Below are 381643 nucleotides of genomic sequence, written 5' to 3'. Positions count from 1 at the left end.
TGTCCCCGACGGACATGTCAAACATCATCCAAAAAACTGTTTTCGCTTCTACTGGCGCGGCTCGCATGCCGTACCCATTTTTTTCTACCAGGTGGAGAATAACGGATTCGAACCGTTGACCCCCTGCGTGCAAAGCAGGTGCTCTAGCCAGCTGAGCTAATCCCCCGGTTTCCATTACTCCTGACCCTTTTAGTAGTCCCAGGCAGAGTTGAACTGCCGACCTCTACATTATCAGTGTAGCGCTCTAACCAACTGAGCTATAGGACTGTGCTGGTTGCAGTGTCGGCCGATGACCGCATCTGAAGGCGGATCTAGACCCGGCCTCCGTGCTCACGGTTCTGCCCGGTGAGTATATTTTTATATACGCTTCTTGAAAAGATATCGCAGCGGTACCCCGTTGTAATGAAAAAAACGTGAACGAGCGTCTGAAGACCAGGACCGTGAAGGTCCGTCGGGTCATTCCTACCTCCCTGTCGCCGGACCGTGTCCGGACAGGCAATGTTCTCCAGAAAGGAGGTGTTCCAGCCGCACCTTCCGGTACGGCTACCTTGTTACGACTTAGCCCCAGTCACCAGTTTTACCCTAGGCCGCTCCTTGCGGTTACGGACTTCAGGTACCCCCGGCTTCCATGGCTTGACGGGCGGTGTGTACAAGGCCCGGGAACGTATTCACCGCGCCGTGGCTGATGCGCGATTACTAGCGAATCCAGCTTCACGGAGTCGAGTTGCAGACTCCGATCCGAACTGAGAGTGGTTTTGGGGATTGGCATCCTGTCGCCAGGTAGCTGCCCTTTGTACCACCCATTGTAACACGTGTGTCGCCCCGGACGTAAGGGCCGTGCTGATTTGACGTCATCCCCACCTTCCTCGCATCTTACGATGGCAGTCTCATTAGAGTCCTCAGCTTTACCTGTTAGTAACTAATGATGAGGGTTGCGCTCGTTATGGCACTTAAGCCGACACCTCACGGCACGAGCTGACGACAACCATGCAGCACCTACACGGTGGCCCCGAAGGGAAGGCGGATCTCTCCGCCGGTCCACCGCATTTCAAGCCCGGGTAAGGTTCCTCGCGTATCATCGAATTAAACCACATGTTCCTCCGCTTGTGCGGGCCCCCGTCAATTCCTTTGAGTTTCATTCTTGCGAACGTACTCCCCAGGTGGATTACTTAACGCTTTCGCTCAGCCGCTTACATTGTATCGCAAACAGCCAGTAATCATCGTTTACTGCGTGGACTACCAGGGTATCTAATCCTGTTTGATCCCCACGCCTTCGTGCCTGAGCGTCAGTAGTGGTTTAGTAAGCTGCCTGCGCAATCGGAGTTCCTCGTGATATCTAAGCATTTCACCGCTACACCACAAATTCCGCCTACTTCATCCACACTCAAGGAAACCAGTATCGAAGGCACTTTTACAGTTGAGCTGCAAAATTTCACCGCCGACTTAATCTCCCGCCTGCGCACCCTTTAAACCCAATAAATCCGGATAACGCTCGGATCCTCCGTATTACCGCGGCTGCTGGCACGGAGTTAGCCGATCCTTATTCGCAGGGTACATGCAAAACGGTACACGTACCGCTATTTATTCCCCTGCAAAAGAAGTTTACAATCCATAAGACCTTCATCCTTCACGCGACTTGGCTGGTTCAGAGTTGCCTCCATTGACCAATATTCCTCACTGCTGCCTCCCGTAGGAGTCTGGACCGTGTCTCAGTTCCAGTGTGGGGGATAAACCTCTCAGTTCCCCTATCCATCGTCGCCTTGGTGAGCCGTTACCTCACCAACTAGCTAATGGAACGCATGCCCATCTCTAACCGATAAAATCTTTAACAAATATCTCCATGCGGAGCCCCTGTATTATGGGGTATTAGTCCGTCTTTCAACGGGTTATCCCCCTGTTAGAGGTAGGTTGCATACGTGTTACTCACCCGTGCGCCGGTCGCCACCATCGTATTGCTACTCATGTGCTGCCCCTCGACTTGCATGTGTTAGGCCTATCGCTAGCGTTCATCCTGAGCCAGGATCAAACTCTTCGTTGTATAGTTGTTATTTGTCCAGAACTATCGCCCGATTATCCCGGTAAACGGAAATGGCGGCAAGTAGTAACGGTAAAAACAACGCAACCCGAAAAAATCGGTGATCCCCAAACCCTCGATTCACGAATCTATTTCATTCCTTGTTCTTAAATTGAACGGGTACCAATATATCTTGTAAATATACTGCTTGTCTTTTCTAAAACGTATATGAAAAACTTTCAAAGATCGTCTGTGTCGCTCCCGATTACTCGTTGCTTTCGGAAAGCGGATGCAAAGGTAGAAAAAGATTTCATACCAGCAAAACATTTCCAAAAGAAATTTCAAAAAAAATTATGACTGAATCGGCCATTAATGGGTCAAATAACTGTACAATAAACACTTATTGACTGCAATTTTTTTTGCCCTTTTTCGAGCCTCATCACGCGAAGAGCCTTTCACCGCTCAAAAAAGAGAAAATCGGGTGGCTGGAATCACAAATTATGCGTAACTTGCACCGCTTTTTCAAATCGCACTGAAACCACCTATTAAAGGATTTTTTAATGAAAGGTATTATAACAATATTAAAACGTTTTCTGCCTCCATACAGAAAGTATGTGGCACTCTCATTTCTTTTCAACCTCCTCACCGCGATATTGAATGTCTTCTCGCTGGCAACCATCATACCGATACTTCAGGTTTTGTTCAAGGTGAACGACACGGTTTTTGAATTTATTCCCTGGGAAACGGATGGGATCTCGAAAATCGATCTGGTACTCAATAACGGGAATTGGTATATGGCGCAGCTCATTGAAACACACGGTGGCAGTGCAACTCTTCTCTTTCTGGCCATCGCCCTGGTGGTGATGACACTTTTCAAAACGGGTACGGCCTATATGGGCGCATACTTTACAATCCCGATCCGGACGGGAGTAGTCAAGGATATCCGCAATAAAATCAACGACAAGATACTGGCACTTCCAATCGGCTTCTTTTCTGAAGAGCGCAAAGGCGATATACTGGCGCGGATATCGGGAGATGTCAATGAAGTGGAAAACTCCGTGATGAGTTCGCTCGACATGCTCTTCAAAAACCCCATCCTCATCCTGATCTATCTGGTAACGATGATCGTCTTGAGCTGGCAACTCACCCTCTTTGTATTTGTGGTATTGCCGATAATGGGAACATTGATGGGGAGAGTCGGAAAGACATTGAAGCGGAAGTCGTTCGAGGCGCAGAACAAGTGGGGCGAACTGATGTCGCAAATCGAGGAGACCTTGAGCGGATTGAGAATTATTAAGGCATTCAATGCGGAGGAGAAGATCTCAGGCCGGTTCTACAAAGGGAGCAACACTTTCAGGAGGATGTCGAACAGAATAGCCCGGCGTCAATACCTCGCCCACCCGATGAGTGAATTTCTGGGCACCCTCACCATAGCTATCGTCCTCTGGTTTGGCGGATCGCTTATCCTCGGCGGGAAGGGTATCATTGATGCGGCCACCTTCATCTATTACCTTACCATCTTCTACAGCATCATCAACCCCATCAAGGAGTTCTCCCGCTCGGCCTATGCCGTACAACGGGGATTGGCCTCCATGGAACGTATCGACAAAATACTGGAGGCGCAGAACGATATTGTAGAACCGCAACACCCCAGAAAACTGAATTTCGTAAGTGATATCAACTATCGCGACGTCTGGTTCAAATACAATAAGGAGTGGGTGCTTAAAGGAATCGACCTGAAAATCGAGAAGGGAAGAACGGTTGCCCTCGTAGGGCAATCGGGTTCGGGCAAGTCTACCATGACCGATCTTCTCTCCCGATTCTACGATATACAGGAAGGGGGCATCTTTATCGACGGTACCAATATAAAGGAGGTATCGCTATTCGACCTCCGCTCAAAAATCGGATATGTGACCCAGGAGGCGATCCTGTTCAATGACACTTTTTTCAACAACATCGCCTTCGGTACCAAAAACGCAACCATGGAAGAGGTGATAGAGGCGGCCAAGGTGGCCAACGCTCACGATTTCATCATGGCAACTCCCGAGGGGTATCAGACAAACATCGGAGACAGGGGAGGTAAGCTCTCGGGCGGACAGCGCCAACGCATCAGCATAGCGAGAGCGGTATTAAAGAATCCGGAAATCCTGATATTGGATGAAGCCACCTCTGCGCTCGACACCGATTCGGAACGGCTGGTACAGGATGCCCTAGAGAAATTGATGAGAAACCGCACCACCATCATCATTGCCCACCGTCTGTCCACCATCAAGAAAGCAGACGAGATCCATGTCCTGAGGGAGGGGCAGATCATCGAGTCGGGCAATCACAACTCCCTTTATGAACTGAACGGATATTATACGAAACTGTGCAACATGCAGGGAGATTTAAATTGAGAAGGTGTCCTGCTTGACGCTCTCCCTCTCCTCTGCATTCTCCAGCATCCGGTCGACCGCCTCATAGGGTGAGTTGATGCTGCGGAATTCGGGAACAATCTCCTTCATCTTTCTCACCGTCAGCATGTCGTCATATTGATAGGAGATCTTGATCAGTTCATCGATCTGATCCTTCACCTTTTCATACTCATATTCACGTACCTGGGCGATCATGATCTTCTCGTGGTGGGTCTTGATCGTATTCTCGGAGGCGTTGAGGAGCTCCTCATACAGTTTTTCGCCGTGACGAAGACCCGTGAACTCGATTTTTATATTGTTGGAACCCGAAAGGCGTATCATCCGTTTGGCCAGGTCGAGGATCTTGACCGGTTTACCCATGTCGAACAGGTAGATCTCCCCTCCTTTACCCATCGATCCTGCCTCGAGTACCAACTGGCAAGCTTCGGGGATGGTCATGAAGTATCGGATGATTTCAGGGTGTGTGACCGTCAAGGGGCCTCCTTTCTTGATCTGCTCACGGAACAACGGAATTACCGACCCGTTTGATCCCAGTACATTACCGAAACGGGTGGTAATGAACTGCGTGCTTTTCTGCCCTGTCTTTTCGAGATGTCTCGACAGCGACTGGACATATATCTCACAGATTCTTTTTGAACAACCCATCACGTTGGAGGGATTTACCGCCTTGTCGGTAGAAACCATCACAAACTTCTGCGCCCCATACTTCACAGCCAGATCCGCAAGGATTTTTGTACCGAGGATATTGGTCTGGACCGATTCCGAAACGTTGTCCTCCATCATGGGAACATGCTTGTAGGCTGCAGCATGGAAAATATATTGCGGGTGGGTCATCTCGAAAATACGCTCCATCCTTGTAGCGTTGCTCACATCGGCTACGATGATGTGGGTATTGAGATCCATCCACTTCTTCTGAAGTTCGAGCCTCATATCGTGAAGCGGGGTCTCCGCCTGATCGATCAGAATGATGTTGTAAGGATTGAACGTTGCTACCTGACGCACAATCTCGCTTCCGATGGAACCTGCCGCACCTGTCACCATTACCCGTTTCCCCTCAATGAGGGAAGCAATCTCCATCATATTGATGTTGATTGGATTACGGGGGAGCAAGTCCTCAATCTGGATATCCTTCAACTGCTCTTTCCCCGTAAGCGTACCGTTCCACTCATTTATGGGTGAAGTGGTCAGTAGCGAAATGTTGTGGTCTACAAAGTTGTCCAACGTAGGGGAGTTCCTTATCTGGTCCATCTTATGGGGAGAGACAATCACCGTTTTCACATCTTTTGCCTCCAATACCCTGAAGAGGTTTTCGTTATTGGCATAAATGGTCAACCCCAGGAGGTTCTTCCCTACCATATTCTCCTCATCGGTGATAAATCCCAACACCTTATACTTGAACTCGCGATTACCCCTGATCGCTTTTGCAAGACTGATTCCAGCCTGTTTGGTGCCATAAATGAAGACATTGGTGGCCTTCTGCGGTTTGCCGGTTATCGACTCATACACCTCCTTGACAACAATTCGCGAGAAAATCATCAGCAGGACATTGAGCACGTAAGTGGCAAAGTGAATGGTATTTGATATGGTGAAGCTGGGATTGTACTCCTTGATGACCAACAGACAGCCATACGACAGGAGATAACCCAGGGTCAACGCGTAAATGATGCGTATCAGGTCGGAAAAGGCCGAGAAACGCAAGACCCCGCTGAAGGTCTTGAAAATAAGAAATGAAATGATATTGAAAAATACCAGTACCGCCGTTGTGGTAATACCGTCAGCCTTGACCTGCGCCGTGAGACCCTCAAAGCCGAAACGGAGGAAATACATGGTCAGCGTTGAAAACAGTATGATCAGAATGTCTATTATCAGGATAGACATGCGAGACAATACCCTGTTTGACAAATAATCCTCTAAGCTTTTATTCATAACTGCACTTAAAGATAGCGAGAGTATATTTATTTACTAAATATACCCAAAGTTTATGAAGAATTGTGATATCAATATTACTGCTTGCCTTAAGTTCAAACTGTTGAACAATTATTCCACAATTATCTCATTCTGGCACACAATCATGTTCATTTTTATATCTCCCTGGTCTGCCGGAATGTTGTCGAAGAGTTGAAAATCGAAACAAACGGCCAATCTGGGAGCAGCTATTTTCGGCAACAACCTGTCATAATAGCCTTTACCCCTGCCCATACGGTTTAGCTTTCTGTCAAAAGCTACACCCGGGACAATTACAAGGTCGATCTTACCATATTCCGATTCCGGTATAGCATCACCCACCGGCTCTCTAATTCCATACGCCGAAGTGGACATGCTCTCTTCCGAATCGTACCTTTTCAATACTAATTCACCATTATTAACCGTCGGCAACAGAAATTGTTTTTCCAGACAATGTTTTTTTATCAATTGATGGGTTGCAACCTCGTCGGCCATACTGTAGTAAGCCAGTATAACCTTCGCCTGCTGGAACAGTACGGTAAGTTCGAGCGTGGTTATTACCTCCTCCGAGAACTCCTGCAACTCCCCTTCGGAATGGGAACGCTTGATCTCAACCACCTTTGCCCGAAGCTTTCTCTTCTGTTCAACTATCTCCCCACCTTTTGCCCTACGCATAGAACAATGATGTAAACTCACCGGGAACATGCAGATTGATGCGTTGACCCAGTGTAATGGATTTATATCTCTCCTGCACAACGGACTCCGGTTTAGCCAATCCCCTCTCGATGTAATCGACCGCATTTTTCAGCAGGGTATCATCCTGGAGGTATACCGAAAAGTAGCTCTCCTCGCCGAAAAAGTACCTGACAATATTGGAGATCAGGTGCCGCTCAAACAGTTTTCTCGACTCCTCGATGTAGTAGGGACGGGGCCGAATTCCCTTGTTGTCTGCAAAACTTACCAGATTAACCAGTAGCGGTTGCCTGTAGAGGTAGCGGACAAGATCATCGACCGTCTGGAACTCACGCAACTTATTGCGGTTCATATCCGAATAGGTTACCGCATACTCCTGAATGTAGTCTCTGTTGGCAATGGAATTGAAATAGGAGTTCATGCCAACGGTATCTCGCGCGATGAAGACGTCTGGCATGATGCCGTCGCCACCATAAACCGTCCTGCCTCCTCCTGTCTTATAGGGTATCAGGGTAGAGGCCGTATCGGAATTGACGTAGTCTCCCTGCATGTAGCGGTTCAAGGCCTCCATCTCATATTCATCGTACTTCCCTTTCTCATATTTACGCTGGATGGAACGGCCCGAAGGGGTGTAATACCGGGCAACGGTAAGCCTGACGGCTGACCCGTCGGGGAAATTCCGCTGACTCTGCACCAATCCCTTTCCAAATGATCGGCGACCCATTACCAGCCCCCGATCGTTATCCTGGATGGCGCCGGCAAATATTTCACTGGCAGATGCGCTCAATTCATCGATCAGCACCACCACATCATCCTCCTTGCTTGTACCGGATCCATTGGCGTAGCTGTCCTGACGGGGGAAGTTCCGCCCGTCGGCATAGACGATCAGGTCGCCTTTGTGGAGAAACTCATTCACCATGGCCACCACAACCTCCAACGAGCCGCCGCTGTTGCCACGCAAATCGATCACAAAAGATTTTGCTCCCTGACTTTTGAGTTTTGAGAGCGCTGATATAAATTCATTGAAGGTGTTGAATCCGAAGGTGCCAACCCGGATATATCCGATGGTCCTGGTCTGCATATATGCCGCCAATACGCTGTTCATTGGAATATCACCACGGGTTACGGTTATATTGATCAGTTCAGGATTGTTATCCCTGCGGATACCCAGTTTTACCACCGACCCCTTTTCTCCACGGAGCTTCTTCAGCACTTCGGCATTTGTAATATTTTTGCCTGCAATCAGCGTGTCATTCACATTGACGATCCGGTCCCATTGCTTTATGCCAGCAGCTTCCGAAGGACCGCCGGGGACAATGCTTGTCACCACGATCGTATCCCTTAAAACGTAAAAACTCACCCCGATTCCTGAAAAGTGACCTTCCATGTCCTCGTTCAGACGCTTCATTTCACTGGCGGGGATATAGGCCGAGTGCGGATCGAGCTCCTGGACAATCTTGGGCAGTGCCTCCTCCACAAGCTGGTGCATGTCAACGGTGTCGACGTACGATTTGTTGATATAGTTGAATACCGCATCGATCTTTCCGGTTCCATTCACCTTTCCCGTGCTCCCGAATTGTGAATAGATACTCTCTATCAGGATACCCAGTACAATACCTACTGCAATCCAGAAGGGAAGCCACGTCTTATACTTGTTCTCAGGTCTCAGTCTCATCTTCTACTCTTGCCATTTTGTTATTACAAATCGACCGAAATCAACTCTATATTTGCCTTCTTAAGCAATTCAACCCCATCACTCAACCTATAGGAATCGGCATAGACCACTCTACGGATGCCTGCCTGGATAATCAGTTTGGCACACTCGATGCAAGGAGATGAGGTTACATACAATGTTGCTCCGTCGCTGCTATTGTTGGAACGGGCAACCTTGGTGATGGCATTTGCCTCTGCATGAAGCACGTAGGGTTTAGTCACATTCTGCTCATCCTCGCAGACATTCTCAAAGCCGGAAGGGGTTCCGTTGTATCCGTCCGAAATGATCATCTTGTCTTTTACCAGGATGGCTCCCACCTGGCGCCTCTTGCAGTATGAATTCTCCGACCAGATAAATGCCATCCGCATATACCGTTTATCGAGTTCAAGCTGTTTTCTATCTGTCATTTCACGTCAGTTTACTGTTATTCAACTGCCTTCAAGCTCATGTCCAAACTTTTCACCGAATGGGTTAGCGCACCTACCGAAATGTAATCCACGCCACACTCCGCATATTGGCGGATCGTTTCGTACGTAATTCCACCCGATGATTCCAACTCAACGCGTCCGTTGACGAGTCTTACCGCCTCGGCAGTCTGTTCGGGGGTGAAATTGTCGAGCATGATCCTGTCTACCCCACCCACGGCAAGGGCCTGCCGAAGCTCGTCGAAATTGCGAACTTCAATTTCGATGGCCAGTTGTTTCTTCTTATCTTTCAAGTATTGTTGTGCCCTGCGGATAGCATTTTCAATCCCCCCGGCAAAATCCACGTGGTTGTCTTTCAGCAGAATCATGTCGAACAGACCGATACGGTGATTCTCTCCACCTCCAATCTTCACGGCCTGCTTCTCCAGCATCCGCATCCCGGGTGTGGTTTTGCGGGTGTCAAGCACTTTCGTCTTGGTTCCTTCAAGCAGCTTTACATATTTCCCGGTAGTGGTTGCAATTCCGCTCATGCGCTGCATGATGTTCAGGACCAACCGTTCTGTCTGCAACAACGATTGCACCTTTCCCGAGACAAGGAATGCCACGTCACCGGGCTTGACCTGCGCACCGTCGTTAATGAAAACATCCATCTTCAGCTCCTTGTCGAAACGGTTGAAAATCGTCCTGGCAACCTCAACACCCGCCAGTATGCCCTCCTCCTTGATCAGCAACCTGGCTTTTCCGGTAGCTGTTTCGGGAATGCTGCAAAGCGTAGTATGATCACCGTCGCCAATATCCTCGGCAAAGGCCAGTTCAAGAAGTTTATCCGTCAATTTTTCTAATTCCATTTAAATCAAATTGGGTCGCTACCTAACTATAACACAATTCAGCCAGTTTTGTTAATAAAACTTGCAAATTGTGAATGCAAAATTATAAAAATAATAGGTTATATTTGCAGTCAAGTTGCTAATTTTACGAAAAAAGATCCATTAACGAGAGATGAAGGTGGTTTTGCTGTCCGTTGGAAAGACCGATGAGGATTTCTACGTCCGGGCAATCGAGATGTTCAAAAAAAGGTTGAGTCATTATATCCCGTTTGAACTCGATTTTGTACCCGATGTGAAAAACAGAAAGAACCTGTCGGAGAAGGAACAGAAACAGCTCGAAGGTGAAGCCATTCTGAACCGTATTCAACCGGGCGACCATGTAGTGTTGCTGGATGACAAGGGGAAACAATACTCGTCAATGGAGTTTTCAGCCTTTATCGAGAAGCGGTCGCACTCGGTGCCCAAACGGCTTGTTTTTGTCGTTGGCGGACCTTACGGATTTGCAGACCAAGTATACGACCGTGCAAACGAGAAACTGTCGCTATCGCGGATGACCTTTACCCACCAGATGGTTCGGCTGGTGTTTGTGGAGCAGTTGTACCGGGCAATGACAATATTAAACGGCGAACCGTATCATCATGAATAGTAAAAAGTGAAAAAGCGAGTTTCCATCCTTCTGTTGTTATCCGTCACCATCTCCCTTGCCGCACAAGAGATTACCGGCAGCTGGAGCGGGACCCTCAATGTTATGGGAAACAGGTTGCCTGTTGTCTTCAATATCTCCAGGACCGACAGCCTTTACAGCACTACAATGGACAGTCCCGCGCAAAATGCTTTTGGAGTGCCAACGACAAAGACCACCTTCTCCGGGAACCGGCTCGAGATTGTGGCAACGGGACTGGGTATTTTTTATCAGGGAACAGTGCAGGGAGACTCAATTATAGGCACATTCAACCAGGGAGGAATCCCTTTTCCGCTTGTGCTCAAGCAGTCAGGCAAGCCGCTTCTGAACCGGCCTCAAGAACCTCTCCCCCCATTTCCCTACAGATCGGAAGAGGTGAAATTCCCCAATAAAAAAGATGAGATCGAACTGTCAGGATCACTCACAATACCAGACTCCACAGGCAGGTTCCCGGCCGTGGTGCTTATCGCAGGCAGCGGCCCTCACGACAGGGACGAGACCATTTTCGGACACAAACCGTTTCTGGTAATCGCCGACCACCTGACAAGAAACGGATTTGTCGTTCTCAGATACGACAAACGGGGCATAGGGAATTCCACAGGTGACTATCAAGGGGCAACCACCAGGGACTTTGCAGCAGATGCCGCTGCGGCAGTGGCCTACCTGAAAACAAGGAGAGAGGTGATGCAATCGGCTATCGGCCTTATCGGCCATAGCGAGGGGGGATTGATTGCCCCCATGGTGGCATCATCAGGGAAGCATGATATCCGGTTCATCGTCCTGATGGCAGGAATGGGAGAGAACGGACTCGAAACGGTAATGGAACAGAACCGAATCTCGATGCAGCAACTCAACATGGAACCGGAGAATATCGAGCAATCATTGAGGGCGCTGCGTGAGATATTTGAAAGCCTTTCGGAATGGGAAGGGAGAGAAGCCGATCGGGTGGTATTGCGCGACAGGCTATCGCAACTTTGGGAACAATATCCCCTTTTCGTAAAGATGAAAATCAACAAGGAGAACTTCATCCGCAACCAGGTGAACCCAATCACCACCCCTTGGTACCGGCAGTTTCTGACACTCGATCCGTCACAATTCCTACAAAAGGTGAAATGTCCCGTGCTGGCCATCAACGGAGAGAATGATACCCAGGTGGTCCCTGAAAAAAATCTTGCAGCTATACAATCTGCACTGGATAGGGGAGGAAACCGACGATATGAGCTGAAGGCCTATCCGCGGCTGAATCATCTTTTTCAGGAGAGCGAAACCGGCCGTGTAGATGAGTATGGAAAGATTGAGCAGACCATCTCGCCGGAGGTGTTGTCCGACATCACGGCCTGGATAAAAAAACAGGTAAAACAATAAAAAATGGCTACAAAAAAACAGATTTTCACCATCATGTGGATAGCGATCGCAGTCATAGCGGTCGCCTCCATTAGCTGCCTCATCGCCATGCCGAAATGGAAAGGCATCTTTCTGGCCTGTTGTGGAGGCTTTCTGATTACCAATATTTTCATCTCCATGTTTTTTATCCAGAATAACTATCGGGATAAAAAATAGGCCTTGATCAGTTCTTCATCAGCTTTTCGAGGTTGATGCAAGCCGAAAGGAGGTCGTAGGCGGCCTGCAGGTACTCCTGCTGTGCATTCTGTTCGCGCAGCTTCTCTGAAAGGAACTCGCTTTCGAGTAAATATCCTTTCTGAAACTGGATCTCTCTTGCTACAACCTGTTGCTTCATCAGGTTCATGTTTGCCAGTTTCAACCCATAAGTCTCCCTTAAGGTCTCCACTCTGTCTCTCTCCTTTGACAATTCGGCCAGGCGGCTGTTTTTTATTTCCCGAAGATTCTCACGTTCAAGCTGTTCTTCTACCCGCAATCGGGAGACCTCCTTTGCAGTGCTTAGCGACCGTGAAATGGGAACCCTCAGCGAGAGAGCCAGAAAACTGTTTCCGAACCACCGGTCGGGATCGCCCGGCTTCAACTCCCTACCGAAATAGTTGGCCCCGTAATACCCTGTCAACGACAGTGATGGCGCATACTTCAATACCGCACTCCTGGTCCTGATTTCCGAAAGCGAAACCTGTTCGGCCTGCCGGAGATGAGAGAGGGGGGCCACGTCGTTCACAGGTTCCAGCTCCGCCATTTTCAGGTAAAGCGATTCGATATCATCTGTCAGCCATATCCTGTTCAAATTATCCTCATCCGCTTCCAGCCCCATCTGCAGTAACAGGGCTACATTGGCATTGTGTAAGATGTTCTTTGCCTGATGAAAACGGGCAAGAGAGGTATTGTAATTGATCTCGGCGCTGTTTCTCTCTGCCAGAGAGATCTTCTCACGCCGGTAACGGTCGGCCGCTTCCCTGAAAAGGGAGGCATAATAGACCGTATCGGCTGCCAGCGCCTCCAGCTGGGCCCGCGCTATCGCACAATCTACATAGGCCTGTGCAACTGAAGCCCGCAACTCGTTTTCAGAAATCCTGGAGTCGAGCCGACTGATATTTAACTCCTTTTCCTGCATCAACTTCCTACCGGCCGTCTCGGGATTGAAAATATCGAATGCCACATTGATACCAGCGCCGGAACTCCACGGGGTATTGAAGCGCATGTACATCAACTCCCCATCGGGGGACGAAGGATTGATCATCGAAGCCGGGATGGGCGTTGACGGGATAACGATGTTACGCCTCAACTCGGAGGAGGCATAGATGTCGGGCAGATATTCCCGTTTTATCTGCTCAAGCTGGTATCCTGCCTGCTGTGACTTGAGCCGTTGCTTGACAACCGTTGGAGAATGAGCCAATGAATAGGTCAGCGCGCTTTCCAGTGTTAGGTTGTCCAACTCTACCCTGCTCTCCTGACCCGTTACCGACAAAAGGACGAAGCTACATGCAAGGGTGAGAAAGTATCTTTTATCCATTGTGAATGCTTTTAGTGAATCAAAACCTTATCTGAAGACGGACGAGGGCTCCACCTTTTTCAACTTCTGGATGGAAAAGAGGGAGCTTGCGACCGCAATAATCAATGTGACAAAGAAGAGAAATCCCAGAAACTGCGGGGAGAGATTGATGATAAGTCCCGCCTTGGCCATACCCAGTTTGGTCATGATCAGCAGAAGCAACGAAACTGCAAATCCCACCACTGCATAGATGAACGACTGGGCAATCACCAGAAGGGTAATGTAGCGACCGGTAGCCCCAATGGCTTTTAATGTTCCGTAATCCTTGATCCGATCGTAAGTGGCAGAATACATGGTAAGCCCGATGATAAAGAATCCGCTCACGATGGCAAAGATGACCAGCGTTCCGAAACTCATACCCATGTTGTTTGCCGTCATCACATTGATAACGGTGGCGTTGTTCAGATCTTCCGAACGCCAGGCCTTCAGGTCAGGAGCAATGCTGTTTATCCGGCTGATCACCTCATCGATTTTCGACCGCTCCTTCACCGTAACGATAACTGCACTGACCGCATCTTCCGGAAATCCGGAATAGTAGCGTGCCGTGACATCGGTCGTGTAGAGCATCGGACTCGAGAAACCTTTGGCATTCTTCGTGGTTGCACCTACTGTAACGCTTTTGCCGCCAATCTCGAAGCGGGTCCCCAACTTCACGTCATAACCAAACGTCTTGTTGTCGTAATAATCGGTCGAGACTGTCTCATGGAGGAACAGGTTGCTTGTACTGCCCGAGTTCAACAGCAAATCGGACGGGCCCGCAGCCAGCTCGGGATATTCGCTTCCGATAATGATGGCCGGTGAGCTCTCTCCGTTATCGAAACGGACCGAAACGTTTGCCATTACCATTCCGTGGGTGTCGTCAACTCCCTCGATGCTTCTCAGCTGGTTCACCCACCGCTTGTCGAACGGCGAGAGGATATTGGCATTTCCGGTAAGTTTGTTAACGACAAAGATCTGTGAATATTCGGGCTTGGCGTTATTGATCACTCCGCCGATAAGCGTGGTGAGATAAAAGAAGATGCCCAACTCCAGACCAATCAGGTAGATACTGATAATTATTCCCAGCAGGATTCCTGTACTCTTCGACTTTTCAAACCGGATGAACTTATATGCTGTTGCAAACATGTATCCCTAATTTAGATGAACGATGCACTCAACCTTGGTATCGATAAGCAGGCCTGAATCGTTGTCGATGGAGACTTCGATTTCACGTACCCGGCGATCCTGGAAATCCTCGCCGCTGTCTGAAAAGAGCGATTTCGATTTCAAATCGGGCGAGATCACGATGAGCTTTCCATGAGCCACCGGTTGAGGATTGCCGGCAACCCGTATCTCACACGACTGGCCCAACTTGAGCCGGTTTGAAAACATCTCGTCAATTTCGGCCAGAACAATCAGCGGAGTATCCGGGGCCAGCAGTGCGTAGGTCTCATACCGGTTAACCGCCTCTCCCCTTTTTGGCAATACGTCAAGCACTATCCCATCCATCGGTGCACGCAAGGAGGTACGGTTCAACTCTTCCGACCGCATCTTCCTTTGTGCCGCAATTTCCCGGAGTTGCGACTCCTGAAGAAGTATGTCGTTCTGCAACTTCTCCAGGTTCTGTTTTTCCAGATCATATTCGTTCTGGAGACTCCGCACGTTCTCGCCACTCTCGGCTCCCGCTGCAAGCAGCTCAAGGGCATCCTTCAACTTTCTCTCCTTTTCCCGCAGACGGATCACACCCTGCTCCTTCAGTACCTTGGCCGAGGCTATCGACTTTTGCTGGGTTGACAGCCGGCTTTCAATCTCGTTCAATGCCAATGAGGCATCGGTGTTGTCGAGGGTTAGCAGCAGATCGCCCTGCTTAACCTTCACCCCGGTTGTCACGGCTATGTCAGAAACGATCCCCGCAACAGGTGAAGCCAGTTTGCTGACACCACCCTGCGGGGTTATCTTGCCGATGCCCACAGCTATATTGACCGGGGCTGGCTCTATCGGGGTTCTCTCCGCTTCCTTCTTGCCACAGGCAAAAAGAGAGAGCATGAGAGGCAAAGTCAAAAGCACTCTTTTCATATGTGTAAAATTTTACTTAGTGATCAAACGATTCGTCGAACGGCGTATCGCTGATTTTACCTTCAGATACATAAATGGTCCGGTCTGCATACCTTTTTAGGCGCGTGTCGTGTGTAACGATAATTACAGCCCGGTTTTCACGTGAAAGGGCTTTCAGCATATCCATTACCAGAACGGCACTCTTGTGATCGAGTGAAGCGGTGGGTTCATCGCAGAGTATCAGTTTCGGATCGGTAACAAGGGCACGGGCAACAGCAATACGTTGTTGTTGTCCCCCACTGAGGTTACGTGGGAGGTTTTTCACCCGCGACAACATATCAAACTTCCGGATGATCGACAGCGCCTTTTCTTTGGCTACTTTACGCGACTCACCTTTCAGGAGAAGCGGCTGCATCACGTTCTCCAGTGCGTTGAGCGGAGACAGGAGATTGAAGCCCTGAAACACAAAACCGATCTCGTTCAGACGAATCTTTGCCAATTCTGTCTCTGAAAGCCTGTTTACGCAGGTGTCACCCAGCCAGACATCCCCGGTTGTGGGGTAGATGACACAACCAAGCAACGAAAGCAACGTGGTTTTTCCTGAACCGGACGGTCCCACAATCAGCGTCACCTCTCCAGTATTGAAACTGACAGTAGAGGGCGTCAGCGCCACAATCGTGGTGTCGCCCGTCTTATACTCCTTACTGGCCCCTTCTATTCTTGCTGCGATCTCCATCTCTACTGGATTATTAGACCACAAATATAATACATTTTTGTACTATTATCAATTTTAAAACGGTTTTTCTTGGATAATAACCCAGAAATTAATACTTTTACGTACAAATTAATCCGTTTATGAAACGAGCATGTCAATCAGTCCCCCCCAAAAACACGATACGATGCTAGTTCCATACGACCTTAATGTAAAAGAATTAATATTATCGTATGAAATCAAAAAAATTGTTGATAGAGATCATTGAATTATTGGATCAGTTTGAGAAAACGACTCAATCGAACGAGGTGGAACTTTCGCTGAACGACTTTATCCTTTTTCTGCAACAGAGACGGACAATCAAAGAGGAGAGAAACGACACGGTGCGTATTGCGCAAAACATAAGTTTCCTGCACCGGTACTCCAAGTTCTACATCAAGAAAGCGCTGAAAGGATCGTTGCTCCAAACGGTCGATGAATACACCTACCTGGTAACATTGTTTAATGAAGAAAGTTTGTCCAAGACAGAGATCAACAATAGGAATGTGATTGAAAAAACGTCGGGCAACGAAATTATGCGGCGGCTTCTGAACGCGAAGCTTATCGGTGAGCGCCGCGATAAGGAGGACAAGCGTAGAATGCGTGTTTTTATCACCGATAAAGGAAGAGCGGAACTGACGAAGATTTTTCCCGGGTTGTGGAAGTCTGCCACGATGTTATCCGGAGTACTGGCTCCTCCGGAGAAAGAGTCGTTTTTGCAGGTCTCCGATAAACTTTGTGATTTCCACAAAAACATTTTCGCACACTGCAAAGAGGAGGAGATCGATAGTTTACTGTCAAAACTACCTTCCGTCAACCGGGAAAGTTTGTAAATTCAAAGTTCAGGCTCTCAAAAATTTCATTTTTCACGATATCGTCGGATGAGTTGAAATCTTGAATTGCAGCCAATATTTTCTGAGAGAAAGTGGCACTGCTTCTGCCCAGAAAAGTCAACGCCCGCTGGGCCGAAAGACGCAGGAAATAGGACCCTGATTCCAAATCGGCAACCATCTTCTCCATGATTGCGTAGGGGTCTATCTGGTTGACAAGTTCGGAGCGTATGATCAACAGTCTGGCAAACAACCAGTAACCTGTGGCACGCACCTCCCCGTTGTCCGACCCGGTCCACTCCTCCACCAGTTTATCTGCAAATTCGAGCCTCTGAAACAGATTCATACAAACCTGCTCCCGGATCTCCTGGTTGGGAATCTCGTTCACCCACTGCCGGGCCTTCTCCATATCGAATGCATCCACGGGATAGAGCATCGATGCCAATATCTTCAACTCACGGGTTTCCAGTTTCCATAAGCGTTCGGCCAGATCCATATCGGCCGGGTACCTTTTGGAGAGTTGGCGCAAACGGGGAATTTCCACCCCGAAATTGAGCTTGTAGTCAAGTCCCTTCTCCCGCATACTTTTGGATGCCACACCATTCATGGAACGGCGCAAATCACCCCTGATCCGCTGCAACACTTCATCCATATCTGCCTGTATGATAACAATTTTGAGTGCAAATATAGCCTTAAAACCCGATATTTTCAACAATTTGGCTATCTTTGTACCCGCAAACAGGAAACTTAAAACCACAAGACGATGAGATTATTGTTAATCAGTAACTCCACCAATCCGGGAGAAGCTTACCTGGATTATCCCAAAGAGCATATCAGAGATTTTCTGGGCATCAAGACGAAAAATGCCCTGTTTATCCCCTACGCTGCCGTCACCTTCTCATATGACGAATATGAAGAGAAAGTGAACAGCAGGTTTGCCGAGATCGGACACCACGTAACCAGTATCCACCGGTTTATCAATCCCGTGGAGGCCATTGAAAATGCCGATGCAATAGTGGTGGGAGGCGGAAATACCTGGCAGCTGGTCAAGACTCTTCAAGAGAAGGGATTGATGAAAGTCATCCGGAAACGGGTCAGAAAGGGTCTGCCCTATATCGGTTGGAGTGCAGGCTCAAACATTGCCTGTCCCACCTTGAGGACCACCAACGACATGCCCATCGTTGAACCGAAAAAGTTCAAAACGCTCAAACTCGTTCCTTTTCAGATCAACCCCCACTATCTGGACGATCATCCGGCCAACCATGGAGGGGAGACCCGCGAGATGCGTATCAGGGAGTTCATCGAGATCAACCGGGATATCTTTGTCGTCGGTCTTCGGGAAGGCACGATGTTGCTATTGGAGAAGAATGAATTGTCTCTGATAGGATCACGTAATGCCCGCATTTTTAAATATGGACAGGATCCCAGGGAACTCTCCAGTGAAGATGATTTCAGTTTCTTACTTTCAGAACCGTTCAATTTATGACTCAACATCCAAGTACAACCGTAACAGAGAACCGCAAATTCACCATTACCGATTTCCTTCACGACAGCCGTGCAATTGGGATATTGCTTCTGCTTTGCACGGCAACATCGCTTATCCTCACCAACCTGCCAGGTATCGGTGAAAATTACAGTCAATTCTGGGAAACCGAAATTCCATTTTTGCACTCAGCACATCTGCCTCACAGCATCCTGCACGTAATCAACGACTTCCTGATGGCATTGTTCTTCTTTCAGGTAGGGATGGAGATAAAACGTGAGACAGTAGTAGGAGAACTCTCCTCCCCTAGCAGGATGATGATGCCGATGATTGCTGCACTGTTTGGGGTTATCTTCCCCGCAATCATCTTCTTAACTGCCACCAAGGGAACAGTCTACCAGTCGGGATGGGCCATTCCCACAGCTACCGATATTGCCTTTTCACTGGGCATCCTGAGCCTGTTGGGTAAAGCCGTACCCCATTCGATAAAGATCTTTCTTACCGCACTGGCCATTATCGATGACCTCTGTGCCATCCTGATTATTGCCTTCTTCTACGGAGGTCAGCCCAAGTTTACATGGTTACTGGGAGTGGCGGCATCCATACTGATAATTATACTGGTGATCAAATACCTTAAAAGTCCCTTCTCCCGGATCCTTTATCTCTCACTTGGGATGGTGATGTGGTATTGCATGTATCAATCGGGCATTCACGCCACTTTTGCCGGCGTGATCCTCTCGGCATTGCTCCCGATAAAAAAGATTCCGGTATACGAAAAGATCCTCCTATTCCCTGTCAACTTCCTGATTATACCGATCTTTGCTTTGGCCAATACCAGCATAGCGATCAACGCTTCGGCCATCGCCAACCTGACCGGTGAACTCTCCATCGGAATTGTTCTGGGTCTGCTGATCGGAAAACCGGTGGGCATCTCACTGGGAGTATACCTGATGACCAAAATGCGGATTATCAGGTCTAAATCCAAACCCGACTGGATGCTCTATGTTGGAGTGGGAATACTTGCCGGCATCGGTTTTACGATGTCCATCTTCGTTTCAACACTTGCATTCGAAGACAGGAGCCTTCAGGATACTGCCAAACTTGCTGTACTGATTGCCTCAACCCTATCGATGATAATCGGCTATGACTGGTTGAAGATTGCATTAAAAAAGAGGCAGGTAGAGTTGTAATAAAATCAAAAAAGCTGCTCAAATGAGCAGCTTTTTTTGTTGGATATATATAGTATGTAAATTGGAGTTGCGGTAAAGCATTCGATCGATTCCGATCGTGATGCTGTCACAGAGCTAGCGTCTTGCTGTTACGCAGGCTTGATTTCAATGTCCTGATTCTGCCAATCCGGTTAGCCTGATATGCGGCAGATCCATTGTTGATGTTCTGCTCCAGATACTTGATCTGAGAGAGAATGTCTTCCTTTGTAAGGCTGTTGATGTTCATACTTATTCCTTTCTTTTATCGTTATGATTATCGGCAACCGATTACAAGAAACACTTTCAGCATAATGTAAATAACCTAAAACTGATTTCCAATAACTCGCTTGCCATTAAAATCGATACAAAGATAGGAGAAATATATGTTTTACAACCATTGCCGTCCGATAAAAACCGATTTTGATTCTTCGTTACTTTTAACCGGCTTATTATCAGTCGTTTCTTTTTATAATTTTTCTATTTTCAAAAGTAAGCCCCCCTGAAAAGGGTAAGCATCTCTAAATCCTGGTCATCTCGTTGCCAATCTCGTTCCGGGTTTTCTAAAAATTTTATCAAGTGCAGGTAATTAAACAGGTGTATCCTGCAAAATGACACCAGGTTGGAGAATGCCCAAGGCCGTTTCAACCGCTTCTGTATAACCGTGAGCAAGAGGTTCACGATCAAAGCGCAATATACCTGTATTTTTATCGCGTTCTCGTTATCCCCGAGGAAGTACTTCAGGGGGAAGTTTGATTTTAACTGCTTGAATAACAGCTCTATTTGCCATCTTATTTTATACAAGGCCGCTATCATGTCGGGCCGCATCTCGAACAGGTTGGTGAGGAACTCGAACTTCCTTTTCAACACCCTGTCGTAGAACACCACCTTGCGCAACTTCAGCTTGCTCCCGCCATCATCTTCCTTCACGGTCACCTCGATGATAGTGTCTTCCAGCACGCCGCTGTGGATGCATTCATCGATGTAAAGTTCTTGCTCCACCTTGTAAACGGCGTTCTCCTTGATGCGGGTAACGAATCCGGCTCCCTTTTCACAAAACAGCTTGAAGGCTTTATAATCGTTGTATCCCTTGTCGAAGACGTAAATAGTGTTGTCATCCGGTTCCAGTTTCCTCAACAGCAGGTGATCGTTCGTGGCAGCGGATGAGAACCATATCATCTTGGGAACGGGCTCGTCGACATTGATAACGGTGTGCACCTTGATCCCCCCTTTGCGTTTACCGTTCGAGGGTGTTCTGCCGACGCACTTCAAGATGTCCTGGAACAAACTGATAACCGTGCTGTCGAAGATCTCGACCTGCTTGTTCAACACATCTTTAAAGCGGGTGTCCGAGATCACGTGTTGGTACTCGCGAAGCAGGTCGTGGTACACGCCCGAGAAGAAATCAACGCTCCTGCGCTTGTTGGCGTCCGACAAGGTGCTCCGGTAGGGTATGTGGCCGAGCTGGAAATGCCTGGTCTTGCCTGAAAGACCGAGCATTGCACCCGCCACCTCGCGCAGGGAGGAGCATTTGGCGAAGACGCAAAACAACATGCTTATAAGGTGATCCTTAGCCGTGAAACGTTTCACGTAATGATCGGCCTTGTACCGTTTGCTGTTTCGGGCGATAATCCTTGTATCTACCATAGATATGAGCTGTCCGAATACCGATTGTCCAAAAAAATAAGTACTTTTGTTCATTGTAGACTTGTTTTGTGATGAATACAAAGCTACAATTATTAGTACGACGGGCAAAACTCAAATTTGCCCGCGTACTTTTTCTAAAAAGTTTTTATCGGACAACAGTGTTTTACAACATATATTCCGCCTTTTTTTCAATAGATTTTTTATTATCTCCATAGATGGAAGCTATTCAACGCTTCCGGTTTCGCCTGCCACCCACGACTGCCAGAAACATGCCTACAGAAAAAATCACGAGCGTGCCCAATACAATTGTCAGATAGTTATGGAAAAGCGTCTGCCTGCTCAACGACATCCAGGCGATAAGCAACACGCCGCAGATCACCCCGGCAAGGGCATATGCCCCTTTTACCCTCCGGCCGATATACCCCAGGAAAAAGAGACCCAGCATGCCCCCGCTGAAAATTGCAGCCATGCTCCACCAGGCATCCAGCGCACTCTTCACGGAGATCATGGCCAGTCCAACGCCAACACCCAATAGACCCAGCATCACAGAAGTGGCATAGAGTATCTTCATTTTCCGCTTTTCGCCTGCTGCTCCCGAAGCGGTGATGGAGAAAAAATCGGTCAGCACCACCGTTGCGGAGCTATTTATGCTGGTAGAGACAGTACTCATGCCGGCAGCAAAGATAGCGGCAATCAGCAGGCCTGTGACTCCTGCCGGAAGAGCGTTCACGATGAAATAGGGAAACACCTGGTCGCCGGTAACCGTCTCCGGAAGGGGTTGAGTTGAATAATAGACGAAAAGTGAGGTCCCGATAAGAAAAAAGAGCAGGCTCACGGGCAGATACAACAGACCTCCAAAGAGGGCCGAAAAACGTGCGCTCTTCTCGTCCCGGGCAGTTTTGTACCGTTGCACATAGTTCTGATCGATGCCGTAGTTTTGCAGGTTGATGAACAATCCGTAAAGCAACGTTACCCAAAATGTAGGTTCACTTAAGCTCAACCCGAAACTTCCCAGCGAGAACTTGTCGTGATCCGCTCCCACACGAAACAGTTCACCCGTTCCTCCCGGCATGGTGACCAGCAGGATCACCAGACAGGTAATGGCTCCTGCAATCAGAATCAAACTTTGGATCGCATCGGTATAGACAATTGCCTTTATCCCTCCCAAGGCCGAGTAGATTACAACAGCAACCCCCGTAAGGACAATAATCAACGGAATACTCCACCCCAGCATGGCGTTGATTGGCAAGGCCAGGAGAAAGAGCACGGAGCCGACGCGGGCAACCTGTGTCAACAGGTAGCAACCCGAGGCATACAACCGGGCCCACCTGCCGAAACGCTCCTCCAGGAAACTGTAGGCCGACGGGCTGTCGATACTCCGGTAGAACGGCACAAAAAATCTGGCTGCAAAAAAGATGGCAATCGGGATGGAGAGGCTGAATACAAAAGAGTTCCAGTTCCCGGAATAGGCACTGCCTGGCAGTGCCAGGAAACTGATACTGCTTACATAGGTGGCAAAGATGGACATACCCACCACAAATCCAGACATACCCTTACCGGCGGTCATAAAGTCGCCGGCAGTCTTGTTTTTCCGGACAAACGAACTTCCGAAGAGTACTGTACCTAGAGTGAAAACAAGAAAGATGACAATATCAATAATGGTTAACTGCATAGTGCTGCTATTACAAGGTGTTCTTCTTGAAGAGCGACCGGTTCACCTCCAGTGGTCGGGATCGAAGATGGTTGTTGCGATGTACCGGTACGGGGTTGCATCCTTGTCGTTCGCGTTGTTCCAGTAGTAGATCAGCACCAGTTTCCCGTCCGGACGTTGAACCATGCGCGGGTAACCTGCGTCGCGGTTGGCTCCATCCCCGCTTCTGAGCACAATCTCATCACTCCAGCTCTCCCCGTTGTCGGAACTGAAGCGTACACATACGCGTGAGCCGTACACGCTTCGATAGATGTAGCCCAATGCCAATCTTCCATCGTCCAGTTTGACCAGTGCGGGAGGAGATCCTCCGTTGCCGGTATCATTGACCGGATTCTTCAACGGTCTCCACGACTTGCCGTTGTTGGTAGAACGATAGGCGATCAACAGATCCTGCCGGTCGGCCATCCTTCTCCTGATAACAGTCAACAGCTCTGTTTCAGATAACCGGAGCGATGAAGGCATAATATCGAATCCTCCATGTTCTTCCGTAATCCATGAAACCAGTTCCCAGGTTAAACCACCATCGGTGGTCCGGGCAAAAGCTACTCGCCCCTCCTTCTTGTCTGCTTTAGCCGTTGTCAGAAAGAGGCTGAGCTCCCTTTCGTTCTCCACGATATAATCGGTACGGCTGGCTATTCCCGGAGTGCCCAGATCAGGGAAGGAGTAGGGACCCGACCACTCTTTACCCCTGTTCATGGAGTAATAAAAGTGGGTGGGCCCGTCATTGTTGTTATGCCGGACAAAGGTAATGACAAAACCGGGATCGGTAAAATCGGGCATGGGTGTCACCAATGGTTTTGGCTCCTCAGCCATGTCCGAGGGGATGCTGTGATCGTTCCCCCAGGCCGTCTGTCCCTGTTCAAAAGCATCCTCGATCTTCCATCTCTCCCCGCCATCGGTACTTCTGGCATATTTATGACGTGCCGAGGATTGGTCGTATGTGTGCAAACCGTCGGTCGTTTTATGGTCCGCCTCGACAAATCCCACCAGGATCTCGTTGTCCCAGTTCCATATGCCGTTATTGGCGGGCCAACCGGCATACCTGTTTTCCTGGTAGAAGAGAACGCCATGTCTGACATCTGCCGCCAGCCCCTTGTCGCTTCTCGCTCCCTGATAACCGCTACAAGAGATCATCACTCCCAATAGTAAGATTCCAACAGAAATTGCTTTCATACGTATCTATTTATCGTTAAAAAGTAAGTTATTACCTATTCAGTCACGCCTCAACAGCCATATATCGCATATTTTGGAGTGTTGCCTCCAGTTCAGGTGCGACTCTTCCGGCTCGTCGAAAGTCACCGTGATGCTGCCGTCGCGCGTGTAGCGGGGATCGACCAGAAACTCCTTGAATGTCTCCAGCTCCTTGTTGTAAAGGATAGGAGCTATCCGCTCCCCATCCACCCGGAGCAGTGCATCTCCATACCCGGCAATCCGGATCAGGTAACGGGCATTGGGGTCAAGATCGTTATACTCCAGTTTCGGGAAATTCTGAAACAGTTGAGTGGAGAGCCGCTTCCGGGAGAGCCCCCTGTCCCACCAGGCAAAATCGGTGGCATCGTATACTGTTGTTAAAACATGCGGACTCTCGGCTATGTTTGAGATGTTGTCATAAAAACTACCCTCTCCCGGATTATCCCAGCGGGCCAGGATAGTGATCCGCTCCAGCTTCTCCTCATCGTCCTGCATCTGTTCCACCTTCCGGAACTCGTCGGCCAGCCACCAGCGGTTATTCAGCGGATGATCCAGGAAATCCAGTGTGCATCCCCTTTCTGGGCCGCTTGCGCGATGCCGCTCCATGCTCGATTGAAGGGAAATGGATAAAAAGAGGGAGTCGGCATAAGCGTGGATCTTCCGCTTCAACTCTGGAGCTACATTGAAACTGTCTGCTTCGTTTACCTTCTCCAATGCCTGTTTCATGGCCTGCGAAATTCCTATCGAACCTGCCTGCAGGAGTATCCGGTAAGCCTCTCTCTCGAGCCTCTTTTCGTAAAGATTCCGCCTGCGGATATACGCATCATAGTTGGCGCGGTAGAGGCACATCTGCCACCGCCAGTCGGAATTGAGCCGGGGATATTCCTGTTCCAGCCGGTCCCATTCACGCAAGGTCATTTCAATTCCGGCGTTGGCATCGACAGGCCCCTCCCAATTCTTCTCCAGGGCTGCAATGGCATTTACAACCGGCTCAGGATCGGAAATTCCAAAGAAGAAACGGACATATTGCGCCAGTATCTCCGTCACCTCCTCGTCCGGATCCCACCCCTTTCTAGACCAGACAAACTTGTTCAGATCATCGTTTATCCCGTCGGAGTAGGAGATGAATCCATCCGTGTACGGGGCAAACCTGTTGTGTATCATCGCATAGTAAAACGGTTGCGGATTTACGGGTTCACGTCCCAGGGTGAGCGCAAAAGCCTGATCCCAGTCAAGCGTGGGATATTGACACCTCACGGTGTGGGTGATGTCGGGATAATGACGATGCATATACTTTTCCGGCAGGCGGTAACGGGTTGCAGCCAGCGACGGGCTTCCGGGACCGCTTACGATCCCTTTAAGCCAGTTGGGCGACACCTCATCCAGGTAAGAGAAGAGATAATCGCACTCTTCATCGCTGAATCCCTGTAGCGACATCCAGATTCCGGCATCGGGATGGTATCTCCTCAACTCGCCGGAGATGGTTTCCAGAAAACGGAGCAGCTCTCTTGGATGATTATCGCCTGGATCTCCGCCCGGAATAAAGATATTATCGAGCTTGGGACAAGCTTTGTAAAAATCGGCATGCTTTTTCTTTTCCTTATTGAAAACGGTATCGTTGGAGAGATCGCCGACAGGCATCCATACCCAGTAATCCAGGCGGTACTTCTCGCACATCCGGCTGATTAGGTAATTCATCTCCTGTGGTGTTTTCAGCATATGGGGACTGTCAGGAGTCTCGAGCGGAATATTCTCAATGCTGTTGGCACCAAAGAGGGCCAATTCGCGGATGTAACGGTCGTATTGTTCCGGGCTCCAACCATCGTACGAATTTGCCGTGTTCCGGTAACCCAGCTGGTGTCCCCTGATCGGGTAGACAGGAGCAGAGCAGATGGTGCTGCCGGATTTGAGGGTGAGCCTCTGGAATCCGAAACGGACTTCACGCAGCAGGTGACCTGCCGCATATAGGAGAGCCCGCTCATCCTTGCCGATCAGCCAGAGTGTCTCCCTCCCACGCCTCCTCTCCCACGCCATGCTATAGGATTCATCTGCGGCGGGAAGATCAACTCCCGGTGGAAGGGGCTCACCGTAGAGCGACCGATCGGCAGCCAGCGATAGTGCGATATTGTTTTCTGTCCACCGCTCACTCAAGGGCATCCTGATCTGTGCAAGCCTGAACAGCTCCTCCTGAAGGATGTCGGCAATGGTCTCCCTGAAGTCCGGGGCAATGGTTTCGGAGATGATCAGGGAAGCATCGGAGAGATCATGTTCTTGAGCAGACAGCGACAAGAGTAACAGGTTGCAGATAATGCCCGAGAGAATCAATACGCTTTTTCTTAACATGGCAGACGACAATTTTACGGTTTGGCACCAACGCCCTTCCTAATTATAAACTCGTCAATCTTGTCACCATCCAGGTTCCGCGACACGACATGGATTTGGCGACTCTCCACCTCAACCGTCTGGTAGAGTGCACCAGTGTTGACGTGCAGTGCGTTGTATTTTTCAGAGGAGGGCTCCAGATCGCGTGAGGCGACAGCTACCGAGGCTACGTAGACGGTCCCTTTCTCTTCCGGTTTCCGGGGTATATTCCCAACGACCGGATATGACCTGAAGTACTGGTGTACATGCCCCGAAAGGACCAGGTCAACTCCATAACGGTCGAACAGTGATGCCCACTTTTCCCGCATGTCGGGATAGGAGTCGTCCTTCCAGTAGATCGGGAAATGGGTAACCACTATCTTCCACCTCTCCTCCGCTTTTTTAAGCTCTTCCTCCAGCCATGAGGCAATGCGGCCGACATCCCCGGTCGAGTCGAGAATCAAGAAACGGCTGTTTCCGTAGGTAAAGGCGTAGTTGCGTTCCGGCTCCAACACAGTTCCGTTATCGCGTGGCAGCATAAAGAAGTGCTGGTAGAGCGCAGGGGGGAGACCATCCTGGCTGTCGTGATTCCCCAATGCAGGAACAAAAGAGAGGTAGGGCAACACCTTTCGCATGTAGTGAAAATGTTCATCCCACAGCTCCCTGAACAGACCGGTATTCACATGATCTCCGGAATGCAGCAGGAAAGCCGCATCGGGTGCCGTGCGGAAAGCCTGATCCACCACTTTCTCCACAATGTCGCTGTTGTGGGTATCTCCCAGGTAGATAAAACGGAAAGGCGACTCTCCCTGCGGGGCTGTACGGAATGTATAGAGAGGAGTTTCTCCACCGGTATCGCCATTGCAGATCCGATATTGATACTTCGTGTCGGGCTGCAGTCGCTCGACATTAACCTCCCAATGCTTCACCACCGGACAGTTGTAGATGTAATTGTCGGCAAGCAGCCGATATGATGCGGCTATCTCAGAAAAATCACCGTCGTTGCCATCAGCCTTCCGATATTTGAGGGTCATGCGGGTGACCGATGTGTCGCTCCTCCACTGGAAGGCCTGCGTGGTCCGGGGATCATCGCACCAGGTCAGTACGACCTGATCGGCAGCCGATGATGCCGGATAGGCTGTTTTACGGAAAGCGTTCAGGATAGCCGCTTCGCGTGCACGTCCGCGGATGGTGGTGAAGAGCAGGTGCCCTTCAAGTTCTGCAGGCAACCGTTCGATCACCAGTTCGTCCCAATCGTTGTAGGTGTAGGCCCCCTTCTCCATCCGTACCACCCTCCACCTCTCGGGCGAGTGGCTCACTATTTTGGGCATCACACCCCCCTTAACCGGGCCGATTGTGACAAAGTAGACCACCCGATGCAGATCAAAACCGTTGATTCCAAGGGTGATCTCACCTGCAGGATACTCCTTTTGCCACACCTCGTACTCGTAGTTTCCGTTGGAGAGTGTCATTCCGGTGTTCCGGAAACCTTTCTCCTCCAGCCAAAAGGGTACAATTTGCTGTTCCTTGTGGCGCATTACCGATACCATGGCGGGAGCGTCGACCGTGAAACGCCAGTGGTCGTTGGCAAAGATCGCCCGCTCCTCTTCACTGATCATCGCCAGCAATTGCTGGTGAGTCAACTCATTCAGTTCCCCTGAAGGCACATTGGTGATGATCCGTTGCAGTATGGCATTTTTTGCCTGCTCGGTCTGCGTGGGGTATGCCGGGCTACCGGGCAACTCCTCCAGCAATTGTCGCAACTCCCTGTACAACAGCGGAGCGGTCTCCGGACCAAGTGAATTCTCCTCCCCGTAATAGGGTTTGTCGCGGTAGACATAGGGCTCCTTCACATCCCATTGGCTCTTGGGAATGATGTAGCCAATCTCGTCGTTGACCAGTCCGATACCGAACCGGAAAGAGCCGGGCATCAGTTCACGCAATGGCGGTACCTCCAACGCTTCGACCGGAAAATCGCGCCCCGGCAGGGCCTCCACTCCGCCATTCAGGATCTCGGGATAGAGCTCTCCCGGGAAGGTGATGAAACTGGCGGGACCGATACTCCAGACAGCCACTTCGGTCCGTTTTTTCATCCATCCGGTCATATCCGCATCCATAACACCGATGGCCGCCGCCAGACGAAAGAGCGGGTTCTTCAGGGGCAAGTTGAAGGTCTTTGCCCGCAGGTTGATGGCTGCCTCCTTCACCTCAATGCTATTCTCCTCCATCGTGCGGAGGATAATCAGGCCCAGGGTATCCCCCTGCGCCCGGATCTTGTCGAACGACGGCTCCAGGTAGACCGTATCGCGCAACGGGTCTTTCACTTCCATCGAGGCATGCGTCGTCATCAACCCGCCTACCGCCCCGTTCACATAGAGGGCAACCCCTCCCACTCCCTTCCGCACGAGGCTGTCGCCGAGGTATACACCCTTTTCTACAGCCTCCCGCAGGTAGTGGGGAAAATCGGATGAGATCTGCAGATTCCTGCTCCACAACGTTTCTGGATGGTTCGCCCACTGGATCATCGTACCTAACGTTTCGGACGACTCGGCATCAATTACCTGCATCATTCTAAGGCCATCATCATAAACATGGGGCTCACGGGTATCCTTCAAGGTTACGCGCCCTTCCGTAAGATTCTGTGAAAAACGGAGGTGGGCCGGGCGCATCGCATTCACGGCCTCCACAACCGATTCCACTACCCGTTCCTTGACATACTCCCGCCACTCCCTGTTCACCCCGCTTTTGAAGGGCGACTCGCCCCAGAGTCCCAGCATGTCGGGAGCTTCATGGGTATGGGTGGAGGCGATCATCAGATAGGTTATGCCGGCATCTTCCGGTATCATCTTCCGGATATCGATCACTGTGGGATGAAACATACCGATCAGATCCAGGGCGACCAGTGCGAGGCGGGTGGTGCCGTCGTCCAGGACCATCGCCCGGGCCCAGATATCGTCATGTACCCCCTGTGCCGCAACCCGGTTTCCAAAACCTGCAATCCAATAGGTATCGAATTTCCCGTTGCCGTTCAGGTCCTGGTAGCTATCCCCCTTGTGGGGTTCGAAACGGGCATTCCCATCCAGATCATTCCACGGCTCCATATACTCCGGTGTGATCGGCACGGCGGCAAAGCCGGCACGCAACATCCCGGGATGACGGTTTTCCACCCTCAGATCGAGACCATAGCCGCGATGACGGTCACGCAGGTTGCTGTAACCGAATCCAAAAACCAGGATCAGAAGAGCCAACAGCAAGGCTCCGGCTATCTTGACGACTTTTTTCATTGTTTTTCCCGCTTTCTCTGCAACTCCAGCAAGGGGCGGTAACTGATCACGATAATCCCCTCCTCCTCAATCAACCTCTTCAGATCGTCGCTGGTGAAGAATTCCAGCTCCCGGATCCGCTTTGCGGCCGAATTGGTGATAGAACGTATCTCCTCACCCTCGGCCGACGCATGCACGTAGATCTCGGTCACTCCCGGTTTCAGGTTTCGGATATAGTTTGTCCAGAATTCGGCCACATTCTCCGTCGAGTACTCCTCCAGCTCTTCGTGAATGAAATAATCGGGGTGGATAATTCCCTCCTTGCGGCAAACCTCCCTGAAATCGGGGGCTCCCAGGTTGTCAAGGGTCGTTTTTGACGGCATCCGCAAGGGGAGATCAAACTCTTTGGCCAGCTGGATATAGACCTTCATATATTCGGGAGAATATTGGTAGGTTCCCATATGGGAGTCGATGTGGGTTATAGGAATGCCGCTCTCCAGCGCCTTCCGGATCTGGGCCCGACCTTCAATCAGCGCCTCTTGAGGAGTGGAGGCACCATACACCTCCAATACCCCCTTCCACATATAGCCCTCTCCATCGTACAGACCAGGCACCTCGTTGCGGGGAGCCACCGTGCCCCAGCGGTAGTTCTTCCATTCCGAGGTGAGGGTGAGGTGCACCCCGAACCCCTTTTCGGGATGGGCAGCGGCATAGGCGGCAATCTCGTTGTACCACGGGCAGGGGGTCATGATGGTGGAGGAGCTGATCAATCCCCTCTCCATCCCCTCCATGGTAGCCTTGTTGGCCGCATGACACATGCCGGCATCGTCGTTGTTGATAATCAGTATCCTGTCGTTGCGTGAATACCCCAGCCTTTCAGCCAGCGTCTGACCCTGCACTTTCATGCCACAAAAAATCAACATCAGTAAACAAACGGTTCCTGTTTTCATATTGTCTCTAAAGCTATTTTTCAAATACCTGCTTTTCTCCCGCCACGAAGGTTCTCGTGCTTACCGAATATTCCCCGCCGTTGGGACTGGAATAGAGCAGATCGACATAGAAGGCGGAATAGCCCTTTTTCGGATATTGCAAACGTACCTTCACCGTGGAGGGATCTTTCGGGTCGGGTTTAATCTCCTCCCCACTCCATATGGATTTCCGGAAGTCCCTGCTCTCGGATGTGGTGGTCCATAACCGGGCACCCACCAGTTCACCCGGGCTGCCTTTCACCTCCAGCTCAACACTCCGTCTCCCCTGGTGCAGCCTCCAAGAACAGTCCGGCAGGGCAGCTCCTTTAAGGTTCAGTGCAAAAAAGGCACCCAGGGCGGCGATGGCCTGTTTTCTGTCCCCAAGTTCATGACCGGCGTTGGCCACATAGTGCAGCAGGTTGTGTCCCGGAATCTCATCGATATAATGCTTCACCGCATCAACGGTCCAGTAAGGATCGTTACTCCCCAAGATAATCAGTTTCGGCAACTTCAGCTTCTCGCGGTAGGAGTAGGGATCGATCATCTTGACTACCGCATCTCCGAAGCTGCTGGTGATCGACTGCGGAATCTCAAGATCCACGTAATCCTGAATCTGTTCGCTATACCCTCCATACATCTCCTTCTGATACTCCAGGGTAGCCGGCATATTCAGCATGTCGATAACCATGGGGGCAATGGCAACGATCCGACTATCTTCCGTGGCAGCCGATAGCCAGGTGGTCCATCCCCGTTTGGAGGCTCCCGAAACGACAAACCGGCTGATCTCCCGTCCCAGCTGTTCGGACGAGAAAGCCTGTACCACGTCCAATGCCCTGATGGCACTCTTTGTCATCGGGAAAAGTAACGGCCAGGAGTAATCGCCATCTTTCTTATACTCGTTCAGCGTGTAGGAGATCAGTGCATCTTCCGTTAATCCGTCATACAGGGGCTGGTTTGGCACCTGATGGAGCAAAACGGTAACAGCACTGTTCCGCCGGGCCAGTTCGGCCATAAACTGCACCGTCTCCTCGTTCTTGTTTACCAAATTGGGAATCCCATTACGGAGTGAACCACCGGTAATGAAGAGAAGTGCGCCATCGTGAGCCACGGCTTGAGGTACAAAGATAATCATCTCATGCTTCCAGAGCATCTTTTGCCACTTTTGCGAGATGAACAGCACCGAATAGGCCTCCACATCATTTATCTGAAATCTTTCACGCACCTCCCAGGCGTAGGTGTGATCGTTGTTATTCAGATAGTGCATCAACGCCGTTTCGGGGGTCACTCCCTGTTGGGCATAGCCAACCGGGAATGAAAGAAGGATAAGGATTACCCAAAATAGTCTCTGCTTGTTTTTCATTGTTGAATCAAATTAAAATAGAATCTCATCACTCTACAACACCCAGATAGCGGGCCATCCAGTAGGGAAGAAGATACTCGTCCCCCGCCAGGATCCGGTTGCTTGCCCGGTCACTATCCAGTTGAAACTCGTTGGCATTGTGCCGGTTCATCGGTCGCTCGCTCTTGGGAAGCAACTTCCGTGTCGACTGTTCCCTGAAATTCTCCACCGAGTCTTTCGGCAGAAAATCGAGGTCCCTCCGGTGGGAGTTGCGGACCTTGTATCTGCGGGTATCCGCCGGAAATTCGCGCAGATACCAGATTACCGATTCCAGGTCGATCTCGCCCGAAGTGCCGTAGGTCAACAGGTTCCATAGCGCATTCCGCTCCGGCTTCTCGATCTCCCAATGATCGTTGATCATCTCCGCATACTCCTCCCTGAGGGTATCGTCAAAGGCGTAATGGTACAATACCCAATAGGTCAGAAACGCCATCTCGTCGTCCGAGTGGTTCCAGTCCTGTCCCATGGTTATTCCCTGGTGCTGGAATCCCGGGGTAAACCGGATATTCTTCATCGGGATCTTCATGTTCTCCAGATAGCCATGCTCTTCCATCATACGGAACGCCTCCCGCTTATATATCTCTTTCCTTGTCAGCTTGTAGGCCAGTTGCAGACCTGCAATCGTCAGCGTGCTGTTCAGTCTCCTGTCGAACTGCGTCTCGGCAAAAGAGTTTACATAATCGGGATTCCATCTTCCCCACAATGTGGGTTTGCCGTCATAATCCAGGAAGTAGTAGTCGTTGGATATGATATGGGTCATGATGGCATCGATATAATCGGCTACCCTTCTCTTCTCTTCCGGAGTCTCGGCAACGAACTGATCGATGACGGATGCCACGAAGATATAGCCCACAAATTCATCGGTACTGGTAGTCCCCTTCCACCACCAATCGGGATCGATGGCAGGCCTCCATGGAACGGTATCCCCGGCAATATATCCGGTCCGCTCGAATGTTCTTCCCGAGAATCCTGTAATGGGATGGATAACCAACAGCCGTTCGTAGGGCTCGAACGACTCCCATACATACTGTCTGGCGCTCTCCTCCTTCGTCACGGCATACCGGAAAGCCTGGCTTCCCAGGTAAAAGGATGTCCAAAGGCCGTCGTTATCGCTATCCTCCAGCCTGATCGTTGTAGGATCTTCCGGGTCGAGCAACCGCGCTTCGGCGGAAAAACCGAATCTCAGGTGATATTTTCGGAGTTTCTCCTGCAGAAAGTCGGCCTTTTCGGCCAATGTCTCCCTCTTGAAAAGGATCTTGTTCACTCCGGTAGGAGTAAGCAGATAGGCATTCCCTGAACGGTCAAGAGCCATATCGATCACACTGTCCTGATCGAGCCAGCGCTCGGCAGAAAAGTAACGGATCGTCTCCCCCTCCTTGTAGTATGCGCCACCGTGTGTTGCAAACCAGTGTCGTCCGCTGTCAGAAATCACCTTGTTGATTTCCGGAACTGGCAACCGGTTGTTCCTCTGCAAGACCACCATTCCTTTATCGTCGATCTCGTAAAATCCGTCGGTCGTTCCCACGATTATCCGCTCTCCGGCAACAGCCATGGCGGTGATGCCCTCACCCCGGTGGACGGGATTCCATTGGTGATCATCCAACCTATAAACAGTTGTAGGCGACAACAGGTAAAAACGGCCCTCTCCGACCAGAAGATCGATGAAACTGTCGTCTGGCAGCTCAATCTCCGTCAACTTATCGCTGCCGCGATATAGTGCGCATGCACCATCTCCAAGCAAAAGCACCTCCCCGATTCTGTTGACAGCAAAACGGGAGTAGAGGTTTTCGGGAAACTTCCCGCAGATCTTCCCCGCATGCATGTTTGTCAGGTAGCGGTCGCCATAAAGGTAATAGAGATAACCGGTCTCCTCCTGTACCGTGATGTCTACGGGGATCTTATCGGCAAGCGAACTGTACATCAGATCCTTTGAGATCACCTCCCCGGGAAAATCCCGGAATACCCCCTTGTCGGTCAACACAAACAGGCTATTGTCTCCGTTCACCACCACCCTCTTCAGCCCAGTTCCGGTCCATTTGGGCGATATGCTGAATTTGACCGGGACAGAGGTGAGATACGGTTCATCCTTCACCGGCATCTCAGACCCACCCTTTCCGGTGGGCCTGCATGCAACCAGAACAAGAAACGAAATAGCTATAAACGTAATTTTTTTCATTCTGACACTCTGTTATTCAAATCTCGCAAGATTTTGCGACCCGTTTGCCCGATTCTTGCGAAAATTGAGTTTTTTATTGACGCAGTATCAATATGGCTTTCCGGTTCCCTGGAGGAGCCACATTCGCGACCAGGCACTGTTCTTGGTAGGATCGGTACCCACATATGGGGTACTCTCCAGTCTTTCAATGGCTGCCTCCGCATTTACCCTGTTCTTCTCCACCTCATCGTTGGTGTGGTAGTACCAACGGATTGGCAGTACGGGACGTATGGCTGATGGCCCCGTCTTCAGGTCGGGCAATCCGGTCCTTCTCCAGTCGAACCATGCTTCGTGTGCCGTTGTCCAGCTGGCAATCCATTTTTGTTCAATGATGCTCTCCAGTCCGTCGTATGGCACGCGACCGATATAGTCATCAAACTCGCTGCCTACCCCCCAGGCGTTGAGCGACTCCCTCACGCCATCGGCATAATATTGGGCGGGATCTCCTGAAATCCATCCGCGATAGGCCGCTTCGGCGAGAATCAGATTGGTTTCGCAAGCAGAAATCAACCTCATCAATACGAGAGGATCGGTTGTCTTCCTATATCTGCTGTTCAGGTGCGACGCATGCGGATTTACCGTACCTTGGGCGGAGTTCGCATTGTTCATGTTGAAGATCTGCACCCTGGAATGGGAGACCGGTACACCGGCATATTCCGGATGGAAATCGACCTCCATCTCATTGGTCTCTTCGAAGGCGGTCACCACATCCTGCGAGACCTCACGCTTCCCATCCACGATCCGGTCCACTTCGGTACCTTGAACCAGCACCAGCGGTATCTCAATCTTGTCGGCCCATACCTCCAGTCGCGGATCGTCGTAATCCCTCAGCACATCCACCAATGTCTTTGCCAGCTTCACCCTCATATAGGCCCCGGCGGGATCGGTATCGTAAACCGTATTCAACGGATTGGAAACACTTTCCGAAGTCCCCGGGAAACTGATGGTTGCATCATCGCCGGCAACGGTTATCACCGGATATTGTGACGGGTTTTCCGCAATCCTCCTGACACCCGCCTCGGCGAACTGGGGTTCCTTCGCCTGCAACCTCATGTAGTAGCGCAGGGCGAGGGAGTTGGCAAATTTTCTCCATTTCGAGACATCCCCCTTATAAACCACATCCTGTTTGGGTACGATGTTTCTGTATTCGCTTGCACTTTTGGAAAGCAGGGTATTGGCTGTATCCAGGTCGGCCAGTATCCCCTGGTAGATCTCCTGCTGCGGATCGAACACCGGTCTGAAATATTCGGCACCATACTCGGCCTTCAGGGCATCCCTGTAGGGTGCATCTCCCCAGATATCGGTTATCAGGCCAAAGAGATAAGCCCTCATGATCCGGGCCACTCCTTCGTGGAAGGCATTACCCTCCTTGACCGATTTGTTAAAGTATTCGTTGTTGTTCATCAGAATACTGTAATAACCGTTCCAGCTGTGAGAAAGGCTGTTCCACTCATAGTTGTTATGCCCTCCGGCCCATCCGGTATGTTGCGTGTGCTGCATTACGCCGGCGAATGTTCCGAAACCGATGTTATATATTGTCTGTCCCGTTTGGGTCTGCACAGTAGGCAACAGAAAGTTGAGGTCTGCAATGGCAGGATCAACACCGTTGGGGTTGATATTCAGCTCATCCAGATCCTTGCAGGAGGAAACAAGGAGAGCTACCATTGTTAGCGCTACGGTAAAACGTTTTATAAACTTATCCATGATTTATTCTCGTTTAGAAAGAAAAACTTACTTTGAATCCTACCGGAACAACCCAAGGTTCGGCGTTGAATCGTTCTACCCCTTGTTTAAATGTCCCGTTGCCTGAAGATTGATATGCCCGCTCAGGGTCAATGCCCATCCCCGGATTTTTGCTCCAGATCATGATGTTCCTGCTGTAGAGGGAGAGGTTGAGATCCTCGATTCCGAGTTTTTGTGCTGCTTGCCTGGGAACCCGGTAGTTAAGCGAGATCTCCCTCAGCTTCAGATAGTCGGCATCGAACAGGTTGGCTTCACCGATATCCCACGGATAACTCATCACATATGGTCTGAACTCTGTCCCTTCATTACCCAGGTTCTCCTTGATGAGGACAAAATTGCCATTCTCGTCGTAATAGCCATACACACCGGGGGCAAAGGTGCCGTCATAAGCCCCTATGCCGGTGTAGAAGTCGTTGTAGAATCCGCCAAATTCGGGTGTGGGACCGCCAATTGGTCTGGGGTTATCGGAAAAGATCAGGGCATCTGCATTGGCTACCACCCAATCACGCAGGGCAGTGCTCGGTTCTCCTCCCAGTCCGTCTGGCGGAATGACAAGCTGATTTAACCAGGTATTCGACACAACCCCTTCCGTCAGGTAGCGCCAGGTTTGCGATACATATTGTCCACCCGACCGCCAGTCGAAGGTCATGCTCAGGCTCAGGTTCTTGTAGGAAATCGTGGTCTGGAATCCCATGATAAAGTCGGGATTGTAGTTTCCCACCTTGGTATAATCATCTTCGGCCTGCCATTCGGCATCCTCACTGTTCTCCGGCAGCAGGGGGTAGTTGTAGTAGGGAGAATTCTTGTCGGTCACCCTCAATATCTTCCGGCTGTAGAGGTTGCCGATCAGTCCGTCCCTGCCCAGCTCCTCATTTTTCACGTAGGCCACATTCTTCACCCTGGCCTCGTTCCAGAACTCTACAAAATCGGTCCCCTCGGACAGCTCCAGCAGGTAGGTCCTGTCTTTGGTGAAATTGGCACTCAGATCCCAGGTCCAATCCTTGGTTTGTATGGGTGTAATGCCGAGCATCAGCTCAACGCCATTGGAACGTAATAGCCCCGCATTGACCTTGATGCTGCTGAAACCGGTAGACCCGGCCAGGGGAACACCCAGTATCTGGTTGCGGTTATCATTCCTGTATATTGTCCCTTCAAACCGGAGCCGGTTATGGTACATCTTCAGGTCAACCCCCACCTCGTACGAAGTTGCCTTTTCGGGGAGCAACACCGGATTCAGCAGGTTTCCCGGTTTTCCCAGCCGGATGGCATCGCCCCACTGACCTGCATCATAGTAGGTGGCAAAGAGGCTGTAGGGTGAGGTATCGTTCCCGACCTGCGCTGCCCCGCCCCTGATTTTCAGGAGATCCACCTGCCTGCCCATATCGAACATGTTGTTCAGAATAAAACTGAGGGAGGAGGAGGGGTAGAAGTAGGAGCGGTTGTTGGATGGCAGGGTACTTGACCAGTCATTCCTCGCGGTCAGATCGAGATAGATCATGTCTCTCCATCCCAGGTTACCCATCGCATAAACGCTGTTGATACCCCTTTCGTAGCGGGCATTGGAGTAGTTGAGCGAAGTATTCTCAATGTTCTGGATCGTATAGAGGTAGGGGATGATCAACCCTGAACCGGGTTTGGAAGAGTTGCTGACGTTCGACCAATTGGCATACAGCACATTCCCCCCGACAGAAGAGGAGAGAGAGAAGTCGCTCCAGTGATTCTTGTAGGAGAGCAGTGCATCGACGTTCGTTTCCGTACTTTCGCCGGTTGCAATGCCATAAGCGCCATTGTTGGGCTCTCCCGAGTAGCCGGGATCGATCTTGGTCTCCCTCACCTCGTCGGACCTGTTCATAGCATATCTGCCCATCAGGCTGAGCTGTGGCGAGATCTCCCATGTGGCCGAAATATTCCCGATCAGCCTGTTCCGTTTGAACCGGTTGTTGATGCCGTATGCAAGGAAATAGGGATTTTCCCACCCCTCGCCGATGGTGAGCACCTCGTTTCCGCCCAGCTTGTAATCCTTCATCTTGCGGATATCGACGTTCGGTGGTGTCCAGGCAGCCCACTGCAGCGGATTGGCTCCCCGCTCCTGGGTGGAAGGCCGGTTGTCTGCCCAATTTTGCGTATAGTTGATATCGGCGCTGACCCTGAACCCCTTCAACATTTCAGATGTGGCGGAAAGGGTCAGGTTGTTCCGGTTGAGATCAGAGTTGGGAACCAGTCCCCTGTTCGTCATGTTGGAGACCCCCAGCCTGTAACTTACTCTCTCGGTAACGCTGGATATTGCCACGCTGTTGTTGGTGGTGATGGCGCTGCTGTTGATGAAGTTTTTGTAGTTGTCGGGATGGGAGACCAGTTCGGTCGGTATTGCCACCCCGTTGGCATCGAGCGGGGCAAACGGCTGTATCTGCCAGTATCCCTTGTTCAGTTCAGGGCCGGCCCCTGCAACTTCAGAGATATTGTAAGGGGGAATGATCCCGCTGGCAAATGTCTGGTCGGTATAGCTGCGGGCACCGAAGGCAAACCGGTTCTGTACATCCAGGAATTTCGACGGAATGTCGAAGACGGTGTTCGAAACCACCTCCACCTTCATCCCGCCTTTCTGATCGGCCTTCTTGGTGGTGATGAGCACCACCCCGTTTCCTGCCCGGGTACCGTATAAAGCCGCAGCACTGGGGCCTTTCAAGATGGAAACGCTCTCGATGCTTTCCGGATCGATATCCGAGATGGCATTCCCGTAGTCGACCAGGTTGCCGCTGCCAAAACCGCCCACATTGTTTACCGAGCTGGTCATGGGAACCCCGTCGACCACAAACAACGGCTGGTTATCGGTACTCATGGAGGTGGCCCCCCGGATGATCATGCTTACGGTAGATCCGGTCCCTCCAGTGGAATTGATGGTAATACCGGTCACCTTACCGGCCATGGAGGTGAGAAGATTCTCATGGACCACCTTCGAGAGTTCCTCGGCGTCGATCTTACCCACTGCATATCCCAGCGATTTCTCCTCCCGTCTGATACCCAAAGCCGTAACCACAAGCTCATCGAGTGCTTCGGCACTCTCCACCAATGTCGCGTTAATGGATCTCCTGCCATTCACGGCAATCTCTTGTGTCTCGAATCCGAGATAGGAAAAGAGGAGTGTTCCATTATCAGGCACATCAATGGTATACTTTCCATCCAAGTCGGTCACCGTACCGGTGGTGGTCCCTTTAATCACAATTGATACCCCCGGAAGTTCGGCACCGTCGACTGACGAAGTAACTGTTCCGGTGACACGTACGGTGCTTTGCCTCGATCCTGAAGGTTGAGCGTAGCCGTTCCCCGAAGAGAGAACCAGCAAGAGAACAGACAGGAATAATGCAAGCCGACCGTTGTTCTTCATATTCTTGAGATTGATGATTTTCATATGATTCAGATTATTTTCTTTCATTAAGATCAGCTATTCGCTTGATTAGGTCTTGTTACGTGTAGCCTGTCAAGCCACACTGCATTATGGATGACAGCTCTAGTTTACTGCTTCAAAAGTAAGTATCGCTGCAGTCGTATTCAGTGCGATCAACGGATCCTGGCTGATTATTGCCCGTTGATCGAGCGTCATGAACATCACCAGCCGCATCGTGCTGCTGTTTACCTCCTGGACGATCACTTTCCGGTGGAAATCCCTGATTCCGATAAAGTCGCCATCTCCGGGAAAATCGATGGTCATCACTCCTGGATAGGTGATAGTGGGTACTCCGCCAGCCCCTGTGCCGGTAGCAAAATCGGGAATGGTTGGGATGGTGAAATCTTCATTCTCGTTGAACAGAAATGTGGCATTATCCGATGGCGTGCAGGTGGTCATTGCAAAAACATCCTGTCCAAACACGGCCTTTCCCCCGGTCTTTGTGATCTGGGTCTTCCCTAACTCCTGCATGAGAGATGCAAAGAGGATGCCTCCGAATGAGACGCCATCTGTGGTGTTGTGCCGGTAACGACCGTCGTGATAAAAGGTAAATTCATCGTTATAGGCCTCCGGAAGACCTACATAGACACTGAAGGCTCCTGCCGGCAACGACGGGATATCCTCGTCGAGCAACGAGAATGAGGCGTCGGAGTTGACCAGTTTATCGTTGACGGTATGAGCCTGGGTCAGTCTCCAGGTTTTGCCGTCATACCCTTCAGCTGTATGGTTGCCAGTCAACAGGGCATAGGGAGTAAGCGCGACCGCCAAGTTCACCTGTGCGGTTACCGAATTGCCTTGCTTGTCTTTTGCCGTTAACTTGGCCAGATAGTACCCACCCTCCTCATACACATGTACCGGATTTTTCTCGGTGCTGCCGTTTCCATCTCCAAAGTCCCACTCCCAGCTTACGGCACTGTGAGTGAGTGCAGTGAATGCTGCCTGCTTTCCATCCAGACTGTGGAATATCAGGGCAGAAAGCGGCAAGTCACCTCCCGTCTCTTCATCTGAACAGGCCGGTAAAAAGAGAACTGCCATGCCCAGAAAGAGAAATGTCAAGTTAATAATTGCTCTTTTCATAAATACATCTTGGGTTATCATTGTTGATTAACGTAAATAGATTGTAGTACAACCATCAGTAGTCGTCAAGCCCTTCCGACGCGAGTCACTCGCAGGAAATGCGGAGTTTCTCCAGGGCAGCCTTGATCCGTTCTCGTTGCTGTTCATTGAACGGGGTGAAGGGAGAGGCCACAAACCCGTTGCATATTCCCATCAACTCCAATGAACATTTAAGTCCTTTCAGGTAGCTGGAACTGTTCTCTCCAACCGTATAGAGGGAAGAGGAAATTGCCATTACCTTTGCCTGCAGGGTTCGCACGGCAGCAATCTCATTTTTCGCTGCAGCATGGTACAGGTCGACATAGAGCCGGGGAAAGATATTTGCGCCGCCGTTTACCCCGCCATCGGCACCCAGCAGGACCATCTCGGCCGTCATCTCCTCCGGCCCCACAAAAATTGAGAAATTGTCGTGGTTGCGCATCTCATGCATCACCTGTTGCAGATAGGGTGCGCTCCCCGAACTGTCCTTGAATCCCACCACCCGTGGATTTTCCGCTAACCGTCTTATCGTTTGGGGATCAAAGTTTATCTTTGTGTTTGCGGGCATATTATACAGATAGAGAGGCAAACTTAGCCTGGGCACCAGCGATTCGTAGTACTCTGCCAGCTCCGTCTGGTCCATCATGAAATAGAATGGAGGCGTGGAGACCAACGCATCTGCACCGAATCGCCCTGCAGCCTCGGCAAGCCGGATACTCTCCGTGATGGAAGTATCCGAAATACCGACCAGCAAGGGAACCCGTTTATTGATTATCCTGTGCGACTGGCGAATCAACTCTATCCGGAGATCGACAGCCAGGTTTTGGGCTTCGCCAGTTGTCCCCAGGATAAAGATGCCGTGCACACCGCCAGAGATCACATGCTCGATCAGTCTCTCCAGACCGGCAATATCCAGCCTGCTGTTGTCGATAAGCGGTGTGACCAGTGGAGTGATAATCCCCTGAACGATTTTTTTCATCTGATTTAAATTTTTCAATAGTTTAGAAAATCACACGAATGAATGGTAAAACGGTCCTGCGTTCCAGGCAATCCATCGTGAAGATGTACGGCAACAAACGACAACACCGCAACCACAAGTAGCAATGCAACAAACACCTTGCAGAGCTTCAGGGAATCGACCTGCACCCTTGGCCGTGTTGAAAAGGGGCTTCCCTGCATCCGTGCCAACATCAGTATCACAATCAGATTAACCGTGCAGAGGTGGAGATGAGATGCCGATTTTCCGTCGATCGCCCCATGAATGATATATCCCATAAGGATATAAGCAGCTAAGTAGGCGACAAAAATGAAATATACCTCGCTGGCACCGAACCGGTTGCGGGCTCTCCTTAATCTCAATCCGGTCAAAAGCGCCATGACAATCAGGATAACCAATGCGGTCATGGTGCTGATTCTCCCGATAAGTTCAGGCCGTTCGAACTCCCCTGCTGCAGTAAACCGCTCAACAATGAGGTGAAAAGTGAGGGATTGCTGGAACACAATAAACGGAATGAGCAGAAAGAGCAATACAAACGACACCCTATTCTCCCACGGGCCGACCCGATGACCTCCTCCGGGCCATTCCGAAGTGAAGACACTGTAGGCCAACGCGATTCCTCCAAAGAAACCGATGCTGTACTCCATCACGTTCCACATGTTGAACGGGATTTCAGCAACTATTCCCACAATCTGCAAAAAGTTTCCCAAAGCGAAACCAAAGCCGGTTCCAAGTCCGGTAATCAAGGCAACTCTCGTAGTCACGGAGAATCCCTTCCGGGCAGTATACCACAACAGGGCAAATACGCCTCCCAGGCAGAACGCCCACGCTTCAGAGCGGGGAGGTGTCATGAACCACTCGAGTTGCCGAACCAGTAAACCGTAAACGACCACTCCTCCTGCAACCATCTGTGCGATTAAACTACCCCAATCTACCCTCCGGTTTTCTGACGATTCAAGGGAGAGCCCCGTCAGCCCCCCACCCAACAAGCCAAACAATGCCCCTATCACAAAGAGCATCCCCAACCCATACAAGGCGTTCGGAAAGTTGTTGCTCATGCCGTAGCCTACAACAAGTCCGTAACTGATCATTCCGGTCATCCCCCATCCTACGGCTGCAGCAAACGCTACCGGCAATACTCTCCCGTACCACTCCCTGCGCCCGGCGACAAATATCAATGCCAGGGCGGATATACCGCCTGCCCACGCCGCTCCCTGTTCATGGCCAAAATGACCGCGAACAGCCCATGCTGTCCCCAGGGTCAATCCAATCATCAATATTTTCAGCGCATGATCCTTTTTCATTCTGAATTTAAATCCAGGAAAAGCTAAAACGATTCAGCAATGAGGTAAAAAAGAGTATCAAAAATCAGTTGCAACCAGTAGAGGCCGGTTTGACTGATGATTGCTGGATCACCAGTTCCGGCTCAATAAATGTCTTGGAGAACTTGCGGTTCTCCCCATACTTTATCTTGTCGATCAATGTATTTACCGCCTCTTCCGTAATAATTTCAATCGGCTGTTTGACATAGGTTATCGGAGAATAGTAGAGGTCGAACAATTCACTGCCGTAGAATCCAACCACCGCAACATCATCGGGAATCCGCTTGTTCAACTTGTTTAAACTTCTCAATCCTGCAACCAGCAGGGCATTTGTGATAAAGATTACGGCCTCGGCACCCTTTCTATGAATCAGATAATCGAGCGCCTTTTCAACTTCAGGCAACGGATTGTCGATATTCACGCTCTTCACGTTGACATGCTTACCCAACGCATGGGCAACCATCGTCTCCCTATAACCGAGTATACGGTCCTTGATATTGCTCAGGCTCGACTTGTAAGCGATGAGCGAAATATTCCTGTATCCCTGTTCAATTAGGTGTATCGTGGCCTGCCGTGTGGCGTTGTAATTGTTGAGGCAGGAGTAGCTCACCTCCAGTTCGGGGAAGTACCTGTCGATAAGTACGACAGGGATATTTCTGCTGTGCAGATCTGCAACCAGGCCCTGGGAGCCTTCGCACGGCACGATAATCAGCCCTGCCACACCCTTGTCGAGCATGACATCAATCAATTGCCGGGTCTTGACCAGGCTCTCGTCCGAACTGCCAAAGATCACCTTGTAGTTTATCTCGTCGGTCTTATTTTCAATGATACGCGATATTGTAGAATAGAACGGGTTTGAGATATCGGTCACGATCAGGCCGATAAGTTGTGAATTTCCGGTACGCAGCCCTTTAGCAATCATGTTGGGTGAATAATGCAACTCATTGGCCGCCTGCTTCACCATTAAGGCCGTCTCCTCGCTAATCCGGTATTGTTTGGCCTTACCGTTCAAGACGGCCGACACCAATGTCTTGGATACCCCGAGATGATTGGCCAGATCTTTCAATGAGACTCTATTTCTGGGCTTTTCGTCCATCACCAATATTGCTTCCTGCATCAAAAATATCTTGCTGTATCGAATCAGCAAAATATTTTAAGTTAAAAAAATGCCTTTATGTTATAGAACATATATCTCCTGTTTTTGCTGGTACAATAATCCTCGATCAGACCGGAAGCCTTGAGGGTACTCTTGCTCCCGATAGATACGGCTTTTCCAAAACCCAACCTCCCATTATCGAGCTTACCTTGATTCTACTTGTTTCTCCATTTCTCATGCCTGGTAGATGATGAATCAAGATGCAAAAATATACAGGAAACGAGTAAGCGGCAGAGTCAAGCAGCAAGTGCAATTTACATTAATTGTTTGTAAAACTCAACTTTGGGTGTGTTAAAGTCCAATTTTTTCCTCGGTCTTTCATTCAGCCTGTGCTGTATCCGCTTCAATCTGTCGGGTGGATAGTCCTTGAAGGACGCCCCCTTGGGGATGTATTGCCGGATGAGCTTGTTCGCGTTTTCGATCGATCCTTTTTGCCATGCCGAATAGGGGTCGGTGAAGTACACCGGGGCTTCCAGCATCTCCGTGATCCGTTCCGGGGTGGCCCGGTTGCCGGGCAGGCGTTCCCTTCTCTCCATCGCCATCTCGTGGGCCAGTCGCCACGAGTAGCCCCCGCGCTTGTCCTTGTTGCGCTGCAACTCCCTGGACACCGCTGAAGGACTGACACCTATCAAGCTCGCGATCGTCCGCTGGGTGTCACCGTTTTCTAAACCTAAATAAATCGCGTACCTTTGTTCTGAAGTTAACTGTTTGTATTTTTTCATAAGCAACATAATAGTTAATTTTAGGGAGACTTCGGTCTCCTTTTTCTTTTATGTTGCTGTCCGACTCTCTTCGGGGGCTTGCGCGCCCCCGGCCGTTAGGCAAACCCCCCCGGTGTTTTTCATGATTGTTGTGAAGAATCATTTCAAAAAACAACACGTGGATGTTGCACTTCTAAGTTGAACTTAGGAGCGAGGAGAGATCTAATCGTTGAAAGGAGGTTTCCAGATGGTATATGTATATATACAATAAATTCCCGCCATTATGGCGAGAATCGAAGCGGAAGCGGGGGGATTCGAACCCCCGGTACAGTTACCCGTACGTCAGTTTAGCAAACTGGTGGTTTCAGCCACTCACCCACACTTCCCGGTAGGACTTCCATCCAAATTGGGTGCAAATATACAAGAATGTTTTCATCTTGTCAAAAAAAACGGGAGTTTTCTGTTTAAATCTTCCTACATTTGCGAAGTTTTTCAAGATCACATCTAAAATATGGAGCAAAAAACGAAAAGTAAAGGCCGAAAAATCTTTCTATGGGTAATACTCTTCATGCTGCTGGTAGCAATTGCGGCTGCCGTTGCCGTGAAAAAAACGGTTTTCAAACCATTCGACCTGGAAGAGACGGCATATATCTATATCGACGGCGAAAAGGAGTACGAGGATGTGATTGCTCAACTGAAAAAGGCGGGGTTGCCCTCCGAGCAGCTGTTCCGGATACTGGCGGAGAGGATGAAATATCCCGGCAACGTAAAAACCGGAAGGTATGCCGTCGAGAAGGGATCGACGATGCCCGATGTAATCCGCATGCTTCGTGCCGGCAACCAGACACCGGTGAAGCTGACATTCAACAATGTCAGGACAAAGGAGGAGCTGGCAGGCAGAGTCTCCAGGCAACTGATGATGGACAGCACCCTGTTGGTTGGCGCGCTGAATGATCCGGCTACGATCGGGGAGCTCGGGTTTGACACCTATACGCTGAGTGCCCTCTTCATACCCAATACCTATGAAATATATTGGGATACAAGCATCGACAACTTCCTGAAACGGATGAGAAAGGAGTACGACCGATTCTGGAACGACGAGAGGAGAAGCAAGGCGGAAAAAATCGGCTTATCGCCGATCCAGGTGGCCACACTTGCTTCGATCGTGGAGGAGGAGGCGACCTATATCGACGAGTATCCGATTGTGGCAGGACTCTATCTCAACCGTCTGAAGAGGGGGATGAGGCTGGAGGCCGACCCCACAGTCAAGTTTGCGGTAGGGGATTTCACACTGAGACGTATCCTGTTCAGGCACCTGGAGGTGGAATCGCCATACAACACCTATAAAAATGGAGGATTGCCGCCCGGACCGATCCGGATACCATCGATCCAGGCCATTGAGGGGACCTTGTCGCCCCAACAGCACAACTACCTCTTCATGTGTGCCAAGGATGATCTGTCGGGAAGGCACAACTTCGCTACCACCCATGCAGAGCATGCCCGTAACGCTGCACGCTACCAGCGCGCACTGAATGAAAGGGGAATCTTTTAAATCAGCTCAGAAGGTCATCTCGTCGGGATGAATACCTGTCCGGTAGTTCCGGTCGAGTGAACGGATGAGCTGCATCTCCTCCGGAGAGAGTTCGAAATCAAAGATATCCAGGTTAGCCTGCTGACGCTCCTTGCTGGACGACTTGGGAATGGCAATCACCCCGCGCTGAAGGTTCCATCTCAACACTACCTGAGCTGGCGATTTTCCGTGCCTCTCTCCTATCTCGAGCAGCACCTGCTCTCGAAGAAGGGGAACCTTGTTGCTGCCTAGCGGACTCCAGGCTTCACAGATGATCCCGTTTTCCGCGCAGAACCCTACCAGATCGTCCAGCACCACGTAGGGATGCATCTCCACCTGGTCTACTGCTGGTGGAACAGCTGCTTCATTCAGAATCTCCTCCAGATGGTGCTGCAGGTGGTTGCTTACCCCGATAGCCTTGGCCTCTCCCGAAGCATATATCTTCTCCATCTCCCTCCATGTGGAGAGCAGATGCCCCTTCACTGGCCAGTGTACCAGGTAGAGATCGATATAGCCGATGTCGAGCAACTGCATGCTTTTGCTGAAGGCCTGCGGAATGGCGCGCTTTACCACATCGTCGCCCCAAAGCTTGGTGGTAACGAAAATCTCCTCACGCGGGATGCCGCTCTCACGGATAGCTTTTCCAATCGGCGCCTCGTTCCTGTACATCGCAGCCGTGTCGATATGCCGGTAGCCCGCATCGAGGGCTGTCCTCATTGCGCGGTACACCTCCTCGTCAGTTTTCCCTAGCCTGTAGGTTCCCAACCCGAGCATCGGTATCTTTATACCGTTATTCAATAATGTATGTTCCATCTTTATCCGTTTTTCAACCGTTCTATCACATTTTCCTTATCACGGTGAATCTGTTCTACCAGTTGCCGGATGCTTCCGAACTTCTCATCACCCCTGATGAAATCGATAAATTCAACCGTCAGCGACTCGTTGTAGAGATCCTCGTTGAAATCAAAGATATTTACCTCGACACTGATCTCCGTGCCATTCTGCAAGGTAGGACGTGTTCCTATGTAGAGCATACCTCCATGCGTTTCACCCCTGAAATGGACCCTTACGGCGTAGACCCCCAAAAGAGGCACCACCTTATACTTCTCCCAAGCCTTCACGTTGGCCGTCGGAAAACCTATGGTGCGACCCACCTGATAGCCTTCCACTATCTTCCCGGAGAGGGTATAGTTATACGACAGCAGCCGGTTGGCCTGCAGAATTTCACCACTCATCAGCAATCGCCTGATCCGGGACGAGCTCACATTTTCGCCCTCCACTCGCAACTCCGTTGCCTGGATAACATTCATTCCCACTGAGTTGCCGTAAGAGAGGTAGGCATCAACGCCCTCTTCCCGGTTATGTCCAAACCTGTGGTCGTAACCCACAAGAAAGGTGTGTACCCCGATACGCTCCGTCAACACGTCAGTGATGAATTCACGTGCTGTAAGTCTGGAGAGTTCCGTAGTAAAGGGCAGGCTGATACAATAATCTACCTCTGTGGTAGCCAGCTGCTCAAGTTTTTCCTCATAACCGCAAAGCAGCTTGGGTTGATAGTCGGCCTGCAACACCTTTCGCGGGTGTACAGGAAAGGTGATGACAGCCGATGGCAATCCCAGCCGGCCAGCTTCGGCTTTTACCTGGCTGATCAGATGGCGGTGGCCGACATGTACACCGTCAAAAAAGCCCAGGGTTGCTACTACTCCGGGCAATCCGGTTTTTCTCCTATGGGATAAATCGATGAGTTGCAAGATAGTTTCTCTTTGTGAATACTCTTAACGTCTAAAGGATATCTTTGGTTTTTCGTATGAAGCAAAAGACCCCGAAAGCGAATTTCGAGGTCTTGCTGTCGTCCTTATTTTCATGTCAGATCACACCATATCTCCGGAATATTTTATCTATATGGTCGATGGCGAAATCGATCTGTTCGTATGTATGTGTCGCCATCAACGAGAAACGGAGCAACGTTTCGTTCGGAGCGACGGCGGGAGGAACTACCGGGTTCACGAAGATACCCTCTTCAAACAGCTCTTTCGTTATGGCAAAGGTCTTCTCGTCGCTGCGGACATAGAGCGGAATGATCGGCGTTGAAGTGGGACCCACCTCGAAGCCGCGATCCTTGAACTGCTGAATGGTATAGTGGGTCAACTCCCACAAGCGCTTGATCCGCTCGGGCTCGCTGCGCAATATATCCAGCGCTGCCGATGCGGCGGCAGTTGCTGCAGGCGTAATGCTCGCACTAAAGATATAGGTGCGGGCATTGTGCCGCAGATAATTGATCGTATGATAGTCTCCGGCGATGAAACCTCCGATGGAAGCGAGCGATTTGCTGAAAGTACCCATGATAAGATCCACCTCGGGCAACAACCCGAAATGGTCGCACGTACCCTTTCCGTTGTACTTCCGGCCCAATACCCCCAAACCATGTGCTTCATCCACCATGATGTTGGCGTTGTACTTCCTGGCCAGCTTGACGATTCCCGGCAGATCGGCCAGATCTCCCTCCATACTGAAGACACCGTCCACTACAATCAGTTTCACCTTGTTGGGATCGCAACGCTTCAACTGCCTTTCCAGCGATACCATGTCGTTGTGGCGGAACTTGAACTTGGTTGAGAAAGAGACACGGGTCCCTTCGATAATGGAAGCATGGTTCCTTTCATCCCAGATGATATAATCTTCTCGTCCGGTGACAGCGCCCAGTACACCTTCATTTACCGTGAATCCGGTGGAGAAAACGATGGCGTCATCTTTTCTCAAAAAATTAGCCAGCTTGCGCTCGAGCTCTACATGGATATCCAATGTACCGTTCAGAAAACGAGAACCGGCCATGCCTGTCCCATACTTTCTGGTGGCTTCGATCGCCGCATCCTTTACTTTCGGATGGTTGGTCAGGCCCAAATAAGCGTTTGAACCAAACATCAACACTTTCTTGCCATTAATAACCACCTCCGTATCCTGATCGCTTTCGATAACCCTGAAATATGGATAAATGCCTGCCGATTTGAATTTCTGCGGGGCATCATATTTCATCATCTTCTCTTTTAACAGATTCATCAGATAAAAATTAAAATGAGTTGGATATTTTATCTATTTTCCAATAAAAACTAAGACACAAAGATACGAATATTTCTCAGAATGCGAAGTGAGCAGACAAAAATATACCGACAGGCAGAGTCAAGCAGCAAGTGCAATTTACATTAATTGTTTGTAAAACTCAACTTTGGGTGTGTTAAAGTCCAATTTTTTCCTCGGTCTTTCATTCAGCCTGTGCTGTATCCGCTTCAATCTGTCGGGTGGATAGTTCTTGAAGGACGCCCCCTTGGGGATGTATTGCCGGATGAGCTTGTTCGCGTTTTCGATCGATCCTTTTTGCCATGCCGAATAGGGGTCGGTGAAGTACACCGGGGCTTCCAGCATCTCCGTGATCCGTTCGTGCGCCGCGAACTCCAAGCCGTTGTCCGTGGTGATCGTCCTTATCACGTCCTTGTAGGGTAGCAACATGCGGCACAGCACCTTGGCCAACCCTTTCGAGTCCCTTCCGCGGGGCAGTTCCCCGATCATCACGAGGTTCGTCTTCCTTTCCGTCACCGTCAGTATCGCCTCCGACTGGTCGGCCCCTATCATCGTGTCCATCTCGAAGTCGCCGAAGCGCTTCCCGTCGGCCTCCACGGGCCTTTCCCGGATGCTCCTGCGGTTGGGGATGCCTCTAACGGAGCCCACCGGTCTCTTGCGGTGCTTGAGCCTGTGACGGCAATGCTTGTAAAGGTCGCCCCCGGCCTTCTTGTCCTCCCGGATCCACTTGTAGATGGTCTCGTGGGAGACCCGGATATTCTCCTTCTTTCTCAGGTGTCCGCTGATTTGCCCGGGCGACCAGTCCTTGCGCACGAGCCGGATCACCTTTTGTTTGATCCATTCCGGGGTGGCCCGGTTGCCGGGCAGGCGTTCCCTTCTCTCCATCGCCATCTCGTGGGCCAGTCGCCACGAGTAGCCCCCGCGCTTGTCCTTGTTGCGCTGCAACTCCCTGGACACCGCTGAAGGACTGACACCTATCAAGCTAGCGATCGTCCGCTGGGTGTCACCGTTTTCTAAACCTAAATAAATCGCGTACCTTTGTTCTGAAGTTAACTGTTTGTATTTTTTCATAAGCAACATAATAGTTAGTCAGCCCTTAAAAAGTATTCAATCGTCTATGATACAGTAAAATAATAGATATTTTCCTTGGTTATATCTGCAAGTTTTCGTAAATTTGAGATATAAATCTTGCAGAAAATCATGCTGGCAAAACAACAAGACCGTTCACAACACTCATTGTTCTTTTCACTGGAAAGCACATTGAATCATAAGCACCCGCTATTCATTCTGGCCAATAAAATTGATTGGGAGATGTTTGAAAGAGAGTTCTCACCCCTGTATTGTCCCGATAACGGACGTCCGGCGAAGCCCATTCGCCTGATGGTGGGATTATTGATCCTGAAACACATCCGAGATCTCTCGGATGAAAGCGTGGTGGAACAATGGAGTGAAAACAATTACTACCAGTATTTTTGTGGTGAACAGGAATTCCAACCTCGTGTTCCTTGTGAAGCGTCAGAGTTGGTTCATTTCCGTCACCGCATCGGCAAAGAGGGTATTGAGCTGATCTTAAGGGAGAGCATCCGTATCAATGGTAAAGACTCGAACGACAAGGACGTTTACATCGACACCACTGTCCAGGAGAAAAATATCACCTTCCCCACGGATGACAAACTGGCAAAGAAGATTATCAAGAGGTGCTGGAAGATAGCAGACAGGAACAGTTTGGATTTGCGCCAGAGTTACAGGCGAATCCTGAAAGATCTTTCCTACGATCAGCGCTTCCGAAATCACCCACGAAACAAGGGTAAAGCCAGGAAAGCGGATAAGAAAGTGAGAACCATAGCCGGACGGCTGGTACGCGATGTGGAAAGGAAGCTGGGTACCATGGTTGATGGTTACCGGAATGAACTGGACCTGTACAAGCGGGTACTGGCCCAGAAGAAGAAAGACAAGAACAAGGTTTATTCACTGCACGAGGTGGATGTGCAATGCATCAGCAAGGGGAAAGAGCATAAACTGTACGAGTTTGGAAACAAGGTATCCATCACACGAACCGGTAGCGGTGTAATTGTTGGAGCACTGAGTTTTAGAAATGAATTTGACGGGCACACGCTAGACAAGGCTATCGAGCAAGTGGAGAAGTTGACGGAAAGAAAACCCCGAAACGGTATCTGCGACAGGGGGTACCGGGGAAGAAGTAAAGTCAGGGATACACTCATCCACATCCCCAAATCCTTTTCAAAGGCTCTAAGCACCTATAGGAAGAATAAAGAGAGAAAGTACTTCCGCAAGCGGGCAGGTATTGAGCCTGTAATCGGACACCTGAAAGAAGATCACCGTCTCTCCTGCAATTACTACAAGGGAATCACCGGGGATGAGATCAATGTTATGCTCGCAGCTGCCGGATTCAACTTCAAAAGGATGATGAACAAGTGGAAGTCATCTTTTTGGCTCTTCCTTGAAAAGATAATTGTGTTCCTGAACAGGCAACTTCACCCCATCAGGGGAGGTGAAATTTTACAAACCAGAGAAAAATGGGCTTTTTAAGGCTCGACTAGTTAATTTTAGGGAGACTTCGGTCTCCTTTTTCTTTTATGTTGCTGTCCGACTCTCTTCGGGGGCTTGCGCGCCCCCGGCCGTTAGGCAAACCCCCCCGGTGTTTTTCATGATTGTTGTGAAGAATCATTTCAAAAAACAACACGTGGATGTTGCACTTCTAAGTTGAACTTAGGACAGTGCAAAGCTGTTGACAATAAATCAATTCATTATGCATCGCTGTCAGGAACCTCTCATCGAAATGCTTTCCGGTGCGGGATAAAAAAGCAAAAATATGCGTAAACATTTTTGTAGGAAAAACGTTTAACACGGTAGGATTAACGAATCATTAAAAACATACACCATGGTAAGTAAAAAGCTTGAAGACGCTATTAATGCGCAAATTAACGCAGAATTCTGGTCTGCCTACCTCTATCTCTCCATGTCGGCCCATTTCGCCAATCAGGGATTGATGGGATTCTCGAACTGGTTTAAAGTACAGTTCCAGGAAGAACAGGATCATGCACAGAAATTTATGAACTACCTGATTTCCAAAGGAAATAAAGTAGAATTGAAGCCCATTGAAAAGGTAGAAACCTCTTGGGAATCGATATTGAAAGCATTCGAAGACACCCTGGCACACGAAAGGGTGGTCACCGGACTGATCAACAACCTGGTCAGTATCGCAAGAAGCGAAAATGACTATGCAACTGAAAACATGCTGCAATGGTTTGTAAACGAACAGGTTGAAGAAGAGGAGACAGCACAGGGCATGATCGACAGCCTGAAGCTGATCGGCACCAACGGTTTCGGAATCTACACGATGGACAAAGAGTTGGCTCAACGGACCTACACACCGCTGGGCACCGGTACGACAGCCGAATAACCGTTATCTCCCGAGACATCTATAACTACCTTGCTCAAAGATCGCTTTTGTGCAAGGTAGTTTAGTTATTATCCGAAGCGTAACCCGCAACCTTCGGCAGGTGAAACCGGTTGGAGAGATATTCAAGGAATCAAGCAAATGAAAAGAAAATATAAGAAACTCATCAAATGTCTCATCCTGGACGCCATCGGAATGGTCTCCGCAACCTTGCCGGTGATCGACGTTATCTGGGCTCCGGTTGCAGCATCTATCAGTTACAGGATGTTTGGCGATAAACGGGGAAAATATACATCGATCATCACCTTTATTGAGGAGATCCTGCCTGTTACAGATGTGATTCCGTCGTTCACCATCTTTTGGTTCCTGTTCGACTTTCTGAAGATCGGTAAAAAAGCTGAAAAAGACAATCCAGCGGTGGATACAGATTTTATCGAAATACCCAATACCGAAACAGACAAATGAAGATAAGAAATATAGCCGGATGCCTGCTCCTCCTGCTTGCCCTGGCAGCCTGTGCTACTACAAAAAACAAGACCAGTTCGCTGTTGTGGCGAATCTCGGGGAACGGACTGGAGTCTCCCTCCTATCTGTTCGGGACACATCACCTGATCCCGTTATCGATTCTGGACAGCATCCCCGGTCTGCACGAAGCGTTCGACAAGACGGAGCAGACGGTGGGAGAACTGGATATGAGCAGAATGAATGAGATGCAGGCAGTGATCATGGGAGCGGCCATCATGCCTGACGGATACGACTACCGGTCGTTGACAAGCGAATCGGACTTCCGGTTGATCGACAAGATGCTGAAGGAGTATACCGGCATGGGGTTGGAGCAGCTCGACAGGATGAAGCCGGCCATGCTGAAAAACTTGATTATCGTCACGCTCTATCATAAATATTACCCTACACTTTCGGAGGAGATCAGCATCGATCAATATTTCCAGGAGGAAGCGGCGAGGCGTTCCCGTCCTGTGCGGTCGCTGGAGACCGCCGAAGAGCAGGCCCATCTTCTGTTGGAGTCGCAATCTATCGAAAGACAGGTCGAACTGCTTGTCTGTCTGGTGCATCACCCCGAGATGCTGAAAGCAGAAATCGACCGGCTACAGTCGGCATATATGGCCCAGGATCTCCATGCACTCAATACGATATATGAAGAGGAGCTACCCGATGATCCCTGCCCCTCCACCCCGGAAGAAAAAAGAGCTATCAACCAGGACCGGAACGAACGATGGTTATCACTGCTGCCCGACATGATGCAGGAAAAGCCTTCATTCATTGCGGTAGGGTGTCTCCACCTGGTGGGCAAGGAGGGGCTGATCGAGGGGCTTCGCAAATTGGGATACCGGGTTGACCCGGTGAAATAGGCCCTATACCCTCTTTTCCAGCAACACCACGTTCTCCACGTGATGGGTATGCGGGAACATGTCAACCGGCTGCACCGCCGTCACCTTGTATTTGGTATCCAACAGGCCCAAGTCTCGTGCTTGGGTTGCCGGGTTGCAACTCACATACACGATCCGCTTTGGTTCTGCCGCGAGCATGACCCGCAGCACGTCGTCGTGCATCCCGGCGCGAGGCGGGTCGGTGATGATCACGTCGGGACGACCATGCTCCCGGATAAACTCCGCCGTAAGGATTTTTCGCATGTCGCCGGCAAAAAAGGAGGTATTCGCGATGTTGTTGTTGCGCGAATTCTCCTTCGCATCTTCGATTGCCTCCTCCACATATTCTATACCTATCACCTTGTCGGCCATCCGGGCCACAAAATTGGCAATGGTTCCCGTCCCGGTATAGAGATCATAGACACATTCGCTACCCGTCAGCCCGGCAAACTCCCGCGCGATCCGATAGAGATTGTAAGCCTGGCGGCTGTTGGTCTGGTAGAACGATTTGGGTCCAATCTTGAATTGTAGTCCCTCCATCTCCTCCACGATATGATCGCGCCCCTTCCAGCAAACCACCTCCTGGTCGGTAATGGTATCGTTGGCCTTCCGGTTGATGATATAGAGCAACGAGGTGATTTGCGGGAATTTACCGGCAATGAAGTTGAGTAGCCGTTCCCGCTTCTCCTCGTCCTCCTCGTAGAACACCACAATCACCATCCACTCTCCCGCTGAAGTATTGCGCAGGATAAGCGTGCGCATCAGTCCGCTCTGGTTTCTCAGGTCGAAAAAGGTGTAGCCGTTCTCAAGGCAAAAGCTCCGGACGGCGTTACGGATCTGGTTGGAGAGATCGTCCTGCAGCCAACATTTCCGGATATCAAGCACCTTGTCGAACATGCCGGGGATATGGAATCCCAATCCGTTCATCTGCCCCGGATCACTCACCGAGCCCAGCTCCTGCTCAGTCAGCCACCGCTTGTCGGAAAAGGTGAACTCCAACTTGTTCCGGTAAAAGGTGGTCTCCTCGGCTCCCAAGATGGGGGAGATTTCCGGCAGTTCCACCTTGCCGATGCGTGTCAGGTTATCCTCAACCTGCTGCTGCTTATATTTCAACTGCTCTTCGTAAGGAAGAATCTGCCACTTGCACCCCCCGCAGACACCAAAATGGTCGCAAAAGGCAGCCGTTCTCTTTTCGGAAAGGGATTCAAACCGGACCACCCGTCCCTCGGCATAATTGCTCTTCTTTTTTGTAATCTGTATATCGGCCACATCGCCAGGAACGGCGAAAGGGACAAAGAGCGTCATCCCGTCAATCCGGGCAATCGCTTTACCTTCTGCCGCCACGCCGGTAATCGGTATCTTTTCCAACAAGGGTAGTTGCTTTCTCTTTTTTGCCATGGTTCATTTATTGAATGTGCAAAGGTATGCAATATTCCATTCTGCCCGAAACCTATTTTACCCGAATCTCGACCCGGCCGCTGCGAACCCCTTCCGCCTTTGCTTCCAACACAAGAGTCCCGGACTCTTCTCCTGCCTGCACCAAGGCTGTGAGCTGGCCGCTGAAGAGCTTCATCCGGGGAAGCTGGAACGACTCCAGGCTGGCCGGATTTCCATTGGCGACCGCCTTGAATCTGCCGGCACCCTTCACCGTGAAGCTGATCTCCCGGTCATCCGTGGGACAGAAATTGCCAGCCTTGTCCACGAGCTTCACATTCACGAAGGCAATATCCTCACCGTCGCCATCGATCTCGCGGCGATCGGCCTCCAGCACAATACGGTGCGGCTTTCCGGCAGTATGTATCTCTTTCTCTGCAACCGCCTTCCCATCGTTATCGTAAGCCACCACCCTTACCGTCCCCGGCTCATAGCGGGTATCCATCCACATCAGCCGGTACCGTTTCTGCCGTTCTAACCTTTTCCGTGCTTCGGCCGAATCGCTCCCTTCGAGTGGTACGGAGAGATCCTTCGTGCGGAGACCCTGACTCTTCCCGTTGATGAAGAGTTCGGCCGACGGGTAACTGGTATAGACAAAGATAGGTGTCACCTCCCCTTCACGTCCCTTCCAGTTCCAGTGGGGCAGGATATGGAGGGTCTCCGCGTCGCTGTTCCAGTGACTGCGGTAGAGATAGAAACGATCCTTGGGGATACCTGCCAGATCCACCGCCCCAAAGAGGGAGCTGTGGCTGGGCCAGGCGCTGTAGTAGGGGGTGGGCTCGCCCAGGTAGTCGATGCCTGTCCAGATAAACTCACCGATGGTATAGGGTAACTCATCGTGCTGGATGAAATCGTCCTCTGGCAGATTCGACCAGCTGCAGTGCTCCACGTCGTACGATGACGCCTGGTGGTCATCGTACTGGGCCATCGACCTCCGCACTACCGGAAACTTGTATACCCCGCGCGAACTGAGGGTGGAGGCGGTCTCACTGCCCAGTATGATCTGTTGTGGCAGGCGGTCATACGCCTCCCGGTAACGGAAGGGCCGGTAGTTGAATCCCGGGACCTCCATCATCGCCGCCATATGGTTGGAAAGTACCTGATCGGGCCGGTCCATCCCGTTGGTTACCGGACGCGTCGGATCCTCCCGGTGACAGATATCCTGCAGGAATCTCGCCACCCGCGAACCATGCTTATGGCTCTGCTCCTCCACCTCATTGCCGATACACCACATCACCACACTGGGATTGTTCCGGTAGTGGTGCAACAGGTTGACCAGATCCCTCTCCGCCCACGACTTGAAATAGCGGTTGTACCCATTTTTCACCTTCGGGATGGCCCATTCGTCGAAGCTCTCCACCATCAGCATCATCCCCATCTCATCGGCAATCCGGACAAATTCGGGTGCGGGCATGTTGTGGGAGGTGCGGATCGCATTGGCACCCATATCCTGCATGGTACGTATCTGGCGACGGATGGCCGCCTCATTGACGGCAGCACCCAGCGGTCCCAAGTCGTGATGGAGACAGACACCCTTGAACTTGACCTCTCTGCCGTTGAGAAAGAATCCCTCGTCGGGCCTGATCTCCAGGGTCCGGATTCCGAAAGGGGTGCAGTACTCATCCACCAGCCGACCATCTTCATACAGCCGGGATACCGCTGTATAGAGGTTCGGCTGTTTGATGTCCCACAACCGGGGATTTTCAACGACCAGCTCCTGTGAGAACTGGCCCATATCGCTTTCCGAGAGAGTGCTCTCTGCAGTAGCGACTGTCTGCTGCGTCTCATCCCTGATCTGAGTGACCAGCTTCAAGGTCCCCCCGCCGGCACTCTCCACGCGCGTACGGACATTCACCCGTGCAAAACCGGGGGTCACAACGGGAGTAGTGACGTAGCTTCCCCAGATAGGTATATATGTTTTCTCCGTAACAATCAGGTGTACATTGCGGTAAAGCCCTGCACCCGGGTACCAGCGCGACTGCTCTTCAAAATTTTCGAGCCGGACAGCCAACAGGTTCTCCCTCCCCTCCTCATGAACAAAGTCTGTAATATCGAAATAAAAACTGTTGTATCCGTTGGGCCAGTAACCTACCTCCCTGCCGTTTACATAAACCCGGGCATTGCTCATCGCCCCGTCGAACAGGAGATGGACCCGCTTCCCGCCGGTAAAGCCGGGGATGGTAAACCGGTTCCGGTACCATCCTGCACCGGTAAAGGGCAATCCCCCTGTCCGGCCGTAATGTTCAATAGCAGTGGTCTGTCCGTCCTGAACGATAGCCATCCGGTGGATATCGTTCGACTTGTCGAACGGGCCGTAAATGGCCCAATCGTGTGGAACCGTCACCGATTGCCAGTTGCCATCATTGAACCCGGATTGAGCTGCGGCCGGATTATCTTCGCGGGAAAAGAGCCACCCCTTTTTTAGGGTAATCTCTCTTCTTGGTTGTGCTCCGGCAGCGAAAACCGCTGCCAGAAGCAAAAGTATTGTTAGAAGTTGAGCTTTTCTCATAAAAAAGTGATCTTATGTTGTTTGTTGGAAATAATCGCCAGGCTTTGAGCAGGACTTTGAGCAGGACAAAGAAACGACTTTTTAGCTACAAAAACAAAGCGACACCCTCTCCTACATACCGGCATCCGTGGCTCCACCTACAGCTACGGGCATAAGACCCATCATCTTGCCAGTAGCTGCCACCCAAATATTAAAAATGTTAAATTTTTAAAAACATATTGCATTTTATTTTTTTCATCCTACATTTGCAGCAAAATAAGACGAAAATGTACACTTCACTTGCAAACAGATATTGGTGGCGTCACTTACTACCCGACCGGTCGTAAGGGAAGCAGTCGTATCTATCAGCAAGAATGAGCAACAATATAGAGAAGCCTGTCGCACCTGCGACAGGCTTTTTTCGTTGGAATTGACAAAAACAACAGGATATGCAAAAATTTTCAGTGGATAAATCGGGATTTTACGGTGAATTCGGCGGGGCCTATATCCCCGAAATTCTTCACCGCTGCGTCACCGAACTGCAGGACTCCTACCTGGAGATCCTGGAAAGCGACGCCTTCAGGGAGGAGTTCAACCGGCTGCTGAGGGATTATGTGGGCAGGCCGTCTCCGCTCTACCTCTCCGGCTACCTCTCCGCCAGGCACGGTTGCCGTGTCTACCTCAAGCGGGAGGACCTGAACCACACCGGGGCACACAAGATCAACAACACCATCGGCCAGATCCTCGTCGCCAAACAACTGGGGAAAAGCAGGATCATCGCCGAAACCGGCGCCGGACAGCATGGTGTGGCAACCGCCACCGTCTGTGCGCTGATGCAGATGGAGTGTATCGTATATATGGGCAAGACCGATGTGGAGCGACAAGCGGTCAACGTCAGAAAGATGGAGATGCTGGGCGCGACGGTCGTCCCGGTCACCTCGGGAAACATGACGCTGAAGGATGCTACCAACGAGGCGATACGCGACTGGTGCTGCAACCCCGCAAACACCCACTACATCATCGGCTCCACCGTAGGACCGCACCCCTACCCCGACATGGTGGCCCGACTGCAGTCGGTCATCAGTGAAGAGATCGGCAGGCAACTGATGGAAAAGGAGAACCGTCCCTCTCCCGATTACCTTGTTGCGTGCGTGGGCGGAGGCAGCAACGCCGCCGGAACCATCTACCACTTCCTTGCTGAGGAGAGAGTGAAGATCGTGCTGGCCGAAGCGGGCGGCAAGGGGATCCACAGCGGAGAGTCTGCCGCCACCATCCAGATCGGCACCGAAGGGATCATCCATGGATGCAAAACATTGGTGATGCAGACCGAAGACGGGCAGATCACCGAACCCTATTCCATCTCGGCAGGACTGGACTATCCGGGTATCGGTCCCATCCACGCCCATCTGGCTAAAACCAGACGGGCAAAGGTGGTTGCCGTCAACGACGACGAAGCACTGCGGGCAGGTCTTGCACTCACCCGAAACGAAGGGATCATTCCTGCCCTGGAATCGGCCCATGCGATAGCTGCCCTCGACAAGATCCGGTTCAACCAGGGCGATCTGGTTGTCCTCACCCTGTCGGGTCGAGGCGACAAGGACCTGGAGACCTATTTCAAGATCAACGATATTATAGAGTGAGTGAAGAAGGATTAAAATTGAAAAAAACAACAGCCATGTCATACGCTTATACAACGAACTGCAAAAAGGTGATGGGCGACCTCCATACGCCGGTAAGCCTCTACCTGAAGGTCCGTGACGCCTTTCCCCAGTCGGCTCTGCTCGAAAGCTCCGATTATCACGCCAACGAGAACAGCACATCCTATATCGGACTGAAACCGATTGCCTGCATCGACATTAACCGGGGCGAGTGTATCGAAAGCTATCCCGACGGCAGAACCGTCAATACCCGTATATCGGAAGAGGTTACCATATCAGCGGCATTGAGCAGCTTTATCAGCAATTTCCGGATCCAGGGCGACAATGCATCCCTAACGGGACTTTTCGGCTATACCACCTTCAACTGTGTGAAGTATACCGAGGGGATCAACATCAAGGAGAGTACCGAGGAGCGCAACGACGCACCCGATATGAGGTATATCCTCTACAAATACCTGATGGTCTTCAACCACCAGAGCGACGAACTGCTGCTGATCGAACTGCTTTCCGATGGCGAAGAGAGCTCCCTCCATATACTGGAGAACCGGATCAATGCCAGGAATTTCGCATCGTACGACTTCTTTATCCACGGCCGGGAATCGAGTCCCATTACCGACGAGCAGTTCATAGAGCATGTAAGGCAGGGGATCGATCACTGTTATCGGGGCGATCTGTTCCAGATCGTTCTCTCCCGCCGTTTCGTGCAGGAGTTCTCGGGCGATGATTTCAAGGTTTACCGCGCCTTGCGTACCATCAATCCCTCACCCTATCTCTTCTACTTCGACTTTGGCGGCTTCCGCATCTTCGGCTCGTCGCCCGAGACCCATTGCCGGATTACCGGCAGGACAATCAGCATCGATCCGATTGCCGGAACGGCCAAACGTACAGGGAACATTCAGGAGGATGCCCGGGCGACCGAACGCCTCAAAAACGACCCCAAAGAGAATGCCGAACACGTGATGCTGGTCGACCTGGCCCGGAACGACCTGAGCCGGAACGCCCAAAGGGTCAAGCTCGATTTTTACCGGCAGGTGCAGTATTACTCGCACGTCATCCACCTGGTCTCACGTGTAAGCGGAACGCTCGATGAGGGCGTCCATCCCATCCAGGCCTTTTTCGACACCTTCCCCGCCGGGACCCTCTCGGGAGCACCCAAGGTGAGGGCGATGCAACTGATCTCGGAGATCGAAGAGCACAACCGCGGGGCATACGGGGGCTGTATCGGGTTTATCGGTTTCAACGGCGATATCAATCAGGCGATCACCATCCGCACCTTTGTGAGCCGGAACAACCAGCTCTGGTACCAGGCCGGTGCAGGAATCGTATCACAGAGCGTTCCCGAGAATGAACTCCGGGAGGTCAACAACAAGCTGGGAGCCCTCAAGAAGGCGATCGACCTGGCAGGGAAGCTGAACAATGCATGACGTTTAACAGAACAGATCAAGAAGATGAAAATATTGATATTCGACAACTACGACTCCTTCACCTACAACCTGCGTCATGTCGTCCGCACATTGGGCTACACCGATATCGACGTCATCCGGAACGACAAGATCGATCTGGAGGAGGTGGTCAACTACGACAAGATTATCCTATCTCCCGGACCGGGAATTCCGGAGGAGGCGGGTGACCTGCTGCCCCTGATCCGGCAGTATGCGCATCTGAAAAGCATACTGGGCGTCTGTCTGGGTCACCAGGCGATTGGTCTGTCGTTCGGAGCCATCCTCGAGAACACTCCCCTGGTGCACCACGGCGTACAGACCCCCATCAGTATAGTCGCCCCCGATTATATTTTCAACGAACTCCCGGAGCGGATAGAGGTCGGTCGCTACCACTCCTGGATCGTATCGGACAACCATTTCCCATCCGAACTGGAGGTGACGGCCCGGGACGAGTCGGGAAAGATCATGGCAATCAGACATAAGAGCCTGGATATCCACGGCGTCCAGTTCCATCCGGAATCGGTCCTTACCCCATTGGGAACAACAATCGTAAAAAATTTCCTGGAAAAATGAAACATATACTTGTCAAGTTACTGGAGTACCAGTACCTGAGCCGCAACGAAGCGCGCGAACTGCTTATGGCCATCGTAAGGGGAGAGCTGCCCGACACACAGGTCTCTGCCCTGATCACAATCTTTCTGATGCGCAGCATCTCGGTAGAGGAGGTGCTCGGATTCCGTGAGGCACTGGTGGAGATGAGGGTGCCGGTAGAGCTGAAAGAGTACGGGGCCATCGATATTGTCGGAACCGGGGGCGACGGGAAAAACACCTTCAACATCTCCACATCTGCCTGTTTTGTGGTTGCCGGCGCCGGATATCCCGTTGTGAAACACGGAAATTACGGATCAACATCGGTCAGCGGATCGAGCAACGCCATGGAGCGGCAGGGGATCAGATTCACCACCGACATAAATATCCTGAAAAGAAGCATCGAACATTCCAACATCGCCTACCTTCATGCCCCGCTCTTCAGCCCGGCACTCAAGGCGGTGGCACCGGTGAGAAAAAGTCTGGGTGTAAGAAATTTCTTCAACGTGCTCGGCCCACTCATCAACCCGTCAGATCCGGAGTACCAGCTGCTGGGGGTTTACGACCTCTCGATGGCGCGTCTCTACAGTTATATCTATCAGGCGAGCCGTAAAAAGTTCGGCATCGTTCACAGCCTGGATGGCTACGATGAGATTTCGCTTACGGGGCAGTTCAAGGTGATCACCAACCGGGGCGAACAGCTTTTCATGCCCGAAGAGCTGGGGTTCAGCAGGGTAACAGAGGCTGAAATCTTTGGAGGAGAGACAATCGACGAGGCGGTCTCCCTCTTCAACAAGGTGCTCAACTGCACGGCAACGCGGGCCCAGATGGAGGTGGTTGTAGCCAATGCCGCATTCGCCATTCAGATCATCGAACCGGAGAAACCGATCGCGGAGTGTATCGGGATAGCACGGGAGTCGTTGTACGGAAAAAAGGCGTTGAATGCACTCAAACGGTTTATCGAAGTTAACGGATAAGAGAAACCCACATGAGAGATATCTTGAATGAAATCATCGCCCACAAGCGATACGAAATAGAGAGGCAAAAGAGGAGTATATCATACACCAGCCTGGAACGACAGGTGGCAGATTGCTCCCTACCCGTCTACTCACTGAAGGAGGCTTTACTCCGATCCGATACGGGAATCATCGCTGAGTTCAAACGCCGATCGCCGAGCAAGGGGTGGATAAATCAACATGCCGATGCGGTGGAGGTGACCGGAGGGTATGAGAAAGCCGGAGCTGCTGCACTGTCGGTGCTGACCGACCTCGCCTATTTTGGAGGCAGGCTGGACGACCTGCAACAGGTGGCAGCCCAGGCATCGATCCCGGTGATGCGCAAGGAGTTTATCGTGGATGAGTATCAGATCCTGCAGGCCCGGTTGGCGGGAGCCAGTGCCATCCTGCTGATCGCAGCGGCACTTACAGTAGAGGAGAGCTTCCGGCTTACACGGTTTGCAAAGCAGCTGGGATTGGAGGTGCTGCTGGAGCTTCACGACGAACGGGAGACCGGACATATTGCGCCTGAAAACGACATCATCGGTGTCAACAACCGGAACCTCGGCAGCTTCGTGACCGATCTGGAAAAATCCAGCAAGATGGCCCGATTGTTGCCAAAGGATGCCGTCCGGGTATCGGAAAGCGGGATCTCAAATCCGGAAACGGTGACGGCGCTTCGCAAGGCGGGATACCTCGGTTTCCTCATCGGGGAGAACTTCATGAAGCAGGCCAATCCCGGAGCAGGCCTGGCAAAGTTTATCGAAGGGATAAAATCGGGAAAGGGGGGCATGGGAAGATGAGACTGATCAAGGTTTGCGGAATGCGCGATGCGGCCAACATACAAGGGGTGGAACGGGCCGGGGCCGACTGGATAGGGTTTATCTTCCATCCGGCATCCCCCCGTTATGTAAGCGAGATTCCGGCATACCTGCCTCAACAGGCAAGGCGGGTAGGAGTCTTTGTGGATGCACCGAAAGAGCGGATCATCGAAACGGCATCGCTTTTCGGACTGGAGCTGGTACAGCTTCACGGCAGTGAGTCCCCACGATTTTGTGAGGAGATCCGGCAAACCGGCATAGGAGTGATCAAATCGTTGTCTGTGGGCGACCGGTTTCCCGATGAGACGGCAACCGAGTACCGCGACACGTGCGACTACTTCCTGTTCGACACCCAAACCAAACTACACGGCGGCTCGGGGAGGCGGTTCGACTGGAACCTGCTCTCTGACTACAGCGGCGACACTCCCTTTTTGCTGAGCGGCGGAATTGCTCCGCACGACACCGGGATATTGAAAACTCTCCTTCACCCGAAACTGATCGGGATTGATATCAACAGCCGGTTCGAGATTACTCCGGCCAAGAAGGATCTTCAAAAGATCAGACACTTTATTGCAACGCTGAAATCATAAATCACCTTCATCCAATATGAACAGAATAGATCGATTGTTTCAACAAAAGAGTAAAAACATCCTCTCCGTCTATTTCACGGCAGGATATCCCAACCTCGACGACACCGTCCCGATCATCCGGTCGCTCGAAAAAAATGGCGTAGACCTGATCGAGATAGGTATCCCCTTCAGCGATCCGATGGCTGACGGACCTGTCATCCAAGCATCGGGAACAGAAGCGCTCAGGAATGGCATGAGTTTGAAAGTGCTTTTCAGACAACTCGACCAGATCCGTACTGCGGTAGAGACCCCGTTGGTACTGATGGGTTATCTGAATCCCATCCTGCAGTTCGGGTTCGACAGGTTCTGTGCCGAGGCACAACGCTGCGGTATCGACGGGCTGATCATTCCCGACCTGCCATTTGCCGAATATATGCGGGAGTACAAGGGCAGTACCGAAAAATATGGTCTTCACATGATCATGCTGATCACTCCGGAAACGTCGGAGGAGCGCATCCGGCTGATTGATGAAAACACCGGCGGCTTTATCTACATGGTATCGTCGGCATCGGTCACCGGTGCAAAGTCGGGTTTCGGGGAAGAGAACCTGCAATACTTCAGGCGGGTGAACGGCATGAATCTGCGCCATCCCCGGCTCATCGGGTTCGGAATATCCAACAAGGCCACCTTCGACGCGGCCTGTGACCACGCTTCGGGAGCCATCATCGGCAGCAAGTTCGTCTCGTTGCTCGGTGGGGAGGAGTCGGTAGAGGCAGCAGTGCAAAAATTGAAAAAATCTGTTACCGGTTCATAACGGGAAATTGCCCATATTCACCTACCTTTGCATAATTTTTTGGACAAACAGGACCGATAGACAATTTCATGCTGTTTCAATCACACATCGGTGAGATCGCATCGCTACTGACAGCCGTATGCTGGACGTTGAGCGCCCTCTTCTTTCAAAAGGCGGGTGCAAAGGTGGGCTCGCTGTCGGTAAACATCATCCGGATCTTTCTGGGAATCCTCTTTCTTGGCATCACCACGCTATTTACCCGCGGGATGTTCTTTCCGGTAGATGCGGCGCCATACAACTGGTTCTGGCTGGGACTGTCGGGAGTGGTAGGTTTTTTTCTGGGCGACCTCTTCCTCTTCAAATCCTACACCCTGATCGGATCGCGCACCTCACAGCTGATCATGAGCCTGGCTCCGATGATAACGGCAATTATCGGGTGGCTTTTCCTGGCGGAGATATTGCCGGTAAAAAGTATCTTGGGGATAGTAGTCAGCATCACGGGAATCATCATTGCCGTGGCCGGCAAGAAGTTGAAGCTCAATATTCCGCTCAAGGGGTTCTTCTATGTGCTTGGCGGCGCTCTGGGGCAGGCTGTCGGCCTGGTGTTGAGCAAGAAGGGGATGGGCGATTACGATGCCGTTGCGGCCACGCAGATCAGGGCCATTTTCGGATTTGTCTCTTTTTTCCTGCTGGTCACTTTTCTGAAACGGTGGAGAAGGGTCTCCCTGGCCGTGAAAGACCGGGCAAGCATGAAATCCATCACCCTGGGGGCTGTTTTCGGGCCTTTCGTGGGCGTGGCGCTATCGCTATTTGCCGTGCAGCACACCCACACCGGCATTGCCGCTACGCTGATGGCTCTGGTTCCCATTTTTATCATTGTGCCTTCGGCCATCATGTTCAATGAAAAGATTACCGTCCGCCAGGTGATCGGGGCAGTGATCAGCATTGCCGGGGCAAGTATCTTCTTTCTGTGAAGAAGCTCACCTTGGAACTGTGTTCTTACCGCCGGGAAAAGACGGTATCTGAATACGCTCAGATATGTACGACATGGATCCCACAAATCCGATTCCGTTGTGTACGTTGGAGTAGGTAACCCTGGGTTCGGAGATAAAGTCGAACTCCTTATCGTAATCCCACTTTTCAACCGATTTCAGGTACGAATAATAATCGTGAGACAGCGTGTAAATCCGCACTTCTATTGGCGGATTTTTCACTTCGTGACTTAAATATTCCGGTTTCTCCCCCTCCTTTTCCGGTTTGGTGTGTTCCACTTTCACCGTGTATAATCCTCCGGTGGAGACATTTAACGTATAGGCATTATCTTTAAACAAGTTATCCGTAAAAACGGATGAACTATTTGTGGAGTAATTGTTATTGAACAGCTTTTCGAGGAAAAGATTTTTAGGATCTCTCGCGAAAATGGGATCATCCTGTGTTTCGACAGGCAAGTAAAAAGGATAATCTTTGTACTCGGGGTTCTCCGCAACGATCCTCAAAAGAAAATAATGTGCCACATCGTTTTTTTGTTTTCGAACCCCAATATGCAAGCGCATCCTCCGATAAAACGGCTCGTAAAATATTTCCGGAACTGGAATATAATATCCGCCGTACCCCCATCCGCTGTCTGAGTCCCAGGAATACTCGCCGTATGGATTCCAGTAGAATCCGAACGTATTGTTGCCTGGTGCCGGTACGAAAAACGTTGCCGTATCCACCTTTTCAATCGCAGCCGGTGTGGGAATAACGGTCTCCACCCATGCGGTCTCGAGGCCTGGTGCCGAAGCCTTAATCTTAACCCGGTCGCCGACTTTAACGTGTGACTCGGAACGGAAATAAGAATTTCCTCTTCGAGCCCGGTACTTGGCAGTATCTATGGCGAAGCGTTGCAGTTTTTCAACAAATGTATCGTTAACGTGCAATTCCACCGAAACATCTTTCAAATAAGGCGCAGTGCTGTCGGTATCGGTGAACAAGAAACTTTTGCTGACAGCAACGCTTATTGGCTTATCGGGTTCAACAACTCCATTCATCACAATAAGCGGCTTTTCATCGGAAAAATTCACTTCAAGCATACGCTCACACGACAGCAATAGAATCGTTGTTATCAGAAACGAAATATATTTTCTCTTCATTTTAGAATCTGTCTTGAATTTTATATTTCTATTTATTTCTACTTTCTTCACGTGTCGAGAGACCTATGAACCACCCGATACAGTCGGTCAAAACTTATACGTGTAAGAAAATGATGGGATAAAAGGGAAAATCGACAAACTTTTTAATACCGGTTTACTTCTGTCTTGTTTCTCTTCCTGAGTAAAAAACTCGGCCTCGGTAGTAGGCACTAAAATAAACGAATTGTGATGCGAATACGCATTGTAAATACTTAAATTCCAAATCCCCACCCGACCTTTCTTTTTGTGGCGGTAATAATTGAAACTTAAATCGAGGCGGTGATAGGAAGGCATTTTAAAATTGTTGAGTTTATCAATATAATCCGTTTCCTCTCCCATGTCGTTAATGTACTTTTGCTTTGCCAGCGTAGCCCAGTTACCGGTAGAATATATCCACGACGTGCTCACATCGAATTTTTTACCGAATTTATGCATCACCACCGCGTTTATTTTGTGGCGGTTATCGTATTTCGCCGGATAGACAAGTCCGCGGTTTATCTCACCGTTCGGAAAATGACGATTCGACCACGATAGCGTATAGCCCAACCATCCCGATGTATTTCCGAAAATCCTGCTCGCCATCATTTCCATACCGTACGATTTACTTAATCCTTGCGCTATACGCTGTTCCCAATTAAGATTACCCGAAAGCAAGGAAGTACCTTCCCTATATTCCACCTGATTCCTGGAAGATTTGTAATATCCTTCCAGCGAAAGGTCAAACCCGCGCCAACGTCCGAAAACGCCACCCGAAACCTGATGTGAGACCATCGGTTTTACATTTTTCGTAATGGGAACCCACAAGTCGTTAGGTAGATTTATCTTACTGCTTTGCAACAAATGTACATACTGGTTCATTTTGCCATACGATACTTTCAGCGACCAATCGTTGCCGAGCAGGTAACGTGCCGAAAGGCGGGGCTGTGCGCTGACATAAGATCTTCCCTGCACCAGGAATCCAGAAAAATGTATGCCCGTATTCACTTTCATGCGTTCGTTCAAAATCATTTCATCTTCAGCGTAGAACGAAAGTTCCTTTACCAAAACACGCTCGTTGGCAAAAGTAACGGTATCGTTTCGCTTCTCGGTATCGTTTTCTGTTGTCAAAACAATTCCGCTTTGTTCGGGACGAAACCGGTGGTGCAGCAACAATGTTCCGAAGCGGATAAAATGATTGCTCACCGGTGTGTAGTCAAACTCCAGGCGATAACCTATGTCCTGAATTCCGGAGCGGTAATGGGTATTGTCTTTTGTTTTATCGATCACTTTCTCAATCTTGTCCGAATTTTCTTCCGATATAATCAACTCTTTTTCGCTAATCGATTTAGTTACAATATCCGACGAGTATCGGCTGTAAATCAGTGTAGCATTGCTAAACAACTTATTGTTCATGGCATAGGCCCAATTGAGCGATGCCATTCGCGTGCCCCAACCGGTGTCAAAATTGGTTTTGTTCTTATTTATTTCGTGGTGCGTGTCGAACGCCGGATCAGGAGAATTGTTATCCGGATCTAAATTGTAAGAACGTTCACTTTTGGCATCCATATTCAGAAAGAGCTTGTCTTTCCCGTCGTAGATACTCAAAAAAAGGCGGCTTTGCTCGGAGAATTTATGGTTGACCTTGGCATTAAAATCATAAAAATAATATCCCACATCCGGTTTATTATAATCATCGGGATTGTCCTTTTCATCTTTCTTCCCCGCAAAATATAATGCAGGGCGCACCATTAAATCCAAGTATGTTCGGCGAAAGGAAACATTGAATGAAGTCTTCTCCTTCACTAGTGGACCTTGAAAATTAAATCGCGATGAAATCAGTCCGATGGAAGCCGTGCCGCCAAGTTTATTCATATCGCCGTCATTCATACGCACATCTACTACCGACGAAAGGCGACCGCCATAACGCGCAGGAAAGCTGCCTTTATAAAAATCCATGGTTTTCACCGCTTCGGGATTGAATGTGGAAAACATGCCGCCCAAGTGGTTCACGTGATAAAGCGGATTCCCATCCACCAGATAGAGATTTTCATCTAAATTTCCACCCCGCACGTACATACCTGCCACACCTTCGGTCCCGGCGGCCACACCCGGTAAAAGTTGCAGGGTTTTAATCACATCTTTTTCTCCCAAAAAAGAAGGCAAAGCCTGCAGCGTTTGCGTAGTAAGTGTTATCTTTCCGGTTTCTACGTTATGTAGTGGTCCGGTTTGCCTACCCTCTATCACCACTTCTTTAAGCAAAGAGGTAGGCTCTAAGAAAAAATGGATAACCGTGTCGTTTTCTACAACAAATGTGATCTCCTGTGATGTGTATCCTACGTAGCTTCCCCTTAAACGGACTTCTCCGGGGGGAATGGGAAGACTGAAAAAACCGAAATTGTTGCTTACGGCTCCTTTTTGCGAAAGCAAGTCGAATACATTGGCGCCGATAAGTGTTTCGCGCGACCCTGATTCGTGGATAAATCCGCTTATCGTAACGTTCTTCGGACGCTCTTTCAAAATAACATAATTGCCGCGGATCATAAATTGGATACCGGTCTTGCTGAAAAACTTTTCCAGCAAAGGTTGCAACAACATATTCCCTACATGAAGCGTTACGGGCGGAAAGTCCCTCAACAGTTCCGGATTGTATGAAAACGTGTATCCCGTTTGCTTCTCAATCTGTTGCAACACAGAGGTAACCGGCTGTTTTTCGACGTTAATTGTAATGTTTTGCTGGGCTGATGCTCCTAAAAAGGAGCAAACAGCCAACAAAACAAGGATAGTATAGCGTTTCATTTTTTCAAGTTTTGAGTTTTGAGTCGCGGAGATGGAACATTAACCGCTGCTCCAAACATAGAAGTCCGTTCCCTTCCCCCAACCGGGGGAGAGGGTTGCTTACTTTTCAATTTTTATATGAGTATCCAGTGTTAAATTAATAATATCAACAATTTCAATGATGTTTTTTTGTGTAAATGACGATGTAAACGTGAGCGTGGATTCGTCTCCAGGCAATTCTATCGGCACGTTATAGAAGTGCGACAAAACCAACGCCACCTCTTTCAGTTGCGTATTGTTGAATACAAGCGAGCTGTCTTTTCCGTTGATTTCCATCGAACTACCGGACGAAACAACCTTAACAATTTCGGTTCCGGAAGTGTAATGCACTGTCATACCGGCACTACACAATAGCGGAATAACGGGGCTTTCGGGCGTAAACTGCACTTTCCCCGACACCACGCTAAGGCGGGTTTCCGCGTTATCGGCCTGCACGGTAAATTCCGTGCCGAGCACCTGGATTTCTGCTCCGGGCGTGGAAACAACAAAGGGCAGGCTTTCGTTTCGAGCGACGGCAAACGAAATTTCTCCCAACATGGAAACACGGCGTTCTGACTTACCGAAACTTTTATCGTATTTCAATTGTGCTCCCTGTTGCATTTCGATTCGGGAACTGTCGGGTAACACATAGGAAACATTATCGGCTTTGGCTACCCACTTTGTTCCGGTACTTGACGTAAAATAAAAAACACTTACAACCAGCAATAAGGCGACAGCAGCCGCAGCACCATAGAAGACCTGCATCTTGCGCAAGTTCCGTTCGGGTGCGATGTGTTTTTGTATCCTTCTCCACCCTTTCCGGGAATCAAAAGAATTGGGTTTGTAATACCGGACTACAAACCGGATGCCCTCGTCTATATTATGTTGTGGTTGATTTTCCATTACATCATTTTCATTTTTGGCAATCTACAGATTTATTCCGGCCTTCAACAATACGCCGGAACTGGATTCTCTGTTAAAATACGGCTGCATAAATGCTTTGACCCCGATGAAAAATCGATCATTTATTGAATAAGAATCTTCAACAATTAAATTAAAACCGAATGCACTGCGAATCACAGGCTGGTTAAACTTATAAAAACTCAATCCACTCCCAATCCTGAAATCGTTTCTCCTGTTATTGCGAAAAGGAGATAAAAAAACATTCATGTTTGCTTGAAATAATTTTTCCGAATCTGACTTCCACTTGTCCACAACATTTAGCACAATGGATGGAGCAACTGTAAAATAATCCGACAGTTTAGCATCAAGTTCATATTCGCTAAGCACCAAAAAAACATTTCCCTGCTTAAGTGTGGAAAAACCCAGCCCTATCCGCAGATCTGTGTCACTATCCCGGCCTTGTGTATTTACAGCTAATACAGGACAAATAATAAGGCAAAGGGACACGATAATTTTTCTACACATTTCTTCTCTTCCGTTGCTTTTTCTACCTATAAGATGCAAAAAAGCAGAAAATCCCTCTCTCCAAAGGGAAATATTTTAAGCAAAGAAGAAGAGGTAAGCCTTGATATCTTTTGCACGTAACGATTGCATGGCACGCAGGACATGATTTTCCACGGTTTTTACGGTCAGCCCGGTTTGTTCGGCAATGTCCTTGTAGCGCATCCCGTCGCGCTTAGCCATTAAAAAGATTTCACGGCGCCGCTCCGGCAATTCGTCGATCATCTTCCAGACACGCGCTTCCATCTCGGCACGTTCCATCTGTTCGTCCCCTGTAAGCAACTCTTCTCCGGACCATTTATCGAGAGAGGTAGTTGGCTTGGCGTCGCGGATGCGGGTAAGGCAGTTATTTCGAACAGCAGTATAAAGATACGCTTTCACCGATTTGATCTTTTCCAGCTGATCCCTTTTATCCCATAAGTTTACGAATGTATCTTGTACCACATCCTCCGCCTCATCGGCGTCGCACAAAAAATGCAAGGCGTGCAAGCAAAGTTGACGATAATAGCCGTGATAATATTCCGAAAACTGTTTTTTTGAGGTCAGCATCAAATCTTTAGTATAGAACAAGGCGCAAAAGTAGTAAAAAAATGGAGATGTTCAAAGAAAGAATCACTGCCAGGCAGGTTATCGGAACAGTCCACAGAAGTCCGGGAAAAAATCGTTTTGCCTTTTTCAAAAGAACACGGATATTCCCGCTCGCCAATTTTCATCATCTAGCTGTTATTTTCAGTTTCCGGCAATGAATAAGGATAAGCACCATCTCCACGAAAAAAGACGGTATTAATTTTATCGTAGACAATGGTTCATGGGTTATTGGATAAGAAAGACTTTATAGAATAAGTAAAAATCTTTTCACATCATGAGCTTTTTAACGTTCATGTATGGCAGATGCGGAATCGACAAAAAAACAATTTGGTTGTTTCGTCAGATTTTATCGTAAGGTAATTCCGCAATCATGTCGGCTATTTTCTCCAACCCTTCTTGCAGCGGTTTCGAAACCATACCCTTGATAAATGGGTTGAGATCGGCCCGAAGGGTAATCTTCATCCTGGTATCCTTTTCGGCCTTCTGCACCAACTGGATCCAGAGGAAAACCTCAAAGGGGAGGTTCTCGGATTTGAACTTGACCAGTTTGTTCGGCTCCCGGTCCACAATCCGGAACTTCACCTCGCCTACCGGATCGACCCGAAACGAGCAGGAGTCACTATCAAACGCAAAATCCCTGATCTTGTCGGCAGGGATCTGATCTTTTATCAATTCTATCTTGCTCAGATCAGAGAGCACGTGGAAGACAACCTCATCATTGTGAAAAATGGTCTTTACGTCGCTGGTAAATTCTGTCATCGGGTTGTCTTTTTTGTGGTTCCCCACGTTTCGGGATTCTTACGCCAATCCTGCAATGTCTTCACGTCAGATTCAGCGATATAATCGATCTTGAGCGCCTCATCCAGAATAGCATTGTAATTGGTCAGCGCAATCAGATCTACACGAGCCTCCTTCATGTTGGCTTCAGCAGCAGGAAAGCCATATGTGAAAACTGCCACCATGCCAAGTACATCCGATCCGCTCTGTCGAATCGCTTCAACTGCCTTCAGACTGCTTTGCCCTGTAGAGACAAGGTCTTCTATCACCACAACCTTTTGCCGCGGTTTCAGATCACCTTCAATCAGGTTCTCCAATCCGTGATCCTTAGGTGCCGAGCGAACATAGACAAACGGAAGTCCCAACGCATCGGCCACGATGGCTCCGGGAGCTATGGCTCCTGTTGCCACGCCGGCAATCGCTTCTACCTGCGGAAACTTTTCAAGGATTATCCGTGAAAACTCAACCTTGAGGAAGTTGCGTATGGGCGGATAAGACATCAGTTTCCGGTTATCGCAATAGATGGGCGACTTCCATCCCGAAGCCCAGGTAAAAGGGTTCGATGGCTGCAGCTTGACCGCTTTTATCTTGAGAAGCTTTTCGGCTGTTAATTTTTCTACAGTTTTCATATCTCCATAACTTAATGAACTGCAAAAATAGTCTTTTTAGAGCAAAAAACGGCACAATGTGCAGGGTGGATAGATAATTTTTTATTGTCACAACACTTCACCCAGTGTGGCGATGCTTATCCTTACTCCCGGACTTTTCAGCAGGGCATAGGCGCACGCCTCGATTGTCGACCCGGTAGTGATGATATCGTCAACCAGCAGGAGATGTTTTCCGGCATAGAGGGAGGGATCGAGCAGGTCGAAGATCCCTTTCACGTTCTCCCAGCGCTCCGTTTTTGTACGACGGGTTTGCGTGGGATTGGAGATGGAGCGTACCAGGTTTCCGGTGGATAGAGGAATCATGGTGGTTTCGGACAACCCCCGGGCAATCACTTCCGCCTGATTGAACCCCCTGAGCTTCTCTTTTGCGGGGTGCAGGGGTACAGGCACAATAAGATCGATGGAACGGATAAATTCACTTCCATACAGATCTCTGCCGAACAATCTCCCCAACAGGGTGCCTATCTCCCTCTTGCCATCATACTTGAGTTGATGGATAAGCGGTTGCAGCACACCTCCACTCGAATAGATGCAGAATGTTGCCACCCTCACAAACGGGAACCTCCCAGCTAAAAGTGTCTCGGCCTGATTACCGGGCTCCTTGTAGTTTTCTGTCCTGGGAAGTGCATGGAGACACTGCAGACAGACTCCCTCTTCGGAAGGTAACAACCGGGTATTGCAGAGTAGACAACAATCCGGAAAGAAGAGATCCGACAAGCAGTTCAAAAGGGTTATCATTATCCATTCACTCCTCCTCGATTTCACCTAGACACTCCAGGATCTCCGACATTGAAAATCCCCGGTTCAGCGCAAACCGGATGGCTTTGGTCCGCCTTTCATATCCGCTCTTTCCCTGCAATGATTGCAGTTTCTTTTCCAGGAGCGGTCTTAGCTGCCGGGTGACCGCCTCATCGGGAAGAGCGTCGAACGCCTCGTCGATGATCTCCTGCGGAACCTGTCGCTGCCTGAGAGCATAAACGATTTTGGCTCTCCCCCATTTGCCAAAACGAAGCTTGTCACTGATAAAGCTGCGGGCAAACCGGGCATCATCGATAAAGCGATGCTTCTCCAGCCGGGAGAGAATGGCGCGCACCACACCCTCGTCGAGCTGCATTCGTTGCAACTTCTGCCGGATATCAAAGGTAGCATACTCCCTCATCGAACAGAGCCTGGCCATACGTTGATAGGCCACCTCTTCCGAAACCGGTTTTCGCGCTCTGGTATTACTCTCCATCCTCTTACTCCCTGACAGCCCTAACCATCCGATCATTACCGGAAATATCCTTCAGCCGTTCGATACTCCGGAACCCTTTTTGTCGTAGCAAAACCTCCACCTGCTCCCCCTTTTCACGGTTAATCTCGAAGAAAAGGGAGCCTCCCCGCTTCAGGTTCAATCCGGCAACGTCGGCTATCTTACGGTAAAAGAGCAGCGGATCGTCGTCCGGAACAAAGAGGGCCAGATGGGGCTCGAACTTCAGCACATGCTCTTCCATATCCTCCTTTTCAGACGCTGTCACGTAAGGAGGGTTACTCACCACAATGTCGAATTTTACTTCCGGAACAGGATCCTGCAGCACATCCCTTTCCGAAAAAATGAGATGTACTCCATTCCTCTCCGCATTTTTTCGGGCCACCTCGAGTGCAGCCGACGAGACATCCCAGGCATGCACCTCGGCCATCGGCAACTTCTTCGCCAATGTGACGGCAATGCAACCGCTGCCTGTTCCGATGTCGAGAATCTTTACGGCCCCATCAATGGTGGTGTTGATGATCCATTGCACCAACTCCTCAGTTTCGGGGCGCGGAATCAGTACCGAAGAGTCGACCGAAAAGGTGAGACCGAAAAAATCGGTCTCGCCCAGTATATACTGGATGGGCTCGCCCTGCTTCAACCGTCCGGCAATTTCATGCACTTTGCGCACTGCCACATCGGATAAATGGTTAAATTTGCATGCCAGAATATCCGTCAGCGGGATCGAAAGCCCCCTTTCCAGTATCAGGCGGGTCAGGTAGCTGATCTCTCCTGGGGAGTAGCGGGTGCCCAGTTCATCATTTAGGTAGCTTTTTATATCTTGCATCGCGGGGACTGTTTCGTTAAACAAAGATAGAAAAAATGACGACAGACGAAAAATTTATGCACCGCTGCCTGCAGCTTGCCAAGAAAGGAGAAGGTTTTACCCGGCCCAACCCCATGGTCGGGGCGGTTATCGTGCATGACGGCAAGATTATCGGGGAGGGGTATCACCGCCAGTTTGCCGAAGCCCACGCCGAAGTGAATGCTGTCCGTTCCGTAAAGGACCCCTCACTGCTCTCTTCCTCCACCCTCTATGTTTCGTTGGAGCCATGCGCCCATCACGGGAAAACGCCGCCCTGTGCCGACCTGGTCATCGAGAAGGGAATCCCGAAAGTGGTTGTAGCTGTTCTGGATCCCAATCCAAAGGTGTCGGGGAAAGGTATCGAAAAGATGAGGCGAGCGGGAATAGAAGTTACGGTAGGCACCCTCGAGAAGGAGGCCGAGGATTTAAACCGGTTCTTTTTCGTGAATCAACTATATAACCGTCCCTATGTGATCCTTAAGTGGGCGCAAAGTGCCGATGGATTCATCGACCATAGCCGGTCGTCCGCGGAAGTGGCTCCAGCCCAGATCTCGAATGAGGTGACGCACTCCATCGTCCACAAGTTTCGCACCCGGGTGGAGGGCATCATGGTTGGCACCGACACCGCCATACTGGACAATCCGAAACTTACCGCCCGGAAATGGTACGGAGATAATCCGACAAGGATAGTGATCGACAGGGAGGGAAGGATTCCGTCAAATGCAGCCATCTTTAACGACGACGCAAAGGTTATCGTCTTCACCCGGGGAGATTATCGGGTAAAAAAGGAGAACGTGAAACCCATTATCATCGATTTCGAAGGAGACACCAACCGGCAGATCCTGCAACAGCTCTATACCGAAAGGATCCACTCGCTTCTGGTTGAGGGCGGAGCTCGCCTGTTGTCTACCTTTATCGAAAAGAATCTCTGGGACGAAGCCTTTATCGAGGTTGCCGCCAAGAGACTCCTCACTGGGGTGAAAGCTCCGTCAATCCCATTGGATAATGCAATCATAAACAGATATTTGGACTCCACTCAGCATCATTTAAAGAATAAAATAACTCAAAATTTTCTTTAAATATTTATTTTGCTATGGTTTAAGCGAAAAATCTTTCTACTTTTGCAGAACTTATACCAACTGTACAATATTTTTTTGAAACAAATGACATTAAAATATCTCCACAGAGCTGTCTTATTACTATTATGGGTCTTGGCATTCTCTTCCTGCCTCAATTCGTCGGAAAGTGAGTTCGAGTTTTCTCACGACGCCCAGATCTATTCGTTCAGCATGGAGTCCAAGAAAGACACCACCAAGGTACTTCCAGGTGTCAAGTTCACCATCGACCAGCTCAACAACCTGATATTCAACCAGGATTCACTTCCCTATCTTTTCGATGTCGACAGCATTTCACTGAAAGTTTCAGGGAAAACGTCATACTCCTTTTCCAAGATCGTTATCAACCTGCAGAACGGAGACAGCACATACCTTTGGAACGGAGAAGATTCCGTTGCCTTTAAACGGCTGGAGTCGATCGAAACAACCGCTGAAGACGGAATAACCACGAGGAAATACAGGATCAAGGTGAATATTCACCAACAGAATCCCAATCTCCTGAACTGGAGCAGGATCACGCAGAACCACCTGATCGGCCCGGTTGAGAGTCAGAAAAGTATTCTTCACGAAGGGAAATTCATCACCTATTACAAATCGGGGGATATGATCAAGGCTTCCACCTCCCCGTCAACAAACGGGAAAGAGTGGACTCCGGTTACCGTCTCGGGGTTACCGGCTACCATAAGGGTAAACACTCTCCTCTCCGCAACCAATGGCAACACCTCCACGATTTATGCCCTGGACGCCGACAGCACGGTCTACTCATCGACCGACGGGTTGATCTGGAACAGGATCAATTCCGGCTATCCGGTTGTCGCCATATACGGTATACTGCCATCACTGTCGGGCGAGATGGCAGTACTCACAGCCATAAACGACGAAGGCATACTGAAATTTGCCCTGACAAACGACTTTGTCTCCTTTAGCCTCAAAGAGGCCCTTCCTGCTGACGACACCTTCCCTGTGGCGGATTTCACTTCGACCAGCATGGAGAACCCTGCGGTCCATTCAGCCAAATATATTATTCTGGCCGGGGGGAAAGAGAAGAACAACATTGCAAACAATAAACTTTGGATCATTCAGGAGAAAGAGGGTAAAATCACACTGCTTTCTGAGACTTCAACCGTTCCTCTTCAGGTAAGCCAGCTGTTCGTTTACGACGCCAAGGTCTATCTGATGACCTACGAAACAGGCAAAAACCGGCTCTATTATTCTGAAAGATATGGATTGGACTGGATCTCGGCAGGAACCGAACAGGAACTGCCCGACACTTTTACAGGACGGATAGGTGCATCGGTAATTACCGATTCCAATAATTTCATCTGGATTTTCGGCGGAGAATCCGGGGCGCAGGTGCCCATTGCAGATGTCTGGAGGGGAAGACTCAACAAGTTGGCAAAGTAGAGTGGATCCGGCTATCAAACAGAAAAAATTGTGCTTTAGCCTCTTTCTGATTGTGGCCCTATTTTGCGTAAACGAAGCTAAACCGCAGGAATACAGACATGAAGCCGGCGGAACATTGGGGACATCCTTTTACCTGGGCGATGCCAACAGAACGAGGCTTTACCTTCATCCGGGATTTTCCGGGGGTATGATCTACCGGTACAACCTCAATTTTCACTGGGCAATAAAAGCCAATCTGGTTGCTGGTCAGGTATCGGGAAATAGCGCGGATGCCGCCAATGTTTTCCCGTTTGAACAGCAGCTCTCGTTTGTCAGGAGTTTTATCGACCTGGGGGGGCAACTTGAATTTAACTTTTTGCCTTTCAGCGACAAGTTCTCCTACAAAGGGGCTAAGCCATATACGCCCTATATTTTTACCGGTGCCGGGACAACCCTCGCTATGAGCGGCGAGCCGTTTTTTTATGCACATATACCGGTGGGTATCGGGTTCAAGTATAAGATACAGGAACGGCTGAATGTCGGACTCGAGTTTTCTTTCAGGAAACTGTTCGGAGATGATTTTGAGATGCCGGAAAACAGTGCCGGCAGAAGTCTGGATGCGCCATACGGCATAAAGAGCAGTATATTAAAAAACCAGGATGGGTATTCACTCACGATGGTCTTTCTGACCTGGGATTTTGAGATCAGAAAGGATCCGTGTTGTGAATGATCAATAGAGAATTAAGACGATATATGTCATTACTTGACAAGATTGATAAACATAATGTTCCCCGGCATGTAGCCATCATCATGGATGGCAACGGCAGATGGGCCAAATCCAGAGGGTTGGACAGAACCGAAGGCCATAAGCAGGGAGCCATATCGGTACGGAAAGTAGTGGAGGCTGCTACTAAAGCGAAAGTGGATTATCTCACCCTCTATGCATTTTCTACCGAGAATTGGCTCAGGCCGGAAGAGGAGATTCAGACGCTGATGGAGTTGATGGTGCATACTGTGGCCAACGAGACGGGAAACCTGATCAAAAACGGGATCCGCCTGCAATGTATCGGGGATATCCAACGATTGCCAGAGAAGACCCGGGATGCATTGAACCGCTGCATCGAACAGACCTCCACCGGGAAAAACCTCACTTTGGTGTTGGCCTTGAGCTATTCGTCGCGTTGGGAGCTGACCAATGCGGCTAGATCCATTGCGGCCGATGTCAAGGAGGGGCTCCTGGATCCAACCTCCATTACGGAGGAGACCGTCAACAGATACCTGGCCACCAGGGAGCTGCCCGAGCTCGATCTGCTGATCCGCACCGGGGGAGATATCCGCATCAGCAACTTCCTGTTGTGGCAGGCGGCCTACTCGGAGCTCTACTTTACCGACGTTTTCTGGCCGGATTTCGATGAGGAGAGCCTCTACAAGGCAATTCTCGATTTCCAGAAGAAAGAGCGGCGGTTTGGTAAGATCAGCGAGCAGCTGGAAAAGGAAAACTCATAAATTTCGATATACTAAACTGAAAACGGAACAGTTGAAGCGAAAGAAAAAAAAATTACAATGTTGAAGAAGACATTTCATCTAGTTATACTTTTTGTCCTGATTTCCCAGGTAAGGTCGTTCGGACAGATAAGCGGCAACGACACCATCAAGCCTGAGCCTGTTGAGGATGTTCCCGTGGTGAACTACACGGCAACACCCAAGAAATATATTATTGCCGACATCCAGGTCACCGGTATCGAAGGGACCATGTATGAATCTCAGCCTTTTGTGCTGGTCAGCTTTTCAGGACTGTCCAAGGGACAGGAGATCCAGATTCCCGGCGAGGAGATCACCAACGCAATTCAGCGGTTCTGGAAACAGGGACTCTTCTCCGACATAAAGATCCTGCAGACCAAAATTGTGGGCGACAGTACCTGGCTCGAGATCAGATTGACCGACAGGCCGCGTGTCTCCGATATCCGCTATATCGGAATGAAGAAGAGCGAACGTGAAGATATCGAAAAGAAGATCTCAATGGTAAAAGGGGTCCAGATTACTCCCAACCAGATTGACCGCGCAAAAATCATCATCGAGAAATATTTCGACGAGAAGGGATTTGGGGATGCGGTGGTCTCGATCGTCCAGCGTCCCGATGCCAGTGCCAAGAACCAGGTTATCCTTGATATCGAGGTAGACAAGAAAGAGAAGATCAAGGTCAACCGGATCAATATCGAGGGTAACGAGGCCATTTCAGACCGGACACTCAAATGGGCAATGAAGAAGACAAACGAGAAAGGGAACCTCAGACACCTTTTCCGGTCGAAGAAGTTTGTAGAGGATCTTTACAAGGAGGACAAGCAGAACATCATCAACAAATACCACGAGTTCGGATATCGCGATGCAGAGATTATCCGCGACTCCGTATACAAGCATGACGAGAAGACGGTAAATATCGACATCGAGGTGGTGGAAGGCCCGAAGTATTACGTGCGCTCAATCAACTGGGTGGGTAATACACAATACAACTCCAACGACCTGGGCCGGATGCTCAACATGAACCCCGGCGATGTCTATAACCAGAAAAAATTGCAGGAGAGGCTGATTTCTGATGAGGATGCAGCCATCAACCTGTATCAGAACAACGGCTACCTCTTCTCGAATATCGATCCGATCGAAATCAATATCGAAAACGACTCTGTCGACTTGGAACTTCGCGTTACCGAAGGTCCCAAGGCTACGATCAAGAAGGTGATCATCCAGGGGAACGACCGCCTCTACGAAGATGTTATCCGCAGGGAGTTGCGCACCAAACCGGGAGCCGTCTTCAGCAAAGAGGACCTGATCCGTTCGGTTCGTGAAATTGCCCAAACCGGACACTTCGATCCTGAAAACCTGCAACCGGGCGTCAATCCTAACCCGGAAGACGGGACGGTAGACCTCACCTACCCGTTGATCTCCAAAGGAAACGACCAGATTGAGTTCTCCGCGGGATGGGGTGTTACCGGACTTGTTGGAAAGCTGAGTCTGAAACTGAATAACTTCTCATTGAAAAACCTGATCAGTCAGGAAAACCGCAGGGGTATCATTCCCCAGGGCGAGGGACAAACGCTCATCCTGAGCGCGCAGACCAACGGACGTTACTATCAATCTTACCAGTTCTCCTTTATTGAGCCCTGGTTTGGAGGAAAACGCCCCAATAACTTCTCGTTAAGCGCCTTCTACTCGAGGTACACCGGACTCAACTCCGACTACTACACCCAGATGAATCCCTATATGTATGGAGGGTACGGCGGCTATCCCTATTACGGGGGGTACGGATATGGCGGATACCCCTATTACGGAGGGTATGGAGGGTATGGAGGATATGGCGGATATGGATACGGATATCAGGATATGATGGAGTATTCGTACGACCCCAACCAGGTATTTGAGATGATTGGAGCATCCTTCGGATACGGGAAACGTCTCGACTGGCCCGACGATTACTTCCAGATCATGGCCGAACTGGGATATCAGCGCTACAACCTCAAGAACTGGTCGTGGCAGCAGTTCCCTTTCCAGACCGGCTCGAGCAACAGCGTCAGCTTGGGTATAACACTACAGCGTAACTCTATCGACAACCCCATCTATACACGTATGGGATCGCAGTTCACGTTGAGTGTAAGCGCCACGCCTCCCTTCTCGCTCTTCAGCACCACCGACTACTCCAAGATAGCCTATTCAGATCCGAGCAAGTATACCTGGAACGAGTACCACAAATGGAAGCTTAAGATCAGGACCTACACCCCGCTCGCCCCGCTTACCGTGAAACGGACGCCGGTTATCGCAACCCGTACCGAGTTTGGGGTTTTGGGACACTATAACAAATATAAACAGACTCCGTTTGAAACGTTTGACGTGGGTGGTGACGGCATGAGCGGCTACTCCTCTTCGTTTGCAACTGAAAACATTGCACTTCGCGGTTACGACAACAACTCCATCGCACAGCAAGCGAGGGCCTATACCCGTCTGGGAATGGAACTCCGTTATCCGTTGATCCTCGAACCCAACTCAACCATATATGCCGTAGGGTTCCTGGAAGCAGGTAATGCGTGGTACACGCTGAAAGAGGTCAATCCTTTCGATCTGAAGCGTTCTGCCGGCGTGGGTGCACGTATCTTCCTCCCCATGATTGGATTGATGGGTATCGACTGGGCCTACGGTTTCGACCCGGTCAGGGGAAGCAGGACCAACAGCGGAAGCCAGTTCCACTTCATCATTGGACAGGAGTTCTGATTTAACAAAATTTATTTGTGTCAGTATAAACGAAATGCATTCTCTGTTGTCTTTATATTCATAGAACAAAAAAACCTACCCATATGAAAAGGAGATTATTTTTAGTTGGCCTCCTCTTGGCCCTGACCATTGGAACCTCTTATGCACAAAAGTATGCATTTATAGATATGGAGTATATTCTGGGAAAAATCCCGGCATACGAGGAGGGGAACAAGCAGCTCGAAACACTATCGAAACAGTGGCAGGAAGAGTTAGACCAGGCTGGCCGTGAAGTGGAGGCAATGTATAAGAAGTACCAGGCAGACCTGGTTTTCCTGGCAGGTGAGGAGAAGACAAAACGTGAAAATGAGATTGTAGCCAAGGAGAACGAAATCAACACATTGCGCAACAAATATTTCGGACAGCAGGGCGAACTGTTCAAAAGGCGTGAGGCGATCATGAAACCTATCCAGGATAGCATCTACAATGCAGTAAAGGAGATCGCCACGGCCAACTCCTACCAGGCAGTTGTGGACCGCGCTTCAGCCACGTCGGTCATCTTCGCATCGCCAGAGATCGATATCAGTGATCAAGTTTTGGCCCGTTTAGGATATTAATAACCATATAATTATTATCTTTGTCCCGCAAAAAAAGAGATGAGTTGGAGCGGGAAACCGATTCAGCCAAAAAAGGAACTTAATAAAATTCAATACATTAATCATGACGAAAAAATTAATCATTTTATTGTTCGCGATTGTCCCTATCGCTGCCTTTGCTCAGAACGTAAAATTGGCACACGTAAACACTTCCGAGCTTTTTAATCAAATGCCTGAAATTCCGGGAATCGAGACCCAATTGAACAACAAACAGGAAGAGATTTCCAAGAACGGACAAGCATTGGTTGATGAGTTCAATAAAAAAGCAGAAGAATTCCAGAAACTGGCACCCACCTCGTCCGAGACCGTAAAGGCCGATCAGCAAAAGCAGCTGGATCAGATTCAGGAAAGGTATCAGATGTTTGTACAGAACAGCCAACGGGAGATGGAGGAGCTGCGCCAGAAACTGCTTGCCCCTATCCAGCAGAAGATTGCCAACGCCATCAAGGCTGTCGGGGATGAGAAGGGATACACCTATATCTTTGACCTTGCGGCAGGAAACCTTGTCTATGTCAGCACAACCGCTGAAGACGCAACGCCCCTGGTTAAATCGAAACTGGGAATTAAGTAAAAGTTTCATCCAGATACAAAAAAAGCTCCCTGATCAGGGGGCTTTTTTTGTATTGTTCTGTCACTTCACCTTATCGAACCGGATCACTCTTGCTTTCTGAAAGCCTGTTTTACCCTTTCAAAATCCTCTTTCCAGGCCTCGCTAACCTTGGAAAAGAAGCTGATTGCGCTCTCTCTTACCACATCCCATCTACTCTCGGCAATATCGTCGAACGTTGTCAGTTTTTCCGCCAGCTCATCCCTCAGGCTCTTCAACTTTTCCAGCTGTTCTGCATACTCATCACGGGCTTCTTCGGCAATATTGCTTATGCCTTGCTTCATCTCGTCGATCTTCTCTTCCAGTTGATCCAATATCTCCTGCGCTCTCTGCCTGAATTCCTGTTTGATCATATCTTGCTTCTATTAGGTTATCTGACATTAAAACAGATATCGGCCTTATTAAGTTCAAAACGATAGATTTAAAGCAAAAAAACCTTATCTTTGTACCTTTGTACACAGAAGTAAATTATTTATGCTGAATATCGTAATTTTTGGTGCTCCCGGTTCAGGAAAAGGAACACAAAGTGATTTATTGATCAGTAAATATGGACTAAAACATGTATCCACAGGAGAAATCCTGCGATCTGAGATCAAGGCAGGCACAGAACTCGGCAAAACAGCAGACCGCTACATCTCGAAAGGTGAACTGGTGCCCGATGAAATTGTGATTGGAATGCTGGAGGAGGTCATCCTGAAAAACATGGACAAAAAAGGGTTCATCTTCGACGGTTTCCCCCGCACGCTTCCTCAAGGTGAGGCATTGGACAACATGCTGAAGAAAAACAGCATGGCAATCTCGTCGGTGCTGAGTCTGGAGGTAAGGGATGAAGAACTGACCGACCGCCTGTTGAAACGCGGGCAGCTTTCTGGTCGATCCGACGATAACGGTGAAACCATCGCATCTCGTCTACGCGTGTACCACCAGCAAACGGAGCCGTTGAAGGAGTATTATGCCAGACAGGGCAAACTGGTTGACATACCGGGTGAAGGAGCGATTGACGAAGTATTCAACTCGATAGTGGAGGTGATAGATAGCCTCACGGGAGGAGCAAATGGCTGAAACAAATTTTGTCGATTATGTAAAGATATTTTGCCGTTCGGGGAAGGGGGGACGAGGATCTACCCATTTCAGGCGGGAAAAATATATCCCTAAAGGGGGACCCGACGGTGGAAACGGTGGCGATGGGGGAGACATCATCCTGCGTGGCAACCGGAACTACTGGACACTGCTTCACCTGAAGTTTCAACGCCACATCTTCGCCGGACACGGCGAGAGCGGTTCAAGACGCAACAGTACAGGAAAGAACGGCGAGAGCAGGATCATCGAGGTGCCTTGCGGAACGGTAGCCTACGACGCCCACACTGGCGAATACCTTTGCGACATTACCGACGACGGACAGGAGGTGATCCTGCTCAAGGGCGGTCGCGGCGGATTGGGGAACACCAGCTTCAAGACATCTACCAACCAGGCTCCCCGCTATTCGCAACCGGGCGAACCTTACCAGGAGAGATGGGTGGTGCTTGAACTGAAATTGTTGGCCGATGTTGGATTGGTAGGTTTTCCCAACGCGGGGAAATCGACACTCCTCTCGGTGGTATCCGCAGCGAAACCGAAGATAGGCAACTATCCGTTCACCACCCTGGAACCCAATCTGGGAATTGTCAGCTACCGCGAAGGAAAGTCGTTCGTCATGGCCGATATCCCGGGAATCATTGAAGGGGCAAGTGAAGGGAAGGGGCTAGGACTACGTTTCCTGCGTCATATAGAAAGAAACTCGCTCTTGCTGTTCATGGTTCCTGCCGATGCAGACAACATCCACAAAGAGTACAATATCCTGCTGAGGGAACTCACCCAATATAATCCTGAACTTCTGGACAAGCGCCGTGTTCTGGCAATCACCAAGTCGGACATGCTGGACGACGAGCTGATGCATGAGATAGCTGCCGACTTGCCCCAGATTCCCCATCTCTTCATATCCTCAATCACCGGTTACGGCATCCCCGCATTGAAAGATATGCTCTGGAGGGAACTCAACTCGGAGGAGACCGTTCGCGTCGTCGCATCGAAAGAGTCGCTGATCCACAGGCCTCTTGACATACAATCGCTGGAGTTTGATCCGGAAGATGAGATTGCAGAGGATATTGACGACGATTACGATGAGGAGGAGAACTATTACGAGGAGGATTTTTAAGCCATGTTCCGCGACCCCAATTATTCCAATCTGCTTTTCTTCAGGATCCTTGCCGATGAACAACGGGTGCTCCATTTCTCCACCACGCGGACTGGTGGCGTGAGTCGCGGCAATTTCCGGTCGTTAAACCTGGGCAACTACTCCGACGACGATCCCCTCAATATATTCGAGAACCGGTCGATCGTCGCCCGGAAGTTCTACAAGGAGGCAAACGACCTGATCACGCCGCATCAGACACATGGCAACCGAGTACTGCTTATCGATGCCGCTTTTCTGGATCTTCCCAATGCAGAGAAACTGGAAAGGCTCTACGGCTATGATGCTTCAATTACACGCGAAAAAGGGTTTTTTCTCTGTGTCACCACGGCCGACTGCGTACCGTTGTTGCTGTTCGACCGGAAGAACGAGGCCATCGCCGCCATTCATGCGGGATGGCGAGGTACAGCGGGAAGAATTGTTGAACGCACGATAGCCGAGATGAAGAGAAACTTCGGAACCGAAGCAAGTGATCTGCTTGCCGCCATCGGTCCAGCCATCAGCATCGACAAGTTCGAGGTGGGCATGGAAGTGGAAGCGGCTTTCAGGGAGAACGGCTTTGAACTTACCTCATCTGTTGCCTACCGCCACAACATCTCCGGAAAGTTGCATCTCGACCTCAAGGAGATCAACCGCCAAGAACTTATCCGCCTGGGTGTTCCCCGGCAGCAGATCGAGAAGACACGTTACTGCACCTGCACCAACAGCCGGCTTTTCTTCTCGGCCCGTCGCCAGTCGCAGCACTCGGGACGGATGCTCACCGGTATTATGCTACGCTAACACCCCAAAATAAAGCAGCCGTCCGGAAAACCGGACGGCTGAAAATTCTGTTGCTGGAAGAGATTAGAGGTTAATACTCATCTTCATTGAAAAAGAAATCCTCTTTGCTGGGATAATCGAGCCAAATGTCCTCGATGGTCTCGAAGACTTCCGTATCATCCTCAATCTCCTGTAAGTTCTCAATCACTTCGAGTGGAGCACCGGAACGTTGAGCAAAATCGATAAGCTCATCCTTTGTTGCCGGCCAGGGAGCATCTTCCAGTTTTGAAGCTAATTCGAGTGTCCAATACATAATTATCTCCTTAGGGTTAGTTGTTTCATAAATATAGCGCAAAAATATACAAAAAAATCAGATATTCTCCTGTTCCCAATTTATTTCTTTTCCGCTCTTATTGCTTTCTGATCGAGCCAGTACGAAAAAGTAGTCTGACAGCCGGTTAAGGAAGATCAGAACAAAATCGGCAATCGGAAATTCTTCCGCAACACGGTAAACATTTCTCTCCGCTCTACGGGAAACGGTACGACAGATGTGTGCCCGTGCCGCAGATTCGTTTCCTCCGGGAAGGATAAAACGGTTCAACCTGGGCAAGCTACTGTCTATACGGTCAATCTCCCGTTCAACACGTTCAATATCCCTCTCGGTAATGATGCTGGCCGCTTTGGGCTGGATCTGCTCGGTCTCGGTTGCCAGATATGAGCCTACCGTAAAAAGCTTGTGCTGTAGAAACAAAAGAAACCGGCCACTCTCCTCGTCCTCGACGGCGCAGTTCAACCAACCGACAAAACTGTTCAGTTCGTCTATCGTTCCGTAGGCTTCCAGCCGTATATGGCTCTTAGATACCCTTGTACCTCCCACCAACGATGTCTTTCCCTTGTCTCCCGTTTTAGTATATAGTGAACTTCTTTTCATTTTATCATGATATGGGACATTCCATCCAACACCTCTCAAAGCATATAGTTTGCCTTGTGATGCGATTTATCCAGAATGACAATACCAATACCGTTCAGGTCGAAAGTGATCCGGGCTCTTTCGTCGGCTGTGATTGCAGCCCAGAACCGTTTGCCGCTGCAGGTCTTGATGCCGGAGATAACCCAGAAAGTGTTCCCTGAACTCATCTCTAGCAGGTTCTCCATATCGATGGGGAAACTGTCCAGATAGACAAATATGGCGTCGTACGATTCGGAAATGTCAATCTCGTCGATAAAAGTGACCCGATTGCTGAAAGTTGTATGCAAATTCCTTGCCAACAACACATTTTTTCCATCCGGATCGAAACAATGACAGACTGCATCTTTCGAAGCTGCGCTTATGTAGAGAGTATTTACCCCCTGCCCCGTCTCCAGTTCGAGGATTTTACCCGGCTTGAAATAGCCGACAAGCCTGTATGAAAGATGGTTCAGTTTCTTGTTTCCGGGTTCAATATTATTTTCGCGCAAAATCTCTTCGATATCCGAAAAAGCAGTATACCCATGCTCCTCCTTGATAACACGGGTAATCAATTCATACGCAAAAGGCGAATGGATACCATATCCTTTTGCCTGTTTTTTTCGTTTAAGCCAATCTAAAAGCAAAACTTTGAATAATTAAAATTTATAAATCAATGCTACCGCATATGCCGTTATGCCTTCCTGCCGGCCCACAAATCCCATCTTCTCCGAAGTAGTGGCCTTGATGGAGATCGAGTCAATATTGACACCCATAACTTCACTCAACTTCTGCTGCATTTGGGGGATATGCGGGTTCATTTTGGGTACCTCGGCACAGATGGTCGCATCTACGTTACCAATCTCAAAACCTTTCTTGCGCAACAGTGCTACGGTTCGCTCCAGCAGAACTTTGCTGTCGACTCCGCTGAACTCCTCCGAGGTATCCGGAAAGTGAAACCCGATATCCCTCAGATTGGCCGCTCCGAGCAAAGCGTCGCAAATAGTGTGAATCAATACATCTGCATCGGAATGGCCCTGCAGACCTTTCTCAAAGTCCAGCTTTATTCCACCCATCCACAACTCCCGGCCTTCGGTCAGGCGATGCATATCGTATCCAAAACCTATACGAAAATTCGTCATAAAATATTATATAGAGCCAGATATATCAGCGCATTATTTCAATAATTTCCTGACTCCTTCCAAATCGACACCCAGCGAAAGGCGCAAGGTCTGATCCAACGGGTTGGATTGGGCAGTTGAAACCAGGTATGCCGCATCAATCTGAAAGGATTCCATCCTGAATCCGGCACCGAAAGCGACGTAACGGCGGTTTCCCTTATATTCGCTTTCGTGATAATATCCCGTCCGTAGCGAAAAACGGTTATTGTTGGTGTACTCAACACCAACCGACCACATCACCTCCTGCATCTCCTCCCTGAATCCACCGGGAGCATCGCCAAACGATTTGAAGATCCCGGAAACCGGGGAGATCTCTGAATACTCCTGTACTCTTCTTGCCTGCTCTTCGCCGGTCTCTCCTTCTACAGGCAGCTTTGGCGTAGGGACGAGCAACTTGTTGATATCGGCACTGAACGAGATGGTGTTCTTGTTGTCCACGGGTAAGCCCAACGAAGCGCCCAGCCTCAGATTTGCAGGCAAAAACATCGATGTGTTGCCACCGTCGTAAGAGATCTTTGTCCCTATGTTCGAGAGATTAAAACCAAATCCCAGCAATGCTTCGGCGCGTCCAAGATAGAGATAGGACTCATTGTAGCCTGATATATCCGCAGAGAATGCGTTACCTGGCGTCGTGTCGTCATCTCCCGTGGAGTAGTCCGCGCGGATATAGCGCAAAGTGACAGCTCCCGAGAAAGTCTCGGACAATCTTCTCGAATAGGCCACATCCATCGCGTATTCGTGTGGCGAAACCGCCATCACGAAATCTGTATTCTGGTCGAACACCTCCACATCTCCCAGCGAGAAGTAACGAAACGAAGCGCTGATCGCATTCAGGTTGTCGTTACCAAACTTCCAGAACCCTGAAAGGTAGACCAGGTCGATATCGTTGACCAGTCTGCTTAGCCAGGGAGTATAAGCGACCGAAAACCCGCTTGTGCCGGAAATAAACGGATACTTGGCTGCATTCCAATATTGTGAATAGAGATCGGGCATGGTGGCTGCGCCAATATCACCCATACCTCCCCCCCGCGCATCAGGTGCAATCTGAAGAGACGGCACTGCCACAGGAATCGGGTTATGCTGCTGGGCAAAAGCAGTGCCCGAGAAAAGCACGGATGCGCCAACAAGACAGATGGCAGTGAAGAAGCCGGATTTCGATCGCATATGCTGTATATTTTGTTTTATTCTCAAACAATTATAGTCTCTTTTTATTGTTTCGGAGTTTATTTAATCCGAAAATCTAGCAGCTTGTTCCCTTCAATATAACCCTCCAGGCGATCGTTAATCGATACGCCCCCTATTCCTGCCGGAGTCCCGGTAAAAATCAGGTCTCCTATCTTTAATGTGAAAAAACGGCTGATATAGGCAATAATCTTGTCGAACGAGTAGATCAGGTCGCGACTGTTCCCCTGCTGGACTGTTGCACCGTTGATATCGAGACGAAAATTTATATTGTTGATATCCGGCAAAACTGTCTTAGGAATGAAATCACCAATCGGTGCAGCATTATCGAAACTCTTGGCAATCTCCCAGGGCAACCCCTTCTCCTTCAGTTTCCGCTGCAGATCGCGTGCGGTAAAATCGATACCTACGGTAATCTCATCGTAGTAACGGTGAGCAAACTTTTCGGCAATATTTTTACCCAACCTGCTTATTTTCAGCACCAGTTCAGTTTCATAGTGGATCTCGTCGGAGAAATCGGGCAGAAAAAAAGGATTGCCGTTACGGAGCAGTGCCGTATCGGGTTTCATGAAGATAACCGGTTCACTGGCCTCGAAGGTCCGTCTCATCTCCCGGTTGTGAGAATCGTAATTTAAGCCGACAGCAAATATTTTCATCTCTTTTTCGAACAGGGACTTGCGTCATGTTCATTCAACCGCTCCTGCGCTACTCTTCCTTTACAAGCCTGTTGAACATCACTGCCAGATGTGCATAAAGCGAAGTGTTCTGCAAGACAATATGTTCGGGAACCCGTATCCTGAAAGGGGTAAAGTTCCAAATCGCCTCTATCCCCCCCTCAATCATAAAGTCGGCAACCTCCTGGGCAATGTCGGGAGGCACAGTCAGAACACCAATCTGGGCTTCAATTTTCTTGTTTCTCAAAACAAATTCGTCTGAATGGAACACGGGAATGTTGTTGATCTTCTGTCCGACGATCGATGCATCCACATCAAAACCGGCACGGATCTTCAGACCATACTGTTCAAGCCCCGAGTCGGAAAGCAAGGCTGCACCCAGACTCCCCACACCGAAAAGAACGGCTGTATGCATCCGTTTGAATCCCAGAAAATCATCCAACACCTCTATCAATCTGTCAATATCATACCCCACCCGGGTTTTCCCGCTGACATTCACATAGGAAAGATCTTTCGCAATCTGTGTAGCGGAAACGTTGATCTTTTTTGCAATCTGCGTGGAAGAGACTTTACTGTAGCCTTGTTTCTTTAGCAACTTAACGTAAGACAAATACCACGGCAGCCTTCGCAAAGCCGGCTCAGGGATTCTCGAATGATAGTTGTCACGATTCATTAACAGATCCGTTTTGATTTGCAAAGATAGCTGTTTTTTAGTAATTAGGTTTATTTCAATGGATAAAATAAGGAACAAAATCTTTAATAGAACAAAAAAAGCTTGAAGGAGGAGCTGAAGAGAGCACCCGGTCAGGGAGCATTTTCCCCTTCAAAGTTCAGCGGATAGACCTTGATGATCTTTTGGCTTTTGATCAGCGGTTTCAGTTTTTTCAGGACAATCTCCTTGTAATAGGGAGCATTGGTATGTACCTTATAGGCATCCCCGCTTTCGTAACTTTCGTAAAGAAATACCTGAGCGGGATTTTCCTCGCTCAACAGGACATCATAGACCAGACAACCATCCTCGTTCTCCAGCGTCTGCGTCTGGATTTCCGACAACAGATCGATCGCCTCGTCCAGTGTTGCCTCATTCAGTAAAAACTCAACCAGAATCACATAAGGATCGCCGGCATCCCGCGCCTGTGACGGGCGGGGAAAAACAGAGAAAAGCACAAGAGAGAGTGCTGCTAAAACAAATAGTCTCTTTTTCATAGGTTCCCAAATTTATAATCGATGAATCAGTTACGTTGACCGGTAACACTTTTCAGTACAGCACGGATTGCTCCTATTTTCAGATGCGTATTGATGATCACGGGTATCCGGTTTGAGTCGTCGGTCAATGACGCACTGATCGCCTCTTTTTTGTTTTTGAACGCTTTGTCGTAGATGGTCAGCACGATCTGGACCGTGTTGTAGGTCTGTCCGTCATTGGCCTTGATCTTTGCAGTACCGTTGTAGTTTACGGTCATGTTCACGATCTCCCTTCCCGAAAGAAAGTGAATCTCCTTGCTGTCACCCGGCTTCATATCGGAGTAGTCCAGGTTCCGGATCAATGCCAGAACCGACAGGTAGTCGTATGTGCAGTCGTTGGTGGTAAGGGTCTCCTCAAATTTCTTCTTCCCGTTGAAGATGCGGCTGGTCCTCACCTTTACACCCTCTTCCGCATAGTTGAAAGATTGCACTTCGATAGAGTAGTCCTTTCCCTCAAAAGCACGCTTCGAAAAAAGAAGCGGCCTCATATCCATATCAACATAAGAGACAAGTGTATCGTTGACCGTATAGACACCACCAGCCAAACCACTGGTATTCAACAGCATCCGCATATTAAAGACACTGCTTCCCTTGTAATTGACCAGGTCGGTGGTAAGTGAGCCCGCGCCGGCTCTGGCTCTCACTATGCCATAGTTAAAATAGAGATCGTAGGTGATCTGCTCTCCGTCCTTGAATGCGTTGTTGACCAACTTGCATTGGGCCGCTGCTCTCTGGGCAGGGAGCAGAATCAAGCCGATGAGAAGAAACAATAGGATTTTCCTGTTCATTTTCATCTATTTGGATTAATTAGCTATAGGGATGGGACTCCCCGTCTTGGGGTAGGAGTAGTCACTCCACTTCCACCACCGGAACCTCCGGAGAATGGCGAACTGCCGCGTTGATTCTGTTGTTGCTGTCGCTCCTCATTCAGGCTCCGGCGCCTCCTCTCCTCCGGTTTATTCTTGGTGATATCGAGCGGTTTTTGCTTGTCCAGCGGCAATTCAGTCACGTTCCACGACTCTTCGTGGTCGGTATAGGCCCTGATCTCGTATGCAGCCGGGTAGTAATAGACCATTTCGGGTTGTCTTCCCTGTTCATAATCGCCTGTTGTCCATTCCCCATCCTCGTTATCGTCTATAAAAAGGCGGATATAGAGCACTCCCGGGTTTATGTCGAAAATCAGCGCTTCGCTATTTTTGACGCGCACTTTCCTAAAAGGTTTATCCGACTTGTCGAGCAGTTCCACATAAGCCGGTTTCCCTTCCGGCAGACCAGACAGATGAATCATCAGGTTGCCGTACTGATCCAGCGTCTTTACGGTAAACACCTGCTCCACCTTATTGTTCCAAAGGCCATAGATGCTGTGAATGGCAGCCGAGTCGATAGCCAGCGAATATTTCCCCCCAGGTTCCCACTTGTGCCGGAGCGAATACTTCCTGGGATTGAGCGTATCTCCGGTCACCGTGAATGGGATGGGCGAAGAGACCGAATCAACCACCTGCATCAGCCGTACTTTTGATGAATCGAAATCTATCACGGGCTGCTCAAATTCGAGTTGAACCGGCAGATAGATCTCGTGCGCTGAACGGATATTGTGGTTGATCGCCAGGAAACGCACCTCCACTTTCTCTTTTTTCTCTTTCTCTTCCTTCTCCTTGCGGCTCTGTTTCGGTTCACGGAAGGTAAAAGACAGTGTATCGGTCTGTACCTGGTCGAGGTTCAGCGAATCGGTCTTCAGGTAATCCATCTTCAACGTAATGGTATCCTGACGCAAAACGAGCGAGTCGACAATCCAGAGCATCAGGGTATCATTTCCCTTGCTCTTCTCCATCACATACCAGTCACTCCTCTCAGGCAGAGGGCTCAGGAGTTCGAAAACGGGCTCGCTGGTTGGAGCGGCAAAGTAGACGATTAACTTCTCCCGCTGGTTCCGTTCGCTTTTTTGTAAGTACTTTCGCTGAAAGTCCGATGTAAATGAGCGCAACAAAAGATCGTCGGGAAGGAATCGGGTATAGTTCACCGTTATGATGGAATCGATGGTCAGGCTGTCCTTGAACACGGTATCCTGTCTCACTGCAGGCATTGACGAGGGCACCACGATGGAGTCGAGAAACGCGATCGCCTCCTGCGGATTGTCGTACTTGTAATCCCTGTTCTTATCGTCAAGGGCAAATATCTTATACCTCCCTGGCGCTAGCCCCCTCACGGTGAACCTTCCGCGCGAGTCGGTCCTGGATATCCTCTCAAAAGGGGTCTTTACAAAAGCGGTATCGTCGAAGTTGGTGTGCATTCCCACATAGATCCCCTGGGCAGGTTCAAGGTTTTCTGCCGACAACACTTTCCCTGAAACGGCCAACGTATCGAGCTGATCGCCTGTAGAGAAGGAGAGTGAGAAATTTTCGAGCGGATTGCCTTCGTTGTTGTCGACGATCGCATCGGTGAAATCGATGGTGTAGGTAGTGTTGGGCAGCAGTTCGTCGTTGAACTCCACTACCGCCTTCTTTCCTACCGCCTTGATTACCGGCATATTGATCTGTGGGGGGGTGATGATCACCTTTTCGGTCGGCTTCTCCACCTTTATGTTCTCGTCAAACTCAATCTCTACGATGTTTCGGCTTACGTTCAGCGCATTGTTCTTCGGATTGGAGCGGATGAGCCTCGGAGGTGTCTCGTCATACAGTCCGCCCGTGGGAGAAGCCATATTTGCGCATGAGTTCAACAGGAAAAGTGTTCCCGCAAGATAAGAAAGTACGGATAGATGTTTCAACAACCTTATCATTATTCCCTTACAACCGTTAGCTTAATTGGCGCAAAAATACAACGAATTAAGTAGTTTTCTGATAATAGACAATTAAAAAAACGGAAATTTGACAAATCGACGCTGTTTTGTAGCCTTATCTCGACAAAATCCGGTATCCGATCTTGCAGTAGAGACACTTCCCTCTTTCGCAGTAGGCTCTTCGCAGCTGGATAAGTGCTTGGGAGTCGAATGCATTGGCTGGAAAGATTCCTGCCTTTTCAAATTCGGTAATGATAGCGTTTCTTTCCGGTTTCAGCGACTCCAGGAGTTGCATCGCCCTTTCACAGAATTTCTCCTGGCCGGTCTTCTGCCCGTAGACAAAAAACATGGGCACAACCGTATTGATGAGGATCACATTGCAGGAGGAGTCTCCCAGATACTTGCGGGACTTTGTTGACCTCTTCCCGAAGGAGTAGTGGGTATGCCAGTAGTCGGAGGCCTCCACCTGAAAATAGAGCCGTAACTGGGCCGGATCATCCTCCTCCAGCAGCAGAGGAAAGAGTCGCCCCCTCTGCTTCAGTAGTGCCGCCAGCTGTGCAATGCGTACCTGCGGAAACGCGTTGGGTCGGACGCGCAATTGCTTAAAGAGGTAACTGGGAACAGGTTGCAACCGATACTTTAGCCTCAGAAACTCATACTCTCTCCTGAGCTGCTGGCAGTAATCATCGGTAGCCCCATCGCCATACAACATGCCTGCCTGTCCGAACAGCAAAGCCTCAACCTGAAGAAGGCTGTCGCCATGCCTCATGATACAGTTGAAGGGCAGGCTCAATGCCAACCGTTCAAAGATGTCGGAGTTCAGCCCAAATCCGAAGTTCCGGGTCAGCAAAACATAGAAGGCCTGATCCCATGAATTATTGAACCGTTCAAGGTGTTTGCGGATATCGTTGATCTTCCGCTCCAGACGCTCAATCCCCGTTGCCGCCAACCATGTAGTGACGATCTCCCTCTCTACCAGGGGAAGCTGGTACCTGCATGGCAGGTTCGACCTGCTGTTGAGCAGGTAGTCGGCACTCCGTTTTACCTTTTCGGGGATGATGAGCTGCATCTGTGGAATTAACGCGCCCTTCTGGTTCCTCACGCTACCCTTCACCCTCTCCGCCACATGCAGGATAACCGAGTTGAAACGCTCGTCGGTATGGTGACCATGCCTGGTCCATTCGTCGGAAGAGCCATGCAGCTCCACGTCGCCAGCCCATATCTTCTCTCCTATCCTGATTTTTGCATTGAAGAAGTCGGCCCCGGCATCGCTGTTCCGCACCCCGGGGTCAATGATCTCCAGAGGCTCTCCATCCACCGTTTGGAGGTCGGTCCGGTCGAAAATCCGGTATTTCCAAACATAATGAAGCAAATATTCGCTGGTTGCCATAACCCTCTAAAATGTCAGCAGTTCAAATATACAACTATATTCCGCTCAAGTCAACCCTTTTTATCCGCCTTCAATATTTCTTTCTCCTGACAGCTTTCTGCCGTTTTTTTCAGTAACTTTGCCATGATCAAAACCACATGAATCACAAATTTGCATGTTAAACCAGCAGGAACGAAGAAAGATCAGGCGATTGATGCAGCAGGAGATTATTCCGGCCATCGGTTGCACGGAGCCGGTTGCCGTCTCGCTTTGTGTGGCAAAGGCTACGCAGGTACTGGGAGTGGAGCCTGAACAGATCGGGGTGATCCTGAGCCCCAACGTACTTAAGAACGCCATGGGGGTCGGAATACCTGGTACAGGGATGATCGGCCTTCCCATCGCCGTTGCGCTGGGTGCGCTTATCGGAAAACCGGAGTACGGATTGGAGGTTCTTCGCGATCTTCAGCCCGCCGACGTGGAACGGGCACGGCAATATGTCCAGGAGCAACGGATCAAGATCGACGTTGATACCGAGATTGAAGAGAAACTCTATATCGAGGTTCGTTGTTTTTCCGGCAACGACTCCTCCATCGCCGTTATCCGTGGTAGCCATACCCGCTTCTCCTACATCGGGAAGAACGGGGAAGAGTTGCTTAGGAACGATACAAAAGGCGCAGAGGAGAAGGTGGAAGAGGTGCCGCTCACCTTCCGGAAAGTCTATGAATTTGCAGCCGATTCGCCCATCGATGAACTGGAATTTATTCTTGAAGCAGCGAAGATGAACCGTGAAGCATCGCTCCAGTCACAGAAACAGAAATATGGTCACGACGTAGCCAAGAGCCTGATGGGTGAAAGGGGACGGGCCATTTTCGGTGAAAATATACATAGCCGAATGATCTCGGCAACTGCAGGCGCATGCGATGCCAGGATGGATGGCGCCCTAATTCCTGTAATGAGCAATTCCGGAAGCGGCAACCAGGGTGTAGCCGCAACACTCCCCGTCCTTACCTACGCCGAGGATGTGGGCAGCGACCGGGAAAGCCTGATCAGGGCTCTGATCCTCAGCAACCTTACAGTCATCCATATCAAACAATACCTGGGCAGACTATCGGCATTATGCGGTTGCGTGGTGGCATCGGCCGGATCCAGTTGCGGCATAACCTATCTGATGGGAGGCAACTACGATCAGATTACCTTTGCCGTCAAGAACATGATCGCCAATATCACCGGCATGATCTGCGACGGTGCAAAACCGAGTTGTGCACTGAAGATTGCCAGCGGCACCTCCACCGCAATGCTTTCCGCATTGATGGCCATAGAGAATCGGGTGGTGACACCGCATGAAGGAATTGTGAACGAAGATGTGGACAAGACCATCCAGAATCTCGCCATTATCGGTCGCCAGGGAATGGCAGAAACGGACAGGATCGTACTCAAGGTAATGACGCACAAAGCATAACATTTACCGAACATAAGTCCATCGATATCCGTTATAAGACGGACAAATCAAGCTTAATCACCAGTTACCGACAGTGCATAACTCCATCACGGATAAGGAACTTGCGTTCGAAACAAAAAAGATAAGCTCCCTGGTCTGGGAATACTCCATACCGGCCATTATCGGCACGCTCGTAAATTCACTCTACAATATTGTCGACCGGATCTTTATCGGACAGGGGGTTGGCGCCTATGCCATATCGGGCCTGGCCATCACCTTTCCAGTCACCACGCTTGCCTCATCGCTTGGCATGCTGATTGGGGTGGGTGCAGCCAGCCGGATATCCATTAGCTTGGGTGAAAAGAAGAAGCATACAGCAGAGCAGATACTTGGCAACTCCCTGATGCTTATTCTTCTGTTCAACGCTGTGATCATCACCCTCTTTTATGTTTATCTCGACAAGATCCTGCTGGCATTCGGAGCTACGGAGAACACACTGCCCTATGCCCGGGAGTATCTGCAGATCGTTCTGATCGGAAACCTCTTCATCAGTCTCTGTTACAGCTTCAACAACATGATGCGCGCATCGGGATATCCCCGCAAAGCGATGATTACCATGCTGATTGGCGCTGTACTGAATATCATCCTCGACCCGATATTCATTTTTGTATTTGACCTCGGCATCGCCGGCGTTGCCTGGGCCACAGTTATCTCCATGTTTATCGGCATGTTGTTTGTAATGCACCATTTTGCACAGGAAACCAGCATGATCCGGATACGGAAGAAGAACATTGGGCTGGACTGGAAGATCGTCATGGCTATCGTCTCGATCGGACTCTCCCCCTTCTTTATGCAGGTGGCAGCATCTGGCGTGGCGGTTCTGCTCAACACCTCCCTGTTGAAATATGGCGGAGACTTGGCCGTAGGCGCATACGGGATCCTCAACTCCATGTTGCTCATCGTTGTGATGACTGTGGTGGGATTGAATCAGGGTACACAGCCAATCATAGGCTACAACTACGGAGCCGGCAACTATTCCAGGGTGAAAGAGACCCTCCTCTATGCTATAAAGGTGGCGACCATCATCACCTGTAGCGGATTTGTCATCGGCATGTTTTTTCCCCGTCAGTTTGCCGCCGCGTTTACTGGCGACCAGAAACTGCTCGATATTGCCGAAAATGGCATCCGGCTGAGCATGATAGCCTTCCCTCTGGTGGGATTCCAGGTGGTTGCAGGGAACTTTTTCCAGAGTATCGGTCGCGCAAAACAGGCAATTATCCAGAGTCTCAGCCGACAGATCATCTTCCTGGTCCCGGCGCTGTTGTTTTTCCCCCCCTTGTTCGGATTGAACGGAGTCTGGATTGCCATGCCGGTTTCAGACTTCCTGGCATCGTTGCTTTCACTCTATCTGCTTATGGGACAAACAAAAATTATCCGAGCCATGCAGGAGAGCCAACCGCTCTACCATTGAACAGCCGCCTTGCAAATAGCCCTGCAAAAATTCGGAAAATTCATCCTTTTTGAGTAGTTTTGTACCTCCAAAACTTCAGAAAGTAATCAATAAAGAATATACAATGAAGAGAGTAGTATTAATTCGCCACGGCGAAAGCGTGTGGAACAAGGAGAACCGTTTCACGGGATGGACCGATGTGGATCTGAGCGAGAAGGGTGTTGAAGAAGCACACAAAGCCGGTAAGTTGTTGAAAAAAGAGGGCTTTCAGTTCGAAAAGGCCTACACATCTTACCTGAAACGGGCAATAAAGACCCTGAACGTGGTCCTGGATGAGATGGATCTCGATTGGATCCCCGTGGAAAAAACGTGGCGTCTCAACGAGAAGCATTACGGTATGCTTCAGGGATTGAATAAAGCCGAAACGGCTGAGAAATATGGAGACGAGCAGGTCCTCATCTGGCGCAGGAGTTACGATGTTCCTCCAACACCGCTGGCCAAGGATGATCCCCGCTCTCCTTTCGTGGATGCTCGCTACAAGGGTGTGGACGAAAAGGATCTGCCACTTACGGAAGCGCTGGTTCATACTGTAGACCGTATCCTCCCCTACTGGAACAATACCGTTGTTCCCGAGATGAAAGAGAAGTACAACGAAGTGATCATCGCTGCTCACGGAAACAGCCTGCGTGGAATCATCAAGCACCTGAAAGGGATTTCCGACGAGGATATCATCAGCTTGAACCTGCCAACAGCTGTACCCTATGTCTTTGAGTTCGACGACAACATGAATCTGTTGAAAGACTATTTCCTGGGCGATCCGGAAGAGATCAAGAAACTGATGGATGCCGTGGCCAACCAAGCCAAGAAGAAATAAAAAAAGTCAGGGTGCTCAAATCGGGCACCCTGACTTTATCAATACGTTTTAACTACTTAGATCAGACGTTTCAATTTTTCGACCGACAAATCTATCTCCAAAATTACTCCGTTTTCATCGATCAAGTAATTCCTGAAGCCGTTCTTCAAGCGAAACTCCTTGTAAATTGCCGAATTGGCACCTGTTTCGTCGCAGAACTGTGCATGTAGGTCAATCCTGTCCAAGAGCGCCGTACGTTCAAAAACTGTCCGGTTCTCGTCAAACGAGATCGACACAAACACCACGTCGGGGGCTACCGCTTTCAAATAGTTATAGAGCGAGACATTGCTGGCTCTTGACTGGGCATCGTAAGCCGCCCAGAAGCTTAGTACTACTTTTCTGCCCTTATATTCGCTTAAATCGAGACGTCTACCTTCCCAACCATCGAGAACAATATTGGGTATCTGTTCTCCAGGGTAATAACCTGTGGAGGGTTTCTCGGTTTGAATCGAGCTCGACATCAAAAAAAGCGAAGCAATTGCTACCAGGCAAAAGTTCAAATACTTCATAAATAAAGTTTTAGTTAATACTCAAACTTGTCTGTGCTTCACGCATTTCATCAAGTTTCCTGTTGTTGACTTTTCGCTAAAAGCCATTTTTAACGGGGACAAAAGTACGCCGGTTTTCATTAAGAACAAATTTTTAGGGTAAAAAAAATGTTTCCAACTGTTAAATTCATCCAGGATTCATTCTGTAAACACCTATATATAAGACCATTAATATCCATCTGCATGAGTCTGCTGTAAGTAATGGCCAAATCTGCACTTGCAGCTCGAAAGCGTATTAATCGGCGTTAGTTCAGATTCCCTGATGCATCGTCAGGGGAGAGTACTCCATGAGTTTTGTGATGGAGATATTTATGGCGAAGTATCTTGGAATATGCAAATAATCAGCTACATTTGTCAAATGATGCCGCCATATGTCCAGTTAGTCCAACTTCCTGTAACCTTGGTTGTAGAAGCAGCTCTATGGGTGATATTTGTTCCTCTCCTGATCTGATGTTCTACACGACAGTGACTCATTTTATCGTATGCAACAGCAACTGCAGGTGGCCAGTAACAGCAATTCTTGCACTTCGAGGGCATGGTTGCAGCAGATTTACAAACAGGTAATTATTTTTAACGACAATGAGAAAATTAAAATTACAGATGCAAACCTCCATTGACGGTTTCCCTCAATATGGAGCGAATGATGAACAGCATTGGGTCATCAGGGCCTGGGACGAAATCAAAAATTATATTCTTGACTTGGCAAACAGTTGTGATACCGAGATAATAGGCAGAAGACTGGCGGTTGACTATATTCCCTACTGGCTAGAGGCCAATAGAAGACCAGACAATCCGATGTATGAACTTGCAAAAATCAAAGTATCACAAAAGAAGATCGTTTTCTCAAAAAGCTTGGACAAGTCTCTATGGGATAATACTGAACTGGCGAAAGGAGATTTAGTTGACGAGGTGTACAAACTGAAGAAACAGAACGGGAAAGACATTATCGTCTATGGCGGGACAACTTTTGTTTCGGAGCTGATCAGTAGTGGACTGATTGATGAGTATCACCTCTTTCTCAATCCCGTCATACTTGGCAAAAAAGGCGTTCCCATATTTGACAAACTGGAGAGTTACAGACAACTCAAGCTAAAAAGATCACTTGTTTACGATTGCGGAATAGTGCTGCTTCACTACGAACCAAAAAGATAGATAGTCGACATCATGAAAATCTCAATGTGCCAGTCAAGGAGAGGTAAGAGTTTCGATGGCTGAAGAACGTGAAAGCAAAAGCACTAACTCCGTTTCAGCAGTTCAAGCATCTCCCTGTCGAGCAGGAGGCCCTTATAGTTCTCATATTTTACATCCTTCCGGTTGCTGTTCAGTACCCCGAAACTGCCATGCAGGTTCCATAACGACCATCCCCAGTTCTGCTCCCTGAAGATGGTGAAGAGATCCTCCAGCCAGGCCATGGCCACCTTGTGAGGGGTTTGGTTGTAACAGCCCATTTCGCCGATGTGGACCTTTCCCCCTTTCTCTACCCAGGGTTTCCAGGGAGCCACACAGGCCTGGTAGACCGATTGCCGGTCATGCACTTTTCCATCCAGATGGAGTGGCCAGGTGAGCTTCTCCTCGGGAAACTCCATCAGGATTTTCGCCCCCGGCCAGGTAGCCCTGAAATGGGAGATCAGCATCGGATCATATCCCCTGCCGCTCTGGATAATATTGGGGATATCTGTTACTGTCATCAATGGAGTACGCCCTACATCCTTGCCATCTACGATGATCAGGCGGTCCGGGTCTGCTTCACGGATCGTCGAGATCAGGCGACGGGCCACCCGGTCATATTTCTCATCTTCAACCGAAGGGGCCTCGTTGATCAGATTGAAGCTCAACTGTGAGCTGGGTATCCCCTTATATCGTTCGGCAAACAGTCTCCAATGAAACTGACACGCCTTCAGGGGCTCTTCATCTTCGAACAGGTTGGTGGGCAGGGGGCGGGGATTATTGATGCAGTATCCCGGCGCGCGGTGGAAGTTGAGGTTGATGTGCAGGTTGTACTGCCGTGCCAGATCTACCGCCACATCTATCTCTTTCAACACCTTCTCATCCACATTGTACCAATCCTCTTCACTGCTCCAGCACCAGTAAGAGAGAGGGATGCGGACAAAATTGAACCCCCATTCGGCAATGATCTCGAAATCTTTCTCGCTGAAGTCGCTCTGTGTGTCCGGGTTGAACTTGTTGAGCAGATTGAATCCTTTCCAGGTAGGGAGTAACTGGTTGCTGTTGTTAGTTGTGAACAAATCGGGTGAAGAGATCAGCCGGTTGCCAACCCCGGGAAGAGTTATCGCCGAGGCAACACCCATTGTCCTGATAAAATCGCGTCGTTTCATCTTGTTGTCTGGTTTTATTGAGGTTTTGTTTTCTCATTTATTCATGGTACAGCGCTTGTCTGTCAGCCTGACAACAAATTTATCAATATTTCCTTTTATTTATCAATTTATCAATAGTTCGTTAAAAATATAGTTTAGGTTTAAGCAGCAATGGCTGCAAACCCAATGAGTCCTTATTTCAGCGCATTAATATTTGTATCCAGCCATTCCAACCGTTTTTCAACAAAATTGATCAGGTATTCCACCTCTTTTTCGTACGAACCTCTTATTTTACTTGTATTCCATTGTTGGTCAGTGATACTCCAACCGGCGCCAATTGGCTTTGGACTGAAATTCCTTTTCTGTGAATCATTCAATAAATGTGCATGTTCCTTAATAAAATCCGGAATCATGTTTAACTCTGGTTTCAACTCGTTCCAGCGACTTTTCAACTCATTTACAAATTGAGGATCTTGGAATAAACGATCAAACCAAGGCGACTGGGTTTTAATAAACCATCCATCCCATTCACTCGACGTCGCCCCCTGTTCCCATGTTATATGGTCGGCATTTCCAAACGCAAGGTCGAAGTCCCAAACAAGCGGAAATTCAATTTTCCCCTTTTTCCGGAGTGCCATGTAGCAACTACCACGTAGATTGCCATCTACATTTTTTGCCAACTCCTGCACAATGTAATAGTTAATAAAAGAGGGAACATCAATGTATTTTCTATAACCTTCCACAGGATCTGTAAAATTCTCAGAGTAAAGCACTTCCTCGGCCATATTGAAGAAGTTCTCTACATAATTAAACTGATTTGTAGTTGGCTCTTCAGGATCTTTAAACATGATAGGTAGATTTTTCTTATTTGTCCTGAATCGGTATGGCTCATCATAATGAAAGTCAAGCTCCAGAAAATAATCACCTGTTACAGCATCTCCCGAATTATCATTTTGAGAAACAATATTCAGATTAACTCTTTCGTCCGATACCCTAACATGTTCAGTCAGAGTATAAACACCCCTATAGGTTCCATTCATATAGTAATCAACACTCACAGACTTAGGTGTCCATGGCATTTCCACAATTTTGGAAATCTCAAAAGCGGTCAGGTTTCGCAACAGTGTTTTATCATAAAAGTTGGCAAGCAGAGCCCAATTTTTATCCGTACTCATGCTTAACAGCGAGCTTTTTTCATCAAGTTTAATTCTATAAGGCTTTTTAGGAACCCCATACCAAGTAGAATTTCCTCTACCTTTCATTTCACCTATAGCATTGAATTCTGTGGTACTTGTATATAAATTATCGGGGTCCATAACTTTTAGCGTAATTTTCTTATATGTCTCCTTTTCATCATCCCTGTACTCCTGACGACCTTCCACCTCAACATATACTTGCGGCAGCTGTGGAAGTTTTTTCGTTATCGTAACTGTGTATTCGCGCGGTTCACTATTAATTCCAAAAACCGTATATGTAACAGGTTGACTAAAATCGTTTGCCGTAACGTTGCTTATTTGTTCAACGCCATTTACTTCAACCTTAACACCCACATAATTAAAGGAAACAACAAGGTTGTTGAGTGAAACATTATATGGAACAGTCAATTTTATTTCAATGCCAGATCTATCGCCCACAACAACCTCATTCAAACCACTGTTGAATTCAGGTCGTAATGTAAAAGATTCAAACTTAGGCTCCAGGACTTCTTTTTCCGATTCTTTATCACAAGCAATAAGACCGGTTAACAGTATTAGAGCAAGATATAGTAAACTACGCGATTTAATAAAACTCATCATGATAAGATGTTATCATTAATATTATGCACAAATGTAGGATTTATTTATGCATAAAACAATCACATCGTTCATATTAACACAATTCGTATTCTTATTTGCTGAATATTGAGATTTTGAAGAGATGCTTTTGTAGCCTATCTTTGCATCAATTAAACAAAAATAATAATGACACAAACACCGAAATGTATTAAATGCCAGAGTGGCGTAACCTATTTCGACGGATCACTTTTTCACTGTACCGAATGTTTTCATGAGTGGACACAAGCCGATATCGACTTAGCAGAAGATTCCGCTAAAGTTATCGATAGTAATGGAAATGAATTGTTTGACGGAGACGATGTTACTGTAATCAAAGATTTAAAAGTAAAAGGCTCTTCAATGGTTGTAAAACGTGGTACTCGTGCTCGTGGAATAAGACTTTCTGAAGATGATCCTACCCATGTGCAGGCAAAAGTAGATGGTCAAGTAATATTTCTAAAGACAGAATTCCTGAAAAAATAATTTTAACAGCTTAGATCCCTTTTTTCTAGATTCTTACGCACAGTTATTCGCACAATTTGTGCTATAACTCTGTTTTTTTATCCAATTTATCAATTGTGATGTTTGTACGATATGAAAATAGAAAGTTCCTATATGTCGGTATTGTTGGATAACAAAATTTGAGAAACTTTCATATAGTTTATGCAAAACCAGACTACACTATCTCATGTTTGTTGACCAAGGGTTGATACTTCCGTTGTTTCCTGGATGTAATAAAGATGAATCCATTTTGGGCAAAGTTGATATAGACTATGTAGATTATGTAGATATAAAAAGCGATGCGAAGCTTTTTTATAAATTTGTTTGCCATAAAGATTTGTTGATTCGGCATGCACAGAAAATCACTACTGTCCGGTTTAATTTTCTCAAAGTGGCAGTAAGGGATAATCGGACTGTTATACCTCTCCCTCTCTTTAGACAAATTTTACTCAAAGATAAGTTAGTTTCCAGGGATCGCCCAGCTGGGCAAAACTCATTACCAGAAAATGATCATTACAGGTGAATCTTCTTACCCTGAAGTCACCCCTGTAGCGATCAACGCATCTTTGGAATTGAAAATCTGATCTAAACACCATTAGTTGTGATAGAACCGTGTTGCCGGCATTCATCCATTTGAATATTATTACATAAGCAAAAGTATGAAATCAAATCGACCAAGTGGAAAATCGAATGTAATTAATTCCATACAGGCAATACACATGAGATTATCTTGCCCTTAACCAGACACTTGTGATGTCAAATCATGAACCAGATGGGTTGATTATATTGTAAAAAAACTAATATTCAAGAGTGTAATCTGGGGATTTCCACCCCACTTGCTACAGCTAGACAACGGCTGGTTGTTGGCGGCATGAAGCATACAATGGAGACCTGGGCCATCCGGCAAGTGTAGAGCTGGATGATGGAACCATATTGACGGTATTCTATCAGCAGGAGAAGCAGGGTGAGCCCTGAACTTTGCGAATACAATTCATCTTCGAGTCGTTTTTTTTCCTACCTTCGTAAAATGCAATCTTAGAACGTTGATCCTATGAACAGATTATCCTGTCGCTGCCATCGGCCCATCCGACTTTTCTGCCTCATGCTGATAACCGTTATGTTCATTGCCTGTTCCTCGGTCAGGAATAGAGGAGAAAAGCCCGGCAGAATACCTGAAACGGTCCTGGGGCTTACCCCATCTGCCGATAACCCCCGTAATAGTGAAGGCGACTTCATCACACTGAAGGACGGAAGGATCTTGTTTGTGTACAGCCACTATACCGCCGGAACAGGAGGGGATCATGATCCTGCCTTCCTTGCCGGGAGATATTCCCATGACGGTGGAATGAGCTGGACAACCGAGGATGTGATCGTTGTTGAGAATGAGGGAGGGATGAATGTGATGTCGGTCTCCTTGCTTCGCCTGCAGAACGGGGAGATTGCCCTTTTCTACCTGAGGAAGAACTCCACTGAAGATTGTATTCCGATGATGCGGATCTCCAAGGATGAAGCCCGCACATGGAGTGATCCGATACCCTGCATTACCGACAGGAAAGGATATTTTGTGCTCAACAACGACAGGGTAGTTCAACTCAAAGATGGCCGGCTGCTGATGCCAGTGGCGTTGCACAATGTACCGGGAGGAAAATGGGAAAACAGGGCCGCACTCTACTGTTACCATTCGGATGACAACGGTCGCACCTGGCATGCCAGTTCACAGGTCCCGAACAGCGGAGAGACCATTACCCAGGAACCCGGAGTGATCGAGATGAAAGATGGGAGAATCATGATGTATATCCGTGCGAGCGGGGGTCTCCAACAACTCTCCTACTCCTCCGACAGGGGGGAGACTTGGAGTCACATCGAGCCCGGCAACATTCCGTCACCCTTGTCGCCGGCAACGATTGAAAAGGTTCCGGAGAGCGGCGACTGGATACTGGTCTGGAACAACAACGACGGCACAAACCCTGGTACAGCTAACAAAAGAACACCGTTGACCGTTGCTATCTCAAAGGATGAGGGACAAACCTGGGAGAGAGTCAAAAATATCCACGACGATCCCGACGGATGGTATTGCTACACGGCAATCCACTTTGTCGACAACAAGCATCTGCTCCTCAGTTACTGCGCCGGAAGCCAGTCACGCAAAACAGAGCTGGCCGTAACGGTCAACACCCTGTTGCCACTGAAATGGATATATGAATGACAACATCGCATAGTGAGCAAAAAATGAAAAAACCACACATAAGATTTGTTTATTACGAAATGAAAACCAGAATTACATTACTATTTGTTATCGCATTATGCTGCACATACTTTGGCTATGGACAAGAGGTAAATTCCGAACGCACGTATAAAGCAGTGCTTACATCACAGGATGGGCACAAAGGTCAATTTGTCTGGAAAATGAAGAAGGCGACTGATTTGACGGCAAGAACCGAAGCCCTCTCCACAACAAATACCTCTACCGGTGACTGGATGCCGGCAATTGTTCCCGGCACTGTACTCAACTCTTTGGTATATAATGGAATATATCCAGAACCTTATTATGGATTAAACAATAAACTGGAATCAAACCTGATTCCGGATCTTTTCCATGCGGGTCGCGATTTCTATACCTACTGGTTCAGAACAGAGTTTGAGACACCCGCCAAGGATTTCAAGGATAAAAAAACGTGGTTGCAGGTAGACGGGATCAATTACCGCGCCGAACTGTGGTTGAACGGTAAGATGATAAGTAACATTGCCGGCATGTTCTATCAGGATCATATAGATATATCCGATTACATTCATCTTGATCGGACAAACGTATTGGCAATTAAAGTTTATCCCGTAGATGTGCCGGGTACAATAAAACCGAAAGGGAAGAAAACGATTGGTGCACTCAATGATGAGTTCCAGAACGGTGGCAACGGAGAGATCGGAAGAAACGTGACGCAACTGATGACCGTGGGTTGGGACTTTACATTCCTGGACGGGATCAGGGATCGCAATACCGGGATTTGGAGAGATATCTCCATATATACTACGGGGCATGTGACGCTTCGTCACCCTTTTATCAAGTCCGACTTGTCCAGACCGGGTTATGATCTGTCGCGACAAACAGTTTCGGTGGAGGTTGTCAATCCCGATGACAGTTGGACAGTTCATGAAGTGACCGTTGAAGGGGAAATCAAAAATGAGAAGATCACCTTTGAAAAGCAGGTGCGGTTAATCAGGGGACAACAGCAAGAGGTGCTTTTTACACCGGATGAGTATCCCCAGTTGGTTATCAAGAATCCCCGCCTGTGGTGGCCCATCAATAAAGGATCACAGGAGTTGTATGATCTTAGCTTAAGGGTGAAGGATAAATCGGGAAATATCCTCGACTCCATCTCCGTAAAATTTGGGATAAGGGAGATAACCTCCCACACCGATACCCCGGACGGCTCACGCACATTTTGCGTGAACGGCAAACCGATTTTTATAAAGGGGACCAACTGGCTTCCTGAAAACATGCTTCGAAATTCAAACGAGCGCACCTATGCCGAACTGCGTTATACGGCACAGGCGGGAATTAATATGATCCGCTTCTGGGGTGGCGGAATTACCGAATCCGATTATTTCTTTCAGTTGTGTGATGAACTGGGTATCATGGTATGGACCGAGTTCTGGATGACTGGCGACACAAAACATCCGGCAGACAAGAGCATCTATTACAGCAATGTTGCCTCTACAGTCAAACGGATCCGCAATCACCCCTCCTTGGCCTATTATGTTTCATCCAACGAGTCTACGGAGATGCCCGAAACTGAAGCCCTGATCAACCGGCTGGACGGTACACGCGGGTATCAGATGCAGTCGGAATGTTGCGGAATACATGATGGGAGTCCATATAAGCAGGTGAACATCATGCGTCATTACGAAAACACAGCTTCCGATAGAGGAAGCCGCATTGATGGTTTCAACCCCGAGTATGGGGCACCATGCCTGCCCATAGTGGAATGTTTACGTGAAATGATGGATGAGGAAGATCTTTGGCCAATCAACAAGACTGTCTGGGATTACTCCGATGGCAACGGGTTTCACCTGATGACATCACTCTATACCGATATGGTCAATGAATACGGCCCATCTAAAAACATTGAGGAGTTTGCCGAGAAGGGACAGTTTGTCGGGGCATTCAATTATAAAAGTATCTGGGAAGTATGGAATTATAATAAATTGAACCATGGCGACCGCTATACCTCCGGATTTCTGTTCTGGTACCACAACTCTCCCATCCGTCAGGTTTGCTCCCGCATGTGGGACTGGTCGCTGGAACCAACGGCGGCCCTGTATGCCGCCCAGAACGCCTGTGAACCGTTACATCCTCAGTTCGACTATCTTAAGAATAGAGTTTCGGTGGTGAATGACTATTACCGCTCTTTTGACAATTATAGGGTAAGCGCCGAAGTTTACGACCTGAATTCAAGGAAAGTGTTCTCCAGAGAGGCAAAAATCAATATTCCCGAAGATGGCGTTTGCGAGGATATCTTCAAAATCGATTTTCCGTCGGATGTAACAAGTGTCCATTTCATAAAACTTAGATTACTGGATGAAAACGGGAAAGAGGCAGGAAGTAATTTCTATTGGCGCTCCAACAGTAAATATGAAGGGAAAAACAGATTAACGGGACCAACAACCGCCGGATTCCAGGAGCTCTCCAAACTGAAAAAAGCCAAACTCAAGGTAAGTTACAAAACACGCAAGCAGAACAATAGCTATTTTGTTGAGATAGATATCAACAACAGATCCGGCTCTATTGCCTTTTTCACCCAGCTGCAATTTCTGGATGGCAGCGGATCTCCAATTCGCCCCTCTTTTTATACCGACAACTTCTTCTCGTTGCTTCCCGGTGAGAAGAAAACCATCACCATAGAGGTCAATCAGGAGAAACTGCCTGAAAATAGAAAACTGGTGGTGAAAGGCTGGAATATCGACAAACAGGTATTTCCGCTTAATTAAGTTATAACTGATGGATGCCCCAAGGCCTCAAGAGCTCTGTCAAAATGATTTTTGATTTTATATGAAGACCAGATTTATTGCCATTCTCATTTTAGGAATGCTTTTGACAACATCCTGTATCGAGTCAGTAAAATCTCCTGAAACCGCATCATCAGATTTCAAGATGATCCTGCGGCTGTGGCCCGAACATCACAACGACACTGTTTTGAGAAACGAGCTGCTGCAGGCGATGCAGGCCTATCCCAACACCTTCGAGGAGGTATGGTTCTGTGCGGAGTTCGAGACCCTTTCCATGGAGGCCCACCGCAAATCGGCGGAGGCGATGGCTGTCGCCGCTGAAAAGATGCGGGAGATCGGGGTAACCCCCTCCATCCAGGGAATCACGCTGGGGCATGGCGACAACTTCGAAAGCGGTTCAGAAGAGCTGATACCCACCGCATGGGGCACGATCATCGATGCATCCGGTGCAGTTACACGTAGTGGACACTGCCCACGCCAGCCGGGCTTCCACGAGTACCTGAAGGAGGTATACGCTCTCTATGCCCAAATGTGCCAGCCGGCAGTCGTCTGGCTGGATGACGACCTTCGGGTGACCAACCATTGGCCTGCCCGGCAGCTCTGTTTCTGCGACACCTGCATCCGCCACTTCAATGAGGAGTATGGCGGGCACTGGAGCAGGACGAGCCTGGTAGAGGCACTGGAGGCAAACGCTGAAGGGGGAGCGGTTCGCGAACAGTGGATCGCCTTCTCACAGGAGAGCCTGGCAAGTGTAGCACGCACCATCTCCAGGAGCGTGCACGCCGTTTCGCCCAGAACGCGCATGGGGCTGCAGCATGCCAACTTCCACAGGGAACTTCTCGAGGGCAGGGACTGGAATCCCATCTTCCGGGCAATGGAGGAGGAGACGGGGTTGACGCCGGCTTCACGGCCTGGAAACGGCTTTTACAACGACCATGCCCCGCGGGGAATGGTCGTGAAGGGGTACGACATGGCGCGGCAGATCCGCCGGCTCGATCCCGACATAAGCGAGATTGCCGCCGAGATTGAGGGATACCGCCACTACGCCAGCGGGAAGTCCCCACACGGATTGTGCGTCGAGTCGATGTTCTACCTGTCGATGGGCGTAACCCAGCTCTCATACGCCATCATCTGTTCCGCATCTGAACCCATGGAGTGGTATGCCGGCAACTACTTCAGGAAGCTGCAGCAGTGGCGTCCCTTCTACGAGGAGTACGCCCGGTTCAACCGGGGAACCGAGCCGGGAGGGCTCGATCCCCATATCGGCCCGAAACAGGTGTTAAGGGAAAAACTGCCTGGGGAGGCTCCCTTCGGATGGATCACCACCGGAGCCAACGATCAGGTTCTCCCGCTATCCTTTCTAGGTCTCCCGTTCTCTCCCGACGGAAACCGTCCGTCGGCCCTCCTCATGGATGCGGAGGCGGTCAGGGGACTCACCGATTCGGAGATCGGAGATCTTTTCAGGCACCGCGGGATACTGCTTGATGCGCCTGCATGGGAAGTGGCCAGGGAGCGGGGAGTGGACACCCTGCTTGCTGAAATTCCTCTACCTGAAGGGTTGACACAGGCAACCTGCTTTCACTCCCCGCAGGGTGGACGCACGGCGGTGATCCCCTCGTTCGATGCCGACTTGCCCAATGCGAAGCGCCTGAACCTGCTGCACATTGCCGACTGGGTCTCCTTCAACCGGCTGCCGGTCATCATGGAAACCCCGGCCCAGGCTGTCGTTGTACCCCGGATAGCGGAGAGCGGGAAACTGCGTTCGGTCACCCTGCTGAACTGCAGCATCTCCGAACAGGAGGAGACCTGCCTCAGGCTGCGCGGATGCGATGCGGCAGGGAAACAGGTTTTCGTCTGGAAGAAGGCGGGAGAGCCGGATCTGGTCATTCAACCTCAATACGAAGGCAACGATGTGATTCTCCGTATACCCCTGCTGGAGGGATGGCACGTCGGGTGGATTGCCATAGATGAAAAAGAACCGGCCGGCATCTGATGTTGCCAGTCGGTTCTTCCTTGTAGCCCGGCCGGGAATCGAACCCGGATCAAAAGTTTAGGAAACTTCTATTCTATCCATTGAACTACCGCGCCAAATTATAGTGCAAAAATAATCTTTTTTCTGATAATTTCAAACATTAGGGCAGATTTGGTCAATTTCCCTACCCTCTCAAACATTTTTAGCTCTGAACTGTTTAGTGATTAAACAATATCTTTCACAAAAATTTCGTACATGAGCAATATAGCAATTCTTTACGGCACTTCAGGCGGCAATACCGAGTCGGTGGCCAAAAGCATCCGGAACCTTTTCGACGACGATGCTGATCTGTTTAACGTCGACTCGATCAAGATTGACGACATCAAACCCTATAAATATCTCATTTTGGGTACCTCAACAACAGGAATTGGTGATCTGCAGGACGATTGGGACAGCTTTCTCCCCTCTTTCTCGAAAGCCGACCTGTCCGACAAGCTGGTTGCCATCTTTGCATTGGGCGACAGCGCCTCCTATTCGAGCAGCTTCGCCGAGTCGATGAAGGTGATTTACGATGCCATAAAGGAGAAGACAACAGTGGTGGGTTTCGTAGACGACGAAGGATATACCTATGACGACTCCTCAGCCGTTGTTGACGGGCGCTGGGTGGGGCTTCCAATTGACGAAGACAATGAATATGACCTGACCGATGCAAGGTTAAAGGCTTGGGTAGATCAATTAAAGAAACTGTTTGTTTAATCCGTATTGATACAATTCAATAGGGGCTGGGATGTAGAATCGTCTCAGCCCCGTCTCTTTTGAGTTGTTTTACTTGTTCAAATTGTAGTTTTATACTATTTTCGCTGTCAAAAAAAATTCTATGCAACACTCCCTTATCTTCAAGTCATTTCTATTGAACATCTCACTTCTCTTGTCTCTACCTGGCTTTTCCCAAAAAAAACAGCTCGATCATTCCGTTTATGACGATTGGAAAAGCCTTCCAGAGGTATCCATCAGTAATAACGGCAGAATTATCTGTGCCATCATCGCTCCCCAGGAAGGGGACAGCTCGCTCTACATCTACGATACAAAGAGTGGAAAAGAGTTAACCATTCCCCGGGCTTCCAAATATACCTTGTCGCCCGACGGACGATATACGGTTGCCCTGTTGAAAGCACCCTTCTCGGAAACCCGTCAGGCAAAGATCAAGAAAAAGAAGGCCGATGATTTCCCAAAAGATTCGCTGATCATCGTCAATAATGAAACACTTACATTCAGCAAGATTGCAGACGTAAAATCCTACTCCGCCCCAACGGAACTTGCCTCACATGTCGTCTACAAGAAAGCTGCACCGAAAGATACTACAAAGAAGAACAGCAAGGCATCGGCCGATCTGCTGATCATTCACAACCTGAACACCGCAACGGAGGATACAGTAAGAAACCCCAAGGCATTCGCTTTCAATAAATTCGGCAATTCACTGGCAGTATCTGTCGAACCTGAAAAGAAAGACACCACCGATACGCATAAGGTACTCTTTTTCGACTTGAAGAACGGTACCAGAAAACAGATCTCCGGCGAGAAAAAGGAGTATAAGTCCTTTTCATTCGACGAACCGGGAACACAGTTGGTGTATATCGCTACCAGCGACACCTCAAAGACTGAAGAGCATCTCTATGATGTGCGGTATTTCAGCATCAGCATGGATTCGGCTATCGTGGTAGGGTCGAAATCTTCGAAAGGATTGCCCGAAAACTGGATCTTCAACGAAAATTCTCGCCCCTATTTCAGCAAGAACGGCGAACGGATCATTATCGGTGCTGCTCCGAAACAGCGACCCAAAGATACCACGATAGTGGAGTTCGAACAGGCATCACTCGATATCTGGCACTGGCAGGATCCGTTTATACAGCCGGAGCAGCTCGTGCGGTTAAAGAACGATCTACGCAAGACATACTCCGGAATCATTTTGCCCGGGCGCCCCGATGAGTTTATCGCCATCGCCAATGAAAATATGCCCAACGCATCGTTTTCGGATGAAGGCAACGGCCGTTTTGTACTGCTTACATCCACCCGGCCATACGAACTCGAAACACAATGGGAGACATCAGCCAAGACCGATGCATGGATCTACGATATCGAGTCGGGAAATCTGACCGCAATCGGTTTGCCCGTAGCAGGCAGACCCCAGCTCTCGCCTTCGGGGAAATATACCACTTGGTGGAACAGCAAGGAGAGGCAGTGGTTTATCTTCGACAATAGTACCGGTGTGACCAACCATCTGTCGAAAGATATTCCGGTCAATCTCTGGAACGAAAAACATGATACGCCGAGCGAACCCGGGGCATACGGGATTGCGGCATGGGGCAAGGATGATAGCTTCCTGCTGATGTATGACGCTTACGATATCTGGAAGGTTGACCCGGCCGGCAAGGTGAAACCGGTGAACATCACCCTCAGTGCCGGAAGAACCGACTCGATAACTTTCCGTTACATCAATACCGATCCCGACAAACGGTTCGTTGAACTGAAAGATCAGCTCCTTTTGTCGGCCTTCGACAACAACAGTAAAGAGGCCGGCTACTACACATTGAAACTGCAGGGCAGGAATCCGTTGCAAAAGAAGGAGTTGGACAAATTCAGTTTCAGCTCCCTGAAAAAGGCTAAGAGAGCAGACATCTTTGTATTTCAGAAAAGCAACTTCCAAACCTCGCCCGATCTCTACATCACTGCAGATTACTGGAAATCTACAAAGAGACTTACCGATATCAACCCCCAGATGAAGGAATATAACTGGGGCAGTTCTGAACTGTTCAAATGGACCGCTTTCGACGGAAAGCAGTCGCAAGGCATCCTTTACAAACCCGAGGATTTCGATCCCGGCAAAAAGTATCCGGTATTGATCTACTTCTACGAGAAACATTCCGACGAGCTTTATCGCTACTTTGCTCCCGCACCTAGCCGATCGGTCATCAACATACCTTTCTTTGTCAGCCGCGGCTATATCGTATTTACCCCCGATATCTATTACGGAGTGGGACATCCAGGATCCGACGCATACAATTACGTTGTCTCGGGAGCAGAAGCATTGGCCAAAAACAGTTGGGTCGATTCCGAGAACATGGCCATACAAGGGCAAAGCTGGGGAGGTTACCAGGTGGCCTACCTCGTTACGCGGACAGACATGTTCAAAGCGGCAGGAGCTGGTGCGCCGGTATCTAACATGACAAGTGCTTACGGCGGAATCCGCTGGGAGTCTGGACGCAGCCGCCAGTTCCAGTATGAAAGGACGCAATCGAGAATTGGCGTGCCCATGAGCGATTCACTGCAGCTCTATATCGAAAATTCCCCGGTTTTCTTTGCCGACAAGGTAAACACCCCCCTGCTTATCATGCATAACGATAATGACGGAGCAGTGCCCTGGTATCAGGGAATTGAGTATTTCATGACGTTGCGCCGCATGGGAAAACCGGTATGGATGCTTCAATACAACAAGGAGGCCCACAACCTGACTCAGCGACGCAACGCAAAGGATCTCTCCATCCGGTTACAACAGTTCTTCGACCACTACCTGAAAGGTGCTCCCGCACCAGTCTGGATGACACGCGGATTACCTGCCGTGGAAAAAGGGAAGTCGTGGGGATATGAGTATGAATAGGGAGGCTGACTTGTTACGTTTTTGTCAAGTTTCTGATTATAAGGAAATTTATTCGCAATTCATTAAAAAGTCTGTAAAATCTTTTGCAATTTTGTGCGCGAATTGATAAAAGGCCGGTGCGGTGTCCTCTGCATCGACCGGCCAAAACAGACTTTTTATGGATCCAATTTACCTGTTTATCGTAACTATTCTACTGAGATTGGTTGTACTTGATCTAAGTGTGGGTGTAGCCAACGACGCAGTAAATTTCCTCAACTCCAGTATCGGCTCAAAGGCTGCCCACCTCCACCTTTCTACCACCTATGTAACCTTTATGGTGGCGATGGGGAGCTCACTCAGGCTCCACGAAAAGCGAAGGTTGACCGAGAAGGCAAATGCAACAGTGATTGAAGACGAGACCAAGACCATTCTTCTTCAATCTGCCAACCTGATGAAGTCGCAGCGGAACATGATCCAGACCGTAATGAGACTATCCGACGAGAGGATTAAAAGCCCCGTTGCCTCATGGCTTCAAACGTAAGTATGGCCGTTGAGACCGAAACGTTCAGCGAATCGATCTTTCCCCGCATCGGGATTTTGATTCGCCTTGAGGCATGCTTCAGCCAGAAGCCGGTCAGCCCGTCGGCTTCCGTTCCCATCACAATGGCAGAAGGCGTCCTGAAGTCGATCTCCTGATAATACTCGGCAGCCTGAAGTTCGGCAGCATAGGAGGTGATATTGTTCTCATTGAGCCAGGTTATCGCTTCATCGGAAGAGCAGATTGCAGTCTGCACCGTAAAGATTCCACCTACGCTGGAGCGGATCACATTGGGATTATAGAGGTCGGTCAACTGATCACAAACAACAACAGCATCCACGGCTGCGGCATCGGCAGTACGGAGAACTGCTCCCAGGTTTCCCGGTTTCTCCACCGCTTCCAGCACGATCACAAACGGGATTTTCGACAGTTGTATGTCAGCCAGGGTGTGTGAACGCGGTTTGGCAATGGCCACAATGCCGTCTGAGTTCTCCCGGTAGGCAATCTTGCTGAAGACCTCAGGTGTTATCTCGAAGAGATGTCGATGCTCGATAGGGTCAAGCACAGCCGGATATTTGGTTTTTTCAAACATCTCCCGGCAGACATAGACCGATTCAACAAGATATCCCCCCTCTAATGCCAGCGACAATTCTCGTGCACCCTCTATTACAAAAAGTTGTTGCTCTCTCCGCTCACGGCTCTTTGCCAGTTTGACGATATTTTTTATCGACGGATTCTGAAGGCTTGTTATAAGCATACATTAAACCGGCTGATGGGAAATATTTACTTCGTCTCTTCCTTGTTCAGAAGAAGGGTTTCGACAGATTTCTTGAGTTGGTTTTTGGGTACAGCCCCCAACGAAGCCTGAGGCGTTCCCTCCATGGGAACAAAAAGTATGGTGGGAATACTTCTGATACCGAAGGCACGGGCAAGTTCCACCTCTTCATCCACATTCACCTTGTAAACATAGATCTCGCCACCGTACTCGGCAGCAATCTCCTCGAGGAGCGGAGCAACCCTCCTGCAAGGTCCGCACCATGCAGCCCAGAAGTCGATAATGGCCGGTTTATCCCCTTTATATTTCCACTCGGTTTCGTTATTGAAGTCGAACACTTTTTCGGAGAAGCTCTTGGTGTTGAGGACGATGGTCTTGCTATTTTTCGCGTTATTCGGTTCCGAAGCCCATGCGGTGAAGATGATCCCCAAAATGGCAAACGTTAATGTTATTTTTTTCATCTTAATTTTATCTGTTGTGAAAAATATACTCTCTAAACATTCTCTACCGGATAATTGTTTTGCAGGGTATCAAGCTTCTACCCGATCTTTATATGATATGCTTCCCGGGCGCATGATACCGAACTCCTTGGCACCCACACTCTCAATGGTCACCCTCCAGATCTTCACATTGTTTACCGCAGGGACCGAGTAGGTGAAATCCTTGTCGACATACTGCCGCATGATGATATTGAGCGCTTTCACCTTTTCATCAAAGTTCTCTTCGAAATGAACTACCCCTTCACAGATGACACTGCCGGCCCTCATCCTGTAGCTGCACGCCACATCTGGGTGTTGCCTGATAAGTTCCGGATCGGAGCAAAAGGTGACACAGATCCGGGGGTTTTTCTCCAACATCCGTATCGAACGGCCATCCTGCGCAGAATGCAGGTAGATAACACCATCTTCATAACCGAAGTTCATCGGCAACACATAGGGCGTCCCCATTTCATCTGCCATACCTACGAAACAGATCTGGCATGAACGGATTACTCTCTCTATCCGATCCCGTTCCTCAATTGAAAATGTTTTCATACTCGTTCCACATCTCCATTTCCAAGGTAGCAGGAGGCCTATGCGTACCTCTCTACCCCCATCCGTTTAATAAACTCTTTTCCCCTCTCTCCCGTCAGGAAAATTGAGGGAAGTTTGGGGTGCATCATGATCCGGTAGCCAGCGGCGTTACCCTCCACCCAGGTAATTTTGTCGCTATTGATGACATAGTTGTTGTGACAGCGGAAAAGTTGCTCAAAGTGGGCATTCTCAGCCTCAAACTCATCCAATGTTCCGCGTATTATCAGCTCCTCCATGCCTCCCTCACTGGAAAGGGTAATCATTAGGAGATCCTCTTTCGATTCTGCCATGATAAATGAATTGACATCGACCGGTTTGATATATCTCTTCAGATGGATAAATTGAGGATCGACAGGATGGAACACCTCTTTTTTATCGAACATCAGCCGGATATTTACTGTTGCCGCCTTATTCAAGCGACGTTTCACATAATAGATATGAAGAATGATCTGGGCAGTCAGGTAAGGGAGCAGAACCGACAACATCACTACCCACAGCACAAGCAAAAAGCCGGAAAAGCCTGTCGGCAACATCCCGCGAATATAGTTGATCATACAGATGATTACCGCAACAGTAACCATCTGAAAAATACAGTGAATTATCTCCTTGCCAATCGTCCATCTTTCGTCTGAGAAGAAACTTGGAAAGAGTTTGATCCAGCATGCGTTCATCAGCATCATCACTAAAGAGGCTGCTGCATACAACGATGCTGTGAGAATCGGGCTTCCCAGGATATAGGTACCATCCGAATCGAAAGGATGCATATAGGTCAATGCCAAAAAGATCCCCACAGACATCGCTGTGATTGAGACAATATAAGCATTGAACGCCTCATAACCTGGATGCGGACGGTTAAGCAGGGAAATGATAGGATTCATTTAGAAAGATGAAAATCAAATTTGAATATAATAAAAGTTTCGCGCCACCTCTCTTTGTCGAAATTAACTGTGCATCAGAGGGATACTGTGTTTATCATTACGGTAATAGTGAAAGGGAAAAGCCGGCATAGCTTTTCCCTTTTGTTATGTTGTGCTCGCAGTAGGATTCTATTTCACCTTATCCACAATAGCCTTGAATGCTTCGGGATGGTTCATTGCCAGGTCGGCGAGCACCTTGCGATTGATGTCGATCTCATTTTTGTGCAACGCTCCCATCAGACGCGAGTAGGACATGCCATACTGGCGTGCGGCAGCATTGATACGTTGAATCCAAAGTGCGCGGAAATTGCGTTTTTTGTTTTTGCGGTCACGATAGGCATAGGTCAACCCCTTTTCCCACGTGTTCTTGGCCACGGTCCACACATTTTTGCGTGCGCCGATATAGCCTCTTGTTAATTTCAGAACTTTTTTTCTGCGGTTGCGCGATGCAACATGATTGACTGATCTTGGCATAATGTTACTTGTTTTTGAATGTCAGCGTCTCCTCAAGGGAGATCTTTGGTGCATACATCCGGTTAATAAATCGTTAATTGGAAAGCATCATGGATTATTTCATCCCAAGCAAGTGTTTCACGCTGTTTTCGTCTGCTTTGTGAACCAGACCTGTGTGCGTAAGATTTCGCTTTTGCTTTTTAGTCTTCTTCGTCAGAATGTGACTTTTGTATGCATGCTTTCTCTTGATTTTTCCTGTTCCGGTAAGGGCGAACCTCTTTTTGGCACCGGAATTAGTCTTCATTTTTGGCATTTTGCTCTTTTTTTTTGTAAATTATTCAATCTAGATAATCAACCCGATATTGCTCTTCCCTGAACAGGATTTGCAATATCGGCGGTTGATGTTTATGTTGAGGCCTCATCAGCCCTTTTTATCAAAAAGTGTGCAAAGATACAACAAGTTTTTGAAAAAGAGTGTAACTTTTCCTTTTTTATATTTATTCAGCGGGTTGTTCTTTCTCTTTCTTTGATGCCCCTTGGGGTTGTTCTTTCTCTTTCTTTGGGGTCCCTTGTTTTTTCGGCGTTAACATGATTATCATCCGCTTGCCTTCCAATACGGGCAATTGCTCCACCTTGGCATAATCTTCCAGATCGTTGGCAAATCGTAGCAGCAATACCTCGCCCTGTTCCTTAAACAGGATGGAACGCCCTTTAAAAAAGACATACGCCTTTACCTTAGCCCCTTCTTCGAGGAAACTCTTGGCATGTTTCAACTTGAAATTGTAATCGTGATCGTCGGTCTGAGGACCGAAACGGATCTCCTTGACAACAATCCTGACCGCTTTTGCTTTCTGCTCCTTCTGTTTTTTCTTTTGCTGGTACAGGAATTTTTGATAATCAATTATTCTGCATACGGGTGGAACAGCTGTGGGAGAAATCTCCACAAGATCCAGCTCTTTTTCTTCGGCAATCCTCAACGCCTCACGGGTAGGATAAATCCCCTGTTCTACATTATCGCCTACAAGGCGGACTTCGGGCACACGGATCCGTTCGTTGATCCGATGTTGTTCTTTTGTGTCTCTTACGTTATTCCTCATTCGGATAGTATTATTCCTTTCTTTTAAAATGTTTATACTGTTGGATTGTCGAAAACGAATTTAATTAAATGTTTACCTGTGGATTCATCATTTCATCCACCTCCTGTTTCACTCTGTTTGCAAAAGTAGTTAATTTTTCTGAACCTTGATCAATTCCGCCCTGTTTTCTTACCGAAACCTCTTCATTTTCTGTTTCTTTCTCTCCCACAATCAACAGATAGGGGATACGCTTAAGTTCATTGTCGCGGATCTTCCGGCCCACCTTCTCATTCCGGTCGTCTACCTCAGCGCGGATATCATGAGATTTTAAAGTACGGGCCACCTTGTAGGCGTAATCGTTGAACTTCTCGCTTACAGGAAGAATCATCACCTGGGTTGGTGTTAACCACAGCGGAAACTTGCCGGCTGTATGTTCAATAAGTACCGCCACAAAACGCTCCATCGAGCCAAAAGGAGCACGGTGAATCATCACCGGACGATGCTTCTGGTTATCAGCCCCGGTATATTCCAGCTCGAACCGTTCGGGAAGATTGTAATCCACCTGAATGGTTCCCAGCTGCCAGCGTCTGCCGAGCGCATCTTTTACCATGAAGTCGAGCTTAGGTCCGTAGAAGGCAGCCTCTCCCAGCTCTACACGCGCCTTCATCCCCTTCTCTTCACAAGCCTCCACGATGGCACGTTCAGCTTTTTCCCAGTTCTCGTCCGACCCGATATACTTCTCCTTATTGGCAGGATCACGTAACGAGATCTGTGCTTCAAAATCTTTAAAATTCAAAGCCTTAAAGATAATAAAGATAATATCCATCACCTTCAGGAACTCATCTTTTACCTGTTCTGGCATGCAGAAGATATGCGCATCATCCTGCGTAAAGCCACGCACCCGTGTAAGCCCGTGCAGTTCACCGCTCTGTTCGTAACGGTATACGGTTCCAAATTCGGCCAGGCGAAGCGGCAGGTCTTTGTAAGAACGCGGAAATGCCTTGTAAATCTCACAGTGGTGTGGACAATTCATCGGTTTCAGCAAGAACTCTTCACCCTCCTCCGGTGTATGTATCGGCTGAAACGAATCCTTTCCGTATTTAGCGTAGTGTCCCGATGTGACATAGAGCTGTTTCCCCCCGATATGGGGTGTGATTACCTGCTCATATTCGAACTGCTGCTGAATTTTCTTCAAAAACTCCTCCAGTTTCAGACGGAGTTGCGTGCCCTTGGGGAGCCATAGAGGCAGACCCGCCCCGACAGTCTGAGAGAAGGTGAAGAGTTCGAGCTCCTTTCCGATTTTCCGGTGATCGCGTTTCTTGGCCTCCTCGATCATTTCTAGATACTCATCAAGCATCTTCTTTTTCGGGAAGGTAATGCCATACAGACGGGTCAGCTGCGGACGCTTTTCATCGCCACGCCAGTATGCTCCAGCAGCGCTCAACACCTTTACCGCCTTGATGTATGAGGTATTGGGCAAATGGGGACCGCGACAAAGATCGGTAAATTTCCCCTGGGTATAGGTGGTGATGGTGCCATCCTCCAGTTCGTTGATCAGTTCCACTTTGTACTGCTCGTTACGGTCGGAGAACATCTTGATGGCATCAGCCTTTGAAATGGTTTCGCGTTTGATCTCCTCCTTGGCTGCGATCAGCTCCATCATCTTCTTCTCGATGGCGGGAAAATCCGACTCCTTGATGGAGACGCCTTCTCCGGGATCAACATCGTAATAGAAACCGTTCTCGATGGCCGGACCTATACCGAACTTTATTCCCGGATAGAGCTCCTGCAGCGCTTCCGCCATCAGGTGCGCCGAAGAGTGCCAATATGCATGTTTGCCCTCTGCATCATCCCATTTGAGCAATTGAAGTGTTGCATCTTCACAAATTGGACGGGTTAAATCCCAAGTTTCGCCGTTAACACTGGCTGCCAATACTTCCTGGGCCAATCTCGGACTGATGCTTTCGGCAATCTGTAATCCTGTGATTCCTTTTTCGTACTCCCGAACCGAATTATCGGGGAATGTAATTTTTATCATAACCTCTATATCGTTTTCTTCCGATTTTTTTGAACTGCAAATGTAATGATTTTGTGAATTATAAAGGGTAGGATTCTCAAGAATTTTACAGAGAGGAGGCTTGCAGGATCGCGGAAGTCTGGCACCATGCTCTTTCCCGGAAAGGAGTTAAGCGATTGAGTAGCACCCTTCGCAAGCAGTAAGCAGGTCAACACTCAATATGCTGAAAACTGGCCACTGGTGACTGTACAGAGTTTTAGAAGGTGCTGATTTATCGATGCATAACCGGATCTTTATGCTTCTTTAACAAATCCTATTGGCATATTTTCAATCTTGAATCTTATCTTTGTGCGGTTATGAAGAGAAAGTTGTTCACACTCCTGGTGCTATTGCTTTCCGTCGTCATCATGTATGGCGGCTCGGGAGTGAATGCCTATTTCTTCTGTTGTGACGATTGTCGCAAAGCCGGTCTCACAGCCGTTATCGAGCAAAAATGCTGCGAAATCCATCACGAGCACCATTCCGGGGAGGTGATCACCTACTACGGCGGTCACGCTTGCGGAGAAGAGTTCGATCTTGCCGATGTTTGCGGTGTAGAGCGCATTCAGGTGAAGTGGACACAATCAACGAGCGAAGAGATTAACCTGCAACCGGTCGTAACTGAACTGGATTTCTGCTCCACGCTAGCAGCCCGACAGGCGCAATATCAACCGGTGTTGCCTATCCAACCGGAGTATGTCAACCGACATTCCCAAAAACCGCCTAACCTGAGCAGGAAGGATTACAGCTCACTGCTCACTGTGCTTATAATTTAGTGGATGATTACGTATCTCTCGGCCTGCCGGGAGAGTACCATCTGTTGATACGCAAGGCAACACCATCTATCCTATTCACTAAATTATAAATCAATGAAAAAAATCATTTTATTACTTCTTATAGTCATCATTGCCCTCCCATCCCTTGCTGCCGAAAAGATCAGGGGCTACATCGTGGATGAACGCAATGAGCCGATTATCGGCGCCAATATCTATTGGGAAAAATCGAAAAAAGGGGTGACATCCGATGTCAACGGCTATTTTGAGATCGATGCCGCCACTCATCACGAGCACCTCATTATTGCATATACAGGCTACATAACACAATCACTCCATATTGACGATCAGAATGGGGAACTGAAAGTGATCCTGATCGAGGATACCAAGCTACTCGACGAGGTGGTGGTTAGCCGCCGTTCTCCGGGCACTGTCACACAACGTGGCGCTGTTCTGCAGACGCAAAAGGTAACGTTGGGCGAGATCCATCGCGCCGCATGCTGCAACCTGGGTGAAAGTTTCGAAACCAATCCCTCCGTGGACGTTGCGTACAGCGATGCCGCCACCGGGGCGAAGCAGATCAAGCTGCTCGGTCTTTCAGGCACCTATGTGCAGATGCTTACCGAAAACTATCCCAACTTCCGTGGCGTATCATCACCCTTCGGGATGGATTATGTGCCCGGATCGTGGATGGAGGGTATTTACATCTCGAAAGGTACCTCATCGGTGAAAAATGGTTACGAGGCACTTGCCGGACAGATCAACGTAGAATACAAAAAGCCGCAGACCATGGATAAGCTCTTCGTAAACCTTTTCGGCAGCGATGCCCTCCGTATGGAAGCCAATGTGGATGCGGGGATTCATATCAACGAAAAGCTTACCACCGGACTATTTGCACACTACTCCAACGACACGCACGCGCACGATGTAAACAACGACGGGTTTCTGGATTATCCCAAAACTGAGCAGTTTAATTTCATGAACCGTTGGAACCACGAGGCAGGCAAGTACGTAGCACAGTATGGGATGAAGTATATCCACGAGGAGCGGACAGGTGGACAGGATGATGCACACCACGATATCGTCGACCCCTATAGGATTTCACTGAAGACCAATCGTGGCGAGTTCTACACCAAGCAGGCCTATGTGTTCCGCAATGACGAACTGGCCGAAAGCGTGGCGATGATTGCGTCTGGCTCTTTCCACGACCAGAAAGCAATATATGACCGCACCCCTTACGATGTTACCCAGAAAAACCTGTACGTAAGCCTGATGTATGAAAATGACTTTTCAAAAAGGCACAACATCAGTACCGGATTGAGTCTCAACTATGACGCGTTCGACGAGACGTTGCAAAACAGCCCCTACGACCGTAAAGAGGTGGTCCCCGGTGCCTATTTGCAATACACTTTCAATCTCAACGACAAATTTATCGCATTGGGGGGAATTCGTGCCGATCACAGTTCAATGTACGGATTTTTTGTGACACCCCGTCTCCATCTGAAATACAATCCCGCCGAGTGGATTCACCTGCGGGGCTCTGTCGGGAAAGGGTTCCGTACGGCAAACGTACTGGCGGAGAATAATTACCTGCTGGCCAGTTCACGCCGGATTGAGATCGCCGGGGACCTCGACCAGGAAGAGGCTTGGAATGCCGGACTCAACACCACGGTATATATCCCGATCGGCGACCGCCAGATGACACTGACCGGTGAGTGGTATCACACCCGTTTTATCAAGCAGGTGGTTGTGGATGTGGACAGCGATCCGCATGCCATCAGCTTTTACAACCTCAATGGTGGAAAATCCTACTCCAACAGTGCCCAGGTTGAAATGAGCTACCCATTTTTCGACGGCTTCACCTTTACGGCGGCCTACCGGTATACGCGTGCAAAATCAGATTTTATCAATTCCCAGACCGGAGAGGTGCAGTTCCTTGCCAAACCGCTGATGAACGATTATAAAGGACTGGTTACCGCATCCTATCAAACCCCGTTGCGCAAATGGCAGTTCGACCTGACCGGACAGTTTAATGGTGGCGGCCGCATGCCTAGTCCCGATGTAACAAATCGGTTATGGAACGACCGGTTCGATCCGTTCACCATAGTAAACGGGCAGATTACAAAGTATTTCCGGAACCTGGACATCTATCTGGGTGTGGAGAACCTGTTCGATTTCCGTCAGGAGAACCCGATCATCGATGCAGCAAATCCTCGTGGTGACAATTTCGACGCCACCATGGTGTGGGGACCGGTACACGGGCGCAAAATCTATGCAGGCCTACGTTTTACAATTCCAAGGTATTAATATGTCAAATCTGTAGTCAGTAATTTAAATGTTGAATTTGCAATGAAAAGATTAGTTTTACTGTTCACAATCGTAGCCCTCTCGACGGGCGTAACATTTGCTCAGAAGCAGCAAAAGAAGGACGATAAGAAAGAGACCGTTGAGTTTTTCGTAACCAGCGAAGAGATGTGCCACAACTGCGTCCGCAAGGTGAACAACAACCTTCCGTTTGAGAAGGGTGTTACGGGACTGGATGTGAGCCAGGAGAAGAATACGATCAGGATCACCTACCGCAAAGACCGCACCTCGCCCGAGAAGCTGAAGGCCGCTATCGAAAAGCTCAATATGAAGGTGGAAGAGGTTAAGCAGCCGGAAGGGAAAAAGTGATCCTTCCTGTCGACTGAAATTGAGTAGGAGGAAAATAAAGTAGTTTTCTTCCTACTTTATTTTCCGACCTCTCACACCACCCGGCATACCGTTCGGTAACAGGGCGGTTCCTTACTTACGATACTACTTTACGATAACAGTCCATTAGAAAAGGATAATTGGCTTGCCTCAGGATATCAGTATTCAATGCCCGACCTAGTATCCAGCTATTAGAGATGCACCAGTATCCCTTCCGGGTGTTAGCCCATTCCCACGCTTTTGACTTGTCAATTCCACATCGCATAAGATTCTTGAAGCGGGTTTTCACCTTTTTCCAATTCTTCCAGATACACATCCGCAGGCGGCGACGGTACCATTCGTCCAATACCTGTAATTTACTCTTCATGTCGGCTAACTTGAAGTATTCAAGCCAGCCCATAAGAAAGAGACGCAAGGCGGTTTTCCGTCTTTCATATCCCATACCGTTGCTACGCCCGGTTAATTCCCTTAACCGGCTTTTGAGTTTCTCATAGCTCGTACTATGGACACTTAAACGGCATTCGACCGATTTAATGTAGAAGCTGTATCCGAGGAATTTCATTTCCCCCACATACCTCTCATGCGTCTTTTCCCTGTTCACTCGAAGATAAAGTACTGATTCTATGAACCTGATGATACTATCCCGTGTTCGTTCAGCGGCACGCTTACTCTTACAAAAAATAAAGACTGTCGTCCGCATAGCGTACCGGTGACCCCGTCGATCCAGTTCATTGAGCATGATGTTGTCCAACAACGGACTTAAGGGGCCGCCCTGGGGTACTTCACGATCGCTTTTTTCAAACTCCCCGCCTATTTCTACTCCCGCATCAGGTATTTGTGGATAAGCGAGATGTCCCGCCCATCCTTGACCCGCCTGGACAGGATTTCTATCAGCCGGCTATGGTGCACCGTGTCGAAGAACTTCTCCAAGTCCAGTTCTACGGCATACTTGTAGCCCGATGTGATATAGCATTGGGCCTGGCGTAACGCATCATGGCTGCTTTGCCCCGGGCGGAAACCGTAGCTCGTATCACTGAACTCCCGATCATATATGGGCGTAAGGTCTACTACCGTGGGAATACCTAAATGGCGTGTCTTTCTCTCCCCTTTGGGTATGGCTACCCGCCGTACCGGGACTTTGCCGCGAGCTCCCTTCAGATTCCACCTCGCAGTGGACACCCTTGCTTCTGGCTAACGGTTGGTCGCTACCTACCCCCGTAGTGGACTCTCACCACCTAATTATTAATCATGCACGGCGCACAATAAAAAAGAGATTGTCCCGGCAACCGGAGCGTAATGCTATTGGCCCTCGACCTCTATGGTTCGCCTCTCCTCGCTACTGCGAAAAGCCAGTTCGATGATCAGCATGACATTACGGGCCTCTTCCGGTTTGACGGCTATTTCGGCTTTTCCCCAGATGGCATCGCGGAGGTTAATAAAATACTCCCGGTAATCGCCATGCTCGCTTTCAAGCTTTCCCTGGATTTTGACACCTTTGTAATCGACATTAATTCTCCCCCATATCGCTTCCGGTTCACGCCCCCAATCCTTTCCTTCGGGAATCGCCCCACCGTCGAGGGTCGCCTCCTGCACATCCAGTCCATATTTCACATAGGAACCGTTGGTGCCATGTATCATGTAGGTGGCTCCCGGAATCTTGCAAAGCATTCCCGATTTCAGTGTGGCAGTAAAGGCAGGATAATGGAGCCTTACGTCGAAATGATCATCCGCTTTTGCCCAGGGGCGTTGAGCATTGATTTCTGCCGTGACCGCCTCGGGCATTCCAAAAAACCAGAGTGCCTGATCGATAAGGTGCGACCCCAGATCGTAAAAAATGCCCGACCCGGGAAGCGGTTTCTCCCTCCAGGCCCCGAAAGGGCGAGGCTCCGGACGGTAACGGTCGAAGTGCGACTCATAATCGCGCACCTCTCCCAGCAATCCGCTGTCGAGCAGTTTCCGTACCGTTTTGGTATCGCTGGTGAATCGACGGTTGTGATAAACGGAAAGCACCTTTCCCTTCTCTTTCGCCAGCTCTATCAGTTCGTCTGCCTCGGCAACGCTCACGGTAAAGGGCTTCTCCACCACGGCATGCTTCCCTGCAAGAAGGGCTGCCTTAGCCCACCGGAAATGGTCGGTATTGGGCGAAGTGACGATAACCAGATCGATGGCAGGGTCGTCAATGATATCCTGTCCGTCAGGGACAACAACCGTGGACGGGTACCTCCGGTTGATCAAGCTTACGCTTTCCGGTTTGCGCGTGCTGATTTTGGTTAGTTCATAGCCATCCACCACATCGATGAACGGCGCGTGGAATACTCTTCCGGATAATCCGTATCCGATGATGCCAGTGCGAATAGAAGTTGTCATGTATCTGGATTTAAAACGTTAATAGTTCAAAGATAATCATTTAAACCGACAAAAGAAACTCAACCACTTTCCGGGTAGCTATCGCACGGTGGCTGATCCTGTTTTTTTCGTCGTTACCCAGTTCGGCAAAAGTCTGGTTGTAGCCATCAGGTACAAAAACCGGATCGTAGCCGAAGCCGGCCTCGCCTCGCCTCTCTTCAATTATCCTGCCGGCTACCTCTCCCTCGAAGAAGAGTGTTTCTCCATCAAGCAATAGGGCGATAACCGTTCTGAAGCGGGCACTCCTGTCGCTTTTGCCATTCAACTCCCGTAAGAGCTTATCCATATTCTCCTGAGGGTTACACGCCTCACCGGCATACCGGGACGAATATACTCCTGGAGCTCCACCAAGTGCATCTACTTCGAGGCCGGTATCGTCGGCAAAACAGTCGTAACCATACCGCTCTTTCACAAACTGCGCCTTTATCAGTGCATTCGCTTCGAGGGTTGCTCCGGTTTCGGGAATCTCTTCGTGACAGCCGATATCCGACAAGCTAAGTATCTCAATGGTACCGTCAGTGATCTTCCTGATCTCCTCCAGCTTATGTGGGTTGTTGGTAGCAAATACTATTTTCATTTCCGCTTTTGTTGTTTCAGAATACGTTCACGCTCCAGCTGCTTCTCCTTGCGTAAACGCTCCTCCATTTTCAGTTTTTGTCTGCGCTCGCGCTCCAGCTGTTTCAACGCCTCTTCACGAGCCTTTAACCGCAGCTTCAACTCCTTCTCCCGCTCCTTTATCTCTTTTTTACGTAACCGCTCACGCTCTTTCAACAGCCGCTCCCTTTCGCCTTTAGAGACTCTCTTGTCGACCTGGCCGAGAGCCTCCTTCTCCTTTGCTTCCAATACTGCCCGAAGCTGTTCAGCGGAAAGCCGCTCGTCGCTATCCCGCAAATCGGTTGTTACAGGATTCAAAGGTACATTTTTTTCAGTTTCCACACTCTTCCACTCCACGCTAATCGGTTCAATGGAGCCGAGGGAGTCGCCTGGAAGATCATCCAGCTGATCGCGGAAGAAATCCAGATAGGCAGCAAGAGGTTTGCCTGACTGGAGAGCGGCCAAATTCTGATCGGAGATGATCAGGGGAACAATACCGGCAGTGATGTTCTGCCTAAAAACAGTATCGGCGGCAAGCATGGCAAGATACCTGCCAGCCTCCGCAAACGATTGGAATGGCTTCACCTGAAGCGCATCGTAGGGGGGAAGTGAGGTAAAGTCCGACCGAAAAGTTCTGACCTGGAAGTTGGAGAAATTAAAATCGGAAACCGCAAATAGCAGTTCGTCTCTTCTGGAGGGGATTGAGGGAGAAAGCAACAACAAACTGTGTGTCAGATCCTTATTGCTGTCGAAATAAACCGAATCTGCCTGGCTGTTGATCATGACAGGAGATGGTCTCTGTTCAATTTCCGTAAATGGCAATGCGGTTGCAACCATCGCTCTCCCCTCTGACAGACCTGTCACTATTTGCCGTGCATATGCACCCTCCCCGCTCTCGGGCTGTTTTTGGGCAAGTTCTTGCAACAGCGCCGTCGACTCTTCAAGGTCTCCCGATTGTCCCCGCGAAAGGGCACTCAGCAACGTGAATTTAGGCATCAGGTGGCCGTTGAAGAAGAGCCTCTTTGCACGCTCGAAGTTTCGCTGAACCGTTTCGGTCCGACCCTCCCTGTATGCCAGATAAGTATCCTGATAAAGGGAATCCTGTACCTTGGCATAGTTGCGTATAACATAATCGTAATCGGGATCCTCCATGGCCAGGGCATACTCGCTTTCGGGGAACTCCGAAACGATCTTCTCCTTGAAGTTCCGGGCCATTTCCTGATCTCCTCTCATTAGAAAGATCAACAGAAGCCGGGAATAGATCTCTCTCCGTCTGGTCGATTCCGGAAACTCGCTTAAAAGTCGGCTATAAGCTTCAACGGCATAATCAATATTACCTAGCCGTCCAGCTGCAATATCTCCGATCCGGAACAATGCCGCTTCCGCCTTGTCGGCTGCCATTTCCCGAATCTCCTGCGTAACGGGCTGTTGCTGTATACTGTCCCACACCGCAACCGCAGCAAGATGGGGAACCAGCTCGCCCAACAAATCGGCACGAAACTTCACCCGCAAATAGCTTTCATGCTGCTCAGGCAATTTCCCCAATGCCTGCGAATATCTTGACTCCGCCTGAACAAATGCATTTCGGCTGAAGTAGATATCGCCCAGTGCCACCTCTATCTGCGCCTTTTCAGCAGCATCACCCATGCTTTCCTTTTCTGCAATCAGGAAACTCTCAATGGCTTTATCCAGGTTGTTTTGCGACAAATGGACCGCACCGATCGCAGCATGAATCTGCCCGAGAAAGGCACTGTTCCTCTTCTTTTCGGCCATCTTTAGCAACGCATCAACGGCCCTGCCGCCTGTGGCGAGCCGGGCCTGTGCTATCCGGGCATTAATCAGCTCTTCATAGGGGGTGTCCCAGCCTGCTAGCTGCTCAAATGCGTTATATGCATGCTCACTGTCCCCCAGGTAAGCATATATCTGTCCGACCAGGAAAGTAAGCCTGCGACGTTGTTTCCGGTTCTTCTCGTTTCTGATCGCCTGTTCGAGAAATGGAAGAGCTTCGCGGTAACTCTTCTGCTTAAGAAGTAGAAAAGCATAAAACTCGGTGAATCTTTCGCCGAGCTCCACGGGCAACTTACGCAGCTTCAATGCCGTTGCAAGGCTCTCTGCTTCTGCAAACCAACCCATCTCTGCATAAGCCCTCATCATCCAGATCTCTGCTTCGGAGACCACATCAATATCGTGAGCAAAGCGTTGGACGGTATGGGCTAATACTGAAACCGCTTCGGTATAATCCCTGTTCTGCAGGTGCGCCTTTCCCATCAAAAGCCATGCGCGGTCGATAAAGGGATTGTACTCCTCCTGCCGGAGCCAGTCGCGATATTCCTGCGTATTGGGACGGGAAGGGTCGCGGCGTGGTTTTACCGTGATGGAGTGCTCCCGGATCGCTTTTGTCATCTTCTCGACAACCTGGTCGAAAGGTCCGCCCGGCATCTTGATCACCGTATCGTTGGAAACAGCACTGTTGGGGTACATGGGTAGCCATGCCTGATAGTTGTCACGATAATTCTCAAAAACCGACTCAAGGGTCTCATTATAGTCGGTTTCCGCATTGAAGTAGATGTTATAGCGCGTGTTAAGTTCATGCCAGGCACGTGTGCCAGGGGTATTCCTCCTTGTGGAGCATCCTGAAGCAAGGAGGGAAAGGATTAATCCGACAACGATATATTTTACATCATATTTGCCCATGTTATGATCGGAAACACCATTTTACACCCATGCCCCCGACTGCGTGCAGACATAGGCAGCCCTCTCTACCGCCACCTGATGTGCAACAGGAAGCGGTTTCCCTTGAAGCAGAGCAGAAATGAACGCACCGGTAAAGGAGTCGCCAGCCCCCACCGTATCCACTACGTCCACTTCCGGAGTTTTTATACAGGAGATATCCCGGGGTGTGTAGATAGTGCTGTAATCGGCCCCGGCGGTAAGGATCAAAAAAATGAGTTTATATTGATCCAGCAACCAGCGAGATAGAGCCTCGTCGGTATCTTGCTCTTTTCCATACAACCTTTTCAGCAACATCAGCTCCTCATCATTTATCTTCAACACATTGCAACTCCTCAACGAATCGGTTACAAGCTCTTTCGAATAATAGTCACGGCGGATATTGATGTCGAGGATCCTATAAGCATCTGCTGGGGCAGATGAGAGGAGTCTCATTATGGTCTTGCGAGAGATTTCCGATCGTTGGGCCAATGTTCCGAAACAAACCGCATCGGCCTTTGCAACCAGTTGCTCCATTGCCCAGGTAAGGGGGATATGGTCCCATGCTACCCCCTCGTTGATCGTATAATCAGGCATGCCATCATTGAGCTCTACCTGTACAGTCCCGGTAGGATAGTCAACCCTCTCGATAATTGCGTTGATCCCGGCCTTATCAATCTCACGGAGAAGTTCATCCCCAAGCTGATCAAATCCCACCGCGCTGATTGCATAACCTGCCGCCCCCATCCGGGAGGCATGATAAGCAAAATTAACGGGTGCGCCTCCAACTTTCTTTCCCGTTGGAAGCATGTCCCACAAAAGTTCTCCGATACCGATGACAACAGGTTGCCTCTTCATAGTTCCTATCGAATAGTCATTATTTTACTGCAGGTTAACTGCTCCATTTGGATCTTATCGTCTGGACCGGCCCTGGCGAAAACCCACCAGAAGCTTTCCGGCGAAAAAGATCACAATCAACACGAAGATGATGAATGCGCCGGATGGCACATTCAGATAGTATGACAACAACAAACCGACAACGCAGGCAAGAAAGCTGATGGCGATGGAAAGGGAGATGATCCGCGAATAGCTTACGGTAAACAGGTTGGCCGTCATCTGGGGAACGGTAATGAGCGACATCAGCAACACAATCCCCACCAGCCGGATGCTGAGTACTATGGTGACAGCCACAAAGAGCATCATCGCATACTCAATGAAGCGGGTATTGACCCTTCGGGTCCGGGCAAACTCCGTATCGAATGATACCGATACGATGGCATGGTAATTGATGGCAAAAAACGAGAAGAGCAATATCGTAAGCGTTGCAAGCGAAAAGATGTCGGTCCGCGTAATGGTGAGGATATTTCCGAAGAGGTATTCCGAAAGATTTGGGGCATACCCCGGAGTAAGAAAAGTAAGCATGATGCCCACCGCCATGCCTAGCGACCAGAAAGCGGCAATGGCCGAGTCTTCCCTGACACCCTGTTTTTGAGACAACCACTGAATGCCGAATGCCGAGAGTACCGAAAACAGCATCGCCGAAAAGATGGGATTGAGTCCAAAATAGAACCCGATGCCCAATCCACCAAACGAGGCATGGGTGATTCCGCCGCTGATAAAAACGAGTCGGCGGGTCACCACATAGGTGCCAATAATGCCGCAGGCTATGCTGGCAAAAAGGCTTCCCAGCAGTGCGTTCCTGAAAAAGGCATAATTCAGAAGTTCAAAAATCTCCATGGGTGGAATCAAGCATGCATTTTAGCCTCACGCAAGTCGTTGACAACGAGAACAATCTCATCTTTAATCTGATCGGGAACTGCGATGCCCCTAAGTTGCAGGCTACGCACCCAACGCGGTTTCTCTTCATCCACGATGGTGTAGAATACCTCACGGAACTCCTCCACCTCACTGTCTGAATAGCTGCCCGAATCCCGTAATCGGAACCTGTCGAGTTCTTCGTCGTCGAAATATTCAGGCTCCTCACGAAAAGCAGCGATCAGGCTGTCTTTCTCGCAAACCTCGTGCATACCGCAACACCCACTCTCCTTCTCCTCTTTCGTTCTTGCGTCAATCGACGGTGGCAGGGTCTCACGCTCCTGGACATTTCCCTTTCTGCGTTGTATCCGGTTTGAGAGGTACAACGCAATAACGAAGAAGAGGATGATTCCGAGCAAAATATATAAACTTGTCATAATTTTATGAAGTTAATTCGCAGACTCAGCTGCGAAATTTATAAGGCTGCAGTAACTGCAGCAAAAGATTATCCGATCTCTTCAATCCGGAAACCGGCTTTTCTCAAATCTTCCCAGAAATTGGGATATGATTTGCTCACTACCTGCGGGTCGTTCATTGTAACCGATTTGAAGGGGATGGCAGCCAGTGCCAGCGACATCGCCATCCGATGGTCGTCGTAGGTATCCATCACTGCATTCTCTTCAACAAAACAGCATTCACCGTCCCATTCCAACATCTCGCTGTCGGTTTCACGCAGAACAAATCCCAGTTTCTTCATTTCCCTCCTCAACGCCGCAATCCGATCGGTCTCCTTGATGCGTAAGCTTTGTAAACCAGAGAAAATAAACGGTACATGTTGAAAACAACAAGCGGCGACAAAAGTTTGCGCCAGATCGGGTTCGTAGATGAAATTATGGAAAAACTTCTTGATCGGTCTCCCCTTTTTCCGGATGACTACGCCATTCGAAACAAATTCGGTTGAGACACCCAGATCCTTAAAGAGGTTTACCAGGTTTGCATCGCCTTGACAACTGTTTGGATACAATCCGAGCAGGGTAACCTCCGCCTGGGCAGATAGGGATGCCATCGCATACCAGTAGGAGGCTGCCGACCAGTCCGACTCAACCTTGAAACTTACCGGTTTATATGATTGTGGTTTTATCCTTATCCTGTTTCCTTCCCATTTGAGATGAACGCCATACTCCTCCATCAGTTTGGCGGTCAACACGATATACGGTTTTGAAATGATTTCGTCCTGAATATTGATTATCAGACCCTTCTCCATGGTTGGGGCCACCATCATCAAAGCCGAGATAAACTGGGAACTGATATTACCGGGCACTTGCACCTCACCTCCCGACAATCGTTTTCCCTTGATTTTCAACGGCGGATACCCTTCATTCTTCAGGTATTCAATATCTGCCCCAATTGATTTTAGCGTATCCACCAACGGATAGATGGGGCGTTCGTGCATCCGTTTTGATCCCTGAACGATCCATTCCCCGTCCATTCCGGCCAGAAAAGCGGTCAGGAACCGCATGGCCGTACCGGCCCCTTTTACGTCAAACAGATTGGATTTGGAGTTGAAAGCATCAATAATAACCTGGGTATCTTCACAGTCGGAAAGATTCTCCACCGGTTCGGTATTCAAGCTTAACGCATTCAGGATAAGTACCCGGTTACTGATACTCTTGGATGCCGGAAGATTGACGGTAGCTTTTAACGTTTCGGGAGGATGAATTCTATATTGCATGCCGTGCTGCTATTTTTGCACAAAAATAGTAATAAATTACGGAGTCCCAAAGCAATGGATGCTCTTTAGTATTATTTAAAACGTTTCCTTGTTATTCATGAAAAAGATCCTCCCCAGCACCTGGTGCGGGGAAATACCAGGCGTCTGAGGGAAAAATCATTACTGCCCGATCAATCCATACAAGAAGATCAACAGAATGGCCACCGGAGCAAGATACCTCAGTATGAAACTGTACACTTTCAGAAAGTTAACCCCGAACCTGATCTTCCCGTTGTTGGTCAACTGCAGCTGAATAATCCGCTTATCGAGATACCATCCCGCAAAGAGTGAAATAAACAACCCGCCTACTGGGAGCATTATCTTTGCCGATATCATGTCAAGTCCGTTGAAAAAGGAGGGGGAAAGGGCAGAGACAGTACCCAGGATCAACACCCCCAGTACCACCAACAGCAATCCCTCTTTCCGGCTTACTCGATGTTCTTCCTGAATATAGATCGTTACGACCTCCATCAGTGAAATGGTAGAGGTCAGCGCCGCAATGGTCAGAAGGAGAAAGAACATGGCCGACCAGATCATCGAACCGGGCATTTGATTGAATAACTCCGGAACGGTAATATAGAGCAATCCGGGACCTCCTTTCACCAGATCCGAAACAATGGTGTCTGGATTAGCGGTAAGAGCGAATGCGGAGGGGAAGATTACCAGTCCCGCAAGCAGGGCCACTGCTGTGTCGAGAAGAGATACCTTGACAGCGGTCGCTGTCAGGTTAGAATTTTCGGTGAAATATGAGGCATAAGTCAACATGCATCCCATTCCTAACGACAGGGAGAAAAAACTTTGTCCCATGGCATCAAGAAAAACGGTGGATTTTACCTCCTGGAAATCGGGTTTAAAGAGAAAGTCGATACCTGCACCTGCCCCACTTAGCGATATCGATCTGACAACCAGAATGACGAGCAATAGAAACAAGAGCGGCATAAGTATCTTTGCCGACCGCTCAATTCCCTTCTGTACACCGGCAAAAATAAAGTATGCTGTAAGTATTACAAAAAAAAACATCCAGCCTACCTGCTTCGGACGGTTTGCAAGCAGAGAACTGAAATTGGCAGAAAAATCGTTCACCCCCTTCAGGCTTCCGGTAACGGATTGAATAAAATAATCAACTGTCCAGCCACAGACCACCATATAGAATCCCAGAATAATGAATCCGGTGAGGACACCCAGTCTGCCCACCCATTTCCAGGGGGTACCAGGTGCCAGTTTTTTAAAGGCCCCTGCGGCATTTGCCTTGGATGAACGTCCGATTAAAAATTCGGCCATCATCAACGGAATTCCAAAGAACAAGATACAAGCTAAATAGATAATGATAAAAATCGCACCTCCGCCGTCGGCCGTTTCACTCGGGAAACGCCAGATGTTTCCCAGCCCTACGGCTGAACCTGCGGCCGCTGCCACCATTCCCAGCTTAGATCTGAATGTAGATCGCTTCTCTTTCATGCAGTTATTTAGTTATCGGATAAATACCCATTTATCTTCAGTTGAAAGTTGTGGATAGAAAAAATAGTTCTCATAATCGAAGGCTTTCACCTCTTCAACAAGTTTCAGCCGGTTCTTGATGATGAATCGTGCCATCAGTCCACGCGCTTTCTTGCTGTGGACCACGACCTGCCGGAGTTCACCATTCTCCTGTTGCAGAAAAACCACCTCAACGATACGGGTATTTTCAGGCAACAGTTTCCGGTATAACATGCCGGAATACTCCTTGGAGGCCACATTGATGACAACCCTCTCCTCTCCTGCCAGTTTCTTGGATAGATACCGGTTTACATCCTCCTTCCAGAAATCGTACAGGTCTTTATATCCGTCGGGCTGGATTTTTCTGGAAAACTCCAAACGATACGGTTTTATCCGGTCGAAAGGTCTTAACACTCCATAGAGTCCCGAAATGATGTTGAGGTGTCTTTGGGCAAACGCTACTTCATCGTCATTGAAATCGTGTGCATTCAACCCTTTATAGGCAATACCGTCATAAGCCAGTGCAGCAGCTCGCTGAGGAACCGTCCTGGAGTTGAACGACTGAAAGTATCCGTATACCTGCCGGGCAATATTGCGGTGTACTTTCATCTTTTCAGCAACATCTGCCTCAGAGAGAGTCCTGCAGGCATCCAGCACTTCAATGCTCTTTGCCTGAAACAACGGCACGGTTGTCTCTATTGAATCTCCTTCCTGGAGATCAAAGTTCATCCGCTTGGCGGGAGAGAGAATGATCTGCATGACGATTTACTTCAAATCTGCCACTCCACACCCTCCTTGGTATCTTTAATCACCACTCCTGCAGCCTTCAACCGGTCGCGGATCTTATCGGATGTAGCCCAATCCTTATTGTCGCGGGCCGATTTCCGAATGTCGAGAATCAGCTCCATCAGGCCGTTGATCACATCACTGCCTGCATGCTCCTCACTCTCGTCCTTCAATCCCAGGATATCGAAAACAAAGGTTTTCATCAGGCTCTCCAGATTATCAATATCGATTGCCGTAAGGGTCTCTTTTTTATCGATTGCCGAATTGATGATTCTCACAGCTTCAAACAGGTGTGCGATAAGCACAGGACTGTTGAAATCGTCGTTCATCGCTGAGTAGCAGGCTGCGCGAAGTTCATCGATGTTAACCGATGAGTGGGCAGAAGGTTCAATCTTCCGGATACGCCTGATGCTTTCCATCAGCCTCTTGTACCCCTTTTCTGCAGCCTGCAACGCTTCGTTCGAGAAATCGAGCGTACTGCGGTAATGCGATTGAGCCATAAAGAAGCGGACGGTCATTGGAGAATAACCCCGCTCCAGCAAAGGATGGTCGCCTGTAAACAACTCACGGGGCAAGAATCCGTTACCGGCTGTTTTCGACATCCGGGCACCGTTAACCGTAAGCATGTTGGTGTGGACCCAATATTTTACCGGCGCTGTATGGTGGCATGCCTGCGACTGCGCAATCTCGTTGGTATGGTGTGTAGCCTGCAGATCCATCCCCCCGCCGTGAATGTCGAAGGTTGTACCCAGGTATTTGGTGCTCATGGCGGAGCACTCTATGTGCCATCCGGGGAATCCCCAACCCCAGGGCGACGGCCACTTCATGAGCGTTTCGGGTTTGGCCTTGATCCAAAGGGCAAAATCGAGCCTCCCTCTCTTTTCATCCTGTCCGCCCAGCTCGCGTGTTCCCTCGAGGAGTTCTTCCAGTTTACGGTTCGTAAGAACTCCATAAGGATACTCCCGGTTGTACTTCTCTACATCAAAGTATACCGTCCCGTCTATTTCGTAAGCATATCCGGCATCCAGAATCTTTTTCACCATCTCTATCTGCTCCACGATATGTCCGGTTGCTGTAGGCTCAATACTGGGAGGTAGCGTATTGAAGATCCTCAATATCTCATGAAAACCGAGGGTATATTTCTGTACGATCTCCATCGGTTCCAACTGTTCAAGTTTTGCTTTTTTGGCAAATTTATCATCGCCCTCATCGTTATCACCCTCCAGATGTCCCGCATCGGTAATATTCCTCACATACCTCACCTTATATCCAATATGAAGCAGATACCTGTAAATCAGGTCGAAAGAGATAAAGGTCCGGCAATTTCCCAAATGCACATCACTGTAGACCGTTGGTCCGCAAACATACATCCCTACAAAAGGGGGGTTGATTGGTTCGAAAAGTTCTTTGGCACGAGTTAGCGTGTTGTAAATGACCAGAGGTTGCAAAATATTTCCCTGCATGATAACTAAGCTTGAATTTATAAATAAAAGCAAAAATACAAATTTATCCAATAACTGGAGATGGTATTAAATAAAAGATAAAAAAGATCCATTAAAAGCCCGATTAGTTTACATTTTTTTATTATTTTCGCCGTTTCTTTTCAATAATCTCTAAATTTTAATATTTATGTTGCGAAAATTACTCCTGCTTTCTTTGTCATTAGTGGCACTTACCTCGTTGAATGCGCAAAACTTACAATTGCACTTCGATCCACGCAATGCTCTCTACGGCAATGACGTAGCTGCAAAGAACTACCTTACGGCTACTTTCGAGATGTTTAAACCCGATGCATGGGGCTCGACATTCATGTTCGTCGATTTCGATCTTAATGGTGACAAGCGGAACATCGGTCTGGTTTACGCCGAGATTGCGCGGGCATTCAAGATCAAGGATTTTGCATTGATGCCCCATCTCGAATACAACGGTGGCCTTGGAACAGGTTTCTCGATTCCCAGCTCCTATCTTGCCGGTGCAGAGTATCCTTTCCAGCTTGGAAATTTCTTCATGGGAACCTATGTTGCCTACAAGTTGAATGCTTTTACCAAACTGAGCCACGACGTTCAGTGGACTCTGACCTGGAATTCTGCATTCCCCAACAGTAAAGTGTCATTGGGCGGTTTCCTCGATTTGTGGAGTGAAAACAAGGACCGGGTTAACGGAGAAGGCGGCAAGAAACTGATCATGTTGAGCGAACCGCAACTGTGGTATAACTTCACCTCCAACTTCGCTTTGGGTACAGAGGTCGAGTTGAGCTATAACTTCGCCGGTGCCGACAAGTTCTACGCTATCCCCACACTGGCCACAAAATGGAACTTCTGATCGACACATTATTGTCATTAACAATCCACCGATAAACATTGAACGATCATGTTAGAAAAAATTTTCAAACTCAAGCAAAACGGCACCAATGTTCGCACGGAGATTCTGGCCGGTGTCATCACCTTTTTGACCATGTCATATATCCTGGCCGTCAATCCTCAAATATTGGGTGAGACAGGCATGGACAAAGGCGCCCTGTTTACGACGACTGCAGTTGCGGCTATTGCCGGAACTCTCTTCATGGCACTTATAGCCAATGTTCCCATTGCGCAGGCACCGGGGATGGGGCTGAACAACTTTTTTGCCTTCAGTGTGGTGATTGCCATGGGGCACACCTGGCAATTTGCCTTGACCGGCGTTCTGATTTCCGGTTTCTGCTTTATGTTGCTGACCATCTTCAACATCCGGAAAATTATTGTAGACAATATCCCGGTGGCACTAAAAAATGCGATTCCTATCGGTATCGGGCTATTTATCACCATAATCGGATTGAAAAGTGCTGGAATTGTTACGGGTAACCCTTTCACGCTCGTCCAGCTTGGCAACATGGCCGATCCAAATGTATGGATTGCCGTGCTCGGCCTGATCGTAATTGCCGTACTTCTGGTAATGAAGGTTCATGGCGCCATCCTGATCGGTATCATCGTTTCCACAATTTTTGCAGCATTCTTGGGCCTGATACAGTTGCCCCAGGGCAGCTGGATTACCTTGCCTCCCAGTATTGAGCCCATCTTCTTCAAGTTCGAGTGGAGCAGTATTCTATCTTTCGACATGCTGATCGTGGTATTTACCTTCTTGATGGTAAACATATTCGATGCAATGGGCACGTTGATCGGTGTTATCTCAAAAATTGGAAAATCGGAAAAAGACGGCAGCTTCCCTCAATTGCAAAAGGCCCTTTTTGCCGACGCACTGGGGACATTTGTGGGTGCACTCCTGGGTACCAGCCCCAACACCTCCTATGTGGAGAGTGCTTCGGGTGTGGCTGCCGGTGGTAGAACCGGACTTACCAGTGTGAGCACGACCTTGATGTTTGTCCTTGCACTTTTTCTGGCTCCGATATTTTTGATGGTGCCTGCAGCTGCAACTGCTCCTGCCTTGATCATCATCGGTCTATTCATGATGAGCTCGGTCGCTGAAATCAATTTCAACGAAATAAGCGAAGGATTTCCGGCATTCATCACCATCATCTTTATGCCGTTCACATACAGCATTGCCAACGGAATCATTTTCGGAATGTTGAGTTTCACCATTGTCAAGCTCTTGTCGGGTAAAGTCAAGGATGTAAGCATCACCATGTACATATTGACGTTGTTCTTCCTGATCAAGATCATTCTCGATGCATCAAATGCTTTTGTGCACTGATGGTCCACTCTCAACTACCAGCATGGAAAAAGACCTAAGTTCAACTTAGAAGTGCAACATCCACGTGTTGTTTTTTGAAATGATTCTTCACAACAATCATGAAAAACACCGGGGGGGGTTGCCTAACGGCCGGGGGCGCGCAAGCCCCCGAAGAGAGTCGGACAGCAACATAAAAGAAAAAGGAGACCGAAGTCTCCCTAAAATTAACTATTATGTTGCTTATGAAAAAATACAAACAGTTAACTTCAGAACAAAGGTACGCGATTTATTTAGGTTTAGAAAACGGTGACACCCAGCGGACGATCGCGAGCTTGATAGGTGTCAGTCCTTCAGCGGTGTCCAGGGAGTTGCAGCGCAACAAGGACGTGATAAGGACGATCACCACGGACAACGGCTTGGAGTTCGCGGCGCACGAACGGATCACGGAGATGCTGGAAGCCCCGGTGTACTTCACCGACCCCTATTCGGCATGGCAAAAAGGATCGATCGAAAACGCGAACAAGCTCATCCGGCAATACATCCCCAAGGGGGCGTCCTTCAAGGACTATCCACCCGACAGATTGAAGCGGATACAGCACAGGCTGAATGAAAGACCGAGGAAAAAATTGGACTTTAACACACCCAAAGTTGAGTTTTACAAACAATTAATGTAAATTGCACTTGCTGCTTGACTCTGCCAGATGCTCAACACGTTAATTTATTTGCTGTTCTGGAATAAAACCATTACTTTTGCGGCCTAATCCAAACATAATTCAGACAACAATAATTTATGGCAACAACAGCTGATTTCAGAAACGGAATGTGCATCGACCTCGACGGACAATACTATTTCATTGTTGAATTTCTTCACGTGAAACCCGGGAAAGGCGCTGCCTTCGTTCGCACAAAACTTAAGAACGTGACTACGGGACGAATTCTCGAAAAAACTTTCAACTCGGGAGTCAAGGTGGATGAGGTTCGCATCGAACGCCGTCCGTTCCAATACCTTTATCAGGACGATATGGGATATAACTTCATGAATACCGAGACGTTCGAACAGGTACCCATTCCTGCAGAACAGATAGAAGGAGTGGAGTTCCTGAAGGAAGGCGATCTGGTAGAGGTTCAGATCCATGCCGAGAGTGGAACCATCTTGACAGCGGAAATGCCAACACATGTCGTGCTGCAGGTTACCTATACCGAACCGGGCATCAAGGGCGATACGGCTACCAACACGCTGAAACCGGCTACTCTCGAAACCGGAGCCGAAGTACGTGTTCCACTCTTTATCAACGAAGGTGAAAAGATAAAGGTAGACACACGCACAGGCACATATGTTGAACGTGTGAAAGAGTAATCCCGTTACGTCAACATAGAAGGATCTCACACATAGAGAAGAGAGGCACCGTATTTTACGGTGTCTTTTTTTATATTACCTTTGTAGCAGACCATGAATTGAATAGAATGAAAAAAATCAGCATTAAAAAGTGGGCGGAAGAGGATCGTCCGCGTGAAAAACTGATGCTGAAAGGTGTTTCAGCATTGTCCGACTCCGAGTTGCTGGCCATTCTCATCGGTTCAGGGAATGATAAAGAGAGCGCAGTTGAGCTCAGTAAAAGAATTTTGCATAAAGCCGATAACAACCTCAACAAATTGAGCCGTTTCAGCGTTAACGACCTGGTACGTAATTTCCGGGGTATCGGTCCGGCAAAAGCAATCACTATTGTCGCCGCTCTGGAGTTGGGCAGAAGAAGAAGATCGGAAGAGCCGGTGAAGAGGGATAAGATCACCTCTTCGAACGATGCCTTTATCGTTCTCTACCCACTTCTGGCAGATTTAAACCACGAAGAGACGTGGGCATTGCTGCTCGACCGCTCCAACAAGGTAATCTCCACCATGCAGGTAAGCCGCGGTGGAATATCTGGAACAGTAGTAGACATACGGTTAATCCTACGTGAGGCAATCAACCTTTATGCCAGCAGCATCGTGCTTGGGCATAATCACCCGTCAGGGTACTGCATGCCGAGCACGCAGGATACCACGATCTCGAAGAAACTGAAAGAGGCCGCCAAATGGATGGATATTACGTTACTTGACCATATCATCGTTTGTGGCGAGACCTATTACAGTTTTGCCGACAACGGAATCATTTAACAAATAAAAAATATGAACGAAGAACTTCAAAAACTGCAAGATAAGATAGTGGTCCTGCTCCGCACCGTGTATGACCCTGAAATTCCAGTGAATATCTACGACCTGGGATTGATATATGACGTGGATATCGATGACGCCAACAATGTAACCATCGAGATGACATTCACCTCCCCCAGCTGTCCCGCTGCCGACTTTATCCTGATGGACATCCAGATGAAGATCGAGTCCATCCCGGAAGTAAACCGAGTGGATATCAACCTGACGTTTGATCCACCCTGGGATAAATCGATGATGAGCGAGGAGGCATTGTTGGAACTTGGGTTTATGTGATGATGGGCAGCAAGGTCTATTTTGTCTCCGATGTTCATTTAGGCTCAAAGATGCATACCGATTCCGTTAATACGGAACGGAAGCTGTGCAGATGGTTGGATTTCGCCAGAAAAGATGCGCAGGCCATCTACCTGCTGGGAGATATCTTCGATTACTGGTTCGAGTACAAGACGGTGGTTCCCCGAGGGTTCACGCGACTGTTGGGAAAACTGTCCGAGATCAGCGATTCGGGTATTCCGATCTATTTTTTCATCGGCAATCACGACATCTGGCTTACCGATTACCTTCAGAACGAATGCGGATTGATCGTTCACCGCAAACCGCTGCTCACGGAAATTTCCGGCAAAAAATTCTTTATCGCCCACGGTGATGGACTGGCCGACAAGTCGATCGCATTCAGACTGCTTCGTAAACTTTTTCACAGTAAATTCTTGCGGAGCTGTTTTGCGACGATCCATCCCCGATGGACGGTAAGTCTTGCACATGCCTGGTCGAATAAAAGCCGCGAGGCGGGAGGTGTGCAGGATTTTCTGGGAGAAGATAAGGAATACCTCATTCAGTTTGCCAAACAGGAAATTGTACGGACACCCGACATCGACTATTTTGTCTTCGGGCACCGCCATCTGGTTCTGGACTTCCAATTGAACGAAAAAACACACGTTATCAATATCGGCGACTGGATCCAGCACTTCTCATACGGCCTCTTTGACGGAAAAGAGATGAGGCTGGAAAAATATCAGCAAGATTAATAACAGTCCCGATCCAATTGGCTGCTTTGCTCGAAAGAGATCCTGAACTCTCGACTTGCAAGCAACCGGAATCCCCTATACAGTATCACAAAAGAGAACAAGATACCGACATGAGAAATTACCATATAATTACTCCGCCATTGTCAGCCAATTCTTGGATAGGGCGGGGATTACATTCATCTATCCGCCACGACTCTTCCAGGATGGGGATTTTCAGAGGATGATTGCCTACCACCTCCCCTACATCGGGCATTCACAGATTGATCTGGCTGCGCTTACACTCCGGATTAAACAGAACTACTGCATCAAGAGTGACCACCCTACGCTGGCCTATATCGCCGAAAGGGAGCTGGGAGATGAGGGTTACGAAGTGAGGTTTCCCCTGGAAAAGATTACCCGCGAAAATCTCGACCAGTCGATCGATGCCATTATCGAAGAAATTGCACAGCATAAATCCAGAAACTGGCTTCTGGCGGAGGAGGAGCCGTTTATCAAGCACATAGCCTATTCCCCTTTATTCAAATCTGAGTCTAAAGAGTATGCCAAGGGGAAAAGGGATGACAAAATCACGGCAGACGAGAATTTCGAAAAGATGGCCTTCCAGGTTCCGGAGGATCTCATGGAGGGTATCATGAAGCTGCAAACGGCCGGTTACCTCTCCAGACTGATCGAATTCCTCGAGGAGCTGCAGAGGTCGACCCGCAAGCTGAGCCGTCTGAGAATCGCGTCAGATTTCAGGATCTACCTGATGGACTACGACATGATGGAGGTGAAGATGAGCCCATTGCCAAAGGCTGTCTACCTCCTGTTTCTGAGACATCCGGAAGGGATCCTTTTCAAAGAGTTGCCCGACTATCGTACAGAGCTGATGGAAATCTACAAGAGGATCACGTTTCGGGAGAATCCAGACAAAGCCAAGGAGAGCATCATCCGGGTGACCGACCCGTACGACAACTCGATCAACGAGAAGTGCTCCCTGATCAGCATCGCATTTCTGAAGGTGGTGTCGGAAGAGATTGCCGAAAACTACTACATCACCGGGTTGCGGGGTGAACCCAAGAAGATTGCGCTCAGCAGGGAGTTGGTCATCTACGAATAACCTTTCGAATCGCAAGGCTTGTGGATCTCCCAGCCCGCCGGCTCATGAAGCTATCTTTGCAACGTAACCATTAAAACAGCAAAGATATGAACGAGAATTATCTGAAAATCATCTTCGTTATCGACGAAAGCGGCTCCATGTCAGGCACTGAGTCTGACGTGACAGGAGGATTCAACAACTTCATCGAACAGCAGCGGGCACAGCAACAGGGAAGAGTAACCGTCTCACTCTACAAGTTCAACAACAGCTGGAGCAGGGTTCTGAATGATCTACCCATTGAAGAGATACGCCCATTGACAAGCGCAGATTACACTCCCGGTGGCCTCACCGCCCTCTATGACACCATCGGGCACGCCATCACCGATATCGGCAACCAGATCAGGTACAGCAAAGAGGAAGATCGTCCGTCGATGGTGATGATGGCCATCATCACCGACGGTCAGGAGAACGCATCGAGAGAGTATGATGCCGTAAAGATCAGGCAGATGATCCATGAACTGGAACAAAATGGGAACTGGCAATTCATCTATCTGGGTGCTGAGGTGAGCAATTTTTCCGATGCCGACTCGATGGGGGTCTATAACAAGATTGCCATGGACAAGACCAAGATGAAAAGCAAGTTTGATGTGATATCGGAACACACCATGCGATTCAAGGTTGCAGACCTGGGCAGGGAGCAGGAGAAATTGTGGAGTGACTTCATGAAGGATCTCTCCAAAGAGAAGGAGTGAATATCCAGAGGCATAAATGGATAAAAGGAGGCATCCCAAAAATTTAGGAGGGCTTGCAAACCCTCCTAAACTTCTATTTACACTCTATCGGGGCAGACACCCCTCCAGATTCTATACTCTTTATTCTTAGAGTTTGGGCAACTTCCACGGTTCGCGGTAATGGGCCTTCGCCAACCGGTTGGCTTCCAAGTGATCGAATGTAGCTGTTTCATTATCCCAGTTCAACGCTGTACCTACCCGACAGGAGATATTTCCCATATGGCTCAGTTTGGCCACTTCCGCACCGATTGCAATGTCGGCATTGGGCAACTGGCGTGAGCGCATGCACTCCAGCATGTTGCCGGCATGGAGATACAATCCTTTTCCTCCACCAGGCTTCTTCGCTACGGCCTCCATTCTAGGGGTATTGGGTTTCCGTTCATCATCGCATGGATAGCAATAGGGGAAATTTCGGCTGTTAACTGCCTGTTCGGGTATCACCTCCCACCCTTGCCGGGTCAGGATAAGCGTGCCGTTCTCACCGAAGAATGCAACCCCTTCACGCAGTCCAAACAAGCCGTTTCCAATACCACAGGCGTGATCCCAGATGATGTTGAAGTCGGGGTACCTGTAGGTTACCATAAGGGTGTCGGGAGTCTCCATTGCATCGTCGGGATAGCCAAATTTTCCTCCAGCGCCAAAGAGAGATGCCGGTAAACCAGCATTCATCCCTTTCATTGCATAGTCCAGAAGGTGTACGCCCCAGTCGGCCATCAATCCCCCCGCATAATCCCAGAAAAAACGGAAATTATAGTGGAACCTGTTTTGATTGAAAGTTCTCTTCGGTGCAGGACCCAGCCACATGTCGTAATCCACTCCCGCAGGAGGAGTCGAGTCGGCCACAACCGGCAATGTCCATTTGCTGGTCTGGTATGCCCACACCTTGACTGTTCTCACACGCCCCAGATTTCCGCTCTGGACATATGCTGCTGCCTCGTCCCAGTGGGGGTCGCTCCGCTGCCACTGTCCCACCTGCACAATCCGGTTATATTTCCGGGCAGCACGCACCATCAGGTCGCACTCTTCAATAGTATTGGCAAGCGGTTTTTCCACATAAACATCTTTCCCGGCCTCACAGGCAGCCACCAACTGAAGGCAGTGCCAGTGATCCGGCGTGCCGATAATTACCATATCGACATCCTTGTTGTCGATTACCCGCCGCCAATCCTTTACCAGCTGAGGCGGCTTCTTCCCGGTCATCTGCTCTAGATCGGCAGCACGCTGATAGAGCCATTGATCGTCAATATCGCATAAAGCTATACATTCCGTACCGGGATATTGCAAGAAAGTTTTCAGGTTTGACCATCCCTGATTCCTGCAACCGATGAGCCCGATCTTGATCTTATTTCCGGGAGCCGACTCTCCATAAACGGAAGAGAAAGATCTCCCCATCATTGGCGTCAGACCTAAGCCGGCAGCCGTAATGGCCGAACTCTTCAGAAAATTTCGTCGATCCATGATATTGTTATTCAAGTTCTTTAATCTTAATGTTCTGGAACCACACCTCATCGCCGTGATCCTGAAGCAAGATCAGTCCCTCTTCCGCATTTCCGAAGTTGGGCCAGTCTTTGTACTTGCTGTATGCAACCAATGCATTCCACATCTGGTTGTTACGTTCGTATTCAATGATTTTTACTCCGTTCAGCCAATGCTCAACATGGTTTCCTTTCACCACCACCATTGCCGTATTGAAAAAGCCAGAACGGAAAGGCTTGTTTGCCGGTGCCGGAATCAGATCGTAAAGCGAGCCGAGAGTGCGGTTCCCGGCAACACCCAATTTGGCATCTGGATGTCTTTTGTCGTCCAAGATCTGAAATTCGCATCCGATAGCTGAGCCAGCGCCTTTATTCAGGTTGGTATCAACAAAATACTTGATACCGCTGTTGGCACCCTCTGTAATCCTGAAATCAACTTTCAGGATAAAGTTTTTGTATGGACGGGTAGTGACGATGTCACCGCCGTTGGTAGACTCGCCGCCTCCGCTTTTGTGTACCTTAAGGATTCCGTCTTTGATTGACCAGCCCTTAGAGGGGAAAGCATCGAGTTTGGCTCCACGCCATCCGTTGGTTGTCTTTCCATCCCATAACAGTTTCCATCCTTCACGTGCCTCCCTTTCGGAAATGGTGTTGGCAATGGCATTAACCTGTTCTATTTCATCGCTGTTTTCAGGCATACGGAACTTATCGAGATCCTGGGTCAATATCCGGATGTTTCTCCAGGAAACCGTCTTGCCCTCTAGCTCCTTATTATTAATCGAATGTACCTGCAGAGCTATAAAGCCCGATTTGGTAACGTCATCCAACAGGTCGGCACAGGGAACACCGTTCACCCAAGTACGGATGGAGTTTCCAATCGCTTCAATTCGGGCCTTGTTCCATTGGTTTGGCTTAAATGCATTTTGTCCGGCCGGATTATAGGTTAACGGATAGAGCCATCCGCGACGAGCTTCGTCATAAATACCGCCCGTCCATGCCCTGCTCGACGGATCAATCTCGAACTGGTAGCCATGAACACGTCCATTGTTGTACTCCTTCAGGCTGTTGCTTCTGAACTGAACACCAGAATTCAAGCCATCATCCACTTTAAAGTCGAACTCCAGGATAAAATCATCATACATCTTGTTGGTTGCCAAGAAAGTATTCGGCGTTCCAACTTTTGAGATACCGATAATGGTCTTATCCTGCACCTTATATTCGGCCGTTCCGTTGAGTTTGGTCCAGCCCCTCAGGTTTTTCCCATTGAAAAGGTCCTGCCATTTGGCTTCCTGAGCCGAGGCAGCCACAACAAAAAGTGTTGCGATCAAAACAAGAATATTTCTTTTCATACGATTATTTTTTCGAGGTACTTATCTCCTTGATGATTAACAGAAAATTTTATGACTGACTTAGATCTCATAAAAATGTTCCCACCCTTTTCGGGGGGGAGTCCCTACCAGGTATGCGTCGGCAAACGGATCATTTATCACCCGTTTTGTCTCCCGGTCAAAAACGATCTTCCGGTTCAACCGTTGTGCAGCCACACCCAGGCAGAAGACCTGGCTAAGCGGACCGGCTATCTCGAAAGGCGAACGGGTCTTCTCCAATCCCTGGCAGGCCAGCAGGAAGTTGGCAAAATGGTTCGACGGGCTTTTCGGGACTTCGGGAAGTTTTTTCTCCATCTCCTTGGCTTTCTCATCGGGGATGATACTGAGTGTGCTCCCATGCGATCCACCCTTAAATATCAGCTCCTTGCTGTAAATCTCTTTTCCGGGATTCAACTTGGCCGGCTGAATCTTTCCTCCTCCGACACTGGGAATATTGGGATCAATCTCGGAAACACCATATCCTTCAGGAACAGCCGGAATATTGTCGAGACCGTCGTACCATGTTATGACAACAGGAGGCATTTTCCCTCTTTTGGGGAATTTGAACTCGATGGTGCTTGACATGGGGTAGAAGAAATCATTGTGTTGGGAGAGTCTGACCGGATTGACCTCTTCCGGCAGGCCCAGATCGAGAAACTCGTGTGCGGTATCGATGATATGCGCGCCCCAGTCGCCCAACGCTCCCATTCCGAAATCGTACCAGCAACGCCACTGTCCTTTGTGGAAATCCTTGTTGTAATCGTGATAGGACTGTGCCGACAACCAGGTATCCCAATCCAGCGTTTCGGGGAGCGGCTCGGCAGCAGGAAATTTCTTGATGTTAGAATCCCATCCGTGCCAGCGGCGAGTACTGTTCATGTGTGCCGTAATAGCTGTGACATCTTTGATGATTCCGGCCTCCTTCCAGGCCTTGAACTGGAAGTAGTTGGCCTCGGAGTGTCCCTGGTTGCCCATCTGGGTGACCACTTTCGGATATTTGCGGGCAGCCTTTATCATCAACTCAACCTCATGGAATGTACGGCCCATAGGTTTCTCCACATAAACATGCTTTCCCTCCTTGATGGATAGCATAACGGCAGGAAAATGGGCGAAGTCAGGCGTCGCAATGGCAACAGCTTCAAACTCATTTCCAATCTTGTCGAACATCTCCCTGAAATCCTTGAAACGCTTTGCGTTCGGAAACTTGGCCATCGCCTTCTGGGTGTGTTCGGCTCCCATATCTACATCACAGAGGGCTACAACGTTTGCCAATCCTGTCTTGTCAAAATCGTTGATGATCTCCCAACCTCTGTTTCCGATCCCGATGTGTGCCAGATTTACTTTCCGGTTTGCACCTACGATACGGCTGTAGCTGGCCGCGTTTGTTTTTGTGTAGATACCGCTTAGTGCTATCCCGGCAGAGGCTAAGGCAGTGCTCTTCAAAAAATCTCTTCTTGTTGTCATAGATTTATAATTATAAAACGGTTTCTCATTAGCAACACCATAGTTTATACAAACAAAAGTAGCTTTTTAAATCTGTTTTTTCAACTTGTTTGCCATATTTTCAGGCAGGTATCAACTAATTTTCGGAGATACGATCCTGCTCCCCTGTTTTAGCTTCCGTGCTACATGGAACCGTCAGTCCTGTTTATTAACAGCAAGACATCCGATTTTCAAGAATCAAAAAGATGAAAAAACCTGTGTACGTCCACAAAAGTAACGGTATGATCACAAAAACACAAAAAATAGACCTTAAACATTGTTAACAAATACAATTTGGCTTCGACAGTTACATTTTGCTCTCAATTTTGCGATTTTCCTGTAAGGATGCAATATTCCACATGAGGAGTTGATGAGTAAGCAAGAGAGAGGTCCAACACCTGCGTTGAACCCCTCTCATTACTCACACCTGTCAAAGGATGTTTTTTCAATTTGCGTCCGGACCTAGTACGGTACCCTCTTTGGGAACAATCAACGGCTCAACGTTATTTTCGGCTCCAGGATAACCGATGTTCTGATTGATGATTCCCTTAATGTTGGTATTGATAGCATTTGCCGGAATAGGCCACAACACGTGATGGACGCTGATTTTATACTCTGCCCATTTGTGTTTCACACCTTTATTGTAGAAATTGCTCTGCTTTACTACCCAATCATAGTAGAAATTTATACCTTCCTGCTTCACATTCGAGTTGGTACCACCTGGACCGGAGAAGTTATCCAGCTTGTAAACCCTTCCTCCAAATACTTCGCAAGGTTTTCCTGTTTTTGCATAGGTGTAGGCAATTCGTGTCAATTCCGACTTACGGTTCTCTTCATAATACAATTCCCTGGCCCTCTCATCCAGGATCGCACCGATATTGATATCACCCGCGGTCAGGGCATCTGCCCCGGCACGTAACCTGACCACGTTCAATGCCTCGGCCGCCTGCATCGGTTGATCCTTCCAGTAATAACACTCTGCCATAAGCAGATAGACCTCAGCCGACCTGTAAACATACCAGGGGGTCTCTCCTCCTGCCCATTGTGTCTGCAACGGGTCAGGCACAAACAGCTTATAATGGGGCCAGGAGAACCAGCACCGGATAGTGTCTTCGACCGACATGGCCACCGGTTTGACCAAATTTTGCCCATACCACGGATTGTTGGAGTTCTTAAGCGCGGGATTGTTGTATTGCAGATCTTCAGGACTTCTCCAGCTGTCGCGATTATATATCCCCCGCAGATCGTTCCTCTCCTTCTCTGTCCAGATCTTGTTGGTATAGTACCAGGTTGGCCGTAGCCGCCCGATCCCTCTTCCATAGCTCTTGTTCAGATCCATCCAGGGATCGGTCTCATCTGGATGGATACTCACGCTCGTCCCGGTCATTCCATCGGGAGTCTTCACATTACCGCTGTTCCAGAAAGGCACGCCGTTGCGCATGGTCTGAATCCTGTCCGATCCATCTACTTCAGGGTAAGCAACCACATACATCAACCCTTCAGTATTGCTCATATCAAACTTCGCTTCAATGCTGTGCAGGTCGTGCATCAGGTTTGTCCTCGGCTTTGTCCTGTTGGACGTAAAGCGTTGCGTCATCAAGGGGTGCTTGGCAACAATCTCATTTCCCACTTCAATAGCCCTGTCAAAATGGCCCAAAGCCATACAAACTTTCATCAACAAAACACCGCATGCCGCCTTGGAAGTTCTTCCACGGTCGACTTTCTCGGGAACCCATTGATAAGCAAATTCGAGATCCGGCAATATCTTTTCAAGAATAGACCAGCGGTCGTATGTGTAAAAATCATATTTGGGGCCGGTAATCTCCCAATCCAGATATGGTATATTCCCAAACTGATGGGTCAGCTTATAATACCTGTAAGCCCTGTGAAAATAGGCCGATCCCAATACCGCGTTTCTTTCAGCCTCGTCCTTATATTCTGCCTGATCGATTCTGGCGATGACGACGTTGGAGTATTTGATGCCTTTATAACCTTCATACCAGTACCACCCTACACGTGTTCTGTCAGTACTGTTCAGCTCTGCATCCGGTAGCAACGAGACATCCAGGTCCATCTGTGGTCCCGCCTTGTCGGTTGTCCCCTCCACGGCCATATCCGAGAGAATGAATTCTGTCAGAATCGGGGAGCCATCTCCAAAAAATTCGTGTCGCATATTACGCTCGCACGTGGTCAATGCCGCGTAGAAACCATCAGCATCCACATAGGTGTTTTCAGGGGTGTAGAACGATAGCGGCTTAGGAGTTAGCCAGCTCTCGTCACATCCGGATATCATTAAAACAAATCCGATCAGAATAATGACATATTGCGTTTTTTCAAATATCTTTCTCATGATTCAGAAAATTTAAAGGGTGAAATTTAAACTAACATTGTAAGTCCGTGGAGCCGGGCTACTATCTTCAGGATCCCAGAAATTCCAATCGGGAGAGAAAACAGCAACGTTTCTCACTGAAAGAGATAAGCGCATGTCCTGAATAAAGACTTTTTGCGACAGGTTCTTCGGAACGTTGTACGACAATGTGATGTTTTCAAACCGGATAAACGACTTCTCCTTGTAAATTGTCCCGATATTCTTGGAGCCAATACGGGCGTAATCATTTATCCTGTTCTCGGCTGTCCAGTATGGTTGTACATATTCCGAGCAACGGTCGGGGAAGTTCGATACATTTGCCGCACGGTTGAACGAGCCGTATTGTCCCCAATATGAATAGAACATGGTCGACAACGAGATGTTCCTGTTAAAAATAAACTCGTTCCTCAAAGTCCACCTGAACCTGGGAGTGGTATAACCCTGGAATATCCTGTCGGCGTCTGTCATCACACCATCACCATTCTGGTCCTTATATTTAAAATCTCCTGGCTGCAATCCATACTTGGCTGCTTCTTCGGCCTCCTCTTTCTGCCATACCCCAATATGCTCATAGCTCCAGATACGATCGGGATCCTGTCCGATAAACCATCTGTTCTTGATATCGTCAGCCTCCTTTTGCCCGATAACGTTTCCATCCTCATCTTTTACATCGATCATGTCACCGTATAGGCTCACGATCTTTCTCCTGTTCAAGGAGAAGTTTGCAGAGGCGTTCCATGCAAACTTTGGAGATTCGATAATATTTGCATTTACAGTAGCCTCAAACCCTCTGTTCTGCAGTTTCCCCAAATTGGCAGCAACACTGTTGTATCCGATGATTTCGGGCAGTGCCCTGTCAACCAGCAGATCATTTGTTGTAGCTACATAACCTTCAAGGGCTCCGCTGATTCGATTGTTCAGGAAAGAGAAATCGAGCCCGACATTCGTGGAAGCAGTCCGTTCCCACTTCAGGTTGGCATTCGACATTCTGTTTACGTAAATCTGCGAAGTGATATAGATATTTCCGTTTTGGTCGATATAGGGGTGTGGACCGGAAACCATATCCGACAAGGCCTCGTATTGACCAATATCCCGGTTACCATTTTCTCCCCACGAGAAACGTAGTTTTCCATAATCGAACCAGCTTGTTATCGGCTGGGCAAACTCCTCCGAAGTGAATGTCCATGCCAATGCTAATGCCGGGAAAACAGCTCGCGGATTTTTCTGACCAAACGCCGAGAAACCGTCGCGCCGAACAGAAGCAGTTACCATATACCTGTCGTGGAGTGAATAGAACAATCTGCCCATCAGCGCATCTCCCGTGCGGTAGGTATCATCACTTTCATTCAGCGGAACCGTTCCGGCCTGCATCCGGTGATAACCCAGAATATCGTTTGGAGAGAATTGAGATGTTGTCATCTTCTGGCTCCAATATTGTCTTTGCTCGGCATTAGCAAGAAAAGTGGCCTCGATGTTATGAATCGTGTTGATCCTCTTTTTCCATCTCAACACGTTATCCACCTGCCAGGAGTAGATCTTATGTGTGAGCCGTTCCGCTTTCCCGCCATTTGCAGCCCAGATAAAATTCTTGGACGACTCGTGGTTATAGTACTCTCTCCACTCATAATATGGAATGAAGTTGAACTGGTATTCAATGTCGAAAGGTAAATTCAGAATGGCATACATGTTCGCATTGAGCGTATTGTACCAATCTTTCCTGTCCCGGTATAGATTATCGAAGAAGGGGTTAACAGGAGTCGCATCCGTTGTTGGATACCTCCAGAGAAACTCATCCACATCCGTGTTTCCAATTTCGTCCGCTCCGTAGGGCGATATGCGTACCATCTGCTCCCAGTCGGCTTGCAGATAACCTTCGTTCCTGGACGAAAATCCTGAATTTAAACCTATCTTGAGGAAAGAAGTTATCTTCGACTCCAGATTGAGTCTCGTTCTGAAAGTAGAGAACCGGTTTCCAACAATGATACCCTCACGATCCGAATAACCGATGGACCAGTAATAAGATCCATCATCAGTCTTGTTGGAGATCGATGCCTGATAATCCTGCTGCAAACCCAAATGAAATACCTTCTTGGCCCAATCTGTTGTCCTGTTAAGAATAAAATTTTCTATTTCAGGCGTTTTCAGTTCGAGGCGCGACGCCCAGGTTCTCAACAGATCCTCTTCCGTAAATGTTTCAACCGGAGTTTGCTTGTCGTAGTTATACCAATCCAGCTGACTCACATTTTGTAGATTACGGGGATCCTCAAAGATCTCGGGGTACTGTTCCAGATAGGCATCGGAGTTCTTGCCAATCTCGTACGCTCTTCTGTATTGCATGAAACCATCGGCATCCAGCAGCTTTGGCTGATTCGCCGACTGGACTACCCCGACAGAGGTGTTGAAAGAGACGATCGGCTTGCCCGCGCGACCACCTTTCTGGGTGAGAATAACCACTACCCCGCTTGCAGCTTTCGCACCGTATACGGCGGCAGAGCTCGCATCTTTCAATATATCTATCGATGCAACGTCCATCGGGTTGATATCTGTTAAGGCTCCCTCATAAATCACCCCATCAAGAACAATCAGGGGTTCGGCTCCGGCTTTCAGCGTGTTTCTCCCACGAATTTGCAATCCGGCATCACCCTTTGCATTATTGGCGAAGCCAATATTCAGCCCTGCCGAATTTCCTCTTAGCAGGTCCTGAATGGAACGGGGCACCTCTGCTTTGAGATTTTCCGCCTTGATGGTTGAAATAGCACCTGTAAGGTCTTTCTGTCTCATGGTTCCGTATCCAACAACCACTATTTCATCGAGAAAACTAGTCTCCTCTTCCAATACGATATTGATGACGCTCCTGTTTCTCACCTCAACGGTCTGAGTTTTGAAACCAATGTAGGAGACATTTAATACCGGATTAGAAGTGGTTAACCTCAACATGTAATTTCCATCCGAATCGGTAACAGTTCCGTTTGTTGTTCCTCCCTCAACCACGTTCACTCCAATGAGTGATTCACCGTTACCATCCGATATTCGTCCACTCACCGTTTTACCGGCCTGTTGGATATGGCTCACCGCATCTCCCTGAATTTCCATAGAGAAGGAAAAGAGGGGATAGCTGAAAAGCAATATCAAAACAAGAGTCGCAATTCTCAATTTGTTGTTTTTCGTACCGACCTGGGTAACTGAAGAAAACCATTCATTTCTCACATTCATATCAGTAAAATTAAAAATGATTATATGCAATTCATTCGCATTAGATTAATTGACAATTATCTATTTCTGGCCATTTCAAGCGATTGGGTGGTAATGTAATACTTGGCAATGGTATTGGATATTTCCCATTCGGGCATATCGCGGTTGACCAGATATCCAAAAAATTTCTGTGCTACGTAACCGAAGTAATCCTCGTGGCCTTTCCTTGATTCGACGGGCACTTCAATTCTATACCTGCTGTCCGAAACACGCTTTGCAGATATGTACGGATAGCTCCTTTGCAATTGCTTAACGGTTCCGGCTATTGACCGGTCAAACTCCTCACTTGTGACCGACGGCTCCTTCTCGACATACAACTGTTTGACATACTTCTCTTCCTGGTTCTGTACAATCTCAATGGTGGCTTTTGTTCCTTTAATGACAGCGCTATAGGTGTCGCCTCCCCCCTTGGGGGCTTCGTAGTTCCAGAGCGCACAAACCTCAATATTCTTCCCTTTTACCTGGTAATTGAACTTGCCATTCCCGTAAACCTCCAGAAGAGAGCGGTTGAGATATTTGCCAAGAAAATTGGGAAAAGCATCCAGTCCAGTTGACCTGCAGAACTGATCCAATGTCAACGTTGTTGGCCAGTGGCTTGCAGAGAGAAGTTTCACATCTTGCCGATAATCGATCACCTCATCGGGAAAACATTGCCAATTGATTAGATCGACCATATGGGTGGCAACGTCCACAATTGCCTCACCCTGCTGCTCTACATCGTAAAACCAGGCGGGACGCACCAATACACTCCCCGAAACCTCCTTGTAATAGTGGTGAACGCTCTCCATCTTCACGGAGGGAGATTCCGGTGTACCCTCCTGCAGTTCACCGAACAGTTCAACGTTGTTCACCAGCTCGCGGGTAAGCGTGTTCAGGATATCGTACCGTTCGGTCATCACGTCGTACAGATAAACGTTCCGTGTACGTGCACTGTCATAGGCAGATTCAAGCAACCGGAAGTTTTCGCTATTAATGGCCATAGGCTTGTCTGAAAGCACATCGTAGCCTGCGTTGATGGATTGATAGATATAATCGGTCTTTTTCAGATTATTTCCGGCAAGGATGACAACATTGCCTCTCCTCTCCTTTATCATCTTTTCGAGATAATCCTTGCCTGAATAGACAATTCCGATCCAGGCTGTAGGATTTTCCGATCGACTGTTATACCCCTCGATACTGGCCAGGTACTGATCGAGTTCACTCCCTCCTGGAGCATAGACAAATACCGTGTCGTTCACCTGTTTCTGGGGAAATTTCTGCAACAGGCTGGCGTGAAAATGTCCGGGATCGAGTACTACCAGCTTGATTTCACCCTCTTTTCCTGTAAATATCCCGGGAGCCGGCTCCTTTCTATCTTGTTGCATTTTGCAAGAAAAAAAGAAAAGAGAACCAGCCAGTAACAATAAACAATAAATTATCCTTTTCATTCTCTCTCATCTCTTATTGGCTAAACTTTTATATAATCGGTACCGTAGGGAGAACGTTGCGGCCGTTTCAACATGGAGTTGGCCACTTCACTATTCCTGAACCTCTCCTTTTTGGGATCCCACTCCAGTCTGCCGGGTATTTTCATCGCAATATGGCTGATCAGACAGATGGTGCAGGCCCGGTGCCCTATCTCGATCGGGGAGATCGGTTCCTTTCTGGACTTGATGCAATCGAGCCAGTTGCCGTGATGATTATCGCTTACATAGAGATGGATCTCATCCTCCTTGATCTCCGAGGTAAGGATCTTCGGATCGCTTGCATCCAATGCTTTGGCGTTGTTGCTCTGCGCTACCGGATCGCTTGAGGATGCCACGTAGTTACCGCGCGAGACGAATATCCAGCCTTCACTACCTTCATACCGTATACCGTTCGGATATCCGCCACTGGTATACATGGTAATTCCGTTTTCATACTCCGCTTTCACCATAAAATCGCCATGGACATCCCACAGGCCTGATTTTGGAAATTCCGCCACCGCTTCAACCGATATGGGTCCGGTATATTCCGTATCCATGCCCCATGCTGCCGATTCAAAGTGATGTTGTCCCCATCCGGTGATCATTCCCGAACCGAACTGCTCACATCTCAACCACCCGGGGCGACCGTAACCCTCCTGCGGATGGACGCGCATTTCCGTATAATATACCTCCGGTGTAGAGCCCAGCCACATATCGTAGTTGAGATTCTTGGGAATCGGCATCTCTGCGGCTTCGGGGCCAGAGGGATCTCCCGGCAGACCGATCTTCACGGTGTGCAGCTTGCCAATTCTGCCATTCCTGACCAATTCTGCGGCAATCCTGAATTGAGGGGAAGAGCGTTGCTGCGTACCTACCTGCAGGATCACTCCCTGTTTTCTGACAAGATCACTTAAGAACCTTCCTTCAGCCACTGTAAGCGAAGTGGGTTTCTGCAGATAGATGTCTTTTTTTGCCAGGGCGGCCCTGGCTGCCGGTTCTGCATGCCAATGGTCCGGAGTGCTGATGATTACCGCATCGATATCTTTGTTCAGAAGCATCTCCCGGTAATCATCATACATGATGGCATTGGAATAGTTGCTGTTGCCCGTCTTCTTCGCATAGTAATTATCGATGTAGTTCTTCCCGTCATAGAGCCGTTTTTTATCTACATCACACACTGCAATAAACTGCGCCTGGTCATACACTATGGTCTCGGCCATATCATGATCGCGTGCAATTCTACCGAACCCGATCTGCCCGATATGGATCCTGTTGCTCGGTGCATTTTTGCCAAACACCGAAGCTGGAACAATAGTAGGTATAACCACTGTTCCGACTGCTGAGGCAGCTGCTTTCTTGATAAACATCCTTCTTTTCATCTGATTTCTGGTTATTCTGATTTATACTTTTCAAATTCTTGTGCGATATTGGCCTCCAGGTGATTCCCCGAGTGAACCAATACCCGGTATCTGAGCCTGATCTGATCTCCCTTTTTAAACGACATATGCTTATCGTTTTCCGGCCAGTACATGGGCGTGGGTGAGAAGAATCCGTAATCGCGGGTGAACCACGGTGATGGATACCAATCATTCGATGGATGCTGCATAATAGCAATCCCCTCTGTCTTGCCTTGTCTTTTACCATGACAATCCATCCAGGGTGATCTCTTTCCAAAGGTATCCTTCTCGCCTCTATCTCCCTCGGCATTCACCATCACTCCTCCGTTGATTACTGCCAGATCGGGATCGACTCTTCCACTAAAGAGCGAATGGTTCGTCTTCTCGATCACCACATCCATAAGCATCTCCATGGTCACATCGAAATCTATCCGGAATTTGTCGGCAGACGGGGCTGAAACGGTAATGAGCCGCTTATCCCTGATGGGGGCATCTGCACCCGGACGTCTCCAGATGCATTCATTCTCGATAACCACTCTCTCTCCTCCAGATTCAAGTATATCAGCCCTTAGTGAAATGATCTGCCCCCTTTCCAGACCCTCTTGCCAATAGTTTCCTCCATTTACCCGGTCGCAACCAAAGAAAAGTGAACTGTGATGGGGATAATTGGCATTGCGCATGGACGTGACCGATCCATTCGATGGACCGTTTACCGGAAAAAAGAATGGATATTTCTCAGACTCCGACAAAATATAGGTGGTAAAAAGGTTTCCGTTGATACTGATTTCAATCCTGTCTCCCCTTTTTTCTGCTGTCACCTTGGTTTGTGAAAAAACCACGGGATGAAAAAGGAGCGCTAGAATGACAATGAGATTTTTTTTCATTTTCATTGATATTTAATTGATTCGACTTTAATTTGCGGCATTTCCGAAAAACTGTTCCAGTACATTTCTGCCGTACGGGGATCAATTTTTCCGTCGAATACGATCATCCGGTACTTTAAAGCATAATCGGAGCCTCTCTTCAACTCCCAAGATTTGTGCCGGATTGGCGTGAATTCGAAAAAGAGATCACCACGTCCCCCATTGCCATCCAGCGGCCAGACGCGCATCGGCTCCGGATGTGCACGGTTTGCAGGATGACTCAGGAACAGGATGCCCGATCTGCCCTCCCGGCTCTCCGATTCACCCTCCACAATACACCATCGGGCACTGCTGCCGTCGGCATCAGCACGGCTTCTTCCTTCCGAAGTCAGGACCGTGCAGTTCTCTCTATTCCACCTCTCGGTTGCCCTGAAGCCAATCCCCCCACCGTAACGGTAGGCATCGAACAGGATACCATTTTCCAGCGGAGTATTCAGCGAGGTGGTATAATCGATTACCCACACCCCCCTGCTGTTGTTCCAAACCCTGACATCCAATATCTCGTTGATCGCGATCTGGTCGCAACCCTTCCCTCCAAAATCTATATGTTGCTGCAATGCCTTGAATCCTGCAAAGACATCGCCGGAAACTTCCGACAGGAATCCGGCAAACCTGACGGTTCCCTCTCCATCGGCCAGGTTCCAGAAATCGACCTTCCTCTCGCCGATATGGGTCAGGGTCCAGGGCCCCCATATACCGTAATGATGATAATGATCGGGAGGTTGCACGCGAGACAGCATCTCTCCCTGTGGCGACCATACAGGGTGTATGAATCCCGAACGTTCGAATAGGGGGTTCACCCCTTCCGGCGGATACATCGTGCGGAATCTATAACTCAATACTGGTTTGTCATCGGTATAGAGTGTCAGGTTTCCATCCGACGACTTCGTGCTCATACTTGCGGATCTCTTCTTTGCCAAACCTCCACTTCTTCTCTTAATGACAAATCTCCGTGTTCTATTTTTTTGAGTGAAACCCTCCAGGATAAACCAGAGATGTGCTGTATGCCCCGCTTCCACCTGGCATGCTACAGGTTTTTCTGCAGAATTGACAATCTCAAACAGCTCCAACTGCACACTGTCCATATTATAGTTGACTTGTTGCAGGGGAAATGAGACTGGAACATCCAGATAATCCCTGTTCGCCTTCAAGGAGAAAGTGATCAACTCCTGGGCGAACAACGGGAAGGAGATCAGTAAAGCAACTATTCCAAATACTCTTTTCATCATCTCTTATATTTAGTAAATACCTGTTTATACCCCGCTATAAATACTAAACCCACCATCTACAGGCAGAACGACACCGGTAATAAAACTTGCCGCATCCGAGCAGAGGAACTGTACGGCTCCATTCAACTCGGTAATCTTTCCGAACCGTTTCATGGGCGTTCTTGCCAACACTTTCTTGCTCCGCTCGGTAAGAGATCCGTCATCATTCAACAACACATTTCTGTTCTGTTTCCCGATAAAGAAACCTGGCGCAATCGCATTGACCCTGATCTTGTCGCTGAATTTCAACGCCATCTCCATGGCAAGCCATCGCGTAAAATTGTCAACAGCCGCTTTTGCTGCCGAGTAGCCGGGAACACGGGTGATGGCCGTAAGGGCCGCCATCGACGAAATATTGATGATGCAACCGCTCTTCCGGCGCCCCATGATCTCCCCGAAAACAAATGAAGGATAGATCGTGCCGCTCAGGTTCAAATCCAATACTTCATCCCACAAGTTGAGATCCATGTCGAAAAACGACTGCTGGTCGGTCAGCGTGGCTCCTTTCACATTTCCTCCTGCGCAGTTGACCAGAATATCTATTCCGCCCCACTTCTCAAGGATATCCTGCCTGACCGTCTCAAGCCGTCCAATATCTAGAACATCACAGGCATATCCCGATACACTCTCTTTCCCGAAGGTTTCCTGGAAAACTCCGCTCTTCTCCTCTACATTCGACTCATTCCGGGCAATGATCGCCACCTTGACTCCAGCTGCAAGGAGTGATTCGGCGATGGAGCCACCCAGCACTCCAGTTCCCCCGGTTACAATAGCCACTTTTCCCGATAAATCAAAAATTGTGCTTCTCATTTACTTCTATTACTATTTGTATACTCTCTCATTCCCCTTTCCACGCCTGCTATCAGGCCGGAGATCTCTGCCAATCCTTTCAGTCGCCCGATCAACGGATAGCCGGGATTGGACTCCCTTGAAAAATCGCTCAGGATCTTCTTGCCATGATCCACCCGCATTGGCAGGCGGAGATCGCTCCTGTCCGCTTTCTGTCTGGTATGCAATTCATTCAAAAGCAATCTTACCACTTCGTACATATCGACTGAACCATCGATATGACCCGATTCAAAGAAAGATCCCTCATTCAGGAACTGAATATTTCTCAGGTGTACAAAATGGATCCTCTCCGAAAATCGTTTCACAAATTCAACAGGATCGTTGCCAAATCTGGAAGCAAGTGATCCGGTACAGAGCGTAAATCCGTTCGCAACTGAAGCGGCTTGCGAGAAGATCCATTCGAAATCCTCGATGGAACCGGCCATCCGGGGTAAACCCAATAATGGGAAGGCCGGATCGTCGGGATGAATGCACAATCTTATCCCATATTGCTCGGCGACAGGAACCACCTCTTTTATAAAGATCGAAAAATGGTTCCTCAACACTGCTTTGTCAATCGCACTGTATCTATTCAGTGCCCGGGTGAAAAGGGAGATGTAATCCTCGCTGTCGGTAACAGCACTGTTGACGAACCCTTGAGTGTAGACGATGATATTGTAGGCAAGTTTCTCCTTTTCATCATCATTCATCTGTCCGTACCTCTCTTTCGCCCTCGATAAGATCTCCGAAGAGTAATCCCTCTCCGCACCGGCCCGCTTCAGGATATATATGTCAAAAAGTGCAAACGTTATCAGATCGAACAGCATGGTCTCACTCCCATCCCGGTCTCTATATTGCAGATCGGTCCTTACCCAGTCGAGTACCGGCATGAAGTTGTAGCAGACTGTATCTATCCCGCATTTACTGAGATTTATCAGGGATCTCTTATAATTTTCGATGTGCTCACTGCTTTTTACGGAATTGAGTTTGATCTCTTCAGATACAGGAAGGCTTTCCACAACACTCCATCTCAAACCCTCCTTTCCGATTTCATCCTGGACCCTTTTTATCTCGGCAACCTCCCAAATCTCACCGGGCTTCAGGTGATGTAATGAAGTAACAATCCCTTCAACACCAATCTGCTTCAACTCACGTAGAGTAACGGTATCGTTGAAGCCAAACCATCTCCATGTTTTCTCTATAGGCATTTTGAAATAATGATTACCAAACATTAAATTATGTTACAAACAAAGAGAATAAAATAGTTAAAGGCAAATAGTAAATTTGCAACAGAATATACTATATTTGCAATTCCGAGCTAAATCAAAAAACAGTGCCATGACCAAATTGATGCATGAACAACTCACATTCAGCACCGGCTCACCGGTCAAGATTAAATGGTGCGATTACGACAACTTCAAGTACCCGTTGCACTACCATGCCGAATATGAAATAATATATATAATAAGGAGTTGCGGCAAACGGTACGTTGGAAACAGCATTGAACCCTATTCGGAAGGCGACCTGGTATTACTGGGCAGCTCCCTCCCTCACATGTACAAGAGTGCTCCCGAATATTATCGGAACAATCCCTCATTACGGGTTAAGGCAATTGTACTTCAGTTCGCTAAAAATTTTTTCTCTTCCGCCATTGAAAACTATCCGGAGTTTCACAATATAAAAACATTGCTCGAGGAGTCGCAGTATGGTATCTGCTTTAAAAGTAGCAAAGAGACTGATCAGATCAAAAAGAGCTTAAAAAAAGCGCTCAATCTGAAGAAAATTGACCTGTTGATTGAGTGTATCAGGATATTATCACTGATGGGCGAAACAGGTGACAAGGAGTTGCTCAATGAAGATTATTATGAAAACAGCTTTAGCGATCAATTCAATGATCCACGGATCATGAAGGTGCTCACCTTTATCAACAAACACTATTCACAACCGATTGATCTGGACGCTGTTGTTGATCAGGCCGGCATGAACAAATCGGCATTTTGCCGGCTTTTCAAGGAAAAGACAAGCAAATCGTGTATTGCATATATCAACGAGTTGAAGGTTGCCTACGCCTGCAAACTGTTGCGTGAAGGGAGACTGTCAATCTCCCAGATCAGTTATGAGGTAGGGTTTAACAATATCTCGAATTTTAACAGGCAATTCAAGAAGATTACAACCTTCACGCCATCGGAATACCTATTGGAATTCAGAAAGGCGAGATAGGCCTTCAATACTCAAACCGGTCCCGATGTGCCCACAAACCCAAAGCGGGACTCGAAATATAATAGAGCTCTTCGCCGTCAGGCAAGATATTGTATCCCTCTTTCAATTGCGGGAAATTGTACCTTTGCATCGTCTCATCGATATCACCCCATTGAAAGCCGACACTTTCGATCTCCTCCTTTGTGAGGTTTCCAGGCCCCTTACCCGGACAGTAGGTAATGGAAAAGCGACCTTCGGACGAACCATGAATCAGGTGAGCCGCTGCACCAAGATTTTCCTGCAACTCCACGTTTGCCTCCACCGCCTTCAGCGTTCTTGGTGTTCCGAAATAGCCGTACTTGCGGATCAGCCTGTCGATCTCCTTATCTTCGCCGAACTCTTTCAATGCCGGAGCCAACACGATAAGCTCTCCACCATCGGCAATAGCCATGCGGGTCCTGTAGATCGACTTGTTCCCTAGCCAGGTACTCTTGAACTCGGTGGGATCCAGCCAGACCAACACCTTCTTTAGCGGCTTCTCAACCATCTGGAAATTCACTTCGAGTGAGAGTTTGGCCGCCAGGTCAAAAACGGAGAAATCGTCCCCCACGAACAATCCGTAGGTCTGTTGTTCTCCTTCTCCGTTCACGCCGACTACGGTGAGCACATAGACAATCGGCAGATGGGCGGCATAATTTTCCGAGGCGTAGTTGAAGAGTTTCCGGACTGGGGTGTCTGCCCGTCCCATCATCCGCTCCATGCCGTAAACGGCACCAATGTAGTGGCTTTTATTGATCGCTTCTGCTCCTCCCGTTCCCACAAAAATATTCTTGTTGTAGTTGGCCATTCCCACCACCTCATGCGGGACCACCTGGCCGATGGAGAGGATCAGGTCGAAATTTCCCTCAACCAGCAGTTTGTTGACCTGGACAGGCCAATCGAAGTGCACCTTATACTCTGAAACCTCCTCCACGATTTCGGCAGAAACCCGGCCAAGTGTTACCACATCGTTTCGCCAATCGTGATCACGGAAAAGACTGGCCGGAGTCTTTCCGAACATGTGTGCAATCTGGGCATCACTCATTGGGGTATGTGTCCCCAGCGCCGGAAGAATATCGGTCAACCTGTCGCCGTAATATTCCCAGCTTATCTCGGTCAGTTCCCCGGCACGGCTAGGCAGCCGGGTATAATCTGGCGGAATCACCAATACCTTATGCTTTTCGCCTAATTTGGCAAAAGCCTCGCAAAGACCGGATTCCAGGTCTTTTCGAGACAGTTTATGTTGAGCGGATCCGCTTTGGAAATAGATCATCTTTCCGGTTTTATATACTACACCTGGTAAGTAGTTGAGGCGGTGCTTCCTCCACGTCCGGTCCAGTCGGTATGGAAAAATTGTCCCCGTGGTTTGTCTACCCGTTCATACTGATGTGCGCCAAAGTAGTCGCGCTGTGCCTGCAACAGGTTGGCCGGCAATCTGTCGTTACGGAACCCGTCGAAATAGCTCAACGCCGAAGTGAGCGCCGGAACAGGAATCCCGTTTTCGATAGCTGTAGCACAGACTCTTCGCCAACTCTCCTGAACCGATTCGATGCTCTCTTTAAAGAAGGGGTCGAGCAGCAGATTTTCCAGTCCGGGATTCTTGTCGAATGCTTTCTTGATATCACCCAGAAATACCGAACGGATAATGCATCCGCCACGCCACATCAGCGCAATTCCTCCATAGTTGAGATTCCATTTGTACTCCTTGGCAGCCTCCATCATCAGGTCATATCCCTGAGCGTACGAAATGATCTTCGCTCCGTAGAGAGCCTGTTCCAGGTCACCGATGAACTGCTGCTTATCTCCCTTGAATGCCGGCTTCTTGCCTGCGATTACTCCCGAAGCCTTTACCCGAAGCTCTTTCTGGGCCGAAAGACAGCGCGAGAAGACAGATTCGCCGATAAGTGTAAGCGGAATACCCAAGTCGAGTGCCGATACGGCCGTCCATTTTCCGGTACCTTTCTGTCCCGCTGTATCGAGAATCTTTTCAACCAAGGGGCTTCCATCCTCGTCTTTATATGCCAGAATATCTGCCGTAATCTCGATCAGATAGGAGTCGAGCCTTCCAGATTTCCACTTTTTAAACACCTCGTGCTGTTCAAAGGCATCCATTCCTAACAACTCTTTCATCAAGTGATATGCCTCGTTGATGATCTGCATGTCACCGTATTCGATACCGTTGTGCACCATCTTTACAAAATGTCCGGCACCGTTCTCGCCTACCCAGTCACAACACGGAGATCCATCCTCAACCTTTGCGGCAACAGCCTGAAAGATCTCTTTCACGTAAGGCCATGCTTCAGGCGATCCGCCAGGCATCATCGAAGGCCCGAGCAGTGCTCCCTCTTCACCACCGGAGACGCCGGTACCGATATAGAGTAGTCCCTTCTCTTCCACCAGCTTTGTACGGCGGATCGTATCGGGGAAATGGCTGTTCCCACCATCGATAATTATGTCTCCTGGCTCAAGCAGCGGTATGAGCTGTTCGATGAAATCATCCACCGGCTGTCCTGCTTTTACAAGCATCATTACCTTACGCGGGCGTTCCAGCGAGGTTACCAACTCTTCCAGTGAGTGTGCTCCAATGAAGTTTTTCCCTTTGCCTCTCCCATTGACAAAATTATCAACCTTTTCAACCGTCCGGTTATACACGGCTACCGTATAACCCTTGCTCTCCATGTTCAGGACGAGGTTTTCGCCCATTACGGCAAGACCGATCAGTCCGATATCTGCTTTACTTTTCATATAATGTTCTTGATTGGTTCTATTATCGTTTTACCCTCGCATTTCCTTTCCAGATGCTCCAGATCATCTCTTCATCAGCTGGCTGTGCATAATCGGTAAGGAAGGTAGTGGCCAACGCGCCACTGGCCCAGGCGAACTGGATCCATTTTTCGGAAGGCATCCCCTTTAGTATGCTATAGAGCAAACCTCCCACAAAACCGTCGCCACCTCCAATCCGGTCGATAACGTTGATCTTGCGTAACGGAGCAACATGCCAGTTCTCATTCTCATAAACAATTGCCCCCCAAAGATGTTCATTGGCACTTACCACTTCACGGAGCGTATTTGCAAACACCGATACCTGCGGAAATGCTTTTCTGGCGTTGAGAATCATCCCCTTGAAAGCGTCGATGGCATCTTCAATGTTCTCACCTCCCGCTTTCGGTCCCTGCACGTCAAGACAGAGCTGGAAATCTTCCTCGTTACCGATCAGGATATCTGAAAGTGAAGCTATCTCGGCAAATGCCTCCCTCAGCTCCTTTTCCCTGCCTTTCCAGAAAGTTGCCCTGTAATTCAGATCGAAAGAGATGAGCGTACCCTGCTTTTTGGCGTACCGTGCAAGTTCAAGACAGAAGTTGCTGGTCTCGGGCGACAGGGCGGCAATCAAGCCCGACAGATGGAGAATCTGAACGCCCTCCTTCACGAAGATCCTCTCCAGGTCAAAATCTTTCACATTTAACGTTTTCCCCACCTCACCGGCTCTGTCATTCTGTACGCGTGGTCCTCTCAATCCAAAACCGCTATCTGCAATATTGAACTGATGACGGTATCCCCAGGGATCTCCCTGCGGAACCTCCACTCCTTCGTAATCGATATTTCTTGCTCTCAGGTCGGATTTGATAAAAGCTGCAATCGGACTATCTTTCACAAAGGTTGTCAACACCTTTACCGGAAGGCCCAATGACGATGAAATGGTTGCCACATTTGTTTCGGCACTTGTTGCGTGCATTTCGAAAAGTTTGCTGCTGTGCACCGGCTGGGAATTTACCGGCGTAATTCTGACTCCCATGCTGGAAGCGACGATCAATGAGTATTTACAATCCTTTCTGAGTTGAAGCATGATGAAAAAAAATTAAAATAATGATTGCTGTTCGGGTATTTGAATCTCTTAAATGCTGAAGGCATCAAAACCGCCATCCACGATAGCCACAGTACCGGTCACGAACCTGGAAGCATCACTCACCAGGTAGTGTAACGTGCCCAGCAGGTCTTCCGGATTTCCGAAACGCTTGAACGGAGTGTGGGCAATGATGCTGTTCCCCCTGTCGGAGTATGTTCCGTCGGGATTGGTCAGCAAGGTCCTGTTTTGTTCGGTGATAAAGAAACCGGGGCAAAGCGCGTTTACACGAAAATCCTCGCCAAACTTCAACGCCAGCTCCCCTGCCATATATTTAGTGAAATTTGTGACAGCCGCTTTTGCCGCACCATATCCGGCAACACGCGTGAGCGGACGCAACGCCGAAGCCGAAGATATATTGACAATATTACCTCTCTTCTCTCTCACCATGTACCCTGCAAAAACAATTGTAGGAATAACAGTACCCATCAGGTTGAGATCCACCACCTGACGAAAATCGTCCATCTTCAGGTCGAAGATCGTGTTTTGTGGCCCGATGGTTGCCCCGGGCATGTTTCCCCCTGCCCCATTGATCAGCACATCAATTTTTCCGTACCTGCTTATGATCTCCTCCGCGTTTTGTTTCAAAACCGTCTCGTCGGTCACATCGGTCTGAAGGAACAGGGCCTCCCCTCCTTTTGATTTGACGCGTTCAATCAACACATTCCCCTTCTCCTTATTCCTTGCCAATACAGCCACTTTTGCCCCATGAGAAGCAAGATACTCCACCATGGAGGCGCCTAAAACACCAGTACCTCCGGTGATGACAATTACTTTGCCTTGAATGTTGAATAGTTCGTACATGATTATTTTGTTTAATGATTGAATTGAGGTCAATTTGTGCACGTGCACAAAGTTAAAACTATCTTTGGAGACCTACAAACAATATCTGCTATTTAATGTTTAAAAAAAGTCAAAATAGGCCGTTGAATAGAACGTTGCCCACCGCCAACTTCTGCAAAGTTGTTGGTGGGCGGTTTGCTGCTGGACCGGGCTGCAGAGAGATCAGATCCCGGCATCGTTCTCATCCCCTTAGAAATTTGGTCAGTAGGGATTATATCTGATGTAGAACTTTCCCCCCGGAGGTTGGAGATGCCCCCTGCTCAACAGATAGCTCTGCTGACTTTGCGGACCCAGCTCCCTTGCTTGCTGAAATTTGGTTCCAACGGGACTGATGGCATTCAATACCGACAACTGACCATCGGGAAAGATCCCCAGCGTGTTATCGTTGTTTCTCCTTTGCGGGTTATCGGGAGTAAACAGGTGGAGAAAAAGATGATCCGAAGCGATGACAAATTTTACTACTCCTTCATGGGTAAAAAGGTCTGCCGCATAGACATTGGAGTGGAAACCCTTGAATTCGGGATAGATCCATGATTCGCCGGTAACGGTATTGTTGTACTCCTTCTCCCAGATGTTGAAACGCACCCCTTTCAGACGGTTCTTCCAGACACGGTAAGGTCCGTTGCCCAGCCATCTGACACCCTTTACCTTCTCTTCGGGATAGTTGAAAGTGACGCCAATATGGTCGTGATAACCGCCAACATCAAATTGATAATCAACCTCGATCCAGCCCGATGGCAACAGCCCGATGGTAATTTGGCTCCGGTTCATCTTCCGGCCGTTTTTATCGTTGAATGAGATCTTCACCCTTGAAGTTGCACCCTCAACTATCTGTTCAATACCGCCGGGTATCAGTTCCCCGCCTGTAAACCTGGGACCGTTGTCGAGTGCAACCGTTTTACCGTTTACCGTTATTTCGCTGATCGTCCCTGTTGCCTTCTCAATCCGGACTTTCGTATCTCCAGAAGTGAGAATGAATGTCTCTTGCAGCTCATCAACGGTAGTCTCACCATCACCAGGTTCTACGAGCCTCGGTGCAAAATCCTCTGCACGGGTGATATTTCTCGACCAGGTATATATCTCCTTTCCGTAATGGTCGACTGCTGTAATCAACAGCAGATCGTAATCCGAAACCCTTTCGGGTAACTCTACACTGAGCTCTCCGGAGTAACCGGGCATGACATCGGGAGCATCGATCTGACTTACAAGCTCATGCGACTTCCCGGTGATAAAATCAAACCTGACCCACCTGGCCAAAAACTTACAGGCCTTGAGATTGGTAAAATGATATCGGTTATGCACCCTGATCTTCCCGTCAAAGCTTGGCGGAAGAAAGTCAGGGCCTTCCAGATATACCGGAGAGAAGATCTCCTTTATCGTGTAGAAGCTCCCCTCCTTCTCCCTGAATGGGCCTACTATCCCATCGGCAGCATGATTGCCGTCGGTGTCGATCTCTCCGTTTCGATCGTCACGCACAACCCCCTGGTCGGCAAGATCCCATAAAAAACCTCCGGCAGAGAGGGGATGCTCCTGCATCAGATTCCAGAAATCGTCGAGCCCGGCGCCATGACCACCATCATACAGGCCATGCATGAATTCCGTCGGGAAGAAAACCTTCTTGCCCGAAGCGAACAACTGAAATGCTACTTTCCAGTCCGGATAGTGATGGGTATTGGAATTCTCCTCATCCAGCCAGGGATGAAAAACATACCGGTTTTGGATATCATACCGGGCATACTCCGGCACCAATTCAAAATTAAAGCCTCCCTCGTTTCCATTTGCCCACATCACAACACTGGGGTGATTCAGGTCACGTACCACCAGCTCTTTCACCAGTCGCCTGCCTGCTTCGGTATCATATTTCGACTGCCAACCGGTCAGTTCGTCAATCACATACAGGCCCAACGAGTCACACACATCGAGAAAGTGCTTGTCGGGCGGATAATGTGACATCCGTACCGCATTCATGTTCATCTCCTTGATCAACTCGACATCCGCTATACTGATGTTACGATTTGTGGCTCTCCCTGATGTGGGCCAGTGGGAATGCCGGTTTACCCCCTTGAACTTGATTTTGGTCCCGTTCACATAAAACCCGTCGCCGGGGCGCATCTCCACCGTTCTGAAGCCAAATTTTGAAGTGACGACATGCAGCAGCTGCCCTTTTTGATACAGGGAGAGCTCCAACTGATACAGGTTGGGCGACTCGGACGACCACAAAGCGGGATTCTCCATGACGCCGGACAAACGTACCCGGCTCACTTTTCCTGCCGTTCCGGTAACTGGATTGCCTGCCGGTTTTCCGTCCAGTGTCTTGACTTGCGCTTTCAACTGGGTTTCAGAGAAGTCCCCTCCGAGGAAAATATCTGCATGGAAAGACCCATCGCCCTTCGCATCAATGGCAATCCGCTCAATATGTGTTTTTGGGAGAGCTTCGAGCCATACCGGACGATAGATACCGCCAAAGACCCAAAAATCGGAGTTGCGCTCTCCATTTTCAATCGATTCGTTTGCCGAGGACTTATGGACTGTCACCTCCAGAAGATTCTTTTTCCCGAATTTCAACAACCGGGTGATATCGTACCTGAACTCATAAAAGCCGCCCTGATGAATTTCACCCGCCTCCTTCCCGTTAATTCTGACCTGCGTGTCGGTCATCGAACCTTCAAACACGATGTTGATCTTTTTGTCGATCCAATGGCGGGGTATGTCAAACTCGTAGCGGTAGATGCCATACTCATTCAACCGCTCCTTATCGTGCCCATAATTAAACTGCCCGAAACCCTCGAACTCCCAATTGGACGGTACGGCAATCTTTGTCCATACTCCACTGTTACGTCCAGCACTGCAAAAGAAATCCCAAAGAACGGTATCGTCGTTTCCGGTACCTGACAGGTAGAGCGATTCCGTTTTTTGTGCAAAGGTCATCAATGCCATATGGCAGAGCAGCAGAAGGGAGAGACTCATTTTCTTCATAAAAGCAACCATTTATTGATGTTTGTGTTAAAGAGTCAGGGCCCCATCTCAACCGGAGCAGAAATAGAAGAGCATCATATCCGGTTTGAATTTGCTGCCGGATATGATGCTGCATGATTATCTACTATTAATTGCCGTACTCACTATTCTGTTTGAGATTCGGATTTGCATCCAATTCATTCTGAGGAATCGGGAATACATAATGTTTATCTTCCACACTATATTTCGTTATTCTCTGCTTCATCAGGTTCATCCGTTTCATATCAAACCAGGCGTGTCCCTCTGCACACAACTCCCAAAGTCTCTCCTGATAAATTGCCTCTCTGAGCGACTCCTTGGTGAAGTTCGAAGGGACCAGGGGAGCCAGACCGGCCCTCTCCCTCACTCTATTGATTCCCGATACGGCTGTTGCGGTAGGACCATTGACCTCATTTTCCGCTTCGGAATGCATCAGCAGCAGATCAGAGAACCTGGTGATGTAGAAGTTCTGGCCATAGTCGCCTGTGCCCGATCCTACATCATCCCTGTCCTGGTATTTGTTGTAGTGTGGCAGGGAGATGTTGCCCGGATAGGTGTAGGTAATTTCCGGATTGCTGTAACCCTGGTAAGAGAGAACAAAGGTCTTTTCCCGTCTCTTGTCACTCACATCCATTGTTTCAAAAAACTCCTCCTCGACACACAAGGAGGACCATCCTCCCAGCCGTTGCTGATCTCCGTTTCTGATCCCGGTAAAGGTTTGGAAATCCCATCCCACAGCTTTATTGCTCAGATATTCCACACTGAAGATATATTCCGGTCCATGTTCATTGCTCAATGCGAACACGCTTGAATAATCCTGTTCCAGATCGTATCCGTAGGAGGTATTGTCTATTACAGATTTAGCCTCCTGGGCTGCCTTGCTCCAATACTCACTCTTGAACCAGGGTCTGCCGGCGTAGGATAAATATGCCTTGGTCAGCATGGTCTGCGCCGCTCCAGAGGTGGCTCTACCCACATCCGCTCCGGTATATTTGGGTTTAAGATTATTCTTTGCATACTCGAAATCGGAGAAGATCAGCTCCCATACGGCATCGGCAGTGCCTTCATTGGTTGGCTCCAGTTCATTCATGTTCTCTTCAGTCTTGAGAGGAACATTCTCAAAGAATCTCACCAGATAGAGATAGGCAAGCCCCCTTAAAAAACGGGTCTCACCTATAATCTGCTCCTTCATGCCCGGCGTGGTGAAGTTGATGTTGTCCACGTACATCAATACGGTATTGGCCCGGTTCACCATTACATAGAGCTGAGACCATATCTGATAGAACGGACCGGAACTGGCCGACCAGGTGAACTGATCCATCTCGGTACGCCATGCCTCGCCGGAGAAATTTGGCCATGAAGCTTCGCTCGGATACTCTCCGGCAAGAACGATCTGCCGTTGCCAGGCATTAGCACTCCGCATTGTATTATAGACCGACGTCAAGGCAGCTTTTGCATCCTGTTCGGTTTTATAGAAATTGAGGGGGGTGATATTGCTGAATACTTTTTCTTCCAGGAAACTGTCGTGACACCCATTTAGCAGCGTAATTGCCACAAAGAAGAGAAGAACTTTATATATATATTTCATAGCTATCATATTTTTAGGGGTTCATATTAAAACGTTGCATTAAAACCAAATAAAACAGCTTTTGATGCCGGATATGCATTGTAGTCGACACCTATCTGCAAATTGCTATTCCCTGGAGAGTTGACCTCCGGATCAAAGCCCGAATAATCGGTAATGGTAATGAGATTCTGGCCGGTGACATACAGACGAAGCGAACTCATGAAACTGATCTTCCGGAGTGTGTAGCCCAGGCTTATCGTCTTGAAACGCATATAGCTGCCATCCTCAATCAACCAGTCAGACTGCAGCAACAGGGGATCGACGGTCACGCGTGCCCTCGGTACATTGGTATTTGTATTGGTCGGAGTCCATCTGTTCAGGATCTCTCTTCTCTGGTTTCCCCAGGGACCCGACACGTTTGTTTCGGCACGTTGAACGTTAAGAACGTCATTTCCTTCTGTCCCCTGAATGTAGATAGAGAGATCAAAACCCTTGTAAGAGAAGTTATTGGTCCATCCGTAGATAAAGTCGGGGTTAGGATCTCCTACGATCATACGGTCGTCGGAAAATACAATCTTCCCATCTCCGCTCTTGTCTACAAACCGGGCATCTCCCAACCTATCGGTAGCCGTTGAGCGTGGTCCGGCTGCAAGTTGTGTCTCATCCTGGAAAACGCCGTCATACTTGAGCAGGTTCCAGACCCCTACGGGAAGTCCCGGTTCAAGCCAGCTGCCACCCACCTTCAAGTGTCCGGAGATCTGCCCCTGGACTGAGGGAGAATATCCCGGGATCTCCAATACCTTATTCCGGTTTCTCGACCAGTTCATCTGGGTGTTCCACTTGAACTCGCCGGTAAAGATATCTCCCCCTACAGCTATCTCCAGACCTTTATTCTCGAGACTTCCGATATTCTTGAAAATCGACGTGAATCCGCTCGATGAGGGGATGCTGATTCCCCACAGTAGGTCGGTTGTCTTCTTGTAATAGTAATCGGCAACTACAGTCAACCGGTTATTAAAGAGTCCCAGATCCAATCCCAGGTCGGTTGTAGCCGTTGTCTCCCATTTCAGATCGGGATTTGGCATATTATTGGGGCCAACACCCGACGAGAGATCGTTTCCGATTGGATAGTTCATCGTGCCCAACATGGCTAACGACTGGTAGCTCCCGATATTCTGGTTACCGGTCTTTCCGTAACTGGCCCTCAACTTCAGGTTGGCCAACCAGTCAATCTCATTCATGAAACCCTCTTCAGAGACTCTCCAGGCAATTGCTGTGGAAGGGAAAAAGGCCCATTTGTTGTTGCTTCCGAATTTCGAACTTCCGTCTGCACGGGCAGTAAAGGTGAAAAGATACCTGTCCTTGTAGATATAGTTCAACCTACCCAGATAGGAGGCCAACTGACTTTGTGACTGGGAGGAGCCTGGCGCCGCATAAGTGGTTCCCGCACCGAGATTGTCAGCCAGATAGAGATCGGTGGAGTAGTTGCTTGATCCGGCAGAAAAATTTCTGGAATTGAAAATCTGCCAGGTGTACCCCACCAGACCGTTGATGGAGTGATCGCCGAATACATTGGAGTAATTGAGCGTATTCTCATTCAGATAGGAGACATCTCTACGGTTTGCCTGGCGGGCGTCACCATTCCTGCTGAATCCTATATAGGTCTCTTTCGGCCAATAATAGGCCCTGTTGGAGGTGGACATATCTGTACCGAAAGTAACCTTGAGTGTGAGGTTCTTTATCAGTTCCCAATTGGCATCTACCGAACCCAGAAAACGGTCGATATCCTGCAGGTCGGAATAGTGGTTGGCTATTGCCACGGGGTTATTTGTAGGTGTTCCTCCGGGAGTAGGGTTAGTCATGGTATAATTTCCCTCTTCATCATATATTGGAACGGTGGGAGGCATCAGGACGGTTGCCCATACAATGGCTCCACTGCTACCTCCATCCCCTTCGGAGGTGGTTCCCTTTGCCCAGCTGTGACTTGCAGATATGTTGGTGGCAACACTCAGGTTGGGCAGAATCTTTATATCGAGATTTGATCTGAACGATGCCCGGTTGAAATCGCTGTTCTTGATGATACCGTCCTGTCCAAAATACCCTCCACCAATGGAGTATTTAATAACATCTGTTCCACCGTTGATTCCGATGTTGTAGTTCGAGATAGGGGCATCCACAAAAACCTCGTCCTGGTAATCGACTCCCTTTCCCAACGAGTTGACATCAGGGAAGTAATAGAGGTTGTCGGGATTGGGGAAAACGGGCGACTGGGAGTCGTTGGCTCTTGCTTCGTTGACCAATGTGGCATACTCCCTGGCGTTCATCATATCCAGTTTCTTGGAGAGACTCTGCACACCATAATAGGCATCCAGCGTCACTTTGGGTTTCCCGGTATTCCCCCTTTTAGTCGTGATGAGGACAACACCGTTTGCCCCACGGGCACCGTAGATAGCTGTAGCCGAAGCATCCTTCAATATCTCCATGGATTCAATATCGGCGGTATTTAAAGTAGCCAACGGATTTTGTCCGATACCTCTTCCACCGGCAGAAGTCCCTGCAGAGATCGGGAATCCGTCAACAACATAAAGAGGTTCGTTACTGCTACTCAGCGAATTACCTCCACGCACCCGGATTGAGACCCGTCCTCCTGGAGCAGATGAGGCTTGTGTTACCTGAACACCCGCCGCCTTACCCTGAAGAGCCTGATCCAGAGAGGTAACCGGTGAACGCATAATATCTTCAGCCTTTACCGAGGAGACTGAGCCGGTAAGATCCCTCTTCCGCATGGTTCCGTAACCGACGACGATCACCTCGTCGAGCAGTTCTGTATCCTCACTGAGAATTACTTCAATATTCGTTCTTCCATTTACATCAACAAGTTGAGTCACCATCCCTACGTAAGATAACTCAATTTTTGAGTCGGATGGAATATTTGCAAGCGTGAAATTCCCGTTCGCATCCGAGACAGTTCCGACAGAGGTGCCCTGCACAATGGCTGTTACGCCGACAAGCGGCTCTCCTTTTGTATCCTTCACAACACCCTTCACAGTAACGGTCTGTGAAAAAACACTCAATGAAAACACCCACATCAGTGCAATCATCCATTTGAATAAATTGTTTCTTTTCATTCCTGTTTAGTTTTTAAAAATTTGACCTGGATTCACTCTAGCTGACAAGCAGTTGATCAGCTCATCTTCAATTTGAAAAATTGAGTGCTACTCTTTGGAATTACAGTACGTTTTGCAATTAAGTATCTCAAGTGGTGTTAGTAATAGCAAGTAAACAAAACAACCCGCACTGTACAACAAATCCAACGAGGAGCTTAATAATTAAAAAAAATAGTTTAGGCTGCGCACCTTGTTAAATTAAATATATATTAACATTGTCGACGTCAACAAAAGTAAAACAAAGCAATCGATCAGCAAGCAGCATATATGCAAAAAATAGTTAATCGACATAGTTAAAAAAACCATTCTAAATAGCAAGAGCTGGCCTCAGCATCAGAACACGACCACTATTGATAGTGTATATAATTTATTTTAAGCCATTTAATAGATCACCGCCAACTATAGCTCAAGAGAAGTCATGTATCCGGGCAATCATCTTTTTTTGCATATATTAAAATTTTCACACAAAAGTCAAGGTCTAAACTATGTAAAAAACGAGGTGGAGAGAGGGGCTGTATGTATTAAATATGTTTAATACATAAACACTTTTTATGTTTGTGTGTTTACACAATAATAAATTAACCAACTATCTTTGTTTTTAAAATCGAAAAGCATCGCACTAAATGAAAAAACGTATCAGGATCAAGGATATAGCTGCCCAAGCCGGGGTTTCCTCGGGAACGGTGGACAGGATTCTCCACAACCGGGGGAATGTATCTGAAAAAGCAAGGGCTGCTGTGGAGAAGGTGTTGAACCAGGTGGGTTACAAACCCAATATCCACTTATCGGGACTCTCGCTAAAAAAAACATATGAGATTGTGATCTCCACACCCCATGCCTCCCACGGTGAATATTGGGAAGCCATTCATAACGGGATCCAGGAAGCGATAGACCAGCACGAAAGCATACATATCAAAACCACTTACCTCACCTACGACCAGTACAACATCTACTCCTGTCAGAACGTCTTCACGCAAATCCTGATCATGGAGCCAGATGCAGTTATCATTGGTCCCACATTTAAAGATGAGACCATCGACCTGGCCAAGAAATTGTCGGATAAAGGAATCCCCTTTACATTTGTCGACTCGATGGTGGAGGGGACATCGCCTTTGGCCTTTTTCTCGGCTAACCACTACATTTGTGGCTATCTGATGTGTAAACTGCTGAAATCGCTGATTCCTGAAACCAGCGATATTGCGATACTCCAGGCTATCCGTATCGGAGACCAGAGTGCAAATACAAGCATTCTCCGGCGAAAGGGAGCTTACGATTATCTGACCGAGACAAACTTCGGCAACAGGATACACCATATTCAATTTTCGGTCTACGAAGCTCACCGGAATGAGGAGATGATGAGGGAGTTCTTTACGGCACATCCAAATGTAAAAGGTGTGATCGTGCTGAATTCCAGGGGAAATGTTGTTGCAAATTTTCTGGAACAGAACAACATAAACGATATAAAACTGGTTGGGGTGGATTTGACAAAACCCAATATTGCTGCACTGAAAAATGGCCGCATCAGCTTCCTGATCGACCAGAACCCTGACTATCAGGGATATATAGCCATGAAGACATTGCTGGAGTTTTTGATTTTGCAGGCAAGGCCAAAGGTAGAAAACTACATGCCGTTGAATATAGTCACAAAAGAGACCATCGACCTGCAACTCGAATTCAATTTTTTGAAAAAGATCTAGAAACATTTCTCTTCTTCTGACGTTAATGTAGCGATGAAAAGAGAAAAAGTAACGTTCAAGAATTCGAGGGGATTGCTGCTTTCCGGTGCCGTTGAGCTCCCTGAAAACAATTCTCCAAAGGCATTTGCCATTTTTTCGCACTGTTTTACATGCAATAAGAATCTGATCAACGTCAAGTATATCTCCGAAGCACTTAGTGAAAAGAGGATCGCTGTACTTCGCTTTGATTTCACCGGATTGGGAGAGAGTCAGGGCAACTTTGCTCAAACCAGCTTCACATCGAATATCGATGACCTGTTGAGTGCCGCCGACTTTCTGTCAGAGTATTACGAAGCGCCCAAACTCCTTGTAGGACACTCCCTGGGAGGTGCTGCTTCGGTTGTGGCGGGAAGAGAGCTTTCTTCGGTCAAGGCGTTATCCCTGATCGGGACTCCCTCAAATCTAGACCACATCAAACGGCTGTTCAGAGAGAAGATGGATGAGATCAACTTCAATGGCAGCGCAATGGTAGATGTAGCCGGAAGAGAGGTGGAGATAGGTAAAGGGTTTGTGGATGACCTGGCAAACCACAACATCAAAAAGTCGCTGAACAAGTTGCAAAAACCCTTGCTCATCCTACACTCGCCCGAAGATGAAATGGTGAGCATTGACCACGCTACTGAGATCTTCATGGCGGCAAGGCATCCTAAAAGCTTCATCGCATTGGATGGCATCGATCACCTGATTAAGAACATAAAAGATGCCCGTTATGTGGGAGGATTGATTGGCGAGTGGGTAACGCGATATCTCTAAGCTTTACTGCTTCTCGAAATGATGATCGTCGTAATACTTTGAAAAAGTGTGGCCCCATCGGAAACCCCGCCTTTTAAACTCCTCAACGACAACATGGCCGGGGTATAAGGTACCGTTGACAGTCGTATCCCTCACAGCCCCAACCGGCTGATTGGGACGGTTTTCATTTTTCCACCGGAGCGGGTTGAGGCGAGGATTTATATCGATCGCCAATCCTTTTGCGTGCTTGGAATAGGAGATATTGCGGTAACAAAAACTGTAACTGTTGTTATCGGCCATCGACAGGCTGTCGTTCCAGTCGTACGCTACAACCGGTATCGCTTTTTCAACAACAAAGTTATTTTCCAGCATAAAGGTGAAGATCTCACGAATATCCTCCTCGATCTTTTTGTTGGTCAGAATCTGACCCTGGTGCACCTTCAGGTCTGTAGACCTGTAGACCACATCAATCAGCACCAATTGATCCAGAATCTCATCGGGGGCTTTCGTGCCGGCTATCGCTTCTTGAAACGTGAGCCGCGAATCAACAACAATTGTATCCGGGTCGGCAACGGTATCGGTTCCAGTGGTGAGTGGCGGCGATATATCCTCCCGTGGCGGGACGTTCCTCTTGCACGAGAGGAACCACCAGGTCATGAGTGCAATACAGGAAAACAGGAGGAGTATGTTGTTCAATCTTTTCAAGTCAGCAGATCGTTTTAGCTCAGTTCCAGATCAAACTCATCGGATAGTTTCTGAAGGGTAGGGTTTCGCTGCACCAGCTCATCAAAGATCTCTCTCGAGGTCAACGGTTTCTTCACGACAATCGCTTCCGAAACCCTCACCGTCATCGTAATGTCATCATTCTGCAGGCTTTCCCTTAAATGGGCCAGTATGACATTGCCATATTCGTCCAGAAAGTTTTTATTGATTTCCGTGTTTACCTCCACCTCAAACACGGTATCCCCCAGCATCCTGGGTTTATAAAGCATCATCGTGTTCTTCAACAACTTCTCCTCGATTAAATTATCTGCAAAATCGTGCCACGCTTTTTGTAACTCCGCTTCAGAGAAGAGCCGGTTGTTCTTTCTCGCCTCCGATTGCCGGATGCTCTTCTCCTCGGCCGGTTTTTCTCCATTATCGTCAGTCAAGGAGGATAACGAAACTCCCAGTCCTGCAAGCGTAGGGGAAACAGATCGCTGACTGGCTTCTGGAGCCACGTTTCGCCCTCTTTTCTCCGACACCGGCTCGGGAGCGGATTGAGACGTCGGTTGTGGTGCCGGTTGAGACGGTGTTATCGGTTTAAGTTCGTTTTTTTTTTCGGTTTCCCCTTTCGAGTCGACCGGATTTTCAGATAACTGACACAGTTTGATCAGCGTCAACTCAATCAGCAAACGCTTGTTTTTGCTTATGCGGTAGTTGAGGTCACATTCGTTAGCCATCTCGATGGCCTGATACAGGAAGGTATTACTGCATTGCTTTGCGGTAGCGATATACCTCTCCCTGATGGAGGCTCCCACTTCAAACAGCTTTGCAGTAGCAGGATCTTTGCAGACCAGCAGATCGCGGAAATGCGAAGTCAACCCGTTGATGATGTACTGCCCTTCAAATCCCCGGTTCAGGATATCGTTCAGGATCAGCAGACAATCAACCACGTTAGCTGCCAGAATGGCATCGGTAAGTTTGAAATAGTATTCAAAATCGAGCACATTCAAGTTTTCGATCACGGCTTTATAGGTCACATTACCAGCCGTATAACTCACCGTCTGATCAAAAATCGAAAGGGCATCGCGCATTCCTCCATCCGCCTTCTGGGCAATGATATTCAATGCTTCGGGCTCGGCGGTTACACCCTCTTCCTTCGCGACGTATTGCAGATGATCGACGATATCGGCAACACCGATACGGTTGAAATCATACACCTGGCAGCGTGAAAGAATGGTAGGAATAATCTTATGTTTTTCGGTTGTTGCAAGGATAAAAATGGCATGGGCCGGCGGCTCCTCCAACGTTTTCAGGAATGAGTTGAAAGCCTGTGTGGAAAGCATATGCACCTCATCGATGATATAGACCTTGTATTTTCCGATCTGTGGTGGAATACGCACCTGATCGATCAGGGTCCGAATGTCGTCGACGGAGTTGTTGGATGCAGCATCCAGCTCGTGAATATTGTAGGAGCGCTGTTCGTCAAAAGCTACGCACGACTCGCATCGGTTACAGGCTTCATGTTCCGGTGTAGGTTCAAGGCAATTGATGGTCTTGGCAAAAATGCGGGCACAGGTTGTCTTGCCTACACCCCTCGGACCACAGAAGAGGTAGGCATGTGCAAGCTTGTTCCCAGCTATGGCGTTCTTTAACGTAGTGGTCAATGCTTCCTGCCCCACTACCGAGCGGAAGGTCACCGGCCTGTATTTCCGCGCTGAAACAACATAATTGTCCATCTTCCCTCAATTTACGAAAGACAAATGTACGTAAAAAAACTCAAAATCTCTATTCCTTTGATGGACAGCTTGAGGAGTTCACCAAAAAATTTGTACTTTTACAAGCAACAAAAGAATGAAATATGAACCCTACCTTTCTGAAATCATTTTTTGTACTTGCTGTTTCACTGGCAATCTATGCCTGCTCATCGAGCAAGAAAGCCCCGACAGACATCGCTGGTGAAGATTCATTGAAACAGGGGCAGACCATTGTCCCCGATACCTTTCTGTTGCCTGAAATCCCAAGCGGAATTACCAACCCCAATGTCCGTGCAGCCTACCTGGTGATGCACTACTGGGACAGGTTTGATTTTGCCAACGAAAAACTGACACTTCGCCCCGAGATCACAGAACAGGCCTTTGTGGATTACATCCATATCCTTTCCCTGGTTCCGTTTGAAAATGCCAAAGAATCACTCAATTACACATTAAGAAAAGCCAAGATGAACCGTGTGATGTACACCTACTTTGGCTCCCTGTTCGACAAATATCTCTTCGATGCCAATTCTCCGTTCCGTAACGAGGAGTACTACATTCCCGTGCTGCAGGATCTGGTAAATTCCGATCTGTTGTCGGAAGAGGAGAGGTCCAGATACCGCTTTCAGCTCAATATGGCATTGAAAAACCGAGTGGGGGAAACGGCAAGCGACTTCGTCTACACGCTGGCAAACGGAGAATCAAAAAAGATGCACTCCATCAAAAGTGAATATCTGCTACTGATCTTTTCCAATCCCGGGTGCTCCACCTGTGCTTCCGTGACAGAAACATTGTCGAAATCTGACAACCTCGCCATGGCTTTTTCCATGAACTCGCCCTCCCGAACGATGATTACTGTCTTGACGGTTTATCCCGACACCGATATTGACGAATGGAGGTCACATCTGCAGCATTTGCCGGCAAACTGGATACATTCATACGACAAGGATAGGGTTATCACCAAACAGAAGCTGTACGACCTCAAGGCCATCCCAACAATCTACTTGCTGGACAGGGAGAAGAGGGTTATCCTCAAGGACACATCCCTCGAAGCCATTGAGGCTTTTTTCGCAAGGTCCAACTAATTCTGGCACTGTGGTTTCCAGCCTCTCCTTGCCAATAGCTAACTTAAGTCAAACCTTTACATATCTTTGTATCATCACAATTTTTTTAAACTCCATGAAAATGAAAAAAGAGTTATTCTACATGGTGTTGCTTATATTGACAACACCCCTGTACGCTCAGAACTACGATGAAAGTAAAGTCGGCAACTATCTTCTTCCGGAGTTGCTCACAACCCAAACAGGCAAAAAGATAAATTCTGCGAAGGAATGGGAACAGTCTCGCCGGCCGGAAATCCTGAAACTGTTTGAGGATAATGTTTACGGACAGGTCCCCAGGGATTTCGACAAGATCGAATTCAAGCTGCTTGAAGAGAATCACAATTTATTAAATGGCAAAGCCACCCACAAAAAGGTAGCCATCAACGTCACCCGAAACAAAAAGAGCATCACTATTCAGACCGACCTCTTTATTCCGAATAACGTAAAGAAACCGGTTCCAGCATTTATTATCATCAATCACCGCCTTGCGAAAACCAAAGAATTATCCCCTGAGAATGAATTCTGGCCAGTTGAAACCATCATTACATCAGGTTATGCCGTTGCCGGACTGGATGTCAGCGATGTTGCAGCAGACCACAAAACAGAATATGTGGATCAGGTCCTCGCTAAACTCTATCCCGAACAGATCGAGCAACCAAACGGGATGCGCGCCCTGGGTGCTTGGGGTTGGGGAGCCAGCCGGATGATCGATTACTTTGAAACCGACAAGTCCATTGATGCCCGAAAGATAATCGTAGTGGGACACTCCCGCGGAGGCAAGGCTGCTCTTTGGTGCGGTGCTCAGGACAGACGGGTGGCAGTCGCCATCTCTAACGAATCAGGAAATTCGGGCGCAAAGATCTCCCGCCGAAACTTTGGTGAAACGGTGGAGATAATAACCCGCAATTTCCCCCACTGGTTCGTACCTCAATATGCTACTTTTGCCAATAATGAAAATGAATTACCTGTAGATCAGCATATGTTGCTGGCCCTGATGGCTCCACGCGCAGTCTATGTAGCCAGTGCCGCCGAAGATTTATGGGCTGACCCCAAGGGGCAATATCTGGCTCTAGCAGCCGCACAACCGGTGTTTAAACTGTATGGCTACAATACAAATCTGCCGGATACCATGCCCCCTAACAACGAACAGCTTATACAATTGCCATTGGGCTTCCACAATCGGGATGGCAAGCACGACATGCTTCTTTTCGACTGGAAACAGTACATAAAGTTTGCCGACAACTATTTCAAGAAGAAAACAGACAAAAAATAGCACAATATGAATCAAGGATGGTCTCAATGGGTTGCAGTAACCGTAGCTCTTCTGCTCGGAGTATCCTGCACCCAGAAAAAAAGCAGTGAAGCGTCAGGTGAATGGATTCCTCTGTTTAACGGAACCGATTTGACCGGCTGGACGGTAAAAATCAAAGGCTACGACGTGGGTGATAATTTTGGAAACACTTTTCGTGTAGAGGATGGGATGATAAAGGTACGTTATGAGCAGTACGACTCGCTACGTGACCGTTTCGGACACCTGTTCTATAACGATGAGTTCTCGCATTACAAGCTGAGGGTAGAGTACCGGATCGTTGGCGAGCAGTGCCCCGGGGCACCCGGATGGGCATATAGGAACTCCGGAATCATGATTCACGGACAGACACCGCAGTCGATGGAAATTGACCAGGAGTTCCCCACTTCCATAGAAGTCCAACTGCTGGGCAGCGATTCCCTTGCACAGAGGACCAACATGAACGTTTGTACACCGGGAACCAATATAGTCCTGAACGGTCAGCTGACCCTCGAACACTGCATCAACTCCTCTTCCAAAGAATTTTACGACGAAGAGTGGGTTACGGTCGAAGTGGAAGTTTTCGGGAACGACCTGATCAGCCATATTGTCAACGGCGATACGGTATTGCAATATACCCGGCCTCAACTGGATGAACGGGATGCGACTTACGCAAAGCTTGTCGACATGAACGGCGGCAACAAAATGCTGAGCAAGGGAACCATCTCCCTCCAAAGCGAGGGACATCCTATTGATTTCAGGAAAGTGGAAATAATGTTGCTGGAGAGGTGAAATTCACCTCACAACATAAATCGAGTAGGATGCAAAGATAGGTAATTACTCCTAACTCTGCTATCCTCTCACACCACCCAACGTACGTCTCTCGTATTAGGCGGTTTCTTCAATGTTTAACCGTAATTGGCCGTTAAACTGTAAAGTCCCGTTTTCTTGAACCATTCAAGGTTCATTCCCTCGTGTGCAGCGTGGGTCATTGACAGTCTAAACCATCCCTTAGAACTTCCCGCCGTTGTCCAGCTCCGGTTCCAAGGAACGCCCAACTTGGTCAAGAACCTGGCTATGCCCAACGCCCGTTTGCATTGTTTTAAACGATAGCATCTTAATCTACGACGAAGCCAAGCTTCAAGGTTGCGAAGACGACTTTTCATCTTTGCGTGCTTGAAGTAGTTTAGCCAGCCTCGTAGAACGGGATTTAGCTCGCTTATTAACTGATCGAAGCTAATGCCCCTGTTGCGTTTGGTAAGCGATTTTAGTTTCGCCTTGAAGCGTTGTTCGCTCTTTCGGCTTAATCCTAAACTCCCGCCTTTTAAGATAGTATGACCGAGATAATTGAGTTGATGAGGACGGACGATATGGCTCTTTTCCTTGTTTATTCTTAATCGCATCCGATTTTCGATAAACTTGGAGAGGCTTTGCATCGATCGCTCCGCGGCTGGTTCGCTTCCGACCATTATGATAATATCATCGGCGTAGCGTACAAAGCAGTGTCCTCTCCGCTCTAACTCCTTGTCCAGTTCGTCTAAGACGATATTCGACAACAGGGGTGATAGTGGGCTGCCTTGCGGTGTCCCTTTCACCCGTTGATTGGCCATCCCCCCGATTAGCATTCCTGCTCGAAGAAATTTACCTATCAACTTAAGTACGCGCTTGTCACCAACGCGAGTACTTAACTGCCAAAGCAATCGGTCGTGATTCACCTCGTCAAAGAATTTTGCCAAGTCTATGTCGATAACCCAATCCTTTCCTTCGGCCACGTATTCGCCCGCTTTACGTAATGCTTGATGAGCGTTACGCCGTGGACGAAAACCGTAGCTGTATTCGGAGAATATAGGGTCATAACGTTTCGACAGTACTTGGCTTATCGCTTGTTGTACCAAGCGATCTTTGACCGTGGGAATACCCAGTTGGCGTTTCCCGCCATCAGGCTTCGGGATTAATACCTCTTTAACTGCCGTAACTTGGTATGTGCCTGTCATTAACTGGCGTTGAAGTTCTCGGTGGTGGCTGTTAAGCCAATCTCTAAGTTCGTCAACGGTCATCCCGTCAATGCCCGCACTTCCCCTGTTACTGATTACTTGCCGCAATGCGGCATCAAGATTCTTTAAGTCCGTTATATCACTCATTAAATCTTGGGTTAAGGCTCGTTCCTCTTTGCAACCTGACAACCACTCGTCCCGTACCAAACCGCTTCCTGAACTGAATACGTCAGTCCCCTTCACCTTTTGGCCACGCTCCCATTCGTCAAAAAGACTCATCTGTAAGTTCCCGTGTTTACCTGGGTTCATAATGGTCGTTACAATTTACAAAATAACTGCTCCTTAATTGAAAATTCAGCCCTTCCCTGTATTGACGTTACTCAATATTTATAGCGGTACTATGGCCTCTGCTGACTTCTCTGCCCCTTTCGGGTTAGAGACCTCCTACGTTAAGTGCATTATCTTCCTGTTAATACTACTGCATTTACTACCCCGGGTTACGGACGGCTTTAGGGCGTCTGTGTTTATTGCCACATTACCCCCCGGGTAAGCCTTAGTATGCAGTTTCTGTTCGTTAGTACCAACTTTTGTTTTAGGCTTCTTTCAGGTTATACCTCGCGGTAACACCCTTGCCATCAACTAACGGTTCTCGCCAAAATAAGCCCGCTCGGGACTTTAACCCTATAGATAATGAACATGCATAGCAAACAAAAACCCGCCACGTTATGAGATGAGGCGGGTTTTTTATTGAGTAATACGGTTAAAAGCGTGTCAATTAATCCAGTTGCGGTCCGGCAGCCACCAGTGCTCTTGCATCATCATTGTCGCAATATTGCTCGAAGTTCTTGATGTACTTGGCAGCAAGCGACCTGGCTTTTGCTTCCCACTCTGCAACATCAGCGTAAGTATTACGCGGATCAAGTATCTCCGTGTCGACATTCTTCAAAGCAACAGGAGCTACAAGGTTCAGAATAGGGATACGGATGGTTTCAGCCTCCTCAATCGATCCGTCGATGATGGCATCGATGATGGCACGTGTATTCTTCAATGAGATACGTTTGCCAGTTCCGTTCCAACCCGTGTTGACCAGATAAACCTTGGCATTGTGTTCCTTCGCCTTCCCAATCAATGTTTTAGCATAGATGGTCGGGTGCAGTGTGAGGAACGCTTCTCCGAACGCAGGAGAGAAAGAGGGGACAGGTTCATTAATACCACGCTCAGTTCCAGCCAGTTTTGAAGTGAAACCTGAGAGGAAGTGATATTGAGCTGCCTTATCGTCCAGGATAGATACCGGAGGCAGTACACCAAAGGCGTCGGCCGACAGGTAAATGATCTTTTTGGCATGTCCTGCGCGAGAAGGAGAAACAATCTTGTTAATGTGATAGATGGGGTAAGATACACGTGTATTCTCTGTTTTGGAAGCTGCCGCAGAGTAATCGGGCGTTCCGTCGGGGAGAACGGTTACGTTTTCGAGCAAGGCGTCGCGGCGGATAGCCCTCCAGATATCAGGTTCCTTGTCTTTTTCAAGATCAATAACCTTAGCGTAACAGCCACCTTCATAGTTGAAAACACCGTGATCATCCCAACCGTGTTCATCGTCACCGATCAGATAACGTTTCGGATCTGCAGAGAGAGTGGTTTTTCCTGTTCCGGAAAGACCGAAGAAGATTGCCACATCACCATCTGCTCCCACATTGGCAGAGCAGTGCATTGAAGCAATACCTTTCAATGGCAAGTAGTAGTTCATCAGAGAGAAGATACCTTTTTTCATCTCTCCACCATACCATGTACCACCGATCACCTGCATCTTGCGGGTAAGATCAAATAAGGTAAACACTTCTGAATTCAGGCCTTGTTCCTTCCAGTTCGGATTGGTGGTCTTGGATCCATTTAAGCATACGAAATCGGGCTCTCCGAAGTTTGCCAGCTCGTAATGTGACGGGCGGATAAACATGTTGGTAACAAAATGTGCCTGCCAAGCCACTTCCATCACAAAACGCACTTTCATGCGTGTATCTTCGTTCGTACCGCAGAAAGCATCAACCACATACAATTTTTTGGCTTTTGAGAGCTGCTCCGTAACGAGATTTTTACAGTGGTCGAACACCTCAGGGGTAGTTGGACGATTGATAGTGCCGTCCCACCAAAGAGTTTCCCGGGTAGTGTCGTCCAAAACGAAAAATTTGTCTTTGGGTGAACGGCCGGTAAATTTACCGGTATCCACTGCAACAGCACCGGTTGTTGTCAGTACACCCCTCTCAAAGCCTTCGTTGGACGGATCAATCTCCGCTTGGAATAACTCCTCGTAAGTTGGATTGTGAACAATCTCGAAGTTGCCGACAATTCCATACTTGCTTAAATCTAAATTTGCCATGTTAGTAAAATTTTTTGTAAATATTTGATTATAAATCTCTCTTTCTATACTGTTTTATTCGGCAAGCGCCCTTTTAAATCAGTGACAATATCCTAAAACGGCGACAAAAATAAATAATAATGTTGAGATAATAAAGATAATTAAAGAAAAATTTCTTTAATTATTGTCGCTTTAACTCAAAACAGCACAGAATTGAAAAATTTACTCAAGTAGTTGAAACAAAAAAAACCGTGAAAATGTTTATCATTGAGAGTAAAAATATTACCTTTGTTCTTCGAAAAAAACAAACAGCTTATCATTTTTACAATGAACATTATTGATTTTTCGAAAACCAACTCCCTCCTCAACTCTTTTGTCCGTGAAATCAGAGATATTTCCATCCAGAACGATAGATTAAGATTCCGAAGAAACCTGGAAAGAATTGGCGAAATAATGGCCTATGAGATCAGCAAAAGTTTACGCTACAAGACAATTTCTGTAACTACGCCGCTCGATGTTGCCGAGATCTCCATTCCAGACGAAGAGGTTGTCATTGCTACCATACTACGGGCAGGATTACCTTACCACCACGGCGTACTGAACTATTTCGATTGTGCCGGAAATGCGTTTGTGTCGGCATACCGGAAGTACAAGGAGACAGGACATCAATCTTTTGACATTCATATCGAATACATTGCCTCGCCCCGTATTGACGGCAAAACGCTGATTCTTACCGATCCCATGCTGGCCACGGGAAGCAGTATGGAACTGACCTACCGGGCACTGCTCACAAAAGGAACACCCCGCAACATCCACATTGCATCCATTATTGCCAGCCAACAGGCTGTGGACTATTGCAAGAGACATTTTCCCGAAGAAATAACCACCCTTTGGGTCGCCGCTATCGATCCGGAATTGAATGAATCATCCTATATCGTACCCGGAATAGGTGATGCGGGCGACTTGGCCTATGGCGAAAAGGAATAAGTAGCAAGCCGGCCGGCATTACTCATAAAACTTCTTTTCAAAAGCTTTGAATTCTCCCTCTTTCAGGATCAATCGTTTCCAGAATGCAACGATAAATCCTGTTCCATATCCGAATAGCTGGGTCCAGGCAGCAGCAATGCTGGATAGACCCACCTTGAGCGAGCCATTTTTCGCCGTAGCGTCAATCAGCACCAACGAACTGTACAACGCCGGAACAAGCAGACCATACGGAAAAAATATGGAGATAAACAGTGAGAGGAGCATCGCAACTACAAAAAGGGAGGGTAAAAAGTGAACCGGTTTTAAGGAGTCGGGATGGGAGAGGTATAGATTGATTCGCGCTATTCCGGAATTGTAGACCTGCTTGAAAAATTGCCTGTAGGTCGACCGGCGTTTGTGATAAACGTATGCTTCGGGAATAAGCGCCGTTTTATACCCATTCTCGATAAGCCGGAGACTGAAGTCAATATCCTCGCCAAACCTCATCTTGCCGTAACCGCCAAGGTCACGGAAAGCCTTCCGCGAAACACCCAGGTTGAAGCTCCTTGGATGAAACTTGTCCAGCGATCTTTCTCCTCCTCTGATACCACCGGTTGTAAAAAAAGAGGTCATGGAGTAATTTATGGCCTTCTGTACCGTTGTAAAAGAGGGTAACGCCTTGTCGGGACCGCCGTAAGCCTCAACAAAATTCTCCGCCAGAGAGGAAGAGACCTTCTCCATATAGTGTTCCGGAATAATACAGTCTGAATCGAAGAAAATGAGATAGTCGTACCTCGCTCTCGCTGCCGCCACGTTTCGTGTCTCTCCGGGACCGGAGTTTGGCTTCTCGAAATAGAGAATCGGAAGGCTCGATGTATATTTCCGGACAACCTCATCGCACTTTCTGACCGATCCATCCTCGGCAATGATCACTTCAAAATTTTTCAAGGTCTGGCGGGTAAGACTGGCTAAAAGTTCGTCCACCTCCTCGGGACGATTATATACGGGAACAACAACAGAAAAGTTCATGTTTGAGAAATTGGATCCGGATGCAAAACTAATTAAATAAAATGACTTTTAAGCAACTCCGGCTATTTCTGTAACTTTATAAAAAGGGATAAAAATATGTGAAAATATATAGAATTCATGAAATAAATTATATCTTTGTCTCTCTTCAATGTCTAACCTCTTTTCCAGGAGACGGATAGAAAAAAACAATCGGGTGAAAATTATAAAGTTATCAATATTAATCACTATAAGCTCATTACTGTTTGCCTGCAAGGGCAACAAGGAGGTGGTCACACTCAAAGGCGAGATCTCCAGCCTGGAGGATTTTGAAGTGCTGGTCTCCTATTTTGCAGGCGACACCCTGGCTGTCGATACCATTACGTGCGATAAACACGGTAAATTCACCTATAGAAATACCATTGACACCTTAACGGTCTTCTCCTTGTATTTCAACAATCAGAGCTCCTCGGTAATGGTTTTTGCCCAGCCGAAGGATAATATCACCATCAAAGGCGATGCCCGGTTGTCGGATCTCATCAAAGTTACAGGAAACGAAATCAACAACGACCTGACGTTATTCAAGGAAGCAAACAAGGAGCTGCTTCAACAGCGTATTCTGTTGCTACGCAACCTGAAAGAGGAGAAGGATGCAAACCCGTTTTCAAACAGCAGGCTTCTTGCCAGTGCCGACGAAATAGCCAAGATAAACTCTTTCAACCAGGAACTGGCATTAATTGCCGAAGAACAGGTAAAAAAGAATCCTTCCAAAATGTCGAGCCTGATCCTGATCAACGAGTTTTTTGCAAATGCAGAGAATCCCCAAGGGCTCAGCCGCTTGTTGGGCTATATGGAAGATGACGTCCTCAAGACAAGATTGGGTTTGAACCTGAAAGCGTACTGCGACAAGGTCAACCGCTCCGCAGAAGGATCGGTAATGCCTTATTTTCAGTTGGTAGACACATCGGGAGATACAATACACTCCTACGACTACCGGGGTAAATATCTGCTACTCTCCTTCATTTCGACCACCGGGGTTGACTCCCGCGAAACGATTCAGTCACTCAGACAGACTTACGAGAAGATAAAGAGCGACAGCGTAGAGTTTATCTCAATCTATATCGACTCCGACATCTATCCTATAAGCTATATTGAAAATGACTCGATTCCATGGACCGTTGTTCCTGAGAAAAGAAGCTGGGCATCGGACATCGTGGATGCATATAATATAGAGTTTGTACCTAACAATATCCTTATCTCCCCTGCCGGCATCATCAGTGACAGAAATGTTCCGGCCATTGCAGTGGAGAATGCTTTGAAAAGCTTTGTAAAAAACAATCGTTAAACCTGTCATGCTGGTCAAGGTGTTTGGTGCGGCCGTACAAGGGATTAATGCCACACCCATAACCATTGAAGTGAATTGTACAAAGGGAATAAAATTCTTTTTGGTAGGCTTACCGGATACATCCGTGAAAGAGAGCCACAAGAGAATCATTTCGGCCATCCAGGTAAGCGGTTACAAGTTTCCCCGTCAACAGATTGTGATCAACATGTCTCCGGCCGACATCCGGAAAGAGGGATCGGCCTACGACCTTCCTTTGGCAATAGGGATATTGGCCTCCTCCGAGACCATTAAAGCAGAGAAGCTGTCCGACTACCTGATCATGGGCGAACTATCGCTCGACGGAAGTATCCTTCCCATCAAGGGAGCCCTACCCATCGCGATCATGGCTAAGGAGCAGGGATTCAAAGGGTTCATACTCCCCTCGGAAAATGCTAGGGAGGCCGCAGTAGTTGAGGGACTGGAGGTATTCGGGGTAGACAACATCTGTCAGGTTGCCAGATTCTTCAACGGGGAACTGGAGTTGGAAACGACAACAGTGAATATCGGGGAGGAGTTCCTTAAGGGGCAGTCTACTTTCGAATTGGACTTCAGCGACGTAAAAGGGCAGGAAAATGTGAAACGGGCCCTGGAGGTCGCAGCTGCAGGTGGTCATAACCTCATCATGATAGGTCCCCCGGGAGCAGGAAAATCGATGATGGCCAAACGATTGTCGTCCATCTTGCCTCCATTCACCATGGAGGAGGCACTTGAGACGACAAAGATACACAGCGTGGCCGGCAAGCTGGAAAAAGGGATATCCCTGATGTCGCACAGGCCATTTCGGTCTCCTCACCATACCATTAGCGATGTGGCCATGGTTGGGGGCGGATCCTATCCACAGCCAGGAGAGATCAGCCTGGCACACAACGGCATACTATTCCTGGATGAACTACCCGAGTTCAACAGGAGCGTTCTTGAAGTGATGCGTCAGCCGCTGGAAAACCGGAAAATTACCGTTTCCCGGGCCAGATATTCTGTGGAGTACCCGGCCAGCTTTATGATGGTGGCTGCCATGAATCCCTGCCCCTGCGGATATTACAACCACCCCGAAAGGGCATGTGTATGTCCCGGCGGAGCTGTTCAGAAATACCTGAACAGGGTATCGGGACCGCTGCTGGACCGGATCGATATTCATGTCGAGATCACCCCTGTCCCTTTCGAGAAGATTTCCGACAGCACACCGGGCGAGCGCAGTTCAGAAATTTGCAAACGGGTAGTGAAAGCCAGGCAAATTCAGGCAGAAAGGTTTAGAAAAATTCCCGGCATATACTGTAACGCCCAGATGACATCGAAGATGGTGCGTCGATATGCCGCCCCTGAGGCAGCAGGATTGCAATTGCTCGGAACAGCCATGGAGAGACTGAGCCTATCGGCAAGGGCGTACGAAAGGATACTGAAGGTCTCCCGTACCATAGCCGACCTTGACGACTCTCCGCATGTTTTGCCGGTACATCTTGCAGAAGCAATCAACTACCGTAATCTCGACCGTTCAAATTGGGCGGGGTGACATAAACAGTCAATATCATAAGAAATGAAAAAACTATCCTCATTAGCTCTACTCTTCCTCTTGCTGCCCCTGTTTTCTTCATATCAGAAAAATTTAAAATCGGCTTCCGGCAGGTCTTCTAAATACAAAAATATTGTCGCCGACAGTACAATGAAAAGAGTATATGAAGAGATAAAAACCCCTTATAAATACGGGCTGGTAATGGTTCCTCCACCTAATAAGATGGTAGACAGCCCAAGCATCTTCAGGCATGGCGACATCTGGTACATGACCTACATTCTATTTGATGGAAAGGGGTATGAAACCTGGCTTGCAAAAAGTGAAAACCTGTTAAACTGGGAAACTTCGGGGCGGATACTCTCCTTTACAGAGGATACCTGGGACTCGAATCAGAAGGCGGGATACATCGCGTTACAGGATTACAGATGGGGTGGCTCTTATGAGGTTCAAAAATATGACGGTCGCTATTGGATCTCCTACCTGGGAGGTAAATCGGCCGGTTATGAAGCAGGCATCTTAAAAACGGGAATAGCCTATACAGAGGATATAACAAGAACAGAGGAATGGAAAAGAGTGCCACAGCCGGTTCTTTCACCGGAAGAGAGTGACGCCCGCTGGTATGACAACCAGACAATATATAAAAGTACAATCATATGGGATAGGGAAAACTCAACGGGATATCCTTTTGTAATGTTCTACAATGCCAAGGGAAGAAGCAGAACCGATGCCGAGGCAGAAAGGATAGCGATGGCCGTGTCGACCGATATGGTAAACTGGAAACGCTTCGGCCGGAGACCGGTAATCGATCATGGCTCTGGCATATCAGGCGACGCTTTTATTACAAAAATTGACAACATCTGGGTGATGTTCTATTTTGGAGCTTTCTGGAAACCGGGAGCTTTCGACCGATTTGCCTGTTCTTACGATTTGATAAACTGGACCTGCTGGAAGGGAGAGGATCTTGTTAAACCTTCCGAGGACTTTGACAACCGTTATGCACACAAACCTTATGTTATAAAATACAATGGGGTTGTATATCATTTTTATTGTGCCGTGGATAGAAATGACAACAGGGGAATTGCTGTTGCAACATCCATTGATATGGGAAAAAGCAAACTGCTTTTCAACTGAGTATCGACACGGGTGCACTACCTCTCTCTCAACAGGAAGAGATGGAGTTTTTCAAATAAATTTCAGTTTTTAAGAGATATCCTCCATTTGTCTCTATTTTTGTGTATATTTGTTGTGAAAAGCTAACGTAATTCTAAACAGTCTGATCATTATATATTCAAACTCCAGAAATCAACTGAAGTGTATACGTAGTGATGTGCTAACCCCATAGTGAAAAACAAAATATTGTTGTCAAAATTGCACCATCTTGATTAGCCGGAACCGCCTTGGAGAGTCTCACATTTTTGGCCCCGATGTACAAGATGTCGCCCTTAATGCTTGCTGTGTCATTGCCGAACAAAATATCAGGCCCATTTTCTTCGGTTCATCTATAAAAAATCTACTCTATGCGGGGAGACTTGAATTGAACTGGATGAGGGATAAAGGATATGAATGAAAAGGATGCAATATATGAGAACCTGTTTCGAAAAGCAGCTTTTCAGGACGACGAAGAGGCTTTCAGGCAACTCTTCCTCGAATTCTATCCGGCCCTCTGTGTATTTGCCATGCGATCTGTTTATCATGAAGAGGAGGCCCGGGACATTGTTCAGGATGTTTTCTTCAAAATCTGGAAAAACCGTAAAAGTATAAATATAAATACCTCTTTTCGGAACTTTCTAATTACATCGGTACGTAACGGTTGTACCGATTACCTTCGAAGACAGGATATCGAAAACCAGTATATGGGAAAAAAGAGGCTGTTCTCCATCCACACATCCCCCGAAGAGCTATACACATTAAAAGAGTTGGAGAGTGCCATTGCCGAAGTGCTGGCAGAAATGCCGAACAACGTGCGTGAAGCATTTGAAATGAGCCGATTCAAAGGAATGACCTATACCTCCATCGCCGAAAAGATGCAGGTATCACCAAAGAGTATCGAAGTCTATATCAGCAAAGCCCTGAAAATTTTACGTGAAAAATTACAAGATTACCTCCCCTTATTGTTACTCTTGTAACCAACACTTTTGTTAAAATCAAAGTTTTTCATAAAATATTTCACTTAAAAATCTCATTTAAAATTCCCAACTCAAGTTAATAGTTTTCAAAGCGGAATTTCTCTTTTTTTTCGAGAGATACCGTTTTATTTTCTTTTCATCTTCACTGTTTCTTGCACGTTTAACGTGTTGATTTACTTTTTATGGTGGCGTTTTTATATATATTAACATTACCACTCTTCCAAGGCATGGCAATTCCTTGTCATAAACCCTTTTACGACACGAAAGATGGCGATGGACGATTAAGTGAAAATCCGTCATCCGGTCATCGTTGTCGTTATTCGCTGCTCAAAATCACGCCACCCCGCTTTTCGGTAATACTCCTTAGGCATTTTTACCGTGACCTGCCTGCCGGATTTCACCACTTTACCCGGCACTCGGATAAACCATTCTCGGAAGGTAGAGTGCTCTTGACGCCAAACCCAAAAGTCGCCCCGGTATCGCATGAGCACCGATAAACTGTAGGCAAATGACGAAAGTTGCCAAAGAATATCGTTTACCCAAAAATCATGCGTGATGGTTTTTCCCGCACAAAGCGAGTTTTTGGTTTGCTCGATCCAATTCTCACTCTCTGATCGGGATCCATAAAGGGTATGGAGCTGCAAGGCATCCAATCCTTTCAGGTTCGAGCAATAGCAAAAGTACTCATACTCGGGTACAAATTGTTTTTCGCCAAAATAATCGACTTCAACCATTTGCTTTATGATGCGCACGGCATAAAACATGCGGGGATTCCTCCAACCGCTACATTGATGTGTAAACTGACAGGTCGCCGTCCGTGGGCCAATCGGCTGCCAAGTCTGCCCGGCAAGTAAATCTTTCAGGTTTTTCAGCTTTACTTTCACCAAATATTCATGTTTACCGTCTTCTAACAAATTAAATAATCCACCATTGAAAAAACCGCTGTCGGCCCTGAAAAACACCTTCTCCACCTTTTGGGGAAGAGCGGCCAAGGTTTCTTTGACAAACTCACAAACTCCGTTTGAGGTGTAAGCTGAACCCGGGCGGAGCCATGAATTGACAAGCAGTTTCATCTCCGTGACAAAACATAAGATGGGGTGATAGCTTTTCGAACCCTTCTTATGCGAGTTATAACCCACCTCAGCCCCTTGTTGGTTGCCGTAAACGGTAAATGTGCTTGAGTCGCAATCAAGTGTCAAGCGGCTTAAACCGCAACGGGAAACTTGCATGCCTGTAAAACCCAACAACAGCTCGTGAAGCGAACGGGCGCCCCTTTCACCCAAACCTGTCAAATGGCGGCGTATGGTGTCCTCGTCAATGTTCTTGGGTAACTTCAACAAGCGGGCAACCAAGGCGTCAAAGGTGAAGTTTTCAATCCGCTTCAAACGGTGAACACCGCACAACGATGCCAACAGGATACTTGAGAGTATTTGGGCTGTGCTGAAACGGCTTGCATTGTGCCGGATGGTTGGGAAAAGATGTTCCAGCCGGCGATAAATGCCACAATGGTTGATAAAATCAGAGGTTACGCTTAACCCTGAATATGACGTTAATTGTTCTGAACTGAACTCTTTCTTTACTGAACTGGCAGTAAATGAGATTTTTTTACTATTTTTGTATTGCATGTGTCGGGTGAGTGTTATTTTTTATTTAACACCTTAAAGATAAATACTTTATCTGGCACATGCAACTTTTATTTGAGACTTTTAGGTTTCACTTTTTTAATCGGGTGAATCGGGTTCTGTACGTCAAGTAAATAAACGTGAAACAAGATGAGTGAAAAGAAAACTGCCGACTCTTTGGAATTTTTACTGGGGGACTATGAAAAAATGGATAAAATAGATTCTGCCGCTGATTGGGAACGTGTACGAAGACGTATTGCCATTGACCGGAACAGACGGCTGCTATTTAACTTCTTGAGAAATACGGCTGCCGTTCTTTTTCCTCTCTTGTTGATCTATCAGTTTGTATTTGTTCCGATAAGTAGCAAAAGTAATGAGGTAATAGAGACAATCACAATTACCTCAGCCCCAGGGATGGTGACCAAAACAATTCTCCCGGACGGTAGTGAGGTATGGCTGAACGCGATGAGCTCACTTACCTATCCGCTGCGTTTTACAAAAAAGGAGCGCACGGTTCAACTTTCAGGGGAGGCCTATTTCAAGGTTGTTTCCGACGAGAGACATCGTTTCAATGTGAAAACGCCACAAGAGATGGTCGTGAGCGCTTATGGAACAGAGTTTAACGTAAATGCATACGAAAGTGAGACCAACTGTGAGGTCACATTGGCTAGCGGACAGGTAGAGGTATCCTCCAATGCCGGTTCAAAAGCAACTGAGGTGCTGATGAGCGACGAAAAAGCGATACTTCACGTTTCAAGCGGGAATATTCATGTGGTAAGTGCGGATACTTATGTGGAAACAGCATGGAAAGACGGAAAGATGGTTTTTCGTCGTGAGAAGCTGGATAAAATTGTAGCCAGGCTTTCCAGAAAATTTGGAGTTGATATTGTTCTTGATGGCGATAGGCTCAAAGAGTATGAATACACAGCCACATTCACCGATGAGACACTTGAGGATATACTGGACCTCTTGAAACGGTCGGCCCCCATAACCTATACCATTCACAAACAGAGACAGTTAGATAACGATACATTTACTCGTAGGGAGATTATCATAAAGACAAGTTAAACCATCTATTTTTCAAAAAAGGAGGACAGCCTATGAAAATATAATATGATTATCCGCAGTTATTCCTAAAGAATTTAGCGGGAAAAAGTTATAAATAAGTTTCAAAAACACTTGCACAATTCACTGATATTCATTATATTTACATCGCTAACGATATAAAGATTCAAACTATGAATATCCTGGATTTTGCTATAAATTACCCCGATGAGGAAACCTGTCGGAAAAAATTCAAAGAACAAAGAGACCAAATGGGAGTAACCTGTCGTCATTGTAATTGTAAAGAACATTATTGGCTGGAAAACAAGCAGGCCTATGAATGCAAGCGTTGTCGCGCACGCCAAACCTTGCGTTCAGGCACCGTCATGCAGCACTCCAACCTGCCTTACCGTTACTGGTTCGTGGCCATGCACCTGCTCACGGCGACCAAGGGCTCCTTTTCCGCGGCGGAGCTGCAGCGCCAGCTGGGGCACAAGCGTTACCAGCCCATATGGGAAATGGTCAATAAACTGCGTGACGTGATGGGCAAACGCGACGACGAGTACACCCTTGAGGGAGCCATCGAGTTGGACGACGCCTTCTTTTCCACCGAAATATCCCTTGAAGAGAGGGACAAACCGTTGAAGCGCGGCCGCGGGAGCCAAAAAAAGACCAAAGTGCTGGTAATGGCTGAAAGCAAAACCGTTGAAAACCCCAAGCCGGGTAAGAAACCCAAGAAGGTCAGATACCTGAAGATGAAAGTCATCAACGACTTGAAAGCCGGTACAATTACAAGGAATGTCAAAGAGCACGTTGAAAGCACGGCGGATCTGACCACCGATGACTCAACATCTTACACTAAATTGAAAGAGCATGTTCATTCACATACGGCATCTGTTATTCCACACCAGGATCTTTCCAAGGTGCTGCCCTGGGTGCATACCGCGATCAGCAATGCCAAACGACAGCTCCTGGGCGTGTATTACAAGATAAAACCAGAATACTTGCAATATTACCTCAACCAGTTCTGTTATAAATTCAACAGGCGTTACTTCGGGGAAAACCAGTTTGACAGGCTGTTGATAGCCGCCGTATCGTGTGCGCCTGATTTCAAGTCAAGAATTTACAATAGGAACTATTGCGGATAATCATTAAATATAAAATGCCAATGAAATACAAAAACGGGAGAGTTTTACTTCTCTCCCGCTCATGATTATTTATTGCCATGGCGGAAAATCTCACCTCACCGCCGGGCAATCAATTACTAAATTCATAAATGAATCTAATAACATCGTAAAAGTATGAAGAATAAATCAATCAACCAAAAAGCACTCCCCTTTTGTGCTTTATTAAAGGAAATACCTATTGCTATGAGAATAACACTGCTATTGCTGTTTGTGCTTACCTTTCAATTGCAGGCCAGACAAATCTATTCTCAAGATACCAAGATTTCGTTGGATATGAGAAACTCAACCATCGAAAAAGTATTGCAAGCTATCGAAGAGAAATCCGATTACTATTTTTTGTATAATAACCGGTTTATCAATGTTGATAAGAAAGTAAATGTACGGGTAAAGAATGCATCTATTGCAGCAATATTGGAGAAACTGTTGCAATCGGAAAATGTGGAGTATGAGGTAAAAGGTTCGCAAATAGTCCTCTCCCCTAAAGAGATGCATAGCCGAATAGCTGCCATGGCAGACACTCAATCTAGACAACAGGCCGTTACTGTATCGGGAGAGGTAGTGGATCAATCGGGGAATCCTCTGCCGGGCGTAACTGTCATGGTTGTTGGGATGAACATGGGAACTGTAACCGATAGTGATGGCAGATTCAGCATCACCATTCCCGCTGAAGCAAAAACGTTGCGTTTCTCATTCGTCGGGATGCGAACCCAGGAGGTCGTCATTGACGGAAAGACGAGATTCAGGATAGTGATGGTAGAAGAATCAATAGGAATTGAGGAGGTAGTGGTGACAGCACTTGGTATCGAAAGGAATAAGCGCAGCCTGAGTTATGCTACAGAATTGGTGGATGTAACGTCTATCTCAGATATTCGCGACCCAAGTCTGGCCACCTCGTTATCGGGTAAAATTGCAGGTGTTTCCATCTCTAACGCCTCTGGAGCATCAGGGGTTGGCGGTAGTTCAAGAATTATCATTCGGGGTAATAAATCGATAAACCGGAACAACCAACCGCTGATTGTGGTTGACGGTATACCCTACAACAACTCAAAAGGGGTTACATCGACCGACAAATCGACCAGGGAAGTGGATTCTTTCGATGGATTTTCGAATATTAATCCTGACGACATTCAGAGTATCAACGTGTTGAAAGGTCCTGCTGCTGCCGCATTGTACGGATCGGCCGCAAACAATGGAGTAATCATCGTCACAACCAAGAAGGGTAGAATGGGTAAACCTCAAGTTGAGTTTAACTCCATCACCACAATGGATTTCCCATATTTATATCCTGACCTGCAGAACGAATATGCACAGGGATCAGGGGGGGTATACTCCGCCTCGATCGATGCAAAGAGTTGGGGACCCAAAATGACTGGCCAGAAAGTTACGAACTGGACTGGAGAGGAGGTTGAACTCACTCCGCAGCCAAACAACGTGAAAGATTTCTTTGTGAATGGATACAACCTGACCAACTCATTGTCTTATAGTGCCGGGAATGAGAGATCCTCAACCTATTTCTCCTACAGTAATACTACTGCCAGGGGGATGCTGAAAACCGATAAGCTGGAACGGCACAATTTTAACCTGCGTCTCAATGCTGAGCTGATTCCAAATTTGAGGTTGGATTTCAAGATTACCGCCTTTAAACAGGATATGGATAGCCGCCCTGCCAGCGGTGACGACTATTTCAGTCCCATGCAGAACTTGCTGCGTATGCCTCGTAGTCTCAGGACCCAGGATCTGAAGGATTTTGAATACTACACCGAGGAGGGGTCGCTAAAGCAGAATATCTGGGTTCCGGGCGGTACCTCAACTCTGAACAATCCTTACTGGTCGTTATATCGTCGTATAGCCCCTACCAGTCGTAACAGGATCACCACCTTTACCTCGCTGAAATACGACTTCACCAACTGGCTTTCAGCACAGGTAAGGGTTGCCATGGATGCAATTCATGACGATGCCGAGGAGAAGATTTATTGGGATGCAATCTATATCAACGATGGAAAAGGGAACTATTATACTGCCTTCAGGAAATCGCAGGACATTACGTCCGATTTCATGATCAATGCCAGAAAGGAGCTGTCCAATGGCATCGCTCTTAGTGCCATGATAGGAGGTGAGATAAAAGACAGTAAAGCCAGGGGACAATCAGCATCGACCAACGGGTTGACCGTTGAAAATAAATTTGCATTGAACTTCGGTTCATCCAATACCACTTCAGATAGCGAATCCAGGGTTCAGACACAGAGTATTTTCGGAACTGCCCAGGTGGCTTTTAAAGAGATGGTCTATCTCGATCTGACCGCCAGAAACGACTGGAACTCGACGCTTCCACCCCCTTACGACTACTTCTATCCTTCTATAGGATTGACCGGCATTATCTCCGAAATGGTTAAGCTTCCCGAGTTCATTTCGTTTGCAAAATTGAGAGGATCGTATGCCGAAGTTGGTAATGGCGTAGGTTTTGCTTCAATCTTTCAAACCTACGGAAGAAATACGGACGGACCTATTGGACAGATTACCACGAGCGGTACGAAAGTAGCGGAACAGCTTATCCCTGAAAAAACCAAATCATTGGAAGTGGGAGGAGAATTCCGCTTTATGGGAAACCGGCTGGGATTAGATATAACCTGGTATAAATCAAATACCATTAACCAGTTGATATCAATTACCGCTCCTCCCACTTCTGGATATACAAGTACGCAGATCAACTGCGGAAACATCCAGAACAAGGGTATTGAAGTGATGCTCTCCGCAAGACCATTAGAGAGAAGAGACTTTACCTGGGATACCTACCTGACCTTCTCACGCAATATCAACAAAGTACTTGAACTGTACAAAGGAGTAGAGAGGTATGAACTGAGCACGGCCAATCTGGCATTGGGGAAAAACTGGGTTATAGTTGGACGTCCCTACGGAGAGATCTATTCAAGGACTTTCCAGCGTGATGCACAAGGCAGGATAATTGTCTCCGACAATGGACTGCCAATAATCACTGCTGATGCCGATCACTATCTTGGCAATTATAATTACGACTGGCAAAGCGGTTTATCCAATTCATTCAGTTATAAGAACTGGCATTTGAACTTCCTGATAGATCTGAATTATGGAGGCATCAGAACATCAGCCACCGAATCGATGCTTATGCTTACGGGAGGTAGCAAGGCCACATTGTATGGTCGTGAAGGTTTTATTTTTGACGGAGTAAAGGAGGATGGCACTCCCAATGACATAACCATCAATGCAGAAGCTTATGGTACACTTGTGGGAGGAAGAAGTTCAAATAACGGTCCCGTCGAACTGTTCACACACGATGCAACAAATTCACGTCTGCGTGAACTTTCATTGGGTTATGATCTTCCAGTTAAAAGCAATCTGATCAGCGCATTGCGCATCTCTTTGGTGGGCCGTAACTTGATATACCTTTACAATGGATGCAAATGGTTTGATCCGGATGTCACCTACAATACAGGCGCAAACGGTCAGGGAGCAGAAAACTCCTTCCTCCCCGGAGCCCGCACATTGGGATTAAATTTAAAACTAACATTCTAACCACTAATGCATATCAATTATGAAATATATACAATCTAACAAGATAGGAAAGCTCCTCCCCCTGATATGGATAAGCATCATCTGTTTTGCTTGCACCGATCAGTTCGACAGGTTCAACATGAACAAGACACAGCTGATGGAGATTACCGACAAGGAACTTTCCGGTCTATTTACAAGAGCGCTGATTTCAGGTAACTGTTTGCTGACCAGCGACCAATACAGCAGGGGAAAGAGCAATATCTCGGATCATTTTTCCGGTTACACCGTCATTGGTGGTGTCGACCGTGAACAGAATGTATTCCAACTATCACACCAGCAATCGGTATTCTCGACTTTCTTCAGCCAGACTATCCCCGCTATTGTGGCCATTCAGAATAATACGGTAGAGAAGAATCCCACCGCCTATCATGTGGCAACTATCTGGAAAGGTTATGTGATGCACCGGTTGGCGGATGCCTGGGGACCACTACCCTACACGGAGGCTGGAAACGGCAAGGATGTCATTCCGTATGAAAGTGTCCAGGATATATACTACAACATTTTCAGGGATCTGACCGAGGCTGTTGATTATCTGACAGCTGAAGTAAACAAGAATCCCGGACTGAATGTCTTCGGTGCAGGGGATATCATCTACAATGGGAGTGTGATCCAGTGGATCAAGTTTGCCAATACGATGCGCCTTCGCCTGGCCTGCCGGATATCCAATGTTGATCCTGAAAAGGCAAAAACCGAAGCTGAAGCAGCCGTAAAAGGGGCAATGATGGAAACCGACAGCGACGACGCCATGATCATGGATCTTCCCTCGTTCAACGGTGTTCAAAATGGGATGTGCCGTATCGGAGGATGGCACCAGAACTCGATGAGCACCAGTATGGAAAGTGTACTCAAAGGATATGAGGACCCCCGTCTCCAGGAATATTTTTCGGTAGTGGGTCCAGAGGTCGTTGTTGAAGAGCCTGAAATCATGGCCAATATTGGCGGATATCACGGGATGACCCCCGGATTCACTGCTGAAGACTTTGTGGCGTTCAGGCTATACTCCAACTTCGGTCCAAGATGGGTTGGCCCTAATGTTGTCTCTACGGAAGTCCCCATCAACGTGGGTAATGCCGCCGAAACCTGGTTCCTGAAAGCAGAAGGGGCCTGGAGAGGATGGAACATGGGAGGTACCGCCCAATCATTCTATGAAAAGGGGATTGAAGTCTCTATCAGACAATGGAGAGGCGCCTCGTTCCCGGCGTCCCAGATTCAGGACTATATAAACAGTATGGCCACTCCCGTTGCTCCTGACAATTACCCCTATTATGATCCCCCCATGACAGATATTCCTGTCAAATTCTCATCGGACAGAGAGAAACAATATGAACAGATCATTACCCAGAAGTGGCTGGCGATATACCCCGATAGTTGGGAAGCATGGACAGAGTATCGGAGAACGCGGCTCCCCAAACTCTATCCCAAGAAAAACTCGATGAATCCCAATATCGACGTTTCACGGGGCATGATCGTAACACGGTTACCCTACCCGGATAATGAGAAAAATGGACAACCTGAAGAGTATGCAAAGGCTGTCGCACTGCTGGGTGGACCCGATCTTGAATCGACCCCACTCTGGTGGGATGTACACCCCAATGGTAACTGATTTGACATGAAAGATATTATCATGCAACAAGAGGGTGATAATAGTAAAGGCACCCTCTTGCTTTCTCTTTTTAATAAACCCAACCATATTGAAGTCTGATGCAACCATACAACTCTACCCCGAAATCTCTTCTCCATCTCTTCCTGATCATGACACTATGCCTATCCTGTCAGAAACCGACAAATAATGAACCATTTAACCCGACAGCATACGTAAATCTATTCATCTGTACTGAAGGAGATAACGGCATGCTTTATCCGGGACCAGCCATGCCATTCGGATTGGTACATCTTTCACCTGAAACCGAAGGAGATTCACATGTCGGATACTATTATGAGAACGACTCGATCGAAGGATTCTCACATACCCGAATTGCAGGTGCAGGCTCCCAGGGAAAAGGCGGCGGTCTTCTCATCAAGCCCGGTATAGGATTGTTCACCAATAAAATAAAAGAGTTCAGCGAACCGCTAATCAAAAGTACAGAAGAGGCAAGTCCCGGATATTACAAGGTGAAGCTTGCATCGGGAGTGACTGTTGAGTTGACAACCTCCGACCATGTGGGATTTCATCGATACACGTTCCCCCGTGACCGGAAGAAGGATCGTTATATAGTAGTCGACCTCTCTCACAGCTATGTGGGAATGCTGGATGCCCGACTTGAGATAAGAAGCGAGATCGAAATTGCGGGCTACTTCAAGTCGCTCCACAATCGTGGCGGAGGGTATCACACGCTCTACTTTACCATCATCAGTGATCAGCCATTTGCATCGTTTACCTCATGGGATGGGGATGATTGTGGCGAGGTTAAGGAGAGGCAAGGCAATCAGACCGGGGTATGGCTCTCCTACCCCGAGGATGGGAAAGATCAGGTCTGCCTGAAAGTAGGTCTATCGACGGTGGACGAGAACCTGGCCCGGGCGGAGGCACTAAACGAAATAAAAGGATGGAATTTCGATCAGGCAAGAGAGTCTTGTGCCGATCGTTGGGAAAAGATGCTTCGAAAAGTGGAGGTGGTGGACGGTTCGGATGAGCTGAAAACAATTTTTTATACACATCTCTACCACAGTTACCTGGTGCCTCATCTCTCCAGTGCTTCAACAGGAGAATATCGTCCCCTGAACCAGCCCGGTTTGATCTTGCAAACAAAAGATAGTGCACCCGACTTTAACTACTACTCCACCTGGAGCCTTTGGGACGATTTCAGGAAATATTCCCTGGTATCTTTACTGGAACCGTCATACACCAAAAACATAGTTCGCTCCCTTGTTGATGTCTATGCAAATAAAGACAAGGAAGGGCGCGATCCTAAATACTCGCCCACACCCCATATCCGCATGGAGTTCAACAGCACTGTAATAATGGATGCCTGGAACAAAGGCATAAGGGAGTTCGACTCAGCCATTGCCTACAAAGGGATGAAAGAGTATGCCCTTCAGGAAGATGGGAAACGGATCAGCGACCAGCTGGAACAGTTTTATCATGCCTATGTGGCTATGCTAATGGCAAAAGAGCTGTGGAAAGAGGAAGATGCCGATCTGTTTTATGAAAAAGCAATGGGGTACAAGAGGGTCTGGTGCCCCATGCAGAAGGACCGGGAAGGAACGGTACGCGGTTTTTTCACACCCGAAGGAAAAGAGGTGGATGATGTGGAAGATTTTGAGAAACATGTGTATGAAGGGCACCTGTGGCACTATCGCTGGTTTGTATTGCACGATGTGGAGGGATTAGCTCAGCTGAGAGGAAGTAAAGAGTTGCTGGCCGACGACCTGGAGTACTTCTTCGAGAAGGATCTGTTCATGATTGTCAACGAGCCTGACCTGCATGCTCCTTACCTGTTCAACTATCTCGACAAGCCTTGGCTTACCCAGAAATGGGCACGTAGATTCACGACGAAGGAGGTTACACAACTATACCACAATCATGGTCTCTACGAAACGCCGGTTGTATCACGTATATTCAGGGCCGACACAAAAGGGTATATCGAAACGATGGATGATGATGCCGGTGCTATGGCTTCCTGGTTTGTGATGAGTGCCATGGGATTATTTCCGCTAGATCCGGCACTACCCTACTATCTGATTGGTTCACCCATATTCCCTGAATACCGGATACACCTGGATAATGGAAAACATTTTACTGTCAAGGCTAACAACGTAAGTGAAGATAACTTCTACATTCAATCTGCCACATTAAATGGAGAAGAATTTGATCAGTGCTGGATTGCCTACGACACCATCATGGCTGGAGGTGTGCTGGAGTTTGAAATGGGAAATCGACCCAACAAGGAGTGGGGTAAGTCGGTAGATATCCCCTCCGGCATGAGTGAACCCGGCTGCGTCAAAAAATAGCATCTACTCAAAATTCAAAAAAATGACAAAATGAAAACGATTAATAGCTGCATACTTCTTGTCCTGCTCCTCGCTGTTCCTCTGGCAGCCCAGAACAGATTTGTCGTGGAGCCCTACCTGCAATCACCAACCATGCAGTCCATGAAAGTGATGTGGGAGACATCCCTGCCCTCCCGGTCCGTTCTTTTTCTTGCCGAAGCGAAGCACAACACCCTACAACCTGAATTTAACGAGATCGGAACAGAAGCCGCTGAGACGACAATGCACAGTGTAGAGATTAAAGGATTGGATTTTGGCTCCCATTACATATACCAGGCAGCATCGGTAACCGGAACCGATACGCTATGGGGCCCCGTCAGCCGATTTTCTCTGCCCGATTACATGAATGAGCCGATCGTCTCTATTGTTTTTAGCGATACCCAAAAAAATCCCTCCCTGCTGGGACATTTTGCCACCCTGTTTGCAAGGGAAGCCCCTTCGTTTCTGTTGCACACAGGGGATTTGGTGGAGTCGGGACCGAACAAGAGCAATTGGACCGACCAATTCTTTTACCCACTACGCAATCTGCTCCGTTACTACCCCCTCTATCCGGTACTGGGCAATCATGAAGGGAATACTCCCTTTTTCTATCAATACTTTGATTTGCCGGAACCGGAATGGTTTTATACCCAGAAAAAGGGGAATGCCCTCTTTGTATTTGTAAACACAAACATCGACATACTCCCGGGATCGAAACAGTATCGGCTGCTCGAGAAGGCACTTGCCGAATCGAGTGAAACCTGGAAGATTGTCCTTCATCACCATCCGGTCTATGTCTCGTCAGGTTACTACAACAGCATCACCCAGAAAGTGGTCACCGGCGACCCCAATCTCCCACACTTGCGCTCCCTTTATGAGACCTATGGAGTTGACCTGGTTTTTAACGGGCATATCCACAATTACGAACGGACCATGCCCATCTTCCGGGAGAAAATCGATTCAGAGAGGGGTGTCGTCTACCTCACCATTGGTGGTGGTGGCGGGAAACTGGATGAGACAGCAATCACCCGGACCTGGTACATGGCAGAAGCCAAAAGCAGGCACCATTTCATAAAGTTAAGGATATGGGACCGGAAACTCTCCATTGACGCCATTGACAGTACGGGAGTAGCGTTCGACCATTGGGAGAAGGTGAAGGAGAGGGACAGCCTGGCTGCACCTCTGATTGAAAGCAGTGAATTGTGCTTCCTGAACAAAACCAAGGTTACAGTAACCAATCCCAATCCGTCCGGCCACCTTGTTGTTGCGGTAAACGGTAACAGTCTCGCCACTGCTTCAGACAAGATTGAGATTCCTCTGCAAGAGACGACTCTGTTGTCCGCATTCGTAAAGGACAATTTGGGTGGAGAAAGTCACACGGCAACAAAAACATTTACCAGGCTACCGTTGAATCCTGCACAAAAGAAAACCAACGGGAAGATAAGCGTTGAATATTATGAGGGTTTCTTTACACAACTCCCCGATTTTGACGCGTTGGATCCCATTCGACGCATTGAATCCGATTCGCTTACGTTGGATGCAATCAGGCCAAGGGCCGAGAATCATTGGGCCGCACGTTTCAGGGGAAGGTTCCATGTACCTGAAACGAACGTATACAGGGTACTCCTGGAGTCATACGACGGAAGCAGGCTGCTGATCGACGGGAGAGAGGTAATCAACAATGACGGGATGCATTATGAAATCAGAATGGATAACTATGTTGCCTTGGAAAAGGGAGAACACTCCTTCGAAGTACACTATTTCGATTTCACAAGACGGGAAACCCTGCGCTTGTGGATGAACCCTATATACCATGATCTGATTGATTTCAATAGTTATTTGAAGTAGGAGACCTCCAACAATTATTCTAAAAGATTTTGAGCCGTATGAAGACGCTGATTTTATCTCTCTTGTGTGGATTACTTTTGCTCTGTTCCTGTCACAATGAAGGCAGGAATGAGAGGCTTGTATCTCATGTGCTTGTTTTGGGCATTGATGGATTGGGATCACATGGACTTGAACATGCAAATACTCCCAACATTGATCAATTGATGAAGAGTGGGGCATGGACGCTTCATGCCAGGAGCGTTTTTCCCAGTGTAAGCGGACCTGCCTGGAGCTCGATGATTACCGGAGCTACAGTAGAGAAACATGGAGTCGTAAATAATGGATGGACTGCTGAAAACCATTTTTTGGAGCCAGTCATCAAAGGTGATTTTGAGATGTTCCCCACCATTTTCGGTGAAACCCGCAGACATATTCCCGAAGCCGTAATTGCAGCTTTTTACCATTGGAGAAAACTGGGCAACTTCATTGAAAAAGGGGTGTGTGATATCAGCCAGGCTGCCGGAAATGAAGACTCGGTGACTATGTTGGCCTGTAAATTCATCCATGAACGAAAACCCGATCTCACTTTTGTTCATCTCGACCATGTAGATCATGCAGGACACCATGACGGGTATCGATCACAAAAGTATTTTGAGGCAATTGAAAAAACCGACAGCCTGGTGGGTATATTTCTCGATCAATTGAAGAGATCGGGTCTCTTTGAAGAAACAGTGGTGTTCCTGGTTTCGGATCATGGCGGCCTCGATAAAGGTCACGGAGGCATCCATCCCGATGAAATGGTTGTGCCTTTCCTTGTCTCAGGAAAAGGGATCAAAAAGGACTATGCGATAGATCACCCCCTGTTTATTTATGATTTGGCCCCTACTGTTGCCATGTTGTTGGGATTTGAACTGAATGGCTGGATATCGGGAAAGCCACTCTCAAACATCCTTTCATCGATCCAGTGTAACAGGTTGTAGGATTTGTGGCTAGGGGACCTTAAGGGAGATCCTGGGTAGCCCGATGTTATATGATGTTAATATAAATAGTCGCTCCTTAAAAGCGTATATTTATCAGATATTCAGCAAAATAACCTCATAAACAGTTGTGTTTTTTTGCAATATTTTGTATCTTTAGGTACTAAAACTCTGCAAATCATGTTAGGGAAATTACCGGAAAAAGGACAACGCGATTTGTTTCGCCCGATGCTGAAAGATTTCATCGATATGGGGCATGAACTCGTTCTTTTGGCAGACAAGATCGATTGGTCATATTTTGAGGAAGAATTTACACCTTTGTATTCACAACGAGGTGCGCCAAGCGTTCCCATCCGTTTGATGGTCGGCTGCCTGCTTTTGAAGCACCTGTACAATCTTGGCGATGAGCGTATTCCCGAGTATTGGGTTCGGGATGTTTATTTCCAGTACTTTTGTGGATGCGAGTTCTTCGAACATGAGTTTCCTTTTGATCCGAGCGATTTTGTCCATTTCCGTAACCGTGTGAGAGAAGAAGGGATAGGAAAAATATTCGCTTACAGCGTACAACTTCACGGTAAAAAACTGCCGGGACAAACCGGGTTTGTTCTTTCGGACACTACTGTTCAAGAAAACAACACCACCTTTCCTACCGATGCCAAGCTTTGCAAAAAGGTTATCGACAAGTGCAATGCCATTGCAGGGAGTGAAGGCATCATGCAACGTCAGCGGTACACCCGTGAAAGTAAACAACTGCTGCGAGACACTTACAACGGCAAGCATCCCAAACGTAAGAAACGGGCAGACAAAGCCAAACGTCGCTTGAAAACGATCGCCAATATCCAACTTCGGGAACTTGAACGTAAAATGACAGAGGAACAAAAGAAACGATACGAACAGACGCTTTCACTCTGCAAGCGTGCAGTGAATCAACAGAAAAACGACAAGGATAAAATCTACAGTCTGCATAAACCCTTTACCCGCTGTATTGCCAAGGGAAAGGCACACAAGCAGTATGAGTTCGGCAATAAAGTGGGGATGATCACCACGGGCAGAAAAGGGCGGAAAATCATCACGGCGGTAAAAGCATTTTTGGGAAACCCATACGACGGCGACACCATAGAACCGTTACTCGAACAGATGGAAGAGAATAAGTTGAAACTACCCAAAGAACTCATTTATGACCGTGGCGGGAAAGGACGAAAGCAGATAAAAGACGTAAGCATTATTACACCGGGCAAGCCCAAAGTCAAAGACACCCCTTGTCAAAAACGGCAGAAACGGAACAAATGCAGAGCCAGAGCGGCAATTGAACCTATTTTCGGACATCTTAAAAAGGATTTCCGTATGGAACAGAATTACTTGTGGGCTGAAAAAGGCATACAAATCAACGCATACCTGGCAGCTACGGCTTGGAACTTGAAGAAAATGATGGAAAAGTTGAAAGAAAAATTTTTATATTTTATTTTCCGATGGTTTTTCCACCAAGATAAAATATATTTTTCAGCTTAATTCGAATTTATAAGGAACGACTATTTAACCCGTACAATAGAAACCTTTCACATGAAAAAGTCAGATGTCATATCCGAAGGCTTTTCAATCCACCTGAATGATTAGAGAAGATATTTCAATCTTATACAGAGTAAGTTATTATAACTGAATACAGATGAAAAAAGGAATAGATATTTGTATCGCATCACTGATCCTATTGTTATTTTACAGCGTGGAGGGGAGAGCTCAATCAGGAAGTTACCTGATAGAGAAAGGCTCTGAATATGCATTGTGGTGGAGTGTCGGAACCTATAAAGTGAACAGAAGCAAATCAATCCAGGAACTTGCTTGCGTAAGGGGATTTTGAGGTAGATTCCAATCAGATCAACGTAAATATCGATTTTCAAGAATTCGACTACGATCCATCCGCCTCGCTATCCTTAGGGATGGGATAGAAGATTCTGAATATTTTGTGCAATTACAAAAAATTCGAAACGGACTCAATCCCAGAAAAGAGAAGGCACTGATCCAGGAGGCAGATACGTTGCTCCATTTCGACAAAAATTTCTTCACCGACGGGAAAGAATACACAAAAGATCCGTTATTGTTGGATAAAAGGAGAGACGATGTGGCCGCCTTGATTGAAAAAATCCAGAAGAGACTTTAACGTGAACATGATCTCTATTCATAGCTCCAGATTAGTGGCAATTTTTTAAAATTTTCAGAATATTAAAAACAGGGAATAAAATGAAGAAAACAGTTATCTTATTAGTTGCATTATTGCTTGTGTGCAACTTGACAAATGCAGAGAAAAAATATGGCATCTCATCGCCCGACGGGCGACTGACCGCCGAGATAACCGTGGGGAAGCAGCTCTCTTGGAGCCTGGCCCACGACGGAGAGCAGCTGATGGGACCTTCACCCGTCTCGATAACCCTCGACGGAGGAGAACAGCTCGGACCCGATGCACGTGTCAGACAGACCAGACGCAAACGAATCGACCAGACCGTACCCTCCCCTTTCTGGATCTCGTCACAGGTCAGGGATCACTGCAACGAGCTGCAACTCTCCTTCTGGGGCGACTGGGGCATTACCTTCCGGCTCTACGATGATGGCCTGGCCTATCGTTTTCACACCACCCGGAAGGGATCCCTCACCGTCGTTTCGGAAGAGGCCCGCTTCCGCTTCATGGAGGACTCTCCGGCATGGGTCCCCTACGTAAAGGAGGGACTGGGGGGAGACCAGTTTCAGACATCTTTCGAGAACGAATATGTACATGTACCCATCTCGCAGATCAACCGACAGCGACTCGCCTTCCTCCCCCTGCTGGCCGATGCCGCCGATGGCTGGCGGATTCTCATCACGGAGGCTGACCTGGAATCCTATCCCGGAATGTACCTCACCCCCGACGGTGACTCGCCCAACACCCTAAGGGGAGTCTTCCCCCGGGTGCCGGCTGCCGTTGAGCAGGGCGGGCACAACATGCTGCAGATGTTCGTCTCGAAAAGGGAGGAGTATATCGCGAAGACGACCGGTACAAGAAGCTTCCCCTGGCGCGTCTGCGTGGTGACCGACAACGATGCGTCACTGGCGGCCAGCGACATGGTATACCGGCTGGCGGCACCCTCGAGGCTGGAGGACACATCATGGATCAGGCCCGGAAAGGTGGCATGGGAGTGGTGGAACGACTGGAACATATCGGGCGTCGACTTCAAGTCCGGAGTCAACAACGACACCTATAAATACTACATCGACTTCGCATCGGAAAATGGCATCGAGTATGTGATCCTCGACGAGGGATGGGCAGTCAACCTCAAGGCCGACCTGATGCAGGTGGTCCCGGAGATCGACATCCCCGAACTGGTCGCATATGCACGTGAACGCGGCGTAGGAATCATACTCTGGGCCGGATACCACGCATTCGACCGAGACATGGAGGAGGTCTGCCGCCATTACGCCGAAATGGGCGTAAAAGGATTCAAGGTAGACTTCATGGACCGTGACGACCAGCAGCTGGTGGACTTCATTTACCGGGCCGCGGAGACTGCCGCCCGGTACAGGCTCATGCTCGATTTCCACGGAATGTACAAGCCTACCGGACTGAGCCGCACGTGGCCCAATGTCCTCAACTTCGAGGGGGTCCACGGGCTCGAGCAGGTGAAGTTCGACTGGTCACAGGGTATTGACATGGTTACTTACGACGTCACCGTACCCTTCATCCGGATGGCTGCAGGACCGATGGACTACACCCAGGGGGCAATGCGAAACGCGGCAAGGGACTGCTTCAGCCTGATCTATTCGGAACCGATGAGCCAGGGTACCCGCTGCCGACAGCTGGCACTCTACGTGGTTTTCAATTCGCCGCTGAACATGCTCTGCGACAGCCCTTCGGAATACATGAGGGAACCAGAGTCGCTCGAGTTCATCGCCTCGATCCCCACAGTATGGGACGAGACCCGGCCGCTCAACGGCAAGGTGGGCGAACATGTCACCGTGGCCAGACGCAGCGGAAGCGACTGGTACATTGGCGGCATCACTGGCTGGGATGGACGGGAGACGACGGTGGACCTCTCGTTCCTCCCTGATGGAGAGTATGAGATGACCCTGTTCCGCGACGGTGCGAACGCTCACCGAAAGGGCAGCGACTACAAAAGGGAGATGCGCGACGTCAAGTCGGGTGACACCCTCAAGCTCTATCTAGCTCCGGGTGGCGGATTCGCAGTTAAACTGCGGAAAAAGTAGACAGATAGTGCTAAGCCTTCCGGCGAAAACCCCACTGTAGCTTGCCTGGGCAGGAAACTGAAAGCGTTTCTTGTCCAGGCAAACAATTTCAAAAAGGCCAATATCGGCCAAACTATCCAAATCAATTGAAATAGTTTTTCACCTAGAGGGAAAATTTCAAAAGATTCTAACAATATTTGACTAATTCAGAGAAACAACTTAAATTTGTTGAATTGATGGAAGAGCGGAAGAATGATCGCAACCGGTTTTTTCCACAAATCCTTAGCAGTACCTGAAGATTGAACCCTACCCACGCTCTCTTGCACGGGCAAAAATCTCCTTACCGGCCTGCTATCTGGAATAGTATGATACCATTTATCGATAACATAAATATACCACATCAATGAAACAACGAAAACTGAAAATGGGGATGATTGGCGGCGGAAGCGATGCATTTATCGGAGCTATCCACCGCAGGGCAGCCTTTATGGATAACTACATTGAGCTGGTTTGTGGCTGCTTTAGTGTCAATCCCGAAATCTCCAGAAGTTCCGGTAGGGAATATTTCCTGCCTGATAACCGGATTTACAACTCCTATCACGAGATGTTCGAAAAAGAGATGCAGCTGCCTGTCGATGAGCGGATGGATTTCGTAACCATCGTCACCCCGAACAAGTGGCACTTCGAACCCGCCATGATGGCCCTGGAAAGAGGATTTCACGTAGTGATCGACAAACCGATGACCTTCTCGCTGGAAGAGGCTCTCAAACTGAAGGAGAAAGTTGAAGAGACAGGTCTGGTCCTGGCCCTCACCCATGTCTACTCCGGATATCCGGCCATCAAGGAGGCACGGGCAAGGATTGCCAATGGAGAACTGGGGAGATTGCGCAAGGTCTATGTGGAATATACGCAGGGATGGCTATCCCAACGGATCGAACTGCAGGGGGGCAACAATGCCGGTTGGAGAACCAACCCCGAAACTACCGGCAAGGCAGGATGTATGGGCGACATTGGAACACATGCCTGGCACCTGGCTGAATATGTCACCGGATTGAAAGTACAGGAAGTGTGTGCTGACCTGCAAACATACGTGGAGGGACGCCTGGTGGATGATGACGGGGCCTCCTTGCTGCGGATGGAGAAGGGGGTTACTGGCGTACTGATGGCGACTCAGATTGCTACCGGTGAGGCTAACAATATCCGCCTGCGGATTTATGGCGACAAGGGTGGGCTGGAATGGCGACAGATGGATTCAAATCGACTGATCCTGAGATGGGGAGATAAACCATCCGAGGAGCTATACATGGGCAACAACGAATTTTTAAGCGATCTGGCCAAATGGAACACCCGAACACCAGCCGGTCACCCCGAAGGATTCATCGAAGCGTTTGCCAATATCTACCGCAACTTTGCACTGACAGTCATGGCAAAGGAGAACGGCGAAGAGCCGGATGAACTGATTTCCGACTTTCCTACAGTCTATGACGGGGTCAGGGGAATGCAATTTGTCGAGATGATGGTACAATCGGCAAAAGATGAAGAGACGAAATGGAAGAGATGGATTAATTAAAGATAATCAGATGAAAAGAGAAAACAACTTGACTAGAAGGAGATTTCTTAAGACTTCGGCGGTGGCCGGAGCAGCAGGCATGATCGGTACCGGCACGACCGGTTTTCTAAGCTCATGCAGTAGTGGCAAGAAGGATGCGACAACCCCCCTGAAGGAACCGGGAAGCTACTATGTACCGGAACTGGTGGATCTGGCCTCCGACGGCAAGGAACTGAAAGCCGGCGTCGTGGGATGCGGAGGCAGGGGATCGGGTGCCGCCATCAACTTCCTGAATGCGGCCAACGGCGTTACGATCGTAGCCCTGGGCGATGTCTTTGAGGACAAGGTGAACGGCCTGGCCGACAAGCTGAAGGCTGAAAAGAACATCGACATTCCGGCCGACAGGCGGTTTGTGGGGCTGGATGCCTACAAGCAGGTGATCGACAGCGGGATCGACATCCTGATCGACTGTACGCCCCCCTTCTTCCGTGCAGAGCACTTCAAGTATGCTGTTGAGCAGGGCAAGCACTGCTTCCTGGAAAAACCGATCTGCGTCGACTCGGTCGGCTACCGCACGGTGGTGGCTGCCGCCAAGCAGGCCCAGGCCAAGAACCTCTGCGTGGTTACGGGGACACAGCGTCACCACCAGCGTGCCTATGTGGAGTCCTACAAGCAGATCATGAACGGCCTTATCGGCGAGATCACCGGCGGTGTCGTCTACTGGAACCAGAGCATGCTCTGGTACCGTGAACGCCAACCGGGATGGAGCGATTTCGAATTCATGGTCCGCGACTGGGTGAACTGGAAATGGCTTTCGGGCGACCATATCGTGGAGCAGCACGTGCACAACATCGACGTGTTCACCTGGTTCAGCGGTCTGAAGCCGGTGAAGGCGGTGGCCTTCGGTTCGCGCCAGCGCCGCGTAACGGGCGACCAGTACGACAACTTCAGCGTCGACTTCACCATGGAGAACGGCATACACCTGCACAGCATGTGCCGCCAGATCGACGGATGCGCCAACAACGTGAGCGAGTTCATCCAGGGGACGAAAGGATCATGGACCAGCCAGGGCGGACACGTGATCAGGGACCTGGCAGGCAACGTGATCTGGCAGTATGACGGCGAGGCGGAGAAGGCCAACTTCAAGCAGACCGACCCCTACACGCTGGAGCATGTGAACCTGATCAACTGTATCCGGAAGAATACCCCCATCGAGCAGGCCTCCGAAACGGCGATCTCCAACCTGGGCGCCATCATGGGACGCGAAGCAGCCTACACCGGCCAGGAGACAACCTGGGATGCCATCGCCGCCGCTCAGCTGGATTATACCCCGGCCGACCTGAACATCGGCAAGATGGACATGAGCCGATTTACTGTGCCTGTACCGGGAAACAGTAAACAGTAGAAATAAGCGACCGGGTGAACGCCTTGGCTGAGCTCAAGAGGTGACACCCATATCAGAGAGATAGAGAGGTTGTCTCATGATTTTGAACATGAGATAACCTCTTTTCTATATTGACCCTTTCCTGATACATCGATCCAGCTTTGCCGGGTTACAAGATTTATGGCTAAGAGACCTTAAGGGAGATCCCGGGAAATCCAATGTTACATAATGTTAATTAAAATATTTTTTTTGTTTTATCAGAAATTTAAATGTAATTTAGCACCTTTAACGATTAAGCGAGGGAAATGTTGATATTTTTTGAGCATTTGATTCTTTAAAATACTGGAAAAGCATTGATGGATCTGCATTGAAAGATACACATGTCGCAACTACTCTCCGGTTATCTTTTCCAGATGAGAGGAAGGGATAACTGACGACATACAATTTTGCCACTGAAGAGTTCTTTGATATCCCTTTTCAAGCAAGGCCAGCTCTGGAAATCGAGTGAAAAGGCACAACGATACTGTTTGATCTATTCCTGATCGGGGCTCTTGCAATGAATTAACTTTAACGATAAAGCCTATAATCGAACATATCTTCTCATCTAACTATAAACCGACTGTATGTAAAATGGGGGTTGCATTTTCAAACAGAATGAAATAGCCACCATTTTTCTGTGGAAAAAAAATATATTCACGTAATAACTACAAAAAAATAATTCAAAATGGAGGGACGCCTATGAAAACATAGAAACTTGGATATCAGCTCTCACAATTGCAATTTCACTTTGTATCTTCTCTTTGAGGTTGCACAATTTCTAATTAATACTGAATCTTACTAATGCACAACAAAAAAATGTTAATCCATGAATAATATATCAATAAACGCAAAAGAGCATTTTTTTTGTTCAACATCTCTAAAGAGGTCTTTTGCCTTGAGGATAACACTTCTGCTACTCGTCATGATCACTACTCAATTGAGAGCAGAAAATATGAACAGAGAAATAGAGAATCGAAACAATACTTTAACGGAATCACAGCAACAGCAGAAAAAAAACATAACAGGAATCATTGTTGATGCAGCTGGCGTACCCGTTATCGGAGCAAATATTATTGAAGTAGGAACAACCAATGGTACCGTTACCGATGCAGATGGCAAGTTTTCGCTAATGGTTGACAACAATGCCAGAATTCGAGTAACATACATTGGTTATGTGGAACAATTGATTGATACAAAATGGAAAAACAATTTTGAAATCAGACTATTGGAGGATACACAAGCATTAGAAGAGTTGGTGGTGATCGGCTACGGCACGGTAAAGAAAAAAGACTTGACCGGTTCCGTATCGTCAGTTTCACCCAGGGACTTCAGGGCCCAACCCGTTCAAGGGATTTCAGAAATGATAGCTGGTCGCGTTGCAGGCGTCATGGTGACTCAAACCAACGGCGATGCCAGCGCGTCGACCAAGATCCGTATCCGTGGAAGCAACTCGTTGAACGGGAGCAACGATCCGCTATACATTGTAGATGGTGTACCCATGGGTTCATACAGTCCAAGCGATGTAGAGTCTATAGAAGTATTGAAAGACGCCTCTGCCACAGCAATCTACGGTTCTAGAGGCGCTAACGGGGTTGTACTGATCACCACTAAACGTGGTAGTACTGGCGGTCCATATGCTGAAGTGGTAGCCAACACCTCATTTGCAACTTATCCAAAATTTTATGACCTGTTGGACGGCAAGGAGTTCGGTGTTTTTTACAACCAATATTTCGGAACAAACCTCGTCTTCCCCGAATATAATACAGATTGGCAAAAAGTGTTGACCCAAACCGGCATTCGTCAAAACTATCAGGCCAATATCTCGGGAGGTACCGACAAGATGAATTTCTATGTAGGAGGTAATTATATCCACAATCAAGGCACCATAAAGAACAACGATTCTGAAAATTATCGTCTTCGATCCAACTTCGACTTCAAACTTGGATCCAGGTTCTCAGGAAAGGTTGATCTGTCTGTCGGTCAAAGTCGTTCACACAACAGCAACGAGTTTACATCAAAAGGGCCGTTATTCTCGGCATTACAATGGTCTCCCTGCCTTCCCACAATTGATGAAAATGGTAATTATACTGCTAGTGACCCATATTCAACCACCTATCTGAATCCCTACATGGAGATCATGGAGGCAAACTCCAACAGTTACGGCACAAGCGTAGCCGTAAACGGACACTTCGCCTATCAAGTAATCGAAGGTTTGAAGCTCTCCGTTCAACCTGCAATAAACAGATCTCTTTCCGAGGGTCGCAGCTTCTCAAATTCCATGATCTCTTCGGGAGGCGATGTTACTGCCAGTCGTTCGATGGGAAACTCCACATCATGGCAGATAACCAGCCTGGCAACGTATGACAAGACTTTCAACATGAAGCACAACCTCAACGCAATGCTGGGTTCGGAACTCTACAAGAGCGAATATTACGGATTCTCTGCAAGAGGTCAAAAATTCTTCGACGAAAAGGTATTGTGGAACAATCTAGGAAGCGCCACAACACAAACAATCTCTTCCAGTTATTCCAGTGAAGCGTTGGCCTCCTTCTTCACCCGTGCCAACTATAACTACGACTCCAGATATTACGTAACAGCTTCTCTTCGTGCAGACGGCTCTTCGAAATTCCGGGGAGACAATCAGTTCTCTTACTTCCCGTCTGGAGCGCTGTCATGGGTAGCATCTAATGAAGAATTCTTAAAAGACCACACTTGGATCGATCACCTGAAATTTCGGCTAAGCTATGGAGTGACCGGTAGCCAGGCTATTGGACCCTACGCTACCGTATCCTCACTCGGAAATTCCAATTGGGGTTGGGGAGCCGGCGACAGCAAATTGCCAGGCGTTTATTTGACAGACCCTGCTAATCCAAATTTGAAATGGGAAGAGACAACTCAATGGAATCTGGGCGTGGATGCCAATATCTTTGAAAAATGGTCGATTGGTTTGGACTACTTTAATAAAACCACCGATGGTCTGTTAACGAACAGGGTGTTACCCAGTTATACCGGTGGAGGTTCTACCAGGATCAATCTGGGCCAGATGAAAAACCATGGTATAGATGCTTCCATTACATTTACTCCGTTCAACCACCAGGACTTCTCCTGGAGGATGACCTTGAACGGAAGCTGGTTGCAGAACAGGGTAGCATCGTTAGGAGATTTAGGTGAATACTTTATCCCGAGTGGTGACGCAAACTATACCGGTGTACAGCTGGAGACCTCTCCGTTGATCGTTCAGCAGGGACAACCTCTCGGACAACTCTACGGATTCAAATGGCTTGGTCTATGGAAGGAGTCGGAGGCGGAAGAGGCAGCAAAATACAACCAGAAACCGGGCGACAACCGCTACCTGGACAAAAACAACGACTATAGCTACTCCAATGAAGACAAGGAGGTGATTGGCAACTTCATGCCCAAATTCATCTGGTCATACAACTCCACCATCAATTGGAAAAATTTCGATTTCAACCTGCTGGTTGAAGGCGCTCACAATCGCGACATGTACAATTTCAACCGTATGGTTGCCGGAACGATTGTTGCCACCTCCTTCTCCGTTACTTTGAGAGAGGCTGCCGACAATATGTGGACAGCCAGCAACCAGGAGACAATGTGGGCTCCCCGCAGTTCGTCTGCTTTGGAAAAACCGAACTCTTCCAAATGGGTAGAAGAGGCCAGCTGGGTGAAAATCAGAAACCTGAGTATTGGATACACCATTCCTAAGCAGTTATTGTGTGGACACGAAATCAGAGTGAACGCTTCAGCCCAAAACCTGTTTACAATTACCGGCTATAGCGGGCTTGACCCCGAATCTCAAGTAAACGGTGCATATTCGCAGGACTTCTTCGGAGGTGTTGAATATGGTACTTATCCACAATCGAGAATTTACACTATAGGTCTGACTTATAAATTCTAATTCACGAAACAATGAAAAAAATAATATTTTTAATCGCTATCGCTCTGGTAACTGCTTCTTGTGAATCATTCCTTGAAGAGGATCCAAAGGGGCAGTTTATGGTTGACAGTTATTTCAAGACCGTGGCCGATCTTGAGACTGCTCTTAACGAAATAAGCTATGAATCACACGAATACTACTATGAAGGTAAATGTTTGAACATGGCTTGTCGTGGCGATGATCTAACCGCTTCCAACTATACGGTGCTTGAACGTTTTCAACAACAGGATGACGAGCAGTATGTGGCTTCACCCTGGAACAACTGCTATAAGACCATAAAACAGTGTAACAACGTTATCCTACAAGCTGATAAGGTGACCGGAGATGAAGCACAATTGAAGACAATTCTGGGTATTGCTCATTTTTACAGGGGATGGGCCTATTTTAACCTGGTTCGCTGGTTCGACAAACTGCCGCTGATTCTTGACAATGAACCTAATTTGGATGTGAAAGCTGTTGATCAAGCAACTATTTATGAGCAGATCGTCAAGGATATTGAGGCTGCAGAAACGCTGCTACCCGTTTCCTGGGAGGGTAATTACAAGGCTTTAACAGCTCCTAATGTGGCTACGGCAAAAGCAGCCCTGGCTGAGGTCTATTTGTCGATGGCCGGCTATCCTTTGAAAAAAGGCACTGAATATTATGCCAAGGCTGCAGCCAAAGCAAAAGAGGTGATTAACGGTCCCTACGGAGTAGATTTTGATACTTACGAAAATATCTTCAACACGAATGATCCCCGCACCAATTTAAACAAAGAGCGTCTGCTCACTTTTGTATATTACAACGCAAGCACTGAGCGTAATGCCTTGATTCAATGTTTTATGCCTGCCGAATATAGTGGCTGGAACTGGTTTGCCGCAGAACGCACATTCTTCCGTGAATTCCCGGAAGGTCCCCGAAAAGAGATGACTTTCTATACTACTATTCATAAGGATGCAACCACATCCATTTCCTGGGACGATCCTACAAGAAAGTTTCCAGCTCCCCATTATCGCAAGATGATGTTGAACTCCGAAATGGACTTTTCCCAGCCATGGACAAACAGTGCATGGCGTTATGAAGGTATCATTTTCGCCTTGCGCTTTACACAAACGGCACTCACTTATGCAGAAGCTATTGCTCGCAGCTCTGGACCTGATAACCTGGCCTACGAATTGATGGACAAGATCCGTACACGTGCTGAACTGCCTCTCTATGATCGGGGATTGAATGGTTCTGATTTTGCCAGACTAGTTGTACAAGAGCGCGCCTGGGAATTGGCAGGTGAGTTTACCCGTTGGCAGGACCTTTGCCGCCTGGAAATGGTAGAAGAGGTATTCGCCAAACGTGCCAGCGACGAGGTAATCAGCAATGCCGATTGCGGAGTTCCGAACAAATCAAACTACTATCTCCCTATTCCGGCTTCAGAGAAAGTGCTGAATCCCAACCTGGAATAGATGGATTTCTGGTATAAAAAAGAAAGTAAACCAATAAAGTAACGTAAAATGGAAATAAAGATAAAAAGAATCATCTTCCTCCTCGCCATCTTTACTCTTGTAGCAGGCATATCCACCAGTTGTAAAGAAGAGGATAAGACAATGAGAGGTATCGCTTTAAACATGTCAAAACTAACACTTGACGCCGATGCCATTGAACAGGTACGCTTCTACCCTATTCCATGGGATGCTCCATTGACCGAAGGCTTTACCTGGAAATCGGAGAATACGGAGATCGTAAAAGTAAACAATAAAGGGCAAGTGTTAGGAGTAAATCCTGGAACAACCAACATTACCTGCGAATGCATGGGTTTCTCGGTAACCATTCCGGTAACTGTAAGGCCACTTGTATCCATACAGGAGAAGATCAGAGACTTGAACGCTAAGGGTTTCTGGGAATTTGATGATCCGAATGACCCAGCAAAAGCTACTATCGGAGCTGATCTCATCTTTGTGGAAGATCAGGCGGTCATCAGCGTGATAGATGGGCCTCGTCCAGGCGACGGTGCTGTAAGAATTCCTATGGACCCTAAGAAAAAGGCCGGAAACACTACGGGTACATTTATCAAATGTCTGCACGGATTTGCGCCTAAAGGTGGAAAGAATGTAAATGAATACACCATCATGTGGGATATCCGTCTTCCTGCAGAGGGTCCTGAATCGAGTTACTATTCATTGATGTCGTCCAGAACATTGGATAATAGCCAGGACCAGGACATCTGCATTAGGTCAAACGGTTCGTTCGGGATTGGATCCTTGGGTTATTGCGATGCAGGTACTCTAAAACTGGGAAAATGGCATCGGGTCATCGTCACAATGAATTCGGGCGTATCTGTTGTCTACGTCTGTGATGGCGCCAAGGTGAAAGACGCCGATGCAGCTTCTGCTCCGATTGACGGCCGTTTTTCCCTGCTTCCTGGAGGTGTGCTTTTCTTCGCTGACGATGATGGTGACGACAGCACCATTGATGTCTGCAATATCGCCATTTGGGATAGACAGTTGACAGAAGACGAGGCCAAGAGTCTCGGAGCCGTCAGACAAATAGTTGAATTTGAAGAGTAGTTGGCTGATCTGGATATCATCTCAAATGTTTTGTTAAATACTTTCCCGTTCTTTCGGACGGGAAAGTATTCTTCAACCACTTTTTCTACTCTTATTCTGACAGATAATTAAATATTGAAAGAATTCATACGAAGCGGGAAAATGGTAAAACAGACAAGTAATCTTAACTGCATAAAAGTCAACAACAAAATGCGAACAGTTCTATTTATTTCTACTTTGCTGATGCTAATTCTTTCAGGATGTGAAAGTGATAAAAAAGTCTCAACGGTAAAGAATTTTTATATTGGAATTGACAATTCCGGAGACAAGACCAATCCGGGAGAGTTCTTTAATCCGGTGGCAATGGATTCTTTAGGTGTTGATTTTGTAGTTTATCACTATAGGGGCCCACAAGGGACGGTTGAAGATGAGGTAAATACCATGAAAAGACTGGGTGCTGATTTTGACAGTGCCGGACTGAAAGTGGTGGTCAACGTCGAGTGCGGGAACTGGAATCTGGAAATGAAAAGTGCCGACGGTTACGAGTGGGTTAACCAACCCGACAACCTGCACCTGTTTAAATTTCCACCAGCCGTCCTGAGGAGTCTGGCGGAGTCTAAAGCCGTATGGGGGATACAGTATGACGAGTTGGAACATTCGCAGATCACCCGAAATCTATCTATCACCTTAAAACATCCTGATGTTGAGCTTGTCAGTCTGGCAGAAACAACCGGCATGAATTTCAAATCAGCTGATCATGCGGTATACCAAGGGGCAAGATCGTTGGTGGATGAATGTAAAAGTGATGGTCCCCCGATGGTCCTGACCGAACACGTATGGCCCGTACTTTTTCACAATTTTGCCCGTGCCGGCATGACGCCTGTTTACAAGCAAATGAAGGAAAACTGGTCCAATATCTGGGCTTCATGCGCTATGGGTGCTTGTTTGCAATATGATAGTGAATTGTGGGCCTGCATCGATCTTTGGCATTACAACAACTACCCGGGGCACTCGCCCGAATCTTTATGGTCAAATCTTCTGTTTGCTTACTGGGCAGGTGTAGATAAAGCCTATGTGGAAAGTGTCGGCCGGCACACCTACGCGATCGACGAAAACAATCAATTGACCCTCAAGGAGAGGGGAGAGGTATTAAGCCGCTTTGCCAAAGAATATATACGGCAGAATCCACGTCCATATACCTTCAGGGACTTGGAGCCGGAAATTGCGATTATCCGTTTTGATGACACGATGTGGGGACAAGGTCCTGAGACCTACTGCACAGTAGATGACGGTGATAAAAAAGTAAACCTCTATTGGAAGGATTGGCTTTTTGGCGCATATGACCTTAATACCAGTGCGGAGTCGGAAGAGTGGATCAAGGCTTGGCATACCATTACCCATGGAGTGGTAAAAAAGGAGAGCCTCTCCTGGAATGCAGGCAATATCTATAAGGGAATGCCCTACCGCTGCTTCGCTCCAGCCAACTCTGTTGTTGTCTATGATGATTCCGTGAGAAAAACTCACCTGAACACATTAAAGCTCGCTTTTCTGTGTGGATTATCGATAAGCGAGGAGACTTTGAAAGATGTCGGGGACCTTGTTCGTAAAAAGGGACTTGCAGTTGTAACCTCCAAGCGTTTTGCTCCCAATGAATTTGTCACCCGATACAAATCCGGCACCAAAGTATTCGAGGATGGAAAGGGCAAATGGATTATAACAGACGACATGGCAGGCGATGAACTGAAAAAGATGGTAGCGCCATGGATCGGAAATGAGAACGAGATTGTATTCCGATTCAAGGGTAACAGAAAGGTTATCATGAATATATCTTCCGATGGCAAGGAGGTTGACATTAAAACAGAGGGAATTTGAACACTTAATCAGCAACATGTGATGACTGAGCCACTATCCAACAAAAAATCTTTCAGGAGGATGATCGGAATAACCATTTTCCTCCACATAATAGTGATTTACTTGGGATTGCCCGTACAGGCGGCTGAAACACCCTGTAACAATCTCGAATATCAGGCAACCTCATCGGAAGCGTACACTGACGCTGGTGAATTTGGATTTTCACCCGATGCATCAGGGGTTGAAAATGCAAAAGCACTACAACAAGCTATCGACCAAGGGGGAACGATCATCGTCTCAAAACCGGGGATATATAAAATTGCTACTTCCCTCTATATCGGAAGTAATACCAGCTTGATATTTGGAAACGGCGTCTCATTAAAAAAAGTAAATGAGGCTGGACTCTTTGCCCAGTTAATTATCAATAAAGGGGCCATGACAAGAACCTATGATGATCATATCTCGGTAGAGGGCCTACATGTCATTGTCAATGGTATTGACAACTGTTCTGATTTGGTTTTGGGATTGCGTGGAATCCTGGGATTCTCCTATGTAAAGGATTTGAAGATTAAAGGTTTCAGGTGCTACGACCTGACCGGATGCCAGTATGGTCTCCAGGTTAACAGGTTCGAAGACGTAATCATCGAGGATGTAATCATTAAAGGGCAAAAGGATGGAATTCATTTTGGTCCCGGCAAGCGATTTACCATTAGAGATGCTGTATTCCAAACCCTTGACGACGCAATAGCACTTAATGCGCAGGACTATTCCACATCCAATCCCGAAATGGGATGGATTGAAGATGGCCTGATAGAAAATTGCTATGACTTAAACCAGGAAAAAATGATCGGCTTCTTTTGCCGGTTGTTAGGTGGTGGCTGGATTGACTGGAAAGAGGGGATGACAGTCCAGCAGTCCGATGCAGTGGTTTCGAACGGACGGATATACCGTGTGAAGATGCCGTCTAATGGAAAGCTCTATAAATCTTTGACCCGACCTGATTTTGAAAGCGGATCAAAAGTGCTGGACGGAATCACCTGGGTCATGACACAGGAAGAGGTCACCTACACGGCTGGGGTCAGAAATGTTATTTTCAGGAATATACATCTTGAAAAGCCGAGAGTGGCATTTGGAATTCTATTTGATATGAGTGAATACGATCGCGGCTACTATCCGGGAGCAGAAGTGCCGGTTCAGGAGAACATATTCCTGGAAAATGTGAAAGTTCTTCACGATGCCGATATTCCGCTATTCCAGATTGCGTCACCGATAAACTTGATCTCGATCTCCAATTCCAGAATCGGGAAACAAAAATTCAGATTTACCGGGAATGAGGTTTTCCCTGAATATTTAAAAGAGAATATTGTCCCCGATTACTATAAGACAGTCATCAATATCCACAACTGTATTTTCGAACATGACGGCGAGATGGTCCTGCTCCATAATACGGCAAAGGGCAAAGAAATCATGTTGAAAACCTCATCAAACATAGAAACAGGCGAGAATTTTTCTGCTAGAATCATTTGTGGTGATGGCATTGTGGAGGTTGATTCAGATCTGACAGGTTTAAAAAAATAGAGAAAGATAGAGATGAAGTACAATTCATGCTTAACGTTAATTTATACGTTACTATTAATCGGCATTACAGCTTGTTCACAAAAGGAATTATCCAATACGGTTAATCGCCGAGGTGAGAAAACAGCTTTTCAGACGAGTAGCCACTGGAAGCCTGTGACCGATATCCGGGCAGATATCGCCATTGTCTATGGCGCCAGTGACAATGAAAAAATGACATTCGAGCAGAGGGTGCAAAGTTGGTGTGATCGTGGATATATCACACATTTCATGACCGGCATCGCCTGGGGAGGCAACTACAGGCCCTATTTCCATGGGGAATGGGACGGAGTTGAACATTGGGACGAAGGACAGGTCAATCGACAGGGAGACACTATCTGGCATGGAAGCAGAGGTTCGACACCCTATATTGTTCCAACTGAAAACTTTTTAAGATATCTGAAAGAGGTCCATATTAAGCGGGTAATCGATGCAGGAATAGATGCCATTTATCTGGAAGAGCCCGAGTTCTGGGCCGCTGCCGGCTATAGTGAATCTTTCAAGAAAGCATGGAAAGATTACTACGGTTTCGATTGGAGACCCCAGCATACCTCTGCCGAAAATACTTATCTGTCCAACAAGCTCAAGTATCACATGTACTACAAGGCACTGGATGAATGTTTTACATATGCAAAGGAGTACGGCAAGAGTAAAGGGATGAATATCCGCTGTTATGTTCCCACTCACTCACTGGTCAATTATGCACAATGGATGATTGTAAGCCCTGAAGCAAGTTTGGCCTCACTCCCCAATGTTGACGGATATATTGCACAGGTATGGACCGGCACCTCTGCCGAACCGAACTATTTCAACGGGAAATTGGCTGAACGGGTATTTGAAACAGCCTATCTGGAGTATGGCTGCATGGAGGCCATGACGGCGCCTACCGGTCGCAAATTATTCTTTCTTACAGACCCCATTGAAGACAGGGAATTTGATTGGCCATACTACAAGCAGAACTATGAAGCTACATTTACTGCGCAACTTCTCTTTCCTCAGATCAACAGTTACGAGGTAATGCCTTGGCCGGACCGTATTTATGAAAAACTTTATTACACCAGTGCCCACTTTAAACGGGGTACAGGGATCTCAGGATCACGCAATATGGAATTGATTGACCCAGAGAACGCTGATAAAGACAAGAAGGAACTCATTCCTCGCTTCTACTCAACCCAAATGCAGGTAATGATCAACTCATTGAATGAGATGCCGCTATCCTCCAATAAGCTCTCCGGTTCGCATGGCATTTCCGTCCTGATGGCCAATTCAATGATGTTCCAAAGGGCACCTGATCCAATTGAAGGTTATGACGATCCCCAGCTCTCCAATTTCTACGGAGAAGCACTTCCCTTCCTGAAACGGGGAGTACCTGTAAAAATATTACACATTGAGAACGTATCCTATCCTGAAACATGGGCAGATACACGAGTTTTGCTCATGTCATATTCAAACCTCAAACCCTTATCGGCAGAATCACATACATATCTGGCCAATTGGGTAAGAGATGGAGGAGTCATCGTTTACAGCTCAAGGGATACCGACCCGTTTCAAAACATTAAGGAGTGGTGGAATCAAGGTGAAAATCAATTCAAAAGACCGTCCGATCACCTGTTTAAACTTCTTGGAATAGAGGTGAATCCCAAAGAAGGTGAATACATCTGCGGAAAAGGCTCGGTCTACGTAATACGCAAGGATCCCAAGGAATTTGTCTTGAATGAGAATGGGGAACTCGATTATGTGGCTATCGTCAAGAAAATGTATGAAGAGAGAGCCAATGCGGGTGAATTGGTATTCAAGAATAACTTTTACCTGGAGAGGGGACCTTTCAATATAATTGCGGTAATGAATGAGAGCGTGAGCGATGATCCATACCATGCTGAAGGATTGTTTATCGATCTGTTTGACAATAAACTGCCAGTACTGACCGAGAAAACGGTGAAGCCGGGAGAGCAGGCATTCCTGTTTGATCTCAATCGCATAGAAAACAGAAAGAGACCACAGGTACTGGCTGCTGCTTCGCGTACGGAAAACGAGACCCGAAGCAGGAAAAGCTACTCGTTTACCACCAAAAGTCCGTTGAACACAACCAACGTAATGCGTCTGTTGTTGCCGGCTGAACCAGTAAAGGTTGACATCACGGACAGTAACGGGAACAGGATAGAGGAAGCAACCTGGAGTTGGGATGCTCTCAGCAAGACCTGCCTGCTTGGCTTTGAGAACAATCCCGACGGAGTGAATGTTGCGATAAAATGGTAAAAAGTAATTTCAATCAGTATAAATCATTGAAAAAATAGTTTCTATGGACAAAAAGATAAACAGGCGTACTTTTATCAAGGGCACCGCTCTGGCCGGTATGACGGGAGTAGTTGCAACACATTCGTTTGCAGGAATCTTACCTTCTGAAACATCTACAACAGAAGTCGACAACACGAAAAGAGGACTGTTTTACAACAAAAATGGCAAGTTCAAGATTCTGCAATTAACCGACACACACTACATAGCCGGGAATCCAAAATCGGAAAGAGCGCTAAAGAATGTAAACCAGATGTTGGACCTGGAGAAGCCCGACCTGGTGATTCATACCGGTGACATTATTTTCGGAGAACCGGCCGAACGCTCGGTAAGAGAGATACTTGAACCGATTTCGAAAAGAAAGATCCCTTTTGCTGTCGCCTTTGGGAATCATGATGAGGAGTACGACAAATCTCGTCAGGAGATGCTTGAGATTGTGATGTCAATACCGTACAACATAAATACAAAAACTGAAGGCATCTATGGGGTTAGCAACTGCTTCTTAACGCTCTCTCCTTCGGGAAGCGACAGGATAAGTCGGGTGTTCTATATCTTTGACAGCAATCGCGGAGCCACAATCGAGGATATCCCCAACACCTATGGACACATCCATTTCGATCAAATAGCCTGGTACAGGATGCATAGTGAAAAGTTCACCAAGATTAACGGAGGAACGCCCATTCCATCGCTGGCATTTTTCCATATCCCTCTACCAGAGCACAAGGAAGCATTCAAAGATGAAGAAAGTGGTGTTGTAACGATTGGAACCCGGGGAGAGAATGTTGCCTCTCCGAAAATTAACTCAGGAATGTTTGTATCCATGAAGGAGATGAAGGATATTGAAGCTGTATTTGTTGGACACGATCACAATAGCGATTTTGTAACCTATTGGAAGAAAATGTTCTTCATATATGGTCGGTTTAGCGGGTGCGACAACGTTTATAACGATCTGAAACCAAACGGTGCACGTGTAATCGAATTGACTGAAGGGAAAGAAGGTTTCCGTTCATGGATCCGTTTGTATGGGGGCGAAATCATTCAAGATTTGAATTTTCCAGGTAGTTTTGTGAGGAGAAAATGAAGTTATAAACATCAAACAAGCAAGCATGAAGACAACAGATATTCAATTTAGCCGTCGTAATTTTATCAAAGCAACTGCGGGAGCAGGTATCTATCTGGCATCGGCAAAATACTCGGCAATTTTTGCGAAGAATAATTCCGAACCTCCTGTAAGATTGGCATTCGTAGGGGTTGGAAGTAGGGGGATGTCGATGTTGGAGACAGCGCTTATGCTGGAGGGTGTTGAGATTGTTGCCGTTTGCGATATTGTAGCAGAGAGGGTCGAAAAAGCCCAGCAATTGGTAAAGTCGGCCGGTCAACCCAAGCCTAGAGGTTTTACCGGGAAAGAAGAGTATAAAAAGATTGCCGACCTCCCGAACGTTGACGGTATTTTTACTGCAACCCCATGGAGCCTGCATACCCCAGTAATGGTTGCCGCCATGAAAGGCGGTAAATACGGAGGTACCGAAATGCCTGCGTGCGACGGCTATGATGAGGCCTGGGAACTGGTTGAAACTGCAGAGAAAACAGGCATGCATTGCATGTTATTGGAAAACTATGCATACATGCGAAACGTAATGATGGTACTCAATATGGTACGGGAGGGATTGTTCGGAGAGCTGAATCACTGTGAAACAGGGTATCAGCACGACGTGCGTTATGCAACCATCGGAGAGAAAGGAGAGCTTCTCTGGAGAGCACATGAGCGTTATCTTAACCATACAGGCAACCGCTATCCAACACATGCTATCGGCCCTGTTTCCCAATGGATTGACATAAATAGAGGCAACAAGTTCGAATACCTGGTATCGATGAGCAGCAGATCACTTGGTCTCAATCACTATATCGCCAAGAACCATGGAGCAGACCATCCCAATGCTAAGTTAAAGTTCAAAGCGGGTGATGTCAATTGCACTTTGCTCCAGACAGCCAACGGCATTACAGTTACTCTATATTACGATTCACTCAGTCCGAGGCCCGTTGATTTCATTTATCGGATTCAGGGAACAAAAGGTATCTATTCCGGAACATTAAATAAGATCTATCTGGAAGATGAAAGCCCTGTTCCTCATGAATGGGAGGAGATTGATAGATATTTACAAAAATATGATCACCCGTTGTGGAGAAAATATGGCGATATTGCAACTAAAACAGGTCATGGAGGAAGTGACTACCTCTGCATGAGAGATTTTGTAGAAGCAATACGCAACAAGACTGAATTTCCTATAGATGTATATGATGCGGCAACCTGGAGCATCATCACAAAACTGACAGAGGAATCGGCACTAAACAAAAGTAGACCGGTCGATTTCCCCGACTTTACCCGTTCAAAATGGAAAGATAGAAAACCTATGCCAATAGTGAATCCACTATAATTCATGGCTCAACAACCCCTCATTATAGAAATAAGAGATGAAAAAAAATATTCTGTTATTGTTGATTATTTGCGTGGGCATCTCCTCTTGTAAATATTCCAAAAGTGATGTTACCGTTTACAGCGCACCCGAAGGTGAAGTGTTGAATGAGAAATACCGGGTTTCAGTAAACGGAATCGACGTGCCTGTCTTTAATACCAGAATATGTACGGAAGACATTCAGGGTCGTCATAGAGCCGGGATTGAAGCTCTGGCAGATTCGGCGTACGACATTGCCGGCTTTGCCTCTTTTGATTTGAAAAAAGGCCCGGCAAAAGTAAATGTCACCGTTAATGATCCAATCGCATCTGCAAAGATCCTGCCTACCTCGTTCGGTATTATTCCGACGATAAAGGGCAAAACACTCACTTTCGAAGTTGACAAACCCCAACACGTTACGGTCGAGATCAATGGCGATCATATACGTTCCTTACACCTCTTTGTGAATCCGGAAGAAACAGATATTCCCGAACCGAACGATCCAAATGTAATTTATTTTGGTCCGGGAATCCATGAAATCACCTCAGTTCCTGTTGGCGACAATCAAACCGTTTATATTGCCGGTGGAGCTATCGTAAGAGGTGTTTTATCAGAAAATGAGAAAGATAACAAGGGAGCGATTTTCGTTATGAGAGGTAAAAATATTACTTTTCGTGGAAGGGGGATAGTAGACTTGGGGGCAATATCACGTGTAAGGGGTAGCAGTACGATGAGTGTTAACGTCGATGGATTCAAATTGGAAGGAGTTATATTATGTAATTCACCTGGATGGACTGTTTCTCTACGTGATTGCAACAATGTCCATATAGACAATTTAAAGTTATTTGGCCATCGCGCTAATGCCGACGGCATAGACATAGCAGCTTGTATTGATGTTCTGGTGGAAAACTGTTTTATACGCACTTGGGACGATCTTATCGTGGTTAAAACGTACCGGGGAGTCACTCAGGATGCTCGTCGTATCCATGTGCGAAAATGCGTACTTTATAATGAATGTGCCCATGCATTAAGTATTGGAGCTGAAATCACACGGGATGTAGAAGATGTTTTATTTGAGGACTGCGATATAATCGGCGATCACGGACGCGAATGGACGCTACGTATTTATCACACCGATGCGGCAACGGTAAAGAATGTCCGCTTCGAGAATATTCGTATCGAGGAGTCAGTCCAGTTTGCTTCGTTGTGGATCAATTCGGCCGTTTGGACAACAGATACTGCACGGGGTCATATCGAGGATATTGTATTTAAAAACATAACCGTCAACAACTCCGGCTATCAACTGCATAAAGAGATGGAATTTCTCGGCTATGATGCCAATCATGCGATCAAAAATGTATTGATAGAGAATGTTGTGATCAACGGCAGAAAATTGACCCGGGAGGATATCAAGATCAATCCTGGCATAGGCAGTAAAGAGGGCATCATGATGAACCAATTTGTATATGGTGTTACCGTGAGGTAGGGAGGGGTCACCGACGACCCCAATCTGCCCCGCTTCTGTTCCCGATCGCCTCATAGTTATATTGTGTTAAATTTATCGATCTATATCGCTCGATTTAAAAAAAATTGTAAGTTTGTGACTTAAACGATAAAGTTGATAGAATCCCATGGAATAGCAGTTTTTAAATATTAACATATTAAACTCAACAGCTTAGATACTAACAAACTAATTGATATATTTAAACTTGAAAGTGGTACCGGAGATATCCCCAGTAGTGAAATTTTTTGAAAAACGTCTCATAAAACATAGAGGAATCTCACTCTTTTTTTAAGTTTGTTATTACTTAAACGATAAAGTAGTTTTAATGTGAGATAACTCTAATGTTAGATTCAGTGAAACAAATTGAGATGATAGTATATGTAGAAAAACACTCCTCAGCTGATTTTTTTAATTACGAATTAATTTGGATCATGCCTATGAAAAAAGAAAGAAAGACAGGAACATTGACAGTTTAAAAATGAAATAATTAACTGCCCATTTGTATTTTTATTTAATACTATTTCACACCTAACTCGGTCCATTATTTATACTCTAAAATGAAAAACGAATGAAAAACAAAAATTTTAAAATGATTTACTGGTTTGACAAACTGTGTAATTCCAAAGCTATGAAAAAAATTACCACAGTATGGTTGATAACATTGTTAACCATGGGGCAAGCATTTGCTGGGAACAGCAGCTTTTACACCAGCAACAGATCTGAGGAAAAGAATGAAATTTCCGATGTGCAACAGACAAAATCGGTCAAAGGCAGGGTCACCGATGCATCAGGAGAAACAATCCCGGGTGTGACAATTTCTGTCAAAGGCACCAATCAGGGGACAACAACCAACATCGATGGCGAGTATCAGCTGATCAATGTCCAGGAAAATGCGGTTCTTGTCTTCTCGTTTGTAGGGATGGAAACAGAGGAGATTCCGGTAGCTGGCAAAACGATCATCAATGTGGTGATGTCTGAAAGTTCCATTGCATTGCAGGAAGTAGTTGCAATTGGATACGGTACAATGAAGAAAAGTGATTTGACCGGAGCTGTATCTTCGGTATCTTCGCGTGACTTTATCAATATGGCTTCAAGCTCATCCAACTCCATCCTTGCAGCAAAGGCTCCGGGAGTCACCATCAGAAAAAGTAACGCGGCTCCAGGAGTAGCTCCAATCATTCGTGTAAGGGGTGCAAATTCATTAATGGGATCAAACGATCCCCTGATAGTGGTAGATGGCAATTATGGGTCACTACCCGACATGTATGAGATAGAATCCATTGAAATCCTAAAAGATGCTTCTGCTACGGCAATTTACGGCTCCCGTGGAGCCAATGGAGTTATCCTGGTAACAACAAAAAGGGGATCCCAGAAGAAACCAACCTTGGAGTTTTATTCCGATTTCTCAATCAATACCATTGGCAAACGGTATGATTTGATGGATGCTTATGAGTTTGCAAAATTCAACCAAAGCGTTGGAGCTTATCCATTCACTGATGCCGAGGTTGAGAAATTCAAAAACGGCGGTGGTACAGATTGGCAGGATGCCATACTGCAGAGCGGTCTGTCACAGAGTTATCGCGTAATTTTCTCCGGAGGGAGCAAAGATATTCGCTACCATATAACCACTCACTACAACGACAACACCGGAACCATTAGAAATACGGAAGCCTCCGATTACGGGTTGAAAGCCAAAGTTGATATGGATCTCAGCAATCGACTCACAGTACAGGTAGAGGCGAGTGCAGGCCACAACGATAACCTCAATCCCGAACTGTCGCAAGGGGGAAGTAAGACAGCCATACCTTTAATGGCAGCGGTAGCCTTTTCTCCAACTGTACCGATTTACGATGAAAATGGCAGGTATACGCCACTGGGAGTGGGATCAGGCACGTTAATGAATCCGGTGTTGATGACAGAAGCACACCAGCGAAACTACGGAAATGGCGCTACAGGAGTTGGCAACCTTCAGTTTAAAATCACCGATGACCTCACATTGAATGCAAAAGCATTGATCTCATTATCGAATGGTGGCACCCGTGAATTTGAGTCACTCGAATATAACAGACTCTATCCACGGGCAGATCAGTATTCATACGACAACAAGAACTGGTTGACAAATGCATTCTTGACATATAGTAAGACATTTGCAAATAATCATGATTTTTCTGCAATGGTCGGCTTCGAGCAGACCAAGTATGAAGGTCAAAGTTTCTCGGCAAGTGCTGACAGGCTACCCATTGAATCGGTGGGTTGGAACAATCTTGGGCTGGCTGCCCCCTATATTGGAGTAGGATCGGGATGGGCAGACAATGCTTTACGCTCATATTTCGGCCGCATTAATTACAATTATGCCTCCCGCTATTATCTGACGGTTAACTATCGTGCAGATGGTTCATCCAAATTCAGGGGAGATAATCGTTGGGGCTATTTCCCGTCGTTCTCTTTAGCATGGAGGCTTTCGGAAGAGGCATTCATGAAAGAACAGGATCTGTTCCAAAATATCAGGATTCGTGGAGGATATGGTGTTACTGGAAGCCAGGCTGTAGGATCATATGCCACATACTCTCCGCTGAGAGGTATGGGATTCTTTTGGGGTGGATCAGCTATCCAGTCTGGCTACATTTCCCAGATTGGCGGCAATCCCAACCTGAAATGGGAGTCGACCAAACAGTTGAACGTGGGCGCCGACTTTACCCTGATCGACAGCCGTCTATCTTTATCGCTCGATTATTACAACAAGAAGACTGTCGACCTGCTGGCTCCATTGGCTGTCCCCGCTTATGCCGGAGGTGATTCTGAATATGGCAGGACAAGCGTAATCTCAAATGTTGGTTCCGTTAGAAATGAGGGATTTGAGTTTAACCTGAATTACTTCATCCTTAAAACAAAGGATTGGTCGTACGACATCAACCTGAATGGAGCCTTTAACAGGAATAAGGTGCTGGATCTGGGAGAAGAAGCAAGAATCTACGGAGCAGGTTATGCTCCCGGTCTGGCCTCAACCAGCCCGTTCGTCTTAATGCCGGGTCAACCCATCGGTACAATTTTCGGGATGAAATATCTCGGAATCTGGCAAGAAAATCAGGCAGAAGAGGCAGCCAAATATGGTGCGCAGCCGGGTGATTACCGATATGAAGACCTGAATGGAAATAATGCTTATGACTCTGACGACCAGCAGGTTATTGGAAACACAAATGCGCCGTTCTCCTGGGGTTTCAACAACCACATCTCCATCAAGAATGTCGACTTCAATATTCTGTTTGAAGGGGTGCATGGCCGTGATATCATGAACTGGGCTTATCTTGTGGCAACCGAACGAATTGACTTCACACAATTATACACACATAAGGATTCAAAAGACAGGTGGACACCCAGTAATCCCAACGCAAAATTTGCCAGGATAGGGAACAGTCACCTGATTCCCTTGTCTTCACAGTATGTGGAGGATGGGAGTTATGTGAAACTGCGCAATCTCAGTGTGGGCTACCGAATCCCGAAAAGTGTCGTCTCTTTTGCCACTTTGCGACTCTCACTTAGTGCACAAAACTTGCTGGTATTTACCAAGTACAAAGGATATGATCCGGAAATCAGTTCCACCAACGATGACATGAATTCGGGAATGGACTGGTTTGCCTATCCGAACTCCAGAAGTATATCATTTGGGGTAGCCATTGAATATTAACTATTCATTTTAAAAAAAATTTCATTATGAAAAAATACATCCATATAATTTTTATACTCTCTGTCATTGTTTCCTTTACATCTTGCCAATCGAATGATAAATTCCTGGCAGAAGAGCCTAAAGGCCAGTTGTTCGCTGATAACTTGTGTAACAATGAAGCTGAAATACAGCTGTTGATCAACGGAATGTATGGTATTTTTGACGTGGCAATCAATCGCCCGTATGAAAGCATGGAGATTAAGTTTGCAGCCTCTGATGATATCATAGGAACTGGAAATCAGCGTGTTTACTATCATGAAATGGAAATCAATATGCCGATTACAACCGGTGGGGATACCGATGTACAGCGGGGATATGAACGCGCTTACAACACCGTTAATCAGGCAAACACGATCATAAACAACTATAAAAACGCAACGGGTGTTGTACCAGAGGCTCGACTTAATGCATTGGCCGCACAGGCACATTACATCCGGGCCTTTATGTATTTCTGGCTTGTCAGGTTCTTTAACAACATCCCCTTGGTTACAACGGCATACGATCCTGACTCGAAAAGAGAAGTTACACTCTCTTCGAGTAAGGATGTGTATGAGTTGATTGTTTCGGATCTCAAATTCGCCGAAGAGTGGTTACCCGTTAAATGGGACGGATTTATGGCTAACGGGGCACCTACCAAAGGGGCTGCAAAATCGACCCTGGCATTGGTATATCTGCAAATGGCCGGCTATCCGGTGAACGGCGGAACAGAATATTACGCCCTGGCCAGAGATAAGGCGAAAGAGGTAATCGATCGGGCCAATGAGTTTGGTTATGCCTTGCGCGAACACTTCTGGGAAGTATTCGATCCCTATTGGGAGGCTGGCTCGAGGGAGTTGGACGAACCAATCTTCTGGATTGACCATACGCCAGATGACTATACGGTTAGATCACCCAACCCAAGCAGGCCGATCGAGTTCGGCGGTTGGGAATCAATGATCGCTGAACTAGGCTTTTTCAACCGTTTCCCTGAAGGAGAACGCAAGGAGTTTACCTTTGTTACCGACTTCTATCACTCCAATGGCACCTATTACTACTACACCGATTTGAAGGCCAAACATCCTGCGTACAGAAAGTTATGGGCCGACAACTTTACGCCTGGATGGGAGTGGGAAAATCGAGATGATCCCAATAGCAACTGGCGGACCAGGATGGATCTAAGTGCTTCCTGGTATAGTGGACGCCCGATAATTTTCACGCGCTATGCTGACGTTTTACTGATATATGCAGAAGCCAAGGCACGCACTGACGGACCGGATGCACTGGCATACAAATGTCTGAACGATGTGCGGAATAGGGCTTATAAGGGATTGGGAACCACAGAAGCCTCTGTGAGCAATTTAACTACCGAGCAATTCATTGACAGTGTTGTATGGGAAAGAGCATGGGAGTTCGCCGGCTTTGAATACTCCGCCCGGTGGTTCGATCTGCAACGTCTACAGCTTGTAGAAAAGGCTACTACCGAATGGAGGGAAGAACCGGAAGAGAAATATCAACTGCTCAGGCCCTATACCAAAAAAGATTACTTCCTTTCCATCCCAAGCAAGGAGGTAATGTTGAATCCAAACCTGGCAAACAACAATGCAGATCTTCAATAACAAATAACACTATTATCTATTCTGTCGAGAGGGGCGTGGTGTGTGAAAGATCACGCCCCTTATTTCAAACTCAAAGAGATCCAAGATCCTATATCGATGAAAAAATTGTTTTTAAGTTTATTAATCATCCTATTCTCACCTCTTGCCGGAGTTTGCCACCATTCACTGCAGGTTCAACATATCTATTATATATCTCCAAGCGGCAATGATGCCAACAACGGATTATCGCCGGCAACCGCCTGGAGATCAATTGAGAGGGTAAACCGGGAGACTTTCCGGCCCGGTGACAGGATTCTTTTCGAGTCGGACGGCACCTGGTATGGACAACTCTCACCCGCGGGATCCGGAACAAGAGAGAAGAAGATTTTTATCGGAAGTTATGGGAATGGGAAGAGGCCTGTAATAAATATCGGGGAGAGCACAGGTGCAGCAATTACGCTGATAGGCCAATCATGGTGGGAAATAGATGGGCTCGAGTTAACAAGCGGAGCTCCGCCACGGTTGAGGAGCAGGCGCAACGGGATAACTGCCCGTGCAAAAGAAGGAGGATCGATCGCAGGCATAACGGTCAGAGAATGTTACATCCACGATGTGTGGGGACAGGTAGGAGGGGCTGCCACCAGCACGATGATCTTGATAAGTGGCGCTGACGAGGAGGTTTTGGTAGAAAACAATATCATCAGACGTTGTGATAAGATAGGTATCCATGTGATAGGTAAAAAAAATGTTGTAGTTAGAGGTAACCGTTTAGAAAACCTTGGTGGTGATGGGATCATCGTATTTCAGGCTGATCGCGGATTGATAGAGCATAACATAGTAGAAAATAGCTGCTTGCGTACTGGTGATCCTCATTTAGACACTGGCGACGACAACCGTTATGACTGGTGGCCACATACCGCGGCGATATGGATAGCCCACTGCAATGAGACAATCATGCAATTCAACGAGGTATACCATACCGGCAGACAAGCAGGTAACGGCGATGGACAGGCATTTGATTTCGACTTTGGGTGTAAAAATTGCATCCTTCAATACAACTACAGCAGGGATAATGCCGGTTTTTTGTTAATTATGGACAATACCCACGAAAATATCGCACGGTATAATATCAGTCAAAACGACATTAAATTCAGGCCAACCCAACTGGTGACGATGTTTTGTGATACGGCGGAGCAAAATCTGCTTCACAACAACGTGTTTTATGTGGATCACGGAACCTCTGACATAACGTACTACTATGGCGATGAATACGGCCCCATGAAAGGAAAAGGAAAGAAAGATAAAGGAAAACTTGGGGCACACTTTAGAAACAACATATTCTACGCAACAGGTCAGGGCAGGTTCAGGACCGTCTATGCGCTGGGAGATTCACTGAACAGTGCCGAGTTCAGGAAGCTTGAAGATTTTCATCAGCTCCCTCCTTCTAAGGCCGGCACCCGATTTTACAACAATCTTTATTTTGGGCCTTGGATGAACGGGCTGCCTGATGATCCGAAAGCTATACAAGCAGATCCGAAACTTGTGTCACCAGGAAGTGGACGATATGGACTTAATTCATTGGAAGGATATAAGCTTAGGGATGATTCACCCTGTTTCAACCAAGCGATAGCTATTGAAATGGAAGGGGAGATCAATGACTTTTACGGAAATAAGACAGGAAAGAGTCCCACTGAAATTGGAGTTTTCGAAGATGCTAAAAGATAATTTGAAGATATACCGTACAGTTCAGAAGGCAACAATATTTATTATCTTTGATAGCGGCAATTGCAACACCAGATATTTTGTAATAGGTGTACCTGGGATAGTCAACAAGAGTAGACCATTGTCAAACTGTTAATCTAACATATAACTTGCATGACACGTAAATTTCTATTTCCTCTATTATTATCTCTTTTTGGGTCTGTTTGCGCTCAGGATAATATACACTATTTATTGTTGACCGATTCAGTGGAAACATCCAGTGGGATAAAACTGGCCACTGACATCTACTTGCCTGATCACGAGAGCATCTATCCAACACTTTTAGTTCGGACTCCATATAAGAAAGAGAATGTAAAGAGTGGAGCGATAGGATTTGTAAAAAAGGGATATGCGGTTGTTGTTCAGGACTGTCGCGGGAAATTTGGCTCGGAAGGAGAGTTTTATGCATTCAACAATGAACGGGAAGACGGGTTGAAAACAGTTGAATGGATAAAGAAGCAATCGTGGAGCAATGGAAAAGTTGCAGGTTATGGCGGCAGTTATGTGGGATTTACCCAGTGGGCAATTTCTGATCAGCTCGATGCAGTATGTGCAGAAATGACAGGTGCTGATGTATATGACCTGATCTACCCACAAGGACTCTTTTCACTGGCAACGGCTTTTAACTGGGGACTGACAGTTGATGCAAAAACAACCAACCCCATCTCTCCCGAACAGATCCAGGAATCCTATTGGTACCTCCCATTATCGGTCGCTGATGATTCAACGTATAAGGAGAACCGCTTTATCAATGACTGGCTGCTACACGAAAAACGCGACAAATACTGGCAATCGGTCAATCACCGCGGTATTGCCAAAGGTCCGGTATTCTCAATAGCAGGATGGTACGACATTTTTCTATTGACACAACTCGAAGATTTCATAATCCATGATAAAAAGAATCCTCATCCGGATAACAAGATGATAATCACTCCATGGGGTCATGGGCCACAGGCTCTCAAGAATGAGTATGGGGGAACAGATAAAACAGGGAATAGAGGATTGCTGTTGGAACAGTTTCTGGACAAGGTGCTGTCAGGAAAAGGAGAAATTAAACTGGAAGCTCCCTTCACCAATCACAAATACAACTTTTTCATCATGGAAAGGAATGAATACGTTGGCAGTGAAACATGGCCTCCCAAGGGGGTAAAGAAAACAGATTATTTCCTGGGGGAAAGATCAATCACCAAAACAGTTCCGGATAATTCGGCAAAACTTAGTTTTGTCTATAACCCCGAAGATCCCTACCCTTCTCTGGGCGGCACTTTCATTGGAATGGACGTAGGTCCGGCCGTACAGAACAAGAATATAGAGAGGGCAGACCAGTGGGTATTTGAATCTGAAGTGCTTGACTCCACACTGACCCTTCTGGGCAGTATCTCGGCCTCCCTGTATGTGAGCAGTACCGTTGTGAATACCGACTTTATCATCATGGTTCAGGATCTCTTCCCGAACGACACCATCGTCAATATCCAGGAAGGTGGTAGAGAGGTCAGTCTGGAACCCGGCAAGATCTCGAAAATTGAAATTGAATCCTGGCCTACAGGTTACCAACTCAACCGGGGACACAAGCTCCGCATTGTCATTACTTCAAGCTGGTTTCCCCGTTACAACAGAAACTTGAACACTGACGAGCCCACATATCTTGCAAGGGATAGCAAGAAAGCGGTACAGACAATCTATCTTGGTCCGGGACACCCGTCCAAAATCACTCTACCGGTATTTATACCTGACAGATAGTCCAGGCTCTACCGGCAAAGTCATACAACTTGCAACCAACGTTTTAAACATATATAAATCAATTGAAATGAAAATACAAAATCATCATGATCTTGGTCGCCGTGATTTTATCAAGAGGGCAGGAATTGGAGTCGGCGCTGGCATGTTCAGTCTGCAACGAGCTCAAGGCAGCATATCTATTCTTGACAATCCTCCACCCATTCAGGGCTTTGATGATCATGGAAATGGCACGGGAACGAAGAAAGAATGGATCCCCGTATCTGACCGTAAAATACGAGTAGGGCTGGTTGGTTATGGCGTTTGTAAATTTGCAGCGTCATTTGGGTTTCAGAACCATCCCAATGTGGAAGTCGCAGCTGTCAGCGACCTGATCCCGGAACGGTGCAGCGAACTGGCAAAGGTAACCGGATGCAAAAAGAGCTATCCGTCGCTTGAGGAACTGATAAAGGATGACACGATAGAAGCCGTATTTGTGGCCACAGATGCACCTAGCCATGCGAAACATTGCATCGATGCCTTAAACCACGGAAAGCACGTGGCTTGCGCTGTGCCAGCCGTTTTTGGCTCTTTTGAAGAGGCTGAGAGGTTGTTTGAGACAGTTAAGAGAACGGGACTGAAATACATGATGTTTGAGACATCGATGTTCAGGGAAAACTTATATGCGATGCGTCAGATTTACCACTCGGGAGGTTTTGGCCGGATAATATATACCGAAGGTGAGTACTGGCACTATTCAGAAAAGGGAATCGACTCTTTTAACAATTGGCGCCATGGCATGCCGCCTCAATGGTATCCAACTCATTCTGACGCTTACTATGTTGCCGTTACCGGCGGCTCCTTTCTGGAAGTCTCATGTATCGGCATAAAGAGTACCCTGGAAAGGTATCAACCCGGGAACAACATTTATAGGAATCCTTTCGCCACAGAGATCGCGTTCTATCGTACAAGTGAAGGAGGAACAGCCCGTATGGGCAGAAGCAGTGATACCATTGGCAATGGATATGGCTCTGAAACCGGCAGGACCAGAGGAACAAGAGGCTCCTATTACGACGGGTACGAAGGAGAAGAAAAGAATCTTCCTGATCTGACCCGCCCCGCTCTTCCCCCGGGCATGCCGGAAGGAGGTCATGGTGGTTCGCACGGACATCTGACCGAAGAATTTGTCAGGGCTATCCTTGAGGACCGTAAACCGTTGATCGATATCGCCATGTCGCTTAACATGACAGTCGGCGGCATAGCTGCCCACCAATCAGCCTTGAAAGATGGAGAATGGGTGAAAATTCCGCAATTCAAGCTTTAAACCTTGATTCAATTTTAAAAAGAATAGTGACTATTTATCCAAGATGGTCAAAACTTGCTATTTACACCTGTCTCGATGCTATCATTTGGTGATTCAGTCATTGTTTTTGATATGGGGATAAACCTTTGGGGAGTATGCGAAAATAAAATTGACCGGAGAGCGAGGTACGAAAGTAACCATAACTGTTGGTCTTGGCGATTGGGTCTATTATAATACCCAAACACCCAGCAATTTCACCTCCACTTGTTATTATTACCTGATTATCCTGCTCATGCATCGTTTCTCGAAGATTAGAGGCAATGAGGAGACCACATATAAAAACAAAACAGAAAAATTGAAGGAGCTGATCAATGAGAAATACCTGAATCGGCAGATTGTTCTTTATGCCAATGGATCACAAACGGCACAAGCCGTCGCACTGGTCCCTGATGAATTCGTCGAGAAGGTGGCAGCAAACTTGAACCGTGCTGTAGTCGAAAATCATTACTCCCTTGATTTTAGACTACCGGGGAGCAAATATCTACCACGGATGTTGTCAAACTATGGTTATGTGGAAACAGCTTGCCAAATGGCCACAAAAGAGATGGCTCCATCCTGGGGATACTGGATAAAGCAGGGCTTCACGACAGCTATTATTTATACGGAAACCGTTGTGGAAGTTAAAGGGGGAGCCCATAGATTTTTGTTTGAACCAAAAAAACTGGACAGACAGATATTGGAACCAGAGCCGTGATTTAGCTAACAGCAGCGGTTGATATTGATTTGTATCTGCTGATAAAATAAACAATAACAATGAAAAAGTTTTTACTCCTGCTTGTGGTTAATCTTTGCATTTCTCTCCACAATACTCCTGGAATTGCACAACTGGTATCCCGCCATCCCGGAAACGGACTGCCGGCTACCGATGCTCTGCAACGTACTCTCTCTATGCATGCAGAGACCGGTGATATCAAATCGGATAAGTTTGTTGCGATCTTTTACTGGAACTGGCACAAGGGGTGGGACGACACGACTCAAACAGTCAAGAATATTTCCCAGATATTGATCAAGCATCCGGAAGCTTTGAAAATTTATGATCATCCAGCCTGGGGTACCCTAAAACCCGGACGTTTCTTCTGGGGGGAACCGCTGTTTGGGTACTATCAAAGTGCCGATCCGTGGGTATTGCGTAAACATGCCGAGATGCTAAGCGATGCTGGCATAGACGTCATATTTTTGGATGACACCGGTGAAGGACATCAGTATGCTACCAAAGAGCTGTTTGAAGAGTGGGAAAAAGCGTTGAAACAGGGAGTGAATCCTCCTAAAATTGCGTTTATGCTCGAATTTACAGCCAGTAAGAGAAGCTTGCATACCATTCGGAAGATTTACCGCCAGATTTACAAACCTGGACGCTACAAAGATCTTTGGTTCTACTGGAAAGGTAAACCGCTTGTTATGGCCTACCCGGATAATCTCACCGATTCGCCGGAAGACCGTGAGATACGTGAGTTCTTTACCTTCCGTCCCGGGCAACCGGACTATGTTAAAGGTCCTCAGCGAAACGACCAATGGGCATGGCTAGAAAATTATCCGCTGCATGGTTATGTAAAAAAAGAGGACGGCAGGTACGAGCAGGCTGCCGTTGGAATTGCACAAAACGCCTCATTCGAGTCACGTGGCATGTGTTGCGCTTTCAACATTCCCGGAACCTTTGGCCGCAGTTACTCACACAAAAAAGGTGTTGACCCCCGTGTCGATGGTTACCTACGCGGATATAACTTCTCCGAGCAGTGGGAAGCCGCACTGGAAATAGATCCGGAAATGGTATTTGTAACCGGGTGGAACGAATATACCGTCGAGATGCTTCTGCCTCAAAGTATCTGGACAGGATGGCCATTCTCTTTTGTTGATCAGTTTGACTGGGATCGCAGCCGGGACATCGAACCCAACAACGAGTGGGGCGACAAAGGCGATGTTTACTACTATCAGCTAATCGACTATGTACGCAAGTTTAAAGGCACCCTCCCTACTCCCAAGGCATCTTCCTCCAAAAGCATTAAAATTGGTTCGTGTAATGATTGGGAGGGTGTAGCACCCCATTACAAACACTATCGGGGAAACACCGTTCACCGGAACCACCGCGGATACTTTAACCGGATCTATATAAACAACACTGGACGAAACGACCTCGTGGCAGCCAAGGTAGCCAGAGACAACCGTCATCTTTATTTTTACGTCGAAACGGCTGAAAAACTCACTCCAAAATCCGACCGAAACTGGATGATGCTTTTCATTGATGCCGATAACAACCCTTTCACCGGCTGGAACGGATATGACTATGTGATCAACCGGATCACGCCCGGTGAAAAAGCCATCATAGAAAAAAACCGAAACGGCTGGTGGTCATGGGAAAAAGTGGGAGATGTACCATATGCCGTAAAAGGGAACAAATTAGAGATCAAGGTAGCCAAAATCTTGATGGAAATGGAAGGGAAGCCGGTCAAATTCCAGTTTAAATGGTCTGATAATATGCAAGATGAAGGGAATATTATGGATTTTTATCTCAACGGAGATACAATGCCGGGAGGACGATTCAATTACCTATACGAAGAATAGGTTCAGCATTCAACAATTGAGTCGAACGGAAAGAGAAACAGTAGGATTGGCTGTTAAAGTAGTTAAAATTGTTTAATTAGTCGCTCCTTAAAAGCGTATATTTATCAGATATTCAGTAAAATAATCTCATAAACAGTTGTGTTTTTTTGCAATTGGAATTACTAACTTAGCCGGGACACAGAGTTAAGCATAAACGCTTATTTTTGTGTAATATGAGAAAACAAAGAACCCATTTTGACAAGGCATTCAAAGAGAATGCGGTCAAACTCAGTTTAGAACGCAAGAATATTTCCGAGCTTGCACAGGAATTGGGTATTGCCCCCTTTCTTTTATATCGTTGGCGGAAAGAATACCAGCAGAAAGGAGAAGCCAGTTTCCCCGGACACGGTGTCCAGTCATTAAGTGAAGATACCAAAAGGATTGCTGAACTGGAAAAACGCCTTGGCGAGGCTGAAACGGAGCGGGACATATTAAAAAAAGCTTTGAGCATCATCTCCAAGAGAGATCGTTGATCTATCTCTTTATAAAGGAATATAACTCGAAACAATGGACGATCGAGGTGATGTGTAAAGTATTGAAAGTCCCCAGGAGCAGTTATTACCGCTGGCTTAAAGATCCGGAGGGCAAACGTAAGCGCAAATATATGGAGTTGGACGAAAAGATCAGAGATGCCTATTTTGCTGCCAGGGGACGCAATGGAAGCCCCCGGCTGGCAAAGGATTTGCAGGTATCCGGAACTCCTGTCTCGAGAACCACTGTAGCATGCCACATGAGGAAAATGGGCTTGCGCAGCAAACTCTCGAGACGATTCAAAGTGACGACGGATGCCTCTCACAACTATAAGGTTGCTCCAAATCTGCTGAATCGCAGGTTTAATCAGAATGAGCCTGTAAAAGCGTGTGTCTCTGACCTGACCTATATTCCGTGTAAGGATGGATTTCTTTATCTGACCTGTGTGCTGGATCTTTTTGACCGCAAACTGATCGGATGGTCCATAAGCGATCATATGAATGCATCCCATACCGTAGTCCCTGCCATAAGGATGGCCAACAGGAACAGACCTTTTGGAGAAGGAATGATATTTCATTCTGACCGGGGCATCCAATATGCCTGCAAACAAACTGTAAACCTGTTGAAATCCTTGAAGCTGGAGCAAAGTATGAGTGGAAAGGGAAATTGTTGGGATAATGCAGTGGCTGAAAGCTTTTTCAAAACTTTCAAATCTGAATTGGTCTATGGTACCAAACTCAAAACAAGAGAGCAAATGCGCTTGCATGTATTTGAATATATTGAATCCTGGTATAATCATAAAAGGAGATTCTCAGCATTGGGTAACTTAACCATTGATGAATTTTGGGATCAGTATAATCTTAAAAAAGAATTAATTAAAAATGTCGCTTAACTTTTTGTCTCAATTAAGTTTGCAAGTCCAAATATTTTGTATCTTTAGGTACTAAAACTCTGCAAATCATGTTAGGAAAATTACCGGAAAAAGGACAACGCGATTTGTTTCGCCCGATGCTGAAAGATTTCATCGATATGGGGCATGAACTCGTTCTTTTGGCAGACAAGATCGATTGGTCATATTTTGAGGAAGAATTTACACCTTTGTATTCACAACGAGGTGCGCCAAGCGTTCCCATCCGTTTGATGGTCGGCTGCCTGCTTTTGAAGCACCTGTACAATCTTGGCGATGAGCGTATTCCCGAGTATTGGGTTCGGGATGTTTATTTCCAGTACTTTTGTGGATGCGAGTTCTTCGAACATGAGTTTCCTTTTGATCCGAGCGATTTTGTCCATTTCCGTAACCGTGTGGGAGAAGAAGGGATAGGAAAAATATTCGCTTACAGCGTACAACTTCACGGTAAAAAACTGCCGGGACAAACCGGGTTTGTTCTTTCGGACACTACTGTTCAAGAAAACAACACCACCTTTCCTACCGATGCCAAGCTTTGCAAAAAGGTTATCGACAAGTGCAATGCCATTGCAGGGAGTGAAGGCATCATGCAACGTCAGCGGTACACCCGTGAAAGTAAACAACTGCTGCGAGACACTTACAACGGCAAGCATCCCAAACGTAAGAAACGGGCAGACAAAGCCAAACGTCGCTTGAAAACGATCGCCAATATCCAACTTCGGGAACTTGAACGTTCTCCCGACATCGCCTTCGGCTCGTCGGGAGAACGGACGGAGGATTACATCCTGCATTCTACTCCTCGCCTAACGGCGACATCGTAGAACACAGGATTTGCGAGATTACAAGGGATAGTGGATATCCCCCCCCCCCCCCGCAACCTCGCAAATCCTCCGTCCGTAAAATGACAGAGGAACAAAAGAAACGATACGAACAGACGCTTTCACTCTGCAAGCGTGCAGTGAATCAACAGAAAAACGACAAGGATAAAATCTACAGTCTGCATAAACCCTTTACCCGCTGTATTGCCAAGGGAAAGGCACACAAGCAGTATGAGTTCGGCAATAAAGTGGGGATGATCACCACGGGCAGAAAAGGGCGGAAAATCATCACGGCGGTAAAAGCATTTTTGGGAAACCCATACGACGGCGACACCATAGAACCGTTACTCGAACAGATGGAAGAGAATAAGTTGAAACTACCCAAAGAACTCATTTATGACCGTGGCGGGAAAGGACGAAAGCAGATAAAAGACGTAAGCATTATTACACCCGGCAAGCCCAAAGTCAAAGACACCCCTTGTCAAAAACGGCAGAAACGGAACAAATGCAGAGCCAGAGCGGCAATTGAACCTATTTTCGGACATCTTAAAAAGGATTTCCGTATGGAACAGAATTACTTGTGGGCTGAAAAAGGCATACAAATCAACGCATACCTGGCAGCTACGGCTTGGAACTTGAAGAAAATGATGGAAAAGTTGAAAGAAAAATTTTTATATTTTATTTTCCGATGGTTTTTCCACCAAGATAAAATATATTTTTCAGCTTAATTCGAATTTATAAGGAACGACTAATTATTTTGTTTTTTAAGAATGTTTGAATACTTTTACCAAATAAACTTTAACGTTAAAGTTTAGGTGAGCTGGTCTTAAGTTTAATGATCTTGATCCACTGTCGCTGCTTTTCGAATAGACGAAAAAGAATCGACCCGATAGCAACCCTAAAGTTTCAGAACGCACTTAATGGATGTCATGAATAAAACATTGTTTAATTTTGGGAAAATAGTATTATTAATCGTTTTACTGCACGGAAACATGAGTTGTGCAGACAAAACGTCATCGCTTCGCCACGAAAGCGGTGATCTGCAGAAGGAGTATCTCGACCGGGGTTTGATAGCCCTTACGCGCAGTGATACTTCGATCTATATCGGATGGCGCTTGCTGGAGGATGATCCATCAGATGTTGCCTTCAATCTGTACCGTAAAATGGTTGGATCAGTTGAACCCAACGATTACGTAAAAGTCAACGATCAACCTATTACCCACTCAACAAACTATATAGACAGGGGATGCGAATATCACGGACCAGCTGCGGAGATGCCTAAATTATTTGAAGCACACCTGTACAAACTTACCAGGATTATAAATGGAAAAGAAGAAGAGATTCCAGGAGGGGAAGTATATGTTTTCTTCAATCAGGGCAACAACAACTCGCGTTCAATCCTTCTGGAGAATCCGAACGTTGGGGTTATAAAAATTGGCATCGGTGATCTGGACGGTGACGGGGCGTACGATTTTGTGGTGCTTCGTGATGCCATGGTACATGTTGATCCGGGAACATGTATCGGGTGTTGGCAAAGAAGCCGGGATACCTACAAACTGGAAGCATACAGTTCAAAGGGAGAGTTTATGTGGCGATATGATATGGGTTGGGCCATAGAGACAGGCGTATGGTTTGCTCCATTCATGGTATTCGACCTCGACGGTGATGGAAAAGCGGAAGTGTATACGAAGGCGGGAGAAGAAGACCCTCGTGAACCTGATGGTCGGGTCATTTCTGGCCCGGAATACCTGGTCAAGCTTGATGGCGAGACGGGGAAAATAGTGAAAAAAAGAGAGTGGTTACCACGAAATATTGAAATCGGAAGAAGTTACGACTGGACAAGTCGAAATTTTCTGGGTTTGGCTTACCTGGATGGGAAAAAACCCAGCCTGCTGATGCAACGGGGAACTTACGGTCACATCAGGGTAGAAGCGATGGATATGGAGCTGAAAACGGAATGGTACTGGGAAAGCTCGGAGATGAACAGGCGATACTGGGGACAGGGTGGTCATCGAATGGCCATAGCAGATATTGATGAAGACGGAAAAGACGAAGTAGTGCCCGGTACTTTTGCACTCGATCATGACGGTACAGCCCTATGGGGAATTGGATTGAACCATAACGACTGTGCAGTGATTGCCGATATCGACCCCGAACGTCTCGGTCTGGAGATCTTCTTCAATATCGAGACAGGTGCCGAGAAAAATGGTGTCTGCCTAGTGGATGCTGCCACTGGCGAAATTATCTGGGGCTATGATCAACCTACCAATCACATTCATGACCGTGCAACCGTGGGAGATTATGACCCCACGAAGGTTGGAATGGAATGCTATACCCAACCCGACCGCGGGGATACCCGACCCTTCTTTTACTCAAGTAAAGGTGAACGGTTGCCCGATCCTGCAAGAATGGATAATGCATTGCCTCTATGGTGGGATGCCGATGAAACAAAGGAATTATGGCATAACGGGAGACTCTTCAAGTTTAATGGAGATACACTTGAAAGGGATATTCAAGGCGGACTGATAGCCGACATATATGGTGACTGGAGGGAAGAGATTATCGTTGGACTACCAGGTGAAATACGCATATACTCAACTACGATCCCCGCCAGCACTAAAAAGGTCTGCCTGATGCAAAACCACCAATATCGAATGGATGTAGCATCCTTCTCCGTGGGGTATCCAGTCTATCCTCAACTGGGACTGGATGGGAATTCCAAAAGCAGAACCTTCGCTTTAAACCGACAGGAGATTCCCGAGTGGGGCGATAAGCTCATGGATTATGCAATCAAGCAGTATCACCCGGCAGAGACATATCACTGGGACTGGTCTCAAGCAACCCTTTTGCGGTCGATTGTCGACCGTTGGGAAAACAACATCCAAAAAGAGACCATGCTGGCTTATATCCGTAAGGCAATGGATGTCAATATGGAGAGAGCCTCCGGCATCCACCCCAATGCGCTTGCCTCGGGATTCGGGATAGCCTTTTTGGCACGTGTTACAGGGGAAGATCAATATAGGGAGAAAGCATTCGACCTGTACAATCAATACCTCAAAATCCCAAGATCGTCTAACGGTGGCGTTTCGCACAGAGATAACGTGATTGAGCTGTGGGACGACACGGTCTACATGATCGGCCTTTTTCTTATAGAGATGTACCGTTTGACGGGAGATGAGAACTTTTTAAGAGAGGTAGCCTTGCAATTGAGAACACACGCCGAAAAACTTGAGGATCCCTCTACCGGATTATGGTACCATGGATGGGACAATGACGATATTGCTTTCGACGACAAATGCTGCATGCCAGGATGGGCAGATAATCCCAAAAGGCGGAACAATGAATTCTGGGGTCGGGGCAACGGATGGGTAGCCATGACCTTGGCCAATACCTTGCGGGTAATGCCGGAGAGCATGCCGGAGAAGAGAGAGCTTAAAGCTAAATTTGACAAGATGATGCAGACGCTCTCCAAACTTCAGGATGAAAAAACTGGCCATTGGTACCAATTACCCATCTATCCAGGTGAAAAAGGCAATTTTATCGAAAGCTCTTCCACAGTAATGTTTGCCTATGCAATGGCTTTAGGAGTTACAGAAGGAATTCTGGACGCCGATAGATACTTCCCCCTAATTGAAAACACATTCAGGGGGATAGAGAAATACAGTTTAAAAGATACAGGAGCATTCCTGACCGTTACGAACGTTTGTTATGGTACATGTATAGGTGACAAGAGTTATTACTATGCGCGGAAAGTGATAGATGGGACGGAATATGCACTGGGTTCCGCAGTCATGTTCTACGATCAATATACCAAATTGAAGAATGAATTTCTAACAAAAAGAAAATGAAGCATCCATCTCTTGGCATTGTGATCTGTTGCTTACTGATATCATCCTGCATACATAAGAACACCTCACACACTGAATTGGGCCCCCTGACCAGCCATGTAGACCCTTATATCGGAACTGCCGGATTTGGGAATGTCTTCCTGGCAGCAAATGTGCCTTTCGGCCATGTGCAGGTTGGACCTACACAACACTCACGTCCTCCACGTGGCGGAGAGTGGTGTTCCGGATACAATTACTCCGATTCGATAGTGATAGGTTTCGGACATTTACATTTGAGCGGAACGGGAATTGGAGATTTGGGAGATATATCGCTCATGCCGGTATTGGATGAAAGAGAGCGTGAAGTGCTTTTCTCTCACGACGATGAGTTGGTCAAGCCAGGCTACTATTCTGTCGTTTTAGGGAAGAGCGGTATCCGGGCAGAGATGACGGCAACAATGCGTACCGGTTTTCATCGTTATACCTTCCCGACAGGTGTGGATACCGGCAAAGTAGTCTTGAATTTACGACAAGGGATCGGTTTTGATAGAATGACAGATTGTTGCCTGTTGCAGGAGAACGATACGGTAGTTTCCGGCTACCGGTTCTCGACAGGATGGGCTCAAGATCAAAAGGTATTCTATTCTGCCCTGTTTTCACTGCCCATCCTTAATAAAAAGATGGTAAACGACACCATTTGCATTCTCTCTTTTGACCTCCAAGATCATCAGAGCCTGCAAATTAAAGTTGGGCTATCTGCAGTAAGCGTGGAAAACGCCAAATTGAACATGGAGCGGGAAAATCGTGGTTGGGATTTCAATGGAGTTGTTGCTGAGGCAGATCAGCTGTGGGAAAAAGAGCTAAGCAAAATAAGAATCACCACCAATGATGAAAAGGCAAGTACGATATTCTATTCATCCCTCTTCCATACCATGGTCGCCCCTGCGGTATTCTGCGACGTGAATGGAGATTACCGGGGGGCTGACGGTCAAATCTACCGGAATGCAGATTTCGTGAACTATTCGGTACTCTCTCTTTGGGACACGTACCGGGCTGTTCATCCCCTGGCAACATTGATACATCCTGAGCGACAAAAAGATTTTGCTGTCACGATGTTGAAAATCTTCGAACAAACCGGCAGGTTACCCTTATGGCACCTTATGGGTAATGAGACATTCTGCATGTCCGGGAATCCCTCTTTTCCAGTAATTACCGATATTGCATTGAAAGGCTTTGATGTGGACAAGGAGGCAATCTATAATGCAATCAAGGCTTCGGCATTACTCCAGGAACGAGGACAACCTCTCCTGGATGAATATGGTTTTATTCCTTACGATAAAGAGAGTATTCATTCTGTTGCCCAATGTCTGGATTTCGCCGTGACCGATGCCAGTGGTGCACAACTGGCCAACCTACTTGGGAAAGAAGAAGATTACACCTTTTTTCTTAAGAGGAGCCTCTCTTATCAAAAGCATTTCGACCCGGCCACCGGCTTTATGAGAGCCATAACAACCGAGGGGAAATTCAGGGAACCCTTCGATCCTTGCCTGGCTCCGCAGGGGGCAGGCAGCGACTATACCGAAGGCAACGCCTGGCAGTGGACATGGCATGTACAGCACGATGCGCATGGATTGATCGAACTATTTGGCGGTGAACAGCAGTTTGTGAAAAAACTGGATTCAATCTTTATCATCGAAGGGGGGTTCGGAGTACCGAATACCATCAATGAAGGGGGTGTCATCGGACAATATTATCACGGTAACGAACCGAGTCATCATATCATCTACCTCTATAATTACGCTGGGGAGCCCTGGAAGGCAGCGCATCACCTGCGTGAAGTCATGGCTAAGCTGTATGCAGCCACTCCCCGGGGGATCTGTGGCAACGAGGATGCAGGACAGTTATCGGCCTGGTATGTGTTATCATCCATCGGCCTTTACCAGGTCGAGCCGTCGGGAGGAAAATTCATCATCGGCACACCACTTTTTGACAAAGTAACCATGAATGTGGGAGGGGGAAAGGAGTTCAGGCTGATTGCTCATAATAACAGCAGTGAGAACATCTATATCCAATCGGCCCGATTAAACGGCAAGCCCTATACAAAATCTTATATCCATTTCAAGGATATCAATCAAGGGGGAACATTGGAATTGGAGATGGGCAACATTCCGTCGCGTACATTTGGAACAGCAAAAGAAGATCGGCCATAAACAAGGTGACAGATCATCGAAATCCACTGAAACTACTGTTAATAATAAGATATTAGATTGTATAAATAGATGAAAGTATTTGCTAAATCCATCGCAGCAAGAAGCGCACTGTGCAGCCTTCTTTTATTTGTCGTAACAGTCGGCACTACAAGAGCCGACAACACCCCCGAATACACCATGAAGTGTGGTGGGCTGGAACGCACTTATCGGTTGCATATTCCCGATAATCTACCGGAGAATGCTCCGCTGGTTATTGTGTTGCACGGTTACGGGGGACCGGACCCGGGAATTTTTAACAAGACGGCAGACCGTCACCAGTTTGCCGTCTGTTATCCTCAGGGAGAGAAAGACGGTAGAGGCAAAATGTGCTGGAACGTTGGTTACCCTTTCCAGCACGACATGACGATTGATGACGTGGAATTCTTGACCCAACTGGTACGTCATTTACAACACAAACATGGTTTCAGTCGCCACAATGCATTTTGTGTAGGCATGTCAAACGGTGGAGAGATGTGTTATCAGTTGGCAGCACAACGCCCTGAACTGTTTGCAGCCGTAGCACCTGTCGCAGGTCTCATGCTAAACTGGCTCTACAAATCCGACACCTCCACTCACCCTGTTTCACTTATTGAGATCCATGGTACTGAAGACAGGACTTCAGAATGGCTGGGCGATCCAGAAAATAAAGGGGGATGGGGCGAATATCTTCCCGTGCCGCTTGCCGTACACTTTTGTGCGGCAAAGAATCGCTGCACAGTCATGCAAACCGACACCATAACCGGAAAAGCACCAAACAACCGGAAGATTATCAAACACCGGTTTTCCGGCGGCACTAACGGCAGTGAAGTGTGGCTGTATGAGATTGTCGGAGGCGGACATACATGGGGCAGGGATGACATGGACACCAACGAAGAGATATGGAAATTCTTCAGCCGGTTTATCAAGCCATAAGACTTTTATGGCCTGATTTATTGAAAAGATGACATTTATACATATTAAAAGAGGAATGTATGAAAAATTTTCTTGTCGCATTGCTTGTTATCAGCTTAAGCCATAGCGTAAAGGCCCAGGTGGAGTATAGTTCTCACAGGGGATCATCACTCCATGCCCCGGAAAACACGAAGGCATCAGTAAAACTTGCCTGGGACCAGGGAGCTGATGCAGTTGAAATTGATGTGCGCCTGTCGAAAGACAATCGTCTCATGGTTATCCATGACTCCAATACAAAAAGGACCTCCGGAAAAGAGTACATTGTTGAAGAGACTATCTCCGATACATTGAGACTATTGGATGTTGGCAGTTTCAAAGGCGAACAGTACAGGAATGAACATATTCCGTTCTTTGAAGAGATTGTTGAAATGGTGCCCCCATCAAAAACATTATATATTGAACTGAAATGTGGCGTGGAGGGGTTACCCTTTTTGAAACGGGTGATTGAAAAGAGTTCCACGGAAGGTCAACTGGCAATCATCTGTTTTGATTTTGATGTGATAGTTGCAGCAAAGAAAATGTTCCCGAACCACAGCTGTCATTACCTAATCGGCAAAGAGGATAACTTGAAGGAGAATATTAAAAGAGCCGCAGAGAGCAATATTGACGCCATTGACATGAAATACTCCCTGATCAATCGGGAGATTGTTGACTTTGTTCACAGCCTGGCAATGGGAATCTATGCCTGGACAGTTGATAACCCTGATGATGCAAAAAAATTGCTCGATCTTAAAGTGGACGGTATTGAAACAAACTGTGTCCCTTGTCTGAAAGAGGCGTTGAAAAAACTGTAGAAACTGAAACGATATCGATCATCCGGCCATAGGTTTGAAACAATGCGTCTCTTCAATCACCTATACAACGAAAAAAGTTTTAATCATATGAGTAGAAAACTTAGCAGACGGAACTTTATAAAAAAAACCACTATTAACCGACAAAACCTGCGTTTTGCCGATCCCTTTTTATAATTATCAGATATCTATATTGTTATAATTTCATTTTTTGTTTTCATAAAACCTACCCCCTTTAAAACAACGACATTTGTATGGCCGTGGGACTTTTGTTCCGTCTTTTTCCCCGTTTAGTGTATGCCTTTCTGCCTTCGGTCACCACCCAAGCCAACTCCAAATGACTTATCAGGTGTATCCTTATCAAAGCTGCAATAGTTGAGAACGCTTTCTTGCTTTCATTCACCACCTGGATGACTTGAAGCAACAAATGTGCGATCAACGTGCACCAAACCTGCGTTTTTATACCATTCTCCGTATCCGAATAGAAAAAATGCAGTTGAAAGTTCTGTTTCAATTTTTTGAACGATAGCTCGATAGTCCAGCGATACTTGTAAATCAAAGCAACCTCTTGGGGCGTTATCGACCAATTGTTGGTTATGAACTTATATTTTCGTTTCTGCTCATCTTTATAATGAACCAATCGCAAACAAACCGTTTTTACCTGCTTATCTTGTTTGTAATCCAAATGGATGTGTTCGACCTTGTAAACGCCGAACTCTTCTTTGGAGAGCGTCCTTTCAAACAAAACCTCCTGCACCTGCACTTTGGCATTATCCTTCAAGCGACAAACAAAATTCACGCCCTGTAGTGTCCATTCAGCAAATTGCAGGTAGTAATTATATGCCTTGTCAAAGACCAACATGCTACCCCTTCCGGGATTTAAATGTGCCAGGAACTTCTTGTCATGCATTTTTGCCTCGCTGATCTTGGCAAAAACGGCCGTCTCCGTGTGCACGTCGGTCAGCATGTGTACTTTCATGCCTCCTTTTTTCTTGCCTTCACCCTTGGGGTTGCGTCCCACCCCTTGCATCACTTGTGAAAAAAGGGTCATCGTGGTGGAATCGAAAGCGTAAAACTCATCGAAACTGACGTCTTTTTTTCGGCTGACCGATAAAAGCGGACGAAAATAGGATATCAGGGCAAAATAATATAGCCTGAAAAGTTCTTCATCACGATCACGCAAAGCGTCGCCCGCCGTGCTCTTTGCAGGAGCCACGTCCATACCAAGGTAATTCAGCTTCCCACCCAATGCCCGCATCCCGTCACAGACTTCCCCCATGGAATCGCAACGTGAAAAGATGCCGAAGAGCATCACTATAAGCTGTTCCCAAGAAAAAAATGTTTTATAGTAACGGTCGCTCCCGCACTTCGACACCAAGAGATCAAATTCATCTTTTGGCAACATTTTCACAATTTGTTTGAACAGTGGCTGACCGACTAAATTTTTTGACTTATCTTTGCCCATGGTTGGAAATTTAGTTTTTAGACAATCCAAATTTACAACTTAGGGACGAGACTTCGGTTAAGTCCCTATCTTTTTTGCGCCTTATTTTTTAGTCGGTCAGTACTGAAAAAAAACAGCAATTATGGCAGGCACTCTTGGGCTTGCACCCTCTGCTGCACCTTCCAAAATCTTATCCCCATGTATTATGGTTGGAGAACAAAATGAGTTCAATGCAACTGGTAGAAAATTATCCTTCAACAGAGAGGGAAAGTTTAAAATTGTCCAGTTTACAGATATACACGCTATCGAGAAAAAAGGGGAAACCGATCATGCTTACGATATCATGAACCGGATACTGGACATCGAAATGCCCGACTTGGTAATCTATACCGGTGATGTTGTCACAACCGATCAAAATCCAAAGGCAATATGGGAGAAGGTTGCCAATATTCCCACTTCCCGAGGCATTCCCTTTGCTGTCGCATTGGGAAATCACGATTCGGATGGTAGAGTGCCCCGAGATAAGATTTATGAAATTGTAACCGGATTAAAGGGTTGTCTCAATACACCCAAAAAAGAATCAATAGAAGAGGTATACGGATATTCAAACCAGGTAATCCCGATCTACAAATCAGTCAATCCAGATGAAAAGGCAAATATTATCTATCTTTTCGATTCGAACGACTATCACAATTTGCCTGATATTGCTGTCAAGGATGATTGGATCAGGAGCAACCAGATAGAATGGTATCTCAACCAAAGTAAAGCGCTAACAAAGGAAAACATGGGGAAACCATACCCGGCTCTCGCTTTTTTTCATATTCCACTGCATGAATACAGGTTTGCGGCAACTGCTCCGGGCGCAAAGATTATGGGTTGGCGATTAGATAACGGTGAGGGTGTAGGTGCCTACAACTCAGGACTTTTCTCCGCCTTCCTCGAATGTGGAGACGTAAAGGGGGTCTTTGTCGGGCATGACCACGACAACTCCTATGTGGTCCATCATCAGGGAATTGCTCTTGCCTATGGTCACTTTTCAGGAGGGCTGAACACCTATCACGCCCTATGTCGAGGAGCACGTGTGATCGAATTAACAGAATCCGAGGAGGTATTCGACACCTGGGTGCGACTGGAAACTGGAAGATATCTCTACAGGATAACTGTCCCGCACACATTTACATCAAACGATCCAAAGTACCGCCCATATCCTTAAGCATTCAGGCGTAAACCGATCAAAATATCATTACTGAAAAATTAACAATATATCGATATGAGGAACCCTATCTATCACGTAAAACATCTGGCAATAGCCATTCTGATGGGTCTAAACATCACTGCAACCGCGCAACAGATCAACCATCCGTCACTGCTTTTCACGGCCGACCGGATCATGTCGGCAAAGCAACGGATTGAGTCTGAGCCTCCCTTTGCCCAGGCATGGGAGCAAATCAAAAAGGGTGCCGAAACCGAGCTCGGTAGCGACAATTTACACAGCATGGAGAGGCTTGCTTTTGTCTATACTATGACGAACGACTCCCGTTACGCCAGGAAGATCAAGAAACTTCTCTTTTCAATTGCCAACGGAGAGCCATGGACCGATCATGAACAATTTACAAGGATCCCTTCCTGGCGAAGCGAATTGAATATGGCTCATGCTGCATACCAGATTGCCATGGGTTATGATGCAATCTACAATTATCTCACCCCAAAAGAGCGTCAAGAAATAACAGACGGCATCTACAGGTTAATAATTGAACCCTTGTTGGGTGACTGGGTAACAGGAACAACCCGAATCCATTCCTTGAACTCGATGGGACATAACTGGTGGGCAGTCTGTGCTTGCAATGGAGGATTGTTGGCATTGGCGATGAGCAACGAATCTGAAGAGGCCCGCAAGGGAGCAGAAGCCGTTTTGGAAGCGTTACCTGAATGGTTTGAATTTGCAGGGAGTGAGCTGCAAATCAGACCCAGTAACTTCGACCGAAAAGCAGGTGGCCTCTACGAAAGTGTAACATATGCAGAGTTTGGAATATCCAATGCATTGCTCTTTCGTTTGGCCTGGATGAACGTTCATCCTGATTCGGAGTTGGAAGAAATACCGCAGATCAATAAACTTGCCAACTTTTTCTGTCATGTTGCCTACCCTGGCAACAATGATTTGAGAAGCGTTAACTTCGGTGACCATGGCATATATGATACCGGGAAAAGGACATTGCTACTGGCCTACGCCATGGGATATGAATCAGCTGAAATTTTGTGGTATCTCAACCAGATGTCTCCCAGACAACATGCTGCAGCGTACGGTCTCAACACCCCAATCGGCTTTCTCTACGCCATTGATGCCAGCGAGTATACCTCCCCCATCCCGAATCTTCCTAAATCTCAACTATGGGCTGATTTTGGGTGGGCCACCATGAGAAATTCATGGGAGAAGGATGCAACCCTCCTTGCTGTGAAATCTGGTTTTTCATGGAACCATGCCCATGCCGACGCCAACTCTTTTATAATTTTTCATAATGGTGTTGATATACTGAAAGATGCCGGCACCTGTAACTACGGCAAACCAGAATACCGCGATTATTTCTTTCAAAGTGATGCTCACAACGTGGTTAAGTTCAACGGACAGGGACAACCGCACGAACAACAGGACTTTGCATCGACGTTGCCAGGCTATCTGTGTACGATGCTGGACGGAGACAACATCAAATATATTCTGGCCAACGGTACTGGTCCCACTTCAGATCTTTTTAGTCGCAATTACAGACATTTCCTTTGGATTGACAACATAATATATATTATTGACGACATAAAAAGTCATCAGGCTGGCCATTTCGAATGGCTCTGGCACCCAGGTGGAAACGTTAAGATGAAAGAGATGGAGATGACCATAACCAATGGCAATTCGTCTGTTGTTGTCCGCCCGCTATATCCGCGGACGTTATCGCCTGTCGATTCAGAAAGGGAATCCCTCTATTGGGAAAAAATTGTTGCACCTAAGGATCATCTGGAAGGTACCGAGGAGTATTACTCGTTCCATCTCCCTTCCAAGGTTAACAAAGTGATGAGCATGTCTGCAATCATACTTAAAGAGAGTGCAGGTCAGGGAGAACTACCTGTAATTGAACGCCGGCAAGGAGAGAATTGGATGGGGGTACGCGTTACCTCCCAAAATAAGATAACCGACATATATCTCAATCAATTGGCCGACGGTAGACGCATGGACCAACCTTCGATAATTCATCCCGATGGATGGACTACAGATGCCTATCTGCTGGCCATAAGCTATACCCCGGGAAGTGATCCGACCCAGAGCAAGGAGATCTTTATTTGCCATGGCAGTATGCTCCACCGTGACAACACCTTCTATTTGTCTTCACTGTCAAAGTTGAACGTAATCAGTCGGCAACTCGACAATGTACTTGACCTTCAGGTATCTGGACAACCACGAATCAACTTTGGCATACGGTCATCCAATACAACTCCAGTGAAAGTCAATAACCGTGACTTCACCCCAACTATTACTGATGGGCTGATCAAAATCAAGTATAAGGAGGATTAGGTAGCGTCTGAAATTATATCATTTAACCTAAAATATATATGAAGATCTTTATTTATAATCCTTTTACATTATGTTACGCGGCAAGAGCCCCAGGCCGGCAATTTTCCTGGATCAGGATACCCTTTGAGACAAAGCCGGAGCAAGATAACCGGAGCGTTGTTCATTCAGAGAGGTAGCCTTCGGGAAGCGTTTCCCGATTCGCATCCGGCCAACAAGGGGATGGTTAATTAGTCAATATATGAGATTAATATTAAATCGCTTTTACTCGTTAAAACAGACCAAATGTTCTTCTATCGGAAAATGTTTTTATATATTTGTTTTATCAAACTTTATCGGTAAAGGCGAACAACAAAACTTGCTGCGAGCATGAAAAGAACCTCATTGAAAGATATAGCTGAAAAATTGCAGTTGTCTCAAACTACTGTTTCATGGGTCCTTACAGGTAACGGTGATAGAAGAGGAATCAGTAAGGCTACTCAGGATCTGGTCCGAAACTGTGCAGCCGAAATGAACTATCAGCCCAATCTTATTGCTCGAAGCCTTAATCTCGGGAAGACAAAAACATTGGGACTGATCATCCCCTCGATCTCAGACTTTTTCTATTCATCAATCGCAATGGAGATTGAGCAAACTGCCAGCAAAAATGGTTATTCATTGATGATTGCAAGCTCCGAATCCAATCCTGAAAAAGAAGAGAATTTACTCCGCACATTCAGATCAAAAGGGGTAGACGGAATTATCATAGCACCTACCAAGAAGTCCAAAAATGAAATAAAGAGATTAATTAAGGAAAAGTTTCCGATTGTATCTTTCGACCGTTTCTTCCCTGATTTGGAAATGAGCTCGATAGTCATCGACAATAAGGAAAGTAGCTACAAGCTTGTTAGGCATTTGATCAGGAAAGGGTGCAAAAAAATTGCAGTTATTACCACCAATCCTCACCTTATAACCATGTGTTCCAGGGTGGATGGATATAAGCAGGATTTAGAGGAAGCCGGGATTGATATTAATCCCGATCTTATCGGGTGCGTTACTTACGATAAGTATGAGCTGAACATAATTAATGTTCTTGATGCCATATTTGAAAAGGAAGCCGATGTGGACGGTTTTTTCTTTACAACACACATCCTGGCACTGGAGGCTTTTCTTTACTTTAACAAGAAGGGGATAAATTTCAACGAGAAATTCGGCCTGGCATGTATACACAGTGTATCAACCTTTGAAATCTTAGCACCATATATCAACGTGGCTGAAATGCCGGTAAAGGAGATCGGAGAGAAATCGGTAAATATTTTGTTGGAAAGTATCGAATCGAAGAAAAAAAACAGATGCGGCAAGACCTTACAACTTGGTTTTGCCTTGTACCCTCCTTTATAAGTAACATCGGGGGCAGAAAATTCATATACTTGATAGAACTCAGGCAGGAAAGATAAGAAAAATGAGTATCCTTCTTAAGCTTTTTAGTGCTACTGCAACTTAAACGTTTAAGCACTTATGATAATGTAGCTATAATCAAAATAACAATACGATAATGAAGAAGTTTTTAGGAATTGATATCGGTGGAACAAAAACAGCGGTGATATATGCTTGTGAAAAGGATGAAAATGCTATTGATATTGTAGATAAATTGCAGTTTAAGACCACAAAAGTGGAGGAGACAATCAAAAATATCTTCACCAACCTAGACGCGGTCATAGAGCGGAACGGGCTCAAAACAGACGAGATTACAGCCATAGGCATTAGTTGTGGAGGCCCCCTTGACAGCAAACGGGGAGTAGTAATGTCGCCTCCCAACCTCCCGGACTGGAACAATATTCCGATTGTAGATATGGTTGGAGGTAGATACTCTCTACCCTGTGCCATACAAAACGATGCCAATGCTTGTGCTGTGGCGGAATGGAAATTTGGAGCAGGAGTGGGAACAAGAAACATGATATTCTTAACTTTCGGGACCGGACTTGGTGCCGGACTTATTCTAAACGGGGAACTCTACTCTGGAACAAACGACAATGCAGGAGAGGTGGGCCATATAAGATTGTCAAAGTTCGGTCCTGTAGGTTATGGCAAGCAGGGCTCATTCGAAGGTTTTGTCAGTGGAGGGGGAATTGCCCAGATGGCAAGAGCCGTATTGACAGAACAGTATCAGCAGGGCAAGAATGTGCCGTGGTGTCCATTTGATCAAATAGACCTCATTACAGCACAAACAGTTGCCGAACAGGCATGTAAAAATGACGACTTGGCCAGAAAAATCATCATAACCTCGGCGACCTATCTAGGAAAGGGACTTTCTATCTTGATTGACATTCTTAATCCTGAATGTATTGTAATCGGTAGCATCTACGCCCGGAACATGGAACTATTCTATCCCGTTGTTGAGAAAGTTCTAATAGAAGAGACCCTGAATAATTCGCTTGAGGTTTGTCAAATCAAACCGGCTAAACTGGGAGAAAACATAGGGGATTATGCTGCGGTTTCAATTGCAAGTAATCTGGCAAATAAAATAATACGATGAAAAAGATCTTGTTGGAAAGTCTGCAAGAGGCCCATGAGGCTCTTCAGGAGTTTATGACAAACGAAGAGAATCTGCAGGCAATTATAAATGGAGCCGCCATGATATCTAATGCCTTGCAGAAAGGCAACAAGGTAATCTGTTGCGGAAACGGAGGTTCACTTTGTGATGCCACCCACTTTGCCGAAGAATTGACAGGTAAGTTCAGAGATGAAAGGGTTCCGTTGCCCGCAATTTCCATCAATGATGCAGCTCATATAACTTGTGTTGGAAACGATTACTCATTTTCTGAAATATTTAGTCGACATATTGATGCAATCGGTCAAAAAGGCGACATACTCCTGGCAATTAGTACCAGCGGAAACTCCGAGAATGTATTAAAAGCGTGTGAGTCGGCAAGGAAAAGAGAGATGTACATTATTGGATTGACCTCTGATTCGGCAAACTCATTGCGGACCCAATCGGATGTTGCTATCTGTGCCCCCAGGAAGAGATATTCAGACAGAATACAGGAAATACACATAAAAGTAATCCATATCATGATTCAACTGATTGAATATAAACGTTCCTTGGAATAATTTTTTATTCAACTTTCGCAAGCATCAGTTATCAGGCCTTGTGCACCAACAACGAGATATTTAGCTGTTTTGCGGGGACACATCCCGCGCAGCCTTACGTTAAAAAAGAAAAGCTGTTTGAGCGTAAGCGAGTTCTTTTCTTTCAGTAAGCAAGCGGCAGATGGGTCGCAAAAGCAGCGGGAATCGAGTGTTAGTGCCAACCAAAGAAACTTGCGAAACTTAAATTTTTTACTTTTATATTATCATTAGAAAGTCCGTAACATTTTTATTGTCATGAAAAAAAACAGTTTAAGAAATTTCTTTTATTTCCTCATCTCCGGAGCAATAGTGCTGTCGGCAATAAGTTGCCAGCAAAAGCACCCCATAGGGATAGAACACGTGATCGTCATCGGACTGGATGGCTTGAGCGTGCAAGGGATGTTAGAAGCCCACACACCTTGCATGGATAGTCTGATGCAAAATGGTGCTTACAGTTTTAAGGTTCGCTCGGTCATTCCCACGGTGAGTCTGCCAAACTGGGCTGCAATGGTGAACGGTGCGGGACCTGAAATAACCGGGGTAACAACAAATGACTGGGAGAGAGACTTTGACAACTGTCCACCAGTATCCATGTCACAAAACCATGTTTTTCCCAACATATTCAGCGTTATTCGTGAACAAATGCCTGATGCGGAGACAGGGGCAATCTACGAATGGGGAGGATTCAAAAGAATGTTGGAAACCGAAGTCATCAATAAATTTGAATCATATTCCAACCAAAGGGAGACTGCAGAGAAGTCTGCAGAATACATCCTTGAAAAGAGACCGAACCTCCTGTTCATCCAACTGGATAAAATTGATGGTTTTGGGCACTCAAAGGGGCATATGTCTCCTGAATATATAGAATTTATAAGTGAGACGGACAAGGATGTGCAGTTAATTGTCGACGCTGTCAAACAAGCCGGGATCAATGACAAGACAATGATCATGGTGGTTTCAGACCATGGAGGCATTTTCTATGCGCACGGAGGTTACAGTTATGAAGAATTTACCACACCAATAATTTATTCCGGTAAAGGGATCAAGAAAAATTACCATATTCAACAGCAGATTTACAGATATGATGTAGCTGCAGATGTAATATTTGCTTTAGGATTAAAAATACCGCAAGTCTGGGTCGGACGTCCCGTAAAGGCAGCTTTTGAAGGGTTCAACGAACCAGAAAACCTTTACCGGGGAACGGAAGTATTGCCACCTCCCGTATTCGTCAACGATGAAATGAGCACGAGATATGGCTATCTTACAATTGACAAGGGTGCTGAGGTGATAATAAAAAAACCATTGGGTGTAAATGGAGAGATTCACTATACAACGGATGGAGCAATACCTACCAGAAATTCAACGGTATATACAGCGCCATTTACTCTTGATCACTCTGCACTGGTAAAAGCCAAAATCTATGGAGAGGAAGGCGAAAGTCCCACCATAACAGCACAATATCGGGTTGTATATAGCAACAAGGGGAACGGATTGAATTATTCATTTTATCACCTGCCTGGTGAAAAGAGTTTGCCTCTGTTGCAGTCCAGAACAGCTATAGCCAAAGGCGTATGTTATGAAGTGTCATTCAAGCAGAATGCTTTCCCCGACCTGAACACTCTCCGGGAAAAGTATAATACCGATTACGGGATTCGCTTTGACGGATGGATTGAAATTGACGAGGAGGCAAAATATACATTCAGAATCTGGGGTCGCGGGGGATATAGACTGTTTGTGAACTCCCAGAAAATTATTGAACACACCACCCTGAATGAAGGAATGAATATGTCTGGATCAATTGATTTGAAAAAGGGAATATACCCTTTCCAAATCGATTATTTTTCATCGGACGATCGTGGATATCTTGATCTCTATTATGAAGTAAACGGGGAGTCAAGGGGATTTATTCCTGGTAATATGCTCTACAGACAAAAAGTTCCAGTCAACTAATCTAAATAGATGAGAAGTCCCAAGTTTCAGAATTCTGCACTTTTTTGCCTCCTGTTCTCTTATTTCTTGCTCTGCAATCTGTCGAATGTGGAAGGAAGAGAGAGGGTGAAGGTCAGTGCTGACATTGTAAATGCTTACATATGGAGAGGACAATATGTGACAGGTGCAAGTATCCAGCCATCTGTGAATTTCAACTTCGGTAATCTTCAGATCAATACTTGGGGCAACTCCGACATTGCACGAGGTGATGATAAAGAGATTGACTTGATGCTTCGATACACAATCAATAACGTAACAGTGGGTGTGAGTGATTATTGGATCTCCAATGAAAAAAGATTCAATCTCTTTGATTTCGAAAAAACGCACTACCTTGAGGTCAACTTCGATTATGAACTTCATCAGATTCCCCTGAAACTGTCATGGAATACAATGTTTGCTGGAGCCGACAAGTACGACAGTGAAGGAAAGATGAGAAACGCATACTCTACTTACATTGAGGCAACCTATTCTTTCAAAGCTGCAGGTGTCAACCTGGATGCAGTTATCGGTTGCAGCCCATGGAGAAGCATGGCTCAACACACGGGTGGCTACCCATACGCAACGGATGGGTTTGCAGTGGTCGATCTCTCTTTGATGGCAACAAGATCGGTGTTAATAACAAAAGGCTACTCTCTCGATCTCTTCGGGCGTATTATCATCAACCCTGCGAAAGAGGATGCCTTTTTTGTTTTCGGGATCACAATATAACATTGATTCAAACATCGATCTCACACTTTAATTGGAGAAATTCAGGTACAACAATCAAGAATAAAACAAAAACAGTTGAAAATGAAGAAACTAAAAATAGCATTGCTGATTATTTTAATGGCTATTAGCACTTTACAAATAAATGCCTTTGAAAATAAGGACAGCTTGTGCACTCATAAGCTGATCTTAAATGAAAAAAACCAGATCGTTCCCTGGTATAAGCCTACTGTTGATGGAGCTGCTTATGCACATGTGGTCAAATTGGCTACTGAATTTCTGCGAGACGTGTTGCCGGCAGATGAAAAGAGTGGTTTAAAGCTATACTACCTCTATTCCGCCTTCAATGGACCGGAAATGGGCGAAAAAACCTATAGTGGAAGAGGATCAGCCAACAATCCCGCCTGTGTTTTTGCAGGATTGACGGAAAGTTTGATGAAATACAGTCAGTATACCGGTGACAGATCATATCTTGAAATGATCAGAGGTTGTCTCGACTTTATGCTGGAAAACGGTACTACTCCTTTGGAAAACTGGAAATGGGGGGGCTGTCCATATGCAAGCGGCAATCCCGGGGTACCCAAGTTCGAAGGCACCAGCCATTATGGCGGAGGAGGTGGTGACGGCCATCTTTTTCTGGAACCTGACAAGGTAGGAGAGATGGGGGTAGCCTATCTCCAGTTTTACCAGATAACCGAAGAGAAGATCTACCTTGATGCGGCACTAAACTGTGCTAATGCGCTGGCGAACAACGTGAGGGAGGGAAACAACAAGCAATCTCCCTGGCCATTCAGAACACATGCAAGGAGTGGAGTGGTTTCTGAGGAGTATTGCAGCAATGTGTTACCGCCCATTAAACTGTTCGATGAGCTTGCAAGAATAGAGAGCCGCATACAGCTAGGCAGTGAAACCCAGCAAAGATATAAAGAGGTAAGGGATAAAGTGTGGAAATGGTTATACCACTGGGATGGGCCAATGAGGTCCTATGTTTGGAAAGGTTATTTCGAAGATGTCGAATATGATCATGAAAATAGGAACAGGGTGCAGATCACTCCTATGGAAATGGCCCGGTATTTGATCCAATATCCAGAGTATGACCCGTTTTACAAGGAAAACGTTACCTCACTCATTCACTATTGCAATGCCTCCTTCGGAACACAAAACGCCTGGGGCTATAACGCTCAATGCGAACAGTACTTTTGCATGACACCCATGGGCAGTCACACCGCCCGGTACGCATCGGTATGCGCTATGTGGTATGCACATAACAAGGAAGAATGGTATAAAAATGAGGCTTTCGAAAACTTTAACTGGGCCACCTATTGTACCGCCAAAACTGGTTATGTCTCTGTAGGCCCTGAATGGCCATCGTCGTGGTTCTCTGATGGATACGCCGATTATATCAAACATTTCATGGACGGTCTGGCTGCTGTACCGGAATGGGTTCCCGCCGGTGAAAATCATCTTTTAAGCTCTACCAGCATCGTACAGAGGATTGATTACAATAAGGGTGAAATTGTGTATCGAACATTCATGCCTGCCTCAACAGAGGTGTTGAAACTGACAGCCATACCTGAAAAAGTCACCGTTGAGGGTAAAATTCTTAAACGGGACGACCTTTTAAAGAGTAGTGAGGGGTGGTCGTGGGAAAAACTCCCCAATGGTGGAGTACTACGCATTAAACATCAGGAAGGAAGAACCGTGAAAATTAGCTGGTAAGCGAAAAAGTATGAAAAGGTATCTTGTCGCCTCTCTTTTATCTTCCCAGTTTCTACTCTTCAATGCTGCGGCACAATCAAGCAGCCAGATTATTGAAGACAGTATAAAGAGTTGTGTGTTGAACACAACCCGTAGATATACAGTTTATCTGCCCGAGAGTTACAGTCAGTCGGGAAATAGGAAGTATCCGGTATTATATCTTCTTCATGGTCATAGTCACCGGAATAACGATTGGGCTAAAGATGGACATCTGCAAAAAACAGCAGATCAGCACATGACAAGCGGAAACTCTGCCGAAATGATCATCATCACTCCGGATGCAGGCAGCATCCGGAATGGCTATTTCAACACCACGGGATGGAGTTATGAAACATTCTTTTTTGAGGAATTTATCCCTTATGTTGAAACAAGATATCGAGTTTCCCGGGATAAATTCTCAAGAGCCATAGCGGGGTTCTCCATGGGTGGTGGAGGTGCAGTTGCATATGCCTTGAAATATCCGGATATGTTTGCTTCAGTCTACGCAATGAGTGCCCTGATGTCGTTGCCAAAACAAGGTAGGCCGTCCACAAAGGATGATGAATCGATAGAATTTGGAAGATCTGTTCTAGCGAATGATTGTATCGCCCTGGTTTCGTATGCCGATAGCACTAGTCTGGATAAATTACGTGAGATCAAATGGTTTGTCGACTGCGGGGATGAAGACTTTCTGCTGGATGTGAATACCGAATTTTACAAAGAGATGAGAAAAGCCGGCATTCCGTGTGAATTAAGGGTTCGGGACGGCAATCACGACTGGAAGTACTGGAGATCGTCATTATCCATTGCTCTACCGTTTATATCAGACTCATTCAGAAAATAAGCTCATTTCAATCTGGAAATAGGGATAAACAGTTGTATAATTATTGCTTTTATAAATATCATGCAAGAAAATATGAAAATCAAGACTTGGTTGTTATTTCTGCTTCTCACTTGGGTGAACAGTATACTGATGGCTCAGAAACTCTCCGATTACGTTGACCCTTTTATCGGAACAGCATTCACCGGACACACATATCCGGGGGCAACAACTCCATTTGGAATGGTACAGGTAAGTCCTGATAATGGAACCGATGGTTGGAAGTTCTGTTCGGGATATCATACAGATTCAAAATCAATTATTGGATTTTCCCATACCCACCTCAGCGGTACGGGAGCCGCCGAGATGGGAGATATTCTAATAATGCCAGTTATTGGTGATCTCCCTTTTCAGGCAGGAGAAGAAACCGACACCTCCACCGGTTATCGCTCCTCCTTTTCAAACGAGTCGGAAAAGGCAAGCCCAGGATATTATCGAGTAAAGCTCGACGACTACAATATTCTGGCTGAAGTCACAGCCACACCACGGGTCGGATGCCATCGATATACCTATCCGGCAAGCACCAAAGCCGGCATATTGATTGACCTGGAGCACGGTATTGGAGACAAGACAACCGAAAGCTATATCAGGGTTGTCGATGCTCAAACAGTTGTTGGCAAACGTCGCTCAAGCGGATTTATCGATGATCATCATTACTATTTCTGTGCCAGGTTTTCCAAACCATTCACACGGGTCCGCTCTTATGAGGATGGTGAAATATCAAATAGCCAATACGTTTCCGGCAAACTGACCAAGTTATTGTTTCAGTTTGCAACAGGCGATCAGGAAAGCGTACTGGTAAAAGTCGCTCTTTCAACGGCCAGTGAGAAAGGGGCTATCAAGAACCTTGATGCCGAAGTGCCGGGATGGGATTTTGATCAGGTTCATGCACAGACTGAAGAGGTTTGGAACAATTACCTCAGTAGAATAGAGATCAAGGCGATGGATGAAGGTCAGAAGAGATCTTATTACACATCACTATACCATGCCTTGCTAATGCCCAATCTGGTCACGGATGTAGATGGCTTCTACACTGGTTGGGATCAAAAATTGCACAAAAGTGAAACAGGTGAGATGTATACAAATTTCTCGCTTTGGGATACCTATCGTGCATTGCATCCCTTTTTGGCACTCATCTATCCTGAAATAAACAGTAAACTGGTGAAATCAATGCTGGAACGACATAGACAGGTCGGACTTCTGCCTACCAATGAATATGGAATGCGTGAAACATGGTGCATGATAGGAAATCATGCCGTACCTGTAATTGTTGATGCTTTTCTTAAAGGCGACACCTCTTTTGATCCTGGATTTGCCTACGAAGCTATCAGGCATGCACAGACATTCGATCATAATAAGGCTGACTGGTCGAATTACGACAGATATGGCTATTTCCCCTTCGATGTAAGTTCGGTTGAATCGGTATCCCGGACATTGGAATCGAGTTACGATGACTACTGTGTTGCCCAGATGGCCAAAGCATTGAACAGGGAGGAAGAGTACAGATTCTTTTCAAAACGCTCAACCTATTACAAGAACGTTTATGACAAGAGCCTCATGTTGGTAAGGGGACGAGACTCCCAGGGGAACTGGCGTTCGCCGTTCAATCCCTTTTCCTTGACCAGCGAGTCGGAGGGGGGCGATTTTACAGAGGGGAATGCATGGCAGTGGACATGGCACGTCCAACACGACGTAGAGGGTTTGATCGATATGTTCGGCTCGAAGGAGCAATTCGTCACAAAACTGAATACCCTATTTGAAACAAATATCGACGATCTGCCCGGTCATGAAGCAGTCCCCGATGTAACAGGTTTGATAGGACTATATGCACATGGGAATGAGCCCAGTCACCATATTGCATATTTATATTCCATTGCCGGCCGTCCCGATCGCACGGCAGAAATTATCAGGGAGATATTTGACCGGTTTTACCTGCCCGACCGTGACGGTCTGGTTGGTAATGATGACTGTGGACAGATGTCTGCATGGTACATTTTCTCGGCAATGGGCTTCTACCCGGTTGACCCCATATCTGGAAAATATGTAATTGGTGCACCTCAAGTACCTGAAATTATCCTATCTTTACCTAATGGAAACCGATTTACGATAAAAGCCAACAGATTATCCGAAAAGAACAAATATGTGAAGGCAATACATTTGAATGGAAAACCAATTGAATCATACAGCATCAAGTATGAAGAGATCATGAAAGGCGGGTTGCTCGAATTTCAAATGACAAATAAACCAAGATGAAACATTCATTAATTCCAATATTTGCAGTAACAATTTTTTTTATCTCTTGTTCTTCTCCCCGACAAGAGGATTTGACACAGTATGTCGATCCGTTTATTGGAACAGCATATGTTGGACATACCCACCCTGCGGCCCAATTACCTTTCGGCATGGTCCAGGTTGGCCCGGATACCGGTACCGACAAATGGGAACACTGTTCGGGATACCACGATGCAGACTCCTCCATCATCGGCTTCTCCCACACCCACTTAAGCGGTACCGGAATCCCGGAGATGGGGGATATCATGTTCATGCCGATTGTAGGGAATATTCCTTTTTACAGAGGTGATGAAACCGACACTTCAACCGGTTACCGTTCACGTTTTTCCCATGATAAGGAAGAGGCGGCTCCCGGGTATTACAGAGTATTGCTGGATGATTATGGAATAACCGCCGAACTGACTGCAACAGAGAGAGTCGCGATCCACAAATATACTTTTCCTCAATCGGATCAGGCCGGTATTATAATCGACCTCAATCATGGCATTGGAAATAACACGATTGAATCGAGTCTCGCCATTTTAAACGACACCACCATTGCAGGGAAAAGGCGCTCCAGTGGATTTTCACAAGACCGTACCCTTTATTTTCTTGCCACACTCTCTAAACCATTTACGGGCTTCTCCTCCTTTTCGGACAGCATTGTGTCGGAAGATCAAAACATCAATGGAAAGGATACGAAACTTCTACTCAAATTTGACACAGGGAGAGATGAGTCACTCACCGTGAAAGTCGCCTTATCCACAACCGGCTTTGAGGGTGCTGGAAAGAATATGGAAAAAGAGACAGCCGGAAAAGATTTCGAACAGATCAGGAGTGAGGCTGCTGCCATCTGGAACGGTTATTTAAACAAGATTGAGATCTCCCCCATAGACGACCAGCAGGCGATTTCGTTCTACACCTCATTGTATCACGCTCTGCTCATGCCAAATCTAATAACTGATGTGGACAGCACCTATTGTTTACCTGACGGGACCCGAATCAAGAGCGACGCCGATCGTTACACCAATTTTTCGTTGTGGGATACCTACCGGGCGACCCATCCATTTTACATTCTCATGTTTCCAGAAAAAAACAGCGAGTTCGTAGCCTCATTGATCGATTTATACAAGCAGCGCGGCATTCTGTGCACCAATGAATATGGACAGAACGAGACCTGGTTGATGATTGGCAATCACGCTGTTCCCGTCATTGCCGACGCATATCTGAAAGGAAAACTTCCGGGAGATATCCAAACCGCTGTTGCCTCGATTTATGCATCGCTGACCAAATCACATCCCAAATCAGACTGGGAAACATATAACCGGTTCGGATACTATCCATTCGACTTGATTGGTGTTGAATCTGTCTCTCGGACATTGGAACACTGTTATGATGATTATTGCGCAGCACTGGTTGCCAAACAGAACGGAGATGTAGAGAATCAACGTTTCTTCGCACAACGGGCTGGAAACTATAAGAACCTGTTTGACCCGACCACAACGTTGGCAAGAGGAAAAGACTCAAAAGGGAATTGGAGGTCGCCATTCGACCCTTTCCTCCTTTCACATGCCGGCACAAGTGGAGGTGATTATACAGAGGGTAATGCATGGCAATACACATGGCATGTCCAGCACGATATTCCAGGCCTGGTGGAGTTAATGGGTGGCAGGGCGAGTTTTGAAAAGAAACTCGACTCCCTCTTTTTCCTGGATGTCATCTCCCTTGGAGGGGGGTTTCATGGCGATGTAACCGGAATGATAGGTCAGTATGCGCATGGAAATGAACCGAGTCACCATGTAGCCTACCTCTACAACTACACGGACAACCCTTATAAGGGTCAGGAGCTCATCCGTCGGGTGTTCGACCAGTTCTACCTGCCCACCAGGGATGGATTGAGCGGAAATGATGATTGCGGGCAAATGTCAACATGGTACATCTTCTCGGCGTTAGGATTCTACCCTGTTGATCCTGTGTCGGGGGAATACATCATCGGAGCTCCCCAATTCAAAGAGATGAAACTTCACTTACCCAATGGAAAGAGTTTCGAAATGAAAGCAAAAGGTATCTCTTCCGAGAATAAATATATCAAGTCGGTGAAGCTAAATGGTGAAAAAATAAAACGATTTTCAATTACATATGATGAAATAATGGAAGGGGGGCAATTGGAATTTGAAATGACCTCTTCAATATCTTCTGTTTTTTATGATTGAGATTGAGCAAACGGAAAGAACTCTCTGAAGTATTCCTGTGCCATTTGTTGGCTAGGCGGATCACAACATTTTTTTAAACTGAATTGTACCCTTTATGAAGACAAAACACCATTCATTTTCAAAAGTATTACCCGTGATCTTTGGGTTTTTGGTTATGGGAATTGTTGACCTTATCGGAACAGCAATCAATTATGTGAAGGTCGATTTCGGGCTGAACGATTCAACGGCTAACCTGTTATCACTCTCCTGTTTTTTCTGGTTTCTGGTCCTGTCGATCCCGACTGGATTCCTGATGAACCGCTACGGCCGGAAGAACACAGTGTTGATCAGTTACATCTTTACGCTCGCAGGCTTAGTTCTCCCGTTTATCACTTACAACTACGGGATAATTATTGTCGCTTTCATGTTTATCGGGATCGGTAACACAATCATTCAGGTAGCACTGAATCCGCTAGTTACAAACGTAGTCGCCAAAGAGAAGCAAACTGGAACCTTGACATTGGGTCAGTTTGTCAAAGCTCTTTCATCGTGGTCAGGCCCCAACATAGCAGCATGGTTAGCCGGATCAACCCTGGGATGGAAATATGTTCTTCCCGTATTCGGAGTCATCACCCTGCTGGCCGGAATATGGCTCTGGGCTACACAAATACCGGAAAGCGAGAAGAAGATAGAGGTTACCTCCTTCAGATCGACATTTGCACTATTAAAAGATAAAAAAATTCTGGCTTTCTTTATCGGCATCCTGGTTTTGGTAGGGGTAGATGTGGGACTAAATACAACCTTGCCCAAATACCTGATGGAAAAGGTTCCATCCATCACCGACGTTTCACATGCTGATCAGTTAAAGAGTTACTATTACTTTATCGTCCGGGCGGTTGGTGCTTTCCTGGGAGGAATCATCCTGATGAGAGTATCTGAACGAAAATTTTATACTGTAAGCGCAATCATTACACTGGCAGGAATGTCGATCTTGCTTTTCAGTTCCACTCAATCATCCATTCTGGCCGCAACGGTGATAATTGCACTTGGTTATTCCAATCTGTTTGCGATCATATTCTCCTTGGCATTGAAACATCTTCCGCAGCGAGCCAATGAAATCTCATCACTGCTGATCGTGGGTGTCTCCGGTGGAATAATTGCCACGCTGTTGGGTGTAGTATCGGATACATTCGGGACACAATGGGCGGCAATGGCAATATTGGCCTTGATATGGCTCTATATGATCTGGCTGATTAAACCCGTCAACAGCAGCTCAAACGAGGCACCGCTCTAAAGATTACACCCAATACAAATATCATCTCTCAACGGCAGGCAGGTACAGAATATATCAATTATCCCAAGCACTCATGCAAACAAAAGAGGTAAATCAACGAATCAGAGAAGTGCGGCACTTATCACAAGCAATAGCCACGCTATTCATGGCGATATGCATTCCTGCATTGCTATTCTCTTTTTCACCACGCAATAGGGTCGAATTTTATGTTTCCTCAAACGGAAATGATACAAACCCCGGATCGGCAACGGCACCCTTCAAATCCCTTGAAAAGGCAAGGGCGGCTGTCCGCACCTCCTTGTCGGAAACACCGGGAAGAGCGGTCGTGGTCAACATTAAGGGAGGAGTATACCGGTTGGAAAAGCCGATACGATTTACCGCGGAAGATTCCGGTGAAAAAAACTCCCCGGTTATCTATCGGGCGATGAAGGGAGAAACACCTGTTTTTACTGGCAGCACGGAGGTAACGGCGTGGCAATTGGTTACGGATGCGGATAAACTTGCCGCTCTTCCACCGGAGTCACGTGGAAAAGTGTATGTTGCTGATATCAAAATCCTGGGAATAGACGATACGGGCGATCCCACCAAAGCGGGAAAACGCCCCGAACTTATATGCAACGGAGCGTTGCAGAGACTGGCCAGATGGCCCAACGATGGGTTCCTCAGAGCAGGTGTTGCCAGAGGAGAAACGGAAACAGCCCCAACCTATATCAAGAAGCATGGCACGAAAGAGGGGGTCTTTGAATATCTCGAGGAGCGACAATCCCGATGGACCGCAGAAAGTGACGTGAGGCTTGGTGGTTACTGGTATTGGGACTGGAGTGACGAGTACCAGAGAGTAGAGAAAATCGATACATTGACAAAAACACTCTATCTCTCCGAGCCTTATCATCATTACGGGTACGGAGATAGTTTAAGGTATTTCGGACTGAACCTGTTTTGTGAAATAGATCGGCCCGGCGAGTGGTATCTGGACCGTATAAATGGAGCGATCTATTGGTTTCCTCCTGAAAACATAGATCCCAACAGGGCCGCGGTAACCCTCACCAGATTCTCTGACCCCTTTATGATCGAAATGGATGGCTGTTCAAACGTGATAATCGAAGGAATCACCTTTCAGGAGGGCCGCGGCAGCGCAATTTCCATCAAAGGAGGAGAGAACTGTTTACTGAAATCGTGTAGAATAATGCGCTTCGGTAAAGATGGCATCCATATTGATGGAGGTCAGAACCATGGCATTTCTGGCTGTCTGCTCCAATACTTCGGTCATCGGGGAATCGACATCAAAGGGGGTGATCGTAAAAGCCTGACTCCGGCCAACCATTTCGTGGAACACTCCATTGTTGAACATTTCTCTCTCTTTAAACGAACCTATGAGCCTGCCATTCACCTTGACGGTTGCGGCATCAAGGTAAACAACAACCGGTTCAGGTACTCCTCTTCATCAGCAATGAGGCTGGAGGGGAATGACTTTTTAATCGAGTACAATGAGATCAGTCACGTGGTCAATGAATCGGATGACCAGGGAGGGATTGACATCTATTATAATCCTTCCTATCGCGGCATCATGATCCGTTATAACCGCTGGTCCGACATCAAAGGAGGAACCCGGCACGGAGCCGCAGGTGTCCGTCTTGACGACATGATCTCCGGTGTCACCATTTCAGGCAATATCTTTGAACGTTGTGGTGCGCACAGCTTTGGAGGTGTTCAGATTCACGGGGGAAAGGATAATCTGGTGGAAAACAATCTCTTTTTCAAGTGTACGGCCGCTGTCAGTTTCTCAAGATGGAGCGAGGAGCGGTGGCTCAGCGAATTGGAAAAGCCGGTGATGCAAAAAAAGTTATATGAAGATGTTGATATTGGCTCAGCCCTCTATCAACAGAGGTATCCAGAACTGAAAAACATCCGTACCGGGATCAATATCAATCAAGTTAAGAATAATCTGCTGGTTGATTGCGACAGGCTGTTTATCGGCACCAATGACCGTGAACTGGTAAGGGACAACCCGGCCGTCCCTTCCGACGGAAAGCAAATTGAAGTGTTCTGTTCTTCAGAGATACTTGACAAATATGGTATGAAGCCGATACCTGTTCAACTTATCGGGCCCAAGAAAAACAGATGGCTGATGGAACCATAGGTTTTTGCTTTCCTGTCTGTAACATGGTTTGAAAAATTGGAGTGTTGTTAATTTGATTTGAAAATGAAATAGATATGGATAGAAGATTTTTCATTGAAAAAACTGCGCTGGCTGCAGGAGCGTTTCTATTAAGCAGAAAGATCGAGTCAGCAAATAGATTGCAAAATCTTGTTGATGATAAGCCGCAACTGAAATTATCGTACAATAATGATCGGAAATTTAAAATTGTCCAATTTACAGATATCCATTGGAAATCAGCTGTTCCCCAATCTCAGGAAGCGGTTGATTGCATGAATAATGTTCTAGATATCGAAAAGCCCGATTTGATTTTTTACACTGGCGATCATGTAACCGGCGAGCCAGTTGCCGAAGGGATTGACGCCATCCTGGAGCCGGCGGTAACCCATAATATTCCATTTGCAGTTGTCCTGGGAAATCACGATGATGAACTAAGCATGGATCGTAAAGCAATCTACAACCAGATCAGAAATTTACCTGGAAACCTTACCAGTAGAGTTGAAGGGATTACAGGTACAACCAATTTTGCTATCCCCATTTACCAGTCGAGCAGTGAACGGATAATGACAGTGCTCTATGGTTTTGACAGCAATAGGGACTCCATTGAATCAGATCAGGTAAACTGGTACAACAAAACCAGCAAAGAGTTCACAAAAATCAACAAAGAGAATCCGATTCCTTCTCTTGCCTTTTTCCACATTCCCCTGCCAGAGTTCAGGGAGGCAATTGTCGATCTGGATGCACGCTTCTATGGCACCCGAAAAGAGAAGGTTGCATGTGCCAGCCGAAATACAGGCCTCTTCAATGCTTTTAAGAAAAATGGCGACGTTATGGCTGTTATTGTCGGCCACGATCATTTGAACGATTATGTAGTTTGCTGGAAAGAGATTATGCTCTGCTATGGTCGCGTTACCGGCAGCAGAAAAACATCACACTACAATCATCCCGATGGGAGTAATGGAGCTCGTGTCATTGAACTCACTGAAGGTGAAAGAGGTTTCGAGAGTTGGATACGCCTGCGAACCGGCGAAAAAATCAAACCTTTTATTTACCCTTTTGATTTCATTGATAAATAATGTTGATTGATTGAACCCTTTATACCATTATGAAAAGGACAATTCCACTCATTCTGATGCTCTTGCTTACGTGTGGAGCAATTGATGCAGAGAAAAAATATGGCATCTCATCGCACGACGGGCAACTGACCGCCGAGATAACCGTGGGGAAGCATCTCTCCCGGAGCCTGTTCCGCGACGGTGCGAACGCTCACCGGAAAGGCAGCGACTTCAAAAGTGAGATGCGCGACGTCAAGTCGGATGACACCCTCAAGCTCTATCTAGCCCCGGATGGCGGATTCGCAATTAAACTTCGAAAAAAATAATCATAAACCAACTGAATATGAAAAAGATTTCGATTTTCCTATCAATTTGCCTTGCCTACGGATTGGCAACCGCTCAGGAGCAGGCAGACCGGTATACAGAGATTACCGACGCTAAACTTGTGCATATAAACCGATTACAACCAAGATCCACCTTCTACACCTTCAACAGCCTGAAGGATGCGATGAATGCTCCATTCTCTTCAAAAGGCAGCAATGTGGTATTGTTGAATGGCACCTGGAAGTTCCATTATACCGACAATTTTAATGAACGCCCGAAGGAGGGTTTCCAGGATACCGATTTTGATGACAGCCGTTGGAACGATATCCGCGTGCCGGGCAATTGGGAGACAGAGGGTTTTGGTGTCCCAATTTATGTGAATACCACCTATGAGTTCACTTCGCCGGGACACGCCCCTTACTGGGACAGACCCAATCCGCCATTCGTGCCTGAAGAGTTCAATCCCACGGGCACTTACAGGAAAACATTTACCCTGCCGGACAACTGGCAGGGGAAGGAGATCATCCTGGTTGCCGAAGCGACAAGAGGGGCAGCCTACTACTACCTGAACGGCAAGTTTGTGGGTATGAACAAACAGGGTAAGCTGCCGGCACGTTTCAATGTGACGGAACAGGCTCAAACAGGAGAAAACGTGCTGGCGGTACAGATTCACCGCTGGAGCAGCGGCTCTTACCTGGAGTGCCAAGACTTCTGGCGGCTATCGGGATTTGACCGCGATGTCTACCTATATGCCCGACCGAAACTGCATCTGGCAGATATCTTCGCGAAGCCAGAACTCGATGAAAATTATACCGATGGCCTTTTCAGCCTGGATGTTACCGTAGCCTCTCCGGAGCAAGACAGAAGCCCTTTTACAGTAACCTACACCCTATTGGATGAAGATGGGAAAAAGGTGGCTGGAGGGTCCCATGCTGATACAGATTCGGGGAAAGCGCCTACTTCTCTCCGATTTGAAAAAGCCTTCCAAAATGTCTCATTTATCAGTTTCAAACAGACTGTCCCGGGGGTAAAAAAGTGGAGCGCCGAAACACCTCATCTCTACACGCTAAACCTGGAGCTGAAAGATGAAACGGGAACCTCCGTTGAGGCTACATCACTGAAGATCGGTTTTAGGAAGGTAGAGATCAAAAACCGCCAATTCTTGGTCAATGGGCAACCGGTGCTGCTGAAAGGAGTCAACCTGCACGAACATGACGAATATACCGGACATTACGTCACCGAAGAGCTGATGCGAAAAGATTTCGAACTGTTCCGGAGATACAATGTCAATGCAGTCCGTACCAGCCATTATCCACAACAGGAGATGTTTTACAGACTGGCCGACGAGTACGGCATCTATGTGATCGACGAGGCCAACATCGAGAGTCACGGGATGGGATACAGCCTCCGAACCGGGGGTACACTGGGAAATAACCCGCTCTTCCTTGAAGATCACTTGAGCCGCACCATCGGCATGGTGGAACGCGACAAGAACCATCCCTGCGTAATCACCTGGTCGCTGGGAAATGAGGCAGGCAACGGATACAATTTTTACGAAACCTACCGCTGGATCAAGAGTCGCGACCTCTCACGACCAGTACAGTATGAGCGGGCCGAGATGGAGTGGAACAGCGACATCTTCGCACCCATGTATGCCGACCCGGATGAGATAGAACGTTTCGCCAACGATCCCTCTTCAGACCGCCCACTTATTCTTTGCGAGTATGCCCATGCCATGGGGAACAGCCTGGGCAACTTTACCGAATATTGGGAGATCATCCGAAGATATCCGCTGTTGCAGGGTGGATTCATCTGGGACTGGGTCGACCAGGGTCTGGTGAAACATGACGAAAAGGGGAATCGTTTCTGGGCATATGGAGCCGACTTTGGGCCGAAAGGAACACCCAGTTCCGGGAACTTCTGTATCAACGGGATGGTCTTTCCCGACCGAAGCGTGAAACCTCAAACTGAAGAGATGCGCAAGGTATACCAGAATATCTGGTTCCGCAACTTTAATCCTCAAGATGGTTCCGTGGAAATCTTCAACGAACATTTCTTCACCGATCTTAAACCATACCGGTTCACTTTCAGTATCAAATCAGCAGGAAAAGAGTTGGGCAGGGGAACCCTGAATGTCGAAGCGGCGCCCCAACAAACCGTGAAGACTACAATTCCCGGTTGGACCCGCTATGCCGGGAAGAAAGAGCAGTTGACCGTCACCTTTAGTGTAATCCAGAAGGAAGAGGAAAGATTGATCCCTGCCGGCTGGGTAGTTGCCCGCGATCAGTTTGTGATCAATAATCCCCCCGTTCTCAGGATGGATAATCCCAAAGCTGCAAAAATTGAAGAGACCGGAAAATCAATCATTGTTAGCGGTCGACGCTACAAGGCAATCTTTGACAAACAGAGCGGCCTGCTCACCTCCTATCAGATTGATGGAACAGAATATATCAATGAAGGGGTCGGACCGCGTCCTTTCTTCTGGCGGGCGCCCAACGACAACGATTATGGTGCGCGGCTCCCTAAAAGACTCTCCGCATGGAGGGAGGCCAGCTACCGTGAACCCGTGGCGGAAAATCTGAGGATCACGCAAGGTGAAACAACAACAATCAGCTACCGTTACAACTATCCAGAAGTGGGTGCGATCAACGAAGTGACCTACACCCTCTACGATAACGGTACCATCCACATCAGTAACCAGTTTGATGCCTCTGCATCGAAAACTGAGTTGATACCCCGTATCGGCATGCGGATGCAGTTAACCGGAAAGCTGGTGCAGGCCGACTATTACGGTAGAGGACCCTGGGAAAATTATGCCGACAGGAAAAGTTCCACCTTCCTGGATCGCTACTCCTCCCCCGTCAGCGAAATGGTAACCCGGTACATTTTACCTCAGGAGAATGGACACCACACCGATACCCGTTGGCTGGCACTTACCCAGAAATCGGGTAAAGGGTTGCTATTTGTGTCGGACGACCTGTTCGAGTTCAATGTTTCAAACTATTTGCTGGAGACGGTAAGCAACGGTGAATCACTCAATAACGATGCTCCGGCAGGAACTGCCCCCCGGAACAAACATATCAACGATTACCGTCCGTCAGATCTGGTAGATCTCTTCATTGATCAGCGCATGCAGGGGCTTGGCGGAAACAACAGCTGGGGCAAGTTGCCACTGGAAAAATACCTGATCCGTCCAGGTAAGAGTAAAGTCACCTACGGTTTTACGCTGATTCCTATCGGAAACAGGAGAGAGATTGACCGTCATTTTGGTTTTAGCGAAAAAAAATAGCTAACTTTGGCAGTCCAAATTGAATTGAGAAGAGATGAAAATCACAAAAACAGTTCCCCGGCATGGCCTTGCCGCACTGCTTGGCCTGTCGATCTTCGCCACCATGGCGTGCAATGGAGGAGGTGCACAAAAGGTGTGTGCCACATTCGAAGAGATGAAAGATCCAACAGCAGATACCCTGTCGGACTGGTCAAACGTAACCCCGGGCCTACACGCTTCGGTTATCTCCATTGATGAGAAGTTTCCCAAATCTGTGGCTCCGCAGGTTACTCCCGTTAACAACATAGAGCTCTCCGCATGGAAGGGGGAGAAAGTCTCCGCACAACTGCTGCTTTGGACTGCCGAGGATGTCAGCCAGGTAGAGTGCCGGTTCAGCAACCTTGTATCGGAAGGGAATACGCTCCCCGCAACAGTGGCACAGGCACGGTTCGTCAGGTACGTCATGACCGACGAGTTTGGTCCCGGCTGTGGACGGCGCAAACCTGGAGATTTCCCGGCTTCGCTTGCACCCGACATGCTGGACAATCTGGAGTGCTTTAACCTGGAGGCAAAAACCGCAAGGCCGGTGTGGCTCACAATATCTGTTCCATCCGATGCTCTTGCCGGAAATTATAGAGGCAAAGTGACCATCTACGCCAAGGGGAAGAGAAATAGGGATTTCGACATCAGTCTGGAAGTGGTAGACCGGTTGTTACCCCAACCGTCGGAATGGAGCTATCACCTCGACCTGTGGCAGCACCCCTCGGCCGTGGCCCGGATGCACCAGCTTGAACTCTGGAGCGACGCCCACTTCGAAAAGATGAGACCGCTGATGCAGATGCTGGCCAATGCAGGCCAGAAAGTGATTACCGCCACCCTGAACATGGATCCGTGGAACAACCAGTGCCATGACCCTTACGCAGACATGATCATCTGGACAAAAAACAAGGATCAGAGCTGGAGTTTCGACTATACCGTTTTCGACCGTTGGGTGGAATTCATGATGGGACTGGGCATTGACAAGATGATCAACTGCTATTCGCTCCTCACCTGGAATAACCGGCTCCACTACAACGACATGGCGAAAGGAGAACTGGTTACCGTGGAGCTGAAAGCGCAGTCTGCCGAATATGAGGAGCTCTGGAGTGTATTCCTCAAAGATTTCACCCGGCACCTCCGGGAAAAGGGGTGGCTCGAAAAGACCAATATTGCCATGGACGAACGGGGACCCGCCGACATGAAGGCTGCCCTCCGGGTATTGGAGCGTTATGCTCCGGAACTGGGGGTGTCGCTGGCCGATAACCACAAGAGCTACCAGGAGTATCCCTGGATCAAGGATATCTGCGTAGGTGCCGGCAATGAGGTCAGCCGTGAAGAGATCGAAGCGCGGAGAGCAAAAGGCTTGATCACCACATACTATGTCTGCTGCTCCGACAGGTTTCCCAATACCTTTACCTTCTCCCAGCCGGCCGAAGCGGTCTATGCCGCCTGGTATTCGGTTGCCCTCGACTTCGACGGATTCCTGCGCTGGTCATACAATTCATGGGTAGAGGATCCGCTGACCGACTCCCGTTTCAGGACATGGCCGGCCGGCGATACCTATATTGTCTATCCCGACGCCCGGAGCTCCATCCGCTTTGAACGGCTGGTTGAAGGAATCCAGGACGCGGAGAAGATCCGGATACTGCGGAAAGTCTACGCCGCCGAAAACAGCCCCGAATCTAAGGAGAAACTGGAGCAACTGGAAGAGGCAATTGCCGGATTTGCAACATTGGAACCTGCTCCCGACTGGAACGATAGATTGAACAACGCCAAGAGATTGTTGAATTCCAAATAAGATTCCCGTAGATGAAAAGAGGAGTTCTTCCACTATCAATTATTCTAATCGCCCTATTTTGCTGTGGTGCACAAGCCTCCGCCCCATACGATGGCGGTCGTTTTCCCCAACGGGAAAACACCACCCGTATCATGAGCTTCAATATCCAGCACGGTAGGGGTATGGATGGAAAAGTGAATATTGAACGAATTGGGAAGGTGATCCTCGAAGTCAACCCTGAAGTGGTTGGATTACAGGAGGTGGACAGTATGATAAACCGGAGCGGCAATACCGACATTATCCGGATGTTATCAGAACAGACCGGAATGTATGCCTCTTTCGGGTATTCAATCCTCTTCAATGGAGGAAAATATGGGAACGGTGTATTGACCCGGGAGAAACCGGTAGCTGTAAGAAAGATTAATTTGCCTGGGGCAGAAGAGGCACGTTCAGCACTTATCGTAGAGCTGAAGAAGTATATAGTTGTAAACACGCATCTTTCTCTCACCGAAGAGGAGCGTGTGGAGTCGGTTAAGATCATTACGGAAGCGGTGAAGGATTTTGACAAGCCGGTCTTCCTGGTCGGAGATCTGAACGCTACTCCAGATTCTGCACCCATCCAACTGCTCAAAACCGACTGGCAAATACTTTCCGATCCTAAACAGCACTCCTATCCATCAAACAATCCGAACGTCACGATCGATTATATCTTAGGATATACCGCCAATGGCGAGACCTATGCCAAATACAAAGCGGAAGTGGTGAACGATCCGATCGCCTCCGATCACCGGCCGGTGTATGTGGATATCCGGCTCAAGACACCGGCCGATCAGGTGATGCGTACCATCCCCTATCTGCAGAATCCGGGGTGCGACGAGATGACGATCATGTGGCTCACCAATGTGCCTGCACAAGGCTGGGTGGAGTTCGGCACCGACAGTACGAACCTGCAACCTGTCAAGAACTTCCTCGAAGGGGTGATGGTGGCCAACAACAAGATCCACAGGGTACATCTGACCGGACTCCACCCGGGAACAAAGTACTACTACCGTGTGGTGTCGCAGGAGATCACCCGCTACTCCAGTTACTACAAGGAGTTCGGAGATACGGTAAGAACAGAGCTGAAATCGTTTACAACCTGGAGCGACAAGCAGCGGGATTTCCGTGTCATCGTCTACAACGATCTGCACAGCAACATGGCGATGTTCAACAAGCTCCACTCTCTGGTGGAGCAGAAACCATACGACCTGGTGATCTTCAACGGAGATTGCTTTGACGACGTCGAGGTAGAGGCCGATATCGTAAACCGGCTCAACAGCTATACCCCACGCATCAAAAGTGACGAGGTCCCCTCCATCTTTATCCGCGGAAACCACGAGACGCGCGGCGAATATTCACTCCAGCTGTGGAACTATCTGGAACGGATAAATGGACGCTCCTACGGTGCCTTCTCACTGGGAGACACCCGATTTGTCCTGCTCGATTGCGGTGAGGACAAACCCGACGACCATCCGGTCTATTATGGCATGAACGACTTCACCCAACACCGGATCGACCAAGCCGACTTCCTGAAGGAAGAGCTGAAGAGTGTCGCATTTCGCAAAGCAAAGAGGCGGATTCTGATTCACCATATCCCCATCTTCGGAGTGAGAGCCGACAGCTTCTCCCCCTGTTCCGACCTCTGGGTACCAGTACTCCGGAAGGCTCCGTTCGATATCTCACTCAACGGACACACCCACCGTTTTCGGGTAATCGATACCGGCCAGGCCGGCAACGGCTTCCCCGTCATTATCGGTGGAGGAAACCGGGAGCCCGACGGTACAGTGATGATACTTGAGAAGAAGGGGGAGAGGTTGACCGTTGAAGTAATCAATGCGGCCGGGAAAATATTGCTGTTCAGGACTATTTGAACCAGCTCCAGAAACCTCGCTTTTCAGGTTCTGACTGGTTCCCGCTGAAGAGGCCAAAGTTGTTCTCTCCCCTTGCAGTAGCCTGCACTATCTGGTAGATGATCCCCCAATCGGGAAGTCCTCCCAGATTACGATCGTCAATAAACAGATCCGCCATCAATTTGCGAGGGGAGTTTTCCCGCTTCTCTTCAGGGTAGTTCGCATTCACCGCGAAGAAGGTTATGCCATTCTGATAGCAATAATCGAGCGCCTCCTGCAGCAGTTTTCCTTCGCGCACGGTCCAGAGGATAAGCTGGTGACCGTCATTCTGCAGCATCTTGAGAGTTTCAATCGCAAAGGGAATGGGCTTGCCGATTTTCGGATAGGCATGTTCGACAATTGTGCCGTCAAAATCAATAGCTATGATCATATATTCAAATTCTAATCTGAAACAGTAAATTTGGCATATCGGATTCTGATCGTTCTAGCCTGAAATTGTTATCCTCCTATAAAGATCAGAAATAAAGAGACAAAAATAATCAAAACAACTCAGGTCTGCTAAAATAAGCACCCGAAATAGTGAAAATTCAACAAACAGAACCGGGTAAATTTTGAGCAGTATCCCCAATCTGTATCTTTAAAGTTATGTAAAGCCTGATGCTATTCCTCTTCGAGCTTTGCGATCCAACCTCCCCCGGAAACCATCTCGATGGCTACACTATCCCCTCGCCTGATACCTCTCTTTCTCTCCCTTTTATAATCAACAGCTGTCTTGTCAGCATTGACACCATCTTTAATTACCTCCATGACATACACTTTTCCCGGTTCAAGAAAATCAAAATTAATCGATATATTTCTTGGATCCCAATCTGTTATGGCTGCGACATACCATACACGACCTCTCCTCCTTGCAAGGGCCACATAATCTCCAATCCTTGCATCCAGGGGGACTGTTTCATCCCATTCAACAGGTATCCCAGCTAGAAACCTTGTACACTCCATGTTATTGTAGTACAACGGTTGCGCATCAGGAACCATCTGCAGGGGACTCTGCATCACAACAGCCATTGCGATTGAATGGGCTCTGGTTCCCTGCCCCATCGGTTTATCCCCGTTTACTCTGAAATCCTGTTTTGTTGCATTATTCATCGTCCCTGGAATATAATCCATCGGGCCAGCCACATTCCGAATAAACGGCAATGTACAGTGGTGATCCGGATTATCCCAACCATTTATACCATTATATTCAAATTCAATGAGCGCCTCCCTTGTCAATACATTGGGATAGGCACGGCGTAAACCATCAGGACGATATGCACCATGGAAATTGATAATCATTTTGTACTGTGCACATTTTTCAGCAGCTTTCCAATAGAAATTGACCGCTTCCTGATCAGAACGATTGATAAAATCTATCTTTACACCTTTAATACCCCATCTTTGAAATTGTTCTAATGCTTTATCCATCTGTTCATCAAAAAGAGCATAGGGTACCCAGAGAATGAGATCTACATTTTTTGATCTTGCATGGCTGACCACCTCCTCCATGTTTAACCCTGGGATGGTTTGGGTGAGATCCTCTCCCAAGGTCCAACCATCATCAAGCATGAAATAGTTCATATTAAAGTCATGTGCAAAATCGACCATATATTTCGCTGTCTCGGTATTTATTCCTGCTTTAAAGTCGACATTGTAGATACCGCGACGCGACCACCAGTCGAATGTAACCCATCCCGGTCTTATCCATGATGTATCGGCTATTTTGCATTCATCGCCCAATAAATAGACCATCTGATTTGTCAACAACCCGATCTCCTTATCGGCAAAAGCAAAAACTTTCCAGGGTAGGCTGCGGGGAGCCTTTATATCAGCAATAAAATCACCGTTTCCTGTAGTGCTCTTTCTATTGAATCGATTTCCCTTTTCGTTATAACCTGTTGGGACGCCCCAATAATGGGTCGTCAACCCCTCCTGCCTCTTTTTTATCCACATGACAGGATAATCCTTGCTGTCAGCCTCCATGAAGAGGATAAATTTGCCCGCTCCACTCTTCACGAGAGCAGGCAGATTGCCCATATCATTGATCTCCATGTCATGGATGGAGGTTGTCAGATAAGGCTTTTCGTAGTCGCTATTGGGATTGTTATCCTTTTGATATGTAAGGATTGCGTTCTCGTCAAAGAGAAAATTGGCAATATCATTTTTAATTCTCAATTCTCCAGGCAGGTCGAGGATGTAACGGTAGGCAAATCCGTCACTGTACAACCTGAACTCTAATTTGCTATTATCGGTAAATTCAATTGTTACCTCATTATACTTATCCGGGATTTCTGCCTGTTTCTCTTTAATAACCGGCTGGACAAGATTGTCGACCGCTCGCTTCCTGATCCTTTTTACCCTCGCTTTTTCTGATGGAATCACTCTCTCTTCTGTTTCCAATCGGATATTCTCTATCCTAAAAATCGTTAAGTTGTCAGCAAAGAGTTCAACGGAGACCTCTTTCTCCACAAATATATGCAATGCCAACCGTCCGTCCGGAGAAACAATTTTTGATACAGAAGCTCTCAAACATACTCCCCATAAGATAAAAAAAACAAGTATAAAGTAAATCCTTTTCATAATGTAACCAGTATCTGCTTTGTCACTATTCACATGCTTCTTGAAATCAATACCCAATCACTCTCAGCTCCCGAATCACCAGGTGGATCAACAAGGTGCCCTCCTTTCCCGGCCTTGATTCCTTTCCAGCTTGTCACCATTTCCCGGTTGCCGGATTGAACCAATTTGTGTTTAACCTCCCCGACAGCCTGCCAAGGTCAAGACGAATATCTCTTTCCGGCTGCGGTGTAAATGATTGCCCTGCTCCCGTTGTTTCCGCGCATGGCGGTTATCCTGACAGACCGGCCATTAACCTACGATGCGCAATCACCCCCTGTCTAAACTGTTGAGTCAACCTGTAATTGTTGAATGTTGCCATGTTTCTCAAATTAATTTCACCTTCGATCAAGAAAGAGAAGTTAAAAATAGTGTTTTTTATAATCAAACACTATAACCAGCTGGGAATATATACTTTTTGATATAAAAAACAGAACTCCCTCTTTTCCAGGTAGCGGTTATTTAACAGTCGTCCAGATGATTTTCCGATTAACAAATTCTCAAATCGAGTAGGTAGGGGGATTACTCCCCCGCCCTCTCACACCACCGTGCATGCTCTCGCACACGGCGGTTTCTTTTAATGGTTTAACCTTGCATAATTTAATGAGAGATTGTAAAGACCTACATCGTTGAACCACCGGTTGGACAAGGCTTGATGCGCTTGCGGGCATCCCGATTTACACCAAAGCCCTTTCCCCGAAAGAGCCAATATCCAACTTTGCCAAGTCTCCACACCGTGGCTTTTCAAAAATTGCTGAAGCGTAATTACACGCTTGCATTGCTTTAAGCGATAGCACCGAAGTTTTCGCCGTATCCAAGAATCTATATTCTCCAACAGGCGTTTACAGCGTGCATGCCGAAAGTAGTTAAGCCAACCGCGCATCACAGGTTCGAGTTCCACAATAATTTGTTCAAAATTCACGCCCCTATTGCGTTTGGTTAACTTCCGTACCTTTTCCTTAAAGCGTTTTACACTTTCGTTGGCTATGCTCAGACTGCCATCCCTTTGAATGGTATAGCCCAAGAATTTGGTGTGATTGACCGGACATACCCGGCTTTTCTCTTTGTTTACTAGTAATTTCAACTTGGTTTCGATAAATACGCTTATCGATGCCAACAATCTCTCGCCTGCCCGTTGGCTGCGTACGTAGATGTTGCAATCGTCCGCGTAGCGAACAAATTTGTGTCCCCGCCTTTCCAACTCTTTGTCCAGTTCGTCTAAAACGATGTTGGACAGCAAGGGTGAAAGAGGACTGCCCTGCGGCATCCCTTCGGTACGTTGGCTTACAACCCCGTCTATCAGTATACCGCTTTGAAGGTATTTGCGTATCAGCCACAAAAGCGTTTTATCGCTGATGGTGGTTGATAGCAGATACATTAAACGGTCGTGGTTGACCACATCGAAAAACGTTTTCAAATCCATATCTACAACGATTACTCTACCCTCTGATACGTATTCGCTGCCTTTCTTTAATGCTTGGTGTGCATTGCGGTTGGGGCGAAAACCATAACTGTGGTCGGAAAATTTTCGTTCGTAAATAGGATTGAGCACCTGGGAAATCGCTTGTTGGATTATCCTGTCCGTTACCGTCGGGATACCCAATTTGCGTTTGCCGCCGTTGGGTTTCGGGATTTCGACCTGTTTTACCCCTTGCGGTTGGTAAGCGCCGTTGTAAAGTTCGCTTTGCAACGTTTCTGCATGTTGAGAATACCATTCAGCAAAATCTCCTGTCGGCATTTGGTCAATACCCGCAACGCCTTTGTTGCGTTTTACCTGTTTGTAGGCTGCCTTGATATTGTCGTGAGACAACACCAAGCTCATTAAATCGGGGGTTAAGGCTCGTTCCTGTTCGCCTGCTTCTTTTACTTGAAACGCCTTTGTTCCCGAAGCTCCACATACGGTTTCACTCGTGGGAAAAGGGCGGATAACATCCTGACGCTGCTCACTAAACAGGTCATATTGGTACGTTATCTCTTGCGGTTGCGCCATAAAAGAAATTTTGAACTAACTGCTCCTTAAATTAAAAGATTCAGACCTTCTTCGATGGTGTACACACACCGAATACTATGTCTTCTGCTGACTTCTTGAAAGGTGAAAACAACATCGCTGTTGTTCGTGCACTGTTGGTGCGCCTCTGCAAGATCTCTCGGGATAAGATACTAAACTTTCTCTGAGTTCTGCCTGATTTACTCACGTTGAGTTACGGTTGAATTTTGGGCGTTCCCAATCTATGGCTCGGTTGCCCGCTCAAATGAGCCTTATATCTGGTTTCTGTTCGTCAGAACTGCAGATTTGCTAATGGCTTCTTTCAGATTTGCGGTCGCCCGCAACACCTTTGCCAATCACTAATGTTTCCTATCAACTCGGCACATACAGGAACTTTCATCCTGTTAGCTTAATACCATGCCCGACATACCAAAAAAGAGAGAGCTGTTTCTCGCAACTCTCTCTTTTTCAAGTGGTCCCACTTGGGCTTGAACCAAGGACTCCCTGATTATGAGTCAGGTGCTCTAACCAACTGAGCTATGGGACCTTTTCGACCATCTTTTTGTCGAAAGCGGGTGCAATATTACTACTTTTTTTGCAAATTACCAAACAGCATTGAACCAAACTGCATGATTAATTTGCCTCAGGCTCTATCCAGTCCCCGTTATCCTTGATCAACTGGATAAGGTGCTCCACAGCCTCTTCTTGGGGAATATTTTTCTCAACCAGCTCTCTCTTTCTGTAGAGTGAAATCTTCCCATGCTCCGCACCCACATAACCGTAATCGGCATCGGCCATTTCGCCCGGACCATTAACAATACACCCCATCACACCAATTTTCAGGTGCTTCAGATGTGAGAAATGTTTTTTTACCAACGCAACTGTCGTCTGCAGGTCAAACAGCGTGCGACCACAACTGGGACATGAGATAAACTCCGTTTTGCTGGTACGGACACGGGCTGCCTGAAGAATACCGAAAGCATAGGAGTCGAGTTGAGCGATCCCGATATTTCCTGAATTCGAGATCATGATTCCATTTCCGAAACCGTCAAGCAGTATGGTTCCAAAGTCGACACCCGCTTTAACCTGGAGATCCTCTGCCATATCTTCCGAGTAACTGCGCTGGATAACTACCGGTACGTCACACTGCTCAATAAGCAGTTTATGGAAAAATGCCCGCTGTTCACCTACGCCATTCAGATGAGTGGTCTGAAGGATAACAACCACCTTCTCGCTCTTTTTTAGCACCTGTACAATATCATCGGTCAGTTGCGGATAGGAGAGTTGTAAGAACTTGACAGCCGCATTACACTCTCCGATAGCAGAAATGTTTTCGGTTGTGAACATCGGGAAGTTATCAATCCGATCTTCCCAATTTGGAAAATCGACGATCGACTTCATCCCTTTGGGAAAGTTGGCGGGGAGATTACTCCCCACGTAGATATAATCGGGAATAAAATGAGGATTGATCGACATGTCGGTTATTGCGCTCCGGTCTGAAATTACTACCGGCACAAATCCTCCGCCAATGTTTCTAACTGCACGCGTCTCCCGCTTGTCTGTGGAGAATGGCGAAAAGCCTGGATAGAGCTCTCCCTTAATGGGTTCATGCCCCTCCCTTTGTGCAACGTAATTCACAATTTTTCGGGCAACCGGAACCTCCGCTTCAGGATCTTCGCTCAGCGATACCCTGACGGTATCTCCCAAACCATCCGAGAGCAACGCCCCTATCCCTACGGCCGACTTCATCCTGCCATCTTCACCGTCGCCCGCCTCGGTCACACCAAGATGCAACGGAAAATGGATATCCTCCTTATCCATCCTGTCTACCAGCAAGCGGACCGCCTTGGTCATCAGTAACGTATTGGAGGCCTTCATCGATATGACAATATCGGTAAAACCCTCATCCAAAGCTATACGCAAGTACTCCATACAGGATTCCACCATACCTTCGGGGGTATCACCAAAACGGGTCATGATACGGTCGGAGAGTGAACCATGATTTACACCTATCCGAACTGCCGTACCGTGCTCCTTGCAGATCTGCAGAAAAGGGACCACTTTGGACCTGATCTTTTCCAGCTCCTGTCTATACTCCTCGTCGCTATATTCCAGCACGGCAAAGGTTTTCTGCTTGTCGACAAAGTTACCCGGGTTGATCCGCACTTTCTCCGCTACTGTGGCCGCCACATGTGCCGCACGCGGATTGAAATGGATATCTGCCGACAACGGCGTGGTATATCCCTTCTCTCTCAGTTGTCGGTGGATGTTCCGCAGATTCTCAGCCTCCCTTACACCCTGTGTAGTGAGCCGGATCAGATCGGCGCCCGCTGCAATAATCCGCTCGCATTGAGCCACGCTACCTTCGGTATCGAGCGTGTTTGTGTTTGTCATTGTTTGTACAACAACCGGGTGGTTACCTCCCAAGGTAATGTTTCCGATACGCACATCGATTGTTGGACGGCGATGATAATTGAAATAATCCATTCTTATTTTCTTTACATAAAAGGTATAGAGCCGGCACCAGTTATATCGGGAGGATTTCGACCCAGTAGCCGTCAGGATCCACAATAAAATACAACCCCATCGATTCGTTTTCGTAACAAACACAACCCATCTCTTTGTGATAGGCCCTTATCTGGTCGTAATCTCCCGCAACCCTTACACACAGGTGTTGCTCGTTATCTCCCATATTGTACGGGCGATCCCAGTCGCGAAGCCAGGTCAACTCCAGGGTAAAACCGGTTTCTCCGTCACCGAGGTAAACCAATATAAAAGACCCGTCAGAAGCCTCTTTTCTTCGTACCTCTTTTAATCCCAGCGCCTTGTTGTAAAACTCAATACTTTTCTGAAGATCAAATACGTTGATGTTGTAATGATCAAATTTGCTCTTAATTTCCATATTCTTTTTTCTGTTGTATTGCAGGAGTCCCCATACATCAGAGGTCTGCCTTCTATTTTACTTAACTCTCCGTTCGGGTGCTACAGCTTATACGACTGTCCCTTTTTGTACACGGGAAGGAAGGTGCAGTTCTGCAAGCGGGCATAACGACTGAAAGCATTGGCTTTTTCATAATTCTCTCCAAAGTGCATCGGCAGAAAATAATCGGTCGCTATCCTGTTGACAAACTGTTCGGCCCCCCGCATGTAATCCTTTCCCAACCGTGGATCCACTGGAAACATCGCCAGATACACCTGATCCACCTTTTCAGCGAGGAGTTCCAGCTGACAAAGATAACTATTTTCATAACCCGTGGACTCAAGAAAGGGGACTTCTTCGTTCCAGTGCCAGTTGTTGAGGTCACCAGCGTGAAAATAACGCTTACCCGAAACATCCACCACAAAGGAGCCTCCGGTATCGGTCGATCCGAAAGCCTGAACCCTAATCCGGTTATCTTCATAGGTTTCAAATTTGTCGAGAAAGGCAATATTCTGATAAACAGTGATTTCACTGTTATTCATCACCTCTTTCGAAAATATATACTTCACGTTCGACTTCGTTATACCCCATCTTAAAATTTCCGGATTGTAGTGGTCGGGGTGTGAATGGGAGCAGAACACATAGAGGTCGTCGGGTTTTCCAAGCAGATAATCACTTACCCAGAAAGTGCCGTCATCCCTTTTCCCATCCTTGTAGAAATCGAACAGAATCGAGAACCCGTCAAACTCGAGCAGATAACAACTGTGAAAAATATAAGTAACTGTCATAATCTACATTTAACTTCTCATTATAACAATTCTATACGATTTTGTTCACCATCGAAGGGTATAAAAATTGATAAAAACTGTAAAAGCTGGCCTTTGCATACAAGTATCTAATGAACGTTGAGATGAAAGATGGAGCAAATTGGGGTCAACCATACAAAAAAGGGTGAGTGAAAGAACATATTTTGCTTTTGTTTGTTTAAAAGTTTGCACATTCTTTATATTTTTGTGCAGTTTTTTATTTCATAAACAAAAATCAAAATGAATCACAACTTATTAAAAGGCAAGAGAGGCATTATCTTCGGTGCGTTAAACGAGCAGTCGATTGCCTGGAAAGTGGCTGAACGGGCTGTGGAGGAGGGAGCAACCATAACGTTGTCGAATACTCCGGTTGCCGTACGGATGGGAGATACAAACAAGCTAGGAGAAAAACTCAATGCTGAGATCCTTCCCGCAGATGCCACCAACGTGGAAGACCTGGAGATGGTTTTTTCCAAATCAATCGAGATATTGGGTGGAAAAATTGATTTTGTTCTGCACTCCATAGGAATGTCTCCCAACGTGCGTAAAAAACGCACATATGATGATCTTGATTACGACCTGTTTAATAAAACGCTGGATATTTCGGCCATCTCCTTCCACAAGATGCTACAGGTAGCCCGCAAGCTCGATGCTATTCAGCGCGGTGGCTCAATCTTGGCCCTGTCGTACATTGCTGCGCAACGTGTATTTTACGGCTATAACGATATGGCCGATGCGAAAGCTTTGCTGGAGTCGATAACACGAAGTTTTGGTTATATTTACGGTCGAGACAAGGGGGTACGCGTAAATACCATTTCGCAGTCGCCTACCATGACAACGGCCGGAAGCGGTGTGAAAGGAATGTCAGACCTGATGGACTTCTCCGAAAGGATGGCACCTCTCGGGAACGCGGATGCCGACGACTGTGCCGATTATTGCGTGGTGATGTTTTCTGACCTTACCCGTAAAGTTACCATGCAAAACCTCTACAACGACGGAGGATTCTCTGGAATGGGCATGAGTCTCAGGGCAATGAAGCAATATAGTAACGGTCTGGACGAAAGCACGACTGAATAGCGTGAGTTAAGCCCGAACATAAAATCTACATAAAAACAATTTAGTAGCTTCGGAATCACATCCGAAGCTACTTTTTTTCTATTTTTGTGACTATTATGATAGTAAAGATTTATAATGAGAATCCCAATCCACGGGAAATTGAGAGAGTGGTTTCCATTCTCCGTGACGGCGGCATCCTGATCTACCCAACCGATACAATTTACGGTATGGGGTGTGATGCCTTGAATGTACGCGCAGTGGAAAAGATCTGTGACCTGAAAGGGATCAATCCCCAGAAGAGCAACCTCTCAATCATCTGCAACGACCTGAGTGCCATTAGCGAATACGCCAAGGTGGATACCCCCACTTTCAAACTGATGAAGCGCAACTTGCCGGGGCCCTTTACTTTTATCCTCCCTACCACATCATCACTTCCCAAGATCTACAAGAACAAGAAGACGGTAGGTATCCGCGTACCCGACAACCCGATCATCCGCGAAATCGCGCGGGCGCTCGGTAACCCTATCCTCAACACCTCAGTGAAAGATGAAGAGGAGGAGATTGAATATATTACCGATCCCGAACTGATCCATGAAAAATGGAGCGACATTGCGGAGATTGTCATCGATGGCGGATTAGGAGGTATTGAACCCTCTACCGTCATTGACTGCACTTCAGATGAACCGGTAATTGTCCGCCAGGGGAAAGGAGTGTTAAATCTTTAAAATCTTGTAGCTCTGGTTAAAATCTTTACTACTTTCACAGTCAAAGAGCTGTTATTGTAATATACCTGCCCAATGAAAAAAAGAGTTACTCTATTTTCAATCCTGACCATACTGCTGCTAATGGTAGTGTCGTGCCAGGAAAAAGATCCAGTTGTAGAGTTGAAAGGTGAATTGAAATCCGTTTCATACAATCCCGACTCTAAATCATTTATACTTACCTATAACAATGGGGAGACAGAATCGGTTAGTGCGATGGTCGACAATACGACCAATCCGCCAACTGCCAGTGCAACCTTGCAAGACGGAACCGTAATTTATACGGGGGATGCCACAATAGGTGGAGCAGCAACCATTGTAAAAGATATCAATATAGTAAGCCAGTTTGTCTATGACGGCATGTCGCTTTATTATCTCTGGGCAGATGAGGTGAAAAACAAGAGACCGACCGTGGCTGATGTCAATCCGGAGAGCTATTTCTATAAGATACTCAACAATATAGACAAACAGCATCACTGGTCCTGGATCACCGATGATATCGAATCCTTGCTGGCCGAATTTGAGGGGGAATCGAGAGATGCATTCGGTTTCCAACCCTTTCCTCTCTATTTGGACGAATCCTATACCACTGTCATAGGATTCATTCGCTACGTTTTTCCCGGTTCCCCCGCGGAAAAAGCGGGACTTAAAAGAGGTGACGTAATCATTAAAATCAACGGACAGACGATAACTGTCAACAACTATACAATGATGTATGGAGCCAACTCTGCAACAACTTTTACCGTTCTTGATCAAACTTTCAGCAATCAAAGGGAGGTTACGGTAATTCCCGCCAAACTCAGCGCGGATCCGGTACTATATAGCAACATTTACGAGATAGAAGGGAAAAAGATCGGGTACCTGTTCTATACCAACTTTACAGAGAATTACAACAGCAGCCTCTACCGGGTATTCTCCGAATTCAAAGCCGCCGACGTAACCGATCTCGTGTTGGATTTACGCTATAATCCGGGCGGAGGAATCTCTGCTGCAAGCTATCTGGCATCGTTGATTGCTCCGGAAGAGAATGTAAGAAACCGGGATGTTTTAACCATCATGAGTTACAACTCGTATGTAAACAGCATCTATGACCAGTATAAATGGGAGCGGAAAGAGTTTCTGGGGAATTACAACAGCTCAAAATATCCCGATCCGTTGGGTGCCAACCTGAACCTGGACAAGGTGTACATCATTGCCACCTCCAGCTCCGCATCGGCATCCGAACTGGTCACATTCTGCCTGAAACCGTTTATGCAGGTGGAGCATATCGGCGAGAAGACCTCGGGGAAATATACCGCATCGTGGACCATACACCCATTCGATGATTTCAATAAAAGGGCGCAACCCATCTACGTGGCGTCAAGACTCTCCTCCTCGGAAAAAGAGAAACTGAAAAACTGGGGAATGCAGCCGATAGTGGGCCGTTACACCGATAAAAACAACAACGATTTTATAGCAACAAACGGGCTGGTTCCCGATCATCTCATTCAATCCCAGGAGTACAATACCACCACCTGGAAGCCCATCGGCGATATTCATGACTACCTGTTTGCCAAGGCCATTTCGCTGATTACCGGATTACCCTATGAAACCAGATCAACGCGAAGCGTCAATCAGCCACAGTTCAAACCTGCCGAGCTCTACCCGACCAGTGAATCGATCCGCAGACAGGCGGTGATCATCGACAATCCGGCACTTCTCCCGTCCGGGAATTGATAGAGAGCCAGACCGGCACATTCTCATTCAACAACTCGTACTCGAGAGACTGATATTTGATATACTCATCGCGAGACAAGATCTTCTGCAGGTCTGCCTCGCGCTTTGTTTTCAGTTTCCCGACCCTTTTTTTCCGGTTGCAGAGAGAGCAGGTTTCAACTTTCCATACCTCCAACAGAAATGTAGTCTCCAGTTTACAGAGCTGATTGGCTTTATCATTATCGAAACCGATCAGTTGCTGCATCCTGGCCACTTTCTCCTTTGCACTTCTTTTCAACAGATCGGCAATGATTCCAGTTTCCTGGGCCGAAGCGATGCAGGTAAGAGCCAACAGAAGAGCCAATACAACACCCCATTTTTTCATTTCGCATCAAGTTTGGTCTATCAATCTGACTCGTTACCGGCTCCACTGTTTAATGCAGCCCATACTTTTCTGGAATCTCATCCATGATGGCAAACAGTTCATCCAGGGTCTCGGCCCGGAGCAAGGCGATCCGGGTTGCTTTAAAATCGGGAATACCCTTGAAGATGGGTGTTCCGGCCAGATGCCGGCGGATGTGAAGGATGCCGCGCCGCTCATCCAATCGCTCCACACTCTGCAACACTTGCTGTTTCAACACGTCAAGATACCAGGTGAATGGGTGTTTGGGTGCCATCTCTCCCGTCTCGAGATAGTGCTTCACATCGCTGAAGATCCAGGGCTGCCCGTAGCTGGCCCGTCCGATCATCACCGCATCCACACCGGTTTCGTCGAAACGGCGCTTGCAATCCTGCGGCGTAATCAGATCGCCGTTCCCAATAATGGGAATATGCATCCTGGGGTTATTCTTCACCTCACCTATCAGTGACCAGTCGGCCTCCCCAGTATATTTCTGCGCACGCGTCCTGCCGTGAATGGTGAGTGCGGCGATTCCGCAATCCTGTAATTGTTCTGCCAACGCGACGATGATCTTGGAATCCTCGTCCCAGCCCAATCGGGTCTTTACAGTTACGGGCAGGTTGACCGCCTTCACCACTTTCTCTGTGATCTCGAGCATCAACCCGGGAGTTTTCATCATTCCCGAACCGGCACCCCTACCTGCAACCTTTTTGGCGGGACATCCAAAATTGATATCGATTGCATCAGGATTCGCCTCTTCACAGATCTTGGCCGCCTCAACCATCGAGTCGGGATCATTTCCGTAGATCTGGATGGCCACGGGGCGCTCCTCTTCACATATGGTCAGTTTCTCTTTGGTCTTCTTCACATGACGGATCAATGCATCGCTCGACACGAACTCGGTATATACCATATCAGCCCCAAACTGCTTGCAAAGCAGCCGGAAGCCGATATCGGTAACATCCTCCATCGGTGCGAGAAATACAGGATACCGCGATGGAAATGTTATATTGCCTATTTTCATCTAATTATCATTAAATTATTCATTCTCAGTGGAGCCACTTTCGATTCCGCATCTGCGGCACGCACGGAAACCGATTGGGTTATCCTTGTTTCCGGTAGCTGGAGAGAGTAGATTGTCCACTCGTCGAGGGGCTGCAAACTGTATGCCAATTCCTCCTCATATCCGTTATATTGCTTTATGATCAATTGGTTCAATCCTTTCCGTAGCGGAAGCAGCAAGACCTCTTTTCCATATTTCACCTTTTGGGGCGATAGATGTGCAGTGATGTACGCCCCATTGAGCAGTACATACACGCCGTTACCGCTGCCTAACTCCACTGCTATTGTCTGCTCTTTCTCCGACTCGATCTCTTGCAGGAAGAGAATGCTCTCCCGGAGCTGAATCGCCTCGGTATAGATTTCACCATACCGGAAACCGATAACCGGTTTCCAGCCCGAACCGGCTGCTCCTACGTTCACCAGTGGCAATCCCTCCTCTTCCACATAGCCAAATACACCTTTTCCGGGTTTCCGATAGAGATTGCCCCACTTCACCCTGCTCTTTTCCAATTTCACAGTTGTAGGATTGGAACCGTCAAGCACGATATGCTGCCTTCTTCCATCAATCTCGATATCGATGCTGCGCCCCCGTTCGCTATCAGTATAGAGCAGTTTTGGGAAGACCTTCCCTTTACTTCGGGATACCTTCCAATCGTAACCGATCAAGCTCTTGTATCCGCCGTAATAGTTCAAGCTGGAATGTCCGAACAGCGGCACTGCGTTTTGGGGCGACAATCGGTTGCCTGTTACAATAATGGAGGGAGTAACAGTAAATCCATTTTCAAACCGGATTCTGATAACCGGAATAAACTCTTCGGAACTCTTTTTCGGCAGTTCTACCTTAATAACACCCCCCTTTTGAGAAAAATTGCAGAGTTCGCCCGATGCCAGCAACCTTACCTCACTCACCTTTCCGGTGACTCTCTGCAACTCTATCTGTTGCGAGGCAGGAAGATCTTCCACAAAAGCAAACAGGTCATTTCCCTTCATGGTTACATTTCCCCAGGCAAAAGGCTTATCGAAGGGAGTTGCCTTGGTTCCGTAAATGGCTTCAGCATTTTGTTTGACCCACTTCCCGACACCTTGCAGCACATCCCGTTCGAACTTCACTACCGAACCGTCACCTCTCGGTCCTATGTTGAGCAGGTAGTTCCCGCCGCGACAGATCACCTTAACCAGACTGGAGATTTTCTCCTCCACTTTCGGCTTAACTTCACCGCGTTTCTGCCATGAACGATATCCCCATGTTTCATGAAAGATGGAAGCTGCAGTCTGCCACGGCACCTCCAGCTTGTAATCTGGATATTCGTTATCGGCCATCACTGCAAAATCGACATAATCGTTCCCCAACCGTCCGCTGATCATACATTGAGGCTGCAGGCGGTTTACCAGTTCATACAATCCCCGGCTCTGTTCAGGTGTGAGTGAACCCATGTCGAACCAGATCTCAGAAATGTCGCCATAGTTGGTCATGATCTCCTCCACCTGTTTCAGGTTGAATCGATAGTGCTCCTCGGTTAGCGGATCGGCGTTGTGGCTCGAGATCGGGTAAGCATGCGGGAAATTCCAGTCGATCAGGGAGTAATAGACAGAAAATTCGATTCCACCGCGACGACAGGCATCAGCCAGCTCCTTCATCAGATCTCGCTTATAGGGTGTGGCATCCACTATATTGTAGCGGGTATACCGTGAGTGATACATACAAAACCCGTCGTGATGCTTGGATGTAAAAACAATGGAGCGCATGCCCGCATCTTTCGCAAGTTTTACAATCTCATCCGGATTCCACTCAACCGGATTAAATTCCCGGGCGGTATTTGCATACCAGTCACTGAATATCCCCCCATGCGACTGGATCTGTTCGCTGTAGCCCCGACGTACCGGTTGCCCGTTATAGACTCCTCCGTACACGGAATAGAGTCCAAAGTGAATAAACATCGAATATTTCTGGTCGAGCCACTGCTGCGACGGTTTTTGCTGTGCGTTCGCCAAAATCGTGGCAAACAACAAAAAAAGAGTAAACTTCTGTTTCATGTTTTGGTTTTTATCATTTATATCTGACCCACCTTATCATCTCCTTCACCGATGGTTTCTTTCCATACATCAGGATTCCCACGCGATACACCTTGGCGGCGAAGAAAGCGATCAGGAGAAACGTTCCATAGAGCAACACCAGCGAAAGCAGCTTCTCCCATAACGGGATTCCAAACGGCAGTCGCACCATCATCACGATAGGTGATGTAAAAGGTATCAACGATCCCCAGAATGCCAATGGTCCGTCGGGATTGCTCACACTGTAAAATCCTGCCAGAAAGGCGAACATGATGATAAGGGTTACAGGCAGCATGAACTGCGAGGTATCCTCGTCGCTATCCACAGCCGAGGCAAACATCGCAAAAATGGAAGCATACAGGATATACCCACCCACAAAGAAGAGCAGAAAGTAGACAATAATTTCAATCCAGTTGACGCTCATCACGGTTTTCAGGATCTCTCCGGCGTCAAAACTCTCCGCCTCAACCGGCAGGGTTCCCGGAACCTCCTGTGGAGATACGATTGACAAGGAGAGGATCGAGAAGAGGCTGCCGGTCAACACCCCCCAAATCACGAGCTGGGTGATTCCCACCAGCCCGATTCCGGTAATCTTTCCAATCAGCAGGTTGACCGGTTTTACCGATGAGACCATCACTTCAACAACTCGACTTTTCTTCTCTTCCAGGACGGCCTGCATCACCATGTTTCCATACATCAGGATAAACATGTATATCAGGAAGGTAAAAACCATTCCCAGCACAGTGGCAACCTCGGAAGAGGATTCGGAGACATTCCCGTCGCCTCCCCACTTCATTGTTCTGACGGAGATGCTGGATCCAGCCTCAATAACCGAGCGCACCTCGGCGATGGTTTCCTGGCTTACACTGCCCTGTTGCGACAGATTATCCAGCCGCTGCTCCATTACCTTCTCGCTCAGTACCCGCTCTACCATGCTTCTTAACTCCTGCGGTGCCTGCTTCTCGGACAGAATGGTGACGGCATGGCTGTTTCTGTTCAGGTCGTCGGTGATCTGCAATATGGCGAACAGCTCTCTCCCGATTTTTGACTGATAATCGCCCTGTTGTGCATCACTGATGATCTCGAAACGGTAGAGTCCGGTCGACTTCAACAACGGAGCATAGATGCCGGTATTGTCGATGACCGCTATGTGCTTAACCGAACCGTCATTCAGGGTAGAGAGCCACAGGGGTACAAACGAGATTGCCACCATCAGCAGCGGCATCAGCAGCGTCATGATGATAAAGGAGCGTTTTCTTACCCGTGTGAGATATTCGCGTTGTATAACCAGGGATAGGATATTCATATTATCTATTTCTAACGTGACACTGTTTCAATAAAAATGTCGTTCATCGTTGGCATCTCTTCGTCGAAAGCCACCACATCGAACCTGTCGAAAATCAGTTTTGCCAGTTCATTGGTTGCAACTTCAGGTTGTTTCCTGATGCGAACATCGGTAAACTCGCGGTACGACTCTTTGGATACCAGCGTAAAGGCCGAATGTTCAAATGCAAAATCACTGTTACGAATACGAAACCGGAAGGTATTGGTAGCGTGCTCGCGACGGATATCGAACACACTCCCCTGAAGGACAACCTCCGAGCGGTTGATCAGTGCGATATTGTCGCACAACGTCTCCACCGACTCCATATTATGTGTGGAAAGGATTATCGTTTTTCCCTCCGCTTTCAGGCGGAGCATCTCGTTTTTAATCATCTCGGCGTTGACAGGATCAAAACCGCTGAAAGGTTCATCGAAAATCAACAAATCGGGATTGTGGATAACGGTGGAGATAAACTGCACTTTCTGTTGCATCCCCTTGGAGAGTTCCTCCACTTTTCGGTTGTACCAGTTTGCGATATCAAACCGTTGGAACCAAACCATCAACTCTCTACGGGCATCGGCTTTTGATAACCCACGCAGTTGAGCAAGATAGATGGCATGTTCACCCACTTTCATTTTTCTGTACAGTCCGCGCTCTTCCGGCAGGTAACCGATATTGTACACATCTTCTCTCCTGGAAGGACGACCGTCGATAAGCACCTCTCCGCTATCTGGAGCCGTGATGCGGGTGATGATCCGGATAAGGGTAGTCTTCCCTGCTCCGTTTGGGCCAAGCAGACCGAAAACTGTACCTCGAGGGACATTAATGCTTACCCCATTCAATGCCAGGTGGTTGGCATACTGCTTTACGACGTTGATGGTTTCTACGTACATTTGTTTTTTCTCAATCTTTTATATTTCTTCCCAACAGAGAATCCTCCGTCGCTCCTGCCACCCATCTGCCGCCTGTTGAAAGGAAAGTAGGCAGGGCCATACAGGATCTATTCACGAAAATAGCTGAATATCTCGCCGTTAGTTTACATGTTCTGATAAGGGATACTTTTGAACGGTTGAACTTCTAATACTTCAATATGATTCTTTCTCCCAGATTTTTTGCCAGCACTTTTTTCAAATCCTGTAATCGCCTGAGTTCGCCCATCCGTTCCAGCAGCTGTTCACCATCTGCCGTCTCAATCTCTTTTTTCACCTCGTTTATCCGCTGCATCACATGGGCATTTTTAAGCTCCGTGGTGGCACGGACAACCAGCTTGTCTAGCAAGTTCCTTTCCCTCAGGCGCGAACTTTTATCGTCGATGCTCTCACCGATCAGCTTTGCATGGATCTTGCTCAATTGGTACTTGTCGCTGACAAGATCGGAAGCCAGCTTGCTGATCCGGGGATCGGGATGGGCTAGAAAATAGCGGTCGGTCACGAACGACTCGTCATTTACCCGTTCACATGCCTCTTCAAAAATGACCCGATAGAGGGGATTGGAAAAAAAGAGTTCGTCTGTAAAGATAAATTTATCCCTTCTCAGATCGAACCTGATAACCTCGATAACGGTCGGTCCCTCTTCTATAGCCACATCGACCTCGATCTCCTCCTGACCTACTTTCCGTTTATCTTTCTCGTAACGCACAAAGATAGGCAACATGCCATACCTAACAATGTACCTGATCAATTCACGTTCCGGTTTCTCATACGGGCTTTTTGCCGTTGACTTCTTCAGGTTGCTAGAATTTGCCGCATCGCTGCCAGGAAGAACCTCCTCTGCAACACTCTCCCGGGATTCATCTTTCTCGAGCTGCTCCTTCCGTTTCTCGAAATTTTTGATCCTGATTTTGTTTACAGCTTCAATAACAACATCTTCGCGGGTATTCAGCAATGTTGCTGTATCCTGAATATAGACGGAACGCTTGATACTGTCTGGAATTAGGGCGATACTCTGAACGATATTCGTAATAAGTCCCGCTCTTTTTATGGGATCGTCTCCCACCTCATCCAACAACAGGTTAGTCTTAAAACGGATAAAGTCCTGCTCATGTTCATTGATATAGTGGTTGAACTGCTCGGCGTTGAGCTTACGGGCAAACGAATCGGGATCCTCACCTTCGGGCAGCAGTACCACCTTGACGTTCATCCCGTCTTGAAGCAGCAGATCGATCCCTCTCAGGGCAGCCTTTATACCGGCGGCATCGCCGTCGTAAAGTACCGTAATGTTCTCCGAAAACCGGTGAATCATCCGTATCTGACCGTGCGTAAGTGCGGTTCCGGACGATGCAACTACATTCTCAATCCCAGCCTGATGCATCGACAACACATCGGTATATCCCTCAACCAGAAAGCATTTATCGGCCTTGACTATGGCATTTTTGGAGAAATATATCCCGTAAAGCTCCTTGCTCTTGGAGTAGATCTCGCTCTCCGGCGAATTCACATATTTCCCAGTATTCTCCACCTTCTTCAGGATACGGCCTCCAAACGCCACCACTTTACCCGACAGGGTATGGACTGGGAAAATAACCCTACCCCGGAACCGGTCGATCAGCGGGCTGTTGTTCTCACCACCGGTAGAGAGGCCCGTCTTCAGGAGATATTCCCGTTTATATCCTGCACGTTGCGCCTCGGTCGAAAATGCATCACGCTGTTCGGGGCTGTACCCCAGTTGGAATTTCCTGATGATATCATCCCGAAATCCCCGCTCCCTGAAATAGCTCAGACCGATTGCTTTTCCTTCGGGATCCTCGTGAAGCTTTCTCACAAAATAGTCCCGGGCGAACTCATTCAGGATAAACATGCTATCCCTATCGCTCTGGGCCTGTTTTTCCTCGTTGGTCAGCTCCTTTTCAACAATCTCGATATTGTATTTCTTGGCCAGGTACTTCAACGCCTCGTAATAGGAGAGCTGCTCGTGCTTCATGATGAAGTGCACGGCTGACCCCCCCTCACCACAGGCGAAGCATTTACAGATATTTTTGGCAGGCGATACATAGAATGATGGGGTCCGGTCGTCGTGAAACGGACATAACCCCACAAAGTTGACACCCCGCCGGCGTAGTGTAACAAAATCCGACACCACATCGACAATCTGGGCAGTCTCCTGGATGCGTTCTATGGTTTGTAAGTCTATCATTTTTGGGAATACGAAAATAGTGAAATTAATCGTCACTACAGGATAATTTGAAAATAAATGTTACTTTTGTAAAGGGTATACAACCTAGTCATTTTAATACAAACAGAACAACAATGGATACTATCAATTGGGCCGATTTATCGTTCGGTTATATGAAAACAGACTTCAATGTCCGCTCCTATTACAAGGATGGAAAGTGGAGTGAACCACAAGTCGACACCTCCGAGTTTCTTAACATCCATATGGCTGCCACCTGTCTCCATTACGGACAGGAAGCATTTGAAGGACTGAAGGCCTTCAAGGGGAAAGACGGGAAAATCCGGATTTTCCGTATGCGCGAGAATGCCTTGCGCCTACAATCCTCATGCCGCGGAATCATGATGGCTGAGTTGCCAGTGGAACTTTTTGAGGAGATGGTTTTACTGGTGGTGAAGAAAAACGAACGGTTCGTTCCTCCCTACGAGAGTGGGGCATCGCTCTATATCCGCCCATTGTTGATCGGAACCAGTGCACAGGTGGGTGTCAAACCGGCATCGGAGTACACATTCCTGATTTTTGTCACTCCCGTCGGCCCCTATTTCAAGGAGGGGTTCAAACCTACCCCTATGGTAATCTTGCGTGAATATGATCGCGCTGCTCCCCTGGGAACCGGGACATTCAAGGTAGGCGGCAATTACGCGGCCAGCTTGACAGCGGGTGAGAAAGCCCATAAGTTGGGTTATTCGGCCGTTCTTTATCTTGACGCCAAAGAGAAAAAATACCTGGATGAATGCGGTCCCGCCAACTTTTTTGGAATCAAGAACAACACTTATGTCACACCCGAATCAACATCCATCCTGCCTTCCATTACCAACAAGAGTCTGATGCAACTGGCTGAAGACATGGGAATGAAAGTCGAACGTCGCCGGATTCCCGAAGAGGAGCTCAGCACCTTCGAGGAGGCTGGAGCCTGTGGAACGGCGGCAGTTATCAGTCCCATCCTCCGTATCGACGATCTGGCCGAAAACAGAAGTTACCACTTCAGCAAGGATGGAAAAGCGGGGCCAATTTCAGAAAAATTATACAAGAAGCTTCGTGCCATCCAATACGGCGATGAGCCAGATATTCATGGATGGGTAACAATAGTTGAATAGAGAGAAGGAAAAAGCGGCGATTGCCGCTTTTTTTGCTATTGTTCGGCCCACTCCCTGTAGGGATGAATTGAAAGATAGGAGTTATAGTAACGAACGTCTCCGGTCACCTCACCTCCCAGCCAATCGGGCTTCTCGTAGGGTTCATCTTCACTTTCCAGTTCCAGTTCCGCAATCAGAAGCCCCTTATTGTCACCTTCAAACTCATCCACTTCAAAGGTATGTCTCCCGACTGTCACCAGGTATCGGGTTTTCTCAATCACCCCCTCGTCACAAAGGAGCAACATCTCCTCCGCATCTCGGAGCGGAATCTCATACTCCCACTCCCGTCGGGTAATACCATTTTCCCCTGCTTTGCTTTTTACAGTTATATACCCTTTCTCGCCCTTTATCCGTACCCGCACCACACTGGTACCCGACAAGGATAGATAGCCCTGCTTCATTACATAGTGGAAGTGCGCATGCGATTTGAAATCACCGCCTACCAGGAACTTGCGTTCAATTTCATAGCCCATATAGCTGTTCAATTTTCAAATATAACAAACAAGACCTGTAAAGAGTTGTTGAGGAAAAAGAGATTAAAAAAACTATGCTTTTAAGCTTTCCGTAACCACTACGGAAATGAATAAAAACATAGTTAAGGTTTTGGTTGGATAAAAATAAAAATCAATGCGCGTATTCTATTATTTATAAAATAAATCCATAACAAAGGTAACTTAATAGAAAAAACAGCCATCACATTCAGAAAAAAAAATCAGGGTGTGTGTATTTTTTCCACAAAACACTAACCCCTCCATGGTCTCACGCGCTGCACATTCGAAAGTGTATCCAGTAGAATATTCGTATCATCTACTATCTGGAAATCATACATCCCCACGCAAATAAAATCGGCACCGTTATCAAATGCATACTTAAAACCATCTTTCGGATCAATTGCACCGGCAGCCAGCACTTTGAATGCAATCCATGGTTCTTCGAGCCTATTCATATAATCGATGGTCTCCTGCGGTTCGAAGCAATAGATGTTATCGTGCCATTCCGCATTGGGTTGTGCAGACCAGTAGTTGTGATGATGAAGTGTCTTTACCCAGAAGTCCGGTCTTATGCCGTTTTCAACACAAGCCTTGATTGTTTCCAGCCGATGTGCTCCAATTCCGGCAGGCTTTCCGTAGCTGCGTATCAGTTTCACCCCGTCCGATATTTCCGACAGTTTTCCGTCCCTCACCAACCTGTCGGCCATCTCGCCCTGACAATACATGGCTATAGCCCCGGCCTCCTGCGATATCCTTATCCCCTCCAGGAAACCATCCTTATGGCCACAATCCGAGAGAAACTGGATCTTCCCCTTCGTTTCACGCCAGTACTTATTTATTATGCGTGCAAGTTGCGGATTACAAAGAAGGGTATCTATACCGCATTTCTCGGCAAGCTGCAAGGTCATCATCACTTTTTCGTCAGTGTGATAAGCCTTCACCAGTTTAGATACATAAATCAAATCACGGGAATGGGCCCACCCTCCAATCAGGTTCCCTCCAGTTATCAACCGGCTCAGACCTATATTTCCAATTTTTCCTTTGGGAGAACACCCCTTCAGGTTATCCAGCGAGGTAAATGTAAACGACCGGATGGTCGCACTGGACACTGTATCCGGCTTACCCGACAGATACTTCTCCTCGAAGTGTAAGCTACCCCTTTTTAGGACAGTCATAGATTAGACTGCTAAATTAGTTATTTACGTGTACAATGTTATGATGTCAGACAGATTTTTGATAAGCCACTCCCAATACGAGGCGATACAGCGGGCAAGACTGCCCGTAAGGGCACTCGTCTTGGCCTTGACCGCTGTAGCGGCTCGTGTTACCTTTGCTTGTCAAAACATCTGTCATACTGCTTCCTTTCTTTTTATCAGTTCTTCCCTATATTCAATGGGCGTCATGTTGTCCAACGACTCATGGGGCCGTTCTTCATTGTAGTCTTTCCGCCAAGCTTCGGTCAGTTCCCTGACTTCAGATATGTTGCGGAAAATATACCTATCAAGTACAGCCCTTCTGTAGCTTCCGTTGAAGCGTTCAATGTAACCGTTCTGAGTGGGTTTACCAGGCTGAATATAGATGATGTTTATCTCATTTCCTTTGCACCAATCTTTGAACACTTGGGCGATAAACTCAGGGCCATTGTCGCAGCGTATGTTCTTTGGTTTGCCATTCAGCCATATGATCTTTTCCAGAACTTTAATGACCCGTTTTGCCGGCATGGACATCGATATCTCCTGAGCCACAGCAATCTTGCAGGCATCATCTATGATGTTAAGAACGCGGAACTGCCTTCCGCACTCAATCCTGTCACTGATAAAATCAATAGACCAGGTAACATTGGGCTCTTTAGGCATAACCAGAGGGTTCTTAACCCTTGCAGGTAAACGTTTCTTCAATCGGCTTCGTTTCTCATAGTGCATTGCCTGGTACACCCTGTAAACCTTCTTGTGGTTCCATCCCTTACCCTCACGTCTCAGTCTTGAATATATTTTCCAGAAGCCATCACCAAACTCGGCGGCAGCACGGATTGCCTCTTCAACTTCGGTGTCATCTTTCTTCTCTCTATAGTAGAAGTAGGAGCGATGGATTTCCATCAGCTTGCACGCCCGAGAGATGCTTATACCGTATTCTTCCACTATCTCGCATGCCAGTTCCTTCTTTACCTCGGGCTCTAGAGTTTTTTTTCGATGACCTCCTTCAGGATCTTGTTGTCGAGAGCAAGGTCAGCATACATCTGTTTCAACTTGCGGTTCTCATCTTCAAGCTCTTTGAGGCGTTTGACCTGACTTACCTCCATCCCACTGTACTTGGACTTCCAATTATAAAGGGTCGCTCTGGATATGTTGTAGTCACGCGCTACAACTGAGGCATCTACTCCACTTTCAAGCTGATGGACTGCCTTCACCTTCTCTGACTCGCTGTGTACTTTCTTTTTCATTGTTGTTCCTATGCCTAACAAAGTTAATATTGTTGTCTAACTTGGAACTGTCCTACAAATAGGGAAGGCTACATTATCTCTTACAATGAATCTCCGATTAATGAAATTATTCTTGACGGTTTAACCGTTTTTTCAACAAATTTCAAGCAGATGGGAGAACTTGCAGCCAAAATGATCATCGAAAAGAGAATGAGAAAGGTTAGATGTGATTTTAGTCTAATCAAGAGAAATACATTCTGATATCCTGTTGTAGAGCAATATCATTACAACTGTTACACCCATCTCTTCCATTGGCAAAAAAAGTGGGTAAAAATTAGTCTCTGACGGGAATATCCGAAAAGGAAGATCAGCCAACCAACAGAGCTTAACAGAAGAACCCAAGAAATAACAGCCGGAAGAGAACATATCGGATCATAAAAATGTTTTAAACGAAAAAATGCGTTTGAACGCTATAAAACTAAATTTATGATTATGAAGCAAAGGTTTCTGGCATCGTTCATCTCTGTTGTGATTGTACTGGGCAGTTGCATCAGCTCACAAAAAACGGCAACAACTACCGCAATTGGTTCCACCACAGAAATTGCAGGAAAAAAGTGGCAGCTTGTCGAGCTTAGGGGAAACAGGGTTGAAGAGAAAATCAACGGACAAATTCCGTTCTTGCAGCTAAATAGCGAGAATAACCGTTACGCAGCTTCTGCTGGATGTAACGGGCTGGGTGGAGAATATACACTCAAGGAGAATAACCGGATCGCGTTCGCCAGGGGCATCTCAACCTTGATGGCTTGCGACAACATGGAAGTGGAATCGGAACTGGTTAAAGTGCTGGAGATGGCAGATAATTACACGTTGGATGGTGATATCTTATCTCTGAACAGGGCCCGCATGGCACCATTGGCACGGTTTCAACTGGTAGATGAGAATGGTATGCAGGCATTGAACGGAACTTGGGTACTCGATTATATTTCGGGGACCAGGATCGCCTTCGATGGACTATTTCCCGACAGGAAGCCGGAGATCACCTTTAATCTTCCGGAAACAAAGGTCACCGGGAACGGTGGATGCAATAGCTTCAACACGACATTCACCCTCGACGGCAATAACATTAAATTCAACCAGCCGGTGTCGACCCGTATGGCATGTCCAGGTAATGGAGAAGCCACCTTCTTCAAAACATTGCAAACCGTGTCGAAATACAGTATTGACGGTAATACCCTCAACATGATCATGGGAGATATCGCAGTGATGCGCTTCCAGAGAAAATAGTGTTATCCACTCAAAAAAGCGGGAATTTGTAGGAAAAAGATGATGGATAAAATTGTATATGTCACCGGAGGAGCCAACGGGATAGGAAAAGCAATCGTCACCCTCTTCTGTAAAGATGGTGCCGATGTAACATTCTGTGATATAGACACAGTTGCAGGTGAGAAGTTGTCTAATGAACTCTCCTCCTACAAATGCACATATCATGAAGTTGACTTATCAGATGCAAGAGTACTGGAACAATCAGTTAACAAGGTAATTGAGGCGAAGGGAAATATCGATGTAATCATCAATAATGCCGGGGTCAGCCATTTTAACTCCATGCTCGACATCACCGTTGAAGATTTCGACAAGGTGATGGATATCAACTTGCGTCCCATCTTCATCACTGCCCGGACCCTGGCAAAACATCGTGATGCCCATCCTCAACTGAACCGCTACGGACGCATCATCAACATGGCATCTACCCGCCACCTGATGAGCGAACCCAATTCGGAAGCATATGCAGCATCCAAAGGGGCTATCGTTTCGCTGACCCACGCCCTTGCTCTGTCGTTAAGCAAGTACCATGTCACTGTAAACTGTATCAGCCCGGGATGGATCGAGACTGGCAGCTATGATCTGCTCACCGAACAGGATCACACTCAACACCCATCGGGCAGAGTGGGCAAACCCGAAGATATTGCGCGAGCCTGCCTGTTCCTGTGCCAGCCCGAGAATGATTTCATCAACGGTCAGAATATTGTCATCGACGGGGGAATGACCAAGAAGATGATTTATTGTTGAGTTCATCTGTGAAATCGGCTACAGCAGCCATCTTTTCCGTTTGCCTACTGCAGGTATTGCGAGTTTGTTGTTGCCCTGGCGGCCATTCACCTTAAAAGCGAAAGCTTTTTTCACCCCATTCTCTCTGGCCGCTTGGCAAGGTTGTACTGATACCCATAATCCACTTTCTATTGCACAGCCTTGCTACCCGCATCCTTGCGGGTGGTAACATTGAAATATCTCTCTGTTGTCAATAATCTTAAATTTGTTCTGATGCTTCAGACAACCATGCCAGGTGTTTCCCAGATTGCGTCCTGTGAAAGAGTGAATATTGTCCAAAAATCGCTGCCTTCAGCAGGTATGACCATAATATGCAAAAAAGAGAATCGGTACACTGCATCCGGGAGGATAACAGGGCGGCTCTCCATTCATTCCGTACAGGATCTCAAAAAAGAGATTGCCCCGATCGGGACAATCTCCTGTCGTGACAGGGAAACGGATCACTCCGCAAAAGCGTGCCTGTAACCTTGAACCTTATTCCAGTTGCCACGTGTGAAATCGGGTACTGCTACAGGTGCATTGTTGTTTTCGATGGAGATTCGGCTAAGTTCTGCAAGCGAGCACCACTCTGCAAGGTCGTAAACATCCATGTCTAATGGAAGTCCGTTTTGCAGGCAGTAAACCAGTCTGTAGTCCATGATGAAGTCCATGCCTCCATGTCCGCCAACCTCTCTGGCCTTCTCCTCCAGCTCCCTGTGAATGCGGTGCTTGTATGTCTCCATCAGAGCCTCCTTCGTCTCTTTGGGTACAAAGCTGTGTGCATTCAGATTTTCCAGGTTGGGGATTTCGCCTCCTTTTAATGATGACGCATCAAGAGCATACCCCTCAATTGGATACTTGTTGGCGAACCCTTTTGTCCCACTCAACTGATACATGCGGGAGTATGGACGTGGAGAAGCTACATCGTGTTGAATTTGGATTGTTTTACCCTTCTCCGTGCTGATCATTGTCATGGTGTGCTGACCATTGGCAAACTGATATGCGCTATCGCGATCCATGCCCCTCTTCTCGATCAGGTACTCAGGAATGTTTACTGGTTTTGTATCCATTGAGACAAGAATGTTCATCTTGTCGCCACGGTGAATATCCAGGGCCTGGGCTGCAGGTCCCATGCCATGTGTGGCATAGACATCGCCTCTGAACTCTTTGTTGTACTGCAAGCGCCAGTCGCCTTCATAATAATCCCAGAAAGCACCAAGATCATGAATGTATGCACCTTCGGCATGTAGAATTTCACCAAACAGACCCTGTTGTGCCATGTTGAGAGTTGTCAGCTCAAAGAAGTCGTAAACACAATTCTCCAGTTGCATGGCATGCTTTCGGGTTCTTTCGGCTGTGTCGATGATTGCCCAGATCTCATCCAATGTCATGGCTGCCGGAACTTCACAAGCCACATGCTTGCCCTGCTCCATGGCATAAATCATCATCATGGCATGTTTCTTCCAGTCTGTCGCAATATAGACAAGGTCGATATCATCGCGCTGGCAAAGCTCTTTCCATGCATCTTCGCTACCACTGTAGGCTGCGGCTCTTGGCAAACCTGCATTCTCAAGAATCTTTTGGGCATTCTCTACCCTCTCTTCGTGAATATCGCATAGTGCAACTATCCGGGTTCCGGGAATATGTGTGAAACGACTTACGGCTCCGGGCCCCCTCATGCCCAGGCCAATGAAACCTACGCGCACTGTCTCTATCTTGGGAGCGGTCAATCCAATCACATCCCCTTGTCCTGCCGGACGTACCGGAACGGGGACCTGTATGGGTTCTACAGTGCCTCTGCCTGCTGTTGTCGTGCCTTTCGGGGTACAACCTCCCAAAAGAAGTGATGCCAGTAAAATGGCAAATGCAAATAAACTTTTCTGCATAATTTGATTCTGTTTTTATTTTTAGAAATTCACTTTGGTTCTATTTCCGTCATATGATAATGCATAGACCACAATACTGTCGTTGTATTTCTGGTCTATCGTAAACTTGCTTTTATTGGAGACAAACAAAAGATCGTCCCCCTGATACACCTCATATGCAACCACATTTTCCCAGCCGGTCATTACGATTGTCGTGCCATTTGCTGTAGCAGTTCCCTCCTTGACCTGCCATCTGTTTTTAAAGTAATCGACATTTGAGTCGCATATATACTCAAGCTTTTCAGTCAAGGGAGCATAGTTCTTTGCCTTTATCTCTGCTACCACCTCATCAATTTGCTCTTGAGTAATCAGGAAGCGTCCCGTGCCATAGTCATCAATGATCTCATCATAAGGAGAAAGATAGCCCCACTTATGGAAGAAGCCGGTCAGATCTGTTTCTGTAATTTCGCACATCATCTTCACAAACTCAAGTTGCTGCTCACCTGCCGTTGCCTTGTTGGGTGATATGCGCACCATTTCATATAGATCCTTATAAACATCAACCAGCCCTCTTGCTTCTGCGAAGTATAACTGTAATTGCCACAGGGAGACAAGCTTGCAAAATACATCCTCCTCCCCCGGGTGTGGAATGTTCTGAATGAAGGAGTTATAATATGCCTTCTCGTACCTGTTATTAAAACGGTCTAGATTCTCAGACTCAATGCGGGAGATATTCCCCCATTGAGTTTGCACATATAGGGAATGAAGATTATTGGTCACCTCGGTCATGCCACGCCACAAAAATCCGGGCCGGGTCTGGAATGTATGACCCAGCTCATGGGCCGGTCCCCAGGGTTCTGCCCTTAAACTGTTGAGGCTGAGTATTGCACTTGTTGTGCCTGAATGGTATGCTGTTCTGTATGATGTGGCATACATATAGGAGTGGTACATGACATGAAAGTAAGCCCTGTTGACAGTTGGACGGTTGTATTTCATCAGCCCCATGAATTCGGCTTCCAGTCTGACAAGATCGTCGTATGAGTCAATAAGTTCAGGACCATTGGTGGCAGCATACTGCCTGAAATCCTGCGTTGGGAATGTCAGATGCGCATATGCCCCCAACACATCAAAATACTTGGCTACAGCCTGATTCAGAAGGCGCGGCCAATCTTCGGGGCCATGCTTCTGTGAATCGTAATAACCATTGACCTTTCCTGTTGCAAAATGTACTTTGATTTTTGGTGCTGTCTCATAATCTGGTGTGTGATAGAACAGATATATCAAGCCTTCGTTTCTGGCCTTAAGTTTATTGATTCCGGGCGAAAGTGGGTAATATGAGGCATTGTCATAGCCATCCCCTCCCGGCAAATCAAGATTTTGAATCTTCAGGCTAATCGGATATCCACCTGTTTCACCAACAAAGACAACCAAATCTTCATCTTTGGCAACAGTCATGCCAGTTGGATTATCAAGCAGGCTGAGGGTAGATGTTTTATTTTCCCTGGCCCATGCGTCAGGGTGCGGCCATGCTCTGTACTCCTGAATCCTGAACTCTCCCGGATATGTGCCATTATACAGATAGAGAGCAATATTTCTGAAAAGATTACCGGGAATTTGCTCTATCTCTTTCATGGTTATGCCAGGTTTCAACTCCGAGCAGGTCATGTCGGTGAAAATTGAGAGCGGATTGAAATTGTCCGGATTGAACCTGTAAAACTCCATCTCTGCACAAGCCGCAAAGCCCTGTCCGTCTCCGGCTCCTGATTTAACGACAAACCTGATGGTTTTTGGTTCAATGACAGGTGCATCAAAGACCACTTTTGTGGCTGAACCCGACCCCATGAAGTCGAAATCCATCATCTTTTCAAATGCAGGATCCGACTGGGTCGAAGCCCATATCTCAACCTCCTTGAAATGTCCATTCCAGCCGCTGGTGCGTGGATGATAAATCAGATAATCTATTGATTCCTGATCTTGAAAATGGTAATCGATGGTAATGGGGAAATAATCTGGCGCACTGTTGTTCCAATTGGAATGATAAATTGTGGAATAGTCACCATCAACAGACTTCTCGATACCTTCTCCGGGTTGGAATGAACTGGCAGTGGCACTGCTTACCGGCACCCTGATATCATCCAGAATATCATTTGCCGATCCTCCGGTATAACCCTCTTGTGCCTTCTGGATGATTGACACTTTTTCAGAAATGTTCCCGTCAGTTTGTTTGATGGTGATTTCGGCCTTTCTCTCCACATCCGCGCTATTCCAGGCAATATCCAACTCATACTCAGATTTTACCATTCCTGCCGCACGGACCCCTTCCAGCACTGTTATCCATGATTGGGCCTCCTGAGGGATGACCATCTCATACCGGGTGTTTGATGTGATTTCCAAAGTTAGCATACCTCCGTCGGCCGAAACAGTGAAGCTGTTGGATGAAACCAGAATTACAGGAGTCTGGCCCATCTGCACCACCTCTACAACCTCTGTGAGATTGCCGGCTTTAATGGTTATTTCACCTTCACGTGTATTCTCATCCAGGTTTTCCGTAACTGACACTGTAATATCCTTTTCTCTTTTCTGAATTGTCAGCCAGCCCGAGGCAGAAGGGCTTGCAGTTGCACTCCATTCAACAGCATTGGTTGATATGTTGACAACAGCTTGGGAGGCTGTGGATGCCAGATGAAGCCTTTCCGGCTTAACCGTCAGGAAAGGAGGTGTATCATCCTTGTCTGAACAGGAAAAAATGAAGCTGCTACACAGTATGCATAGCAAAATAGATCTGACTGACCTCATCAATGGTAGCATGGCGTGAATCATTCTATTTGTTTGACATGACAACAGGATATTCAATTAATCTTCCAGCAGGGTGATATCCACTTTGGGTTTTGGAAGATTCATTTCGGCAATGGCTTTCTTAACAGCAGCAACCTCCTCTTCAAGAATATCATAACTATATTTGGCATAGTCGTTCACCTCAATTTTCCCGACATAGAAAAAGCCCCATCGCTCGAAGAACTCGGTCAGATCGGTCTGTGAAACCTCACAGGCCAGGCGGCAAAACTCAAGCATGTTCAAATAGTCCTTATTTCTTTGTCCGACAGCCACTGGCTCTCTTTTTCTCATGGCAATCATCAGGTCCGGATAAAACTCCGGGTATCCCTGTTGTGTAAAGTAGAGGTGCAATTGCCAGAAGGGAACAAGACGATGGAAAACATCGGTATTTACCCCTCCGCCATATTGGTTTCCGCCATTGTTCTCGCCGGGATATGACAGATAAGAGATGCCCTTGTCAAGAATCTCCTCCCTGGCCTCCTTATATCTGTTCTCTACGGAGAGTCTACTCCTGTTACCCAGCATGGTGGTTGAGTAGAGAGTAAGTATATTGTTGCTTACCTCGGTCATGCCGCCCCAGGTAAGTTGCGGCCGCATTTGCAATACGTGCCCCAGCTCATGGCTGAAACCCCAGCAGGGATCGCCCTTGATGATGCTTTCAGGATCGGCAACCATGCGCATTGCCCAATCAATATAGGCAACCCCATCCCGGTCACGGAACATGTAGTAGTGGTAGTTTATCCTTGCAAGTACATGGTTCTTGGGAGATATGCCCTCCTTCTTCCATCCAATGAATTCTCTTTGCAATGCAGCGATCGTATCGAAGTTGTTGATCAGCTCTACCCCCTTGTTATAGGCAAATATCTTTAAACTGTCAACCGGGAAGGCTACCTGGATATACTTTCCCCTGATATCCATAATCGGACTGATGGCATTGTCAAGCAGTCTGTTGAATTGGGTGTTTGTATCGCCTCTCGTGATATCGAAATAACCATTGACTTTTCCTGTTGGAAAATGTACGGTGATTGGGGGATATTTTTCAGGGTCATCTTTTGTGAAGTACTGGATATAGGCATGTCCACCCTTTTCCAAATTCACCAGGTTGAGCCCCTCCTTCAGTTTGTGTGTTTCACTATGCAATCCCCACCCGTCTGGATCCTGTTCGGGCTTGATGCCTTCAGGAGCTCTTCTTGTCCACTCCGGAACAACAAGGGATATCTCATTTCCATATGTTTCGCCAACAAATATGTAATTCAAACCCTTGTCCAGTACCACACCTGTAATCCCCTCATATTTACTGAACCCGTCGCCAATTCTAAGTTGTTCTCCCAGAATTCCGGGATCCAGATAAGCCTCATAGTCGGCCAATAGAATGCCCGGTTGATATTTTTTACTGTAAATTTTACTTGCCAGCTCCTTTAAAACCGGATTCTTCATCTGCCTGATATGTTTTCTTTTCACACCAGGTTTTAAAGCAGTTGCCGTGAGATTGGCAAAAACCTCCATGTCGTTGGAGATATCAGATGTTACAGGAGATCCCTCCACAAAAAAACAGGATACTACCAAAAGCAGTAGGGCAATGGCTGGTTTAAATAACTTCATATATATGTAATATTGTCTTGTTCATCAAGTTGCTCTTAAATACTGATAGTGGCATCTACCTTTTTAAGGTTTTTGAAAATAGATGTATCTACCTGAATTGTCAATAATTCAGGTAGATACATCATATCAGTGATTATCAGACAACTTTCCGATTGATAGTTACTAACTCTCTTATCTCTGTCATTGAATCAACAAGCTTCATTCAACGCCTCTCACATAAACCTCGCTCATGTTTGCAAATGGCGGCCGCCGGCTCTCCGTTATTTCAACTTTCAGATACCTGCCATGAGTAGAAGTTACTTTAAATGTTTGAGGTTCATCAACTTCTGCCATCTGGAAAGAGCCAATGTATGTAAATGTCACATTATCGGAGCTGATATAGAAGTTTCCACCCTGTGTATCGCGCTGGTTGGGTCTTCTCTGCAAGTCAACTGAGGTGACCAGAAGCTCCTTTTTCATGTCGATGGTGAAGTGGTGCGGCAACTGGCCTGTAGCGCCAGCCCACTGACTATGCCAGTAGGTTGCGGGATTGCCATCAAGCACACATATTGCAGTTCCGTTGTTGGCACCCTCACCCGAGGGCTCTTCTGACGAAAAATCAACAATGGTCCACCCTGTCCTGTCGAAACGCATGGCAGGTTTTGAAACATACAGGTAATGTACATTCTTTGCAGTATCTGCACTGAACTTTGAAGTGCCATCAATTACGATCGGCAATATAAAATCGTCATAGTCAATCAGGTCGGCATTCAATTCGATGGAAACCTTCACCGATTTCTTTCCATTTGCGATGACTGCAGGCGATGGAGTGATGGAATAACTCTCCGCAGGTAATAGGGGCAGGTTGACACCATTCGATGCATTATACTCATCTGCAAGTGCAGGATCCACAACCAGGTCTACCGATATATCCCAGTAGTTGTCAAAATCTACCTGAATATCGATATCCTCCCGGTATGCTGCTTGCTTGCCAGCTTCAATCGTCACTTTCGTTTCAGACGACTTGAAGTAGATAAGCGGCTCTCTCAATACCGGCTTAATGATGGCGATCAGCTTCTCCTCGTTTGTCTCGAGTGAGGCATCAGACAGTCTTGCTGGAATCACATAGTCGGCACTGTTCTCTTCATCGAAATCTGCAATCTGGTCAATCGAGTCATATCGGATCAATATGTCAAAATATTCCAATTTGCTCTCCTTGTCAAAGCTTACATTCGAATTATTCAAATTGAAGCAATTATCCGGCAACCTCTTGTAGTTGGTGTTGTTTGCACTATTGTAGGCAGCCAGTTCCGCTTCACTCATGATGCTCAACTGCGCATCAGCTGCAACATCTTCGATACCCGATTTTGTAACGCCCAATTTAAAGACAAACGGTTCGCCTGTTTTGTAAATGATCAGGTCTACTTCTCCACTTTTAGGAAGATAGAGTTTAGGCGATGATATGTAATCCAGTCTATGGTCGCTACAGGATGCAACTCCCAGTAATAATAGACAAATTATTACAGAGAAATATTTTTTTATATTGAGGCTCTTCATTTTACCATCCATAATTTTGAGTTATCAATTCATTTCTGTCCAATTCTCTCTGGTGTATTGGATAGAGGTAGTGTTTAGGTTCAAATACACGTGTTTCAAAAACTGTCCGCTCCCAGAAAGCTTCTGGAGTAGTTGAGGCGTTGGGAGAAGGTGCGCTGGAAGAGGTGTTCATTCCCCACATCGGACCACCATCTACTTCCTCTGCAATCATCCATGTACGGGTATCGAAGAATCTTTTGTTCTCAAATGAAAGTTCAACTCTTCTCTCTCTTCTGATCAACTCGCGCATCAACTCCTGATTTCCTACTGCTTCCGGATATACATCTTCTATATTGGGAACCCCTGCCCGTTCGCGTATCTGATTCAGATACTTCAATATGTCTCCGTGCGACGGATCATATTCATTCAGAGCCTCTACGTAATTCAGCAAAATCTCGGCATATCTGAAAATCGGCCATGTCATGTTGCCCCATTGTCCACCGGATGTGTTCAGTGCGGGGTCGGTCCATTTGCGTACCATATAACCTGGCTTGGGGTAGTCGTGACTTATACCACCACCCGAGTTGCCATTGAATCCGAAGTTTACAATTGCGCTTGAGCCGGTGTAGGGCAGTTTGCAACCACTCCACAATACTGTGGCATAAAACCTTGGCTCACGATTTAGATACATATTATAGGTTCTTTTTGCACCCCCCTTATCTAATGGATGCTCAAAATTGGTAAATCCATCTTCATCGTATCCCGACCTTGAATCAATAATTGGCGTACCATCAGGATTATAGTCGGTGATGGGATATATTCCATTGCTCATGGCATAAGTATCAACCTGTTGCTGGGTTGGACTTACACCACCATAAGCTACACCTCCGGCAATACGTGGGGTTGTATGAACTCGTGCATAATATCCTCCCTTATATCTTGCCCAGATAAGTTCGTTGTTCCATAATTCCAGGAAAACACCCTGATATGATTTCAAAGGATCAATTTCTCCATTGGACTCAACTTTGTAGAGCTCATATTCATTCATGTCGATGATCTCCTTAGCCGCAGCAGCTGCAGCCTTCCATCTGTCCATGTCTACATTTGCGATACCGGGGAACAGCTCTTTTCCATCCTGGTTCCTGATATTCGCATATAGCTTGTTTCCATTGAATAACGGTCTGGCATAAAACAGGGTCAGCTCGGAAATGATAGCCTTGCATGCACCTTTGGTCGGTTTGCCATAATATTGGGGTGTCTGTTCCACGGGGAGATGCTTTTCACACTCTCTAAGTTCAGAAATGATGAATTCCACGCACTCCTCCATGCTGTTTCTGGGACGTTGCAACTCTTCAATCGAAAGATTGAAGTCGAGCAGTTCATCGCCAAGAATCATGACCGGACCATACAACTGCACCAGTTGATAGTAATAGTAGGCTCTTGCAAAACGGGCTTCTACAGGCCACTGCTCTCTCTCAACATCTTCCAGGTCTGCAGCCGGTGCATCGGGGGCATTCTGCATGAATATTGTTGCCTCGCGGATTCCCCGATAGTATTGGGCCCATTTTTGATAAGGGACATTGGATGGGTTCCAGGTACCAAAATTAATGAGCCTGTATGCCCTGTCATAAGTAGCAGACCCCTCATCAGATGCACCTATGAAGGGATGTCCATCCACCATTTCGTCCGGCGATGTCATATATCCCCAGACATTACTTAATGCCTGTTCTATCGTGGCTCTTTTTTCCCATATTTTCGGGAAACTCATTGGAAGGTCCTCTTCCTTATCGAGATAACTTTCACAAGAAACTGTCCCCGCAATGAAAAACAGGATTGTTATCGGTAAGAGTATTTTGTTTAACTTCATAATTTCAGCATTTTATATAAATGTATTCATTAAAAATAGACATTAATACCAAGTGTAAACATCCTGTTGGGAGGATAAGCAGCACCTTCACCGCCGCCTCTTTCCGGATCCCATAGTTTGAATCTGCTGAATGTAAGGAGGTTGACGCCTGACATGTAAACTCTCAGGTTGCTGACATAAAAATTCTCGGTAACCTTCCGGGGTAATGTATAACCAATTTCTGCATTTTTCAAGCGTAAAAAGCTTGCATCATGCATTCTGAATGTAGAGGTCCGATTGTTGTTCTGGTTGTTCTGGATATCCAGGCGCGGATATTTCGCATTGGGGTTGGGGTTATCTACTGTCCATCTGTTAAGGTAGACATCTTCATTGATTGCCGAGCGGGTCAAACTACCGGAAGTAAATCCATATATGGAACCTCCACTCACAAACAGGGATGTTCTGCCAATCCCCTGGAAGAATACCGACGCATCAAAACCACTCCATTGGGCATTCAGGCCGAAACCATAGTTCACCTGTGGAACAGCCGGATATCCTATTGCAATTTCATCCGAGGTGTCTACAACACCATCACCATTAACATCAAGATACTTGATGTCACCGGGACGAACAGGTCCAAAATCTTGTTTGGGGCTATTATCTATCTCTTCCTGACTCTCAAAAAGTCCAAGTGCTACCAATCCAAACGGTTGACCATATGGTTTGCCGATCCTGTTTCGATACTTGTAGTTCCAGTCGGGCTCATCATTATCAATAATTATGTTTTGTGAATAGGTAAAATTGCCCAATGCTGATAACTGAACTTCACCAACTTTCTTGTCAAATTGCAATGAAGCATCAAAACCTTGATTCTCCATCTTACCAACGTTGACCCATGGTGTTGTAGAAAGGCCCACCAGGTCGGATAGCCCGGCTCTTTGCATGAAGATGCCCTCTCTCTTTTCATGGAAATAGTCCGTTTCGATCTTGAGAGCATTGAAGAACTTTATTTCAGCTCCAACATTGAATTTATAAGCCCGCTCCCAGCTTACATACGGGTTTGCAGGCTCTCCCATCCTGATTCTGCCCGGTGCGTACTGGCCTGTGCTCCCAAAGCTGTAATTGTTGCCTTCGGTAATGATCGTTTCTTCATAAATGAACCTGCGTCCACCACCAATCTGATCATTACCTACAAGGCCATAAGAGGATTTGAATTTCAATACATCCACAACATCGGCAAGCGGAGCCCAGAAATCTTCATTAGAAATCAGATAGCCAACTGCACCAGCAGGGAAGAAGCCAAATCTTTGTCCGCGAGCAAAGTTCTCACTGCCGTTATAACCCATGTTGAATTCGGCAAAATACTTGTCATCAAATGAGTATGTTACCCTGCCGGCAATACCTTGGGTCCTGTATGGCAAACTTCCAATTCCATCGCCTGCATTGAGATAGTTGGTCTGTTTTTGGTTATATAGCAACAGCGATCCAATTCTATGCCTGTCAGCAATCACCTTATCGTAATTGATTGAACCCTCCAGATAGTAGGTGCGACGTCCATCCAGCGCCCTTGAATAGCCAAGCGACTCCTGCCCTCTGTTGGTTTCGTTATATTCAATTTCGCCAAGCTCATTTCGTCCTGTTGCAAGCCATTGCTGAGGGTTGAAGTCCCTGGTTATGGTACCGGAGTTATAGGCATCCCATGAAAATTTAATATTGGCCTTCAATCCAGGAGTTACCAGATCGCCTAAATTCTGTGTCACACCTATCAGGGACTGGGCCGAGTTCCAGTAGTCGTTTGCATATCCCGAATGCATCAACAGGTTATATGGGTTGTAGCCCGAACCAGATTGGGGACCGGAGAATTTGCCATCGGAATAACGGTCTGGAAATGCATTGGGCGATGTTGCAAAGGCATAATACCAGATATCACCCATCGATGCTCCCGGCCGGCGTCTTGTTTCATATACGTTGGCCAGATTTACATTGAGTATGGTGGTTGAAGTCAGGTCCAGGTCCACATTTGCACGGAAGTTGATCTTCCTGTAATTCAGTGATGAATCATAGGTATTGGCCTGTTCTGTCTTGAAGATGGATCCTTCATCATAAAGCGATCCGGCTATATAATATCGTGCCAGACTACCACCACCAGAAATGTTCACATTCACCCGGGTGTTCTGAGCCAAATCATCATAAAGACTTTTAACCCAGTCAACATTGGGATATAGATCAGGATCCGTACCATTCATATAATGGTCTATAACCTCCGAAGTGTAGTAGTTGCTGTTTGATGCTTCATTGTACAATTCGGCAAACTGGGCCGAATTTACCATCTTGGGAAGTTTGGTCGGGCCGGTGAACCCCTTTTCAACCCTTAAATTCACTTTGGGTCTGCCCTCCATGCCATTTCTTGTTGTGATCAGTATGACACCATTGGCACCTCTGACTCCATAAACGGCTGTAGCCGTAGCATCCTTCAAGACAGAAAATGACTCGATATCTTCAGGGTCAACCAGGTCAAGGCTTCTCTCAATTCCATCAACCAGCACCAATGGGTTTCTATTTGCACCAAATGTTGAAATACCACGGATATAGAACTCCGATCCAGCTCCAGGTTCACCTGTACGTGTTACCGATACAACTCCGGCAAGACGACCTGCCAGAACGTTGCTTATCTTGCTGCTAGGCACTTTCAGTTCATCAATGCTGACGGTAGATATTGCACCAATAACACTCTCTTTTGTCTGTGTTCCGTAACCAACTACAACCACTTCATCGAGAGTTGCTTGTGAAGCTTTCAATTGAATGACGCCAAGGTTTGTCCTGCTGCCAACCTCTATCACTAGCTCTTCATATCCAATGTATGTTACCACAAGAACAGTTGAGTTGTTGGATATGGGTATGGAAAAATTTCCATCAATATCAGTAACAGTTCCCCTGGCACTTTCTCTGATCCAGATGTTTGCACCGATGATGCTTTCTCCAGTCTCTGCATCAACAATCTGCCCAATTACATTTCTTTGCGCAGGTTGCTGAGACATCAGCACATTGGTGCCGGCAAAGGAAGTTTTAGGAGTAATGATGATATTATTCCCTCTTACCGTGACATTGTAGTCACCTAATATGGTACTTGTAAACTCATCTATCGACTCAAATTCAGTATCGATATTGATCTTCCGTGTTACATCTACCTCCTTGTTGTTATATACAAATTTATAGTCGGTTTGATTTTCAACGGTAGTAAGTACCTCTAACAGAGTTTTGCCCTTCAAGTGTAGTTCGATGCTTCCTCTCTGTGCCATTGCACTTATGTTCGCAGCAATCAACAATACTCCTAATAATAGAAGTTGTTTTTTTCTGCTTTCCAATTTTAACAATAAACAATTTTTCATTCTAATCAATTAAATGTTAATGCTGTTTTAAATCAGGTTGCTTGTTTCAGGAATCGTCTAAAAGTATATTTTATTAGATTTGCTCACTTATTCTCAATATTACTCATAGGCTCATTGGTTTTTGATGATTTATGATAGTTAAATAGTTGTTAAGGCGATATTCTAATTCAATATTATCCTGTTTACACTCTCTGCACTCCAACTTAATGAAACAATCTGTGACAGCAGAAATAGGGTCTCTTCCAGCGGCTCATCATCTATGGTAATGGAAACAGGTATATTCAAAATACTCTTGTTGTTGCAGACAATATCAATGTTATACCATTTCTCCAGCTGAATAATCAGCTCGCTCATGGGTATGTTTGTAAATGAGAGACTGGTTGCAATCCATCCGGTATATGAACTCGCGTTTACCTGCTCAATAGTTGAACTCTCATCTGTACTATTGTATTGAAACAGTTCACCAGGTTTCAGGTTGAAATCCTCACCTGTGCCGTTGATGGTTATGTTTACCAGCCCAGACTCCAGTACTGTTTCAGTGATATCAGATCCTGCCTTGTCATTTACCAGGAAAACTGTTCCCAATACTTCAATTTTTATATTTGACGTTTCAACCGTGAAGTTTTTCCCCGCCGACTTCACCACGTCAAAAAGTGCTTCACCAGTCAATTTTACTTTGCGTGACCGTTCAAAGCTCTTTGCATAGCTGATAGAGCTGTTGGCGTTTAGCCAAACATGTGAACCGTCTGGCAATACTATCTCCTTTTTGCTGTTTTCAGAGGTAAAGGTTTGAACCCTTTCCCCAAACCATTGATAGGGAGTGAAGAACTGAAGTGTAATAAGAAGCAGCATGACTGCAGCTGCTGAACTGGTTGCCCAGCTGATCAATTTGCGCCTTCTGAGCCTGCTCTGTTTTTGATTGAACTCTTCCAGTTTAATTTGTGCATTTTTCTTGTCTTGCAATATGATATTGGATGCTTCCCAAATGGATACATAATCCCTGAAATAATTCTCATTCTCTTTCGATTGAAGAATCCAATTCCTTAAAAGTTCCTTCTCTTCGGAAGAGATATCATCATCAAGATACTTGACAATCAGGATGTCATAGCCATTTGGATTAGATAGTTCGGATAGCATAGAGCAATTCTCCTTTTATGTGTTATATCCCTAACACGACTATGCAGAGAAATACCCTACCTAAAATTTCATTTATTTTATAAAATGACTATGTTTTTTGTTGAATGGCCGGTGCAGGCATGCTCGTCGCTATCCAGGAGACCTTACGATCTGTAGCCCCTCTTTTTAAGATGGTTGCTCAATGTTTGCAGAGCCGATGATATATGTTTTTCTACAGTCTTTATGCTGATTTTCAGTTTTTCGGCTATCTCCCTGTTTTTTAGATTGTCGTGTCTGCTCAAAAGGAAAACCTCCTTGCACCTTTCGGGCAATTGATCAACACACTCCAATATATAGCTCTCAATATCATTGAATGACAACTCATCATGAGATGTAAAAGTAGTATAGAGTATTTGTTCGAGCAGGTCTTCTTGATTGGAGATGGTAACGTTTTTATTATCAGAAAGTTTTAAAAAATCGAGACTTCGGTTGTGAACAGCTCTATATAGGTATGGTTTTATCGATTTGGAAAAATCGAGACTCATTCTATTACTCCATAATTCTGCAAAGACATCTTGAATAATATCTTCTGCGGCGGAATCGTCACCGACGATGCGACACGCAAATATCCTCAACACATTGTAGTATTTCAGGTATATTATTTCAAAATCATCTCTGTTCATCACCATTTTGTCAACTAGACAATTCAATAAATCATGACAAAATTGCAAAATTTAAATTATAATGGCTATATTTTGTAGAAATTTTAACTAGCGAGGGGGTTATCCCAATCTGCTTTAAAAATAGATTTTAAATCCACGAAAAGCCCATTGCGACAACGGCTGGTAAAGTTATCACCAGTATGATTTGTTCTAAAATTCATCTTGTCATTGCCTTATGGAGAGGGAGCGATACCCGGCTCCATGCAAGAATCATCTTTCATACTTAACCCTCTCTCGGGTCCAGGTTATTAACTCCATGAAAGAGATGGATGGAAATCATGCAGTTTGCAACAGGAGTGTCTCAAAACTGCTTTTTCACCCCATCCAACATCTCCCTGGCAGATATTTCAGTTGGCATTGGCCCTACCCTCTTCAATAGACCGAGGCAATTAAAGAGAGATATCACTCTCACTGCAACCGTTTCCATTTTACGGTCGTTCCCCTACGGTTGAGCGAAGGTGGTCAGTAACCCTTCATGCGCGGATAGAACAGGATTGTTTTCATTCTATCTGACGCTTCGCTCTATGGTAATCTCCCGGTTAAAAGTGATGATTTTTCCAGAGCCGGTGACCCCTTCGCCGACTATCCGGTAGTTTCCCGGCGTGTCAGCCGTGTAGAACTCTACCAGAGCCTCGCCTTCTGTCGAGAAGTGGACATCAGGTTTCCAATATATGGTAGTGCGATAATCGGGTTCCGGAGAACTCTGCAGTTCCGGAGTATCATACCGGGGAGAGTAAAACTCTGCGGGCTGCTGGTAACCGAGTGGCGTGAACCTGCAGATGTTGTGCGATTTGGCTTTTTGTACAAAGCCGGACTTGGTGGTGATAACCAGTGCTCCACTCGTGCCGGAGAAACTCCCGAAGATGGAGGTTTGATCTTTGATGACAAAGATGTTGTCGATATCTTCCACATTCATGTCCATCACATCGTACTCAGGCATCGGTATGTCATCGATGACAATCAACACAGGCCTGTCTGAGCGGGTGGTGGTTACCGTCTCACCATTGCGGACCACGATTCCGGGGAGAGTGTAAAGCAATGATCGTATGTTGCTGAAATTCCTCTTGTTGATATCCTCGGCTGTCATGAGGGAAGAGGCGGTGAGAGGCGAGTACCAGATCGATTCCTTGGATGGTTTCACCGTTGATGCTGTTACTGTCACCTCTTCAAGCATGACGGTGCGCACCCCATATTTCCGGAAGTACTCCTCGTTGGCCTGTCTGAGGTAAGCGTCGATATTGTCTCTGCTCACGCTCGCCCCGGCCCTTCCAGCTCTCTCCAGTCCACCCCTTGTCACCAGTGCGGCATGGGCAAGGTCGGGATAGGCCACACTGTCCAGTTCAAGGATGTTATTCCGGCGATCCTTGCTGGTCATCGACTGTACTATAATTTCGGTTCCCTCCGGATACTCCACCCTGAAAAGGAAACGCCCCTCCTTGTCGGCTGTGGTGGTCTCCATACTGAGTAGGGAGTCGAGTCTGGCAATAAGACTCACGGTTCCGCCCTCCATCTTGCTCAACAGCATCGCTATCGCCCTGCCGCTGATCTCCTGATACTGCTCCGGAAGGATGGCAGGAGTATCCGCCTCTCCCTTCAACACACGGGGAATGTCATACCTCCGCCATCCTTGGGTCATCATCAAGGCGTCAAGTGCCGCCGTTTCGAGCTTTCCCTCCGAGAGGTAGCGGGCGGGTGACTCCACATAGCCCTTCAACTCCGACGCAAGCAGCAGCGTGGAGAGAAGGCTGCTCACACTGTCTGTCGGTACTGCATTTGCATCCACCACAGAGATGGCCATGTTGCTGTAAGAGGTGGTATCACCGCTATTTTCCAGCTGAAGCCTGAGGGAGACAAGTTCCCTGCGTTTGTAGGAGGGGAGGGTATCACGGAGGGTTACCCGGGCAAAATCCACCTCGTTCAGGTTGAAAAACATCCGTTCGCTGAGGATGTTAAGATTCTCGTCAAGCAGCAGGATGCTTGAGACGCCCGATGGAAGGAGGGAGGAGGGAAACGAGAGACTCTCCCTTCCAGGGCCCCACGGTTCGTGATAGAGGACAACTCCTTTGTTATGGAGCAGCAACGAGACTGGGCCGCCACCTGATTCAGTACCCTCCAGCAAGGAGACAATGGCCTGCCCGCGTACCTGACGCATGGCGATCATCCTCGACCGGGGTTCCGGGAGCGGCAGATCCACCCTCTTGATGGTACCTCCTTCAGTTTCGCAAACCGCGTGATAGGTCTCACCGGGCACAACAAACAGGCCAAAGGTCCCCATTCCCATCATGGCAGAGCGGAAGGAGGTCACCTCTTCACCCTTGGAATCACAGATCACTCCCCTGACCTCTTCGCCCAGTCCCGAAGGGCCTACAGCCTTGAAGGCCACCTGGCAGGTATGTCCCGGCACAAGATAGCCGCCTTCGGGGAAAAAGGTGATCTCTATATCGTCCGCCGCAGAGGGCACCGTATAGTAACGGTTGTATTTCCTACCTTCCCTGACGACTCCCAGCAGCATGCTGCGACTCTCTTTCAATCCTGATTTTCGGAAAGAGGTTTCGAATGCTCCCTCTTTGTCTGGCCTCAGCGTTTTGGGCTCCGTGCCCGCGAGACAGACCGTCACTTTTTCCGGCACAATGGCCTCTCCGCTCTCACGATCCACAAAATGGAAGAGCACCTCAAACAGATTCTCCTTGAGAGTAAAATCGGTTACCACTTCCATCTGCAGGGAGTAGGGGTCCATGACACGTACAGTTTTTCTATAGAAACCCTCCTCTCCCCGGTTGCGGCCATACCAAGTATATGCCCTTAACGTGTAGTCCCCCTCGGGAAGCTCCTCCTCCAGATCAAGATGTCCGGCAAACACCCCCGCACTGTCGGGACGGATCTTGACTCGTTTCACCAATTCGTTGAAGGGGTTGACCAGCTCAACGTAGACATAACGGCTCAGAAACGAGGGACGGTTATCCAGCGCATTCACCACGTGCGCACGGAACCAGATCCGCTCGCCCGAGAGGTAGCCTGGCTTGTCCGTCTGAACGTGGATCTTCTCCTGTGGAAACAGAACCAGCTGTCGGGCAAACCTTACTGTTGCCGAATCGTTCAGCCATGAAAGATCCTGCCCAAGCAGCACGCAGCTGGATAATAAAAGGGCTGCTACCCAATAAATTCTTCTTTTCATGATTCAATCTATTCCATTTCAACCACCACAGCCTGGAAGGCATCCACTCCAGATAACAAGAGTTCCAGCATGCAATCACCCTCAACGAGTAACGCTCGACCCTGCTCCCGGTCTAGTCAGCCAAGTGAAGTAGTCATGCCGGAGCATCCAGCCGATAAGGGGACCCTTGGCAATCTCCGCGCCCACTCAATCGTAAAGCTTTCCAAGAGACTTAAAAAATAGACAGTTTTTCCGTGCAAGATGGTCATCCTGATCGGCCAACAACGCTTGCCCTATCTGTACATCAGTTTATTTCGTCCAAAAGTATACCATTTCAATGTAATTTCCAAGTCTGTTTCACCGTCAGTCAGATCTTCTTGTCGCCATTCAGATTCCGCTGGATATCTCCATGATTAAGTAATCGAGTAGGTAGGGGGATTACTTCCCCGCCCTCTCACACCACCGTGCATGCTCTCGCACACGGCGGTTTCTTTTAATGGTTTAACCTTGCATAATTTAATGAGAGATTGTAAAGACCTACATCGTTGAACCACCGGTTGGACAAGGCTTGATGCGCTTGCGGGCATCCCGATTTACACCAAAGCCCTTTCCCCGAAAGAGCCAATATCCAACTTTGCCAAGTCTCCACACCGTGGCTTTTCAAAAATTGCTGAAGCGTAATTACACGCTTGCATTGCTTTAAGCGATAGCACCGAAGTTTTCGCCGTATCCAAGAATCTATATTCTCCAACAGGCGTTTACAGCGTGCATGCCGAAAGTAGTTAAGCCAACCGCGCATCACAGGTTCGAGTTCCACAATAATTTGTTCAAAATTCACGCCCCTATTGCGTTTGGTTAACTTCCGTACCTTTTCCTTAAAGCGTTTTACACTTTCGTTGGCTATGCTCAGACTGCCATCCCTTTGAATGGTATAGCCCAAGAATTTGGTGTGATTGACCGGACATACCCGGCTTTTCTCTTTGTTTACTAGTAATTTCAACTTGGTTTCGATAAATACGCTTATCGATGCCAACAATCTCTCGCCTGCCCGTTGGCTGCGTACGTAGATGTTGCAATCGTCCGCGTAGCGAACAAATTTGTGTCCCCGCCTTTCCAACTCTTTGTCCAGTTCGTCTAAAACGATGTTGGACAGCAAGGGTGAAAGAGGACTGCCCTGCGGCATCCCTTCGGTACGTTGGCTTACAACCCCGTCTATCAGTATACCGCTTTGAAGGTATTTGCGTATCAGCCACAAAAGCGTTTTATCGCTGATGGTGGTTGATAGCAGATACATTAAACGGTCGTGGTTGACCACATCGAAAAACGTTTTCAAATCCATATCTACAACGATTACTCTACCCTCTGATACGTATTCGCTGCCTTTCTTTAATGCTTGGTGTGCATTGCGGTTGGGGCGAAAACCATAACTGTGGTCGGAAAATTTTCGTTCGTAAATAGGATTGAGCACCTGGGAAATCGCTTGTTGGATTATCCTGTCCGTTACCGTCGGGATACCCAATTTGCGTTTGCCGCCGTTGGGTTTCGGGATTTCGACCTGTTTTACCCCTTGCGGTTGGTAAGCGCCGTTGTGAAGTTCGCTTTGCAACGTTTCTGCATTTTGAGAATACCATTCAGCAAAATCTCCTGTCGGCATTTGGTCAATACCCGCAACGCCTTTGTTGCGTTTTACCTGTTTGTAGGCTGCCTTGATATTGTCGTGAGACAACACCAAGCTCATTAAATCGGGGGTTAAGGTTCGTTCCTGTTCGCCTGCTTCTTTTACTTGAAACGCCTTTGTTCCCGAAGCTCCACATACGGTTTCACTCGTGGGAAAAGGGCGGATAACATCCTGACGCTGCTCACTAAACAGGTCATATTGGTACGTTATCGCTTGCGGTTGCGCCATAAAAGAAATTTTGAACTAACTGCTCCTTAAATTAAAAGATTCAGACCTTCTTCGATGGTGTACACACACCGAATACTATGTCTTCTGCTGACTTCTTGAAAGGTGAAAACAACATCGCTGTTGTTCGTGCACTGTTGGTGCGCCTCTGCAAGACCTCTCGGGATAAGATACTAAACTTTCTCTGAGTTCTGCCTGATTTACTCACGTTGAGTTACGGTTGAATTTTGGGCGTTCCCAATCTATGGCTCGGTTGCCCGCTCAAATGAGCCTTATATCTGGTTTCTGTTCGTCAGAACTGCAGATTTGCTAATGGCTTCTTTCAGATTTGCGGACGCCCGCAACACCTTTGCCAATCACTAATGTTTCCTATCAACTCGGCACATACAGGAACTTTCATCCTGTTAGCTTAATACCATGCCCGACATACCAAAAAAAAGAGACTGCCTCATTTGAGACAGCCTCGATGGTTGATTCATAGAATTGTGTTAGATATGGCCAGACAGCAATTATATCCGGCAAGACAGACTCTTTTTAAAGCCTGAAGGAGATACCCAATTGAAGGGCAGAGATACCGTAGCCTAACTCAGCAAAGCCACAGAAGCTATCGGTGAACTGATAACGGGCGCCAACAAAAGCTGAGTAACCGATGCCGCTACCGGTAGCCGAATCCAGATTGTAACTACTCTCTCCGAAAAATTTGCTGCTTACTATATCGTATCCAAGCAACAGGCCTCCATAGGTGTCGAGCTTCTCTACAAACTGGTAGTGAAGGGTTCCACGGGCGCCGACCATGATATAGTTGTACTTATAGCCGTAGCTGTTTCCCGAAAATACAGTCTCCCATTTGTTGGCCTGGTATCCCAGGTAACCGCCCACACCAATTGCGCCTTTACCATCAAACAGGCCGTCGAGCAAACCCTTTTCATATGAAACCGAGAGGGGAGGAACGGTCATACTGTAACCAGTACCGCCATAGTAGCTGCCAAGGCCGATACCGACATTCACGATCTGATCTCCCTTCTTGAAGAAGTTTTGAGCGCTAAGCGAAATGGTGGCGCTGCAAAACAGAAAAATGACAAATGTAAGAAGCTTTCTGTTGTTCATAACAATTAAAATTAAAGAATGAATTACTCTCTTTGCCTACTCTGTATAGCTTTTCGGCCTCCGCTGAAAAATGGGTCATTAATGTTTGTTTCAATTGTTGCAAAGGTACACATTTAACGACTTGAGGCCGTTTCCCTTCTTTGCACTGCGTGAATTTATCTTTACTTTGAGTAAATTTATTTTGTGATAAGTAAATTTTCCATACTTTTGCCGGACATTTCATGCGCGAGGTGCCATTGGTTGGTAATGGCAGCGTCATTCAATGCGGTACGGAAGCTGGAACAGACTATGGATTTGAAACTTGCCACCCTCAATAGAGGGTCAAATGAGCTCAACATAAATAAAAGACTGATAATATACATATTATCCATCATAATACTCTGGCTGGGACACAGCTATACGTTGTCGATCCCCATGGAGACGTTCAGGTACGTGAGACAATCGCTCATGTCAATGATCTGTCTCGTCTGCTTTACAGGGGCTTTCGTGTTGATGAAGCAAAAAAAGGGTGTCAGGGCCGACAAGATCTTCTCCTTTATCCTGATGGCAGCAGGAGTTACCAACCTCGGATCGCTGATAAGGGGACTGGTAGCAGGCTATGCAGGAATGGTAGAGTACAAGTACCTCTCCTTACCCATGCTGCTCTATGGCAGCATCTACGCCTATTTCTTCCTGCTCTACCCCATTGAAGCCTTCCGCCCGGGATGGCTCACGCTGAAAAGATCGCTCCTGTTGTTGCTTCCCACCCTGGTCATCATGGCCATCTACCTGATAGCCACCAGTATTTTCAACGTAACCTCCCCGATAATCGATAACTGGAGTACCCTGATGGATGAGCTGGATAACATTACTGTTTGGTTGAAGTTATCCATCCTTTTCTATCCGCTCTTCGGACTGGTGGTGATGATCCGCTACCGGGGCAACTACAGGGAGTGGTGCGAAAACAACTTCGCCTCGATGGAGAATATCGACGTAAAGTGGTTGGAGGACTATATCTTCAGTAACATGATCATCACCATCTCTTGTCTGGTTGTGGTATTCAGCAACGACGTGAGAAGCGTGTTGATGCACAATTTCATCTTCCTGCTCTTTTTCCTCTATGCTTTCTACAGGGTCTACTTCCGCAGGAATCCATACCCGGAGGGTTTTTTCCGAGTTGAGGGGAGCTGGAGTAAAAACGGCTTAGAACCGATGGGGCCTCTATCTGAAAGTATAACCGGAGAGGAAAACGACAAGCTGAAGAGATCAATTTTCATGATCAGGTTACCAGAATATACCGCCCGGTTGGAGGAGTGGATGGAGAATGAGAAACCCTACCTGAGGAAAGATTTCAAGCTGACCGACGCCATGGAGATACTGCCACTCAACAGAAGCTATCTCTCCCGGCTATTTAACGAGGGTTACGGTGAGAGTTTTTATCACTTCGTCATGCGTTATCGCCTGGCCGAAAGCCGGCAGCTACTGATCAGCAGACCAGAACTATCCATCACTGCTGTTGCATCAATGGCCGGATTCAGTTCGGCCTCGGTCTTCTGCAGGGCATTCACCCAGGAGATGAAATGCAGTCCCCTGCAGTGGCGTGAAAAAGAATTAGCCTCTTTTGCTACAGCAAGAGAGTGACAGACAGGATACTATCGTAAACAGAAATTTTCTGAATCTGCATCTTGGGGCAATTGATCCAACAGATATGCTGCTTCCGGCAGTCGCTTGAGCAACGTAGATGAAATAGTTGTCCCTTCCTTCCCCGACAGCAAGGTATTCAATTTTCTCAAACGGCATTGCCAATTATTATGACACGTTTATCCTCCGCAATGGCATTGGCTTTTTCAGGACTGTCGAGTGTCCCAATAACAATATCCGCAGCGTTTCCCTCCGGTGTTCCGGCCATATGGATATTGTTGTAGTGGGTTGAAAAGAGATCATAAAGCGGGGCGGTTACAGCATAACTTTTAGAATCCTCTTCGTCCGTTTCGGGAAAACCCAAAAATCCCAATCGTTCGTCACACCATCTCCAAGCCGGTTTATCAAACGCCAGTACTCGGCCGTCTCCTGATGAGGCACAACAAATCGTTTTCCAGTACCATGCAGAACCGATATATGCATGAGGTAACCGACGTGGTAATTGATCCCAGTGAGCATTCCGGGGAGTACTCCATGGGACTCCCAGTTGGAGGGAACTGGCATCATGGTGATTGAAGGCCACTCCTGCTCCATCCATCTCTCTTTTGATCCAACTGAAAGTGAATCAACACATAATTCCCAATTCCCGGCAAGAGAGATGGCCGCTTGATATGGTGATCGAAGTATGGGATTAACTACCGTTAGCGAGCCAGGGCGTCCGAACAGCGCTATAAAAATAAAAAGCACCCACATCGGATTGACGCAAGTGCTTGTTATTTAATGTGATCCGAGCGGGATTCGAACCCACGACCCACAGCTTAGAAGGCTGTTGCTCTATCCAGCTGAGCTACCGGACCATCCTTATGCAAATTCAGTTTGCAAAAATACGGCAATTCTGAGAATAAAAAAAATTTGTGTAACTGAATTTATGGCAAAACGGAAAAATTACAAAATACCTTGACTCATCATTGCCTTGGCTACTTTCATAAAGCCGGCTATGTTGGCCCCTTTCACATAGTTTATATAGCCGTCGGGTTCGGTGCCGTATTTCACGCAATTATCATGGATATTCCCCATGATCCATTTAAGTTTGGCATCCACCTGCTCGGCACTCCAACTGTAACGTTCCGAGTTTTGTGTCATTTCAAGTCCCGATACAGAGACTCCACCCGCGTTGGCAGCTTTGCCCGGTGCATAGAGGATCTTGTGCTGCTGGAAAATCTCGATCGCCTCGGGTGTACTCGGCATATTGGCCCCTTCGGAAACCGCAAAGACTCCATTTTCAACCAAAGCCCTGGCATCGTCACCGTCAATTTCATTCTGTGTGGCGGAAGGCAACGCAATATCGCCTTTTTCACCCCAGGGACGAGCGCCGGCGACATACTTGCAACCAAACTCCTCTGCATATTCACGAATTCGTCCACGGTAGAGGTTTTTCAGTTCCATTACAAAACTCAGCTTTTCCCTGGTAATTCCATCCGGATCGTAGATATATCCGTCAGAATCGGAAAGTGTGACAGGGATGGCTCCCATTTCGATCAACTTCTCGCATGTGTATTGAGCCACGTTGCCCGACCCGGATACCAGACATCTCTTTCCCCTTATATCGATATTTCTTGTTTTCAACATCTCCAGGAGAAAGTAGACATTACCATAACCAGTCGCCTCCGGACGGATAAGCGACCCGCCAAACTCACGACCTTTCCCGGTGAAGGTGCCGGTAAATTCGCCGACCAGTTTTTTGTATTTTCCAAACATATATCCCACCTCTCGGCCTCCTACACCGATATCACCCGCAGGCACATCGGTATCCGGCCCGATCACTCGCCACAAACCTTCGGTGAAGGCCTGACAGAAACGCATCACCTCGCTTTCGGACTTGCCGCGAGGCGAAAAATCCGACCCCCCTTTGGCCCCACCCATCGGGAGTGTAGTAAGTGCATTCTTGAACGTCTGTTCAAACGCCAGGAATTTCAAGATGGAAAGTGATACGGATGCATGAAAACGGATACCGCCCTTATAGGGCCCGATAGCGTTGTTGTGCTGTACACGGTATCCCATGTTGGTTTGCACGTTACCGTTGTCATCCACCCAGGTAACGCGGAAGGTATGGATTTTGTCGGGGATGATCAACCGTTCGAGAAGATTGGCCTTTTCGAATTCAGGGTGTTGATTGTACACCTCTTCGATGGATTCAACCACTTCTTCTACAGCCTGAAGATATTCAGGTTCGTTTGGAAAACGTCTTTTCAGAAGACTCATTACTTCTTCACAATTCATAAAAAATCGGATTTTATAGTGATAACATTAGAAACAATCACTTTGAAATACAAAAATAGTATCAATAAATGAATTGAAGCAATAATTATCCGACTTTTTATGTTTTGACAGAAAATAAGTCACTTTCGCAGATTTTTGTAAATAGGTACAAAAACGATGATAGCGGACATGATAAGCGAAATGATGGTAATGCCGTTTATTTCGGCATTCATAAGAACATATCCGGCAAGAATCACCCAAAGTATTGCGATAAAGCCGAGTTGTGTTTGTGAAAATGTCCGTTTTGCCATAGTGGAGATAATCTTGATCTGCAAAGATAACAAAACCGGAACCATTACCGGATAACCTCTTCGAAAAAATCTCCTCCCAGCACTCTTTCAGGTGTAAGAAGTGTTGCATCAGTCGCCTTAAGCTGGTGAGACCAGCCAACCCGCTCCTTTGTCCCGGCACCGGCTCCCCGGTTCCGGTACTCGGCAAACCAGGCTGTCTCCTCATTGGCCGGATTATCCCAATTGTTCCATCCCTCGGGCCGGATCACCTCGCCCAGCTCACACTCCTTGAAGATAACTCGTGCGTAAGGTCGCCAGGGACGCCCCAGATAGAAGGAGTGTGCCGCATCACCAGTAATGACGCAGCGGTTGAAAATATATCCGAAAGGCTGATCCTGCGGGGTAGAGGCAGCAGTAATGTACCCCTGCCGCTTGCAGTAGATCTCGCACTCCTCGAACCAGGCAATGGAGGAGCCGAAGATAAAGTCGACTGTCCCCTCGATGTAACAATTCCGGTAGTACTGCCGGCTGCCGGACTTATGGGTATAGAGGGTATCCTGAAAGCCGAGGAAACGGCAGTTGATGAAGCAGGCACGGTCGCTCCGCACAATTGTCGCCACCGCCTGGCCCATCGGTCCGGCGTCGTTGGCAAAGGTGAGGTTCTCGGCGATGAAGAGGTCGGGAGAGATATAGACCGAAGCGGAGCCTGAGGTTCCGATCTCGTCGCCCAATGAACTTCGTTTGGAGGCGAAATTGTTCCAGGTAATGATGGTGTGGTATTTGTCCTCTCCTACCAGGGTCAGCTGCTGTTTCGTATCGGGAATGATCAGCCGCTCACGGTAAACCCCATTTCGGATCAGGATGCGGGTGGGTCGTTTCCTGAAATCGGGAACGGCATCGATGGCCGCCTGGATGGTGGTGAAATCGCCAGATCCGTCCTGAGCCACCACCCAGTCGTACCCGCTACGCTCAATCTCGCCCGACGGGCGGAAGATCTTGTGGAGGAAGCCGCTCATCAGCCTGATGGTGGAGAGTTGCCAGGGATGAAAATGCCAGAAGGTGTGGGGTGTATCGTCGAAGGTATGCACCTCGCTGTAGATGCCGAGACTGTCGAGCCGGCGGATATGTTCATCCCGTCCGTTATGGAAGCGGGGGATCGAACTGTTGATAAAGCAGACCGGTGCACTTCTCCGGTGTATATGCAACAACGGCGAGGCAGCCTTCCAATGTTCAGGGTTTTCACTGTAGCTACCACCCAGCCAGAGGGCATCGACCGGCTCTTTTTCCCCTCTCTCGCGCGCCTTCTCCGCCCGCTCCACCGTCTCGGGATATATAAAGGTGGAGATCCCGTCGATATTGATTACGGCCCGGAAGCGGTTCTCCCGGTTACGGGTTCCCACGAGGGATGCCAGCTGTCCCCCGGCCGAACAACCCGAAACCGCCATCGCCATCGGATCGGCTCCAAATCGTGAGGCGCTCCTTGCAAACCATGCCGCCGCATCTTCCAGATCCTCCAATGCCGCCGGGAAAAGTGCCTCGGGCGAAAGACGGTATTCAACGGTAAAGGTAACAAAACCGACCCTGGCCAGTTGCACGGCCAGCGCTCTCTGCATATCGGGCGAGCCGGAATTCCAGCCACCGCCATGGATCATCATCACCGCCGGGAGAACGGCATCATTATCCGGACGGTAAACCGAGAGGTTCAAATCCCGCATGCCGTCATGTTTATAGGCAATATTCTCTTCAGTCCGGATACCGGGTGGAATCTCCGCCGAAGCAATCCGAATAAAGGGAAATCGCTTCACCTCTTTCTGGTAAGTGCTGTAGACGGTATAACTGGTGTCGCGTGGAACACCACCTATCAAAACGGTCTGTGCAGTTACCTGCCCAACGAGGCAGAGATGCAATATCAACAATAGAAACATCGCTCTACTTTTCATCTGTTTAACGCTATTGAACTGTTCCCGCCAGTTCATTCAAATAGACCTCGATGTTGTCGTAGGCGGTGCTGAGGTGTCGCCCGCCTCCATCGGGGGTTGAAGGATCAAGACCCTTTGTCCTCTCCCAGCTGTCGGGCATGCCATCCCCGTCACTGTCGACCGGGAGTGTTCCCTGCGAGAGAAGAGGCCAGGCACTCCATCCGGCAGCTCCATCCGCCGGCTTGAGATCTTCCTGACTGTCTATAATGCCCGGTTTCGGGTATGGAGGGGTGTTCTGCGGGTTTGATCCCCTGAAAGTTGCCGTTCCGTTCCTCGCCTCCTCTACCAGACGTATATCCACCGCATCGCGGTTTCTGCTGCATCCGGCGTGTTGCAACACCTTCTCAAAGGCCTCTCCGGCGCTCCAGGTCACTGCCTCTCCCATTACGAACTCGCTCTCCTCTAAAATATCATCTAAGGTAATACCCGGGGCATAGGTGGCAAACGTGGTGTGCAGGTGTACCCCCATCCGGTTGTTGCTGCTGACGCCGATGTTACCCTCTATCTGATTACCGCTCAGATAGAAACGTCCATGGATACCTTCAGGCTGACTGTTCTTGCCATCATCGGCATAGGGTTGAATCAACCGTCCGCTGTTGGAGGATGCGGGTCCCGGTTTATAGTAGTTGTTCACCAGGTTGTAACTACCCCCCTCCCCACCGTAGATATTGTTTGCACCCCAGTTATAGATCAGGTTGTTCCGGAAGTCCACGCTCTCCTTCTCCGGCTTGTTAGAGTAGCGGCTGCCGCAGAAGCGAGGAGTACGGTTGTCGTGATGCACCAGCAGGTTGTAAAGGAAGGAGGCATTCACTCCTCCCCAGATACCCCCATAACCGTGTGCCCCCTTGTCGTGCACCGAAAGGCGCAGGCTCTCGGAGAGAATAGACCACTGCAAGGTGAAGTTCTCGTTGTCATAAAAGGAGGCGCACTCGTCGGTCGACCAGCTCATGGAGCAGTGGTCGATGATCAGGTTGTTCCGGTTACGCGCGCCAAGGGCATCCTCATCGCCCTCCACCTTCAGGTCGCCCATCCGGAAACGAAGGTAACGGATGATGACATTGTCGGCCTTGATCTCCACCGGATAGTCGGCCAGGGTGATACCGTCGCCTGGAGCCGACTGCCCCGCCAGGGTGAGGTTGCCTTGCCGGATCTCCAGTCTGCTTTTCAGCCGGATGGTGCCGCTCACGTCGAATATGACAATGCGGGCTCCTGGCTGGTTCACCGCATACCTTAAAGAGCCTGGCAGACCGTCATCTTCAAGTGAAGTGACCCGAATCAACTTGCCGCCACGGCCACCACTGGCATTTCGACCGCCACCCCAGGCACCAGGAAAGGCAAAAGCCTGCTCATCCACCGGTTTGGGATAAATGTGCCCCCCTGCTGGCGGATCGACTCCGGGCTCCTCCCGGTCGGGCCGCTCAATTTCAGGAATACTCTTTTGACAGCCAAAAGTCAGCAACAACAATATGGTGCCAATGGTCAGCAATGAGGAAAAACACTTCATCCCATTCATCCTTTCAGTCATTTATCGCTTTCAGTCGGTAGAGCGCTGCACTCCCACCCGTTGACGATTGCCGGGTAGAAATCGCCCATCACCCTTTCCAGGGTGATTTGGCTCGCCTCGTCGGAGGTGAGGATCCTGCTCCAAGCTGCTCTTTCTGAAGTCCGGCTCCCTCTCCCCCTGTTGTTGTATTCTCCGTAACGGGCGGTTTTCTCATTCTCGGGCTTATTCCAGTTATGCCATCCCCGCGGGTGGATCGTCTTGGGAAGCGTGCAGTTCATAAAGAGTGTCATGGCATGCGGGCGCCAGGGACGCCCCAGATAGAGAGCGGTCACCCCCTCTGCAACGGTAATCTGGCAACGGTTGAAGATATAGCCGTAGGGGGTATCGGCTGGTGTACTGGCAGCCGTGATATATGAATTTTTTTTTGCATGCAGCTCACACTCCTCGAACCAGGCGGTGGAGGAACCAAAGATGAAATCGGTAGTTCCCTCGATATGGCAACGGAAGAAATAGAGCCTGCCCCTCTCCCTGCCGGTATAGAGGGTATCCTGATTTCCCAGGAGCCTGCAGTTTCTCAGGATGATGCGGTCACCTTCGGTGTGGAGCGCCACCGCCTGTGCTACCGCAGGAGCATTGTTCTCGATGGTGAGGTTCTCTAGGGTGATTCTCTCCCCTCTTACCATCAGGGTATAGGTCCGGAAGGTTCCCATGTTGTTGAGCAGGGCATGGTCGTTGAAGGAGATGATGGTCCGCTCCCTGTTCTCCCCTACGATCCTCAGGTTGCGTACATGATCGGGAATCATCACCTTTTCGTAATAGGTTCCCTCCCTGACAAAAATCTCCGTGAAGAAGTCGGGATCAAAGGCCCTCACCGCATCAACCGCCTCCTGCAGCGTCCGGTAATCACCCCCACCCCGCTGATCTACCACAATCCGTTTCACCGCTATGGGGGTCGATACGCCCATCAGGTGCGCCACCAGGCTATTGAGATAAAGCTCCAGGTAGGTGTAGCCCTCGCTGTTCCGGTCGTTGGCCTGCTTACCCGGATAATGTTTCTCCAGCCAGCCGTCGGGAATGCCATCTCCATCACTGTCAATATAGGTGTCATAGGTACGATACTGCGGCCACCCTCCTACATCCTGCTGGCTGTCGATCAATCCCCCCCTGCTGCCGGCAGATCCTTCGAAAGAGTAAGTTCCGTCACGCACATTATCCACATAGCGCTTGTCGTGGATATCCCGCACCAGGGAGCATCCACCATAGCGCAACACCTTTTCAAAAGCCTCCTCCGCCTTGTCGGTGGTCACATCGGCTACCGGAAAGGGTTGGTCTGCCAGGATATCCTCCCTACTCACGCCTGGAGCAAACTGTTTGAAACTCTCTCCCAGTTCGACACCCAATCGGTTATCTGCAGTCACTGCGGCATTACCCTCCAGGATGTTCCCCTCCAGATAGAAACGTCCATGGACACCTGCCGGCTGGTGGTTCTCTCCATTATCGGCGTCAGGATTTATGATCCGTGCGGAAGATCCCTTCGAACTGGCCGGACCCGGTTTGTAGTAGTTGGCTATCAAATTGTAGCTCCCCCCTTCTGCTGCGTAGATGTTGTTCGATCCCCAGTTATAGATCACATTGTTGCGGAAATCCACCAGTTCTAGGTCGGGCCTCCCGGAGTAGCGGCTACCGCAGAAACGGGGGTTTCGGCTATCATTGTGGACCAGCAGGTTGTGGTGGAACGAGGCATGACGTCCGCCCCAGATACCGCCGTAACCATGTTTGCCCTTGTCATGCCTCGAATTTCGCAGGCTCTCGGCAAGGAAGCACCACTGCATGGTGAAATTCTCATTGTCGTAAAAGGAGGCAAGTTCATCCACGCTCCAGCTCATGCTGCAGTGATCGATGATGATCTGCCGGTTGCGATAACCCGACAGTGCATCGACTGCCCTACCTCCCCTGTCACCCAGACGGAACCGGATAAAGCGGATGATCACATTGTCGGCACTGATCACCGTTTCATGGTTACTGATGCAGATCCCATCACCTGGAGCCGACTGTCCGGCGATGGTCAGGTCACCGTTATCGATCTTCAGTGGACTCTTCAACCTGATTTCACCCGACACCTTAAACAGGATAGTGCGTGGCCCCTTTTTCCGGATGGCCCAGCGGAGGGTTCCCGGTTTATCCGAATCCTCGAGGGAGGTGACATAGAGCACCTCGCCCCCCCTGCCTCCGGTAGTATACCTGCCTGCACCCTCTGCACCGGGGAAGGCGGGAGTCTGTGCATCTGCAGGGACAACAGGAAGAATCAGTACAATCAACAGTGAGACAATCAGTTTTCTCATATTGAAACAGTTTTTTGTTACCTGTCCAGCAGGATGCTGGTCATGATGAAAGGCCCTACCGCCTTGGGGTCGTCATCCCTGATCGGCTCAGAGATATAGTATTCGAAACTGCCGTCGCGGTATCTGGGCTCGCCCCCCAGTCCTGCCACCGAGCAGACACTGGTAACCGAAATGGTGCCATCCTCGTTCTCGCGAATGAACTGCTTCAGGAACTGGTCGTACGCTTCAGCCCCTTTTCGGGCGAACTCCTCCGGCAGATAACCTTTCTGCGCACCTTTTACCCAGCTGTAGATAAACATGATCGATCCGGACGACTCCAGATAGTTCCCTTCCCGGTCGCCCTGGTCGGTCACCTGATACCACATGCCGCTTTCCGGATCGCGATAACGCTCCACCGCCCCGGCAATTTTGTTCAGCTGTCCAATCACCTCATCCCGTTTGGGATGCGTCTCCGGCAGGAAATCCAGCACATCAACCAGTGCCATCATGTACCAGCCGATACTCCTCGACCAGAAATGGGGCGACTGTCCCGTCACCGGATCGGCCCAGCGCTGTTGACGGCTCTCATCCCAACCGTGGTAGAGCAGGCCGCTCTCCTCGTCGTGCAGGTCGCTCCAGGCGGTGATCAGCTGCAGTGCAACTTCGTCGAAGAGGGCCGGCTCGTTGAACCGCTTGCCATATTCCGCCAGGAAAGGGGTTGCCATATAAAGGCCATCCAGCCAAACCTGGTGAGGGTAGATCTGTTTATGCCAGAAGCCTCCATTGGAGATCCTGGGATGGGTCTCCATCTGGCTCCTGAGCAGTTGCAACGCCTTCAGATATTTCGGATTTCCTGTCCGTTCATAGATCGGGAAGAGAATCTTTCCCGGATTGATATGGTCGATGTTGTAGCGCTCAAGCCGGTAGGTCTTGATGGAACCATCCTCGTTGACGATAGTATCGGCGTAACTTTCGGCGTAACGGTAGTACTTCTCGTCGCCGCTCTTCTCTCCCACCTGAAGGAAGGCCTGCATCTCCAGCCCATGGGTATAGTTCCATTTGGGGGCCTTTGAAAAGTCTACCATCCAGCTCTCCGGATAGCGCTTCATCTCCGAATCGGCCATCTTCCTGTAGTAAGGATCGGCTGTTGTCTTCTCTCCTCCGCCGCTGCAGTTCAGCAGCAAGGCGGCCAACGGAATCACGATTGCATCTCTTCTTTTCATCATTACTGCGTTTTGAGTAGTCGGATAACTGCGTCTACTTGCTCTTTTCTGCAAGCCTCGGCAAAGAGTCTGGCCACTTCGCGGGCTCCCTCTTCGTTGAAATGGGTGTTGTCGTCCAGCCCGTCGGGATAGAGTCTGCTTACCCCGGGAGGAATTTTATGGAAGAACCGTCTCGATTTCTCCACTCCTACCTCCTGTAACCAGTGTGAGGTAAGAATCTCCATGTCGATCAGGGTAACCTTCTCCTGAGCCGCTACCGAGCGGACGATATCAGGGTATTCGCCGTGGGTAGGCATCAAAACTCCCTTCTCGTCAAATTTCCGGCGTGCAACCGGCGTACAGAGAATCGGATATCCCCCCTTGGCCTTTACCTCATTGACAAAGGCCACCAGATTCAGTCTGAACTGCACCGGGTTGGTGTAACTCGCCTTGGTGGTCACCCCGTCGTTGTGTCCAAACTGAATGATGACCAGGTCGCCCGGTGCAATCTGGCTGTAGAGCTCGCTCCAGAGCCCCTCCTCCACAAAGGTGCGGGTACTGCGTCCGTTGCGGGCAAAATTGAGGACTTCCCCTTTCTCCGAAATCAATTCCGGGAGCAACTGTCCCCACCCCCTTTCGAGAAACGGCTCTTCGGTCTCTTCACCGGTGACACTCTCTTTCACCGTTTTGAACAGCGGCTTGTCGGCCATGGTTGAGTCGCCCGCCATCAAGATCTTTACCGGATGGTCCCGACCGATACCCAAAGATAGGGAGAAGAGCAACAAAAGGCAATTGAAAAGCGGTATAGTTTTCATCTTTCTTAACTAATTGAGACAAACCACCTCGCTGCTGTCCGCCCCGGAAGCGATCTCAACCTGCTCCCGCGGTACACCGGTCAGCCTGACTGCTTCGCTCCTTTCTCCGGTAATCTCCACGAGGGGATTCCCCTTTTCGTCGTCACTGAAGATTCCATCGGCGGTGAACTGCTTCACGTTGTGCAGCATGTAGGCTGGTCCCTCTTCCGGAATCACCGTCACATTGTTGAAGGTGATCTCCTTCGATTCGGAAAGCTCTGCTCCGTAACGCGCCGTGATAAAGGCATTCTCCAGATGGATATTCTCGATGTTCATCTCCGGCAGTCCATTAAAAAACAGGGCACGTCGTGCATTGCGGGAAACCAGGTCCCTTACGTAGATATTACGGAAAACGGGAGTCTCCTCCGATACCGGGAACGGTGGCTGGTCGACCGGCGTCGTATCACCGTCGGCAAGCGATTCCGAAGCCGACTTTCCGCCGTAATAGAGATCGAAAAGGAAAGAGTCGGTGGTGATATTGAACATGTAGATGTCGGAAATATGGATGTTCTCCACTACGCCGCCCCTGCCGCGGTTGCTCTTGAAACGGAGCCCCACGTCGGTTCCCAGAAACTGGCAATTGCTCACCGAGATGTTGCGCACGCCGCCAGACATCTCGCTCCCCACGATAAAGCCGCCATGCCCGTGAAACACCTTGCAGTTGTCCACGATCAGGTTGACCGTCGGGCGACCACGGCGGCGTCCATCCTCATCCTTGCCCGACTTGATGCAGATAGCATCGTCACCCACATCGAATATTGAATTGACAATGATGGAGTTGACACAAGATTCCAGGTCGATGCCGTCACCATTTTGCGAGTAGCTGGGGTTACGCACCAGAATCCCGTCGACGATCACATTCTCGCACATCAACGGATGGATGTTCCATGCAGGCGAGTTTTCAAAAAGGACCCCCTGCAGGTAGACATTCTTGCATTCGATGAAGCTGACCATCACCGGTCGCAGGAAATCCCTCACCTCCATCCACTCCTCCTCCGTAGTGAGGGCACGGGGCACGTTCATGTCGCTCCTCTGGTGCGCCTCCATGGCCGCAGCCGATGGGAACCAGTAGTTATCGTTCAGCACTGCCCCACCCGAGCCGACCACTTTTCGCCAGTGGGCTTCGGTCACCTTCTCCTTCTTGAGAGGTCGCCACGCCTCGCCTGACCCGTTGATCGACCCCTCGCCCGTAATGGCGATGTTTTCCAGGTTGCGTCCGGAGATGGGCGACTGGCAACGGCGGGTATCGAGACCCTCGAATACCGTCTCTACAAGCGGGTAGAGGTCCTTGTCGGGCGAAAAGAGGATAAGTGCTCCCTTCTCCAGATGCAGGTTGATATTGGAGCGGAAGACAATGGGTCCGGTGAACCAGATGCCTTTGGGTACGACGAGTGTGCCGCCACCCATTCCGGAAAGCGCCTGCATGGCATCATCGAATGCTTTGGTATTAAGGGTGATGCCATCCGGCTTACCCCCAAAGTCTGCCACACTTACCTGCTGATCGGGAAAGGTGGGGATCTCCACACGGGGCATATCGAAAGGCAGCTCCTCATAAAGATATGCATATGGGTAACCGCTATTAACCTGAGTATGCTCCCTGCAGGAAATCAGGAGAGTCATCACCAGGAGAATCGGAAAGATCTTTTTCATTCTTAGCATCTGTTTCGGTTTATAGGCAATATCAGTTTACGTGTCCTTAACGGGGAAGGTCACGTAAACTGATATGAAATCACTGCTTAGTTCACCCAGCGGGGATCACCGGTACCTTTGGCTTTGAGTACCTCGTTGGTAACCGTGAAGTTACCGTTGGCCGCATCTGTGAAACCGGGATTCTCCTGTGTGGCCGAATCGTCAAAGATCCGCGAGGAGCTGCCGGATGCCGAGAAAAGGTTCGGGGCATTGAAGAAGTTGTTCCCGCCAAAAGTGGGTGACGGATCGGTATTGGCCTGGTTGGAGAAGATACCCTCGGTTGCCGCCACAATGGTGTTGGTGAAGGTAATCTTGTTCTCCCTGAACCTCACGTAGAGTAACCGCCTTGAAGATGTGTTGCTCACTCCGTGAAGGGTATTGTGGTCCACCAGTATCTCGGTGGTGATGCCCGGGAAGGAGCCGGAGGCGTCGTCGTAACGGATGAAATCCCTGCTAGCTGCACTGTTGTATACGGTGTTGTTGGTGAAGGTCAGCGACCGCATCGCACCTACACGGGAATCGATAAAGTCACCACCATCACAGACAATGCCATGGATGATGTTGCCATGGAAAGTCATCGATTCCACCATTGCCCTTACATTAAGGTAGATCAGGCCCTTCACGTAATTGCGGATTTCACACCCTGTCACGGTGAGCGGACCATACTCCACATCGCCGGTGCCATAGACGATGGTCTGGCTGCCGTCAGTTTCGGTACCCTCCAGGATAAGATCCTTGAGGACCAAGCCAGCTCCATCCAGCAGGGAGATGTAACCATTCAGCACAGCTCTGTCGTATGGATATACCCCTTTTATTTCGACGCTCTTGCTGATCACTATCTTGCTTCCGTCGCCGTAGGTTCCCGGGAAGAGAGCAAAGACGTCACCATCACTGGCTACATCCAGCATTGCCTGGAGGTCATCTTCCGGATATACCGGAATGGCGTTACCAATGTCAACCAGGGTCATGAAGGTGAGTACGCCACGTGTCTTGCTTCCGTTCTTCAGCGTGACCGTATAGTTGGTCTCGCTGGCCAGCCCTTCGATGGTGGCAATGCCCGCCTCAATCTCGTCGGCGGTAACAGTATGCACGATGCCGCCCGGCTCTAGCTGGATAGCGGTCACTATCCTGCCGGGTATCCATCGCAAGGTAACCGAGGTGGCCTCCACATCCCCATCCACAAAAGGTAGAAAGATGTTCTCCGTACCGGTTTTGAACGTCACGCCGCTCCATTTCGATTCATTCCTCTCGGCAGCTACAGCCTTGATCCGTGCCGAGTAGCGGGTTTCACCGTCGAGGTCGCGGATATAATAGGGCAACTCACTTTCAGTGATCCCCTCGTAGATTCTCACCGGAGTGCCGGCGAAGGTGAGACTGTCGTCGGCAAACAGCTCCAGCGTATAGGACTCCACCTCCTTGTTGTGCACCCAGTTTAGCCGGGCGTCGGTACGGTTGATCACCAGCGCCTCGATCTTGATGGGAGAGAAAAGTCGCTCGTAATCGATTGATGTCAACTCCTCCGCCCGGTCGTCCTTACAGCTGTAATTGCACAGTGTTACAGCCAGGAGGGCAAGAGATATGATGGATTGTATAGCTCTTCTTTTCATAATGGTTAGTTCGTTAATTGTCCGTTACTGCTGTCGATAAATGTCTGCCAGATCGGCCAGAACTGATTCTGGTCGGGATCCTTCTGATAGAGGGCATTGATCAGCTCAGGTTTCAAGTCACTCGGGTCGAACCAGAGGGTGCTGCCTTCATAACCCAGGCTGGCACCGATCTCATCGGTATCACCGTGGTTCAATCCGTAAATGATCAATGTTTCGTTGTCGCTTGCAGTCTTGAAATAGAGTCTCTCGGGCAGATCCGCATAAGGGCCTTCCCGATTGATCAACTGGGTCATCTTCGCCTTGGCTTCATCCAGCTTGGTCTTGAGCAGATTCCACCGGATCAGGTCGGCCTTGCGGAGGCTTTCACCCGCAAATTCCAGTGCACGCTGCTCCACAATAGCATTGAAGAATGCTGCCTTACTGGCAGTTGCCTGAGCCATATAGGCATTTACCTTTGCTGCGGGAAGCGCCCTGTCGAGGATCGGCTTCAGGTAGGGAGCCGCGGCGGCGGGACCATCCAGTTCATTGATCGCCTCGGCAGCCATCAGGTAGACATCGGCCAACCGCATGTATTGCCAGTTGATACCGTCGTCATTGGTTGAGGTAACACGCCGTGTCATCCATTCATAGCGCAACTTGCCGAAACACCACTTGCCGATGCTGCGGAGCTGTTGCCGGCTCGGATTGGAGTTGGACCACTCATAGGGTACACAGGTGATATCGCGTCTTACATCTTCCACATCATAATCATAGAAGAGAAAAGGGAGCGGACCGTTTACACCACCCTTGTTCTGCCCCGTATATTGATCTATTGCCTTGTGCTCCACACCCAGGGTATAGAGTACGCGTCCACGGCCGGCAGAGAATGGGATCTCCCAGAGCGACTCCTTGCCTGCAGTCACATCATCCTGGCAGAGCAGCCGGAAGTTCTGTTCAAACGACCCCAGCGTATTGGACCCTTCCTGGATCACCTCAAGCGTCTTTTCCTTGGCCAATGCATACATCTTGTCGGGACTCAACTCCGGGTCGTTGCTGCGGCGGATGCCGTCGGCCCGCTGCGAATAGCCCCCTGCATAGAGTGCGATGCGTGCCATCAATCCCTTCACGAAAGCCTTGTTTACCCTCTCGGTACTGGAGGTGACATCGGTCTCGTTTGGCCAGGCCACCAGCTCTTCAGCCTCATCCAGGTCGGCCAGCAACTGCTTGTAGATCACATCCCGGTCGGTACGCGGCAAATAGAGAGTTTCGGTAGTGATTGGCTCGAAGCGTGCCGGCACATCACCCCAGCCCTTGACCAGGTCGAGATAGATCACGGCACGCAGGGTGAGCGCTTCACCCAACAGCTGTGCCATTCTGGGATTTTCATTCACTTTACCATATTCACGAAGCCCTTCTATGGCCTTGTTGGCCCGTTCAATACCTTCGTAGAACTTTGCCCAGGCATTGTTGTCGGTATTCATCTGCGTGTTTCCGGGTGAAGCGGCATAGGTTGCCAGTTCATGCTTGCCGGCGTCGTTCAGCTGGGAGGGATTGATACCGTTTAGCCACTCCACGTCGCTGTTGATTCCATAATAGGGGAGGTAACGCCCGCGGTAGGAGTTGGTCTCTCCAAACGATTGATGGATGCCCATCACCGCTCCTTCGGCCAGGGCCTCTATTGAAAGTACGACCGACCCTTCCGCTGCCGACTTGGATGGTGCATCCAGGTCGCAGGAGCTGAAGAAAAGTCCCAACAGGGAAAAAATCAGACAGATGTTGTTGATATTTTTTTTCATACGATTTTTACTTTTTATTTCAAGGTTACCCATTCAAGAGATTGCTCTTGTCGAATCAGAAATTCAGGTTCAGACCGAATACCAGTTGCCGGCTTCTCGGATAGGCCGAGTAGTCGACACCCGGCGAAAGATTGGTCCTTCTCACCGTCGAAACTTCGGGATCATATCCACTGTAGTTGGTCCACAGTGCCACATTGTAGCCGGTCACATAAAAGCGGAGACTTTCAATTCTGGCTTTACCCGTCAGGCTCCTTGGAAGGGTGTAACCCAACGTGAGCGTGTTGAGACGCAGGAAGCTGCCATCTTCCACTGCCCAATCACTGAAGATCATCCTGGAGGTGAGGGGCGACCACATGGTGGTGTTGGCGTTCATGGCAGCCAGCTCGGCCGGATCATTGCTGATGGTACCATCCTCACGCAAGTTGGTCCACCTCTTGCCCGGCTCCATGATGGTGATCATGTTGCGGTACTGGTATTTACCGGTCTGGGTAAATTCGATCTTGTTGGCATTGTAGATATCGTTGCCGTAACTCCAGTTGAAGGCTGCTGCCAGGTCAAAACCGTAGAAGGTTGAATTGATGGTAAATCCGCCGGTATGGACCGGATTGGCATCACCGATAATCTCCCGGTCTTCCACGTCGATGATTCCGTTGCCATCCAGATCCTTCAGTTTCATCGAGCCGGGACGGAGATTTCCCACCACGCCGGAGGCATCTGCAACCCCCTCTTTCAGTATCCAGCGGTTGTTAGAGGCATTGTAGCCGGTGAAATCATCCACCTCGTAACGTCCATCGGAGCGGAATCCAAACATCTGACCCACGGCCCCCCCTTTGGCAATCCAAAAGTCATAGCCGATCTCCGAGGAGGCCCAGTAGGTTTCATAACCGAAGTCGTTCATGATTCCCAGGCTCTGGATCTCGGTCTTGTTAAATCCGATATTTCCGCTGAAACTGAGGGTGAAATTCTTCCGGTTTACGGCATACCAGTTGAGTGTCGCCTCGACACCCTGATTCTGGTTCTCACCCATGTTGCGATATTGGGTATCATAGCCGGTACCGGCTACCGGGAACTCAATCAGCAGGTCACGGGTGGTATTTCGGTAGAGCTCAACTGTTCCGCCCAGTTGTCCCCTCAACAGGGTGAAGTCAAGTCCCACGTTGCGGGTGACGGTGGTCTCCCATTTCAGGTCGGGATTGGCCATAACCTTGGAAGGTGCCCAGTAGTTGGAAAATCCGTTGATCCAGGAGGTCGCCTTCGATTCGAACATCTGTACCAGCTGGCCTGAAGGGATATTGTTGTTACCGGCGGTTCCGAAGCTGGCTCGCAGTTTCAGGTCCTCCAGCCATCCCTTGGCGCCCTCCATAAAGGGTTCGGAAGAGAGGCGCCATGCCGCAGCAGCCGATGGAAAGTAGCCCCATCTGTTCTCCTTGCTGAATTTGGATGATGCATCGGCACGGTAAGTAGCGCTCAGCAGATACTTGCCTTCGTAGTCGTAATTGACCCGGCCGAAGAAGGAGAGCAGCTTGTCATCTTCATTGTAATAGTTGTCGATGGTGTAGGGCACTCCCTGCGAGGAGAGACGCCAGGCATCCTTGGCGGTGAAGGTGGTGGGGAAACCGTGCACCTCATCAGTAAGGGTAACCCCTTTTCGGATGATATACTCATGTCCCGCCATCAGATTCAGGCTGTGTGCCTCGTCCAGCACCTTTTTGAAATCGTAATTGACCGTGTTGGTGTTCCTTAACGCCTCTCTATCCCTGTTCACCAGGCGGATGGCCGGCTTACCCTGATTCTCTACCGAAGGGTAGTTCTTGATGTAATAGGTGGTAAGTCCCCAGTAGCGTTGGTCACCATCATCCTGGCGATCCAGTCCCGCCTCCGAACGTAATTTCAGGTTGTCTACCACCTCCCAGGTGGCGCTACCCGCCATATTGAGCCGCTTTTGACTCTTTTCCCGGGCATTGTCGCTGATCGATACCAGTGGATTGTAGAGATTGCCCAGATCGTCATCTGCACTTCCGGCAGAAGCATCCAGATTCTTCAACGGGATGGGGGTATAGATTACCGAATATTTCAGCCGCTTGTCGGTATCGAGCGTACTGCTGGCATCGTTGGCTCCACCACCGTCTATACGGGTATCGGTATACCGGACCGAGAAATCGAGGGTGATCCGTTCTGTTGCCTTGTTGTTGAGCTTCAGGCTCACGCTGTTTCGACGGTAATCGGAATCCTCCATGATCGCCTTGTCTGAAAGATGGGAGAAGTTGAAGGCATAGGTCATCCTGTCGCTTCCCCCATTAAGACTGAAACTGTGATTCATGGAATTGCCTGTACGGCCGAAGGTGAGATCCTGCCAATCATTGTAGGGTACGTTCCGGTAAAGGTCGAGATCCTGAAAATTACCGAAGAAGGAGTTGTAATTTTGAATGGCATCGCTCCCTTTCAGTGCCGCCAGCTCATATTGCCAGGTGGCATAGTCATAAGGCGAAAGCACGTCGAGGGTCTTTGCAATCTTCTTCACACCCAGGTAGGCATTGTAGCTCATCCGCAGCTTGCCGGCCTTTCCCGACTTGGTGGTGACGATCACCACCCCGTTGGCTCCACGCGACCCGTAGATGGCAGTGGAGGATGCATCCTTCAACACGTCGATCGACTCGATGTCGGTAGGCGGAATGTCGGAGATGGTGCTTACAGGGAAACCATCCACTATGAAGAGTGGATCGTTGCTCTGCGTGATTGAACCGCCACCACGTACACGTATACGCATCTCGGCATCGGGCGAACCCTCGGTGGTAAGGACCTGTACCCCGGCCATTTTACCGGTAATCGCCTCTACCGCTGAAGCCACCGGGATTGCAGCCAGGGTCTCCGCACTGACCGATGAGACCGATCCGGTGAGATCCCGTTTTTTCATGGTACCATAGCCTATTACCACCACCTCGTCGAGGCTTGATACATCCTCTTCCATGGTAATGTCGATCAGATTGCCCGTAATGGGAACTTCACTATCCTTCATGCCGATGTAGGAGATGGTGAGTGTTGTTGCTGAAGCAGGTACCGTGAGAGAATAACTACCGTTCATATCGGTTGCGGCACCGATTGTTGTGCCTTTCACCATCACGTTTGCACCAATGATAGGTTCTCCTCCGCTGTCTCTCACGACCCCCCGGATTGTCCTCTCCTGGGCGGTTATACCCAATGAGACGAGAAAAAGGAGAAGTAAACCGATGGTTACTTTTCGTTTCATTCCTGATTCATTCATATTTGTCATGTTAATTAAAAGGTTATTAAAACAAAAGATTCATATCCTTAGATTCTTGGCATAATCACATTGCATGCTGTTTATTCCGGTACATCAGGCTGGCAATCCTCTCCTTGCCATTTTCTGTTCACAATATTACATCATTACTTTTGAAGGATAGGTGACAAATTGGTTTTTAACGGGTGACAAATTGTTATAAGAACAAAAAAAAGGGAACAAAAGAGCAAAAAAATGTATATTTGCGCAAGTCGAAATATCAGCATGAAGAACAGAGCAACTATACTTCTACTCATCCTTCCGGTTGTTTTTACCCTCAAGGCGCAACCTGATGCCTATTTCGTGCACTATGGACCGGAGGACGGACTTCCTCAACACACCGTCACCGACATCCTTCAAGACCGGAGCGGGTTCATGTGGTTCAGCACTTGGGATGGATTGAGCCGGTTCGACGGTTATACTTTCGCAACCTACCGCCTGCCCGGAAACAGTAACATTGCCTCGCAAAGCAGCCGGATAGATCATCTCTTCGAGGATCGTTACCGAAACATCTGGGCGCTTACCTACGACAGCCATGCCTACCGTTTCGATATCGAGACGGAAAGTTTCTGCGGGATCGGATCAGTCGCCGCCCTGGAGGGTCATCCTTTCTCCGCCTCGAATATCATTCCGATGGAGGGGGGAAATGTCTGGCTCTTGTCTCAGGAAGATGGATGCATTGTGGTAACCGACTCCCTGCTTAATGTTGAAGTATATCATCCCCGTTACGGCAACCTTACGGACAGACGGGTAAACGGTGTCTACGAGGATCGTGAAGGTAACAGTTGGATCCTCACCGGGAAAGGAATTACCCTGCTGGTCGCCGGGGAGAGTACACCGCTATTCTACTTCCATCACGCCTCCATCACGCCGTATCGCGACCCATACCCCTTTCACTGTGTGAGCGAACTGGATGATGAGATCTGGTTTGGTGCCGATAAGGGGATCATCTGGCGCTACGACAAGCAGCGGAAATATTTTCGTCCCCTCGACACCGGCCTTGGGTCCAACCTGATTGCCATCGAGGCGATCTCAACGGAGAAGATCGCGCTTGTCTCGTCCCGTGGTGGTTTTGCAATCTACAATACCCACGACGGGAGTATGGAGCTCTACAACCGGCAGACACTCCCCGAGATGAGTGCCAGTGAAATCTTCACCACATACGTGGATGGAAACCGGAATCTGTGGATCGAGACAGATCGCCTGGGTGTAGCAAAATTCAACCCCTATACACGGCGTTATCTCCATTTCAGCCCCTACATTGAAAGTACCGAAACCACTGTTTTTCCTCCCAACTTCTTCATCTTTGAAGACAAGGAGGGTCGACTCTGGGTCCATCCCCGCGGGGGAGGCTTCTCATACTACAACAGGGATCTGGATCAGCTGGTCCCTTTTTACAACGAACCCTTCTCCCCTACCTGGATGTTTTCCAACATGATGCACTCCGCCTATTCGGACAGGCAGGGAAACCTCTGGATGTGTACCCGCTCACACGGACTGGAAAAGGTGATCTTTTTCGACGATACCCAGTTCCGGTCGATCCAGCTGAACGATAATATTCACTCCACCATCTGCAATGATGTGCGTCCCATCTTCGAGGATTCACGCGGCATGATCTGGGCTGCCACCAAAGATGGAATAATCCATCTCTACGACAACTCCTTGCAGGAAAAGGGCATCCTCACGGAAAAGGGTACTATTGGCAAAGGGAGGCCGTTAAAGGGGATCGCCTACTGCATCATGGAGGATTCCCGGCACAACATCTGGATCGGCTCGAAAGGGGAGGGCGTTTACCGGCTGACCCCCGGTCCGGAGGGCAACAACTTCGATATTTTACACATCAGGCACGAACCTGACAATGTCAATTCACTGAGTGACAATCAGGTCTACACCATCCATGAAGACAGGGAGGGAAATATCTGGATCGGAACGTTCGGCGGAGGGATCAATCTGATCCCAGGAGGAAAAGTGGGTGAAACGGTTCTGCATCACTCCAACGGACTTGGTAGCTACCCCTACAGCATCGGAGATCAGGTTAGGATTATCAACAGCGACCGTTTCGGTAATATATGCGTAGGTACGACGTTGGGGCTGATCATGTTTAAACCTGATCTTCAGCGGCCCGACAGGATCGATTACAAGGTGTATGTCCACCGCAACGGACATGGCGGCACAGTAGGAGCCAACGACATCATGGATATCTGTACCACCCGGACAGGCGAGACATTTGTCGGAACTTTCGGCGGGGGAATCAGCCGGATTGCCGAGACTGACAGCCTGGGATTCCCGCTCACCTTCGAAACTTTCGACAGCAGTCACGGTCTCCCGTCCAACATCATCCTCTCCCTGCAGGAGGATCACAACGGAAATATCTGGGTAGCCAGCGAGGGAGGGCTCACCAAGTTCAACCGTACCAGCGGGAGTTTCGAGAACTACAGCGAAATGAAACGGTTGATGAAGCGGAACAACTTCTCCGAGAATGCAAGGTGTGCCCTGCGCGACGGACGGATACTCTTCGGCTATTCGCACGGTATGGTTCTTTTTGATCCCGGACTGGTGAAAAACAACACCTTCAACCCCACCCTTGCACTGGTTCAGTTCAGGCTCTTCAACCGGGTGGTCCCCATCTCGACGGATGGTCCGCTTCGCCGGAACATCCACCTCACCAGGCGACTGGAATTGAAACACAACCAGAATTTCTTCAGCATCGAGTTTGCAGCACTCGACTACATCGACCCCGACAACATCTACTATGCCTACAAGCTGGACGGGTTCGACAAGGAGTGGATCTTCTCCGGCAACCAGCGGATAGCCAACTATACCAACCTCTCTCCCGGAAAGTATCTTTTCAGGGTAAAGTCGACCAACAGCGACGGTGTCTGGGCTGACAACGAACGCATGCTGACCATCGAGGTATTGTCTCCCTTCTGGGCTACCGGATGGGCCTACCTCTGTTACTTTATCCTTTTCGGGATCATCCTCTTCGTCACCTACAGGATTCTCTACACCTTTTACCGGATGAGACACAAGATTATTCTGGAGAGACAGGAGTCGGAGATAAAGACCCGTTTCTTTACCAATATCTCCCACGAGATACGTACTCCGCTCACCATGATCGTATCTCCAATCGAGAATCTGCTGGCGAGTGACACTACCCCTACCATAGTGAAAAACCAGCTGAAGCTGGTCGCCAAGAACACCCACAGACTGCTCAACATGGTCAATCAGATCCTTGATTTTCAAAAGATGGCCCAGACACCGCTCACCGTGCACCGGATCGTAATAGCACCCTTTGTAGAGAACCTCTACGAAGGATATACACGCAACGCGGAGATCCGGAAGATCGATTACCGGTTCGTGAACAATGTGGGCGACACGCTTATCTGGGCCGACGGGGAGGCATTGGAAAAGATCATCCTTAACCTGCTCTCCAACGCATTCAAATACACTCCAGCCGGCCGGTCGATTACCGTTACACTTCGTGATCAGGAGTACGAAGTGGCCATCGAGGTGAGCGACACCGGGAGCGGCATCTCCAGGGATAAGCAACAGCGCCTCTTCCGCCGGTTCGAATCGTTTAACGAAGACAAGAGCAATCCCAGTACCGGCATCGGCCTCTCCATCGTCAAGGAGCTGGCCGACAAGCATCGAGCCCGGATACAGGTGGAGAGTGAACTTGACAAGGGGAGCTCTTTCACCCTTTTCTTAAAGAAGGGAATTGCCCATTTCGAACCGGAGGTGACCATCGATGAGGAGACGATCAAGGGAGTCGTCAACGAGTCTCATGAGGTACCGGAAGCAATAGAACCGGTATCTGCCAGCGATGAGATGATCCGGCTCGATGAACATCCCACCGTACTGGTGGTGGAAGACGACGATGATCTCAGGCAATTTATCTGCTCCATCCTGGAGGAGGATTACGAAGTACACGAGGCTTCAAACGGCAGAGAGGGGTTCGAGAAAGCGCTGGAACTGATTCCCGACTTCATCGTGAGCGATATCATGATGCCTGAGGAGGATGGCATGCAACTGCTTGCCAACGTCAGACGAAACCTGCAAACCAGCCATATCCTCTTCCTGCTGCTCACCGCGAAAACCACGCTCGACAGCAAACTGGAGGGGCTTGAACAGGGGGCAGACGAGTATATCTCCAAACCATTCAGTGTCACCTTCTTCCGTGCAAGGGTGAAAAACCTGCTACAAAGGAGGAATGAACTGCAATCCTATTACCGGGACAGGGAGAACATCTCTCCCCTCTCATCCGGCAAGAAGTCCGACAACGGGCCTCTGCCCGTTAACGACAACGACCTGGCATTTATCCGCTCTATCAACAGGTTTGTCGAAGAGCATATGGGAAACAACGAATATGTGATCGAAGATCTTGCGATGGAGATGGGAATGAGCCGTACCGTCTTTTTCAAGAAGGTGAAAGGGCTCACCGGCCTGGCACCGGTGGAATATATCCGCGACCTGCTGCTGCAACACGCCGCCAGATTGCTGACAGAGAGCGGGTTCAATATCAAGGAGATCGCTTACACGGTGGGGTTGAACGATGCCAAGTACTTCACCCGCTGCTTCAAGAAAAAATATGGGATGACACCCTCAGAATACAGGAAAAGAACAGAACATAATGATATTACAGTTTAAATCTCAATCATTTAACTAAAAACAACCGCAATGAAGCAATTAGGTAAGTACAGCATCGGTGTGGGTGACCGTTTCACCCGTCAGGGAAAGGCACAGCTCCGTGCCATCATGAGAGCAAACGAGAAGGGATTGGATATCTGCCCCGTATGGAATAAATCTAACCGTGAACACACCTATGTGGGCACGGTGCCGTCAGACACGCGCAAAGAGGCAGATGAAGCAGTAAAGGCACTTGGTTACGAGGGTATCTATTTTGTCGATGCAGATCACATCAATCTCAACACCGTTTCCAGCTACGTGGAGACATCAGATTTTTTTACCCTCGATGTGGCCTCTTTTATCGGTAAGGGGAGCAGCAGAGAGGAGGTGGACGCTTTCATCGCATCCTGCAAGAAGTATCTGGGTGAAATGGTGATACCCGGCATGGACAAGCCGTTGCAGGTAACTGTTGAGTTGTTGGAACAGATTGCCGGCAAATTCTTGGCTGCCACACAGCACGCCTCTGAAATCTACAACTTCCTGAAGCGGGAAAAGGGTGAAGGAAACTTCATCACCGAGGTCTCGATGGATGAGGTAGAGTCTCCGCAGACACCGGTTGAACTCCTCTTTATCCTGAAGATGCTTGCCGACAAGAGGGTACCCGTACAAACCATCGCCCCAAAATTCACCGGCCGCTTCAACAAGGGGGTAGATTACGTGGGCAATCTTGACCAGTTTGCCAAAGAGTTCGAGGAGGATGTGCTGGTGATCGACTATGCCGTCAGGGAGTTCGGGTTGCCTCAAGAACTGAAACTGAGTGTACATTCGGGCAGCGATAAATTTTCCATCTACCCTATAATGGCAGAAGTGATCCGACGTCATGACAAAGGGCTACATCTGAAAACGGCCGGCACCACCTGGCTGGAAGAGGTGATCGGACTGGCCATGGCAGGCGGGGAAGGGCTCGAGCTGGCAAAGAAGATTTATGAACACTCCTACAACCGGCAGGATGAACTTTGTGCCCCCTATGCCGACGTGATCGATATCGACGGTTCAAAACTCCCCACGGTAGAAGAGGTCAATGGATGGAACAGTGAAAAATATGCCAATACACTGCGTCATATTCCGGGACATCCCGACTACAACCCCAGCTTCAGGCAGCTGATCCATGTGGCCTACAAAATAGCGGCAGAAATGGGAGACAGCTACACCTCACTGCTGGAGAAATATAGTAAGGTGATTGGCAGTTGCGTTGAAGAGAATATCTATGACCGGCATCTGAAGAGACTTTTTACCCTCTAAATTTCGCACCGGGTAGCTGTCTGAAAAAGAGAGAACCCGTCATGGGAGGCGTGAACTGCCAACCATGGCGGGTTTTCTATTCGGAATTGTCCGACTCTATCCGTTCAGACGATCTTCATGATCGGCTGACCAACCTGAACAATATCACCCGGCTTCACATAAATCTTGTAAACTTTTCCTGAAAACTCAGAGGCCACCTCGTTCTCCATTTTCATCGCCTCCAGGATGAAGAGATTGTTTCCTCGACTAACCTGTGCCCCTTCCTCTGCCAGAAACTTGATGATATTTCCCGGCATCGGGCTTTCCACCACGTAACCATCGGGTTCCTTTTCCTCGACAACCGGTGCGGCGTTGACATTTTCAACCGGTCCGGCCTGTTCCTGTGCCGGCTGCCGGGACACGAACTCCGCTTCGCGAAGTTTTTTCAGGAACTGGGTAGCTACGGCCGGGAAGAGTTCCAGCAACAGCTCCTCTTTTTCATCCTTCGCCAACTGAACATTGCCAAACTCCGGCAACACCGGATTATCCTGACGCCTGTAGCTGCTCGTGTCGTACGGTGTCTCTTCGCCAGTTCCGGCAATCTTCAACCTGAATTCGGGATCTACCGGAACGGGAGTCTTTCCATACTCACCTTTTACCAATGCAACAAACTGGTTGGAGGCGTTGGCATATTTATCCCGGCCATTCTTCAGGTTCAGGGCCGAACTGACGGCCTGTGCCCCTACTATCTGGCTGGTAGGCGTAACCAGGGGTGGTAACCCTGCATCGAGCCTTACACTGGGAATCAGCTTCATCGCATCTTCCAGAATATCCAGCGCATTGAACTGCTTGAGCTGGGCAACCATGTTGGTGTACATTCCGCCCGGTATCTCGGCATTCTTCACCTTTTCATCGGGCTTGGGAAAATTGAAGTGGGCTTCGATCAGATGACAGGCCTCGAGCAGGGCCTCTTCGTTGTTGGTTCTTGCTGCCGCAATCGCCTCATCGAACAACCTGTCGATCTCGGCCGGCAATATGTCGGTCAACGGATTGAATGGATTGGGATACTGTTTCACCGCATCGAATGCTTCCAATTCACGTCGTATTTCAAACAGTTCGGCATTTATTTTTGCTACCGCCTCCATGTTGAGATCCAGTTCAATATCCATCTTTTCACAGAAGATATAGATCAGCTCAATGGCCGGCGCAGCCGGCCCGCCAGCGAAATTCCAGATATTGGTATCCACTATATCGACACCGTTCACAATTGCAGCAAGAACGGAAGCCAGTCCATATCCCGGCGTACAGTGGGTATGAAAGTCAACAGGTACCTCAAGCTCCTTCTTGAACAACGATACAAGCGTTGCCACACGTGCGGGAGGAATCAGTCCGCTCATATCCTTGATGGTGATCATATCGGCACCTAAAGCCTCCATCTCTTTGGCCTTCTGAAGAAAATAGCTGTCGGTAAAGACCTTTTCCTTCTTTACCCGTACCTCCTCTTTTTTGCTGAACAAACCGAGGAACCCCCTCTTTTCCACGATCTTCACCTCATCGTCGTACTTGGGATCAATCGTGTAGCAAACCGCACAATCGGCCAGTCCACCATATTTCTTGATATATTTTACACTCGACTTTATGTTGTCAACATCATTCAGCGCATCGAAAATACGCATGATGCTGAGCCCGTTTGAAACGGCATTTTTAAAAAAGCCGTCAATGATTTCATCGGGATAAGGTGCATACCCATAAAGGTTTCTTCCTCTTGAAAGGGCCGTAAGTTTGGAAACACCCTCTACGCCATCGCTGATTTTTTTCAGCCTGTCCCACGGATTCTCGCCCAGATAGCGCATCACGGAGTCGGGAACAGCTCCGCCCCATACTTCCATCGCATAGAAATTGGCATCCTTGTAGTAAGGAAGAACCCGGTCGACCTGCGATTGATTCATTCGGGTGGCAAATGCCGATTGTTGGCCGTCCCTTAGGGTGAGATCTCTGATTAAAAGTTTACGTTTCATCTGTTTAAGTTTTTATTTCTTATTTTTGTGTCTCTTTAGAAACAGTTTCGTTGTTTTTTCGGCCCGTTTTCTTACAGTTTAATATTTTATATAAGTAGCTAAAAAACAGATTTTTATATCTCTCTTTTGCCCTACAAAGTAACTAATTTATTTGTAATATCAACTAATGAATTAAAGAAAAATTTCTTTAATTTTTGACATAAATAAAAGACAGTATTTTGCTATCAAAATACTGTCTTTCGAACTTGTTATTTATTAACCCACATTGCAGCACGATTATAAATAGAAGTTAAACTTACCCTCTATTTACGTTAAATCCGCTTGTTTTACGTCTGTTTGCTGACCATAAATTTTTGTATCAGGCTGATATTCAATGTCGGTTTATTTTAAAACACGAATGTAGTCCCCCATTTGATGTTGAAAAAAACGTATCCCTTGATTACTTTTGCGTTGTATGTTTTTCAAGACAAGCATAAAGCAAAAGGATGGGGGCCATGAGTATACCCATTACCGGTTGTGTGAGAGCTACCGGGAAGGCCGCTTCATCCGTAATCGCACGCTGCTCTCTTTGGGTGACCTGGAATCAGTTCTTCCACCTGAAAAGATTCCCTTTCTCTGTCAACGCATCAACCAGGTTTACTTCGAGGGCAAAACATTCATCATCTCATCGCTTCGTGATGACAAGGTGGAAGCCCTGTGCACGAAATACGTGGGACTACTCCATGAAGCGCAAAAGATAGAAAAGGCAAAGAAGAAGGCGGCTGGTATCGAGCAAGTGTACATTGACAGGACAACGAACAGTGATATCCGGGAGGTTGGTGGCGAATGGCTTTGTCTTCAAGCTTGCCGCCAATTGCTCCTGCCGGAGTATTTAGAGACTTTCGGCTGGGAGAAACAAGATATCGCCCTTGCTTTAACCCAGATCATCGCCCGGGCTGTTTACCCCGCATCGGAGTATAAAACCAGCCGTTGGTTGAAGGAGAACTCGGCGCTTTGTGAACTGACCGGGGTTGATCCTTCGGCCATCACCAAAGATAAGCTTTACCAGATGGCTCACCGGCTTTATGGTGAGAAGGATGGCTTGGAACGTCATTTTTCTAACCGCACGAACGATCTTTTTTCCTTGGATGACAAGATTATCATCTATGATTTAACAAATACCTATTTTGAGGGAACCATGCGAGAGAGTCGGATAGCTAAGTTCGGGCGCAGCAAGGAAAAGCGTAACGATACCAGACTGGTGGTGCTGGCTGTGGTGGTCAACCCGGAAGGTTTCCTGAAGGAGTCACAAATCTTTGAAGGCAACATGACTGATCCTGAAAGCCTGCAATATATTCTTGACAAGATGAAATCCCATAGGGGGAGATCCGATAAAAAGCAGGTGGTGGTCATGGATGCCGGCATCGCCACGAATGATAACCTGAAGATATTGAAAGAGGAATCCTTCGACTACATCTGTGTCTCACGGGGTAAACTCAAAGAATACCGTGCAACAAGCCTTTCCCCTGTGGAAATACGGGATAAATCCAACCAGCTCATCGAGATCAGTCAGGTAGAAGTGGATGGCGAAAGTGACAGCTTCTACAAGGTGAAGAGCTATAGCAAGGGTCTCAAGGAAGCGTCCATGGAAAACCGTTTCACGCGGGCCTTTGAATGTGGACTGAGCCAGGCAGCCGAAGCCCTGAAAAAGAAAGGAGGCACCAAAAAGCTTGAAAAGGTGTGGGAACGCATCGGCCGGCTAAAGGAAAAATACCCTTCGGTACACCGCCTGTATCAGATCCATGTGGAGCCCGACGAAAGGGGGATTCATGCCACATCCATATCCTGGGAGAGAATCGAGGCAAAGAGCGAATCAAGACATGGGGAATACTTCTTGCGTACTTCCCTGTCGGTACATGGAGAGGAGATCACCTGGCTGATTTACAACACTATAAGAGAAGTAGAGTCGACGTTTCGTTGCCTGAAGACTGATCTGAACCTGCGTCCCGTGTTTCATAAAACGGATGAGGCGACAATGGCTCATCTTCACCTCGGGCTGTTGGCCTACCAGCTGGTAAGCACGATCCGTTTCAAACTGAAACAATTTGGGATTACCCATGAGTGGAGAGAGATTGTCCGGATCATGAACACGCAGAAAATGGTGACAACGCACATGGTAAATACCGATGAAGAGTGTGTGTCGATTAGAAAATGTTCACTCCCTGAATCCAAAGTAAGAATCATATATAAGGTGTTGGGATACGATGAAAAACCATTTATCAGGAAAAAATCTGTAGTCCCCCAATTGAACCTTGAAAAAAATATATACGCAGGGATACAGGGAATTAGCTCCGGTTAGCTGCAATGTGGGTTAAGGAAAACTCTTCTGATCAATAGTATCGCTTTTTCCCTTTTTTGGAAGGAGCGAAATCCGCTTTCGACCTCTCTCCCCTATTTTTTTTGCCTTCCCCTGTGTGACTGTCAGCCGGTTCAACCACTACCTTTCTATCTTCCACAAATACACCCTTGAAAGATTTGAGGAGTTGCCTTGCACTCTCTTCGGGAACTTCAAAAAACGAAAAGTTCTTCATCAGGTCGATTCGTCCTATCCTGATCTTCCCGGGTACATAATCATTGATAAAACCCATCAGGTTAGCCGGATTGGCTCCATCCACCTTTCCAATATTGATAAAAAAACGGGAGTAGCCCTTTTCTGCCTTTTTCGGACCAGACTCGCCTCTGTCATACTTTTTGCCTTTGCCGCGCTCATCTCTCCTATTGCCCTGCTCCCTAGGCTCTTCGATCTCGTCTGCAGCCTGGTAATAGTCGATCAACCGGTTAAACTCGAGCGAAACCATCCGTTTGATAATATCCTCCTTTTCCAGCCAGTCGAGTTTTTTGAATACCGAAGGCAACAAACGGGCAATCTCTTCCTCCTGAACCTTTACCTTCTCAATTTTATCCACAAAGTTGAACAGCTGCTTTTCGCAGATGAGATCCCCTTTGGGTACCTGGCGATATTCAAACTTTTTATTGATAAGCTTCTCAATCTGGCTTACCTTGCCTTTCTCCTTGGTGTGGATAATGGAGATGGAACTACCGGTTTTCCCTGCTCTGCCTGTGCGACCGCTACGGTGTGTATATACTTCGTAATCGTCAGGCAGTCCGAAATTGATTACATGGGTGATGTCGTCCACATCCAGACCACGGGCTGCCACGTCGGTCGCGATCAGCAGCTGCAGGTTCCGCAAGCGGAATTTGTTCATGACGTAATCGCGTTGCGCCTGCGACAAGTCGCCATGCAACGAGTCGGCATCGTAACCATCCTGAATGAGCTTGTCTGCAATCTCTTGCGTCTCTTTTCTCGTCCGGCAAAAAACAATTCCGTAAATATTGGGATAGTAGTCTACAATACGTTTCAGTGCAAGGTATTTATCTTTTGCATGAACCATGAAGTAGATATGCTTCACATTCTGTGCCCCCTCGTTTTTTCTCCCGATGGTTATCTCCATGGGGTTTGACATATACTTGCGTGTGATCTTTGCTATCTCCTGGGGCATAGTTGCGGAAAAGAGCAACATGCTGCGGTTGTTGGGGACGTAAGACAAAATTTCATCGATACTTTCAGTAAATCCCATATGCAGCATTTCGTCCGCTTCATCCAGTACTACTGTCCGGACGTTTTCAAGTGAAACGGTCTTCCGGTTTATCAAATCGATCAATCTTCCGGGAGTGGCAACTATAACATGAACTCCACGTCTCAAAGCTTTGATCTGGCTTTCGATGCTTGATCCGCCATAAACGGGAAGAATCTTTATATCGTCAACATATTTGGAAAAATCGGTCAGGTCACCCGCGATCTGTAGACAAAGCTCCCTGGTGGGGCAAAGGATCAGCGTTTGTGGTGCATGTAAATCGAGGTCTGTTTTCTGTATTACCGGTAGGCCAAAAGCGGCTGTTTTTCCGGTTCCAGTTTGAGCCAAAGCAATAATATCACGGGTATTTGCCAGCAGTTGCGGAATCACTTCCTCCTGCACGGGCATGGGCTGTTCAAAACCCATCTCCTGGATTGCACGCCAAATTTCCGGGGCAATCCCAAGTTCTTCAAAAGTTCTCATTTTCTTTATTTAAATTTATTGGTGAAAGTATTCGCATTTTCTCGAAACCCCCACAACGCGACATAGATAAAGATGTGAGAAAATTTGATATACAGACTGAAAAAAACGATTTCCACCTAAACAAAAAAGCCCGCGTAGGAAATCGGGCGCAAAGGTAATGAAAAAAAATTGAATCTTATTGATTATAGAGCAAATGTTTACGCAATAATGTTTTTTTTCCCGGGGTCAACTTAAGTTCTTTCTCAATATAACTGTCAATTGAGCCATATTTCTGATTGATGTAATCGATCGTATAATTGATATAGGCGTGATTTACCGACATCAGTGCAGTTACCGCTTCCTGAAAATATTCGGGCTTTGTCTTGACATTTTCAGCAATGGTCAACACATCAATGGTCTGACGCGACAGAAGGTAATCGTCAATAATGATATTTTGAGGGATTCCCAATGCATAGAGGATGAAAAACGAGGCAAGCCCCACCCTGTCCTTGCCAAGCGATCCACTGAGCAGTACCGGATAGTTGTTTTCGTCGGTAAGGATATTGAACATCTCGGCAAATTCATTCTTGTAGTTCTCGATAATGCCGATGTAGGAATCCTGGACATTGCGAATTGCATCGCTGCGTGTCAACTTCTCGTCACTCATCATCTCATTGATCTTTTCCGTATCCATTGGAATGATGGGCAATGAGATCTTCCTGATATTGGGATGAACAAGAATGGGATATTTACCCGCAGTTTTCTCTGACCTGAAATCGATGATGGTTTTGATGTTCAAGCGTCGTATCCGCTCCTGATCGTAAAGTGTTGCACTGCTCAAATCACCCGATCTGAAAATCTTGCCCCACTTCATCTGCTGATCGCTACGGGTGAAGTAACCACCCAGATCCCTGAAATTCTTGATATTGCCCATCTCGATAATCCGGTCTGCCACGATGCCGGAATAGGCTGAGGTGGTTTTAAGTATGTAAAACTCCCTTATATCCGGGCTTGAAGGGTTGATAACCGTTACCTGATCGGAAATATTGGACGTTTTCACCGGAGTAAATGAAGAGATATCACCGTCCGTTTGGGATGAATAGATATTGATACTCCCTTCCTGATCGGGACTCACTTCCCACTTGAGAAGTAACTCGCCGTCCTTGGTCCTTTCTGCTACTGACGTTATTTTAACTGTTGATGCGCAACCTGCAGCAAACAACAAAAAAAATGCCGAAATAAACAGACAATTTTTTCTTTTCACCCGCATTTGATTTTGGCAAGCAAATATAGTTAAAACATTTTGTAAACAAAACTCTTGCGTTTGCAACTTAACAATAAATAATCACATTTTTGCCATTTTTGGTAACTTTAAAACTTAAGTAATTGTACAACTAATTTTTATGTGATACTTTTGCATTCGCTCTTTTTTTTCCGCTGTTGTTGATAAATTGTTTATTTCATGTAGAGAAAATTCAAATAACTTCATTTTGCTATTCCAATTTTTTGTTTATATGAAAAATTTGTACAAAAAGATAAAATAAGAAGTGATGAAAATCTCGGCAAAGTTTGCACTATTCATCAACAGGATATGAAGTGAAAAATCTGATTTGATTATCAACACTACAAATTATCAAACAATGTTGATAAAAGTTGTAATAAAAAGTAAATCAAATAATTAAATTTTATATAATTGTTTATAACATCACTATTAAGGTGTCACTTTCTTAATAACTTAATTTGCAATTTTTTTCACACTTTTTTTTCAACAGTATCAACACTCCTTCATCATCATCATAGTTTTTTTTGTTTAAAAAAGTAATAATAATAATAATAATAATCGAATGAAAAAAGAGGAATTGATCGATAAGATAGATAGCCTTCGTAAGGAGAAGAATGCAATTATCCTGGCACACTATTATCAGGATGCTGATATTCAGGATATAGCAGATTTTGTCGGCGACAGTCTCGCCCTAGCTCAATGGGCTGCCAAAACAACTGCAGATATTATTGTGCTTTGCGGTGTTCACTTCATGGGTGAAACGGCTAAAATTCTTTCTCCCGATAAACGGGTCTTCATTCCCGATATCATGGCCAGCTGTTCATTGGCTGAAAGTTGTCCGGCCGATGAATTTGAAAAATTTATCGAACTACATCCCGGTCATACTGTAATCTCCTATGTAAATACTACAGCAGCAGTAAAAGCATTGACCGACATAGTGGTAACTTCCACTAACGCAAAGCAGATCGTAGATTCACTTCCGTTGGATGAAAAAATCATTTTCGGACCCGACAAGAACCTTGGTGATTACATCAATAAGCTTACCGGAAGGAATATGCTTTTATGGGATGGTGCATGCCACGTACATGAACAGTTTTCATTGGAAAAAATTCTTCAGTTGAAGAGGGAGTATCCCGACGCACTGTTGCTGGTGCATCCTGAATGCAGGAAGTATATAATTGAAATTGCCGATCATGTTGGATCTACCTCTTCGATAATAAGTTTTGCCCGTAATTCCGAGAAGAGACAATTTATTGTAGCTACCGAATCCGGAATCCTTCACCAGATGCAAAAAGAGAATCCCGATAAAGAGTTTATACCTGCTCCACCCGAAGATTCAACCTGTGCCTGCAACGACTGTTTCTATATGAAAATGAACACGCTGGAAAAATTGTATCTCTGTCTAAAAAATGAGACACCGGAAATTTTTGTCGATGAAAAGATTCGCATTCAAGCGGTGAAGCCTATTGAGCGAATGTTGGAGATATCAGCGAAATATGGGTTGTAAACAAAAAACGAGATTAAGGCTCCTACTTAAATAGGGGGTGGTTAAAAAACAACTAATTTTTGTACCTTTGCAACCTTAAAAAAATATCTGCCGTTTCCGTTGTAGATGACAACATTTCCTGTACTTATAACGTAACGGTCTAATAAATAACGAAAGATGGCTCTACAGTGTGGTATAGTTGGACTTCCCAACGTCGGAAAATCTACCCTTTTCAATTGCCTGTCAAACGCCAAGGCACAGGCAGCGAATTTTCCTTTTTGTACGATCGAACCTAACGTGGGGGTAATCACTGTTCCCGATGAAAGATTGAATAAACTTGCCGAACTGGTACATCCTCAAAAAATTGTACCTACAACGGTCGAGATAGTCGATATTGCCGGACTGGTAAAAGGTGCAAGCAAAGGAGAGGGTCTGGGTAATAAATTTTTGGCCAACATCCGTGAAACCGATGCCATACTGCATCTCTTGCGTTGTTTTGAGGATGAGAACGTAACCCATGTTGACGGCAGTATAAATCCTGTAAGAGACAAGGAGATAATTGACGCGGAACTGCAATTGAAGGATCTGGAGACCATCGAGTCGAGAATTCAAAAGGTAGAGAAACAGGCAAAGACGGGGGGCGACAAGGAGGCAAAACTGGCTTTCGAGGTCTACTCAAAAATCAGGGAAGCTTTGTTGCGGGGTGAATCGGCACGAACTGTAGTTTTTGATACCAAAGATGAGAACAGGATAGCGCGTGATCTCTTCCTCTTGACTTCCAAACCGGTTTTATATGTTTGCAATGTAGATGAAAAGAGTGCCGTTAACGGAAATGAATATGTGGAACAGGTACGGGAGGCAGTAAAGAGGGAGAATGCAGGAATTTTGGTAGTAGCGGCAAAGATCGAGTCTGAAATTGCTGAATTTGATACTTACGAAGAGCGTGAAATGTTTCTCGCTGAAATGGGGTTGAAGGAGTCTGGTGTAAACCGGCTAATCAAGGCAGCCTATGAGTTGTTGAATCTTCAGACATTCCTCACTGCAGGTCCGCAGGAAGTGCGTGCCTGGACATTCCAGAAAGGATGGAAAGCTCCCCAGTGTGCCGGAGTTATCCATACCGATTTTGAGAAGGGATTTATCCGTGCAGAGGTGATCAAGTATGAGGATTACATCCGGTATGGTTCGGAAGCAGCTGTAAAGGAGGCCGGAAAGATGAACGTTGAAGGTAAGGAGTACATCGTTCAGGACGGTGATATCATGCACTTCAGATTCAACGTGTAAAATCGGTTAAAAATCAGTTTAAGTGGATATTGTAGAAATTGTAGGATATCTGGCAATGACATTTCTTGTCGTTTCCTTTATTCCCAAACAGATAAAAAAAGTAAGGTATATCAATCTTGTAGCCTGTCTTTTCTTCATTGCATACGGCATTATGCTGGGATTTAAGTGGCCGATCATCGTTTCCAACGGAGTAGTTTGCCTTATTCAGGCCTATCATCTCTTTTTTTCTGGAAAAGGCGAGTGAGACTCCAACCTTGGAACAGGTTGGTAATTTAACCGGTTGACATTTAAAAAATTGATTAACCTTTTAAAGTTTAATTAATTTAAATATTTTTGTGAAAGTTATTTCTCTAATCACAAAAATTAAACCATCATGAACACGACAAAGATGATCACAACCCTCTTTTTTATCTCGATTGCGTTGTTCGGATTTTCACAGCCCAGAACATTCAACGGTCTTGATATGAATTTGGGTAACCTCTACAAGCTCTCCAATGCTGAAACCCGGTCGATCAGTCCAGAAAATTTTACCGGTGAAAAAGGAAAGGGTGGAATGGCGATTCCCGACCCGGATGCTCCCGTCAATACGGCCAATGCTACTCATGCTGCCCGTGATCTGGGTCAGGGATGGAAAGTAAACCCCTATATCCGCATCAATCCCGGAGAGACTTTTACCTTGGCTGAAATTGAAGGACCCGGAGCCATTCAGCACATCTGGATGACACCTACTGGAAACTGGCGTTTCTCCATTATCCGCATATATTGGGACGATGAAAAAGAGCCATCGGTTGAATCTCCTATCGGCCATTTTTTTGGCATGGGATGGAATGAATATGCTCATCTCAACTCAATGCCAGTAACGGTGAACCCGGGAAGTGCATTTAATTCGTATTGGGTAATGCCTTTCCGGAAAAAATGCAAAATCACCATGACCAACATCAACGATACCGATCCTATGACACTCTATTACCAGATCGATTATACCCTGACCGATGTTCCGGAGGATGCCGCCTATTTCCATGCACAATTCAGGCGAACAAAAGTGAATGAGACATCCGATTACACCATAGTGGACGGCATACGTGGGGAGGGACACTATGTCGGTGTATATATGGCCTGGCAGGTTAACAACAACGGTTGGTGGGGTGAAGGTGAAATCAAATTTTTCATGGATGGCGATAAAAAATTTCCTACCGTAATAGGCACAGGGACAGAGGACTATTTTTGTGGCTCCTATAATTTTGACCGGCAAGGGAGATATGTAACCTTTACAACACCTTATGCCGGATTGGTACAGGTGTTGCCTGCCGACCTGATCTATAAGTCGGGACAGCGTTTCGGACTCTACCGCTGGCACATCATGGATCCTGTCCGGTTCAAGAAGGATCTGCGTATTACCATCCAGGACCTGGGCTGGAGACATGGAGGACGCTATTTGCCCCAACAATCTGATATTTCATCGGTATGCTTCTGGTATCAATCAGAACCGCATGCCTCATTTCCCCAGTTTCCCGATTGGCAAGAACTGGAACTGAATTGATTTAAGTTTCGCAAACGAGAGGCAAATGGGTGGCAAAAGTTGCGGGAATCTCGTCGTAAGTGCACCGGAGGAGTTATCCGGCTACCAGGGTAGGAATACCTAACTCCCCTACCCGCTCCGCAATTTTCCTCAACTCTTCCAGAGGCACTTTTTCAAGCTCTCTGGCGGGCGTTTCCCGGTCGATGGTGTAGATCATCACCTGACGGGGATAAAGCGCTCTAACGAGCTCTAACCACCCTGAAATCTCTTTTTCGGTGGAATTGTCTATCCGCTTGCCTTCGAGCATGCCTCGTAAAAACATGGTTTGCAGGATAAAATTGCCGTGGAATCTTTTATAAAGTTCCACCTGTCGCGCTACCGAATAATCGGGTAAATTGGGTCGGTCGATAAGCCTCACGGTCTCATCGAAGGCGGAATCGAGCTTGAGTATGGGATTGTCCACACGTTGCAACGCTTCAAACACGGATGTTTTTCCTACATGCATCCCGTTTGACAGCACGCTGATTTTGGCAGTAGATGCATACCTATCCCTCAGAAAAAGGGTATCGCCGATAATTTTGTCGAATTGGGGATGCATTGTAGGCTCCCCGTTTCCGGCAAATGTGATCACGTCTGGTTTTATACCCTCCTCGAGCAGTGATTGCAGTCTATTTTCCAATGCAGCGTAGACATTTTCCCTGTCGGGCAGTTTCGTTTGCGTGCGAAAATCCTTATTGAACCCGCATTCGCAATAGATGCAGTCGAATGAACAAAGTTTACCGTCGTGTGGCAACAGGTTTATTCCCAACGAAATGCCCATCCGTCGGCTGTGAACCGGACCGTAAACGATCTCGTTAAAAAGGATTGTAGACATGTTGTTCAACAAAAAAAATGAAAAATATCAAAACCACGATACAAGCTGATCGGTTCCAAAGCCGATCAGGATGTAACGGAGCAATTTTCCGACCGTCATGGAGAACATGGTTACAGGTATGTTTGCCCGCATGAATCCCAATGCAACCAGTATGGCGTCGCCGATGCCGGGGAGAAATCCAAAAAACCCCATCACAGCCCCTTTACCATGCAACCACCGTATGGTCTTGTTGATCTTTTCAGGATTTATCTTGAACCACCTCTCCAGCCATGCGGTCTTTCCCAGTTTTCCCACATAATAGCAGGTGGCACCACCAGCTGCATTTCCAATTGTTGCATATAGCACGGATAGCCAAATATCTGCTCCTGCCGTGATGAGTGCCGCAAAAACAACTTCCGAACTGAAGGGCAATATGGTAGCAGCCAGGAATGAGGCAAGCAGTAATCCCCAATAGCCATATTCTGCCAATCCTTCAAGCATGATCAGTGGGCTTCCAGCCAATTTCCTCCTGCTCCGCAATCAGTTTTCAGCGGTACACGCAGTTTACAGGCATTTTCCATCTCCTCCGTGACGATCTTTTTAACCTTTTCCAGTTCGTTTACTGGGACATTGAAGTTAAGTTCGTCGTGTACCTGAAGGATCATCTTTGCCTGTAAACCCTCTTTATTCAGCCGGTTAAATATTCGGACCATGGCCATTTTTATGATGTCTGCCGCACTTCCCTGAATTGGAGCATTTATTGCATTCCTTTCAGCATACCCACGAACTACGGCGTTCTTGGAGTTTATGTCGGCCAAAAAGCGTTTACGTCCCAGGATAGTCTCCACATAGCCCTTTTCTCGTGCAGCTGCAATACTTTCATCCATATATCGCTTTACTCCCGGGTATGTGGCAAAATAGCCATCTATCAATGTTTTTGCTTCAGCACGGGGTATATTTAGCCTTTCGGAAAGACCAAAAACCGAGATGCCGTAAATGATCCCGAAGTTGGCTGTTTTTGCTTGGCGGCGCATTTCGGGAGTGGCTTCCTCAACCGGAATATGGTTGATTTTGGCGGCAGTGGCAGCATGAATGTCCAATCCACGGTTAAATGCCTCCACCATGTTCCGGTCTTCACTCAGGTGTGCCATGATGCGCAGTTCTATCTGTGAATAGTCGGCCGAAAGGAAGATGCATCCTTCGTCGGGGATGAAAACTCTTCTCATCTCTTTCCCGCGTTCATCCCTGATGGGTATGTTCTGCAGGTTGGGATTGGTACTGCTCAGCCGTCCTGTTGCTGCCACGGTCTGATTGAACGACGTGTGCACTTTCCCGGTTTCGGGATTTACCAACAGTGGAAATGCATCGATATAGGTCCCCAGCAACTTTTTCAATCCCCGCTGTTCGAGGATCTTCTCGATAATCGGATGTTTGAAGCGCAGTTTCTGCAACTCCTCTTCGCTTGTACTGTATTGGCCGGTCTTGGTTTTTTTCGGTTTTTCGATGATCCTCATCTTTTCAAAGAGTATCTCCCCTATCTGCTTCGGAGAATTGACGTTGAAACTCTCCCCTGCCATATCGATAATCTCCGTCTCGATCTGCTGCAGTTCGGCGTTAAATTCTTCCGAGAGCTGAGCCAGCGCCTTTAGATCCAGCCTTACCCCGGTCCACTCCATATCGGCAAGTACATAGACAAGGGGAGACTCCACTTCGTGGAAAAGATAATCGAAATTGTTCCTCCGGATCTCCTTCTCCAGTATATTCTTCAATTTCAATGTGATGTCAGCATCTTCTGCCGCATAATCACAGATAACCTGTTTATCCACGTCCCGCATCGATTTCTGGTTCTTTCCTTTCGGACCGATCAGCTCCTCGATGTGTATGGTCTTGTATTTCAGATATGTTTCGGCCATGTAATCCATCCCGTGCCGAAGTTCGGGATTGAGGAGATAGTGGGCAATCATCGTGTCAAAGAGTCTCCCTTTTACGAGGATGCCATAACGGCGGAGGGTGAGGATGTCATATTTCAGATTTTGCCCTACCTTCTCGATCTCTGCATTTTCAAAAAATGGCCTGAAGATTTCCACTTGCCGTTGTGCCTCCTCCCTTTTCCCTGAAATGGGGACATAGAATGCTTCACCTTCGATATAGGCAAACGACAAGCCTACAAGGTCGCTTGTCAGCGGGTCGATACCCGTTGTTTCAGTGTCGAAACAGACCGATTGCTGTGCACAGAGAAGAGTGTTGAGCTCATATAGTTCGTTTTCCGTTTCTACCAGCCGATAGGTGTGCGGGGTGGTGTGGATGGTGGAGAAGTTTCCGGAAAGTTCCGCGTGGACGGCTGGTTCCTCCTTTACGGTATTATCTGGAAATCCGCTGAAAAGATCACCTTGTATCGGTTGCTTGTCCGACGTTTTTTGGGTTTCATTCTTCAGCACCCGATTAATCAATGTCCTGAATTCCAGATTTTCAAAAAGTTCTCTTATCGCAACCTCGTTTATCTCCTTTCTTTTCAGGTTTTCGATATCGATTTCTACCGGTACATCGGTCTTTATCGTGGCTAAAAATTTGGAGAAGAGGACCTGTTCCCTGTTCTCTTCAATCTTTGTGCGAAGGGTCCCTTTCAGCTTATGGCTGTTTTGGATCAAGTTTTCGATGGAGCCGTACTCCTTCAGCAGTTTTTCAGCGGTTTTGGGTCCAACACCGGGACAGCCGGGAATATTGTCTGACGTATCACCCATCAGGCCAAGCAGATCGATTACCTGGCCAGGGTGGGATAGATGGTACTTCTCCATCACTTTATCGTGGTCAAGTACCTCAAATTCATTACTGCCGTATTTGGGCTTATAAATAAAAACATGCTCTTCGACCAGCTGTCCGTAATCCTTGTCAGGTGTCATCATATAGACATCAAACTCATTCTTGTCCACCTTTTTGGCCAATGTTCCAATCACATCATCTGCCTCGAAACCCTCTACTTCCAGCACCGGAATATTGTAGGCTTCCAGTATCTTCTTGATAATGGGCACGGATCGCTTTATATCTTCGGGAGTGGCTTCACGTTGAGCTTTATAGGCTTCATATTCCGTATGGCGGAATGTGGGTCCCGGCGGATCAAATGCAACGGCAATGTGTGTCGGATTCTCTTTCCTCAGCACCTCTTCCAGCGTGTTAACAAATCCGAAGATGGCCGAGGTATTCTCGCCTTTCGAGTTTACGCGGGGATTTTTAATAAATGCATAATATGCTCTGTAAATCAAAGCATAAGCATCAAGCAGAAACAGCTTCTGTCTGGCCATATAAGCTAATTATTTCTATTAAGAACGTAAAGTTACGAATAATTGATTGCTTTAAGGTGAATTATTTTTAAATTTGCGATTCAATCAGACAATAATGGACGAAAGCCAGGTTATTAAGGAGTCGTTGCGTGACGAACTGAGCCAGTTCGACATCTATCTCAAGAAATCTCTGGAAAACAATAATCCCCGGATTTCGGAGATTCTTCGACACGCTTTTAGGGTAGACGGCAAACGGATCAGGCCTATGCTGGTTTTCCTGGTGGCAAAGTGTTGCGGCAAGATAACGCCAGCCACATATCACGGGGCGGTTACAGTGGAGTTGCTCCACATGGCTACCCTGATGCATGACGACGTTGTAGACGAGGCCTCTACCCGGCGAGGACAGCCCTCCTCCAATGCCGTTTTCGACAACAAACGTTCAGTACTTGCCGGAGATTATGTATTGTCATCGGCCTTGTGCGAGAGTGTAAAGACCGATAATCTGGAAATCATCGGCATCATTTCGGAACTTGGCCAAAACTTGGCAGAGGGTGAGCTGAATCAATATTCGCTTGTCAACGAGATAATTATTGATGAGGAGGAGTATTTTAAAGTGATCGACAAAAAAACGGCCTCCCTGTTGTACGCATGTGCAAAAATCGGAGCCATCTCTGCCGGAGCCGACCACAAGACGGTAGAGGAGTTTGGAAAGGCGGGCAGGATATTGGGTATTGCTTTCCAGATTCGAGACGATATTTTTGACTATTACAAAGCCGATGTGGGCAAGCCTACCGGAAACGACATCAGGGAAGGCAAGATTACACTCCCGCTCATCTATGCGCTGAATCACGCACCTAGGGAGAGATCAGACGAGATGATGAAGATCATTCGTTCCTACGACTATTCTCCCGAGAATATCGAAATGTTGCTCGATTTTGCCAAGAATAACGGAGGGATAGATTACGCCTGGAGGAGCATCGATTCTTTGTTGACGGAGGCGAACCAAATTATCGAACGCGTTTCGATCGACAACGATTTCAAGGTGATCCTGAACCTGTTGATCCTCTATCTGAAAAACCGGACTGTTTAAGGCAGATAAAAAAATACCGCCCCCAGGGGAGCGGTATCTTAGCTCAATAGTAAGGTATCTTATTGTATTTCAATTTTTTTGATTCTCGATACCTTTTCTTCTTCCTTCACGGTCGGTATATCCACTGTTAATACACCGTTTTCAACTTTTGCCGAAATATTGTCGATCTCTACATTGTCGGGCAGAATCATCTTCCGGGTGAACTGCGTGTATGAGAATTCGCGTCTCAGATAGGTTCCCTTCTTGTCTTTTTCTTCCGACTCATTTTTCTTTTCAAAGCAGATAACCAAGTTGTTATCTTCATCCACACTCACGTTGCAATCTTCTTTGGTCATGCCGGGAGCGGCTACTTCAACGGTGAAACCGTTATCGTTTTGCTGTATGTTGATTGCCGGCACCGACCGGTTGTTGTTTGTAACCCATTCGTTTCCGAAAAAATCGTTGAAAACACTGGGCAACCACGGGTTAGTACGTCTGATAATTGTCATAGCTTTATCCTTTCTTTTAAGTTTATGATTCAGTTCCACATGCATCTCAAGCGATGCAACAATAAATATCCAAAATGTATGCCGAACCATTTTCGATTACTTTTAGGCACGTACTATGACAAAATGGCTTAAAAAAAGACAAAATGCACCAAAAAACGGTTTAAAATGTGACAATATGACATATTGAAACCTTTTTCTTTTGTGGTGAGTAGGATCAATATTTCAGCACCGACTTTGTTTGAATATCCTCTGCATCACGGAGTGGAACCAGTGTAAATCCCCATTCGTAATCCTGATTTGCCGGGATCGAATATTGGGGTAGGGGACGTGCCCCCCAGCTGTTGTATCCGGCAACACCCTGCTGCTTCATATCGACACAAACTTCCACGAAGTCTCTTGGAGTAATGTCGTTGATATGGGTCTGCCTGGGACGCCTGTTTTTCGCATCACCATCTTTGCGGGCGGCAATCTCCTCGCTGCTGAAATTGTTCCACTGATACGGACGATTTGTAGCCTCTTCGGAATCGAAATCTTCCACTGAGTTTTTAAGTGCGTTGAATCCGATCGTTTCGTCAGCCACAACCATCAATCCGCTTTTCTTTCCTTTAATGGCAACCCAGCGGGTATCGGTACGGTGTCCGTTTTCTTGTGGACGAACGTATGGGAAATACATTTCATCGGCTGTTGTACTGTAACGTCCTATCATTGAGCCGGAAGATCGATCGATATAGTTTTCACCCGGTCCTCGGCCGTAATATTCCACCAAATTCATGCTCGATGGCAGACGGAAGCGGACACCGATACGTGGGACGACCAGGCCTGACGATGCTTTACGGGCTGCGGTGGCTTCGGGCGATGCCGTTGCCATCAGGGTAGCTTCAGAGGCCTCAAGCTGAGAAGCTTCACGGTCGGTTGAGCGGAAGGCCACGTCGACTTTCACAACACCCGAGGGATGAACTCTATATTTCACCGTGTAGAGGTTTCCCGCCGCAAGCAGGTATGTGGTCTCAATCACGACATTGTTGTCCAGGGTGTAAGCCTTTGAGTCGGTTACCTTGAAATTGCGGCTCGACTCTTTCCATATCTGGAGTCGATACGGATTTCCATTGCCGTAGTCATTGTCGTTTGGAGCTCTCCAGAAGTTGGGCTGGATGCCGAATCCCTTCTCAAAATACTCCTGTCCGTTCACCTTGTAGGAGGTTACCACTCCCTGTTTTCTGTCGAACACAAAGTTGACCCTGGAAGAGTGTACAGCAATAGTATTGTCAGATGTGCTGATTTTCAGTTCTGTTTTTCCTGTTTTATCGGTAAACTCCTGCCTTGGAATCGATATAGGCAATTTGTACTGTTCTACTGCTACAACATGCCCGGCCGGTATGAGCCTGCTGGCATTTTTCTGTATCACCTCAAAATTGACAAAATACTCCATGCCCGGCTTTGCTTTAATGGTCTCTACAGGAACAGTAACTCTGGTGGATTGCTGTGGCTCCAGTGATACTGCAAGAGTTCCTTCGAAGATCTGCACTCCGTTCTCGGTTACAAAGTATCTGAATTTGTAATTGTCACTATTTGAGAAGTATTGTCTGTTGATTACCTTGAAGATACCTTTCATTGGATCCACGCTCTCAACAGCAAAATTCTGGTGGGTATATTTTACTTCTGCCATGGCGGGGTGGGGGGTACGGTCGGGATTTACAATGCCGTTACAGAGGAAATTACCGTCGCTTGGCATATCCGTACCGTAATCGCCTCCATACTTGTAATAGATACGACCATTCTCGTCAACTGCCTCCATTCCCTGGTCGACCCAATCCCAGATGTATGCCCCCTGGAGATTTGGGTATTTGTAGATTGCCTCCCATTGCAGATCGAGGTTTCCGTTTGAATTGCCCATTGCATGCGAATATTCGGAGGGCACCACCGGACGGTCGCTCCCTTTCTTTCCAATCTCTTCCAGCCATGCCGCACTTGGATATTGGGGAACATACATATCGGTGTTGTAATCCCACAATGCCCGTTCGTAGTTTACCGGTCGGTTCATCAGGTTACGCTCCTGATCCTTGAGGTATTTATAGGTGTGGAAGAAGTTGATGCCGTTTCCTGCCTCATTGCCCAGCGACCAGATGGCAACCGAGGGATGGTTCTTGTTGCGTTCAAACATGTTTACAGTCCGGTCCATGTGAGCCTGCTCCCATTCCGGCTGTTTGGCCAACGATTCCTGACCGTAATACATGCCGTGCGACTCGATATTTGCCTCATCATACACGTAAAGGCCCAACTCGTTACAAAGCTCGTAGAAACGGCGCGACTGCGGGTAGTGCGACAGCCTTACGGTGTTGATATTGTTTTGCTTCATCAGTGCGAAATCCTTCAGCATCAGCTCCTCGGGGACATAGTGTCCCGTCTTGGGATTGGTTTCGTGGATATTTACACCTTTCAACTTGATGGGTTGACCATTTACCAGAAAGAGACGGTCGATCCTGTCGCCAGTTCTTACCGCTTTGATCTCATAACGGCGAAATCCAACAGGGTAGGGGACAACCTCTCCCCCTTTTTCCCCCTCTTTTTGGACCGTTATCAGGAGCTTATAGAGGTTGGGCTGTTCCGAAGTCCATGTAGCCACATTTGGAAGCTCTGCGTCAAATTTTATGGCATTTTCGCCGTTCCCCTGGATGCTTACGGGCTTTGATCCCGAGGCTACAGTTTTTCCTGCACCATCCAGCAATTCATACGAGACTTCGGCATGTGATACACCGGGATTGTAATTGCTGATGGTCGTCTCCAGCTCGAAGATGCCATTGCTGTAACTGTCGTCGAGTATCGATTTTACCCGGAAATCGCGAAGCGAGGTTTTGGGTTGTGACCAGAGGAAGAGATCACGTTCAATACCACTGATGCGCCAGAAGTCCTGGCATTCGAGGTAAGAACCTGTAGACCAGCGAAATATTTTCAAAACAAGAGAGTTTTTCCCCGGCTTGACGTAGTTGTTTATCCTGAATTCTGCACTGGTTTTTGAATCTTCACTATAACCTACCTCTTTACCGTTGATATAGACATAGACGCCAGATTTTGCTCCGTCAATGCAGAGGAAGATCTCCCGTTCACTCCACTCTTCAGGGATTTCAATTTCACGGCGATATACTCCAACAGGGTTATCTTCAGGGAGATAGGGTGGTGAATATTTGGGAAGACGGGTTTTGGGATCGCGTTCAACAAATTCGTATGGATGATTTACGTAAATGGGTGTACCAAACCCCTGCAGTTCCCAGTTGCCGGGAACGTTAATCGTTTTCCAGTCGGCCAGTGAAACTACTGAATCAGTCACATTATCAGGAAGATCTTTATATCCATCCACATAATAGAAATTCCAGGTTCCATTAAGGGAGATATAATATTTGCTCTCCTCGAATCGTGAACTTAATGCTTCCTGCTTGCTGTCGAAGGTCATAAATTGCGTGCGCGGGTACTCTTTGTTTACCTGCACCACATTTACATCTTGCCAGTAAGGTTTTTTCCGCTGTGTCGATGTCGCTCTGCTCTCCTGCGCATAGATGTTGGCGATTGATGTAAGTCCAATCACCAATGCTAATGTCAAATAATTGATTTTCATTATAAAACTATTTACTGTTTTCTCACTCTCATTCATCCTCAATAGCTTTGAGCAGACTGTCAGCAAGTCTGCTTGTCCCAATACGGAATAGGGTAGGGGAGCACCATTCTTCACCCAGGATCTCCTTTACCAGGGTATAGTATTTTACCGCATCTTCGACTGTGGAGACGCCCCCGGAAACCTTGATACCAACCTTGTTGCCGGTTTTTTCGAAATAGGCTCTGATGGCATTCGACATGACATAGACTGCTTCGAGCGAGGCTCCCGGATAACCCTTGCCTGTCGACGTCTTTAAAAAATCGGCCCCTGAATAGAGCGACAATATGGAGGCTTGATGAATCTTTTCGGCACTTTCTAGTGCACCGGTTTCTAAAATCACTTTCAGGATTGCACCATGGCAGCTCTCCTTAATTTCGGAAATTTCTTCGCACATCTCTTCATATTCACCATCCAGGAAGAGGCCTAAATTGATGACGATATCAATTTCGTCGGCACCGTCGGCAACTGCCAGTGATGTCTCTGCAATTTTCACCTCCGTTAAGGTCTGTGAGGTAGGAAACCCTCCTGATACACAGGCAACCTTCACATCTACAGTCAATGCCTCCCTTACTGTTTTCGCAAAGTTGGGATAGACGCAAATCGATGCAACATTCTGAAGATTAGGATGATTGTCTTCGAATAGATTTACCTTTTCAGTGAATTTCCACACCTCTTCGCGGCTGTCTGTAGCGTTTAAGGTGGTGAGGTCGATGCAGGAATAGAGTTTTTTGTAAACTTCCTGGCAATTGTTTTTATCGAAGCCGTTGTCAAGAATCTTGTTTATCTTTTCTGTCAACTCTCCATCCGAAAGCGTAAATGGATACTTCTTCAGTGTATCGGAGTATTTACTTGTAACGTTCATAGACTCAATATATTTATTTTAATAATTTACTGTTTTCCTTATGTCTTCTATTGTCTCTTTTGCTCTTCTTGGCCAAATTTTTTTGCAATGCCTCTGTTAAATCTACCCCGGTCTGGTTTGCAAGACAAAGCAATACCCACAGTACATCGGCCATTTCGTCGGCCAGATCACCCTGATTATCGGATGGCTTAAACGATTGTTCACCGTATCTGCGTGCCATGATCCGTGCCAATTCACCCACCTCTTCAGTGAGTATGGCCAGATTGGTAAGTTCATTGAAATAGCGGACTCCGTAGCTTTTTATCCACCTATCCACCTCTTGTTGAGCTTGCTGGATGGTCATCTTTTTATTCCTTTATTTTTGAGTCAATCCATATGGTTACTGGGCCATCATTGATTAGCCCTACCTGCATATCTGCACCAAATTCACCAGTTTGCACCGGTTTTCCCAGCATTTCCGACAAGGTTGCACAAAACTGTTCGTAGAGCGGAATGGAGATATCGGGTTTTGCAGCACGGATATATGAGGGACGATTTCCTTTTTTCGTGCTGGCGAAGAGGGTAAATTGAGAAACTACAAGGATTTCACCGCCTATATCCAGTACAGATCTGTTCATTACACCATTTTCGTCATCAAATATACGTAAATAA

The 381643-nt window shown here is 47.7% G+C and carries 284 protein-coding genes, 6 tRNA genes, 1 rRNA gene and 3 pseudogenes (2 of these 294 running past the window's edge); 134 read left to right on the top strand and 160 right to left on the bottom strand.

Going from position 1 to position 381643, the window contains the following annotated elements; all coding sequences use genetic code 11:
* From ING2E5A_RS15205 to ING2E5A_RS02665, 4 genes are all read right to left on the bottom strand, one after another.
* Positions 1 to 28 carry the 5' portion of a hypothetical protein gene (locus ING2E5A_RS15205; protein WP_154670011.1) on the bottom strand. Its footprint begins 128 nt before the window's first position, so only the first 28 of its 156 coding nucleotides appear in the window; its start codon is at positions 26 to 28; its stop codon lies beyond the left edge, outside the window.
* A 64-nt stretch (positions 29 to 92) separates the two neighbouring features.
* Positions 93 to 166 (bottom strand) — tRNA-Ala (locus ING2E5A_RS02675).
* A 27-nt stretch (positions 167 to 193) separates the two neighbouring features.
* Positions 194 to 267: transfer RNA gene (locus ING2E5A_RS02670), tRNA-Ile, on the bottom strand.
* Between the two features lie 242 nt (positions 268 to 509).
* Positions 510 to 2038, bottom strand: a 16S ribosomal RNA gene (locus tag ING2E5A_RS02665).
* Positions 2039 to 2574: 536 nt separating this feature from the next.
* Here ING2E5A_RS02665 and ING2E5A_RS02660 point away from each other — a divergent pair.
* The gene (locus ING2E5A_RS02660) at positions 2575 to 4410 is read left to right on the top strand and encodes an ABC transporter ATP-binding protein (RefSeq protein WP_071136077.1); all 1836 of its coding nucleotides are present in this window, start codon (positions 2575 to 2577) and stop codon (positions 4408 to 4410) included.
* On the opposite strand, the gene ING2E5A_RS02655 is transcribed toward ING2E5A_RS02660, so the two are convergent.
* The 5 genes from ING2E5A_RS02655 to nadC all read right to left on the bottom strand — a co-directional run bounded on the left by ING2E5A_RS02655 (position 4402) and on the right by nadC (position 10052).
* Entirely contained in the window at positions 4402 to 6306 is a 1905-nt protein-coding gene (locus ING2E5A_RS02655) for a polysaccharide biosynthesis protein (RefSeq protein WP_231960424.1), read from the bottom strand. The genes ING2E5A_RS02660 and ING2E5A_RS02655 overlap by 9 nt on opposite strands.
* Before the next feature lie 159 nt (positions 6307 to 6465).
* Entirely contained in the window at positions 6466 to 7047 is a 582-nt protein-coding gene (locus tag ING2E5A_RS02650; protein WP_071136075.1) for a 5-formyltetrahydrofolate cyclo-ligase, read from the bottom strand.
* Positions 7040 to 8740 carry a S41 family peptidase gene (locus ING2E5A_RS02645; RefSeq protein ID WP_071136074.1) on the bottom strand — a complete coding sequence of 567 codons (1701 nt, stop codon included), beginning with the start codon at positions 8738 to 8740 and terminating at the stop codon, positions 7040 to 7042. Before ING2E5A_RS02645 ends, ING2E5A_RS02650 begins: the two co-directional genes overlap by 8 nt.
* Before the next feature lie 23 nt (positions 8741 to 8763).
* A complete protein-coding gene (locus ING2E5A_RS02640) occupies positions 8764 to 9186 on the bottom strand; it encodes a dCMP deaminase family protein (protein ID WP_071136073.1) in 423 nt (140 codons plus the stop codon).
* Positions 9187 to 9203: 17 nt separating this feature from the next.
* Positions 9204 to 10052 (bottom strand): carboxylating nicotinate-nucleotide diphosphorylase, encoded by an 849-nt coding sequence (gene nadC, locus ING2E5A_RS02635; protein WP_071136072.1) that lies wholly within the window; start codon positions 10050 to 10052, stop codon positions 9204 to 9206.
* Positions 10053 to 10203: 151 nt separating this feature from the next.
* On the opposite strand from nadC, the gene rlmH reads away from it, so the two are divergent.
* The 3 genes from rlmH to ING2E5A_RS15200 are packed head-to-tail and all read left to right on the top strand — an operon-like array spanning position 10204 to position 12273.
* Positions 10204 to 10677 (top strand): 23S rRNA (pseudouridine(1915)-N(3))-methyltransferase RlmH, encoded by a 474-nt coding sequence (rlmH, locus tag ING2E5A_RS02630; RefSeq protein WP_071136071.1) that lies wholly within the window; start codon positions 10204 to 10206, stop codon positions 10675 to 10677.
* 6 nt (positions 10678 to 10683) lie between these two features.
* Positions 10684 to 12078, top strand: a complete 1395-nt coding sequence (locus ING2E5A_RS02625) for an alpha/beta hydrolase family protein (protein ID WP_071136070.1) — start codon at positions 10684 to 10686, stop codon at positions 12076 to 12078.
* Between the two features lie 3 nt (positions 12079 to 12081).
* On the top strand, positions 12082 to 12273 hold the full coding sequence (locus ING2E5A_RS15200; RefSeq protein ID WP_143102559.1) for a hypothetical protein: 192 nt from the start codon (positions 12082 to 12084) through the stop codon (positions 12271 to 12273).
* 7 nt (positions 12274 to 12280) lie between these two features.
* Here the strand turns inward: ING2E5A_RS15200 and ING2E5A_RS02620 are convergent, their stop codons facing one another.
* From ING2E5A_RS02620 to ING2E5A_RS02605, 4 genes are read right to left on the bottom strand one after another with little or no spacing between them, the layout of a single operon-like run.
* Positions 12281 to 13630, bottom strand: a complete 1350-nt coding sequence (locus ING2E5A_RS02620) for a TolC family protein (RefSeq protein WP_071136069.1) — start codon at positions 13628 to 13630, stop codon at positions 12281 to 12283.
* 27 nt (positions 13631 to 13657) lie between these two features.
* Entirely contained in the window at positions 13658 to 14794 is a 1137-nt protein-coding gene (locus tag ING2E5A_RS02615; protein WP_071136068.1) for an ABC transporter permease, read from the bottom strand.
* Between the two features lie 6 nt (positions 14795 to 14800).
* A complete protein-coding gene (locus ING2E5A_RS02610) occupies positions 14801 to 15724 on the bottom strand; it encodes an HlyD family secretion protein (RefSeq protein WP_083373153.1) in 924 nt (307 codons plus the stop codon).
* A gap of 16 nt (positions 15725 to 15740) precedes the next feature.
* A complete protein-coding gene (locus tag ING2E5A_RS02605; RefSeq protein ID WP_071136066.1) occupies positions 15741 to 16439 on the bottom strand; it encodes an ABC transporter ATP-binding protein in 699 nt (232 codons plus the stop codon).
* A gap of 209 nt (positions 16440 to 16648) precedes the next feature.
* On the opposite strand from ING2E5A_RS02605, the gene ING2E5A_RS02600 reads away from it, so the two are divergent.
* Entirely contained in the window at positions 16649 to 17287 is a 639-nt protein-coding gene (locus ING2E5A_RS02600; RefSeq protein WP_071136065.1) for a MarR family winged helix-turn-helix transcriptional regulator, read from the top strand.
* On the opposite strand, the gene ING2E5A_RS02595 is transcribed toward ING2E5A_RS02600, so the two are convergent.
* Entirely contained in the window at positions 17268 to 17936 is a 669-nt protein-coding gene (locus tag ING2E5A_RS02595; RefSeq protein WP_071138158.1) for a DNA alkylation repair protein, read from the bottom strand. The two genes, ING2E5A_RS02600 and ING2E5A_RS02595, sit on opposite strands and share 20 nt — an antisense overlap.
* A gap of 111 nt (positions 17937 to 18047) precedes the next feature.
* Here ING2E5A_RS02595 and pepE point away from each other — a divergent pair, with 111 nt between their 5' ends.
* Together pepE and nhaA are read left to right on the top strand one after the other, a co-directional pair.
* Complete coding sequence (gene pepE / locus ING2E5A_RS02590) at positions 18048 to 18770, top strand: dipeptidase PepE (protein WP_071136064.1); 723 nt, start codon at positions 18048 to 18050, stop codon at positions 18768 to 18770.
* On the top strand, positions 18767 to 19957 hold the full coding sequence (gene nhaA / locus ING2E5A_RS02585) for a Na+/H+ antiporter NhaA (RefSeq protein ID WP_071136063.1): 1191 nt from the start codon (positions 18767 to 18769) through the stop codon (positions 19955 to 19957). Before pepE ends, nhaA begins: the two co-directional genes overlap by 4 nt.
* A gap of 106 nt (positions 19958 to 20063) precedes the next feature.
* On the opposite strand, the gene ING2E5A_RS15195 is transcribed toward nhaA, so the two are convergent.
* The 17 genes from ING2E5A_RS15195 to ING2E5A_RS02505 all read right to left on the bottom strand — a co-directional run bounded on the left by ING2E5A_RS15195 (position 20064) and on the right by ING2E5A_RS02505 (position 45572).
* Positions 20064 to 20222, bottom strand: coding sequence for a hypothetical protein (locus tag ING2E5A_RS15195; RefSeq protein ID WP_154670010.1), 159 nt, complete (start codon positions 20220 to 20222; stop codon positions 20064 to 20066).
* A 236-nt stretch (positions 20223 to 20458) separates the two neighbouring features.
* Complete coding sequence (locus ING2E5A_RS02580) at positions 20459 to 21673, bottom strand: IS4 family transposase (protein ID WP_071135810.1); 1215 nt, start codon at positions 21671 to 21673, stop codon at positions 20459 to 20461.
* Positions 21674 to 21845: 172 nt separating this feature from the next.
* On the bottom strand, positions 21846 to 23291 hold the full coding sequence (locus ING2E5A_RS02575; RefSeq protein WP_071136062.1) for a sodium:solute symporter: 1446 nt from the start codon (positions 23289 to 23291) through the stop codon (positions 21846 to 21848).
* A gap of 42 nt (positions 23292 to 23333) precedes the next feature.
* A complete protein-coding gene (locus ING2E5A_RS02570; RefSeq protein WP_083373151.1) occupies positions 23334 to 24503 on the bottom strand; it encodes a sialidase family protein in 1170 nt (389 codons plus the stop codon).
* A gap of 39 nt (positions 24504 to 24542) precedes the next feature.
* Complete coding sequence (locus tag ING2E5A_RS02565; RefSeq protein ID WP_071136061.1) at positions 24543 to 26864, bottom strand: hypothetical protein; 2322 nt, start codon at positions 26862 to 26864, stop codon at positions 24543 to 24545.
* A gap of 14 nt (positions 26865 to 26878) precedes the next feature.
* Entirely contained in the window at positions 26879 to 30166 is a 3288-nt protein-coding gene (locus tag ING2E5A_RS02560) for a metallophosphoesterase (RefSeq protein WP_071136060.1), read from the bottom strand.
* Positions 30163 to 31095, bottom strand: a complete 933-nt coding sequence (locus ING2E5A_RS02555) for a polysaccharide deacetylase family protein (protein ID WP_083373150.1) — start codon at positions 31093 to 31095, stop codon at positions 30163 to 30165. The genes ING2E5A_RS02560 and ING2E5A_RS02555 overlap by 4 nt, the downstream gene beginning before the upstream one ends.
* Before the next feature lie 13 nt (positions 31096 to 31108).
* Positions 31109 to 32473, bottom strand: a complete 1365-nt coding sequence (locus ING2E5A_RS02550; RefSeq protein WP_071136058.1) for a PhoPQ-activated pathogenicity-related family protein — start codon at positions 32471 to 32473, stop codon at positions 31109 to 31111.
* A 28-nt stretch (positions 32474 to 32501) separates the two neighbouring features.
* Complete coding sequence (locus ING2E5A_RS02545; protein ID WP_071136057.1) at positions 32502 to 34688, bottom strand: hypothetical protein; 2187 nt, start codon at positions 34686 to 34688, stop codon at positions 32502 to 32504.
* Positions 34689 to 34775: 87 nt separating this feature from the next.
* Positions 34776 to 36431, bottom strand: a complete 1656-nt coding sequence (locus ING2E5A_RS02540; protein WP_071136056.1) for a SusD/RagB family nutrient-binding outer membrane lipoprotein — start codon at positions 36429 to 36431, stop codon at positions 34776 to 34778.
* Between the two features lie 13 nt (positions 36432 to 36444).
* Positions 36445 to 39879, bottom strand: a complete 3435-nt coding sequence (locus ING2E5A_RS02535) for a SusC/RagA family TonB-linked outer membrane protein (RefSeq protein WP_071138156.1) — start codon at positions 39877 to 39879, stop codon at positions 36445 to 36447.
* A gap of 99 nt (positions 39880 to 39978) precedes the next feature.
* Positions 39979 to 40992, bottom strand: coding sequence for a PKD domain-containing protein (locus ING2E5A_RS02530; RefSeq protein WP_161941934.1), 1014 nt, complete (start codon positions 40990 to 40992; stop codon positions 39979 to 39981).
* An 85-nt stretch (positions 40993 to 41077) separates the two neighbouring features.
* Positions 41078 to 41989, bottom strand: a complete 912-nt coding sequence (locus ING2E5A_RS02525) for a dihydrodipicolinate synthase family protein (RefSeq protein ID WP_071138155.1) — start codon at positions 41987 to 41989, stop codon at positions 41078 to 41080.
* A 14-nt stretch (positions 41990 to 42003) separates the two neighbouring features.
* A complete protein-coding gene (locus ING2E5A_RS02520; RefSeq protein ID WP_071136054.1) occupies positions 42004 to 43311 on the bottom strand; it encodes a hypothetical protein in 1308 nt (435 codons plus the stop codon).
* A gap of 64 nt (positions 43312 to 43375) precedes the next feature.
* Entirely contained in the window at positions 43376 to 44446 is a 1071-nt protein-coding gene (locus ING2E5A_RS02515; protein WP_083373149.1) for a LacI family DNA-binding transcriptional regulator, read from the bottom strand.
* Between the two features lie 293 nt (positions 44447 to 44739).
* A complete protein-coding gene (locus ING2E5A_RS02510; RefSeq protein WP_071136053.1) occupies positions 44740 to 45207 on the bottom strand; it encodes an IS30 family transposase in 468 nt (155 codons plus the stop codon).
* 278 nt (positions 45208 to 45485) lie between these two features.
* Positions 45486 to 45572: transfer RNA gene (locus ING2E5A_RS02505), tRNA-Ser, on the bottom strand.
* Positions 45573 to 45697: 125 nt separating this feature from the next.
* Here ING2E5A_RS02505 and mltG point away from each other — a divergent pair.
* Positions 45698 to 46738 carry an endolytic transglycosylase MltG gene (gene mltG / locus ING2E5A_RS02500; protein ID WP_071136052.1) on the top strand — a complete coding sequence of 347 codons (1041 nt, stop codon included), beginning with the start codon at positions 45698 to 45700 and terminating at the stop codon, positions 46736 to 46738.
* Positions 46739 to 46744: 6 nt separating this feature from the next.
* Here the strand turns inward: mltG and ING2E5A_RS02495 are convergent, their stop codons facing one another.
* The 4 genes from ING2E5A_RS02495 to ING2E5A_RS02480 all read right to left on the bottom strand — a co-directional run bounded on the left by ING2E5A_RS02495 (position 46745) and on the right by ING2E5A_RS02480 (position 50902).
* Positions 46745 to 47569, bottom strand: coding sequence for an aldo/keto reductase (locus tag ING2E5A_RS02495; RefSeq protein WP_071136051.1), 825 nt, complete (start codon positions 47567 to 47569; stop codon positions 46745 to 46747).
* Positions 47570 to 47571: 2 nt separating this feature from the next.
* A complete protein-coding gene (locus tag ING2E5A_RS02490) occupies positions 47572 to 48507 on the bottom strand; it encodes a bifunctional riboflavin kinase/FAD synthetase (protein ID WP_071136050.1) in 936 nt (311 codons plus the stop codon).
* 115 nt (positions 48508 to 48622) lie between these two features.
* Positions 48623 to 49813 (bottom strand): serine palmitoyltransferase, encoded by a 1191-nt coding sequence (spt, locus tag ING2E5A_RS02485; protein ID WP_071136049.1) that lies wholly within the window; start codon positions 49811 to 49813, stop codon positions 48623 to 48625.
* 138 nt (positions 49814 to 49951) lie between these two features.
* Positions 49952 to 50902 (bottom strand): IS30 family transposase, encoded by a 951-nt coding sequence (locus ING2E5A_RS02480; protein WP_071138153.1) that lies wholly within the window; start codon positions 50900 to 50902, stop codon positions 49952 to 49954.
* A 129-nt stretch (positions 50903 to 51031) separates the two neighbouring features.
* Between ING2E5A_RS02480 and ING2E5A_RS02475 the strand changes: the two genes are divergently transcribed.
* The 4 genes from ING2E5A_RS02475 to ING2E5A_RS02460 all read left to right on the top strand — a co-directional run bounded on the left by ING2E5A_RS02475 (position 51032) and on the right by ING2E5A_RS02460 (position 54619).
* Positions 51032 to 52381, top strand: a complete 1350-nt coding sequence (locus tag ING2E5A_RS02475; RefSeq protein ID WP_071136048.1) for an IS5 family transposase — start codon at positions 51032 to 51034, stop codon at positions 52379 to 52381.
* Positions 52382 to 52733: 352 nt separating this feature from the next.
* Positions 52734 to 53255: a ferritin gene (locus tag ING2E5A_RS02470; RefSeq protein ID WP_071136047.1), complete on the top strand. Its 522-nt coding sequence runs from the start codon at positions 52734 to 52736 to the stop codon at positions 53253 to 53255.
* 138 nt (positions 53256 to 53393) lie between these two features.
* The gene (locus tag ING2E5A_RS02465; protein WP_071136046.1) at positions 53394 to 53717 is read left to right on the top strand and encodes a hypothetical protein; all 324 of its coding nucleotides are present in this window, start codon (positions 53394 to 53396) and stop codon (positions 53715 to 53717) included.
* Entirely contained in the window at positions 53714 to 54619 is a 906-nt protein-coding gene (locus tag ING2E5A_RS02460) for a TraB/GumN family protein (protein ID WP_083373148.1), read from the top strand. The genes ING2E5A_RS02465 and ING2E5A_RS02460 overlap by 4 nt, the downstream gene beginning before the upstream one ends.
* Positions 54620 to 54622: 3 nt before the next feature.
* Here the strand turns inward: ING2E5A_RS02460 and rlmD are convergent, their stop codons facing one another.
* Positions 54623 to 56035, bottom strand: coding sequence for a 23S rRNA (uracil(1939)-C(5))-methyltransferase RlmD (rlmD, locus tag ING2E5A_RS02455; protein WP_071136045.1), 1413 nt, complete (start codon positions 56033 to 56035; stop codon positions 54623 to 54625).
* Positions 56036 to 56087: 52 nt separating this feature from the next.
* On the bottom strand, positions 56088 to 58580 hold the full coding sequence (locus ING2E5A_RS02450; RefSeq protein ID WP_071136044.1) for a DUF4982 domain-containing protein: 2493 nt from the start codon (positions 58578 to 58580) through the stop codon (positions 56088 to 56090).
* A gap of 428 nt (positions 58581 to 59008) precedes the next feature.
* On the opposite strand from ING2E5A_RS02450, the gene trpB reads away from it, so the two are divergent.
* The 8 genes from trpB (at position 59009) to ING2E5A_RS02410 (ending at position 66399) form a co-directional block, all read left to right on the top strand.
* Positions 59009 to 60199: a tryptophan synthase subunit beta gene (gene trpB / locus ING2E5A_RS02445; RefSeq protein WP_071136043.1), complete on the top strand. Its 1191-nt coding sequence runs from the start codon at positions 59009 to 59011 to the stop codon at positions 60197 to 60199.
* A 35-nt stretch (positions 60200 to 60234) separates the two neighbouring features.
* Positions 60235 to 61641 carry an anthranilate synthase component I family protein gene (locus ING2E5A_RS02440; RefSeq protein WP_071138151.1) on the top strand — a complete coding sequence of 469 codons (1407 nt, stop codon included), beginning with the start codon at positions 60235 to 60237 and terminating at the stop codon, positions 61639 to 61641.
* 24 nt (positions 61642 to 61665) lie between these two features.
* Positions 61666 to 62232, top strand: coding sequence for an anthranilate synthase component II (locus tag ING2E5A_RS02435; protein WP_071136042.1), 567 nt, complete (start codon positions 61666 to 61668; stop codon positions 62230 to 62232).
* Positions 62229 to 63224, top strand: a complete 996-nt coding sequence (gene trpD, locus ING2E5A_RS02430) for an anthranilate phosphoribosyltransferase (protein ID WP_071136041.1) — start codon at positions 62229 to 62231, stop codon at positions 63222 to 63224. The genes ING2E5A_RS02435 and trpD overlap by 4 nt, the downstream gene beginning before the upstream one ends.
* An 11-nt stretch (positions 63225 to 63235) precedes the next feature.
* Positions 63236 to 64045 (top strand): indole-3-glycerol phosphate synthase TrpC, encoded by an 810-nt coding sequence (gene trpC / locus ING2E5A_RS02425; protein ID WP_071136040.1) that lies wholly within the window; start codon positions 63236 to 63238, stop codon positions 64043 to 64045.
* The gene (locus tag ING2E5A_RS02420; protein ID WP_083373147.1) at positions 64042 to 64653 is read left to right on the top strand and encodes a phosphoribosylanthranilate isomerase; all 612 of its coding nucleotides are present in this window, start codon (positions 64042 to 64044) and stop codon (positions 64651 to 64653) included. Before trpC ends, ING2E5A_RS02420 begins: the two co-directional genes overlap by 4 nt.
* A gap of 16 nt (positions 64654 to 64669) precedes the next feature.
* A complete protein-coding gene (gene trpA / locus ING2E5A_RS02415; RefSeq protein ID WP_071136038.1) occupies positions 64670 to 65446 on the top strand; it encodes a tryptophan synthase subunit alpha in 777 nt (258 codons plus the stop codon).
* A 68-nt stretch (positions 65447 to 65514) separates the two neighbouring features.
* Positions 65515 to 66399 carry a DMT family transporter gene (locus ING2E5A_RS02410; RefSeq protein WP_071136037.1) on the top strand — a complete coding sequence of 295 codons (885 nt, stop codon included), beginning with the start codon at positions 65515 to 65517 and terminating at the stop codon, positions 66397 to 66399.
* Positions 66400 to 66405: 6 nt separating this feature from the next.
* Here ING2E5A_RS02410 and ING2E5A_RS02405 read toward each other — a convergent pair whose 3' ends face one another.
* The 10 genes from ING2E5A_RS02405 to prmC form a co-directional block, all read right to left on the bottom strand.
* Positions 66406 to 67557 carry a DUF4249 family protein gene (locus ING2E5A_RS02405; RefSeq protein WP_083373146.1) on the bottom strand — a complete coding sequence of 384 codons (1152 nt, stop codon included), beginning with the start codon at positions 67555 to 67557 and terminating at the stop codon, positions 66406 to 66408.
* Between the two features lie 87 nt (positions 67558 to 67644).
* The gene (locus ING2E5A_RS02400; protein ID WP_071136035.1) at positions 67645 to 70371 is read right to left on the bottom strand and encodes a TonB-dependent receptor; all 2727 of its coding nucleotides are present in this window, start codon (positions 70369 to 70371) and stop codon (positions 67645 to 67647) included.
* A gap of 99 nt (positions 70372 to 70470) precedes the next feature.
* Positions 70471 to 71292, bottom strand: coding sequence for a FecR family protein (locus ING2E5A_RS02395; protein WP_071136034.1), 822 nt, complete (start codon positions 71290 to 71292; stop codon positions 70471 to 70473).
* A 24-nt stretch (positions 71293 to 71316) separates the two neighbouring features.
* A complete protein-coding gene (locus ING2E5A_RS02390) occupies positions 71317 to 71817 on the bottom strand; it encodes a hypothetical protein (RefSeq protein ID WP_143102518.1) in 501 nt (166 codons plus the stop codon).
* Between the two features lie 75 nt (positions 71818 to 71892).
* Positions 71893 to 72402 (bottom strand): RNA polymerase sigma-70 factor, encoded by a 510-nt coding sequence (locus ING2E5A_RS02385; protein ID WP_071136032.1) that lies wholly within the window; start codon positions 72400 to 72402, stop codon positions 71893 to 71895.
* Positions 72403 to 72780: 378 nt separating this feature from the next.
* The gene (locus ING2E5A_RS02380; protein WP_071138150.1) at positions 72781 to 73200 is read right to left on the bottom strand and encodes an SRPBCC family protein; all 420 of its coding nucleotides are present in this window, start codon (positions 73198 to 73200) and stop codon (positions 72781 to 72783) included.
* On the bottom strand, positions 73197 to 73847 hold the full coding sequence (gene pyrE / locus ING2E5A_RS02375) for an orotate phosphoribosyltransferase (protein WP_071136031.1): 651 nt from the start codon (positions 73845 to 73847) through the stop codon (positions 73197 to 73199). Before pyrE ends, ING2E5A_RS02380 begins: the two co-directional genes overlap by 4 nt.
* An 87-nt stretch (positions 73848 to 73934) precedes the next feature.
* Positions 73935 to 74624 carry a ComF family protein gene (locus ING2E5A_RS02370; protein WP_071138149.1) on the bottom strand — a complete coding sequence of 230 codons (690 nt, stop codon included), beginning with the start codon at positions 74622 to 74624 and terminating at the stop codon, positions 73935 to 73937.
* A 7-nt stretch (positions 74625 to 74631) separates the two neighbouring features.
* Positions 74632 to 75120: a regulatory protein RecX gene (locus tag ING2E5A_RS02365; RefSeq protein WP_071136030.1), complete on the bottom strand. Its 489-nt coding sequence runs from the start codon at positions 75118 to 75120 to the stop codon at positions 74632 to 74634.
* A 4-nt stretch (positions 75121 to 75124) separates the two neighbouring features.
* Positions 75125 to 75964 carry a peptide chain release factor N(5)-glutamine methyltransferase gene (gene prmC, locus ING2E5A_RS02360; RefSeq protein ID WP_071136029.1) on the bottom strand — a complete coding sequence of 280 codons (840 nt, stop codon included), beginning with the start codon at positions 75962 to 75964 and terminating at the stop codon, positions 75125 to 75127.
* A 35-nt stretch (positions 75965 to 75999) separates the two neighbouring features.
* Between prmC and ribD the strand changes: the two genes are divergently transcribed.
* The 7 genes from ribD to ING2E5A_RS02325 all read left to right on the top strand — a co-directional run bounded on the left by ribD (position 76000) and on the right by ING2E5A_RS02325 (position 83946).
* On the top strand, positions 76000 to 77061 hold the full coding sequence (gene ribD, locus ING2E5A_RS02355; RefSeq protein WP_071136028.1) for a bifunctional diaminohydroxyphosphoribosylaminopyrimidine deaminase/5-amino-6-(5-phosphoribosylamino)uracil reductase RibD: 1062 nt from the start codon (positions 76000 to 76002) through the stop codon (positions 77059 to 77061).
* Between the two features lie 132 nt (positions 77062 to 77193).
* A complete protein-coding gene (locus ING2E5A_RS02350) occupies positions 77194 to 78501 on the top strand; it encodes a DUF6242 domain-containing protein (RefSeq protein ID WP_071136027.1) in 1308 nt (435 codons plus the stop codon).
* Positions 78502 to 78553: 52 nt separating this feature from the next.
* A complete protein-coding gene (gene porG, locus ING2E5A_RS02345; protein WP_231960423.1) occupies positions 78554 to 79210 on the top strand; it encodes a type IX secretion system protein PorG in 657 nt (218 codons plus the stop codon).
* Positions 79211 to 79233: 23 nt separating this feature from the next.
* Positions 79234 to 79986, top strand: coding sequence for an isoprenyl transferase (locus ING2E5A_RS02340; protein ID WP_071136026.1), 753 nt, complete (start codon positions 79234 to 79236; stop codon positions 79984 to 79986).
* A gap of 57 nt (positions 79987 to 80043) precedes the next feature.
* Positions 80044 to 82740 (top strand): BamA/OMP85 family outer membrane protein, encoded by a 2697-nt coding sequence (locus ING2E5A_RS02335; RefSeq protein WP_071136025.1) that lies wholly within the window; start codon positions 80044 to 80046, stop codon positions 82738 to 82740.
* An 83-nt stretch (positions 82741 to 82823) separates the two neighbouring features.
* Positions 82824 to 83336, top strand: a complete 513-nt coding sequence (locus ING2E5A_RS02330) for an OmpH family outer membrane protein (RefSeq protein WP_071136024.1) — start codon at positions 82824 to 82826, stop codon at positions 83334 to 83336.
* 103 nt (positions 83337 to 83439) lie between these two features.
* A complete protein-coding gene (locus ING2E5A_RS02325) occupies positions 83440 to 83946 on the top strand; it encodes an OmpH family outer membrane protein (RefSeq protein WP_071136023.1) in 507 nt (168 codons plus the stop codon).
* Positions 83947 to 84029: 83 nt separating this feature from the next.
* Here ING2E5A_RS02325 and ING2E5A_RS02320 read toward each other — a convergent pair whose 3' ends face one another.
* Positions 84030 to 84335, bottom strand: coding sequence for a sll1863 family stress response protein (locus tag ING2E5A_RS02320; RefSeq protein WP_071136022.1), 306 nt, complete (start codon positions 84333 to 84335; stop codon positions 84030 to 84032).
* Positions 84336 to 84456: 121 nt separating this feature from the next.
* On the opposite strand from ING2E5A_RS02320, the gene ING2E5A_RS02315 reads away from it, so the two are divergent.
* The 3 genes from ING2E5A_RS02315 to pgeF are packed head-to-tail and all read left to right on the top strand — an operon-like array spanning position 84457 to position 86992.
* Positions 84457 to 85044: an adenylate kinase gene (locus ING2E5A_RS02315; protein ID WP_071136021.1), complete on the top strand. Its 588-nt coding sequence runs from the start codon at positions 84457 to 84459 to the stop codon at positions 85042 to 85044.
* The gene (gene obgE, locus ING2E5A_RS02310; RefSeq protein WP_071136020.1) at positions 85037 to 86176 is read left to right on the top strand and encodes a GTPase ObgE; all 1140 of its coding nucleotides are present in this window, start codon (positions 85037 to 85039) and stop codon (positions 86174 to 86176) included. The genes ING2E5A_RS02315 and obgE overlap by 8 nt, the downstream gene beginning before the upstream one ends.
* 3 nt (positions 86177 to 86179) lie before the next feature.
* The gene (gene pgeF, locus ING2E5A_RS02305; RefSeq protein WP_071136019.1) at positions 86180 to 86992 is read left to right on the top strand and encodes a peptidoglycan editing factor PgeF; all 813 of its coding nucleotides are present in this window, start codon (positions 86180 to 86182) and stop codon (positions 86990 to 86992) included.
* A 70-nt stretch (positions 86993 to 87062) separates the two neighbouring features.
* Here the strand turns inward: pgeF and ING2E5A_RS02300 are convergent, their stop codons facing one another.
* From ING2E5A_RS02300 to ING2E5A_RS02250, 11 genes are all read right to left on the bottom strand, one after another.
* Positions 87063 to 87284 carry a DUF2795 domain-containing protein gene (locus ING2E5A_RS02300; protein WP_071136018.1) on the bottom strand — a complete coding sequence of 74 codons (222 nt, stop codon included), beginning with the start codon at positions 87282 to 87284 and terminating at the stop codon, positions 87063 to 87065.
* A gap of 57 nt (positions 87285 to 87341) precedes the next feature.
* Positions 87342 to 87902 carry a cob(I)yrinic acid a,c-diamide adenosyltransferase gene (locus ING2E5A_RS02295; RefSeq protein ID WP_071136017.1) on the bottom strand — a complete coding sequence of 187 codons (561 nt, stop codon included), beginning with the start codon at positions 87900 to 87902 and terminating at the stop codon, positions 87342 to 87344.
* Positions 87903 to 87937: 35 nt separating this feature from the next.
* Complete coding sequence (locus ING2E5A_RS02290) at positions 87938 to 88564, bottom strand: O-methyltransferase (RefSeq protein ID WP_071136016.1); 627 nt, start codon at positions 88562 to 88564, stop codon at positions 87938 to 87940.
* A gap of 12 nt (positions 88565 to 88576) precedes the next feature.
* Positions 88577 to 89059: a 2-C-methyl-D-erythritol 2,4-cyclodiphosphate synthase gene (ispF, locus tag ING2E5A_RS02285; RefSeq protein ID WP_071136015.1), complete on the bottom strand. Its 483-nt coding sequence runs from the start codon at positions 89057 to 89059 to the stop codon at positions 88577 to 88579.
* A gap of 33 nt (positions 89060 to 89092) precedes the next feature.
* Entirely contained in the window at positions 89093 to 90262 is a 1170-nt protein-coding gene (gene porV, locus ING2E5A_RS02280; protein WP_071136014.1) for a type IX secretion system outer membrane channel protein PorV, read from the bottom strand.
* 59 nt (positions 90263 to 90321) lie between these two features.
* Positions 90322 to 90936: a fumarylacetoacetate hydrolase family protein gene (locus ING2E5A_RS02275; protein ID WP_071136013.1), complete on the bottom strand. Its 615-nt coding sequence runs from the start codon at positions 90934 to 90936 to the stop codon at positions 90322 to 90324.
* A gap of 49 nt (positions 90937 to 90985) precedes the next feature.
* Positions 90986 to 91627, bottom strand: coding sequence for a redox-sensing transcriptional repressor Rex (locus ING2E5A_RS02270; RefSeq protein ID WP_071136012.1), 642 nt, complete (start codon positions 91625 to 91627; stop codon positions 90986 to 90988).
* Positions 91628 to 91758: 131 nt separating this feature from the next.
* Positions 91759 to 92160 carry a putative quinol monooxygenase gene (locus tag ING2E5A_RS02265; RefSeq protein WP_083373144.1) on the bottom strand — a complete coding sequence of 134 codons (402 nt, stop codon included), beginning with the start codon at positions 92158 to 92160 and terminating at the stop codon, positions 91759 to 91761.
* A gap of 26 nt (positions 92161 to 92186) precedes the next feature.
* Positions 92187 to 92987, bottom strand: a complete 801-nt coding sequence (locus ING2E5A_RS02260; protein ID WP_071138147.1) for a DUF3108 domain-containing protein — start codon at positions 92985 to 92987, stop codon at positions 92187 to 92189.
* Between the two features lie 23 nt (positions 92988 to 93010).
* Positions 93011 to 94900, bottom strand: coding sequence for an Ig-like domain-containing protein (locus ING2E5A_RS02255; RefSeq protein ID WP_161941932.1), 1890 nt, complete (start codon positions 94898 to 94900; stop codon positions 93011 to 93013).
* Between the two features lie 193 nt (positions 94901 to 95093).
* Positions 95094 to 96368 carry a DUF2851 family protein gene (locus tag ING2E5A_RS02250; protein WP_071136009.1) on the bottom strand — a complete coding sequence of 425 codons (1275 nt, stop codon included), beginning with the start codon at positions 96366 to 96368 and terminating at the stop codon, positions 95094 to 95096.
* A gap of 154 nt (positions 96369 to 96522) precedes the next feature.
* On the opposite strand from ING2E5A_RS02250, the gene ING2E5A_RS02245 reads away from it, so the two are divergent.
* From ING2E5A_RS02245 to gpmA, 3 genes are all read left to right on the top strand, one after another.
* Entirely contained in the window at positions 96523 to 97806 is a 1284-nt protein-coding gene (locus ING2E5A_RS02245) for an L-cysteine desulfidase family protein (RefSeq protein WP_071136008.1), read from the top strand.
* A 73-nt stretch (positions 97807 to 97879) separates the two neighbouring features.
* A complete protein-coding gene (locus ING2E5A_RS02240; RefSeq protein WP_083373142.1) occupies positions 97880 to 99256 on the top strand; it encodes an MATE family efflux transporter in 1377 nt (458 codons plus the stop codon).
* 103 nt (positions 99257 to 99359) lie between these two features.
* On the top strand, positions 99360 to 100109 hold the full coding sequence (gpmA, locus tag ING2E5A_RS02235; RefSeq protein WP_071136007.1) for a 2,3-diphosphoglycerate-dependent phosphoglycerate mutase: 750 nt from the start codon (positions 99360 to 99362) through the stop codon (positions 100107 to 100109).
* Between the two features lie 56 nt (positions 100110 to 100165).
* On the opposite strand, the gene ING2E5A_RS02230 is transcribed toward gpmA, so the two are convergent.
* Entirely contained in the window at positions 100166 to 100657 is a 492-nt protein-coding gene (locus ING2E5A_RS02230; RefSeq protein ID WP_071136006.1) for a thioredoxin-like domain-containing protein, read from the bottom strand.
* 618 nt (positions 100658 to 101275) lie between these two features.
* Between ING2E5A_RS02230 and ING2E5A_RS02225 the strand changes: the two genes are divergently transcribed.
* Positions 101276 to 101848: a dihydrofolate reductase family protein gene (locus ING2E5A_RS02225; protein WP_071136005.1), complete on the top strand. Its 573-nt coding sequence runs from the start codon at positions 101276 to 101278 to the stop codon at positions 101846 to 101848.
* Positions 101849 to 101931: 83 nt separating this feature from the next.
* On the opposite strand, the gene ING2E5A_RS02220 is transcribed toward ING2E5A_RS02225, so the two are convergent.
* Together ING2E5A_RS02220 and ING2E5A_RS02215 are read right to left on the bottom strand one after the other, a co-directional pair.
* Positions 101932 to 103032, bottom strand: coding sequence for a glycoside hydrolase family 5 protein (locus ING2E5A_RS02220; protein WP_083373141.1), 1101 nt, complete (start codon positions 103030 to 103032; stop codon positions 101932 to 101934).
* A 173-nt stretch (positions 103033 to 103205) separates the two neighbouring features.
* Positions 103206 to 104807, bottom strand: a complete 1602-nt coding sequence (locus ING2E5A_RS02215) for a CotH kinase family protein (RefSeq protein ID WP_071136004.1) — start codon at positions 104805 to 104807, stop codon at positions 103206 to 103208.
* A 165-nt stretch (positions 104808 to 104972) separates the two neighbouring features.
* On the opposite strand from ING2E5A_RS02215, the gene ING2E5A_RS02210 reads away from it, so the two are divergent.
* A complete protein-coding gene (locus ING2E5A_RS02210) occupies positions 104973 to 105308 on the top strand; it encodes a zinc ribbon domain-containing protein YjdM (RefSeq protein WP_071136003.1) in 336 nt (111 codons plus the stop codon).
* A gap of 467 nt (positions 105309 to 105775) precedes the next feature.
* Here the strand turns inward: ING2E5A_RS02210 and ING2E5A_RS14940 are convergent, their stop codons facing one another.
* Both ING2E5A_RS14940 and ING2E5A_RS15190 read right to left on the bottom strand, forming a co-directional pair.
* A complete protein-coding gene (locus ING2E5A_RS14940; protein ID WP_083373140.1) occupies positions 105776 to 105955 on the bottom strand; it encodes a DUF4372 domain-containing protein in 180 nt (59 codons plus the stop codon).
* 175 nt (positions 105956 to 106130) lie between these two features.
* Complete coding sequence (locus tag ING2E5A_RS15190) at positions 106131 to 106316, bottom strand: hypothetical protein (protein WP_154670009.1); 186 nt, start codon at positions 106314 to 106316, stop codon at positions 106131 to 106133.
* Positions 106317 to 106377: 61 nt separating this feature from the next.
* On the opposite strand from ING2E5A_RS15190, the gene ING2E5A_RS02205 reads away from it, so the two are divergent.
* From ING2E5A_RS02205 to ING2E5A_RS02195, 3 genes are all read left to right on the top strand, one after another.
* The gene (locus tag ING2E5A_RS02205) at positions 106378 to 107532 is read left to right on the top strand and encodes a sialidase family protein (protein ID WP_092032272.1); all 1155 of its coding nucleotides are present in this window, start codon (positions 106378 to 106380) and stop codon (positions 107530 to 107532) included.
* A 59-nt stretch (positions 107533 to 107591) separates the two neighbouring features.
* Positions 107592 to 110312: a glycoside hydrolase family 2 protein gene (locus ING2E5A_RS02200; protein WP_071136001.1), complete on the top strand. Its 2721-nt coding sequence runs from the start codon at positions 107592 to 107594 to the stop codon at positions 110310 to 110312.
* 61 nt (positions 110313 to 110373) lie between these two features.
* Positions 110374 to 112323 (top strand): hypothetical protein, encoded by a 1950-nt coding sequence (locus tag ING2E5A_RS02195; protein ID WP_071136000.1) that lies wholly within the window; start codon positions 110374 to 110376, stop codon positions 112321 to 112323.
* A 23-nt stretch (positions 112324 to 112346) separates the two neighbouring features.
* Here ING2E5A_RS02195 and ING2E5A_RS02190 read toward each other — a convergent pair.
* Positions 112347 to 112418 (bottom strand) — tRNA-Arg (locus ING2E5A_RS02190).
* Positions 112419 to 112557: 139 nt separating this feature from the next.
* Between ING2E5A_RS02190 and ING2E5A_RS02185 the strand changes: the two genes are divergently transcribed.
* From ING2E5A_RS02185 to ING2E5A_RS15480, 3 genes are all read left to right on the top strand, one after another.
* Complete coding sequence (locus ING2E5A_RS02185) at positions 112558 to 113058, top strand: flavodoxin (RefSeq protein WP_071135999.1); 501 nt, start codon at positions 112558 to 112560, stop codon at positions 113056 to 113058.
* Positions 113059 to 113179: 121 nt separating this feature from the next.
* A complete protein-coding gene (locus tag ING2E5A_RS02180; protein WP_071135998.1) occupies positions 113180 to 115957 on the top strand; it encodes an alpha/beta hydrolase family protein in 2778 nt (925 codons plus the stop codon).
* A gap of 157 nt (positions 115958 to 116114) precedes the next feature.
* Entirely contained in the window at positions 116115 to 116477 is a 363-nt protein-coding gene (locus tag ING2E5A_RS15480; RefSeq protein WP_071135997.1) for a hypothetical protein, read from the top strand.
* Here ING2E5A_RS15480 and ING2E5A_RS02170 read toward each other — a convergent pair.
* The 8 genes from ING2E5A_RS02170 to thrS form a co-directional block, all read right to left on the bottom strand.
* A complete protein-coding gene (locus tag ING2E5A_RS02170) occupies positions 116443 to 117231 on the bottom strand; it encodes a TrmH family RNA methyltransferase (protein ID WP_071135996.1) in 789 nt (262 codons plus the stop codon). The two genes, ING2E5A_RS15480 and ING2E5A_RS02170, sit on opposite strands and share 35 nt — an antisense overlap.
* A 26-nt stretch (positions 117232 to 117257) precedes the next feature.
* Positions 117258 to 117710, bottom strand: coding sequence for a thioredoxin (gene trxA / locus ING2E5A_RS02165; protein WP_071135995.1), 453 nt, complete (start codon positions 117708 to 117710; stop codon positions 117258 to 117260).
* 69 nt (positions 117711 to 117779) lie between these two features.
* Positions 117780 to 118283 (bottom strand): pyridoxamine 5'-phosphate oxidase family protein, encoded by a 504-nt coding sequence (locus ING2E5A_RS02160; protein WP_071135994.1) that lies wholly within the window; start codon positions 118281 to 118283, stop codon positions 117780 to 117782.
* Between the two features lie 38 nt (positions 118284 to 118321).
* Positions 118322 to 119200 (bottom strand): LytTR family transcriptional regulator DNA-binding domain-containing protein, encoded by an 879-nt coding sequence (locus ING2E5A_RS02155; RefSeq protein WP_071135993.1) that lies wholly within the window; start codon positions 119198 to 119200, stop codon positions 118322 to 118324.
* A gap of 168 nt (positions 119201 to 119368) precedes the next feature.
* Positions 119369 to 119713: a 50S ribosomal protein L20 gene (gene rplT / locus ING2E5A_RS02150; RefSeq protein WP_071135992.1), complete on the bottom strand. Its 345-nt coding sequence runs from the start codon at positions 119711 to 119713 to the stop codon at positions 119369 to 119371.
* Between the two features lie 94 nt (positions 119714 to 119807).
* Entirely contained in the window at positions 119808 to 120005 is a 198-nt protein-coding gene (gene rpmI, locus ING2E5A_RS02145) for a 50S ribosomal protein L35 (protein WP_071135991.1), read from the bottom strand.
* A gap of 184 nt (positions 120006 to 120189) precedes the next feature.
* Complete coding sequence (infC, locus tag ING2E5A_RS02140) at positions 120190 to 120789, bottom strand: translation initiation factor IF-3 (RefSeq protein ID WP_071135990.1); 600 nt, start codon at positions 120787 to 120789, stop codon at positions 120190 to 120192.
* 64 nt (positions 120790 to 120853) lie between these two features.
* Entirely contained in the window at positions 120854 to 122806 is a 1953-nt protein-coding gene (gene thrS / locus ING2E5A_RS02135; protein WP_071135989.1) for a threonine--tRNA ligase, read from the bottom strand.
* Positions 122807 to 123141: 335 nt separating this feature from the next.
* Between thrS and ING2E5A_RS02130 the strand changes: the two genes are divergently transcribed.
* The 3 genes from ING2E5A_RS02130 to ING2E5A_RS02120 all read left to right on the top strand — a co-directional run bounded on the left by ING2E5A_RS02130 (position 123142) and on the right by ING2E5A_RS02120 (position 126270).
* Positions 123142 to 123600 carry a hypothetical protein gene (locus tag ING2E5A_RS02130; protein WP_071135988.1) on the top strand — a complete coding sequence of 153 codons (459 nt, stop codon included), beginning with the start codon at positions 123142 to 123144 and terminating at the stop codon, positions 123598 to 123600.
* Positions 123601 to 123693: 93 nt separating this feature from the next.
* Positions 123694 to 125904, top strand: coding sequence for a TonB-dependent receptor (locus ING2E5A_RS02125; protein WP_071135987.1), 2211 nt, complete (start codon positions 123694 to 123696; stop codon positions 125902 to 125904).
* Between the two features lie 42 nt (positions 125905 to 125946).
* On the top strand, positions 125947 to 126270 hold the full coding sequence (locus ING2E5A_RS02120; RefSeq protein WP_071135986.1) for a heavy-metal-associated domain-containing protein: 324 nt from the start codon (positions 125947 to 125949) through the stop codon (positions 126268 to 126270).
* 115 nt (positions 126271 to 126385) lie between these two features.
* Here the strand turns inward: ING2E5A_RS02120 and ING2E5A_RS14935 are convergent.
* The 11 genes and pseudogenes from ING2E5A_RS14935 to cysS form a co-directional block, all read right to left on the bottom strand.
* A pseudogene (locus tag ING2E5A_RS14935) lies at positions 126386 to 127422 on the bottom strand (reverse transcriptase domain-containing protein); the annotation flags it as partial.
* Positions 127423 to 127587: 165 nt separating this feature from the next.
* Positions 127588 to 128655, bottom strand: coding sequence for an oxidoreductase (locus tag ING2E5A_RS02105; RefSeq protein WP_071135983.1), 1068 nt, complete (start codon positions 128653 to 128655; stop codon positions 127588 to 127590).
* Positions 128656 to 128695: 40 nt separating this feature from the next.
* A complete protein-coding gene (locus ING2E5A_RS02100) occupies positions 128696 to 129271 on the bottom strand; it encodes a non-canonical purine NTP diphosphatase (RefSeq protein WP_071135982.1) in 576 nt (191 codons plus the stop codon).
* Complete coding sequence (porW, locus tag ING2E5A_RS02095; RefSeq protein WP_071135981.1) at positions 129268 to 131982, bottom strand: type IX secretion system periplasmic lipoprotein PorW/SprE; 2715 nt, start codon at positions 131980 to 131982, stop codon at positions 129268 to 129270. The genes ING2E5A_RS02100 and porW overlap by 4 nt, the downstream gene beginning before the upstream one ends.
* A 21-nt stretch (positions 131983 to 132003) precedes the next feature.
* Positions 132004 to 132855 carry a carbohydrate kinase family protein gene (locus tag ING2E5A_RS02090; protein WP_071135980.1) on the bottom strand — a complete coding sequence of 284 codons (852 nt, stop codon included), beginning with the start codon at positions 132853 to 132855 and terminating at the stop codon, positions 132004 to 132006.
* Positions 132856 to 132909: 54 nt separating this feature from the next.
* Positions 132910 to 133734 carry a metal ABC transporter permease gene (locus ING2E5A_RS02085; RefSeq protein ID WP_071138144.1) on the bottom strand — a complete coding sequence of 275 codons (825 nt, stop codon included), beginning with the start codon at positions 133732 to 133734 and terminating at the stop codon, positions 132910 to 132912.
* Positions 133735 to 133742: 8 nt separating this feature from the next.
* A complete protein-coding gene (locus ING2E5A_RS02080; protein WP_071135979.1) occupies positions 133743 to 134189 on the bottom strand; it encodes a hypothetical protein in 447 nt (148 codons plus the stop codon).
* Between the two features lie 68 nt (positions 134190 to 134257).
* Positions 134258 to 135484 (bottom strand): 3-phosphoshikimate 1-carboxyvinyltransferase, encoded by a 1227-nt coding sequence (locus ING2E5A_RS02075; protein WP_071135978.1) that lies wholly within the window; start codon positions 135482 to 135484, stop codon positions 134258 to 134260.
* A 159-nt stretch (positions 135485 to 135643) separates the two neighbouring features.
* Complete coding sequence (locus tag ING2E5A_RS02070; RefSeq protein WP_071135977.1) at positions 135644 to 136981, bottom strand: sodium-dependent transporter; 1338 nt, start codon at positions 136979 to 136981, stop codon at positions 135644 to 135646.
* 12 nt (positions 136982 to 136993) lie between these two features.
* Positions 136994 to 137758 carry a YaaA family protein gene (locus tag ING2E5A_RS02065; RefSeq protein WP_071135976.1) on the bottom strand — a complete coding sequence of 255 codons (765 nt, stop codon included), beginning with the start codon at positions 137756 to 137758 and terminating at the stop codon, positions 136994 to 136996.
* A gap of 11 nt (positions 137759 to 137769) precedes the next feature.
* Positions 137770 to 139236, bottom strand: coding sequence for a cysteine--tRNA ligase (gene cysS / locus ING2E5A_RS02060; RefSeq protein ID WP_197678536.1), 1467 nt, complete (start codon positions 139234 to 139236; stop codon positions 137770 to 137772).
* 178 nt (positions 139237 to 139414) lie between these two features.
* Here cysS and ING2E5A_RS02055 point away from each other — a divergent pair, with 178 nt between their 5' ends.
* The 9 genes from ING2E5A_RS02055 to ING2E5A_RS02015 all read left to right on the top strand — a co-directional run bounded on the left by ING2E5A_RS02055 (position 139415) and on the right by ING2E5A_RS02015 (position 146514).
* Positions 139415 to 140107 carry a DUF5020 family protein gene (locus tag ING2E5A_RS02055; RefSeq protein WP_071135974.1) on the top strand — a complete coding sequence of 231 codons (693 nt, stop codon included), beginning with the start codon at positions 139415 to 139417 and terminating at the stop codon, positions 140105 to 140107.
* A 48-nt stretch (positions 140108 to 140155) separates the two neighbouring features.
* Positions 140156 to 141472, top strand: a complete 1317-nt coding sequence (locus ING2E5A_RS02050; protein WP_071135973.1) for an NCS2 family permease — start codon at positions 140156 to 140158, stop codon at positions 141470 to 141472.
* 212 nt (positions 141473 to 141684) lie between these two features.
* Entirely contained in the window at positions 141685 to 142125 is a 441-nt protein-coding gene (locus ING2E5A_RS02045; RefSeq protein ID WP_449421128.1) for an IS30 family transposase, read from the top strand.
* 116 nt (positions 142126 to 142241) lie between these two features.
* Positions 142242 to 142808 (top strand): elongation factor P, encoded by a 567-nt coding sequence (efp, locus tag ING2E5A_RS02040; RefSeq protein WP_071135971.1) that lies wholly within the window; start codon positions 142242 to 142244, stop codon positions 142806 to 142808.
* 107 nt (positions 142809 to 142915) lie between these two features.
* Positions 142916 to 143605 (top strand): RadC family protein, encoded by a 690-nt coding sequence (gene radC, locus ING2E5A_RS02035; protein WP_071135970.1) that lies wholly within the window; start codon positions 142916 to 142918, stop codon positions 143603 to 143605.
* A 12-nt stretch (positions 143606 to 143617) separates the two neighbouring features.
* A complete protein-coding gene (locus ING2E5A_RS02030; RefSeq protein ID WP_071135969.1) occupies positions 143618 to 143935 on the top strand; it encodes a metal-sulfur cluster assembly factor in 318 nt (105 codons plus the stop codon).
* 2 nt (positions 143936 to 143937) lie between these two features.
* On the top strand, positions 143938 to 144684 hold the full coding sequence (locus ING2E5A_RS02025) for a UDP-2,3-diacylglucosamine diphosphatase (RefSeq protein WP_083373399.1): 747 nt from the start codon (positions 143938 to 143940) through the stop codon (positions 144682 to 144684).
* 55 nt (positions 144685 to 144739) lie between these two features.
* The gene (locus ING2E5A_RS02020; protein ID WP_071135967.1) at positions 144740 to 145783 is read left to right on the top strand and encodes a hypothetical protein; all 1044 of its coding nucleotides are present in this window, start codon (positions 144740 to 144742) and stop codon (positions 145781 to 145783) included.
* An 86-nt stretch (positions 145784 to 145869) separates the two neighbouring features.
* Positions 145870 to 146514 (top strand): vWA domain-containing protein, encoded by a 645-nt coding sequence (locus ING2E5A_RS02015; RefSeq protein WP_071135966.1) that lies wholly within the window; start codon positions 145870 to 145872, stop codon positions 146512 to 146514.
* Between the two features lie 126 nt (positions 146515 to 146640).
* On the opposite strand, the gene ING2E5A_RS02010 is transcribed toward ING2E5A_RS02015, so the two are convergent.
* From ING2E5A_RS02010 to uxuA, 11 genes are all read right to left on the bottom strand, one after another.
* Complete coding sequence (locus ING2E5A_RS02010) at positions 146641 to 148011, bottom strand: Gfo/Idh/MocA family oxidoreductase (RefSeq protein WP_071138143.1); 1371 nt, start codon at positions 148009 to 148011, stop codon at positions 146641 to 146643.
* 7 nt (positions 148012 to 148018) lie between these two features.
* A complete protein-coding gene (locus tag ING2E5A_RS02005; protein ID WP_071135965.1) occupies positions 148019 to 149377 on the bottom strand; it encodes a 3-keto-disaccharide hydrolase in 1359 nt (452 codons plus the stop codon).
* A gap of 60 nt (positions 149378 to 149437) precedes the next feature.
* On the bottom strand, positions 149438 to 150859 hold the full coding sequence (locus tag ING2E5A_RS02000; protein ID WP_071135964.1) for a Gfo/Idh/MocA family oxidoreductase: 1422 nt from the start codon (positions 150857 to 150859) through the stop codon (positions 149438 to 149440).
* A 463-nt stretch (positions 150860 to 151322) separates the two neighbouring features.
* On the bottom strand, positions 151323 to 153227 hold the full coding sequence (locus ING2E5A_RS01995; protein WP_071135963.1) for a RagB/SusD family nutrient uptake outer membrane protein: 1905 nt from the start codon (positions 153225 to 153227) through the stop codon (positions 151323 to 151325).
* A gap of 12 nt (positions 153228 to 153239) precedes the next feature.
* Positions 153240 to 156338, bottom strand: coding sequence for a SusC/RagA family TonB-linked outer membrane protein (locus tag ING2E5A_RS01990; protein ID WP_394332595.1), 3099 nt, complete (start codon positions 156336 to 156338; stop codon positions 153240 to 153242).
* A gap of 176 nt (positions 156339 to 156514) precedes the next feature.
* Complete coding sequence (locus ING2E5A_RS01985) at positions 156515 to 157924, bottom strand: putative oxidoreductase C-terminal domain-containing protein (protein WP_071135961.1); 1410 nt, start codon at positions 157922 to 157924, stop codon at positions 156515 to 156517.
* Between the two features lie 20 nt (positions 157925 to 157944).
* Positions 157945 to 159321 carry a Gfo/Idh/MocA family protein gene (locus ING2E5A_RS01980; protein WP_071135960.1) on the bottom strand — a complete coding sequence of 459 codons (1377 nt, stop codon included), beginning with the start codon at positions 159319 to 159321 and terminating at the stop codon, positions 157945 to 157947.
* Between the two features lie 11 nt (positions 159322 to 159332).
* On the bottom strand, positions 159333 to 160223 hold the full coding sequence (locus ING2E5A_RS01975; protein WP_071138142.1) for a DUF6807 domain-containing protein: 891 nt from the start codon (positions 160221 to 160223) through the stop codon (positions 159333 to 159335).
* Positions 160224 to 160225: 2 nt separating this feature from the next.
* Positions 160226 to 161491 carry a DUF6807 domain-containing protein gene (locus tag ING2E5A_RS01970; RefSeq protein ID WP_231960420.1) on the bottom strand — a complete coding sequence of 422 codons (1266 nt, stop codon included), beginning with the start codon at positions 161489 to 161491 and terminating at the stop codon, positions 160226 to 160228.
* 24 nt (positions 161492 to 161515) lie between these two features.
* On the bottom strand, positions 161516 to 162340 hold the full coding sequence (locus tag ING2E5A_RS01965) for an SDR family oxidoreductase (protein ID WP_071135959.1): 825 nt from the start codon (positions 162338 to 162340) through the stop codon (positions 161516 to 161518).
* The gene (gene uxuA / locus ING2E5A_RS01960; RefSeq protein ID WP_092032330.1) at positions 162337 to 163566 is read right to left on the bottom strand and encodes a mannonate dehydratase; all 1230 of its coding nucleotides are present in this window, start codon (positions 163564 to 163566) and stop codon (positions 162337 to 162339) included. The genes ING2E5A_RS01965 and uxuA overlap by 4 nt, the downstream gene beginning before the upstream one ends.
* Positions 163567 to 163696: 130 nt before the next feature.
* Here uxuA and ING2E5A_RS01955 point away from each other — a divergent pair, with 130 nt between their 5' ends.
* Positions 163697 to 164578, top strand: coding sequence for an AraC family transcriptional regulator (locus tag ING2E5A_RS01955; RefSeq protein ID WP_071135958.1), 882 nt, complete (start codon positions 163697 to 163699; stop codon positions 164576 to 164578).
* Between the two features lie 4 nt (positions 164579 to 164582).
* On the opposite strand, the gene ING2E5A_RS01950 is transcribed toward ING2E5A_RS01955, so the two are convergent.
* The 7 genes from ING2E5A_RS01950 to ING2E5A_RS01920 all read right to left on the bottom strand — a co-directional run bounded on the left by ING2E5A_RS01950 (position 164583) and on the right by ING2E5A_RS01920 (position 177029).
* Positions 164583 to 165869: a lactate racemase domain-containing protein gene (locus tag ING2E5A_RS01950; RefSeq protein WP_071135957.1), complete on the bottom strand. Its 1287-nt coding sequence runs from the start codon at positions 165867 to 165869 to the stop codon at positions 164583 to 164585.
* A gap of 17 nt (positions 165870 to 165886) precedes the next feature.
* A complete protein-coding gene (gene gnd / locus ING2E5A_RS01945; protein WP_071135956.1) occupies positions 165887 to 167341 on the bottom strand; it encodes a decarboxylating NADP(+)-dependent phosphogluconate dehydrogenase in 1455 nt (484 codons plus the stop codon).
* 22 nt (positions 167342 to 167363) lie between these two features.
* Positions 167364 to 168440: a sugar kinase gene (locus ING2E5A_RS01940; RefSeq protein ID WP_071135955.1), complete on the bottom strand. Its 1077-nt coding sequence runs from the start codon at positions 168438 to 168440 to the stop codon at positions 167364 to 167366.
* Positions 168441 to 168488: 48 nt separating this feature from the next.
* Positions 168489 to 169301 carry an SDR family oxidoreductase gene (locus ING2E5A_RS01935; RefSeq protein ID WP_071135954.1) on the bottom strand — a complete coding sequence of 271 codons (813 nt, stop codon included), beginning with the start codon at positions 169299 to 169301 and terminating at the stop codon, positions 168489 to 168491.
* 240 nt (positions 169302 to 169541) lie between these two features.
* Positions 169542 to 172316, bottom strand: a complete 2775-nt coding sequence (locus ING2E5A_RS01930) for a glycoside hydrolase family 2 protein (protein WP_231960419.1) — start codon at positions 172314 to 172316, stop codon at positions 169542 to 169544.
* A 127-nt stretch (positions 172317 to 172443) separates the two neighbouring features.
* The gene (locus tag ING2E5A_RS01925; RefSeq protein ID WP_071135953.1) at positions 172444 to 173922 is read right to left on the bottom strand and encodes a RagB/SusD family nutrient uptake outer membrane protein; all 1479 of its coding nucleotides are present in this window, start codon (positions 173920 to 173922) and stop codon (positions 172444 to 172446) included.
* A 26-nt stretch (positions 173923 to 173948) separates the two neighbouring features.
* Complete coding sequence (locus tag ING2E5A_RS01920; RefSeq protein WP_071135952.1) at positions 173949 to 177029, bottom strand: SusC/RagA family TonB-linked outer membrane protein; 3081 nt, start codon at positions 177027 to 177029, stop codon at positions 173949 to 173951.
* A gap of 662 nt (positions 177030 to 177691) precedes the next feature.
* Between ING2E5A_RS01920 and ING2E5A_RS01915 the strand changes: the two genes are divergently transcribed.
* Positions 177692 to 178765: a substrate-binding domain-containing protein gene (locus ING2E5A_RS01915; protein ID WP_071135951.1), complete on the top strand. Its 1074-nt coding sequence runs from the start codon at positions 177692 to 177694 to the stop codon at positions 178763 to 178765.
* Positions 178766 to 178798: 33 nt separating this feature from the next.
* Entirely contained in the window at positions 178799 to 179557 is a 759-nt protein-coding gene (locus ING2E5A_RS01910; RefSeq protein ID WP_071135950.1) for an alpha/beta hydrolase family protein, read from the top strand.
* 3 nt (positions 179558 to 179560) lie between these two features.
* Here the strand turns inward: ING2E5A_RS01910 and ING2E5A_RS01905 are convergent, their stop codons facing one another.
* Both ING2E5A_RS01905 and ING2E5A_RS01900 read right to left on the bottom strand, forming a co-directional pair.
* Positions 179561 to 180241, bottom strand: coding sequence for a M15 family metallopeptidase (locus ING2E5A_RS01905; RefSeq protein WP_231960418.1), 681 nt, complete (start codon positions 180239 to 180241; stop codon positions 179561 to 179563).
* Between the two features lie 14 nt (positions 180242 to 180255).
* Entirely contained in the window at positions 180256 to 181977 is a 1722-nt protein-coding gene (locus ING2E5A_RS01900) for a DNA polymerase III subunit gamma/tau (RefSeq protein ID WP_071135948.1), read from the bottom strand.
* A 122-nt stretch (positions 181978 to 182099) separates the two neighbouring features.
* Between ING2E5A_RS01900 and ING2E5A_RS01895 the strand changes: the two genes are divergently transcribed.
* From ING2E5A_RS01895 to ING2E5A_RS01885, 3 genes are all read left to right on the top strand, one after another.
* Positions 182100 to 183077, top strand: a complete 978-nt coding sequence (locus tag ING2E5A_RS01895; RefSeq protein WP_071135947.1) for a DUF5106 domain-containing protein — start codon at positions 182100 to 182102, stop codon at positions 183075 to 183077.
* Between the two features lie 100 nt (positions 183078 to 183177).
* The gene (locus ING2E5A_RS01890) at positions 183178 to 184368 is read left to right on the top strand and encodes an alpha/beta hydrolase (RefSeq protein ID WP_071138138.1); all 1191 of its coding nucleotides are present in this window, start codon (positions 183178 to 183180) and stop codon (positions 184366 to 184368) included.
* A 6-nt stretch (positions 184369 to 184374) separates the two neighbouring features.
* Positions 184375 to 185175: a 3-keto-disaccharide hydrolase gene (locus ING2E5A_RS01885; RefSeq protein WP_071135946.1), complete on the top strand. Its 801-nt coding sequence runs from the start codon at positions 184375 to 184377 to the stop codon at positions 185173 to 185175.
* Positions 185176 to 185291: 116 nt separating this feature from the next.
* Here ING2E5A_RS01885 and ltrA (ING2E5A_RS01880) read toward each other — a convergent pair whose 3' ends face one another.
* Positions 185292 to 186686, bottom strand: coding sequence for a group II intron reverse transcriptase/maturase (ltrA, locus tag ING2E5A_RS01880; protein ID WP_154669989.1), 1395 nt, complete (start codon positions 186684 to 186686; stop codon positions 185292 to 185294).
* 466 nt (positions 186687 to 187152) lie between these two features.
* Positions 187153 to 188751 (bottom strand): phosphoenolpyruvate carboxykinase (ATP), encoded by a 1599-nt coding sequence (gene pckA, locus ING2E5A_RS01875; protein WP_071135945.1) that lies wholly within the window; start codon positions 188749 to 188751, stop codon positions 187153 to 187155.
* A gap of 306 nt (positions 188752 to 189057) precedes the next feature.
* On the opposite strand from pckA, the gene upp reads away from it, so the two are divergent.
* Positions 189058 to 189717, top strand: coding sequence for a uracil phosphoribosyltransferase (gene upp, locus ING2E5A_RS01870; RefSeq protein WP_071138137.1), 660 nt, complete (start codon positions 189058 to 189060; stop codon positions 189715 to 189717).
* 18 nt (positions 189718 to 189735) lie between these two features.
* On the opposite strand, the gene ING2E5A_RS01865 is transcribed toward upp, so the two are convergent.
* Positions 189736 to 190725 (bottom strand): glycosyltransferase, encoded by a 990-nt coding sequence (locus ING2E5A_RS01865; RefSeq protein ID WP_071135944.1) that lies wholly within the window; start codon positions 190723 to 190725, stop codon positions 189736 to 189738.
* Positions 190726 to 190918: 193 nt separating this feature from the next.
* On the opposite strand from ING2E5A_RS01865, the gene ING2E5A_RS01860 reads away from it, so the two are divergent.
* From ING2E5A_RS01860 to ING2E5A_RS01840, 4 genes are all read left to right on the top strand, one after another.
* A complete protein-coding gene (locus ING2E5A_RS01860; protein ID WP_161941930.1) occupies positions 190919 to 192046 on the top strand; it encodes a DUF4369 domain-containing protein in 1128 nt (375 codons plus the stop codon).
* Between the two features lie 7 nt (positions 192047 to 192053).
* Positions 192054 to 193592 carry a YifB family Mg chelatase-like AAA ATPase gene (locus tag ING2E5A_RS01855; protein WP_071135942.1) on the top strand — a complete coding sequence of 513 codons (1539 nt, stop codon included), beginning with the start codon at positions 192054 to 192056 and terminating at the stop codon, positions 193590 to 193592.
* Between the two features lie 150 nt (positions 193593 to 193742).
* Positions 193743 to 194723: a glycoside hydrolase family protein gene (locus tag ING2E5A_RS01850; protein WP_231960417.1), complete on the top strand. Its 981-nt coding sequence runs from the start codon at positions 193743 to 193745 to the stop codon at positions 194721 to 194723.
* Positions 194724 to 195151: 428 nt separating this feature from the next.
* Entirely contained in the window at positions 195152 to 195718 is a 567-nt protein-coding gene (locus ING2E5A_RS01840) for an RNA polymerase sigma-70 factor (RefSeq protein ID WP_071135939.1), read from the top strand.
* 296 nt (positions 195719 to 196014) lie between these two features.
* Here ING2E5A_RS01840 and ING2E5A_RS01835 read toward each other — a convergent pair whose 3' ends face one another.
* Entirely contained in the window at positions 196015 to 197343 is a 1329-nt protein-coding gene (locus ING2E5A_RS01835) for an IS1380 family transposase (protein WP_071135938.1), read from the bottom strand.
* A gap of 147 nt (positions 197344 to 197490) precedes the next feature.
* On the opposite strand from ING2E5A_RS01835, the gene ING2E5A_RS01830 reads away from it, so the two are divergent.
* The 37 genes from ING2E5A_RS01830 to ING2E5A_RS01645 all read left to right on the top strand — a co-directional run bounded on the left by ING2E5A_RS01830 (position 197491) and on the right by ING2E5A_RS01645 (position 256051).
* On the top strand, positions 197491 to 198408 hold the full coding sequence (locus ING2E5A_RS01830) for a FecR family protein (RefSeq protein ID WP_071135937.1): 918 nt from the start codon (positions 197491 to 197493) through the stop codon (positions 198406 to 198408).
* Between the two features lie 170 nt (positions 198409 to 198578).
* Positions 198579 to 199532 carry an IS1595 family transposase gene (locus ING2E5A_RS01825; protein ID WP_071135936.1) on the top strand — a complete coding sequence of 318 codons (954 nt, stop codon included), beginning with the start codon at positions 198579 to 198581 and terminating at the stop codon, positions 199530 to 199532.
* A 222-nt stretch (positions 199533 to 199754) separates the two neighbouring features.
* The gene (locus tag ING2E5A_RS01820; RefSeq protein WP_161941929.1) at positions 199755 to 203120 is read left to right on the top strand and encodes a SusC/RagA family TonB-linked outer membrane protein; all 3366 of its coding nucleotides are present in this window, start codon (positions 199755 to 199757) and stop codon (positions 203118 to 203120) included.
* Positions 203121 to 203139: 19 nt separating this feature from the next.
* Positions 203140 to 204762 carry a SusD/RagB family nutrient-binding outer membrane lipoprotein gene (locus tag ING2E5A_RS01815; RefSeq protein WP_071135935.1) on the top strand — a complete coding sequence of 541 codons (1623 nt, stop codon included), beginning with the start codon at positions 203140 to 203142 and terminating at the stop codon, positions 204760 to 204762.
* Between the two features lie 98 nt (positions 204763 to 204860).
* Positions 204861 to 207110, top strand: coding sequence for a GH92 family glycosyl hydrolase (locus ING2E5A_RS01810; RefSeq protein ID WP_083373135.1), 2250 nt, complete (start codon positions 204861 to 204863; stop codon positions 207108 to 207110).
* Positions 207111 to 207140: 30 nt separating this feature from the next.
* The gene (locus ING2E5A_RS01805) at positions 207141 to 208976 is read left to right on the top strand and encodes a metallophosphoesterase (protein ID WP_083373134.1); all 1836 of its coding nucleotides are present in this window, start codon (positions 207141 to 207143) and stop codon (positions 208974 to 208976) included.
* Between the two features lie 38 nt (positions 208977 to 209014).
* Complete coding sequence (locus ING2E5A_RS01800; protein ID WP_083373133.1) at positions 209015 to 209935, top strand: alkaline phosphatase family protein; 921 nt, start codon at positions 209015 to 209017, stop codon at positions 209933 to 209935.
* Positions 209936 to 210112: 177 nt separating this feature from the next.
* On the top strand, positions 210113 to 211441 hold the full coding sequence (locus ING2E5A_RS01795) for an IS5 family transposase (protein WP_231960416.1): 1329 nt from the start codon (positions 210113 to 210115) through the stop codon (positions 211439 to 211441).
* Between the two features lie 154 nt (positions 211442 to 211595).
* Complete coding sequence (locus ING2E5A_RS15185; RefSeq protein ID WP_143102592.1) at positions 211596 to 211787, top strand: hypothetical protein; 192 nt, start codon at positions 211596 to 211598, stop codon at positions 211785 to 211787.
* A gap of 105 nt (positions 211788 to 211892) precedes the next feature.
* A complete protein-coding gene (locus ING2E5A_RS01790; RefSeq protein WP_071135930.1) occupies positions 211893 to 212087 on the top strand; it encodes a hypothetical protein in 195 nt (64 codons plus the stop codon).
* 80 nt (positions 212088 to 212167) lie between these two features.
* Positions 212168 to 214162 carry a glycoside hydrolase family 97 protein gene (locus tag ING2E5A_RS01785; RefSeq protein ID WP_071135929.1) on the top strand — a complete coding sequence of 665 codons (1995 nt, stop codon included), beginning with the start codon at positions 212168 to 212170 and terminating at the stop codon, positions 214160 to 214162.
* Between the two features lie 382 nt (positions 214163 to 214544).
* Positions 214545 to 215711: a Gfo/Idh/MocA family protein gene (locus tag ING2E5A_RS01775; RefSeq protein WP_071135927.1), complete on the top strand. Its 1167-nt coding sequence runs from the start codon at positions 214545 to 214547 to the stop codon at positions 215709 to 215711.
* A 10-nt stretch (positions 215712 to 215721) separates the two neighbouring features.
* Complete coding sequence (locus ING2E5A_RS01770) at positions 215722 to 217095, top strand: Gfo/Idh/MocA family oxidoreductase (RefSeq protein WP_071138135.1); 1374 nt, start codon at positions 215722 to 215724, stop codon at positions 217093 to 217095.
* A 970-nt stretch (positions 217096 to 218065) separates the two neighbouring features.
* Positions 218066 to 221029, top strand: a complete 2964-nt coding sequence (locus tag ING2E5A_RS01765) for a SusC/RagA family TonB-linked outer membrane protein (RefSeq protein WP_161941928.1) — start codon at positions 218066 to 218068, stop codon at positions 221027 to 221029.
* A gap of 11 nt (positions 221030 to 221040) precedes the next feature.
* On the top strand, positions 221041 to 222504 hold the full coding sequence (locus tag ING2E5A_RS01760) for a RagB/SusD family nutrient uptake outer membrane protein (protein ID WP_071135925.1): 1464 nt from the start codon (positions 221041 to 221043) through the stop codon (positions 222502 to 222504).
* A gap of 48 nt (positions 222505 to 222552) precedes the next feature.
* Positions 222553 to 223605 carry an Ig-like domain-containing protein gene (locus ING2E5A_RS01755; RefSeq protein WP_083373130.1) on the top strand — a complete coding sequence of 351 codons (1053 nt, stop codon included), beginning with the start codon at positions 222553 to 222555 and terminating at the stop codon, positions 223603 to 223605.
* Between the two features lie 342 nt (positions 223606 to 223947).
* Positions 223948 to 225456 carry a hypothetical protein gene (locus ING2E5A_RS01750; RefSeq protein ID WP_154670008.1) on the top strand — a complete coding sequence of 503 codons (1509 nt, stop codon included), beginning with the start codon at positions 223948 to 223950 and terminating at the stop codon, positions 225454 to 225456.
* A 60-nt stretch (positions 225457 to 225516) separates the two neighbouring features.
* The gene (locus tag ING2E5A_RS01745; protein ID WP_143102540.1) at positions 225517 to 227013 is read left to right on the top strand and encodes a hypothetical protein; all 1497 of its coding nucleotides are present in this window, start codon (positions 225517 to 225519) and stop codon (positions 227011 to 227013) included.
* 12 nt (positions 227014 to 227025) lie between these two features.
* Entirely contained in the window at positions 227026 to 229305 is a 2280-nt protein-coding gene (locus ING2E5A_RS01740; protein ID WP_071135921.1) for a hypothetical protein, read from the top strand.
* A gap of 43 nt (positions 229306 to 229348) precedes the next feature.
* Positions 229349 to 230422: a metallophosphoesterase family protein gene (locus tag ING2E5A_RS01735; protein ID WP_143102539.1), complete on the top strand. Its 1074-nt coding sequence runs from the start codon at positions 229349 to 229351 to the stop codon at positions 230420 to 230422.
* Between the two features lie 25 nt (positions 230423 to 230447).
* Positions 230448 to 231776, top strand: coding sequence for a Gfo/Idh/MocA family protein (locus ING2E5A_RS01730; RefSeq protein WP_071135920.1), 1329 nt, complete (start codon positions 230448 to 230450; stop codon positions 231774 to 231776).
* A gap of 37 nt (positions 231777 to 231813) precedes the next feature.
* Positions 231814 to 233280 carry a glycosyl hydrolase family 28 protein gene (locus ING2E5A_RS01725; protein ID WP_071135919.1) on the top strand — a complete coding sequence of 489 codons (1467 nt, stop codon included), beginning with the start codon at positions 231814 to 231816 and terminating at the stop codon, positions 233278 to 233280.
* Positions 233281 to 233926: 646 nt separating this feature from the next.
* Complete coding sequence (locus tag ING2E5A_RS01720) at positions 233927 to 236983, top strand: SusC/RagA family TonB-linked outer membrane protein (protein ID WP_161941927.1); 3057 nt, start codon at positions 233927 to 233929, stop codon at positions 236981 to 236983.
* Positions 236984 to 237009: 26 nt separating this feature from the next.
* Complete coding sequence (locus ING2E5A_RS01715) at positions 237010 to 238617, top strand: RagB/SusD family nutrient uptake outer membrane protein (protein ID WP_071135917.1); 1608 nt, start codon at positions 237010 to 237012, stop codon at positions 238615 to 238617.
* Positions 238618 to 238713: 96 nt separating this feature from the next.
* Entirely contained in the window at positions 238714 to 240321 is a 1608-nt protein-coding gene (locus ING2E5A_RS01710) for a right-handed parallel beta-helix repeat-containing protein (RefSeq protein WP_154670007.1), read from the top strand.
* A gap of 243 nt (positions 240322 to 240564) precedes the next feature.
* The gene (locus ING2E5A_RS01705) at positions 240565 to 242097 is read left to right on the top strand and encodes a CocE/NonD family hydrolase (RefSeq protein WP_161941926.1); all 1533 of its coding nucleotides are present in this window, start codon (positions 240565 to 240567) and stop codon (positions 242095 to 242097) included.
* Between the two features lie 67 nt (positions 242098 to 242164).
* Entirely contained in the window at positions 242165 to 243397 is a 1233-nt protein-coding gene (locus ING2E5A_RS01700) for a Gfo/Idh/MocA family protein (protein WP_071135914.1), read from the top strand.
* A 148-nt stretch (positions 243398 to 243545) separates the two neighbouring features.
* The gene (locus tag ING2E5A_RS01690; RefSeq protein WP_231960415.1) at positions 243546 to 244130 is read left to right on the top strand and encodes an alpha-L-rhamnosidase-related protein; all 585 of its coding nucleotides are present in this window, start codon (positions 243546 to 243548) and stop codon (positions 244128 to 244130) included.
* A gap of 59 nt (positions 244131 to 244189) precedes the next feature.
* Positions 244190 to 245995 (top strand): glycoside hydrolase family 71/99 protein, encoded by a 1806-nt coding sequence (locus tag ING2E5A_RS01685; RefSeq protein WP_231960414.1) that lies wholly within the window; start codon positions 244190 to 244192, stop codon positions 245993 to 245995.
* Between the two features lie 212 nt (positions 245996 to 246207).
* Positions 246208 to 246507 (top strand): transposase, encoded by a 300-nt coding sequence (locus ING2E5A_RS01680; protein ID WP_071135911.1) that lies wholly within the window; start codon positions 246208 to 246210, stop codon positions 246505 to 246507.
* Positions 246504 to 247397 (top strand): IS3 family transposase, encoded by an 894-nt coding sequence (locus ING2E5A_RS01675; protein WP_071135910.1) that lies wholly within the window; start codon positions 246504 to 246506, stop codon positions 247395 to 247397. Before ING2E5A_RS01680 ends, ING2E5A_RS01675 begins: the two co-directional genes overlap by 4 nt.
* A 68-nt stretch (positions 247398 to 247465) precedes the next feature.
* Positions 247466 to 248233, top strand: coding sequence for a transposase (locus ING2E5A_RS01670; protein ID WP_231960413.1), 768 nt, complete (start codon positions 247466 to 247468; stop codon positions 248231 to 248233).
* Between the two features lie 80 nt (positions 248234 to 248313).
* Positions 248314 to 248958, top strand: coding sequence for a transposase (locus ING2E5A_RS01665; RefSeq protein ID WP_231960412.1), 645 nt, complete (start codon positions 248314 to 248316; stop codon positions 248956 to 248958).
* Positions 248959 to 249222: 264 nt separating this feature from the next.
* Positions 249223 to 252078 carry a rhamnogalacturonan lyase family protein gene (locus tag ING2E5A_RS01660; protein ID WP_071135909.1) on the top strand — a complete coding sequence of 952 codons (2856 nt, stop codon included), beginning with the start codon at positions 249223 to 249225 and terminating at the stop codon, positions 252076 to 252078.
* The gene (locus ING2E5A_RS01655) at positions 252075 to 254267 is read left to right on the top strand and encodes a GH92 family glycosyl hydrolase (RefSeq protein ID WP_083373126.1); all 2193 of its coding nucleotides are present in this window, start codon (positions 252075 to 252077) and stop codon (positions 254265 to 254267) included. The genes ING2E5A_RS01660 and ING2E5A_RS01655 overlap by 4 nt, the downstream gene beginning before the upstream one ends.
* Before the next feature lie 69 nt (positions 254268 to 254336).
* Positions 254337 to 255218: an alpha/beta hydrolase family esterase gene (locus ING2E5A_RS01650; protein WP_071135908.1), complete on the top strand. Its 882-nt coding sequence runs from the start codon at positions 254337 to 254339 to the stop codon at positions 255216 to 255218.
* Between the two features lie 59 nt (positions 255219 to 255277).
* Positions 255278 to 256051, top strand: coding sequence for a glycerophosphodiester phosphodiesterase (locus tag ING2E5A_RS01645; RefSeq protein WP_071135907.1), 774 nt, complete (start codon positions 255278 to 255280; stop codon positions 256049 to 256051).
* A 232-nt stretch (positions 256052 to 256283) separates the two neighbouring features.
* Here ING2E5A_RS01645 and ING2E5A_RS01640 read toward each other — a convergent pair whose 3' ends face one another.
* The gene (locus ING2E5A_RS01640; protein WP_071135906.1) at positions 256284 to 257513 is read right to left on the bottom strand and encodes an IS4 family transposase; all 1230 of its coding nucleotides are present in this window, start codon (positions 257511 to 257513) and stop codon (positions 256284 to 256286) included.
* A 184-nt stretch (positions 257514 to 257697) separates the two neighbouring features.
* Here ING2E5A_RS01640 and ING2E5A_RS01635 point away from each other — a divergent pair, with 184 nt between their 5' ends.
* The 18 genes from ING2E5A_RS01635 to ING2E5A_RS01550 all read left to right on the top strand — a co-directional run bounded on the left by ING2E5A_RS01635 (position 257698) and on the right by ING2E5A_RS01550 (position 285755).
* Entirely contained in the window at positions 257698 to 258705 is a 1008-nt protein-coding gene (locus ING2E5A_RS01635; RefSeq protein WP_071135905.1) for a metallophosphoesterase family protein, read from the top strand.
* Positions 258706 to 258762: 57 nt separating this feature from the next.
* Complete coding sequence (locus ING2E5A_RS01630; protein WP_083373124.1) at positions 258763 to 261051, top strand: heparinase II/III domain-containing protein; 2289 nt, start codon at positions 258763 to 258765, stop codon at positions 261049 to 261051.
* Positions 261052 to 261417: 366 nt separating this feature from the next.
* On the top strand, positions 261418 to 262428 hold the full coding sequence (locus tag ING2E5A_RS01625; RefSeq protein WP_231960411.1) for a LacI family DNA-binding transcriptional regulator: 1011 nt from the start codon (positions 261418 to 261420) through the stop codon (positions 262426 to 262428).
* 151 nt (positions 262429 to 262579) lie between these two features.
* Positions 262580 to 263563 (top strand): ROK family protein, encoded by a 984-nt coding sequence (locus ING2E5A_RS01620; protein ID WP_071135904.1) that lies wholly within the window; start codon positions 262580 to 262582, stop codon positions 263561 to 263563.
* Positions 263560 to 264138: an SIS domain-containing protein gene (locus ING2E5A_RS01615; RefSeq protein ID WP_071135903.1), complete on the top strand. Its 579-nt coding sequence runs from the start codon at positions 263560 to 263562 to the stop codon at positions 264136 to 264138. The genes ING2E5A_RS01620 and ING2E5A_RS01615 overlap by 4 nt, the downstream gene beginning before the upstream one ends.
* A gap of 273 nt (positions 264139 to 264411) precedes the next feature.
* Positions 264412 to 266106 carry an alkaline phosphatase family protein gene (locus ING2E5A_RS01610; protein WP_071135902.1) on the top strand — a complete coding sequence of 565 codons (1695 nt, stop codon included), beginning with the start codon at positions 264412 to 264414 and terminating at the stop codon, positions 266104 to 266106.
* 9 nt (positions 266107 to 266115) lie between these two features.
* Entirely contained in the window at positions 266116 to 266853 is a 738-nt protein-coding gene (locus ING2E5A_RS01605; RefSeq protein ID WP_071135901.1) for a hypothetical protein, read from the top strand.
* Between the two features lie 81 nt (positions 266854 to 266934).
* Positions 266935 to 268569 carry a hypothetical protein gene (locus ING2E5A_RS01600; RefSeq protein ID WP_071135900.1) on the top strand — a complete coding sequence of 545 codons (1635 nt, stop codon included), beginning with the start codon at positions 266935 to 266937 and terminating at the stop codon, positions 268567 to 268569.
* Positions 268570 to 268579: 10 nt separating this feature from the next.
* Positions 268580 to 269431: an alpha/beta hydrolase gene (locus ING2E5A_RS01595; protein ID WP_071135899.1), complete on the top strand. Its 852-nt coding sequence runs from the start codon at positions 268580 to 268582 to the stop codon at positions 269429 to 269431.
* Positions 269432 to 269503: 72 nt separating this feature from the next.
* The gene (locus ING2E5A_RS01590; protein WP_071138130.1) at positions 269504 to 271720 is read left to right on the top strand and encodes a GH92 family glycosyl hydrolase; all 2217 of its coding nucleotides are present in this window, start codon (positions 269504 to 269506) and stop codon (positions 271718 to 271720) included.
* Entirely contained in the window at positions 271717 to 273951 is a 2235-nt protein-coding gene (locus tag ING2E5A_RS01585) for a GH92 family glycosyl hydrolase (protein ID WP_071135898.1), read from the top strand. The genes ING2E5A_RS01590 and ING2E5A_RS01585 overlap by 4 nt, the downstream gene beginning before the upstream one ends.
* Before the next feature lie 94 nt (positions 273952 to 274045).
* Positions 274046 to 275224 carry an MFS transporter gene (locus ING2E5A_RS01580; RefSeq protein WP_071135897.1) on the top strand — a complete coding sequence of 393 codons (1179 nt, stop codon included), beginning with the start codon at positions 274046 to 274048 and terminating at the stop codon, positions 275222 to 275224.
* Between the two features lie 73 nt (positions 275225 to 275297).
* Complete coding sequence (locus ING2E5A_RS01575; RefSeq protein ID WP_083373123.1) at positions 275298 to 277364, top strand: right-handed parallel beta-helix repeat-containing protein; 2067 nt, start codon at positions 275298 to 275300, stop codon at positions 277362 to 277364.
* A gap of 74 nt (positions 277365 to 277438) precedes the next feature.
* Positions 277439 to 278458, top strand: a complete 1020-nt coding sequence (locus tag ING2E5A_RS01570) for a metallophosphoesterase family protein (RefSeq protein ID WP_071135895.1) — start codon at positions 277439 to 277441, stop codon at positions 278456 to 278458.
* Positions 278459 to 278487: 29 nt separating this feature from the next.
* Positions 278488 to 278763, top strand: a complete 276-nt coding sequence (locus tag ING2E5A_RS01565) for a glycoside hydrolase family 97 C-terminal domain-containing protein (RefSeq protein ID WP_071135894.1) — start codon at positions 278488 to 278490, stop codon at positions 278761 to 278763.
* A gap of 17 nt (positions 278764 to 278780) precedes the next feature.
* Positions 278781 to 282050, top strand: coding sequence for a glycoside hydrolase family 2 TIM barrel-domain containing protein (locus ING2E5A_RS01560; protein ID WP_071135893.1), 3270 nt, complete (start codon positions 278781 to 278783; stop codon positions 282048 to 282050).
* 34 nt (positions 282051 to 282084) lie between these two features.
* Entirely contained in the window at positions 282085 to 283866 is a 1782-nt protein-coding gene (locus tag ING2E5A_RS01555) for a DUF4091 domain-containing protein (protein WP_071135892.1), read from the top strand.
* An 11-nt stretch (positions 283867 to 283877) separates the two neighbouring features.
* Positions 283878 to 285755, top strand: coding sequence for an endonuclease/exonuclease/phosphatase family protein (locus ING2E5A_RS01550; RefSeq protein WP_083373122.1), 1878 nt, complete (start codon positions 283878 to 283880; stop codon positions 285753 to 285755).
* Here the strand turns inward: ING2E5A_RS01550 and ING2E5A_RS01545 are convergent.
* From ING2E5A_RS01545 to ING2E5A_RS01515, 7 genes are all read right to left on the bottom strand, one after another.
* On the bottom strand, positions 285748 to 286164 hold the full coding sequence (locus ING2E5A_RS01545) for a BT0820 family HAD-type phosphatase (protein WP_071135891.1): 417 nt from the start codon (positions 286162 to 286164) through the stop codon (positions 285748 to 285750). The two genes, ING2E5A_RS01550 and ING2E5A_RS01545, sit on opposite strands and share 8 nt — an antisense overlap.
* A 230-nt stretch (positions 286165 to 286394) precedes the next feature.
* A complete protein-coding gene (locus tag ING2E5A_RS01540) occupies positions 286395 to 288353 on the bottom strand; it encodes a glycoside hydrolase family 97 protein (RefSeq protein WP_154670005.1) in 1959 nt (652 codons plus the stop codon).
* Between the two features lie 613 nt (positions 288354 to 288966).
* Positions 288967 to 290379 (bottom strand): group II intron reverse transcriptase/maturase, encoded by a 1413-nt coding sequence (gene ltrA / locus ING2E5A_RS01535; protein WP_197678513.1) that lies wholly within the window; start codon positions 290377 to 290379, stop codon positions 288967 to 288969.
* A gap of 470 nt (positions 290380 to 290849) precedes the next feature.
* Positions 290850 to 290923: transfer RNA gene (locus tag ING2E5A_RS01530), tRNA-Ile, on the bottom strand.
* Positions 290924 to 291009: 86 nt separating this feature from the next.
* Entirely contained in the window at positions 291010 to 292863 is a 1854-nt protein-coding gene (locus ING2E5A_RS01525) for a 4-hydroxy-3-methylbut-2-en-1-yl diphosphate synthase (RefSeq protein ID WP_071135889.1), read from the bottom strand.
* A gap of 40 nt (positions 292864 to 292903) precedes the next feature.
* Positions 292904 to 293278: a VOC family protein gene (locus ING2E5A_RS01520; RefSeq protein WP_071135888.1), complete on the bottom strand. Its 375-nt coding sequence runs from the start codon at positions 293276 to 293278 to the stop codon at positions 292904 to 292906.
* Between the two features lie 80 nt (positions 293279 to 293358).
* A complete protein-coding gene (locus ING2E5A_RS01515) occupies positions 293359 to 294084 on the bottom strand; it encodes an MBL fold metallo-hydrolase (RefSeq protein WP_071135887.1) in 726 nt (241 codons plus the stop codon).
* Between the two features lie 258 nt (positions 294085 to 294342).
* Here ING2E5A_RS01515 and ING2E5A_RS01510 point away from each other — a divergent pair, with 258 nt between their 5' ends.
* The 3 genes from ING2E5A_RS01510 (at position 294343) to ING2E5A_RS01500 (ending at position 297635) form a co-directional block, all read left to right on the top strand.
* Positions 294343 to 295179 (top strand): enoyl-ACP reductase FabI, encoded by an 837-nt coding sequence (locus ING2E5A_RS01510; protein WP_071135886.1) that lies wholly within the window; start codon positions 294343 to 294345, stop codon positions 295177 to 295179.
* A 95-nt stretch (positions 295180 to 295274) separates the two neighbouring features.
* The gene (locus ING2E5A_RS01505; protein WP_071135885.1) at positions 295275 to 295883 is read left to right on the top strand and encodes an L-threonylcarbamoyladenylate synthase; all 609 of its coding nucleotides are present in this window, start codon (positions 295275 to 295277) and stop codon (positions 295881 to 295883) included.
* Positions 295884 to 295955: 72 nt separating this feature from the next.
* Positions 295956 to 297635 (top strand): S41 family peptidase, encoded by a 1680-nt coding sequence (locus ING2E5A_RS01500; protein WP_083373121.1) that lies wholly within the window; start codon positions 295956 to 295958, stop codon positions 297633 to 297635.
* Here ING2E5A_RS01500 and ING2E5A_RS01495 read toward each other — a convergent pair.
* The 6 genes from ING2E5A_RS01495 to dnaG all read right to left on the bottom strand — a co-directional run bounded on the left by ING2E5A_RS01495 (position 297598) and on the right by dnaG (position 305584).
* The gene (locus ING2E5A_RS01495) at positions 297598 to 297999 is read right to left on the bottom strand and encodes a hypothetical protein (protein WP_071135883.1); all 402 of its coding nucleotides are present in this window, start codon (positions 297997 to 297999) and stop codon (positions 297598 to 297600) included. The genes ING2E5A_RS01500 and ING2E5A_RS01495 overlap by 38 nt on opposite strands.
* A gap of 49 nt (positions 298000 to 298048) precedes the next feature.
* Entirely contained in the window at positions 298049 to 299038 is a 990-nt protein-coding gene (dusB, locus tag ING2E5A_RS01490) for a tRNA dihydrouridine synthase DusB (RefSeq protein WP_071135882.1), read from the bottom strand.
* Positions 299035 to 301110 carry an alpha-L-fucosidase gene (locus ING2E5A_RS01485; RefSeq protein WP_083373120.1) on the bottom strand — a complete coding sequence of 692 codons (2076 nt, stop codon included), beginning with the start codon at positions 301108 to 301110 and terminating at the stop codon, positions 299035 to 299037. The genes dusB and ING2E5A_RS01485 overlap by 4 nt, the downstream gene beginning before the upstream one ends.
* Before the next feature lie 13 nt (positions 301111 to 301123).
* Positions 301124 to 302434 carry an ABC transporter permease gene (locus ING2E5A_RS01480; protein WP_071135881.1) on the bottom strand — a complete coding sequence of 437 codons (1311 nt, stop codon included), beginning with the start codon at positions 302432 to 302434 and terminating at the stop codon, positions 301124 to 301126.
* 11 nt (positions 302435 to 302445) lie between these two features.
* On the bottom strand, positions 302446 to 303345 hold the full coding sequence (locus ING2E5A_RS01475) for an ABC transporter ATP-binding protein (RefSeq protein ID WP_071135880.1): 900 nt from the start codon (positions 303343 to 303345) through the stop codon (positions 302446 to 302448).
* A 184-nt stretch (positions 303346 to 303529) separates the two neighbouring features.
* Positions 303530 to 305584, bottom strand: a complete 2055-nt coding sequence (gene dnaG, locus ING2E5A_RS01470; protein WP_071135879.1) for a DNA primase — start codon at positions 305582 to 305584, stop codon at positions 303530 to 303532.
* A 77-nt stretch (positions 305585 to 305661) separates the two neighbouring features.
* On the opposite strand from dnaG, the gene ING2E5A_RS01465 reads away from it, so the two are divergent.
* Complete coding sequence (locus ING2E5A_RS01465) at positions 305662 to 306717, top strand: branched-chain amino acid aminotransferase (RefSeq protein WP_276743913.1); 1056 nt, start codon at positions 305662 to 305664, stop codon at positions 306715 to 306717.
* 35 nt (positions 306718 to 306752) lie between these two features.
* Here ING2E5A_RS01465 and ING2E5A_RS01460 read toward each other — a convergent pair whose 3' ends face one another.
* The 4 genes and pseudogenes from ING2E5A_RS01460 to ING2E5A_RS15560 form a co-directional block, all read right to left on the bottom strand.
* The gene (locus ING2E5A_RS01460; RefSeq protein WP_071135877.1) at positions 306753 to 307229 is read right to left on the bottom strand and encodes a CYTH domain-containing protein; all 477 of its coding nucleotides are present in this window, start codon (positions 307227 to 307229) and stop codon (positions 306753 to 306755) included.
* 269 nt (positions 307230 to 307498) lie between these two features.
* Entirely contained in the window at positions 307499 to 308422 is a 924-nt protein-coding gene (locus ING2E5A_RS01455) for a hypothetical protein (protein WP_071135876.1), read from the bottom strand.
* 174 nt (positions 308423 to 308596) lie between these two features.
* On the bottom strand, positions 308597 to 309385 hold the full coding sequence (locus tag ING2E5A_RS01450) for an IS3 family transposase (protein ID WP_231960410.1): 789 nt from the start codon (positions 309383 to 309385) through the stop codon (positions 308597 to 308599).
* A 41-nt stretch (positions 309386 to 309426) separates the two neighbouring features.
* Positions 309427 to 309687: pseudogene (locus ING2E5A_RS15560) on the bottom strand (transposase); the annotation flags it as partial.
* Positions 309688 to 310158: 471 nt separating this feature from the next.
* Here ING2E5A_RS15560 and ING2E5A_RS15495 point away from each other — a divergent pair.
* Positions 310159 to 310950, top strand: coding sequence for an META domain-containing protein (locus tag ING2E5A_RS15495; protein WP_071135874.1), 792 nt, complete (start codon positions 310159 to 310161; stop codon positions 310948 to 310950).
* A 39-nt stretch (positions 310951 to 310989) separates the two neighbouring features.
* Positions 310990 to 311733: an SDR family NAD(P)-dependent oxidoreductase gene (locus ING2E5A_RS15490; protein WP_071135873.1), complete on the top strand. Its 744-nt coding sequence runs from the start codon at positions 310990 to 310992 to the stop codon at positions 311731 to 311733.
* Positions 311734 to 312212: 479 nt separating this feature from the next.
* On the opposite strand, the gene ING2E5A_RS01430 is transcribed toward ING2E5A_RS15490, so the two are convergent.
* From ING2E5A_RS01430 to ING2E5A_RS01380, 11 genes are all read right to left on the bottom strand, one after another.
* The gene (locus tag ING2E5A_RS01430) at positions 312213 to 313637 is read right to left on the bottom strand and encodes a Gfo/Idh/MocA family protein (protein ID WP_071135872.1); all 1425 of its coding nucleotides are present in this window, start codon (positions 313635 to 313637) and stop codon (positions 312213 to 312215) included.
* A 21-nt stretch (positions 313638 to 313658) separates the two neighbouring features.
* Positions 313659 to 316412 carry a M60 family metallopeptidase gene (locus ING2E5A_RS01425; RefSeq protein ID WP_071138126.1) on the bottom strand — a complete coding sequence of 918 codons (2754 nt, stop codon included), beginning with the start codon at positions 316410 to 316412 and terminating at the stop codon, positions 313659 to 313661.
* Positions 316413 to 316469: 57 nt separating this feature from the next.
* Entirely contained in the window at positions 316470 to 318053 is a 1584-nt protein-coding gene (locus tag ING2E5A_RS01420) for a M60 family metallopeptidase (protein WP_071135871.1), read from the bottom strand.
* A gap of 198 nt (positions 318054 to 318251) precedes the next feature.
* Entirely contained in the window at positions 318252 to 319601 is a 1350-nt protein-coding gene (locus ING2E5A_RS01415) for a BT_3987 domain-containing protein (RefSeq protein ID WP_083373118.1), read from the bottom strand.
* Entirely contained in the window at positions 319591 to 321435 is a 1845-nt protein-coding gene (locus tag ING2E5A_RS01410; protein ID WP_071135869.1) for a RagB/SusD family nutrient uptake outer membrane protein, read from the bottom strand. Before ING2E5A_RS01410 ends, ING2E5A_RS01415 begins: the two co-directional genes overlap by 11 nt.
* A gap of 29 nt (positions 321436 to 321464) precedes the next feature.
* Positions 321465 to 324713: a SusC/RagA family TonB-linked outer membrane protein gene (locus ING2E5A_RS01405; protein WP_154670004.1), complete on the bottom strand. Its 3249-nt coding sequence runs from the start codon at positions 324711 to 324713 to the stop codon at positions 321465 to 321467.
* Positions 324714 to 324965: 252 nt separating this feature from the next.
* A complete protein-coding gene (locus ING2E5A_RS01400) occupies positions 324966 to 325940 on the bottom strand; it encodes a FecR family protein (RefSeq protein WP_071135867.1) in 975 nt (324 codons plus the stop codon).
* Positions 325941 to 326083: 143 nt separating this feature from the next.
* The gene (locus ING2E5A_RS01395) at positions 326084 to 326602 is read right to left on the bottom strand and encodes an RNA polymerase sigma-70 factor (RefSeq protein ID WP_161941923.1); all 519 of its coding nucleotides are present in this window, start codon (positions 326600 to 326602) and stop codon (positions 326084 to 326086) included.
* Between the two features lie 544 nt (positions 326603 to 327146).
* Positions 327147 to 329816 carry an MG2 domain-containing protein gene (locus ING2E5A_RS01390; RefSeq protein WP_083373117.1) on the bottom strand — a complete coding sequence of 890 codons (2670 nt, stop codon included), beginning with the start codon at positions 329814 to 329816 and terminating at the stop codon, positions 327147 to 327149.
* Between the two features lie 472 nt (positions 329817 to 330288).
* The gene (gene ltrA, locus ING2E5A_RS01385) at positions 330289 to 331701 is read right to left on the bottom strand and encodes a group II intron reverse transcriptase/maturase (RefSeq protein WP_197678512.1); all 1413 of its coding nucleotides are present in this window, start codon (positions 331699 to 331701) and stop codon (positions 330289 to 330291) included.
* A gap of 531 nt (positions 331702 to 332232) precedes the next feature.
* Entirely contained in the window at positions 332233 to 332805 is a 573-nt protein-coding gene (locus tag ING2E5A_RS01380; protein ID WP_083373116.1) for a hypothetical protein, read from the bottom strand.
* Between the two features lie 246 nt (positions 332806 to 333051).
* Here ING2E5A_RS01380 and ING2E5A_RS01375 point away from each other — a divergent pair, with 246 nt between their 5' ends.
* Positions 333052 to 334425, top strand: a complete 1374-nt coding sequence (locus tag ING2E5A_RS01375; RefSeq protein WP_231960409.1) for an AraC family transcriptional regulator — start codon at positions 333052 to 333054, stop codon at positions 334423 to 334425.
* A gap of 315 nt (positions 334426 to 334740) precedes the next feature.
* Here ING2E5A_RS01375 and ING2E5A_RS15875 read toward each other — a convergent pair whose 3' ends face one another.
* From ING2E5A_RS15875 to ING2E5A_RS01310, 12 genes are all read right to left on the bottom strand, one after another.
* Complete coding sequence (locus tag ING2E5A_RS15875) at positions 334741 to 335178, bottom strand: sugar-binding domain-containing protein (RefSeq protein ID WP_154670003.1); 438 nt, start codon at positions 335176 to 335178, stop codon at positions 334741 to 334743.
* 30 nt (positions 335179 to 335208) lie between these two features.
* Positions 335209 to 335282, bottom strand: a tRNA-Arg gene (locus tag ING2E5A_RS01365).
* 88 nt (positions 335283 to 335370) lie between these two features.
* Positions 335371 to 336705, bottom strand: a complete 1335-nt coding sequence (locus tag ING2E5A_RS01360) for an NADP-specific glutamate dehydrogenase (RefSeq protein WP_071135863.1) — start codon at positions 336703 to 336705, stop codon at positions 335371 to 335373.
* Between the two features lie 334 nt (positions 336706 to 337039).
* Positions 337040 to 338914, bottom strand: a complete 1875-nt coding sequence (locus ING2E5A_RS15555; protein WP_083373394.1) for a pectinesterase family protein — start codon at positions 338912 to 338914, stop codon at positions 337040 to 337042.
* Between the two features lie 10 nt (positions 338915 to 338924).
* Entirely contained in the window at positions 338925 to 340466 is a 1542-nt protein-coding gene (locus tag ING2E5A_RS01345) for a pectate lyase family protein (protein WP_092032678.1), read from the bottom strand.
* Positions 340467 to 340474: 8 nt separating this feature from the next.
* Entirely contained in the window at positions 340475 to 342799 is a 2325-nt protein-coding gene (locus ING2E5A_RS01340; RefSeq protein ID WP_071135861.1) for a pectinesterase family protein, read from the bottom strand.
* Positions 342800 to 342816: 17 nt separating this feature from the next.
* Complete coding sequence (locus ING2E5A_RS01335) at positions 342817 to 344004, bottom strand: glycoside hydrolase family 88/105 protein (protein WP_154670002.1); 1188 nt, start codon at positions 344002 to 344004, stop codon at positions 342817 to 342819.
* Complete coding sequence (locus ING2E5A_RS01330) at positions 344004 to 344795, bottom strand: rhamnogalacturonan acetylesterase (RefSeq protein ID WP_071135860.1); 792 nt, start codon at positions 344793 to 344795, stop codon at positions 344004 to 344006. Before ING2E5A_RS01330 ends, ING2E5A_RS01335 begins: the two co-directional genes overlap by 1 nt.
* Before the next feature lie 9 nt (positions 344796 to 344804).
* Entirely contained in the window at positions 344805 to 346454 is a 1650-nt protein-coding gene (locus ING2E5A_RS01325) for a glycoside hydrolase family 28 protein (protein WP_394332594.1), read from the bottom strand.
* A 116-nt stretch (positions 346455 to 346570) separates the two neighbouring features.
* Positions 346571 to 348130: a DUF4957 domain-containing protein gene (locus tag ING2E5A_RS01320; RefSeq protein ID WP_071135858.1), complete on the bottom strand. Its 1560-nt coding sequence runs from the start codon at positions 348128 to 348130 to the stop codon at positions 346571 to 346573.
* Between the two features lie 5 nt (positions 348131 to 348135).
* Positions 348136 to 349905 (bottom strand): RagB/SusD family nutrient uptake outer membrane protein, encoded by a 1770-nt coding sequence (locus tag ING2E5A_RS01315; RefSeq protein WP_071138119.1) that lies wholly within the window; start codon positions 349903 to 349905, stop codon positions 348136 to 348138.
* Between the two features lie 55 nt (positions 349906 to 349960).
* Positions 349961 to 353152 carry a SusC/RagA family TonB-linked outer membrane protein gene (locus ING2E5A_RS01310; protein WP_231960407.1) on the bottom strand — a complete coding sequence of 1064 codons (3192 nt, stop codon included), beginning with the start codon at positions 353150 to 353152 and terminating at the stop codon, positions 349961 to 349963.
* A gap of 276 nt (positions 353153 to 353428) precedes the next feature.
* Between ING2E5A_RS01310 and ING2E5A_RS01305 the strand changes: the two genes are divergently transcribed.
* Positions 353429 to 357850, top strand: a complete 4422-nt coding sequence (locus tag ING2E5A_RS01305; RefSeq protein WP_071135856.1) for a hybrid sensor histidine kinase/response regulator transcription factor — start codon at positions 353429 to 353431, stop codon at positions 357848 to 357850.
* A 30-nt stretch (positions 357851 to 357880) separates the two neighbouring features.
* Positions 357881 to 359131: a tagaturonate epimerase family protein gene (locus tag ING2E5A_RS01300; RefSeq protein ID WP_071135855.1), complete on the top strand. Its 1251-nt coding sequence runs from the start codon at positions 357881 to 357883 to the stop codon at positions 359129 to 359131.
* Between the two features lie 104 nt (positions 359132 to 359235).
* On the opposite strand, the gene ING2E5A_RS01295 is transcribed toward ING2E5A_RS01300, so the two are convergent.
* Positions 359236 to 361128, bottom strand: coding sequence for a biotin/lipoyl-containing protein (locus ING2E5A_RS01295; protein WP_071135854.1), 1893 nt, complete (start codon positions 361126 to 361128; stop codon positions 359236 to 359238).
* A gap of 454 nt (positions 361129 to 361582) precedes the next feature.
* On the opposite strand from ING2E5A_RS01295, the gene ING2E5A_RS15645 reads away from it, so the two are divergent.
* Positions 361583 to 363466 carry an IS1634 family transposase gene (locus ING2E5A_RS15645; RefSeq protein WP_071135763.1) on the top strand — a complete coding sequence of 628 codons (1884 nt, stop codon included), beginning with the start codon at positions 361583 to 361585 and terminating at the stop codon, positions 363464 to 363466.
* A gap of 31 nt (positions 363467 to 363497) precedes the next feature.
* Here ING2E5A_RS15645 and ING2E5A_RS01285 read toward each other — a convergent pair whose 3' ends face one another.
* Both ING2E5A_RS01285 and ING2E5A_RS01280 read right to left on the bottom strand, forming a co-directional pair.
* A complete protein-coding gene (locus ING2E5A_RS01285; protein WP_071135853.1) occupies positions 363498 to 365225 on the bottom strand; it encodes a DEAD/DEAH box helicase in 1728 nt (575 codons plus the stop codon).
* A gap of 175 nt (positions 365226 to 365400) precedes the next feature.
* Positions 365401 to 366468: a tyrosine-protein phosphatase gene (locus ING2E5A_RS01280; RefSeq protein ID WP_161941922.1), complete on the bottom strand. Its 1068-nt coding sequence runs from the start codon at positions 366466 to 366468 to the stop codon at positions 365401 to 365403.
* Positions 366469 to 367045: 577 nt separating this feature from the next.
* On the opposite strand from ING2E5A_RS01280, the pseudogene nadA reads away from it, so the two are divergent.
* From nadA to ING2E5A_RS01260, 4 genes and pseudogenes are all read left to right on the top strand, one after another.
* A pseudogene (gene nadA, locus ING2E5A_RS01275) lies at positions 367046 to 367993 on the top strand (quinolinate synthase NadA); the annotation flags it as partial.
* Between the two features lie 156 nt (positions 367994 to 368149).
* Positions 368150 to 369253 (top strand): redox-regulated ATPase YchF, encoded by a 1104-nt coding sequence (ychF, locus tag ING2E5A_RS01270; RefSeq protein WP_071135850.1) that lies wholly within the window; start codon positions 368150 to 368152, stop codon positions 369251 to 369253.
* A 22-nt stretch (positions 369254 to 369275) separates the two neighbouring features.
* Positions 369276 to 369497: a hypothetical protein gene (locus ING2E5A_RS01265; RefSeq protein WP_197678510.1), complete on the top strand. Its 222-nt coding sequence runs from the start codon at positions 369276 to 369278 to the stop codon at positions 369495 to 369497.
* Positions 369498 to 369641: 144 nt separating this feature from the next.
* On the top strand, positions 369642 to 370793 hold the full coding sequence (locus ING2E5A_RS01260; protein ID WP_071138118.1) for a glycoside hydrolase family 172 protein: 1152 nt from the start codon (positions 369642 to 369644) through the stop codon (positions 370791 to 370793).
* A 73-nt stretch (positions 370794 to 370866) separates the two neighbouring features.
* Here ING2E5A_RS01260 and ING2E5A_RS01255 read toward each other — a convergent pair whose 3' ends face one another.
* From ING2E5A_RS01255 to polA, 3 genes are read right to left on the bottom strand one after another with little or no spacing between them, the layout of a single operon-like run.
* Positions 370867 to 371646, bottom strand: a complete 780-nt coding sequence (locus tag ING2E5A_RS01255; RefSeq protein ID WP_071135848.1) for a radical SAM protein — start codon at positions 371644 to 371646, stop codon at positions 370867 to 370869.
* Positions 371647 to 371673: 27 nt separating this feature from the next.
* The gene (locus tag ING2E5A_RS01250) at positions 371674 to 372126 is read right to left on the bottom strand and encodes a YqaA family protein (protein WP_071135847.1); all 453 of its coding nucleotides are present in this window, start codon (positions 372124 to 372126) and stop codon (positions 371674 to 371676) included.
* 2 nt (positions 372127 to 372128) lie between these two features.
* On the bottom strand, positions 372129 to 374924 hold the full coding sequence (gene polA / locus ING2E5A_RS01245) for a DNA polymerase I (RefSeq protein ID WP_071135846.1): 2796 nt from the start codon (positions 374922 to 374924) through the stop codon (positions 372129 to 372131).
* A gap of 94 nt (positions 374925 to 375018) precedes the next feature.
* Between polA and ING2E5A_RS01240 the strand changes: the two genes are divergently transcribed.
* Positions 375019 to 375993, top strand: a complete 975-nt coding sequence (locus ING2E5A_RS01240) for a polyprenyl synthetase family protein (RefSeq protein WP_071135845.1) — start codon at positions 375019 to 375021, stop codon at positions 375991 to 375993.
* 59 nt (positions 375994 to 376052) lie between these two features.
* Here ING2E5A_RS01240 and ING2E5A_RS01235 read toward each other — a convergent pair whose 3' ends face one another.
* The 5 genes from ING2E5A_RS01235 to dtd form a co-directional block, all read right to left on the bottom strand.
* The gene (locus tag ING2E5A_RS01235) at positions 376053 to 376481 is read right to left on the bottom strand and encodes an Hsp20/alpha crystallin family protein (RefSeq protein WP_071138117.1); all 429 of its coding nucleotides are present in this window, start codon (positions 376479 to 376481) and stop codon (positions 376053 to 376055) included.
* 214 nt (positions 376482 to 376695) lie between these two features.
* A complete protein-coding gene (locus ING2E5A_RS01230) occupies positions 376696 to 380091 on the bottom strand; it encodes a glycoside hydrolase family 2 TIM barrel-domain containing protein (protein WP_071135844.1) in 3396 nt (1131 codons plus the stop codon).
* 28 nt (positions 380092 to 380119) lie between these two features.
* The gene (gene deoC, locus ING2E5A_RS01225) at positions 380120 to 380992 is read right to left on the bottom strand and encodes a deoxyribose-phosphate aldolase (protein ID WP_071135843.1); all 873 of its coding nucleotides are present in this window, start codon (positions 380990 to 380992) and stop codon (positions 380120 to 380122) included.
* A gap of 13 nt (positions 380993 to 381005) precedes the next feature.
* On the bottom strand, positions 381006 to 381335 hold the full coding sequence (locus ING2E5A_RS01220) for a nucleotide pyrophosphohydrolase (protein ID WP_071135842.1): 330 nt from the start codon (positions 381333 to 381335) through the stop codon (positions 381006 to 381008).
* Between the two features lie 4 nt (positions 381336 to 381339).
* Positions 381340 to 381643, bottom strand: partial view of a D-aminoacyl-tRNA deacylase gene (gene dtd, locus ING2E5A_RS01215; RefSeq protein WP_071135841.1) — the 3' portion only. Its footprint extends 149 nt past the window's final position; 304 of the gene's 453 nt are visible here — the last part of the coding sequence; its start codon lies beyond the right edge, outside the window; its stop codon occupies positions 381340 to 381342.

It is taken from the genome of Petrimonas mucosa, from assembly GCF_900095795.1.
GTDB classification, from domain to species: Bacteria; Bacteroidota; Bacteroidia; order Bacteroidales; family Dysgonomonadaceae; genus Petrimonas; species Petrimonas mucosa.
Note: the sequence above shows the minus strand (reverse complement) of the source record. Positions and strands in the feature narration are given on the sequence as shown.

Coding starts and splice junctions, on each gene's coding strand:
- ING2E5A_RS01735 (WP_143102539.1), top strand. CDS start 229,349: ATGGACAAAAAGATAAACAGGCGTACTTTTATCAAGGGCACCGCTCTG.
- ING2E5A_RS02085 (WP_071138144.1), bottom strand. CDS start 133,734: ATGGAGATTTTTGAACTTCTGAATTATGCCTTTTTCAGGAACGCACTG.
- ING2E5A_RS01565 (WP_071135894.1), top strand. CDS start 278,488: ATGAAAAGGACAATTCCACTCATTCTGATGCTCTTGCTTACGTGTGGA.
- ING2E5A_RS01380 (WP_083373116.1), bottom strand. CDS start 332,805: ATGAACAACAGAAAGCTTCTTACATTTGTCATTTTTCTGTTTTGCAGC.
- ING2E5A_RS02640 (WP_071136073.1), bottom strand. CDS start 9,186: ATGACAGATAGAAAACAGCTTGAACTCGATAAACGGTATATGCGGATG.
- ING2E5A_RS01600 (WP_071135900.1), top strand. CDS start 266,935: ATGAAGAAACTAAAAATAGCATTGCTGATTATTTTAATGGCTATTAGC.
- ING2E5A_RS02400 (WP_071136035.1), bottom strand. CDS start 70,371: ATGAAACGCTATACTATCCTTGTTTTGTTGGCTGTTTGCTCCTTTTTA.
- ltrA (WP_197678513.1), bottom strand. CDS start 290,379: ATGGCGCAACCGCAAGAGATAACGTACCAATATGACCTGTTTAGTGAG.
- ING2E5A_RS01755 (WP_083373130.1), top strand. CDS start 222,553: ATGGAAATAAAGATAAAAAGAATCATCTTCCTCCTCGCCATCTTTACT.
- ING2E5A_RS02475 (WP_071136048.1), top strand. CDS start 51,032: ATGCTGGCAAAACAACAAGACCGTTCACAACACTCATTGTTCTTTTCA.
- ING2E5A_RS01935 (WP_071135954.1), bottom strand. CDS start 169,301: ATGTACGAACTATTCAACATTCAAGGCAAAGTAATTGTCATCACCGGA.
- ING2E5A_RS01250 (WP_071135847.1), bottom strand. CDS start 372,126: ATGCTTGAAGGATTGGCAGAATATGGCTATTGGGGATTACTGCTTGCC.
- ING2E5A_RS01235 (WP_071138117.1), bottom strand. CDS start 376,481: ATGACAATTATCAGACGTACTAACCCGTGGTTGCCCAGTGTTTTCAAC.
- porW (WP_071135981.1), bottom strand. CDS start 131,982: ATGGGCAAATATGATGTAAAATATATCGTTGTCGGATTAATCCTTTCC.
- ING2E5A_RS01240 (WP_071135845.1), top strand. CDS start 375,019: ATGGACGAAAGCCAGGTTATTAAGGAGTCGTTGCGTGACGAACTGAGC.
- ING2E5A_RS01885 (WP_071135946.1), top strand. CDS start 184,375: ATGAATCAAGGATGGTCTCAATGGGTTGCAGTAACCGTAGCTCTTCTG.
- ING2E5A_RS02075 (WP_071135978.1), bottom strand. CDS start 135,484: ATGCAATATAGAATTCATCCTCCCGAAACGTTAAAAGCTACCGTCAAT.
- ING2E5A_RS02440 (WP_071138151.1), top strand. CDS start 60,235: ATGTCATACGCTTATACAACGAACTGCAAAAAGGTGATGGGCGACCTC.
- ING2E5A_RS02210 (WP_071136003.1), top strand. CDS start 104,973: ATGACACAAACACCGAAATGTATTAAATGCCAGAGTGGCGTAACCTAT.
- trpD (WP_071136041.1), top strand. CDS start 62,229: ATGAAACATATACTTGTCAAGTTACTGGAGTACCAGTACCTGAGCCGC.
- ING2E5A_RS02395 (WP_071136034.1), bottom strand. CDS start 71,292: ATGGAAAATCAACCACAACATAATATAGACGAGGGCATCCGGTTTGTA.
- ING2E5A_RS01925 (WP_071135953.1), bottom strand. CDS start 173,922: ATGAAATATATATATAAAGTTCTTCTCTTCTTTGTGGCAATTACGCTG.
- ING2E5A_RS15875 (WP_154670003.1), bottom strand. CDS start 335,178: ATGTGGGTGCTTTTTATTTTTATAGCGCTGTTCGGACGCCCTGGCTCG.
- pgeF (WP_071136019.1), top strand. CDS start 86,180: ATGTTCCGCGACCCCAATTATTCCAATCTGCTTTTCTTCAGGATCCTT.
- trpB (WP_071136043.1), top strand. CDS start 59,009: ATGCAAAAATTTTCAGTGGATAAATCGGGATTTTACGGTGAATTCGGC.
- ING2E5A_RS02030 (WP_071135969.1), top strand. CDS start 143,618: ATGAACGAAGAACTTCAAAAACTGCAAGATAAGATAGTGGTCCTGCTC.
- ING2E5A_RS02300 (WP_071136018.1), bottom strand. CDS start 87,284: ATGTATTGGACACTCGAATTAGCTTCAAAACTGGAAGATGCTCCCTGG.
- ING2E5A_RS01670 (WP_231960413.1), top strand. CDS start 247,466: ATGTTAGGAAAATTACCGGAAAAAGGACAACGCGATTTGTTTCGCCCG.
- ING2E5A_RS01485 (WP_083373120.1), bottom strand. CDS start 301,110: ATGAAACAGAAGTTTACTCTTTTTTTGTTGTTTGCCACGATTTTGGCG.
- thrS (WP_071135989.1), bottom strand. CDS start 122,806: ATGATAAAAATTACATTCCCCGATAATTCGGTTCGGGAGTACGAAAAA.
- pyrE (WP_071136031.1), bottom strand. CDS start 73,847: ATGAAAACTGTAGAAAAATTAACAGCCGAAAAGCTTCTCAAGATAAAA.
- ING2E5A_RS15495 (WP_071135874.1), top strand. CDS start 310,159: ATGAAGCAAAGGTTTCTGGCATCGTTCATCTCTGTTGTGATTGTACTG.
- ING2E5A_RS02645 (WP_071136074.1), bottom strand. CDS start 8,740: ATGAGACTGAGACCTGAGAACAAGTATAAGACGTGGCTTCCCTTCTGG.
- ING2E5A_RS02370 (WP_071138149.1), bottom strand. CDS start 74,624: ATGATAACCCTTTTGAACTGCTTGTCGGATCTCTTCTTTCCGGATTGT.
- ING2E5A_RS01550 (WP_083373122.1), top strand. CDS start 283,878: ATGAAAAGAGGAGTTCTTCCACTATCAATTATTCTAATCGCCCTATTT.
- ING2E5A_RS01540 (WP_154670005.1), bottom strand. CDS start 288,353: ATGAAAAGGATTTACTTTATACTTGTTTTTTTTATCTTATGGGGAGTA.
- ING2E5A_RS01640 (WP_071135906.1), bottom strand. CDS start 257,513: ATGGGCAAAGATAAGTCAAAAAATTTAGTCGGTCAGCCACTGTTCAAA.
- ING2E5A_RS01305 (WP_071135856.1), top strand. CDS start 353,429: ATGAAGAACAGAGCAACTATACTTCTACTCATCCTTCCGGTTGTTTTT.
- ING2E5A_RS02335 (WP_071136025.1), top strand. CDS start 80,044: ATGTTGAAGAAGACATTTCATCTAGTTATACTTTTTGTCCTGATTTCC.
- ING2E5A_RS02380 (WP_071138150.1), bottom strand. CDS start 73,200: ATGACAGAATTTACCAGCGACGTAAAGACCATTTTTCACAATGATGAG.
- ING2E5A_RS02195 (WP_071136000.1), top strand. CDS start 110,374: ATGAAGACCAGATTTATTGCCATTCTCATTTTAGGAATGCTTTTGACA.
- ING2E5A_RS01965 (WP_071135959.1), bottom strand. CDS start 162,340: ATGAGAAGCACAATTTTTGATTTATCGGGAAAAGTGGCTATTGTAACC.
- nadC (WP_071136072.1), bottom strand. CDS start 10,052: ATGGAATTAGAAAAATTGACGGATAAACTTCTTGAACTGGCCTTTGCC.
- ING2E5A_RS02495 (WP_071136051.1), bottom strand. CDS start 47,569: ATGGAACATACATTATTGAATAACGGTATAAAGATACCGATGCTCGGG.
- ING2E5A_RS02555 (WP_083373150.1), bottom strand. CDS start 31,095: ATGAAAACAGGAACCGTTTGTTTACTGATGTTGATTTTTTGTGGCATG.
- infC (WP_071135990.1), bottom strand. CDS start 120,789: ATGAGGAATAACGTAAGAGACACAAAAGAACAACATCGGATCAACGAA.
- ING2E5A_RS02010 (WP_071138143.1), bottom strand. CDS start 148,011: ATGGATCGACGAAATTTTCTGAAGAGTTCGGCCATTACGGCTGCCGGC.
- ING2E5A_RS02090 (WP_071135980.1), bottom strand. CDS start 132,855: ATGAAGAGGCAACCTGTTGTCATCGGTATCGGAGAACTTTTGTGGGAC.
- ychF (WP_071135850.1), top strand. CDS start 368,150: ATGGCTCTACAGTGTGGTATAGTTGGACTTCCCAACGTCGGAAAATCT.
- dusB (WP_071135882.1), bottom strand. CDS start 299,038: ATGAAAATAGGCAATATAACATTTCCATCGCGGTATCCTGTATTTCTC.
- ING2E5A_RS15195 (WP_154670010.1), bottom strand. CDS start 20,222: ATGAACATCAACAGCCTTACAAAGGAAGACATTCTCTCTCAGATCAAG.
- ING2E5A_RS01805 (WP_083373134.1), top strand. CDS start 207,141: ATGAAAACGATTAATAGCTGCATACTTCTTGTCCTGCTCCTCGCTGTT.
- ING2E5A_RS15490 (WP_071135873.1), top strand. CDS start 310,990: ATGATGGATAAAATTGTATATGTCACCGGAGGAGCCAACGGGATAGGA.
- ING2E5A_RS01895 (WP_071135947.1), top strand. CDS start 182,100: ATGAACCCTACCTTTCTGAAATCATTTTTTGTACTTGCTGTTTCACTG.
- gnd (WP_071135956.1), bottom strand. CDS start 167,341: ATGAAAAGTAAAGCAGATATCGGACTGATCGGTCTTGCCGTAATGGGC.
- ING2E5A_RS02535 (WP_071138156.1), bottom strand. CDS start 39,879: ATGAAAATCATCAATCTCAAGAATATGAAGAACAACGGTCGGCTTGCA.
- ING2E5A_RS02045 (WP_449421128.1), top strand. CDS start 141,685: ATGTTGCTTATGAAAAAATACAAACAGTTAACTTCAGAACAAAGGTAC.
- ING2E5A_RS02275 (WP_071136013.1), bottom strand. CDS start 90,936: ATGAAAATATTTGCTGTCGGCTTAAATTACGATTCTCACAACCGGGAG.
- ING2E5A_RS01940 (WP_071135955.1), bottom strand. CDS start 168,440: ATGCTTCAACTCAGAAAGGATTGTAAATACTCATTGATCGTCGCTTCC.
- ING2E5A_RS01335 (WP_154670002.1), bottom strand. CDS start 344,004: ATGATGAAAAGAAGAGATGCAATCGTGATTCCGTTGGCCGCCTTGCTG.
- ING2E5A_RS02200 (WP_071136001.1), top strand. CDS start 107,592: ATGAAAACCAGAATTACATTACTATTTGTTATCGCATTATGCTGCACA.
- ING2E5A_RS01515 (WP_071135887.1), bottom strand. CDS start 294,084: ATGACAGTTACTTATATTTTTCACAGTTGTTATCTGCTCGAGTTTGAC.
- ING2E5A_RS01890 (WP_071138138.1), top strand. CDS start 183,178: ATGAAAAAAGAGTTATTCTACATGGTGTTGCTTATATTGACAACACCC.
- ING2E5A_RS01495 (WP_071135883.1), bottom strand. CDS start 297,999: ATGAAAAAATGGGGTGTTGTATTGGCTCTTCTGTTGGCTCTTACCTGC.
- ING2E5A_RS02025 (WP_083373399.1), top strand. CDS start 143,938: ATGGGCAGCAAGGTCTATTTTGTCTCCGATGTTCATTTAGGCTCAAAG.
- ING2E5A_RS01255 (WP_071135848.1), bottom strand. CDS start 371,646: ATGTCTACAATCCTTTTTAACGAGATCGTTTACGGTCCGGTTCACAGC.
- pckA (WP_071135945.1), bottom strand. CDS start 188,751: ATGGCAAATTTAGATTTAAGCAAGTATGGAATTGTCGGCAACTTCGAG.
- ING2E5A_RS01400 (WP_071135867.1), bottom strand. CDS start 325,940: ATGCTATCCGAACTATCTAATCCAAATGGCTATGACATCCTGATTGTC.
- ING2E5A_RS01785 (WP_071135929.1), top strand. CDS start 212,168: ATGAAGAAAACAGTTATCTTATTAGTTGCATTATTGCTTGTGTGCAAC.
- ING2E5A_RS01660 (WP_071135909.1), top strand. CDS start 249,223: ATGAGTTGTGCAGACAAAACGTCATCGCTTCGCCACGAAAGCGGTGAT.
- ING2E5A_RS02405 (WP_083373146.1), bottom strand. CDS start 67,557: ATGAAGAGAAAATATATTTCGTTTCTGATAACAACGATTCTATTGCTG.
- ING2E5A_RS01650 (WP_071135908.1), top strand. CDS start 254,337: ATGAAAGTATTTGCTAAATCCATCGCAGCAAGAAGCGCACTGTGCAGC.
- ING2E5A_RS01320 (WP_071135858.1), bottom strand. CDS start 348,130: ATGAAAAGAAGAGCTATACAATCCATCATATCTCTTGCCCTCCTGGCT.
- ING2E5A_RS02615 (WP_071136068.1), bottom strand. CDS start 14,794: ATGTTTGCAACAGCATATAAGTTCATCCGGTTTGAAAAGTCGAAGAGT.
- ING2E5A_RS01625 (WP_231960411.1), top strand. CDS start 261,418: ATGAAAAGAACCTCATTGAAAGATATAGCTGAAAAATTGCAGTTGTCT.
- ING2E5A_RS02260 (WP_071138147.1), bottom strand. CDS start 92,987: ATGAACAGGAAAATCCTATTGTTTCTTCTCATCGGCTTGATTCTGCTC.
- ING2E5A_RS02580 (WP_071135810.1), bottom strand. CDS start 21,673: ATGAACAAAAGTACTTATTTTTTTGGACAATCGGTATTCGGACAGCTC.
- ING2E5A_RS02385 (WP_071136032.1), bottom strand. CDS start 72,402: ATGCTGACCTCAAAAAAACAGTTTTCGGAATATTATCACGGCTATTAT.
- ING2E5A_RS02340 (WP_071136026.1), top strand. CDS start 79,234: ATGTCATTACTTGACAAGATTGATAAACATAATGTTCCCCGGCATGTA.
- ING2E5A_RS01715 (WP_071135917.1), top strand. CDS start 237,010: ATGAAAAAATACATCCATATAATTTTTATACTCTCTGTCATTGTTTCC.
- ING2E5A_RS02315 (WP_071136021.1), top strand. CDS start 84,457: ATGCTGAATATCGTAATTTTTGGTGCTCCCGGTTCAGGAAAAGGAACA.
- ING2E5A_RS01360 (WP_071135863.1), bottom strand. CDS start 336,705: ATGAATTGTGAAGAAGTAATGAGTCTTCTGAAAAGACGTTTTCCAAAC.
- ING2E5A_RS01590 (WP_071138130.1), top strand. CDS start 269,504: ATGAAAATCAAGACTTGGTTGTTATTTCTGCTTCTCACTTGGGTGAAC.
- trpC (WP_071136040.1), top strand. CDS start 63,236: ATGAGAGATATCTTGAATGAAATCATCGCCCACAAGCGATACGAAATA.
- ING2E5A_RS01325 (WP_394332594.1), bottom strand. CDS start 346,454: ATGACTCTCCTGATTTCCTGCAGGGAGCATACTCAGGTTAATAGCGGT.
- uxuA (WP_092032330.1), bottom strand. CDS start 163,566: ATGCCTATAGAGAAAACATGGAGATGGTTTGGCTTCAACGATACCGTT.
- ING2E5A_RS02330 (WP_071136024.1), top strand. CDS start 82,824: ATGAAAAGGAGATTATTTTTAGTTGGCCTCCTCTTGGCCCTGACCATT.
- ING2E5A_RS01520 (WP_071135888.1), bottom strand. CDS start 293,278: ATGGAAATTAAGAGCAAATTTGATCATTACAACATCAACGTATTTGAT.
- ING2E5A_RS01665 (WP_231960412.1), top strand. CDS start 248,314: ATGACAGAGGAACAAAAGAAACGATACGAACAGACGCTTTCACTCTGC.
- ING2E5A_RS01430 (WP_071135872.1), bottom strand. CDS start 313,637: ATGCAGAAAAGTTTATTTGCATTTGCCATTTTACTGGCATCACTTCTT.
- ING2E5A_RS01455 (WP_071135876.1), bottom strand. CDS start 308,422: ATGACTGTCCTAAAAAGGGGTAGCTTACACTTCGAGGAGAAGTATCTG.
- ING2E5A_RS01390 (WP_083373117.1), bottom strand. CDS start 329,816: ATGAAAAGAAGAATTTATTGGGTAGCAGCCCTTTTATTATCCAGCTGC.
- ING2E5A_RS02620 (WP_071136069.1), bottom strand. CDS start 13,630: ATGGATAAAAGATACTTTCTCACCCTTGCATGTAGCTTCGTCCTTTTG.
- ING2E5A_RS01820 (WP_161941929.1), top strand. CDS start 199,755: ATGAGAATAACACTGCTATTGCTGTTTGTGCTTACCTTTCAATTGCAG.
- prmC (WP_071136029.1), bottom strand. CDS start 75,964: ATGCAAGATATAAAAAGCTACCTAAATGATGAACTGGGCACCCGCTAC.
- ING2E5A_RS01740 (WP_071135921.1), top strand. CDS start 227,026: ATGAAGTACAATTCATGCTTAACGTTAATTTATACGTTACTATTAATC.
- ING2E5A_RS01685 (WP_231960414.1), top strand. CDS start 244,190: ATGAAAAAGTTTTTACTCCTGCTTGTGGTTAATCTTTGCATTTCTCTC.
- ING2E5A_RS01950 (WP_071135957.1), bottom strand. CDS start 165,869: ATGATCTATTTCCAAAGCGGATCCGCTCAACATAAACTGTCTCGAAAA.
- ING2E5A_RS02120 (WP_071135986.1), top strand. CDS start 125,947: ATGAAAAGATTAGTTTTACTGTTCACAATCGTAGCCCTCTCGACGGGC.
- ING2E5A_RS01865 (WP_071135944.1), bottom strand. CDS start 190,725: ATGAACTTTTCTGTTGTTGTTCCCGTATATAATCGTCCCGAGGAGGTG.
- ING2E5A_RS01425 (WP_071138126.1), bottom strand. CDS start 316,412: ATGAGGTCAGTCAGATCTATTTTGCTATGCATACTGTGTAGCAGCTTC.
- ING2E5A_RS02570 (WP_083373151.1), bottom strand. CDS start 24,503: ATGAAAGCAATTTCTGTTGGAATCTTACTATTGGGAGTGATGATCTCT.
- ING2E5A_RS02525 (WP_071138155.1), bottom strand. CDS start 41,989: ATGAAAAAAATCGTTCAGGGGATTATCACTCCACTGGTCACACCGCTT.
- ING2E5A_RS01300 (WP_071135855.1), top strand. CDS start 357,881: ATGAAGCAATTAGGTAAGTACAGCATCGGTGTGGGTGACCGTTTCACC.
- ING2E5A_RS01975 (WP_071138142.1), bottom strand. CDS start 160,223: ATGAAAAAAAATCTCATTGTCATTCTAGCGCTCCTTTTTCATCCCGTG.
- ING2E5A_RS14940 (WP_083373140.1), bottom strand. CDS start 105,955: ATGAATGCCGGCAACACGGTTCTATCACAACTAATGGTGTTTAGATCA.
- ispF (WP_071136015.1), bottom strand. CDS start 89,059: ATGACGAATTTTCGTATAGGTTTTGGATACGATATGCATCGCCTGACC.
- ING2E5A_RS02205 (WP_092032272.1), top strand. CDS start 106,378: ATGAACAGATTATCCTGTCGCTGCCATCGGCCCATCCGACTTTTCTGC.
- rpmI (WP_071135991.1), bottom strand. CDS start 120,005: ATGCCAAAAATGAAGACTAATTCCGGTGCCAAAAAGAGGTTCGCCCTT.
- ING2E5A_RS01500 (WP_083373121.1), top strand. CDS start 295,956: ATGAAAAAAAGAGTTACTCTATTTTCAATCCTGACCATACTGCTGCTA.
- trxA (WP_071135995.1), bottom strand. CDS start 117,710: ATGAAAAAAATAACATTAACGTTTGCCATTTTGGGGATCATCTTCACC.
- trpA (WP_071136038.1), top strand. CDS start 64,670: ATGAACAGAATAGATCGATTGTTTCAACAAAAGAGTAAAAACATCCTC.
- obgE (WP_071136020.1), top strand. CDS start 85,037: ATGGCTGAAACAAATTTTGTCGATTATGTAAAGATATTTTGCCGTTCG.
- ING2E5A_RS02450 (WP_071136044.1), bottom strand. CDS start 58,580: ATGAGAAAAGCTCAACTTCTAACAATACTTTTGCTTCTGGCAGCGGTT.
- ING2E5A_RS02540 (WP_071136056.1), bottom strand. CDS start 36,431: ATGGATAAGTTTATAAAACGTTTTACCGTAGCGCTAACAATGGTAGCT.
- ING2E5A_RS02070 (WP_071135977.1), bottom strand. CDS start 136,981: ATGAAAGAGAAGCGATCTACATTCAGATCTAAGCTGGGAATGGTGGCA.
- porV (WP_071136014.1), bottom strand. CDS start 90,262: ATGCGATCGAAATCCGGCTTCTTCACTGCCATCTGTCTTGTTGGCGCA.
- ING2E5A_RS01990 (WP_394332595.1), bottom strand. CDS start 156,338: ATGGAAATTCAGGGAGATGCGGTGAGCCATATCCAACAGGCCGGTAAA.
- ING2E5A_RS01415 (WP_083373118.1), bottom strand. CDS start 319,601: ATGGATGGTAAAATGAAGAGCCTCAATATAAAAAAATATTTCTCTGTA.
- ING2E5A_RS01615 (WP_071135903.1), top strand. CDS start 263,560: ATGAAAAAGATCTTGTTGGAAAGTCTGCAAGAGGCCCATGAGGCTCTT.
- ING2E5A_RS02390 (WP_143102518.1), bottom strand. CDS start 71,817: ATGTGTAGAAAAATTATCGTGTCCCTTTGCCTTATTATTTGTCCTGTA.
- ING2E5A_RS01630 (WP_083373124.1), top strand. CDS start 258,763: ATGAGGAACCCTATCTATCACGTAAAACATCTGGCAATAGCCATTCTG.
- ING2E5A_RS01835 (WP_071135938.1), bottom strand. CDS start 197,343: ATGCAATACAAAAATAGTAAAAAAATCTCATTTACTGCCAGTTCAGTA.
- ING2E5A_RS02230 (WP_071136006.1), bottom strand. CDS start 100,657: ATGAAGTATTTGAACTTTTGCCTGGTAGCAATTGCTTCGCTTTTTTTG.
- ING2E5A_RS01980 (WP_071135960.1), bottom strand. CDS start 159,321: ATGAAAAGAAGGATGTTTATCAAGAAAGCAGCTGCCTCAGCAGTCGGA.
- ING2E5A_RS01375 (WP_231960409.1), top strand. CDS start 333,052: ATGGCAGCGTCATTCAATGCGGTACGGAAGCTGGAACAGACTATGGAT.
- ING2E5A_RS01555 (WP_071135892.1), top strand. CDS start 282,085: ATGAAAATCACAAAAACAGTTCCCCGGCATGGCCTTGCCGCACTGCTT.
- ING2E5A_RS02420 (WP_083373147.1), top strand. CDS start 64,042: ATGAGACTGATCAAGGTTTGCGGAATGCGCGATGCGGCCAACATACAA.
- ING2E5A_RS02295 (WP_071136017.1), bottom strand. CDS start 87,902: ATGAAAAGAAGTTCACTATATACTAAAACGGGAGACAAGGGAAAGACA.
- pepE (WP_071136064.1), top strand. CDS start 18,048: ATGAGATTATTGTTAATCAGTAACTCCACCAATCCGGGAGAAGCTTAC.
- ING2E5A_RS02510 (WP_071136053.1), bottom strand. CDS start 45,207: ATGAAAAAATACAAACAGTTAACTTCAGAACAAAGGTACGCGATTTAT.
- ING2E5A_RS02550 (WP_071136058.1), bottom strand. CDS start 32,473: ATGAAAAACAAGCAGAGACTATTTTGGGTAATCCTTATCCTTCTTTCA.
- ING2E5A_RS01560 (WP_071135893.1), top strand. CDS start 278,781: ATGAAAAAGATTTCGATTTTCCTATCAATTTGCCTTGCCTACGGATTG.
- ltrA (WP_197678512.1), bottom strand. CDS start 331,701: ATGGCGCAACCGCAAGCGATAACGTACCAATATGACCTGTTTAGTGAG.
- ltrA (WP_154669989.1), bottom strand. CDS start 186,686: ATGAACCCAGGTAAACACGGGAACTTACAGATGAGTCTTTTTGACGAA.
- ING2E5A_RS02000 (WP_071135964.1), bottom strand. CDS start 150,859: ATGACAACAAGAAGAGATTTTTTGAAGAGCACTGCCTTAGCCTCTGCC.
- ING2E5A_RS02530 (WP_161941934.1), bottom strand. CDS start 40,992: ATGAAAAGAGCAATTATTAACTTGACATTTCTCTTTCTGGGCATGGCA.
- ING2E5A_RS15185 (WP_143102592.1), top strand. CDS start 211,596: ATGAAAAAAGGAATAGATATTTGTATCGCATCACTGATCCTATTGTTA.
- ING2E5A_RS01700 (WP_071135914.1), top strand. CDS start 242,165: ATGAAAATACAAAATCATCATGATCTTGGTCGCCGTGATTTTATCAAG.
- ING2E5A_RS02055 (WP_071135974.1), top strand. CDS start 139,415: ATGTTGCGAAAATTACTCCTGCTTTCTTTGTCATTAGTGGCACTTACC.
- ING2E5A_RS01910 (WP_071135950.1), top strand. CDS start 178,799: ATGAAAAGAGAAAAAGTAACGTTCAAGAATTCGAGGGGATTGCTGCTT.
- ING2E5A_RS02515 (WP_083373149.1), bottom strand. CDS start 44,446: ATGCAGGAAGCAATATTGGTGATGGACGAAAAGCCCAGAAATAGAGTC.
- ING2E5A_RS01840 (WP_071135939.1), top strand. CDS start 195,152: ATGAATGAAAAGGATGCAATATATGAGAACCTGTTTCGAAAAGCAGCT.
- ING2E5A_RS02065 (WP_071135976.1), bottom strand. CDS start 137,758: ATGCAGATCATTCTCTCTCCCGCCAAGCGGATGAACTTTGATCTCCAG.
- ING2E5A_RS02435 (WP_071136042.1), top strand. CDS start 61,666: ATGAAAATATTGATATTCGACAACTACGACTCCTTCACCTACAACCTG.
- ING2E5A_RS01585 (WP_071135898.1), top strand. CDS start 271,717: ATGAAACATTCATTAATTCCAATATTTGCAGTAACAATTTTTTTTATC.
- ING2E5A_RS01850 (WP_231960417.1), top strand. CDS start 193,743: ATGAAAAGAGTATATGAAGAGATAAAAACCCCTTATAAATACGGGCTG.
- ING2E5A_RS02215 (WP_071136004.1), bottom strand. CDS start 104,807: ATGATGAGTTTTATTAAATCGCGTAGTTTACTATATCTTGCTCTAATA.
- ING2E5A_RS02325 (WP_071136023.1), top strand. CDS start 83,440: ATGACGAAAAAATTAATCATTTTATTGTTCGCGATTGTCCCTATCGCT.
- ING2E5A_RS15555 (WP_083373394.1), bottom strand. CDS start 338,914: ATGAAAAGTAGAGCGATGTTTCTATTGTTGATATTGCATCTCTGCCTC.
- ING2E5A_RS01815 (WP_071135935.1), top strand. CDS start 203,140: ATGAAATATATACAATCTAACAAGATAGGAAAGCTCCTCCCCCTGATA.
- ING2E5A_RS02610 (WP_083373153.1), bottom strand. CDS start 15,724: ATGAAAAGAGTGCTTTTGACTTTGCCTCTCATGCTCTCTCTTTTTGCC.
- ING2E5A_RS02015 (WP_071135966.1), top strand. CDS start 145,870: ATGAACGAGAATTATCTGAAAATCATCTTCGTTATCGACGAAAGCGGC.
- ING2E5A_RS02185 (WP_071135999.1), top strand. CDS start 112,558: ATGAGCAATATAGCAATTCTTTACGGCACTTCAGGCGGCAATACCGAG.
- ING2E5A_RS01410 (WP_071135869.1), bottom strand. CDS start 321,435: ATGAAGTTAAACAAAATACTCTTACCGATAACAATCCTGTTTTTCATT.
- ING2E5A_RS01395 (WP_161941923.1), bottom strand. CDS start 326,602: ATGAACAGAGATGATTTTGAAATAATATACCTGAAATACTACAATGTG.
- ING2E5A_RS01610 (WP_071135902.1), top strand. CDS start 264,412: ATGAAAAAAAACAGTTTAAGAAATTTCTTTTATTTCCTCATCTCCGGA.
- ING2E5A_RS01825 (WP_071135936.1), top strand. CDS start 198,579: ATGAATATCCTGGATTTTGCTATAAATTACCCCGATGAGGAAACCTGT.
- ING2E5A_RS02050 (WP_071135973.1), top strand. CDS start 140,156: ATGTTAGAAAAAATTTTCAAACTCAAGCAAAACGGCACCAATGTTCGC.
- ING2E5A_RS02255 (WP_161941932.1), bottom strand. CDS start 94,900: ATGGCTTCTCCCACGGGCGGACTGTATGACGAGACACCTCCGAGGCTC.
- ING2E5A_RS02465 (WP_071136046.1), top strand. CDS start 53,394: ATGAAAAGAAAATATAAGAAACTCATCAAATGTCTCATCCTGGACGCC.
- ING2E5A_RS01655 (WP_083373126.1), top strand. CDS start 252,075: ATGAAGCATCCATCTCTTGGCATTGTGATCTGTTGCTTACTGATATCA.
- ING2E5A_RS01760 (WP_071135925.1), top strand. CDS start 221,041: ATGAAAAAAATAATATTTTTAATCGCTATCGCTCTGGTAACTGCTTCT.
- ING2E5A_RS02660 (WP_071136077.1), top strand. CDS start 2,575: ATGAAAGGTATTATAACAATATTAAAACGTTTTCTGCCTCCATACAGA.
- ING2E5A_RS02160 (WP_071135994.1), bottom strand. CDS start 118,283: ATGAAAACATTTTCAATTGAGGAACGGGATCGGATAGAGAGAGTAATC.
- ING2E5A_RS02105 (WP_071135983.1), bottom strand. CDS start 128,655: ATGACAACTTCTATTCGCACTGGCATCATCGGATACGGATTATCCGGA.
- nhaA (WP_071136063.1), top strand. CDS start 18,767: ATGACTCAACATCCAAGTACAACCGTAACAGAGAACCGCAAATTCACC.
- ING2E5A_RS01730 (WP_071135920.1), top strand. CDS start 230,448: ATGAAGACAACAGATATTCAATTTAGCCGTCGTAATTTTATCAAAGCA.
- mltG (WP_071136052.1), top strand. CDS start 45,698: ATGGAGCAAAAAACGAAAAGTAAAGGCCGAAAAATCTTTCTATGGGTA.
- ING2E5A_RS15645 (WP_071135763.1), top strand. CDS start 361,583: ATGTTTTTCAAGACAAGCATAAAGCAAAAGGATGGGGGCCATGAGTAT.
- ING2E5A_RS02365 (WP_071136030.1), bottom strand. CDS start 75,120: ATGGAGAGTAATACCAGAGCGCGAAAACCGGTTTCGGAAGAGGTGGCC.
- ribD (WP_071136028.1), top strand. CDS start 76,000: ATGACGACAGACGAAAAATTTATGCACCGCTGCCTGCAGCTTGCCAAG.
- ING2E5A_RS01915 (WP_071135951.1), top strand. CDS start 177,692: ATGAAAAAACGTATCAGGATCAAGGATATAGCTGCCCAAGCCGGGGTT.
- ING2E5A_RS01855 (WP_071135942.1), top strand. CDS start 192,054: ATGCTGGTCAAGGTGTTTGGTGCGGCCGTACAAGGGATTAATGCCACA.
- ING2E5A_RS01525 (WP_071135889.1), bottom strand. CDS start 292,863: ATGGATTATTTCAATTATCATCGCCGTCCAACAATCGATGTGCGTATC.
- ING2E5A_RS02155 (WP_071135993.1), bottom strand. CDS start 119,200: ATGAATCCTATCATTTCCCTGCTTAACCGTCCGCATCCAGGTTATGAG.
- ING2E5A_RS02225 (WP_071136005.1), top strand. CDS start 101,276: ATGAGAAAATTAAAATTACAGATGCAAACCTCCATTGACGGTTTCCCT.
- ING2E5A_RS01330 (WP_071135860.1), bottom strand. CDS start 344,795: ATGAAAACTATACCGCTTTTCAATTGCCTTTTGTTGCTCTTCTCCCTA.
- ING2E5A_RS01920 (WP_071135952.1), bottom strand. CDS start 177,029: ATGAAAAGAAACAATTTATTCAAATGGATGATTGCACTGATGTGGGTG.
- ING2E5A_RS01220 (WP_071135842.1), bottom strand. CDS start 381,335: ATGACCATCCAGCAAGCTCAACAAGAGGTGGATAGGTGGATAAAAAGC.
- ING2E5A_RS01955 (WP_071135958.1), top strand. CDS start 163,697: ATGACCAAATTGATGCATGAACAACTCACATTCAGCACCGGCTCACCG.
- rlmH (WP_071136071.1), top strand. CDS start 10,204: ATGAAGGTGGTTTTGCTGTCCGTTGGAAAGACCGATGAGGATTTCTAC.
- ING2E5A_RS01420 (WP_071135871.1), bottom strand. CDS start 318,053: ATGAAGTTATTTAAACCAGCCATTGCCCTACTGCTTTTGGTAGTATCC.
- ING2E5A_RS02270 (WP_071136012.1), bottom strand. CDS start 91,627: ATGAATCGTGACAACTATCATTCGAGAATCCCTGAGCCGGCTTTGCGA.
- dnaG (WP_071135879.1), bottom strand. CDS start 305,584: ATGATAGACTTACAAACCATAGAACGCATCCAGGAGACTGCCCAGATT.
- ING2E5A_RS15200 (WP_143102559.1), top strand. CDS start 12,082: ATGGCTACAAAAAAACAGATTTTCACCATCATGTGGATAGCGATCGCA.
- ING2E5A_RS02265 (WP_083373144.1), bottom strand. CDS start 92,160: ATGAAAAAGAGACTATTTGTTTTAGCAGCACTCTCTCTTGTGCTTTTC.
- ING2E5A_RS01570 (WP_071135895.1), top strand. CDS start 277,439: ATGGATAGAAGATTTTTCATTGAAAAAACTGCGCTGGCTGCAGGAGCG.
- ING2E5A_RS02005 (WP_071135965.1), bottom strand. CDS start 149,377: ATGAAAAGAAATATTCTTGTTTTGATCGCAACACTTTTTGTTGTGGCT.
- ING2E5A_RS01405 (WP_154670004.1), bottom strand. CDS start 324,713: ATGGCACAGAGAGGAAGCATCGAACTACACTTGAAGGGCAAAACTCTG.
- ING2E5A_RS01595 (WP_071135899.1), top strand. CDS start 268,580: ATGAAAAGGTATCTTGTCGCCTCTCTTTTATCTTCCCAGTTTCTACTC.
- ING2E5A_RS01985 (WP_071135961.1), bottom strand. CDS start 157,924: ATGAAAAGGATAATTTATTGTTTATTGTTACTGGCTGGTTCTCTTTTC.
- ING2E5A_RS02575 (WP_071136062.1), bottom strand. CDS start 23,291: ATGCAGTTAACCATTATTGATATTGTCATCTTTCTTGTTTTCACTCTA.
- rplT (WP_071135992.1), bottom strand. CDS start 119,713: ATGCCAAGATCAGTCAATCATGTTGCATCGCGCAACCGCAGAAAAAAA.
- ING2E5A_RS01475 (WP_071135880.1), bottom strand. CDS start 303,345: ATGTACGTAGAAACCATCAACGTCGTAAAGCAGTATGCCAACCACCTG.
- ING2E5A_RS01770 (WP_071138135.1), top strand. CDS start 215,722: ATGAAAAGAGAAAACAACTTGACTAGAAGGAGATTTCTTAAGACTTCG.
- ING2E5A_RS02605 (WP_071136066.1), bottom strand. CDS start 16,439: ATGGAGATCGCAGCAAGAATAGAAGGGGCCAGTAAGGAGTATAAGACG.
- deoC (WP_071135843.1), bottom strand. CDS start 380,992: ATGAACGTTACAAGTAAATACTCCGATACACTGAAGAAGTATCCATTT.
- ING2E5A_RS01830 (WP_071135937.1), top strand. CDS start 197,491: ATGAGTGAAAAGAAAACTGCCGACTCTTTGGAATTTTTACTGGGGGAC.
- ING2E5A_RS02545 (WP_071136057.1), bottom strand. CDS start 34,688: ATGAAAAAAATTACGTTTATAGCTATTTCGTTTCTTGTTCTGGTTGCA.
- ING2E5A_RS01230 (WP_071135844.1), bottom strand. CDS start 380,091: ATGAAAATCAATTATTTGACATTAGCATTGGTGATTGGACTTACATCA.
- ING2E5A_RS02320 (WP_071136022.1), bottom strand. CDS start 84,335: ATGATCAAACAGGAATTCAGGCAGAGAGCGCAGGAGATATTGGATCAA.
- ING2E5A_RS01750 (WP_154670008.1), top strand. CDS start 223,948: ATGGATTCTTTAGGTGTTGATTTTGTAGTTTATCACTATAGGGGCCCA.
- ING2E5A_RS01505 (WP_071135885.1), top strand. CDS start 295,275: ATGATAGTAAAGATTTATAATGAGAATCCCAATCCACGGGAAATTGAG.
- ING2E5A_RS02410 (WP_071136037.1), top strand. CDS start 65,515: ATGCTGTTTCAATCACACATCGGTGAGATCGCATCGCTACTGACAGCC.
- ING2E5A_RS02080 (WP_071135979.1), bottom strand. CDS start 134,189: ATGACAAGTTTATATATTTTGCTCGGAATCATCCTCTTCTTCGTTATT.
- ING2E5A_RS02600 (WP_071136065.1), top strand. CDS start 16,649: ATGAAATCAAAAAAATTGTTGATAGAGATCATTGAATTATTGGATCAG.
- ING2E5A_RS01775 (WP_071135927.1), top strand. CDS start 214,545: ATGAAACAACGAAAACTGAAAATGGGGATGATTGGCGGCGGAAGCGAT.
- ING2E5A_RS01710 (WP_154670007.1), top strand. CDS start 238,714: ATGAAAAAATTGTTTTTAAGTTTATTAATCATCCTATTCTCACCTCTT.
- ING2E5A_RS01645 (WP_071135907.1), top strand. CDS start 255,278: ATGAAAAATTTTCTTGTCGCATTGCTTGTTATCAGCTTAAGCCATAGC.
- ING2E5A_RS01460 (WP_071135877.1), bottom strand. CDS start 307,229: ATGGGCTATGAAATTGAACGCAAGTTCCTGGTAGGCGGTGATTTCAAA.
- ING2E5A_RS02470 (WP_071136047.1), top strand. CDS start 52,734: ATGGTAAGTAAAAAGCTTGAAGACGCTATTAATGCGCAAATTAACGCA.
- ING2E5A_RS01295 (WP_071135854.1), bottom strand. CDS start 361,128: ATGAAACGTAAACTTTTAATCAGAGATCTCACCCTAAGGGACGGCCAA.
- ING2E5A_RS01720 (WP_161941927.1), top strand. CDS start 233,927: ATGAAAAAAATTACCACAGTATGGTTGATAACATTGTTAACCATGGGG.
- polA (WP_071135846.1), bottom strand. CDS start 374,924: ATGGCCAGACAGAAGCTGTTTCTGCTTGATGCTTATGCTTTGATTTAC.
- ING2E5A_RS01900 (WP_071135948.1), bottom strand. CDS start 181,977: ATGGACAATTATGTTGTTTCAGCGCGGAAATACAGGCCGGTGACCTTC.
- ING2E5A_RS02245 (WP_071136008.1), top strand. CDS start 96,523: ATGTTAAACCAGCAGGAACGAAGAAAGATCAGGCGATTGATGCAGCAG.
- upp (WP_071138137.1), top strand. CDS start 189,058: ATGAACATTATTGATTTTTCGAAAACCAACTCCCTCCTCAACTCTTTT.
- ING2E5A_RS02130 (WP_071135988.1), top strand. CDS start 123,142: ATGAAGAGAAAGTTGTTCACACTCCTGGTGCTATTGCTTTCCGTCGTC.
- ING2E5A_RS01480 (WP_071135881.1), bottom strand. CDS start 302,434: ATGAATATCCTATCCCTGGTTATACAACGCGAATATCTCACACGGGTA.
- gpmA (WP_071136007.1), top strand. CDS start 99,360: ATGAAGAGAGTAGTATTAATTCGCCACGGCGAAAGCGTGTGGAACAAG.
- rlmD (WP_071136045.1), bottom strand. CDS start 56,035: ATGGCAAAAAAGAGAAAGCAACTACCCTTGTTGGAAAAGATACCGATT.
- ING2E5A_RS01340 (WP_071135861.1), bottom strand. CDS start 342,799: ATGAGAAAACTGATTGTCTCACTGTTGATTGTACTGATTCTTCCTGTT.
- ING2E5A_RS01800 (WP_083373133.1), top strand. CDS start 209,015: ATGAAGACGCTGATTTTATCTCTCTTGTGTGGATTACTTTTGCTCTGT.
- ING2E5A_RS01260 (WP_071138118.1), top strand. CDS start 369,642: ATGATCACAACCCTCTTTTTTATCTCGATTGCGTTGTTCGGATTTTCA.
- ING2E5A_RS01635 (WP_071135905.1), top strand. CDS start 257,698: ATGGTTGGAGAACAAAATGAGTTCAATGCAACTGGTAGAAAATTATCC.
- ING2E5A_RS01575 (WP_083373123.1), top strand. CDS start 275,298: ATGCAAACAAAAGAGGTAAATCAACGAATCAGAGAAGTGCGGCACTTA.
- ING2E5A_RS02170 (WP_071135996.1), bottom strand. CDS start 117,231: ATGCTTATAACAAGCCTTCAGAATCCGTCGATAAAAAATATCGTCAAA.
- ING2E5A_RS01285 (WP_071135853.1), bottom strand. CDS start 365,225: ATGAGAACTTTTGAAGAACTTGGGATTGCCCCGGAAATTTGGCGTGCA.
- ING2E5A_RS01580 (WP_071135897.1), top strand. CDS start 274,046: ATGAAGACAAAACACCATTCATTTTCAAAAGTATTACCCGTGATCTTT.
- ING2E5A_RS02595 (WP_071138158.1), bottom strand. CDS start 17,936: ATGGATGAAGTGTTGCAGCGGATCAGGGGTGATTTGCGCCGTTCCATG.
- ING2E5A_RS01795 (WP_231960416.1), top strand. CDS start 210,113: ATGTTAGGGAAATTACCGGAAAAAGGACAACGCGATTTGTTTCGCCCG.
- ING2E5A_RS01970 (WP_231960420.1), bottom strand. CDS start 161,491: ATGATGAAAAGAGTATTTGGAATAGTTGCTTTACTGATCTCCTTCCCG.
- ING2E5A_RS01930 (WP_231960419.1), bottom strand. CDS start 172,316: ATGAAGAAAATGAGTCTCTCCCTTCTGCTGCTCTGCCATATGGCATTG.
- ING2E5A_RS01745 (WP_143102540.1), top strand. CDS start 225,517: ATGATCGGAATAACCATTTTCCTCCACATAATAGTGATTTACTTGGGA.
- ING2E5A_RS01545 (WP_071135891.1), bottom strand. CDS start 286,164: ATGATCATAGCTATTGATTTTGACGGCACAATTGTCGAACATGCCTAT.
- ING2E5A_RS02480 (WP_071138153.1), bottom strand. CDS start 50,902: ATGAAAAAATACAAACAGTTAACTTCAGAACAAAGGTACGCGATTTAT.
- ING2E5A_RS01765 (WP_161941928.1), top strand. CDS start 218,066: ATGAACAGAGAAATAGAGAATCGAAACAATACTTTAACGGAATCACAG.
- ING2E5A_RS01510 (WP_071135886.1), top strand. CDS start 294,343: ATGAATCACAACTTATTAAAAGGCAAGAGAGGCATTATCTTCGGTGCG.
- ING2E5A_RS02560 (WP_071136060.1), bottom strand. CDS start 30,166: ATGAAAAAAGTCGTCAAGATAGCCGGAGCCTTGCTGTTGGCTCTTCTG.
- ING2E5A_RS01810 (WP_083373135.1), top strand. CDS start 204,861: ATGCAACCATACAACTCTACCCCGAAATCTCTTCTCCATCTCTTCCTG.
- ING2E5A_RS02220 (WP_083373141.1), bottom strand. CDS start 103,032: ATGAAACGACGCGATTTTATCAGGACAATGGGTGTTGCCTCGGCGATA.
- ING2E5A_RS02655 (WP_231960424.1), bottom strand. CDS start 6,306: ATGTCTATCCTGATAATAGACATTCTGATCATACTGTTTTCAACGCTG.
- ING2E5A_RS15480 (WP_071135997.1), top strand. CDS start 116,115: ATGGATCCAATTTACCTGTTTATCGTAACTATTCTACTGAGATTGGTT.
- ING2E5A_RS02460 (WP_083373148.1), top strand. CDS start 53,714: ATGAAGATAAGAAATATAGCCGGATGCCTGCTCCTCCTGCTTGCCCTG.
- ING2E5A_RS01605 (WP_071135901.1), top strand. CDS start 266,116: ATGAGAAGTCCCAAGTTTCAGAATTCTGCACTTTTTTGCCTCCTGTTC.
- ING2E5A_RS01725 (WP_071135919.1), top strand. CDS start 231,814: ATGAAAAAAAATATTCTGTTATTGTTGATTATTTGCGTGGGCATCTCC.
- spt (WP_071136049.1), bottom strand. CDS start 49,813: ATGAATCTGTTAAAAGAGAAGATGATGAAATATGATGCCCCGCAGAAA.
- ING2E5A_RS02100 (WP_071135982.1), bottom strand. CDS start 129,271: ATGAAAATAGTATTTGCTACCAACAACCCACATAAGCTGGAGGAGATC.
- ING2E5A_RS01995 (WP_071135963.1), bottom strand. CDS start 153,227: ATGAGAAAGATATTTGAAAAAACGCAATATGTCATTATTCTGATCGGA.
- ING2E5A_RS02250 (WP_071136009.1), bottom strand. CDS start 96,368: ATGGCAACCAGCGAATATTTGCTTCATTATGTTTGGAAATACCGGATT.
- ING2E5A_RS02125 (WP_071135987.1), top strand. CDS start 123,694: ATGAAAAAAATCATTTTATTACTTCTTATAGTCATCATTGCCCTCCCA.
- radC (WP_071135970.1), top strand. CDS start 142,916: ATGAAAAAAATCAGCATTAAAAAGTGGGCGGAAGAGGATCGTCCGCGT.
- ING2E5A_RS01345 (WP_092032678.1), bottom strand. CDS start 340,466: ATGAATGGGATGAAGTGTTTTTCCTCATTGCTGACCATTGGCACCATA.
- ING2E5A_RS02520 (WP_071136054.1), bottom strand. CDS start 43,311: ATGAAAAAGGATCATGCGCTGAAAATATTGATGATTGGATTGACCCTG.
- ING2E5A_RS02180 (WP_071135998.1), top strand. CDS start 113,180: ATGCAACACTCCCTTATCTTCAAGTCATTTCTATTGAACATCTCACTT.
- ING2E5A_RS01310 (WP_231960407.1), bottom strand. CDS start 353,152: ATGAAACGAAAAGTAACCATCGGTTTACTTCTCCTTTTTCTCGTCTCA.
- ING2E5A_RS02565 (WP_071136061.1), bottom strand. CDS start 26,864: ATGTTAAGAAAAAGCGTATTGATTCTCTCGGGCATTATCTGCAACCTG.
- efp (WP_071135971.1), top strand. CDS start 142,242: ATGGCAACAACAGCTGATTTCAGAAACGGAATGTGCATCGACCTCGAC.
- ING2E5A_RS02650 (WP_071136075.1), bottom strand. CDS start 7,047: ATGCGTAGGGCAAAAGGTGGGGAGATAGTTGAACAGAAGAGAAAGCTT.
- ING2E5A_RS01315 (WP_071138119.1), bottom strand. CDS start 349,905: ATGAAAAAAAATATCAACAACATCTGTCTGATTTTTTCCCTGTTGGGA.
- ING2E5A_RS01680 (WP_071135911.1), top strand. CDS start 246,208: ATGAGAAAACAAAGAACCCATTTTGACAAGGCATTCAAAGAGAATGCG.